460 protein-coding genes, 8 tRNA genes, 3 pseudogenes, 1 riboswitch and 1 other annotated feature (1 of these 473 cut by a window edge) are annotated in these 443,308 nt (G+C 61.5%); of the genes and pseudogenes, 189 read left to right on the top strand and 282 right to left on the bottom strand.

Translation table 11 applies throughout. The features are described 5' to 3' along the window. The 5 genes from ACODTZ_RS12425 to ACODTZ_RS12405 form a co-directional block, all read right to left on the bottom strand. A protein-coding gene (locus tag ACODTZ_RS12425) for a DDE-type integrase/transposase/recombinase (RefSeq protein WP_489026040.1) crosses the window boundary here: on the bottom strand, positions 1-1,726 show its 5' portion. It extends 476 nt beyond the left edge of the window; only the first 1,726 of its 2,202 coding nucleotides appear in the window; it begins with the start codon at positions 1,724-1,726; its stop codon lies beyond the left edge, outside the window. After that, the gene (locus tag ACODTZ_RS12420) at positions 1,723-1,941 is read right to left on the bottom strand and encodes a hypothetical protein (protein WP_489026038.1); all 219 of its coding nucleotides are present in this window, start codon (positions 1,939-1,941) and stop codon (positions 1,723-1,725) included. Before ACODTZ_RS12420 ends, ACODTZ_RS12425 begins: the two co-directional genes overlap by 4 nt. A gap of 112 nt (positions 1,942-2,053) precedes the next feature. Further along, the gene (locus ACODTZ_RS12415; RefSeq protein ID WP_489026037.1) at positions 2,054-2,512 is read right to left on the bottom strand and encodes a hypothetical protein; all 459 of its coding nucleotides are present in this window, start codon (positions 2,510-2,512) and stop codon (positions 2,054-2,056) included. Next, positions 2,512-3,414, bottom strand: coding sequence for a ParB/RepB/Spo0J family partition protein (locus ACODTZ_RS12410; protein WP_489026036.1), 903 nt, complete (start codon positions 3,412-3,414; stop codon positions 2,512-2,514). Before ACODTZ_RS12410 ends, ACODTZ_RS12415 begins: the two co-directional genes overlap by 1 nt. Next, positions 3,414-3,719 (bottom strand): helix-turn-helix domain-containing protein, encoded by a 306-nt coding sequence (locus tag ACODTZ_RS12405; RefSeq protein WP_489026034.1) that lies wholly within the window; start codon positions 3,717-3,719, stop codon positions 3,414-3,416. Before ACODTZ_RS12405 ends, ACODTZ_RS12410 begins: the two co-directional genes overlap by 1 nt. A gap of 246 nt (positions 3,720-3,965) precedes the next feature. Between ACODTZ_RS12405 and ACODTZ_RS12400 the strand changes: the two genes are divergently transcribed. Both ACODTZ_RS12400 and ACODTZ_RS12395 read left to right on the top strand, forming a co-directional pair. Next, complete coding sequence (locus ACODTZ_RS12400; RefSeq protein ID WP_489026033.1) at positions 3,966-4,619, top strand: LexA family transcriptional regulator; 654 nt, start codon at positions 3,966-3,968, stop codon at positions 4,617-4,619. A gap of 367 nt (positions 4,620-4,986) precedes the next feature. After that, on the top strand, positions 4,987-5,301 hold the full coding sequence (locus tag ACODTZ_RS12395; RefSeq protein ID WP_489026032.1) for a hypothetical protein: 315 nt from the start codon (positions 4,987-4,989) through the stop codon (positions 5,299-5,301). Positions 5,302-5,888: 587 nt separating this feature from the next. Here the strand turns inward: ACODTZ_RS12395 and ACODTZ_RS12390 are convergent. From ACODTZ_RS12390 to uvrB, 4 genes are all read right to left on the bottom strand, one after another. Next, positions 5,889-7,304 carry a hypothetical protein gene (locus ACODTZ_RS12390; protein WP_489026031.1) on the bottom strand — a complete coding sequence of 472 codons (1,416 nt, stop codon included), beginning with the start codon at positions 7,302-7,304 and terminating at the stop codon, positions 5,889-5,891. Between the two features lie 175 nt (positions 7,305-7,479). After that, positions 7,480-7,785, bottom strand: a complete 306-nt coding sequence (locus ACODTZ_RS12385; protein ID WP_489026030.1) for a type II toxin-antitoxin system RelE/ParE family toxin — start codon at positions 7,783-7,785, stop codon at positions 7,480-7,482. Further along, the gene (locus ACODTZ_RS12380) at positions 7,785-8,030 is read right to left on the bottom strand and encodes a CopG family ribbon-helix-helix protein (protein WP_489026029.1); all 246 of its coding nucleotides are present in this window, start codon (positions 8,028-8,030) and stop codon (positions 7,785-7,787) included. The genes ACODTZ_RS12385 and ACODTZ_RS12380 overlap by 1 nt, the downstream gene beginning before the upstream one ends. A 60-nt stretch (positions 8,031-8,090) precedes the next feature. Next, positions 8,091-11,033, bottom strand: a complete 2,943-nt coding sequence (gene uvrB, locus ACODTZ_RS12375; protein ID WP_489026027.1) for an excinuclease ABC subunit UvrB — start codon at positions 11,031-11,033, stop codon at positions 8,091-8,093. A 157-nt stretch (positions 11,034-11,190) separates the two neighbouring features. Continuing rightward, positions 11,191-11,246, top strand: a sequence feature (sul1 is cis-regulatory element that is thought to sense ions involved in sulfur or methionine metabolism; They are found in Alphaproteobacteria). A 71-nt stretch (positions 11,247-11,317) separates the two neighbouring features. On the opposite strand from uvrB, the gene ACODTZ_RS12370 reads away from it, so the two are divergent. Both ACODTZ_RS12370 and ACODTZ_RS12365 read left to right on the top strand, forming a co-directional pair. Continuing rightward, positions 11,318-12,784: a SulP family inorganic anion transporter gene (locus tag ACODTZ_RS12370; RefSeq protein WP_489026025.1), complete on the top strand. Its 1,467-nt coding sequence runs from the start codon at positions 11,318-11,320 to the stop codon at positions 12,782-12,784. A gap of 302 nt (positions 12,785-13,086) precedes the next feature. After that, a complete protein-coding gene (locus tag ACODTZ_RS12365) occupies positions 13,087-13,863 on the top strand; it encodes an alpha/beta fold hydrolase (RefSeq protein WP_047512051.1) in 777 nt (258 codons plus the stop codon). Positions 13,864-13,892: 29 nt separating this feature from the next. Here the strand turns inward: ACODTZ_RS12365 and ACODTZ_RS12360 are convergent, their stop codons facing one another. Continuing rightward, positions 13,893-15,206, bottom strand: a complete 1,314-nt coding sequence (locus ACODTZ_RS12360) for a DUF2778 domain-containing protein (protein ID WP_489026024.1) — start codon at positions 15,204-15,206, stop codon at positions 13,893-13,895. A gap of 352 nt (positions 15,207-15,558) precedes the next feature. Between ACODTZ_RS12360 and ACODTZ_RS12355 the strand changes: the two genes are divergently transcribed. Together ACODTZ_RS12355 and ACODTZ_RS12350 are read left to right on the top strand one after the other, a co-directional pair. Then, positions 15,559-16,578, top strand: coding sequence for a methyltransferase (locus ACODTZ_RS12355; RefSeq protein WP_489026023.1), 1,020 nt, complete (start codon positions 15,559-15,561; stop codon positions 16,576-16,578). 180 nt (positions 16,579-16,758) lie between these two features. Then, a complete protein-coding gene (locus ACODTZ_RS12350) occupies positions 16,759-17,712 on the top strand; it encodes an alpha/beta hydrolase (protein WP_489026022.1) in 954 nt (317 codons plus the stop codon). 7 nt (positions 17,713-17,719) lie between these two features. Here ACODTZ_RS12350 and phaC read toward each other — a convergent pair whose 3' ends face one another. After that, a complete protein-coding gene (phaC, locus tag ACODTZ_RS12345; RefSeq protein WP_489026020.1) occupies positions 17,720-19,558 on the bottom strand; it encodes a class I poly(R)-hydroxyalkanoic acid synthase in 1,839 nt (612 codons plus the stop codon). A 152-nt stretch (positions 19,559-19,710) separates the two neighbouring features. On the opposite strand from phaC, the gene ACODTZ_RS12340 reads away from it, so the two are divergent. From ACODTZ_RS12340 to recJ, 4 genes are all read left to right on the top strand, one after another. Continuing rightward, positions 19,711-20,127, top strand: coding sequence for a hypothetical protein (locus ACODTZ_RS12340; protein ID WP_112945715.1), 417 nt, complete (start codon positions 19,711-19,713; stop codon positions 20,125-20,127). 226 nt (positions 20,128-20,353) lie between these two features. Next, complete coding sequence (locus ACODTZ_RS12335) at positions 20,354-21,574, top strand: LL-diaminopimelate aminotransferase (protein WP_489026018.1); 1,221 nt, start codon at positions 20,354-20,356, stop codon at positions 21,572-21,574. A 65-nt stretch (positions 21,575-21,639) separates the two neighbouring features. Continuing rightward, the gene (locus tag ACODTZ_RS12330; RefSeq protein WP_489026017.1) at positions 21,640-22,962 is read left to right on the top strand and encodes a homoserine dehydrogenase; all 1,323 of its coding nucleotides are present in this window, start codon (positions 21,640-21,642) and stop codon (positions 22,960-22,962) included. Between the two features lie 119 nt (positions 22,963-23,081). Next, positions 23,082-24,884 carry a single-stranded-DNA-specific exonuclease RecJ gene (gene recJ, locus ACODTZ_RS12325; protein ID WP_489026016.1) on the top strand — a complete coding sequence of 601 codons (1,803 nt, stop codon included), beginning with the start codon at positions 23,082-23,084 and terminating at the stop codon, positions 24,882-24,884. Between the two features lie 10 nt (positions 24,885-24,894). Here recJ and ACODTZ_RS12320 read toward each other — a convergent pair whose 3' ends face one another. Continuing rightward, on the bottom strand, positions 24,895-25,362 hold the full coding sequence (locus ACODTZ_RS12320) for an Lrp/AsnC family transcriptional regulator (protein WP_489026014.1): 468 nt from the start codon (positions 25,360-25,362) through the stop codon (positions 24,895-24,897). Between the two features lie 96 nt (positions 25,363-25,458). On the opposite strand from ACODTZ_RS12320, the gene ACODTZ_RS12315 reads away from it, so the two are divergent. The 5 genes from ACODTZ_RS12315 (at position 25,459) to ACODTZ_RS12295 (ending at position 30,421) form a co-directional block, all read left to right on the top strand. Beyond that, complete coding sequence (locus ACODTZ_RS12315) at positions 25,459-26,664, top strand: diaminopropionate ammonia-lyase (protein ID WP_489026012.1); 1,206 nt, start codon at positions 25,459-25,461, stop codon at positions 26,662-26,664. Continuing rightward, a complete protein-coding gene (locus ACODTZ_RS12310) occupies positions 26,661-27,890 on the top strand; it encodes a Zn-dependent hydrolase (protein ID WP_489026011.1) in 1,230 nt (409 codons plus the stop codon). The genes ACODTZ_RS12315 and ACODTZ_RS12310 overlap by 4 nt, the downstream gene beginning before the upstream one ends. 15 nt (positions 27,891-27,905) lie before the next feature. Next, complete coding sequence (locus ACODTZ_RS12305; protein WP_489026010.1) at positions 27,906-29,060, top strand: M20 aminoacylase family protein; 1,155 nt, start codon at positions 27,906-27,908, stop codon at positions 29,058-29,060. A 54-nt stretch (positions 29,061-29,114) separates the two neighbouring features. Beyond that, complete coding sequence (locus ACODTZ_RS12300; protein ID WP_489026008.1) at positions 29,115-29,912, top strand: aldolase; 798 nt, start codon at positions 29,115-29,117, stop codon at positions 29,910-29,912. A 104-nt stretch (positions 29,913-30,016) separates the two neighbouring features. Further along, positions 30,017-30,421, top strand: a complete 405-nt coding sequence (locus tag ACODTZ_RS12295) for a response regulator (protein WP_112983162.1) — start codon at positions 30,017-30,019, stop codon at positions 30,419-30,421. Positions 30,422-30,510: 89 nt separating this feature from the next. Here the strand turns inward: ACODTZ_RS12295 and ACODTZ_RS12290 are convergent. Then, positions 30,511-30,585 (bottom strand) — tRNA-Glu (locus ACODTZ_RS12290). Positions 30,586-30,754: 169 nt separating this feature from the next. Beyond that, positions 30,755-31,816 carry a class I SAM-dependent methyltransferase gene (locus tag ACODTZ_RS12285; protein ID WP_489026006.1) on the bottom strand — a complete coding sequence of 354 codons (1,062 nt, stop codon included), beginning with the start codon at positions 31,814-31,816 and terminating at the stop codon, positions 30,755-30,757. Positions 31,817-32,000: 184 nt separating this feature from the next. Here ACODTZ_RS12285 and ACODTZ_RS12280 point away from each other — a divergent pair, with 184 nt between their 5' ends. Beyond that, positions 32,001-32,435, top strand: coding sequence for a hypothetical protein (locus ACODTZ_RS12280; RefSeq protein ID WP_047512032.1), 435 nt, complete (start codon positions 32,001-32,003; stop codon positions 32,433-32,435). A 124-nt stretch (positions 32,436-32,559) separates the two neighbouring features. Here the strand turns inward: ACODTZ_RS12280 and ACODTZ_RS12275 are convergent, their stop codons facing one another. From ACODTZ_RS12275 to ACODTZ_RS12245, 7 genes are all read right to left on the bottom strand, one after another. After that, positions 32,560-33,039 carry a GNAT family N-acetyltransferase gene (locus tag ACODTZ_RS12275; protein WP_489026226.1) on the bottom strand — a complete coding sequence of 160 codons (480 nt, stop codon included), beginning with the start codon at positions 33,037-33,039 and terminating at the stop codon, positions 32,560-32,562. Next, the gene (locus ACODTZ_RS12270) at positions 33,039-34,166 is read right to left on the bottom strand and encodes an S-(hydroxymethyl)glutathione dehydrogenase/class III alcohol dehydrogenase (RefSeq protein ID WP_018902344.1); all 1,128 of its coding nucleotides are present in this window, start codon (positions 34,164-34,166) and stop codon (positions 33,039-33,041) included. Before ACODTZ_RS12270 ends, ACODTZ_RS12275 begins: the two co-directional genes overlap by 1 nt. A 100-nt stretch (positions 34,167-34,266) precedes the next feature. After that, positions 34,267-35,538, bottom strand: a complete 1,272-nt coding sequence (locus ACODTZ_RS12265) for a zinc metalloprotease (protein ID WP_489026003.1) — start codon at positions 35,536-35,538, stop codon at positions 34,267-34,269. A gap of 100 nt (positions 35,539-35,638) precedes the next feature. After that, positions 35,639-37,648: an acetyl-CoA carboxylase biotin carboxylase subunit gene (locus ACODTZ_RS12260; RefSeq protein WP_489026001.1), complete on the bottom strand. Its 2,010-nt coding sequence runs from the start codon at positions 37,646-37,648 to the stop codon at positions 35,639-35,641. Positions 37,649-37,753: 105 nt separating this feature from the next. Next, positions 37,754-38,461 (bottom strand): hypothetical protein, encoded by a 708-nt coding sequence (locus tag ACODTZ_RS12255; protein ID WP_489025999.1) that lies wholly within the window; start codon positions 38,459-38,461, stop codon positions 37,754-37,756. Between the two features lie 96 nt (positions 38,462-38,557). Beyond that, positions 38,558-39,484 (bottom strand): DMT family transporter, encoded by a 927-nt coding sequence (locus ACODTZ_RS12250; protein ID WP_489025998.1) that lies wholly within the window; start codon positions 39,482-39,484, stop codon positions 38,558-38,560. A gap of 133 nt (positions 39,485-39,617) precedes the next feature. Beyond that, positions 39,618-39,702, bottom strand: a tRNA-Leu gene (locus ACODTZ_RS12245). Between the two features lie 178 nt (positions 39,703-39,880). Between ACODTZ_RS12245 and lipB the strand changes: the two genes are divergently transcribed. Continuing rightward, positions 39,881-40,597, top strand: a complete 717-nt coding sequence (lipB, locus tag ACODTZ_RS12240; protein ID WP_113199406.1) for a lipoyl(octanoyl) transferase LipB — start codon at positions 39,881-39,883, stop codon at positions 40,595-40,597. 69 nt (positions 40,598-40,666) lie between these two features. On the opposite strand, the gene ACODTZ_RS12235 is transcribed toward lipB, so the two are convergent. Both ACODTZ_RS12235 and ACODTZ_RS12230 read right to left on the bottom strand, forming a co-directional pair. Continuing rightward, positions 40,667-41,035, bottom strand: coding sequence for a hypothetical protein (locus ACODTZ_RS12235; protein WP_047512017.1), 369 nt, complete (start codon positions 41,033-41,035; stop codon positions 40,667-40,669). Positions 41,036-41,302: 267 nt separating this feature from the next. Beyond that, entirely contained in the window at positions 41,303-41,998 is a 696-nt protein-coding gene (locus ACODTZ_RS12230; RefSeq protein ID WP_209233810.1) for an HAD family hydrolase, read from the bottom strand. Positions 41,999-42,206: 208 nt separating this feature from the next. Between ACODTZ_RS12230 and rpiA the strand changes: the two genes are divergently transcribed. The 3 genes from rpiA (at position 42,207) to gor (ending at position 45,004) form a co-directional block, all read left to right on the top strand. Beyond that, entirely contained in the window at positions 42,207-42,905 is a 699-nt protein-coding gene (gene rpiA, locus ACODTZ_RS12225; protein WP_047512011.1) for a ribose-5-phosphate isomerase RpiA, read from the top strand. Positions 42,906-42,920: 15 nt separating this feature from the next. Continuing rightward, a complete protein-coding gene (locus ACODTZ_RS12220) occupies positions 42,921-43,484 on the top strand; it encodes a DUF2059 domain-containing protein (RefSeq protein WP_111565049.1) in 564 nt (187 codons plus the stop codon). A gap of 134 nt (positions 43,485-43,618) precedes the next feature. Next, on the top strand, positions 43,619-45,004 hold the full coding sequence (gene gor, locus ACODTZ_RS12215; protein WP_489025996.1) for a glutathione-disulfide reductase: 1,386 nt from the start codon (positions 43,619-43,621) through the stop codon (positions 45,002-45,004). 23 nt (positions 45,005-45,027) lie between these two features. Here the strand turns inward: gor and ACODTZ_RS12210 are convergent, their stop codons facing one another. Continuing rightward, positions 45,028-46,350: a TadE/TadG family type IV pilus assembly protein gene (locus ACODTZ_RS12210; RefSeq protein ID WP_489025994.1), complete on the bottom strand. Its 1,323-nt coding sequence runs from the start codon at positions 46,348-46,350 to the stop codon at positions 45,028-45,030. A gap of 329 nt (positions 46,351-46,679) precedes the next feature. On the opposite strand from ACODTZ_RS12210, the gene ACODTZ_RS12205 reads away from it, so the two are divergent. After that, positions 46,680-48,053, top strand: coding sequence for a class II 3-deoxy-7-phosphoheptulonate synthase (locus ACODTZ_RS12205; protein ID WP_018902356.1), 1,374 nt, complete (start codon positions 46,680-46,682; stop codon positions 48,051-48,053). A 57-nt stretch (positions 48,054-48,110) separates the two neighbouring features. On the opposite strand, the gene ACODTZ_RS12200 is transcribed toward ACODTZ_RS12205, so the two are convergent. From ACODTZ_RS12200 to ACODTZ_RS12185, 4 genes are all read right to left on the bottom strand, one after another. Next, the gene (locus ACODTZ_RS12200) at positions 48,111-49,850 is read right to left on the bottom strand and encodes a pilus assembly protein TadG-related protein (RefSeq protein ID WP_489025992.1); all 1,740 of its coding nucleotides are present in this window, start codon (positions 49,848-49,850) and stop codon (positions 48,111-48,113) included. Next, positions 49,847-50,269 carry a TadE/TadG family type IV pilus assembly protein gene (locus ACODTZ_RS12195; protein WP_018902358.1) on the bottom strand — a complete coding sequence of 141 codons (423 nt, stop codon included), beginning with the start codon at positions 50,267-50,269 and terminating at the stop codon, positions 49,847-49,849. Before ACODTZ_RS12195 ends, ACODTZ_RS12200 begins: the two co-directional genes overlap by 4 nt. A 173-nt stretch (positions 50,270-50,442) precedes the next feature. Beyond that, positions 50,443-50,967, bottom strand: a complete 525-nt coding sequence (locus ACODTZ_RS12190; RefSeq protein ID WP_209190538.1) for a DUF1003 domain-containing protein — start codon at positions 50,965-50,967, stop codon at positions 50,443-50,445. Between the two features lie 87 nt (positions 50,968-51,054). Then, the gene (locus ACODTZ_RS12185) at positions 51,055-52,950 is read right to left on the bottom strand and encodes an LTA synthase family protein (RefSeq protein ID WP_489026224.1); all 1,896 of its coding nucleotides are present in this window, start codon (positions 52,948-52,950) and stop codon (positions 51,055-51,057) included. A gap of 274 nt (positions 52,951-53,224) precedes the next feature. On the opposite strand from ACODTZ_RS12185, the gene ACODTZ_RS12180 reads away from it, so the two are divergent. Together ACODTZ_RS12180 and bluB are read left to right on the top strand one after the other, a co-directional pair. Continuing rightward, the gene (locus ACODTZ_RS12180) at positions 53,225-54,058 is read left to right on the top strand and encodes a TolB family protein (protein WP_489025990.1); all 834 of its coding nucleotides are present in this window, start codon (positions 53,225-53,227) and stop codon (positions 54,056-54,058) included. Between the two features lie 25 nt (positions 54,059-54,083). Beyond that, a riboswitch (cobalamin riboswitch) is annotated at positions 54,084-54,268 on the top strand. A 40-nt stretch (positions 54,269-54,308) separates the two neighbouring features. Then, on the top strand, positions 54,309-54,995 hold the full coding sequence (bluB, locus tag ACODTZ_RS12175; RefSeq protein WP_489025988.1) for a 5,6-dimethylbenzimidazole synthase: 687 nt from the start codon (positions 54,309-54,311) through the stop codon (positions 54,993-54,995). Positions 54,996-55,008: 13 nt separating this feature from the next. Here bluB and ACODTZ_RS12170 read toward each other — a convergent pair whose 3' ends face one another. Both ACODTZ_RS12170 and ACODTZ_RS12165 read right to left on the bottom strand, forming a co-directional pair. Then, entirely contained in the window at positions 55,009-56,127 is a 1,119-nt protein-coding gene (locus ACODTZ_RS12170) for a DUF2865 domain-containing protein (protein WP_489025986.1), read from the bottom strand. Between the two features lie 142 nt (positions 56,128-56,269). Beyond that, the gene (locus ACODTZ_RS12165) at positions 56,270-58,582 is read right to left on the bottom strand and encodes an NADP-dependent malic enzyme (protein WP_047511987.1); all 2,313 of its coding nucleotides are present in this window, start codon (positions 58,580-58,582) and stop codon (positions 56,270-56,272) included. Positions 58,583-58,848: 266 nt separating this feature from the next. Between ACODTZ_RS12165 and ACODTZ_RS12160 the strand changes: the two genes are divergently transcribed. Then, positions 58,849-59,661 (top strand): UDP-2,3-diacylglucosamine diphosphatase, encoded by an 813-nt coding sequence (locus tag ACODTZ_RS12160; protein WP_026283711.1) that lies wholly within the window; start codon positions 58,849-58,851, stop codon positions 59,659-59,661. 178 nt (positions 59,662-59,839) lie between these two features. Further along, positions 59,840-61,060 (top strand): MFS transporter, encoded by a 1,221-nt coding sequence (locus ACODTZ_RS12155; protein ID WP_113011365.1) that lies wholly within the window; start codon positions 59,840-59,842, stop codon positions 61,058-61,060. Here the strand turns inward: ACODTZ_RS12155 and dgcA are convergent. Beyond that, a complete protein-coding gene (gene dgcA / locus ACODTZ_RS12150) occupies positions 61,012-61,995 on the bottom strand; it encodes an N-acetyl-D-Glu racemase DgcA (protein WP_489025984.1) in 984 nt (327 codons plus the stop codon). The genes ACODTZ_RS12155 and dgcA overlap by 49 nt on opposite strands. Positions 61,996-62,093: 98 nt before the next feature. Here dgcA and ACODTZ_RS12145 point away from each other — a divergent pair, with 98 nt between their 5' ends. Genes ACODTZ_RS12145 through ACODTZ_RS12125 form a run of 5 tightly spaced genes read left to right on the top strand, consistent with a single transcriptional unit; the run spans position 62,094 to position 66,646 of the window. Further along, a complete protein-coding gene (locus ACODTZ_RS12145; RefSeq protein ID WP_413396073.1) occupies positions 62,094-63,263 on the top strand; it encodes an MlaE family lipid ABC transporter permease subunit in 1,170 nt (389 codons plus the stop codon). Positions 63,264-63,272: 9 nt separating this feature from the next. After that, positions 63,273-64,121, top strand: coding sequence for an ABC transporter ATP-binding protein (locus tag ACODTZ_RS12140; protein ID WP_018902369.1), 849 nt, complete (start codon positions 63,273-63,275; stop codon positions 64,119-64,121). Between the two features lie 9 nt (positions 64,122-64,130). Then, positions 64,131-65,501: an MlaD family protein gene (locus ACODTZ_RS12135; RefSeq protein ID WP_111565061.1), complete on the top strand. Its 1,371-nt coding sequence runs from the start codon at positions 64,131-64,133 to the stop codon at positions 65,499-65,501. 16 nt (positions 65,502-65,517) lie between these two features. After that, positions 65,518-66,126 carry an ABC-type transport auxiliary lipoprotein family protein gene (locus ACODTZ_RS12130; protein WP_018902371.1) on the top strand — a complete coding sequence of 203 codons (609 nt, stop codon included), beginning with the start codon at positions 65,518-65,520 and terminating at the stop codon, positions 66,124-66,126. 28 nt (positions 66,127-66,154) lie between these two features. Next, a complete protein-coding gene (locus ACODTZ_RS12125) occupies positions 66,155-66,646 on the top strand; it encodes a GNAT family N-acetyltransferase (RefSeq protein ID WP_489025981.1) in 492 nt (163 codons plus the stop codon). Positions 66,647-67,222: 576 nt separating this feature from the next. Here ACODTZ_RS12125 and ACODTZ_RS12120 read toward each other — a convergent pair. Further along, positions 67,223-67,399, bottom strand: a complete 177-nt coding sequence (locus ACODTZ_RS12120; RefSeq protein ID WP_181459357.1) for a hypothetical protein — start codon at positions 67,397-67,399, stop codon at positions 67,223-67,225. A 215-nt stretch (positions 67,400-67,614) separates the two neighbouring features. On the opposite strand from ACODTZ_RS12120, the gene coaD reads away from it, so the two are divergent. The 5 genes from coaD (at position 67,615) to tgt (ending at position 71,534) form a co-directional block, all read left to right on the top strand. Then, the gene (gene coaD / locus ACODTZ_RS12115) at positions 67,615-68,109 is read left to right on the top strand and encodes a pantetheine-phosphate adenylyltransferase (protein ID WP_018902376.1); all 495 of its coding nucleotides are present in this window, start codon (positions 67,615-67,617) and stop codon (positions 68,107-68,109) included. Positions 68,110-68,134: 25 nt separating this feature from the next. Next, entirely contained in the window at positions 68,135-68,698 is a 564-nt protein-coding gene (locus tag ACODTZ_RS12110; protein ID WP_047511972.1) for a peptidylprolyl isomerase, read from the top strand. Positions 68,699-68,724: 26 nt separating this feature from the next. Then, entirely contained in the window at positions 68,725-69,234 is a 510-nt protein-coding gene (locus tag ACODTZ_RS12105) for a peptidylprolyl isomerase (RefSeq protein ID WP_018902378.1), read from the top strand. Positions 69,235-69,320: 86 nt separating this feature from the next. Beyond that, positions 69,321-70,403 carry a tRNA preQ1(34) S-adenosylmethionine ribosyltransferase-isomerase QueA gene (queA, locus tag ACODTZ_RS12100; RefSeq protein WP_489025978.1) on the top strand — a complete coding sequence of 361 codons (1,083 nt, stop codon included), beginning with the start codon at positions 69,321-69,323 and terminating at the stop codon, positions 70,401-70,403. Further along, positions 70,404-71,534: a tRNA guanosine(34) transglycosylase Tgt gene (tgt, locus tag ACODTZ_RS12095; RefSeq protein ID WP_489025976.1), complete on the top strand. Its 1,131-nt coding sequence runs from the start codon at positions 70,404-70,406 to the stop codon at positions 71,532-71,534. It begins immediately after the preceding gene. A 3-nt stretch (positions 71,535-71,537) separates the two neighbouring features. On the opposite strand, the gene ACODTZ_RS12090 is transcribed toward tgt, so the two are convergent. The 7 genes from ACODTZ_RS12090 to rutA form a co-directional block, all read right to left on the bottom strand. Continuing rightward, positions 71,538-71,966 (bottom strand): DUF4864 domain-containing protein, encoded by a 429-nt coding sequence (locus ACODTZ_RS12090; protein WP_111565065.1) that lies wholly within the window; start codon positions 71,964-71,966, stop codon positions 71,538-71,540. 80 nt (positions 71,967-72,046) lie between these two features. Next, the gene (locus ACODTZ_RS12085; RefSeq protein WP_489025974.1) at positions 72,047-72,355 is read right to left on the bottom strand and encodes a hypothetical protein; all 309 of its coding nucleotides are present in this window, start codon (positions 72,353-72,355) and stop codon (positions 72,047-72,049) included. 110 nt (positions 72,356-72,465) lie between these two features. Further along, entirely contained in the window at positions 72,466-72,981 is a 516-nt protein-coding gene (locus tag ACODTZ_RS12080) for a flavin reductase (protein WP_489026222.1), read from the bottom strand. A gap of 27 nt (positions 72,982-73,008) precedes the next feature. Then, the gene (gene rutD / locus ACODTZ_RS12075; protein ID WP_489025972.1) at positions 73,009-73,800 is read right to left on the bottom strand and encodes a pyrimidine utilization protein D; all 792 of its coding nucleotides are present in this window, start codon (positions 73,798-73,800) and stop codon (positions 73,009-73,011) included. A 14-nt stretch (positions 73,801-73,814) separates the two neighbouring features. After that, positions 73,815-74,204 carry a pyrimidine utilization protein C gene (gene rutC, locus ACODTZ_RS12070; protein ID WP_018902385.1) on the bottom strand — a complete coding sequence of 130 codons (390 nt, stop codon included), beginning with the start codon at positions 74,202-74,204 and terminating at the stop codon, positions 73,815-73,817. Positions 74,205-74,230: 26 nt separating this feature from the next. Further along, complete coding sequence (gene rutB, locus ACODTZ_RS12065) at positions 74,231-74,968, bottom strand: pyrimidine utilization protein B (protein WP_489025970.1); 738 nt, start codon at positions 74,966-74,968, stop codon at positions 74,231-74,233. Continuing rightward, the gene (gene rutA, locus ACODTZ_RS12060) at positions 74,965-76,053 is read right to left on the bottom strand and encodes a pyrimidine utilization protein A (protein WP_047511950.1); all 1,089 of its coding nucleotides are present in this window, start codon (positions 76,051-76,053) and stop codon (positions 74,965-74,967) included. The genes rutB and rutA overlap by 4 nt, the downstream gene beginning before the upstream one ends. A gap of 71 nt (positions 76,054-76,124) precedes the next feature. Between rutA and ACODTZ_RS12055 the strand changes: the two genes are divergently transcribed. Continuing rightward, positions 76,125-76,340 carry a hypothetical protein gene (locus tag ACODTZ_RS12055; RefSeq protein WP_489025968.1) on the top strand — a complete coding sequence of 72 codons (216 nt, stop codon included), beginning with the start codon at positions 76,125-76,127 and terminating at the stop codon, positions 76,338-76,340. A 145-nt stretch (positions 76,341-76,485) separates the two neighbouring features. Continuing rightward, positions 76,486-78,258 carry an ABC transporter ATP-binding protein gene (locus ACODTZ_RS12050; protein ID WP_489025966.1) on the top strand — a complete coding sequence of 591 codons (1,773 nt, stop codon included), beginning with the start codon at positions 76,486-76,488 and terminating at the stop codon, positions 78,256-78,258. Between the two features lie 110 nt (positions 78,259-78,368). Here the strand turns inward: ACODTZ_RS12050 and ACODTZ_RS12045 are convergent, their stop codons facing one another. The 5 genes and pseudogenes from ACODTZ_RS12045 to ACODTZ_RS12025 all read right to left on the bottom strand — a co-directional run bounded on the left by ACODTZ_RS12045 (position 78,369) and on the right by ACODTZ_RS12025 (position 81,996). Beyond that, complete coding sequence (locus ACODTZ_RS12045) at positions 78,369-79,148, bottom strand: ABC transporter ATP-binding protein (protein ID WP_112983321.1); 780 nt, start codon at positions 79,146-79,148, stop codon at positions 78,369-78,371. A gap of 109 nt (positions 79,149-79,257) precedes the next feature. Next, positions 79,258-80,688 carry an SH3 domain-containing protein gene (locus tag ACODTZ_RS12040; RefSeq protein WP_489026220.1) on the bottom strand — a complete coding sequence of 477 codons (1,431 nt, stop codon included), beginning with the start codon at positions 80,686-80,688 and terminating at the stop codon, positions 79,258-79,260. Positions 80,689-80,751: 63 nt separating this feature from the next. Next, positions 80,752-80,898: pseudogene (locus ACODTZ_RS12035) on the bottom strand (DUF4236 domain-containing protein); the annotation flags it as partial. A gap of 137 nt (positions 80,899-81,035) precedes the next feature. After that, positions 81,036-81,200, bottom strand: a pseudogene (locus tag ACODTZ_RS12030) (helix-turn-helix domain-containing protein); the annotation flags it as partial. Positions 81,201-81,375: 175 nt separating this feature from the next. Continuing rightward, a complete protein-coding gene (locus ACODTZ_RS12025; protein ID WP_489025964.1) occupies positions 81,376-81,996 on the bottom strand; it encodes a TetR/AcrR family transcriptional regulator in 621 nt (206 codons plus the stop codon). A 110-nt stretch (positions 81,997-82,106) separates the two neighbouring features. Between ACODTZ_RS12025 and ACODTZ_RS12020 the strand changes: the two genes are divergently transcribed. Continuing rightward, on the top strand, positions 82,107-82,403 hold the full coding sequence (locus ACODTZ_RS12020; protein ID WP_489025962.1) for a putative antibiotic biosynthesis monooxygenase: 297 nt from the start codon (positions 82,107-82,109) through the stop codon (positions 82,401-82,403). A 165-nt stretch (positions 82,404-82,568) separates the two neighbouring features. Continuing rightward, positions 82,569-83,366, top strand: a complete 798-nt coding sequence (locus tag ACODTZ_RS12015; RefSeq protein WP_489025960.1) for a creatininase family protein — start codon at positions 82,569-82,571, stop codon at positions 83,364-83,366. A gap of 24 nt (positions 83,367-83,390) precedes the next feature. Here the strand turns inward: ACODTZ_RS12015 and ACODTZ_RS12010 are convergent, their stop codons facing one another. Beyond that, entirely contained in the window at positions 83,391-84,341 is a 951-nt protein-coding gene (locus ACODTZ_RS12010; protein ID WP_489025958.1) for a LysR family transcriptional regulator, read from the bottom strand. 183 nt (positions 84,342-84,524) lie between these two features. On the opposite strand from ACODTZ_RS12010, the gene ACODTZ_RS12005 reads away from it, so the two are divergent. The 6 genes from ACODTZ_RS12005 (at position 84,525) to ACODTZ_RS11980 (ending at position 90,582) form a co-directional block, all read left to right on the top strand. Continuing rightward, positions 84,525-85,541 carry an ABC transporter substrate-binding protein gene (locus tag ACODTZ_RS12005; RefSeq protein ID WP_489025957.1) on the top strand — a complete coding sequence of 339 codons (1,017 nt, stop codon included), beginning with the start codon at positions 84,525-84,527 and terminating at the stop codon, positions 85,539-85,541. A 66-nt stretch (positions 85,542-85,607) separates the two neighbouring features. After that, positions 85,608-86,438: an ABC transporter ATP-binding protein gene (locus ACODTZ_RS12000; RefSeq protein WP_489025955.1), complete on the top strand. Its 831-nt coding sequence runs from the start codon at positions 85,608-85,610 to the stop codon at positions 86,436-86,438. Continuing rightward, positions 86,438-87,280, top strand: a complete 843-nt coding sequence (locus tag ACODTZ_RS11995) for an ABC transporter permease (protein ID WP_489025953.1) — start codon at positions 86,438-86,440, stop codon at positions 87,278-87,280. Before ACODTZ_RS12000 ends, ACODTZ_RS11995 begins: the two co-directional genes overlap by 1 nt. Next, a complete protein-coding gene (locus tag ACODTZ_RS11990) occupies positions 87,280-88,593 on the top strand; it encodes a cytosine deaminase (RefSeq protein WP_489025952.1) in 1,314 nt (437 codons plus the stop codon). The genes ACODTZ_RS11995 and ACODTZ_RS11990 overlap by 1 nt, the downstream gene beginning before the upstream one ends. A gap of 1 nt (position 88,594) precedes the next feature. After that, the gene (locus ACODTZ_RS11985) at positions 88,595-90,004 is read left to right on the top strand and encodes an FAD-binding oxidoreductase (RefSeq protein WP_489025950.1); all 1,410 of its coding nucleotides are present in this window, start codon (positions 88,595-88,597) and stop codon (positions 90,002-90,004) included. After that, positions 90,001-90,582, top strand: coding sequence for an NAD(P)H-dependent oxidoreductase (locus tag ACODTZ_RS11980; RefSeq protein ID WP_489025949.1), 582 nt, complete (start codon positions 90,001-90,003; stop codon positions 90,580-90,582). The genes ACODTZ_RS11985 and ACODTZ_RS11980 overlap by 4 nt, the downstream gene beginning before the upstream one ends. A gap of 14 nt (positions 90,583-90,596) precedes the next feature. Here ACODTZ_RS11980 and ACODTZ_RS11975 read toward each other — a convergent pair whose 3' ends face one another. The 4 genes from ACODTZ_RS11975 to ACODTZ_RS11960 form a co-directional block, all read right to left on the bottom strand. Further along, entirely contained in the window at positions 90,597-91,157 is a 561-nt protein-coding gene (locus ACODTZ_RS11975; RefSeq protein ID WP_489025947.1) for a hypothetical protein, read from the bottom strand. Between the two features lie 72 nt (positions 91,158-91,229). Next, on the bottom strand, positions 91,230-91,454 hold the full coding sequence (locus tag ACODTZ_RS11970; protein ID WP_081993036.1) for a DUF2188 domain-containing protein: 225 nt from the start codon (positions 91,452-91,454) through the stop codon (positions 91,230-91,232). A 76-nt stretch (positions 91,455-91,530) separates the two neighbouring features. Next, positions 91,531-91,920, bottom strand: a complete 390-nt coding sequence (locus tag ACODTZ_RS11965) for a RidA family protein (RefSeq protein WP_489025945.1) — start codon at positions 91,918-91,920, stop codon at positions 91,531-91,533. 55 nt (positions 91,921-91,975) lie between these two features. Further along, positions 91,976-92,680 (bottom strand): GntR family transcriptional regulator, encoded by a 705-nt coding sequence (locus tag ACODTZ_RS11960; protein WP_489025943.1) that lies wholly within the window; start codon positions 92,678-92,680, stop codon positions 91,976-91,978. 298 nt (positions 92,681-92,978) lie between these two features. On the opposite strand from ACODTZ_RS11960, the gene ACODTZ_RS11955 reads away from it, so the two are divergent. From ACODTZ_RS11955 to atzF, 10 genes are read left to right on the top strand one after another with little or no spacing between them, the layout of a single operon-like run. After that, positions 92,979-94,103 carry a BMP family ABC transporter substrate-binding protein gene (locus ACODTZ_RS11955; RefSeq protein WP_489025941.1) on the top strand — a complete coding sequence of 375 codons (1,125 nt, stop codon included), beginning with the start codon at positions 92,979-92,981 and terminating at the stop codon, positions 94,101-94,103. Positions 94,104-94,121: 18 nt separating this feature from the next. After that, positions 94,122-95,261, top strand: coding sequence for an ABC transporter permease (locus ACODTZ_RS11950; RefSeq protein ID WP_489025939.1), 1,140 nt, complete (start codon positions 94,122-94,124; stop codon positions 95,259-95,261). Beyond that, complete coding sequence (locus ACODTZ_RS11945; RefSeq protein WP_489025937.1) at positions 95,261-96,187, top strand: ABC transporter permease; 927 nt, start codon at positions 95,261-95,263, stop codon at positions 96,185-96,187. Before ACODTZ_RS11950 ends, ACODTZ_RS11945 begins: the two co-directional genes overlap by 1 nt. Positions 96,188-96,229: 42 nt before the next feature. Then, the gene (locus ACODTZ_RS11940; protein WP_112979740.1) at positions 96,230-97,246 is read left to right on the top strand and encodes a formamidase; all 1,017 of its coding nucleotides are present in this window, start codon (positions 96,230-96,232) and stop codon (positions 97,244-97,246) included. 12 nt (positions 97,247-97,258) lie between these two features. Further along, positions 97,259-97,960 carry a biuret amidohydrolase gene (gene biuH, locus ACODTZ_RS11935; protein WP_489025935.1) on the top strand — a complete coding sequence of 234 codons (702 nt, stop codon included), beginning with the start codon at positions 97,259-97,261 and terminating at the stop codon, positions 97,958-97,960. Then, entirely contained in the window at positions 97,960-99,012 is a 1,053-nt protein-coding gene (gene atzD, locus ACODTZ_RS11930) for a cyanuric acid amidohydrolase (protein ID WP_489025933.1), read from the top strand. The genes biuH and atzD overlap by 1 nt, the downstream gene beginning before the upstream one ends. 1 nt (position 99,013) lies before the next feature. Beyond that, positions 99,014-100,564 (top strand): ABC transporter ATP-binding protein, encoded by a 1,551-nt coding sequence (locus tag ACODTZ_RS11925; protein WP_489025932.1) that lies wholly within the window; start codon positions 99,014-99,016, stop codon positions 100,562-100,564. Next, complete coding sequence (locus ACODTZ_RS11920; protein ID WP_489025930.1) at positions 100,564-101,232, top strand: cysteine hydrolase family protein; 669 nt, start codon at positions 100,564-100,566, stop codon at positions 101,230-101,232. The genes ACODTZ_RS11925 and ACODTZ_RS11920 overlap by 1 nt, the downstream gene beginning before the upstream one ends. Then, complete coding sequence (locus ACODTZ_RS11915) at positions 101,225-101,578, top strand: cupin domain-containing protein (RefSeq protein WP_489025928.1); 354 nt, start codon at positions 101,225-101,227, stop codon at positions 101,576-101,578. Before ACODTZ_RS11920 ends, ACODTZ_RS11915 begins: the two co-directional genes overlap by 8 nt. Further along, a complete protein-coding gene (gene atzF / locus ACODTZ_RS11910; RefSeq protein WP_489025927.1) occupies positions 101,575-103,395 on the top strand; it encodes an allophanate hydrolase in 1,821 nt (606 codons plus the stop codon). Before ACODTZ_RS11915 ends, atzF begins: the two co-directional genes overlap by 4 nt. Before the next feature lie 24 nt (positions 103,396-103,419). On the opposite strand, the gene ACODTZ_RS11905 is transcribed toward atzF, so the two are convergent. The 3 genes from ACODTZ_RS11905 to metG are packed head-to-tail and all read right to left on the bottom strand — an operon-like array spanning position 103,420 to position 106,601. Then, positions 103,420-104,253, bottom strand: coding sequence for an MBL fold metallo-hydrolase (locus tag ACODTZ_RS11905; protein ID WP_489025925.1), 834 nt, complete (start codon positions 104,251-104,253; stop codon positions 103,420-103,422). A gap of 4 nt (positions 104,254-104,257) precedes the next feature. Then, a complete protein-coding gene (locus ACODTZ_RS11900) occupies positions 104,258-105,040 on the bottom strand; it encodes a TatD family hydrolase (protein ID WP_489025924.1) in 783 nt (260 codons plus the stop codon). Between the two features lie 7 nt (positions 105,041-105,047). Further along, positions 105,048-106,601 carry a methionine--tRNA ligase gene (metG, locus tag ACODTZ_RS11895; RefSeq protein ID WP_489025922.1) on the bottom strand — a complete coding sequence of 518 codons (1,554 nt, stop codon included), beginning with the start codon at positions 106,599-106,601 and terminating at the stop codon, positions 105,048-105,050. A gap of 269 nt (positions 106,602-106,870) precedes the next feature. Between metG and ACODTZ_RS11890 the strand changes: the two genes are divergently transcribed. Further along, positions 106,871-107,665, top strand: a complete 795-nt coding sequence (locus tag ACODTZ_RS11890; protein ID WP_112979731.1) for a sulfite exporter TauE/SafE family protein — start codon at positions 106,871-106,873, stop codon at positions 107,663-107,665. Positions 107,666-107,681: 16 nt separating this feature from the next. On the opposite strand, the gene ACODTZ_RS11885 is transcribed toward ACODTZ_RS11890, so the two are convergent. The 15 genes from ACODTZ_RS11885 to ACODTZ_RS11815 form a co-directional block, all read right to left on the bottom strand. Continuing rightward, positions 107,682-108,707: a DNA polymerase III subunit delta' gene (locus ACODTZ_RS11885; RefSeq protein WP_489025920.1), complete on the bottom strand. Its 1,026-nt coding sequence runs from the start codon at positions 108,705-108,707 to the stop codon at positions 107,682-107,684. Beyond that, positions 108,700-109,395 carry a dTMP kinase gene (gene tmk, locus ACODTZ_RS11880; RefSeq protein ID WP_112979729.1) on the bottom strand — a complete coding sequence of 232 codons (696 nt, stop codon included), beginning with the start codon at positions 109,393-109,395 and terminating at the stop codon, positions 108,700-108,702. The genes ACODTZ_RS11885 and tmk overlap by 8 nt, the downstream gene beginning before the upstream one ends. Before the next feature lie 141 nt (positions 109,396-109,536). Further along, the gene (locus ACODTZ_RS11875; RefSeq protein ID WP_489025918.1) at positions 109,537-110,748 is read right to left on the bottom strand and encodes a D-alanyl-D-alanine carboxypeptidase family protein; all 1,212 of its coding nucleotides are present in this window, start codon (positions 110,746-110,748) and stop codon (positions 109,537-109,539) included. 42 nt (positions 110,749-110,790) lie between these two features. Beyond that, positions 110,791-111,888, bottom strand: a complete 1,098-nt coding sequence (locus tag ACODTZ_RS11870; RefSeq protein WP_209233403.1) for a septal ring lytic transglycosylase RlpA family protein — start codon at positions 111,886-111,888, stop codon at positions 110,791-110,793. Positions 111,889-112,115: 227 nt separating this feature from the next. Further along, positions 112,116-112,778, bottom strand: a complete 663-nt coding sequence (locus ACODTZ_RS11865) for an outer membrane protein (protein WP_489025916.1) — start codon at positions 112,776-112,778, stop codon at positions 112,116-112,118. 144 nt (positions 112,779-112,922) lie between these two features. Beyond that, on the bottom strand, positions 112,923-114,398 hold the full coding sequence (locus tag ACODTZ_RS11860) for a pyridoxal phosphate-dependent decarboxylase family protein (protein WP_489025915.1): 1,476 nt from the start codon (positions 114,396-114,398) through the stop codon (positions 112,923-112,925). Beyond that, entirely contained in the window at positions 114,398-115,909 is a 1,512-nt protein-coding gene (locus tag ACODTZ_RS11855; RefSeq protein WP_489025913.1) for a hypothetical protein, read from the bottom strand. The genes ACODTZ_RS11860 and ACODTZ_RS11855 overlap by 1 nt, the downstream gene beginning before the upstream one ends. Positions 115,910-115,962: 53 nt before the next feature. After that, complete coding sequence (locus tag ACODTZ_RS11850) at positions 115,963-117,264, bottom strand: ATP-grasp domain-containing protein (protein WP_489025912.1); 1,302 nt, start codon at positions 117,262-117,264, stop codon at positions 115,963-115,965. A 269-nt stretch (positions 117,265-117,533) separates the two neighbouring features. Continuing rightward, positions 117,534-117,917 (bottom strand): response regulator, encoded by a 384-nt coding sequence (locus ACODTZ_RS11845; RefSeq protein ID WP_489025910.1) that lies wholly within the window; start codon positions 117,915-117,917, stop codon positions 117,534-117,536. A 15-nt stretch (positions 117,918-117,932) separates the two neighbouring features. Further along, entirely contained in the window at positions 117,933-118,568 is a 636-nt protein-coding gene (locus ACODTZ_RS11840; protein WP_489026218.1) for a tyrosine-protein phosphatase, read from the bottom strand. 211 nt (positions 118,569-118,779) lie between these two features. Then, the gene (locus ACODTZ_RS11835) at positions 118,780-120,459 is read right to left on the bottom strand and encodes a phosphoethanolamine transferase (protein ID WP_489025908.1); all 1,680 of its coding nucleotides are present in this window, start codon (positions 120,457-120,459) and stop codon (positions 118,780-118,782) included. Between the two features lie 250 nt (positions 120,460-120,709). Continuing rightward, positions 120,710-121,291 carry a dual specificity protein phosphatase family protein gene (locus ACODTZ_RS11830; protein ID WP_489025906.1) on the bottom strand — a complete coding sequence of 194 codons (582 nt, stop codon included), beginning with the start codon at positions 121,289-121,291 and terminating at the stop codon, positions 120,710-120,712. A gap of 199 nt (positions 121,292-121,490) precedes the next feature. Continuing rightward, a tRNA-Ser gene (locus tag ACODTZ_RS11825) sits at positions 121,491-121,580 on the bottom strand. Positions 121,581-121,766: 186 nt separating this feature from the next. Then, positions 121,767-121,973 (bottom strand): hypothetical protein, encoded by a 207-nt coding sequence (locus tag ACODTZ_RS11820; protein WP_018899881.1) that lies wholly within the window; start codon positions 121,971-121,973, stop codon positions 121,767-121,769. Between the two features lie 693 nt (positions 121,974-122,666). Continuing rightward, complete coding sequence (locus tag ACODTZ_RS11815) at positions 122,667-122,948, bottom strand: hypothetical protein (protein WP_018899882.1); 282 nt, start codon at positions 122,946-122,948, stop codon at positions 122,667-122,669. Between the two features lie 218 nt (positions 122,949-123,166). Between ACODTZ_RS11815 and ACODTZ_RS11810 the strand changes: the two genes are divergently transcribed. The 6 genes from ACODTZ_RS11810 (at position 123,167) to ACODTZ_RS11785 (ending at position 129,157) form a co-directional block, all read left to right on the top strand. Next, on the top strand, positions 123,167-125,059 hold the full coding sequence (locus ACODTZ_RS11810) for a peptidylprolyl isomerase (protein ID WP_489025904.1): 1,893 nt from the start codon (positions 123,167-123,169) through the stop codon (positions 125,057-125,059). A 15-nt stretch (positions 125,060-125,074) separates the two neighbouring features. Further along, positions 125,075-126,091, top strand: a complete 1,017-nt coding sequence (gene trpD / locus ACODTZ_RS11805; protein WP_489025902.1) for an anthranilate phosphoribosyltransferase — start codon at positions 125,075-125,077, stop codon at positions 126,089-126,091. A gap of 9 nt (positions 126,092-126,100) precedes the next feature. Then, positions 126,101-126,913 (top strand): indole-3-glycerol phosphate synthase TrpC, encoded by an 813-nt coding sequence (trpC, locus tag ACODTZ_RS11800; RefSeq protein ID WP_489025900.1) that lies wholly within the window; start codon positions 126,101-126,103, stop codon positions 126,911-126,913. A 1-nt stretch (position 126,914) separates the two neighbouring features. Continuing rightward, positions 126,915-127,415, top strand: coding sequence for a cyclic pyranopterin monophosphate synthase MoaC (gene moaC / locus ACODTZ_RS11795; protein WP_489025899.1), 501 nt, complete (start codon positions 126,915-126,917; stop codon positions 127,413-127,415). Further along, complete coding sequence (locus ACODTZ_RS11790; RefSeq protein ID WP_489025898.1) at positions 127,412-128,635, top strand: molybdopterin molybdotransferase MoeA; 1,224 nt, start codon at positions 127,412-127,414, stop codon at positions 128,633-128,635. The genes moaC and ACODTZ_RS11790 overlap by 4 nt, the downstream gene beginning before the upstream one ends. A gap of 108 nt (positions 128,636-128,743) precedes the next feature. Continuing rightward, a complete protein-coding gene (locus tag ACODTZ_RS11785; RefSeq protein ID WP_489025896.1) occupies positions 128,744-129,157 on the top strand; it encodes an ACT domain-containing protein in 414 nt (137 codons plus the stop codon). 21 nt (positions 129,158-129,178) lie between these two features. On the opposite strand, the gene ACODTZ_RS11780 is transcribed toward ACODTZ_RS11785, so the two are convergent. From ACODTZ_RS11780 to ACODTZ_RS11760, 5 genes are all read right to left on the bottom strand, one after another. Beyond that, positions 129,179-129,880: a class I SAM-dependent methyltransferase gene (locus ACODTZ_RS11780; protein ID WP_489025894.1), complete on the bottom strand. Its 702-nt coding sequence runs from the start codon at positions 129,878-129,880 to the stop codon at positions 129,179-129,181. 180 nt (positions 129,881-130,060) lie between these two features. Next, positions 130,061-131,983 carry a DEAD/DEAH box helicase gene (locus ACODTZ_RS11775; protein ID WP_489025892.1) on the bottom strand — a complete coding sequence of 641 codons (1,923 nt, stop codon included), beginning with the start codon at positions 131,981-131,983 and terminating at the stop codon, positions 130,061-130,063. Between the two features lie 96 nt (positions 131,984-132,079). After that, positions 132,080-133,939: a CHASE2 domain-containing protein gene (locus ACODTZ_RS11770; protein WP_489025890.1), complete on the bottom strand. Its 1,860-nt coding sequence runs from the start codon at positions 133,937-133,939 to the stop codon at positions 132,080-132,082. A 6-nt stretch (positions 133,940-133,945) separates the two neighbouring features. Then, on the bottom strand, positions 133,946-134,491 hold the full coding sequence (locus ACODTZ_RS11765; protein WP_489025888.1) for a FecR domain-containing protein: 546 nt from the start codon (positions 134,489-134,491) through the stop codon (positions 133,946-133,948). Between the two features lie 119 nt (positions 134,492-134,610). After that, positions 134,611-135,753, bottom strand: coding sequence for a citrate synthase (locus ACODTZ_RS11760; RefSeq protein WP_489025886.1), 1,143 nt, complete (start codon positions 135,751-135,753; stop codon positions 134,611-134,613). A gap of 85 nt (positions 135,754-135,838) precedes the next feature. Here ACODTZ_RS11760 and ACODTZ_RS11755 point away from each other — a divergent pair, with 85 nt between their 5' ends. Both ACODTZ_RS11755 and ACODTZ_RS11750 read left to right on the top strand, forming a co-directional pair. Further along, positions 135,839-136,927, top strand: coding sequence for a citrate synthase/methylcitrate synthase (locus tag ACODTZ_RS11755; RefSeq protein ID WP_489025884.1), 1,089 nt, complete (start codon positions 135,839-135,841; stop codon positions 136,925-136,927). Between the two features lie 103 nt (positions 136,928-137,030). Beyond that, positions 137,031-138,743 carry a methyl-accepting chemotaxis protein gene (locus ACODTZ_RS11750; RefSeq protein WP_489025883.1) on the top strand — a complete coding sequence of 571 codons (1,713 nt, stop codon included), beginning with the start codon at positions 137,031-137,033 and terminating at the stop codon, positions 138,741-138,743. A gap of 115 nt (positions 138,744-138,858) precedes the next feature. Here the strand turns inward: ACODTZ_RS11750 and ACODTZ_RS11745 are convergent, their stop codons facing one another. The 5 genes from ACODTZ_RS11745 to ACODTZ_RS11725 form a co-directional block, all read right to left on the bottom strand. Continuing rightward, positions 138,859-139,062 (bottom strand): antitoxin MazE family protein, encoded by a 204-nt coding sequence (locus tag ACODTZ_RS11745; protein ID WP_489025881.1) that lies wholly within the window; start codon positions 139,060-139,062, stop codon positions 138,859-138,861. Between the two features lie 170 nt (positions 139,063-139,232). Next, entirely contained in the window at positions 139,233-140,861 is a 1,629-nt protein-coding gene (gene pyrG, locus ACODTZ_RS11740; RefSeq protein ID WP_111561478.1) for a CTP synthase, read from the bottom strand. A 183-nt stretch (positions 140,862-141,044) separates the two neighbouring features. After that, positions 141,045-141,596 (bottom strand): preprotein translocase subunit SecG, encoded by a 552-nt coding sequence (gene secG / locus ACODTZ_RS11735; RefSeq protein WP_047510429.1) that lies wholly within the window; start codon positions 141,594-141,596, stop codon positions 141,045-141,047. A gap of 106 nt (positions 141,597-141,702) precedes the next feature. Then, entirely contained in the window at positions 141,703-142,473 is a 771-nt protein-coding gene (gene tpiA / locus ACODTZ_RS11730; protein WP_112979765.1) for a triose-phosphate isomerase, read from the bottom strand. Between the two features lie 160 nt (positions 142,474-142,633). After that, positions 142,634-143,518, bottom strand: coding sequence for an alpha/beta hydrolase (locus ACODTZ_RS11725; protein WP_489025879.1), 885 nt, complete (start codon positions 143,516-143,518; stop codon positions 142,634-142,636). 219 nt (positions 143,519-143,737) lie between these two features. Here ACODTZ_RS11725 and parE point away from each other — a divergent pair, with 219 nt between their 5' ends. Next, a complete protein-coding gene (parE, locus tag ACODTZ_RS11720; protein ID WP_489025877.1) occupies positions 143,738-145,831 on the top strand; it encodes a DNA topoisomerase IV subunit B in 2,094 nt (697 codons plus the stop codon). A gap of 15 nt (positions 145,832-145,846) precedes the next feature. Here the strand turns inward: parE and ACODTZ_RS11715 are convergent, their stop codons facing one another. Continuing rightward, the gene (locus ACODTZ_RS11715; protein ID WP_489025875.1) at positions 145,847-146,308 is read right to left on the bottom strand and encodes an OsmC family protein; all 462 of its coding nucleotides are present in this window, start codon (positions 146,306-146,308) and stop codon (positions 145,847-145,849) included. Beyond that, positions 146,305-146,928, bottom strand: a complete 624-nt coding sequence (locus ACODTZ_RS11710; RefSeq protein ID WP_489025873.1) for a GntR family transcriptional regulator — start codon at positions 146,926-146,928, stop codon at positions 146,305-146,307. Before ACODTZ_RS11710 ends, ACODTZ_RS11715 begins: the two co-directional genes overlap by 4 nt. A 410-nt stretch (positions 146,929-147,338) precedes the next feature. On the opposite strand from ACODTZ_RS11710, the gene ACODTZ_RS11705 reads away from it, so the two are divergent. Both ACODTZ_RS11705 and ACODTZ_RS11700 read left to right on the top strand, forming a co-directional pair. Further along, positions 147,339-148,508: an AI-2E family transporter gene (locus ACODTZ_RS11705; RefSeq protein ID WP_489026217.1), complete on the top strand. Its 1,170-nt coding sequence runs from the start codon at positions 147,339-147,341 to the stop codon at positions 148,506-148,508. A gap of 138 nt (positions 148,509-148,646) precedes the next feature. Beyond that, the gene (locus ACODTZ_RS11700; RefSeq protein WP_489025872.1) at positions 148,647-149,060 is read left to right on the top strand and encodes a hypothetical protein; all 414 of its coding nucleotides are present in this window, start codon (positions 148,647-148,649) and stop codon (positions 149,058-149,060) included. A gap of 2 nt (positions 149,061-149,062) precedes the next feature. Here ACODTZ_RS11700 and ACODTZ_RS11695 read toward each other — a convergent pair whose 3' ends face one another. The 3 genes from ACODTZ_RS11695 to ACODTZ_RS11685 all read right to left on the bottom strand — a co-directional run bounded on the left by ACODTZ_RS11695 (position 149,063) and on the right by ACODTZ_RS11685 (position 151,511). After that, the gene (locus ACODTZ_RS11695) at positions 149,063-150,202 is read right to left on the bottom strand and encodes a DUF2336 domain-containing protein (protein ID WP_489025870.1); all 1,140 of its coding nucleotides are present in this window, start codon (positions 150,200-150,202) and stop codon (positions 149,063-149,065) included. 122 nt (positions 150,203-150,324) lie between these two features. Next, positions 150,325-150,927: a flavin reductase family protein gene (locus ACODTZ_RS11690; protein WP_489025868.1), complete on the bottom strand. Its 603-nt coding sequence runs from the start codon at positions 150,925-150,927 to the stop codon at positions 150,325-150,327. After that, a complete protein-coding gene (locus ACODTZ_RS11685) occupies positions 150,927-151,511 on the bottom strand; it encodes a nitroreductase family protein (protein WP_489026215.1) in 585 nt (194 codons plus the stop codon). The genes ACODTZ_RS11690 and ACODTZ_RS11685 overlap by 1 nt, the downstream gene beginning before the upstream one ends. 113 nt (positions 151,512-151,624) lie before the next feature. Between ACODTZ_RS11685 and ACODTZ_RS11680 the strand changes: the two genes are divergently transcribed. Continuing rightward, positions 151,625-152,719 carry a hypothetical protein gene (locus ACODTZ_RS11680; RefSeq protein ID WP_209190512.1) on the top strand — a complete coding sequence of 365 codons (1,095 nt, stop codon included), beginning with the start codon at positions 151,625-151,627 and terminating at the stop codon, positions 152,717-152,719. A gap of 83 nt (positions 152,720-152,802) precedes the next feature. Here the strand turns inward: ACODTZ_RS11680 and thrS are convergent, their stop codons facing one another. Then, complete coding sequence (gene thrS, locus ACODTZ_RS11675) at positions 152,803-154,809, bottom strand: threonine--tRNA ligase (RefSeq protein WP_111561469.1); 2,007 nt, start codon at positions 154,807-154,809, stop codon at positions 152,803-152,805. 202 nt (positions 154,810-155,011) lie between these two features. On the opposite strand from thrS, the gene ACODTZ_RS11670 reads away from it, so the two are divergent. After that, complete coding sequence (locus tag ACODTZ_RS11670; RefSeq protein WP_489025865.1) at positions 155,012-155,404, top strand: VOC family protein; 393 nt, start codon at positions 155,012-155,014, stop codon at positions 155,402-155,404. On the opposite strand, the gene ACODTZ_RS11665 is transcribed toward ACODTZ_RS11670, so the two are convergent. Genes ACODTZ_RS11665 through ACODTZ_RS11655 form a run of 3 tightly spaced genes read right to left on the bottom strand, consistent with a single transcriptional unit; the run spans position 155,401 to position 156,810 of the window. After that, on the bottom strand, positions 155,401-155,955 hold the full coding sequence (locus ACODTZ_RS11665) for a DUF1697 domain-containing protein (RefSeq protein WP_489025863.1): 555 nt from the start codon (positions 155,953-155,955) through the stop codon (positions 155,401-155,403). The two genes, ACODTZ_RS11670 and ACODTZ_RS11665, sit on opposite strands and share 4 nt — an antisense overlap. Beyond that, a complete protein-coding gene (gene yidD, locus ACODTZ_RS11660) occupies positions 155,952-156,353 on the bottom strand; it encodes a membrane protein insertion efficiency factor YidD (RefSeq protein WP_489025861.1) in 402 nt (133 codons plus the stop codon). The genes ACODTZ_RS11665 and yidD overlap by 4 nt, the downstream gene beginning before the upstream one ends. A 10-nt stretch (positions 156,354-156,363) precedes the next feature. Then, entirely contained in the window at positions 156,364-156,810 is a 447-nt protein-coding gene (locus tag ACODTZ_RS11655; RefSeq protein WP_489025860.1) for an iron-sulfur cluster assembly scaffold protein, read from the bottom strand. Positions 156,811-157,113: 303 nt separating this feature from the next. Between ACODTZ_RS11655 and folE the strand changes: the two genes are divergently transcribed. The 3 genes from folE (at position 157,114) to ACODTZ_RS11640 (ending at position 159,283) form a co-directional block, all read left to right on the top strand. Then, a complete protein-coding gene (folE, locus tag ACODTZ_RS11650; protein ID WP_047510394.1) occupies positions 157,114-157,728 on the top strand; it encodes a GTP cyclohydrolase I FolE in 615 nt (204 codons plus the stop codon). Positions 157,729-157,752: 24 nt separating this feature from the next. Continuing rightward, the gene (gene hisI / locus ACODTZ_RS11645; RefSeq protein WP_111561464.1) at positions 157,753-158,211 is read left to right on the top strand and encodes a phosphoribosyl-AMP cyclohydrolase; all 459 of its coding nucleotides are present in this window, start codon (positions 157,753-157,755) and stop codon (positions 158,209-158,211) included. A gap of 109 nt (positions 158,212-158,320) precedes the next feature. Beyond that, positions 158,321-159,283, top strand: coding sequence for a patatin-like phospholipase family protein (locus tag ACODTZ_RS11640; RefSeq protein WP_112945625.1), 963 nt, complete (start codon positions 158,321-158,323; stop codon positions 159,281-159,283). A 20-nt stretch (positions 159,284-159,303) separates the two neighbouring features. On the opposite strand, the gene ACODTZ_RS11635 is transcribed toward ACODTZ_RS11640, so the two are convergent. Then, complete coding sequence (locus ACODTZ_RS11635) at positions 159,304-159,738, bottom strand: CBS domain-containing protein (protein ID WP_047510387.1); 435 nt, start codon at positions 159,736-159,738, stop codon at positions 159,304-159,306. A 102-nt stretch (positions 159,739-159,840) separates the two neighbouring features. Beyond that, complete coding sequence (locus ACODTZ_RS11630; RefSeq protein WP_489025857.1) at positions 159,841-160,608, bottom strand: rhomboid family intramembrane serine protease; 768 nt, start codon at positions 160,606-160,608, stop codon at positions 159,841-159,843. Positions 160,609-160,911: 303 nt separating this feature from the next. Between ACODTZ_RS11630 and ACODTZ_RS11625 the strand changes: the two genes are divergently transcribed. From ACODTZ_RS11625 to ACODTZ_RS11595, 7 genes are all read left to right on the top strand, one after another. After that, positions 160,912-161,553: a PAS domain-containing protein gene (locus ACODTZ_RS11625; protein ID WP_489026214.1), complete on the top strand. Its 642-nt coding sequence runs from the start codon at positions 160,912-160,914 to the stop codon at positions 161,551-161,553. Between the two features lie 88 nt (positions 161,554-161,641). Next, positions 161,642-162,253, top strand: a complete 612-nt coding sequence (locus tag ACODTZ_RS11620; RefSeq protein ID WP_026283270.1) for a PilZ domain-containing protein — start codon at positions 161,642-161,644, stop codon at positions 162,251-162,253. Positions 162,254-162,312: 59 nt separating this feature from the next. Further along, positions 162,313-163,281, top strand: a complete 969-nt coding sequence (gene pip / locus ACODTZ_RS11615) for a prolyl aminopeptidase (RefSeq protein ID WP_489025854.1) — start codon at positions 162,313-162,315, stop codon at positions 163,279-163,281. A 374-nt stretch (positions 163,282-163,655) separates the two neighbouring features. Beyond that, positions 163,656-164,261, top strand: coding sequence for a transglutaminase-like cysteine peptidase (locus ACODTZ_RS11610; protein ID WP_489025853.1), 606 nt, complete (start codon positions 163,656-163,658; stop codon positions 164,259-164,261). Between the two features lie 250 nt (positions 164,262-164,511). Continuing rightward, complete coding sequence (locus tag ACODTZ_RS11605; protein ID WP_489025852.1) at positions 164,512-165,264, top strand: hypothetical protein; 753 nt, start codon at positions 164,512-164,514, stop codon at positions 165,262-165,264. A gap of 139 nt (positions 165,265-165,403) precedes the next feature. Then, on the top strand, positions 165,404-166,837 hold the full coding sequence (locus tag ACODTZ_RS11600) for a serine hydrolase (RefSeq protein WP_489025850.1): 1,434 nt from the start codon (positions 165,404-165,406) through the stop codon (positions 166,835-166,837). 115 nt (positions 166,838-166,952) lie between these two features. After that, positions 166,953-167,231, top strand: coding sequence for a hypothetical protein (locus tag ACODTZ_RS11595; RefSeq protein WP_047510376.1), 279 nt, complete (start codon positions 166,953-166,955; stop codon positions 167,229-167,231). Between the two features lie 40 nt (positions 167,232-167,271). Here the strand turns inward: ACODTZ_RS11595 and ACODTZ_RS11590 are convergent, their stop codons facing one another. Continuing rightward, complete coding sequence (locus ACODTZ_RS11590; protein ID WP_489025848.1) at positions 167,272-167,709, bottom strand: DUF1489 family protein; 438 nt, start codon at positions 167,707-167,709, stop codon at positions 167,272-167,274. 124 nt (positions 167,710-167,833) lie between these two features. Continuing rightward, positions 167,834-169,240, bottom strand: coding sequence for an L-serine ammonia-lyase (locus tag ACODTZ_RS11585; RefSeq protein WP_489025847.1), 1,407 nt, complete (start codon positions 169,238-169,240; stop codon positions 167,834-167,836). 188 nt (positions 169,241-169,428) lie between these two features. On the opposite strand from ACODTZ_RS11585, the gene ACODTZ_RS11580 reads away from it, so the two are divergent. Together ACODTZ_RS11580 and ACODTZ_RS11575 are read left to right on the top strand one after the other, a co-directional pair. Beyond that, on the top strand, positions 169,429-170,193 hold the full coding sequence (locus ACODTZ_RS11580; protein WP_489026212.1) for a DUF599 domain-containing protein: 765 nt from the start codon (positions 169,429-169,431) through the stop codon (positions 170,191-170,193). Next, a complete protein-coding gene (locus ACODTZ_RS11575; protein ID WP_489025845.1) occupies positions 170,194-171,180 on the top strand; it encodes a heparan-alpha-glucosaminide N-acetyltransferase in 987 nt (328 codons plus the stop codon). Between the two features lie 16 nt (positions 171,181-171,196). Here ACODTZ_RS11575 and ACODTZ_RS11570 read toward each other — a convergent pair whose 3' ends face one another. Beyond that, positions 171,197-171,589: a MerR family transcriptional regulator gene (locus ACODTZ_RS11570; protein WP_018899930.1), complete on the bottom strand. Its 393-nt coding sequence runs from the start codon at positions 171,587-171,589 to the stop codon at positions 171,197-171,199. A 77-nt stretch (positions 171,590-171,666) separates the two neighbouring features. After that, the gene (gene mgtE, locus ACODTZ_RS11565) at positions 171,667-173,079 is read right to left on the bottom strand and encodes a magnesium transporter (RefSeq protein WP_489025843.1); all 1,413 of its coding nucleotides are present in this window, start codon (positions 173,077-173,079) and stop codon (positions 171,667-171,669) included. Positions 173,080-173,247: 168 nt separating this feature from the next. Here mgtE and ACODTZ_RS11560 point away from each other — a divergent pair, with 168 nt between their 5' ends. After that, positions 173,248-173,742, top strand: a complete 495-nt coding sequence (locus tag ACODTZ_RS11560) for a peptide deformylase (RefSeq protein WP_489025841.1) — start codon at positions 173,248-173,250, stop codon at positions 173,740-173,742. A 10-nt stretch (positions 173,743-173,752) separates the two neighbouring features. Here ACODTZ_RS11560 and ACODTZ_RS11555 read toward each other — a convergent pair whose 3' ends face one another. From ACODTZ_RS11555 to pcsA, 14 genes are all read right to left on the bottom strand, one after another. Beyond that, positions 173,753-174,457: a DUF502 domain-containing protein gene (locus tag ACODTZ_RS11555; protein WP_026283275.1), complete on the bottom strand. Its 705-nt coding sequence runs from the start codon at positions 174,455-174,457 to the stop codon at positions 173,753-173,755. A 115-nt stretch (positions 174,458-174,572) separates the two neighbouring features. Then, positions 174,573-176,399, bottom strand: a complete 1,827-nt coding sequence (glmS, locus tag ACODTZ_RS11550) for a glutamine--fructose-6-phosphate transaminase (isomerizing) (RefSeq protein ID WP_489025840.1) — start codon at positions 176,397-176,399, stop codon at positions 174,573-174,575. 108 nt (positions 176,400-176,507) lie between these two features. Further along, positions 176,508-177,869, bottom strand: a complete 1,362-nt coding sequence (glmU, locus tag ACODTZ_RS11545; protein ID WP_489025839.1) for a bifunctional UDP-N-acetylglucosamine diphosphorylase/glucosamine-1-phosphate N-acetyltransferase GlmU — start codon at positions 177,867-177,869, stop codon at positions 176,508-176,510. An 81-nt stretch (positions 177,870-177,950) separates the two neighbouring features. Continuing rightward, complete coding sequence (locus ACODTZ_RS11540) at positions 177,951-178,724, bottom strand: FadR/GntR family transcriptional regulator (RefSeq protein ID WP_489025837.1); 774 nt, start codon at positions 178,722-178,724, stop codon at positions 177,951-177,953. Beyond that, complete coding sequence (yjfF, locus tag ACODTZ_RS11535; RefSeq protein WP_047510358.1) at positions 178,717-179,685, bottom strand: galactofuranose ABC transporter, permease protein YjfF; 969 nt, start codon at positions 179,683-179,685, stop codon at positions 178,717-178,719. Before yjfF ends, ACODTZ_RS11540 begins: the two co-directional genes overlap by 8 nt. Then, complete coding sequence (locus ACODTZ_RS11530; RefSeq protein WP_489025835.1) at positions 179,682-180,698, bottom strand: ABC transporter permease; 1,017 nt, start codon at positions 180,696-180,698, stop codon at positions 179,682-179,684. The genes yjfF and ACODTZ_RS11530 overlap by 4 nt, the downstream gene beginning before the upstream one ends. Next, positions 180,695-182,218: a galactofuranose ABC transporter, ATP-binding protein YtfR gene (gene ytfR / locus ACODTZ_RS11525; RefSeq protein WP_489026211.1), complete on the bottom strand. Its 1,524-nt coding sequence runs from the start codon at positions 182,216-182,218 to the stop codon at positions 180,695-180,697. Before ytfR ends, ACODTZ_RS11530 begins: the two co-directional genes overlap by 4 nt. A gap of 120 nt (positions 182,219-182,338) precedes the next feature. After that, the gene (gene ytfQ / locus ACODTZ_RS11520; protein WP_112945640.1) at positions 182,339-183,301 is read right to left on the bottom strand and encodes a galactofuranose ABC transporter, galactofuranose-binding protein YtfQ; all 963 of its coding nucleotides are present in this window, start codon (positions 183,299-183,301) and stop codon (positions 182,339-182,341) included. Positions 183,302-183,447: 146 nt separating this feature from the next. Then, positions 183,448-184,521, bottom strand: a complete 1,074-nt coding sequence (locus ACODTZ_RS11515; RefSeq protein WP_489025833.1) for a BMP family ABC transporter substrate-binding protein — start codon at positions 184,519-184,521, stop codon at positions 183,448-183,450. A gap of 45 nt (positions 184,522-184,566) precedes the next feature. Continuing rightward, entirely contained in the window at positions 184,567-185,487 is a 921-nt protein-coding gene (locus ACODTZ_RS11510) for an ABC transporter permease (protein ID WP_047510348.1), read from the bottom strand. Next, positions 185,484-186,569: an ABC transporter permease gene (locus ACODTZ_RS11505; protein WP_489025831.1), complete on the bottom strand. Its 1,086-nt coding sequence runs from the start codon at positions 186,567-186,569 to the stop codon at positions 185,484-185,486. The genes ACODTZ_RS11510 and ACODTZ_RS11505 overlap by 4 nt, the downstream gene beginning before the upstream one ends. Beyond that, complete coding sequence (locus ACODTZ_RS11500; RefSeq protein ID WP_489025829.1) at positions 186,559-188,133, bottom strand: ABC transporter ATP-binding protein; 1,575 nt, start codon at positions 188,131-188,133, stop codon at positions 186,559-186,561. The genes ACODTZ_RS11505 and ACODTZ_RS11500 overlap by 11 nt, the downstream gene beginning before the upstream one ends. 39 nt (positions 188,134-188,172) lie before the next feature. Continuing rightward, entirely contained in the window at positions 188,173-189,156 is a 984-nt protein-coding gene (locus tag ACODTZ_RS11495) for a quinone oxidoreductase family protein (protein WP_489025827.1), read from the bottom strand. A 24-nt stretch (positions 189,157-189,180) separates the two neighbouring features. After that, complete coding sequence (gene pcsA, locus ACODTZ_RS11490) at positions 189,181-189,909, bottom strand: phosphatidylcholine synthase (protein ID WP_018899946.1); 729 nt, start codon at positions 189,907-189,909, stop codon at positions 189,181-189,183. A 247-nt stretch (positions 189,910-190,156) separates the two neighbouring features. Between pcsA and ACODTZ_RS11485 the strand changes: the two genes are divergently transcribed. Then, complete coding sequence (locus ACODTZ_RS11485; protein WP_489025825.1) at positions 190,157-190,969, top strand: ferredoxin--NADP reductase; 813 nt, start codon at positions 190,157-190,159, stop codon at positions 190,967-190,969. Positions 190,970-191,017: 48 nt separating this feature from the next. On the opposite strand, the gene ACODTZ_RS11480 is transcribed toward ACODTZ_RS11485, so the two are convergent. From ACODTZ_RS11480 to ACODTZ_RS11455, 6 genes are all read right to left on the bottom strand, one after another. Continuing rightward, complete coding sequence (locus ACODTZ_RS11480; protein ID WP_489025823.1) at positions 191,018-191,635, bottom strand: GntR family transcriptional regulator; 618 nt, start codon at positions 191,633-191,635, stop codon at positions 191,018-191,020. Positions 191,636-191,744: 109 nt separating this feature from the next. Then, positions 191,745-192,953, bottom strand: a complete 1,209-nt coding sequence (locus tag ACODTZ_RS11475; RefSeq protein ID WP_018899949.1) for an ABC transporter permease — start codon at positions 192,951-192,953, stop codon at positions 191,745-191,747. Beyond that, the gene (locus ACODTZ_RS11470; RefSeq protein ID WP_018899950.1) at positions 192,943-193,662 is read right to left on the bottom strand and encodes an ABC transporter ATP-binding protein; all 720 of its coding nucleotides are present in this window, start codon (positions 193,660-193,662) and stop codon (positions 192,943-192,945) included. The genes ACODTZ_RS11475 and ACODTZ_RS11470 overlap by 11 nt, the downstream gene beginning before the upstream one ends. 9 nt (positions 193,663-193,671) lie before the next feature. Beyond that, complete coding sequence (locus ACODTZ_RS11465) at positions 193,672-194,985, bottom strand: efflux RND transporter periplasmic adaptor subunit (RefSeq protein WP_489025820.1); 1,314 nt, start codon at positions 194,983-194,985, stop codon at positions 193,672-193,674. 226 nt (positions 194,986-195,211) lie between these two features. Next, positions 195,212-195,418, bottom strand: coding sequence for a hypothetical protein (locus ACODTZ_RS11460; RefSeq protein ID WP_113200237.1), 207 nt, complete (start codon positions 195,416-195,418; stop codon positions 195,212-195,214). A 237-nt stretch (positions 195,419-195,655) separates the two neighbouring features. After that, a tRNA-Lys gene (locus tag ACODTZ_RS11455) sits at positions 195,656-195,731 on the bottom strand. Positions 195,732-195,939: 208 nt separating this feature from the next. Between ACODTZ_RS11455 and ACODTZ_RS11450 the strand changes: the two are divergent. The 3 genes and pseudogenes from ACODTZ_RS11450 to ACODTZ_RS11440 all read left to right on the top strand — a co-directional run. Then, a pseudogene (locus ACODTZ_RS11450) lies at positions 195,940-196,197 on the top strand (DUF2934 domain-containing protein); the annotation flags it as partial. An 87-nt stretch (positions 196,198-196,284) separates the two neighbouring features. Next, positions 196,285-196,446, top strand: coding sequence for an entericidin domain-containing protein (locus tag ACODTZ_RS11445; RefSeq protein WP_018899955.1), 162 nt, complete (start codon positions 196,285-196,287; stop codon positions 196,444-196,446). A 181-nt stretch (positions 196,447-196,627) separates the two neighbouring features. Continuing rightward, entirely contained in the window at positions 196,628-196,957 is a 330-nt protein-coding gene (locus ACODTZ_RS11440; RefSeq protein WP_489025818.1) for a DUF6665 family protein, read from the top strand. Between the two features lie 16 nt (positions 196,958-196,973). Here the strand turns inward: ACODTZ_RS11440 and ACODTZ_RS11435 are convergent, their stop codons facing one another. Then, positions 196,974-198,779 carry a diguanylate cyclase gene (locus ACODTZ_RS11435; protein ID WP_489025816.1) on the bottom strand — a complete coding sequence of 602 codons (1,806 nt, stop codon included), beginning with the start codon at positions 198,777-198,779 and terminating at the stop codon, positions 196,974-196,976. A 153-nt stretch (positions 198,780-198,932) separates the two neighbouring features. Here ACODTZ_RS11435 and ACODTZ_RS11430 point away from each other — a divergent pair, with 153 nt between their 5' ends. Then, on the top strand, positions 198,933-199,682 hold the full coding sequence (locus tag ACODTZ_RS11430; RefSeq protein WP_018899958.1) for a cytochrome c biogenesis CcdA family protein: 750 nt from the start codon (positions 198,933-198,935) through the stop codon (positions 199,680-199,682). A gap of 74 nt (positions 199,683-199,756) precedes the next feature. Continuing rightward, positions 199,757-200,707 carry an AEC family transporter gene (locus tag ACODTZ_RS11425; protein WP_489025814.1) on the top strand — a complete coding sequence of 317 codons (951 nt, stop codon included), beginning with the start codon at positions 199,757-199,759 and terminating at the stop codon, positions 200,705-200,707. Here the strand turns inward: ACODTZ_RS11425 and ACODTZ_RS11420 are convergent. Genes ACODTZ_RS11420 through ACODTZ_RS11395 form a run of 6 tightly spaced genes read right to left on the bottom strand, consistent with a single transcriptional unit; the run spans position 200,687 to position 206,077 of the window. Continuing rightward, positions 200,687-201,898, bottom strand: coding sequence for a UbiH/UbiF family hydroxylase (locus tag ACODTZ_RS11420; RefSeq protein ID WP_489025812.1), 1,212 nt, complete (start codon positions 201,896-201,898; stop codon positions 200,687-200,689). The genes ACODTZ_RS11425 and ACODTZ_RS11420 overlap by 21 nt on opposite strands. Before the next feature lie 37 nt (positions 201,899-201,935). Then, positions 201,936-202,448 carry a DUF934 domain-containing protein gene (locus ACODTZ_RS11415; protein ID WP_047510290.1) on the bottom strand — a complete coding sequence of 171 codons (513 nt, stop codon included), beginning with the start codon at positions 202,446-202,448 and terminating at the stop codon, positions 201,936-201,938. Next, on the bottom strand, positions 202,448-204,121 hold the full coding sequence (locus tag ACODTZ_RS11410) for a nitrite/sulfite reductase (protein WP_489025810.1): 1,674 nt from the start codon (positions 204,119-204,121) through the stop codon (positions 202,448-202,450). Before ACODTZ_RS11410 ends, ACODTZ_RS11415 begins: the two co-directional genes overlap by 1 nt. 8 nt (positions 204,122-204,129) lie before the next feature. Beyond that, on the bottom strand, positions 204,130-204,444 hold the full coding sequence (locus ACODTZ_RS11405) for a DUF2849 domain-containing protein (protein ID WP_489025808.1): 315 nt from the start codon (positions 204,442-204,444) through the stop codon (positions 204,130-204,132). A 2-nt stretch (positions 204,445-204,446) separates the two neighbouring features. Beyond that, entirely contained in the window at positions 204,447-205,874 is a 1,428-nt protein-coding gene (gene cysG / locus ACODTZ_RS11400) for a siroheme synthase CysG (protein ID WP_489025806.1), read from the bottom strand. Positions 205,875-205,876: 2 nt separating this feature from the next. Continuing rightward, positions 205,877-206,077 (bottom strand): hypothetical protein, encoded by a 201-nt coding sequence (locus ACODTZ_RS11395; RefSeq protein ID WP_489025804.1) that lies wholly within the window; start codon positions 206,075-206,077, stop codon positions 205,877-205,879. A gap of 59 nt (positions 206,078-206,136) precedes the next feature. On the opposite strand from ACODTZ_RS11395, the gene ACODTZ_RS11390 reads away from it, so the two are divergent. The 3 genes from ACODTZ_RS11390 to ACODTZ_RS11380 are packed head-to-tail and all read left to right on the top strand — an operon-like array spanning position 206,137 to position 208,815. After that, entirely contained in the window at positions 206,137-206,724 is a 588-nt protein-coding gene (locus ACODTZ_RS11390; RefSeq protein WP_489025802.1) for a nucleoside deaminase, read from the top strand. Positions 206,725-206,743: 19 nt separating this feature from the next. Beyond that, positions 206,744-207,577: a nucleoside triphosphate pyrophosphohydrolase gene (gene mazG, locus ACODTZ_RS11385; RefSeq protein ID WP_489025801.1), complete on the top strand. Its 834-nt coding sequence runs from the start codon at positions 206,744-206,746 to the stop codon at positions 207,575-207,577. Between the two features lie 8 nt (positions 207,578-207,585). After that, on the top strand, positions 207,586-208,815 hold the full coding sequence (locus ACODTZ_RS11380) for an FAD-dependent oxidoreductase (RefSeq protein ID WP_489025799.1): 1,230 nt from the start codon (positions 207,586-207,588) through the stop codon (positions 208,813-208,815). Between the two features lie 214 nt (positions 208,816-209,029). On the opposite strand, the gene ACODTZ_RS11375 is transcribed toward ACODTZ_RS11380, so the two are convergent. Then, on the bottom strand, positions 209,030-210,055 hold the full coding sequence (locus ACODTZ_RS11375) for a substrate-binding domain-containing protein (protein ID WP_489025797.1): 1,026 nt from the start codon (positions 210,053-210,055) through the stop codon (positions 209,030-209,032). Between the two features lie 230 nt (positions 210,056-210,285). Here ACODTZ_RS11375 and ACODTZ_RS11370 point away from each other — a divergent pair, with 230 nt between their 5' ends. After that, positions 210,286-212,730 (top strand): membrane-bound PQQ-dependent dehydrogenase, glucose/quinate/shikimate family, encoded by a 2,445-nt coding sequence (locus ACODTZ_RS11370; protein ID WP_489025795.1) that lies wholly within the window; start codon positions 210,286-210,288, stop codon positions 212,728-212,730. 296 nt (positions 212,731-213,026) lie between these two features. On the opposite strand, the gene hflX is transcribed toward ACODTZ_RS11370, so the two are convergent. The 7 genes from hflX to dusB form a co-directional block, all read right to left on the bottom strand. After that, positions 213,027-214,355 carry a GTPase HflX gene (gene hflX, locus ACODTZ_RS11365; protein ID WP_489025793.1) on the bottom strand — a complete coding sequence of 443 codons (1,329 nt, stop codon included), beginning with the start codon at positions 214,353-214,355 and terminating at the stop codon, positions 213,027-213,029. A 76-nt stretch (positions 214,356-214,431) separates the two neighbouring features. Continuing rightward, positions 214,432-214,674: an RNA chaperone Hfq gene (gene hfq, locus ACODTZ_RS11360; RefSeq protein ID WP_018325164.1), complete on the bottom strand. Its 243-nt coding sequence runs from the start codon at positions 214,672-214,674 to the stop codon at positions 214,432-214,434. A gap of 241 nt (positions 214,675-214,915) precedes the next feature. Beyond that, positions 214,916-216,280: a nitrogen assimilation response regulator NtrX gene (gene ntrX, locus ACODTZ_RS11355; RefSeq protein ID WP_018899970.1), complete on the bottom strand. Its 1,365-nt coding sequence runs from the start codon at positions 216,278-216,280 to the stop codon at positions 214,916-214,918. After that, the gene (locus ACODTZ_RS11350) at positions 216,270-218,540 is read right to left on the bottom strand and encodes a sensor histidine kinase NtrY-like (protein WP_489025791.1); all 2,271 of its coding nucleotides are present in this window, start codon (positions 218,538-218,540) and stop codon (positions 216,270-216,272) included. The genes ntrX and ACODTZ_RS11350 overlap by 11 nt, the downstream gene beginning before the upstream one ends. A 221-nt stretch (positions 218,541-218,761) precedes the next feature. Continuing rightward, positions 218,762-220,213 (bottom strand): nitrogen regulation protein NR(I), encoded by a 1,452-nt coding sequence (gene ntrC, locus ACODTZ_RS11345; protein WP_018899972.1) that lies wholly within the window; start codon positions 220,211-220,213, stop codon positions 218,762-218,764. After that, entirely contained in the window at positions 220,210-221,361 is a 1,152-nt protein-coding gene (locus ACODTZ_RS11340) for a two-component system sensor histidine kinase NtrB (protein WP_018899973.1), read from the bottom strand. The genes ntrC and ACODTZ_RS11340 overlap by 4 nt, the downstream gene beginning before the upstream one ends. After that, positions 221,358-222,374, bottom strand: a complete 1,017-nt coding sequence (gene dusB / locus ACODTZ_RS11335; RefSeq protein WP_489026209.1) for a tRNA dihydrouridine synthase DusB — start codon at positions 222,372-222,374, stop codon at positions 221,358-221,360. Before dusB ends, ACODTZ_RS11340 begins: the two co-directional genes overlap by 4 nt. 147 nt (positions 222,375-222,521) lie before the next feature. On the opposite strand from dusB, the gene ACODTZ_RS11330 reads away from it, so the two are divergent. Next, the gene (locus ACODTZ_RS11330; protein WP_489025789.1) at positions 222,522-223,742 is read left to right on the top strand and encodes a bifunctional 2-C-methyl-D-erythritol 4-phosphate cytidylyltransferase/2-C-methyl-D-erythritol 2,4-cyclodiphosphate synthase; all 1,221 of its coding nucleotides are present in this window, start codon (positions 222,522-222,524) and stop codon (positions 223,740-223,742) included. Next, complete coding sequence (locus ACODTZ_RS11325) at positions 223,739-224,239, top strand: CinA family protein (RefSeq protein WP_489025787.1); 501 nt, start codon at positions 223,739-223,741, stop codon at positions 224,237-224,239. Before ACODTZ_RS11330 ends, ACODTZ_RS11325 begins: the two co-directional genes overlap by 4 nt. A gap of 6 nt (positions 224,240-224,245) precedes the next feature. Here ACODTZ_RS11325 and ACODTZ_RS11320 read toward each other — a convergent pair whose 3' ends face one another. The 19 genes from ACODTZ_RS11320 to ACODTZ_RS11230 all read right to left on the bottom strand — a co-directional run bounded on the left by ACODTZ_RS11320 (position 224,246) and on the right by ACODTZ_RS11230 (position 238,714). Continuing rightward, positions 224,246-224,689 (bottom strand): type II toxin-antitoxin system RatA family toxin, encoded by a 444-nt coding sequence (locus tag ACODTZ_RS11320; protein WP_018899977.1) that lies wholly within the window; start codon positions 224,687-224,689, stop codon positions 224,246-224,248. 9 nt (positions 224,690-224,698) lie between these two features. Further along, positions 224,699-225,268, bottom strand: a complete 570-nt coding sequence (locus ACODTZ_RS11315) for an AAA family ATPase (protein ID WP_489025785.1) — start codon at positions 225,266-225,268, stop codon at positions 224,699-224,701. A 43-nt stretch (positions 225,269-225,311) separates the two neighbouring features. Further along, complete coding sequence (locus ACODTZ_RS11310) at positions 225,312-225,902, bottom strand: P-loop NTPase family protein (RefSeq protein ID WP_489025783.1); 591 nt, start codon at positions 225,900-225,902, stop codon at positions 225,312-225,314. A 67-nt stretch (positions 225,903-225,969) separates the two neighbouring features. Then, the gene (locus ACODTZ_RS11305) at positions 225,970-226,254 is read right to left on the bottom strand and encodes a type II toxin-antitoxin system RelE/ParE family toxin (RefSeq protein WP_489025781.1); all 285 of its coding nucleotides are present in this window, start codon (positions 226,252-226,254) and stop codon (positions 225,970-225,972) included. Positions 226,255-226,259: 5 nt separating this feature from the next. Then, the gene (locus tag ACODTZ_RS11300; protein ID WP_489025779.1) at positions 226,260-226,496 is read right to left on the bottom strand and encodes a type II toxin-antitoxin system ParD family antitoxin; all 237 of its coding nucleotides are present in this window, start codon (positions 226,494-226,496) and stop codon (positions 226,260-226,262) included. 66 nt (positions 226,497-226,562) lie between these two features. Next, complete coding sequence (gene lipA / locus ACODTZ_RS11295) at positions 226,563-227,537, bottom strand: lipoyl synthase (RefSeq protein WP_018899982.1); 975 nt, start codon at positions 227,535-227,537, stop codon at positions 226,563-226,565. A gap of 39 nt (positions 227,538-227,576) precedes the next feature. Next, positions 227,577-227,825 carry a GlsB/YeaQ/YmgE family stress response membrane protein gene (locus ACODTZ_RS11290; protein WP_047510257.1) on the bottom strand — a complete coding sequence of 83 codons (249 nt, stop codon included), beginning with the start codon at positions 227,823-227,825 and terminating at the stop codon, positions 227,577-227,579. A 14-nt stretch (positions 227,826-227,839) separates the two neighbouring features. Beyond that, positions 227,840-228,094 carry a GlsB/YeaQ/YmgE family stress response membrane protein gene (locus tag ACODTZ_RS11285; protein WP_047510255.1) on the bottom strand — a complete coding sequence of 85 codons (255 nt, stop codon included), beginning with the start codon at positions 228,092-228,094 and terminating at the stop codon, positions 227,840-227,842. Between the two features lie 76 nt (positions 228,095-228,170). Further along, on the bottom strand, positions 228,171-229,616 hold the full coding sequence (lpdA, locus tag ACODTZ_RS11280) for a dihydrolipoyl dehydrogenase (RefSeq protein WP_489025777.1): 1,446 nt from the start codon (positions 229,614-229,616) through the stop codon (positions 228,171-228,173). A 15-nt stretch (positions 229,617-229,631) separates the two neighbouring features. Then, positions 229,632-230,213: a GNAT family N-acetyltransferase gene (locus ACODTZ_RS11275; protein WP_489025775.1), complete on the bottom strand. Its 582-nt coding sequence runs from the start codon at positions 230,211-230,213 to the stop codon at positions 229,632-229,634. Between the two features lie 2 nt (positions 230,214-230,215). Beyond that, entirely contained in the window at positions 230,216-230,857 is a 642-nt protein-coding gene (locus tag ACODTZ_RS11270) for an SGNH/GDSL hydrolase family protein (protein ID WP_112979641.1), read from the bottom strand. Positions 230,858-230,876: 19 nt separating this feature from the next. Next, entirely contained in the window at positions 230,877-232,220 is a 1,344-nt protein-coding gene (locus ACODTZ_RS11265; RefSeq protein WP_489025773.1) for a pyruvate dehydrogenase complex dihydrolipoamide acetyltransferase, read from the bottom strand. A gap of 2 nt (positions 232,221-232,222) precedes the next feature. Beyond that, on the bottom strand, positions 232,223-232,480 hold the full coding sequence (locus ACODTZ_RS11260) for a hypothetical protein (protein WP_489025771.1): 258 nt from the start codon (positions 232,478-232,480) through the stop codon (positions 232,223-232,225). 9 nt (positions 232,481-232,489) lie between these two features. After that, positions 232,490-233,875: a pyruvate dehydrogenase complex E1 component subunit beta gene (locus ACODTZ_RS11255; protein WP_489025769.1), complete on the bottom strand. Its 1,386-nt coding sequence runs from the start codon at positions 233,873-233,875 to the stop codon at positions 232,490-232,492. A 17-nt stretch (positions 233,876-233,892) separates the two neighbouring features. After that, positions 233,893-234,939 carry a pyruvate dehydrogenase (acetyl-transferring) E1 component subunit alpha gene (pdhA, locus tag ACODTZ_RS11250; RefSeq protein ID WP_018899990.1) on the bottom strand — a complete coding sequence of 349 codons (1,047 nt, stop codon included), beginning with the start codon at positions 234,937-234,939 and terminating at the stop codon, positions 233,893-233,895. A gap of 146 nt (positions 234,940-235,085) precedes the next feature. Then, complete coding sequence (locus tag ACODTZ_RS11245; RefSeq protein ID WP_489026207.1) at positions 235,086-235,406, bottom strand: FtsB family cell division protein; 321 nt, start codon at positions 235,404-235,406, stop codon at positions 235,086-235,088. A gap of 155 nt (positions 235,407-235,561) precedes the next feature. Then, entirely contained in the window at positions 235,562-236,836 is a 1,275-nt protein-coding gene (gene eno / locus ACODTZ_RS11240) for a phosphopyruvate hydratase (protein ID WP_065694334.1), read from the bottom strand. Positions 236,837-236,990: 154 nt separating this feature from the next. After that, complete coding sequence (gene kdsA / locus ACODTZ_RS11235) at positions 236,991-237,833, bottom strand: 3-deoxy-8-phosphooctulonate synthase (RefSeq protein ID WP_112979638.1); 843 nt, start codon at positions 237,831-237,833, stop codon at positions 236,991-236,993. Further along, the gene (locus ACODTZ_RS11230) at positions 237,830-238,714 is read right to left on the bottom strand and encodes a VOC family protein (protein ID WP_489025767.1); all 885 of its coding nucleotides are present in this window, start codon (positions 238,712-238,714) and stop codon (positions 237,830-237,832) included. The genes kdsA and ACODTZ_RS11230 overlap by 4 nt, the downstream gene beginning before the upstream one ends. Positions 238,715-238,913: 199 nt before the next feature. Between ACODTZ_RS11230 and lexA the strand changes: the two genes are divergently transcribed. Next, a complete protein-coding gene (gene lexA, locus ACODTZ_RS11225) occupies positions 238,914-239,639 on the top strand; it encodes a transcriptional repressor LexA (protein WP_018899995.1) in 726 nt (241 codons plus the stop codon). Here lexA and ACODTZ_RS11220 read toward each other — a convergent pair. After that, positions 239,633-242,080, bottom strand: coding sequence for a ComEC/Rec2 family competence protein (locus ACODTZ_RS11220; protein ID WP_489025765.1), 2,448 nt, complete (start codon positions 242,078-242,080; stop codon positions 239,633-239,635). The two genes, lexA and ACODTZ_RS11220, sit on opposite strands and share 7 nt — an antisense overlap. Before the next feature lie 294 nt (positions 242,081-242,374). On the opposite strand from ACODTZ_RS11220, the gene gltA reads away from it, so the two are divergent. Then, positions 242,375-243,664, top strand: coding sequence for a citrate synthase (gene gltA / locus ACODTZ_RS11215; protein ID WP_018899997.1), 1,290 nt, complete (start codon positions 242,375-242,377; stop codon positions 243,662-243,664). A 33-nt stretch (positions 243,665-243,697) separates the two neighbouring features. Here the strand turns inward: gltA and lpxB are convergent, their stop codons facing one another. The 15 genes from lpxB to ACODTZ_RS11140 form a co-directional block, all read right to left on the bottom strand. Beyond that, a complete protein-coding gene (gene lpxB, locus ACODTZ_RS11210; RefSeq protein WP_489025763.1) occupies positions 243,698-244,879 on the bottom strand; it encodes a lipid-A-disaccharide synthase in 1,182 nt (393 codons plus the stop codon). Beyond that, positions 244,876-245,757, bottom strand: coding sequence for an LpxI family protein (locus ACODTZ_RS11205; RefSeq protein ID WP_489025761.1), 882 nt, complete (start codon positions 245,755-245,757; stop codon positions 244,876-244,878). The genes lpxB and ACODTZ_RS11205 overlap by 4 nt, the downstream gene beginning before the upstream one ends. 3 nt (positions 245,758-245,760) lie before the next feature. After that, entirely contained in the window at positions 245,761-246,579 is an 819-nt protein-coding gene (lpxA, locus tag ACODTZ_RS11200) for an acyl-ACP--UDP-N-acetylglucosamine O-acyltransferase (RefSeq protein WP_489025760.1), read from the bottom strand. After that, the gene (gene fabZ, locus ACODTZ_RS11195) at positions 246,576-247,043 is read right to left on the bottom strand and encodes a 3-hydroxyacyl-ACP dehydratase FabZ (RefSeq protein ID WP_047510230.1); all 468 of its coding nucleotides are present in this window, start codon (positions 247,041-247,043) and stop codon (positions 246,576-246,578) included. Before fabZ ends, lpxA begins: the two co-directional genes overlap by 4 nt. Further along, positions 247,036-248,097, bottom strand: a complete 1,062-nt coding sequence (gene lpxD / locus ACODTZ_RS11190; protein WP_489025758.1) for a UDP-3-O-(3-hydroxymyristoyl)glucosamine N-acyltransferase — start codon at positions 248,095-248,097, stop codon at positions 247,036-247,038. Before lpxD ends, fabZ begins: the two co-directional genes overlap by 8 nt. Before the next feature lie 50 nt (positions 248,098-248,147). Beyond that, positions 248,148-250,487 carry an outer membrane protein assembly factor BamA gene (gene bamA, locus ACODTZ_RS11185; RefSeq protein WP_047510561.1) on the bottom strand — a complete coding sequence of 780 codons (2,340 nt, stop codon included), beginning with the start codon at positions 250,485-250,487 and terminating at the stop codon, positions 248,148-248,150. Positions 250,488-250,682: 195 nt separating this feature from the next. Then, the gene (gene rseP, locus ACODTZ_RS11180; protein WP_047510226.1) at positions 250,683-251,816 is read right to left on the bottom strand and encodes an RIP metalloprotease RseP; all 1,134 of its coding nucleotides are present in this window, start codon (positions 251,814-251,816) and stop codon (positions 250,683-250,685) included. Positions 251,817-251,844: 28 nt separating this feature from the next. After that, positions 251,845-252,678 carry a phosphatidate cytidylyltransferase gene (locus ACODTZ_RS11175; protein WP_489025756.1) on the bottom strand — a complete coding sequence of 278 codons (834 nt, stop codon included), beginning with the start codon at positions 252,676-252,678 and terminating at the stop codon, positions 251,845-251,847. After that, the gene (locus ACODTZ_RS11170; RefSeq protein WP_111561406.1) at positions 252,678-253,424 is read right to left on the bottom strand and encodes an isoprenyl transferase; all 747 of its coding nucleotides are present in this window, start codon (positions 253,422-253,424) and stop codon (positions 252,678-252,680) included. The genes ACODTZ_RS11175 and ACODTZ_RS11170 overlap by 1 nt, the downstream gene beginning before the upstream one ends. Before the next feature lie 44 nt (positions 253,425-253,468). Then, entirely contained in the window at positions 253,469-254,029 is a 561-nt protein-coding gene (frr, locus tag ACODTZ_RS11165; protein ID WP_018900007.1) for a ribosome recycling factor, read from the bottom strand. A 55-nt stretch (positions 254,030-254,084) separates the two neighbouring features. Beyond that, complete coding sequence (gene pyrH / locus ACODTZ_RS11160; protein WP_018900008.1) at positions 254,085-254,807, bottom strand: UMP kinase; 723 nt, start codon at positions 254,805-254,807, stop codon at positions 254,085-254,087. A gap of 93 nt (positions 254,808-254,900) precedes the next feature. Next, a complete protein-coding gene (tsf, locus tag ACODTZ_RS11155; protein ID WP_489025754.1) occupies positions 254,901-255,827 on the bottom strand; it encodes a translation elongation factor Ts in 927 nt (308 codons plus the stop codon). A 244-nt stretch (positions 255,828-256,071) separates the two neighbouring features. Further along, the gene (gene rpsB, locus ACODTZ_RS11150) at positions 256,072-256,839 is read right to left on the bottom strand and encodes a 30S ribosomal protein S2 (RefSeq protein WP_047510222.1); all 768 of its coding nucleotides are present in this window, start codon (positions 256,837-256,839) and stop codon (positions 256,072-256,074) included. Between the two features lie 215 nt (positions 256,840-257,054). Beyond that, a complete protein-coding gene (locus tag ACODTZ_RS11145; RefSeq protein WP_197067341.1) occupies positions 257,055-257,738 on the bottom strand; it encodes a pentapeptide repeat-containing protein in 684 nt (227 codons plus the stop codon). A gap of 123 nt (positions 257,739-257,861) precedes the next feature. Beyond that, entirely contained in the window at positions 257,862-258,710 is an 849-nt protein-coding gene (locus ACODTZ_RS11140; protein ID WP_489025752.1) for a cell envelope integrity EipB family protein, read from the bottom strand. 136 nt (positions 258,711-258,846) lie between these two features. Here ACODTZ_RS11140 and ACODTZ_RS11135 point away from each other — a divergent pair, with 136 nt between their 5' ends. The 5 genes from ACODTZ_RS11135 to ACODTZ_RS11115 all read left to right on the top strand — a co-directional run bounded on the left by ACODTZ_RS11135 (position 258,847) and on the right by ACODTZ_RS11115 (position 262,156). Beyond that, a complete protein-coding gene (locus ACODTZ_RS11135) occupies positions 258,847-259,314 on the top strand; it encodes a RidA family protein (RefSeq protein ID WP_489025750.1) in 468 nt (155 codons plus the stop codon). Beyond that, a complete protein-coding gene (locus ACODTZ_RS11130) occupies positions 259,314-260,033 on the top strand; it encodes a glycerophosphodiester phosphodiesterase (protein WP_209190344.1) in 720 nt (239 codons plus the stop codon). The genes ACODTZ_RS11135 and ACODTZ_RS11130 overlap by 1 nt, the downstream gene beginning before the upstream one ends. A gap of 93 nt (positions 260,034-260,126) precedes the next feature. Beyond that, on the top strand, positions 260,127-261,317 hold the full coding sequence (locus tag ACODTZ_RS11125; RefSeq protein WP_489025748.1) for a GNAT family N-acetyltransferase: 1,191 nt from the start codon (positions 260,127-260,129) through the stop codon (positions 261,315-261,317). Positions 261,318-261,369: 52 nt separating this feature from the next. Beyond that, positions 261,370-261,795, top strand: a complete 426-nt coding sequence (locus tag ACODTZ_RS11120) for an HIT family protein (protein WP_018900016.1) — start codon at positions 261,370-261,372, stop codon at positions 261,793-261,795. 70 nt (positions 261,796-261,865) lie between these two features. Next, a complete protein-coding gene (locus ACODTZ_RS11115; RefSeq protein WP_489025746.1) occupies positions 261,866-262,156 on the top strand; it encodes a Dabb family protein in 291 nt (96 codons plus the stop codon). 75 nt (positions 262,157-262,231) lie between these two features. Here ACODTZ_RS11115 and clpA read toward each other — a convergent pair whose 3' ends face one another. The 7 genes from clpA to ACODTZ_RS11080 form a co-directional block, all read right to left on the bottom strand. After that, on the bottom strand, positions 262,232-264,733 hold the full coding sequence (clpA, locus tag ACODTZ_RS11110; protein WP_489025744.1) for an ATP-dependent Clp protease ATP-binding subunit ClpA: 2,502 nt from the start codon (positions 264,731-264,733) through the stop codon (positions 262,232-262,234). 10 nt (positions 264,734-264,743) lie between these two features. Beyond that, entirely contained in the window at positions 264,744-265,097 is a 354-nt protein-coding gene (clpS, locus tag ACODTZ_RS11105) for an ATP-dependent Clp protease adapter ClpS (protein WP_018900019.1), read from the bottom strand. 259 nt (positions 265,098-265,356) lie between these two features. Further along, positions 265,357-265,725 carry a phasin family protein gene (locus ACODTZ_RS11100; protein WP_489025742.1) on the bottom strand — a complete coding sequence of 123 codons (369 nt, stop codon included), beginning with the start codon at positions 265,723-265,725 and terminating at the stop codon, positions 265,357-265,359. Between the two features lie 232 nt (positions 265,726-265,957). Beyond that, positions 265,958-266,392 (bottom strand): DUF3597 domain-containing protein, encoded by a 435-nt coding sequence (locus ACODTZ_RS11095; RefSeq protein WP_113235831.1) that lies wholly within the window; start codon positions 266,390-266,392, stop codon positions 265,958-265,960. A 149-nt stretch (positions 266,393-266,541) separates the two neighbouring features. Then, positions 266,542-266,745: a DUF3126 family protein gene (locus ACODTZ_RS11090; RefSeq protein ID WP_018900022.1), complete on the bottom strand. Its 204-nt coding sequence runs from the start codon at positions 266,743-266,745 to the stop codon at positions 266,542-266,544. A gap of 137 nt (positions 266,746-266,882) precedes the next feature. Beyond that, positions 266,883-267,731: a serine O-acetyltransferase gene (gene cysE, locus ACODTZ_RS11085; RefSeq protein ID WP_026283285.1), complete on the bottom strand. Its 849-nt coding sequence runs from the start codon at positions 267,729-267,731 to the stop codon at positions 266,883-266,885. A 200-nt stretch (positions 267,732-267,931) separates the two neighbouring features. Next, entirely contained in the window at positions 267,932-268,717 is a 786-nt protein-coding gene (locus tag ACODTZ_RS11080) for an alpha/beta fold hydrolase (RefSeq protein ID WP_489025739.1), read from the bottom strand. Positions 268,718-268,901: 184 nt separating this feature from the next. Here ACODTZ_RS11080 and ACODTZ_RS11075 point away from each other — a divergent pair, with 184 nt between their 5' ends. Together ACODTZ_RS11075 and ACODTZ_RS11070 are read left to right on the top strand one after the other, a co-directional pair. After that, complete coding sequence (locus tag ACODTZ_RS11075; protein ID WP_018900025.1) at positions 268,902-269,147, top strand: zinc-finger domain-containing protein; 246 nt, start codon at positions 268,902-268,904, stop codon at positions 269,145-269,147. Positions 269,148-269,190: 43 nt separating this feature from the next. Further along, on the top strand, positions 269,191-270,342 hold the full coding sequence (locus ACODTZ_RS11070; protein ID WP_489025738.1) for an FAD-dependent monooxygenase: 1,152 nt from the start codon (positions 269,191-269,193) through the stop codon (positions 270,340-270,342). 12 nt (positions 270,343-270,354) lie between these two features. On the opposite strand, the gene ACODTZ_RS11065 is transcribed toward ACODTZ_RS11070, so the two are convergent. Beyond that, positions 270,355-271,545 (bottom strand): cystathionine beta-lyase, encoded by a 1,191-nt coding sequence (locus ACODTZ_RS11065; protein ID WP_489025736.1) that lies wholly within the window; start codon positions 271,543-271,545, stop codon positions 270,355-270,357. A gap of 379 nt (positions 271,546-271,924) precedes the next feature. Between ACODTZ_RS11065 and ACODTZ_RS11060 the strand changes: the two genes are divergently transcribed. The 4 genes from ACODTZ_RS11060 (at position 271,925) to ACODTZ_RS11045 (ending at position 276,203) form a co-directional block, all read left to right on the top strand. Next, positions 271,925-272,950 (top strand): amino acid ABC transporter substrate-binding protein, encoded by a 1,026-nt coding sequence (locus tag ACODTZ_RS11060; RefSeq protein WP_018900028.1) that lies wholly within the window; start codon positions 271,925-271,927, stop codon positions 272,948-272,950. Positions 272,951-273,047: 97 nt separating this feature from the next. Beyond that, positions 273,048-274,253 (top strand): amino acid ABC transporter permease, encoded by a 1,206-nt coding sequence (locus ACODTZ_RS11055; RefSeq protein ID WP_489025734.1) that lies wholly within the window; start codon positions 273,048-273,050, stop codon positions 274,251-274,253. A 4-nt stretch (positions 274,254-274,257) separates the two neighbouring features. Then, positions 274,258-275,412: an amino acid ABC transporter permease gene (locus tag ACODTZ_RS11050; RefSeq protein WP_018900030.1), complete on the top strand. Its 1,155-nt coding sequence runs from the start codon at positions 274,258-274,260 to the stop codon at positions 275,410-275,412. Positions 275,413-275,429: 17 nt separating this feature from the next. Then, positions 275,430-276,203: an amino acid ABC transporter ATP-binding protein gene (locus ACODTZ_RS11045; protein WP_018900031.1), complete on the top strand. Its 774-nt coding sequence runs from the start codon at positions 275,430-275,432 to the stop codon at positions 276,201-276,203. 93 nt (positions 276,204-276,296) lie between these two features. Here ACODTZ_RS11045 and ACODTZ_RS11040 read toward each other — a convergent pair whose 3' ends face one another. From ACODTZ_RS11040 to yajC, 5 genes are all read right to left on the bottom strand, one after another. Next, positions 276,297-276,764, bottom strand: coding sequence for a hypothetical protein (locus tag ACODTZ_RS11040; protein ID WP_026283291.1), 468 nt, complete (start codon positions 276,762-276,764; stop codon positions 276,297-276,299). A 71-nt stretch (positions 276,765-276,835) separates the two neighbouring features. Next, the gene (locus ACODTZ_RS11035) at positions 276,836-277,687 is read right to left on the bottom strand and encodes a phytoene/squalene synthase family protein (protein ID WP_489025731.1); all 852 of its coding nucleotides are present in this window, start codon (positions 277,685-277,687) and stop codon (positions 276,836-276,838) included. Positions 277,688-277,690: 3 nt separating this feature from the next. After that, the gene (locus ACODTZ_RS11030; protein WP_113199537.1) at positions 277,691-278,077 is read right to left on the bottom strand and encodes an Mth938-like domain-containing protein; all 387 of its coding nucleotides are present in this window, start codon (positions 278,075-278,077) and stop codon (positions 277,691-277,693) included. 4 nt (positions 278,078-278,081) lie between these two features. Further along, on the bottom strand, positions 278,082-280,613 hold the full coding sequence (gene secDF, locus ACODTZ_RS11025; protein WP_489025729.1) for a protein translocase subunit SecDF: 2,532 nt from the start codon (positions 280,611-280,613) through the stop codon (positions 278,082-278,084). A gap of 55 nt (positions 280,614-280,668) precedes the next feature. Next, positions 280,669-281,013 carry a preprotein translocase subunit YajC gene (yajC, locus tag ACODTZ_RS11020; RefSeq protein WP_047510188.1) on the bottom strand — a complete coding sequence of 115 codons (345 nt, stop codon included), beginning with the start codon at positions 281,011-281,013 and terminating at the stop codon, positions 280,669-280,671. Positions 281,014-281,222: 209 nt separating this feature from the next. On the opposite strand from yajC, the gene ACODTZ_RS11015 reads away from it, so the two are divergent. Continuing rightward, positions 281,223-282,095 (top strand): ATP-binding protein, encoded by an 873-nt coding sequence (locus tag ACODTZ_RS11015; protein WP_112979598.1) that lies wholly within the window; start codon positions 281,223-281,225, stop codon positions 282,093-282,095. Positions 282,096-282,209: 114 nt separating this feature from the next. On the opposite strand, the gene ACODTZ_RS11010 is transcribed toward ACODTZ_RS11015, so the two are convergent. From ACODTZ_RS11010 to ACODTZ_RS10950, 13 genes are all read right to left on the bottom strand, one after another. After that, complete coding sequence (locus tag ACODTZ_RS11010) at positions 282,210-283,799, bottom strand: peptidoglycan DD-metalloendopeptidase family protein (protein WP_489025727.1); 1,590 nt, start codon at positions 283,797-283,799, stop codon at positions 282,210-282,212. Between the two features lie 129 nt (positions 283,800-283,928). After that, positions 283,929-284,582 (bottom strand): protein-L-isoaspartate(D-aspartate) O-methyltransferase, encoded by a 654-nt coding sequence (locus ACODTZ_RS11005; RefSeq protein ID WP_489025725.1) that lies wholly within the window; start codon positions 284,580-284,582, stop codon positions 283,929-283,931. 6 nt (positions 284,583-284,588) lie between these two features. Further along, the gene (gene surE, locus ACODTZ_RS11000) at positions 284,589-285,356 is read right to left on the bottom strand and encodes a 5'/3'-nucleotidase SurE (protein ID WP_111561384.1); all 768 of its coding nucleotides are present in this window, start codon (positions 285,354-285,356) and stop codon (positions 284,589-284,591) included. A gap of 4 nt (positions 285,357-285,360) precedes the next feature. Then, a complete protein-coding gene (serS, locus tag ACODTZ_RS10995; RefSeq protein ID WP_489025723.1) occupies positions 285,361-286,644 on the bottom strand; it encodes a serine--tRNA ligase in 1,284 nt (427 codons plus the stop codon). 97 nt (positions 286,645-286,741) lie between these two features. Further along, entirely contained in the window at positions 286,742-287,569 is an 828-nt protein-coding gene (gene tatC / locus ACODTZ_RS10990) for a twin-arginine translocase subunit TatC (RefSeq protein ID WP_489025721.1), read from the bottom strand. Further along, complete coding sequence (gene tatB, locus ACODTZ_RS10985; RefSeq protein ID WP_489025720.1) at positions 287,566-288,240, bottom strand: Sec-independent protein translocase protein TatB; 675 nt, start codon at positions 288,238-288,240, stop codon at positions 287,566-287,568. Before tatB ends, tatC begins: the two co-directional genes overlap by 4 nt. Positions 288,241-288,288: 48 nt before the next feature. Then, the gene (locus tag ACODTZ_RS10980; protein ID WP_047510174.1) at positions 288,289-288,498 is read right to left on the bottom strand and encodes a twin-arginine translocase TatA/TatE family subunit; all 210 of its coding nucleotides are present in this window, start codon (positions 288,496-288,498) and stop codon (positions 288,289-288,291) included. Positions 288,499-288,684: 186 nt separating this feature from the next. Further along, a complete protein-coding gene (scpB, locus tag ACODTZ_RS10975; RefSeq protein ID WP_489025718.1) occupies positions 288,685-289,404 on the bottom strand; it encodes an SMC-Scp complex subunit ScpB in 720 nt (239 codons plus the stop codon). Then, positions 289,401-290,213, bottom strand: a complete 813-nt coding sequence (locus tag ACODTZ_RS10970) for a segregation and condensation protein A (RefSeq protein ID WP_113012215.1) — start codon at positions 290,211-290,213, stop codon at positions 289,401-289,403. Before ACODTZ_RS10970 ends, scpB begins: the two co-directional genes overlap by 4 nt. A gap of 72 nt (positions 290,214-290,285) precedes the next feature. Beyond that, entirely contained in the window at positions 290,286-291,299 is a 1,014-nt protein-coding gene (nagZ, locus tag ACODTZ_RS10965) for a beta-N-acetylhexosaminidase (RefSeq protein WP_489025716.1), read from the bottom strand. Between the two features lie 141 nt (positions 291,300-291,440). After that, the gene (locus ACODTZ_RS10960; protein ID WP_489025715.1) at positions 291,441-294,539 is read right to left on the bottom strand and encodes an SPOR domain-containing protein; all 3,099 of its coding nucleotides are present in this window, start codon (positions 294,537-294,539) and stop codon (positions 291,441-291,443) included. Between the two features lie 59 nt (positions 294,540-294,598). Further along, a complete protein-coding gene (argS, locus tag ACODTZ_RS10955; protein WP_209189930.1) occupies positions 294,599-296,356 on the bottom strand; it encodes an arginine--tRNA ligase in 1,758 nt (585 codons plus the stop codon). A gap of 65 nt (positions 296,357-296,421) precedes the next feature. Beyond that, positions 296,422-297,639, bottom strand: a complete 1,218-nt coding sequence (locus ACODTZ_RS10950) for a deoxyguanosinetriphosphate triphosphohydrolase (protein WP_489025713.1) — start codon at positions 297,637-297,639, stop codon at positions 296,422-296,424. 219 nt (positions 297,640-297,858) lie between these two features. Between ACODTZ_RS10950 and erpA the strand changes: the two genes are divergently transcribed. Further along, entirely contained in the window at positions 297,859-298,191 is a 333-nt protein-coding gene (gene erpA, locus ACODTZ_RS10945) for an iron-sulfur cluster insertion protein ErpA (RefSeq protein WP_112425268.1), read from the top strand. Positions 298,192-298,312: 121 nt separating this feature from the next. After that, entirely contained in the window at positions 298,313-299,104 is a 792-nt protein-coding gene (gene xth / locus ACODTZ_RS10940; protein ID WP_112979587.1) for an exodeoxyribonuclease III, read from the top strand. Between the two features lie 53 nt (positions 299,105-299,157). Here xth and exoR read toward each other — a convergent pair whose 3' ends face one another. From exoR to ACODTZ_RS10910, 6 genes are all read right to left on the bottom strand, one after another. Next, positions 299,158-299,961, bottom strand: a complete 804-nt coding sequence (gene exoR, locus ACODTZ_RS10935) for an exopolysaccharide production regulator ExoR (protein ID WP_018900092.1) — start codon at positions 299,959-299,961, stop codon at positions 299,158-299,160. After that, a complete protein-coding gene (locus ACODTZ_RS10930) occupies positions 299,955-300,452 on the bottom strand; it encodes a hypothetical protein (protein WP_489025710.1) in 498 nt (165 codons plus the stop codon). Before ACODTZ_RS10930 ends, exoR begins: the two co-directional genes overlap by 7 nt. Before the next feature lie 235 nt (positions 300,453-300,687). Then, on the bottom strand, positions 300,688-301,941 hold the full coding sequence (locus ACODTZ_RS10925) for an OmpP1/FadL family transporter (protein ID WP_489025708.1): 1,254 nt from the start codon (positions 301,939-301,941) through the stop codon (positions 300,688-300,690). Between the two features lie 393 nt (positions 301,942-302,334). Continuing rightward, on the bottom strand, positions 302,335-305,178 hold the full coding sequence (locus tag ACODTZ_RS10920; protein WP_489025707.1) for a valine--tRNA ligase: 2,844 nt from the start codon (positions 305,176-305,178) through the stop codon (positions 302,335-302,337). 120 nt (positions 305,179-305,298) lie between these two features. Further along, complete coding sequence (locus ACODTZ_RS10915) at positions 305,299-306,234, bottom strand: PopZ family protein (protein ID WP_489025705.1); 936 nt, start codon at positions 306,232-306,234, stop codon at positions 305,299-305,301. Positions 306,235-306,455: 221 nt separating this feature from the next. Then, complete coding sequence (locus tag ACODTZ_RS10910) at positions 306,456-307,118, bottom strand: protein-L-isoaspartate O-methyltransferase family protein (RefSeq protein WP_489025703.1); 663 nt, start codon at positions 307,116-307,118, stop codon at positions 306,456-306,458. 723 nt (positions 307,119-307,841) lie between these two features. On the opposite strand from ACODTZ_RS10910, the gene ACODTZ_RS10905 reads away from it, so the two are divergent. Continuing rightward, positions 307,842-307,915 (top strand) — tRNA-Cys (locus ACODTZ_RS10905). 162 nt (positions 307,916-308,077) lie between these two features. Here ACODTZ_RS10905 and ACODTZ_RS10900 read toward each other — a convergent pair. Continuing rightward, positions 308,078-308,542 (bottom strand): BA14K family protein, encoded by a 465-nt coding sequence (locus ACODTZ_RS10900; RefSeq protein ID WP_489025701.1) that lies wholly within the window; start codon positions 308,540-308,542, stop codon positions 308,078-308,080. Between the two features lie 227 nt (positions 308,543-308,769). Here ACODTZ_RS10900 and ACODTZ_RS10895 point away from each other — a divergent pair, with 227 nt between their 5' ends. Beyond that, complete coding sequence (locus tag ACODTZ_RS10895; protein WP_489025699.1) at positions 308,770-309,411, top strand: DUF47 family protein; 642 nt, start codon at positions 308,770-308,772, stop codon at positions 309,409-309,411. Beyond that, positions 309,411-310,415, top strand: coding sequence for an inorganic phosphate transporter (locus ACODTZ_RS10890; protein ID WP_113237007.1), 1,005 nt, complete (start codon positions 309,411-309,413; stop codon positions 310,413-310,415). Before ACODTZ_RS10895 ends, ACODTZ_RS10890 begins: the two co-directional genes overlap by 1 nt. Before the next feature lie 10 nt (positions 310,416-310,425). Here the strand turns inward: ACODTZ_RS10890 and ACODTZ_RS10885 are convergent, their stop codons facing one another. Beyond that, the gene (locus ACODTZ_RS10885) at positions 310,426-310,719 is read right to left on the bottom strand and encodes a hypothetical protein (RefSeq protein ID WP_018900104.1); all 294 of its coding nucleotides are present in this window, start codon (positions 310,717-310,719) and stop codon (positions 310,426-310,428) included. A 108-nt stretch (positions 310,720-310,827) separates the two neighbouring features. On the opposite strand from ACODTZ_RS10885, the gene ACODTZ_RS10880 reads away from it, so the two are divergent. Beyond that, positions 310,828-310,902, top strand: a tRNA-Asn gene (locus ACODTZ_RS10880). Positions 310,903-311,071: 169 nt separating this feature from the next. Further along, complete coding sequence (locus ACODTZ_RS10875; protein WP_489025696.1) at positions 311,072-312,403, top strand: tyrosine-type recombinase/integrase; 1,332 nt, start codon at positions 311,072-311,074, stop codon at positions 312,401-312,403. Positions 312,404-312,445: 42 nt separating this feature from the next. Here the strand turns inward: ACODTZ_RS10875 and ACODTZ_RS10870 are convergent, their stop codons facing one another. Next, positions 312,446-312,838, bottom strand: a complete 393-nt coding sequence (locus ACODTZ_RS10870; protein ID WP_489025694.1) for a hypothetical protein — start codon at positions 312,836-312,838, stop codon at positions 312,446-312,448. Positions 312,839-313,042: 204 nt separating this feature from the next. Here ACODTZ_RS10870 and ACODTZ_RS10865 point away from each other — a divergent pair, with 204 nt between their 5' ends. The 5 genes from ACODTZ_RS10865 to ACODTZ_RS10845 all read left to right on the top strand — a co-directional run bounded on the left by ACODTZ_RS10865 (position 313,043) and on the right by ACODTZ_RS10845 (position 314,900). Continuing rightward, positions 313,043-313,285, top strand: coding sequence for an Arc family DNA-binding protein (locus tag ACODTZ_RS10865; RefSeq protein ID WP_489025692.1), 243 nt, complete (start codon positions 313,043-313,045; stop codon positions 313,283-313,285). 94 nt (positions 313,286-313,379) lie between these two features. Then, on the top strand, positions 313,380-313,613 hold the full coding sequence (locus tag ACODTZ_RS10860; protein WP_489025690.1) for a hypothetical protein: 234 nt from the start codon (positions 313,380-313,382) through the stop codon (positions 313,611-313,613). Continuing rightward, positions 313,606-313,908, top strand: coding sequence for a hypothetical protein (locus tag ACODTZ_RS10855; RefSeq protein ID WP_489025688.1), 303 nt, complete (start codon positions 313,606-313,608; stop codon positions 313,906-313,908). The genes ACODTZ_RS10860 and ACODTZ_RS10855 overlap by 8 nt, the downstream gene beginning before the upstream one ends. 148 nt (positions 313,909-314,056) lie before the next feature. After that, entirely contained in the window at positions 314,057-314,389 is a 333-nt protein-coding gene (locus ACODTZ_RS10850) for a DUF4258 domain-containing protein (RefSeq protein WP_489025687.1), read from the top strand. Positions 314,390-314,435: 46 nt separating this feature from the next. Next, entirely contained in the window at positions 314,436-314,900 is a 465-nt protein-coding gene (locus ACODTZ_RS10845; RefSeq protein ID WP_489025685.1) for a helix-turn-helix domain-containing protein, read from the top strand. A 108-nt stretch (positions 314,901-315,008) separates the two neighbouring features. Here the strand turns inward: ACODTZ_RS10845 and ACODTZ_RS10840 are convergent, their stop codons facing one another. The 7 genes from ACODTZ_RS10840 to ACODTZ_RS10810 are packed head-to-tail and all read right to left on the bottom strand — an operon-like array spanning position 315,009 to position 317,931. Continuing rightward, entirely contained in the window at positions 315,009-315,353 is a 345-nt protein-coding gene (locus ACODTZ_RS10840; protein WP_489025683.1) for a hypothetical protein, read from the bottom strand. Beyond that, entirely contained in the window at positions 315,337-315,792 is a 456-nt protein-coding gene (locus tag ACODTZ_RS10835) for a hypothetical protein (RefSeq protein WP_489025681.1), read from the bottom strand. The genes ACODTZ_RS10840 and ACODTZ_RS10835 overlap by 17 nt, the downstream gene beginning before the upstream one ends. Beyond that, positions 315,789-316,124 (bottom strand): hypothetical protein, encoded by a 336-nt coding sequence (locus tag ACODTZ_RS10830; protein ID WP_489025680.1) that lies wholly within the window; start codon positions 316,122-316,124, stop codon positions 315,789-315,791. Before ACODTZ_RS10830 ends, ACODTZ_RS10835 begins: the two co-directional genes overlap by 4 nt. Next, complete coding sequence (locus tag ACODTZ_RS10825; protein WP_489025678.1) at positions 316,106-316,603, bottom strand: hypothetical protein; 498 nt, start codon at positions 316,601-316,603, stop codon at positions 316,106-316,108. The genes ACODTZ_RS10830 and ACODTZ_RS10825 overlap by 19 nt, the downstream gene beginning before the upstream one ends. After that, positions 316,600-316,986: a hypothetical protein gene (locus ACODTZ_RS10820; protein ID WP_489025677.1), complete on the bottom strand. Its 387-nt coding sequence runs from the start codon at positions 316,984-316,986 to the stop codon at positions 316,600-316,602. Before ACODTZ_RS10820 ends, ACODTZ_RS10825 begins: the two co-directional genes overlap by 4 nt. After that, on the bottom strand, positions 316,970-317,287 hold the full coding sequence (locus ACODTZ_RS10815; RefSeq protein ID WP_489025675.1) for a ubiquitination-like system serine protease family protein: 318 nt from the start codon (positions 317,285-317,287) through the stop codon (positions 316,970-316,972). Before ACODTZ_RS10815 ends, ACODTZ_RS10820 begins: the two co-directional genes overlap by 17 nt. Then, the gene (locus ACODTZ_RS10810) at positions 317,287-317,931 is read right to left on the bottom strand and encodes a glycoside hydrolase family 19 protein (RefSeq protein WP_489025673.1); all 645 of its coding nucleotides are present in this window, start codon (positions 317,929-317,931) and stop codon (positions 317,287-317,289) included. The genes ACODTZ_RS10815 and ACODTZ_RS10810 overlap by 1 nt, the downstream gene beginning before the upstream one ends. A 141-nt stretch (positions 317,932-318,072) precedes the next feature. On the opposite strand from ACODTZ_RS10810, the gene ACODTZ_RS10805 reads away from it, so the two are divergent. Beyond that, positions 318,073-318,450 (top strand): YbhB/YbcL family Raf kinase inhibitor-like protein, encoded by a 378-nt coding sequence (locus tag ACODTZ_RS10805; RefSeq protein WP_489025671.1) that lies wholly within the window; start codon positions 318,073-318,075, stop codon positions 318,448-318,450. Between the two features lie 194 nt (positions 318,451-318,644). Next, positions 318,645-318,821, top strand: coding sequence for a hypothetical protein (locus ACODTZ_RS10800; RefSeq protein ID WP_489025669.1), 177 nt, complete (start codon positions 318,645-318,647; stop codon positions 318,819-318,821). On the opposite strand, the gene ACODTZ_RS10795 is transcribed toward ACODTZ_RS10800, so the two are convergent. The 37 genes from ACODTZ_RS10795 to ACODTZ_RS10615 all read right to left on the bottom strand — a co-directional run bounded on the left by ACODTZ_RS10795 (position 318,818) and on the right by ACODTZ_RS10615 (position 350,899). Next, complete coding sequence (locus tag ACODTZ_RS10795; RefSeq protein ID WP_489025667.1) at positions 318,818-319,957, bottom strand: phage late control D family protein; 1,140 nt, start codon at positions 319,955-319,957, stop codon at positions 318,818-318,820. The genes ACODTZ_RS10800 and ACODTZ_RS10795 overlap by 4 nt on opposite strands. 1 nt (position 319,958) lies before the next feature. Then, positions 319,959-320,171, bottom strand: a complete 213-nt coding sequence (locus ACODTZ_RS10790; protein WP_489025665.1) for a tail protein X — start codon at positions 320,169-320,171, stop codon at positions 319,959-319,961. A gap of 9 nt (positions 320,172-320,180) precedes the next feature. After that, positions 320,181-320,642, bottom strand: a complete 462-nt coding sequence (locus ACODTZ_RS10785) for a phage tail protein (RefSeq protein WP_489025664.1) — start codon at positions 320,640-320,642, stop codon at positions 320,181-320,183. A gap of 4 nt (positions 320,643-320,646) precedes the next feature. Continuing rightward, positions 320,647-322,791 carry a phage tail tape measure protein gene (locus ACODTZ_RS10780; protein ID WP_489025662.1) on the bottom strand — a complete coding sequence of 715 codons (2,145 nt, stop codon included), beginning with the start codon at positions 322,789-322,791 and terminating at the stop codon, positions 320,647-320,649. 142 nt (positions 322,792-322,933) lie between these two features. Further along, on the bottom strand, positions 322,934-323,197 hold the full coding sequence (locus ACODTZ_RS10775) for a phage tail assembly protein (protein ID WP_489025660.1): 264 nt from the start codon (positions 323,195-323,197) through the stop codon (positions 322,934-322,936). 26 nt (positions 323,198-323,223) lie between these two features. Then, complete coding sequence (locus ACODTZ_RS10770) at positions 323,224-323,736, bottom strand: phage major tail tube protein (protein ID WP_489025658.1); 513 nt, start codon at positions 323,734-323,736, stop codon at positions 323,224-323,226. A gap of 14 nt (positions 323,737-323,750) precedes the next feature. Next, positions 323,751-325,214, bottom strand: a complete 1,464-nt coding sequence (locus ACODTZ_RS10765) for a phage tail sheath subtilisin-like domain-containing protein (protein WP_489025657.1) — start codon at positions 325,212-325,214, stop codon at positions 323,751-323,753. Positions 325,215-325,292: 78 nt separating this feature from the next. Then, positions 325,293-325,655: a hypothetical protein gene (locus ACODTZ_RS10760; RefSeq protein ID WP_489025655.1), complete on the bottom strand. Its 363-nt coding sequence runs from the start codon at positions 325,653-325,655 to the stop codon at positions 325,293-325,295. Further along, complete coding sequence (locus ACODTZ_RS10755; RefSeq protein WP_489025653.1) at positions 325,655-327,196, bottom strand: hypothetical protein; 1,542 nt, start codon at positions 327,194-327,196, stop codon at positions 325,655-325,657. The genes ACODTZ_RS10760 and ACODTZ_RS10755 overlap by 1 nt, the downstream gene beginning before the upstream one ends. A 12-nt stretch (positions 327,197-327,208) precedes the next feature. After that, on the bottom strand, positions 327,209-330,439 hold the full coding sequence (locus ACODTZ_RS10750) for a DUF4815 domain-containing protein (RefSeq protein WP_489025652.1): 3,231 nt from the start codon (positions 330,437-330,439) through the stop codon (positions 327,209-327,211). Continuing rightward, positions 330,439-331,563: a phage tail protein gene (locus ACODTZ_RS10745; protein WP_489025650.1), complete on the bottom strand. Its 1,125-nt coding sequence runs from the start codon at positions 331,561-331,563 to the stop codon at positions 330,439-330,441. Before ACODTZ_RS10745 ends, ACODTZ_RS10750 begins: the two co-directional genes overlap by 1 nt. Next, positions 331,563-332,438, bottom strand: coding sequence for a baseplate assembly protein (locus ACODTZ_RS10740; RefSeq protein ID WP_489025648.1), 876 nt, complete (start codon positions 332,436-332,438; stop codon positions 331,563-331,565). The genes ACODTZ_RS10745 and ACODTZ_RS10740 overlap by 1 nt, the downstream gene beginning before the upstream one ends. A 15-nt stretch (positions 332,439-332,453) precedes the next feature. Beyond that, on the bottom strand, positions 332,454-332,828 hold the full coding sequence (locus ACODTZ_RS10735; protein WP_489025646.1) for a GPW/gp25 family protein: 375 nt from the start codon (positions 332,826-332,828) through the stop codon (positions 332,454-332,456). An 8-nt stretch (positions 332,829-332,836) separates the two neighbouring features. Continuing rightward, complete coding sequence (locus tag ACODTZ_RS10730; RefSeq protein WP_489025645.1) at positions 332,837-333,325, bottom strand: phage baseplate assembly protein V; 489 nt, start codon at positions 333,323-333,325, stop codon at positions 332,837-332,839. Positions 333,326-333,369: 44 nt separating this feature from the next. Then, positions 333,370-334,167, bottom strand: a complete 798-nt coding sequence (locus ACODTZ_RS10725; protein ID WP_489025644.1) for a hypothetical protein — start codon at positions 334,165-334,167, stop codon at positions 333,370-333,372. Then, entirely contained in the window at positions 334,167-334,454 is a 288-nt protein-coding gene (locus ACODTZ_RS10720; RefSeq protein ID WP_489025643.1) for a hypothetical protein, read from the bottom strand. Before ACODTZ_RS10720 ends, ACODTZ_RS10725 begins: the two co-directional genes overlap by 1 nt. 104 nt (positions 334,455-334,558) lie before the next feature. Then, a complete protein-coding gene (locus ACODTZ_RS10715; RefSeq protein WP_489025642.1) occupies positions 334,559-334,765 on the bottom strand; it encodes a hypothetical protein in 207 nt (68 codons plus the stop codon). Positions 334,766-334,804: 39 nt separating this feature from the next. After that, positions 334,805-335,833 carry a major capsid protein gene (locus ACODTZ_RS10710; protein WP_489025641.1) on the bottom strand — a complete coding sequence of 343 codons (1,029 nt, stop codon included), beginning with the start codon at positions 335,831-335,833 and terminating at the stop codon, positions 334,805-334,807. 15 nt (positions 335,834-335,848) lie between these two features. Next, positions 335,849-336,220, bottom strand: coding sequence for a head decoration protein (locus ACODTZ_RS10705; RefSeq protein ID WP_489025640.1), 372 nt, complete (start codon positions 336,218-336,220; stop codon positions 335,849-335,851). 15 nt (positions 336,221-336,235) lie between these two features. Continuing rightward, positions 336,236-337,288 (bottom strand): head maturation protease, ClpP-related, encoded by a 1,053-nt coding sequence (locus ACODTZ_RS10700; RefSeq protein WP_489025639.1) that lies wholly within the window; start codon positions 337,286-337,288, stop codon positions 336,236-336,238. A 10-nt stretch (positions 337,289-337,298) separates the two neighbouring features. Then, positions 337,299-337,556, bottom strand: a complete 258-nt coding sequence (locus ACODTZ_RS10695; RefSeq protein ID WP_489025638.1) for a hypothetical protein — start codon at positions 337,554-337,556, stop codon at positions 337,299-337,301. Next, positions 337,556-339,241, bottom strand: coding sequence for a phage portal protein (locus ACODTZ_RS10690; RefSeq protein WP_489025636.1), 1,686 nt, complete (start codon positions 339,239-339,241; stop codon positions 337,556-337,558). Before ACODTZ_RS10690 ends, ACODTZ_RS10695 begins: the two co-directional genes overlap by 1 nt. Further along, the gene (locus tag ACODTZ_RS10685) at positions 339,223-341,331 is read right to left on the bottom strand and encodes a phage terminase large subunit family protein (RefSeq protein WP_489025634.1); all 2,109 of its coding nucleotides are present in this window, start codon (positions 341,329-341,331) and stop codon (positions 339,223-339,225) included. The genes ACODTZ_RS10690 and ACODTZ_RS10685 overlap by 19 nt, the downstream gene beginning before the upstream one ends. Continuing rightward, on the bottom strand, positions 341,328-341,945 hold the full coding sequence (locus tag ACODTZ_RS10680; protein WP_489025632.1) for a hypothetical protein: 618 nt from the start codon (positions 341,943-341,945) through the stop codon (positions 341,328-341,330). The genes ACODTZ_RS10685 and ACODTZ_RS10680 overlap by 4 nt, the downstream gene beginning before the upstream one ends. A 182-nt stretch (positions 341,946-342,127) precedes the next feature. Further along, positions 342,128-342,712, bottom strand: a complete 585-nt coding sequence (locus ACODTZ_RS10675; protein ID WP_489025630.1) for a hypothetical protein — start codon at positions 342,710-342,712, stop codon at positions 342,128-342,130. A gap of 282 nt (positions 342,713-342,994) precedes the next feature. Further along, positions 342,995-343,657, bottom strand: a complete 663-nt coding sequence (nusG, locus tag ACODTZ_RS10670; protein ID WP_489025628.1) for a transcription termination/antitermination protein NusG — start codon at positions 343,655-343,657, stop codon at positions 342,995-342,997. Beyond that, positions 343,647-345,032: a helix-turn-helix domain-containing protein gene (locus ACODTZ_RS10665; protein WP_489025626.1), complete on the bottom strand. Its 1,386-nt coding sequence runs from the start codon at positions 345,030-345,032 to the stop codon at positions 343,647-343,649. The genes nusG and ACODTZ_RS10665 overlap by 11 nt, the downstream gene beginning before the upstream one ends. Next, entirely contained in the window at positions 345,029-346,945 is a 1,917-nt protein-coding gene (locus ACODTZ_RS10660) for a DNA cytosine methyltransferase (protein ID WP_489025624.1), read from the bottom strand. The genes ACODTZ_RS10665 and ACODTZ_RS10660 overlap by 4 nt, the downstream gene beginning before the upstream one ends. Before the next feature lie 27 nt (positions 346,946-346,972). Continuing rightward, a complete protein-coding gene (locus ACODTZ_RS10655) occupies positions 346,973-347,248 on the bottom strand; it encodes a hypothetical protein (RefSeq protein WP_489025622.1) in 276 nt (91 codons plus the stop codon). Next, positions 347,245-347,523 carry a hypothetical protein gene (locus ACODTZ_RS10650; RefSeq protein WP_489025620.1) on the bottom strand — a complete coding sequence of 93 codons (279 nt, stop codon included), beginning with the start codon at positions 347,521-347,523 and terminating at the stop codon, positions 347,245-347,247. The genes ACODTZ_RS10655 and ACODTZ_RS10650 overlap by 4 nt, the downstream gene beginning before the upstream one ends. Further along, a complete protein-coding gene (locus tag ACODTZ_RS10645; protein WP_489025618.1) occupies positions 347,513-347,824 on the bottom strand; it encodes a hypothetical protein in 312 nt (103 codons plus the stop codon). Before ACODTZ_RS10645 ends, ACODTZ_RS10650 begins: the two co-directional genes overlap by 11 nt. Continuing rightward, a complete protein-coding gene (locus ACODTZ_RS10640; protein ID WP_489025616.1) occupies positions 347,821-349,218 on the bottom strand; it encodes a hypothetical protein in 1,398 nt (465 codons plus the stop codon). The genes ACODTZ_RS10645 and ACODTZ_RS10640 overlap by 4 nt, the downstream gene beginning before the upstream one ends. Then, entirely contained in the window at positions 349,215-349,547 is a 333-nt protein-coding gene (locus ACODTZ_RS10635; protein WP_489025614.1) for a hypothetical protein, read from the bottom strand. Before ACODTZ_RS10635 ends, ACODTZ_RS10640 begins: the two co-directional genes overlap by 4 nt. Beyond that, the gene (locus tag ACODTZ_RS10630) at positions 349,547-349,759 is read right to left on the bottom strand and encodes a hypothetical protein (RefSeq protein ID WP_489025612.1); all 213 of its coding nucleotides are present in this window, start codon (positions 349,757-349,759) and stop codon (positions 349,547-349,549) included. Before ACODTZ_RS10630 ends, ACODTZ_RS10635 begins: the two co-directional genes overlap by 1 nt. Continuing rightward, positions 349,759-350,259 (bottom strand): hypothetical protein, encoded by a 501-nt coding sequence (locus tag ACODTZ_RS10625; protein WP_489025610.1) that lies wholly within the window; start codon positions 350,257-350,259, stop codon positions 349,759-349,761. The genes ACODTZ_RS10630 and ACODTZ_RS10625 overlap by 1 nt, the downstream gene beginning before the upstream one ends. A 139-nt stretch (positions 350,260-350,398) precedes the next feature. Beyond that, a tRNA-Met gene (locus tag ACODTZ_RS10620) sits at positions 350,399-350,474 on the bottom strand. A gap of 182 nt (positions 350,475-350,656) precedes the next feature. Continuing rightward, complete coding sequence (locus ACODTZ_RS10615; RefSeq protein ID WP_489025609.1) at positions 350,657-350,899, bottom strand: hypothetical protein; 243 nt, start codon at positions 350,897-350,899, stop codon at positions 350,657-350,659. A gap of 101 nt (positions 350,900-351,000) precedes the next feature. On the opposite strand from ACODTZ_RS10615, the gene ACODTZ_RS10610 reads away from it, so the two are divergent. The 21 genes from ACODTZ_RS10610 (at position 351,001) to ACODTZ_RS10510 (ending at position 361,318) form a co-directional block, all read left to right on the top strand. Further along, on the top strand, positions 351,001-351,687 hold the full coding sequence (locus tag ACODTZ_RS10610) for an XRE family transcriptional regulator (protein WP_489025607.1): 687 nt from the start codon (positions 351,001-351,003) through the stop codon (positions 351,685-351,687). A 280-nt stretch (positions 351,688-351,967) separates the two neighbouring features. Beyond that, a complete protein-coding gene (locus ACODTZ_RS10605) occupies positions 351,968-352,165 on the top strand; it encodes a hypothetical protein (RefSeq protein WP_489025605.1) in 198 nt (65 codons plus the stop codon). A 76-nt stretch (positions 352,166-352,241) separates the two neighbouring features. After that, positions 352,242-352,643, top strand: coding sequence for a helix-turn-helix domain-containing protein (locus tag ACODTZ_RS10600; protein ID WP_489025603.1), 402 nt, complete (start codon positions 352,242-352,244; stop codon positions 352,641-352,643). 71 nt (positions 352,644-352,714) lie between these two features. Beyond that, positions 352,715-352,876 carry a hypothetical protein gene (locus ACODTZ_RS10595; protein WP_489025601.1) on the top strand — a complete coding sequence of 54 codons (162 nt, stop codon included), beginning with the start codon at positions 352,715-352,717 and terminating at the stop codon, positions 352,874-352,876. 5 nt (positions 352,877-352,881) lie between these two features. Continuing rightward, entirely contained in the window at positions 352,882-353,457 is a 576-nt protein-coding gene (locus tag ACODTZ_RS10590) for a hypothetical protein (protein WP_489025599.1), read from the top strand. A gap of 1 nt (position 353,458) precedes the next feature. Beyond that, positions 353,459-353,776 carry a hypothetical protein gene (locus ACODTZ_RS10585; protein WP_489025597.1) on the top strand — a complete coding sequence of 106 codons (318 nt, stop codon included), beginning with the start codon at positions 353,459-353,461 and terminating at the stop codon, positions 353,774-353,776. Then, positions 353,766-354,011 (top strand): hypothetical protein, encoded by a 246-nt coding sequence (locus ACODTZ_RS10580; RefSeq protein ID WP_489025595.1) that lies wholly within the window; start codon positions 353,766-353,768, stop codon positions 354,009-354,011. Before ACODTZ_RS10585 ends, ACODTZ_RS10580 begins: the two co-directional genes overlap by 11 nt. A 17-nt stretch (positions 354,012-354,028) precedes the next feature. Beyond that, positions 354,029-354,469 carry a hypothetical protein gene (locus ACODTZ_RS10575; RefSeq protein WP_489025593.1) on the top strand — a complete coding sequence of 147 codons (441 nt, stop codon included), beginning with the start codon at positions 354,029-354,031 and terminating at the stop codon, positions 354,467-354,469. Positions 354,470-354,668: 199 nt separating this feature from the next. Continuing rightward, the gene (locus ACODTZ_RS10570; protein WP_489025591.1) at positions 354,669-355,511 is read left to right on the top strand and encodes a hypothetical protein; all 843 of its coding nucleotides are present in this window, start codon (positions 354,669-354,671) and stop codon (positions 355,509-355,511) included. Continuing rightward, complete coding sequence (locus ACODTZ_RS10565; protein WP_489025589.1) at positions 355,501-355,812, top strand: DUF551 domain-containing protein; 312 nt, start codon at positions 355,501-355,503, stop codon at positions 355,810-355,812. The genes ACODTZ_RS10570 and ACODTZ_RS10565 overlap by 11 nt, the downstream gene beginning before the upstream one ends. After that, on the top strand, positions 355,809-356,300 hold the full coding sequence (locus tag ACODTZ_RS10560) for a hypothetical protein (RefSeq protein ID WP_489025587.1): 492 nt from the start codon (positions 355,809-355,811) through the stop codon (positions 356,298-356,300). The genes ACODTZ_RS10565 and ACODTZ_RS10560 overlap by 4 nt, the downstream gene beginning before the upstream one ends. Then, entirely contained in the window at positions 356,293-357,186 is an 894-nt protein-coding gene (locus ACODTZ_RS10555; protein ID WP_489025585.1) for a hypothetical protein, read from the top strand. The genes ACODTZ_RS10560 and ACODTZ_RS10555 overlap by 8 nt, the downstream gene beginning before the upstream one ends. Next, positions 357,183-357,842 (top strand): hypothetical protein, encoded by a 660-nt coding sequence (locus ACODTZ_RS10550; RefSeq protein WP_489025583.1) that lies wholly within the window; start codon positions 357,183-357,185, stop codon positions 357,840-357,842. Before ACODTZ_RS10555 ends, ACODTZ_RS10550 begins: the two co-directional genes overlap by 4 nt. After that, positions 357,839-358,159, top strand: a complete 321-nt coding sequence (locus ACODTZ_RS10545; RefSeq protein WP_489025581.1) for a hypothetical protein — start codon at positions 357,839-357,841, stop codon at positions 358,157-358,159. Before ACODTZ_RS10550 ends, ACODTZ_RS10545 begins: the two co-directional genes overlap by 4 nt. Next, positions 358,156-358,866 carry a hypothetical protein gene (locus tag ACODTZ_RS10540; protein WP_489025579.1) on the top strand — a complete coding sequence of 237 codons (711 nt, stop codon included), beginning with the start codon at positions 358,156-358,158 and terminating at the stop codon, positions 358,864-358,866. The genes ACODTZ_RS10545 and ACODTZ_RS10540 overlap by 4 nt, the downstream gene beginning before the upstream one ends. After that, positions 358,863-359,099 carry a hypothetical protein gene (locus ACODTZ_RS10535; protein WP_489025577.1) on the top strand — a complete coding sequence of 79 codons (237 nt, stop codon included), beginning with the start codon at positions 358,863-358,865 and terminating at the stop codon, positions 359,097-359,099. Before ACODTZ_RS10540 ends, ACODTZ_RS10535 begins: the two co-directional genes overlap by 4 nt. After that, a complete protein-coding gene (locus tag ACODTZ_RS10530; protein ID WP_489025575.1) occupies positions 359,096-359,680 on the top strand; it encodes a Rieske 2Fe-2S domain-containing protein in 585 nt (194 codons plus the stop codon). The genes ACODTZ_RS10535 and ACODTZ_RS10530 overlap by 4 nt, the downstream gene beginning before the upstream one ends. Further along, a complete protein-coding gene (locus tag ACODTZ_RS10525) occupies positions 359,677-359,889 on the top strand; it encodes a hypothetical protein (RefSeq protein WP_489025573.1) in 213 nt (70 codons plus the stop codon). Before ACODTZ_RS10530 ends, ACODTZ_RS10525 begins: the two co-directional genes overlap by 4 nt. After that, the gene (locus ACODTZ_RS10520; RefSeq protein WP_489025571.1) at positions 359,890-360,585 is read left to right on the top strand and encodes an NERD domain-containing protein; all 696 of its coding nucleotides are present in this window, start codon (positions 359,890-359,892) and stop codon (positions 360,583-360,585) included. Further along, positions 360,585-361,103 (top strand): hypothetical protein, encoded by a 519-nt coding sequence (locus ACODTZ_RS10515; protein ID WP_489025569.1) that lies wholly within the window; start codon positions 360,585-360,587, stop codon positions 361,101-361,103. Before ACODTZ_RS10520 ends, ACODTZ_RS10515 begins: the two co-directional genes overlap by 1 nt. Next, positions 361,100-361,318 carry a hypothetical protein gene (locus ACODTZ_RS10510; protein ID WP_489025567.1) on the top strand — a complete coding sequence of 73 codons (219 nt, stop codon included), beginning with the start codon at positions 361,100-361,102 and terminating at the stop codon, positions 361,316-361,318. Before ACODTZ_RS10515 ends, ACODTZ_RS10510 begins: the two co-directional genes overlap by 4 nt. Positions 361,319-361,603: 285 nt before the next feature. On the opposite strand, the gene ACODTZ_RS10505 is transcribed toward ACODTZ_RS10510, so the two are convergent. The 5 genes from ACODTZ_RS10505 to ACODTZ_RS10485 all read right to left on the bottom strand — a co-directional run bounded on the left by ACODTZ_RS10505 (position 361,604) and on the right by ACODTZ_RS10485 (position 364,668). Further along, the gene (locus ACODTZ_RS10505) at positions 361,604-361,786 is read right to left on the bottom strand and encodes a hypothetical protein (RefSeq protein ID WP_489025565.1); all 183 of its coding nucleotides are present in this window, start codon (positions 361,784-361,786) and stop codon (positions 361,604-361,606) included. 123 nt (positions 361,787-361,909) lie between these two features. Next, on the bottom strand, positions 361,910-363,133 hold the full coding sequence (locus tag ACODTZ_RS10500) for an MFS transporter (RefSeq protein WP_489025563.1): 1,224 nt from the start codon (positions 363,131-363,133) through the stop codon (positions 361,910-361,912). A 178-nt stretch (positions 363,134-363,311) separates the two neighbouring features. Continuing rightward, on the bottom strand, positions 363,312-363,746 hold the full coding sequence (locus tag ACODTZ_RS10495) for a hypothetical protein (RefSeq protein WP_489025561.1): 435 nt from the start codon (positions 363,744-363,746) through the stop codon (positions 363,312-363,314). Between the two features lie 121 nt (positions 363,747-363,867). Then, on the bottom strand, positions 363,868-364,458 hold the full coding sequence (locus ACODTZ_RS10490) for an alpha/beta hydrolase (RefSeq protein WP_489025559.1): 591 nt from the start codon (positions 364,456-364,458) through the stop codon (positions 363,868-363,870). Between the two features lie 9 nt (positions 364,459-364,467). Then, positions 364,468-364,668 (bottom strand): hypothetical protein, encoded by a 201-nt coding sequence (locus ACODTZ_RS10485; protein ID WP_018900109.1) that lies wholly within the window; start codon positions 364,666-364,668, stop codon positions 364,468-364,470. A 295-nt stretch (positions 364,669-364,963) separates the two neighbouring features. Between ACODTZ_RS10485 and ACODTZ_RS10480 the strand changes: the two genes are divergently transcribed. The 4 genes from ACODTZ_RS10480 (at position 364,964) to ACODTZ_RS10465 (ending at position 370,006) form a co-directional block, all read left to right on the top strand. Beyond that, positions 364,964-366,409 (top strand): cryptochrome/photolyase family protein, encoded by a 1,446-nt coding sequence (locus ACODTZ_RS10480; RefSeq protein WP_489025557.1) that lies wholly within the window; start codon positions 364,964-364,966, stop codon positions 366,407-366,409. Then, positions 366,406-367,743: an NAD(P)/FAD-dependent oxidoreductase gene (locus tag ACODTZ_RS10475; RefSeq protein ID WP_489025555.1), complete on the top strand. Its 1,338-nt coding sequence runs from the start codon at positions 366,406-366,408 to the stop codon at positions 367,741-367,743. The genes ACODTZ_RS10480 and ACODTZ_RS10475 overlap by 4 nt, the downstream gene beginning before the upstream one ends. After that, positions 367,740-368,582, top strand: coding sequence for a DUF1365 domain-containing protein (locus ACODTZ_RS10470; protein WP_489025553.1), 843 nt, complete (start codon positions 367,740-367,742; stop codon positions 368,580-368,582). The genes ACODTZ_RS10475 and ACODTZ_RS10470 overlap by 4 nt, the downstream gene beginning before the upstream one ends. 164 nt (positions 368,583-368,746) lie before the next feature. Continuing rightward, positions 368,747-370,006 carry a class I SAM-dependent methyltransferase gene (locus tag ACODTZ_RS10465; protein ID WP_489025551.1) on the top strand — a complete coding sequence of 420 codons (1,260 nt, stop codon included), beginning with the start codon at positions 368,747-368,749 and terminating at the stop codon, positions 370,004-370,006. 109 nt (positions 370,007-370,115) lie between these two features. On the opposite strand, the gene ACODTZ_RS10460 is transcribed toward ACODTZ_RS10465, so the two are convergent. Both ACODTZ_RS10460 and ACODTZ_RS10455 read right to left on the bottom strand, forming a co-directional pair. Beyond that, the gene (locus ACODTZ_RS10460) at positions 370,116-370,949 is read right to left on the bottom strand and encodes an SDR family NAD(P)-dependent oxidoreductase (RefSeq protein ID WP_489025549.1); all 834 of its coding nucleotides are present in this window, start codon (positions 370,947-370,949) and stop codon (positions 370,116-370,118) included. Positions 370,950-371,049: 100 nt separating this feature from the next. Then, complete coding sequence (locus ACODTZ_RS10455) at positions 371,050-371,739, bottom strand: ChrR family anti-sigma-E factor (protein WP_489026204.1); 690 nt, start codon at positions 371,737-371,739, stop codon at positions 371,050-371,052. A gap of 202 nt (positions 371,740-371,941) precedes the next feature. Here ACODTZ_RS10455 and ACODTZ_RS10450 point away from each other — a divergent pair, with 202 nt between their 5' ends. From ACODTZ_RS10450 to ACODTZ_RS10430, 5 genes are all read left to right on the top strand, one after another. Next, the gene (locus tag ACODTZ_RS10450) at positions 371,942-372,982 is read left to right on the top strand and encodes a cysteine synthase A (protein ID WP_112941484.1); all 1,041 of its coding nucleotides are present in this window, start codon (positions 371,942-371,944) and stop codon (positions 372,980-372,982) included. A 6-nt stretch (positions 372,983-372,988) separates the two neighbouring features. Then, entirely contained in the window at positions 372,989-373,726 is a 738-nt protein-coding gene (locus ACODTZ_RS10445) for an alanyl-tRNA editing protein (protein ID WP_489025547.1), read from the top strand. A gap of 21 nt (positions 373,727-373,747) precedes the next feature. Next, positions 373,748-374,617 (top strand): 3-mercaptopyruvate sulfurtransferase, encoded by an 870-nt coding sequence (sseA, locus tag ACODTZ_RS10440; protein WP_489025545.1) that lies wholly within the window; start codon positions 373,748-373,750, stop codon positions 374,615-374,617. 2 nt (positions 374,618-374,619) lie between these two features. After that, positions 374,620-375,180, top strand: a complete 561-nt coding sequence (locus tag ACODTZ_RS10435; RefSeq protein WP_047510110.1) for a GNAT family N-acetyltransferase — start codon at positions 374,620-374,622, stop codon at positions 375,178-375,180. A 108-nt stretch (positions 375,181-375,288) separates the two neighbouring features. Then, positions 375,289-375,759: a DUF1203 domain-containing protein gene (locus tag ACODTZ_RS10430; RefSeq protein WP_489025543.1), complete on the top strand. Its 471-nt coding sequence runs from the start codon at positions 375,289-375,291 to the stop codon at positions 375,757-375,759. Positions 375,760-375,822: 63 nt separating this feature from the next. Here the strand turns inward: ACODTZ_RS10430 and ald are convergent, their stop codons facing one another. After that, positions 375,823-376,941, bottom strand: coding sequence for an alanine dehydrogenase (gene ald / locus ACODTZ_RS10425; RefSeq protein ID WP_111561353.1), 1,119 nt, complete (start codon positions 376,939-376,941; stop codon positions 375,823-375,825). Between the two features lie 163 nt (positions 376,942-377,104). Between ald and ACODTZ_RS10420 the strand changes: the two genes are divergently transcribed. From ACODTZ_RS10420 to ACODTZ_RS10405, 4 genes are all read left to right on the top strand, one after another. Continuing rightward, a complete protein-coding gene (locus ACODTZ_RS10420) occupies positions 377,105-377,566 on the top strand; it encodes an Lrp/AsnC family transcriptional regulator (protein WP_112425295.1) in 462 nt (153 codons plus the stop codon). A gap of 72 nt (positions 377,567-377,638) precedes the next feature. Then, positions 377,639-378,520: a DMT family transporter gene (locus ACODTZ_RS10415; RefSeq protein WP_489025540.1), complete on the top strand. Its 882-nt coding sequence runs from the start codon at positions 377,639-377,641 to the stop codon at positions 378,518-378,520. A gap of 89 nt (positions 378,521-378,609) precedes the next feature. Then, a complete protein-coding gene (locus ACODTZ_RS10410; protein WP_047510102.1) occupies positions 378,610-378,942 on the top strand; it encodes a PilZ domain-containing protein in 333 nt (110 codons plus the stop codon). Between the two features lie 124 nt (positions 378,943-379,066). Beyond that, positions 379,067-381,055: a bifunctional 2',3'-cyclic-nucleotide 2'-phosphodiesterase/3'-nucleotidase gene (locus ACODTZ_RS10405; RefSeq protein WP_489025538.1), complete on the top strand. Its 1,989-nt coding sequence runs from the start codon at positions 379,067-379,069 to the stop codon at positions 381,053-381,055. A gap of 31 nt (positions 381,056-381,086) precedes the next feature. Here ACODTZ_RS10405 and ACODTZ_RS10400 read toward each other — a convergent pair whose 3' ends face one another. Beyond that, positions 381,087-382,055 (bottom strand): LysR family transcriptional regulator, encoded by a 969-nt coding sequence (locus ACODTZ_RS10400; RefSeq protein WP_047510098.1) that lies wholly within the window; start codon positions 382,053-382,055, stop codon positions 381,087-381,089. Positions 382,056-382,199: 144 nt separating this feature from the next. On the opposite strand from ACODTZ_RS10400, the gene ACODTZ_RS10395 reads away from it, so the two are divergent. Next, positions 382,200-382,814 carry an FMN-dependent NADH-azoreductase gene (locus ACODTZ_RS10395; protein WP_018900127.1) on the top strand — a complete coding sequence of 205 codons (615 nt, stop codon included), beginning with the start codon at positions 382,200-382,202 and terminating at the stop codon, positions 382,812-382,814. A 63-nt stretch (positions 382,815-382,877) separates the two neighbouring features. Here the strand turns inward: ACODTZ_RS10395 and ACODTZ_RS10390 are convergent, their stop codons facing one another. From ACODTZ_RS10390 to ilvA, 3 genes are all read right to left on the bottom strand, one after another. Then, the gene (locus ACODTZ_RS10390; RefSeq protein ID WP_489026202.1) at positions 382,878-384,104 is read right to left on the bottom strand and encodes a GGDEF domain-containing protein; all 1,227 of its coding nucleotides are present in this window, start codon (positions 384,102-384,104) and stop codon (positions 382,878-382,880) included. Positions 384,105-384,401: 297 nt separating this feature from the next. Beyond that, positions 384,402-384,731, bottom strand: a complete 330-nt coding sequence (locus ACODTZ_RS10385) for an HlyU family transcriptional regulator (RefSeq protein ID WP_047510094.1) — start codon at positions 384,729-384,731, stop codon at positions 384,402-384,404. A 61-nt stretch (positions 384,732-384,792) separates the two neighbouring features. Next, a complete protein-coding gene (gene ilvA, locus ACODTZ_RS10380) occupies positions 384,793-386,043 on the bottom strand; it encodes a threonine ammonia-lyase (protein WP_489025535.1) in 1,251 nt (416 codons plus the stop codon). Positions 386,044-386,239: 196 nt separating this feature from the next. Here ilvA and ACODTZ_RS10375 point away from each other — a divergent pair, with 196 nt between their 5' ends. Together ACODTZ_RS10375 and ACODTZ_RS10370 are read left to right on the top strand one after the other, a co-directional pair. Next, positions 386,240-386,596, top strand: a complete 357-nt coding sequence (locus ACODTZ_RS10375) for a VanZ family protein (protein ID WP_112979566.1) — start codon at positions 386,240-386,242, stop codon at positions 386,594-386,596. A gap of 62 nt (positions 386,597-386,658) precedes the next feature. Further along, positions 386,659-386,744 (top strand) — tRNA-Leu (locus tag ACODTZ_RS10370). 39 nt (positions 386,745-386,783) lie between these two features. Here the strand turns inward: ACODTZ_RS10370 and ACODTZ_RS10365 are convergent. From ACODTZ_RS10365 to wrbA, 3 genes are all read right to left on the bottom strand, one after another. Beyond that, entirely contained in the window at positions 386,784-387,926 is a 1,143-nt protein-coding gene (locus ACODTZ_RS10365; RefSeq protein ID WP_489025533.1) for an acyltransferase family protein, read from the bottom strand. Between the two features lie 97 nt (positions 387,927-388,023). After that, complete coding sequence (locus ACODTZ_RS10360; protein ID WP_489025531.1) at positions 388,024-388,827, bottom strand: hypothetical protein; 804 nt, start codon at positions 388,825-388,827, stop codon at positions 388,024-388,026. 622 nt (positions 388,828-389,449) lie between these two features. Beyond that, the gene (wrbA, locus tag ACODTZ_RS10355) at positions 389,450-390,046 is read right to left on the bottom strand and encodes an NAD(P)H:quinone oxidoreductase type IV (protein ID WP_489025529.1); all 597 of its coding nucleotides are present in this window, start codon (positions 390,044-390,046) and stop codon (positions 389,450-389,452) included. A gap of 295 nt (positions 390,047-390,341) precedes the next feature. Between wrbA and ACODTZ_RS10350 the strand changes: the two genes are divergently transcribed. The 5 genes from ACODTZ_RS10350 to ACODTZ_RS10330 all read left to right on the top strand — a co-directional run bounded on the left by ACODTZ_RS10350 (position 390,342) and on the right by ACODTZ_RS10330 (position 397,942). Beyond that, entirely contained in the window at positions 390,342-391,115 is a 774-nt protein-coding gene (locus ACODTZ_RS10350) for a competence/damage-inducible protein A (RefSeq protein ID WP_489025527.1), read from the top strand. A gap of 108 nt (positions 391,116-391,223) precedes the next feature. Then, positions 391,224-392,066, top strand: a complete 843-nt coding sequence (locus ACODTZ_RS10345) for a universal stress protein (protein WP_489025525.1) — start codon at positions 391,224-391,226, stop codon at positions 392,064-392,066. 190 nt (positions 392,067-392,256) lie between these two features. After that, complete coding sequence (gene gpt / locus ACODTZ_RS10340; RefSeq protein ID WP_047510080.1) at positions 392,257-392,754, top strand: xanthine phosphoribosyltransferase; 498 nt, start codon at positions 392,257-392,259, stop codon at positions 392,752-392,754. A 185-nt stretch (positions 392,755-392,939) separates the two neighbouring features. Next, positions 392,940-393,527: a hypothetical protein gene (locus ACODTZ_RS10335; RefSeq protein ID WP_489025523.1), complete on the top strand. Its 588-nt coding sequence runs from the start codon at positions 392,940-392,942 to the stop codon at positions 393,525-393,527. A gap of 593 nt (positions 393,528-394,120) precedes the next feature. Next, the gene (locus ACODTZ_RS10330) at positions 394,121-397,942 is read left to right on the top strand and encodes a vitamin B12-dependent ribonucleotide reductase (RefSeq protein WP_489025521.1); all 3,822 of its coding nucleotides are present in this window, start codon (positions 394,121-394,123) and stop codon (positions 397,940-397,942) included. 81 nt (positions 397,943-398,023) lie between these two features. Here ACODTZ_RS10330 and ACODTZ_RS10325 read toward each other — a convergent pair whose 3' ends face one another. Beyond that, positions 398,024-398,509 carry a BON domain-containing protein gene (locus ACODTZ_RS10325; RefSeq protein ID WP_489025519.1) on the bottom strand — a complete coding sequence of 162 codons (486 nt, stop codon included), beginning with the start codon at positions 398,507-398,509 and terminating at the stop codon, positions 398,024-398,026. Between the two features lie 108 nt (positions 398,510-398,617). Beyond that, positions 398,618-398,794 (bottom strand): hypothetical protein, encoded by a 177-nt coding sequence (locus tag ACODTZ_RS10320; RefSeq protein ID WP_489025517.1) that lies wholly within the window; start codon positions 398,792-398,794, stop codon positions 398,618-398,620. Positions 398,795-399,295: 501 nt separating this feature from the next. Here ACODTZ_RS10320 and ACODTZ_RS10315 point away from each other — a divergent pair. Further along, positions 399,296-399,622 (top strand): hypothetical protein, encoded by a 327-nt coding sequence (locus tag ACODTZ_RS10315; RefSeq protein ID WP_018900140.1) that lies wholly within the window; start codon positions 399,296-399,298, stop codon positions 399,620-399,622. 79 nt (positions 399,623-399,701) lie between these two features. Here ACODTZ_RS10315 and ACODTZ_RS10310 read toward each other — a convergent pair whose 3' ends face one another. The 3 genes from ACODTZ_RS10310 to ftsZ form a co-directional block, all read right to left on the bottom strand. Next, positions 399,702-399,902 (bottom strand): hypothetical protein, encoded by a 201-nt coding sequence (locus tag ACODTZ_RS10310; protein WP_489025515.1) that lies wholly within the window; start codon positions 399,900-399,902, stop codon positions 399,702-399,704. A gap of 44 nt (positions 399,903-399,946) precedes the next feature. Beyond that, positions 399,947-400,795 (bottom strand): oxidoreductase, encoded by an 849-nt coding sequence (locus ACODTZ_RS10305; protein ID WP_489025513.1) that lies wholly within the window; start codon positions 400,793-400,795, stop codon positions 399,947-399,949. A 195-nt stretch (positions 400,796-400,990) separates the two neighbouring features. After that, complete coding sequence (gene ftsZ, locus ACODTZ_RS10300; RefSeq protein WP_313760151.1) at positions 400,991-402,022, bottom strand: cell division protein FtsZ; 1,032 nt, start codon at positions 402,020-402,022, stop codon at positions 400,991-400,993. Between the two features lie 223 nt (positions 402,023-402,245). On the opposite strand from ftsZ, the gene ACODTZ_RS10295 reads away from it, so the two are divergent. Together ACODTZ_RS10295 and ACODTZ_RS10290 are read left to right on the top strand one after the other, a co-directional pair. Further along, complete coding sequence (locus ACODTZ_RS10295; protein ID WP_026283302.1) at positions 402,246-402,458, top strand: hypothetical protein; 213 nt, start codon at positions 402,246-402,248, stop codon at positions 402,456-402,458. Between the two features lie 76 nt (positions 402,459-402,534). After that, positions 402,535-403,539: a ketopantoate reductase family protein gene (locus ACODTZ_RS10290; RefSeq protein WP_489025510.1), complete on the top strand. Its 1,005-nt coding sequence runs from the start codon at positions 402,535-402,537 to the stop codon at positions 403,537-403,539. 86 nt (positions 403,540-403,625) lie between these two features. Here ACODTZ_RS10290 and ACODTZ_RS10285 read toward each other — a convergent pair whose 3' ends face one another. Then, the gene (locus tag ACODTZ_RS10285) at positions 403,626-404,783 is read right to left on the bottom strand and encodes a pyridoxal phosphate-dependent aminotransferase (RefSeq protein WP_489025508.1); all 1,158 of its coding nucleotides are present in this window, start codon (positions 404,781-404,783) and stop codon (positions 403,626-403,628) included. A 211-nt stretch (positions 404,784-404,994) separates the two neighbouring features. Here ACODTZ_RS10285 and ACODTZ_RS10280 point away from each other — a divergent pair, with 211 nt between their 5' ends. The 6 genes from ACODTZ_RS10280 (at position 404,995) to ACODTZ_RS10255 (ending at position 409,815) form a co-directional block, all read left to right on the top strand. Then, a complete protein-coding gene (locus ACODTZ_RS10280) occupies positions 404,995-405,753 on the top strand; it encodes a DsbA family protein (RefSeq protein WP_047510062.1) in 759 nt (252 codons plus the stop codon). 143 nt (positions 405,754-405,896) lie between these two features. Beyond that, positions 405,897-406,334, top strand: a complete 438-nt coding sequence (gene aroQ / locus ACODTZ_RS10275) for a type II 3-dehydroquinate dehydratase (protein ID WP_047510061.1) — start codon at positions 405,897-405,899, stop codon at positions 406,332-406,334. Between the two features lie 18 nt (positions 406,335-406,352). Next, the gene (gene accB, locus ACODTZ_RS10270; protein ID WP_047510059.1) at positions 406,353-406,835 is read left to right on the top strand and encodes an acetyl-CoA carboxylase biotin carboxyl carrier protein; all 483 of its coding nucleotides are present in this window, start codon (positions 406,353-406,355) and stop codon (positions 406,833-406,835) included. A 10-nt stretch (positions 406,836-406,845) separates the two neighbouring features. Beyond that, positions 406,846-408,192: an acetyl-CoA carboxylase biotin carboxylase subunit gene (gene accC, locus ACODTZ_RS10265; RefSeq protein ID WP_018900150.1), complete on the top strand. Its 1,347-nt coding sequence runs from the start codon at positions 406,846-406,848 to the stop codon at positions 408,190-408,192. A gap of 5 nt (positions 408,193-408,197) precedes the next feature. Beyond that, positions 408,198-408,818 carry a leucyl/phenylalanyl-tRNA--protein transferase gene (gene aat, locus ACODTZ_RS10260; RefSeq protein ID WP_489025505.1) on the top strand — a complete coding sequence of 207 codons (621 nt, stop codon included), beginning with the start codon at positions 408,198-408,200 and terminating at the stop codon, positions 408,816-408,818. A gap of 67 nt (positions 408,819-408,885) precedes the next feature. Continuing rightward, the gene (locus tag ACODTZ_RS10255; protein ID WP_489025503.1) at positions 408,886-409,815 is read left to right on the top strand and encodes a DUF2167 domain-containing protein; all 930 of its coding nucleotides are present in this window, start codon (positions 408,886-408,888) and stop codon (positions 409,813-409,815) included. 9 nt (positions 409,816-409,824) lie between these two features. On the opposite strand, the gene ACODTZ_RS10250 is transcribed toward ACODTZ_RS10255, so the two are convergent. The 5 genes from ACODTZ_RS10250 to gatB form a co-directional block, all read right to left on the bottom strand. After that, positions 409,825-410,256 carry a DUF2155 domain-containing protein gene (locus ACODTZ_RS10250; RefSeq protein WP_111561325.1) on the bottom strand — a complete coding sequence of 144 codons (432 nt, stop codon included), beginning with the start codon at positions 410,254-410,256 and terminating at the stop codon, positions 409,825-409,827. A 106-nt stretch (positions 410,257-410,362) separates the two neighbouring features. Further along, positions 410,363-410,761, bottom strand: coding sequence for an NADH:ubiquinone oxidoreductase subunit NDUFA12 (locus tag ACODTZ_RS10245; protein ID WP_018900154.1), 399 nt, complete (start codon positions 410,759-410,761; stop codon positions 410,363-410,365). A gap of 105 nt (positions 410,762-410,866) precedes the next feature. After that, entirely contained in the window at positions 410,867-411,331 is a 465-nt protein-coding gene (locus tag ACODTZ_RS10240; protein WP_489025501.1) for a GNAT family N-acetyltransferase, read from the bottom strand. 10 nt (positions 411,332-411,341) lie between these two features. Further along, complete coding sequence (locus ACODTZ_RS10235) at positions 411,342-411,848, bottom strand: GNAT family N-acetyltransferase (protein ID WP_489025499.1); 507 nt, start codon at positions 411,846-411,848, stop codon at positions 411,342-411,344. A gap of 63 nt (positions 411,849-411,911) precedes the next feature. Continuing rightward, positions 411,912-413,417 (bottom strand): Asp-tRNA(Asn)/Glu-tRNA(Gln) amidotransferase subunit GatB, encoded by a 1,506-nt coding sequence (gatB, locus tag ACODTZ_RS10230; protein WP_489025497.1) that lies wholly within the window; start codon positions 413,415-413,417, stop codon positions 411,912-411,914. A 147-nt stretch (positions 413,418-413,564) separates the two neighbouring features. Between gatB and ACODTZ_RS10225 the strand changes: the two genes are divergently transcribed. Beyond that, positions 413,565-413,870 (top strand): DUF1294 domain-containing protein, encoded by a 306-nt coding sequence (locus ACODTZ_RS10225; RefSeq protein WP_489025495.1) that lies wholly within the window; start codon positions 413,565-413,567, stop codon positions 413,868-413,870. Here ACODTZ_RS10225 and ACODTZ_RS10220 read toward each other — a convergent pair. Next, entirely contained in the window at positions 413,867-414,373 is a 507-nt protein-coding gene (locus ACODTZ_RS10220; RefSeq protein ID WP_018900159.1) for a GNAT family N-acetyltransferase, read from the bottom strand. The two genes, ACODTZ_RS10225 and ACODTZ_RS10220, sit on opposite strands and share 4 nt — an antisense overlap. Before the next feature lie 306 nt (positions 414,374-414,679). Here ACODTZ_RS10220 and ACODTZ_RS10215 point away from each other — a divergent pair, with 306 nt between their 5' ends. Then, entirely contained in the window at positions 414,680-414,937 is a 258-nt protein-coding gene (locus ACODTZ_RS10215; RefSeq protein WP_489025493.1) for a YjhX family toxin, read from the top strand. Positions 414,938-414,977: 40 nt separating this feature from the next. On the opposite strand, the gene ACODTZ_RS10210 is transcribed toward ACODTZ_RS10215, so the two are convergent. From ACODTZ_RS10210 to ACODTZ_RS10185, 6 genes are all read right to left on the bottom strand, one after another. Next, a complete protein-coding gene (locus ACODTZ_RS10210) occupies positions 414,978-416,447 on the bottom strand; it encodes an ArnT family glycosyltransferase (RefSeq protein ID WP_489025491.1) in 1,470 nt (489 codons plus the stop codon). A 13-nt stretch (positions 416,448-416,460) separates the two neighbouring features. Next, on the bottom strand, positions 416,461-417,543 hold the full coding sequence (locus tag ACODTZ_RS10205; protein WP_209233239.1) for a glycosyltransferase: 1,083 nt from the start codon (positions 417,541-417,543) through the stop codon (positions 416,461-416,463). 166 nt (positions 417,544-417,709) lie between these two features. Then, positions 417,710-417,979, bottom strand: coding sequence for a hypothetical protein (locus tag ACODTZ_RS10200; RefSeq protein WP_489025489.1), 270 nt, complete (start codon positions 417,977-417,979; stop codon positions 417,710-417,712). A 114-nt stretch (positions 417,980-418,093) separates the two neighbouring features. Further along, on the bottom strand, positions 418,094-419,575 hold the full coding sequence (gene gatA, locus ACODTZ_RS10195; protein ID WP_489025487.1) for an Asp-tRNA(Asn)/Glu-tRNA(Gln) amidotransferase subunit GatA: 1,482 nt from the start codon (positions 419,573-419,575) through the stop codon (positions 418,094-418,096). Between the two features lie 53 nt (positions 419,576-419,628). Beyond that, entirely contained in the window at positions 419,629-419,916 is a 288-nt protein-coding gene (gatC, locus tag ACODTZ_RS10190) for an Asp-tRNA(Asn)/Glu-tRNA(Gln) amidotransferase subunit GatC (protein WP_018900164.1), read from the bottom strand. Between the two features lie 122 nt (positions 419,917-420,038). Beyond that, positions 420,039-420,743: a metal-dependent hydrolase gene (locus tag ACODTZ_RS10185; RefSeq protein WP_489025485.1), complete on the bottom strand. Its 705-nt coding sequence runs from the start codon at positions 420,741-420,743 to the stop codon at positions 420,039-420,041. A gap of 119 nt (positions 420,744-420,862) precedes the next feature. Between ACODTZ_RS10185 and ruvX the strand changes: the two genes are divergently transcribed. Beyond that, the gene (gene ruvX / locus ACODTZ_RS10180; protein WP_111561313.1) at positions 420,863-421,357 is read left to right on the top strand and encodes a Holliday junction resolvase RuvX; all 495 of its coding nucleotides are present in this window, start codon (positions 420,863-420,865) and stop codon (positions 421,355-421,357) included. On the opposite strand, the gene ACODTZ_RS10175 is transcribed toward ruvX, so the two are convergent. From ACODTZ_RS10175 to ACODTZ_RS10155, 5 genes are all read right to left on the bottom strand, one after another. Further along, positions 421,294-421,626: a DUF6105 family protein gene (locus ACODTZ_RS10175; RefSeq protein ID WP_413390763.1), complete on the bottom strand. Its 333-nt coding sequence runs from the start codon at positions 421,624-421,626 to the stop codon at positions 421,294-421,296. The genes ruvX and ACODTZ_RS10175 overlap by 64 nt on opposite strands. Then, positions 421,623-421,772 carry a hypothetical protein gene (locus ACODTZ_RS10170; protein ID WP_197067348.1) on the bottom strand — a complete coding sequence of 50 codons (150 nt, stop codon included), beginning with the start codon at positions 421,770-421,772 and terminating at the stop codon, positions 421,623-421,625. The genes ACODTZ_RS10175 and ACODTZ_RS10170 overlap by 4 nt, the downstream gene beginning before the upstream one ends. A gap of 148 nt (positions 421,773-421,920) precedes the next feature. After that, positions 421,921-422,583, bottom strand: coding sequence for a TetR/AcrR family transcriptional regulator (locus ACODTZ_RS10165; RefSeq protein WP_026283304.1), 663 nt, complete (start codon positions 422,581-422,583; stop codon positions 421,921-421,923). A 142-nt stretch (positions 422,584-422,725) separates the two neighbouring features. Beyond that, positions 422,726-423,346: a GNAT family N-acetyltransferase gene (locus ACODTZ_RS10160; RefSeq protein WP_489025482.1), complete on the bottom strand. Its 621-nt coding sequence runs from the start codon at positions 423,344-423,346 to the stop codon at positions 422,726-422,728. Beyond that, positions 423,346-424,995 (bottom strand): acyl-CoA dehydrogenase family protein, encoded by a 1,650-nt coding sequence (locus ACODTZ_RS10155; protein ID WP_112941525.1) that lies wholly within the window; start codon positions 424,993-424,995, stop codon positions 423,346-423,348. Before ACODTZ_RS10155 ends, ACODTZ_RS10160 begins: the two co-directional genes overlap by 1 nt. A 176-nt stretch (positions 424,996-425,171) precedes the next feature. Between ACODTZ_RS10155 and ACODTZ_RS10150 the strand changes: the two genes are divergently transcribed. From ACODTZ_RS10150 to dprA, 4 genes are read left to right on the top strand one after another with little or no spacing between them, the layout of a single operon-like run. Further along, entirely contained in the window at positions 425,172-426,128 is a 957-nt protein-coding gene (locus ACODTZ_RS10150) for an aspartate carbamoyltransferase catalytic subunit (RefSeq protein ID WP_112533659.1), read from the top strand. After that, on the top strand, positions 426,125-427,414 hold the full coding sequence (locus ACODTZ_RS10145; protein WP_489025479.1) for a dihydroorotase: 1,290 nt from the start codon (positions 426,125-426,127) through the stop codon (positions 427,412-427,414). The genes ACODTZ_RS10150 and ACODTZ_RS10145 overlap by 4 nt, the downstream gene beginning before the upstream one ends. Before the next feature lie 18 nt (positions 427,415-427,432). Further along, positions 427,433-428,053, top strand: a complete 621-nt coding sequence (gene plsY / locus ACODTZ_RS10140) for a glycerol-3-phosphate 1-O-acyltransferase PlsY (protein WP_113010761.1) — start codon at positions 427,433-427,435, stop codon at positions 428,051-428,053. A gap of 5 nt (positions 428,054-428,058) precedes the next feature. Further along, entirely contained in the window at positions 428,059-429,207 is a 1,149-nt protein-coding gene (gene dprA, locus ACODTZ_RS10135) for a DNA-processing protein DprA (protein ID WP_489025477.1), read from the top strand. A 38-nt stretch (positions 429,208-429,245) separates the two neighbouring features. Here dprA and ACODTZ_RS10130 read toward each other — a convergent pair whose 3' ends face one another. Beyond that, on the bottom strand, positions 429,246-429,425 hold the full coding sequence (locus ACODTZ_RS10130) for a hypothetical protein (protein WP_018900176.1): 180 nt from the start codon (positions 429,423-429,425) through the stop codon (positions 429,246-429,248). Positions 429,426-429,682: 257 nt separating this feature from the next. Between ACODTZ_RS10130 and topA the strand changes: the two genes are divergently transcribed. The 5 genes from topA (at position 429,683) to rpmG (ending at position 436,955) form a co-directional block, all read left to right on the top strand. Beyond that, positions 429,683-432,370, top strand: a complete 2,688-nt coding sequence (topA, locus tag ACODTZ_RS10125) for a type I DNA topoisomerase (protein ID WP_489025476.1) — start codon at positions 429,683-429,685, stop codon at positions 432,368-432,370. Continuing rightward, the gene (gene rnr, locus ACODTZ_RS10120; RefSeq protein ID WP_047510009.1) at positions 432,367-434,736 is read left to right on the top strand and encodes a ribonuclease R; all 2,370 of its coding nucleotides are present in this window, start codon (positions 432,367-432,369) and stop codon (positions 434,734-434,736) included. The genes topA and rnr overlap by 4 nt, the downstream gene beginning before the upstream one ends. Positions 434,737-434,768: 32 nt before the next feature. Further along, complete coding sequence (locus ACODTZ_RS10115) at positions 434,769-435,230, top strand: DUF983 domain-containing protein (protein ID WP_489025475.1); 462 nt, start codon at positions 434,769-434,771, stop codon at positions 435,228-435,230. 279 nt (positions 435,231-435,509) lie between these two features. Next, on the top strand, positions 435,510-436,694 hold the full coding sequence (locus ACODTZ_RS10110) for an MFS transporter (RefSeq protein ID WP_047510008.1): 1,185 nt from the start codon (positions 435,510-435,512) through the stop codon (positions 436,692-436,694). A gap of 93 nt (positions 436,695-436,787) precedes the next feature. Further along, on the top strand, positions 436,788-436,955 hold the full coding sequence (gene rpmG / locus ACODTZ_RS10105; RefSeq protein ID WP_018900182.1) for a 50S ribosomal protein L33: 168 nt from the start codon (positions 436,788-436,790) through the stop codon (positions 436,953-436,955). A gap of 737 nt (positions 436,956-437,692) precedes the next feature. Here rpmG and ACODTZ_RS10100 read toward each other — a convergent pair. Both ACODTZ_RS10100 and ACODTZ_RS10095 read right to left on the bottom strand, forming a co-directional pair. Beyond that, the gene (locus tag ACODTZ_RS10100; protein WP_489025474.1) at positions 437,693-439,060 is read right to left on the bottom strand and encodes a PleD family two-component system response regulator; all 1,368 of its coding nucleotides are present in this window, start codon (positions 439,058-439,060) and stop codon (positions 437,693-437,695) included. A gap of 18 nt (positions 439,061-439,078) precedes the next feature. Next, positions 439,079-439,450 (bottom strand): response regulator, encoded by a 372-nt coding sequence (locus ACODTZ_RS10095; protein WP_018900184.1) that lies wholly within the window; start codon positions 439,448-439,450, stop codon positions 439,079-439,081. A 135-nt stretch (positions 439,451-439,585) separates the two neighbouring features. Here ACODTZ_RS10095 and ACODTZ_RS10090 point away from each other — a divergent pair, with 135 nt between their 5' ends. The 4 genes from ACODTZ_RS10090 to ACODTZ_RS10075 all read left to right on the top strand — a co-directional run bounded on the left by ACODTZ_RS10090 (position 439,586) and on the right by ACODTZ_RS10075 (position 443,256). Beyond that, the gene (locus ACODTZ_RS10090) at positions 439,586-439,894 is read left to right on the top strand and encodes a DUF3572 domain-containing protein (protein WP_489025473.1); all 309 of its coding nucleotides are present in this window, start codon (positions 439,586-439,588) and stop codon (positions 439,892-439,894) included. Between the two features lie 2 nt (positions 439,895-439,896). Further along, positions 439,897-440,565: a hypothetical protein gene (locus tag ACODTZ_RS10085; RefSeq protein ID WP_489025472.1), complete on the top strand. Its 669-nt coding sequence runs from the start codon at positions 439,897-439,899 to the stop codon at positions 440,563-440,565. A gap of 70 nt (positions 440,566-440,635) precedes the next feature. Next, on the top strand, positions 440,636-441,925 hold the full coding sequence (locus tag ACODTZ_RS10080; RefSeq protein ID WP_489025471.1) for a DNA polymerase IV: 1,290 nt from the start codon (positions 440,636-440,638) through the stop codon (positions 441,923-441,925). Positions 441,926-442,020: 95 nt separating this feature from the next. Next, complete coding sequence (locus ACODTZ_RS10075) at positions 442,021-443,256, top strand: L,D-transpeptidase family protein (protein WP_489025470.1); 1,236 nt, start codon at positions 442,021-442,023, stop codon at positions 443,254-443,256. The last annotated feature ends 52 nt before the right edge of the window (positions 443,257-443,308 follow it).

Here is a 443,308-nt window from a genome sequence, read left to right as displayed (position 1 = left end):
TGCGTTCCTTGATCAGCTGCGCGTTCAGTTCCTTGCGGGCGCGCTCGAAGGTCTGTGGATGAATGCCTGAAAGCTCGGGGCAGATTGCCTCGCCAAGGTAATCCGACTGGTTGAGGCTGAAGACCAGGACGCGGCCGGCATCATTCGGATCGCACCGCACGAATACGTCGGTGCCGGGCATCAGACTTGCCGACCGGTAGTGGTTGCCATCGATCTGGATGCCGAACTTGGTGACGCGGCGGCGGCCGTTCGAGCCGGCGACCGGCATCAACAACACGTCCAGCGCGCGCTCCGAAACCGTACGGACTGTCTCCATCGACCGGGCGGCGACATTGAATGGCGTCTGCCTGTTCAAGCCCTCGTGCTGGCTGTGCTGGTAATCGTCCAGGCACCAGCGGTCGGATTTCTCCTGCAGTTGCGCCGCCGAGAGCTGCACATTGAAGGCCTCTGCCGTGTCCTGGCCGAGGCGCTCGGCGAAGCTCTTACGGTCCTCGATCGCCTTGCGGTCGGTAACGGAGTGGCCAACATAACCGGGCAGCAGCTGCACAAACTGATGCTGATAGGTCTTGATTGCACGCTCAACGTGGCCCTTTTGAGCGGGCGTGTAGGCGTCCGAAACGTCGGGCTCGATGCCGAGGTTCGTGAACAGCCGTTTGGTCTCGTGCGCAACGAAGTCCGAACCGTTATCGGTCTTGATGACGCGCGGTGTTCCGAAGGCAAGGATCGCCTTGCGGATCAGCATGCCGACGGCCGAGGCGCGCGGTGTCTTCGAGACGTAAAGCACAAAACGACGGGTGGCGATGTCGATGCACACATAGATCGAGTGGCGGCCATCGGTGCAAAGCGCATCCACCGGCGAGGCATCGATCTGCCAAAGCTCGTTCGGCGTCGTGATATGCGAATACATGCCGGTGCCCGATGGCAGCATCGTCGAGCGGAACTTGTCCGGGTTGGTGAGCTTCAGCAGCTCGACCTTGTGCGTTTCCTTCAGCCCCTTCAGGACGTGCTGGAAGGTGCGGACCGGCGGCATTTCGATGGCCTTTCCAACGCCCTTTGAAACGACGGTGATGGTGTCGCCGAACTCGGCGCGGCAGAGCTTGCGGACCTGAGCGGCCGACAGATGCGGTTGATGCGCAATGAGGGCCAGCATATGGCCGCGAACACGACCACCCTCGGCATTGTCGAGGATGCCAGTACCGGCGCGCGCCTGTCCGCGATCGACAGCAAGTTTGTCGGTCTCCGCGCACCGCTTGGCGCTCAGCCAGCGATAGAGCGTGCGCCGGCCGAAGCTTGGAACAAGTTCCTTCACCCAGTCGTCGATCTTGATAAAGCCGGTTTCGTAGCGATCGGAGAACAGTTGGATGCAGGCCTGCTGGTTCAGGCTCAGGCCGCGCGAGAACTTTTCGTAGGCCGCAAGAATTGCCAAGCGGGCGTCGCGCTCACGGGTGCCCCGAGCCGTTAAAGACGGTCCGTCAGTCGATGTCGTCGGGGCCGCAGTTTCATCGCCTACACTGACGTACCGCTGGAAGTACGCGATCTGTGCTAAGGATGGCAGAATGCGGAAATGATACTCGGCACCACCGCCACGGCCCTTTCTGGCTCGAGTATAGGTCGGATGTGATCCCCAATACTCACGGTCGGCATAGAGCTGAATGCCGCGTTCAGTATCGGGCATCATCGGAAGCCGTTCTTCGGCAATTTCCCGTGCGGTCAGCCACTCTTTCATGCGCGGCGTCCCGACATGATGCGCGCGAGGATCTTCCTGGCTTCTTCGATCGAAATCAGGTCTCCGAGGACCGCATTTAGCTTGCGGAGTTCGACGAGTAGACGTCGGCCCTGGCTACGCTCGGCCTGATACCAGATGCAGGCGCCCGTTGCGGTTACGGCCCAAACGCCGAAGAAAACAACGATCGGCCAGAACATGTCGGAATGTCCCGTCATTGTGCAATCCATGAGATAAGGTTGAGAGTGATCGCGATCTCGGCCCAGTAAACCGCGCTCAAAACGAAGAGCGAGATCGCCGTAAACGCGGCTATGTCCTGCAGAAAATCCTTCAACGCCTTGCCCTCCATTCCGCATCAGCGGCATTGGCTTCCCTTTCGAGCTGGTCCCTCAGCTCCCTGGCTCTCTCGCGCTTCAAGAGCGCTTCGTATTTCTTCGGAATGACGATGAAGCCGGCCTCTTCGAGCAGCACGTTGAGTGCGCGCACGTCCTCGGTGACGGTAACCAGCGCAGCCAATCGGACAGCGGAAATCGAGTGCTGCTCACGGGCTTGGCTGGCGTAGGCATCCAGCGTTGTCTTCGAGATCGGCGACTTCGTGAGGTCCGTCATGGCCGCCGCGATTTCGTCTCGCGACATGCCACTTTCTTCCATCGTGCGCGCGACGGCCTTAGACAGCTTGCCAGACAGGGAGTAGGCCTTGACCTCGTCGATGTCGAAACGCTCGACGACAGGCTGCGGCGAATAATCCCTGAACAGATCAACTGTGAAAGTGTCGCGCTTGCGGGCCATTACTTGCCCTTCTTTGCCTGCCAGCGTGCAATCGCTGGCTCATTCAGGTCAAAGAAACGGTCCTGTTCCGGCTCTGCGATGCGTGCAAACTGCTCGGAGAACTTTTCCCAAGCTGCCTGGACGTGGCGTGGACGCTCATCGAGAGCCGCGATGGCGTCGGCAACGCTCGAGGCCTTGCCGCCGAGGATTAGATCAAGGATCGCGGCCTGCCTTGCGGTTGCTTGAGCAGCAAGCGCCATCAGTTCGGCCTGATTGTTGGAAATCGGCTCGAGCGCAATTCGGTCGCGCTGCAGGGCGTCGATCGAGGCTATCTTCAGGGCGCGAAACACACCGGCCCTGGAGACACCGAGAAACGCTTGTGCGGCGTCGGAGAAGCTGGCCGCAAACTGACCACTGGCGGCCATCAAATCGGTATCAGATGAATTGAGTATCAGGTTGATACCTAATTCCCCGCGTGCGGTAGCTGCCGGCTTGCGACCCGGCTTGATGCCCGGCTGAGCCGCGCGGTAGATCTCGCACCAGTCGGCGATATCGACACTGCGCTCGAGGACGGAAAGCTCGCGCCGCGCCATGTTTTCGGAGATCGAGACGAGCCGGATCGCCGCGCCAGAGGCGAAGTCTTCGCGGCGCTTGACCTCTGCCTTGATCTCGGAGCGACCGAGATAGGCGATCGCATCAAGGCGAAGCGCACCAAAGATCAGCTGGTAGCTGTCGCCATCGATCAGAACTTCGATCGGCTGGCGGTGGCCGTGGACGTCGATGTTCTCAGCCATCGCCTGGATGGCGGCCTGAGAATGCTTGCGATGGTTCGCAGTCCGGGTGACTTGCGCAACCGGGATCATGAAGGAGGTGAGGCTGTCGGCTGTGACGGCAGCGGCGGCCGATCCGATTGACTGAATCATCACGCAACGCTCCGAAGAGTGTCAGTGGAAACACCGCCGTTTTGACTCGCGTTGCAACTCTTGTTGCTGCTAGTCTTCTCCTGGTCATGACGACCACGAGTGTAGCTGTCTGGGAACATCTCGCGGAACGGTACGCCCAAGGCTGTAGCGATAGCTTCAGCACCAGGGCGGCTCGCGCCGATAATGCCCTGCCTGCAAGCGCTCGCGTACAGTCCAGCATCCTTGGCTATTCCGGTCAGAGTTTTGTTCTGCCGTAACAGCTCGGTTTTGATGGCTGCGCGATCCCACTTCTTTGTGGTCGTCATGGTTGCTCCCTGCTTTTTGACCTCTTCCGAAGGTCGATTGGTGGTCGGGTAGGTGTTCAAACAATGTTGCAACGATATTCGCAATATAGTGCTCAGCAGTCAAGCACCAAAGGCCGAAAACGGCGTTCGGTGTTCCGATTTCAAGCTCTTTGGTGCGAATTTGGCTTTTGTGCAGCGAAAACAACGGCTTGAATTGTGGATTTACCCTCGCGGTAAAGTCCGAAATTTATTCGGAGTTAGGCCTATATGCCGCACGATCTGTTCGTAGAGCGCCTTAAAGAGCTAATTGGAGAAGGGAGTGCGAACGCATTTGCCAAGGAGGTCGAGATTGGCGAGAGTTTGATTCGCAAGTATCTCGCCGGGGGCACGCCAGGACTGGATAAGGCCGTCCAAATCGCGAAAAAGAAGAACGTTAGCTTGGATTGGCTCGTCGGTGACTACGAACGAACGACCCCAGTGACGCGTCCTTCCGCCGAGCTGCCTTCGAGTTTCTCATTAGTGCCTCGCCTCGATATCCGGGCATCTGCGGGTGCCGGGACACTGGCTTACGGAGAGGACCCGCTGGACTACTTGGCCTTCCAGACAGAATGGTTGCGGGCCAAGGGTATAAATCCTGTGGCGGCAAGGGTTTTGACCGCTCGTGGTGACAGTATGGAGGAGACGATCCGCGACGGCGACGCATTGCTGGTGGACACCAGTATAAATCGCATTAAGGACAACGCGATTTACATCGTGGTCTACGGCGACATGGTCCTCGTTAAGCGGGTGCATGCGCGGATCAATGGCTCAATGCAGCTTATCAGCGACAATCCACGGTATCCTCCAGAGGAAATTTCGCCGGGTGAGAGCGACTTACTAAATATAGCTGGGCGTGTCATGTGGTACGGCCGGTCCATTTAAGCTGGGGATGTTCATCTTGTTCAGACGTTTATTTTCTGTAGCCGCGCTACTTACTTTGGCGGGATGCAATACCGTGCCTTCCGAACCTGACTTCGTCGCGTCATTTTCTGGGAATTACAAGGCAATCGCGGATTGCGCTTACCTGACCTTTCGCGACATGGATCACTGGAGGCGCCAGGACCTCGATACCATGAGTAAGGTCGAATTCTCGTTCGGTAATGGTACTTCAACAGCAGGGCGAATCTTCATACAGGCAGACGGGGCCGGGCGAACCAAGGTCGTTTCGTACGTCCAGTCCGCAGTATGGGGCAAAGACTACTGGGCAAAGCGTTATCGGCCCATATTTGCCGGATGTGCGAGCTGATTCATGCTTAGACCACTGATTCTACTAATCGTTCTGACCGGGCCTGCTTTGGCCTCGGAGCAGAACGACTTACCCACCAAGAGTTGGCAGGATCTTGTTCGCGCGAAAGTCTGGGCAGATCGATGCGCCCTGGATATAAATCCGGCCACCACCAAATGGCTCGACAACATGTTCGCAACAATGTCCGAGGCGGATGTGGGGGCGACGTCAGACGATGCAGATCGGTCGTTCGACGAGGTGCAGGGACGAGGTGCAGCTCACGTCGTATCTTTCTGCATCGATCTTCGCGCCAAATTTCTCAAGGATGGCTGGCTTTAGCTGACGGGCGCAGTTTGCCATTCGATCTTGCGCGCCATCATCTCGGTTAAAATGAGCTTCCGCCGCGACAATGCCTGCTGCTTAGGGCTTTCGCCGCTCGCTCCCGCCTAATCCCACATAATCCCGGATACGCCATCTGATCTTGCGGGTTACAACTCGGACGGGGCGCTAGAAATCACCTCGATAGAGTAAAAAATATGGTGCCTTCCAGCACCCCGTTCGGCGGTTTATGAACGCAACTCCGGTCTCTCTGCCTTCTCGCCCAACTTCGCGACGAGACCATGTGTGCCTCACAGGCACGTCCGGGCACAACTCGGGCCCGTCTTGCGACGGAACCCGCCGTCACCGGAGGGAGACCATTTTCTGCGAACCCCGGATGAGAGAGCTTGCGTCCTCCTCAAACACCCAGCGCCGACCCCACCTCGCCGGCACGCCTGCCGGTGTATCCGTGGTGGGGTGAGGGGATGATGGCATGGGTGGGGAGGGTGGGGGAAATTTTTGTGGCTGAGCGATTGACAATACTGGTCGAAATGAGCTGCCTTTCCTCGCTGGGACCGCAGATTCTTCTTCTTTTTTGAGCTTAGATTTTATTGGTCGATCTTGGAGAAGACCAGATCGATGTTGTTCATCGATTGAACATCGATGTTTATGTTGCCGCTTTTTATGCCTCTTCTCATTTTGGCGAGCGGGGACATGGAAAATGTAAAATCCTCTGCCTTCATCAAAGCGTTCTCTAGTAAAGCAACGTCATCATTGAATGATGGAGAACCCGTTGAAGCCGAAATAAGGCAGTGAATCGCCGCAATGGTGACGGACATCGGCGTCCCTGCTCGTGGCTGCAAAGCACTCATGAAATGCAACGCGCCAGTGAAGTCTGATGATATGAAGCAAGATATAGCTTTATTCACTTGGGAAAACGGTCGTGACGCGCCATTGTCCTGTGCCTGCGAATACAACTCGAAAGCGCTCACTCCATCGCCACTTTCGACAAGTGCATTCGCTCTTTTAGTGAGTTCATTAGGGTCGTCGCCACCCTTTGATGACTCGTCGGCGCTGTTCTCAGCAACCGCTCCTTCAAGAAACTGTTCCTGAAGTCTTTGCGCAACCAGGTCGTCAGGGACCAATTCGAGTGCAAGATCAATGTCAGCAAGAGCGCCTTTGCGGTCGCCAGATAGAAATTTTGCACGTGCTCGTCCAAGATATAGTGTATGCATATTAGGAGATAAGTTAACTTTTTCGTTATATAGTATTATTGCCTCCTTGTATTTCTTTGAGCGCACCAATGCAGCAACAGGCTCCTCTGGCTCTGATGTGCTCTTTGATATATTTTCACGAGTTACTTCATTTTGAAGCTGATCATCAATCTGTTTCTTTAATCGTGCATCTTCGTCTTGGATAGACTGAAATTCTCGATCGGCGATTTCGAGCAATCCCGCCAAGGCTATGAATTTTCTTTCTAGTGATCGAGGAACGTCAGATTGATTCTTATACTGAATGTCGTGTTCTATCTCTGCCCAGGCGTGCTGAAGCACCGTTCTTATTTGAATTTCGCATATTAACCCTTTGTATTTTGTGTTTTCTGAGAGGGAAACTCTGTTTTCGGGGAATTGTACTAAGTAGTGTATACTTTGGTATCCAAATTTTCCTTCTCTGTATCTCTCTTCCCCTACGTCTCTTTTTTCAACTATATCGAAATTTGAAGTGATAAATTTGTCGACTTTATCCAGGTCTCGTAATGTATACGTGATAATTCGAACGCCAGCTAAATCGGTTATATCTGTAAGGGGGAAGTTGTATTTCTTGTCGTCCCCGCTTCCTTTCGATGATTTCTTAATGAAGCTTTCAATATTTTTCGCTCTCGCTGATATATTTTGGAAGTATATCCCATTCTCATCGAATGATTCGACAATAATTCTCTTTGTTTCTTCGCAAAACTTTTCGTAACGCGGTCTCACTTCCGCATACTGTTCAGCTAAGGTAACTCTTAGTTGATCATTTCCCACCGGCTTCCTCCATAGATAACGATTGCAAATCTAGGGTTGCAGCTAGGCGGATGTCAATAAAGTATTCTTCTTCGAATGATAGATAAAAACTATGTCGTTGGAGCGCTCTCGGAGTAAGATGAGCGAGTATCATCTTAAAGGTGGATAATTTCACTTGGTTGCGATTAATGCCATGCTAGGGAGCGTTCCGCCTTTGCAAGTCGACCGGCCACCGCTGCGCCGCATGGAAAACCGCAATGATCTCGACGTGCCCGGCGTTGAGCCGATAGGCGACGATGTAGGGAATATCCGCCAGAGCCAGTTCCCGCGTGCCGGCTATGCGGCCGGGACGTCCCAGGTCAGGCTGATCACGCAGGAGATCGATGGCGGCGGCAAGTCGGGCGATGACGCGTTGAGCGGCAGCGGGGTTATCCTGCCCAATCCATTCACCGATGTGCCTTAGATTGCCGAGCGCGCGCCTCGTGTAACGGATTGGCGGCATCAGGCGCCGCGTGTCGTAACGCCATACTTGGCGAAAACCGCGTTCACCTCATCCTCGCTCGCAAATTCTCCCCGTTCGGCTTCCGCGAGACCGGCCTCGATTTCGGCCAGCTGCCATTCCTCGCGGGCGAGAAAATCCTCGATCGCATCGGCGGCGACGCTGTCCGCCGGCTTCGACAGCTTGTCGGCCAGGCGGTCGAGGCGAGCGGCGGTTTCTTCGGGAAGATGGACGGTAATCGCGTTCATGGAGAACCTCCGGTTCAGGCGATTATGGGAGTTTGGTAAGTGGCGTCAAGCTGGCGCCACTTACCGCCCCGGCCGCCCCGTCTTGCCCTTCGTCCGCTTCTGCCTCTTCACATCCCCCGCATCCTCATAGCTGCCGACGCCTGTCTTGCCGCGCACGAGGGGGCGCGGGTCGTCGCGGTCGGGTTGGCCTTCGAGCAGGGGGGAGAAGCGCTTGGTGCTCTTGGCGGCGTCGGGCTTGTCCGGGAGCTTGCCTGACACGGGCTTTTCGGTGCGGCCGACGGTCATTTCGTCGAGGTCGTTGCGGCGGAAGGTGCGGGACGGGATGGCGGTGTCGGTGCCTGGGCCCATGTCGTCGAGGGTGGGTTTCTGGAAGAGGGAGGTCGAGGGCGTGGCCCCCTCGTCCGCCCTGCCGGGCACCCCGGGACGAGCCGCTTGTCTCGTCCCGTCCTCCGGACCCCCGCTGGGGAGAAGGGACTCGCGGGTCGCCTTGGCGTTCCGCTTGATGCCTTCCATGGCCTTGGATTCCTCGCGCGCCATCGGGTCGTCCATGACGGCGAGTTCGGCGGCCTTGAGGCGTTTGATTTCGTCGCGCAGGCGCGCGGCCTTTTCGAAGTCGAGGTCGGCGGCGGCGTCGCGCATCTGTTTTTCCAGCGCGTTGAGGTGGGTCTGCAGGTTACCGCCCACGAGGTTGCCGCCGTCGGCAAAGCCCTTGCCTGATACACCGGAGATGTCGGCGCGGACGTGGTCGCGTTCGTAGACGCTGTCGAGGATGTCGGAGATCTTCGCCTTCACCGATTCCGGGGTGATGCCGTGTTCGGTGTTATACGCTACCTGCTTTTCGCGGCGGCGGGCGGTTTCGTCCATGGCGCGCTGCATCGAGCCGGTGATGTTGTCGGCATAGAGGATGACCTTGCCGTCGACGTTACGCGCCGCGCGGCCGATCGTCTGAACCAGCGATGTCTCGGAGCGCAGAAAACCTTCCTTGTCGGCATCGAGGATGGCGACGAAGCCGCATTCGGGAATGTCGAGGCCTTCGCGCAGAAGGTTGATGCCGACGAGGACGTCGAAGGCACCGAGGCGCAGGTCGCGGATGATCTCGATACGCTCCAGCGTGTCGATGTCGCTGTGCATGTAGCGGACGCGCACGCCCTGTTCATGCAGATATTCGGTGAGGTCCTCGGCCATGCGCTTGGTGAGCACGGTGCAGAGCGTGCGGTAACCCTTGGCTGCGGTCTCGCGGATTTCGCCGAGCACGTCGTCGACCTGGCTGCGGGCGGAGCGGACTTCGACCGGCGGGTCGATCAGGCCGGTCGGACGGATCACCTGCTCGGCGAAGACGCCGCCGGACTGGTCGAGTTCCCAGCCGCCGGGGGTGGCCGAGACGGCGACGGTGTCGGGGCGCATCGCGTCCCATTCCTCGAAGCGCAGTGGGCGGTTGTCCATGCACGACGGCAGGCGGAAGCCGTATTCGGCAAGCGTCGCCTTACGGCGGAAGTCGCCCCGATACATGCCGCCGATCTGCGGAATGGTGACGTGGCTTTCGTCGATGAAGAGCAGGGCGTTGTCGGGGATATATTCGAACAGGGTCGGCGGCGGCTCGCCGGGGCTGCGGCCGGTGAGATAGCGCGAATAGTTCTCGATGCCGGCGCAGGAGCCGGTGGCCTCAAGCATCTCGACATCGTAGCGGGTGCGCTGTTCCAGACGCTGGGCTTCCAGCAGGCGGCCGGCCTTTTCGAGCTCGGCGAGGCGCAGGCGCAGCTCTTCCTTGATCGCCTTGATGGCGCCGTTCAGCGTCGGGCGCGGGGTGACATAGTGGCTGTTGGCGTAGATCTTCACGCTCTTCAGGTCGCCGGTCTTCTGGCCGGTGAGCGGGTCGAACTCGGTGATGGCGTCGATCTCGTCGCCGAACATGGAAATGCGCCAGGCCGCGTCTTCCAAGTGGGCCGGGAAGATTTCGATCGTGTCGCCGCGAACACGGAAGGAGCCGCGCACGAAGTTGATGTCCTGGCGCTTGTATTGCTGGGCGACGAGGTCGGCCAATAGTTGACGTTGGTCGAGGCGGTCGCCGACCTCCATCTGGAAGGTCATGGCGGTGTAGGTCTCGACCGAGCCGATACCGTAGATGCAGGAGACCGAGGCGACGATGATGCAATCGTCGCGCTCGAGCAGCGAGCGGGTGGCGGAGTGGCGCATGCGGTCGATCTGCTCGTTGATCGAACTTTCCTTCTCGATGAAGGTATCGGAGCGCGGCACATAGGCTTCCGGCTGGTAGTAATCGTAGTAGGAGACGAAATATTCCACCGCGTTGTCGGGGAAGAAGTTCTTGAATTCGCTGTAGAGCTGGGCCGCCAGCGTCTTGTTCGGCGCCAGGATGACGGCCGGGCGCTGCGTGGCCTCGATCACCTTGGCCATGGTGAAGGTCTTGCCGGAGCCGGTGACGCCGAGCAGCACCTGGCTGCGGTCGCCATTGTCGAGGCCCTCGACGAGATCCTTGATCGCCGTCGGCTGGTCACCGGCAGGTGAGTATTCCGAGTTCATGCGGATCTCGATGCCGCCTTCGGATTTCGGCGGCCGGGCCGGGCGATGCGGCGTCCACATCTTGCCGTCCTTGAACAGCGGATTGCCGCTCTCGATCAGCGCCGAAAGCGCCTCCACCGTGGCGGTCACCGCCGTGCCCGCCTTCAGCGCGGCGGCGTCCTCAAGCGAAACGTCGAGGCCGGAGACCGGATTGAGGCCGGCGGCAGCGCGCGTCTTCGGGTCGGTCGAGCCGCCCATCGACGTGCCTCTGGCGGATTTGGACGCGGCGATCTCCACCTTCTTGCGGTGCTTGCCGGCCTTCGAGGCGATCTGCCGTTGCGTCTCGACACCGGATGCCTCCGCATCGGCCTCCAGCTGCTTCACCCAATCGGCGACGGAGCCCTCGAGCGGGGCGCCTTCGAACGCGGATTGGGGAGCTTCCTCGAAACCATCGGGGGCGGGGGACTTTTTCGGAGATTTGGCCATGGCCGGAATATGGAGAGAGTCAGCGCGAAATGGAAGAGGCAAAGAGTACAAAAGGGAAACGGATTTTGCGGCGTCCGACGCCGAACGCCTGAGGTCACCAAATGGCCTGGTGATATTGCATCGCGGCAAAAAGGCGGTTTATAACGGAGACACTCACCACGGACCCGGTGAAACTCCGGGTGGCTCTTCTGGCCGCCGATCCGCCAGACAACGCAAAACCTGCACGCCATATTTCGACCGCCCGCCCGGGCGCGTTGGGCCACGCTTTGCGAGATATCATCAACATGCACGTATCCTCCTTCCGCCGGGATTGGTTTTCCAATCCGACCCGCGAAATGCTTGCCGGCGCCGTCGCCACTTTCGCGCTGATCCCCGAGGTCATCGCCTTCTCCTTCGTCGCCGGCGTCGATCCGCGGGTCGGCCTCTTCGCCTCCTTCGTCATCGGCATCGTCATCGCCTTCACCGGCGGCCGCCCGGCGATGATTTCGGCCGCCGCCGGTTCCGTGGCGCTGGTCGCGGCACCGCTGGTGCACGCCCACGGGCTGCCCTATCTCTTCGCCGCCGGCCTGCTCGCCGGCGCCATCCAGGTGGTGTTCGGCCTGCTGCGTCTCGGCGTTCTCATGCGCTTCGTGTCGAAGTCGGTCCGCACCGGCTTCGTCAACGCGCTGGCGATCCTGATCTTCGGCGCCCAGCTGCCGCATATCATCGGCGGCGACTGGATCGCCTATGCCATGCTGGCCGCCGGTCTCGCGGTGATCTACATCGCGCCGCGCATCACCACCGCCATCCCGTCGCCGCTGATCTGCATCCTGCTGCTGACAATCGCCTCCGCCGGCCTGCATCTGCCGGTGTTGACCGTCGCCGATCTCGGCAAGCTGCCGGATTCGCTGCCGATCTTCGCCTGGCCGCAGGTGCCGCTGAACCTGGAGACGCTTGAGATCATCGCCGGCCCGGCGCTGGCCATCGCCATGGTCGGCCTGCTGGAATCGATGATGACGGCGAGCGTCGTCGACGACCTCACCGACACGACGAGCGACAAGAACCGCGAATGCGCCGGCCTCGGCATCGCCAACGCCGCCGCCAGCCTGTTCGGCGGCATCGCCGGCTGCGGCATGATCGGCCAGACGGTCAGCAACGTGAAGTACGGCGGCCGCGGCCGTCTCTCGACGCTGTTCGCCGGCGCGCTGCTGTTGATCCTCATGGTGCTCTTGAAGCCATGGGTCTCGCAGGTGCCCGTTGCGGCCTTGGTCGCGATCATGGTCATGGTGTCGATCGACACCTTCGATTGGTCGTCGGTCAAGACCATGGTGGTGCATCCGAAGACCTCGAGCATCGTCATGCTAGCGACTGTTATCGTCACCGTCTTCACCGCCAACCTGGCGCTCGGCGTCACCGTCGGCGTGCTCTTGAGCGGCGTCTTCTTCACCTTCAAGGTCGCCAAGCTGCTGTCGGTCCGCAAGGACACGGACGATGCCGGCGAGCGCATCGCTTACCACGTCACCGGCCAGGTCTTCTTCGCCTCCGCCGACGTCTTCATCGATGCCTTCGATATCGCTGATTCCGAGGGCATGGTGGTGACGATCGATCTCACGCACGCGCATTTCTGGGACATCACCGCCGTGGCGGCGCTGGACCGCGTGGTGCAGCGCTTCAAGGCGCACGGTGTCGCAGTCGAGGTGAACGGCCTCAACGAGGCGAGCGCCACGCTGATCGGCCGGCTCGACAATGCGCCGAGCCTGAAGGAAATCTGATCGTCTAAAGTCGTCCTGCCGCGCACCCGACCTGTAACAAAACCGCCGACACCGGCGTATACGGGTCGCGTCAGGACAATCAGGCATAAACGGCATGCCTGAACGAGGGGCATCCTCACCTGCGCCAGCCGGCGATCGTGTCTTGGCTGCAGGTCTTGGCCAAGGCACGGCGACACCATCAATGGTGTCGCGACGGTGCCCGGAAGAGAACCGGCAGGCGGATCCAGATCGATCGGTGCCGATCATGCGCGAGGTCACAGCCTGTCGCAGGATCGGATGGATCAAAGCCGAAGGTAAAGACCATGATGATCAACAGACGGACTTTCTCGACAGCGCTTCTCGCCGGTGCTGCCGCTTCCCTCATTTCCACGCGCGGCATGGCCGCGATGGCGCAGCCCGCCAAGGCACGCAACATCGTTCTGGCCCACGGGCTGTTCGCCGACGGTTCCTGCTGGACGGAGGTGATCGCGCGCCTTCAGGCAGCCGGCTTCAACGCCACCGCCGTGCAGAACCCGCTGACCACATTGCCGGAGGCCGTTGCCTCGGTCGAGAAGGTGCTGGATCGCCAGGATGGCCCGACCGTCCTCGTCGGCCACTCCTTCTCCGGCATGCTGGTCACCGAGGCCGGCGTGCATCCCAAGGTTTCGGCGTTGGTCTATGTCGCCGCCCGCGCGCCCGATGCGGGCGAGGACTATACGGCGCTGGCGAAGACCTACCCGACCCCGCCTGCCTCGGCCGGGATCGTCTTCGATGGCGATGAAGGACGGTTGAGCGAGGAGGCGTTCCTGCGTGACTTCGCCGGCGATCTGCCGGAGGCGAAAGCCAAGGTGCTCTATGCGGTGCAGGAGCCGTTCCACAAGGCGTTGCTGACCGGCAAGACCACGCAGGCGGCGTGGCGCTCGAAACCGAGCTGGTACGCGGTGTCGACGGAGGATCGGACGATCAACCCGGATCTCGAGCGCTTCATGGCCAAGCGCATGGGCGCCAAGACGATCGAGCTCAAATCCAGCCACCTGTCGCTGATCTCGCACCCCGACGAGATCACCCAGATGATCATCGAGGCTGCCGGCGGCCGCTGAGGTGAGGTGAAGCCAGTGACGTCGCGGTCTTAGGACCGCGACGAGAACAGCGAGGCGAAGGTGGAGCGCGGCTTGTCGGGCATGCTTTCGACGACCACCAGCTGGCGGATGTCGCCGCGCTTGAAGGCGGCGAGGAAGCGCTTGTAGTCCTTGAAGGAGACGCAGCCGTTGGAGTCGCCGCGTGCGCCGAGCATGTAGGTGTGGGCGAGCAGGCCGACGCGGTTGAAGATGTTGCCGGCGCCGCCGACCGGGTTGAGGCGGATTGCCTCGACGCCGTGGAACAGGCTTTCGCGCATTGTCAGCTGGTAAGTGTGCGGCGGGGTCGGGCCGCGCATCTTTTCGCGAACATATTTCGGATTGTCGCGCATCTTGCCGAGGCCGGAATGGGCTTCGAGACGTTCGCCGTTCGGCAGATAGACCATGCTTGCGGAGATGTCATAGACGGCGACGCCGGCGCGGGCGACTGGGCTTGCCTGGCGCTTCGGCACGACGGGGATTTCGCCTTCGTCATCACCGATATCAGGCCGTGCATAGGCGAGCACCGGTTCGGCAGGGCGGCTGGCGCGGTCGTTTGCCGGCGCGCGCTTGGTCATGCCGTCGGGACGGGCCATCGGCAGCGGTACGGAATTGTTGTCGTTGAGCACAAGGCCGAAGGCGTTGCCGGCGTCGTCGCCCTTGCTGGCATCGCTCTCGACATCGACGCTTGCCACTTCGACAGGGGCGGGCTTCGCGGGAATGGAAGCGGGCGCGTTGACGGCAACGCGGGCCTGCTGTTCATCCGAAGCGGCTTTCGGCATGGCGGCGAGCGCAAGCAGGGCAGGGCCTTCGAGTGCCGCGATCTCCGCCTTGGACGGAATGACGATGCGATCGGACGAGCTGGCGCTGGCGACCTGAGGCGTTGCGGCGACGGCGTCGTCCTTGACCTTCGACGGCTGTGCGGCGGCAACGACGGTGCGCGCCGGCAGGGCGTCAGCAATGACAGGGCCGGAACTGCCGACGAAGGCGGCTCTCAGAACGTCAGGCGTCAACAGCCGATCGCGCTTCGACGACCGGTTTTCCGCCGTCAGCGGCTGCAGGCGCGAGAACTTGCTCACGTGAATATTGCGCTCTTTGGGAGCGGCCGCGGCGGTGTGCTGCACGAGCGCGATATCGCCGATGGCGTTCTTGTAGGGTGCGGGAGCGACAGCGTGCATCGTCGCGATCGACGTCACGACCCATGCCGAGGCAGCAAAACTAGCACCGATGAGACCCGCCCCGGACATAAGGCGGAATGAGCGACTGAAACGAGAAATGGACGTACCTACTGGCCTGGTATTGGCAAACACATCGACCGCAAACGCCATAACACTCGTCTTTCACAACTCGTTACTAAGGCCGGCGGTACAGATAGATGGATACTTCTTCGCCGGGGCCGGTAATGGAGCAACAGGGCCAAAATGCGGCCTGTTGCTCCATTACCGGTTGGCTCAGATGATGCCGAATTATGGTAACCAAACCCTTTACGGCGGCGACGCCTGTTTCGAAATTCGTCACCTTATCCGCTAACCATATTGATCTTGTTCGATTTTTTCTAATGCTCTTCAGTGCCTGCCTGATGGCGCGATCTATGTCGCCGTTTTGACATAAATATTAGCGGGAAAACATATTGCGGATGTGCTATGAAAAGGCATCGAAGGCTTCCGAGGGGAAACGCCAATGTCTTCGGCACAAACCACACCTGTTAACGAGATTTCGCCGGCCTTGCTTGTCGATGCGATGTTCGCCGTCCGCAAGACGGCCGCCATCAAGGCGGCGATCGAACTCGACCTCTTCACCGTCATCGGAACGGGCCAGACGGCCAAGGCGGCGGCATCCGAGATGCGATGTGCCGAGCGCGGCGTCCGCATTCTCTGCGACTATCTCGTCGTCGCCGGTTTCCTCGGCAAGAGCGGCGACGTCTACGCGCTGACACCCTCGAGCGCCGTGTTCCTCGATCGTCATTCGCCAGCCTATATGGGCTCGGCGATCGATTTCATCGCGGCACCGCAGATGCTCTCCCTCTTTCTGACCGACCCCGCCGCCTGCGTGCGCAATGGCGGCGCCGAAGGGCTGGCGAACCTCTCGCCGGATAATCCCGTCTGGGTGCGATTTGCCCGCGCCATGGGTGCCTTTACCGGCGGGGCGGGCAGGACGCTTGCCGCCGACGTCGCGGCATGGCCGCAGCCACCCTCGAAGGTGCTCGATATCGCCGCCGGCCCCGGCTATTTCGGCATCGAGATCGCCAGGGCCATTCCGCAGGCGCGGATCGTCGCGCTTGACTGGAAGCCGGTGCTGGAACTGACGCGGGAGAATGCGACGGCATCAGGCGTGGCCGATCGTTTCAGCTTCATCGCCGGCAGCGCCTTCGATGTCGATTGGGGCAGCGACTACGATCTCATCATGCTGCCGAACTTCCTGCATCATTTCGATATCGCCGGCTGCGCGGAACTGCTCAAGAAGGCACGCCCAAGCCTCAGCGCCAAGGGCAAGCTGATCGCCGTCGAATTCGTCCCCAACGAGGACCGCGTCTCGCCCGACTTCCCCGCCGCCTTCGCCTTCGAAATGCTGGCGACGACACCACGCGGCGACGCCTACACGGCGTCCGACCTGCGAGAGATGGCCTCGATGGCGGGCTTCCGCGACATATCAATCAGTCCGCTGCCGCCATCGCCGGCGAGCGTGATCATGTTCGAGTGAATTCAGAGAATATCCCCGGATGGTGATGTCTGCTGTCCGGGCGGCTTGCGCTGATCTGTAATAGCGGAATAGTCTGCGAGTTGAAATTTTGAACGTCATTGCCAGAAATTCATTGCGGCAAACTTTATTGAACAGCTTCATGGTCGCGTTCGCGATCGGAAGAGATGACCGGGTTTATCAATGCGTCGGCTTTTTCTTTCATCCGCTATTTCCGCCTTGGTCCTTGCCTCCGGCGTGACCGCAACCGCCGAGGTGATGACTGTTCCCGGACCACAGGGACAGCTTGAGGGCGAGGCGATCATCGTGCCTGGCGCTAGCGCAGGCGTCGTCATCGTGCCGGGTTCCGGTCCGATCGACCGGGATGGCAACAGCCCGATGGGGCTGCGCAGCGACAGCTATCGATTGCTGGCCGAGGCGCTGGCATCGACCGGCCTGAGCACGCTGAGGATCGACAAGCGCGGCTTCTTAGGCAGCAAGGATGCGATTGTTGATCCCGAGGATGTGACGATTGCCAACTATGCCGCCGACGTCGATCTATGGCAGCGCGCTTTCGCCGAGCGGATCGGCACGAATTGCGTGTGGATCGCCGGTCACAGCGAGGGTGGCCTCGTGGCACTTGCCGCCGCCGCAAAGGGCGCGACGCCCTGCGGACTGATCCTGCTGGCCGCGCCGGGCCGACGCGTGAGCACGCTGATGCGCGAGCAGTTCCGCAACAACCCGGCCAATGCGCCTTATCTTGCGGAAATCGACCGTATCGTCTCCGGGCTGGAGCAGGGGGAGAGAACGGATGTCGGGACCATGAGTGCCGTCCTGCAGCCCCTGTTTCGGCAAGGCCTGCAGCGATACATGATCGACCTTTTCAGCTACGATCCCGTGGCGCTGGCCAAGGGACTGAGCTTGCCCGTGCTCATCCTCCAGGGCGACCGGGATGTCCAGGTGACAGTCGAGGATGCCGGCTTGCTGGCGCGATCGATGCCGCATGCACGGGTGGTGCAATTGCCTGGTGTCACGCACATGCTGAAAGCGGACGTGCCGGACGCGCCCTTTGCCACCTACCAGGATCCGGCTCTGCCGCTGGCGCCGGGCATCGTGCCCGCCATTGTGGAAGCCGTGCAAGCACACACAAGGCGTTGACTATAGATTACGCCTTCTCCAGCACATAGCTGCCCGGTGCTTCCTCAAGCGCATTGAGCGCGTCGCCGCCTGGCTTGCGGGCAGCTACCCGCTTGCCGTCCTTGGCCTCGATCCATGCCTGCCAGTGCGGCCACCAGGAGCCGGCCGCTTCCTCGGCGTCGATGAGCCAGTCCTCGTATTCGCCCTTGGCCGGACCACCGGTCCAGTATTGATACTTCTTCTTGTCCGGCGGGTTGACCACGCCGGCGATGTGGCCGGAGCCGGCCAGCACGAAATCGACCTTGCCGCCGAAGAACTGGCTGCCGAGGAACACCGATTTCGCCGGCGCGATGTGGTCCTCGCGGGTGGCGAGATTGTAGATCGGGATTTTGACGCTCTTCAGCGAAACGGCCTGGCCGTCCAGCACCATCTCGCCCTTGGTCAGCGCGTTCTTCAGATAGCAGTTGCGCAGGTAGAAGGCGTGGTTGGCCGCCGCCATCCGCGTCGAATCGGCGTTCCAGAACAGGAGGTCGAAGGCCATCGGCTCCTGGCCCTTGAGGTAATTGTTGACGAAGTATGGCCAGATGAGCTCGGAGGCGCGCAGCATGTTGAAAGCGGTCGCCATCTTCGAGCCGTCGAGATAGCCGGTCACGTTCATGTAGTTCTCAAGCCGCGTCAGCTGTTCCTCGTCGACGAACACCTTGAGGTCGCCTGCGTGGGTGAAATCGACCTGGGTGGTGAACAGCGTCGCGGAGCGGATGCGCTTGTTCTTCTCCTTGGCGTGCAGCGCCAGCGTCGCGGCCAGCAGCGTGCCGCCGACGCAATAGCCGATGGCGTTGACGTCCTTCTCGCCGGTCGCCTTCTCGATGGTCTCAAGCGCGAAGTCGATCCCTTCGCGCGCATAGGCCGCCCAATCCTTGGCCGCATGGCGCGCATCCGGATTGACCCAGGAGATGACGAACACCGTCTGCCCCTGATCGACGCACCACTTGATGAAGCTCTTCTGCGGATTGAGATCGAGGATGTAGAACTTGTTGATCCAGGGCGGGCAAATGAGGAGAGGGCGCTTCAGCACCGTCTCGGTCGTCGGCTCGTACTGGATAATCTGGCAGATCTCGTTCTGGGCGATCACCTTGCCCGGCGTCAGCGCCATGTCGCGGCCGACGGCGAACTTGGTCATGTCGGTCTGTCGAAGCTTCAGGTCGCCATGGCCGGCCACGATGTCCTCGGCCAGCATCTTCATGCCCCGCACCAGATTTTCACCGCTGCTCGCGATCGTCTCGCGATAGAGCTGCGGATTGGTGGCGACGAAATTGGTCGGCGAGATCGCCGCCGTGATCTGCCTGACGTAGAAGTTGGCCTTCTGCCGCGTGTGCTCGTCCAGCCCCTCGGTCTCGGTGACCAGCTTTTCGGCCCAGTCCGCGGTAATGAAATAGGCCTGCTTCAGGAATTCGAAGAAGGGGTTCTTCTCCCAGTCCTGATCGGCGAAGCGCTTGTCCTTGCGGTCGGGCTCCGGCTCGAGCGATTCGCCCTGCATGCGCTGCATCGAGCGCATCCATACGCCGAAAAAGCTGGTCATCAGCTTGGTCTGCGCATCGAAGGCACGGCGCGGGTCTGATATCCAGTATTCGCTGACCTTGGAGAGCGTCTTGACCATGTCGGTGACGGGGTCGGCGGTGTTTTCGCGGATCTCGCCGCTTTCGCGCGGGCCAAGCCAGGCGGACGCCGCTTTCCCCAGGTTTTCCAGGGCGCGGGCGAAGTTCAGCGCCATCGTTTCCGGGTCCTTCAGCATGTAAGGATCGAAATCCTTTGCCTCGAAGCCCGGGCCTTGGCCCTTATCGCTCTTGTCCTGGTTGCTGTCGGTCACGCGGTTCCTCCGGCGGCAGCATCTCTATCCAAATCAAGTTGTATCCGCTCGGATCAAGAAAACAAGTTCCGCAGACATGCCTTCATGCTATTGCTTTGTGCAGGCTGCGAATTTAACAAGTCGAAGCAGCTTAAGGATTTGGAACCTCTGGCATGACCAACACAGGCATTCGTACCATCGCAAACGTCACCCGCATCGCCCTTATCGGCGCCGCCGCGGCCATGGCGCTTGCCGGATGCATGCGAACGCCCGAGGAAAAGGCCGAGATCGCCGCCAGGCGAGCGGCCCCGACGGCCGTGGTCATGAATGCCACCAAGGGCGAGGCGCCGACCGAAAGCGGTCTGTCGCACTATCGCGATGGCTATCCGGGCTTCGGCGCGCCGCTGACCGCCGCCAACGTTCAGATGAACGACGAGGAAGCCTCCAGCCTGCAGCAGAAGCTGACGGCGCTGAGCAACCGGCGCAAGGCGGGCACCATCTCGGAAGCCGAATACCAGCGCCGCGTTGCGGAATACCGCAAGCTCGCCGAAGACCACGGCCCGGAAACGCTGTCCGAAATCACCAAATAAGGCCTTGCCTTCTCTGGCGTTTGCAAGCAAAGCCTTCCGTCAGGTGCGGAAGATGAAATTTTCCTGATAAAGCGTCAGCCCCGAGGCGGTCCGTCAAAGAATCGCCGTGCGCTGGACGTCTGATGAATACGGCGCTCGCGATTCTGAAGTTCGTGTCGCAAGCAGCCGGAAGTTAGGACGAACTTCGATTTGCGGTCATGGTGGCCGCGTTTCCGTGGGGAAAGAAATGGAAGAGTTTCACAAAGTCCGGCGTTTGCCGCCTTATGTTTTCGAACAGGTCAACCGTTTGAAAGCAAGCGCGCGAGCGGGCGGAGCCGATATCATCGATCTCGGCATGGGAAACCCTGACCTGCCGACCCCCAAGGCGATCGTCGACAAGCTCTGCGAAGTGGTCCAGGACCCGCGCACGCATCGCTATTCCTCGTCCAAGGGCATTCCCGGCCTGCGCCGCGCCCAGGCCGACTATTATGCCCGCCGTTTCGGCGTGAAGCTCAACCCGGATACGCAGGTGGTCGCAACCCTCGGCTCCAAGGAAGGCTTCGCCAACATGGCGCAGGCAATCACCGCGCCTGGCGACGTCATTCTCTGCCCGAACCCGACCTATCCAATCCACGCTTTCGGCTTCCTGATGGCGGGCGGCGTGATCCGTTCGCTGCCGGTCGAGCCGGATGACAGCTTCTTCCCGCCGCTGGAACGCGCCGTGAAGCACTCGATCCCGAAGCCGCTGGCGCTGATCGTCAACTATCCGTCGAACCCGACGGCCTATGTCGCGACGCTCGATTTCTACAAGGACGTCATCGCCTTCGCGAAGAAGCACGACATCATCGTGCTCTCCGACCTTGCCTACTCGGAGATCTACTTCGACGACAACAACCCGCCGCCATCGGTGCTGCAGGTGCCTGGCGCCATGGATGTCTGCGTCGAGTTCACCTCGATGTCGAAGACCTTCTCCATGCCCGGCTGGCGCATGGGCTTTGCCGTCGGCAACGAGCGCCTGATCGCGGCGCTGACGCGCGTGAAATCCTACCTCGACTACGGCGCCTTCACGCCGATCCAGGTGGCCGCCACGCATGCGCTGAACGGCGACGGCTCGGATATCGCCGAAGTTCGCAACGTCTACAAGCGCCGCCGCGACGTCATGGTCGACAGCTTCGGCAAGGCCGGCTTCGACGTGCCGCCGCCGGCAGCCACCATGTTCGCCTGGGCGAAGATCCCGGAAAAGTTCCGCCATCTCGGCAGCCTGGAGTTCTCCAAGCTCCTCGTCGAAAAGGCTGACGTTGCCGTGGCGCCGGGTATCGGCTTCGGTGAAATGGGCGACGATTACGTGCGTCTAGCGCTCGTCGAAAACGAGCACCGCATTCGCCAGGCGGCGCGCAACATCAAGAAGTTCATGTCCACCGCAGACGAGACGATGCACAACGTCGTCTCGTTGAACGCTCACCGCTGATACAATCAGTTCTTTCGGCAGCCGCTCCGGCGGCTGCCATTCATGACATATTTCAGGATCGATCCATGGCAGATGCCCTTAAAATCGGCGTTGCGGGCTTGGGTACCGTTGGTGCCTCTCTCGTTCGTATCATTCAGCAGCGCAGCGACCAGCTTGCCGCGACGTGCGGCCGGCCGATCCTGATTACCGGCGTTTCCGCCCGCGACAAGACCAAGGACCGCGGCATTGATGTCGGCGGCATCGAGTGGTTCGACACGCCTGAGGAACTGGCGACCAAGGGTGACATCGACGTGTTCGTCGAACTCGTCGGCGGTGCCGAAGGGCCGGCCAATATCGCCGTCCGCGCCGCGCTGCAGCGTGGTCTCCACGTAGTGACAGCCAACAAGGCGCTGCTCGCCTATCACGGCGTCGAGCTCGCCAGGATCGCCGAAGAGAAGGGCGCGCTGCTCAACTTCGAAGCGGCCGTCGCCGGCGGCATTCCCGTCATCAAGGCGCTGCGTGAATCGCTGACGGGCAACACGATCTCGCGCGTCTACGGCATCATGAACGGCACCTGCAACTACATCCTGACCAAGATGGAGAAGGAAGGCCTGTCGTTCGCCGATTGCCTGAAGGAAGCCCAGCGCCTCGGCTATGCCGAAGCGGATCCCGCCTTCGACATCGAGGGCAACGACACCGCCCACAAGCTCTCCATCCTGACGACGCTCGCCTTCGGCAACCAGATCGCCGTCGACGACATCTATCTCGAGGGCATCACCAACATCTCGATCGACGACATCCATGCGGCCGCCGATCTCGGCTATCGCATCAAGTTGCTCGGCGTTGCCCAGCGCACCGATACCGGCATCGAGCAGCGCGTGCACCCGACCATGGTGCCCGTCGACAGCGTCATCGCTCAGGTGGATGGCGTCACCAACGCGGTTGCGATCGAATCCGACATTCTCGGCGAACTCCTGATGGTCGGCCCCGGCGCCGGCGGCAATGCGACGGCCTCGTCGGTGCTCGGCGACATCGCCGACATCGCCAAGAGCCGCCCGGGCGCCCAGCAGGTTCCTGTGCTCGGCCATCCGGCCAAGTCGCTCGAGCCCTATCGCAAGGCGCAGATCCAGAGCCACGAGGGCGGCTATTTCATCCGCCTGACGGTTCTCGACCGCACCGGCGTCTTCGCCAGCGTCGCCACCCGCATGGCCGAAAACCACATCTCGCTCGAATCCATCGTGCAGCGCTCCAAGCAGCACCTTTCGCCATCGCACCATCAGACAATCATCCTCGTAACCCACGCGACCACCGAGGATTCGGTGCGCAAGGCCGTCGAGGCGATCAAGACCGAAGGCTATCTGGTCGGCGAACCGCAGGTGATCCGCATCGAGCGTCCGAAGGAAGACTGATCGGGCGTCACCGTACGGTGATCTATTCTGTGGGCGGCGGGGCGCAGGCGTGCTCCGCCGTCTTTCGTTTGCCGTCACGGCTCTGTAGAACGGCCTTGTAGTGGCAGTGGAGTGACATGATGGATATCCCGGCCGATCCGGTACAGCGCGCCTTTCTGGGTGTCGAGAAATCCGTTCTCGACAATCGCTGGATCTCGCGGCTGGACCAGGCCGGGCAGAACCGGGCGCTCGCCATGTCGCAGATGCACGGCCTGCCGGATCTGATCGCCCGCGTGCTTGCCGGCCGCGGCGTCACCGTCGACGAGGCGGTCGAGTTTCTCGATCCGACGCTGCGCTCGCTGATGCCCGATCCCTACAAGCTCACCGATTGCGAAAAGGCGGCCAAACGCATCGTCGATGCCATCAACACGCGCCAGCAGGTCGCGATCTTCGGCGATTACGATGTCGACGGCGCATCCTCCTCGGCGCTGATGTACCGCTTCCTCAGCCATTTCGGCGTGACATCCGAAATCTACATTCCAGACCGCGTCTTCGAAGGCTATGGCCCGAACCCGGCGGCCATGGACCAACTGATCGACAACGGCGCCCGCCTGATCGTCACCGTCGACTGCGGCTCGACAAGCCACGAGGCGCTGGCGGCGGCGGCCAGGCGCCATATCGACGTCGTTGTCATCGATCACCACCAGGTGACACATGACCTGCCGCAGTGCCATGCGCTCGTCAATCCGAACCGTGAGGACGATCTGTCGGGGCAGGGGCATCTCTGCGCCGCCGGCGTCGTCTTCCTCGTGCTGGTCGCCACGCTTAGGCTGCTGCGCGAGGCCGGCCACCCGAAGGCACGCAGCATCGACCTCCTGCAATGGCTCGACATCGTGGCGCTGGCGACGGTCTGCGACGTCGTTCCGCTGAAGGGCCTGAACCGCGCCTATGTCGTCAAGGGCCTGATCGCCGCCCGTCACCAGGGCAATGCCGGTCTGTCGGCGCTGTTTCGCAAGGCAGGCCTCGCCGGGCCGGTGACGCCCTATCACTTCGGCTTCCTCATCGGCCCCCGCATCAATGCCGGCGGCCGCATCAGCGACGCGGCACTCGGTAGCCGGCTATTGACACTCGATGATACCGGCGAAGCCGAAGCCATTGCCGAGCGTCTGGACGAGCTCAACCGCGACCGCCAGGTGATGGAAGCCAACATGCTGCAGGAGGCCGAAGCCGAAGCATACGCCGAATATGGCGACGGCAGCGGCGCGTCCGTCATCGTCACCGCGCATGAAAAGTGGCATCCCGGGATCGTCGGCCTGATCGCCGCAAGGCTGAAGGAAAAGTTCAAGCGCCCGGCCTTCGCCATCGCCTTCGACCCCAATGGCAAGGGCACCGGCTCCGGCCGCTCCATCAACGGCTTCGACATGGGCAAGATGGTGCGCGCGGCGGTCGACGAAGGCCTGCTGGTCAAGGGCGGCGGCCATGCGATGGCGGCGGGCCTCACCGTCGAACGCGACAAGCTCGGCCGGCTGCGCGGCTTCTTCTCGGAACGCGCCGAAAAGACGGTGGCGGCGCTGGTGGCCAACGAAACGCTGAAGATCGACGGCGCGATCGGCGCCAGCGGCGCGACGATCGATCTGATCGACCGCCTGGAAACGGCGGGTCCCTACGGATCCGGTCATTCGCAGCCGATCTTCGCCATCCCCGCCCATCGCGTCCGCGATTCGAGGATCGTCGGCGAGAAGCATGTGAAGGTGACGCTGGAAGCCATGGACGGCGCCCGCCTCGACGGCATCGCCTTCCGCGCCGCCGATACGCAGCTCGGAAACCTGCTCCTGAACTCGCGCGGCGCCAACCTGCATGTGGCGGGCTCGCTCGGCGACAATCACTACCAGGGCTCGCGCCGCGTGCAGCTGCGGGTGATTGATGGCGCCATCGCGCGCTGATCTTTTCTCGTCAGAGCGGCACCGTCAGCGTCGATTTGACATTGTCCATGGCGATGAAGGTCTTGAATTTCTTCACATTGCCGCTGTTGAAGAACAGCCGCCGCGTCAGCCGTTCGTAATGGGCCATGTCGGGCACCAGCACAACGAGCACGAAATCCGCCTCTCCGGTCACGTAATAGCACTGCTGCACCTCGGGCGCCCCGGCAAAGCTCTGCTTTAGCGCATCGATCAGATCGGCGCGCTCATTGTCCACCTCTACCTCGACGAAAATGGTGATCGGCTGGCCAATCTTGGCGGGATCGAGCAGCGCTGCGTTTTGCCGGATGACGCCGCTTTGCTCCATCCGCTTGATACGCCGCTGCACCGCCGGCGCTGACAGGTTGACCGCCTCGCCGATTACCCGCTGCGGCGTCGTGTTGTCCTCCTGCAGGATTTTCAGAATGGCGATGTCGAATTGGTCGAGACCATCGGCGGACATGGTGGCTCCACGAAACAAACTTGCAAAACAGGGGCCATTTTGCAGCGCCTTTTTCGCGCCTCCTGCAATATATCTTTATGGACAGGAGGGATCGACATGTTTTTGAAGAACACGCACATCGATTTCGGCAAGCCGCTATCCGCAACCGATGCCGACATGCTCGGCCCCGAGGGCGCTGCCCATGCGCAGAACTATCTCAGTCACCGCGACGGCCACAAGCCGACGCCGCTGCACGCCCTGCCGGGCCTGTCGCGCGCGCTCGGCGTTGCCTCCATCCACGTCAAGGATGAGGGCCACAGGCTTGGGCTCGGCAGCTTCAAGGCGCTCGGCGGCGCTTATGCGGTCGCCCGCCTCGTGCTCGACGAGGCATCGAAGCGGCTGGGCCGCGCGGTCGATATGGCGGAACTGCAGACGCCTGAGGTGAGAGCCGTGGCCGCCACCATGACCTTTGCTTGCGCAACGGACGGAAACCACGGCCGCTCGGTGGCGCAGGGGGCTCAGTTGGTCGGTGCCCGCTCGGTCATCTCGGTTCACTCAGGCGTCAGCACCGAGCGCGTCGCCGCCATCGCCCGCTATGGCGCCGAGATGGTCCGCGTCGAGGGCACCTATGACGATTCGGTGGCGGAAGCCGCCCGCGTCGCCACAGAAAACGGCTGGACGATCGTCTCCGATACCGCATGGCCGGGCTACGAGCGCATCCCTGGCCTTGTGATGCAGGGCTACACGGCGCTGGTGCGCGAGGCGCTGCAACAGCTTCCGGAAGTGCCGACCCATGTCTTCGTGCAATGCGGCGTCGGCGGCATAGCGGCGGCGGTGGCCGCCCACCTCGCGCTTGAACTCGGTGAGAACAAGCCTGTTTTCACCGTCGTCGATCCGGCCCGCGCCGCCTGCATGTTGGAGGCGGCCAGAGCGGGGCGGCCTGTCGCCGTCGCCCATTCGGAGCCGACGGTCATGGCGATGCTCGAATGCTACGAGCCGTCGTCGATCGCCTGGCGTATCCTTAGCCGGCTTGCCGATGGTTTCATGACCGTGGAGGATGCGGACGCGATCGCGGTGATGAACCGGCTGGCGCGGCCCGCTGCCGGCGATCCGGCCATCGTTTCGGGCGAAAGCGGCGGCGCTGGCCTGGCCGGACTGATTGCCGCGCTGTCTGATCCCGGGGCCAAGGTGGCGCTCGGACTCGATGAGACGGCGCGCGTCTTCGTCATCAACACCGAGGGCGCCACCGATCCGCAACGCTACGAGGAGCTGGTCGGGATAGCACCGGATAAGGTCGGTCACCGTGTGGAGATATCCGCATGAGCCTTGCTTCCATTGATCGCGAGCGCATGCTCGGGCGCATTCGCGAACTGGGTGAGGTCGGGCGCAAAGACGGCCGACTGACGCGGCTCGCCGGATCGGATGCGGACCGCGCCGGCCGCGATCTGCTGGTCTCCTGGCTGGACGGCGCCGGGCTTGAGGTCAAAATAGACCGTATCGGCAATATCTTCGGGATCTGGACGGAGGGGCCCATCGCCGACGAGGCGCCGGTGCTGCTTGGCTCGCATATCGACACCGTGATCAACGCCGGGATCTATGACGGCTGCTACGGCGTGATCGCCGGGCTGGAGGTGATCGAAACGCTGAAACGAAACGGTTTTGCGCCATCGCGGCCGATCGCGGTGGCAGCCTTCACCAACGAGGAGGGCGTGCGCTATGCGCCCGACATGATGGGATCGCTGGTTCATGCCGGCGGGCTCTCTGTCGAGGCGGCGCTTGCAAGCGTCGGCACGGACGGATCGGTGCTGGGCGAGGAGCTTTCGCGCATCGGCTATGCCGGGGACATCGAACCCGGCTTTCTCAGGCCGAAAGCCTATGTCGAGCTGCATGTCGAGCAGGGGCCGGTGCTGGAGCGCGAGGCGCTGCGGGTCGGCGCGGTCGAGACCCTGCAGGGCATCTCCTGGCAGCGCGTGACGATATCAGGTGTCGCCAACCATGCCGGCACGACGCCGATGTCGATGCGCTCGGATGCGGGCCAGGCCGCCGCCGAGGTGATGGTTTTCCTGCGGCAGCGCGCCACGACCTCCAACATTCCCGTCGTCGCCACCATCGGCTGCATGGCCTTCGAGCCGAACGCCATCAACGTCATCCCGTCGCTGGCAAGCTTCACCGTCGATCTCCGCAGTCCCGACGAGCAGCGTCTGCGCGAGGAGGAGGCGGCCTTGGACGCCTTGCTCGATGCGCTGGCATTGCGCGATGGTTTCGGCGTTTCCGTCGAGCGGCTGGCGCGTTTCCAGCCGGTGACCTTCGACCCAGCTATCGTGGCGCTGATTGAGCAGGCGGCCGGCCGACGCGGCCTGTCGTCGCGTCGGATGACATCGGGTGCCGGCCACGACGCGCAAATGATTGCCCGCATCGCGCCCTCGGCAATGATCTTCGTCCCGAGCCGCGGCGGCATCAGCCACAATCCGAGAGAGCATACCGATGCCGATGACCTTGTCGCCGGCGCCGACATCCTGCTTGATGTCGTCCGCGACCTCTCTGCATGATCGGGAGACGATGACATGACAGACCTGAAAGCGCTGAGCGATGAAATGACCGCATGGCGACGCGATCTGCACGCGCATCCGGAATTCGGCTTCGAGGAGACAAGGACTGCGGCCTTCGTGGCGGATAAGCTGCGTTCGTTCGGCCTTGAGGTCGCGGAAGGGATCGGCGGGACCGGCGTTGTTGGCACGCTCAAGCGCGGCACCGGAAATCGCGCGGTTGCGCTTCGCGCCGATATGGACGCACTGCGTATCACCGAACGGGGACGGGCGGACTACCGCTCTCAGGTGCCGGGTACGATGCACGCCAGCGGTCATGACGGGCACACCGCCATGCTGCTCGGCGCAGCCAAACTCTTGGCCGAGGAGGGTGGTTTCGACGGCACCGTGCGCTTCCTGTTCCAGCCTGCGGAGGAATGGGGCAAGGGCGCGCTCGCCATGCTCGACGACGGGCTGATGCAGCGCTTCCCCTTCGACGAGATCTACGGCCTGCACAACATGCCGGGCCTGCCGGTTGGGCATTTCGAGACCAGGGCAGGGCCGGTCATGTCGGCGGAGGATAATTTCGAGATCGTGCTCACGGGGCTCGGCGGTCACGCCGCCCGACCGCAATCGGGAAACGAGGTGCTGGTCGCGGCCTGCGCGCTGGTGACCAACCTGCAGACGATCGTCTCGCGCCGGCTGAGCCCCGCCGATATCGCCGTGGTCTCCGTCACCGAACTCATCACCGACGGCACCCGCAACGCGCTGCCGGGGCTCGCCCGCATTCTCGGCGATGCCCGCAGCTTCCGCCCGGAGGTGAGTGCCGAGATCGAGCGGCAGATGCGCGTCATCGCCGACGGCACCGCGATGGCCTACAACGTGACGGCCGAAACCCGCTACACCCGCGAATTCGTGCCGCTCATCAACGATACCACTCTGGTGGAGGAGGCGATGGCCGCCGCCCGCACTGTCTTTCACGCCGACGACGTCAGGGTCGCCGCCGAACCGATGACCGCATCCGAGGATTTCGCGCGCTTCCTGGAACACGTGCCCGGCTGCTTCGTCTTCATGGGCAACGGCGAAAGCTCCGCGCCGCTGCATAACCCCGATTTCGATTTCAACGACGCTGGCCTTCTGCCGGGAGCACGCTACCATGCCGCGATCATCAGGCAACGCCTGCCGATGGCCTGAGTTTCCGCCCGCATATTTCTACTGCCTGACATTCAATCGCAATGGAGCATCGATATGGCGCATTCCCTGAACAAGTCCTCCGCGGCAACCGGCGTTTCCGGCGCCAACCAGCCGGAGCTCGACACAGAGGAGGTCTGGCAGGCCCGCGCCGATCTGGTGGCCTGCTTTCGCATGGCGGCGCGCCATGGGCTGGAGGAGGGGATCTGCAATCATTTCTCGGCGCTGGTTCCCGGCTATGACGACCTCTTCATCGTAAATCCCTATGGCTATGCCTTCCGCGAGCTGACGGCCTCGAAGCTTCTGATCTGCGATTTTCACGGCAACGTCGTCTCGGGCGAGGGCGAGCCGGAGGCGACTGCTTTCTATATTCATGCCCGCATCCACGCCCGCATTCCGCGCGCCCGCGTCGCCTTTCACACCCACATGCCTTATGCGACGGCGCTGTCGATGACCGAGGGTGAGCCGCTGATCTTCGCCGGCCAGACGGCGCTGAAATTCTACGGCCGCACCGCCTATGACCGCGATTACAACGGCCTGGCGCTGGACGAACGCGAGGGCGACCGCATCGCCAATGCAATCGGCGACGCCGACATCGTCTTCATGAAGCATCACGGCGTCATGGTGCTGGCGCCCAATATCGCCGAAGCCTGGGACGATCTCTACTATCTCGAGCGCGCCTGCCAGGTGCAGACGCTGGCGCTTTCCACCGGCCGCCAGGTCCTGCCCGTCGCCCCCGATATCGCCGAGGCCGCCTACCGCCAGATGCGCGAGGGGGACCAGGAATCGGCGCGGCTGCATCTGGAGGCGATCAAGCGCATGCTCGACGCCGAGGAGCCAGAGTACCGCAATTGAGGATTGTTGGCATTTTATTAAACATGTAATCAATCTCTCCTGGGGATGGCGCGTCCTTTTCCGCTTCGAGACGTTTACCGATCGAAGCGGAAGGAAAAACGGGCATGGAGAAATCAACGCGCATTGTTCTGGTGGTCGAGGACGAACCGCTTGTTCGGCTCAACATCGCGGATGCACTCGAGGATGCCGGCTTTGTCGTCCTGGAGGCGGCAAGCGTCCTGGAAGCGGTAGGCCTTCTCGGTCGGCACGATGACGTGGCTGCCGTTTTCACCGATGTGGACATGCCGGGCGGGCTGAACGGGCTTGATCTGGCGCGGCTTGTCGACGGCTGCTCGCGCGCGATCGGCATCGTCGTCACTTCGGGGCGTAATGTACCGACACAATCGCTGCCGGGCAGGGCACGTTTCCTGCCTAAACCCTACAATCTCGATGTCGCTGTCTCGATGATCGATCAGGCCACGGATGAAACCGCATTGCGAGACGTTCGCCAGTCGCAGGGACGCGCGTGAGGAGCAGCCGGACGGCAGCTGACGTACGTTATGCAATGGGGAAATTCACCGAAAAATCAGCATCATATAACTGATGGTGAAGAGAGAAGTGGCACGCCCTAGGGGAGTCGAACCCCTCTTCCCAGAATGAAAATCTGGTGTCCTAACCGATAGACGAAGGGCGCTTCCTTCGTGGTGGCGCCCTTATAATCAGGCACTTGGATTCCCGCAAGCGGCAAAACGCATAAAAATGGTGATGTGCTGATCTTTTCCCTATCTGTTTGATAGTTAATGGCTATTTTCAGCGCTTGGCGATGCGTCGATCCTGTCCGGGCCGCGGATGTCGGCCTCTTTTCAAGCGCGAACCTCAAACACCATGTTGAACGGCGTTTCGGTCGCGCGGTGGAAATGCTTGAAGCCAGCATCGAGCGCCACCTTGCGCAATCGCGTTTCGCCGGCCTGCGCGCCGAGCGCCAGTCCGACCTCCTGCGACATCGAGGCGGGCGTGCAGATCATCGTCGAGGCGCCGTAATAGACGCGGCCGACAGGGTTGAGATTGTCCTTCAGGTGATCATGCGCGAAGGGCTCGACGATCATCCAGGTGCCGCCGGGCGCAAGCGTTTCCTTCACATGCTTTCCGGCGCCGACGGGATCGCCCATGTCGTGCAGGCAATCGAACATGGCGACAAGGTCGTAACGCCCGGCCGGGAAGCTCGCGGCCGAGGCCTGCTCGAAGCTGACGCGATCGGAAACGCCCGCCTCCTTGGCCGCCATCCGGGCGCGTTCGATCGACGGCATGTGATAGTCGTAGCCGACGAAGCGCGAGGCGGGATAGGCCTGCGCCATCAGGATGGTCGAGCTGCCATGGCCGCAGCCGACATCGGCCACCTTGGCGCCGGCCTTCAGCTTGTCCTCGACGCCATTGAGCGCCGGTATCCACTCGGTGACAAGGCTGTTGTTGTAGCCGGTGCGGAAGAAGCGCTCGGTGCCGCGAAACAGGCAGTTGCTATGCTCGTGCCAGCCCAGCCCCTTGCCGGTGCGAAAGGCATCGGCCACCTTCGGCTCGTCCGTCCACATCGCCTGCACCAGCTGGAACGCGCCGGTGAAGAAGGCGGGGCTGTCCTCGTCGGCGAAAACGAGCGCCTGCTCCGGGCTCAGCCGGAAGCGGTCGGTCTTTTCGTCATAGGTCAGATAGTCGGCGGCGGCGAGTGCAGATAGCCATTCGCGCAGATAGCGTTCCTTGACCGCCGTCTTTTTTGAAAGCTCGGCCGCGGTCACGGGCTCGCCGTCGCCCATCGCCTTGAACAGTCCGACGTCGTCGCCGAGCACCACGAGGGAGCCGGATACGGCGGCGCCGATATCGCCGACCAACCGGCCGACGAGGGCATCCACTTTTTGCATGTCGGGTTGGCGCATGTCATCCTCCATAGAAAATGCAGGGAAGAACCAGCAGCGCGACTATACACCCGCTCACGGCGCCGTGAAAGGACGGCGGGGTGTCACGCAATATTCGCGAAGCCATCAAAAAAGCCGCGTTGACAACAAAATGCGCCGGGATAAGAGTGGCTTAGCCTGCATATTAGGCTTTGGAGGAATGACCATGATCAAGCATCTGACAATTCTTGCCTCTGTTTCCCTGCTCGGCGCGCTCGCCTTCGCCACGCCGTCCTCGGCGCTCTCGATGAAGGAGTGCAGCGCCAAGTACAAGTCCGCGCAGGCGGATGGTTCCGCCAAGGACATCAAGTGGAACGACTTCCGCAAGGCGCAGTGCGGCCCGGATGCGACGGCCGAACCCGACGTTACGATGGCAACCGGCGCCGAGCCTGAAAAGCCGACGATGGACGCTCCCAAGGGCGTGACCTTCCCGACGGCGATTGCTCCCAAATACGCCAAGGAAACCCCCGGCAAGGGCCGCATGCACACCTGCGTCGATTCCTACCACACCAACAAGGACGCCAACACGCTGAACGGCCTGAAGTGGATCCAGAAGGGTGGCGGCTTCTACAGCCTCTGCAACGCCAAGCTGAAGGGCTGATCGGCGCGCTTCGGATCAAGGCACCGGATACAGAGAAAGGTCCCGTTCGGGGCCTTTCTTGCGTTTGGTGGCAGGGGCTGGATGTTGCGGGCGATGGCCTTGGTCGCGGTATCGCCTGTGGAACCTAGCGCTGTTTCTTGAGGCTGCGTGCCGCCCTGACCATGTCAACGTGGGGGATGCCGTCCTCGAGATATTCCTCGGAGGTCACCTCGAAGCCGAAGCTGCCGTAGAAGCGGGAGAGGTGGCTTTGGGCGGAGAGGTAGATCGGGGCTTGCGGATAGCGCTCCTCGCAGACGGAAATGGCCTCGCGCATGACGGCGTCGCCGAGGCGTTTGCCGCGATGATCAGGAGAGACGACAACGCGGCCGATCTTGGCGGGCGCGTCTTTGTCCGCCGGGGCGAAGATGCGGGCGGCGGCGATCAGGTCTCCGTCCTGCAGCAGGCGCAGATGCAGGGCGTCCGCATCCTTGCCATCGAGTTCCGGATAGGGGCAGTTCTGCTCGACGACGAAGACATCGACGCGCATCTTCAGAAGCGCGTACAGCTCGACGGCGGAGAGCTCATCGAGCCTCCGCGCATCGACCGTATAGTTTCGCAAGGTGATCAATAGACCACGACGCCGCGGATCGATTCACCCTTGTGCATGAGGTCGAAGCCCTTGTTGATGTCTTCGAGCGGCATGGTGTGGGTGATCATCGGATCGATCTGGATCTTGCCTTCCATGTACCAGTCGACGATCTTCGGCACGTCGGTACGGCCGCGTGCGCCACCGAAGGCGGTGCCCATCCAGTTGCGGCCGGTGACCAGCTGGAACGGACGCGTCGAGATTTCCTGGCCGGCGCCGGCGACACCGATGATGACAGACTTGCCCCAGCCGCGATGCGAGCTCTCGAGCGCCTGGCGCATGACCTTGGTGTTGCCGGTGCAATCGAAGGTGTAGTCGGCGCCGCCGATCAGATCGCCGTGACGCTTGGTCATGTTGACCAGATAAGGCACGATGTCATCGCCGACTTCCTTCGGGTTGACGAAGTGGGTCATGCCGAACTTCTCGCCCCAGGCCTTGCGGTCGTTGTTGATGTCGACGCCGATGATCATGTCGGCGCCGGCAAGGCGCAGGCCCTGCAGGACGTTCAGACCGATGCCGCCGAGACCGAAGACGATCGCGGTGGAGCCGATCTCGACCTTGGCGGTGTTGATGACGGCACCGATGCCCGTCGTCACGCCGCAGCCGATGTAGCAGACCTTGTCGAAGGGAGCGTCGGGGTTGATCTTGGCGAGCGCGATCTCCGGCAGAACGGTGAAGTTCGCGAAGGTCGAGCAGCCCATGTAGTGGTGGATCTTGTCCTTGCCGATCGAGAAGCGCGAGGTGCCGTCAGGCATGACGCCCTGGCCCTGGGTCGAGCGGATCGAGGTGCAGAGGTTGGTCTTGCGCGAGGTGCAGGAGTAGCACTCGCGGCATTCCGGCGTGTAGAGCGGAATGACGTGGTCGCCCTTCTTCAGCGAGGTGACGCCGGGGCCGACATCGACGACGATACCGGCGCCTTCATGGCCGAGGATCGCCGGGAACAGGCCTTCCGGGTCGGCGCCCGAGAGCGTGAAGTCGTCGGTGTGGCAGATGCCCGTGGCCTTTACCTCGATCAGCACTTCGCCGGCCTTGGGGCCCTCGAGCTGCACGGTCATCACTTCGAGTGGTTTACCTGCCTGTACGGCAACAGCGGCGCGAACGTCCATTTTACAGTCTCCAATATGCTGATTTGGTCGGGCGGACTTTTGCACGCGGGAGGAGCGCTGCTCAAGGAAAAAAGGCAGGGGGAGCTTTATAGTTTCTGCGTCAAAACAGCCGGTCGATGGCGGTGATGACGGCGTAGCCGTGCATGGCGATGGCGGCGTAGAGGCCGAAGGAGACCAGCATGCGCTCGCCGCCGTTCATCTCCTCAAGCTTCTCGCGGGGCTTGAAGGAGCCGCCGCCGATGACGCTGACGAGGGTGAAGACCAGCAGGCCGATGCCGAGATAGCGAGCCGAAAGCCCGATTTCGGCGCCGACAGCGAGGATGCAGAGCGTCACCAGAAAGCTCGCCAGGATCTGCGAGCGCTTGGTCCTGAATATCTGCCGCAGCACCTGACCGCCATCGAAGCGATGCATGGGGAGAAGATTGAGCAGGTTGAAGGCGCCGAGGATCAAGAGGAAGACAAGGATGGGCGGATCGGCCGCGGCGGGAAGGATGCCGTGATCGGCGAAGCTGTGGCCAAGGACCAGGATCGGCACCAGGAATGCCGACATGCCGGATCCCATCAGCGCGCAGGTCGCGACCTCGAAAAGAGACCGGTAGGGCCGGCTGCCGATGGCGATGCCGCCGAGAAAGGGAATGAAGACCATGCGCACCGACGTGTGGCCGAACATGCGGTAGGCGGCCATGTGGCCGAGCTCGTGCAGCGCGATCACGACCGTGAGAAAGGTCGAGACCATCAGGCCGCGCTGCGTCAGGCCGAGGAAGGGCCATAAAAGCAGGGTCGACAGGATGGCAAGCGCGACCTGGACGAGCGGGTGCTCGAAATAGCCCTGCGGTTGCGAGATACCGGTTTTCAGCCAGCCATCCAGCGCCTTCATCTCGCGGCGGAGCGCCACGTAGCGAAAGATCAGGAAGGCGAGGCCGCGATAGCGGTCCGTCTGGTCGACTTCCAAAACCGCGCGGCCATCCGCCGTGGGCCGGATGATGCGGCGTTCGCGATAATCCTTCCAGAAGGACGCGTCGAGCGTGCTGTCATCGACGATGGATGATTGAAAGCCCTGCGCATTGGAGGCAAGGGCCGCCAGCGGCTCGATCGCGAGCAGGCGGCGCGTAGGGGCGTCGTTCCTGTCCTGATAGCGGTAGGTCTGCTCGACGACGTTGCCGCCCGCCTCCATCTGCCGGCTCGATATCACCTGATGGTGCCAACTTGCGTTCGAACCCATCGGGTTCATGGCGTTCCAGAGTGTTTCCGGCGTGCAATCGAAGGAGCGGCTGACATGCAGCGTTCTCAGCCCCAGGGGCATTCGCATCAGGAGCCACAGCATGCCGAGATTGATAAACAGCAGCAGCAGCGCGGATTGCATGACACTCATCATTCACTCCATCCGGCAGGGATCCGGATGGGTTAAAGACTAGCGGCGACGCGTTAACAAATGCGGAGCGGAACGTGACGGTCTGGTGTGCCGGAACGGGTCAGGCGAACTCCATGATGACGGCGTCCACCGCCAGGCTTTCGCCCGGCTTGGCGTTGATGACGCCGACCACCAGGTCGCGCTCGGCACGCAGTACGTTCTCCATCTTCATGGCTTCGACGACGGCAAGCGTCTCGCCGGCTTTCACTTCCTGTCCCTCTGCGACCGCAATCGAGACGACCAGGCCCGGCATCGGGCAGAGCAGGAGCTTGGAGGTATCCGGCGGCAGCTTGACCGGCATCAAGCGGTCGAGTTCGGCATGACGCGGCGTCAGCACCTTGGATTTCACGGAAAGGCCCTGCCAATCGAGCCTGACGCCGTTGAGGATCGGCCGCAGCTGCGCGCTGACCGGCTGCTTGCCGACCTTGCCGCGCCAGACCGGCTCGCCCGGTCTCCAGTCGGTGACGACGCTCAAGGTTTCGCCAGCGATATCCATTTCCATCTCGAAGGGAACGGTCACGAGACCGTCGAGCAGGCGCACGTCGATATAATCGTCGCCGAGCCTGACGCACCAGTGATCGCGCAACGGATCAGTGGCGCTGCGCAGGCGGTCGGCGAAGGTTTCGCGGCGGTTGGCTTCGATGAGCGAGGCGGAGAGAGCGATGGCGGCAAGTGTGGCGCGTTGGCTCTCATCGGGCATCACCGGCGCGAATCCGTCGGGATATTCCTCGGCGATGAAGCCGGTGGATAGCCGGCCCTCGCGCCAGCGCGGGTGCTTCATCAGGGCCGACAGGAAGGGGACGTTGTGTTCGATGCCATCGACCACGAAGCCATCCAGCGCCTCGCCCATCGCCTCGACGGCTTCAGCGCGGGTCGGCGCCCAGGTGCAGAGCTTGGCGATCATCGGGTCGTAATACATCGAGATTTCGGCGCCTTCGAAGACGCCGGTGTCGTTGCGCACGACTGCGTTGCCGGCCTTGCCTTCCTGCGGCGGGCGGTAGCGCGTCAGGCGGCCGATCGAGGGCAGGAAGTTGCGATAGGGATCCTCGGCATAGATGCGGCTTTCGACGGCCCAGCCGTTGAGCTTGATGTCTTCCTGCGCGAAGGGGAGCTTCTCGCCCGCGGCGACGCGAATCATCTGTTCGACGAGATCGATGCCGGTGACGAGTTCGGTGACGGGATGCTCGACCTGCAGGCGGGTGTTCATTTCAAGGAAGTAGAAATTGCGGTCGCGATCGACGATGAATTCGACGGTGCCAGCGCTCTGGTAGTCGACGGCCTTGGCGAGCGCCACCGACTGCTCGCCCATGGCGGCGCGGGTGGCCTCATCGAGGAAGGGCGAGGGCGCTTCTTCGGCAACCTTCTGGTTTCGGCGCTGGATGGAGCATTCGCGTTCGCCGAGATAGACGACATTGCCGTGGGCGTCGGCCAGAACCTGGATCTCGATATGGCGGGGATCGACCACGTATTTCTCGACGAAGACGCGGTCGTCGCCGAAGGAGCTTTTGGCCTCGGAGCGGGCGCGGTCAAAGCCATCGCGGACCTCCGCCTCGCTCCAGGCGATGCGCATGCCCTTGCCGCCGCCGCCGGCAGACGCCTTGATCATAACGGGATAGCCGATCTCGGCGGCGATCTTTTCGGCGTGCTCGGCATTTTCGATGACGCCGAGGTAGCCGGGGACGGTGGAGACATTGGCGGCGCTGGCGAACTTCTTCGATTCGATCTTGTCACCCATGGCATTGATCGCCTTGGGCTTCGGGCCGATGAAGACGATGCCCTCTTTCTCCAGCGCTTCGCAGAAGGAGGCGCGCTCGGAGAGGAAGCCGTAGCCCGGGTGGACGGCCTGGGCGCCGGTCTTTTTGCAGGCTGCGATGATCTTTTCGGCCAAGAGATAGCTCTCGGCGGCCGCGGCCGGGCCGATGTGGACGGCCTCATCGGCCATCTCGACATGGAGCGCATCGCGGTCGGCGTCGGAATAGACAGCGACGGTCGATATCCCCATGCGGCGCGCCGTCTTGATGACGCGGCAAGCGATCTCGCCGCGATTGGCGATCAGAATTTTCGTGAACATGAAGACTCCACCCATGACCTGCGTTCCGAGTCTTAAGCATAAAGACTGGAACGCACAATCATGGAGAAGGCACGCACGGAGAGGGCACGGAGAACAGTGAGGCGATCAGGCGACGGCCGCTTCGCCGCCGAGCCTGTCGTCGACGATCCGGAGCCAGCGGGTGCGGCGCGGCGCCTCGGCGTAATCGGTGAGCGTGAGCGCCGATATGATCTGCGACCAGCGCGGATGGTTCGACGCCGGCAGCGTCTCTTCGCCGATTTGCATCAGCACCGCCCAGGTGAGCGCCTGTACCGTTATGGTACCGCCGTCGCTGAGCGCGCGCAGGATGCGCATGACGTAATCCACATCCTGGCGGGTGATTCCCCGGCGATCGATGGCGCGGTTCTTGTGATAGGCGCCGCGGTTGTCCGATAGCGCCAGGCGCAGCTGATCGAGCGCAAAGGCGCGCAGCTCGTCCGGCACGTAGGCCGAAATCTCGATGACGTGGAGCACGAGCTCCAGCTCGACCGCCGAATGGATGACACCGTCGGTCGCGACCATGCGCATCAGCCAAGCGACGTTGATTTCGTCGAGGGAGCCTTGCGGATAGTTATAGTGGACGATGAAGGCCGCGAGTTGCTCCACGAAATAGGTGTTCCATTCGGGGCATTTCTCGGGGCAGGCATTGTTCAGTGCCAGCATGACGACGACGTCGTCGGCGGTCCTGATTCCCTCGGGAAAACTGTGTCTGCGTAGAAGATCGATATCCTCCACGCCAAGTCGCTGCTTTCCGGCGATGACACAAGCCGGAAAAGCGAGTCGAATTTCGCTCATCTTTTCTCTCCAGGCCTCATCATGAAGCCGAAGATTCTTCTAGCGCCAGCGAATTGATGTTCTCTCAATAGGCGGAGTTAACAAGGTGTTTACGGCTCAGGCCTGTTTGGCGGCCCGCGCCTGCACCCGTTCGCGCCAGATGATGAAGAGGCCGGAGGCGACGATGATCATGATTCCCACCCATTTGGAGAAGTTCGGGAAATCGCCGAACAGGGCGTAGCCCAAGATGGTGGCGGAGATGATCTCGAAATACTGGAACGGCGCCAGAAGCGAGAGAGGCGCCATGCGGAATGCCCGGACGACGATCATGTGCACGTAGCCGGAGAGCGAGCCGAGAATCAGCAGAAGCACGAGGCCGAGCAGCGATGCCGGGAGCGAGACGTCGAAATCGCTGACGCCCATGCCGTTTCCGACGATGAGCGCGCCGGACATGAAGAGCGTGCCGCCGATGCCGGCCATGGTCTGCATCGTCAAAGGCGAATCGGCATTGCCGATGGCGCGGTTGAGGAAAAGATAGAGAGAGAAGAGGAAGGCGCAGCAGACGGGCAGCAGCGCCTTGAGGCCGAAGACTTCATAGCTCGGCTGGATGACGATCATCGCGCCGCCGAATCCCACCACGATCGCCGTCCAACGCCGCCAGCCGACCTTGTCGCCGAGAAAAAGCGCCGAAAGGCCGGCGAGCATGAAGGGCTCGACGAAATAGATGGCGAAGACGTCGGCGAGCGGCATGTATTTGACCGCGACGAAAAACAGCAGGCTCGCCGCCCCATGCAGCGCGCCGCGCAGCAAATTCATCCAGGGACGTTTCGCCGAAAGCGCGCCCCAGCCGAACATGATGAAGAGAATCGGCAGCGTGCAGAGGAGCTGGAAAAAGAATCGGTAGAAGGTGACCTGTCCAGGCGACATGCCTTCGAACGTCGCCATGTACTTGGCGATCGCATCCATGGCGGGGAGGACGATCATTGCGCCGGCCATCAGCGCCATGCCTTGCAGAGGATTGTGCAGGTCGGTTTTATCGGACATCTTCGAGAAATTTCATTGGGCTGGGATCCAGCCGTTATAGACAATAAAATCTCTCGTTAAGAGATGCCGCGGACGACATATCGCGTCGTCGGGAGCCAGTTGCTCTGGCTGGTCTCACTCCTTAGGAGAGAGATGGTGCGGTCGAGAAGACTCGAACTTCCACGGGTTGCCCCACAGCGACCTCAACGCTGCGCGTCTACCAATTCCGCCACGACCGCATCGTGGTAGGTGCCGGTTTGTGCCGGCGACGCAGCATGTAGCAAAAGGTTTTTCGGGACACAAGGGCCATGTGACAGATTTTTTCAAAGAAGGTGACAGCGTTTGTAAAGGCAGCAATTCGGAGCCATATAGATGCTCGAAAAAGCCCGCGATCACAGGCGCTGCGGGCCGCAAGGAATGGCTATGTTACGAACGGACCTAGATTTTTCCATGTTTCCACAGGCCGGCTCGCGCCCGGTGCGCTGGCGGATCTCCGATGGGCTGGTGCCCTATCAGGAGGCTGTGGATATCATGGAGCAGGAAGTGGCAGCGATTGCCGAGGGCGGCGACGAGCTGGTGTGGCTGCTTGAGCATCCGCCGCTTTACACGGCCGGAACCAGCGCCGATGCACGCGATCTCGTGCAGCCTGACCGCTTTCCCGTTCATGCCACCGGGCGCGGTGGGGAGTACACCTATCATGGGCCTGGCCAGCGGGTCGCCTATGTGATGCTCGACCTGAAACGCCGCCGCCAGGATGTTCGCGCCTTCGTGGCGGCACTGGAAGAGGTGATCATTCGCACGCTGGGCGAGATGAACGTGCGCGGCGAGCGCCGTGAGGATCGTGTCGGCGTATGGGTCTGTCGCCCCGACAGGCCGCCGCTGCCCGATGGGACGGTGGCTGAAGACAAGATCGCGGCACTCGGCATCCGCTTGCGCAAATGGGTGACGTTTCACGGGCTGTCGCTCAATGTCGAACCCGATCTCGATCATTTCGGGGGAATCGTTCCCTGCGGGATCTCGGCCTATGGCGTCACGAGCCTCGTCGATCTCGGCCTGCCGGTGACGATGGATGATGTGGATGTGCTTTTGCGCGAGGCGTTCGAATCGGTCTTCGGCGAGACGGTGAACGGCTGAGCGCGGAATCGGACGATCCTGATATTGAGAAAGGGCCGGCGTTTCGCCGGCCCTTTCTCTTTTTCACGTCTACTTGGTGCCGACGTCGCGGCAGGCATCGGTATGCGAGGCGCCGCTGTCGCCGCCTGCGGTGTGCAGGCCGTGACCTTTCGGCGAATAGTCGCATGGGGGGAGTGGCTTGATGCTTGCCGTCGACATCTTGTCGACCGGCGGTGCGACGCGAACGGGAGCGAAACCATCGCTGTCGTTGGTGTAGTCGTCCGAATATTCCGGCGCCTTGTGCTGCGTGTAGTGAACGGGCTTCGGCGGAGCAACTTTGACGGGAGCGAAACCGTCGCTATCGTTCGTATAGTCGTTGGAATACATCGGCTGGGCGAAGGCGGCACCGGAAAGGCAGAGGGTAAGCACGGCTGCGGCGGCTGCAAATTGAATGCGCATATCAGATCTCCTCAATCCATTGTTGCACACAATGTGACGTCCATTACCCTCGGCAAGAGCAAGTTCGCGCCTCAATTGAGGCCGGATTGTGAAGGGGATCTGACAGTCGCAAGCACGTTTTTTCACATGAAATCACGGCGCCGCGACTGTGTTTGATCGCTATTTGATTGGCCTCGCGATTCGCTAAACCAGCGAGTGACGCGGCGCCATCTCGGCAATCGGGAGCTGATTTTTTCGGCCGAAACAACCGTGTTTTGACCGAAAATGTTAGCCAGCGTTGCGCAGGTCCGCCGTGTCGATCAGCTCGTCCACCAGCGCAGGCGTGAGCTCGCTGAAGGTCTTGATGATGTGCGTGGGCTGCAGGCTTTCGATCGGGACGTCGGAATAGCCGAAGGGCACCGCGATCGATGGGATGGCGGCATTGCGGGCGACGAGGATGTCGTTGGCGCTGTCACCGATCATGATCGTGCGCTTCGGGTCGCCGCCTGCCTTTTCGATCGTGCCGAGCAGATGGCCGGCATCAGGCTTGCGTACCGCGAATGTGTCGCCGCCGGTGATGGCGTCGAAATAATGGGTGAGCTGCAGGCGCTCCAGCAGGGTGCGGGCAAGGCCCTCCAGCTTGTTGGTGCAGACCGCGAGCTTGTATCCCTTGGCCTTCAACTGATCCATCGCGTCGATCAGTCCCGGATAGGGGGCCGTCGCGCCCGGCATGTTGTCCGTGTAATGCGTGATGAAGCGCTCGAGCAGATCAGGAAATTTCTCGGGCTCCAGCGGATGTCCCTGCAGCTTGCAGGCTCTTTCGATCATCACCTTGGCGCCGTGGCCGACAAGATGCGTCAGGTCGTCATAGGTGACCGGCGCAAGATCGAGTGCTGCTATCGTGTAATTGAGGCTGTCGACAAGGTCGACATGGGTGTCGAGGAGCGTTCCGTCGAGATCGAAGACGACAAGGGCAGGGGTCAATGGAGTTTTCGCCTGTTCAGTTGGGATGCATCCGAGTTAAGCGATGAAGGCCGCAAAAGCAACGCTTTGGCCCGGCCTGGCAGGCCTCCGGCATGTGCTTTGGATTTCGAAAGTCTGACGTTATTTTGGCTTTCGTTTGACTGGCGGGCCGTGTAAACAACGCAACCAACGTAACAATGCGTAACGTAACACTGGGAGTAAGCGGCGCATGGACGCCCGCGAAATGAAGATCAAGGCCGCGGCTGCGGCACTCGCCCATGTCGAGCATGGGATGCGTCTTGGGATCGGAACCGGAAGCACGGCCGAGGAATTCGTGCGGTTGCTTGCCGAGAAGGTCGCAGACGGGTTCAAGGTCGAGGGCGTTCCGACATCGGAGCGCACGGCACGGCTTTGCGTCGAGCTCGGCGTTCCCCTGAAATCGCTCGACGAGCTGCCGGAACTGGATCTGACGATCGACGGCGCCGACGAGGTCGATGCCGCGCTCGGGCTGATCAAGGGCGGCGGTGGAGCCTTGCTGCGCGAGAAGATCGTTGCCGCAACATCCGGCCGCATGATCGTCATCGCCGACGAGAGCAAGCTGGTGGATACGCTGGGCGCGTTCCCGCTGCCGATCGAAGTCAACATGTTCGGCCTTGTTTCGACGCGCATCGCGATCGAAAAGACGGCTGCGCGGCTTGGCCTTTCGGGTGAATTGACGCTGCGCCAATCCGGCGACGGCAATTTCACCACGGATGGCGGACACTACATTATCGATGCATCTTTTGGCCGTATTCCTGATGCAGAGGCGCTTTCAACCCAGTTGAATGCGATCCCCGGCGTTGTGGAGCACGGGCTCTTTCTCAATATGGCCGCGCTGGCGATCATCGCCGGTCCGGCGGGCGCGCGCGAGCTGCGGGCAACAAGGTAACAGGAGTTGGAACTCATGAATAAATTTGCAGGTTTTGGCCGTTTTGCTGCTGCGACCGTCATTCTCTCGGGTGTTGTCCTGGGCTCTGTAGCCCACGCGCAGGAAGCGTCGCCGGAACAGCTGAAGGCAGCCCGCGCGGCGATCGACGCGATCGGCGCCACCACCCAGTTCGACAACATCCTGCCGGGCCTCGCCGAGCGCCTGAAGGCCGACCTGATCCAGGATTCGCCGAACTACCAGGACCAGATCACCGCCGAAGTCGACAAGCAGGCGCTGGCGCTTGCACCGCGTCGTGCCGATCTCGAAAAGGAGGCCGCGGTCACCTACGCCAAGGCGTTCACGGTCGAGGAACTCAATGCCATCGCCGCCTTCTACGGCTCGCCGGTTGGCCAGAAGCTCCTGAAGGACGGCCCGATCGCTTCGCGCGAAACCGTAAAGGCCGCCGACATCTGGGCGCAGGGCATCTCCCGCGACCTGCAGAAGTCGACCAGCACCGAGCTTGCCAAGGTGATCAAGCCGGCCCCGGGCGCTGGCACCGATCCGGCAGCTCCGGCCGCCAAGCCTGCTGCCAAGCCGTAAGGCTCGTCGCATCATCGCTCATTAACGAAGCCCCGGTTCGCCGGGGCTTTTGTTTTTGGCGATATCGGTACTATATCAAGCCTTCCTTCCACCTGACGATTCCTTCCTTCTGATGTTTTGTGCCGGAGATCCCCATGACAGCCTATGATTACGACCTCTTTGTCATCGGTGGCGGCTCGGGTGGGGTGCGCAGCGCGCGTGTGGCGGCAGCGCTCGGCAAGAAGGTGGCGATCGCCGAGGAATATCGCTACGGCGGCACCTGCGTCATTCGAGGATGCGTGCCGAAGAAGCTCTTCGTCTACGCCTCGCAGTATCATGAGCATTTCGAGGATGCGGCCGGCTTCGGCTGGACCGTCGGCGAAAGCACGTTCGACTGGAAGAAGCTGATCGCAGCCAAGGACGCGGAGATCACCCGGCTCGAGGGGCTCTACAAGAAGGGCCTTTCGGGCGCCAACGCCGAGATCCTCGATACGCGCGCGGAGCTTGTCGACCGGCACACGGTGCGGCTGGTCAACACCGGCAAGACGGTGACGGCGAAGACGATCGTGATCGCGACCGGCGGGACCCCGAACCTGCACGGCGCACTGCCCGGCCACGATCTTTGCATCACCTCCAACGAGGCGTTTCATCTGGAAGAGCTGCCACGCTCGATCGTGATTGTCGGCGGCGGCTATATCGCGGTGGAATTCGCCAATATCTTCCATGGGCTCGGCGTCGACACGACGCTCGTCTATCGCGGGGCGGAAATCCTGTCGCGCTTCGACCACGACCTGCGCCGCGGCCTGCATGAGGCGATGGTGGCCAAGGGCATCAAGATCCAGTGCCACGACATGCTGAAGAGCGTGGCGAAGGGCGAGGACGGGCTTGTCGTCGAGACGCTCAACAACGGAACGATGAATGCCGACGTGGTGATGCTCGCCATCGGCCGCGTGCCGAACACGCATGGGCTCGGGCTCGAGGCGGCCGGCGTCGAGATGAACGCCCAGGGCGCCATCGTGGTCGACGATTATTCGCGCACCAATGTCGAGAACATCTATGCGCTGGGCGATGTCACCGATCGGGTACAGCTGACGCCGGTGGCGATCCACGAGGCGATGTGCTTCATCGAGACCGAATACAAGAACAACCCGACGAAACCGGATCACGATACGATCGCAACCGCTGTGTTCTCGCAGCCCGAGATCGGCACGGTGGGGCTGACCGAGGAAGAGGCCGGCAAGCGCTATAGCGACGTCGAGGTCTATCGCGCGCAGTTCCGGCCGATGAAGGCGACGCTGTCGGGACGGACGGAGAAGATGATCATGAAGCTGATCGTAGACGCCGCGAGCCGCAAGGTTATCGGCGCCCATATTCTCGGCCATGACGCCGGCGAGATGGCGCAGCTGCTCGGCATTACGCTGAAGGCCGGCTGCACCAAGGACGATTTCGACCGGACGATGGCGGTGCACCCGACTGCCGCCGAAGAGCTCGTCACCATGTATGCGCCGAGCTACAAGTTGAAGGATGGGGTGCGGGTCTGACGCGTGTCAGCTGGTCACACCCACTAGCTGGTGATGCGGGGCGTGCTGACGATCTTCATGAACAGCGCCTGCATGGCCTCGGCGATGCCGTCGGTTGGGCTGACGGCGAAGTAGAGACCTGGGCTCGCGCATTCCTGCATCTTGGTCGAGATCTTGCCTTCGAAGGGCTTGACCCAGTCATTGTAGAAGCCGTTCTCGGGCAACGGCAGATAGGGCGTGTAGAGGACGGCGATCTTGATGCCCTTGTCCTTGAGCGCCGTGCAGCTCTTCACGTCGATGGGCTCGATGCAGCGATTGCCATTGGCCCCGCGCGGGCTGGTGCAGCCTGATGGCTTGGCGCTATCGCCGACGCCATCGGCCACGAAGAACACGATCTTCTGGCGGTCGGCATCGCTCGTGCCTTTGCCGATGGTGCCCTTGATCTCGTCCTTGATTCCAGCGAGCGCGTTGTCGAAGCTCGTCTGCTGATCGCTGTTGTAGTTTTGATAGGGGATGCTCATCAGCTGAATGGCGCTGGTTGCCGTCGCGACCTTGCCGAGGTCGTTATTGATCTCGGCGACCTTGAACAATTTGGCGTCCTGGGCGGTCTTGCCGAATGTGTAGGCGGCGACGCGAAACTGGTTTTCCAAGGTCTGCGTGTCGGTCGCTTTCGCCATCAGCGCCTTGACCGCTTGTGCGACAACGTCGATGCGGATCGTTATCTTGTTGTTTCGGGCAATGTTGTAATAGCTGTTCTTGTCCTCGACGCCTGATGTCGAGACTATGTGACAGGCAAATGCGCAGGTGCCGTCGGAGCCATTCTTCGTGGCCTTGAGCATCTTGTTGATATCATCCTGCGTCGCGCCGACGCCCATCGAGGGCGTGTTGTCGAGCAGCATGTAGAAGTCCATGTAGGATGGCGTTTCGTAGCGGGCCGTTGCCGTGCCCGAGATCGGCATGCTGGTCTGGCCGAGGATCTGCATGAAGGAGGTCGGCACCCGCGTCTGGAAGGTGACGGACGAGGTCAGCACGTTGCCTGTTTTCACGACATCGACACTGACGTCGATCGGAAAGTTGGCGGCTTCGCCTGCGATCTGCGAGCGGAAGAGCTCCTGCGCGTCCGTGTTGCCGGTTGCGATCGGGCCGTCTCCGGTCATCGTCTGCGCCTGTTTCATCGCCGGCGACATTTGCGCGACCGCGCCGACGGCCGCGGCATCGGCTGCCGCCTGAAGCTGCGTGCGCATGCTGAGTGCGTGCGAAAAATCGATCGACAGACCCGCGGCACCGATCAATGGAACCGCGAGAAGGGCGGTTATCATGCCGAAATTGCCTGAACGATCCGCGACGAAACGACCGAATATGCGCATGGGAGAAGCCTGGGAAGTATCCGAAGAATTGAAACGTCATTCTTGAAAAAACCGAAGCGTCATGCCCCGCTGTGTCAAAACAGGACGATCCTTAGTGTCAAAGCATAAATTAGATACAAAGCGTCTTGGTATATCGAACGTTAAGGGCGCGCAGGATGTTTGAAAACGCGGTCGCGAATACCTTTATAGGGCGTCATCGCATGGCGCGATGAGGCGGACAAAAGCGCGCCGAACCCCGCTATGCAAGATGAAGCTAAACGGCTATAAGCCGCCAGTATTTTAAAGACGGGATATCCGGCCGGTACCGGATACTGAGACAGGTGAACGAGATGGCACAGAATTGGACTCCGAACAGTTGGCGGCAAAAACCGATCCAGCAGGTTCCGGATTATCCGGATCAGGCAGCAGTTGCGGCGACGGAAGCCCAGCTGGCGTCGTATCCTCCGCTCGTTTTCGCAGGCGAGGCGCGTCGTCTGAAAAAGCATCTTGCCAATGTGGCCGAAGGTAACGGCTTCCTCTTGCAGGGTGGCGATTGCGCCGAGAGCTTCGCGGAACACGGCGCGGACAACATCCGCGACTTCTTCCGCGCCTTCCTGCAGATGGCTGTCGTTCTGACCTACGGCGCGCAGCTTCCTGTCGTCAAGGTTGGCCGTATCGCCGGTCAGTTCGCCAAGCCGCGCTCTTCGGGCATCGAAACGCTCGATGGCGTGTCGCTGCCGAGCTACCGCGGCGATATCATCAACGGCATCGAGTTCACCGAGGAAGCGCGTATTCCGAACCCGGAACGCCAGGCCATGGCTTATCGCCAGTCGGCCGCGACGCTGAACCTTCTGCGCGCGTTCGCGATGGGTGGCTACGCCAACCTCGAGAACGTGCACCAGTGGATGCTCGGCTTCATCAAGGACAGCCCGCAGGGCGAGCGCTATCGCAAGCTGGCGGATCGTATCAGCGAGACGATGGATTTCATGAAGGCGATCGGCATCACCGCCGAGAACCAGCCGAGCCTGCGCGAGACCGATTTCTTCACCAGCCACGAAGCGCTGCTGCTCGGCTATGAAGAAGCGCTGACGCGTGTCGATTCGACCTCGGGCGACTGGTATGCCACGTCTGGCCACATGATCTGGATCGGCGACCGTACGCGCCAGCTCGATCACGCCCATGTGGAATACTGCCGTGGGATCAAGAATCCGATCGGTCTGAAGTGCGGCCCGACGCTGCAGGCGGACGATCTGTTGAACCTGATCGACGTTCTGAACCCGCAGAACGAAGCCGGCCGTCTGACGCTGATCTGCCGCTTCGGCCATGACAAGGTCGCCGAGCATCTGCCGCGCCTCATCCGCGCCGTCGAGAAGGAAGGCCGCAAGGTCGTCTGGTCCTGCGATCCGATGCACGGCAACACGATCACGCTCAACCACTACAAGACCCGCCCGTTCGAGCGGATCCTGTCGGAAGTCGAAAGCTTCTTCCAGATCCACCGCGCGGAAGGCTCGCATCCCGGCGGCATCCACATCGAGATGACCGGCAAGGACGTGACCGAATGCACGGGTGGCGCGCGCGCCGTGACGGCGGAAGACCTGCACGACCGCTACCACACGCATTGCGACCCGCGTCTCAATGCCGACCAGGCGCTCGAGCTTGCCTTCCTGCTCTCCGAGCGGATGAAGAGCGGCCGCGACGAGAAGCGGATGGCCGTCAACGGCTAATCGCTGATCGCCTGCTTAGACTGAATTGAATGAGCCCGGCCATCGCGCCGGGCTTTTTCATTGCACCAGCACGGATTGCTGGCAGCGCGCATCGGTGAAACGCACATCGGCCTCGCCGATCTTGATCCCCAGCATCAGCAGGGTGTTGTAGAGCACGTCGTCGAGAGGAGCCGTGACGCTGGACAGCGTGTCGGCGATCGCCTGCATCACCGCCTTGTTGGTTCCGAGCGTCAGGATCAGCAGCTGGATCTGGATATCGGTGCCGGCGATCAGCGACTGCACGGCGGAGGTGAGCGTGTCTCTTGTCGAGACATTCTTGATCGCCTTGTTGGTGATGTCGTTCGGCTGGAATGTCAGGCGCGTCTTGCTGGTGTTGGTGACGTTGATATCGGCCAGCGCGTTCACCTTGAGGAGCAGGGCGTCGATGATGGTGGCTGATGTGACGCGCGGCTTGGTGCCGAAATTGGCCATGGCTGTCGGATCGACATCGCCAAGCGCGATCTCGGCGACCCCCGGCACGACATCGACGCCGATGCTGGCGCTTTTCGGGCCGCCGCCGAGGCAGGCGAAGCTGGCGAGCTTGGCTTCGGCATAGGCGGCCTCGACATAGAGCGGCACGCGAACCTTGATGCCGGCGATGGTGCTCAGCCCCGTGACGCCAGCTTCGATGGCAATGCGGATCTGCGCGGTGCGGACGGCCGATCCCGTGGTGCCGATGGCGTTGGAGGCGATGCCCTTGGAGCGCTCGCCGATCGCGATCTTCAGCGTGACGCTGGTCAGCCCCGGAACCGTGCCGGCGAGATTGACGCCGACCTGCTTGCCCTGGTTGGCGGCGAAGGCGCTGGCCGAGATGATGTCGAGGGCGCTTGCCTCAAGCAACAGGTGCGAGCCGGAGCCGATCATCCGCTCGCCGACCGAACCGAGGCTCATGAGGTTCTGCAGCTTGACCTTGATCTGCGTGGTGCCGAGCCCCTTGGAGAGCGAGGTGATCGCCTTGCGGACGGTTGGTGTCAGCCCTTGCGTGGCGGCCAGCGTGTCGAGCAGGCGCGGATAGGAGATGTCGGTCGCCAGCAGGTCGTCATAGGTGCCGGCGGTGACATTCAGCTTGGTCGCGAGAAGGTCGAGATAGGACAGAAGGTCGATATTGGCGGCGGCGAGTGCGTCGTAATCGGCCACCTTCAGCGAGACCGTCGTGCCGAGCAAGCCGCCGAGAACGGCGTTGAGGATGCCGCCGTTGAGGCTCGCCAGACGCGAGCCGACGGAGAAGGCGGCGAGCTTGGAGGCGGATGCGGTACCGGTCGCGCCGAGCGTCGGGGGCGGGATGATGGAGGCCGCGAAGGTCAACTGCGCCTTCTGCTGGATCGCAACCTTGACGGCATCATAAGGCTGGGTGCCGGCCACGAAACGCTGCTCGGGCGGCACGGCGGGATCGGCCAGATAAACCCCTGGCGTGTATTGGACGACGGCATCGTAAGTGTCGAGCTGGGCGGCGTTCAGCAGCTTGGTTCCAGACGATGTTGCGTAAGCCACGCCTGACTTTACGGCGACGTTGAGGCCATTCTGCTGGAAGTTGGTGACGAGGTTGCTGGCGGCGTTGTTGATGTCGGAGGCGGCGACGATGGCGCCGATATCGCTCAATTGCTGCAGACGGCGTTGCTGCAGCGTCATCGCGCCGAAGTCGACACCGAGCGCAAGCGTGGAAATGATCAATGGCGCCGAGAGCGCCGCCATGATCGCTATATTGCCATCCCGGCGGGTGCTGAAACCCGCCAGATATCGCCTCACGCCTGCTTTCATATACCACCCATGCGGATGGTGGCGAAGCGGCGGATCTTGGTGTCCGGAAGCGGGAATGTGTAGAGATTCCAGATCGGTAGGGCGCTGGCGTCATACTCGGTCGTGACCGTGAACTGATTGGCGTTCGTGGGGTCGGTGGCGACAGTGACCTGGAGCTTCTTGCGGTCTATCAGCGGATCGTTGAGGGTGGAGAGCGCGATGTAATTGTTGACGAGCTGGGCGCGCTCCTGCTCGGAAAGGCCGGCCACCGCCGTGCGTGCGGCATCCGCCGTCAGCTGCTGCAGCGCATGCGCGGCGCTCAGGTAAATACCATAGGCGATCAGCGTGAGAAGAACGAGCAGGAAAACCGGGGCAACAATTGCGAACTCGATCGCGGCCGCACCCTGCCGGTTGGCGAGAAGACGTCGGGCATTCCTCATGCACTGCACTCCTTGCAATGGCCAACGCCGCAGCGAAGACAACCGAAGGATACATTTAACCGTCTTAATTTTTGCTTACCTAATAAACCCCATGCGTGTACCCGCAAGATATCAGGGTGTACGGAAATGGCGCGCTATTCCTGTGGCCGGCTAATCTGTTCGCCGGCCAAGGATCAGTTGCCGAGCTTCTGGGTCAATCTGGCGATATCCTCGCGCAGAGCGGCGATCTCGGTCATCACCTGCATGTCGATCTTCTGGTGCAGAGACAGCACTTCCAGCTCGGCCTTCAGGTTGACTTCATAGTCCTTGGCAGCCTCGAAGCGATCGCGCTCGGCCTGGCGGTTCTGCGACATCATGATGATCGGCGCCTGGATGGCGGCGATCATGGAGAGGACGAGGTTGAGGAAGATGAAGGGGTAGGGGTCGAAGGCGCGGGTGGAAAGGATGACGGTGTTGATCACGCACCAGACCGCCAGGAAGACCAGGAAGGTGGTGATGAAGGCCCAGGAGCCGCCGACGCGGGCGATGCTATCCGCCATCCGCTCACCGAAGGACGATTCGGCTTTCAGCGCGGCATTGATATCCGTCGAGATAATCTTGCGCGCATGCGCCTTTTCCAGCACGCGCTTTTCGATGTCGCCCAGCTCGTTGGCGGACTTGTCGAAATGCAGGTGGACGAAACTGGAGAGATTGTTCATGGCGCGACTCCCGATCAACTTATGTTGGCGGGGAGTATTCCGTTATGCGCCAGGAATGCAATGCGGCAACGTGCATGCCTGCCGTGCTCAGGAGCCCTCTGCTCGTAGCCAGGAATGCTGCGGGAAGAAGCGCTCGACGGTCTGCGCCTTGCCGAACATCACATCGTGCTGGAGATAGCGGTAGTCGCGGACCAGCGGATCGATGGTCTTGGCGTCGCGAACCCAGTCCGGCGAGGCGGTGTTGTCGCGGGTGATCAGCTGATAGCGGTCGACGATCGGGTACTTCTTCTGCACACGGCCGAGGAAGCCGGTGTAGAAGGGGTGCTCGTAACCGGCGAACTTCAGCACATGATAAGGCAGCTGCGACGGGCTGATGGTGCCCACGTTCTGCTTGACGCCCTTGCGGTTTGACCAGATGACCAGCGGCGTCTCGTGCTCCTGCTTCATGACGCTGACGGAAGCCCGGCGGGTGGCGACCTGGTCGGGCATGTAGCCGGTATTCGTGTAGACGCTGCCGAGCGGCGGCAGGTGGTCGCCCCAGAGCACGATGATCGTCTCGCGGTCACGCTTGGATGCCCACTCGGTCAGCATCTTGAAGCTGTCGTCTGCTTCCTTGACGCCCTGCGTATATGTGGCGAGCGTGGCGCGGTCTGCGTCGGTCAGATTGCCGGTGATGTCGACCGTGTTATTGGCGTAACGGTTGGCCTCGTAGGGGCCATGTCCCTGCAGGGTAACAGCGAAGAAGAAGAAGGGCCGGTCGAGCCCGTCGGCTTCCTGCATGATCTCCTTCATCAGGCTATCGTCGGAGGCGAAAATGCCGCGCTTTTCCATGGTCGGCATGGTTTCTTCGGTGCGGAATTCCTCGAAGCCGAAATCCTTGTAGACCTCGTTGCGGTTCCAGAACCAGCCGCTGAACGGATGCAACGCACGGGCCGCATAGCCTTCGCCGCGGAAGAAGGTGGCAAGCGACGGGATGTCGTTGCGGATATACTGTTGGTAGGGAATGCTGCCATAGGGCAGGAAGGCATTCGAGAAGCCGGTCAGCGCCTCGAACTCGACATTGGCGGTCATGCCGCCGAACTCGGGCGAGAAGACGTGGCCTGACTGCGCCGCGCGGATCGTCGGCATCGGGTCTTCGGAGAATTTCAGCGTCTTCAGGCGCGTCGGATCCCAGAAGGATTCGCTCATCAGCATGATGACGTCAGGCTTGTCGCTCGGGCCGCTGAGATAGCCGTAATTGCGCGACGGGATGGCATCGAGCGCCTGCGCATTGAGGCCGGCGGGCGAGGCGACATCGGCCATCGGGATGTTGAAGATGAAAGCGAGGATGAAGCCGTTGCTGCGGTAGTTCTCCTTCTGGTCCCACATCATCGGCACCACCTGAAGGCGGTCGCGGATATAGGAATATTGCGAGTAATCCATCAGCGAGCCGAAGGCGGCGATGACGGGAACCGTCAGGCAGAGATTGCGGATACGGTTGCGGCGCGCCATCTTTGGCAGGCGGCGCCAGGCGTAGCGCCATGCGAGAACGAGGCCGCTGACGGAGAGAAGAATGCCGACGGCAACCGCGATAGCCGTCATCGGGCGGTCGCGGACCATGACGGGAAGCAACTCCAGAATCTGGCGGCCGAACAGCATGTCGGAGGGATAGAGCGGATCGGAGAGGTAGTGCTGCTTCTGATTGGAAACGAGTGCGGGGACGAGGACGAGCGGGAGGACAACCAGGGCCGAGAGGAAACGGCGGCCGAGGATCGCATCGACGCAGAGCATCACGACAGTCAGCATGACGACCGTGGTCATGCCGGGACGGGCCGTGGAAGACAGAAACGCGCCCACGTCGGTTGCGCCGCCGCGCGCGATCACTTCGACCGAGAAGGTTGCAAGCAACGCCATCACTGCCGTCAGGGCGACTGCAATTGCGCCGCGCAGGATGGAGGGGCGGGTATCCGCGCCAACGCCACCATAGAGCGCCGCTTCGCGCATTGCCGCTCCGGACTTGAAAACTTGGGCGATCAATGGCGGAACTCCAGTGTCATCATAACGTCACCGAACTGTCACATCTTCGTCATGAACGCTAGATGAACCATTGTTGTTTCGCGGGCTTAACGCTTTTTTGATCACAAACTTTTCGGCGACTGGTTGCCTCATGTAGCGTGTGCTCCGGATGGAGCCTGCCATGGCGGCGCGGGAGCGATCCTTGCGCGCCTTATTTAGCTGTCGTAGGTCAGGGAGATGTTCGCGTCAGAGGAGAGTTTGCATGCGCAGTTCCGTCGAGATCTACAACGTCAAGACGGGCGAGGCCCGTGTGATCTGGCAGACCGAGAGGCTGGTCGAAGCCCCCAATTACGCTCCTGACGGCAGCTATCTCCTGCTCAACGACGAAGGCATGCTCTACAAGCTTGCGCTCGATGGTTCAGCGAAAGTGCAGAAGGTCGATACCGGATTCGCGACCGCCTGCAACAACGACCACGGGATTTCACCCGATGGCACTCGCATCGTGATCACGGACAAGATCGAGTTCGGCAAAGCGGCGATCTATACGCTGCCGATCGAGGGTGGGGCGCTGCAGCTGGTGACCACCAATCACCCGTCCTACTGGCACGGCTGGTCGCCCGACGGGAAGGAGCTCGCCTATTGCGGCATTCGCGGCGACCTGTTCGACATCTACACGATCGACGTGACCGGCGGTGAAGAGCGGCGGTTGACGCATGGCGAGGGCCGCAATGACGGGCCGGATTATTCGGCCGACGGGCGCTGGATCTATTTCAACTCCAGCCGCACCGGCCTGATGCAGATCTGGCGTATCCATCCCGACGGGACCGGCGTGGAGCAGGTGACGCACGACAATTACGGCAACTGGTTCGCGCATCCGTCGCCGAAGAACGACAAGGTGGTGCTGATTTCCTACGACCCTGAGGTCTTCGACCATCCGCGTGACAAGCATGTGCGGATGCGGATCATGGATATGGACGGCGGCAACCTGACGACGCTGTTCGAGCTCTTCGGCGGGCAGGGATCGATCAATGTTCCGAACTGGTCACCCGATGGTGACGAATTCGCCTATGTGCGATATTTCCCGGTCGAGGCTTGAGCGATTGCATCATGCGCGGTTTGTCGGCATAGGTGGCGCGTCGGGTGCCCGCAGGCTTGCGGGAGAATCGGGAATTCGGTGCAAGACCGGAACGTGCCCAACGCTGTAAGGCCGACGTCTGCCGCTTTATGCCACTGGCGCTTTTTGCCGGGAAGGCGTGGCAGACGGATGACGCCAAGTCAGAAGACCGGCCCGACAATCATAGACTGACCGCCTGGACAGCGGCCGGTTGTGTTGTTGGGGATTGACGATGCGACCAGACCAATCTGGCTCTCTTGCGAGAGCGGGTGCCTTTTCGGCGAGCGAGCGCGACGCCGTTTACAGAGCCATCGAGACCAGACGCGATGTGCGATCGGAGTTCCTGCCGGATGCCGTGCCCGATGACGTGATCGGACGGCTGCTGGCGGCCGCTCATCATGCGCCGTCCGTTGGCTTCATGCAGCCGTGGAATTTCATTGTGGTGCGCGATCAAGCCGTGCGTTCGACCGTGTGGGAGGCTTTCACCAAGGCCAATGCCGAGGCGGCGGCGATGTTTTCCGGCGAGCGGCAGCAAGCCTACCGCGCCCTGAAACTGGAGGGCATTCGCACGGCACCCGTCGGCATCTGCGTGACCTGCGATCCGGATCGCTGCGGCGACGTGGTGCTGGGGCGCACGCACAATAGGCGGATGGATTCCTATTCCACCGTCTGCGCGGTGCAGAACCTGTGGCTTGCAGCGCGCGCCGAGGGCGTGGGCGTCGGCTGGGTGAGCATCTTTCACGAGGCCGATCTGAAGCGCGCGCTCGGCGTGCCTGAGCGGATCGAGATCGTCGCATGGCTCTGTGTCGGCTATGTCGACCAGCTCTACGAGGAGCCGGAGCTCGCCGTGAAAGGGTGGCGACAGCGATTGCCGCTGGAGGATCTGGTGTTTACGGATCGCTGGGGCGGGGGCGCATAGCCCGCGACGCCTGCTATTGCTTCTGCGCCGGCGGTTGCTGCGGCTGGGCGCCCGGCATGGCGGGGTGTTTCAGGTCGATCGACCCTTGATCGCCGGCGAGGAACTGCGGCCCCACTTGGCGCACCTTGCCGGCGCTCGGATCATAGGGGCGATCGGGGACCTGCGCCTGGGGTGCGGGCGGTTGAGGCGTGGGTTGGGTTTCGGGCTTGGCGGCGGCGGTGTTCGGGGTTTCGATCGTGGTGATCGAGCTCTGCGGCGGCGGGGCGCTCACAGACTGGTTGCGGCGCATCTGTTCGTAATAGGCGGGCAGATTGCAGCTGCAGGATGATTTCTCACCGGGCTTGCGGTTCTTGTAGGCGAATGCATTCGGCATGGCGCTGTAGGGCGCGCCTGTGGAGGCAGAGATCATGTTCTCGGTCTCGCCGCTGGAAACGTCGTGATAGTAGAGCTCGGTTTCGATACCTGGGCACATCTGCTGGCAGGTGTTGGCGTCGCGGGCGAAATCGAAGGAGGTGGCGTTCGAGCGGATGGGGAAGAAGCCGCCGTCGCAGCTGCGCACGCAGATCGTGTTCAGATGCGTCAGAGGCTGGCCGCCGGGCGAGAACTCGTAGGAGCGCTGCCGCTCGCCGCCGAGCGGAATGAAGGTGTCGCTGCGCATGGCCTGATCGTCGATGCTGGGCGGGTTCGCATATTGCGGCTCTTCATATTGCTGCACGGGCGAATTGCAGTTGTTTTCGTCGAGTGCGGCGAAGAGTTCGTTGCGCAGGCGGGCGTCCGGACTTTGCGCGCGCAACTCGTCCCGCCGCATCTGCAGGTCGGCGATGTTGTCGAGCATCTTGGCTTCGGCCTGTTCTAGCTCGCCGCAATAGCCGGCATTGTCGCCGCCGATCACCACCATGCTGCCGCTGCTGCAGCCGCTGCGGCGCTGGTCGCTGCGCAGCTTGCGAAGCTCGAGGTTTTGTTCGGTGATGGCGCTGGCGAAGCGGCGTATTTCGGGCGACATGCCACCGCCGATCGTCTCTGGAATTGTGGCCAGACGGGCGCGCAGCTGACCGCAGATCGGCGCCAGCTGCGCATAGGCAGGGGCGGAAAGGGCAATCAGGAGTGCTGCGGCCAGCGTGAGGCGTTTCAAGGCATCGTCCCGTCAGTGAGCAAATACCAAATGGCGAAGGGCGGACCATGGCCCGCCCTTCGATATACATTGCTTGTCTTAACAAGCTGCCGCTCAAAGCCTAACGCATTTTCAGCGTCCAAGGCAAATCACGCCGCCCAAATCATGCCGGCTGAGATGCCTCGACGACCGCGAGGGCCGCCATGTTGACGACGCCGCGCGAGGTGACCGATGGCGCCAGGATGTGGGCGGGCATGGCCGCGCCGAGCAAGATCGGGCCGACATGCAGGCCGTCCGTCATCGACTTGACGACGCCGAGCGTGATGTTGGCCGCATCGAGGTTCGGGAAAACCAGAAGGTTGGCTTCGTCGTGCAGCGTGGTGTTCGGCATGACGCGCTTGCGCAGCGTTTCCGAGATTGCGCTCTCGCCGTGCATTTCGCCATCGACTTCCAGATCGGGCGCGGTGTCGCGCACGAGCTGCAGAGCGTTGCGCATCTTGGTGGCGCTTTCCGATTCACGCGAACCGAAGTTCGAATGCGAGACGAGGGCGGCGCGCGGCGTGATGCCGAAGCGCTTGATTTCCTCGGCGGCGAGAACGGCGGATTCCGCCACTTCCTCGGCAGTCGGGTTGAACGTCACATAGGTGTCAGTGAAGAAGGTGGCGCCGCGCTGCGAGATCAGCAGGCTGAGTGCCGAGAAATCGCGAACGTTTGGGCGCTTGCCGACGATCTGGCGGACATCGCGCAGGTGCTTCTCATAGCGGCCTTCGAGACCGCAGATCAGCGCATCGGCCTCGCCACGCTTCAGCGCCAGCGCGCCGATAACCGTGGTGTTGGTACGAACGATGGTACGCGCCGCTTCCGGGATGACGCCGCGGCGGCCGACGAGCGAGAGGTAGAGCTCGACGTACTCGCGGAAGCGCGGATCGTCTTCCGGATTGATGACGTCGAAATCAGACAGCGGACGGATGCGCAGGCCGTAGCGCTTCAGGCGCGTTTCGATGACCTGCGGACGGCCGATCAGGATCGGCTTGGCGATGCCTTCCTCAAGCAGAACCTGGGCGGCGCGCAGCACGCGCTCGTCTTCGCCTTCGGAGAAGATGACGCGCTTCTTGTCGGCATTCTTGGCCGCCGCGAAGATCGGCTTCATGACGAAGCCGGAGCGGAAGACGAAGCGGTTCAACTGGTCGAGGTAGGCGTCGAAATCGGCGATCGGGCGCAGCGCCACGCCGCTATCGGCCGCAGCCTTGGCGACGGCGGGCGCGATGCGCAGGATGAGGCGCGGATCAAACGGCGAGGGGATGAGATAGTTGGGGCCGAAGATCGGCGTTTCATCCGAATAGGCGCGGGCGGCGACATCGGACGGCTCCTCGCGGGCGAGGGCCGCGATGGCGCGCACGGCCGCCATCTTCATTTCCTCGTTGATCGTGACGGCGCCGCAATCGAGCGCGCCGCGGAAGATATAGGGGAAGCAGAGGACGTTGTTGACCTGGTTCGGGAAGTCCGAGCGGCCGGTGCAGATCATCGCGTCCGGGCGGGCGGCGCGGGCGAGATCCGGCATGATCTCCGGGTTCGGGTTGGCAAGCGCCATGATGAGCGGCTTCTCGGCCATCTGCGCCAGGAGCTCCGGCTTCAGGACGCCGGCGGCCGAGAGGCCGAGGAAGACGTCGGCGCCGCCGATGTTTTCAGCCAGCGTGCGGGTGTCGCTCTTCTGCGCGTAGACGCTCTTCCATTCGTCCATCAGCTCGACGCGGCCTTCATAGACGAGGCCTTCGAGGTCGTGGACCCAGATGTTTTCGCGCTTGGCGCCGAGGGTGACGAGGAGGTTGAGGCAGGCAAGGGCCGCGGCGCCAGCGCCGGAGGCGACGATCTTGACCTCTTCGATCTTCTTGCCGGCGAGCTCCAGGCCGTTCAGGATCGCGGCGGCGACGATGATGGCGGTGCCATGCTGGTCGTCATGGAAGACCGGGATCTTCATCTTTTCGCGGAGCTGGCGCTCGATCTCGAAACATTCCGGCGCCTTGATGTCTTCAAGGTTGATACCGCCGAAGGTCGGCTCGAGCGCGGCGACGGTGGAGACCATGTGATCGACGGTCGTTGCATCGACCTCGATGTCGAAGACGTCGATATTGGCGAACTTCTTGAAGAGAACGGCCTTGCCTTCCATCACCGGCTTGGAGGCCAGCGGGCCGATATTGCCGAGGCCGAGAACGGCCGTTCCGTTGGAGATCACGGCAACCAGATTGGCGCGGGAGGTGTAGTCGGCGGCCGTCTCAGGATTGTCGCGGATGGCGAGACAGGGGGCGGCGACGCCGGGCGAATAGGCGAGCGCGAGGTCGCGCTGGTTGCCGAGCGGCTTGATGGCCTGGATCTCGATCTTGCCGGGACGGGGATAACGGTGGAAGAACAACGCCTGTTCATCGAGGCTGCCGCCTGCCGCTTTGTTGTCCGTCTTCGGTTTGTCGCTGTGATCCATCGTAATGCTCCAGGCTGTCGCACATGCTTTCATTGGAGCGCTTTCAATACATCAATCGAAAGACGGTAACAGCGAGAATTTCGGTTCCGGTTCCCAAAAACAACGCAAATGTGCAACAGCGCCCGCGAGATACCGGGGATTTGCGACGGAAGGGCCTGTGATCAGGGCCTGACATCCGGGCCGTGTCATCTTCCTGAAACACGAGTCTGGTTTTCAGAGGCACAGATGAAGCATGGGGCACGGGCAGTTTGCTTGTGAAGGACAATATGGATACGCGCCACTTCCGTACGCTCTTTATTTCCGACGTCCATCTCGGCTCGAAAGCCGCGAAAGCCGACTTCCTGATCGACTTTCTCAAGTACCACGAAGCCGACACGATCTTCCTGGTGGGAGACATCGTCGACGGCTGGCGCCTGAAGCGCAGCTGGTACTGGCCGCAGGAATGCAACGACGTGATCCAGAAGCTGCTGCGCAAGGCGCGCAAGGGAACGCGTATCGTCTATATCCCCGGCAACCACGACGAATTCCTGCGCGACTTCCCCGGCATGCACTTCGGCGGCATCGAAGTGGCCGAGCGGATGATGCATGAGGCGGCCGACGGCAAGAAGTATCTGGTGCTGCATGGCGACGAGTTCGACGTCGTGGTCCGCAACGCCCGCCTGCTCGCCTACCTCGGTGACTGGGCGTACGACATGGCGATCATGATAAACATCGGGCTCGCCGCCATTCGTCGCAAGCTCGGCATGCCCTACTGGTCGTTCTCGGCCTGGGCGAAGCTACAGGTCAAGCACGCCGTCAACTTCATCGGCGAGTTCCAGAAGGTGGTGGCCGACGAAGCCCGCAAGAGCGGCGCCGACGGCGTGATCTGTGGCCACATCCACCATGCCGTCATGGAAGACATGGACGGCGTGCGCTACATCAACACAGGCGACTGGGTCGAAAGCTGCACGGCGATCGCCGAGCACGAAGACGGCACCTTCGAGCTGATCGAATGGCGCACCATGGGCGGCGCTGCCGCTCCCGCTCCGCTGGCGCTCGAAGATCACCGCAAGCGCGAACCGGCACAGCAGGCAGCCTGATAGCCTGATGATCTGAAGTATCTCGCTGTTGCGAAATGGTATTGTGCAGCTGCTGCCGTTGCCGTTTCGCGACAGTTTTGGCTTATTTTTGAAATCGGTTTGGGGCGACCTCATCTCGCCTTGGTTGCCCTTAAGGTGACGTGTTAGGCAACTTGCAGGTTCCTTTCAGGTCACACCGATGATTCCCGCCACGAATGCCTCTTTTACAGAGGTCGCGCCCGCCCATTTCCGGCTGCTGAGCGCTTTGTCCTATTGCGCGCCACTGCTTGTAAACGGTGTCGCGCTGCCGTTCTTTCCCGTCTGGCTGGCGATGCACAAGTTCAGCGACCACGAGATCGGCATCATCCTCGCCGTGCCGATGGTGGTGCGCGTGCTCGTGGCACCGATCGTGGCGATGTACGCGGACCGGATGAAGGAGCGCGCCGATGTGCTGGTGTTTTCCGGCGGCCTGTCGCTGTTGACGGCGATCGCGCTCTACTGGACCGACACGTTCTGGCCGGTGCTGATCGTCTACACGATCCAGGGTGCCACGTTTTCCCCCTATGTGCCCGTGGTCGAATCGATCGTCATTTCCGGCGTGCGGCGCTGGGGATTCGACTACGGCTCGATGCGGGTCTGGGGCTCTGTCGCCTTTATCGCCTCCACACTCGTCGGCGGGCGACTGATCGGAAACTGGGGCGGGCAGATGGTTCTGCCCGTGATGATCTTCGGTTTCGTCATGACGATGGTGATGGCGCTCTACTGTCCGCGCATCGGACCGACGCGCAGGCGCGGCACGCCTGTCGATCTGCAGCAGGCGACCGGCAGCTCGCTGAGGCAGCCGCATCTGTTGATGCTGCTCATCGGCGTCGCCATCCAGCAGTCGAGCCATGCGCTTCTGCAGGCCTTTGCGACGATCTATTGGCGCGATCTCGGCTTTTCCGGCACGGAAATCGCGTTGTTGTGGAGTGCCGGCGTCGCGGCCGAGGTGACGGTGTTCTTCCAATCGAAGCGGCTCAGCCGCCATTTCGATGCCTGGACGTTGATCCGTGTCGGCGCCGCCGTGTGTGTCTGCCGGTGGCTGTTGTTTCCGATGCAGTGGGGCTTCGTCGGCTTCTTCCTGCTGCAGTGCCTGCACGCCTTCAGCTACGCCTTCGTCCACACAGGCGTACAGCGGCGGATCATCGCCTCTGTGCAGGCGACGCAGGAATCGTCGGCGCAGGGTGCGTATTTCTTCTACAACGGCATGTTCATGGGGCTGATGACCATCGCGTCGGGCTACATCTACGCAGCACTCGGCATGGCGAGCTACTACATCATGGCGCTGACGGCGGTTCTTGGGCTAGGCCTTATCATCGTCGCCTATTATCTTCAGCCCCAGAGTGCCGGTTCCGGCGGGAAGACGAGCGAACCGGCGTAACGCAGGCCCGGTTCGCGATCGCGGGCAAGAAGCAGCGGTCCGTCGAGATCGACGAAGGCTACGTCCTGGGCCAGAAGCACGGCGGGCGCCATGGCGAGCGATGTGCCGACCATGCAGCCAAGCATGATCTGGAACTCCAGCCGCTCAGCTTCGCGCTTCATCGCCAATGCTTCGGTCAGCCCGCCCGTCTTGTCGAGCTTGATATTGATGGCGTCGTAGCGGTCGCGCAGGCTGGCGAGATCGCCGGTGTGATGGACGCTTTCATCCGCGCAGACGAGGATAGGGCGGTCGATCTCGGCCAGCAGTTCGTCCTTGCCTGCCGGCAGCGGTTGCTCGACCAGCGCCACGCCGCATTCGGCGGCGACCCGCAGATGGTGGGCGAGGCGGTCTTCCGGCCAGCCTTCGTTGGCGTCGAGAATGATCGCGGCGTTGGGGGCGGCAGCGCGCACCGCGCGAATGCGGCTCTCGTCGTGACCGGTGCCGACCTTGACCTTGAGCAGCGCACGAGCCGCGTTGGCGCGGGCGTGTTCGACCATGACCTCGGGCTCGCCGAGCGAGATGGTGAAGGCCGTCGTCAGCGAATGCGGGGCGGCGAGGCCGAGCATGGTCGCGACCGAGGTGCCGGTTTGCTTGGCTTCGAGATCCCAGAGGGCGCAATCGACGGCGTTGCGGGCGGCACCCGGCGGCATGGCCTGTTGCAGATCGGCGCGGGAGAGGCCGGCTTCGATCAGCGGACGGGCGGCTTCGATCTGCGCGCCGACACTTTCCATGGTCTCGCCGTAGCGGCTATAGGGGACGCATTCACCGCGGCCGGAGACGCCGTTCTCGCTCACCGTGCAGAGGATCACCTCCGCACTTGTCTTGGTGCCGCGCGAGATCGTGAAGGTGCCGGCAATCGGAAAAGAGTCCGTCTGAATTTCAAGTGACCGTGGCATAAATGCAATCCTGCAAGCATGGAAATCTGATGCGGCATCGTTATATTGGCACAACGTTGCGGACCTGTGTTCGCGAGTCGGCAATGTCGCCGTAAGCCTTGAGAGACACAAGCATTTTGAAGTCCGAGAACCGTAACGCCGCCTCACTGCACGTGGACGACCAAGCTCATGGTTCGGATACGCTCGTGCATCTCGAAGGCAACTGGCGAAGCGCCAACATACATCTCGTTCTCAGGGATTTCGACAAGCTTTCGGCCCACAAGGGCGGGAATCTGACGCTCGATCTCTCCGGCATCACCGATATCGACACGGCCGGCGTCTGGCTGCTCTGCCGGCTGAAGAAGCAGGTCGAGGATGCCGGCGGCACTGTCCATATCGAGGGCAGCAACCAGCATATCGACGAGCTGCTCGAATCGTTTTCCGAGGAGCGTCCGAAGCAGGAAGTCGAGCAGGTTCCGCCGCGTTCGCTGCAGGAGCGTATCTTCGCCCCCATCGGCCGGATGATGTACGATCTGTGGAACAATCTTTCTGCGGCGATGTACATTCTCGGCTCGGCGGTGCGCGGCGCGCAGATGAAATTCGGCCGCGGCAGCGGCGTTTCGCCGGCGTCGATCATCAACCAGATTGACCACATGGGCGTTCGCGCCACGCCGATCATTCTCTTGATGTCGTTCCTGATCGGCGCGATCATCGCGCAGCAGGGCGCCTTCCAGCTACGCTATTTCGGTGCTGAAGTGTTCGTCGTCGACCTCGTCGGCATTCTGCAATTGCGCGAAATCGGCGTGCTCTTGACCGCCATCATGATCGCCGGCCGTTCGGGTAGTGCGATCACGGCCGAAATCGGCTCGATGAAGATGCGCGAAGAGGTGGATGCGCTGAAGGTCATGGGCCTCAACCCGATCGGCGTGCTGATCTTCCCGCGCCTTGTGGCGTTGACCGTTGCGCTGCCGCTTCTGACCGTGCTTGCCAACTTCGCCTCGCTGTTCGGCGCGGCCGTCGTTGCCTGGGGCTATTCGGGAATCACCTTCGCCAACTTCATCGCCCGTTTGCACGAGGCGATCACGCTGTCGACCGTGCTGTCGGGGATGATCAAGGCGCCGTTCATGGCGCTGGTTATCGGTATCGTCGCGGCCGTCGAGGGCTTAAAGGTAGGTGGCAGCGCCGAATCGCTCGGCCAGCACGTGACCTCGTCGGTGGTGAAGGCGATCTTCGTGGTCATTCTCATGGACGGGCTATTCGCCATGTTCTATGCAGCTATTAATTTTTAGGGATTTTGCGTGGACGAACAGCAGACAACGACCAAGGACGAGGCAGGGCGGGATATCGTGCTTTCAGCGCGCGACGTCACTGTTGGCTTCGGGTCGAAGATCGTTCTCGATAATCTCAACCTCAATATCTACAAGGGCGAGATCCTGGGTTTTGTCGGTGCTTCGGGTACCGGCAAGTCTGTGCTGATGCGCACGGTTCTGCGGCTGCTGCCGCGCCGCTCCGGCCAGATCAAGATCCTCGGCCAGGACTTCGACGAACTAAACGAGCCGCAGCGCAACGCGCTCGACATGCGCCTTGGCGTTCTCTTCCAGCAGGGCGCGCTGTTTTCCTCGCTGACGGTGAAGGAGAATATCCAGGTTCCGATGCGCGAGTATCTCGACCTGCCGCCGGCGCTGATGGATGAGCTGGCGCATCTGAAGATCCGGCTGGTGGGTCTGGCGGCGGATGCGGCCGACAAATATCCTTCGGAACTCTCGGGCGGGATGATCAAGCGTGCCGCACTGGCGCGAGCGCTGGCGCTCGATCCGGAACTGGTTTTTCTCGACGAGCCGACCTCGGGCCTCGATCCGATCGGGGCTGCGGAATTCGACGAGCTGATCGCCAAGCTTCGCGATACGCTCGGTCTCACCGTCTACATGGTGACCCACGACCTCGACAGCCTGTTTTCCGTCTGCGACCGTATCGCGGTGCTGGGCAAGAAGAAGGTGATGGTCGAGGGGACGATCGAAGACATGCTGGCCTATGACGACCCCTGGGTTCAGGCTTATTTCAAGGGCAAGCGCGCGCGTTCGATCGTGCCGCAGGATGGCCACGCTTCAGCCGACATCAGGCTGGCGCAAGATAGCCGCGGGAAGTGAGCGGATAAGATGGAAACCAAAGCGAACTACACAATCGTCGGCTTCTTTACGGTTCTGGTCATCGCGGCTGCCTTCGGCTTCGTTTACTGGATGGCCGAGTATGGCCGTGGCGGCCCGATGGCCGAACTCATCGTGCGCATTCCGGGCTCGGCGAACGGATTGAGCGTCGGCTCGCCGGTGCGCTTCAACGGCATTCAGGTGGGTTCGGTGCAATCGCTGTCGATCGACGCCGATGATCCGCAGTTCTCGCTGGCCTTCACCGAAGTACGCGTCGATGCGCCGATCTATCCGACCACTAAGGCGATCCTCGAGATCCAGGGCCTTACGGGCGCTGCCTATGTGGAGCTTTCCGGCGGTCGTGTCGGGGAAAAGAACATCCTGCAGACGGCGGCGGAGACGGGCAAGCGTGCGGTCATCGTCGCCGACCAGTCGAGCGTCACCAACCTGCTCGCCACCGCCGACAAGATCCTCGACCGCGCCAACGACGCCGTCGGCCAGGTTCAGGGCTTCGTCAAGGATGCCCGTGGACCGCTGACGAAGACGCTGCAGAACGCCGAGACGTTCTCGGACGCGCTGGCCAAGAATTCGGGCAATATCGACAGCTTCCTGCAGAGCGTGGGCCAGCTTTCCGACACCGTGCGCAACGTGTCCGGCCGCGTGGATTCGACGCTGGCTGCGATCGAATCGCTGGTGAAGACGGTTGACGCCAAGAAGATCGATACGATCCTCTCGAACGCGGAGACGGTGAGCCGCAATGTCGCCGACGCGTCGGGCGGCCTGAAGGACGCCATCCAGAAGTTCCAGGAGACGGCCACCACCTATAACGACTTTGGCAAGAAGGCGCAGGCGACGCTCGACAAGGTCGATACGCTCGTGGCGCAGATCGATCCGGCTAAGGTGAAGGGTTCCGTCGACGACATCGCGCAGACAACCAAGGATGCGCGCGCGGCGGTCGCCTCGATCAAGGATGTCGCCAATACGGTGAATTCGCACCAGAAGGACATCGATTCGACGATCCAGAACGTCACGCAGATGGCCAACAAGCTGAACGCCGCATCGACCCGCGTCGACGGTATCCTGGCGAAGCTCGACACGCTGCTTGGAGACGACAGCACGCAGTCGATGTTCACCCAGGCGCGCGAGACGCTGGATTCGTTCAAGAAGGTCGCGGACAATCTGAACAGCCGCATCGGCCCGATCGCCGACAATCTGCAGAAGTTCTCGAGCGGCGGTCTGCAAAACGTTCAGGCGCTGATCAACGATGCGCGTCTGACGGTGCAGAATTTGAACGATGCGATCAGCAATTTCGACAAGGACCCGCAGCGACTGATCTTCGGCGGGGACACAGTGAAACAATATGATGGCCGGACCAGGCGTTAACAGGGGAAGTCAACATATGGCTGTGTCGGATATGCGTCGTTCGCGTCTTATGAAGACCATGCTCGCTCTGCCGCTTCTCGCCCTGGCATTATCGGGGTGCGGAACGGCGGCCAAGAACGATACCTATGATCTCTCCGCGCCTGTGAGCGGCAGCGGCCCTTCGGCGAAGGGTCGCCAGATCCTGGTGCAGCAGCCGACGGCGTTGCAGGCGCTGAACAGCGAGCAGATCGTCATCAAGGTCTCGTCTTCGGAGATCCAGTATCTCGCCAAGGCGCAGTGGAGCGACAAGCTTCCGCGCATGGTTCAGGCCAAGCTCGTCGAGGCCTATGAGAACTCCGGCAAGCTCGGCGGCGTCGGCGTTCCCGGGCAGGGCTTGGCGATCGACTATCAGGTCGTGACCGACATCCGCGCCTTCGAAATCCGCACCGGTGGCGGCAGCCAGGCGGTGGTCGAGATCTCGGCCAAGATCCTCAACGATCGCAACGGATCGGTGCGGGCGCAGAAGGTGTTCTCGCAAACGGTACCTGCTGGCGGCGGATCCAACGAGGCCTTCGTCAAGGCGCTCGACCGCGCATTCGCCGGTGTCACCAGCGAGATCGTCGACTGGACGCTGAAGTCGATCTGATCGATCGGGACGCTTTTGGGAGAGCGGCATGATCAGGATTTTGGGCGCTGACGATGTGGAAGCGTTCAAGCGCATCCGGCTCGAGGCACTGCGCCTGGAGCCATCCGCTTTTGCCAGCAGCTTCGATGAATGGGCAAAGCTTCCCGACGATGAATGGCGGCGACGATTGCTCGCCGATCCCGTCTTTCTTGCTTTCGACGGCGACGAGCCCGTGGCCATCATGGGGCTGCTCAGACAGCGGGCCGGGAAGATGGCGCATCGCGCGACGATCATCATGGTCTATGTGCGTCGGGAGAAGCGCGGAACGGGGCTGGCGGGCGACCTGCTCGACCATGTCGTGGACTACGCCAAGCAACACGGCATTCGTCAGCTTGAACTGACGGCCAGCGCCGAGAACCCGGCGGCGATCAGCTTTTATCGGAATGAGGGGTTTATCCAGGCGGGGCTGATACCGGGTGGCGTGCTGGAAGGCGACCATGAGGTCGATGACGTCATCATGGTCAGGCGGATCGTCGACTAACGTATTGCTCATCTTGCTCAAGACGCGAAAAGGCCGAGCGCTGGGAGCCGCTCGGCCTTTTCGTATTTCAGCTGTCGGGCTGCTCAGAGCCGATCAAAAGACGCTATGCTTGCCATGTAGTCTCTTATCTTCCTCGGTTTCGCGCCGCAGAGCGGTCACGGTCGATGCCACAGATACGATAAACATGATGCTGATAAGGGCAGTAAGCACAGTCAAGATCGTGAACATAAGCAATCCTCCAGGATTTTGCTTTCACGTCCCTTAGTATTGGCTCACAACGGTCGTACGAGCCGACGCATAAGGGCCGTATACTTTGGACGCATCTACCTTCTGATCATAAAGCGCAACAGTTGCTGCAAGCATACCCGTCATCATTACCATCCATACTGCGTTAATCATGGTAATCTTGTTTGGCATATTCATCTTCCTTGTAGCGCCTATTTGCGCAACGCTTCGATTGAAAGAACGCGTCCGTTTGGAATTGGTTCCGCAGGACATTGACAAGTCGTTTACCAACGCCGATCTGAAGCCTCTTTGAATGCCTCGTTCATCTGGCGTTCATCTTCCTAAATCGGTTTATGCGTCTTCTCTAATCGGTTTAAAGGAGACGCGACCCATAACGCGTACGATCTCGTGATGTTCCCTCACGTCACTGCGCACCCAAGCCGCGTCACGCACCTCAAGGATGTACGCGTAGACAAATTCGAAGGCGAGGGAGAGGGCGACCGAGGTGATGACAAGCAGGATGAGCATCGTGGGTTTCCAGGAGTGAACCGATCCTTGTCGGCATCGGCGGCGTTGATGCATCCTGTTATAGAGATCGCGGCTGAAGCGGCCTTGAATGGGCCGTTCATCCGGCATTCAGTCGTCGGGCGAGCACCGGTTGCACGTGGGTGGAGCTTGGGGCAAATGACTTGCGGCAAGGCCTTATCCATGACAAAAGGCGTCGAAACAAATGGCCGGGGCCAATGACGACAGCTTTCTATCCGGGGTCTTTCGACCCGATCACGAACGGACATGTTGACGTGCTCGTCCAGGCGCTGAATGTTGCGTCGAAGGTGATCGTCGCGATCGGCATTCATCCCGGCAAGACGCCGCTTTTTTCGTTCGAGGAAAAGGGCGAGCTGATCCGCCAGTCGCTGGCCGAGGTGTTGCCGGAGCGGGCGTCGGATATATCGGTCGTGTCCTTCGATAATCTTGTGGTCGATGCTGCCCGTGCGCATGGCGCGACGCTTCTGATCCGGGGCTTGAGAGATGGTACCGATCTCGATTACGAAATGCAGATGGCGGGCATGAACCGGCAGATGGCGCCGGATATCCAGACCGTTTTTCTGCCCGCCGGCACGGCCTCGCGGCCCATAACCGCCACATTGGTCCGTCAAATCGCAGGCATGGGAGGCGATGTCAGTGCATTCGTGCCTGCCGCCGTCTTGAAAGCCCTTCAATCCAAGCGCAAATCCTAGGCATATTCGCCGAAACGGAGCTCACATGAAACTTTTCTATATTGCATTTGCCGGCGTGCTTTATCTCGCTTCGTTCGTTGGTGACGTTTTCGCCGCCGACACGATGACGATCCAGCTGAAGAGCGGCCCCGTCGTGATTGAGCTCGCGCCTGATGTCGCGCCGAAGCATGTCGCCCAGATCGAGGCGCTGGCCAAGAAGGGCGCCTACGACAATGTTGCCTTCCACCGCGTGATTGACGGCTTCATGGCGCAGACCGGCGACGTGCAGTACGGCAACATGGAAAAGGGCTTCGACAAGGGCCAGGTCGGCACCGGCGGTTCGGACATGCCGAACATTCCGGCCGAGTTCTCCAAGACCCCGTTCGTGCGCGGCACGGTCGGCATGGCGCGCTCGCAGGACCCGAATTCGGCCAACTCGCAGTTCTTCATCATGTTCGCTGACGGCTCCTTCCTGAACGGCCAGTACACGGTCGTCGGCAAGGTGATCTCCGGTATGGAGAACGTCGACAAGATCCAGAAGGGCGAAGGCCAGAACGGCGAAGTCAGCAATCCTGACCGCATGGTCAAGGTCACCATCGCCAAGAAGTAAGTTTCAAGACCAGTAGGAGAATAACAATGGCTGAGATCAAGGATCCGGAAAACACCATCATCCTGGAAACCACCAAGGGTAATGTCGTCATCCAGCTTCTGCCTGAAGTGGCGCCCGAGCACGTGGCCCGCATCAAGGAACTCGCACGCGAGAAGGCCTATGACGGCGTCGTGTTCCACCGCGTCATCAACGACTTCATGGCGCAGACCGGCGACGTGAAGTTCGGCAAGAAGGGCGGCGAGAGCTTCAACCCGGGTCGCGCCGGCATGGGCGGTTCCGAGAAGCCTGATCTGAAGGCTGAATTCTCGGCCGTCAGCCACATCCGCGGCACCTGCTCGATGGCCCGTTCGCAGAACCCGAACTCTGCCAACTCGCAGTTCTTCATCTGCTTCACGGATGCTCCCTGGCTGAACAAGCAGTATTCCGTCTGGGGGCAGGTCATCGAAGGCATGGACAACGTCGACAAGATCAAGAAGGGCGAACCGGTCGTCGATCCGGATTCGATCGTCTCGATGCGGGTTGCCGCCGACGTCTGATTGTGATGTTTGCTGGAACCCGCCCTTGCGCGAGAGCGCGGGGCGGGTTTCGCTTTGCCTGGACCAGCCTTCCTGGAACTGCCCTAATGCGCGTAGACCTTTTCGATTTCGAGCTTCCCGATGAGCGGATCGCGCTGCGGCCCGCCGAGCCGCGCGACAGCGCGCGCCTGCTGGTCGTCGATCCCAATGGCGAAACGCAGCTCTCCGACCACCGTGTTTCCGACCTGCCGTCCTTCCTGAAGGCGGGGGATGCGCTTGTTTTCAATGACACCAAGGTCATCCCGGCTCAGCTCGAAGGCATTCGCCACCGCGAGGGTGCGGGCGGCCAGCAGGTTTCGGCGACGCTGCACATGCGGGTCGGCGCCAACCGCTGGAAGGCGTTTGCTAAGCCCGGCAAGCGCATCAAGGTCGGCGACCGGATCGCCTTTGGCCATGGTGGCGAAAGCTGCCTTCTCGGCGCGCTCGACTGCACCGTGGAAGAGAAGGGCGAGGGCGGCGAGGTGACGCTGGCCTTCGATCTGTCGGGCCCGGCGCTCGACGAAGTCATCCATTCCGTCGGCCATATTCCGCTGCCGCCTTATATCGCCGCCAAGCGCGCCGAGGACGAGCGCGACCGCGCCGATTACCAGACCATCTACGCCCGCGAGGACGGCGCTGTCGCAGCACCCACCGCCGGGCTGCATTTCACGCCCGAACTCTTCGCGGCACTCGACAAGGCCGGCATCGAGCGGCATTTCGTGACGCTGCATGTCGGCGCCGGCACCTTCCTGCCGATGAAGGTCGACGACACCGACGACCACAAGATGCATCTCGAAAGCGGCTATGTCAGCGGCGAAACCGCTGCCAAGCTCAATGCCGTGAAGGCGAGGGGTGGGCGGATCGTCTGCGTCGGCACCACCTCGCTGCGGTTGATCGAGAGTGCGGCGCAGGACAGCGGCGAGATCCGCGGCTGGGCGGGCGCCACCGGCATTTTCATTACGCCTGGCTACCGCTTCAAGGCGGTCGATGTGCTGATGACCAACTTCCACCTGCCGCGCTCGACGCTGTTCATGCTGGTCTCGGCCTTTGCCGGCCTGGAGACCATGCATGCGGCCTATGAACATGCCATTTCCACAGGCTACCGCTTTTATTCCTATGGCGATTCCAGCCTTCTTTTCCGGAAAGACTAGATGACCGAGAACTTCCAGTTCACCCTCAAGAAGACCGATGGCGGCGCCCGTCTCGGCGAAGTTTCCATGCCGCGCGGCACGATCCGCACGCCGGCCTTCATGCCCGTCGGCACCGTCGGCACCGTCAAGGCGATGTATCTCGACCAGGTGCGCGAGGGCGGCGCCGATATCATTCTCGGCAATACCTATCACCTGATGCTGCGGCCGACGGCCGAGCGCGTTGCGCGGCTTGGCGGCCTGCACAAGCTGATCCGCTGGGATGGGCCGATCCTGACCGACAGCGGCGGCTTCCAGGTCATGTCGCTCTCTGGTCTACGCAAGCTCGACGAGCAGGGCGTGACCTTCAAGAGCCATGTCGACGGCAGCCTGCACCACATGTCGCCGGAGCGCTCGATCGAGATCCAGGGTTTGCTCGACAGTGATATCCAGATGCAGCTCGATGAATGCGTTGCGCTTCCGGCCGAGCCGCGCGAGATCGAGCGGGCCATGGAGATGTCGCTGCGCTGGGCCGAGCGCTGCAAGGTCGCCTTCGGCAACCAGCCGGGCAAGGCGATGTTCGGCATCGTGCAGGGCGGCGATATTCCGGCTCTGCGCGTGCGCTCGGCCGCAGCGCTTGCCGATCTCAACCTCAAGGGCTACGCGGTCGGCGGTCTTGCCGTCGGCGAACCGCAGGCTGTCATGCTGAAGATGCTTGAGGAGACGCTGCCGGTCCTGCCGACCGAGAAGCCGCGCTATCTCATGGGCGTCGGCACACCCGAGGACATGCTGCGCTCGGTGGCGCGCGGGATCGACATGTTCGACTGCGTGATGCCGACCCGTTCCGGCCGTCACGGCCTGGCCTTCACCCGCCGAGGCAAGGTCAACATCCGCAATGCCCGCCATGCCGAGGATATGCGCCCGCTCGACGAGCAGTCGAACTGCCCGGCGACGCGTGACTACTCGCGTGCCTACCTGCACCACCTCGTGCGCTCCAACGAGGCACTGGGCGGCATGCTGCTTTCCTGGAACAACCTCTCCTACTATCAGGAACTGATGCAGGGGATCCGCAAGGCAATCGCCGAAGGTCGCTTCGCGGACTTCATGGCGGAGACGGAAGCTGAGTGGGCTAAGGGCGATATCGACCCGGTCTAAGGCTCAGATTCCCTTGCTCTCCGTATCCGGCAGGATCTGGACGCCGCCGATCTTGTAGCTGCCATCCGGCTGACGGATGACCTGGTAGATCGCGGTCCAGTCCTTGCCGTCGCGGCCGGAGATCAGCACCTCGTGGTAGATCATCGCGCCGTTGTCGATCGAGCGGCTGCGGCCGAAGGCGTAATTTCCGGGGTGGTAGACCGGCTCGTAGCTCTTCTTGACCATGGCGAAGAAGACGTTCTTGTCGGGATAGACGGCCTTGATACCCGGGGCGGCGTAAGAATACGCAGCTTCCGGATCGTCCTGCAGGAAGGCCTTGATCTGCGCCTCGATCATCGACCGCGTGGTATCCAGCGGGTCTTCCGCGCGCGCTGGAGACAGCGTGAAAATCGCGGTGAGACTGAGGATGAGGACTGCGAAGAAGGCGCGCATCGGCATATCTCCCACTATCCCGTGGCCATAGCCGCCACCCCTTGGATTGTAGGGCTTTCAGCGCGCAAGGAAAGAGGCAATCAGAGCCGGCCGCGTGCGAATATTCGCGAGAGGATCAGGCCGGCTATGAGCACACCTGCGGCGATGAAGATGGTGTCGATGGGAGTGCCGATATAGAGCGGCCCGACATTGGCGAAGAGCAGGAAGGCGACGACGAAGTTCGCCCAGCCCCAGACAACATTCAGTTCCGCCGAGCTCTCGCCGGAACCTGACATCCGCACGAATGGCGTGCGGAACGGCCGGCCACAGACGCCGTTGACGAAGTGCGGAATGCCGTTCGTCATGATGGCGGCGGCAAAGAAGTGAACGATAAAGGCGATCCAGGGCATCGGCGTCTCCAAGATGGTCATCCCCGTGGCGCGACAGGACGTCACGTAACGGGATGAGCCTGAATTCCGGCAGGAACGCGTTGAACTAAGCTCTTGTTCCGTAAGCGGGATCAGATCGTGTGATAGCGGCGATCGAAATAGATCAGCGCTTGGCCACCTTCGTTCTCCTTGATGGCGACCACCTCGCAGATCAGGATGTCGTGGGTGCCGCCATCGGAGACCGACTTCACCTTGCAGTCGAGCGAGATCAGCGCGTCGTCAAGCGCCGGCGCACCTGTTTCCAGCACCGACCAGCTCGCGCCTTCGAACCGTTCCTGCACCGGGGTCTTGCCACCGAAGCGTCGGCTCAGATCCTCGTGGGCGTGCGACAGCGTGTTGACGCAAAGCACGCGGTTGGCGTTGACGGCGGGGTAAGCGGAGGAGCCGCGATTGATGCAGACCAGAAGCGTGGGCGGATCGTCGGTGACGCTGCAGACGGCGGTTGCCGCAAAGCCTGCAAGGCCGGCCGGGCCATCGGAGGTGACGACGTTGACGGCGGCGCCGAGGCGGGCCATGGCGTTGCGGTAGTCCTGCTTGCGCTGGTCGGGAACTGCACCCGTGACAGTCGCGGGCGCCTCCGGGATCATTTTGGCTGATGCTTGCATATCGGGGTCCTAACGGATTTCGGATCTCGCGTCACGAAGGAAGCGCAGCATGGTGTCGTTGAACGTCTTCGCCTCCGTCACGTTGACGGCGTGGGCGCCGAAATCGGTCAGCGCCAGCTCGGCGTTTGGCAGTCCTTCGGCGAGGCGCGCCGATCGGGTGTAGGGGACGAGGAGGTCGTCGCGGGTGGCCATGACGAGTGTGTGGGCCGCGATCTCCGACAGACGGTCGTCAAGATCGAAGGCCCGGAGAGCAGCGATACGACGCAGGATATTGGTCTTGCCCTGGAAATGGGCGATGGCGTGCCGCTCCTCAGCGTCGAGACGCTCGGCATTGTCGGACATCCAGACCGAGGGATAGAGGAAAAGCGGCTGCGCCTTGACGAACATCTCGACGCCGGATTTCTCCAGCAGCTCGATCCTGACATCGAAGCAGCGGCCGGAATGCGGATCCGCCTTGCTCCAGGCGTTGACGAGGATGAGCTGGCCGATCATGTCGGGGCGGCGGAGCGCGATATCGAGCCCGATGAGGCCGCCGAGCGCGTGGCCCATGAAGTCGAAGCGTTCGATGCCGAGTTCCAGCGTGATCTCCAGCACATCATCGGCCATGGCGGCGATGCCGCCCGCCTCGGGCACCTCACCGCCGGTGCGGCCTGTGCCGCGATGATCGTAGGTGATGATGCGGAAATCGGCTGATAGCGCCTCGATCTGCGGCGCCCAGTAGCCGCCCGACCCGCCAAGGCCGGAGGACAGGATGATGGTGCGGGCGCCGGCATGGGTCTGGCCGTGTATGTCGAAATGCATCTTGCTGACTTTACTCACTTCTTGCCGATATGGGCGACGGTCGCGATCTCGACGAGCGCGTCGGGTTTCACCAGGCCGCACTGAACGCAATAGCGGGCCGGCTTGTCGCCAGGGAAATATTCGGCATAGACGGCGTTGACGGCCTGGTAGTTGGCCCAGTCGGTGACGAAGATGTGGTTCATGGTCACGTCTTCCATCGTGCCGCCAGCCGTTTCGATCACCGATTTGATGGTCTCGAGCACATGGCGGGTCTGGGCGCCGGCATCGCCGACATGGACGACATCGTTGTTCTTGTCGAATGGCAGGGTGCCCGAGACGTAGACGATGCCGTCAGCAAGCGTGCCGGGCGAATAAGGTGCGATCGGCTTCTGGGTTCCCTCGGGGACGATGATCGATTTTGGCATGATGTGTCCTCTTCTTTTGCTTTTGATCAGGCTTCGGTGGGCGCTGCTTGTGAGATGACGCCGCAGAAATCATTGACGGTGGCGACCCAGCCGAAGAACTTCTCGACGTTGTAGACGGTCGCCTGCTGGATGAAATCGGGCCCGAGGTGATGGGTCGCGTCCTCAAGCATCACGCCGAAATATTCGAGGTGGAAGGCATCGCGCAGCGAGCTCTCGACGCAGACATTGGTGGCGATGCCAACGAAGACGAGATTGCGGATGCCGCGGGCGCGCAGCACGCTGTCCATGTTGGTGTTGAAGAAGCCGCTGTAACGCGTTTTCGGCACGAGGATGTCGCCGGGCTGCGGTTGCAACTCGTCGACGATCGCGTAGTCCCATGTGCCCTTGGCAAGAAGCTGGCCCTGCAGCTCCGGCCGCTGGCGCATGGTCTTCAGTGCATTCGACTTGTGATAGTTGGGCGAGCCCGGTCCGCCGGCCTCGACATAGTCCTTGTCCCAGCCGTTCTGGAAATAGATGACCTGGACGCCTGCAGCGCGCGCGGCGTCGAGCGTCTTCTTGATGTTGCCGATCGTGCCCTTGGCGCCGGTGATATCGAAGCCGGCGAGGTCGACATAGCCGCCTTCGGTCGAATAGGCGTTCTGCATGTCGACGACGACGACGGCGGTTTCGCTTGGCTTCAGCGTGATCGGCTCGGGGCGGGCGGGGAGGGTGACGCTCTGCGTGCGCTCGCGCGGCGCCTCGTATCCGACAGGTGCGACGCTCATTCGGCAGCCTCCAGCATTTCGGTCACGTGGCGGCGGCTCTTCATCAGCGGCTGGACGTATTTGCCGAACTTCTCGACGCCTTCGACGAAATCGTCGAAGGTCAGCATGACGCCGCCGGTGCCGGGCACGGCGGCCATCTCGTCGAGCATGGCTGCGACCTCCTCATAGGAGCCGATCAGCGTGCCCATGTTGATATTGACCGCCGAGACCGGGTTCGACATGTGGCGAACATTGGTGTCGGAACCGGATTTGGTATCGGCGGCACTCTGCAGGCCGAGCCACTTAATCGCCTCCTCGTCGGCGCCAGCCTTGTAATGCTCCCATTTCGCCCAGGCGTCTTCCGACTTCTCTTCGGCAAGCACCATCGTCAGTACGAAAGAACGCACGTCGCGTCCGGTCTTTGCGGTTGCGTTAAGAAGGCGCTGGTTGGTGGAGGCGAAGGCTGTAGGCGTGTTGACGCCAACGCCGAAGCAGAAACTGTAATCGGCATAGGCGGCGGAGAATGCCATGCCCTTGTCGGACGATCCGGCGCAGATCAGCTTCACGCTTTCAGGAACCGGCTTCATCCGGCAATCATCCATCTGGAAGAACTTGCCCTTGAGATCGGACTGGCCCGTCGTCAAAAGGTCCTTGAGGACGGTCGTGTATTCGCCGAGATATTCGTAACGGTCGCCGAAATAGTCGTCGCCCGGCCACAGGCCCATCTGGCTGTATTCCGGCCGCTGCCAGCCAGTGACGAGATTGACGCCGAAACGACCGCCGGAAATGCTGTCGATCGTGGTCGCCATGCGCGCAACGATTGCCGGCGGCATGACCAGCGTCGCGGCCGTGCCGAAGAGCTTGATCTTCGACGTGACGGCGGCAAGGCCGGCCATCAGCGTGAAGGATTCCAGATTGTAGTCCCAGAATTCCGTCTTGCCGCCGAAACCGCGCAGCTTGATCATCGACAAGGCAAAGTCGAAGCCGTATTTCTCGGCCTTCAGCGTGATCTCCTTGTTGAGCTCGAAGCTCGGCTTGTACTGCGGCGCGTTTTCCGACAGCAGCCAACCATTGTTTCCGATCGGGATGAAAACACCGATTTCCATATCTGCTCTCCTCTTGAGGCAATGGCGCAAAGGATCTGGTTCGGCATTTTCAATGCAGGTGGCGTGCCAGATTGACAAACATCAACGAAATCATGGCGATGCCGTATGATCAGGCTGAATTTATTTATCGTTTGGTCAATTTTTTACCGAACGATAAATTTCCTGCCGAAAAAGCAGACATTGCTGCTCAAATTTTTGGCCGCACTCGATCCTGCCTGAATATTCCGCAGATCCACACAGCCCCGTTGCCACGCACAACCTCGGGACGCGGTCTCACCAAGAAGTAACTTGACTTTTTGATGCCGGATTTGGATATCGGGCAAATCCTTGAAGCGGCTGGCCTTTGCCAGGGCGCACTGTTTTCCACACAGTTGCATTCAGCGCCGGATGGCGCGCCGCAAGCTTCTTATTTTGATTGGGGAGGGCTCGCGGATGAGCACATCGTCGCTGCTGAAACGCTTTGCCGGCTACTACAGGCCGCATCGCGGGCTCTTCGTGCTCGATTTCGGCAGCGCGGTGACTGCGGGCCTCCTGGAGCTTGCCTTTCCCGTCGCCGTCACGATGTTCATCGACAGGCTGCTGCCGACCGGCCAATTGGGCCTGATCGGACTGGCTGCCATCGGGCTGCTTGCGATCTATGTCGTCAACGCCGGGCTGCAGGTGATCGTCACCTATTGGGGCCACATGCTTGGCCTGAAGATAGAGACGGAGATGCGGGCGAGGGCGTTCGATCATCTGCAGAAGCTCTCCTTCTCCTATTTCGACAACCAGAAGACCGGTCATCTCGTGGCGCGACTGACAAAGGATCTCGAAGAGATCGGCGAGGTCGCGCATCACGGGCCGGAGGATATCTTCATCGCCGTGATGACGCTGGTCGGCGCCTTCATTCTGATGTGGTGGGAGCATCCGCCGCTGGCGATCGTGACCGCGCTGATCGTGCCGCTGACGGCCTATGTGACGACGCGCTACGGCCGCCGGATGACCAAGACCTGGCATTCGCTCTATGGACGCGTAGCGGATTTCAACGCCCGCATCGAGGAGACTGTCGGTGGCATTCGCGTCGTCCAGGCCTTCGCCAACGAGGACCACGAGCGCAAGCTCTTCGCCGTCAACAATGCCGGCTATCTCTCGACCAAGCTGCAGGCCTATTGGGCGATGGCGGCTTCGACGTCGCTGTCTTATCTGTCGATGCGTTTCGTGCAGGTGGTCGTGATGCTTGTGGGCGCCTGGTATGTCACCAGAGGTGAACTCTCGGCCGGCGGCTTCGTCGGCTTCCTGCTACTCGTCGGCGTATTCTTCCGGCCGATCGACAAGATCAATTCGGTCATCGAGACCTATCCGAAGGGGATCGCCGGCTTCCAGCGCTATACGGCGTTTCTCGACACCGATCCCGATATCGCCGATATCAAGGACGCCCGCAACATGCCGCGCCTGACCGGCGATATCCGCTACAGCGACGTTCGCTTCGCCTACCAGGCCGGCAAGCCGATCCTCGACGGGCTCGACCTGACCATCAGGGCGGGCGAGACGATCGCCTTCGTCGGACCGTCAGGGGCAGGCAAGACGACCGTCTGTTCGTTGCTGCCGCGGTTTTATGACGTCACCACTGGCGCGATTTCTATTGATGGCGTCGATATCAGAGAGATGACGCTCTCTTCGCTGCGTTCGAGCATCGGTATCGTGCAGCAGGACGTGTTCCTGTTTGCAGGCACCATGCGCGAAAACATCGCCTATGGCAGGCTCGGCGCGACCGAAGCCGACATTCTCGATGCGGCCCGCCGGGCCCGTCTCGACGAAGTGATCGCCGGCCTGCCGGCTGGACTGGACACCATCATCGGCGAGCGCGGCGTCAAGCTTTCCGGCGGCCAGAAGCAGCGGCTCGCGATTGCCCGCATCTTCCTGAAGAACCCGCCGATCCTCATTCTCGATGAGGCGACGTCGGCGCTGGACACGGAGACCGAACGGGCGATCCAGCAATCGTTGGCGGAGCTGTCTCAGGGACGCACGACGCTCGTCATCGCGCACCGGCTGGCGACGATCACCGAGGCGGACCGGATCTGCGTGATCGACAAGGGCAGGGTAGTCGAAGAGGGCAGCCACCGCGACCTGCTGCGGCGCGCAGGCCCTTATCGGCGGCTGCATATGGCGCAGCAGACGAGCGCGCCAGATGACGATGGCGCGCCTGACAAGAAGAAGCTGGCATAAGCTTTGGCGCTGAGATCCTCACCTTAGGTGAGAACCGCAATTCTCTTGTTTAATCCGATGCTTGGCCGGCTATGTTGTTGCAAGGGCAGCCGGCCGAGCACGTCATGACGCTAGAGCAGATAGCTGACCGGCTCGTTGCTAACAGGGTGCGGGAAGACGCCCATTTCGACGCCGAAGACCGACTTCAGCACATCCGACTGGACGATCTCGGCAGGCTTGCCGCGCGCCGAAATCCTGCCGTCATTCAGCGCTACCAGCTCGTCGCAGTAGCGCGCTGCGAGATTGATGTCGTGGAGGACGACGACGATCGTCAGGCCCCGCTCGTGGCTCAGCTCGCGCAGCAGCGACAAGACGCCCGCCTGGTGGGCGAGGTCGAGCGCGGAGGTCGGTTCGTCGAGCAGCAGGCAACTGGCGTTCTGCGCCAGCATCATGGCGATCCAGGCGCGCTGGCGCTCGCCACCCGACATGTTGGCGACAAGACTATCGGCGAAGCGCTCGAGATCGGTCCGCCGGATAGCATCCTCAACCAGATCGCGATCGGCCTGCGTGAAGCGTCCGAGCGTGCCGTGCCACGGAAAACGGCCAAGCGCGACAAGCTCGCGCACCGTCATGCCATCGGTGGCGGGGGTGAACTGTGGCATGTAGGCGATCTCGCGGGCAAAAGCGCGCCCGCCCCAGCTTGCCGCCGGCTTCCCCTGAAGCGCAACGGCGCCCGAGGTGGGATCGACCTGGCGGGCGATGGTCTTCAGGAGCGAGCTCTTGCCGGAACCATTCGGCCCGACAAGCCCATAGACGCGGCCGGCCTCAAGCGTCAGATCGACACCGCGCAGAATATGCTTCTTGCTGGCCTCGTAGTGGATCTGCGACAGGGTGAGGAATTCGGCGGGCATGATGGCATCTCCGGCTACGTACGTATGGCGCCGGACATCCGGATCGCCTGGACGTAAGTGCAAAAGTTCACTGGGGATGTCAACTTATGTGGTGATGGGAATAGGGCGATTATCGGATTGCATCCGTTATCAGCCAACCCGTGGTTTGCTCATCCACTCTAATCTTCGTCCAACTTCCGCTCGTCTCCAACTGCGTCACTGCGGTTTCTTTCTTCAGTGTCGTCAGCACGCGGTAGGTCTTTCCTGGACCTTCTCTGAGGTTCACACCATATCGCGTCATGCTGGCAGGGGCGGGCGTTGAGGCTGACTTCGATGCGGCGGCACTGTCGGCCGCCTGGACAGCAACTGGTTTCTCAGCGCCCAACTCCGGTGGTTCCGCGGCAATTGCTATACCTGATTTGCTCGCCTCTCCACTGGTCTGTAGGCTTGGTGCAATCGACGTGAGATTTTCACTGACAGGGGCAGCAACTGCGTCATCGCTATCGGTAGTCGCTGAGTATCTCGAACCCAGGATAGATGTCCCCAGTACCAACAGCCCCGTGAAAACTACAATGCCAAACAGGGTAAGCAACACAGGCGATCGGCGCCGACGCTCCACGACCGAGGGCGAAGAAGCGACGTCAGGGGGCGGCAAAGCAATCTGTTCCGCCGTCGCCTTTCTCTCCGTGGGTAAGCGTGCAAGAAGCTCGCACGCGGCTCCAAAGGCGGCGGCATTGCCGGTGCGGGAAAACTCCAGGAGTTCGTTCACCCCGCTATCGCTGCGGAAATGAATTACCTCATAGAGACATATGGGAATCTGTTTATTATCCTTGAAGCGTCGGTCTGGCCCTCCGCTTTTGTTGGGATGTTTCCACGTGTGATCGACGATACGAGCGTCGCTGGGGACCGGTCCGTCTTCGATGAACCGCGAATCCTGCCAACGGAGTTCTAGGTCCCGATATGTGATTGCGCCGATACGGCTCCCTTCCTGCATCAGCACCACATCTGGGAGGAAGTACATGACCTGCTTTCCCACGTTGAGCGCAGGCGGCGTCAGATTACTTTTGATGACAGAGGGCAGGGAGTAGGCGAGCGTCGTGGGCCTCTTTTTGACAAGATGAGACGCACCAGCGTTTCGCTTCCAGGCCGTGAGGTTCGTTATCGCCCCGCCAACTTCCACGTGCCACTTTCCGGCGCAGCTACGCAGCGCATCGAACCCTTGCGCAAGCTTGGTGTAGGCCGTTTCCGCGTCACCTTCGAGATCGTAGAAAAGTACGGAACTCCGGCGATAGGAATCGAACCAGGCGCCGACCGCCCAGAGAGGAAGTGCGATCGCCCCGACAACAATTCCTGGACCGCCCGTCACGAGACCCGCGATAGTACCGGCTACAATGCCGACCCAGCAAAGAACGACAGCTAATCTAGCCTGTTGACTTTTCGCATTGATCTCGTCGAGCAACTCGGTGAACGACTCGTCACGCATCAGCATCACGTCGCCGGACTCCACGTCGACCATTGCGACGTCATTTTGCTCGACAAAGTATTCCTGCGTCAGTGCCACCGGAGGCGGAGTACCTACGGGCTTCTTCCGGCCAGCGTTTCCTAGTGACGCTCTGTAATAGAGGCCTCCCGTTCCCGCGTGGACGTAGTGGCCGCGCGGTCCAGTGCCGAGCCTGAGACCTCTAACACCCACCGAAACGCCGACGCCGCTTTTCGAGAAGTTGAACCGGAAAGGGCCTGCCGATACCGACTTGCGAATATAGAACCCCACAGCTGCGCTCCTCAAAGCCGGAACCACCTCCGGGTCAGAGACACTTACAACTGCCTTTGGCGCGATGCAATTCAGGCGGGCATATCAATACGAAGGATGCAGTGCTGGCAGCAACGAGTTGCCGTAGCAATTGTCGCAGGCACTTCGTGATTGCTAGGCGTACCGCAGCTGATCTCCCGGAAGATCGTTGAGCGATGGCGCCCAAGCTTCTCGGCAATGATGTCAACAGTCAGGCCCGCCATGCGCCAGCGGGCGATCTTACGCCGTTCATCCATGTCGATGTGGGAGTAGGTGCGTTTCATTGCAGCTTCCTTGCGAGTGACAACCCATTGGTATCATTCGCAAGTCGCACTTCATTCTTGAACCCACCCCGGCTACAGATAATTATCGCATAAGATAGATTATGGAACAATCAGATGTACACTGATGCGTAAAACTACTGACTCCAAATGCTCAGCAAGCCGCCCGCTGCTTACCTCATCGCTCCCCACCTCGATCACCGCCGCTGCGCAATCCCCTGATCATCTGGCCAATGAGTTTGTGGAGCTGCTCAGGATCGACGTCCAGCCGGCCGGTCAGCAAGCGGCTCCAGGCGAAGCCGGCCAGGAGTTCGATGGTGAGTTCCGGATCGACGTCGGCATTGATCTCGCCTCGGCGCTTCGCGCGGCGCACGAGTTCGGCGGTCTGGTCGATGCGTTCGGCCATATAGGTTCTGAGCGCAGCGGATGTCGTGGCGTCGCTTTGGGCTTCGGCGATGACGAAGCGGAAGATCGAGCCAGCTTCGCTGTCGCGCCAGTAATCGAAGAGCGCGGTGACGAAGGCGAACAGGTCGCCGTCGATCGATCCTGTATCCGGAACCGGCTCGACGCGCTTCTGATCGTGATAGACGTCGAGCAGAAGTGCCGCGCGCGATGACCACCAGCGATAGATCGTCGGCTTTCCGGCGTGCGCGCGCCTGGCGACGGCCTCGATGGAGAAGCCGTTCAATCCCGTCTCACGCAGAATATCGGCGGCCGCCTTCAGGATCGCCTCCTGGCTGGCCGGATTGCGCTGCGCGCCGATCGAGGTGCGTCGCTCGGGCGTCAGTGTCGATGTCATGAAACTCCTCCGTTATTCCTCTCTTTCGTAGCACAACGCAGACTTGAATGAAACGTATCGTTTCGTTATGGTCTTATCGAAACGATGCGTTCTCATAAGAGGGGAAAACCATGAGCGCCGACAATAATGATACCGCCGCATCTTCGGGCGATGCGGGCAAGACGCCGCCGCACCGGCTGCCGAAGCCGTGCCGGTTTCGCCTGTCCTTCCTGCTGATCATCGCCGTCTATCCGCTGATTACGGCGCTTCTCTATATTCTGATGCCGCTCACCAGCAGCTGGGAGACGTGGCACCGCACGCTCGTCATCACGCCCGTCATGGTGTCGCTGATCGTGTTTCTGGTGACGCCGACCATCCAGCGGCATTTCGGCTGGTATGTACTGCGCATGCCGCGTCCCGAGCGGTAGAAGCGGGGCGGGCGCCCTGCCCGGCATCTGCGCTGTGGCGCCCCCTCCTCCGTCCCGGTCGCGCATATCTCTCGCAAAAAGGCAGCGGCACGAACGCAAATTGATGCTTTTCGCATGCCGGCTTAAGGCCTAGTCAATGTCCATCAGATCGAAGAGGACACGGCGATGGCAACCCCATTCTACTGGAACGAGCTCAACACCTACGATTTTGCCGGGCTCTCCGCCGACACCACGATCGCCATCCTGCCGATCGCTTCGACCGAGCAGCATGGGCCGCATCTGCCTGTTGCGACCGATGTCGCCATCGCCAACGGCATGCTGCAGGAACTGCGCCGCCAGCGGCCCGACGATCTCGACATATTGGTGTTGCCGACGCAGGAGATCGGCAAGGCCAACGAGCATGTCTATGGCCCGGGCACGCTGTCTCTCAGCGCCGAGTTGCTTATTCCCGTCTGGACCGCGATCGGCGCGAAGGTGGCGGAGGCCGGTCTGCGCAAGATGGTGATCGTCAATTCGCATGGCGGCAATGTCGATATCATGAGCATCGTCGCGCGCGAGCTTAGAGTGCGCTACCAGATGGCCGTGGTCTCCACGCAATGGGGCCGCTTCGGCCATCCCGAGGGAATGATCAGCGAGCATGAGACGCGCTACGGCATTCACGGCGGCGAGGTCGAGACCTCACTGATGCTGCATTTCCGGCCGGATCTGGTGCGGATGGACAAGGCCGAGAACTTCACCTCGAAGGCCGAATGGATGCGCGAACAGTCGAAGTTCATCCAACCGCTGCCGCCGCATTCGCTTGCCTGGATCGCCCATGATCTCAATCCGAACGGCGTGGTCGGCGATGCATCGCGCGGCACCGCGGAAAAGGGCGAGGCGATCTGCCGGCATCAGGTCAAGGGCTTCGTCGAGATGCTTGAGGACCTCAAGCGCTATCCGCTCTCCAATCTCTACAGCAAATAGGCTGCAGCCCGGCCGGACCTGTCGTCACGCGCCCGCTGATCTGTCGGGCGCAATATGGCCCTTGTCCTGCAGCTCGTGAACGAGGCCGGCAAGCTCGGCCAGCAGGTATTCGACGAACAGGCTGGTCGCGGCATCCAGCGGCGCGCGGGCGCGGGCGAAGAGCTTCATCGGCTGATGGCGGGCATGCGGCTCGGCGATCGGGCGGAACACGAGTTCGCCGGCACGGCATTCGGTTACCACGTCGAGCGGGTTGAGCATGGTCAGCCCTGCCCCGCATTTCACCAGTTTCTTCAGCATTTCCGAGGCGTTGCTCTCAAGCGCCGGTTCGACAGACACATCGAGCCGCGCCAGCGCCAGATTGATGACATCGCGCAGACTGGTGCCCTGTTGCGCCAGCAGCAGCCGCTCCTGAACGACATCGCCAAGATTGATCGGTCCGTCACCGATCAGCCTGTGGCCTGGTGGCAGGACAATGCCGATCGGGATGTCAAAGCTGCCGAGCGAGCGAATGCCAGGTGTGGCCGGAATGTTGAAGCCGAGGCCGATGTCGACCTCGCCTGAAAGCACCGGATTGACCGTGGTCGTGCCGGCGTCGTTTCTGATCTGAAAATAGACGCGTGGATGCTCGGTCTGGAAGCGGGTGATGATTTCGGCAAGCGGGCCGGACGCGAGACCCACCGTCGTCACCAGCCGCACCTTGCCGGCCTGTTGCATCTTCAGGCTGCGGATGCGACCTTCCAGGCGATCGTAATTTTTCAGTACCTCGCGGATATGCTCGATGCACAGCTCGCCTGCGGCCGTCAGTCTCAGCCCGCGCGGCAGGCGCTCGAAAAGCGGCGCTCCGATTTCCTCCTCGAGCGCCAGGATCTGCCGGTTGATGGCCGAGGATGCGACGTTTAGGCGGGCAGCGGCCTTGCGGATCGAACCGGAGCGGGCGATCTCGTCGATGTATTGAAGCTTTCTGGAGTGCAGCATTCGACCCTCGGTGCATCTATTTTAAGCGTCGCGCACAAATTAGAAACAGGCGCGTTGTGAGATGCCAAAAAGGCATCGTTGCGCACGAATTTTGATGCTTTTCAAACAGCAAAGCAATCGCTCAAATGAAAGAAATGGAGCGCTGTCGAAGAGGCTCCTTGGCCTCAAAGGGGAATGGCTGACATGTCCAATGCATTGAAGACGATGGCTTTTACGACGCTGCTCGGTCTCGGGACGGCGCTTTGCGCGGCTGCTCCCTCCTACGCGCTCGACACGGTGAGCTATGGCACCAACTGGCTGGCGCAGGCCGAACATGGCGGCTTCTACCAGGCGGTCGCGGACGGCACTTACGCCAAGCATGGTCTCGATGTGACAATCGTTCAGGGTGGCCCGAACGCGGCCAACTCGGCGCTTCTGATCTCCGGCAAGATCGACTTCTACATGGGCAGTTCGCAGGGTGAACTGGCGGCCGTCGAGCAGGGTATTCCGCTGGTCGATGTCGCGGCGATCTTCCAGAAGGACCCGCAGGTGCTGATCGCGCATCCGGATGCCGGCGTCGAGAAGTTCGAAGATCTGGCGAAACTCAACACGCTGTTTCTCGGCAAGGATGGCTACCTCACCTTCTTCGAGTGGATGAAGGCCAACTATTCCGGCTTCAAGGACGAGCAGTACAAGCCGTATAACTTCAACCCCGGCCCCTTCATCGCCGACAAGTCCTCGGCGCAGCAGGGCTATTTGACATCCGAGCCCTACGAGATCCAGAAGCAGACCGGCTGGGAACCGAAGGTCTTCTTGCTCGCCGACAATGGCTACAGCCCCTACTCCACGGCGATCACCACGACGCAGGCGATGATCGACGGCAAGTCCGACGTGGTGCAGCGCTTCGTCGACGCCTCGATCGAGGGCTGGTACAACTATCTCTATGGCGACAACGCCAAGGCCAACGAGCTGATCAAGAAAGACAATCCCGAGATGACCGATGGTCAGATCGCGTACTCCATCGCCAAGATGAAGGAATACGGGATCGTCGAATCCGGCGAAGCTCTGGACAAGGGCATCGGCTGCATGACCGACGCGCACTACAAGAAGTTCTTCGACGAGATGGTCGGCATCAAGGTGCTGAAGGCAGACACGGATTACACCAAGGCGTTCACGACCAAATACGTCTGCAAGGGCGTGGGCATGGCGTTGAAGAAGTAAGTCGGGCTTCCTCCTCTCCTGTTTGGAGAGGAGGCCCATGGCATACCCAGGAAACGAACGGACCTCATGACTTCATCGCAGCCCAACCCGTCAGCGACACCAGCCGAAGCGCGCAGGCGGCCGCTCGTTGCGATGAAGCAGGTCTCAAAGGTCTTTTCCAGCGGCACTGTCGCGCTTTCCGGCATGACGCTGACGGTCGAGAGCGGCGAGTTCATCAGCCTGCTTGGACCATCCGGTTGCGGGAAATCGACGGCGCTGCGGATCATGGCCGGGCTCGGCGACGTGTCATCGGGGACGATCGACTGGCCGAGCTCGCGCATCAACTCGCGCGGCCTGCCGGAGGGCGATATCAGCTTCGTGTTCCAGGAGCCGACGCTGATGCCCTGGAAGAACGTGTTCGACAATGTGCACCTGCCGTTGAAGCTGCGCGGTGTATCGAAAGCTGCGGCGCGCGCGGAAATCATGGCGGTGCTTGCGACGGTCGGGCTGCAGGATTTCGCCGAAGCCTATCCGCGTGAACTCTCGGGCGGCATGAAGATGCGCGTGTCGATCGCACGCGCGTTGGTGACCAAGCCGAAGCTGCTCCTGATGGATGAGCCATTCGCGGCGCTCGACGAAATCACCCGGCAGAAACTCAACGACGACGTGCTGCGGCTCTGGAAGGAGACCGGCATCACGGTGATCTTCGTCACGCATTCGGTGTTCGAATCCGCCTACCTCTCGAACCGCATCGTCGTCATGAAGGCGCGGCCGGGACGGGTGCATGCCGATCTGCCGCTCGTCACCAGTCTTGAGCGCGACGCGCACTACCGCACCTCCGAGGAATACCGCCAGGCTTGCGAGACGGTCTCGCACTCGCTGATCGGCGCGATCAACGCCGCGAAGGAGGGCCACTGATGGCCGATATCGCCGAGACACCCGCCATCGAGGTTGCCAAACCGATCAACGCGCGCCGCCGCGATCTGGCGCTGCGGATTCTCGTTCCGGTGCTGACGGTTGCGGCGCTGGTCGTGATCTGGTGGCTCTATGTCAAGCTGTCGGGCGTGCCGCCCTATATCCTGCCGGGCCCGGCGGCCGTGGCCAACGCCTTCATCAGCGATTGGGGCACACTCGCCCCTGCCCTTTGGGTTACCACCAAGATCACCTTCATGTCGCTGATCCTGGCGCTGATCGGCGGCGTTGGCTTTGCTGTCTTTCTCGTGCAGTCACGCTGGATCGAGATCGCGTTTTATCCGCTGGCGGTTATCCTGCAGGTGACGCCTGTGGTGGCGATCTCGCCGCTGATCCTGATCTATGCACCGTCGACGCAGGTGGCGCTCTTGATCTGCGCCTTTCTCGTCGCCTTCTTTCCGATCCTGTCGAACATGGTACAGGGCCTGAAGAGCGTCGATCACAACCTGATCAACCTCTTCGAGCTTTACGGCGCCTCGCGCTGGCAGACGCTGCTCTATCTGAAGCTGCCGGCCGCACAGCCCTATTTCATGACGGGCCTCAGGATCGGCGGCGGACTGGCGCTGATCGCAGCCGTCGTCGCGGAGTTCGCTGCGGGCTCGGCAGGCGCCGGATCGGGTCTGGCCTTCCGTCTGCTCGAAGCGCAATACCGCATGAACATCCCTCGCCTCTTCGCCGCCCTGCTGATGCTGTCGCTGCTCGGCGTGGCGATCTTCGCGATCACCTCATTCATCTCCTGGCTCAGCCTGCATCGCTGGCATGAGAGCAGCCTGAAGCGGGAAAACTGATGACCTCTTCCTTCATGTCGCCGCCCAATTCCGCGCGCTTCGTGCTCAGCCACGCGACACTGCCGGATATCGCCGTCGCGGGCTACGAGGGTGTCTCAGCCGAGGGGCTGGTGAAGGCCGATCTCGTCATCGAGGACGGGTTGATTGCGGCGATCCTGCCGCCCGGCTCGGCGCCGCAGGAGCTTGCGAAATCGGACATGCGCGACGGCATGGTCTGGCCATGTTTCGCCGATGTGCATACGCATCTCGACAAGGGCCATATCTGGGCGCGCAACAGCAATCCTGATGGTACCTTCACGGGCGCGCTGACCTCCGTGGGCATCGACCGTGCGACGCACTGGAATGCCGCGGATGTGCGCAAGCGCATGGAGTTTTCGCTGCGCTCGGCATACGCGCACGGCACCAGCCTGATCCGCACGCATCTGGATTCGCCCTCTCCGCAGCATCGCATCTCGTTCGAGGTCTTCGCCGAGGTGCGCGACGCCTGGAAGGACAAGATCGCGCTGCAGGCGGCGGCCCTGTTTCCAATGGACGACATGGTCAACGAGGCGTATTTCGCCGAACTCGTCCAAATCGTTTGCGACACCGGCTGCCTGCTCGGCGGCGTGACGAAGATGAGCGCGGATCTGACCTGGCAGCTCGACACGCTGCTGAAGGCCGCCGCCGACAATGGGCTCGATGTCGATCTGCATGTCGACGAGACCGACGATCCTGGTGCCGAGACGCTGAAGGCGATCGCCGAGGCGGTGCTGCGCAACGGCTTCACCGGCAAGGTGACGGCCGGCCATTGCTGCTCGCTCGCGCGGCAGGACGACGAGCTTGCCAAGCGCACCATCGACTTGGTGCAAAAGGCAGGAATTTCAATCATTTCTCTACCGATGTGCAACATGTACCTTCAGGACCGTTATCCCGACAGGACGCCGCGCTGGCGTGGCGTGACGCTGTTCAAGGAGCTCGATGCCGCCGGGGTGCTGACAGCCGTCGCCTCCGACAATACGCGTGATCCCTTCTATGCCTATGGCGATCTCGATCCCGTCGAAGTGTTCCGCGAGGCGGTGCGCATCCTGCAGCTCGATCACCCGCTCGACAGCGCCGCGCGCGTGGTGACCACATCAGCCGCCGACATAGCCGGACGCCCGGATATGGGGCGCATCGCCGTCGGCCTGCCCGCCGATCTCGTGCTTTTCAGCGCCCGGCGCTGGAGCGAATTTCTATCCCGTCCGCAGGCCGACCGCGTGGTGCTACGCCGCGGCAAGGTCATCGACCACAGCCTGCCGGATTACCGTGAACTCGATAGCGTCGTTGGAGCCTGACATGCCGGATTACCAGAAGATCAAACAGGAACTCGAAGGCATCGCCATCGAGGACAATCCGGCGCTGGTGCGCCAGAAGAGCCGGGACTTCTATTGGTACTCCCCCGTGCTGAAGGCGCAGCTCGACGGCGTCACCGCCGATCTGGTGGTCACGCCGAAGAACGAGGCCGAGGTCATCCAGACGCTGAAAGTGGCGTTTACCCACGGCGTCCCCGTCACCCCGCGCGGTGCCGGCACCGGCAATTACGGCCAGGCCATGCCGCTCTCGGGCGGTATCGTTCTCAATCTGGCCGCCATGGACCAGATCAAGGAAATCCATCCGGGTCGTGTCATCTGCGAGCCAGGGATCATCATCGCCCAGCTCGACAAGCAGACCAAGGCGCATTCCGGCCAGGAGCTGCGCTTCCATCCGTCCACGGCGCAGACAGCGACGATCGGCGGTTTCATTGCCGGCGGTTCCGGTGGTGTCGGATCGATCACCTGGGGCGGTCTGCGCGATATCGGCAATATCATCCGGCTGCGGGTGGTGACCATGGAGGCTGAGCCGCGCGTGCTGGAGCTGACGGGCTGGGACCTGCAGAAGGTCAGCCACGCCTATGGCACCAATGGCATCATCACCGAGATCGAGATGCCGCTGGCGCCGGCCTACGACTGGGTCGACGTGCTCGTCGGCTATGACCAATTCATGGACGGCGTGCGCTACGCCGATGCGCTGGCGAAGTGCAACGGCATCCTGACCAAGGAGATCGCTCCGATCGCCGCCCCCATCCCCTACAGCTACTTCACCCGCCACAAGCCCTATATCCGCGAAGGGCAGTCGGTCGTGGTGGTGATGGTGGCGCCGCACTCGATCGATGCCTTCGCCGCGTTCACGGCCTCGCAGAAAGGCGAGATCATCTTCCGTTCAGACAAGGTCGAGAGCATGAAGGGCATTCCGCATGCCTATGAGCTTGCCTGGAACCACACGACGCTGCGCGCGCTCAAGGTCGATCCAGAGTACACCTATCTGCAGGTCCAGTATCCCGGCCCCGACCATGTGGCGAAGGTCGCCAAGATGGTCGAGATTTTCGGCGACGAGGTGCCCGGCCATCTCGAGTTCATCAAGTTCGACGGGCAGATCCAGTGCTCCGGCCTGCCGTTGGTGCGCTACACGACCGAGGAGCGGCTGGAGGAGATCATCAAGATCCACCAGGACCATGGCTGCCCGATCTTCAATCCGCACCGCTATACACTCGAGGAAGGCGGCATGAAGCAGACGGACAAGGTGCAGCTCGCCTTCAAGCATGAAACCGATCCGAAGGGGCTGCTCAACCCCGGCAAGATGATCGCCTGGGAGAACCCCAACTTCGATTTCTCCGCCGGCCAGAACTATCTGTTCCCGGGCCTGGCCTCGGTCATGGAGAGCGCATGAGGGTTCTCGTCCTTCACTCGCATCCGGTGGAATCGAGCTACGGCAAGGCGCTCTATCAAAAGACGCTGGAGAGCCTGAAGGCAGCGGGCCATGAGGTCGATGCCTGCGACCTCTATGCCGAGGAATTCGATCCGGTTCTGTCGCGGCATGACCGGCTGGTCTATCACGACTATCCTGAGAATACCGAGCTGGTGAAAGACCATGTCGAGCGGCTGAAGCATGCGGAGGGGTTGGTTATCGTCACGCCGATCTGGAACTTCGGCTTTCCGGCGATCCTCAAGGGCTACTTCGACCGCGTCTGGCTGCCGGGCGTGTCCTTCGAACTGGTGGACGGGAAAGTGGAATCCCGTCTCAGGCACATCCGCAAGCTTGGCGCGGTGCTGACCTATGGAGCCACCCCGTTCCGCGCCTTCGTCGCCGGTAATCCGCCGAAGAAGATCATCAAGCGGGTACTGAGGGCGCAGATCAACCCGGTGCGCCCGGTAACCTTTCTCGCCCACTACGACATGAACAACTGCACGGAAGAAACGAGGGCGGCGTTCATGGGGAAGGTCGGGACGGCGATGGGGCGGTTCTAGTCAAGCTGCGCCGCTTACAGTGGCTTGCCCTGCTCGACCCACAGGCTCATCGAACCAAGAAGTTCCTTTGTCGGATAGTCCTGGATATCGTCCTCCGCAAAGCCAGCGGCGAGTTGCCGCTCGTAGTTCCACTCCTGAAAGTCGACATATGCGTCGAGGATCTTCTTCGCTCCAGGAGCATCGATCTCAGCTTCGCTCGCTAGCCAATTACGAACCTTCCTGACGGCCTTCTGATAGTCCCCATCGTGTATGTCGATATCGCAACCGGCAAGATCGGAGATCGACACCTGATGCCTGTACCTTTTCTCTTCCAGGATCAGGATCTTTTTCTGTTCGCGACCCTGACCAAGGTATTGCCGGCAGCCATAGTCGATGCCGAGTTCGAAGGGCATATTCAATCGATAGTGCTCTCCGGCAATCTTTGCCTGAGATCGGCTGAGGTCGTGGACCGAATATTTCGAACCTTCGATTAGCCCCAGGATCTTGATCAGTCGATTTTCTGCGCCATCATTGCGTTCGGTCGCCAGCCGGGGTGTAAATCCGAGGTAGACCATGCAGAACATAACGGCCTGCAAGATGGGTTCCTAATCTTTATCAAAAGGGCAATTTACAAATATGCTTTTGTCAAAAGGTGGCTCCATATAGCTTCAACCTTTCGGCGGAAATGGATCGCTTCCGTAGGAATTGCGCTCTCTAATACGTCCATCCCGGCCATGGATGTAAAGCTCAGTTTGCTGATTGCGCGCTATCTCGCGGGCCTTATCGACAGCCTCCCGCTGGGTGTCGTAAGTGCCGGAAGCACGGGATGCCCCAGCCTTTCGAACACTCCATTTCTCGCCATTAGGAACGACATGCTGACCTTTTTTCGACATGATGGCTTCCTTCCGTCAAGTCCACAGATCTAAGGTAATCGATGGTTGTGGTGCAGCCAATATGGACCGAAAATTTTTATACTACCTTCGCCGCCGTCACCTCGACTTCGACCAGAAACTCCGCCCGCGTAAAGCCGCCGACGACGAGCAGCGTGGACACGGGCTTGGGGTCGAGCGTGTAGCGGTCGCGCACCGCCATGTAGGCCGGAAAGTCCTCGCGGCGGGTCACGAAGCCGGAGATGCGGATTACGTCCGCATAGGTCATGCCGGCCTCCTCCAGGATCGCGCCGATCGCTTTGAAGCAGAGTTCCGCCTGGGCGGTGACGCCTTCCGGAATGCTGTCGTCAACGGCGATGCCGAGCTGCCCTGATGTGACCAGCAGCGAGGCGCCTGGCGGCACGAGAAGGCCGTGATTGTAGTTGCCGAAGGGCTTGCGAACAGATGGGGGATTGATCGCGTTCTTCATGAAAACCTATATTTCACAATTCTTTATGGTGCATTGCTGATGTCCGAAGGGAGGATCAGTCCGCCTTGTCGGACGCGAATACAATACTGGCATCGCTGACGATGGCAACATGCGAAAAGGCGGCTTGGCTGGCTGCGGCAGCGTCGCCGCGCATGATCGCCGTGACGATGACGTCGTGCTCGTCATAGGACTTCGCAAGGCGCCCGGGGAGCCGGAATTGCGCGCGGCGGAACGGCGCCAGGCGTGCCCGGGTCTGTGTCACCATTTCATAGATATGGTCGTTGTGGGCGCCGCGATAGAGCCGGGTATGGAACTCCGTGTTGTGGGCGGCGTAGTCTTCCCGGGCGTTGGCGTGAACCAATCTGGCCGATGCGCGATGTTCGAGTTCGAGCGCATGGCGCTCGTCCACCGTCATCCGCTCCGCGGCCAGCCGCGCGCAGATAGCTTCAAGCTCCGACATCGCCTCGAACATGGAGTGGAGATAGGCTTCGGTGACATTGGCGACCACGGCGCTGCGGTTGGGCTCGCGATCGACAAGGCCCATGGCGCCCAGTTCCCGCAAAGATTCGCGCACCGGCGTTCTGGAGACGTCGAAACGGACAGCGAGGGAGAGTTCATCCAGCCGCTCGCCGGGAAGCATGACGCCGGTGACGATCATGTCCGCAATGGCGCGCACCATCTGCTCGACGGTGGTGCCTGTGCGTATGATCTGTTTGCGCCTGATCTGCTTCACTTCCAAACTCTGTATTTCACATTGCATACAGATGAACGGCGAAACACAGAAAGTCAAATAATTATATATTTGCAGCGTCTTATGGACTTATCTGAATGTTGGTGTGCAGCAATTGTCCGTTATTATCAGGAACATACGATGACTTTTCACACATGGATGCATTTTTAATCACATCCAGATTGCAATCTGCATACAGTTTACGCGCTGCCGCCTCCCCTCTTTTGAAATGCACGCAATAACAACATCTTAAAAACTGGCATGGTCATTGCATGCACTTTTCCCGCAACCATTTGTTTGACGCGGCCTTGCCGCAGGGAGAATCGCAATGACCAAGCTCCTTTCCATGAATCGCCGCCATTTCCTCCAGGCTTCCGCCGCCGGCGCGCTGGCGATGACGCCGGGCCTGATGGCGGGTCGCGCCATGGCGCAGACCGCGCTCACCGTCGGCTTCATCTATGTCGGCCCGAAGGACGACTACGGCTATAACCAGGCGCACGCCGAAGGTGCCGCGGCCGTCAAAGCGCTCGAAGGCGTCACGGTCGTCGAAGAGGAGAATGTTCCCGAAACCGTCGATGTCCAGAAGACGATGGAATCGATGATCAATCTCGATGGCGCGACCCTGCTCTTCCCGACCTCGTTCGGCTATTTCGACCCCCACATGCTGGCCATGGCCGCGAAATATCCCGACATCCAGTTCCGCCATTGCGGCGGCCTCTGGCAGGAGGGCAAGAACCCGATCAATACCGGCTCCTATTTCGGCTATATCGGCCAGGGTCAGTATCTGAACGGGATCGCGGCCGGTTACGCCTCGAAGAGCAAGAAGATCGGCTTCGTCGCCGCCAAGCCGATCCCGCAGGTGCTGCAGAACATCAACTCCTTCCTGCTCGGCGCACGTTCCGTCGATCCCGCCATCACCTGCCAAGTAATCTTCACCGGCGAATGGTCGCTTGCAGTGAAAGAAGCCGAAGCCACCAACGCGCTGGTCGACCAAGGCGCCGACGTCATCACCTGCCATGTGGACAGCCCGAAGGTCGTGGTCGAGACCGCCGCCGGTCGCGGCGCCTTCGTCTGCGGCTACCACGCCAACCAGAGCCCGCTGGCGCCCGAGAAGTACCTCACTGGCGCGGAATGGGCCTGGGGCAACGTCTACACCGATTTCGTCAAGAAGGCGCAGGCCGGAGAGAAGCTCGGCAATTTCGTGCGTGGCGGCCTGAAGGACGGCTTCGTCAAGATGAGCCCGCTCGGACCGGCCGTTTCGGCTGAGGCCCGGACCAAGTTCGAGGCAGTCCATGCCGAGATCATGAGCGGCAAGTTCTCGGTCTTCAAGGGGCCGATGAAGGACAACAAGGGCAATGTCATCGTCGCGGCCGACAAGGCGCTCGCCGAGGACGCGATCGAGCTCGAGAGCATGGACTATCTGGTCGAGGGCGTCGTCGGATCCACGGCTTAAGCCAGAGGGAGAAGCGTCATGACAATCGAGGCGAACACTCCATCCCTATCGCCTGCAATCTCCGATACGCCGGCGCGCTCCTTCCTAGGGCCGTTGCTGGCATGGCTGGCGCGCCGGGCGGAACCCGTCGTCATCAGCCTCGGCGCGATCCTGGTCGGTCTGGCGCTTTTCTCGCTCTTCATCATGGCGGTCGGCAAATCGCCGGCCGTGCTTTTCCAGCTCATGTATACCGGCGGCTTCGGCAGCTGGTTTTCGGTGCAAAACAGCCTCAGCCGTTCCGCGCCGCTGCTTCTGACGGCGCTCTGCGTGGCGCTGCCGGCGCGGCTCGGCCTAACCATCATCGGCGGCGAGGGAGCGGTGGTGCTTGGCGGCGTTGCAGCGGCAGCAATCGCCCTTCCCTTCATCGGCACCCTGCCCGCCATCCTGGTGCTGCTTCTGATGGCGGCGGCGGCCATGGTGGTCGGCGGTCTTTGGATCGGTTTCTCAGGCTTCCTGCGGCATTATCGCGGAGTGAACGAGACGATCTCCTCGCTGCTACTTGCCTATATCGCGATCGCGCTGATGAACCAGTTCGTCGAAGGGCCGCTGCGCGATCCAGCCAGCCTCAACAAGCCCTCCACCGCGCCGCTGCCAGCGGAGTACATGATGGGCAAGATACCGGGCATGGACGTGCACTGGGGTCTGGTGATCGGTGTCGTTGCCTGCATTGTCTCCTGGATCCTGATCGAGGTGACGAGCTACGGCTTCGCCGCCCGCATCGCCGGCGGCAATGTGCGCGCCGCGCAGATCCAGGGATTGCCGGTGGGGCGGTTGATCGTCGGCTTCACGGCGATTGCCGGCAGCTTCGCCGGGCTTGCGGGCATGATCGAGGTCGCCGCCGTCCAGGGCAGCGCCAATGCCTCGATCGCGGCCGGCTACGGCTATACCGGCATCCTCGTCGCCTTCCTGGCACGACACAATCCGCTGGCGATCATTCCCGTGGCCATCCTTCTCGGCGGCATCGATGCCTCGGGCGGGTTGATCCAGCGGCGCATGGGCCTGCCGGATGCGACCGTGCTGGTGCTGCAGGGGACGCTCTTCGTCGTCATCCTGTTGTTCGAGACGCTCTACGGCCGCTTCAAGATCTTCAACCCCGACCTTTGGAAGAGGAACCCGTGATGGACGAGACCGGTATCGGCATATGGGGTGTACCGCTGGCGATCTTGGCCGGCGCCATCCGTGTCTCCACGCCCTTCATCTTCGTCAGCCTCGGTGAGACGATCACCGAACGATCGGGGCGCATCAATATCGGACTTGAGGGAACGCTGGTGTTCGGCGCGATGATTGCCTACGCCGTTGCTGTCATGAGCGGGTCGGCCTGGCTCGGCGTGCTGGCGGCAATGGCGGCAGGCGCTGTCTTCGGCTTCGTGCACGGCTGGATCTGCAAGTGGCCGAAGGTCAACGACATCGCGATCGGCATCGCGATGATGCAGTTCGGCCTGGGGATGGCCTTCTTCCTCGGCAAGCCCTTCATCAAGCCGGTGGCGCCGCATCTGCCCTCGATCCCGCTCGGCGGCTGGTCGAGCCTGCCGCAGGTACAGGCTGCCTTGAACATCAATGTGCTATTCGTCATCGGCGCGCTGCTGGCGGTGGCACTGTGGTGGGCGTTCAAGAATACGCGCGTCGGCCTCATCCTGCGCGTCGTCGGAGACAGCACCGATGCGGCGCGCGCCATGGGCATCGATCCGGATCGTGTTCGCTTGCTGGCCACAGCTGCCGGCGGATCGCTGGCCGCGGTCGGCGGGGCCTATCTCTCCCTCTACTATCCGGGCTCTTGGAACGAGGGCATCTCATCCGGCCAGGGCCTGATGGCGGTGGCGCTCGTCATCTTCGCGCGCTGGAACCCGATCGGTTGCTTCCTGGCCGCGCTGCTGTTCGGCGGCGCCGGCGCGCTCGGCCCTGCCCTGCAATCGGTCGGCGTCACGCAGGGGTACTACCTGTTTTACGCGGCACCCTACGTGCTGACGCTCGCCATCCTGATCGCCACCTCCTCGCCCACCCGCTCGCTTGCGGGTGCGCCGGGGGCCCTGTCACTCACGAAATAAGTCACTCACCCAGTAATTCTGTTTTGAAATAGGGATTTAGCCATGAACGGTCTCGGCGGCCTCAACAAATCCGAACACGGCGTCGGCATCGGCCTCGTACAGTTGCAACTCCCCGTGACGGTCACCAAGGAAGATCTGGCGCGGCAGACGCAGGTCATCGTCGATCTCGTGGCCAAGGCGCGGCGCAACCAGCCCGGCATGGATCTCGTCGTGTTCCCCGAATATGCGCTGCATGGGCTGTCGATGGATATCAACCCCGAGATCATGTGCCGGCTGGACGGGCCTGAGGTCGCTGCGTTCAAGAAGGCGTGCCTGGACAACCGGATCTGGGGCTGCTTCTCGATCATGGAGTTCAACCCCGGCGGCATGCCCTATAATTCCGGCATCGTCATCGACGACACGGGCGAACTGAAGCTCTATTACCGCAAGATGCATCCCTGGGTGCCGGTCGAGCCTTGGGAGCCGGGCAATCTCGGCATTCCCGTCATCGATGGCCCCAAGGGCGCCAAGCTGGCGCTGATCATCTGCCATGACGGCATGTTCCCCGAAATGGCGCGCGAGTGCGCCTACAAGGGCGCCGAGATCATGATCCGGACGGCGGGCTATACCGCGCCGATCCGCGACAGCTGGAAGTTCACCAACCAGTCCAACGCCTTCTGCAATCTCATGGTTACTGCGAGCGTGTGCATGTGCGGCTCGGACGGCACCTTCGACAGCATGGGCGAAGGCATGATCTGCAATTTCGACGGCTCGATCATCGCCCACGGAACGTCCGGCCGCGTCAACGAAATCATCACCGCCGAAGTCAGGCCGGACCTGGTGCGCGAGGCACGACTCGGCTGGGGCGTGGAAAACAACATCTACCAGTTCGGCCATCGCGGCTATGTCGCTGTCGCGGGCGGCGCTGGCGACGCGCCCTACAGCTACATGCACGACCTGATCGCGGGCCAGTACAAGCTGCCCTGGGAGGCGGACATCAAGATCACCGACGGCACTTCCTGCGGCTTCGACAAGCCGGCGAGGCGCTATGGCGAAACATTCAAGCTTGCGGGCGAATAGAGGAGACGGACGATGGACATGATGACCGAGGCAAAAGAGCACTACGTCAAGGCCGATCCCTACCCTTGGCCCTATAACGGCGCGTTGAGGCCCGACAACACGGCGCTCATCATCATCGACATGCAGACCGACTTCTGCGGCAAGGGCGGCTATGTCGATCACATGGGTTACGATCTGGCTCTGGTGCAGGCGCCGATCGAGCCGATCAAGGCGGTGCTGACGGCGATGCGCGCCAAGGGCTACCACATCATCCACACCCGCGAAGGCCACCGGCCTGATCTCGCCGACCTGCCGGCCAACAAGCGTTGGCGCTCGCAGCGGATCGGCGCCGGCATCGGCGACGCCGGGCCCTGCGGCCGCATCCTCGTGCGCGGCGAGCCTGGCTGGGACATCATTCCCGAGCTCTATCCCCTCGACGGCGAGGTGATTATCGACAAGCCGGGCAAGGGCTCGTTCTGCGCCACGGATCTGGAACTGATCCTCAACCAGATGCGCATCGAGAATATCATTCTCACGGGGATCACCACCGACGTCTGCGTCTCCACCACCATGCGCGAGGCCAATGATCGCGGCTTCGAATGCCTGTTGCTCGAGGATTGCTGCGGCGCTACCGACTATAACAACCATCTCGCCGCCATCCACATGGTGAAGATGCAGGGCGGCGTGTTCGGCTCGGTCTCCAACTCCAAGGCCCTGATCGAGGCGCTCGTCTGATGCCATCGATGCGTGCCCAAGTCTTTCGCGTGCCGGCCGACGGGCCGGATGATGTCTCCGGCGTCGAGGCGCTGTTTGCTGCCGGCCTGAAGCCGGAGAGTGTGGTCGCCATCCTCGGGAAGACCGAGGGCAACGGCTGCGTCAACGACTTCACTCGCGGCTATGCGACGACGAGCTTCGAGGCGCTGTTTCGCCGGCATGGCGTCGAGGGCGTGTCGATCGTCATGTCCGGCGGTACCGAAGGGGCGCTGTCGCCGCACTGGACGGTGTTTGCCCGCGAGGAGACCGATGCGCCGGCGACGCGGGCGCTGGCGATCGGGGCGGCCCGCACACCTGCCCTGCCCTCGCATGATCTCGGGCGCCGTGCACAGGTGCTGATGGTGGCCGAGGCCGTGAAGGCCGCGATCCAGGAAGCCGGGATCGAGGATATGGCGGACGTGCATTTCGTGCAGATCAAGTGCCCGCTGCTTACCACGCAGCGGATCGCCATGGTGGAAGCGTCAGGCAAGACGGTCGCCACGCGCGACACGCTGAAATCGATGGGGCTTTCGCGCGGCGCATCGGCGCTTGGCGTCGCGGTGGCGCTGGGCGAGATCGATGCGGACGAGATCACCGATGGTGATATCGGCACGCGACACGAGATCTATTCGCGCTGCGCTTCGGCATCCGCCGGAGTGGAGCTTTTGGATCACGAGATCGTCGTCCTCGGCATGAGCTCACAGTGGTCCGGTGCGTTCCAGATCGACCATGCCGTGATGCAGGACGCAATCGATGTGCAGGCGGTCAAAGCGGCCTATGCGCGGCTGCCCGAGGGCAGACTTGCGGCGGTGCTTGCCAAGGCGGAGCCAGACCCGAGCGGCCAGGTGCGCGGCAACCGGCACACCATGCTCGGCGATTCAGACATATCCGGCACGCGCCATGCCCGCGCCTTCGTCGGCGGCGTGCTGGCTGGCGTGTTCGGGATGACCGATCTCTACGTCTCGGGTGGCGCCGAGCATCAGGGGCCGCCGGGTGGCGGACCCGTGGCAATCATCGTCGAAAAGGAGACCTGAAGTGAGCATAGTCCGCGACACGCCTCTTCCGCAGGCCGGCAAGGCCGTCGGCATCCAGACCCTCGACATGACCATGCGCTTCGGCAGCTTTACGGCGCTCGACCATGTCTCGGTCGACATCCCGGCCGGCAGCTTCCATGCGCTGCTCGGCGAAAACGGCGCCGGCAAGTCGACGCTGGTGAAATGCATCATGGGTTTCTACCACCAGACCTCGGGCTCGCTCTCGGTGGATGGCCGCGAGGTGGCGGTTGCCTCCCCCAAGGATGCGGCGACCTATGGGCTTGGCATGGTCTATCAGCACTTTACGCTGGTGCCGTCGCTGACGGGCGCGGAGAACCTCGTCATCAGCCGCGCCGCAGTGCCCGCGGTCATCAACTGGGCCAGGGAGCGCAAGGACCTTGCCGCCTTCATGGAGCGCATGCCCTTCAAGATCCCGCTCGACAGGCCAGTGAGCGAGCTCGCGGCCGGTGAAAAGCAGAAGCTGGAGATCGTCAAGCAGCTCTATCTCGGCCGCTCCTTCCTGGTGCTCGATGAGCCGACCTCGGTGCTGACGCCGGCCGAAGCCGACGAGATGCTCGGACTGGTGCGCGGGATGACCGAACGCGGTGAACTGACCGTGCTGATGATCTCGCACAAGTTTCATGAGGTCACAAAGTTCGCGGATGCCGTCTCGATCCTTCGACGCGGCAAGCTGGTGGGATCAGGCAAAGTCGGCGAGCTCTCGACATCAGACATGGCGGCGATGATGATCGGCGATGTGAAGCTTGCTGAGCTCGACACGCGCGTGCCGGTGTCTTCTGCGGCCAAGCCGGTTCTCAAGGTCGAGAACGTGAAGGCGCCGGATCGGTCCGGGCTGAAGACGATAGAGATCGACAGCCTGATGGTGCGATCCGGCGAGATCGTCGGGATCGCCGGCATTTCGGGGAACGGCCAGAAGGAGCTGACCGAAATCCTCGCCGGCCAGCGGCCGACCGATGCGGGTACGGTTGAGGTCAATGGCGACGCCTACGGCGCGACGCGGCCGGAAACGCGGCGCAACAATGTGCGCTTCATCCCCGAGGAGCCGCTGCAGAACGCCTGCGCGCCGAAGATGACGGTCAGCGAAAACCTCGCCTTCCGCACTTTCGATCTGAAGGCCGACGGCAAGGATGCGATCTGGCTCAGCAAGGGCAAGATGCGCAAGCGCGCCACAGACCTGATCGCGGATTTCAAGGTGAAGACCGCGTCGTCGTCCTCGCCGATCGCGGCACTGTCGGGCGGCAACGTGCAACGCGCGGTGCTGGCGCGGGAGCTCACCGGCGAGGTCGATCTGCTGATTGTCTCCAACCCGTGCTTTGGGCTCGATTTCTCGGCGGTGGCGGAGATCCGGGCGCGGATCATGCGGGCGCGCAATTCCGGTGCCGCCGTGTTGCTGTTGTCCGAGGATCTCGATGAACTGCTTGAAATGTCCGACCGGATCATGGTGATCTCCGAGGGCAAGCTGGTCTACGAGACGCCGGCGCTGGCTGCCGACATCTCCGTGATCGGCGCGCATATGGCGGGGCATCACTGATGGCTGAAATCAAGGCGCAACCGTTTGATTTCCCGCTCCGAAAGCAAGAGATCGCGCTCGTCGTCATCGACATGCAGCGCGATTTCGCGGAGCCCGGCGGCTTCGGCGCCAGTCTCGGCAACGATGTCGGGCGCATCACCAGGATCGTCCCTGATGTCAAGCGGCTGATCCAGGGCTTTCGCGATGCCGGGCTGCCCGTCATTCACACGATGGAATGCCACAGGCCAGACCTCTCGGACCTGCCCGTCGCCAAGCGCAACCGGGGCAAGCCGAGCCTACGGATCGGCGATGAAGGGCCGATGGGGCGGGTCCTGATTGCGGGCGAGCCGGGCACGGCGATCCTGCCGGAACTGGCAGCCATCGATGGGGAAGTCGTCATCGAGAAGCCGGGCAAAGGTGCCTTCTACGCGACCGAACTCGGCGATGTGCTGAAGGAGAAAGGCATCACCCAGCTGGTGTTCGCGGGCGTGACGACCGAGGTCTGCGTGCAGACGACAATGCGCGAGGCCAACGACCGCGGTTACGAATGCCTGCTCTGCGAGCAAGCGACGGAGAGCTATTTTCCGGAATTCAAGGAGGCCGCCATTGCGATGATCCGCGCCCAAGGGGCGATCGTCGGGTGGACGGCCGATATCGATGACATACTGGAGACGATAAACCATGCCTGAGACAACACGCGAACTGCTGACATCGGGTGGGTGGAAGGACTTGGACTTCGGGCCGTTTCGCGATGGCGTGACCATTCACTGGATCAAGCCTTTCGACGGTGACCAACCAGGTGTGGCGCTGTTGAAATACGAAGCAGGCGCGTCCGTGCCCCGGCATCGGCATGAGGGACTGGAGACGATCCTGGTGCTCGATGGCGTCCAGTCGGACGAGGCGGGCGACTATGGCAAGGGGAGCTATGTGGTCAATGCTATCGGGACCGAGCATTCGGTGTGGAGCGACACGGGCTGCGTGGTGCTCATCCAGTGGGATCGGCCGGTGAAAATCCTCGAGGAGGAAGCGGCATGAGCACTCCCGCGTTCGATATCGCTTCGCTGCACGCCTTCTATGCCGCCGGCGGCACGGTGGCCGAAATCATCGATCAGGTGTTCGCGCGGATCGCCGCGGTCGACGATCCCGGTATCTTCCTTCATCTCGCCGACCGCCAGTCGCTGCTGGCAGAAGCAGCCGCGCTTGGTACGTTTGATCCAGTGGCAAAGCCGCTTTGGGGCATTCCCTTCGCCGTGAAGGACAATATCGACGTGGCCGGCATGCCGACGACGGCGGCTTGCCCCGATTATGCCTATGGTGCGATCGAGGATGCGACTGTCGTGCGGCTCTTGAGGGAAGCCGGGGCGCTTGTGATAGGCAAGACCAATCTCGACCAGTTCGCGACAGGCCTCGTCGGCGTCCGCTCGCCCTATCCGATCCCGCGCAATGCGATCGATCCGACGCTGGTGCCGGGCGGATCGAGCTCCGGCTCAGCGGTGGCCACCGCGCAGGGGATCGTCAGTTTCGCGCTTGGGACGGATACCGCCGGATCCGGCCGCATTCCGGGCGGGCTCAACAATATCGTCGGGCTGAAGCCGAGCGTCGGCGCGCTGTCGACCACGGGCGTCATTCCCGCCTGCCGGACGCTGGACTGCGTGTCGATTTTCGCGCTTTCCGTCGATGACGCCTGGCGCGTCTTCAGCGTCGCCGCGCGGGAGGATGGAGACGACGCCTATTCGCGCGCGGTGCCGGCGACAGGTTACGGACGGTTGCCGCCGACGCTGTCGATCGGCGTTCCCGCGAAGGCGGATTTGCGCTTCTTCGGCGATACCGTCATGGCGGCATCCTATGAGGATGCGCTCGATATGCTTCGCGGTCTCGGCCATCGGATCGTCGAGGTGCCATTCGGCGATTTCTACGATGTCGCCAACCTGCTTTACGAGGGCGCCTGGGTTGCCGAGCGCTATGCGGCGGTGAAGGATTTCTTCGATACGCGTGAAGCGAGCTTCCATCCGGTCACCCGCAAGATCTACGGCGCGGCCAAGACGTTGACGGCGGCGGATGCGTTCAACGGGTTCTATGCGCTGCAGGCGATGAAGCAGAAGCTTTCACCAGTCATCGCCTCGGTCGATCTCTTCTGCGTGCCGACGGCGCCAAGCCACTACACGCTTGCCGATCTCGCCGCCGAGCCGATCCGCGAAAATTCGCGGTTGGGCACCTATACCAACTTCGTCAACCTGCTCGATATGTGCGGCATCGCCGTGCCCACCGGCAAACGCTCGGATGGCTTGCCGGCGAGCGTTACCCTGCTCGCACCCTTCGGCCGGGATGGGCTGACCGCGTCGCTTGCGCGCGACATTCATCGCGCCTCCGGCCTAACGCTGGGTGCGACCGGTTGGCCGTTGCCGAGTGCCGGGCAGCCGGATCTAGGGAATGAGCCGGGGATCGACATCGTCGTGGTCGGGGCGCATCTCTCGGGGATGCCGCTCAACGGCCAGCTTCGCGAACTCAACGCAAGCTTCGTGCGCGAAGCGCGGACGATGGATGCCTACCGCCTTTATGCGCTCGTCGGCCAGGTGCCCGCCAAGCCGGGGCTGATCCGTGTCGAAGCGGGCACCGGCGGCGCGATCGATGTGGAAGTGTGGCGGTTGACGCCGGATGCCTTTGGTCGCTTCGTGGCGGCGATCCCCTCACCGCTCGGGATCGGCAGCATTTCGCTATCGGACGAAACCGACGTAAAGGGCTTTCTGGTCGAGGCAGCGGCGATCTCCGGCGCTGCCGATATCACAGGCTATGGCGGCTGGCGCAGCTATGTCGAGGCGGGATCGCAGCAGAAGGTCGGCGGCGCGCGATGATGTCGCGCGTTGGAGCGCGTGGGCTTAGGTTCCGCGCTCCAGGCTTTCCAGCTCGACCTCGAAGCTCATCTGGTCGTAGGCCGGGACGACGTGATCGGGTGTCTCAGCCATGACGGTGTCGTAGTCGAGCGGCGTATGCATGTGGGTGAGGATGGCGCGTTTCGGTTGCAGGCGGCCGATCCATTCCAGCGATTGCTCCAGCGACAGATGGCTCGGGTGGTAGCGGTATTGGAGCGCGTCGATGATCAGGACATCTAGGCCCTCAAGCTTCGGTACGGTTTCCGGCGGGAAGTCGCTGATATCGCTGCAATAAGCGACATCGCCGATGCGGAAGCCGAGCGAGGTGATGTCACCGTGCTGCTGAACATGCGGACGCAAGGAGATCGCGCCGCCCGCGCCGGTGATATGAACAGGCTTGTCGAGATCGTGGATCACTCTTGCCTCGACGATCGGCGGATAATTGCTGCCGGGTGGTGTTTCCAGGCAATAGCCGAAGCCTTGGCGAATGCGGTCCATGGTCGCTTCGTCGGCGTAAATAGGCACGCGCTGCTGCGCGCCGAAATAGTAGCCGCGCAGGTCGTCCAGTCCGTGGATATGATCGGCGTGCGGATGCGTGTACATCACGGCGTCGATATGCCCGACCTTGGCCGCAATCATCTGCTCGCGAAAATCCGGTCCGGTATCGATGACGACGGTGGTCACGCCGCCGTTGGCGTCATACTGCTGGATCATGAACGAGGCGCGGGTGCGCCTGTTCTTCGGATTGTTGGGATTGCAGGCGCCCCAGTCGCCGGTGATGCGCGGAACGCCTGGTGACGACGAGCAGCCGAGAATGGTGAACCGCCGTCTGTAGCCCACCGTGTCAGATCCTCGGCATCTTGGAGAAGCAGCGGAAGGCATTATCAGTCGTGATCGCGGCCATCTCGGCATAGCTGAGGCCCAGCGTCTCGGCCAAGACTTCTGCCGTGTTGACGACATAGGACGGCTCGTTGCGCTTGCCGCGCCAGCGCTTCGGCGCGAGGTAAGGCGCGTCGGTCTCGACCAGCAGGCGATCGTGCGGAATGGTGGCGGCGATGTCGCGCAGCTCCTGCGACTTCGGGAAGGTCAGGATGCCGGAAAACGAGATGTAGCCGCCGAGCTCGACGCCAACGCGGGCCAGATCGGCACCCGCCGAGAAGCAGTGCAGGATGAAGGGGAAGGCGCCCTTCCCCGTCTCCTCGGTCAGGACCGCGGCCATGTCCTCGTCGGCGCTCCGACTGTGGATGACCAGCGGCAGCTTTGTCTCGCGTGCTGCCTCGATGTGGCGCAGAAAACCGGTCTTCTGGTCCTCGGGCTTCTGCGTGTCGTAGAAGTAATCGAGACCCGCCTCGCCGATCGCCACCACTTTCTCATGCGCATTCGCCAGACGGATCAGGTCTTCGGCCTGGATATCCAGCTCTTCGTCGGCACTGTTGGGATGCGTGCCGACGGAGCAGAAGACGGACGGATACTTCTCGGTGATCGCGAGCAGACCGTCCAGCTTGCGGACACGCGTGGAGATCGTCACCATCTGTTTGACGCCACTGTCGTGAGCGCGCTTGACGATCTCGTCGCGCTCCTCCTCGAAGTCTGCGAAATCCAGATGGCAATGGGTATCGATCAGCATCTCAGCCTCACGCCTGCGGCGCGACATAGCGCGGGAAGACCGGCGTTGGCGCTTCCAGCGGCGTGCCCGAAACCAGGCGACCGGCTTCACCGAGAGCCGTAAAGTCGCGCTTGTCGGCGGCAGCCCCCACGAGGTCGAGCATCTTTTCGGCAGAGCCCGGAACGAAGGGCTGCAGCAGGATGGCGATCTGGCGCACGACTTCGGCCGTGACGTAGAGCACGGTCTCCATGCGATCAGGATCGGTCTTCTTCAGCGCCCAGGGCTGCTGGCCGGCGAAATAGCGGTCGGTCTCGGACACGACAGCGATGATCGACGTCAGCGCGCGATGGATGAGCTGCTTTTCCATGTCCTCGCGGGTCGAGGCGAGCAGCGCGTCGGCGGCTGCCAGCATCGCCTTGTCCTCGTCGGTCAGCGGACCGCAGACGGGGATCTTGCCGTCGCAGTTCTTGACGATCATCGACAGCGAGCGGCTGGCGAGGTTGCCGATGCCGTTGGCGAGATCGGCGTTGATGCGGGTGCCGATCGCCTCCTCGCTGCAATTGCCGTCATGGCCGAAGGAGATTTCGCGCATAAGGAAGTAGCGGATCGCGTCGAGGCCGAAATGCTCGATCAGCTCGAACGGATCGAGCACGTTGCCAAGCGACTTCGACATCTTCTCGCCGCCCTTGGCCAGCACGAAGCCATGCGCGAAGACGCGCTTGGGCAGCGGCAGCTTGGCCGACATCAGGAAGGCGGGCCAGTAGACGGCGTGGAAGCGGATGATATCCTTGCCGATGATGTGGACGTCGGCCGGCCAATACTTGGCGCGCGGGCCATTCTTGTCCTCTAGGTAGCCGGTAGCAGTCAGATAGTTGGTCAGCGCGTCGACCCAGACGTACATGACGTGTTCCGGATCGTTCGGGACCTTGATGCCCCAGTCGAAGGTGGTGCGCGAGATCGACAGATCCTTGAGCCCCGACTTGACGAAGGAGATCACCTCGTTGCGGCGCTCGGCCGGGCCGATGAAATCGGGCTCAGCTTCGTAGAGCGCCAGGAGCTTGTCCTGGTATTCGGAGAGCTTGAAGAAGTAGCTCGCCTCTTCCACCCACTCGACAGGCGTGCCCTGCGGTCCGTAGCGCACGCCGTCGGCGCGCAGCTCGGTCTCGTTTTCCTGGTAATAGGCCTCGTCGCGCACCGAGTACCAGCCGGCATAGCTGTCCTTGTAGATGTCGCCGGCATCGGCCATCAGGTTCCAGATGTTTCGCGACGTCTCGTGGTGACGCTCCTGCGTGGTGCGGATGAAGTCGTCGTTCGAGGCGTTGAGGAGCTTGGCCATCGCCTGGAATTCGCCGGAGTTACGGTCGGCGAGTTCCTGCGCGGTGATGCCTTCGGCGCGGGCCGTCTGCTGCATCTTCTGGCCGTGCTCGTCGGTGCCGGTCAGGAAGAACACGTCCTTACCGTCGAGGCGCTGGTAGCGCGCCATGGCATCCGTCGCGATCAGCTCGTAGGCGTGGCCGATGTGCGGCTTGCCGTTCGGGTAGGAAATCGCGGTGGTGATGTAGAAGGGTGTCTTGTCTGTCATGGCGGCCATTCTCGTGCGGCTTATTCTTTGAAATCTATATGCCGCTCCTTAGCGCATGTGGCGGCGAAGCGAAACAGTAAGTTTGGAAAGCGACGCCTCCAACACGCAGCAGTGCAATCTTCGTGACCGCCGCGCGCTTGACTCGTTTTTTTCCACATTCTACCCAAGGGAACCATCGAACAGGGTTCCGCAAACGTGACATCAGCCGTCCCCCGCGCCTACCGCTTCCACGTAGGCTTATTGCATGCAGGCTTGGGGCCTGCGATTTGATGTTCTCCCATTTCGATCCGCTTTATTCGCTCTCGGGTTTCTTCGTCGGCGCGCTTGTCGGCATCACCGGCGTCGGTGGCGGCTCACTGATGACGCCGTTGCTGGTGCTTCTGTTCGGCGTCCATCCGGCGACCGCCGTCGGGACCGACCTGCTCTACGCGGCCGTCACCAAGAGCGCCGGCACCGCGGTTCACGGGATGCACGGGCGCATCAACTGGCGGATCGTCGGCTGTCTTGCCGCCGGCAGCGTGCCGGCGGCGCTGATCATGCTGTGGCTGCTGTCGGGCGTCGACCGCAAGAGCATCGAAGTCGCGCATACGATCACGACGGCGCTTGGCTGGCTGCTCGTCATGACGGCCTTCATGCTGGTGTTTCGCAAACAGGTGCTGGCGTTCGCGCAGCGTTCCACAGGCGAGCGACGGACTCTGCGGCCGGCGACGCTTGGCATTCTCACCGTCGTGCTCGGGCTGGCGCTCGGTATTCTCGTCACGTTGACGTCGGTCGGAGCAGGCGCGCTTGGCGTCACCATCCTGCTGGTGCTTTATCCCAGGCTCGATGTGCGCGAGATCGTCGGTTCCGACATCGTCCATGCGGTGCCGCTGACGTTGATCGGCGGCATGGGCTACTGGATGATCGGCGAGATCGATTGGATCATGCTTGCGGCGCTGCTCGTCGGCTCGATCCCGGGGATCATCGCGGGCAGCCTGCTTGCGCCGAAGCTGCATGAGCGGACCATCCGCCTGGTGCTGGCTGCAACACTGGCCGTCGTCGCTTACAAGCTTCTGACTTCCTGATCAGGGACTTAACGGATCAAGGTCCGGGCTGCTTGATATCGCCGAGAATGCTCAGAATCGTCTGCTTGCGGTCGAGATTGTAGGCGTCGGAGACCGTCAGGCGCTCGATGATATCGCTGTGTAGGCGTGACAAGCGTTCGGCCTGGGCCACCTGCCCCGCCATCGCCGCAGCCTTCGCCTTGCCCATGAGGTCGTCGCCGAGATGGCCCGCGAAGAACTCGAAGATCGTGTCGCTTTCCTTGCCAGACAGCGCGTCGGCCAGACGGTGCATGGCCTTGCGCGCCGATGGCCCCTGCAAAGTCAGAACCTCGTTGTAGGCCGAAATGATCTCGCCGCCGCCGTAGTTCACCAGCTTCAGCGCTTCACCGACACTGCCATTGGCCGACGCCAGCAGCGACGCGTCGTCCGCGTCCACGCCGAGATGACCCAGAGCCGAGCGCAGCGCGTTATCACCGAGTGGCGACAGCTTGAGCGGCAGGCAGCGGGAGCGGATGGTGGGGAGCAGCTTGCCCGGCGCATGCGAGATCAACAGGAACAGCGCGCGCTTCGGCGGCTCCTCGAGGATCTTCAGAATGGCGTTGGCAGCACTTCGGTTCATGTCGTCGGCGGGATCGATGATGACGATGCGCCAGTTGCCGGTGCCCGACGTCTGCGAAAAAAAGCGGCCGGCGCGGCGCACCTCGTCAACGGTGATCGCCGATTTCACCTTACCGGTCTTCTCGTCCACCGGACGGGCGAGATGCAACAGGTTGTGCGAGGCGCCCGAGTTGATCTGGCGGCTGACGGAGGAGTTCGGATCGGGATCGGCGAGGACGTCAGGCGCACTCTCCGGGTCCGGATGCGACAGGACATGATTGGCGAAACGGAAGGCAAGCGTCGCCTTGCCGATCCCCGACGGTCCTTCCATCAGCAGGGCATGGTGGCCCTTGCCGGAGCGGTAGGATTGCGCGAGGAAGGCCTCGGCGTCTTCATGACCGAAGAGCTTGGTGTTTTCGGGCGGCCAGATCGCGCCGTCGAGAAGGCTCGGGTGCTCGTCACTCATCGATCGCACTCATCGCTGGCTCAACGACCTTCGGGGCGTCTGCAGGCGCCAGCAACTGGCCGACGATCGAGACGATCTCCGCTGCGATCGCCTCCTCGGTCTGCATGGCGTTGACGACGTGGCAGCGCTCGGGCTCGCGCGAGGCTATGTCAAGAAAGGCTTCGCGGCGCTTCTCGTGGGTCTCGATCTCTTCCTTCTCGAAGCGATCGGGCGCGACGTCGCCGGCAGCACCCCGGCGCTTGGCGCGTTCGAGACCGGCCTTGGCCGGCAGGTCGAGCATCAGCGTGCAATCGGGCACGACGCCGTTGATCGCGACGCGCTGCAGCGTCTCGATGAAATCGGGCTCCAGATTGCCCGTCACGCCTTGATAGACGCGTGAGGAATCCATGAAGCGATCGCAGAGCACGACCTTGCCCTGACCAAGGGCCGGACGGATGATTTCTTCGACATGATCGTTGCGGGCGGCCGCGAAGAGAATCGCTTCCATGCGCGTACCAAAGGACTCGGCAGCACCCGAGAGCAGCACATGGCGCACGGCCTCCGCACCCGGCGAACCGCCCGGCTCGCGCGTAACCACGACCTCATGACCCCTGGCGCGCAAGGCATCGGCCAGCCGACGGATCTGGGTGGACTTACCAGCACCCTCACCGCCTTCAAACGTAACGAACAATCCGGTAGCGGATGACAACAATATGTTCCTGCGATCTTGGCCTGCACTCAATCGGCGCTGTGGCGCCACACCCGTACATCTAGCCGAAGATAACGGCGAGCGGAACCGCTTCGCGTCGATCTCTCAGCTTTGTCACAAGGTGAAGCGCGACTATGGCGATCATGTGGGCTCGGCCGGCTTATCCCAGAGCCAGGAAAACAGCAGCGTTTCGCCGAGCTCCAGAACGGCATCGACGGCGCGGCTGCTGAGAGTGCCCTCCTCGACCGCGGCCTTGGTGTAGAGCGGCACTTCGCGAAGCAGTCTGCTGCCGGCGAAAAGGCGCAGCGTGCCGACTTCTCGGTCCGCCTCAATCGGTGCCGGTAGCGGCCAGTGATACACGATGCGGGCGGCAAGCCGGTCGGGATTGTTGACCGGGATGTAGACGCTGATCGGGCTTTTGGCGACGAGCTCGACGCTGCGCGATGCGCCGCCATAAACGCTCGCCGTGCCGATGACCTCGTTTTCCGCGAAGAGCTGGCGAATCTCGAAGGCGCTGAGGCCCCATTCGAGCACGCGCTTGGCTTCCTCGGTACGCTCCTTGTCGGAGGCGATTCCGCCGAGCGTCATGAACAGGCGGCGGCCGTTGCGCTCGGCCGATGCCACGATCGAATAGCCCTCGCCTTCGGCAAAGCCTGTCGCCAGGCCATCGACGCCGAGACCGAAGCCGAGCAGCGGGTTGCGGCTACGCTGGAAAATCTTGTTCCACTCGAAATCGGGCTGCGCGAAATAGGGATAGTAGGCCGGATAGCCCTGTTGCAGGCGCTCCGCCAGCGCGACCATGTCATAAGCTGTGGTCTTGCTTTTGCCGTCGGGAAGTCCGGTGGAGTTGGCGAAAAGGGAGTGCTGCATGCCGAGCGTCCTTGCGCGTCGCGTCATGCTTTCGGCGAAAGCCGGCTCGCCGCCGCTCATGCCTTCGGCAAGAATGATGCAGCTGTCGTTGGCGCCCTGGATGGCGATCCCGCGAACAAGGTCCTCTACACGCACGTTGGATTTCAGCGCCGCGAACATGGTCGCGGTGCGCGACGGCGCGCCGCCGGTGCGCCAGGCAAATTCGGAGACGGGATACTGGGTGTCGAGCGTGATCTGCTTGCTTGTGAGCGCATCGAAGACGAGCTCGACCGTCATCAGCTTGGCGAGCGAGGCCGGCGAGAATGTCTGATGCTCGTTCTTGGCAAGCAGCACAGTGCCGGTCGACGCTTCGACCATATACGCCTGTGCCGCCTTGGTGACGAACGACTGGTTGGCGTCAGCGGGTGCCGCCACGGCATCGGTCGAAACGACCTGGGCCAGCGGCAACAGGCAGACACACAGACGAAGCATATGTTTCAGCATCGAAACCCTCATCGATCCGGCCCCGAAGGACCTCGGAAACACTTACTTCAGCGCAGCCTTCGCTGCCTTCTGACGCTTGAATGATGCCAGGATGCTGTCTTCGGTCAAGCCGTCATTGCGAACCATGACCGCGTCGAAGGCGAGATCGACCGTCACGGTCTTCACGCCTTCTTCCTGGTAGCCCATGGCCATCGACCCCTGCTGCCAGCCATAGGGGCGCTCATAAGGATAGGGACCGATCTCGGGCAGCACGACCATTTCGCCGAACGAGGCCGGCGCGGCGTTGTCGAAGGACGGCGCACGCAGAGTCGGCACAGGTGCGGCGTTGTAAGGCGCGCTCGGCGTCGAGCCGGCATAGGAGGTCGCGGAGCGCGGAACCGGTACGCTATCGGCCGCAGGCGGCGTGAACCCACCGAAGCTCTGGATCTCGTCGCGGGTGATGCGCTTGCTGTTGGAGGCAACCATGACGCCGGTGGCGATCTGCCCCTCGCCCGGATAGACGCCGGGAATACGGCTGCCCTTCGGCACGTAGGAGGCCATCAGATACGGCATGTCGTGGCCATCCATGCGGGCCTTGCCGACATACTGCACGCGCACATTGCCGGTGCCGCTGTGCTGGAGATCGAGTAGATCAGCGGTCTTGTTCGAGAGGTCGATGATGCGGCCTTCATGATAGGGGCCGCGGTCGTTGACGCGCACGATGATGGAGGAGCCGTTCTCAACGTTGGTCACGCGCGCATAGCTCGGCAGCGGAAATGTCGGATGCGCGGCGGAAATGTGCATCTGGTCGTAGACTTCGCCATTGGCCGTCAAGCGACCATGGAAAGCCGACCCGTACCAGGATGCGATGCCGACCTTGTTGTAGGAGAAATCTTCTTTCGGGAAATAGGTCTTACCCTTGACGACATAGGGATTGCCGACGATGTAGCGACCGCCGCCCTTCGGGATATTGTTGCCGGTGGCGACACGCGGGCTCGCCTTCACGCCATATTCCGACTCGGCAAAATATTCCTTGCCGTGGGTGCGCTTGGCCGTCGTCGTGGGTGCCGTTCCGCAAGCGGTCACTGTCGCACAGATAAGCGACAAGCCTACCCACCGCATTGGTGTCGCAAGTGCCGCCGCCCCGAAGTCTCGTCTCATATGTCCCACGCCGCTCAAGACCGTTATGGCTCAAAGTCCGCCCATTCAGGCAAAACAAGCCGTACCGCCATCAACCTAACGAGACTTTAATCATGCGACCTTCGCGGCGAATTTGCGAAAGCTTTCGCCGAGATAGAGACAATTCTAATGAATATGGTTAATGGATCGCTAAATTAATGAAGCGATCCGGCACATGGGTGGTCTCTCGGCCAGCGATCAATGAGCTGTCAGAAGTGAAACGAGACACCCAGGTTAACGGCGTTCGTGATGATGTTGGTCTTCAGACTGTCGCCGCTATCGATCGGCACGTTCACACGGGAATAGGTTCCCTTGTACTCGACGAAGGTCGACCAACGATCGGTGATGCGGAAATCGACACCGGCCTGGGCCTGGAACGTCACGCCGCCGAACTCGTAATCGAAGGTCTTGCCCTGCGGGCGCGTCACTTCGACGTGCGGAATGTTGACGCCGACGCCGGCACCGACATAGGGCGTCCAGCGCTGCCCCTCGATCGGGAAGCGATAGAGCGCGTTGGCCGTCAGAAGGTTCAGGCCATCGGTGAATTCGAAGTGCGACCAGCCCGATGTCGCCAGCGTCTTTTCGTCGGCATAGACCTTGTCGTGGGTGTAATCGATCGAGAGGCCGAGGTTGGGGTGATTGAGGTTCTCGAGCCACCAGGTGACGCGCGCGCCGTAATAGGGCGGCGAGCCGAAGGACTTGCCTTCCCAGCCGGCATTGAAATGCGTGCCGTCGGAGACATCCACGCCGCTGTGCGGTGCCGTCTGGTAGCCACCATAGACGGAGAACTGCAGATCCTCGGCCTTTGCCGGAGCGTAGAGACAGACAGCGGTAACGAGTGCGTATGTGGAGAGGCGGAATGCGCGGCGCATGAGTGGTCCCCAGGTTGCGATGGCCGGGATATTCGCCGCCGTTTGTAACAGGGCTATTTCAGTAGCACCGCTCGTCTGATTCATTTGCTGCGTAGTGTCTGGAAGACAACAGCGCCTGAGTGGCTGCGCTTTCGACGCCTCGTCTCAGGCTCGCGGATACCGGTCGAGATAATCCGTCAGGATCTTGAGAAAGACGTCGATATCCCCGCTGGTCGTGCGGTGATTGACGATCGCGCAGCGCACCACCAGTTCGCCCTGCAGCGTTGTCCAGGAGGGCACGGCCAATCCCTGCTCATGAAGATCAAGCACGAGGTCGCGAATGAAATCGTCGTCAGCGCCACGAATGCCGAAGCAGACGATGTTGAGGCCAACCGGGGCCTTTATCTCGAAGCGCGGATCGCGCTTGAGGCTTGCGGCGAGATAGCGGGCGAGTTCGCACGTGCGCGCGATGGCATGTCCCATCCGCTCCGTGCCCAGCGTTTCGATCGTCATCCAGGTCTTCAGCGCCCGGAAGCCTCTCGACAGATCGGGGCCCAGATCGCATGGCCATGTCTCGCCGGCGGCAAGCCCCCTGCTCGACCGCTGCAAATACGCGGCCGGTTGGGCGAATGCGCGCTTGTGCGCATCACTGTCGCGCACCAGAAGAAAGCCGGCGTCATAGGGCACATGGCCCCATTTGTGGAAGTCGAGCGCGATCGAGGCAGACCGCTCGATGCCCGAAAACAGCTGACGCATCTCAGGCGACAGCATGGCCAGCGCGCCGATGGCCCCATCGACGTGGAACCAGATGTTTTCCGCTTCGGCGAGCTTGGATATCTCCAACAGAGGATCGATCGCACCGGTGTTCACCGTGCCTGCCGTTCCGACCACCAGAAACGGGAGCAAGCCCTGTGCGCGGTCTTGCGTGATCGCCGCGGCCAACGCTTCGACGCTCATCCGGCCGGCGTCGTCGACCGCGATGGACCTCAGGTTCGCCGAGCCGATGCCGGACAGCTCCATGGCCTGCGCGATGCAGACATGCGCTTGCGAGGATGTGTAGGCGACCAACTGTCTGTCGGCCTTTCGCAATCCGTCCCGCCGCACGCTTTGGCTCAAGGCCTCGGTGCGGGCGATGGTCAGTGCCAGGAAATTGGCCATCGACGAACCAGTGACGAAGAGACCGCTTGCCGATGAGGGATAGCCAAGCGCCTCAGCCATCCATAGGGCGATCTGCTTTTCAACCTCGATGCCGACATGATCGCGGCCGCCGCAATTCATGTTCAAGCCCGCGGCGACCATCTCAGCCACCATGCCGACGGGTGTGCCGGCCCCATGCACCCAGCCCATGAACAGCGGATGCAGATTGCCGGTGGCGTGGGGAAAGATATGCGTACGGACATCATCGAGCACATCGTCGAGCGCACGGGGATCATCCGGCAGCGCGCGGGCGAACCTTGACCGCGTGTCCGACGGCATCTGCTGCCAGACCGGCTTTTGCCTGACATTGGCGATATGATCGATGGTGTCGTCGAGCATGCGGTGGGCTGCTTCGCGAAACGCCTGCCAGTCCGCGGGGTCGAGGCTCGTCGACTTCTCCAGATCCGACCCCACTGGCGCGTCTGTTTTCGCAATCCGTGACATCAGAGCCCTCGATCAGCCCGGGAGACGGCGGCCCATTTCTCGAACACGATGTCGAGATCGTCGGCGATCGGCCGCATCGCCTTTTCCATCGTGTCGCCGCCGGCCAGTCTATCGGACACGGTGTTGATGTCGATAGCCGAGGCGGCGACCCTGAGGATCGTGCGGGCGCCGAGATTGACTGCCTGCCCGACGTGGCAGACCGGTCCAATGTCGTTCTCGCGGAGTGCCAGATGGATACTTTGCGCTTGCGCAAGCGAGGCGAAGCCGTTGTTGTCAGCGGTCATGGTCAAGGGGAAGATGGCGCGATCGATGATGTGGCCGCCTTCGTCATCGGGATGGATCAACACACCTTCAAGGCCTTCCGCGCGGGCGCGTACGAGGTCGGCGAAAGCCTGCTTGATCCGGCGCTGAACGGCGGCATCGATTGCGGCCAAAGGCTCCAGCTGCTCAAGCGCGGCGATCCACCTCAGGCCCAGGCCGAGATTGAAGTGCGATCCGAATTGCTGGTCATTGCCGCCGCGCAGGCGCGCCGGCCAATCATGGAGAACCGTGTAATCAGAAAGCCCCGGCGCAAGTGCCTGTTTCGTAGCAAGTTCCTCGACAAGCGCCGGCGGTATCGCAAGCGCGCCCGCGAAGGGCGGACCGGCAAGGAACTTCGAGCCGGTGACGGCGACGAGAAAGCCGTCGGCGATATCCCTGGCGAGCGCGGCGGCGCTGCAGCGAAACTGGCAGGCATCGACAAGAATACGAACACGTCCGGGCGCGCGCGCTGATATATACCGAGCAGCCTGTCGCGAGACGCCGGTCAGGCCTGTCTTCGACGTATCAAGAACATGGACGAGAACATCCCTGTCGCGCTTCAGCGCGTCCTCGGCAAGCGATATGACGTCAGCGTCGACATCGTCAGGGTTCCGCGCTTGCCCCAAAGCGTTGCGGATCGCCACCGTCTGGACTTCGACGCGATCGGCGGCAATACCGGCGAGCATCTCGCCTGCACTGACCGTGTGTCCCAGCGCCGTCGCATCCGAGAAATGGCGGCCTGAGGCAGCGCGCGGTACGCCGCTTCCGGTCTCCTCAGGCGCGATCAGGATGTTGGTGATCGGGCGTGGCGACAGCGCAAGCATCAGGCTGAGCGCGAGCAGCTCCACATCCGTTCCGGATGCGGCAAGCACGATGCCGCTCTCGTCGCATCCGATGTTGCTGCCGATACGGCCACGGATTTCGGCGAACCATTCGTCGACGGCGACAGCGGTGGTGCCATCGACGCCGAACAGCCGGTTCAGCTGGTGGCCGGCAGCGGTGAAGCCCTGCAGCGAAACGTTGCTCGCGGTCGTGGACGCGAAGGAAATTTCGTCCTTGGCCGCAGTGGTGCGGGTTCCGTATCGATTGCGGCCTGTTGCTGCGTCAGGCCAGATACGGCTGTCGCCGCCGGCCGCGAACAGAAGCGACAGCGTGTGGTCGATACTGGCCGCGCCCAGCTTGTGCCGGTAATCAGGAACAAGTTCGGCCATCGTCCTGGCAGCGAATATGTCGTCTCCGGATCTGGTGGCCCTCGAAGCTGCGATCACAGCGCTTCCACAAGCGACACGACGCCTGCCTGATTGGAGCCGTGCGCCTGCTGGCCTCGTAGAGGTTTGCCCTCGCGCGCGCGGCTGGCCAGCGCATCTTCGAACGCTGAAAACAGCGTTGCCATTGCCTGCTTCTTGTAGGGAAAGACGGTCTCGGAATCCATCGAATGGACGATCATCGCCACGTCTGCCTCAAACAACAGCAGGCGTCCGTCCGATAGCTCGGCGCAATCGATGGCGAAGTAGTCGAGGCCCAGGCGGCGGTGCAGCGCTGCAAACGCGTCGGCGTGGCGCATGGCGAAATCGGTCTGGAAATCCGCCATCCACGACGCCTCCTCCAGCCGACGCTCGGCATGCTCCGCCATGCCGGCGCTGAGGTAGTGCACCATCCAGTGATCGGAGATCGCCAGGTGGCTCGCATAGGGCTTGCCATCGATGACCGCGATGCGCTGCTTGCGAAACTTGCCGTCCTCGTCGCTGTAATCGATGAAGGGAGCAATGTAGAACTCGGCTTCCGGCCGACCGGTGAGATAGGCGGCAATCGCCTCCGTCGAACCGATCTTTTCCATTCCGTGACCGGCATGGGTGCCGACCGGGCGAAGGATGATCGGGAAGGATGTCAGTCCGTCGATCAAGTTGATCGAGAGCAAGCCAGCTGCCAGATCGACGAGTGTCTGGCGAGCGATGCGCGTCGTCATCGGAGCGAGGATGGTGGGCTCGTTGCGGAAGGCTTCGGCCACGCCCTCACGCGACAGGTCGATCACCCGGCGCGGCGCATTGTTCACGATCGGGCCGGTCCAGCTTGCAAGCAGATGCTCGAGGTTTTCCAGCACGGCCAGATTTTCAGGCGACTCGCCGACGGCGACGAAGGCCACATCATGCTCCGGCATATCGTTCAGATCAGCCGTCAACTCGTCGACGTAGTGGAGAAGGATGTTCGCGTTGGAGCTTTCCAGCAGGAACTCGATCGGCGTATTGGCCATGAAGTCGCCGCGGGTGGCGATCACGAGGACGCGAAGGCCCGACCCGCTGCCGTTGCGAATATGGTATTTGCGGCTCATCTCCAGCGCGCCCTTCTGGGTGATGGCGGCTTCGTGGCTCTTGCCTAGCGTTTGCAGGATGATCGCCAGGTCCATGAAGGCACCCGCATCGGAGACGTCGGCGGATACCCGCGCCATCAGCGCATCCCAATAAGGCGAGATGTCCTTGCCCTCATAGACCGTGCGAACGATCGCCGCCTTGCCAGCTATTGCGTGCAGGTCTTCAAGTTCGTGGATCTGGGCGGCGGCAGTTTTCACGGGCATCAACTCCATATGAACCGGCTTGATCGACCGCGGCGTGACTCACCGCGACATCACCGATTGGCAAATATTCGAGTTCACTTTTGTGCCTGGTTGCTTGCGTGGGCCTTGCTGTTCCGGTCGATCGGTGCGCACAAATCGCCGCAGTGCCGCTGGACACGAAGGGAGCGTGGCCATGCCTATTCAATTGGCGGCGTGATGGAGAAGATGCGTGTCGCGCGATCGCCCTCGGGCCAAGGCTCGGCGCCCCAAGGATTCGATCAGAATCAAGCCGGACGTCGCTCGGCCATAGGGTGGCTGCGGGTAACGGACTGAATGCGCAAATCAAGATCAGAGAGGCCGAAGGGCTTCACCAGATAGTCCGTCGCACCGCAAGTAAAGCCTTCGACCTGATCGGAGACCTGATCATGCGCGGTAAGAATGATGATGGGAACATTGTTGGCCCGGCCGCGCAAGCGGCGCAGCAACGACAGTCCGCTGCCATCGGGAAGGCGCAAATCGAGCAGAACCAGGCCGTATTCGCCGCTATCGGCAGCACGGGTCGCGTCGGCAAGCGTCAGGCACCATTCCACCGAATAGCCGTTTGCCGAAACATGGTCGCAAACGGCATCTCCGAGGATCGCGTTATCTTCGACCAACAACACATTCATGACCGCGCCTTCCGCCTAGCCAGCGCCACCGGTGATCTGGGTGCTTTCCGCCTGGGCGTCGCGAACCGGCGCCGGAATTGGAGCCGATACCTTGTCGAGCCCGTAGTGCTTCTCGAGGTTCGTCCAGCTCTGATCCATGGCATAGGCCGACGACAGCTTGGGAATGCCCACATGCCCGAACGCGAAGGACAGCTGGCGCTCGGCGACATCTTCCTTCACGTTGGCGATCTGCTGGCTATAGAGCACAGAGGCCAAGCCGGTTCTGTCGGCACCGGAAAGGCAATGGACCAGGATCGGTTTTGGAGCGTCGCGCATGATGGCGACGAGGCGGTCCGCCTTCTCGGTGGTGAGAATTCTGGATGCAGACATACCGAAATCGATATGCTCGACGCCCAGTCGCTCCGACACGGCGACTTCTTCCGCCCACCATTTCGCGTGCCCGCTATCGCCACGCAAGTTGATCACGGTCTTGATGCCGTGCTCGCGGATATAGCGCTCCAGCTGAGACGGAGATGGCTGCGCCGAACGGTAGAACTGCCCGGCCACGACAGTATGAAAATTCCCGGTAAACTGGAGATAACCGACATAGCCGGCGAGTGTCAGGCCCGTCAAAAGTATCAGTCCGCCGAAAATCTTTACGGGGCGGGCGATCCGAACTCGCTTCAGTGCGCGCAAGAGTATCTCCTAAGTAATATCGAAGAGAGTTGCTCTATGGCGTGGGCTGCTGACAACAACCTGAAGCGGAAATGACATTATTGCGACATCGGCGGTTCGCAGGTGAAGAAGACGCGGACGCGCGGCCAAGGTCGCGCCCAACATGCGACCGGGCCTTTCAGCCCCGGTCATCAAAAGCGATCTGATTTCAGTTGACGCCGACCGCGGAGCTCACACTGGCGACATGGGAATCCCCCTTCCGGCAACTGGAAAACACATCCAGCGAAGGGTCATACACCTTGGTCGAAACATCCATCAGGCCGAGCAGGCTATGGAAGATATTGTCGTGGGAAGTCGTCTTGTTGGCGTTGCTCGCCAGGCACGCCATGTCGAAGCCAGCCGACGCCTGGAGATTGTCGGAGAGCCATACCAGAAATGGCACGTGGGTCTGCTGGATCGGCGCAACGACATAGGGCGTACCGTGCAGATAGAGCCCATTCTCGCCCAGCGATTCACCATGGTCGGAGACGTAGACCACGGAGCCCGCAACGGTATCGGACCGCTTCTTCAGCTTATCGATAACCGTCGACACGATATGATCCGTGTAAAGGACCGTATTGTCATAGGCATTGCGGATTTCTTCCGGCGAGCAGCTTCCGAAATCGTTGGCGCGGCAATCCGGCTGGAAGCGGCGGAACTCCTCGGGATAGCGAGCATAATATGCCGGGCCATGACTGCCGAGCTGATGAAGCACCAGCACGCTATCGCCCTTTACCTTGTCTAGCCAGCCGTCAATCTTGTCCAGGAGGATCGCATCGAGGCATTCGCCGTCCTTGCAGAATCTCGGATCGGCCGAATCCGGCAGGAATTCGTAGGGTACCCGGTCGGTGACGTGGTAGCTGCCGGTGTCGTTGTCGAGCCATGAAACGGAAACGTTCGCATGTCCGAGAACGTCAAGAACATTCTCCGTCTCCAGCCCCTTGCGGTGCGTGTAAGCCGTTCTCGGATATACAGAAAACAGGCATGGGATCGAGATCGCCGTTGCGGTTCCACAGCTGCTCGTGTTGGGGAAATAGACGACATTCTGCTTCGCCAGCTCGGGATTGGTATCGCGCGTATAGCCGCCGAGCGCAAAATCCTGGGCACGGGCCGTTTCGCCGGCGACCATGATGAGGACCCGCGGCTTGTTGGTTGCGGTCGTGTTGACACGATGGGCATCCGCGCCAAGCGGCTGCGCGACGATGTTGGCGTCCTGCCCCGACGAAATTGCGAAGCGCACGGCGCTGGTGATCGGCACAAACGGATTGAGCGTGTCGAGAATATCCTTGTGAGCCCGCCCGACGCCCGCGAAGGTCCGGTAGTCACCAATGCCGATTGCCGTGAAAACGGCCGTGCAGGCAAGGATAACGGCCGTGTTGTGCGCCAGCTTCCCGAGGATCGGCCGGTGCCGGATGCGCACCCAAAGAATGAGCAGCGACGGCACGATACCGGTCAGAAAGATATGCCATGCAAACCGGCCGGTAATCAGGTGCCCAGCTTCAGCACCGGTCGACACGGCGGCGTTGCGGATCATCTCCTTGTCAACAATGACGCCGAACGAATCGGTAAACCAAGATGCGGCGGACGCCACGATCACGAAGAAGATCAGGAACGGCTTGGTGATGTATTTCGCGGAGAAGAAGGTGACTACGCCCAGGCTCGCGGCCGCGATACCGATCACGAAGATCGAAAAGCCGAAGCGATCGGCGGCGAAATAGCCGAAGGCCTTGGACCAGAAGGTTTGGTTGGTGACGGCCAGAAGATAAGCGGTCGTCAGCAGGCAGAGCGTGATGCTTCCAATTTCCGGACGAAGAAAGCGTGGTCCGGCTCGATCATTACTGTCGTTCAATTCGGTGTCTCCGCAATAGCTGGCGCGGGACACCGTCAAAGCGATGGCCTTATCCCGCCAATGCGTGACGGAATGCCTTTCTTTTCTGACACAAGCCTGAATGCTTCCAGGCTATATGCGACCAACACGGGCCGCGCCGTGCGCCTGCAGGCGCCGGAGAGGTTTGGAAATGGTGAGCATTTCCTGCATCTCGCCTCCTACGCAGACACAAAATACAGCCTGCAGCCCCCTATCCTGAGTAAGTTTGCCCCTAGCCCTTGAGGCCATAATGCGCTTCCAGCCGGTCCCAGCTGACATCCATCGCGTAGACGGACGAAACATGCGGTATGGCGACATGGCCGTAACGCACAGACAGTTGGCGCTCAGCGACATCTTCGCCGACACCCGCGATCTGCTGGCTATAGATCACCGACACCAGGCCGGTTCGATCTGCACCACTCTGGCAGTGCACGAGGATCGGCTTTGGCGCTGCTTTCATGATGGCGACCAGCTGGTCCGCCCGTTCGGGCGTCAGGACGGTACCGGACGACATTGCGAAATCGATGTGCTGGACACCAAGCCGCGCCGCCGTTTCGACCTCGGCATTGTACCACTGCGCGTTCACATTCTCGCCGCGCAGGTTGATGATCGTCTTGATGCCGTGATCGCGGACATGGCGCTCAAGCTGCGCTGGAGAGAGCTGCGCCGATCGGTAAAACTCTCCATGAACGACGCTGTGAAAATTCCCGCTCAATTGCAGATAGCCGATATAGCCTCCGAACAGGGCGCCTGCGAACAACACGCAGGCGGCGGCTCTCAATAGGATCTTCTTCCGACTGGCGGCGAAACGCATGACGACAAACCTCATTCATCAAAGTGCGAGCGGGACTTTGATGAATGAGCCTGACGGCCACCTGAAAGCTATGCTCAGTGCAAAACCAAGCCCGCCCGAGCGCCGGTCTGCGCACGCGATCGGCAACAAGGGACGAGGTTGTCACCTATGTATTCGGTACGGAGTTTACCCACACGTGCGGGTGGGACAAAAGCGAAAATGGCGGATGGGGTGGGATTCGAACCCACGGTACGGTTCCCCGCACGACGGTTTTCAAGACCGTTGCCTTAAACCACTCGGCCACCCATCCAGCGCACCAATCTGATGGCCCGGCGGCAAAATGCGCGCACCTTGGGTGTCACCAAATCAGGTTTCGAAGGCTTTAAGCTGCTTCGTCGGCACCGTCAACCAGCCCGGCCGCGTCTTCGCGCCGTGATCTCGCATAATGGCGCGGGAGCACGAGCGAAGACGTCGGATGAGCGAAGGGAAAAGACGGTCAGTGCGCGGTGGTTTTGCGGTTCGCCAGCAGAAGAATGTAATCGTCGGCAGCGTCGGCGATCGCCATGGCCACCTCGGCCGCCGCCCAGCCGTTCTTCTGCGCTTCCCTGATAATCTGGTGGAGTGCTGGTTCGACGTCGGCGCGGCAATCGAGCAAACGCTGGTCGTGGTTGGTGTCACTGCGAGCTGACTGAAGATTGATCATCTCTGTTACCCCTCATGTCCAAGGCTGTACCATGACATAGATTGCAGGTTGAGCAAGGGATTGCTGATCAAAACCTAAATTTTGCCAGCGGATGAGGTTTTTCAACGACACTCGCCTAAAGCGATCAGTCATGCAACCTGACCGAAAGTGATGCGAATGGGGTGATAAATATGTTCCATAGTTGGCGATACATCATTGAAAATGATGAAACATACTTCGGCATCGACAAAACAACCAAACAACATCTATCGCCCGTCAAAGTTCTACATAGTATTATCCGAGACAATCGAGATCACATCGCCACCATATTTCCGCTTTTATATTCGAACATATTTTGACTCTATGTATCCTGCTAAATTCTTCTAAAGGTTGATTTTATATAAACCATAAAGCGGCACCAAAATAACATTGCGACCAAAATGGATCATCATGCGAGAGGCTTCTGCTCATCGAGGCGTGCGCCACGTCCAATCACTCCACAATGTGTCGAGTAATTTCATAAAAATCCCCCGGTAGTTGTATTTCACATTTGCGTGATTTCCTGCGTCATGGCGACCATCTGGGTAAGATGATCGGTCAACAAAAGCACAGTTCTCACAAGCGTCTTCGTTGGCGAATTCCGCGTGCCGAAAATCGGATGCAAAAAGGGCCGAGCTCCACAGCCCGGCCCTTTCGATCTCATTTCAGAAAATTCTATCTGCGGCTCATCAGGCCAAACAGGTATGCCACGCCGGCGGTCACCGCGATAGCAAGGATCGGCTCTTCGCGCACCTTGTCGCGAACGCGCTCGGTCAAAACTGAGGCCTCATCTGCAACGGCGGTCTTTGCACCCTGCCCCAGCGCGACAACGCTCTCGGACAAACGCGCCAGATCTTCGCGCAATGCGGCGACCTGGGCGGACAGATCGTCCGTTGCAATCTCCGCCTTGACGCGCGCGGCTGTGGACTGTGCGGAGGCGGTTTTCATGTCGGCCATTGTTTGCTCCTGTTTCTTGGGGATGCTGCTCAACGAAATAGCGCTGCCAAAGGTTCCGCAAGCGAGCATCTTTTGTCTTCGGTCGGCGTCGCGAAACACGGCTGGTATAGCGCAGATGTTTTCGCGCGATAACCCTTCAATTCCTCATGCGTTTGCTCTAAGGAACGTCCAATGCTTTGCCCGCGAACGGGCGAATATAATGCGAGGTTTGCGTTTCGATGTTCGATCTTCTGCGTAGAGCTGCCCGGACCTGGGCGGCCAAGCTCCTGATGCTGCTCCTGGTCGCCTCTTTCGGCATTTGGGGTGTGTCACACTCCCTGCTGACCGGCAGCACCAGCACGACCGTTGTGACGGTCGGCGACCAGCAGGTCGACGTCAACGAGTTCCGCCTCGCCTATCAGCGCCAGGTCTCCAACCTCAGCCAGCAGTTCGGCATGCGCCTGACACCTGATCAGGCCCGCGCCTTCGGCGTCGAGCAGCAGGTGATCTCGCAGCTGGTGGCCGGCGCTTCGCTCGACCAGCTCGCCGCCGACATGGGGCTCGGCCTCTCCGAGGATCGTCTGGCACAGCTGATCGGTGACGATCCGGCGTTCAAGGCCGTCAACGGCCAGTTCGACCGTTCGCTGTTTACCTCGCGCCTGCGCAATGCCGGCATCCGCGAGGACGACTATATCAAGGAGCGCAGCAAGGTCGCGGTTCGCAGCCAGATCGTCGACGCGATCTCGAACGGCTTCACGCCTCCGAAGACGCTGGTCGATTCGCTGAAGCTCTACCGCCAGGAAAGCCGCGGGATCGATTACCTGCTGCTGACCAACGCCAATATCGAGCCGATCAAGGCGCCGGCTGACGACGTGCTGGCCAAGTGGTTCGAAGGTTCTAAGGCGCGCTATCGTGCGCCGGAATATCGCAAGTTCACCTATCTGAAACTGCAGCCGGCCGACATCGCCGATGCCGGAACGGTGACCGACGATCAGATCCGCGAAGACTTCGAAAAGCGCAAGGACGCCTACCGCACGCCGGAAAGCCGCATGATCGAGCAGCTGACCTTCCAGAACAAGGACCTCGCCAACGCTGCCGCCAATGCGCTGAAAACCGGCACGACCTTCGACCAGCTGGTGACCGACCAGGGCAAGACGGCCAATGACGTCATGCTCGGCGAATTCACCAAGGACAAGGTTCCCGATCAGTCCGTTGCCGACGCGGCCTTTGCGGTTTCCCGCAACGGCGGCACCTCGCCTGTCGTCGAGGGTAGCTTCGGTCCGGTTATCCTGCGCATCACCAACATCAAGCCCGAGAGCGCCAAGAGCTTCGACGAGGTCAAGGAAGACCTGCGCAAGCAGCTCGCCGTCGCAAACGCGTCGCAGCAGATGATCACCGTCCACGATCAGATCGAAGACCTGCGCAGCGCCGGCTCGACGCTCGACCAGATCGCCACGCAGCTCAAGCTCAAGGCCGTGACCATCGACGCCGTCGATGCAACGGGCCTCGACAAGGCTGGCAACGAGGTCAAGGACATCCCGGAGAAGCAGCAAGTGCTGGGCGCGGTGTTCCGTGCCGAAGCTGGTGCCGATATCCCGTCGCTGTCGATCGGTACGGATGGCTATCTGTGGTTTGCTCTCGGCGACGTCACGCCCGAGCGCGACCGTCCGCTTGCCGAAGTTCACGACAAGGCCGTTGCCGACTGGACCGCCGAACAGCAGAAGAGCGAACTCGCCAAGAAGGCGGACGAGCTGAAGCAGCAGGCCCAGAAGGGTACCTCGCTTGCTGACATCGCCGCACCGCTCGGCATTCAGGTCGAGAGCAAGAGCGGCATCACCCGTGGCATGGACGACGTGGTTCTTGGCACTGGTGGCGTCAACGCCTCCTTCTCCGGCCCGATCGACACGATCGCGACCGCGATCGGCGCCGATCCGACGACGCAAATCCTGATGAAGGTGACCGAAGTCAACACCGAGCCAACAGGCGATGTGCTTGCCAACCAGGACCAGCAGATCAACGCGATCGCAAACGCCGCCGGCGACGACATCCTGGACCAGATGGTCTCCCTGCTGCAGACGCAGTATGGCGTGTCGATCAACCAGCAGCTCGCCGAACAGGCAGCCTCGCGCTAAGGGGAACATGAACGCATGACCGATCTGAAGCCCCTCCTGGCGAAGGCCGCAAGCCGCGAACCTCTGACACGCGAGGAGGCCCGCGAGGCCTTCGACATCCTGATGTCCGGCCAGGCCACGCCCTCTCAGATCGGCGGTTTTCTGATGGCGCTGCGCGTTCGTGGCGAGACCGTCGACGAGATCGTCGGCGCCGTCACGACCATGCGCTCGAAGATGCTGACGGTGGAAGCGCCAGCCGATGCCATCGACATCGTCGGCACGGGCGGTGACGCCAGCGGCACCTACAACATCTCGACGCTGGCGGCCCTGATCGTCGCCGGCGCCGATGTACCGGTCGCCAAGCACGGCAACCGGGCGCTCAGCTCCAAATCGGGTGCTGCCGACAGCCTGGCCGCGCTGGGCGTCAAGCTCGACGTGACGCCCGAGGTCATCTCGCGCTGCATTCGCGAAGCCGGCGTCGGCTTCATGTTCGCGCAACAGCACCATTCAGCCATGCGCCATGTCGGCCCCTCGCGGGTCGAGCTCGGCACGCGGACGATCTTCAACGTGCTCGGCCCGCTCTCCAATCCGGCCGGCGTTCGCCGCCAGCTGCTCGGCGTCTACTCGCCGCAACTCGTCATGCCGATTGCCGAGGTGATGCGCGATCTCGGTTCAGAGAGTGTGTGGGTCGTACACGGCAACGGCCTCGATGAAATCACCACCACCGGCAAGACCAGCGTCGCAGCACTCGAGAACGGCAAGATCAAGAGCTTCGAGCTTTCGCCTAGCGACTTCGGCGTCGATACGGTCGAACTTGAGGCAATCAAGGGCGGCGACGGTGTCGTCAACGCCGCTGCGCTGCGCGATGTGCTGAGCGGCGCGAAGAATGCCTATCGCGATATCGCGCTTGCCAACGCCGCCGCATCGCTCGTGATCGCAGGCAAGGCCGAGACGTTGCATGACGGCATGCGGCTTGCCGCCCAGTCGCTCGACAGCGGCGCCACCGCGGGTGCGCTCGACAAACTTGTCGCCGTATCCAACGACCTCGACTAGGATACCGACATGACCGACATTCTGCAGAAGATCGAACTCTACAAGCGCGAAGAGATCGCCGCGGCAAAGGCCAAGGTCTCGCTCGCTGATCTGAAGGCGATGCAGCAGGACCAGACGGCGCCGCGCGGCTTCCGCAAGGCGCTGGTCTCCAAGCGCGACGCGGGCCAGTTTGGTCTGATCGCCGAGATCAAGAAGGCAAGCCCTTCCAAGGGACTGATCCGTCCGGATTTCGATCCGCCGGCGCTGGCCAAGGCCTACGAGCTTGGCGGCGCGGCCTGCCTGTCCGTGCTGACTGATACGCCGAGCTTTCAGGGCGCGCCCGAGTTCCTGATGGCAGCGCGGGCGGCGTGCAAGCTGCCGGCCCTGCGCAAGGATTTCATGTTCGAGACCTATCAGGTGCAGGAAGCCCGTGCCTGGGGTGCCGATTGCATTCTGCTGATCATGGCCTCGCTTTCCGATGACGACGCCGAACGCTTGCAGGACGAGGCTTTCGGGCTCGGCATGGATGTGCTCGTCGAAGTACACGACGCTGAAGAGATGGAACGGGCGCTGAAGCTCTCGTCGCCGCTGGTCGGGATCAACAACCGCAACCTCAGGACCTTCGAGGTCAGCCTCACGGTCAGCGAAGAGCTTTCGGCCATGGTGCCTGATGACCGATTGCTGGTCGGCGAGAGCGGCATCTTCACACATGAGGATTGTAAGCGGCTGCAGGCTTTCGGCATCAACACCTTCCTCGTCGGCGAGAGCCTGATGCGCAAGGACGATGTGACGGCGGCCACGCAGGCGCTGCTGTTCGGCCAGGCCTCGCTGGCGGCCGAATAAGATGAGTGGCGAGAAGGCGGGTCTGACCCATATCGACGCTGCCGGCGAGGCGCACATGGTCGATGTCGGTGACAAGGCCGATACCACCCGCATCGCGACCGCTGAGGGCCATGTGACGATGGCACCGGCGACGCTTCAACTGATCCTAGAGGGCAACGCCAAGAAGGGCGACGTGATCGGCACGGCGCGGCTGGCCGGCATCATGGCCGCCAAGCAGACCAGCAATCTCATCCCGCTCTGCCACCCGCTGATGCTGACCAAGGTTTCCGTCGAGATTACCGAGGATAGCGCCCTGCCCGGCCTGCGCGTTACCGCGACCGCCAAGCTCACCGGCAAGACCGGTGTCGAGATGGAAGCGCTGACGGCCGTCTCGGTCGCGTGCCTCACGATCTACGACATGGCCAAGGCCGCAGACAAGGCGATGGAGATCAGCGGCATCCGGCTGCTTGAGAAATCGGGCGGGAAGTCGGGCGATTTCCGGCATCCGGAGCATGCGAAATGAGCCTTCTGCCCGTAGCCGAAGCGCAGGAACGCCTGCTGTCGCGGGCAAGGCCGATCATGGCGTTCGAAACCGTTTCCCTGGCTGAGGCCGAGGGTCGCGTTCTCGCGTCCGATGTCACGGCGCGCCTGACACAGCCGCCCTTCAATTCATCGGCGATGGACGGCTATGCGCTGCGCGGCGAGGACGCCCTTGAGCCCGGCAGCGAACTACTGATAATCGGGACGTCGTCCGCCGGACACGCCTTCGACGGCACGGTCGGCGCCGGCGAGACCGTGCGGATCTTCACCGGTGCGCCCGTTCCCGAGGGCGCCGACAGCGTGTTGCTGCAGGAAGACGCCGAAAAGACGGAAAGCGGCATCCGCACCACCTATCCCGTGCGGCCCGGCCAGCATGTGCGGCCACGCGGGCAGGACTTTCTCGAGGGCGAGCCCGTTCTGATGGCAGGCGCGGTGATCGATTTCTCACGACTGACCGTTGCCGCCGGCATGAACCACGCGACGCTCGACGTTCGGCGCAAGCCTCTGGTCGCGCTGCTTGCCACCGGCGACGAGTTGGTGACGCCAGGCGAGCAGCCCGGCCCCTCGCAGATCATCGCTTCGAGCACATTCGGGATTGCGGCACTGGCGCGCAAGGCCGGCGCTGAGGTGCTCGATCTCGGTATCGTTCGCGATGAAAAGGCGGCGATCACGGCTGCCGTCGAGAGAGCGCGGCAAGCCAAGGTCGATGTGATCGTCACACTGGGCGGCGCATCGGTCGGCGACCATGATCTCGTACAGGCGACCTTGCTCGCCGCGGGCATGGAGCTCGATTTCTGGCGGATCGCCATGCGGCCGGGAAAGCCGCTGATGGTCGGCAGTTTCGGCGATACGCATGTGCTTGGTCTGCCGGGCAATCCGGTGTCCAGCCTCGTCTGCGGCCTGCTGTTTCTTGAGCCGCTGATCCGCAAGCTCGCCTCCCTGCCTCCGGTCAAGCGGAGCGCTACGGCGGAAGTTGGTGTGAGCATGAAGGCGAACGACCAGCGGCAGGATTATGTCAGGGCAAGAGCGGTGCGTTCGCCATCTGGCACTTTGCAGGTCGAGCCATTTGGCAAGCAGGATTCGTCGATGATGAAGATCTTCGCCGAAGCCGACTGCCTGATCATACGGCCGCCGCATGCGCCCGCTCTCGAGGCCGGAGAGGCATGCGAGGTGATGCTGATCCGTCCGGAACTGCTCGGCTGAACGCTCGATCGGGCGCGCCTGCCGACTGATTGCTGTCATTGCGGTGGCTTGTGCGGATAGCGCGCTTGTTCCACACTCGGCGCATCTTCACAGCCGGGATGCACGATCATGACCACCCAGCCGGTTCGCGATACCAAGGCCATGCTCAATGGCATGACGCCGAGCCTTGACGCCGCCGACTATGTGTTTTGCACGACCGAAGACGAGCAGCTCGCCATGCAGACTGCGCCTTTGTCGCTCGGCTGGTTTCGCGAAGCCGAAGGCGTGTCCATGATACTGCCGGCTGGCGATGCTCGGCGGCTGGGCTTTGACACCACCCTCCCCATGCGGCGGATCACGCTCACCGTGTTCTCGTCGCTTGAGGGCGTCGGACTGACAGCCGCCGTCGCTACCGCGCTCGCCAATCACAACATCTCCTGCAACATGGTGGCCGCCTATCATCACGACCACGTCTTCGTGCCAACGGCCGACGCGGAAGAGGCCATGCGGGTGCTGCTGGAGCTGCAGTCGTCGGCAGGCTGACGCTGGAGCGCCTGGAACTGGCTAGAGGTCCGGAACCGCGGCCAAGCTGAAGACACCGGCGCGAACCTCGTCCCCGTCGCTACCAAGGCCGAAATCCGGCACGGAATACTCCGCGATGCAGTGCAGCTTCTCCGTTGGCAGCGGCACGCGATAGGGATCGCCGATCAGGACGTCGATGCCGGCGGCGCGGCAGGTTTCGAGAAACGCCAGCGCGCGCTTTGCCAGCGCTTCGTCATAGAAGAGGTCACCGGCCAGAACCATATCGACCGAAGGCGGCGGACCGTCGAGGAGGTCGGCACGCAGGAGATCGAGCTCTACGCCATTGGCGGCCGCATTGAGGCGGGCGGCGGCGATGGCGTTTTCGTCGATGTCGGCGGCGACCACGGATGTGGCACCAGCCCTGGCGGCGATGATTGCGACGAGGCCGGAGCCAGTGCCGAGGTCGAGAACGCGCCGGTCGCGCACGAGATGCGGGTTTTCGGCGATATAACGCGCCAGCACCGCGCCGCCGCCCCAGCCATAAGCCCAGTACGGTGCCGGTGCGTCGGGATCGGTGCCGCCTAGCCGTGACAGGCGGCTGCCGGAATGCGCGGTGTAGAGCTGGATATCCTGAAGGCCGGGCGCCGGTAGAAGCCGGAGATTCCTGGCGATGAAGGCGCTGACGTCGAAGAAGGATGTGCGCTTCTGCGGGTGGGCACCATCGGCAGCGGAAACGGATGTCATACGCTCGGTCTCATCATGCATCGATCACCCGGTCCGGATCAGCAATCGCGAGGTCAATTTTCGCGATTGCTTGATATGAGAAACGGCGAGGCATGGCTGCCAGGTCGAGTGGCGCCCTGAAAATCAGGACGATCCGAACGACTGGCGGCGCATGCGATCCTCGCCGTCACACTTTGGGCCTCAGCCCTTCTTCTTGGAGAATTTCGGCTTCGGGCCGTTGCCGTCGAACTTCGGCTTGCCTTCGTATTTCGGCTTGCCCTCGAACTTGGGCTTACCTTCGAACTTAGGCTTGCCGGGCTTGCTCCACGGCTTGCTGTCGCGCTCGCCGGATGGAGCCGCATCGCTGCGTGGTCCCTTCTTGAAGCCGCCGTCGCGCGGGCGATCGTCGTAGCTCTTCTTGGCGGCGTAAGGCTTGGGGCCCGACTTGTTGAAATCGGGCTTGCCGTAATCCTGACGACCGAATTCCGGCGTGCCAGGCAGACGGCTGACGCGGATGCCGCGTTCCATCGTCTTGTTCGGACCGGTAGCTGCAAGGAAGGCATCGGCGCTGCCGGCTGCGATCTCGACGAAGGTCTCTTCCGGCTGCATCTTGATGGCGCCGATCTCGCGCTTGGTCAGGTTGCCGTTGCGGCAGATCATCGGGATCAGCCAGCGCGGCTCGGCGTTCTGCTTGCGGCCGACCGACAGCGAGAACCAGACGCTGGGGCCGAAATCGTCGCGCGGGCCGCGTGGGCTGGTGTCGCGCGGGCCATCGGCGTTGTCGCGCGCCTTGCGCGGACCGGCCTGCAGGCTGATCTCCATCAGATCTTCCGGCGCCGACTGCTTGGCGCGGTAAAGATTGACGAAGGCATTGGCGAGCTTCTCGGCGCCATGCGCGTCGAGCAGGCGCTTGACGATGTCCTGCTCTTCCTCGCGCGGAGCCTCCTCGAAGATCGGATCGGCGAGCAGGCGTTCCTCGTCGCGGGCAATGACTTCCTCGGCCGACGGCGGCAGCGCCCAGGTGGCGGCGATGCCGGCATTGTCGAGCAGACGTTCGGCCTTGCGGCGGGCGTTGAGCGGCACGATCATGGCGCTGACACCCTTGCGACCGGCGCGGCCGGTACGGCCCGAACGGTGCAGCAGGGTTTCCGGATTGGTCGGCAGGTCGGCATGGATGACGAGATCGAGGCCCGGAAGGTCGATGCCGCGGGCGGCGACGTCGGTCGCGATGCAGACGCGGGCGCGGCCATCGCGCATCGCCTGCAGCGCGTGGCTGCGCTCGTTCTGAGTCAGTTCGCCCGAGAGCGCGACGACGTCGAAATTGCGGTTATGGAAGCGGGCGGTCAGATGGTTGACGGCCGCACGGGTCGAGCAGAAGACGATGGCGTTGGTCGCCTCGTAGTAGCGGAGGACGTTGATGATGGCGTTCTCGCGGTCGCTCGGGGCGACGGCGAGCGCACGGTATTCGATATCGACGTGCTGCTTTTCTTCCGTCGTGGTGGCGATGCGCACCGCGTTCTTCTGGTAGCTCTTGGCGAGCTTGGCGATAGCGGCCGGCACGGTTGCCGAGAACATCAGCGTACGGCGATCGTCCGGGGACGCGTCAAGAATGAATTCGAGGTCTTCACGGAAGCCCAGGTCGAGCATCTCGTCGGCTTCGTCGAGCACGACGGCCTTCAGATCGGACATGTCGAGCGCGCGGCGGCGAATGTGGTCGCAGAGACGACCGGGCGTACCAACGACGATGTGGGCGCCACGCTCGAGCGCACGGCGCTCGCTGCGGATGTCCATGCCGCCGACGCAGCTGACGATGACGGCGCCGGTCAGCTCATAGAGCCATTCCAGCTCGCGCTTGACCTGCAGCGCAAGCTCGCGGGTCGGCGCGATGACGAGCGCCAGCGGGGTGGCGGCCGGCTCGAAGCGATCGTCGTCGCCAAGCAGGGTCGGCGCCATGGCAAGGCCAAAGGCGACCGTCTTGCCGGAGCCGGTCTGCGCCGACACCAGCGCGTCGGATGCGGCAAGCGCCGGATCGAGCATGGATTGCTGAACGGGGGTGAGCTCGGAATAACCGCGCTTCGCCAACGCCTTGCCGATCGCCGGAACGACGCCGCTTATCTCTGTCATTTTGTCTGTCTTTCGGAATAATCGGGCGCACGGTGCGCCGTCCGGAACTTGCCGGTTGAAAAGTTGGGCTGTTCCTACTGCGTCAAACGACAAATGTCAAAGCGGATGTCCGCGCCACAAGAAGACATCGATGCTTTCGGCGCGGCCTCTGATCCTGGCTGAGACCGGCCCTTCGATATGCCCTTGATGGTTGGGCGCTGCCCCGGTGCCCGCCGCGCCCATCAAGGCGGCGCTGAGCGCGAGCTCGAAACCGTGGCTTGCCGCCACTTCCATGAGGCGGCTTGCGACGTTGACGGTATCGCCGGTCGCGGTGATCTGCTGGCGTGTGCCGGTGCCAAGCCGCGAGGCGACGACCGTGCCGCAATGGGCGCCGACCTTGAAGCCGATCTTGCGGTCGGAAACCCCGGGATCTGCTGCAAGCCAGGCCCTCAGGCGATTGCCGAGCCCAACGGCGCAGGCGGCCGCCCGCAAGGCGTCGTTATCGGCCGGACGCGGGAGGCCGAAGAGGATCATCGCGCCATCGCCCATGAAACTGGTGATCGCGCCGCCATGGGCGCGCGCCTCGTCATCGACTAGTTCGAAGAAGCCGCTCAGCACCTCCTGCACGCGCGCAGCACCTATCGCCTCGCTCAATCCGGTGAAGCCCGACAGGTCGACGAACACGGCCGCGGCTTCCTGACGCACCGGCCGTGACAGGAAAGTCGGATCGCGCGCCAGCCATTCGCCGAGGCCCGGCGCCTCGATTCGCTGCAGCAGGTCGCTTTGAGCGGCGAAATGCGTGGCGCGGCGGCGATCGAGCCACAGCTCCATGGCGCCGAACAACAGCACCGGCGGCAAGGTCGCGGCGATCGGCAGCGCGGCGCTGAACCAATAGCCATGCGAGAAAGCGACAATGTTGAATGTCAGCCACGCCAGCACGGCGGCTGCGATGGCGCTATAGGCGACCGCGCTGCGGCGCCAGCCGAGCAGGCTGATGATCAGCACCGGCAGGGCAACGCCGAGCAGCGCATCGAATGAGCGCACGTTGCCGTCGCGCACGATGTTGTCGCCCGCAATCAGCCGGGTGATGGCCGTGGACATGACCTCGACACCGGGAAGCACCGGATCGAACGGCGTCGGAAAGACGTCGCCGCCGCCGGTTACCGTCGAGCCGATCACGACCACCCTGCCCTCGACCATCTTGGCGTCGATCTTGCCGGCAAGCGCATCGGCGGCGCTGAAGGTGGGGATCGTTCCGCGCGGTCCGTAGAAGGTCAGCGGCAAACGCTGGCCGATATCGGTTGGAAGGCGCAGTTCGCCCAGCGCAAGGGCCGCCGGCGTGAACGCCGGATTGACGCCAAGCGCCACCGATGCCACCCGCAAGGGAAACGAGGCATCGACCCGCTGCGCACCGCGCGAGATCAGCGGAATGTAGCGCGGCGTTCCGCCCTGATCGGTCGACACGTTGACGACGCCGATCGCCGCGGAATCGGCGAAACGGGCAATCGGCAGCATCATCCGGTCTGCCACCGGAATGGTGGCGAGCGGATCCTCGGCACTCGATGTCACCGACTGAAGACTTGACGGGAAGACGCCTGCCGCGGCGATGACTGTTGGTACGCCCTTCAGCGCATCGGCTAGCGCCTGGTCACCGTCCTCGGGTCCGGGATCGACCAGAAGCAGGTCGAGCGCGATGACCTTCGGCTTCAGCGCGCCGATTGTTTCCACCAGCCGCGCGAGCGTTGCCCTGCTCAGCGGATATCCATTGGCGCTTGCCGTCTGGTCATCGATCGCGACGATGGTGACGACCGAAGGCGCGCTGTCTGGGCCAATGAGATGGCTCCTGAGGTCGGCCAGCGATGCTTCCATCCGGTCGAGAAAGCCGGCATTGCCCTGCATGTGGAGATAGCCGAGCGCGCCGCCCCAAAGGGCGGCCGCGATCAGCGATATGGTGATCAAAAGCCGTCTGGCCTGCATGGGCGACTACTGGCCCAGCCGCGCAAGAAGCGCCGCCGCGCGCGGCTGCGGCCAGCGCCGAACAGTGAGCGCGCCGCTCGTGCGCGACACGTCCACGCCCTCGCCCGGCGCCAGCACGACCCTCGGCCCCGCCGATGGCCGGCCCACTGCCACACGCCCACGCACGACGAAGACCGATGTCGTGCCGTTCTTGACATCAACGGCCCAGCGCGTGCCGCGCACGGCGGCGATCGCCTGCGGTGTGACTACCTGGAAGCCGCCATTGCGTCTGGCGCTATCAACATCGACAAGGACCGCCTTGTTGCGCAGCGACACCGAATCGGGGCGACCGTCGCCGTTGCTGTCGAGAAGCTGGAAGCGCGCGCCACCTTCGGCGGTGACGGTCACGCCATCGGCGCAGCGCATGATCTGCCGCGCCGTGCCGGCGACGCGTTCAAGCGTGCAGCCGGCGGACTGCGCCGATGCCAAGCCAGCCCAGAGCCCCGCCCAAAGCAGTGTCGTCGCGGCGATGGCGGTGGCCAGACAAGGACGACCGTACGATACTGTCTCCATGATATCCCCCTGTAGCAATTTCCGCCCACGACCGAATAGCGCACTCTAACCCTGCCGCGCCCGGCACCGCAATGCGCTTGGCGGCAGTTACACAGGCGATGAGACCATCCCGCGTTCCATCAAATCGCCTCCGGCGATGGTCCGATATAGCGGGCACGCGGGCGGATCATAGTTCCACTGGTCACCTGCTCGATGGCGTGCGCGAGCCAGCCGGCGGTGCGGGAAAGCGCGAAGATGACAAGCGGCGCGTCGTCGGGAAGATCGAAATGCCCGGCCATCGCCGCCAGCGCGAAATCGATATTCGCAGGCTCGCCCAACAGCTCGGCGCCGAGAGCGGCAATCTCGGCGTAACGCGGCGGCATCTCGAACGAACGCATGATCGCTGCGGCACGCGGATCGCCGTCAGGATAGAGCTTATGGCCAAAGGCCCGCACCACGCCTTCCGTCGCCAACATCGTCCTGATCGCCTCGCGAGCACCGATTTCCCGCGACAACTCCATCAGCCGCACGGCGCCCTGCCAGGCACCGCCATGGCGAGGGCCGGTCAGCGTCGAAAGGCCGGATAGCGTGGCGGCGGCCAGTGAAGCGCCCGACGAAGCGGTGACGCGCGCCGCGAATGCAGAGACGTTGAGTTCATGCTCGGCGGTAAGCACGAGTGCCCGCCTGATCGGCTCAGCCGCCTCCGGCCGATCCCAACTGCGTGCGAGGCGCTCGTGCAGCGGCAAGTCGAACATCTGGCTCGGAGCAAGCGCCGCTGCCACAGTGGCAAGCACCTGCCCTGCTTCCGATTTCAACGCGGCGGGCGCGCGGCCCAAAGCCGGCAGATCCGCCGCCGCCCTCCTCGCCAGCAAGACGAAAGCGCCTGATATCCTTGATGGCTCGTCTGCGGACAATTCGACTGGCGGGCATTTCGCTGCCGGGCTGTCCCACAACAACGCCGCTACCTGCTCGAACGTCGCCCGTTCGGACAAGGCGACCGCCTCGCGGCCACGATAGCAAAGCCGGCCATCCGCGATCGTCGAAATCGCGGTCGGCAGGACCGGCTCGCCCCAGTCGATCGTCTCGGCGGCTATCGCCTCCGCCTTTCGTCTGCCGGCATGACGCTTGGCGAGACGCGCGACGTCCCCCGAATGGTAGAGGCTGCGGCGGCTGTCGGCGGTATCAGGCTTCGCACGGATGCGACCGCGACTGACATTGGCGTAGAGCGTTTGCGGCTTCGTGCCGAGCCGTTCCAACGCTTCCTCGGCCGTCAGCCACGTCATGCGAGCCTCTTACATTGATCTTATTCATCAAGATTGACGTCAATCTGTCTAGGTCCGATCCTTTCTGGCGTAAAGGAGAAACGCAATGAAGAACGGCTTGGAAGATGTGATTGCAGCGGAAACCCAACTGTCCGATGTGGACGGTGAACGCGGACGCCTGGTGATACGCGGCGTCTCGCTGGACGACCTCGTTCCCCGTGAGACATATGAGGGTGTCGCAGCATTGCTGCTCGACGGACTGATGGAACGTCCGGTCAGCGCGATCACACTGCGGTCGCTGCTGGGGGCCGCGAGGATCGAGCTCTATTCGCACATCACGCATCTGGACGAAGGGCTTCTGGCGCTCCCGCCCGTCGATGCCATGCGCGCGATGATCGCACGCCTTGCCGACGGTCAGGATTTCGATACGGCTCTGCACCTGATGGCAGCGCCCGCCGTGTTGCTGCCCGCCATCCTCAGGCTGCAGGCCGGCCAGGGGCCGGTGGCGCCGGATGCGTCGCTGTCGCAGTCGGCGGACATATTGCGCATGTTGACCGACAGGATGCCGAGCGCGGAGCAGACGGCGGCGCTGGACGCCTATCTGGTGACGATCTCGGATCATGGATTGAACGCCTCGACCTTCGCCTCGCGCGTCGTCGCCTCCACCCAGGCGGGCCTGACATCCTCGGTGCTGGCCGCCATCGGCGCCCTGAAAGGACCGCTTCACGGCGGCGCGCCCGGCCCTGTGCTTGACATGCTGGATGCGATCGGAACCGAAGCCAACGCCCATGCATGGCTGACATCAGCACTTGATCGCGGAGAGCGGCTGATGGGGTTCGGGCACCGGATTTATCGTGTTCGCGATCCGAGGGCCGACGCGCTGAAGAATGCGCTCTCGCCTCTGGTCCGCTCCGGCCAGGTCGATCGTGAACGGATGACGCTCGCAGCGTCAGTCGAGCGCGCCGCTCTTGCCATCCTCAAGGAGCGGAAGCCGGATCGGCCGCTCGACGTCAATGTCGAGTTCTACACCGCGCTGCTTCTCGAATCGCTTGGTTTCGAGCGGCAGGCCTTTACCGGCGTCTTCGCAATCGGGCGCACTGTGGGCTGGATCGCCCATGCCCGGGAGCAGGCACTCAACGGCCGATTGATCCGCCCCCGCTCGATCTATACCGGCCCTCTACCAAAGGTCGCATAATTCGAAAAACTCAACACTAATAGAGATTTAGCGAATATTTACTCAAATCCCATAGATTTGCCCGGCGTGCATTTTGACACGCTTGGCATATCGGGGTTTGTCCATGGTCGGATTTCTATCAAGCATCGGCTCCTCCAGCAGCGCTGTGCTGGACGCGTTGAACAAGTCGCAGGCAATCATCGAATTCGACCTCACCGGAAAGATTCTGACGGCCAACGAGAATTTCTGCAAGGCGGTCGGCTACGAGCTCAGCGAGATCGTCGGCAAGCATCACCGGATGTTCGTCGATCCGGCCGAGGCGAACTCTAGGGATTATGCGGATTTCTGGGCGCGTCTCGGCGAAGGCAAGTTCGACCAGCGCCAGTATAGACGGATCGCCAAGGGTGGCCGCGAGATCTGGATCGAGGCGACGTACAATCCGATCTATCGCGGCAACAAGCCATACAAGGTGATGAAGTTCGCGACCGACATCACCGCCGCCAAGAAGCAGGCAGCCGAAGACAAGGGCAAGCTCGAAGCGCTCTCACGAGCACAGGCGGTGATCGAGTTCACGCCTGAAGGCAACATCATCACCGCCAACGAGAATTTTCTGGCGACGCTCGGCTATTCCTTGTCCGAAATCGTCGGCAAGCATCACGCGATGTTCTGCGAGGCGGATTACAGCCGCTCCGCCGAATACAGGGCCTTCTGGGCGAGACTGGCGGCCGGCGAGTTCGCGGCCGATCAGTTCAAGCGGATCGCAAAGGGCGGGCGCGAGATCTATATCCAGGCGTCGTACAATCCGATCCTCGATGCGTCGGGCCGCGTCTTCAAGGTCGTGAAATTCGCGACCGATGTCACCGAGCGGATGAAGGTCGTCAACGATCTCGGCGCCGGCCTCGCTCGTCTCTCCGAGTGCAATATCCGCCAGACCATCGACGAGCCGTTCGTCGGCGAATTCGAGACCTTGCGCCGCGATTTCAACACTTCGATCGGCGCGTTCCAGGCAACGCTGGTGAAGGTCCTGCAGCAGACCAACGCGCTGAACGGCAACAGCCAGGAAATGCGCGACGCCGCCGAACAGCTCTCCGCGCGGACAAGGGAACAGGCGGTCTCGCTCGAGGAGACGTCCGCCGCGCTTGAAACGGTGACGGCGACGGTCAAGTCCTCGACCGAGAACACGCAGGCGACGCGCAAGCTGGTGCAGAGCGCCCGTGCCTCGGCCTCGACCTCCGCCGCAGTCGTGCGCGAGACGATCACCGCCATGCAGCGGATCGCCTCGGCGTCGCAGGAGATTGGCCAGATCATCGGCGTCATCGACGAGATCGCCTTCCAGACCAACCTTCTGGCGCTGAACGCAGGTGTCGAGGCAGCGCGTGCGGGCGAAGCCGGCAAGGGCTTTGCCGTCGTCGCCCAGGAAGTGCGCGAACTGGCGCAGCGTTCGGCCAAGGCCGCCAAGGAGATCAAGGGTCTGATCGAGAATTCCGGCAAGGAAGTCAACGAAGGCGTTCGCCTCGTCGACGCGACCGGCACGGCGCTCAACGAAATCGAAACCTTCGTCGAATCGATCGACACCAACATGACCGCGCTGGCGACCGCCGCCGCCGAGCAATCGACCGGCCTCTCGGAGATCAACAACGCCGTCTCGCAGATCGACCGGATGACACAACAGAACGCCGGCATGGTGGAGCGCACCACCGGTATCAGCTCGGAGCTCGCATCGGGTGCGGCGCTGCTGGCCGAGTTGGTCAACCACTTCAAGCTCAACCGGCGCGGCATGATCCGCGATCAGGGGACGCAAGCCGCTGCTCCGGTTCGGGGACAGCGCGCGGCCTGAGGCGGCGGATCGCAGATTTGGGAATGAAAGAGCCGCCGCATCGTTGGATGTCGGCGGCTTTTGTTGTTTTGGGAACGTCCATGCGGTGGCTCCGCAACGAAATCACCGCGCCTCATTATTTGTGATCGAGGTCGGTAAGTGCGTCATTCATAAAGGATCCGAGGTCGGTATCGGCCCTATCCGCTTCCGCTACTAGGAGTGATTGGCGGCGGCACTCCTCAGCGAAGCCGGGCTGCCGTGTGTCAGGCACCCAAATCCGGATGGGGCGCATCCCGGCCACCTTGGACGCTTCACGCCTCTTACGCACTACAGACACCATCGTCGGCTCCTGAGCTCGTTGAGCTTACCCTACGGCTAAGCGTTAACTTCGTCCACTCCGCACTCATTTCCGTGCTTGTCACAGGATCCTTAGCCAACCCAAGTCCCTGACCAGAAAAGCAAAAAGGCCGCTCTCGAAAGCGGCCTTTTCTATCGTCTTGCAACTATGTCTTAAACCAACCGGCTCTGCTCGGTTGCCGCTTCGATGAAGCTCTTGAACAGCGGGTGCGGTTCGAGCGGGCGGGACTTCAGTTCCGGGTGGTACTGGACGCCGATGAACCAGGGATGGTCAGGGTATTCGACCGTTTCCGGCAACACGCCATCCGGCGACATGCCGGAGAAGACGAGGCCGCAGTTTTCCAGACGGTCCTTGTAGTCGATGTTGACTTCGTAGCGGTGGCGGTGGCGCTCGGAGATGTCGGTCGAGCCGTAGATCTCGGCGATCTTGGTGTCCTTCTTGAGCGCCGCCTTGTAGGCGCCGAGGCGCATGGTGCCGCCGAGGTCGCCGGCCGCGTTGCGCTTCTGCAGCTCGTTGCCCTTGACCCATTCGGTCATCAGGCCGACCACCGGCTCGTCGGTCTTGCCGAACTCGGTCGACGAGGCCTTCTCGATGCCGGCCAGATGACGGGCCGCTTCGACGACTGCCATCTGCATGCCGAAGCAGATGCCGAAATAGGGAACGTTGCGCTCACGGGCGAACTGGGCAGCAAGGATCTTGCCTTCCGAGCCACGCTCGCCGAAACCGCCGGGCACGAGAATGCCATGGACCTTTTCTAGATAGGGCGCCGGGTCTTCCTTTTCGAAGACTTCCGATTCGATCCACTCGAGATTGACCTTCACGCGGTTGGCGATGCCGCCATGATGCAGCGCTTCGATCAGCGACTTGTAGGCGTCCTTGAGGCCGGTGTACTTGCCGACGATCGCGATCGTGACCTCGCCCTCAGGCGTGCGGATGCGATTGCAGACCTCTTCCCAGGAATCGAGACGCGGCTTCGGTGCCGGCTCGATGCCGAAGGCGGCCAGAACTTCGTTGTCGAGGCCTTCCTTGTGGTAGGCGATCGGCACGTCGTAGATGTTGGCGACGTCAAGCGCCTGGATGACTGCGCTCTCGCGGACGTTACAGAACAGCGAGAGCTTGCGGCGCTCGGCTTCCGGGATTTCGCGATCGGCGCGCACCAGCAGGATGTCGGGGTGAATGCCGAGCGCCTGCAGTTCCTTGACGGAATGCTGGGTCGGCTTGGTCTTCAGCTCGCCGGCTGCCGGGATATAGGGCATCAGCGTCAGGTGGACGTAGACGGCCGTGCCGCGCGGCAGGTCGTTGCCGAGCTGGCGGATGGCTTCCATGAAGGGCATCGCTTCGATATCGCCGACGGTGCCGCCGATTTCACAGATGACGAAGTCGTACTCGTCATTGCCCTCGATCACGAAATCCTTGATCTCGTTGGTGACGTGCGGGATGACCTGCACGGTCGCGCCGAGGTAGTCGCCACGGCGTTCCTTGTCGATGATGTTCTTGTAGATGCGGCCGGTGGTGATGTTGTCGGTCTTGGTGGCCGAGCGGCCGGTGAAGCGCTCGTAGTGGCCAAGATCGAGATCGGTTTCCGCGCCATCGTCGGTGACGAAGACTTCGCCGTGCTGGGTCGGGCTCATAGTGCCCGGATCCACGTTCAAATAGGGGTCGAGTTTGCGCAGCCGCACCCGGTAACCACGGGCCTGCAGCAACGCTCCGAGAGCGGCGGCCGCAATTCCTTTACCGAGAGAGGAAACCACGCCGCCAGTGATGAATACGTATCGCGCCATGGGAGCTACCGGTTACCTTTTCAAAAACGATTCCACCAGCCCTAAAATTCATTTCCTGAATTTTAGGGCTCTAATTTAACAGCATTCTTCTCGCGCTTGCCGCGCGATCGCTGTGCGGTGACATCTGGACAAAAGAAAACCGGCAGACCCTGGGGCCTGCCGGCGGTTTATGCGTCGTTCGGCTTACTGCCCGCTGGGAGCAGTCGCCGGTGCCGGAGCGGCAGGCGTGGTGGCCTGCGGTGCTGCCGGAGCAGTTTCAGTCGCTGCCGGGGCCGGCGTGGTCGCGGCGGGAGCCGGTGCGGTGGCTGCAGGGGCAGCCGGAGCGGTCGCGGCAGGAGCCTGAGCGGCCGGAGCAGCAGGTGCGTCGCCGCCGGTCGGAACGCCGTTGCCGGCAGGAGCCGCAGGTGCAGCCGGAGCGGCGGCACCGTTCTGCTGCTGGCCGCCGAGCGAATCGAGAATGCCGTTGCCCTGCCCGCTCGTTGCCGGAATGCGGTTCAGGATATCCGTCGGACGGCTTTCGTAGCGGTTCAATACGCCGAGGCCGAGCGAGGTGATGAAGAAGAGTGCTGCGAGGATCGCCGTCGTGCGGGTCAGCGCATTGGCCGTGCCGCGCGCCGACATGAAGCCCGAACCGCCGCCGATACCGAGGCCACCGCCTTCGGAGCGCTGGATAAGCACAACGCCGACAAGCGCCAGCACGATCATGAGATGAATGACAATCAATACGGTCTGCATGGGTCCAGTCCTGCCGGCGCGAAGCGGGCATAAAGTAAAATTCTGGCGCTCTTTACATGAGGTGATCCGCTATTCCAAGCCCTTCAGCCCGGAATATACACGCATCTCAAGAGAGCAACGCCTCGTATGCGCCGTAGATGGCGAGGAAATCGGTTGCTTTCAAGCTCGCGCCGCCGATCAGCGCGCCGTCGACATTGGCGACGCCCATCAATTCCCTGGCGTTGCCCGGCTTGACCGAGCCGCCATAGAGGATGCGGAACTTGCGACCGTTGTCGCCGAAGCGGGCGACAAGCTCGGCGCGCATGAAGGCATGCGCCTTCTCGACGTCCTCGACGGTCGGCGTGACACCGGTGCCGATCGCCCAGACGGGCTCGTAAGCAATGACTGTGGTCTCCGGCGTGGCGTTCTCCGGCACGGAGGCCGACAGCTGCCGCTTGATGATATCGAGCGCCTGGCCGGCCTGACGCTCGGCGGCTGTCTCGCCGATGCAGACGATAGCCGTCAGGTCAGCGGCAGCGGCGGCTTCCGCCTTGGCGCGTACCAGATGGTCGGTTTCGGCATGATCGGTGCGGCGTTCGGAATGGCCGACGATGACATAGGTGCCGAAGCAATCGGCGATCATTTCAGCCGAGATATCGCCAGTATGGGCGCCTTCGGGGTTCTGGTGGCAATCCTGCGCGCCGATGGCGAGCGGGCTGTCGGTGCAGAGCGCGGTCGCCACGTAAAGCAGCGTCGCCGGCGGGCAAATCAGCGCTTCCACCTTGTTGGAAAGAGGACCCTGGACACCCGAAGCGATCGCCTTGATCTGATCCAGCGAGGCACGCGTGCCGTTCATTTTCCAGTTTCCCGCCACAAGCGGTCGCACGTCAGGTGTCATGCCGGCCTTCCCCATTTCTCCGTCAGCACGGGCCTTAGCAAAAGCATGCGGCAATGAAAAGGTTTGGGACGCTTACGTAAGGGAAATTGCGGCGTTTTGCGGCGCAAATGCTTAAAATTTGTCAGCCGTGTTGCCTAAACTATGGCTAGCCCCCTCAATTCTAGGAGGCCAGGATCCAGTTCAGCGTCTGGCGCCAATCGATCATGCGGATCGGTGTCCCATGATTGCCCGTCTGGTACAGCGTGAAATGCGTCGGGTAGCGCGATTTGATCAGCGTTTCGAACAGCGCCTGCTGGTCGGCGGCGGCGTAGGTCGGGTCGCGGCTGCCGTGGGCAAACCAGAGCGGCAGCTTGGCCTTGTAGAATGCGCTCTTCGTAAAATCGGGATCAGCGACGCCACTCATGATGACCATGCCCTTGAGGCGCTTGACCGTCTCGGCGTCGCGCGTTGCGCCCCAGCAGATCTGGCTGCCCATGGAGGCGCAGGTGAGGATGATCGGCCGGCCCGGCGCCTGGGCGCTGGCGTAGCGGATGAGACCGGCGACGGCGGTCACGCCATCGCTATCGAAGGTCTTGACCGACGGCGCGTAGTAGACGCCGCCATTGCCGGCGACGAGGTTTTTCAGCCGGTTGAAATTGCCGCCGAAGGTGTAGTCGTTGACGCCGAGGCGGCGGTCGCCGTCGCGGCCGTGGATGAAGATGACCGTGAAGGCTGCACCGGCGCTCGGCCCTACCCTCGCGACGTCCAGCTTGACGCCGTCGAGCGACAGCGTTTCGTTATTCTGGAGCTTGCGGATGCCGAGCGAGACGTATTTCTGCTGCGTGCGCTTTTCCGGGATCTGGTCGCGGCCGTTGATATCGCGCATCTCGTCGTAATCGACGACATCGAAAGCGCCGCCATTGCCGGTCTGAAGCGTCGTCTGCGCGGAAAACAGGTCATCCTTGAAGGGTGGCAAGGTGTCGGCAGCACTGAGATCAGCCGATGCGACCATGAAAAAGGCCGCAATTGCTGTGATAGTTATGCAATGACTTGTGGACATTCGCATGCGCAAGGTTCCCTGAGGCGTCTGGCCGCTTGCCATTCGGCGACCCAGGACGCAAATCATTTCTTAATGAAAGTCCGCCCGATGAGGTGGCGTCGCGTATCGAGGTGCTTTCTGGCAGACTCTGCCTGATTCGCAAACGTGACATGAATTGCGGTGATTTTGGGTCAGGCTCAAGCGCAAGCGGCCACCCCACGACAAGATGAAGATCTGAACGGCTCCATGGACGATAGCAACGACCTCTTTTCCGGAATGCCCCTGACCAAGAAGCAGGAGGATGCGCCAAAGCCGGCCGCGGCAGCCCCAGCGCCCGTCGCCGCTTCGGCTGCGCCGAGCGTTGCCGCCAGTGCCGCGCCACGGCAGGCGCCGCCGACGAATTCCACGTCCGAGGATTACGGCGCGTCTTCGATCCGCGTTCTCGAGGGCCTTGAACCGGTGCGCATGCGTCCTGGCATGTATATCGGCGGCACCGACGAGAAGGCGCTGCACCACCTCTTCGCCGAAGTCATCGACAACTCGATGGACGAAGCGGTGGCCGGCCATGCCAACTTCATCGAAGTGCATCTCGACGCGATGGGCTTCCTCACCGTCAGCGACAACGGGCGCGGTATTCCGGTCGAGAACCACCCGCAGGTTCCCGGCAAGTCGACGCTCGAAGTCATCATGACCAAGCTGCATGCCGGCGGTAAGTTCGACGGCAAGGCCTACGAGACATCCGGTGGTTTGCACGGCGTCGGCGTTTCCGTCGTCAACGCGCTCTCGGATGTTCTCGAAGTCGAGGTTGCGCGCAATCGCAAGCTCTACCGCCAGCGCTTTTCGCGCGGCATCCCGCAGGGTGGCCTGGAAGAACTGGGCGACGTCCACAATCGCCGCGGCACGCGCGTTCGCTTCCATCCCGATCCGCAGATTTTCGGCGATCACGCCAAGTTCGATGCCGGCCGCGTGTTCCGCATGGCCCGCTCCAAGGCCTATCTGTTTGGCGGCGTCGAAATCCGCTGGAGCTGCGACCCGGGCGTTGTGCAAGAAGGCGGTGAGATCCCCGACAAGGCGGTCTTCCACTTCCCCGGCGGCCTGAAGGACTATCTGCAGGCGACGATGGGCAAGGAGTTCACCGTCACCCGCGAGATCTTCGCCGGCAAGACGGAGAAGACAAGCGGCCATGGTTCGCTCGAATGGGCGATCACCTGGTACGGCGGCGATCCGCAGGTTCACTCCTATTGCAACACCATTCCGACACCCGAAGGCGGCACGCACGAGGCCGGCCTGCGCATCGCGCTGACCAAGGGCCTGAAAGCCTATGGCGAGCTGACGCAGAACAAGCGGGCCGCGCAGATCACCACCGACGACGTGATGATCTCGGCCGTCGGCATGCTCTCGGTGTTCATCCGCGAACCGGAATTCGTCGGCCAGACAAAGGACAAGCTTGCGACCGTCGAAGCCCAGCGCATCGTCGAAAACGCGCTGCGCGACCCCTTCGACCACTATCTCGCCGACAACCCGAACGAGACGGCCAAGCTGCTCGACTGGGTGATCGAGCGCGCCGAGGAGCGCCTGCGCCGCCGCAAAGAAAAGGAAGTCAACCGCAAGACCGCCGTGCGCAAGCTGCGCCTGCCCGGCAAGCTCGCCGATTGCTCGCAGAACACTGCCCAGGGCGCCGAGCTCTTCATCGTCGAAGGGGATTCGGCAGGTGGCTCCGCCAAGCAGGCGCGCAACCGCGCCAACCAGGCGATCCTGCCGCTGCGCGGCAAGATTCTCAACGTCGCCAGCGCCGGCCGCGAGAAGCTTGGCGCCAACCAGCAGCTCTCCGATCTCGTCCAGGCGCTCGGCTGCGGCACGCGCTCGAAATACCGCGAGGAAGATCTTCGCTACGAACGCATCATCGTCATGACCGATGCCGACGTCGACGGCGCGCATATCGCATCGCTGCTCATCACCTTCTTCTATCAGGAGATGCCCGAGCTCGTGCGCGGCGGCCACCTCTTCCTCGCCGTCCCGCCGCTCTACAAGATCACCCAGGGTGCGAAGTCGGCCTATGCGCGTGACGACCGTCACCGCGCCGAGCTGATGGAGACGGAGTTCAAGGGCAAGGCGAAGGTCGAGATCAGCCGCTTCAAAGGTCTCGGCGAAATGCTGCCGGCGCAGCTCAAGGAAACCACCATGGATCCGAGCAAGCGCACCATGCTGCGCGTGCTGATCGACGAGGTGGATTTCGAGGGCACGCGCACGGCGGTCGACGATCTCATGGGCACAAAGCCGGAAGCCCGTTTCCGCTTCATCCAGGATCGAGCTGCATTCGCGGAAAACCTCGACATCTGACGTCGAGGTTTAGGATCAGGCTCGGTCGAGCCTGATCTCGATCACCGTCTTCACCGAATTGGCGAGGAAGCAGAGTTCGTGCGCCTGATGGTGCATCTGTTCCTCGAGCTCACGGCTTGGAACTTCACCGGGGTAGCCGACCTTCGGGCGCAGTTCGACGCGGCTGACCATCATCCGGCCATCGACTTTCTCCATGACGCCGACCGCATCATCGACATAGCTGTCGATGCCGATGCGCTTTTTCGAGGCAATCCAGAGATAGAACAGCATGTGGCAGCTGGAGAGCGCTGCCACATAGGCTTCCTCCGGATCGACATTCTCTTCGACTGCATAGGGCAAAGGCACATTGTGCGGCGATGCGGAGGCTGGCACCGTGATGCCGCCGTCAAAGGTCCAGTTGTGACCACGGCTGTAGCGCCCGTCGATAAAGCTACCCTCGCCCAGCTTCCACGCCACCTGTGCCGAAAACGTCGTCATTCCTTTTCTCCTTCGCGGGTAAGCCTTGCGGTCGTCAATTTCAGATGTTGCGAAAGCGCCTCGCGCGCCAGATCGGCGTCTCGCGTGGCGCATGCCTCGATGATCGCCTGATGCTCACCATAAAGCGTCGGGCGGGCCTCGGAGCCTTTCGGTTGCCGCGCATAGGCCCGACGCGATTCACGGCGGAAGGTGTCGATCATTTCGAGCAATCTCGCATTGCCGCAGCGGCCGTAGAGGGTGCGGTGAAACGCGAGGTCTAGTTCCTCGAGCTGTTGCGGGTCTTCTTCGTCGAGCAGATCCTCGTTCAGCCGTCGCGCCTTGCGCAGATCGCTGTCCGTAAGCGCCTCGATCGAGGCCAGCAGCGCGGTCGTCTCCAACGACAAGCGAATTTCGGCAAGCTCACGCGCCTGCTCCTCGTCGAGACCCGACACGGCAAGGCTGCGATCCGGTCGGCGCACCAGAAGACCGGATGCCAACAGCCTGTCCAGCGCCTGCCGAATGGGCTGGCGGCTGACGCCGAAGCGTTCCGCCAGCTGTTCCTGTTTGAGCACCGTGCCGGCGCCGAGATGTCCAGCTTCGATATCGCGCCGAAGCGATGTGATGATTCCATTTGTATCCATGGATCCAATGTAGTCGGGACGTATCACCGCTGCAAGAGCCTGTTGTGGGATTGGGTCGGCCGACGGAAATCGGCTGAAGCTTCGCGGGCGTGCGGCAGCCAAAATTGCGGGATCACATTTCCGTCAGATCACGCCAGTTCGTTTCAATATCGGTCGAAACAGGCGCGATCTCGGCGAAAATCGCCAACCGTGCAGACCGAGCGTGATCCATGACAAGGATGTCGAAGGGTTTCTGTCTTAATGATTGCGTGATGTAAGGTTATGAAGCCTGCGGATCAGGCCGATGGACCGGCGGCGGGGGCGTCATCGGGCTTAAATCGGTGATGGCGCTTGCGTGCAAAGGATGCATGGCCCATATCCTTAGGTGAAATAAGGGGGAAAAGGACGACGTGAGCCTTCCGAACAACAATATGCAGCGCGAGTCGCGGTGGATCGGTCCATCCTCTCCCGCACGTACGCCGCTCATCCCTTCGATCTCCGCGGCGCGCTGGCTTCTGATCCTCGTCGTGGCCGCCGGCGTCTATTTCTTCTACGGCTTCGTCGTGCCGGTGCTTGCCGCACTGGTGATCGGCTTTGCAAGCTGGCCGCTTTACCGTCGGCTGCTGCAAAGGGTCGGTGGCAACACGACGGTCGCGGCGACCATCGCGATCATACTCATCGTCACCTTTCTCATCACCCCGATCGTGCTTGCCGTCACCTATACCACGGGCGAAGTGCGCGAATGGGTCGGGTGGCTGATCCATGTGAACCGCTTTGGCGAACCGACGCCGCAATGGATTTCGGCGTTTCCATTTGTCGGGCCCTACCTCGATGAGCTCTGGGTCAAATATATCGGCAGCCCCGGCAGCATGGGCGAAGTGATCCAGGCGGTCAGCGGCGCGCATATCGGCAATATCTATCGCGCGGTGCTCGCAGCCGGTGGCGGTGCTTTCCATCTGCTGCTGACGCTGCTCTTCATGCTGATCGCACTGTTCTTCGTCTATCGCGACGGCGCGGATTTCTCCCGCCAGATCGACATGCTCGGCGAACGCATCCTGCCCAACCGCTGGGAGCGGATTTCGCGCGTGGTACCTGCCACGATCAGCTCGACCGTGATGGGCATGACGCTGATCGCCATCGGCGAAGGCATCGTGCTCGGTGTCGCCTATTGGGTCGCCGGCGTGCCCTCGCCCGTGACGCTTGGCGTCATCACCGGCATCATGGCGCTGATCCCCGGCGGCGCGCCGCTGTCGTTCACGCTGGTGTCGCTGTACCTGCTTGCCAGCGGCTCGCCCGTTACCGGCGTCAGCCTGTTCGTCTGGGGTACCGTCGAACTCTTCATCGTCGACAAGACACTGCGCCCCAAGCTCGTGGGCGGCCCGATCAAGCTGCCGTTCCTGCCGACCTTCTTCGGTCTGATCGGCGGCGTGAAGACCATGGGCTTCCTCGGGCTTTTCATCGGCCCGGTGCTGATGGCGCTTCTGGTGGCAATCTGGCGCGAGTGGATGCATGAGGTGCGCACGGCCGAAAAGCCCGATCTCGGTCCGCAGGTGCTGATCGACGAGCAGGCTCCGCCACCGCCCAGAGTGGCCGAAGGCTGATCGGACCCGTCGCAGAAGGCTGATACGGCGTCACCTTTCCTGATTGTAATCTTGCTCCGCATGGATGCCGGAAAGCGGCCTTCATTTGGTTGAAATTGCTGCGTCTAAGGGGAGCGGTTCAATATCGAAAGCGCACCCATGCAAGCTGTCCTCATCGCCATGACCATCCTCGGATGCAACGACTCGGTCACGCAGTGCAATTACGTGGCGACGGTGGGAAAGCACTTTGAGACGGTGGCGATGTGCGATGCCGATTCCGAACGGCAGTTGAAGCATTATTCGAGCATCAGCTACCCGACGGTCATCGCCGTCTGCGAGCCGCCGCATCCGCCATTGCCGCCGGAACCCAAGGTGGTCGCCGCAGCACCGGTACCAGCGCCTGCCGTTACCGAGGAAAAGCCGGAGACCGGGGTTTCCGGGCTAGCGTCCAGAATGGCGGCAGAGGTACGCACGCACCTTCCCTCTGGCCATTCGATGAAATCCGCGCTCGCAACGCCCGTGCACTTCGTCTCAGGAAGCTATTCCTGGGTGGTCAGGCGCTTGAGCAATTAGCCTCAAGCGGCAGCGAGCGCTGTCATGTAGGCGTAGCCGCGTGCCGACTGTCGCTGCTCGGCGACATGCAGCTTCTCGACCATTTCAAGCAGCTCCTGCACCGAGCCATGCGTGGTGTTACGGCTGCGGAAACTCTGCAACAGCCGGCCGCAGACATTGGCAAGCATCGTGCCTGATGTGGATTTCGACGCCTCGCGCCACAGCAAGGTGGCTTCGACGAAGATCACGCTGATGTCGCGGGCGAGACCAGCGGATTCATAAAGCGCGCGCACCGCGTGCATGCGGCCGGTCGCCAGGATAGAACGCACCCGCCGCTCGTCGCAGCCGGTCAGATTGACGATGGCGCCGGCGAAGAACTCGATCTTGCCGGAGCAGAGCGTGTGCATGAGGAAGGATGGCGTCAGGCGTCCGCTGACGCGCAGATGCTCGACCAGATCGGCAACCTCGCGCGGCGTTATTTCGCCGGCGATGGCGACGATCGCGGTTTCCGTCGCCTCGCGGGCCACGCGCTGCAGCCGACCGGTGCCAATCGCGGCCTGCGCCAGCGGCAGATTGATCAGGGCGTCGCTGACATGCTGCGTCAAGAGTTGGCGGGCATCGGCCGGCAGGTCCGGGCGATCGAGCAGGAGGTTGCGGACTTCACAGTCGTCGCCCAGCCGTTCGGCAATGCGCTTCAGCGCCTGCGGGGCGATTGCGGCGCCTTCGTTTTCAAGCAGGCACAGCACGTCTTCCGCGCCGCCGATCTCGGCAAGCGCGGCTGCGACCGAGCGCGAGATGCTGGAGCGGGCGGCGATCAGCATGCGGGTAACGGCGCTGCCGCGCGCGGCAAGATCGACGAGGTCCGCGTCCGACAGAAGCGGCGAGAAGGTGATAGCGTGGCAGGCGATCTCGGCCTGGTCACCAGCCAGAGACAGGACGATGGCGCGAGGCGCATCCGGCGACCAGGCGATGGCTTCGGCCATGGCAAGGCGAACCTTCGGCGACGGGTCGTCGAGCAGGAAGGTCATGGCCATCTCGGCGGCCTTGCGCTCTTCCAGAGACATTTCAGACTGCAAGTAGGCCCGGCCGAGCGCGCTCGCCGCCCTCGCCCGGTCTCCAGCCTTGGCAGTCTCAACCCAACGAAGAAATGCCTCTACGATCACTGCGAACCCCAATCCTCAAGTGCGATTCTCTCACACCCCAAGTGTTGAGGATGACGGTAGCGGCAAAAAGTTTATGATTGGTTCACCATATACTTTAACCGTTCAGCAGCACTGACGGACGGTCAGGCCTTGGGTCGGAAGAGCTCGAACACGTCGCTGCTTTCGCTGTAGTCCATGTAGCCGAGGCGCGCGACGGGTCTTGCTAGCCCCATGTCGATGCGGCCATCGCGCAGGATCGCCTCGTCGATATGGATACCGACGACCTGGCCGAAGATCATGACGTTCTCCGACGGCTCGCCGCTCAGCGACTTCGGCTCGATGATCTCGGTAACCTTGCACTCCAGAACCGCGAAGGCTTCGGCCACATAGGGCGCATCGACGAGTTCACCCTGCTTGGGAGTCAACCCTGACAATGCGAACTCGTCGACGTCGTAGGCGACGGCGGCCGAGGACATGTTCATCTTGTCGATCAGGTTGCGGCTCACGAAATTGCAGGTGAATTCGCCGGTTTCGCTGGCGTTGCGGTAGCTGTCCTTGCGGCCGCTCGATGAGAACATCACGAGCTTCGGACGATCCGACACGGCATTGAAGAACGAATATGGCGCGAGATTGAGCGTGCCATCCCTGCCCTTGCTGCCGATCCAGCCGATCGGCCTTGGCGACACGATCGCCTTGAAGGGATCGTGCGCAAGGCCGTGCCGGTTTTCATCCGTCGTGTAGAACATCAGCCTTCCCCGCCGACCCAGGTGACCGTCTCGGAAAGCTCGGGGCGCGGGCGCTCGACGGGCGGGAACGTCGTCGAGCCCATGTGGATGAAGCCGGCGACCTTTTCGCCTTCCTCGACGCCCAGCAGCGGATAGGCGCGCTCATCATAGGCGAACCACTCGGTCAGCCAGTTGGCGACCCAGCCATGGGCGTTGGCCGCGAAGATGATGTTGAGGCAGACGGCGCCCGCCGACATCAGCTGCTCCCATTCCGGGATCTTGATGTGCGGGCCGGCCTTGCTGACGACCGCGACGACGACGGGTGCGCGCGTGAAGCGGCTGCGCTCAACCTGGATCATCTCCTCGGAGAGATCTGGCTTCTTTTCCAGCGCAAGCGTCAGAAGCTCCTCGCCGATGCGGGCGCGCTCCTCGCCGCGATAGACGATGAAACGCCAGGGCGCGAGCTTGCCGTGATCCGGCACGCGCGACGCAAGGCGCAGGATTTCCTCGATCTCGGGCTTTTCGGGACCGGGCTCGGACATCTGGAAGGCGGGGATGGAACGGCGGACGCCGAGGTAGTCGATCAGCTTGATATCGGATCTCATGGACAAGAAACTCTCATTTTCACTGCGGTATCGGGGATGGGTCTTGAATTTGCCATCCGGTTGGTCTTGAAGTGGCCTCTGTCATTTCAGTTGTCAATTGGTTCGCAAAACACATGCTCGGCATTTTGCCATACGCGCGCTGGAGTGTTGCCGTAGCCCTCCTTGCCTTGATCCCCGCCGGCGCCGGCGCGCAGGATGCCTTCAAGGAGTTCAAGCAGCTCGACACCACGACGAAGATGCCCAAGCTGAACGCCTTCATCGCGCCCGGCACGACGCCGCAGGGCGCGAAGCTGCATTCCGTCGCGCTCGAGGCGAAGCTCACGGCATCGGGCGATGCGGTCAAGGACGGGCTCTCCTGGTATGTATTCAGCCCGGTCGCGGGCAGCGACGGCAAGCTGCCGCTGATCGCCAGCTCCCAGGGCGGTTCGGCCGATTTCCAGCTGGCGCCGGGCGATTATTTCGTCAACGTTTCCTTCGGCCGCGCGGGCGTGACACGCAAGCTCTCGGTCCCCGAGGACGGCGCGCTTGAAAAGCAGACGATGGTTCTGGAGGCCGGCGGGCTGCTGCTCAATGCTGTCTCGGGATCGGACGTGAAAATCCGACCGGATCAGCTGAGCTTCTCGATCTATTCCGCCGATGTGCGCGACGACGGCGAGCGTGGTCTGGTGATGGCCGATGTGCCGCCGAACACAGTCGTACGGCTCAACGCCGGCACCTATCACGTCGTCTCAGATTACGGCGAGACCAACGCGTCGGTGCGCGCCGACATCCAGGTGGAAGCGGGCAAGCTCACCGAGGCGACGATCCAGCACAAGGCGGCGCAGATCACCTTCAAGCTTGTGTCCGACAAGGGCGGCGAGGCAATCGCCGATACCGCCTGGTCGATCCTGACAGCCGCAGGCGACAGCGTCGGCGAAAGCGTCAGCGCGTTTCCGACCATGGTGCTTGCCGAAGGCGAATATTCCGCCGTGGCGCGCAACAAGGACAAGATCTATCAGCGCGAGTTCAAGGTCGAGGCCGGCAAGAACACCGATGTCGAAGTCCTGATGAAGGACGTGCAGCCGGACCAGGGACCGGCCGCGACGACGTTGCAGCAGCTGCCGCCGGAGCAGCAGACGCCGACGGAACAATCGCACGCCGCGCAGCCGCTACCCTCGTTCGAGCAGCTGCAGAGCGGTGCCGCGGCAGGTGGCGTCGACTCCGACTGACGCATCCTACATCGCCATCAACGCAAAACGCCCGGTCATTGCTGACCGGGCGTTTTCGTTTTCAGTTAAAGGTCACGAAGACCTCAGGCAGCCTTCGCCTTTCTGGCAGCGGCCTTGCGCAGCACGTCCGGCGGCGTCGCTTCGTGCGTCAGGGCAGCGATCGCGTCGTCGAGCGACATCGAGCTCTGCTCCTGGCTGCCGAGACGGCGGATGTTGACCGTGCGCTCTTCGGCTTCCTTCTTGCCGCAGACGATGATGACAGGCACCTTGGTGACCGAGTGTTCGCGGACCTTGTAGTTGATCTTCTCGTTGCGGAAGTCGGTCTCGACATGGAGGCCTGCCTCGCGCAGCGCCTCGGCCACTTCTTCACCGTAAGCGTCGGCTTCCGAAGTGATCGTCGCGACCACGATCTGCAGCGGCGACATCCACAGCGGCAGATGGCCGGCGAAGTTTTCGATCAGGATGCCGAGGAAGCGCTCCATCGAGCCGCAGATGGCGCGATGGATCATCACCGGCTGCGTCTTTTCGGAGTTGCTGTCGATATAGAAGGCGCCGAAGCGTTCCGGCAGGTTGAAGTCGACCTGCGTGGTGCCGCACTGCCATTCACGGCCGATGGCGTCCTTCAGCGTGTATTCGAACTTCGGACCGTAGAACGCGCCCTCGCCCGGCAGAATGCCGGTCTTGATGCGGCCTTCGGACTGTTCCTCGATCGTCTTCAGCACTTCGGTCATGACGGCCTCGGCGCGGTCCCAGAGAGCGTCTGAGCCGACGCGCTTTTCAGGACGGGTCGAGAGCTTGACGACGATTTCCTTGAAGCCGAAGTCTTCATAGACCGACAGGATGAGATCGTTGATGCGCAGGCATTCGGCCGCCATCTGCTCTTCCGTGCAGAAGACGTGCGCGTCGTCCTGGGTGAAGCCGCGAACGCGCATCAGGCCGTGCAGAGCGCCGGAGGCTTCGTAACGGTGCACCGTGCCGAACTCGGCAAGACGGATCGGCAGCTCGCGGTAAGACTTCAGGCCATGCTTGAAGATCTGCACGTGACCCGGGCAGTTCATCGGCTTCAGCGCGAAGACGCGGTTGTCGGCTTCCTTGTCTTCCGGGTGCGTGAAGGCATAGGCCGACTTCACCGCGAACATGTTTTCCTGATACCAGCCCCAGTGACCCGAGGTCTCCCAGAGCGAGGCGTCGAGAACCTGCGGGGCGTTGACCTCTTCATAGGTGCCGGCAAGACGGCGGCGCATGTAGGAAGTCAGCGCCTGGAACATCCTCCAGCCCTTGCCGTGCCAGAAGACGACGCCAGGGCCTTCTTCCTGGAAATGGAACAGGTCCATTTCGCGGCCGAGCTTGCGGTGATCGCGCTTTTCGGCTTCCGCCAGCATATGGAGGTAGTTGTCGAGATCCGCCTGCTCGGCCCAGGCCGTGCCGTAGATGCGCGAGAGCATGGCGTTGTTGCTGTCGCCACGCCAATAGGCGCCGGCAACCTTCATCAGCTTGAAGGCCGTGCCGATCTGGCCGGTGGAGGCCATGTGCGGGCCGCGGCAGAGGTCGAACCATTCGCCCTGATTGTAGATCTTCAGGTCCTGGCCTTCAGGAATCGCGTCAACGAGCTCGACCTTGTAGCTTTCGCCCTTGGCGGCGAAGACTTCCTTGGCCTTCTCGCGCGACCAGATCTGCTTGGTGAAGGCAGCGTTGCGCGAGATGATCTCCTTCATCTTCTTTTCGATCTTCGGCAGATCGTCAGGCGTGAAGGGCTCGTTCTTGGCGAAGTCGTAATAGAAGCCGTTCTCGATCACCGGGCCGATCGTGACCTGCGTGCCAGGCCACAGCTCCTGCACGGCTTCGGCCATGACGTGGGCCGCGTCGTGGCGGATGAGCTCGAGCGCACGGGGATCGGTGCGGGTGATGATCTCGATCGTGCCGTCGACGACGGGATCGGAAAGGTCGCGCACGGTGCCGTCGATCGCGATGGCGACGGCCTTCTTGGCAAGCGACTTAGAAATGGATTCAGCGACATCCTTGCCGGTTGCGCCAGCATCGTAGCTGCGCACGGAACCATCGGGGAATGTCAGGGAAACGGATTGGGACATTTTAGACTTCTCCTTGTCCAGTCCCGCCAACGAATGCGGGTGGTTGCAATGACGCGTTTCGGATCACGAATACGCCGCCGCCTGATACCGGGATTTGCCGTCGCAGTAAAGGAAAAGCCGATCCGGCGTGGCAACGGTATCGCCACATTGACAATGGCCCTGCCGATGGCAAAGTGACAGAAACAGCAACGCAAGGTGGCGCATGATCCTTTACACCACCGTCGGAACAAACGACCTCCCGAGATCGGTCGGTTTCTACGATGCACTGTTTCGTGAGATGGGCCTTGAGCAGTGCTTTCTCGATGGCACGTCCGCGTCCTGGGGGCGCAAGGATGACGCAACGGTTTCACGTTTCTCCGTCGGCTACCCGTTGAAAGGATATTCAACCGCCGGCAACGGAACGATGACGGCGTTTCGTATCGACGAGCCTGCCCGGGTCGATCGCCTGCATGAAATCGCGCTTACGGGCGGCGGATCGGACGATGGGGCACCCGGCTACCGGGCTCATTACAGCGGCGCGCCTTACGCCGCCTATATCAGGGACCCCGACGGCAACAAGCTGGCCTTCATGTGCTACGGATCGCCCGAACTCTAGGTCAGAGGCTGAATGCCGGCCTCCTGCGCGACCATTTCGGCGAGGCCGCGAACGGTGTTCCAGTTGCGCAGCGTGCCGACGCCCATGCGTTTGGTCGTCAGAGCGGAGAGCAGCTTCCATTCGCTGGGTTTGCCGGCGAAATCGATCCAGAGATCGCCACCGATCACGGCAAGGCGCTGGTTCGGCTGGGCATGAGGCTGCAGCCGCTCGATAACGGTGCGGTCGAGCGGCTTTCGCATGACGCGCAGAATGACCTGGCTACCATCACCATCAGGGAACGGATTGGCGGCGGCGATCTTGCGCCAATCCTCGGCCGTGCGAACGAGGATATCGACCGGCTTGCCGAAGCGCGCATGAAACGCCTGCTCCAGCCGCGCCTCCATGTCTCCAATTGGAGACGTCTGTGCCTCGAAGACGATATTGCCTGTCGAAACCAGGGTGCGCGGATTGCGATAGCCGAGCGACGTGGCCATGTCGCGCAGGTCGGACATGATCACCCTGCGGCCCGGAGCCAGAACGATGCTATGGAGGAGTGCGACGTAAACGGTCACGTCGGCTTGCGGCCGAACGCCAGATAGCGCCACGGCGTCCACCAATGGAAACGGTCGCCGAGCGTTTCCGGTACACGGTCGAGACCGCTGGTGCCGCCGGGGCCGCAGCGACCGACGCGAAACAGCGTCATCCATCCGCCGCTCCACAGGCCATGGCGGGCGATGGCCTCGTAGCCGTACTCGGAACATGTCGGGATGTGTCGGCAGGAATTACCGATGAAGCCGGATAGGGTCAGTTGGTAGAGCCGGATCAGGCCCATGCCGAACAGGCGATCCGGTGTCTTGCGGAAGGGGCCGGTGTAGTTGCGCGAGTGATGAACCGGCTTCTTCCTGGGCGACGCGGCCGCGCCGCCTTCGTCCTCGTCGTCATCGTGGTTCATCGAGCAGAACTGGCACATGGCGATCCGCTCAGGCTTCCACGGTCTCGGCGCGCTTGGCCTCGACCTGACCGATCGCATCGACCACTGCGTCGAAGGTCAGCATGGTGGAGGCGTGGCGGGCCTTGTATTCGCGAACCGGCCGCAGGTAGCGCATATCCTCGAAACGCCCCGATGGGCCCTCACCGTCTTCCTTCAGCATGGCGAGCATATCAGCGCGCGCCTGGCGCAACTCCTGCGCCGTCGCACCGACCACGTGGCGGGCCATGATCGAGGACGAGGCCTGGCCGAGCGCACAGGCCTTGACGTCATGGGCGAAGGCCGAGACCGTGTCGCCGTCCATCTTCAGCCAGATCCTGACCTTGGAGCCGCAGAGCTTGGAGTGCGCCTGGGCGCTGGCGTCGGGTTCCTCAAGAGCGCCGATCAGCGGAATATTACCGGCAAATTCGAGAATTTTGCTGTTGTAGATGTCGTCCATCGGGTATTCCGCTCCATATTTCATGCGGATAGACGGCTCATTGTTCATCGTCACCCAAACAAAAACACACCGTGTCACGCTGGAAGACTTACATAGCGATGCCGTTTTCCTATATGTATGTCGTTCGAAGGCCATGGAAATGCAATGGCCTCGTGTAAGTTTGAATGGGAAACCGTGCCGGATGGGCCGCAGAATTTCGCCCTGAAAGCCCCGGAGCCTGCCAAAGGTGCACTATTCCCGAGTGGGATTGCCAGTGGCTAGTCCGAAATACGGTCCGCATTGCGGATCAGGAGACAGTTGCAGATGGACGCCATCGTAAAGAACTTTCCGCAGACCACGCCAGAATCCAATCGCCCAAGCCAGAAGGAAGCCGAAGATGCGGTGCGAACGCTGCTCCGCTGGGCCGGCGACGACCCTGCGCGCGAGGGTTTGCTGGATACGCCGGCGCGTGTCGCGAAAGCCTATCGCGAGCTTTTCGCCGGCTATGAGATGGATGCGCAAGAGGTGCTTGGCCGGACCTTCGAAGAGGTCGCGGGCTATGACGACATGGTGCTGGTGAAGGACATTCCGTTCTTCTCGCATTGCGAACACCACATGGTTCCGATCATTGGCAAGGCGCATGTGGCCTACATGCCCGACGGCAAGGTTCTCGGTCTGTCGAAGATCGCGCGCGTGGTTGAAATCTATGGCCGCCGCCTGCAAACGCAGGAAACCATGACCGCCCAGATCGCCCGTTCGATCGACGAAACGCTCGCTCCCCGCGGCGTCGCAGTGATGATCGAGGCCGAACATATGTGCATGGCAATGCGCGGTGTTCAGAAACAGGGCTCGACCACATTGACGACAACCTTCACCGGCACATTTAAAACTGAGCCGGCTGACCAAGCCCGATTTATTTCCATGGTGCGGAGCCGCTGACCGGCTTCATTTCAGAAAGCCGCGATGATGCCATTTGCCTTCAATGCGCCGTCCGAAGACAAGTCCGAGCTCGAGGATGCCGGTGATTTCACGCCGCGGTTCGATGACCGCGGCCTGATCACCGCTATCGTGACGGACGCCCATGACGGCGAGCTGCTCATGGTGGCGCATATGAACGCCAAGGCATTGGCGCTGACCATCCAGACAGGCCAGGCTCACTATTTCAGCCGCTCGCGCGGCAAGCTCTGGCTGAAGGGCGAAACCTCGGGCAACATCCAGACGGTGAAGGAAATCCGCACCGACTGCGACCAGGATGCAATTTGGCTAAAGGTCGAAGTTGCCGGTCACGACGCGACCTGCCACACTGGCCGCCGATCCTGCTTCTATCGGACGGTGAGCCTGGAAGACGGCAAGCCGATGCTTGAGATCGCCGACGACGAGCGCCAGTTCGATCCTCACGAAGTCTACGGAAAACAACCGTAACAACGGCCTACCGTCTCTTTTTGGGTCAGAAGAGGCGGCCATATACCAATTCGAAAGGGTGGCGGCGCACTAATATTTGCCTGCGCGTCGCGCCAGGGGGAGGTTTGCCATGGTGAGCTGGAGTTTGATCCGTCAAGGCTCCGAAGCCGTCGGTTCCGACGCTGGCATCGCCTCGCCCTCCGACATCAAGCTTCCCGCCCCCACACCGAAAAAGCCGAAGCTGGCGCTTGCCCTTGGCGGCGGCGCTGCGCGCGGCTGGGCGCACATCGGCGTACTCCGGGCGCTCGACGAGGCGGGTATCGAGATCGGCATGATCGCGGGAACGTCGATCGGCGCGCTGGTGGGCGGTTGCTATCTGGCGGGCAAGCTCGATGAACTCGAGGGTTTCGCCCGGTCGCTGACCATGCGCCGGATCGCCAGCCTGCTTGATCTGACCATCGGCGGCAGCGGCCTTTTCGGCGGCATGCGGCTGACCAAGCGCATGCAGGAACACTTGGAAGGGCTGAATGTCGAGGATCTCGATCGCCCCTTCGTCGCGGTGTCGGCCGAGGTCAATAGCGGCCACGAGGTCTGGATCGCCAACGGCTCGCTGATCACGGCGCTGAGGGCATCCTACGCCCTGCCCGGCATTTTCGAGCCGGTGCGCAGCAATCACCGGACGCTAGTGGATGGCGCTCTGGTCAATCCCGTCCCCGTCTCGGTCTGCCGCGCCTACGAGCAGCCGCTGGTCGTCGCCGTGAACCTCAACTACGACATCTATGGCCGCTCGGCCGTGGTGCGCCATAGCGCCAGCCTGACGCCGTCCGAGGTGCAGAAGCAGGAGCATGCGCCTTACGCGAAGCTTGGCATGACCGGTGTGATGGTGCAGGCGTTCAATATCATCCAGGATCGCATCGCGCGTGCGCGTCTGGCGGGCGATCCGCCAGATATCTCGCTGCAGCCAAGATTGAGCGATATCGGTCTCTCGGAGTTTCATCGCGCCGGCGAAGCGATCGAGCGCGGCTATCAGGAAGCCACGGCGCGGCTTCCCGAGTTGAGGCGCATGCAGGAGTTGTTCGCCGGCTCCAGCTGAGCAAGCCGGCGCGCCTTCATTCAGCCTGCGATATAGGCCTTGATGTCCTCAGCCTCGCGTTCGACCTCGGCGATACGGGTCTTGACCACGTCACCGATCGAGATGATGCCGGCGAGCTTTCCAGCGGTTTCGACCGGCACATGGCGGAAGCGCCGGCTGGTCATCAGCTCCATCAGCTCGTTGACGGTCGTTGCCTCGTTGCAGCGATAGACCTTCGCCGTCATCACCGATGCCACGGAGCTATCAAGACAGGCAGGGCCGGACTTGGCGATGGCGTGAACCACGTCGCGCTCGGTAAAGATCCCGGCGATCTTGTTTTCCATGCCGACGATGACGATGGCGCCGATCTTCTTCTTGCTTAGAATCGCGGCTGCTTCGGAAACGGTCGTGTTCGGGCCGGCGGTGACGACGTCCCTGCCCTTGGCATCCAGTATGGCTTTGACTGTATTGGACATTTGAACCTCCTATGTCGAAAGTGAGACACTTCAGCTGATCACAGGCATCCGCGGCGGTCTCTCCTCCCAACGCGGATCAGTTCGAATGGTGCACTTCAACGCTCAGGATTGCAATATATCCGCATCCTCTGAAATAGAGGGAAGTTCGGGCGGTGGGCGGTCGAAGAGCGAAAACAGCACGAAGCCGAAGAGAAAGCCGCCGATATGGGCGTCCCAGGCAATCGGCGCGCCGGTGTCACCGATCAGCGGAATGCCGACCGCGATCAGAATATTGCCGACGAACCAGAAGAGCATGAACATGACGACGGTGCGGCTGCGGAAGGTTTCCACGATCGAGAGCCGCGGATTGAGATGGGCGGGAAGCGCGACGCGACGCTCCGACGGGAACGCAAAGCGGCACGCAGCACCCATCAGGGCCGAGACCACGCCGGAGGCACCGATCAGGACCGTGGCCTGCCCCCAATTCAGCACGGCGTGAAGCGCGGCCGACGCGACGGCTGCAAGCACCCAGAAGACCGTATAGCGAACCCAACCGATGCGGCGGGCGACCGGTGCGCCAAAGGCCATCAGCCATAGCCCGTTGAACAGGATATGCTCGATATTTCCATGCAGCAGCGAATAGGTGAGCGGCGTCCAGAACAATTGCGGCCCCTGCTCGGCCAAGGGCGTGATGTAGCGCAGCGGAATGAAGCCGAAATCGAAGAACAGCATGTCGACGCTGCTTTCGGTCAGGAAAATCGCCTGCACGGCATAGATCGCCGCTAGGAGACCGATCGTTGCGACAATGGCGCCTGGAAGATTGAAAATGGGCGTACGCGGCGGCTTGGCGGCGGGCTCGGTCGGCTGGTGCGGCTCGTTCGTATCGTCCATTGCATTCCTCGTTCACTTCGCGTGCACTGGCTTACAGGACGACAGGTCAAAAAAAAAGCCGTCCGGCAATCTACCGAACGGCTTGCTGAGCGTCCCCCGAGAATGACCTCGCGCCCGAGCAATTCATGCTGAACTTCCAATACCGGAAGCAATGAAAAGATACTGGCACGAGAGGCCGTCACAGACAATCGAAACCCTTCCTTAACCTTAACTGCCCGGATCTGGCATGAAATCCGCATGGCATAGGGCAAGGTGGCCATGATGGCCGCCGTTTGAACCGAAATGAAACAGATCGGCAGTCCCATGCGCCTCAACACCACCATCCAGATCTTCGACTACTGGAACAAGCTACGCGGCAGCGAGATCGCTCCCCTGCGGACGCAGGTGGAGCCACGCAATATAAGCCAGCTTCTCTCCAGCCTCTTCATGCTCGAAACGTCCGAGACGAGTCGCGTCACCTTCCGTCTCGCCGGTACGCGTATCTGCGATCTCTTCGGCCACGACCTTGGCGGCAGCTGTTTGTCGGAGCTCTGGGCGCACGGCCATGAGGACATCGAGAAGACGGCCGTCGGCGTCATGGAGCACGGCATCCCGGCGCTGTTGAATGCCACCGGATACAGCACCGCCGGCCATCGCGCCGCCTTCGAGATCATTCTGCTGCCACTGCGCAATGCCGAGGGGGAATGCGACAAGCTGCTCGGCGCAATCGCACCGGCCACGACCGCGAGCTGGCTGGAGGTCGTTCCGCTGCAGTTCCTGGCGCTCGACCGCAGCCGGTTGCTTCACGAGCAGCTCGACCCGGTGGAGAGCACGCAAAGCGGCGCGAACGAGCCCCGTGCGGCGACCAGCGGCAGCCGCTCGATCGCCGATACGGTGCGTCGTCTGATGTCCAGCCTGATGGATGAACCCGTGAAACAGGATGCACCATTTCGGCACTACCGCTGAGCGGTAAATCACCCTCGCCTGAACAACCTTCTGTTAATGGATTGCGAGTAAAGCTTGGCGCCAAGCTATTTGTAAAAGAAGCCCTTTAATGCACGCTTTCCAGCAAGCTCAGACGCAAAAAACTGCGCCTCGCCTTGAACAAGGTGCATTCCAGCGCGTGCCCATCAATATGCAGGGCCGCCTGATGCTGGCAAATTACGAGGAATTCGAGTGCCTGGTCATCGATATGTCGCCCGGCGACATGTATGTGACCTGCCAGGGCCGACCGCGCGTCAACGAACGCGTCGTCGCCTATATCGATCACCTCGGTCGCGTCGAAGGCTATGTCCAGACGATCGATAGCCGCGGCTTCAACATGTCCATCCACGCCACCGAGCGCAAGCGCGAGAAGCTTGCCGCGCAGCTGACGTGGCTTGCCAACAAGCATGAACTCGGGCTGCCTGAAGATCGTCGTCACGATCGTCTGATGCCGCGCGAGACGCAGACGGAAATCACGCTCGAGGACGGCACCCAGTATATGTGCCGGATCATGGACTTGTCGCTCTCGGGCGCCGCTGTCGACGTCGAGGTTCGCCCCGCGATCGGCACAGCGCTGCGTCTCGGCAACATGCGCGGCCGCGTGGTGCGTCACTTCGTCGAAGGCGTCGCGATCGAGTTCCTGTCGCTGCAATCGCGCGACACGCTGCGCGAATTTCTCTGATCGTCGTCATCCCGGCTTCACAAAGCTGATAGATTGAGGCCCTCCAAGGAGGCGCCCGGATGTCGATTCTTTTCCCAGAGATTGAAGCTTACGACTACGGCCTCCTCGATGTCGGGGACGGCCATCTGATCCACTGGGAAAGCTACGGCAATCCTGATGGACGGCCGGCGCTCTATCTGCATGGCGGGCCGGGTTCCGGCTCATCGCCATCAGCGGCACGCTATTTCGACCCATCCGTCTATCGGATCATCCTGTTCGACCAGAGAAATTGCGGCCGCAGCCTTCCCAATGCTGCCGAGATGGGGACGGATCTCTCGACCAACACGATCTGGCACCTGATCGACGACATTGAGAAGCTCCGTTGTCACCTTGGGGTGACGGATTGGGTGCTGTTCGGGACATCCTGGGGATCCACGCTTGCGCTCGCCTATGCGCAGACCCATCCGGCCCGCGTCGCGGCCATGGTGCTCGCCGGCGTGACGACGACAAGGCGATCAGAAATCGAATGGCTGACGCAGGGCATGGCCGCGCTGTTTCCCGAGGAGTGGCATGGGCTCAATGCATCCCTTCCCGGTGACATGAGAGCCAAGGGCGCTCTTGAGAGCTATCGGGAATTGCTCAATGGGCCCGACCTCGACGTGCGTCTCAAGGCGGCGCGGGACTGGCACGATTGGGAGGCAGCGTCCATCCTGCTTGCCAACCCCGACGGCTATCCGCGACGCTGGCGAAATCCGGAATATCTGCTCACTCGTGCCCGGATCATAACCCACTACTTCAGCCATGCGGCGTGGCTCGAGGAAGGTGCGCTGTTGCGGGACGCCGGAGAGCTGGCCTCGATCCCCGGCATTCTCGTTCGGGGACGGCTCGACCTGGAGGCGCCATTGACCACAGCATGGGAATTGGCGCGGGCGTGGCCGGGAAGCGAGCTCATCATCGTCGAAAACGCCACCCATTCGCCCGATCATGACGGCATGGCGCGCGCAATTATCGCCGCGACCGACAGATTTCGCGAAATTTCTCAAAAATAATTTTCGACGCATCACCTCAAAAAGCGGCTCAAAACGCGCCATTTGCGGGCGAATCCGGCCTTCCGGCGGCCGAGAGAGCACCGATTCCCTCGAAGCCACATGATGAACGCAATATTACCGAAATGGCGACCTGACCGCCCGCGTTAATCTTTTGCCTCGAAACGAGCCATCCGATGGCGGCGAGGCTTTTTGAGAAAGATAAAATTTGAAGCAACCTTGGTAAACATTCCCTTCGAATTCCGGTAAAATTCGATGTTGATTTTAGTCGAATTCGACGCGCTTTTGAATCAACTAAGCATTTAATTTTGCTTCTGAATTTTGCGTCGAGTAAAAACACGTCTGGCAATGTCTCCACACAAACGGGGACATACAAAATGACGATAACAAACTTCATCAAGGGCGGCCTCGCCGCTGCCGCGATGCTCATGTCGATGGCAGGCGCCGGACAGGCCGGCTACCAGAGCATGACTGTTCTCGGCAACACCAGCCCGCCGATCGGCGCCTATCAGTTCTGCAAGGAAATTCCTGAGGACTGCAAGAACGCAGCCGGCGACCAGGGCACGATGGTGCTGACCGAAGACAGCTGGAAAACGATCCTGAAGATCAACTACCAGGTCAACTCCGAGATCACGCCGATGACCGACATGGAGATCTACGGCGTCGAGGAACGCTGGGCCTATCCGAAGACTGCAGGCGACTGCGAAGACTACGCGCTTCTGAAGCGCAAGATGCTGATCGAAGCCGGCTTCTCGCCGTCGAACCTCCTGATGACCGTCGTGCTGCAGCCGAATGGCGATGGCCATGCCGTGCTGACCGTGCGCACCGATCGCGGCGACTTCATTCTCGACAACATGCGCAACAAGGTCATGCTCTGGGCCGATACCGAGTACACCTATCTGAAGCGCCAGTCGTCCAGCGATCCAACCCGCTGGGTCAAGCTCCAGGACGGCCGCGCCGTGGCTGTCGGTAGCGTCAAGTAATTCCATCCGCCGGAGCAATCCGGTGGGCAAGCAAGGCGCCTGGTCCCGTCCCCGCATGCACGTCCAGACCGGCGTCTCAAGAGCCGCTCCTGCTGTCCCAGGAGCGGCTCGCTTTTTATGGGCCATCGGCATGAGCCCGACGCCCTCGGTTAACGCTTAATTAACCACACAAGCCCGATCATCACGCCATAGATCAGCGACACCGGCGGCTCACGTTTTTCCTGCGACGGTCAGATACTCGAAAGCCGTCATGCGCCAGGCCATTCAGAGCTCCACAGAGGTTGAGGAATCCCCTCTCCTGTCGACTGGCTTTCTCATCCGCACAACCATTGTCATCGCCCTTCTGGCGGTGCTTACCATTGCTATCAGCCTCGGCGGCCGATGGTTCGGCGCGCGCGTGTCGCTTGCCGGGAATACCGACAGCACCGCGCCGGTAACACTCACGATCGGCCAGGATACGCTTCAGCTCCAGGAAAACACGATCCGCTTCCCCAGCCAGCGGCATAGCGGCACCGCCGAGCGCGCCGACCTCTATCTGGCATGGCCGCAAATGCAGGGTTATTCGAGCGAGAACCGCGATCGCTTCGACGACATCGCCAAGTCCCCGGACCTGATCTTCCTGCAGGTCACGCAGGCGACCATGTCGCGTGACATGTCCGGCCGATTCGAGCCGATCTACTCGCATCTGATCGACCCGACCCCACATCCCTTCGCCAACGGCATGACGCTCCACAAGCTTCGGGCCGATACCGGATATGGCGACGAAGTGCTGCTGACGGCGCCACGCAAGGGTGGTGCCGACTACGTCGTGCGCTGCCTGCTGCCGGCGAGCCCAGAGCTGACGACCAGCGGCGATTGCCAGCGCGATATCAAGGTCGGGCGCGATTTAAGTGTGCTTTACCGCTTCTCCAGCCGTCATTTGGCGGAGTGGGAACATATTGATGCCGCTATTGCCCAATTTGTGGAAACGCGCCTCGTGAACCGTTCCGCTACATCCAGGTAGAATGGTCCGAAACGGTGAAACAAACGATTAATCATAAACGGATTGGTAACCCCGAAGAGCTACCTTCAACGAGGTTGATCGTGCGGGCGAAGCGCGGTCCCGATTCTTCTAAACTGCAAGCCAAGCAAAGAGTGAAATAGTGTCAAGGTCAGCTTCTTCCGCTTCCCCGTCCCGCTCCAGCAATTTCCTGATCAAGGCGATCGTTGCGCTGTCCATGGCAGTCGGTATGGTTGGCTTGGCTTCAAGCGCGGAAGCTGCCAATTCGAAGTATGCCGGCATCGTCGTCGACGCCAATACCGGCAATGTCCTCTACAGCGAAAACGCCGATCGCTTGCAGTATCCGGCTTCGCTGACCAAGATGATGACGCTCTATCTGACGTTCGAAGCGCTCGAACAGGGCCGCATCCGTCTCGATAGCGCCGTTCCCTTCTCCGCTCATGCATCCGGCCAGGCCCCGACCAAGCTCGGCGTTCGCCCGGGCGCCACGATTTCGGTCGAGCAGGCCATTCTCGGCCTCGTCACCCTTTCCGCCAACGACGCGTCTACCGCGCTCGGCGAACTGCTCGGCGGTTCGGAAGACCGTTTCGCGCAGATCATGACTGCGAAGGCGCATGCGCTCGGCATGACGCGCACCACTTACCGCAATGCCAACGGCCTGCCGAACACCGCGCAGATGACCACGGCGCGCGACCAGGCCCGTCTCGGCATCGCGCTGCGCCAGCATTTCCCGCAGTATTACGGCTATTTCTCCACGCAGAGCTTCAAGTTCGGCAACCGCATCATCCGCAGCCATAACCGCCTGGTCGGTTCGGTGCGCGGCGTTGACGGCATCAAGACCGGTTACACCCGCGCTGCCGGCTTCAATCTCGTGAGCTCGGTTCAGGTCGATGGCAAGTCGATCGTTGGCGTCGTTCTCGGTGGTGCTTCCACGCCTGCCCGCGACACCCAGATGCGCAACCTGATTGCGTCGTACCTGCCGAAGGCTTCGACCCGTGGTGGATCCGCGCTGGTCGCCCAGGCGCCGAAGATTTCGTCCGAAACCGTCATTCCGGTAACCGTTGCCAAGCAGGAAGTCGCGGAACTGCCGCCGACGCATCCGCTGCCGGTCAGCCGCACCGAGGTTGCCTCGGCGCAGGTCGCCTATGCCGGCACGTCGTCGTCCAAGTCCGACAATCCGCTTCTGCAGGAAATGCCGCAGCCGACGAAGGTGAAGACGCAGCCGATCAAGCAGGCCGCAGCCGCTCCGGTTCCCACGCCGACCACCGCCTATGTTCCGCCGGAACAGGGTGATACCTCGGTCGACAACGTCACGACCGCATCCACCAAGCAGGCGCAGCCGGAAGGTTGGGTCGTGCAGATCGGCGTCTCGGCCAGCCGCGAAGCAGCCATGGATCTGCTCGATGGCGCGAAGAGCAAGGGCGGCAAGGCACTGCGTTCCGCGAAGCCCTTCGCCGTCGCCTATGCCGGCAGCTATCGCGCACGTTTCGGTGGCTTCGACGACCAGAAGCAAGCCGTCAACGCCTGCAACACGCTGAAGCGTGCCGGCGTGAAGTGCTGGGCCTCCGCCCAGTAATGAAGACAACCGCCGCCTATCACGTTCAGGCGGCGGCCCGGAATTCGGCCTTGATCGGTGTTCGCGACAGGGCCGACCTTCCTAGACCTGATTTGTATTGCGTACGGGGATAATTATGGCGATCAACGAGAATGTTCCGGAATTTCCGGCCGAAGGTCGGTTGACTGGCAAGAATCCGCGCTCGGTTCTGCATCCGCTTCACGAAGCGGCGATGCGTCTTGCCGAGATTGGCATGCCGCGACCGAAGGCGAAGACAGCCAAGACCAAGGACCTGATCAATCTGCTCTTGTCGCATGGCGCGCGTGCCTGGCGCTACTCGCAGCCCGAAGCGAATATCCATCTTCACGTCACCAACCCGGAAGGCCGGGCGCCTGTGACGATGCGGCTCCGCTGAGCCGAAACGAACGGGTCTTTCTCTGACGTGATGCGTTTCGTCAGAGAAGGCCGAGTTCGGAGAGCTCGCGGCGCAGGTCTGCGGGCATCTCAGCAACGCCCTCGCCGAGCGTATCGAGATCGCGCGGGCGATCTTCCTCTGGATAATAGCGCCAGCCCTGGAAAGCACGCTTCGGCTGTACTGCCGTTTCGATGACCTCGGGGCCGAGCACCAGATGGCAGCGGCCAATACCCTCGCCATCGGTAAAGCTCTGGATATCGAGCAGCTTCTGCCGCGCCTGAACCTGCCCCTTGATCACCCAATACAGTGAGCCACCGTCGAGCAGCTCGTCGATCTTCTTCGGGACCATTCGGGTCGTGTGGACGGAGTGTGGTTCCATGCCGGCTGCGATCGCCCTCAAGGAGCGTTCGGCCACCCATTCGCGCAAGTCGTCGATCGAGTCGGCGCCGACGCAGAGTTTGATAAGATGCAATGCCATACCGCCGTTCAAATCCTTTTGCGCGGCAGCGTCAAGCGGCTTGAACGCGCCGGCGGCCCATAGCCGCCGGTTTTCCAATCACAGTGTGATACGCCGTCCAGACCGCGATAGCCGGCCCGGCCTATCAACACTCCACGACGTTGACCGCGAGGCCGCCGGTCGAGGTTTCCTTGTACTTCTCGCTCATGTCGTAGCCGGTCTGGCGCATGGTCTCGATGCAGGCGTCGAGCGGAACGAAGTGGCGACCGTCGCCCTTGATCGCGAGCGACGCGGCGGTCACGGCCTTCACGGCGCCAAGTGCGTTGCGCTCGATGCAGGGAACCTGGACGAGACCGGCGACGGGATCGCAGCTCATGCCGAGATGGTGTTCCAGTGCAATTTCCGCTGCGTTCTCGATCTGCTCCGGCGTGCCGCCCATGACGGCCGCGAGACCGGCAGCCGCCATGGCCGCCGCCGAGCCGACTTCGCCCTGACAGCCGACTTCGGCGCCGGAGATCGACGCGTTGTGCTTGATGATGCCGCCGACGGCTGCTGCCGTCAGCAGGTAGTCTCGGATGCCGTTCTGATCCCAATCGTCGTGAAAGTGTTCGTAATAGCGGATCGTCGCCGGGATGACGCCGGCGGCGCCATTGGTCGGCGCGGTCACCACGCGGCCGCCGGCCGCGTTCTCCTCGTTGACGGCCATGGCATAGACACTCAGCCAGTCGTTGGCGAGCAGCGGATTGATGCGGTTGCTGCGCCACTCTTCCTGCAGCTTGTCATGGATCGAGCGTGCGCGGCGGCGGACATTGAGACCACCCGGCATGATGCCATCGACCTTGAGGCCGCGCTCGATGCAGGAGCGCATCGCTTCCCAGATCCGGTCGAGGCCCTCGTCGAGCTCCTCGCGGCTGCACCGGCTTTCCTCGTTGGCGCGCTTCATCTGCGCGATCGAAATGCCGGAGCGTGCCGCCATCTCGAGCATCTGCTTGGCGGTGGAGAAGGGATACGGCACCTTGACGCCATCCGACGGCATCTTCTTCTTGGCGCGCATGGTTTCCAGTTCCGTATCGGTGACGACGAAGCCACCGCCAACGGAATAGTAGATGCGGCGCACGAGCATCCGGCCGTCCTTGTCGAAGGCGGAGAAGGACATGCCGTTGGCATGGCCCGGTAGCGGCTGCTTCTTGTCGAATACCAGATCGGTCTTCGGCTGGAACTGATAGGCGGGATGCCCTGGCGGGGTGATGCGGCCGGCGCGCTCGACCTTGTCGATAATGCCGTCCATCTGATCGGGATCGACGCTGTCAGGCTGCTCGCCCATCAGGCCGAGGATGACGGCCCTGCCCGTCCCGTGGCCGATACCGGTGTGGGCGAGCGAGCCGTGCAGGCTGACCTTGATTGCCGCGACATTGGCACCCGAAGACGGGCGCGGCCATTCATCCGACAGAATCAGATCGAGAAAGCGGTTCGCCGCCGTCATCGGCCCCATCGTGTGGGAACTGGAAGGGCCGACGCCGATCTTGAATACGTCGAAAACAGAAAGGAACATGGGTGCGTCCTGTTGAGAATTTACTTAATCAAGCTACGCCAGCGCGGCCTGCGATCCGTTCGGTCCACCGACATAGCATTTCACGCGTGCGACATCATCCTGTGAAAGGTTCCATGTCCGCCCGTTGTTGCGGTCAGCGCTTCTATCTATAGAGTGGGCGCGTGGAGAGGGACTGAATCAATATAATGATGACGACACCAGATTACATCGCCCTGTGCTTCTTCGCGCTCATGTGGTTCGGTTACGCGCGACTATTGCGCAGCGCCAGTCTCTTCGGCCGCACCAGTCTCACGCATGCGATGATCGAGCGTAGACGCGAGTGGATCTACAATTCGCTGCGCCGCGACCTGAAGATGATCGATACGCAGATCATGGCCGGCCTGCAGAACGGCACGGCCTTCTTCGCCTCCACCTCGATCTTCGAGGTCGGCAGCTGCTTCGCGCTACTCGGCGCGACGGAGAAGGTCGATGCGGTGTTCGCCGATCTGCCGCTGGTTCTCCATAGCGGCCACGCGGTGTTCGAGATGAAGGTCGGTGGACTGGCGGCGCTGTTCGGCTATGCCTTCTTCAAGTTCGGCTGGTCCTATCGCCTGTTCAACTACTGCACGATCCTGTTCGGCGGTATCCCGATGATGCGCGACACGGAAAACGACGTTCTGGCGGCTGAACGGGCCGCCGAGCGCGTCATCCGCATGAACATCATCGCCGGCGGTCATTTCAACGAGGGGCTCAGGGCTATCTTCCTGTCGATCGGCTATCTCGGCTGGTTCATCAACCCCTATGTCTTCATGCTGACGACCACCATCGTCATCGTCGTCCTGACGCGGCGGCAGTTCTTCTCGGAGGCACGGCTGGCGATCATGGATCGCGAGCCGTCATCAAATCTCCACCTTTCTCCTATTCCCCGCAGCAATCCGTCAGCCGACGGAAACGACTCATCTGGGGGATTGTGAATGACTGTTCCGGCGACGGAGACCGTAGCGGCGCAAAAGCCGCCGCGCATCGGCTTGCTCGACACGCTGCGTGGCGCGGCGCTGATCGCTATGGCGACCTATCACTTCACCTGGGATATGGAGTTCGTCGGCTATCTTGCGCCGGGCACGGCCGAGACCGGCTGGCTGAAGCTCTATGCCCGCGCCATCGCCTCGACCTTCCTGTTCATCGTCGGCGTCAGCCTCGTGCTCGCCAATACGCCGGAGACGCGCTGGGCTTCGTTCCGGAAGCGGTTCGCGATGATCGCCGCCGCGTCGGTGGCCATCTCCGTGGCGACCTATTTCTTCATGCCGGGAGAATGGATCTTCTTCGGGATCCTGCACTGCATCGCCGTGCTGAGCGTGGTGGGCGTGCTGCTGTTGCGATTGCCCCTGCCCGCGATCGTCGCCGTCACCATCGTCGCGGTCGCCGGATGGATCGCTGATACGTGGGTATCGCCGGGTATCCTGCGCTCGCCTTTCTTCGATCCGCGCTACCTCGCCTGGATCGGCTTCGCCGAGATGCCGCAGCGCTCCAACGACTATGTTCCGCTGTTTCCGTGGATGGTGCCGTTTCTGCTTGGGCTGACGAGTGCTGCGATCGCGCTCAGAACGGGGCTTCCAGCCAATCTCGCCAGCTTAGGAACCGGATCGAGCCTGCTTGCGCGGCTGGGCCGGCACAGCCTTGCTTTTTACCTCATCCACCAGCCGGTACTGATCTCGATTGCGTTCGCGCTCGCTTACATCGTGCCGCCGGCAAAGCCCGATCCCGTGCAGACCTATCTGCAGCAATGCAACACGTCCTGCAGCCTGCAGGAAGGCGAAGCGTTGTGCCGTAGCTTCTGCCAGTGCACGCTCGATAAACTGCAGGAGCAGAAGCTGTTCACGCCGTTTCAATCCGGCGAGGTCAAGGCCGATGATGGTCGCATCCTCAGCCTTGCCAGCGAATGCAGCGCTGCGCCCCAATAAGGGGCGCTCGGGCTGATCAGGTGCCGACGCCGATTTCGGCGAGGCGGCCGAGGCAGGATTCTTCGATATTGTCGAGTTCGGCCAGAGTGTCGTCGATATCCTTGCGCTTCTGGCGCAGGTCCTCGCGCTTTTCGTCGACGCGCTTCATCAACAGCTTCAACTGGCCGAGCTCGCCCGGCGGCTCCTTGTAGACCTGAATGATTTCGCGAATTTCGGCGATGGTGAAGCCTATGCGGCGACCGCGCAGGATCTCCTGGATCAGGCGCCGGTCGGTCGGGCGAAACAGCCGCGTACGGCCACGACGCTCCGGGTGAATGAGGCCTTCGTCTTCATAAAATCGCAGTGTGCGCGTCGAAACTCCGAATTCGCGCGTCAACTCCGTGATGCTGTAATATTTGCTAACCGGCATGGATCCCTCGATATTCAGGAACCCATAATATTGACTTTTACGTAATAGTCAATTTGTGCAACCCGGTTGCGAGTTGTCTATATGCCAAACCACCAGGTGGCGATCCCCAGAAAAGCAAAGAAGCCGGTGCAATCGGTGACCGTGGTCACGAAAACCGACGAGGCAATGGCGGGATCGGCCCCAACCTTATCCAGCAACAACGGCAAAAGAATGCCGGCGACGGCTGCGGCGAAGAGATTGATGATCATCGCGGAGCCGATGACGAAGCCAAGCTGGTAGTCATGAAACCATGTGGCTGCGATGGTGCCCATGATCACCGAGAACATGGCGCCATTGGCAAGGCCGACCGCCACTTCCCTTCGAATGACGCGGCCGGCATTGTATATATCGAGATCGCCGGTCGCGAGCGCGCGAACGGTCACCGTCATGGTTTGCGTGCCGGCATTGCCGCCCATGGAGGCGACGATCGGCATCAGCACGGCAAGCGCGATCATCTTCTCGATGGAGCCGTCGAACAGGCCGATGACGCTCGCCGATAGAAGTGCTGTGCCAAGATTGATCACCAGCCACAGGAAACGCGACTTGACCGTCGAGAAGACGTTGTCCGACAGCTCTTCATCGCCGACACCGCCGAGGCGCTTGATATCCTCGTCGGCCTCTTCGTGGATGACGTCGACAACGTCATCGATGGTGAGCACGCCGACCAGCCGGTCGTTCTCGTCGACGACGGCGGCGGAGAGAAGGTCGTATTGCTCGAAGAGCTGCGCCGCCTCTTCCTGGTCCATTTCGGCCGGGATCGGGTGGTTGGTCTCGCGCATGATCGTTTCGATCTTGTTCTGCCGCTTGGTGCGCAGGATCTTGTCGAGATCGATGGCGCCGAGCAGCTTGAACGTCGGATCGATGACGAAGATCTGCGAAAAGGAATCGGGCAGGTTTTCCTCGTCGCGCATGTAGTCGATCGTCTGGCCGACCGTCCAGAACGGCGGCACGGCGACGAACTCCGTCTGCATGCGGCGGCCGGCGGAGCTCTCGGGATAATCGAGCGCCCGGCGCAGGCGAACGCGCTCGGTGAACGGCAGCTGTGCCAGGATCTCGTCGCGGTCTTCCTGATCGAGATCTTCCAGAATGTAGACGGCGTCGTCCGAATCGAGCTCGCCGATCGCGGCTGCGATCTGCTCGTTCGGCATCTGGTCGACGATCTCGCGGCGGATCGCCTCGTCGACCTCCGTCAGCGCCGTCATGTCGAACTGGTCGCCGAGCAGGCGAACGAGTGCTAAGCGCTGATCGGGCTGGATCGATTCCAGCAGGTCGCCCAGTTCCGATTCGTGCAGGCGTGCGACGTGCTGTCTGAGGAAGATCGTATCGCGATCGGCGATGGCCGCGCCGACAAGCACCAGGAAGTCGCTGCGGACGTTTCCGTTCTCGTCGTAGAGGTCGGCTTCGCTGTCCTCCGGACGCGTGCGGACGAGCTCTTCTGCGTCGTTCGTCATCTTTGCCGCCCTCGCATCTCTTTCGAAGTTTAGAACGCTTCGATACGCCGGAATTCAACCCGTGCTAGCCGAAAGACATGGGAACGTCCAGCGTTAAACCGTTCATACGGATGACAATTCGCCAGTCGGGAGATAGTTTCGGCGCATCTGAAATCAGGAGAGGTTTTCGTGACCGTCCGCCCCATTCTACGCTTCCCTCACCCCGGTCTCAAAACGCCTTGTGCGCCGGTGACAGCCTTCGACGACACATTGCGCACGCTTGTCGCCGACCTTCTCGACACGATGCGCGCGGCGCCCGGCGTCGGCATCACGGCGGCGCATATCGGCGTATTCGAGCGTGTGACCGTCATCGAGCTTAGCCGCGAGGATGGGGTGCGGGTTTACGTCAATCCGGAGATCATCAAGGCATCCGATGAGACCAGCCGCAATACCGAGGGCAGCGTCTCGATGCCTGGCGCCACCGACGAGGTGATCCGGCCGAACGCGGTGCGGTTTCGCTATCAGGATGTCGATGGAAACACCCACGAGGAGGATGCGGAGGGCTTTCTCGCCATCTGCATCCAGCACGAGATCGACCAGCTCGACGGGATTTTCTGGCTGCAGCGTCTGTCGAAGCTGAAGCGCGATCGGTTGGTGAAGAAGTGGGAGAAGGCCGGCGGCTGAACCGGCCGGATTACATTTCGACCGGCGCGGGCAGCGGCTTGCGCGCAGGCTCAGGGGCGGCGATCTGCGAGGCCAGTTCTTCCGGCGTCACGAGGCCGCCCGAGATCAGAAGCTTCGCGGCGTCCTCCGGCGACATGTCGAGCAGCACGATCTTTTCGCGCGGCACGAAGATCAGGAAGCCCGCCGTCGGCACCGGGGTCGGCGGCAGGAAGACGCTGACCATGTCGTGGCCCATGGCGTTGAACTTCGAGGCGATCTCGCCCTTCGCATCCGTCGCGATAAAGACCATCGCCCAGAGGCCCTGGCTTGGGTACTCGATCAGCCCGACCTTCTTGAAGGAGTTGCTGCGCTCCTTGAGCACCGTCTCGAAGATCTGCTTGACGCTCTTGTAGATGACGCGCACCAGCGGCACGCGGCGCACGAGGGACTCGCTGAACATCACGATCTGCTGGCCGATCAGGTTCTTGCCGAGAAAGCCGATGACAGTGATGATGATCAGGCCGATCAGCAGGCCGGAGCCGGGAACGGCGAAATTCAGATAGTTGTCGGGATCGTAGCGCGCCGGAAGATAGGGTTTCACCCAGCTATCGGCCCAGCGCACAACCGACCATGTCAGCCACAGCGTGATGGCGATCGGCGCGCAGATGATGATGCCCGCCAGAAAGTTGTTTCTGATGCGCGACGCGACCGACAATCGGGGCAGTTTTTCCGTCATCGTATGCCGACGAACTCCGTTGAGTTTAGCTGCGATCGGAAATCAGTGCCCCCGTGCTTTCCGTGCCAAAAACTGCCAGAATTCGCCGCGCCGCACAAGCCTCGGTCGGCCGGCCTCACTCGACCGTGACCGACTTGGCGAGATTGCGCGGCTGATCCACATCGGTGCCCATGAAGACCGCCGTGTGATAGGCCAGAAGCTGGATCGGCAGCGAGAAGATCATCGGCGCGATGATCTCGTCGACATTGGGCAGAACGATCGTCGCCATGGTCGGCAGCTTGGAATGCGCGGCACCCGCTTCATCGGTGATGAAGATGATGCGGCCGCCACGGGCAGCGACTTCCTGCATATTCGACACGGTCTTTTCGAAGAAGCGGTCGTAGGGCGCGATGACGATGACGGGCATGTTCTCGTCGATCAGCGCGATCGGGCCGTGCTTCAATTCGCCGGCCGCATAGCCTTCGGCGTGGATGTAGGAGATTTCCTTGAGCTTCAGTGCACCTTCCATGGCAAGCGGATAGCTGGTGCCGCGACCGAGATAGAGCACGTCCTTGCACTTCGACAATTCGCGCGACAGGGTTTCCATCTGCGGCTGGATGGCGTTTAGCACGCGGCTCATGATGCGCGGCATCTCGGCGAGATGGCGTACCAACTCCTTTTCCTGATCGGAGCCGATCGTGCCCCTCGCCTTGCCGGCGCCGAGCGCGAGCGATGCCAGAACGGCGAGCTGGCAGGTGAAGGCCTTGGTGGAGGCGACGCCGATTTCGGGACCCGCCATGATCGGGAAGATCGCATCCGATTCACGGGCGATCGTTGATTCCTTGACATTGACGACGGCGCCAATCTTCAGGCCGTTGTCCTTGCAGTAGCGCAGCGACGCCAGCGTGTCGGCGGTCTCGCCCGACTGCGAGATGAAGAGTGCCGCCTGCGTCGGCGACAAAGGCATTTCGCGGTAGCGGAACTCGGAAGCGACGTCGATCTCGACAGGCAGGCGCGCATAGCGCTCGAACCAGTATTTGCCGACGAGACCAGCGAGATAGGCGGTGCCGCAGGCGGAGATGGCGAGACCCGTCACCGACTTGAAATCGATCGCCGCCGCGTTGGCGCTGATCGTGTTGCTGGCGAAATCCACATACTGGCTGAGCGCGTGGGAGATGACCTCCGGCTGCTCGTAGATTTCCTTTTCCATGAAGTGACGGTGATTGCCCTTGTCGACGACATAGGCAGTCGTCTGCGAGATCTGGCGCGGGCGCGAGACTTCGTTGCCGTCGAAATCGAGAATGGTCGCGCCGTCCTTGGTCAAAACCGCCCAGTCGCCATCAACGAGATAGGTGATCTCGCTGGTAAAGGGCGACAGCGCGATCGCGTCGGAGCCCAGGAACATTTCGCCCTTGCCGTAGCCGACGGCGAGCGGCGGGCCGGAGCGCGCCGCCATTATCGTGTCGGGATCCTTCTGCAGCATGACGGCCAGCGCGTAGGCGCCAGTGATGCGGTTCAGCATCTTCATCATCGCCGCGCGCGGCTCGAGGCCCTCACCGAGATACTTCGCGACAAGGTGCGCCACGACTTCGGTGTCGGTCTGCGTTTCGAACACCGCGCCTTCGGCGGTCAGCTCGTCACGCAGTTCTGAGAAGTTCTCGATGATGCCGTTGTGGACGACGGCGACGCCCTTGACGAAATGTGGGTGGGCGTTGGTTTCGTTCGGAACGCCGTGCGTTGCCCAGCGGGTGTGGGCGATACCGGTCGTGCCGGGCAATGGCTCGGCGTCGAGGCGCTTTTCGAGATTGAAGAGTTTGCCTTCGGCGCGGCGGCGGTCCATGGCGCCATCGTGGATGGTGGCGACGCCGGCGGAATCATAACCGCGATATTCGAGCCGCTTCAGCGCATCGACCAGACGCACCGCCACAGGGCTGTTACCAACGATACCAACAATACCACACATAAAGAAATCCCCAGAGCCAGCAATCAATTGCAGGCAGTCGTAACAATTTTCACTTTTTACTCAATCGGCCCGGCGGTCACTTTCGGTGACCGCACGTTACGAAGGCAATCAGGGTTTCGCCTTCTTGGCGGCCTTCTTCGCAAGTGCCAGTTCGCGCAGGATGGTGGCACGTCCAGGCTTGATCTCCTGGCGCGCGCGTCCGAAGGCCAGAGCGTCGGCCGGTACGTCATTGGTGATGACGCTGCCCGACGCGATATAGGCGTTGTCGCCGATGCTGACGGGCGCCACCAGCGAGGAGTTCGATCCGACGAAAGCGTTTGCGCCGATGATCGTTTCGCTCTTATTGACGCCGTCATAGTTGCAGGTGATCGTGCCCGCGCCGATATTGGCGCCGGCGCCGATGCGGGCGTCGCCGATATAGGTCAGATGGTTGACCTTGGCGCCCTCGCCCACCTTGCCGTTCTTCACTTCGCAGAAATTGCCAACCTTGGAGCCTTCAGCCAGATCAGCACCCGGCCGCAGGCGCGCGAACGGGCCGACCGTTGCACCGGCGCTGACATACGCGCCCTCGATGTGCGAGAATGCATGGATGATGGCGCCGCCATCGATCACCACGCCGGGGCCAAAGACGACGTTCGGCTCGATCAGTGCATCCTGGCCGATGACGGTGTCGTACGACAGGAAGACGGTTTCGGGGGCGATCATCGTCACGCCCGAGATCATCAGTTCGTGGCGACGGCGCTCCTGCCAGAGCCGCTCGATGACGGCGAGCTCGGCGCGGTTGTTGGTGCCGGTCATCTCGACCTCGGGGGCATCGACGGCGGTGACGCGGCCGCCCTGCGAGCGAGCGATCTCGACGAGATCGGTCAGATAATACTCGCCCTTGGCATTGCTGTTGCCGATCAGCGCCAGAAGTTCCAACGCCTTGCGGCCGTTGATGGCCATAAGGCCGCTGTTGCACCAGGTGACGGCGCGCTCGGCGTCGGTTGCATCCTTTTCCTCGCGGATGGCGATCAACTCACCGTCCTTGACCAGCAGGCGACCATAGCCGGTCGGCCTGTCCGTATGGAAACCGATAACGACGATATCGCTGCCCTCTGCCAGCGCCTGCCGTGCTGCCTTGAGCGGCGCTTCCGTCTGCAGGGGAACGTCGCCGTAGGTGACGATCACATCGTCATAGCCGCGCGCAATGGCTTCACGCGCTGCGAGAACAGCGTGGCCGGTTCCGAGGCGTTCCTTCTGGAGATAGGCTTCGATCTCGACACCGCCGACCGCGGCGGCCTTGGCGACCTCGTCAGCGTCACGACCGACCACGAGTGCGACGGCGCCGATATCGGTCTTGGCCACGGCTTCGACGACATGGGCGATCATCGGACGGTTGGCCACCGGGTGGAGAACCTTCGACTTCGACGATTTCATTCGCGTGCTGTCACCCGCGGCGAGAATGACGGCAAGACAAGTGCGTTCCATGGTCTGCTCCCAAGAATCCGTTACAGGCGCGTTGCCGCCTCATAGCAGCAACTCGATAACGGAACAAAGATCAAAAAAGGATTAGGCCGATACCTTGGTCATTCCGGCATAGGCGTCGTGGACGTGATCGCGGCCCTCGACGATGACCGCCTCCATCGCTGAACGGGCCGCCGGCACATCGCCCGCCGCGATCGCCTTGACGATGCGCATGTGTGTCTCTGCGATGTTCGAGAAGCCGTTCTGTGAAGGTGGCGTGCTGATGCGGAACATGCCGACGAGTGCGGCCTCGATCAGGCTTCCGAGCGTGTGCATGAAAGGATTGTGCGCTGCATCGGCGACAGCGAGATGGAACTCAAGATCGGCCATCGCGAGGCTCTCGGTCGTATGATCGGGCGCTGCCATCTCCTTGGCGAGATCGGTCAGGAGCGCGATCTCCTCAGGCGTTGCCCGCTCGGCCGCCAGACCAGCCGCGAAAGGCTCGACGGCCAGTCGGATATCGTAGAGTTGCAGCAGGAACTCCTCGGTCACGTCGTCATCAAAGTGCCAGGCGATCACCTCGCTGTCGAACATGTTCCACTGGCTCTTTTCGGTGACGCGGGTGCCGACGCGCGCCTTGGCGACGATCATGCCCTTGGCGGCCAGCGTCTTCATCGTTTCGCGAAGAACCGTGCGGGACACCTTGAAGCGCTGCGCAAGCTCGATATCGCCAGGGAGAATGCTCCCGACGGGATAGGTGCCGGCGACGATGGAGCGGCCGAGTTCGTCCACCACCTGTGCGTGGCTGGTGCGAGATCGGCGTTGTGTCTTCCCGGTGTCCAGAATTCTATTGCGCAAGCCACGACCCCCGTCAGGCATACCTCTTGTTCAAACTCGAGAGGAACAGGATGGCCTTCTGCATCAGGATGAATGCAAAAAGCAGCAGGCCGATCAGTATCTTCGTCCACCAACTGGAGAGTGTTCCATCGAAGGTGATGTAGGTCTGAATCAACCCCTGTATCAGGAGCCCGATAAAGGTCCCTGCTACAAATCCCGCTCCACCCGTCAGCAAAGTGCCCCCAATGACAACCGCCGCGATGGCATCGAGTTCGACACCGACAGCCGCCAACGAGTAGCCGGCGGACGTATAGAGGGAAAAAACGATTCCGGACAGGCCGGCAAGGAAGCCGGAAAGCGCATAAATCTGAATTGTGGTGCGACCAACCGGCACACCCATCAACTGCGCCGTGTGCGCCCCGCCGCCTAGCGCGTAAACGTTGGTGCCGAAGCGGGTGCGGTGCGCGATGAAGATGCCGACGGCGAAAACCAGGAGCATCACGGCGCCGATCAAAGTGAGTCGGCCGCCGCCCGGCAGCTTGTAATAGAGACCTGACAGCGTGTTGTAATAGTCGTGGCCGATCGGGATGCTGTCGATGGAGAGCACGAAGGCCATGCCGCGCGCCAGGAACATGCCGGCAAGCGTGACGATGAAGGCCGGCATCTGCAGATAATGGATCACCGCGCCCATCGCTGCCCCGAAGGCGGTTGTGATGACGAGCACCAGCGCGAAGGCGACCAGCGGATGGATGCTGGTGTTCTGCAGGATGACGGCGAGGAACACGCCGGTGAAGGCAATGACCGAGCCGATCGAGAGGTCGATGCCCCCAGAGATGATCACGAAGGTCATGCCGACGGCGGCAATGCCGAGGAAGGCGTTGTCGGTCAAGAGGTTGCCGACCACGCGCGTCGACAGCATGCTCGGATACTGCATGGCGCAGACGGCGTAAGAGAGGATGAAGATCACGATTGTCGCGAGAAGCGGCAGGTATTTCGAATTCATTTCTGCAGTTCCCCTCTCGGGCTGGAGCGACGCCCTACAAAGACGGCTGCCGATTGCACGGCCGGCGACTGGATCACCAGGATGACCAGAACGATCACCGCCTTGATGATGAGGTTGAACTCCGGCGGGAAGCCTGAGAGCAGGATGCCGGTGTTGACCGCCTGGATGATCATCGCGCCGATGAGCGAGCCGACGATGCTGAAGCGGCCGCCGAGCAGCGAATTGCCACCGACGACGACCGCGAGGATCGCGTCGAGCTCGAGCCAGAGGCCGGCATTGTTGGCGTCGGCGCCCTTGATGTCGGCGGCGACGATGATGCCGGCGATCGCCGCGCACAGCCCGCTCAGCATGTAGACGGCCATCAGGAGCACCGGCGTACGGACGCCTGACAGAGTGCTTGCGCGGCGATTGATGCCGGTTGCCTCGACGAGCATGCCGAGCGCGGTACGGCGGACAAGCAGCGTGACCAGAACGCCAACAACCAACCAGATGACGACGGGCATCGGCATGAAGGCGAAGGAGCCGCTGCCGAAGAAGATCAGACCGTCATCGTTGAAGGTCATAATCACGCCTTCGGTGATCAGCTGCGCGATGCCGCGACCGGCAACCATGAGCACCAGGGTGGCGATGATCGGCTGGATGTTGAGGACCGCCACGAGGAAGCCGTTCCAGACGCCGCATGCGAGACCGATCAGCAGCGTCAGCACCAGCGTCCAGGCGAGCGAGTTGCCTGCGACGATCGACGACGCGGCAACGGCGCCGCAGATGGCGATGACCGCGCCGACGGAGAGGTCGATGCCCTTGGTGGCGATGACGAGCGTCATGCCGATCGCAAGCAGCGCTACGGGAGCGCCGCGGTTCAAGACGTCGATCAAGCTGCCGTAGAGCCGGCCATTTTGAATTGTGACATTAAAAAACTGGGGGAACATTATGAAGTTCAACAGCAATATGACTGCAAGCGCGATCAATTGCGGTGCCAGGCGGATGAGCAGCGCCTTCTGTGACGACGTCATGCGTCCTCCGTCTTTTTCTGCACGGCGGCGATTGCCTGGACGATGCGCGACGTGCTGACGTTCTCACCCGTCAACTCCGCCACATGCTCGCGGTCCCGCAATACCAAAATACGTGAACTGTAGGCGATAAGCTCTTCTAATTCCGATGAAATAACGATCAGCGACATGCCCCGTTCGCAGAGTTCCTCAATCAGCCTGATGATCTCGGCATGAGCGCCGACATCGATGCCGCGGGTCGGCTCGTCGAGGATCAGGAAATCAGGATTGGTGGCCAGCCAGCGGGCGAGGATCGCCTTCTGCTGGTTCCCGCCTGACAGCAGACGGATCGGCTTTTCGCGGTCGGTGGTGCGGATGTCGAGCGCCTTGATGTACTGGTCGGCGAGCGTGTTCTGCTCGCCGCGCGACAGCGGCCGCGCCCATCCCCGGCGCGCCTGCAGCGCCAGCGCGATGTTCTCGCGGATCGAGAGATCGCCGATGATGCCATCGGTCTTGCGATCCTCCGGGCAGAAGCCGAAGCCGGCGCGGATCGCCGCGCGCGGATTTGAAAGCGCCACCGGCTTGCCGTCGATCTTGGCGGTGCCGCTATCGGCATTCTCGATACCGAAGAGAAGTTCGGCCGTTTCCGTGCGTCCTGAGCCAAGCAGACCGGCGACACCGACGACCTCGCCGACGCGCACATTCAAGTCGAAGGGCTTCACCTTGCCGCGTTTGCCATATCCCTCGAAGCTGTATTTCACCGGCCCGGCGGCGACGCTGCGTTCCTTCACGGCAGCTTCCGCATGCGCCAGCTCGTGGCCGAGCATCATCGAGATCAGGCCCTGGCGCGGCAGTTCGGCCTTCTCGCGGGTGCCGACCAGCTTACCGTTGCGCAGCACCGTGATGCGGTCGCTGATATCGTAGACCTGCTCGAGGAAGTGGGTGATGAAGACGATGCCGAGGCCGCGTTTCTTCAGGTCGCGCAAGATGCCGAAGAGCATGGCCACTTCCTGCGCGTCGAGACTTGCCGTCGGTTCGTCGAGGATCAGCACCTTGCCGGAGAGATCGACGGCGCGGGCAATGGCCACGACCTGCTGGACGGCGACGGAGAAGCGATCGAGCTGCGCGGTGACGTCTATCTCCATGCCATATTGTCGCAGCAGTTCGCGCGCCTGGCGGTTCATGGTGGAAACGTCGATCATGCCGAAGCGCTTCGGCTGGCGTCCGAGGAAAAGATTTTCGGCAACGCTCAAATTGGAAAGGAGATTGACCTCCTGATACACCGTTCCGATGCCAAGCCGCTGCGCAGCAAGGGTATCAGCCGGATCGATCTCGGCGCCATCAAGCGTGAGGCTGCCTTCGTCGCGGCGATAAGCACCGGTGATGCACTTGATCAGCGTCGATTTTCCGGCGCCGTTTTCACCCAGCAGCGCGTGCACTTCGCCCTTGCGAAGGGTGAAATCGACTTTGTCGAGAGCGACGGCTCCGGGGAAGAATTTCGATATGCCTGATGCGGCAAGGACGTTCTCGAAATTGTGAATCATCAAGTGGGCTTTTCCTGATATTGACCGACATGGCCTGATAGCAACCCGACATGATGTCTGGCAGCGTTCGCGGCAGTTCCGCACCGGTCCATGATGGACCGGTGCGGTTCATGCGTCAGATCAGTAGCCGAGGCCCTTCTTGGACTCGTAGACCTTCTTCGGATCGTCAGCCTGGGTATAGAGCTTCGATTCGGTCTGGATCCACTTGGCCGGAGCCTTCTTGTCCTTGAGGTAGGCGTCGAGCGCATCGAATGCCGGGCCTGCCATGTTCGGCGTCAGCTCGACGGTCGCGTTGGCTTCGCCCGCTTCCATAGCCTTGAAGATGTCAGGAACGGAGTCGATAGAGACGACGAGGATGTCCTTGCCCGGCTTCAGGCCGGCTTCCTTGATCGCCTGGATACCGCCAACAGCCATGTCGTCGTTATGGGCGTAGAGGGCGCAGATGTCCTTGCCGCCGTTCTCAGCCTTCAGGAAGCTTTCCATGACTTCCTTACCCTTTGTGCGGGTAAAGTCGCCGGTCTGGCTGCGAACGATCTTGAAGTTCGACTTGCCGGCAATGGCTTCCTCGAAGCCCTTCTTGCGGGCGATGGCCGGCGAAGAGCCGGTGGTGCCCTGGAGCTCGACGATGTTGCACTTCTTGTCGGCAACGGTCTTCACGAGCCAGTCACCGGCAACCTTGCCTTCATGCACCTGGTCGGAGGTCACGGCCGTCAGGTAGAGATCCTCAGGCGCCTTGATCGTGCGGTCGAGCAGGATGACCGGGATGTTGGCTTCCTTGGCTTCCTTCAGAACCGCGTCCCAGCCGGTTTCAACAACCGGTGCGAGCAGGATGGCGTTGACGCCCTGGGCGATGAAGGAGCGGATCGCCTTGATCTGGTTTTCCTGCTTCTGCTGGGCATCGGCGAACTTCAGGTCGATGCCACGCTTCTTGGCCTCTTCCTTGGTGACGGTTGTCTCAGCAGCGCGCCAGCCCGATTCCGAGCCGATCTGCGAGAAGCCGACAACCAGTTCGGCGGCCTGTGCCGAGCCGAACATGCAGGCAGCAAAAACCGTGGCACTCATGAGTGCTGTCTTGAATTTCATGATTTCCTCCAAAAGCCGCCTCCCGCGGCACGCACTAGGAAAATCATATAGTATTACTTTTGTAAATGCACTTTCTGGTATGCAATGCAGCAAAAAAGGGCGCCCGAAACGAGCGCCCTTTCGCATGTGCTAACAGTGAGAAATGCTCACTTCGGCAGCTTGTCGTCCACGCCTTCGACGTAGAAGTTCATGCCGAGCAGCGTGGCATCGTCAGCCTTCTCGCCAGCCTTCAGCCACGGGGTACCGTCCTGCTTGTTGATCGGGCCGGTGAAGGGGTGAATCTCGCCCGACTTGATCTTGGCTTCGGTATCCTGCGCCATCTTCTTCACGTCGTCAGGCATGTTGGTGTAGTCGGCCATCTTGAGGATGTTATCCTTCAGGCCGTCCCAGCTCTGCTCGGACTTCCAGGTGCCGTCGAGCAGCGCGTGAACGCGCTTGGAGTAGTAGTTGCCCCAGGTGTCGACGATTGCCGTCAGCTGCGCCTTCGGGCCGGCCGCGATCATGTCGGAAGCCTGGCCGAACGCATGGATGCCGCGTTCTTCGGCAACCTGCATCGGGGCCGTCGTGTCGGTGTGCTGCGTGAGCACGTCAACGCCCTGGTCGACCATGGCCTTGGCGGCGTCGGCTTCCTTGCCCGGGTCGAACCAGGTGTTCACCCAGATGACCTTGAGCTTGAAATCAGGATCGACAGACTTGGCGCCCTGCTCGAACGAGTTGATGCCCATGACCACTTCCGGGATCGGGAAGGAAGCAATGTAGGCGGCGCCGTGGTTCTTCGAGGTCTTGGCAGCGATCTGGCCGAGGATGTAGCGGCCTTCGTAGAAGCGCGAGTTGTAGGTCGCAAGGTTCGGGCCGGATTTGTAGCCGGTGCCGTGCTCGAACTTCACATCCGGGAACTTGGCGGCAACCTTGACGGTGGCGTCCATGAAGCCGAACGACGTCGTGAAGATCAGCTTGCAGCCGGAGCGGGCGAGACGCTCGATGGCGCGCTCTGCATCCGGGCCTTCAGGAACGTTTTCGAGATACGGCGTGTCGATCTTGTCGCCGAATTCCTTCTGGATCTGCTGGCGGCCGAGGTCGTGCGCCTGCGAGTAGCCGCCATCGGTGTGCGAGCCGACGTAGACGAAGCAGACCTTGGTCTTGTCGGCTGCCTGGGCGGTCGAGCCGACGCTCAGGATGGCAGCTGCCGAAGCGGCAAATGCGAATGCTAGTCTTTTCATGGTAACCCCTGTGGTTTGGAATTTCTGAGTTCGTTTGTTCTTGTTCTATCGTTCCGGGACGAATGGTTTTCCCAGGGACGCCGGCGTGTTGATCAGCGTCGTGCGCCGATTATGAGAAATGATGACGAGAACCACAATAGTGGCCGCATAAGGCAGCATCGACAGGAACTGTGCCGGAATACCGATACCGAATGCCTGGGCATGCAGCTGCAGGATGGTGACCGCGCCGAAGAGATAGCCGCCGGCGAAGACACGCCACGGACGCCATGAAGCGAAGACCACCAGCGCCAGCGTGATCCAGCCACGGCCCGACGACATGTTTTCCACCCATTGCGGCGTATAGACCAGCGACAGCTGCGCGCCGGCAAGCCCCGCGCAGGCGCCGCCGAACATCACGGCAAGATAGCGGGTGCGGATGACGCTGATGCCGAGCGCATGCGCCGAGCCGTGGCTGTCGCCGATTGCGCGCAGCTTGAGGCCGGCGCGGCTGCGAAACAGGAACCAGCTGACGCCGAAGAGCAGTGCCAGCGACAGGTAGAAGGTCAGATCCTGCTTGAACAGCACCGAGCCGACGAAGGGAAGGTCGGAGAGATAGGGTACGACGATCGGTGCGAGCCGCACGCCGGGCACGCTGACATAACCCTCGCCCAGCATGCCCGACAGGCCGAGGCCGAGGATGGTGAGCGCCAGACCTGTTGCCACCTGGTTCGCAACCAGCGTCAGCGTGAGGAAGGCGAAGAGCAGCGAGAAGATGGCGCCCATGGCAATGCCGGCCAGAAGGCCGATATAGGGCGAGCCGGACATCTGCGCGCCGGCGAAGGCCGCGACGGCGCCCATGATCATCATCCCCTCGACGCCGAGGTTCAGCACGCCGGAGCGTTCGGTCACCAGTTCGCCGAGGGCTGCGATGACGAGCGGCGTCGAAGCGGTGATGACCGTCAGCAGGATGGCTTCGAAAATGCTCATGCGACGCCTCCCCGGACACGCGACCAGACGATGCGGATCTTGTAGGCGATCAGCGTGTCGCAGGACAGGACGAAGAACAACAGCAGCCCCTGGAAAACGCGGGTAACCTTGTCGGAGACACCGATCGACAGCTGCGCCGCTTCGCCACCAAGATAGGTCAGAGCCAGCACCAGGCCTGAAGCGATGATGCCGAGCGGATTGAGGCGACCAAGGAAGGCGACGATGATCGCGGTGAAGCCGTAGCCCGGCGAGATCGCCGGCTGCAGGTGGCCAATCGAGCCCGAGACTTCCGAGATGCCGGCGAGACCGGCCAGCGCGCCCGAGAACAGGAAGCTGAACCAGATCATCTTCTTCGACGAGAAACCGGCGAAGCGCCCTGCCCGTTCCGACTGGCCGAGCACGACGATCTCGAAGCCCTTCAGCGTGTATTTCAGCATGAACCATACGAGGATCGCGGCAATGATCGCGAAGATAAAGGCCCAATGAGCACGGCCGGATTCTTCCCAGATCGCCGGCAGCACCGCTTCGGGCGGGAAGGAGACGCTTTCGGGGAAGTTGAAGCCGGCGGGATTGCGCCAGGCGCCGCGGATCAGCCAATCGAGAAAGAGCTGCGCGATATAGACCAGCATCAGGCTGGTCAGGATTTCATTGGTGTTGAAATGCGCCTTGAGCAGCGCCGGGATGCCGGCGAATAGCGCTCCGCCGAGCGCACCCATGATCAGCATCAGCGGCAGCACCAGGGACGAGTGCCACTCGGTGAACAGGATCGGCAGGATCGAGCCGGTGATCGCGCCCATGGTGAACTGGCCTTCGGCGCCGATGTTCCAGTTGTTGGAGCGATAACAGACCGCTAGGCCGACGGCGATCATGATCAGCGGGGCGGCCTTGATCGCCAGTTCGTGCAGCGACCAGACTTCGAGCAGCGGTTCCAGGAAGAAGGCGTCGAGCGCCTCGATCGGATCCTTGCCCAGGATCTCGAACATGATCGCGCCGGCAACCAGCGTCAGAATGAGCGCCAGCAGCGGCGAGACGAGACCGTAGAGCTTCGACGCTTGCGGACGCTTTTCGAGTTCAATGCGCATGCGTGGTCTCCGGCGCGGTCTTGCTTTCATGCAGGCCGCCCATCAGCAAGCCGATCTTCTCGCGCGTCAGCTCGCCAGCCGGGAATGGCGACGACAGACGTCCCTCGGAAATGACGGCGATTTCGGTGGCGACCTCGAAAATCTCGTCCAGATCCTGGCTGATGACGACAACCGCCGAACCATTGCGGGCGAGATCGACGAGGGCCTGGCGGATGCGGCTGGCTGCACCGGCGTCCACGCCCCAGGTCGGCTGATTGACGACGAGGACGGCCGGCTGGCGGTCGAGCTCGCGGCCGACGATGAATTTCTGCAGGTTGCCGCCCGAGAGCGACCCGGCTGCGGGATCCTCGCCGCTCTTGCGAACATCCATTTCCTCGGAGATGCGCTTCGTCGCGTTCTTGACGGCGCTACGGCGGATGATCTTGAGGAAACCGCCCGACAGAAACGCCTTGCGGTCGGATTTGCTGCGGGCAAGCACGAGGTTGTCGGAGAGCTTCATTGCCGATACGGCGGCGTGGCCATGGCGCTCCTCGGGCACGAAACCGGCGCCGAGCAGGCGGCGGGCGGTGATCCCTTGGGTTCCGACCGGCTTGTTGCGGATGACGACGGCTTCCGGCTTTGACACCGGATATTCGCCCGACAGCGCATCGAATAACTCGCCCTGCCCGTTTCCGGCAACACCTGCGATCGCAAGGATCTGCCCGGAACAGACGGTCATCGACACGTCCTTCAGCGGCATGGCGAAGGGCGTGCGCGGGGCGACGGAGAGGCCGGAGACAGCAAGCTGGACCGGACCCTTGGCGCCGCGATCGGGGTGCGTGACGGATGCCACGTCGTTGCCGACCATCATGCGCGCAAGCGAGGCCGGCGTTTCGTCGGCCGGTACGCAGGCGCCGGTGACCTTGCCGTGACGCAGAACGGTGGCGCGGTCGCAGATGCGCTGCACCTCTTCCAGACGATGGCTGATGTAAAGCACCGAGCGGCCCTCGGCCTTGAGCTTGAACAGCGTCTCGAACAGCTTATCCGCTTCCTGCGGCGTCAGCACCGAGGTCGGCTCGTCGAGAATGATCAGCTTCGGGTTTTGCAAGAGCGCGCGGACGATCTCGATGCGCTGGCGCTCGCCAACGGACAGATCGGCCACATGGGCGTGCGGGTCGAGCGGCAGGCCATAGGCCTGCGACAGCGCCCTCGCCTCCTCGGCGATCTTGCCGATCGGGATGCTGTCATCGAGAGAGAGCGCAATGTTTTCGGCAACGGTCAGCGCCTCGAACAGAGAGAAGTGCTGGAACACCATGCCGATGCCGAGCTTGCGCGCGGCTCCGGGCGAGCCGATCGCCACCGGACGACCTTCCCACACGATCTCGCCCTCGCTCGGTTCCAGGACGCCGAACAGCATCTTGACCAGCGTGGATTTTCCCGCGCCGTTTTCGCCTAGCAGTGCATGGATTTCGCCGGGAGCGATATCGAGGTCTATGTGGTTGCAGGCAGCAAAGCTGCCGAAGAGCTTTGTCAGTTTCTGGACGGACAATAACGCGCCTGATGCCGGCACAGTCGATGACGACACTTTCCCCTCATTTCCCACTGCCGACCTGCCCCTTCAGGATCATTCTGGGATCAGCAGCGTCGCTCCGGTCGTTTTTCTAGCTTCCAGTTCCGTATGGGCTCGCCCAACCTCGCGCAACGGATAGGTCTGATTGACATTGATACGCACTTTGTTGCTCAAAACAACATCAAATAATGCGTTTGCACAATCAGTTAGCTCACCCCTCGTGGCGATATAGGTGAAAAGCGTCGGACGGGTCGCAAAGAGCGAGCCCTTCTGCGCCAGCAACGCAAGGGTGAAATCCTCAATCGGGCCGGATGACTGGCCGAAGGACACGAACATGCCCAGGCGCTTCAGGCAGTCGAGCGATTGCGGGAAGGTGTCGCGACCGATGGAATCGTAGACTACGTCGACGCCCTTGCCGCCCGTGATCTCCGACACGCGTGCGACGAAATCCTCGGTGTTGTAGTTGATGACGTGGTCGTAGCCATGCTCGCGTGCCAGCTCGGCCTTGGCGTCCGAGCCGACCGTGCCGATGACGGTCGCGCCGACCGCCTTGGCCCACTGGCCGGCTATCAGGCCGACACCGCCGGCGGCGGCGTGGAAGAGCAGCGTGGTGTCAGGACCAACCTTGAAAGTGCGGTTCAGCAGATACTGTGCCGTCATGCCCTTCAGCATCATGGCCGCGGCTGTATCGAGCCCGATGCCATCGGGCACGGTGACCAGATGCCTGGTCTCGATGTTGCGCTCGATGCTGTAGGCGCCGTCGGAGCCGGCATAGGCAACGCGGTCGCCGACCTTGAAATCCGAAACGCCGGGACCAACCGCCGTCACGGTGCCGGCAGCTTCCTTGCCCAGAACGAAGGGCATATGCGGCGCCTTGTAGAGGCCGGTGCGGAAATAGACGTCGATGAAATTAAGGCCGATCGTGGCGTGCCGTATCTGCACTTCGCCGGCGCCGGGTGGCGGCAGGTCGATATCGACATAATCGAGAACCTCGGGACCGCCGGTCCCATTCAGCACGACGGCCTGTGTCTTCGTCATTCCTGTTCTCCTAGCCCAATTCTCCTATGCACGGCGTCCCAGCGCCGGCAGGAACTGCAGCACGGCGCCGATGCAATAGAGATAGATACCGCTCAGAACGAAAAGAACGAGCGCCCATTGCGGCACGACGAAATGCATCAGCAGCGCATAGATGCCGAGCGCCGACCACAGGAAGAAGATGCCGAGATTGAGCGGACGCAGGCGCTGGACGCGCACCGGATGCAGGAAGTTGATCGGCAGGAAGGTCAGGATCACCGAGACGGTGACGACGACGAGCGCCGTCGTGGCGCTGGCATCCATGACGAAAAGCGTGAAGACGATCATGTTCCAGACCACAGGGAAGCCTGAGAAGAAATACTCCTCCGTCTTCATCCCCATGTCCGCGTAATAGATGGCGCTCGACACGACGATCATGCCGGCAGCCACGAAGGACCATGGCTCGCCGATCATGCCGCTCTGATAGAGCGCGAATGCCGGCAGCAGGACGTAGGTGACATAATCGATGATGTTGTCGAGCGTATCGCCCGACCAGTTCGGCAGGACTTCCTTGACCTTGACCTTGCGCGCGATCGGTCCATCGATACCATCGACCAGAAGCGCCAGCCCCAACCACCAGAACATGTCGACGAAACGATGCTCGGCGGCGGCGACGACGCCGAGGAAAGCAAGGAAGGAACCGGAGGCCGTCAAAATATGGACGGAAAATGCGCGCATTTCCGCGTAGGGTACGCGCTTGTAATTGAAAATCTTCATGTTTCCCCGAGTTGCCATAAGCAATCCGCACCCCCGAGGCGCGATTTCGGCCTAATATGCATCCTTTGTCAGGCTTCGCCAGAGCAAAAGCGAATGATGCACATCGGGTTTCCCAAACCTGACGATAACATGCATATTTCATGCAACTCGCCACAGAGGGAATGGAATACCTTTAATCCGCCGCCTATTTGTAATATCTCGCTCGCATCGAATTGATGATCGACGAACTACGGGATCCGATACCGCAATGAACGCCCCTGCAAAGACCGAAGAATTCGCAGCCCCAATCCCTGCCGGCGTATTCGCCGAAACCGTTCTCAGCGTCACGCATTATACGGACAACCTGTTCCGCTTCACGATGACGCGTCCTGAAGGTTTCCGCTTCCGCTCTGGCGAATTCGCGATGATCGGTCTCATGGTCGACGGCAAGCCGATCTTCCGCGCATACTCGATCGCCAGCCCCGCCTGGGCCGAAGAACTCGAATTCTTCTCGATCAAGGTTCCCGATGGTCCGCTCACCTCGCATCTGCAGGCGATCAAGCCCGGTGACCAGGTGCTGATGCGCAAGAAGCCGACGGGCACGCTGGTGCTCGACGCGCTGACGCCCGGCCGTCGTCTCTACATGTTCTCGACCGGCACCGGCATCGCGCCCTTCGCGAGCCTGATCCGCGATCCGGAGACCTATGAGAAGTTCGATCAGGTCATCCTGACCCACACCACGCGCAACATAGCCGAACTGAAATACGGTTTCGATCTGGTTCATGAGATCCAGAACGACGAGCTCCTGCAGGAAGTGGTCGGTGACAAGCTGCTGCACTACGCAACGGTCACGCGCGAGGACTTCGAGTATCGCGGTCGCATCACGGACCTGATCTCGTCCGGCAAGCTGTTCACCGACCTCGGCGTTCCCAAGCTCGATCCCGAGATCGACCGCGGCATGATCTGCGGCTCTTCGGCGATGCTGAAGGACACGAAGGAACTGCTTGAGAAGGCTGGCCTGCAAGAAGGCGCCAACAGCAAGCCGGCGCAGTTCGTCATCGAGCGCGCCTTCGTCGGCTGATCGCCCCATCACATCCTTCGAACAACGGCTCCGGAAACGGGGCCGTTTTCATTTCTGCCCGAGGTAATCGATCAATGTCGTCATCGCCTTGCGCGCTTCAATCGCCTTGCCCTGCTGGATTGCGCGGATCACGGCGACGTGCAGCGAGATCGACCGGTCCATGCGCTCCGGGCTTGCCTTCGAATACCAGAGCCGGCGCGAATGGGTCTGCACCGGGCCGAGCGCCGAGGTGATGAAGGCATTGGGACAGGATTCTTCGAGAATCTCATCAAATGCCTTGTCGGCCGCGAAGAAGCCGGCGAGATCGCCGCTGACGGCGCAATCGTTCATGGCGCGCGCGCATTCCACAAGCTGGTTGCGCTGCCCGTCGGTCGCCTGTTCGGCAACGAGTGCGGCGGCGATCGGCTCAAGTTCGCGGCGAACCTGCATGACATGGGCGTGGTCGGTCGGCTTGATCTCGGCGATCTGCAGGCCGACGCGCGGCTTCACCACGATCAATCCCTGCCAGGCCAGCTTCTGGATCGCCTCGCGTACCGGCGTACGGCCGTGTCCCGAGAGATCGATCAGCTGCTTTTCATTGACGAGCGCACCAGGTGTCAGTGCCAAGGTCACGATGGCATGTTCCAGCGCCAGATAGGCAAGATGGCTCTGTGAGGAGTTCGGCATCGCGGATCCGTGATTCGAGCTGATATATCATAAGCCCCGCGTTAACGGATTCAATGGCAGGTTGCCATGATATATTAGGCGGCAGCGGGAGCCGTTATTTTACAGCGGCTTACTCGTGCCTCAGCGCATCGATCGGATTGAGCTGGGCGGCCCGCCTTGCCGGGAAATAGCCGAAGATCATGCCGATCGCGGCGGAAAAGGCGAAGGCGACGATGATCATCGTCGGGCTCACCACGAACGGCACCTTGAGCAGGGAGACGGCGCCGAAGCCAAGCCCCAGCCCCAGCAGAATGCCGCTCATGCCGCCGAATATCGACAGCGCCACCGCCTCGACAAGAAACTGCATCAACACCTGTCGCTCCAGCGCACCGATCGCCAGGCGAATGCCGATTTCGCGCGTGCGCTCGGTGACAGAGACCAGCATGATGTTCATGATGCCGATCCCGCCCACGAGCAGGCTGATCGCGGCCACCGCGCCAAGCAGGCTGGTGAGCAGCGTCGTCGTTCCGGTCATCGCGGCTGCGATCTGGGTCATGTCGTTAACGTTGAAATCGTCTTCGCGGCCGGGGATGATTTTGCGCCGTTCGCGCAGCAGGTTTTCCGTGTCCGACTGGACCTTGGATGTGGCAACGCCATCGCGCGCCGAGATCAGGATCATCGAGACATTGGCGTTGGCCTTGCCGCCGATACGGCGCTGGTAGACCTTGATAGGTACGATCACCACATCGTCCTGGTCGGTGCCCATGCCGGATTGTCCGCGCTTGGCCAGAACACCGATGACGCCGCAGGAAACCTTGCCGACGCGCACCTGCTGACCGATCGGATCGGCTGACCCGAAGAGCTGCGAACGGACGGTCTCGCCGAGAATGCAGCGTGCGCGGCCGCGCTCTTCGGCGGCGTCGAAGGTACGGCCAGAGGCGATGTCCCAGTCCTGTGCGGTGAAATAGTCGTTGGTCGTGCCCATCACCGTCGTCGAGTGGCTCTGGCCACCGTAGATGACAGTCGCGGTCGTCTGGTTGAGCGGCGCCACGGCCCGCAGCCCGCTCACCTGCTCGCTGATGGCGTCGACATCTGCCACGGTGAAACGCCGTGCCTCGGAGCTTGCGCGGCCGGGGCCGAACTGGCCGGGGCGGGCAAACAGCATGTTGGTGCCGAGACGCGACAGCTCGGACGTGACCTGTGCCGTGGTGCCGTTGCCGATCGTGACCAGCGCGATGACGGCGGCGACGCCGATGACGACACCGAGAACCGTCAGGAACGACCGCAGCATGTTGCGGCTTATGGCGCGCAACGCGAGCTTGACCGTCTCAAGAAACATGATGACCCGCCCTTCCCTGATGCGCTGTTTCCGCTTCAAGCTTGCCATCGACGAAGCGCAGCAGCCGCTGTGCATAAGCCGCGATGTCAGGCTCGTGCGTGACCATGACGATGGTGATGCCCTGCTCGCGGTTGAGCCGCGTCATCAGGTCCATGATTTCGATACTGGTCTTGGTGTCGAGATTACCCGTCGGCTCGTCGGCGAGAAGCAGGGACGGCTGCGTGACGATGGCGCGCGCGATGGCGACGCGCTGCTGCTGGCCGCCGGACAGCTCCTGCGTCTTGTGATGCTCGCGGCCGCCGAGGCCAACAAGGCCAAGCGCTTCCTTCGCCAGACGATGCCGCTCCGCGGCCGGCATGCCGCGATAGATCAATGGCAGCTCGACATTCTCGACCGCCGACGTGCGCGGCAAGAGGTTGAAGCCCTGAAAGACGAAGCCCAGCATGTGACGGCGCAGCATCGTCAATTGCGCGCGATCGAAACCGGTGGTCGAAATGCCCTGGAACAGATAGTCGCCGGCGCTCGGCACATCGAGGCAACCGAGAATATTCATGGCCGTGGACTTGCCGGAGCCCGATGGCCCCATGATCGCGACGAATTCGTGTTCGCGGATGGCGAGATCGACGTGATCGAGCGCACGGATCGAGGCTTCGCCGCGACCGTAGATCTTCGATACCTTGCTGAACTCGATGAGAGGCGGCGTGGTCATGGCGCGCCGCTATCTCGACCGCTCGGTCGAATCGGTGATGATCGCTTCGTTTTCCTTGAGATCGCCTGACGTCACCTGGGTGAACTGCCCATCGGAGGAGCCAACCTGGATGACAACGGGCGACGGCTTGCCGGATTTCAGCACCCAGACTCGACGCTTGGCGCCGGTCAAGGTCTCGCCGCCACCCTGATTGCCGCCGCGAGGACCCATGCGCGGCGGAGCGAACATGCCGAACAAGCCCCGATTGCGCCTGGTTTCCGTGGCCGGCGGCGCGTAGCGCAGGGCGGCATTCGGCACCATCAGCGTGCTCTTGACCGCTTCCACAGTGACGTCGGCGGTCGCCGTCATGCCCGGGCGCAGCAGTAGGTCGGCATTGTCGACGGAGAGGATGGCCTTGTAGGTTACGACGTTGTTGGTCGTTTCCGAGGCAAAGCGGATCTGCTTGATCTCGGCGGGGAACGTGCGATCCGGATAAGCGTCGACCGTGAAGGTGGCCTTCTGGCCAACCGCGATCTGGCCAACATCTGCCTCGTCGACATCGACCTGCAACTCCATCTGCCTGAGGTCGCCGCCGATGACGAAGAGGACAGGCGCCGACAGCGAAGCCGCGACCGTCGCGCCCGGATCGACCGAGCGCGTGAGGATGACGCCATCGATCGGCGAGACGATCTTGGATTTGGTGAGATTGACCTGGGCGAGCTGCAGATCGGCTTCCGCCGAGAGCACCGCCGCTTCGTTGATCTCCTTCGTGGCAACGGCCGAATCGTACTTGTAGCGCGCGTCCTCGAGGCTCTGCTGCGTCGTCACATTGCTTTGCACGAGATTGCGGTAGCGATCGTAGGAGCTCTTGGCGGACTCCAGATCCGCCGTTGCCTTGACCACATTCGCCTTCGCCGAATCGAGCTTCGCCTGCGTGCTCTTGACGTCAGCCTCGACCTTGATCGTGTCGAGCACAGCGAGCACATCGCCGGCCTTCACCTCACTGTTATAGTCGACATTAACATCGCGCACGGTACCGGAGAGTTCGCTCGATATATCAACCTGCTCGGTCGGCTGCACCGATCCGGTGGCGGTCACAAGCACGGTCAGGTCGCCGTTCTTGACCGGCTGGGTGGTGTAGCTCACCTCGCTGCCGCCCTGGCGCGAATACAGATAGAATCCGCCCCCAAGCGCCGCTATCACGACCAGCGACACCAACGAACGCTTCCACCACCGGCCCTTCTGCTTCTGCTGAGAGGCGGCAAGGACAGCGGCGAGATCGGCGTTTGCCGTGCTCTGGGGCTTCGTGCTCTGGGGTTTATTGGGCGTTGTCATATCGTTCATGCGGGCAGCCTCGGTCAGATACAGCCAATACGACTGTCAGCTTCGGGAATAACGATCTGAAGCTGAACGCAGGATTAGCAAGTTGACCGCATTGGCACGCAGCAACGTCAAATGGAAATGAAATCTTGGTAATGAAAGTCGAGTTTGTAGCGGAGCGAACGCCGCATATCACCGCTCGCGAGCGCTGATGACCCGCGTCATTCTGCCCCGGCGCGGATGGCGCCGATCAGGCGCCAAGTGATTCCAGCGAGACGGGCGGACGACGCTTGGCAGCCATCAAGAGGTCGAGCTCGGTGGCGGATGGGCCGAATTTCTCGAACAGGCGAACGGCTTCATCCTGGCCGAGCCGGTATTTACGCGAGAACTCCGTGAGGCTATAGGCACGGCCACGCAGCACCTTGCGGCTATTGGTGTGTTCAATAACGTCGGTCATGGTCATCTCCTTGTATAAGGGAGATTTAGGGCCATGGATCGATTTGTTAAGTAGAGAACGCGGTTGAACCGATTGATTTTATTAAATATTTTTCGGGAACTTTATGGCTGCTCGTGCATTTTCAACTATCGTTGAGCCGAAGGCGCTCCACCAACTCGCGTTGATCCCAAATTTGGGAGTTGCGGATTTTCCGATCCGCGACCAAAACACCATAAATCTTCTAACTATTTGATTTAATGGTGAGAGCGATGGGGCTCGAACCCATGACCTACTGATTAAAAGTCAGTTGCTCTACCAGCTGAGCTACGCTCTCCCGTGTCTCGAGGCGTCTCTGAAAGGCCCCGTCTGGAAGTGCGCGGAACATATGCAGACGCCCCATTGCGGTCAACTGAAAAATCCACCTTTCCTGTGCATTAGGCACATTTCTTGCGGGGGATGGGAAACCACTCGACCGCATGCGGAACATTTGATGCTGCCGCCAGTTCTAGCGATGGAAAACATCGGAGAACATCATGTCAGACCGTGAGAAAGACATTCGCAACCGCGCCCATGCCATCTGGGAGCGTGAGGGTAAACCTGAGGGACGGCACGAGGAACACTGGTCGCAGGCCGAGCATGAGATCAATCATAGTGGCGACCAGATCGAGGGTGATGATGTACCGAACCTCGAGGCGCTCAGGGAAGCGGCAAGACAGCATACCGATGCCTTCATCGTGAAGACGGATCTGGAAGATGCCGATGAGCGGGAAGCGACGCCGGGGATGCGTGAGCAGCCATAGCGTGACAGCTATGCGTGAACGGCAATGGAATGCAACCAGCTGACGGTCCATGCGTTGTGTCACAGGTTCCACGAAAAGGATTGCGACATGACTTCCTCCATCACCACGAAGATCGCGGCTGCTCTTTGCGTCATGCTGGCCCTCAGCTCCTGCGGCAATACGATCCGCGGCATGGGCAAGGATGCGGCCAACACCGTTGACGCGACGCAGAATGCGGGTAACAGGGTTGGCAACGCTGCCGCCAAGTAAGGTGGCTCGTTGCGTCTCGGGATTTCCGTTGCTTTTCGATAACGAGATCTCGCTAAGGCATCTTGCATGCTTCGGCGAGCGTCTTTACCGGCGAGCCGATCACCCTTACTCTATCGCGGTATTCGTCCACCGAGCGACGCTCGCCAGCAGCCTATCTGTGCGCGAGTCTGAGGGTATGGTCATGACCGTTCGTCCGCCGCAATCGCTGAGGCAGCCTTTCTCGGTCGAGAGCGGGTTCAATGTTCTCGAATACGAATTGAGAGCGGAGCGCGCCAGTTCGCTGGGGCGCAGCGGGTTGAAAGCCGAGGCGGCATTGGCCGAGCTGAAAGGCTGGGATCCGGCGCGCCATGGGCAGGACGATCGCGACGCGCGCCTCAGGAAGGCGGCGGATGCCGTATGGGATCTCTTCGTTCAGCGAGAAACCTGCGGGCTGCGCAACAGCCGCGACGTTATCCAACGCTACGGCATTCCGGATGAGGTTCTGGTGCGGCTTGGATCGACGCGGAAATAACCGATTACCTCGCCTTTCAGGCCGAGCCGCGCATCTTGCTATCCGGCACCAGAACAGAGGCCATGACGGTCCTGTTGCGTCCTTGGGCCTTGGCTTCCAGCAACGCCGCGTCAGCGCGCGTCAGCAATGTCGAGACGGCAGCGCCCTCTGTCAGTGAGCCAACGCCGATCGATACCGAGATCGGCCCGAGAATGCGGCCGCGATGCGAGAGCGCAAGGCCGCGAATGTTGGAGCGCAGGCGCTCGGCGATGTCGAATCCTTCCGCATCGCTGGTATCGGGCAGCAGCACGGTGAACTCCTCGCCGCCGAAGCGATAGGCACGGCCGGCGTCGCCGATGGTGTCGAGAATGGTCTGCGCGACGTAGCGCATGACCTCGTCGCCGGCGTCGTGGCCGAACTCGTCGTTGAAGCGCTTGAAATGATCGATATCGACCATCATGCAGCTGAGCTGCTCCAGCTCGCGGTCGCGGGCATGCTGGTTCATGTCCTCGTCGAGCGAGCGCCTATTATAGAGCCCGGTCAGCGCGTCGCGAATGGAGAGGTTTGTCAGCTTGTCGCGCAGCTGCAGGTTGGCGGCGGCGAGGCCGATGTTCTCGGCGATCAGCTCAAGATAGAGCCGCGATGCCTCGGCCTCCATATGGCCCTGCGGCCGCTCCTCGAAATAGAGCAACCCGACGACATCGCCCTGCGCCGTCAGCGGAACACACAGTCCCATCGTATCGGATTGGTCGAGATGCTGGCAGCTGATGTCGCCGTGCTCGTGCGAGCTCACATGCGGACGGCCGCGCCTGAGGCCCCAGCAGGCCGTTGCCGGGAATACCTGATCGGAGCGCTGCGGCTCATGCCATGAGGAGATGCGCGACAATGTCGAGCGGCTTTCGTTCATGATGTAGAGGTTGCCGGCGAGATCGGGAAAGATCTGCGGAGCGAAGAGCGTCACGACTTCGGCCAGCTCCTCCTGCGCCTGGCAGGCCTGCAGGCGGTGCATCATCTGCAGGATCAGGTCCTTCGTCTGCTGGTCGCGCCGGCGCTCGGCATCCAAGCGATCGCGCTCCAGACCGTTTTCGCGGAAAATGTGGATCGCCTCGTTCATCTCGCCGATCTCGTCGCGACGACGATCGCGCGGCACGTCAACGGCGTAATCCTGCTTGGCAAGGCGCGTGACGATGCCGGTCATCCGCATCAAAGGCATGGCGACGCGGCGCTTGAGGATGAAATAGAGGACGCTCAAGAACAGGGCGGCGGTGACGGCAAGCAGCATCTTGGCGATGAAACCCCACCAGTCGCTGCGCGCCTGCGTGTCGTGCATTACCGACTGGGTGCGGGCGTTCGCGAGATCGCGAAAGCGCGTGACAGCGGCGAGCAGCGCCGTCTGGAGGCGGTCATGTTCCGGGCCAAACAAGGTCTGGCGGGCGCCCGCCTGATCGCCGTTGCGATACGCGGCGATCGCCTCCTCCTCGATCTTGTCGAGAACGTCGGCGTTTTTCTCGACGTCCTCGAGCGCCTGCAATTCGATGGGCGTGGCGCCCAAATCGCGGACGCCTTTGATCGCACGTTCGCGCTGACGCTCCTCGCCTTCCTTGCCCTGGAAGGCATCGAGGTGCCTGATGTCATCACGCATGACGTAGAGGCGCGCCTCATCGGTGCGCTCTTCGGCGCCCAGCGCCAGACCGTCGGCGAGATCGTCCAGCGCCAAATGCTCCTCGACCGCGATCCGTTCGCGGGTGGCACTTGTGGCAGACAGGATGAAGGCAGAGCCGGAGAGCACGGTCAGAACAACCGTCACTCCGTAGGCCCAGTTGGTGATGACGCTGATCCGCATGTGGGTATATTAGGGCATCCGAATTGCCAGACAATTAACACAGGTTGTATCGGCCCAGCCAAGCTCCCGAGACGCGAGACGCAAAAAGGTGATTGGCGGCGGGCCACCGGCTGCGCTAGGACTGCGCTCGAATGCCCTGCGCCGGAGAACCGCGTGTCGATTGCCGATATTTCCTTGTTGAGTGCCTTGCTTGCCGGCGCCCTGTCATTTCTCTCGCCCTGCGTACTGCCGCTGGTGCCACCCTATCTCTGTTACATGGCCGGCATTTCCGTCGAGCAGTTCCGGGGTGGCGGGGCGGTGACGGTTGCACCGGATGTGCGCCGCGGCGTGCTGTTTTCGGCGTTGTTCTTCACGCTCGGCTTTGCCACCGTCTTCGTGGCGCTTGGGGCCGGCGCGTCGAGCATCGGCATGGCGCTGCGCCAGCATCTCGATCTACTCTCCAAGATCGGCGGGCTGATCATCATCGTCATGGGCCTGAACTTCCTTGGCGTCTTCCGCATCGGCGTTCTGGCGCGGGAAGCACGCTTCCAGGGAAGCGGCAAGCCGGCGACGCTGACGGGCGCCTATGTGATGGGGCTGGCCTTCGCCTTCGGCTGGACGCCGTGCATCGGTCCGGTGCTCGGCGCCATCCTCGGCGTCGCTGCCTCGCGCGAGACGGTCGGCTCGGGTGCCGGCCTGCTTGCCGTCTATTCGCTCGGGCTCGCCATCCCCTTCTGGATCGCCGCCGGCTTTTCCGGCGCCTTCATGGGCTTCCTTACGCGCTTCCGCCGCCACCTCGGCACGGTGGAGAAGGTCATGGGCGTGTTCCTGATCCTGACCGGCCTCGCCTTCATCTTCGGTTTCGTCAGCGATGCCGCAATCTGGTTCCAGCAGACCTTTCCAATCCTGATGAAAATCGGCTAAGCCTAGGCTCCTCCCGCAGACAAGCCGTATTGGCCGCCTATCGCGCCAGATCGGCCCCAGCACTGGAATGACCCTTGGCCGACATCGTCAGTCTTCTCCTGCCGTTCTTCGGCCTGATCCTCATTGGCTTCATCGCCGCCAAGGTCACCAAGCAGCCGGCCGAGGCGATGGGGTGGCTGAACACCTTTATCGTCTATGCCGCCCTGCCCGCGCTTTATTTCAAGCTGGTGTCGCGCACCCCGTTCGAGGATCTGACGCGGATAGACTTCATCGTCACGGATCTCGCCGCCACCTATTCGATCTTCATCGCGATGTTCCTGATCGGCCGCTTCCTGCGCCGCAACTCGTTTGCCGACAGCACGATCCAGGCTTTTGCCGGTTCCTACGGCAATATCGGCTACATGGGTCCCGGTCTTGCGCTGGTTGCGCTCGGTGAAGGCGCTGCCGTGCCGGTGGCGTTGATCGTCTGCATCGAGAATGCGTTTCACTTCATCGTCGCGCCGGCGATGATGGCAGCGTCGGGTGACGACAAGCGGTCGCGCGGGCGGCTGGCGTTCGATATCGCGCGCAAGGTGGCGCTGCATCCGTTCATTTTGTCGACCGCACTTGGTTTCGTCGCGGCCGGCTTTCAGATACCGCAGCCGGCAGCCTTCCAGCGCTTTATCGATTATCTCGCGCAGGCCGCTGCCCCGTGTGCGCTGTTTGCCATGGGCGTCACGCTGGCGCTAAGGCCGATGCGGCGTATTCCGGTTGAAATCAGCTACATCGTTCCGGCCAAGCTGATCATCCACCCGATCGTCGTCTACCTCGCGTTGACGACCGTCGGCGGCTTCGATCCGGTGTGGATTTACGCCGCCGTACTGCTCGCCACGCTGCCGACGGCGACGAACGTCTTCGTCATCGGCCAGCTCTACGGCGTCTGGCAGGAGCGCGCGTCGGCCACGATCCTGATCACAACGACGCTATCGGTGGTGACCGTATCGCTGTTCCTGATCGCGATGAAGTCAGGCTTTCTTCCGACGTAGATGCTCCTTGATCGCATCCGGGATCGCGCGCAGACCGCGCCCGGGTTCGACACCCTCGCGCATCACCATGCTGCGGAATGGCGGCACCGCGGCCAGGATGTGCAGGCCGGCTGCGCGCAGCACCTGCATGGGCAGGTAATCGGATAGAAGCGAGCGGTTCAGCACGTCGACGCTCGCTGTGCGGGTCATGATATCGACGCGGCGCTTGCGGTCGAACTGGCTGCCGGCGTCCTTGGCGATCGGCAGTTCCGGCCGGTCGCAGAGGATATCGGTCAGCGCCATGACATCGCGCAGGCTGAGGTTCAGCCCCTGTGCGCCAATGGGCGGGAAAACGTGGGCGGCCTCGCCGATCAGCGCTACCCGGCCCTTGCCCGAGCGATGCGCCATCATGCCCGACAGCGGCCAGATCTGCACGCCCTCCTCGATCGTCACCTTGCCAAGCAGCGATTGCATGCGCTCTTCGACGACGTTGCCAAGCTCGGCCAGCGAAAGCTCACTGCGCGTCCCGGCATCCGACGGGCTCTGTACCCAGACGAGGCTGGAGCGATTGCCGGGGAGCGGCACTTGCGTAAAGGGGCCGTTTTCAGTGTGGAACTCGGTGGAGATGTTTTCGTGCGGCAGGGAATGCTGGAAATTCAGCACCATGGCCGATTGCGGATAGGACCATGTCTTGACGTCGATATTGACAGTCTCGCGCAGCTTCGACTTGCGGCCATCCGCCCCGATCGCGAAATCGGCGGTGAGCGTTTCGCCATTGTCGAGCGAGATGGAGACGGCGTCTTCGGTGACATCGATCACATCGGCGAAGGCGGTAAAGCGCGTGATATTGCCCTCGGCGGCTGCCGCCGCTTCCAGCACTTCCATCAATGCCTTGTTGGGAAAATTGTAGCCGAACGCTTCGAGCCCGACTTCGGCGGCGCGGAAGGTCGCGGTCGGGGCGCGCAGCAGGCGGTTCGTGCCGTCGATGATGCGCATGGTCGAGAGCGGCGCGGAAGAAGGACGCAGGCGCTCCCAGAGCGTCAGCCGGTCGATGAAGCGGATCGACTGATCCATCAGCGCCGTCGTCCGGCGATCTTCCCTTGGGGCCGGCGGCGCAACGAGTGCAACGTGGCGTCCGCCGCGTCCAAGGGCGATTGCGGCGATCATGCCGGCAAGTCCGCCGCCGATCACCGCGATTTCGAAAGTCTTCATTGCACCGTTCCGCAAATTCTGAAACGGCGAGCCGGCCTTACGCCGCCGGCTTCGCCTGACGGCGCCAACTATAGCTCTTGCCCGGCTCCGCGTCACGCGCAGTCGGCTGATAATAATGCGGAATCTCCGGCAGGCGCTTTTCGGTGAGACGCTTTATCGCAGTCTCGTTGGTCACCGCGAAGCTGTCGATGCCGCAACGCAGCATCAACGGCACCTGGTCGATCAGGACATCGCCGACGGCGCGCAGCTCGTTGGTGTAGCCGAGACGCTCGCGCAGGAGCGAGGCATGGCTAAAAGAGCGGCCGTCGTTGAAGGCCGGAAACGCAACCGCCACCAGTTCGAGGCGATAGAGATAGGGCTCAAGCTTGCGCACATCGTCCGCGGGCTTGATCAGCACGCCGAAGCCGACTTCATTGCTCTCGTCGGCCTTGGCCACCAGTTCCTCGAGGCTCAGCAGAGGCTTCTGCCCCTCGCCGGCCTTCACCTCTTCGGTTTCGATAACCCACGGGTCGTTTTCGACGAAGCCGGTTTCTCTCCAGATTCTGGTCATCACGCAGCCTCCGCCTTGGAATCACCGTAGAGCGCATCCTTGAACGGCTGCGGCCCGACGCGGCGATAGGCATCGAGGAAGATTTCGGACGGATCGTTGCGCAGGCCGAGATAGGTGTCGACGATCTTCTCGATCGCATCCGTCACCTTCTCCGGCTCGAAGCCACGGCCGATGATTTCGCCGATCGATGTGTGCTCGTCACCGGAGCCGCCGAGCGTGATCTGGTAGAGTTCCGCACCCTTCTTCTCGACACCCAGCAGACCGATATGGCCGACATGGTGGTGGCCGCAGGCGTTGATGCAGCCGGAGATCTTGATCTTCAGCTCGCCGATTTCGGCCTGACGCTCGGGATTGCCGAAACGCCTGGAGATTTCCTGCGCGACGGGGATAGAGCGCGCATTGGCGAGCGCGCAGTAGTCCAAGCCGGGACAGGCAATGATGTCGGTGATCAGGCCGGCATTGGCTTCTGCGAGACCGATGGCGACGAGGCCGCGATAGACGGCTTCGAGATCGGCCAGCGCGACATGCGGCAGGATCAGGTTCTGTTCGTGGCTGACGCGGATCTCGTCGAAGGCGTATTCCTCGGCGATATCGGCAACCGCATCCATCTGGCTGTCGGAGGCGTCGCCGGGGATGCCGCCGATCGGCTTCAGGGAGATCGTCACCATGCCGTAATCGGGGTTCTTGTGTGGCTGGACGTTCTGGTGGACCCAGCGGGAGAATGCCGGATCGGCCTTCTTCCAGCGGGCGAGGTTTTCCCAGCCCTCGGCACGCTGCGGCAGAGCCGGCGGCGCGAAATAGGCGGTGATGGCGGCGACGTCGGCTTCAGGGAGCTTCAGCTCGGTGTCCTTCAGCGCCGCGAACTCGACCTCGACCTGGCGGGCCAGCTCTTCGGCACCCGTCTCGTGGACGAGGATCTTGATGCGGGCCTTGTACTTGTTGTCGCGGCGGCCGTGCAGGTTATACACGCGCATGACGGCGGTGGTGTAGGAGAGCAGGTCCTCTTCCGGCAGGAAGTCCTTGATCAGCTTGGCGATCATCGGCGTACGGCCCTGGCCGCCACCGACATAGACGGCAAAGCCGATCTCGCCCTTCTCGTTCTTCTTCAGGTGCAGGCCGATGTCGTGGACCTGGATCGCGGCGCGGTCGCGCTCGGCACCCGTGACGGCGATCTTGAACTTGCGCGGCAGGAAGGAGAACTCCGGATGGACGGAAGACCACTGGCGCAGGATTTCGGCGTATGGACGCGGATCGGCGACTTCATCGGCGGCGGCACCGGCGAAATGGTCGGCGGTGACGTTTCTGATGCAGTTGCCCGAGGTCTGGATCGCATGCATCTCGACGGTGGCGAGTTCGGCCAGCACGTCGGGCATGTCTGATAGTTTCGGCCAATTGAACTGCAGGTTCTGGCGGGTCGTGAAGTGGCCGTAGCCACGGTCGTAGGTGCGCGCGACGTGGGCCAGCATGCGCATCTGCTTTGAATTCAGCGTGCCGTAGGGAATGGCGATGCGCAGCATGTAGGCGTGCAGCTGAAGATAAACGCCGTTCATCAGGCGCAGCGGCTTGAACGCATCCTCGGCGAGCTCGCCGGACAGACGGCGCTCAACCTGATCGCGGAACTGCGCGACGCGCTCGGCGACAAAGGCATGGTCAAATTCGTCGTAACGGTACATCGTATTCCTCAGACTGCAATGAATGCGGGATCGGCGGGCTTGTAGCCCGGCGCGTATTCCATGGTCGGACCCTGTGCACGAATGCGCTCGCGAAGGCGCAGCGGCCAGAGAACACCATCGGTCTCCTGCACGTCAACCACGGCGACATCGACAACTAGATTATCGGCGTAGGACTTTTTGCCGATCGCCTCCAGCGCGGCAACAGCCTCGGCATGGCGCGCAACCAGCGCGTCCTGCAGCGACGTCACCCAGGTGCCGTTGGCATCGAGCCAGACGGCGATGCCGTCGGTCAGCCTGTTGGCGGTCAGAACCTTGCCTCCCATAGTCAGCTCCTTAGCAGTTCATCGGACCGGGCGCGTGCACGCACCAGCGGTTCGGATAGTTCGAAATTGGCGCCCGCAACGGCGTCGCCGATGATAACCATGACAGGTCCGGTGAGTTCATCACGGTTCTGCAGATCGCGCAGCGTACCATGTAGCAGCCGGCGATCGGCGCGGCTGGCGTTCTCGATGACGGCGACCGTCGTCTCCGGCGCAATGCCGGCGCGCATCAGCCGCTCGGCAACCGATGCTGCGACCGTGCGCCCCATATAGACAGCGATCGTGGCGCCGGATACGGCAAGGCTCGCCCAATCGGGAAGCACATCGCCGGTCAGATCGTGGCCCGTCGTGAAGACCAGCGACGAGGCAACGCCGCGCAGCGTCAGCGGCAGCTCGAAATCGGCGGCGGCTGCGAAAGCAGAGGTGATGCCGGGCACGACTTCATAAGCGATACCGGCGGCGCGCAATGCGGCCATTTCCTCACCGGCGCGGCCATAGACCAGCGGATCGCCCGACTTCAGGCGAACGACGCGCTTGCCCTCGCGGCCGAGATAGACGAGCAGGTCGTTGATCTCTTCCTGCGACTTGGAATGACAGCCCTTGCGTTTGCCGACCGAGAGACGCTCCGCATCGCGGCGGCCCATGTCGACGATTTCCTGCGGCACCAATGCGTCATAGACGATGACATCGGCTTCCATCATCACACGCTGGGCGCGCAGCGTCAGGAGATCGGCGGCACCCGGGCCGGCACCGACCAGCCAGATGCGGCCCTCGGCCTTGTCGGCAGAAAGCAACAGCTCGTCGGCGAGGCGTTGTGCCTGCGGCATGTTCTCGTTGGAAACAGCATCGGAAACAGCACCGGAGAAGAAGCGGCGCCAGAAGAGACGGCGCGTGGCGCCCTTCTCAAGTGCATGCTCGACGCGACCGCGATAGCTGACCGCCAGCTCGGCAAGGCGACCGAGCGACGGTGCCAGGAGCTGATCGACCTGCGCGCGGATCATCTGCGCGAGAACGGGCCCTGCCCCTTCCGTGCCGATCGCAACAGCGACTGGCGCGCGATTGACGAGCGCCGGGGTGTAAAAATCGCAGTAGTCGGGCTGATCGACGGCATTGGCCGGGATCTTGGCGGCGCGCGCGGCGTCGACGATGGCGCGATCGGCGGCTGCATCGCCGGTGGCCGCGAAGACCAGCGTTGCACCGTCAACCTGCTCAAGCGCGAAGGCCGAGCGCACGGTCTCGATGCGGTTGGCGATCAGGTGGGCGTGGTAATCGGCCTCTGGGCGATCCGTGTAGGCGACGATCCGGGCCCTGGTGTTCGACAGCAGGCGCACCTTGGCGAAGGCTTCATCGCCATTGCCGAAGACAGCCGCGATCTTGCCTTCGACACGAACGAAGGCAGGAAAAACCGACAGTTGTTCACTCTTGGAAGGCATCATCAATCCATTTCGAAGTTGCCGGAATATGCACCACCGGACCAGCCAAATGAAGAAACATAAATTCCAAACCCGCTACGACCGCGTATTGTTTTACCCGGCATGTCAATGATTTGAGCAAAACTCACCGATGCGGCACGCGCAGCACAGTGAATCGCGCTGCAATGCGGCACAAAGCCTGTGACAAATTCGGGCGCGGCCAAGAATCCTCGTTTGCCTCGCGCAGCACCGGCGATACAGTGCCGGCAACAAGGAGAACACCATGTCCGACACCACCATTGCCGCCCGCCTGCTCGATGTCATGGAGCACGATATCCTGCCGATGACCGAACGCGGCGTCGGCCTCGGCAACAAGGTCTTCGGCGCCGCGATCCTGCGCAAATCGGACCTCTCGCTCGTGGTTGCCGAGACCAACAACGAGCTGGAGAATCCGCTATGGCATGGCGAGGTGCACACGCTGAAGCGCTTCTACGAGCTCGGCGAGAAGCCTGCCACCAAGGACCTGATCTTCCTCTCGACGCACGAACCCTGCACCATGTGCATGTCGGCGATCACCTGGGCCGGCTTCGACAATTTCTACTATTTCTTCAGCCACGAGGATTCCCGCGACGCCTTCGCGATCCCCCACGACCTGAAGATTCTCAAGGAAGTGTTCGGGCTCGAGCCCGGCGGCTACCGGCGCAGCAACGCCTTCTGGAACAGCTTCGCCATCGCCGATCTCGTCGAGACAGAGAACGACGCCAGAAAGGCCGAATTGAAGGCGCAGACGGCGCGGATCAAGGGGCGATACGACGCGCTCTCCGAAAGCTACCAGTCGTCCAAGGGCGACAACGACATTCCGTTGAACTGACGCGAGCGACCAGAACACGATGGAAGCCTCCAAAGACATTTCCCGCCTGATCGAGATCATGGCAGCCCTTCGCAATCCCGAGACCGGTTGCCCCTGGGACATCGTCCAGACCTTCGAGACGATCAAGCCCTACACGATCGAGGAGGCCTATGAGGTCTCCGACGCGATTGAGCGCAACGACATGGACGATCTCTGCGACGAGCTCGGCGACCTGCTTCTGCAGGTCGTGTTCCATGCCCGCATGGCCGAAGAGGCCGGCGAGTTCTCATTCGATGACGTGGTCGAGGCGATCACGCGGAAGATGATCCGCCGCCACCCGCATGTCTTTGCCCGCTCCGACGCGGATACGCCCGACGCGGTGAAGAAGCAGTGGGACGACATCAAGCAGGCAGAGAAGCGCGAGCGCGCCGAGCGCCGGGCCGCACGGGGTATCTCGGAGGATTTCAAGGCCGGCTTCCTCGGCTCGGTGCAGCGCAGCTTTCCGGCGCTGACGGAAGCGCTGAAGCTGCAAGAACGCGCGGCCAAGGTCGGTTTCGACTGGTCGGCGCCGGAGCCCATTCTCGACAAGATCGAGGAAGAGATCGGGGAACTTAGGGAAGCGCTGGCCTCCGGCGACCACGCCAAGGTGAGCGACGAGCTCGGCGACCTGATCTTCGCCGTGGTCAATATCGGCCGGCATGTGAAGGCCGATCCGGAGCAGTCCCTGCGTGGAACGAACACGAAGTTCAGACGTCGTTTCAGTCATATAGAAACGTCTCTTGAAGCGGAAGGTGAAACGCTGGAAGACGCGACGCTGGAGCGGATGGAAGAGCTCTGGCAGGCCGCCAAGGCTATCGAGCGACAGCTGAGCTGACTAGCGCCATGAAGCTTGAAGCGGTCGACATCGCGATTGCAGGCGCCGGCATCGGCGGTCTTTCGCTCGCAGCCCTTTTGGCGAGTCGCGGCGCCCGCGTCACCATCTACGACCAAATGAGCGCGCCGCAGCCCGTTGGCTCCGGCTTCGTGCTGCAGCCGACGGGTGCGGCGGTGCTGTCGCGCATGGGCCTGCTTGCCCAAGTCGAGGCGCGCGGCGCCCGCATCAGCCGCATGCATGGGCGCCTGTCCGGCAACGGCAGAACCGTACTCGATGTCGGCTATCGCCCGGGCGCCTACGGCATCGCTATCCAGCGGGTCGCCTTGTTCGATCTTTTGCTCGAAGCGGCGATCGATGCCGGTGTGCGGTTCGAGACATCGTCGCGGGTGACTGACATCGAGTCTGGCAGCGCGCCGCGTCTGGTCCTCGACGGCGGCATACGCACGGCGACCGCCGATCTCGCCATCGACGCGATGGGTGCCAACTCGCCGGTCGCGGCGAAGGCCGCCACCGAACTTGGCTATGGGGCGCTCTGGGCGACGGTTCCGTGGCCGGAGCATGGCGTCTTCCGCAAAGACGAGCTGGAGCAACGCTACAAGAGAGCAAGCCAGATGGCCGGGGTGCTGCCTGTCGGTACCGCACGCGCTGGCGCGGCTCCGATGGCGACGTTCTTCTGGAGCATCCGCAACAAGGATTTCGAAGCGTGGCGGGCCGCCGGGCGCGAGGCCTGGATCGACGCGGTGCGATCCTTCTGGCCGGAAGCGGAAACGCTTGCCGCCGTGGCTGAGCCGGTGCACGCGCGTTACCGGCATCTGACCCGCACGCCTATCGCGGGCAAGCACGTTCTGAAGATCGGCGATGCGTGGCATGCAACGAGCCCGCAGCTTGGCCAGGGAGCCAACATGGCGCTTCTCGACGCTGCGTCGCTCGCCTCAGCGCTGTGTCGCGAGGTTACGGTCGGCGATGCCATTGACCGCCATTTGAAGCAGCGGCAAATCCATATCCGCTTCTATCAGCTGCTGAGCCAGATCCTGACGCCGTTTTATCAATCAGACAGTGCGGCATTGCCGTTCAGTCGCGATATTATGATCGGCCCCGCTACCAAGCTACCGCTGGTGCGTAGCCTAATCACCACGCTGGTTACGGGGGAGCTGCTCGATCCGGTTGGACGGATCGAGCTTAATCGGCTCGTGTCAGAGAAGAAAGTCGCGGTGCAGGATGCGGGCGCGCTGATCTAGATTAGTTTGCGCCGCGCTGCGGAGCGGCACTTTCTCGCGAGCCACCGCCTCGGAAAAGTTGCCCTGAACGACATAGGGTGCCACTCCTGCACGCTACATTTCTGCAACAGCAGGACATCGCGCTCGTTTCCACGGCTGCCTGACGGATCATTCGATCATTCCGGCCAGATTGATGATTCGCCAATCGGGGCTCTTGATCCGGTATTTATGAGCCTCAGCCGGTATGTTCCCTTCGCAGGGAGTAGCGCGAATAGGTGTCGATAGGAAGCAGAGTCTGATCGGCGATGAGATTTCCATCGCAAACGGACTTGAGCGCGGAGGCGGCCGTCCTAAGAAGGTTGTCCAGATCTTGTGACAAGACATAGTCGATGGCGCCGGAGCGCAGCCGTCGTTCCGTTACGCTATCCAGCTCATGCGCAATGCAAACGGTACGACCAGCAAGGCCCTGTTCAACCAAGGCCTGCGCCATGCCGTCGTTACCGCCGCCGACATTATAAATTCCGTCCAGACGCCCGTGCTTGCGTATGAAGTTCCGCACGCCCTCGTAATTCGCTTCATCCGTATCCTGGCCATTGATGACTTCCAGGATGTTGATGTTCGGAAAGCTGTTGCGACAGAGCGAGCGAAACCCGATTTCCCGATCTTCGTGACCGATATAGGCGGCCGTCGCCACTATCACCGCCACATTGGGCGACTGGAGTGGTTGCAGGTGTCGGCCAATGAGAAACCCCGCCGATTGGCCAGCCGCACGGTTATTTATGCCGACGAACGCATGACGCGCTTCTGGCTCCAAATCCGAAACAAGCGAGATGACCGCCTTGCCATTGTCCATGCAATGCCGCGATGCAGCGGTCGTTACGGCCGTATTTCGTCCCACAATGGCAATCCCGTCCACGGAATTTTCGGACTGCAGGATTCGCGCGGCGAGTTGCTCATCGCTATCCCGGAAACAGTTCACGAGGTCGAGCTGAACGCGGGCATGTGCCATCTCCGACGCAAGATGGTCGATCCGCTGGGACAGCCATTCGACAAAGGCTTCGCCCGTTTGCACGAACAAGCGAAAGCGCAGCGCGGGATGCTGGTCCGATCCAAGTGGAGGAGCCACCAGTCGGTCAAGGGCCTGCTCGACAATCTTCTGCGTTCGAGGGTGCACTCCCGGCCGCTGATTGAGCGCGCGATCCAATGTCGCACGGCTAAGCTCGGTCAGTTCCATCAATTGTTTGATGCTCGGCCTTTTCATTTAGCTCCTCCAAGCCAACAGTTTTCCATTCCCAGAATCCTCCCACCTCCCCATTAATGCCTCATAATGAGGTATTTTTTCTTCTTCACAAACTCAAAAAGAGGCATACAAGTGGTCAAATTGTCTCACATGCTCGATAGGTCGTTTTTTGCATTATTTAAGCGGACATTTTGATCAGATGTAAATGCATCACGGTGAGGCAATTTAACCTCAATTCCAAGGTCTACTCTATGAATATTTTTCTCAACTGGGCGCGCATCGTGCTCGGCGTCGTCCTCGCCCTGCTGGGGGTGGGACTGGCCGCGGGCGGCCTTTACCTTGTCATACTAGGCGGCTCCTGGTTTTATCTGCTGGCAGGACTGGCGGTCGCGGGCGTCGGGTATGGATTGATCCGCCAGCGAGTCTTCGCTTTCCCTCTCAGCCTGGCCCTTCTCGTCGCCAGCGTCATATGGGCCCTGTGGGAGGTCGGCATTGACTTCTGGCAGTTGGTACCGCGCCTTTTTGCCTTCGCGATAATCACGCTTCTCGTTAGCGTGTTCTCTCCATTGCTGCACAAGAAGAACGGTCAGCCCGGCATCGGTCCGCGGCCGGCCTTCGGAGTGGCGGCCGTACTGGCGATCGCCGTCGTGGGAACTTTCGTCGGTATGTTCCGGCCACACGCCACCGTCTCGCCCAGCGGGGAGAAGGCGGAAATCGTCAGCCCCGATGCCGGTAAGTCCGAGGGCGCAGACTGGACTGCCTGGGGGCGCGATACGCTGGGGCAGAAGTTCGTTCAGTTCGACCAGGTCAACAAGACCAACGTGAAGGATCTCAAGGTCGCCTGGACATACCGGACCGGCGAAATGGCCGTGGATGGTGGCGAGTATCAGGTAACGCCGCTGAAGATCGACGACACCGTTTATCTGTGCACGCCTTTGAGCAAGGTGATCGCTATCGATGCGACGACGGGCAAGGAAAAATGGCGCTTCGACCCGCAGCCGAAGATCAGCGAAAGCGTCAAGGGCTGGAAGCGTTGCCGTGGCGTCGGATATGCCGATCTCGACCAGCTAAAGGCTGACCAGAGCGGCGGCCAGCCGGTCGCCAACACCGGTGACCCGGCGGTCGCAACATGCCGCAAGCGCATCATCGAGACGACTATCGATGCGCGCATTCTGGCCGTGGATGCAGAGACCGGCAAACTTTGCGAAGGTTTCGGCGTCAACGGCTATGTCGATCTGACCGTCGGCCTGACGCCCGATCCCAAGGGTGGCCAGGTTGGCAGCTACAACGTCACGTCGGCGCCTTTGGTTGCTGATGGTGTTGTTGTCGTCGGCGGACGCCTGAACGACAACCTGACTATCGGCGAGCCTTCGGGTGTCGTCCGCGGCTTCGATGTCGTCAGTGGCAACATCCTCTGGGCCTGGGATCCGGCCCGCGGTGCGACGGACAGCACGCCGCTGCCCGCGGGGCAATACTACGCGCCGGAAACCCCCAATTTCTGGGGCACCGCCGCATACGATCCCAAACTTGGCCTGGCATACTTCCCGACGGGCAACCAGACCCCGGACTTCTGGACTGGCAACCGCCATCCCTACTCCAACGAATACAACGACGCCATTGTCGCGGTAGACTTGAAGACGGGCAAGGAACGGTGGCATTTCCGTACCGCCAACATCGATCAGTTCGACTATGACGTCACCTCGCAGCCGATTCTCTACGATCTGCCGCGCAAGGACGGCACGACCGTTCCGGTCGTGATTCAGCTGACGAAGCGCGGTCAGGTATTCATTCTCGACCGGCGCGACGGCAAGCCCGTTTTCCCGGTGGAATACAGAAAGGTCGCAACCGACGTCATGCCGGGCATGCAGGTGTCCGAGACCCAGCCTTACTCGGCACTGTCCATTGGCGTCGATCCGCTAAAGGAATCGGACATGTGGGGCGCCACGATCTTCGATCAGCTCTATTGCCGAGTTCAGTTCAAGCAGATGCGCTGGGAAGGTGAATGGACACCGCTCTCCGACAAGCAACGCACGTTGATTTGGCCGGGATATTACGGCGGCTTCAACTGGGGCGGCGGTGCTATCGACCCAACGACTGGAACGCTGATCGTCAACGACATCCGCATGGCGATGTGGGGCAAGTTCCTCAAGCGTGAAGAGGCCAGCAAGGCAGGTCTCGTCCCGTCGACGGAAGGCGAGTATTCCGAACAGAACGGCACCCCTTGGGGTGTGGAGCGCGGCATGTTCCTGTCACCGCTCGGCACCCCATGCTTCAAGCCGCCCTATGGCTCGATGACGGCCGTCGATCTGACGACCAATAAGGTCCGTTGGCAGGTGCCCCTTGGCAGCATGGAAGACGCCACGATCTACGGCATCTTCAAGAACGGCATTCGCCCCGGCGTCAACATCCCGATCGGCATGCCGGTCCTGGGCGGACCACTGGTCACGAAGGGCGGCCTGACGTTCTTCCATGGATCACTGGACTATTATGTCCGGGCATTCGACAACGACACGGGCGACGAACTGTGGCGCTCGCGCCTGCCGGTCGGCGGCCAAGGCGTGCCGATGTCCTACATGGACAAGAACGGCAAGCAGTACATCATCGTCGTGGACGGCGGGGCTACCCGTACCGGAACCAATCGTGACCGGGGCGATTATGTCATCGCTTACGCATTGCCCGATGCACCTGCTCAATAGTGCCTAACCTGGAAAATTGAGCGTATCCCAGGGTGATGCCGAGAAGTCTGTAATGTACTCTCGGCATCGCCCACCACCGTCCGGTTTAAATCTCTGGACCGGTTTGCATAACATTGATTCTATTCGGTTTCGGACGTCTCTCGATGTTCTGGAGATCAACGTCAGCGGCATGCGGCCCAGGATCAACTGGGCATCAGCACGCTTCGTCACCCGCCTGAAGAGCCACACCATGACAACCGCGGCCATCGCCGCGACGGACGAGGCCGGCGGCGCCGAATGGACAATGAGGCGCCTGATCAGCGCTCCCAGTCTTCCTTCTGCCTGGTCGTATTGCCAAGCCGGCGCTCGAGTTCGGTCGCTTCCGTTTCAGACAGCCTGAGATCGAGCGTGACCGATCCGTCTTCGTTGTCTTCGCGGCTGTCGACGATCGCGTGATCGTAAAGCCATGGCAGCAAGGCCAGCTTGTCGACCGGGAGCACGACGGTGGTTTCCGTCAGCACGCCGGACAGCCTGCGGCTGATCTCTTCCATCAGCGTATCGACACCCTCGCCGGTCACGGCGGAAACCGCCACGACATTGCGCGCGCCGTCGGCCTTCTGAACGATCGCTTCGTGGTTTTCCGGCTCAAGCCGGTCGATCTTGTTCCAGACCTCGATGATGCGCTTTTCGCCTTCGGCCTCGTCGATGCCGAGATCCTTCAGGATGCGGAGCACGTCGGCGCTTTGCGCCTGGTTATCCTCATCGGCCATGTCGCGGACGTGCAGGACGAGGTCCGCTTCCAGCACCTCTTCCAGCGTCGCGCGGAAGGCGGCGACGAGGTGGGTGGGGAGATCGGAGATGAAGCCGACGGTATCCGACAGGATGACAGTGCGGCCATGCGGCAGCTTCATGCGGCGCAGCGTCGGATCGAGCGTTGCAAACAACATGTCTTCGGCCAGAACGCCGGCGCCGGTGATGCGGTTGAACAGCGTCGACTTGCCGGCGTTGGTGTAGCCGACCAGCGCCACGATCGGATGCGGCACCTTGCGGCGCTTGGCGCGATGCAGCTGGCGGGTGCGGACCACCTGCTCCAGCTCGCGCTCGAGCTTGATGATGCGGTCCTGCAGCATGCGGCGGTCGGCTTCGATCTGGGTTTCACCCGGACCACCCATGAAGCCACCACCACCGCGCTGACGCTCTAGGTGGGTCCAGCTGCGAACCAGCCGGCCCTTCTGATAGTTGAGATGGGCGAGATCGACCTGCAGCGTGCCTTCCTTGGTGGAGGCGCGGCGGCCGAAGATTTCGAGAATGAGGCCCGTGCGGTCGATGACCTTGGCGTTCCATTCCTTCTCGAGATTGCGCTGCTGAACCGGGGTCAACGGATGATCGACGATGACGAGGCCGGAATCGGTCTCGTCAAGGCTGTCCTTGATCTCCTGGATCTTGCCGGTGCCCATCAGCGTCGCCGGACGCGGCTCGCTGACGGTGACGATGGTGCCCTTGACCACATCGAGATCGATCGCCTGCGCCAAGCCAGTCGCCTCTTCGAGGCGGCTTTCCGGCGTGCGGGTCGTGGTGATGGTGTCGGCACTGCCGCGGCTGCCGCGTGCCTGCTTGAGTACGGGCACGACGACGGTCGCGCGCATGTCATCCCGGTGCTTCGCAGCTTCCGGGATGATCGAATCATTCTTGGTATCACGTGTCGAGATGACGTCTGTCCTGTCAGGAAGCGGATTCTTCGCTTTCGAACATCTGCATCGGCTGGCCGGGCATGATGGTCGAGATCGCGTGTTTATACACGAGTTGCGAATGGCCGTCACGGCGCAGCAGAACGCAGAAGTTGTCGAACGACGTAACAACGCCGGTCAGCTTCACACCGTTAATCAGAAATATAGTCAGGGAAATCTTTTGCTTGCGAACAGTATTGAGAAATAAGTCCTGCAGGTTTTGAGAACGTTCCGCCATCGCGCCGATTCTTTCTTTATTGCCGGCCTTCACGTGCCGGTAAAATACTTCTTATTTTTCCATCAGGCAGCCGACAACCCTCATCCCTGCTGCCTGGAAAGCCTTTGGTATCAAATCGCAATCTTTTCCGCAACGGCGAAAAAGACCTGTCTAATTTTATGGGGCGGCAGATCGCCTTGGGCTCTGCCGCTGCCCTGCCCGCCCATCGAAAAAACACGCCGGCTACCGATCAAACCACTGATCAGACGCCGAGCGACTTCAACTTGCGGTGCAGCGCCGAGCGCTCCATGCCGACAAACTCGGCGGTGCGCGAGATATTGCCGCCGAATCGATTGATCTGGGCGATGAGATAATCCTTCTCGAACATCTCGCGCGCCTCGCGCAAAGGAAGCGTCATGATGTGGTAGTCGTTCTTGGCCGATACCTTCGGCAGCATGTCGCCCAAGTCTGTCGGCAGCATCTCGGCGGTGATCGGCGCATCCGGGCCGTCGGAGCGGGCGAGAATCATCAGGCGCTCGATGTTGTTGCGCAGCTGGCGGATATTGCCCGGCCAGTCATGGGCCTGCAGAACCGCCATCGCATCGTCGCCGATGCGGCGTGGACGAATGCCCGCCTGCTCGGAAATCTGGCGCATCAGTTGGTCGACAAGGAACGGGATATCCTCGCGGCGTTCGGCCAGCGACGGCACCTTGACCGGCACCACGGCCAGACGGTGATAGAGATCCTCGCGGAACCAGCCCTCGGCAATGCGGCTTTCGAGGTTATAGGCGGTCGAGGAGACGATGCGCACATCGACCTTCACCCGCTTGGAGCCACCAACACGCTCGAACTGCTGATCGACCAACACGCGCAGGATCTTGTTCTGCGTCTCGCGCGGCATTTCGCCGACCTCATCGAGATAGAGAATACCGCGATGGGCCTCCTCAAGCGCGCCGATCTTCCGGGCCTGACCGGGCGAACCCTCGGTTCCGAAGAGCGCCACTTCCATGCGGTCGGGCGTGATGTTGGCCGCGTTGATGGCCACGAACGGACCACTCGCGCGCGACGACTTCTTGTGAATCATCCGCGCGACCAGCTCCTTGCCGGAGCCGGAGGAACCGAGGATCATGATGCGGCTGTTGGTCGGCGAGACCTTCTCGATCGTCTGGCGCAGCTGCGAGACGGCAACGGAGGTGCCGATCAGCTCGACCGGATCGCCAGCCTTGCGCTTCAGTTCCGAGACCTCGCGCTTGAGCTTGGAATTTTCCAACGCACGCTCGGCGATCAGGATCAGACGATCCGCCTTGAAGGGCTTCTCAATGAAATCGAAGGCGCCGCGCTTGATGGCGGAGACGGCGGTCTCGACGTTGCCGTGGCCGGAGATCATGACGACGGGGATATCGGGATGGCGCGCCTTGACCTCATCCAGCAGCGCCAGACCGTCGAGCTTGCTGCCCTGCATCCAGATATCGAGGAAGATCAGCCGCGGCGCGCGGTCCGAAATCGCAGCCAGAGCGCTGTCGCTGTCGTGCGCGGTACGGGTCTCGTGGCCCTCGTCGGAGAGAATGCCGGAGACGATCTCGCGGATGTCGTGTTCGTCGTCGACGACCAGAATATCAGAGGCCATATGCATTTTCCTTGTCACTTGCGGCCGAGGCGGCGGGCGATTGCTCCAGGCGTGGCAGATGCACGCGGATCATGGCCCCTCTTCCCTGGTCAAAATCAGCGGGTGCATCATGCAGTTCGAGCTGCCCGCCATGTTCTTCAATAATCTTCTTCACGATGGCGAGGCCGAGACCGGTCCCTTTCTCGCGCATCGTCATATACGGTTCCAAAATGCTGTGCCGGTTCTCGACAGGCAGACCGCGCCCGTTGTCGATGATATCGACGGTGAAGCGGTCACGCGGCTGATCGAGCGAAGCGCGCACCAGCACCTTACGCTCCTCGCGCTCGTCGATCGGCACGGCCTCGATCGCTTCCACCGCGTTCTTGATGAGATTGCCGAAGGCCTGGCCCAGCATGCGGCTGTCGAACTGCCCTTCTAGCGGCGCATCCCCGAATTCCTGCAGGAAGGCGACGTGGCTATTACCCATTTCGCGCAGGAAGACCGCGTCGTGCAGGATCTTGCGCAGGTCGCTCGGCTCCTTGATCGGCTTCGGCATGCGAGCGAAGGAGGAGAATTCGTCGACCATGCGGCCAATATCGCCGACCTGACGGATGATCGTCTCGGTGCACTGATCGAAGACGCCGCGGTCATCCTGGTTGATCTGCTTGCCGTAGCGGCGCTGGATGCGCTCGGCCGAGAGCTGGATGGGGGTGAGAGGGTTCTTGATTTCGTGGGCGATACGGCGCGCGACGTCGCCCCAGGCGGTGGAGCGCTGAGCAATCACGAGGTCGGTGATGTCATCGAGCGTGATGACGTAGGATTCGCTGAGATCGCGCACTTCCTCGCGCGTTACCTGGACGCTCAGCGTACGCACGGTGCCGGCGCGCACCAGCGCAATCTGCTTGCGGAAATCGCCGCGATAGCGCGACGCCGCCTCGGTGAGCACCTGGTCAACCTCAGGCGCGATTTCGGAGAGCTGCTTGCCGAGCATGTCGCCGGCATCGAGCGCCATCAGCGTTTCGGCCGAACTGTTGACGATGGTGACCCGCCGATCGTGCTCGACACCGATGACGGCAGCGGTGACGCCCGAGAGCACGGCTTCGATGAAGCGGCGGCGGTCGTCCACCTCGTCCTTGGCTTCGAGGATCTCGTCACGCTGGGTGCGGATCTCCGAGATCATCTTGTTGAAGGTGCGCGACAAGTTGGCGACGTCGCCATCGACGGCATGCACGGGGACGACGATGTCCATGTTGCCGGATGCGACGCTGTCGGCCGCCGTGATCAGCAGGCGGATCGGGCGGACAATACGGTCGGCGACGGCGATTGCCGTCCAGATCGCTGCAAGAAGCACGATCAGCGCGAAGCCGACATAGAGGATGGCGAAGGCGATCTGCAGCGAGAAACGCCCCGCCTCCATCGACCTGTATTCGGTGGCGTTCTCCTCCATCATCCGCATCGCGGTCATGACCTTGGGGTCGACCGCGCGCACCGTATAAAGGAAGGCGCCGTCTATGGATTCGAGCCGGATGATGGCGCCGACAAGGTTCGTCACACCCGGCGGAATAAGCGTCGGCTGACCGGCAGAGGCCTTGTTCAGGGCATCTTGCGGGATCGCCGGCAGCGGTTTCTCGGTCTTGATATCGGCCTGCGTGATCACAGTACCATCCGCCTGCACCAGGAAGGCGCCGAGCAGGCCGCGTCCCCTCGCCTGGCGCGTCATCAGTTCGGCAAAGCCGGTGCGATCGAGATTGAACAGCTGGCGATTGCGCTCTAGGTCGTTGGCCATCGAGACCGTCTGACCCTGCAGATAGCTCGCATTCTCCATCATGTAGGCCTGCCCGATATTGCGGGAGGAACTGACGATCGACTGCGTTCTGAGCGCGAACCAGCGGTCGAGACCGGCGTTCAGCGTGATACTGGCGAAGAGGGCCACGAGAATGGCGGGCGTGATCGCGACGATCGAGAAGAGGACGACGATGCGGATATGCAGACGCGCCGCGGCACGGCCACGCTTGCGCGCCTTCAGGAGCCGCGAAACCTCGCGACCGATCAGGGCCATTAGGCCGAGCACGAAGAAGGAATTGACGACGACTGAGGTGATGACCACGGGCGATGTCGGCGCGATCGGCGTCAGGCCGAGCAGCACGAAGAGCGTCATCGTCGCGCAGAGGAGCGCGCCCCCGGCAAGCACGAGACCGGGCAGAGCAAACAGCGCGCGGCGATCCGTTACCGTGGTAACTGCTTCGCCCTCCGCCGCCGGCGGCAACGCATCCTGCTTCATTCGTTTAACTCTCCACGCGGCGAAACGCATTTCGCCGCCGTCCTTGGGTCAGGGTGAAGACCGCGCTCGATCTCCAGCTCGTCCATCGTCGAGCCGGATCTTCGGACGCAGAACTGACCGCAGGAACACAAACCCCTAGCGTGACTTATTGGCAACGCAATGTGGCGAAAATGCAACGCATCGCGTCACATTGTCAAGCGTTGCCGGCCAAGCCAACAGGGTCAAGCGGTGCGGGAGCTTCTGTAGACCGATACGCCGAGTTCGCGGATCTTCTTGCGCAACGTGTTGCGGTTGAGACCGAGCAGATCCGCGGCCTTGATCTGGTTGCCGCGCGTGGCCGTCAGCGCTGCCAGGATGAGAGGATACTCCATCTCGGTCAAAACGCGGTCATAAAGGCCCGGAGGCGGCAGGTTATCGCCGAAAGTCGCGAAATAGGACCGCATGTTTTCTTCGACAGCCTGCGCGATGGTCATGTTGCCATTGCGGATCGGACCCTTCTCGATCGGGCTGTCCGGCACGTCGGAACGCAGCTCGGATTCGATGATCTCGCGGGTGATCACATCCTGTGGATAAAGTGCCATCAGGCGGCGGATGAGGTTCTCCAGCTCGCGCACGTTGCCCGGCCAGGCATAAGCCTTCATCAGATCGAGCGCCTCCTGATCGAAACGCTTGGTGCCGAGACCTTCCTTCTCCGCCTGCTGGACGAAGTGACGGACGAGATCCGGGATATCTTCAGCGCGGTCGCGCAGCGGCGGCAGGCGCAGCGGTACGACGTTGAGGCGGTAGTACAGATCCTCGCGGAAGAGACCCTGGTTGATCGCCTGCTTCAGATCCTTGTTGGTGGCCGCCACGATGCGCACGTCGGTGCGGATCGGGGTGCGGCCGCCGACGGTGGTGTATTCACCCTGCTGCAGCACGCGCAGCAGGCGCGTCTGCGCATCCATCGGCATGTCGCCGATTTCATCAAGGAACAGCGTACCGCCCTCGGCCTGCTCGAAACGGCCGGTGGAGCGGGTCTGGGCGCCGGTGAAGGCGCCCTTCTCATGGCCGAAGAGCTCGGATTCGATCAGGTCGCGCGGGATCGCGGCCATGTTGATCGCCACGAAGGGGCCGTTGCGGCGCTTGCCGTAGTCGTGCAGCGCGCGGGCGACGAGTTCCTTGCCGGTACCGGATTCGCCGGTGATCATCAGCGTCAGGTCGGTCAGCATCAGACGCGCCAGGACGCGATAGATTTCCTGCATGGCGGCCGAGCGGCCAACGAGCGGCATGCCGTCCTGCACGTCGTCTTCGACCTTGGCGGGCTTCCGCTTCGGCTCGGACAGCGCCCGGCCGATGATGCCGATAAGCTCGGTCAGATCGAAGGGCTTGGGCAGATAGTCGTAGGCGCCCTTTTCCGAGGCCTTGATCGCCGTCATGAAGGTGTTTTGCGCGCTCATGACGAGCACGGGCAGATCCGGGCGGGCCTTCTTGATGCGCGGAAGCAGGTCGAAGGCATTCTCGTCGGGCATGACGACGTCGGTGACCACGAGGTCGCCCTCGCCGGCCGAAACCCAGCGCCACAGGGTGGCGGCGTTCGAGGTGATACGCACGTCATATCCGGCGCGGCTCAAGGCCTGATTAAGCACCGTACGAATTGCCGCATCATCATCCGCGACGAGGATCGTTGCTGTCATCGAGAAGGTCCTGTGGGGGTTATGGTTGCGTCCTCAAGCGATGCATCCTTGGAGGCAGGCATGAGCACGCGGAATGTGGTTTTGTTGGTCTGGCTGTCGCATTCGATGATGCCGCCGTGATCACCGATGATCTTGGCCACCAGCGCAAGGCCGAGGCCGCTGCCGTTGGTCTTGGTGGTGATAAAGGGGTCGAACAGATGCGGCAGGAGATCGGAGGGAACGCCCGGGCCGTTGTCCTGCACGCAGAACTCCAGCGGCAGCGAGATCTTTTCGCGGGTTCCGGCGACCGAGAGGCGGATGCCGGGACGGTAGGCGGTCGTCAGCACCACCTCGCCATCCGGCCGGTCGCCGATCGCCTCGGCGGCGTTCTTGACGAGATTGAGGAAGACCTGCACCAGCTGGTCGCGGTTGGCGTAGACCGACGGCAGCGAGGGGTCGTAGTTCTCGGTGATCTTGATGTGACGCGCAAAGCCCGCCTTGGCGACCGCCTTCACATGATCGAGCACGGAATGGATGTTCACGGGCACACGGTCGACCGGGCGCTCGTCGGAGAAGACTTCCATGCGGTCGACCAGCGAGACGATGCGATCGGTCTCGTCGCAGATCAGCCGGGTCAGCGCGCGGTCATCGTCGGTCGCAGAGTGCTCGAGCAGCTGGGCAGCGCCGCGAATACCCGAGAGCGGGTTCTTGATTTCGTGCGCCAGCATCGAGGCGAGACCGGTGACCGAACGGGCGGCGGCGCGGTGCGTCAGCTGCCGGTCGATCTTATCGGCCATCGAGCGCTCCTGGAAGACGATGACGACGGAGCCCGGCTCGCTCGTCACCGGCGCCACGTAGATGTCGACGAGCTTGTCCTGGCCAAGCCTCGGCGAGCTCAGATCGACGCGATACTCGTTGATCGGCGCGCGGCGTTCGCGCACCTGGTCGATCAGCGCCAGAAGCGGGCTGCCGAAGGGAATGAAGGTCGAGATCTTGTAGCGCGCCAGATGCGAGGCGCTGGCCCCGAAGAAGGCTTCCGCCTCCCAGTTGGCAAAGGCGACCAACCCAGCATCATCGACCATGATGACGGGGTTCTGGATGGCGTTGAGAACGGCCATGGCGACGGCACTGCCGGCATGGGCAGATGATAGCGACGCGTCGTTTGTCATGCAGCCTCCCGGGCATCTGTATTGTCTGCCGCCGCGACCAGGGCATCGTGGAATCGTTGCGAGACCTCGCGAGGGTCGCGCGCTGTCATGATCGCCGCCTTGTCGTTTGCCGACACCGACGGTGCGAAGCGCTCCATATACCAGCCGAGATGCTTGCGCGCATGACGAACGCCGACCGCTTCGCCATAAAAATCGAGCATCATGCGATAATGCTCGACGGCGATATCGGCGATCTCCCATGGCTGAGGCGCATCGGCTCCGGCGAGCACGCCGGCATGCCACGGGCGCCCCTGGCAGCCACGGCCGATCATGACGGCATCGGCGCCCGAGCGGCGCAGGATTTCATGGGCGTCCTCGACTGTTTCGACATCGCCATTGGCGACCAGCGGGATGGTGAGGACATCGCGCACGGCGCGGATCGCATCCCAATCGGCGCGTCCTTCGTAAAACTGCATGCGCGTACGGCCGTGGATCGTCACCAGCTGAACGCCGGCATCCTGGGCACGCTTTGCGATTTCGGGCGCGTTGATCGAATTCTCGTCCCAGCCAAGCCGCATCTTCAGCGTGACGGGAACATCGACGGCCTTGACTGTCGCCTCGATCAGTCCCAGCGCATGGTCTGGGTCACGCATCAGCGCCGAGCCGGAATAACCGCCGATCACCTTCTTGGCGGGGCAACCCATGTTGATGTCGATGATATCGGCACCGTGCGCGGCGGCGATCTTCGCGCCCTCCGCCATCCAGTGCGCTTCACGACCGGCAAGCTGCACCATGTGCGGATTGAAGCCCGCCGTCTTCAGCCGCGCCCAGGATTGCTCGGTGTCGTTGACGAGTTCGCGGCTTGCCACCATCTCGGTCACCACCAGCCCCGCGCCATGGCGCCAAGCCAATTGACGGAACGGCATATCGGTGACGCCGGACATGGGCGCCAGCACGATACGGTTGCGCACCGCAACGGTTCCGATGCACAAAGGAGATGCGAGGTGTATGTCAGACAACTGATTATCTTTCAGGCACGCTAAGCAGGTGCACTATTTTTAGACAGATTTAAAAGACTTGCCAAGGGGGAAGTGCCCGAATTGATATTTTTCGGGCAGATGCTGGAATTCGGTGCGCCAAGCCGTTAGAGCACCTCCAGAAATTCTGCTTTTTGGGGATTTATGCCGCAAATGCATCAAAAGCAACCGATATCGATCGGAATTATCGTGGTGGCCGCAGGCCGGGGCGAGCGCGCCGGCGCATCCGCTGAAGGCCCAAAGCAATATCGCCGGATCGGTGGCCGGCCAGTCATTGCCCATACGCTCGAAATTTTCGCGACATGGTCTGAAGCAACCGAAATCGTCGCCGTGATTCACGCCGATGATGAGGCGCTATTTTCGAAGGCAACCGCTGGTGTCACCTCCAAGCTGCCGATCGCCACCGTCCACGGCGGCTCGACACGTCAACAATCGGTGCTCTCAGGGCTTCGGCATCTGAAGGACAAGGGCATCACCCACGTGCTGATCCACGACGCCGTGCGGCCGTTCTTCGATCACGATCTGCTTGATCGCGTCGCGGCCACCCTAGCTGAAGGCGCGCCTGCCGTGCTGCCGGCCATGCCGGTCGCCGATACGCTGAAGCGCGCCGATCAAGCCGGCATCGTGGTCGAGACAGTGCCCCGCACGCAGCTTTATGCGGCGCAGACACCGCAATCCTTCGACTTCGGTGTCATCCTTGCCGCGCATGAGAAGGCGGCCGCCGCCGATCGCACCGATTTTACCGACGATGCGGCGATCGCCGAATGGGCCGGCCATCCCGTGACGATCGTCGAGGGCATGGCCGACAATGTGAAACTGACAGTGAGGCGTGATATCGCAATGGCCGACCAGAGACTCTCCAGCACACGCCTTCCCGATGTACGCACCGGCAACGGCTACGACGTGCACCAGCTCGAGGCCGGCGACGGCGTGACGCTCTGCGGGGTGTTCATTCCGCACGACCAGAAGCTCAAGGGTCATTCGGATGCCGACGTCGCGCTGCATGCGCTGACGGATGCGCTGCTTGCCACCTGCGGCGCCGGCGATATCGGCGACCACTTCCCGCCGTCGGACCCGCAATGGAAGGGTGCGCCGTCGCGCATCTTCATCGAGCATGCGGCCAAGATCGTGCGCGAGCGCGGCGGCACCATCATGAACGCCGACGTGACGCTGATTGCCGAAGCGCCGAAGGTCGGGCCGCACCGCGACACGATGCGCGCCATGCTTTCGGAGTTTCTCGGCATCTCGATCGACCGTTGCTCGGTCAAGGCAACGACCAACGAGACCATCGGCTTCGTCGGCCGCCGAGAGGGGATCGCCGCCATTGCCACCGCCACCGTGGTCTATCAGGAGATCAGCCAATGAGCCTCTTTCCCGCCGATATCCTATCCGAGGCCGAAGCCATTGTGAGGACGTTCGGAGCGGCGGGATTGATGGTATCGACGGCGGAATCATGCACCGGCGGGCTGATTGCCGGCGCGCTCACGGAAATCGCGGGCTCGTCAGCGGTCGTCGATCGCGGCTTCGTCACCTATACGAACACCGCGAAGATGGAGATTCTCGGCGTCCAGGAAGCGACGCTTGCGCGTTTCGGCGCGGTGTCGGAGGAGACCGCGCGGCAGATGGTGCATGGCGCCCTCTTCCGCTCGCGGGCATCGATCGCCGTTGCCGTCACGGGCATTGCCGGGCCAGGCGGTGGATCGGCGGAAAAGCCGGTCGGCCTCGTGCACCTCGCCGCCAAGTCACGCAACGGTGACCTCATTCACAACAAGATGCTCTATGGCGATATCGGCCGCGGCGAGGTGCGTCTCGCCACCGTCAGGACGGCGCTGGCGATGATCCAGAAGCTCGGGCCGCAGTAAGCTTGGTCAGCTATAGATCTTGCCGGCGCGCGTTTCGAAGGCTTCGGTGAACATGCGGAAGGCGCGATCGAACATCGAGCCCATCAAGGCGCCGAGGATGCGGCTCTTGAACTCGTAATCGATGAAGAAATGCACGTTGGAGCCCGACGCCGTGTCTTCGAAGCGCCAGCGATTGTCGAGATACTTGAAGGGGCCGTCGATGTATTTGACGTCGATGACGCGCTCGGCCTTGTTGAGCAGCACCTGGGTCGTGAAGGTCTCGCGGATCGCCTTGTAGCCGACCGTCATGTCGGCGATGAGCAGGACCTTGCCATCGCGCTCCTTGCGGCTGCGGATCGCAAGCCCTTCGCAGAGCGGCAGGAATTGCGGGTATTTCTCGACATCGGCAACGAGATCGAACATCTGGTCTGCGGAATGCGGGACGGGGCGGTGCGTTTCGAACTGAGGCATGACCGGCAGTTAAGCGGGCGCGCCAAGAAGATCAAGAAGGCGGCGCATTTCCCGGTGCGATTTCAACTGAAGGACGGGCACATCAGGCTTGTATCGCTCGATGCCCGCGAGGATGAGCGGTGCCCACCGCCGCTCGAAGTTCCAGATGTAGGTCAGGAACTCGCCATCCAGCTTTTCCGGGCAGCCCGGCGCCATCTCCGGTCGCGCCCTGCCCCGCCAGCGAAGCCACCTGGTGGTGACACCGAGCAGACACCGCCAGCGCGGCAGCCGCACCCAGAGCACCATGTCGGTGCGCGGCATCCTGAGATCGAAGGTTGAGGCGCCGGTGCCGTCCATCAGCCACCGCTCTTCGGCAACGGCGGCCGCGATCATCTCGCGCTCTTCGGCCTTTGGCCGTTTCACCCAGCCGGGTAGCCAATAGAAGTCGCGGTCCATCGAGATGTGCCGCACGCCGAGCCGCTCCCCAAGCCGTCTCGACAGCGTGGTCTTGCCGCCGCCGGAGCAGCCGATCACGAGAATGCGGTCGGCGCGGCTGACGAGGTCGGCGGCACTGGTGATATCGGTGACGAAATTCGGCATGTCTTTCCCCTCCAGCAAGCAAAGACCGAATCAGGCTGTCATCCTAGCCGATGGCTTCGAGGCGCTGAAGCAGCTGTCCCATCTGCGCCCTGCTCTTCAATTCGACGAGCGGTACATCGGGTCCATGCTGGCGGATGCCTTCCATGAATTCGGGCACATCGTCCCTCTCGAAATTCCAGACATAGGACATGAACTCCCGGTCCGGCCACTGTTCCAGGCATCCCGGCGCCATGTCGGGCCGTGTCCTGCCGCGATAGACCATGCCACGCTTGAAGATGCTCCACAGGCATAGCCAGCGCGACACTCTCACCCACAGGATCACGTCGGCGCGCGGCAGCCTGAGATCGAGCGTTCTCGGATTGTTACCGTCGATGATCCAGCGATCCTCGGCGACGATCCTGGCGATGATCTCTCGCTGTTCCGGCCTCGGTCTCGACACCCATCCGGGCAGCCAGAACACCTCGCGGTCCATGGAGACGTAGCGGACACCGAGGATTCGCGCGAGCTTCTGCGCCAGCGTGCTCTTGCCGCCACCGGACGAGCCGAAAATGACGATGCGGTCGGCGTGCTTCAGGAATTCGGCGGCCTCACCGAGATCGGTGACCTTCAGCCGATGCTTCGGTTGTTGTAGCACGATGGCCTCTTGTCTGATTGCGAGGAAGATCAGGCCGCCTGGACGGGTATGGAAGGCTCTAACGAGATTACGCCTGCCAATTCTCGTGGCCATGGCGCACGCGGATGATGAGAATGCCACCACCACCCAACTCATGGTAGACGATCAAGTGAGCGCCGCAAGGATGAATCCTCACGGGTGGGGTGATTTCCTGGCGAAGCCGGGCGAGTTTCGGGTTATCCGCGAGTATCTCGAAGATATCACCCAAATGACGGTGATAGCTATCGGCCTGCGCTTTTCCAAAAAGCCGAAGGCCTGTCGCGTGAATATTACGAAGATCATGAGCGGCCTGACGCGACAGCCGGTAGCCCATGAGAACTATTCCGCCGCTTCGTTGAGCGACCGCAGAATGTCATCCATTGTTTCGTCGGATACGCCGCTCGCCAGCCCTTCATCGACAAGAGCCTGCATATGAGCGATCTTGGTAGCGCGCTCCTGGTCGCGGCGAACGAGATCGCGCACATAGTCGGACGCATCGGCATAGCGACCGGCTGAGGCCTGCTTTTCCAGCCAGGCCTTCATCTCATCCGGCACGGTCACTGTTACCACGGGCATGACGTGTTCCTCTGTCGCATTGCCTGCCGCCGATCATGGCACAGCAGGCCACACAAGAGAACCTGATTACTCCGCAGCCACCAGCAGCTTCTTCTCACGCGCGGCGCGCAGGCGCGCGAAGTCGTCGCCGGCGTGGTGCGAGGAGCGGGTCAGCGGGCTGGAGGCGACCATCAGGAAGCCCTTGGTGTAGGCGACAGTCTCGTAGGACTTGAATTCCTCGGGCGTAACGTAGCTCATCACCGCGTGGTGCTTGCGGGTCGGCTGCAGGTACTGGCCGATCGTCAGGAAGTCGACGTCGGCGACGCGCAGGTCGTCCATCAGCTGCAGCACTTCGTTGCGCTCCTCGCCGAGGCCGACCATGATGCCCGACTTGGTAAACATGGTCGGGTCCAGTTCCTTCACCCGCTGCAGCAGGCGAACGGAGTGGAAGTAACGGGCGCCCGGGCGGACGGTCAGATAGTTGCCCGGAACGGTTTCCATGTTGTGGTTGAAGACGTCGGGCTTGGCGGCGACGACGCGCTCCAGCGCGCCGGGCTTCTTCAGGAAGTCGGGCGTCAGGATTTCGATCGTGGTCGTCGGCGATGCGGCGCGGATCGCCCAGATCACCTTTTCGAAGTGCTCGGCGCCGCCGTCTTCCAGATCGTCGCGGTCAACAGAGGTGATGACGACGTGGCTGAGGCCCATCTCCTTGACGGCCTTCGCCACGCTCTCGGGCTCGGCCATGTCGAGCGCGTTCGGCTTGCCGGTCGCGACGTTGCAGAAGGAACAGGCGCGGGTACAGATCTCGCCCATGATCATGAAGGTGGCGTGCTTCTTGTCCCAGCACTCGCCGATATTCGGGCAGCCGGCTTCCTCGCAGACGGTGACGAGCTTGTGCTCCTTCACGATCGAGCGGGTTTCAGCGTAGCCCTTGGAGGTCGGCGCCTTGACGCGGATCCAGTCCGGCTTGCGCATGACTTCCGTGTCCGGGCGATGTGCCTTTTCCGGGTGCCGCACGCGCTTTTCAGCGCTTGGATTGATCCTGTCGAGAATAGTTACCATCAATAACCTGCCTTCAAACCGCCGAAACGGCCTCTTTCGTCAGCGTCTGACGAGTTTTGCCAGAAATAGCAAGATACAAGAGCCGATGAAACCCGTCACAAGGTAACCCTGCCAACCGCTGGCGACATAGATGCCGGCGCGGGCAAAGATCGCGCTGCCTATGACAGCACCGACGATGCCGATGACGATGTTCATCAAAACGCCGAAGCGTATGCCCATCAAAATGCCCGCGAGCCAGCCCGCCAAGCCGCCGACGATGATCGCCGTAATCCAGCCCACACCTTCCATCCGGTCCTACCCCCTCAAGCTATCGCCCTTGCGATCAACACCACGATGATGGCGCCGACGGTGGCGTGAATGATCTGCACCACGATGGCGCTGTCTATGCCTAGGTTGATCCCCAGCGCGTTGAAGAGAAAGCCTCCGACGAACGCGCCGATGATGCCGCTGAGCAGGCACCGTATCAATCCGCCTCCGCCAACGATCAGGCTGGCGAGGAAGCCCGCGACCAGACCGATCAGGAGGAAGATGAGCAGTGCCTGCGTACCCATAGACATGATGATTTCCTTTCGCTTTTTCCAGTCCGTTATTGAACCTAGTTCAATCCGTCATAGAGAGCGGCAAAGAAAATTATCAAGCGTTGAGGACGCGACCGTAAGCATCCAGAACCGCTTCCTTCATGGTTTCGGAAACCGTCGGATGCGGGAAGATTGTGTGCATCAGTTCTTCTTCGGTCGTTTCCAGGTTCATGGCGACGACGAAGCCCTGGATGAGTTCGGTGACTTCGGCGCCGACCATGTGCGCGCCGAGCAGCTCACCGGTCTCCTTGTCGAAGATCACCTTGCAGAGACCCTGGTCCTCGCCGAGCGCAATCGCCTTGCCGTTGGCGGCAAAGGAGAAGCGGCCAACGCGGATATCGCGGCCGGCTTCCTTGGCCTTGGCTTCCGTCAGACCGACGGAGGCGACCTGTGGGTGGCAGTAGGTGCAGCCCGGGACCTTGCCCTTGTCGGTGGCGTGAACGTTCGGCAGGCCGGCGATCTTTTCGACGCAGACGACGCCTTCGTGCTCGGCCTTGTGGGCGAGCATCGGCGGGCCGGCGACGTCGCCGATGGCGTAGATGCCTGCGATATTGGTCTTGCCGTAGCCGTCGATGACGACGCAGCCGCGGTCGGTCTTGACGCCGACGGCTTCGAGGCCGAGATTTTCGATGTTGCCCTGGACACCTACGGCCGAGATCATGCGGTCGGCGGTGATCTGCTGGACCTTGCCGTCAGCCGTCTCGACGTGCGCTGTCAGACTGTCGGCGGCTTTTTCGACCTTGGTGATCTTGGCACTGGTGAGGATCTTCATGCCGCGCCTCTCGAGCTGCTTGCGCGCGATCGCAGTGACTTCGACGTCCTCGACCGGCATGATGGTCGGCATGACTTCAACAACGGTGACGTCGACGCCCATCGAGCGGTAGAAGCTTGCGAACTCGATGCCGATGGCGCCGGAGCCCATGACGATCAGCGACTTCGGCAGGGCTGCCGGCTTCATCGCTTCGAAATAGGTCCAGATCAGCTTGCCGTCCGGCTCGATGCCGGGCAGCGCGCGCGGACGGGCGCCTGTCGCGACGATGATGTGCTTGGCGGTGTAGGTGCCCTCGCCCTTGACGTTCTTCGGAACCGGATTCTGCGGCTCGACGACGGGCTTGGAGGACTTGCCGACGACGATTTCGCCCGGCTTGGTGATCTTGGCTTCGCCCCAGATCACATCGACCTTGTTCTTCTTCATCAGGAAGCCAATGCCGCTGTTGAGACGCGCCGAGACACCGCGCGAGCGGGCGACAACGGCCTTCACATCGGCGCTCATCTTGCCTTCGAGAACAAGGCCGTAGTCCTTGGCGTGGTTGGCGTGGTCGAGCACTTCGGCCGAGCGCAGCAGCGCCTTGGTGGGGATGCAACCCCAGTTCAGGCAAATGCCGCCCAGGTGCTCGCGCTCGACGATCGCGGTCTTGAGACCGAGCTGGCTGGCGCGCACAGCGGCCACATAGCCGCCGGGACCGGAGCCGATGATGATGACGTCGTAATTCTCAGCCATGTTTTCCTGCCTTTGTTATCGGGCGTCGCGGGTGAGAAGCACCCACTCGTGTTTCCTGCTGCTCTCGAAAAGCGACATCGCCTTCTGGCGCGCCGCTTCCGAAAATCCATTCTTCTTGTAAAGCGACAGAGCCGCTTCATTGTCACTTGCGGTGATCAGACTGACCGGCAGCGTCCCTGCCCTGTCGATCTGATCCATCAGTATTTCCCTGCCGATCCCGATGCCGCGCAGATGGCTATAGACGCCGAGCGTTGCAATGAACCAACTGCCAACAACCATCTTCTGTAGGTCGATCACCGGCTGCAAAGCCACGCGGTCGACCTCCATATTCTTTACGTCCTCGCCCAGCGCATAACCGATCGCCGCGCCCGCCGTCTCTCCGTAGGCTTCAGCCAGTATCGCGTGGCGCCATGTGCCGTAGCCTTCGTCCTGACGCATCTTCAGCCGACCAAGCTCCATCGGCGTATCGCTTCCGGTGCCTCCTAGTTCGCCCAACCAGAGCCAGGAGGCGAAGCCGTGCGAGGCAATGTCCGAGAGGATCGCCAGTTCGGCCGCGTCATCCCTAGTGGCGGAACGCAGCGTCACGAAAGACGCCACGGTCAAAGCCCCAACATCATCCGCACGGTCGATTCCATGCCGCGCCCGAGAGCGCGGGTATTTTCGGCATCAAGATGGATGCCGTCGAGCGGCGTCGTCTTGGCGACCGAATTGCCGTCGAAGAAACCGCAACCGAGCTCGTCGGCGAGATCCCGATAGAGCGTCGCCAGCATCGCCGATTCCTCGATGCCGCCGATGAAGGAGGCCGCGAAGGGCACGTTGGCCGTTTCGCAGATCCTCGGCGGCGCCACGATCAGGATATCCGGCACGTCGAAATCGAACGGCCAGGCGTGGTTGCGGATCAGCCGCACCAGCCGGGCAATACCCTGGCAGGCGGCGAAGGCCGATCCCGCCACGACATTCTTCATGTCGTTGGTGCCGAGGAGCAGAATGACGAGATCGAGCGGCGCATGCGTCTGCAGGATGGTCGGCAGGACACGGGCGCCGTTGCGGTCGCAATCGGCCAGATGGTCGTCGAAGGCGGTGGTACGGCCGTTCAACCCTTCGGCGATGACCCGGACTTCGTTGCCGAGTGCAGCCTGAAGCGCACTCGGCCAACGATCCTTGTACTCATGACGGCCGACGGAAGCGGCGTCATAACCCCAGGTCAGGCTATCACCATAGCAAAGAACGGTCTTCGTCATTTCCGCCTCCGCCGTTTGATCAGACAAGCATGCCCATCGGGTTTTCGATGTAGCCCTTGAACGCCTGCAACAGCTCCGCGCCCAACGCGCCATCGACGCAGCGATGGTCGGTCGACAGCGTGACCGTCATCACGGTTGCGACAGCCAGCTGGCCATTCTTGACGACGGGGCGCTGCTCGCCTGCGCCGACCGCGAGGATCGTTGCGTGCGGCGGGTTGATGACAGCTGCGAAGTGCTTGACGCCCATCATGCCCATGTTGGAGACCGACGAGGTGCCACCCTGATATTCCTCGGGCTTCAGCTTGCGGTCCTTGGCACGCTTGCCGAGGTCGCGCATCTCGTTGGAGATGGCCGACAGGGTCTTTTCCTCGGCCTTGCGGATGATCGGGGTGATCAGGCCGCCCGGGATCGAGACAGCAACGCCGACATCGGCGTGCTTGTGCTTGACCATGTTGGCTTCGGTCCAGGAGACGTTGGCATCCGGAACGTCGCGCAGTGCAAGCGCCATGGCCTTGATGACCATGTCGTTGACCGACAGCTTGTAGGCCGGCGCGCCTTCCTTGCGAGGAGCGGCGTCGTTGAGCTGGGCACGCAGCGCCAGCAGCGCGTCGAGCTCGCAATCGACGGTGACGTAGAAGTGCGGCACGGTCTGCTTGGATTCGACCAGACGCTTGGCGATGACCTTGCGCATGCCGTCATGCGGCACGAGTTCGTAGGAACCCGGCTCGAACAGCTTGAGAACGGTCTCGTCGGAAGCGCCCTTCGGTGCGGCAGCAGGAGCCGATGCGGCAGCCTGCGAGGCAACGGCAGGCGCGGCCTTTGCACCACCGCCGGCGACAGCAGCTTCGACGTCGCTCTTGACGACGCGGCCATGGGGGCCGGAGCCTGCAACGGACGACAGATCGATACCGGCTTCCTTCGCCAGACGACGCGCGAGCGGCGAGGAGAAGGTGCGGTTGCCCGTGGAAGCAGCGGCAGGCGCTGCTGCTGGTGCAGGAGCCGCCGCTGGCGTGGCCGGAGCCGGAGCAGCTTCGGTCTTTGCCTCGGTCTTCGACGCTTCAGCAGCCTTTGGTGCCGGAGCAGCCGAGCCAGCGCCGCTTGCGGCGGCAGCGACATCTTCGCCATCGGCGGCCAGAACGGCGATCAAAGCATTGACCTTGACGCCTTCGGTGCCGGCGGGGACGACGAGCTTGGCGACGACACCTTCGTCGACCGCTTCGACTTCCATCGTCGCCTTGTCGGTTTCGATCTCGGCGATGACATCGCCAGACTTAACCGTATCGCCTTCCTTGACCAGCCACTTGGCGAGGTTGCCCTCTTCCATGGTCGGAGACAGCGCAGGCATCGTGATGTTGATCGGCATGATCACTCCCCCCGAATTTCGGCGATTACATGTGGATTGCTTCCGGCGGTAAACTTCCTGCCATCGGAAACAGAACTCTTATGGATGTCCAACTCAGTCCTAGAACCAAACAAGCTCTCAATGATCTCGTAAGGTTCCAAAGACGATGACAGCAGGCACTTCATAGCGACTTCCACTTGCGCATCAGTCGAAACAGAGGATGGCAGATCGAACTTCTGTTTTAGGTCGTTGCCATCGTACAAGGCTATCGTGACTTGCATGCGCCCGTCCTACTTGTAGCAGACGGCTTTCACCGCCTGGACGACTTCGTCGACGCTTGGCAGCGCAAGCTTTTCGAGGTTGGCGGCGTAAGGCATCGGAACGTCCTTGCCGGCGATCGTGAGAACCGGCGCATCGAGATAATCGAAGGCCTGCTGCATGACGCGGGTGGCGATTTCGGTTCCGACCGAGTTCTGCGGGTAGCCTTCCTCGACGGTGACGAGACGGCCGGTCTTCTTGACCGATTCGATCACGGTCGGCAGGTCCATCGGACGCAGCGTGCGCAGGTCGATCAGTTCGACGTCGATGCCGATCTTTTCGAGTTCGGCGACGGCCTTGGTGGCATAGGTCATGCCGATACCGAAGGAAACGATCGTGACGTCCTTGCCCTGACGGTGGATGCGGGCCTTGCCGATCGGAAGAACGAAGTTGTCCATCTTCGGCACGTCGAAGTGCTGACCGTAGAGGATTTCGTTTTCAAGGAAGACGACCGGGTTCGGATCGCGGATAGCAGCCTTGAGCAGGCCCTTGGCGTCGGATGCCGTGTAGGGCATGACGACCTTGAGGCCCGGGATCTGGCTGTACCAGGCCGAGTAGTCCTGGCTGTGCTGAGCGCCGACGCGGGCAGCGGCACCATTCGGGCCACGGAACACGATCGGTGCACCCATCTGGCCGCCGGACATATAGAGCGTCTTGGCAGCGGAGTTGATGATCTGGTCGATCGCCTGCATGGCGAAGTTGAAGGTCATGAACTCGACGATCGGCTTCAGGCCGGACATAGCAGCACCGACGCCGACGCCGGCAAAGCCGTGCTCGGTGATCGGGGTGTCGATGACGCGGCGGGCGCCGAATTCCTGCAGCAGACCCTGGGTCACCTTGTAGGCGCCCTGGTACTCGGCCACTTCCTCGCCCATGACGAAGACGTTGTCGTCGGCGCGCATTTCCTCGGCCATGGCGTCGCGAAGCGCTTCGCGCACGGTCATGGAGACCATTTCGGTGCCGGCGGGGATTTCAGGATCGTTCGGAACCTGAGCCTTGGGCTCGGCCGGAACCGGCGCTGCTGCTGCAGCGGCGGGCGCTTCGGCAGCCTTGGGTGCTTCGGCGGCGGCCGGTGCGGCAGCAGCAGGTGCAGCCGAGATGTCGGATGCGGATTCGCCGTCCTGCAGGAGCACAGCGATCTTGGCGTTTACCTTGACGCCTTCGGTGCCGGCGGCAACCAGAAGCTTGCCGATGACGCCTTCGTCGACGGCTTCGACTTCCATCGTCGCCTTGTCGGTTTCGTTTTCGGCAATGATGTCGCCGGAGGTGACCTTGTCACCTTCCTGCTTCAGCCACTTGGACAGCGTGCCTTCTTCCATCGTCGGAGAGAGGGCGGGCATGAGAATATCGATTGGCATGGGTCTACCCTCCCCGATTACAGCAGAATGTCGGTGTAGAGCTCGGATGCATCCGGCTCCGGTGCGGCCTGGGCGAAGTCGGCGCTATCGGCGACGATGTCGCGAACGTCCTTGTCGACCGCCTTGAGATCGTCCTCTGAGGCCCAGCCCTTTTCGATGAGGCGTGCCTTGACCTGCTCGATCGGATCCTGCTCGGAGCGCATCTTCTGCACTTCTTCCTTGGAGCGATACTTCGCCGGGTCGGACATGGAGTGACCGCGATAGCGATAGGTCAGCATTTCGAGAATGATCGGACCCTTGCCGGAACGGCAATGCTCGAGCGCCTCGTCGGCCGCAGCCTTGACGGCGCGAACATCCATGCCGTCGACCTGGACGCCGGGAATGCCGAAGCCGGAACCGCGCAGCGAGTAGTTCGACTGCGCCGTGGCGCGGGCCGTGGAGGTGCCCATGGCGTAACGGTTGTTCTCGATGATGTAGATGATCGGGAGCTTCCAGAGAGCAGCCATGTTGAAGCTCTCGTAGACCTGGCCCTGGTTGGCGGCGCCGTCGCCGAAATAGGCGATCGAGACGCTGTCATTGCCGCGATAGCGGTTGGCGAAGGCGAGACCGGTGCCGAGCGACACCTGGGCGCCGACGATGCCGTGACCGCCGTAGAAATGCTTCTCCTTGGAGAACATGTGCATCGAGCCGCCCTTGCCACGGGAATAGCCGTCGATGCGGCCGGTCAGCTCGGCCATGACGCCGCGTGCGGTCATGCCGGTTGCCAGCATGTGACCGTGGTCGCGGTAAGCGGTGATGACCTGGTCACCTTCCTTCTGCGCCATCTGCATGCCGACGACGACAGCTTCCTGGCCGATATAAAGGTGACAGAAACCGCCGATGAAGCCCATGCCGTAAAGCTGGCCCGCCTTCTCTTCGAAACGGCGGATGAGCAGCATTTCGCGATAGGCCTTGAGCTCTTCGTCACGATCGAAATCGGCCACCGGGCCACCATTCGATGCCTTGGCTGCAGGCTTTGCGCTTGTCTTACGGCTGGAAACGGTCGCGTTTTTTCGCGGAGCCATTCAACCCTCCCTATGGGTTTATCGGTTCTTGGGTGGTGCGCACCATAGGGAAGAAATTTCGCCGCAGCAATGCCATAATTGCATGGCTCGTATTCAGCGGTAAAGCATTGATAAATATCAATTTATTTCGATTAACCGGAATCCGGTTAATTCGAATAATGATTGAATATGACGATCTCGTCGGCGCGGGAGAAGTTCAGCTGCAGACGGGCCTTCTCGTCCAGCATGTCCTTGTCCATGGAACCATCACTTAGGAGCGCCACCTGCTTTTCAAGGTGCTCGCGCTTATTTTTAAGCACCGCCAGCTCTCTTTCGCGCGTGATGCGCTGGCGCTCGAACACTTCGGTCGCGCGCAGGCCGTAGTCGCCATGGATGCAATGGTAGCCGAAGTAGGAGAGAAACGCGACCGCCATCGCCGGGATGACGAAACGGCCGATCTTTTTCTTCTTATGATGCTTGGTCCACATACACGCATTCTCGAAACGCATTACCCTTGACCAGAAGACTACCGGGCAGAGATTAACCGTCCGTTGACTATGAACGTGGCGCAACAAAAAACCCGCGCCGGTTGGGGCGCGGGTTCCAAATGCTTGATTTCAGCCAAATTCCTGAATTCGGGCGATTAGCCGCGAAGGATCGAACGGCCGGCGTACTGCGCCTGTGGGCCGAGGCCTTCTTCGATGCGGATCAGCTGGTTGTACTTGGCAAGACGATCCGAGCGCGACAGCGAGCCGGTCTTGATCTGACCGCAGTTGGTCGCGACAGCGAGATCGGCGATCGTGGAATCTTCGGTTTCGCCAGAACGGTGCGACATGACGGCGGTGTAGGCTGCCTTGTGCGCGGTGTTGACGGCGTCGAGCGTTTCCGTCAGCGAACCGATCTGGTTGACCTTGACGAGGATCGAGTTGGCGACGCCCATCTTGATACCGTCGCGCAGGCGAGCCGAGTTGGTGACGAAGAGATCGTCGCCAACCAGCTGAACCTTCTTGCCGGCCAGATCCGTCAGAGCCTTCCAGCCATCCCAGTCGTCTTCAGCCATGCCGTCTTCGATCGAGATGATCGGGTACTGGGCAGCGAGCTGTGCCAGGTATTCAGCCATTGCGCCCGGCTCCAGCGTGCGGCCTTCGCCTTCGAGAACGTACTTGCCGTCCTTGAAGAATTCGGTCGAGGCGCAGTCGAGGCCGAGATGGATGTCTTCGCCAGGCTTGTAGCCGGCTTTCTCGATCGACTTCATGATGAAGTCGAGGGCTTCAGGAGCGCTCTTCAGGCCCGGTGCGAAGCCGCCTTCGTCGCCGACGTTGGTGTTGTGACCCTGGGCCGCGAGTTCCTTGCGGAGCGTGTGGAAGACTTCCGAGCCCATGCGAACGGCTTCGCGGATGGAATCAGCGCCAACCGGCAGGATCATGAATTCCTGGAAGTCGATCGGGTTGTCGGCATGCGCTCCGCCGTTGATGATGTTCATCATCGGAACCGGCAGCAGGTGAGCGGAAGCGCCACCAACGTAACGGTAGAGCGGCAGGCCGGCAGCTTCGGCGGCAGCCTTGGCGACAGCGAGCGAAACGCCGAGGATGGCGTTGGCGCCGAGGCGCGACTTGTTCGGCGTGCCGTCCAGTTCGATCATGATGTTGTCGATCTGGATCTGGTTTTCAGCGTCGATACCGCCGATGGCGTCGAAGATTTCCGTGTTGGCGGCTTCGACGGCCTTTTCGACACCCTTGCCGAGATAACGCTTGCCACCATCGCGGAGTTCGACGGCTTCATGAGCGCCGGTCGACGCGCCCGATGGAACGGCGGCGCGGCCCATGCTGCCATCTTCGAGATAGACATCGACTTCGACGGTGGGGTTACCACGGCTGTCGAGAATCTCGCGGGCGATAATATCGGTAATAGCGGTCATCGGCTCTTCTCTGCTTGAGGGGTGGATAAATCGTTTGAAATTCGTCTTTAATCGAAGATGCGCAAATTACAATGCCAGTTTGGGGCCGTTTTGCGCATGCTTCGCCGCTTTATTCCTCGTGGCCTAATACACGAACGTGTCAGTCTTTTGAACGTCAGCCCTTGGCGATGGCGTCGAAGGCCAGAAGCTTCTCCAGCAGGCGCGGCATGTCCTTGAGATAGACCATGTTCGGACCATCCGACGGCGCGTTATCGGGATCTTCGTGCGTCTCGACGAACACACCGGCGACACCGACGGCAACAGCGGCACGCGCCAGCGTTTCCACGAATTCGCGCTGGCCGCCACTGGAGCCACCCTGCCCGCCCGGCTGCTGCACCGAGTGGGTCGCATCGAACACGACAGGGGCACCCATGGCTTCCATGATCGGCAGCGAGCGCATGTCGGAGACCAGCGTGTTATAGCCGAAGGAAGCGCCGCGTTCGCACAGCATGATGTTCGGGTTGCCGCTGGCATTCAGCTTGGCCAGCACGTTCTTCATGTCCCAAGGCGCCAGGAACTGGCCCTTCTTGACGTTGATGGCACGGCCGGTCTTTGCGGCGGCGACCAGCAGGTCCGTCTGCCGGCTAAGGAAGGCCGGAATTTGCAGCACGTCGACGACAGTGGCGACTTCGGCGCACTGCTCCTCGGTGTGGATGTCGGTGAGAACGGGGAAACCGTATTCCTTCTTGAGATCGGCGAACACTTCAAGCGCCGTTTCAAGCCCGATGCCGCGCTGGGCCGACAGCGAGGTGCGGTTGGCCTTGTCGAAGGAGGACTTGTAGACAAGGCCGATACCGAGCTTGTCGCAGAGCTCCTTCAGCGTGCCGGCGATCATGAAGGCATGGTCGCGGCTTTCCATCTGACAGGGGCCGGCGATCAGCGACAGCTTGCCGGTGTTGGAAAACACCACACGGCCGGCGCCTTCGCCAACGGCCACTTCGGAATTGGTTTCAGTCATCGTTTCTCCTCGAAGGCGAAGAGCGCGCCCTGGCCGGGTGCTGCCTTCACCAGAATTCGATTGTTCTTGCGTGTATAGGTGATCCCGTTAGCAGCCAAATGCGCCTCTGTCACGGCGAGATCGGCAACGGAAAAGACAATCGCCGCGCCGCGCAGGCCGCGATCGGCCTTGGGCTCGGCGAGATCGTAGTAAGCGTTCAGACCATCCGGCGAAAGGATATTAATGCGGGCGTTGCCGGCATCCAGGCTGACGCCGAATGCCTCCTCGCGGAACGCCTGCGCATCCGACGCCAGCTGCAACAGCGGCGCGAACGCCTTGGGATCGGACGACGAGAGCACGATCGACAGGATACCCAACACACCGTTTGCGTGCTTTTCCAAGGCCTTGCGGTCGCTGGGCAGCGGGTTGACGCGCTGGCAGGCGAAGAGGAAGAAATCGGGTGCGCGCAGATCGGCCGCGAAAGCCAGGCGGAACGCCGCGGTCGCTTCAGAACCATCCGGCATCTTCATCTGCCGGGCGAACTGCAGCATCTCGCCGCCGCTCATGCCATCGTCGATGAAGCGGGTGTGATCGCTATCGGCATCCGGCGTGCCGAAAACGATCGCCGACAGGCCGTCGTCGCCGCAGCGGAAGCGAAAGGCGCGGTCGCGAGCGGTGAAAACGTTGCCGTCACCGATGGCCGCCTCGTATGTCTCCAGGCTGGTGATGCCGAGCGGCTCGATATAGGTTTTGTCGGCGAAGAAGACGCAGGCATTCTCGGTGCCAAAAGGGTGCCGCGCATCGGCGGCGACGGTGAAGCCCAGCTTGCCCAGGCGCTCGCGCGCCATCTCGATGTTGACGACCGGCAGCACCACGTGGTCCAGGGGATGGGGGTCACTCATCGGCAAATCCTCCCGAAATCGGCAGAGATGTGCGCTGGCTTTCGCCACAATGCAAGAGGCCGGCGCGGTTAAATCGAATGAAGTGCAAAATCGCGACGATTCCGAGCCAAGTTTTACGAAAATTTAGGCACTTGCGGAACACATATGGAACATATAGTGTCCGTTCTGGCTTTGTTTCACGACTCTGGGGTTCATTTCGATGCTGACACGCAAGCAACAAGAACTGCTTCTGTTCATTCATGAGCGGATGAAAGAGTCGGGCGTTCCGCCATCCTTCGATGAAATGAAGGATGCACTCGATCTCGCATCAAAATCCGGCATTCACCGGCTGATCACCGCGCTGGAAGAGCGCGGCTTCATTCGCCGGCTGCCGAACCGAGCGCGCGCGCTTGAGGTCATCAAGCTGCCGGAAGCCTATAATCCGAGCCTGCAGCCGCGACGCGGCTTCTCGCCGAGCGTCATTGAAGGCAGCCTCGGCAAGCCGCAGCCGGTGGCCGCAGCCCCTGCCCCGAAGGCCGCGCCGAGCGCCGACAACGGCAACTCAGCGTCCGTTCCCGTCATGGGCCGCATCGCCGCCGGTGTGCCGATCTCGGCGATCCAGAACAACACCCACGACATCACCGTCCCCGCCGACATGCTCGGCTCCGGCGAGCACTACGCGCTCGAGGTCAAGGGCGACTCGATGATCGAAGCCGGCATTTTCGACGGCGACACCGTCATCATCCGCAACGGCAACACCGCCAACCCCGGCGATATCGTTGTGGCGCTTGTCGATGACGAGGAAGCGACGCTGAAGCGCTTCCGCCGCAAGGGCGCCTCGATCGCGCTGGAAGCCGCGAACCCGGCTTACGAAACGCGTATTTTCGGGCCCGACCGCGTCAAGGTTCAGGGCAAGCTCGTCGGGCTTATTCGCCGGTATCACTGAGTGGTGACGTCACTAGTTGGTGACGGATCATCGCTGAAGCTGTCGTTGCGCCAGTCATAGGCGCGATGACGCATCCAGGGACGACCGAGGCTTTCATAAGCGGTTTTGACGACAGGCGCCCCCTGCTCGTCGATGCGGATTTCGACGGCGCCTGATCGCCTGAGGGTTTCGCCGGTCAATAGCATTGCGCCGGAACGGCATGTCGCCTGGCGCAGACGGACAGGCGTGATGACGATATCGGCCACATCGCAGGCGGGACCGAGATAGGCGGCGTTTTCGAGCGTTGCGATGATGTAGCCGCTGTCGAGCGATGTTACGCACCAGGCCGTCTTGAGGCACTGAAAAGCGCTGTCATTTGTGGACGCTGCGGCATCGCGCATCATGGCGCGGGCTTCGCCTTGTTGTTTCAGTGTCAGCCTTGGTCGTGGCTCTCCCCTCTTCGGGATGGGCAAGGCCTCGCCTTCAAGCATGTCAGGCGGCTTGTGTTCTTCGATCGCGAGCGCGCGTTGCCATTGCCCGAAGATGAAGTCGGGCGGGCGTTCGCGGTTGCTGGCGAGACTGTCGCCTGTAACTGCTGCCACGAGGCTTCCGTCCTCGGAGACGACCAGCTCAGGCGCAGATGCCGCAGGCAGCAGAACAACGACGAGCGTTGCAAGCGCGGCCCCCACAGCACCGATCCATCGCAGCCGTGTCCGCATCAGCCCCCAGACTAGGAAGCCGAGCACGGCGATCGCGAAATACCACTGCGGTATCCGCCCGATATCGACACTGCCGCCCCAGCCGGAAACCATCTTGGCGATGTCGATCACCAGATCCAGCCCGAAGCCCGCGACGGTCCATAGTGGCGCGTCCAGACCAAAGGGCGTCGCTAACATCGCGAGCATTCCGAAAGGCATGACGATGAAGGAGATGACGGGCATGGCGAGCAGGTTGGCGGGAAGGCCGTAGCCGCTCAACCTGTGAAAATGCTCGATCGAAAACAGCGCCGTCGAGAAACCGCCGATCATCGAGGTCAGCGCGATGCCGCCGAAGAAGCGAAGCGTGACCATGACCGGCTTTATCGCGGGATGCGTGAGAAGAACGCTTTCGCGAGGCCGCCTCCTGGTCCAGACAGCAAAGCCCGCGACCAGCGCCAGTGTCGCGGCGTAGGACATCTGGAAGCTGGGACCGAGCACCTCCGATGGGGACATCAGTATGATCAGCAGCGCCGAGAGCGCGATGTTGCGCAGGCTGATCGAGGGGCGATCGAACAGCACCGCGACAAGCATGATCGCCATCATGATGAAGGCGCGCTCGGCCGAGACCGCGAAGCCTGAGATCATGTAATAGGCCGTCAACGCCAGAAGCGCGCTGCCGGCGGCGAACTTCTTGGTCGGATAGGCCTGCGCGAAGCCAGGAAACAGTCCAAAGAACAGCCGCAGCCCGACAAAGCAGATGCCGGCTGACAGGGCCATGTTGAGGCCTGATATCGCCACGATATGGGCGAGGCCGGATTGGCGCAGCGCCTCCGTCGTCTCGTTGGAGATGGCACGTCTCTCATCGGTGACCAGCGAGGCGGCGAAGGCGCCGGTATCATCAGGCAGGATGCTGCGGATGCGGTCGCCAATCCGGCTGCGCAGACCGTAGAGCCATTCCACGGCGCGATCGGCGGCAGAGAGATCGGCGATATCGGTCTGCGACGCGATGGTCTGCGGCATGCCGTAGAAGAAGCCGTTGGCGCCGATGCCGTCGAAATAGGCAGAGAAGGCGAAATCGTTGAGTTCGGGGAGCGCAGGTCCTGCCGGCGGCGTGAGGCGCACGCGGCCGGTCAACCAGCCACCGACCCCAACGGGCGCTCCTGCGCGCGCGACCAGCGAGACCTGCTGTGGCGGCCGCTTGAGAGAGGGCTCGTCCGTGCGCGTTACCCTTAAGATATAGCGCCAGCGGCCGTTGTCGTCGCCCTCGCGCCGTTCCACGCGGCCGGTCACAGTCGTCGTCACCGCTGTATCAAGCACGACGGTATCAGCGCGCCAGGTCTCGAGTTGCGCCGCGAACATGCCAAGGACGACTAGCAGGCCTGATATCGCCACACGGCGGGTGGCAACGCGCGCAGCGCCCGCCAGAACGAAGACGAGACCAAACAGCACAGCCCAGGCAAGGAGCCGTGAGGGCGGGATATCGACAGCAAGGCGGAACCAGGCGATGGCGCCAGCGCCGAGGAAGATGGGCGACGCCAGGAAGAAGCGGCCGTGATCGAATTCCGTGCTGAACGCTTGTGCTGCAACGGCTGCCTGGCGGCCGATCCCTCGGCTTGCGCGACTCAGAAAACCCGACGTCGACTGCGTCAACGGCGCGCGCGTCATTATGGCACGGGCATTTTGCCCTGGTACGGCCGGCAAATTGGCAATTTGCGCCGCTTCGGGTGGCATCAAAACGACGTGACTGGCATTCAACTCCGGCATGCAACGACACCCGAAAGCCACCCTGACCTGCAATCAGAATGAGGCCAGCGGAACCGAAACGCAACTATAATCGTTTGAATTCAAACGGGAAATAAAACCATCGAAAATGTCAGGATTATCATTGGCTTCCGCTATGCGGAGACGGCATCTCAGCAGTGCTCAAAAGTTGATACTGCGATGCACAAAATGGCATCACGGTAACTTGGCATTAGGCGCGCGATCATATAGCTATCGCAGACGACGCTTAACCCTATGGCGCTTTTAAGGCGCCAACCGCCAGTTTGGAGGATCAGAATGACGGATCAAAGCGCAACACTAAAACTCGGTGAGAAAACGGTCGACCTGCCGGTCAAGAGCGGCACGATCGGACCTGATGTCATCGATATCGGCGCCCTCTACAAGAACACGGCTTCCTTCACGTACGATCCTGGTTTCACCTCGACCGCATCCTGTGAATCGAAAATCACCTATATCGACGGCGACGAGGGCGTTCTGCTCCATCGCGGTTACCCGATCGAGCAGCTGGCCGAACAGGGCGACTTCCTCGAAGTCTGCTACCTGCTCCTCTACGGCGAACTGCCGACGGCCGCGCAGAAGAAAGACTTCGACTACCGCGTGACGCACCACACAATGGTGCACGAGCAGATGAGCCGCTTCTTCACCGGCTTCCGCCGCGACGCGCATCCGATGGCCGTCATGTGCGGCTGCGTCGGCGCCCTGTCGGCGTTCTACCACGACAGCACCGACATCACCGATCCGCACCAGCGCATGGTCGCTTCGCTGCGCATGATCGCCAAGATGCCGACGATCGCCGCCATGGCCTACAAGTACCATATCGGCCAGCCCTTCGTTTACCCTAAGAACGACCTCGACTACGCGTCCAACTTCCTGCGCATGTGCTTTGCCGTTCCTTGCGAGGAATATGTGGTCAATCCGGTGCTTGCCCGCGCCATGGACCGCATCTTCATCCTGCACGCAGACCACGAGCAGAACGCTTCGACCTCGACCGTTCGTCTCGCCGGCTCCTCGGGCGCAAACCCGTTCGCCTGCATCGCAGCCGGCATTGCCTGCCTCTGGGGCCCTGCCCACGGCGGCGCCAACGAAGCGGCTCTCAACATGCTGCAGGAAATCGGCACGGTTGACCGCATCCCTGAATACATCGCCCGCGCCAAGGACAAGAACGATCCGTTCCGCCTGATGGGCTTTGGCCACCGCGTCTACAAGAACTACGACCCGCGCGCCAAGATCATGCAGAAGACCACGCATGAAGTGCTAGGCGAGCTCGGCATCAAGGACGATCCGTTGCTCGACGTCGCCATGGAACTCGAGCGCATCGCGCTGACCGATCCATACTTCATCGAGAAGAAGCTCTATCCGAACATCGACTTCTATTCGGGTATCACGCTCAAGGCTCTCGGCTTCCCCACGACCATGTTCACCGTTCTGTTCGCTCTCGCGCGCACCGTCGGCTGGATCGCACAGTGGAACGAAATGATCGAGGATCCCCAGCAGCGTATCGGCCGTCCGCGCCAGCTATACATCGGCGAAGCGCAGCGCGACTACGTTCCGGTTTCCAAGCGTTAATCTCGACGCATCGAAGCTTAAAAAGAAACCCGGTCAGTTGTGACCGGGTTTTTTGTTTTTCAGCACATGGAGCACGATTTCCGCGGCGTGGACGCCGGGCGGTTTTTCGGTCTGCATCCGCTCCCAGACGAGATCGTATCCCTCCATCATCGAGCGACGCGGCAAGGTGTCGGATGAGAGCTTCTCGGCCCAGCGGGTGAAACTCGCGCCGCGCACGACTTCGTTGATATATTCGGGCACGACCGCGTAATCGGCGACGAGGTTCGGGATCGCCGCCGTCCAGATCTTGATCTTGCCAGTCATCAGCTTGATGATCCAATCGACCTTATAAGCCGAGACCGTGGGGACGCCTGCAAGCCCCAGTTCCAGGATGACAGTGCCGGATGCGGCCATGGCGGCGTCGGCCTCGGCGAATGCCTTCCACTTGTCGTCCTTGCCCGTCACCACGTCGGGCTTGACCGGCCAATCCTTGATAATCTCGCGCACCATGGCCTCGCGGCGCGGCGCTGTCGGCAGGACAAAGCGCATGCCTTCGTTGCGGGCGGAGAGCTCGGCCACTGCGTCGCCGAAATAGGGCAAGAGCTTCGTGATCTCTGATCCGCGCGAGCCCGGCAGGAGCATGATCGTCTTCGGCTCATGCGCGGGGCGCGGCTTGCTTGCCGCCCTCGCCTTGCGGGTCGCGAGAACATCGACATCAGCGGTCAGGCGATGGCCGACATAGCTTGTCGGCGGACCGCCGAGCTTGCGCATCACCTCGGGCTCGAAGGGCAGCACGGCGAGCACATGATCGATATAGGGCAGCATGCGCTGCGCGCGGTATTCCTTCCACGCCCAGACGCTCGGACAGACGTAGTTCACCACAGGCAGGTCGGGCAGCGCCGTGCGCACGCGCTTGGCGACGCGGTGGGTGAAATCGGGGCTGTCGACGATAACGAGCACATCGGGCTTGGCGGCGATCACGGCCGCCGCCGTCTGGCGGATGCGTTTGACCAGCGTCGGCAGCTTGGCGAGAACCTGGGTGATGCCCATGATCGACAACTCGGAGAAATCGAACAGCGATGTCAGGCCCTGTGCTTGCAGCCCCTCGCCACCGACACCGATGAGCTCGACTGGCCCCGCATATTGCTGCTTCAGCGCGGCGATCAGATCGGCCGCCAGAAGATCACCGGAGACTTCGCCCGCGATGATCGCGACCTTCAATGCACGCTCGCTCATTCAAGCCCCCAGGATGGCAATCCACGATCCAGACCGCAGACGAAGATACCGGCTTCCTTTGCCGCCGATATGACTGCCGGGCGATCCAGGATCAGTGCGCGCCCGGCCTCGATCGCAACACCCGCCAGGCCGGCCTTGCTGGCATTCTCGATTGTCGAGATGCCGATCGACGGCAGATCGGCGCGCAGGTCCTGCTGCGGCTTGCAGAGCTTGACCAAGACACCACGACGGCGCGCCGAGATGCGTCCGGCGGCGCGCAGATCTGCCACACGCTGCAGCATGCTATCAGTTCCCTCGACACCCTCAAGCGCCACGATGCGACCGCCGACAGAGACGGCGCCCTGCCCCACATCCAGGCGGCCGAGCGCGTCGGCTGCCGATCCCGCCTTGGCGATATCCTTGACGTCCTCTGATGATGGCGCAATCGCGCCGAGCGGACCGACGGCGGCCAGAAGATCCGGCGCGATCTCCTGCACGCCGATGACGCGGCGGCCGTTCTTCTCGATCAGTCCTATCACCATGCGCAGCACGGTATCGTCACCGCCAGACAGCAGCGTGCGAATGGTCGATGGAATGCTTGCGAGCGTCTTCAGCGTCGGGCGAACTTCACGCCATTCCGGCCGCCGGCGCACGGCGCCGGACATTACGACGCGCTCGATGCGGTGGCTATCCAGCATGCCGTCGATGGCGGCGAAATCGCCGACGCCGACGATGGCATGCTCGAAGCCTTCCCAGGATCGGTCGGTCTCGTTTTTCAGCGCGATGATGAGAGGGTCTTCGCCGGCGCTCTTGGCGGCTTCCGCGACATAGGACGGCAAAAAGCCGCTGCCGGCGATGATCGCCAGGCGGCCTTTTGCCGTGTCACTTTCTGGAGACAAGGTTTATCCCTTCTGTCCCCGCGTCGGAGAAGAGAGCGCGCGATCGCTTTCGGCGGCAATGAAATCGAGGATCTGGACGACCTGCTCGCAATCGGCGAACTCCTCGCGGATGGCGGCGGCGTTGTCGCGCAGATTGCCTTCGGTCTCGAAGATCGCCTTGTAGGCACGGCGCACGATATGGATCGTCGCGCGGTCGACGCCTGCACGCGTCATGCCGACGACGTTGAGGCCGCCGAGAAGACCGGGATTGCCGTTCAGCATGCCGTAAGGGATGACGTCGTAGCTCACGGCCGACAGACCGCCGACGAAGGCGTGGCGGCCGACGCGGGTGAACTGGTGCACGGCGCAACCGCCGCCGAGGATCACGCGATCCTCGATGACCACGTGGCCGGCAAGCATCACGTTGTTGGACATGATGACGTGGTTGCCGACGCGGCAATCATGGGCGATGTGCGAGTTGGCGAGAAACAGATTGTTGTTGCCGACGATGGTCTTGCCGCCGAAATCGGCGGTACCGGTGTTGATCGTCACACCTTCGCGCATCGTGCAATTGTCGCCGACCGTCAAGGTCGTGTCTTCGCCGCCATGATGGACGCTCTGCGGATCGCCGCCGATGACAGCCATCGGGAAGATCCGGCACCCCTTGCCAAGCGTTGTGATGCCGCTGACGATCGAATGCGGGAGCATTTCGGTGTTGTCGCCGAGCACGACCCGCGGGCCGACATGGCAGAACGGACCGATCTTGACGTTCTCGCCGATTACGGCGCCGTCTTCGACGACTGCCATCGGGTGAATGCTAGCACTGGCTGCGATCGTGCTCATGCCTGATCCTTGCGCACGATCATCGCGCCGATATCGGCTTCGGCGACCAGCGCTCCATCGACCTTCGCATCACAGTGGAACTTCCAGATGTTGCCGCGCTGCTTCTGCTTGACGACATGGTACTCCACCCGGTCGCCAGGAACCACAGGCTTGCGGAAACGGGCGTTGTCGATGGTCATGAAGTAGACCAGATTGCCGCTCTCGCCCTCTTTCTTCGCACAGATAGCGCCGGCCGTCTGGGCCATGCCTTCGACCAGCAGGACGCCAGGCATGATCGGCTGCTCTGGGAAGTGTCCGGTGAAATGCGGTTCGTTAGCCGTCACGTTCTTGATACCGATCGCGGAATCATCGCCGTCGATGTCGATGATCTTATCGACCAGCAAGAACGGATAGCGATGCGGCAGCAACTTCATGATTTCGATGATGTCAGCCGAGGAAAGCGACTTCTTGACTTCTTCAGCCATTCTTTTCTCCCGTTTTCTTGGGGCCCGTCGTCCGCATCATGACTGCCGCGACTTCGCGCAAAAAGTCATGCGCCGGCCGTGCAGGTATGCCGCCGTAGCGCTCCCCGGCGGGGATGTCGGACACTACGCCGCTCATGGCAGCGATCTGGGCACCGTCGTTAATTGTTATATGGCCTCGAATACCAGAATGACCACCGATCTGCACGCCATCGCCGATAATGGCGCTTCCGGCGATGCCGACCTGCGAGACAACGGCGCAATGGCGACCGATGCGAACATTGTGGCCAATCTGGACGAGGTTATCGATCTTCGTCCCTTCGCCGATCACGGTGTCGTCCATCGTGCCGCGATCGATCGCAGTGTTGGCACCGACCTCGACGTCATCCTGCAGGATGACGCGGCCGATCTGAACGATCTTGATCATGCCGCGAGGGCCCGGCGCGTAGCCGAATCCGTCCTGGCCGATACGCGCGCCGTTGTGGATGATGACGCGATTGCCGACCAGCGAGCACAGAATGCTGGCGCCGCTGGCGATCGTGCAATCACGACCGATCTTGACGCCTGGCCCGATGATGGCGCCAGCGCCGATGCGCGTGCCCTCACCGATCTCGGCATGAGCGCCGATCACGGCAAACGGCTCGATCTCGACATTCGCTTCCAGTCTCGCCGTTGGATCGACAGACGCGCGGTCGGACACATCAGCGCTCACAGAGCGCAGCCGCTGAGGCGTCAAGGCGCTCGGATAGAGCAGCCCACCAGCCATCGCGAACGCGGCATGAGCGTTTTTCGACACGAGAACAGGCACATGCGCCGGCACGATCGACTGCAATGCCGAACTGACCAGCACAGCGGACGCCTCGCATGTCACGAGTTCGTCCTTGCTCTTCTTGGAAATGACGTAACAGAGATCGCCCGCCTTCGCCCGATTTACGGGCGAAACGGAACGGATCACGATGTCGGCATGTTTGGGGTCGGCAAGTTCCGCCCCAAGAATTTGCGCTAGCTCCGAGAGCTTCACACCGTCATGGGGCGGAAAGAAATAGGTTTGCTCCATCGGCAAATCTCCAGAACGGAATTCGATTTTACGGTTCCGGACTGCCGATATCAGAATTGGTTGTTGATGCCAAACTTGAAGTGCTGAACCTTGTCGTAGTCTTCCTTCAGGACCGGGATCGCGTAGTCGACGCGCAGAGCGCCGAACGGCGAGTTCCAGACGATGCCGACACCGACGGAAGCGCGCAGCGAAGCATCTTCGCCGTTCACGAACTCGGAACCGCTGACGTTGACCTTGTTGCCAAAGAGCGTACCAGCGTCCGCGAAGACCGCGCCGCGCAGACCGAAGTCACGCGGGAAAGCCGGAAGCGGGAACGATGCTTCAGCCGAAACGGTGAAGTAGGTCGTGCCGCCGAGCGGATCATCCGGACCGCCGCCAACGCGTGGGCCGATACCCTTGTTCTCGAAGCCGCGGATGTCGCCGTTCGTCAGCGTGAACTGATCGAAGACATGCAGATCCTTGCCGAAGCCGACGACGTAACCGGCAGAACCGGCAACCGAGCCGATGATGTCGGCGTCGTCAGCGAGCGTGTGATAGTAACGCGCCTTGCCGTAGATCTTGTAGAACTGCGAGTCACCGCCGAGGCCGGCGATTTCGTGCGTCAGGCTGGCGTAGATACCTTCACGCGGAAGAACCATGTCGTCCAGCGTGTTGTAGGTCAGCGTCTGCGACACAGACGACTTTACCCACGGGCTGTTGTTGACGAGGTCCTGGTAAGGCGTGGACAGATCAGAGAGCGATCCCGACGGATCGTACTTCATCTGCTTGTAGTTATAGCGGAACGTCGTCGCCAGATCTTCGGTGATCGGCGCGGTCGCGCGCAGAACGACATTGTTTTCTTCGTAATCGTAGTTGTCGTTGCTCGACGTCTCGCTGTGGTTGATGTCGAAACCGACAGCCAGACGGTAACCGAGGAAGTAAGGCTCGGTGAAGTTCAGGCCGTAGGTACGCGAACCTTCCTGACCACCACCGGCAGACACCTTGATGTACTGGCCGCGTCCAAGGAAGTTCTTTTCTTCGATCGAGGCTTCGAGCAGCAGGCCGTCGCCGCCGGCCGCGTAACCCGCGCCGATACCGAACGAACCGGTTGCCTGGTCCTGAACGTCGACAACAACGACAACGCGGTCCGGCGAGCTACCGGGCTGGGTCGAGATGTTGACGGTCGAGAAGTAGCCGAGAGCCTCAAGACGACGCTTGGCTCTGGTGATCATCTGCTGATTGAAGGCGTCGCCTTCACTCATGTCGAACTCGCGACGGATGACGTAGTCACGCGTACGGCTGTTGCCGCGGATTTCGATACGCTCGACGTAGGCCTTTTCGCCCTGGTCGACGAGGTATTCGACGCCGATGGTGTTGTTGTTCAGGTCGCGGTTGCCACGCGGCGTGACACGAGCGAACGGATAGCCGGCCGAAGCCACCTGATCCGAAATCGCTTCCATCGACTTCTGAACTTCCTTGGCGTTGTAGACCTGGCCCTCATGGGTGCGAACGAGACCCTGAAGCTGCGCGCCGTCAACACCCTGAACGGTGGACTGAACGGAGATTGCGCCGAAGTCGTAGCGCGGGCCTTCTTCGATGTTGAAGGTCAGCGTGTACTTGTTGGTCGTCTCGTCGAACGCAGCGTCCGAAGACACGATGCGGAAGTCGGCGTAACCACGGTTGTAATAGAACTGTCGGAGCGCTTCTTCGTCTGCGTGCAGCTTGTCAGCGCTGTAGACGTCCTTGCGGGTCAGGAAGGACAGGAAGTTGCTTCGCTTGGTGGCAATGACCGATGCAAGACGGCCAGAGCTGTAGGCGTTGTTGCCGACGAAGTTGATCGAATCGATCTTCGTGCGGTCGCCTTCATTGATGACGAATGCGAGGTTGACGCGGCCCTGGCCGAGCGGAACGACCTGCGTCGTCACTTCGACTTCGCTGCGACCGGTCGCTGCATAAGCGTCCTTGATCGACTGGATATCGGCCTGGATCTGGGTTTCGTTGTAAGCGCCAGACGACTGCGTCTTGACGACCGCTGCAAGCTTGTCGTCCTTGATCTTGCGGTTGCCGTTGAACACGACCTGGTTGATCAGCTGAGCTTCCTCAACAGTAACAACCAGCGTGCTGCCGGAAACGGAGATCTTGACGTCGGAGAAGTAGCCCGTGTCGTAGAGCTGCTTTACGGAGTCGTCGATGTCGGTATTGGAGAAGCTCCGGCCGGGCTGGATCGTGAGGTTGGACCGCACAGCTTCGGCGCCGACGCGGTTTGCACCACGGACGTCAACACGCTGAATGACTGCAGCCTCGGCAGCAGAAGCCGAGATGAACACCGTTGCACCAGCCCCCGACGCAACAATACCTGCAGACAGCGCAACCGCCGATACTGCGTTCAAAAATCTTGAACCAGCCTTCATTTCACCCATTACCTTTTTTCTCGTCCCCATCACCAGGCGTCCCCCGATTCCGGTCACGTGTGTCGTTTTACCCGCTTTTGATATACAAGCAAGGGAGCTAGTTAATTTCTGTTTACTTCATTTCAAAGCGTGACGCTTTCGCCACTACAGCTTTGAAACATCGTAAATAAATCGTAATTTTCCCTCGTCCCGCTATCAGCCGATCAGAGCACTAATATCGTTCCAGGTGGCAAAAACCATCAGGCTCAGAACCATGGCCAGGCCGATGCGAAACGCAACCTCCTGAGCCGACGATCCCAACGGCTTTCCCCTCACAGCTTCAATCGCATAGAACATCAGATGGCCGCCATCAAGTACCGGAACCGGCATCAGGTTCAGTAATCCGATCGAAACCGACAATACGGCGGCCAGCTGAAGCAAAGCTGCAACGCCCAGCGTCGCCATCTGGCCGGATGCCTGCGCGACACGGATCGGGCCACCCAGCTGGTCCGGCTTCATGTAACCGGACACCAGATTGCCGATATATTTGAAGGTACCGGTGACGATGTGCCAGGTCTGCAGCGTTCCCTCATGCAGCGCTTCAAGCGGCGTGTAGGTCTGCTGGCGGAAGTGTCCAACGTCCTGATTGGTCACGATACCGATCAGGCCGATCTCGATCTTGTTACCGAACTGGTCGGTCATTTCGGTGCGTTCAGGCACCATCGGCACGTCGATCTTCTCACCGTTGCGTTCGATCGTCACAACGATGCGCTGCATCGGACGGATGCTGACGTATCGGCGCACATCGTCGAAGGTCTGCACCTTACCGCCATCGATCGCGATCAAGAGGTCACCCGGCACGACGCCAGCTTCTGCGGCAACGCTGCCCGGCTTGACCTGCGCAACGATGGGATCGGCGACAGAGCGGCCGTAGATCGAAAACAGAACGGTGAAGATGGCAATTGCCAGGATGAAGTTGGCGATCGGGCCGGCGGCGACGGTTGCCGCGCGCTTCCAGAGCTTGGCGCCGGCGAATGACCGCGCCCGCTCCTCGTCCGACATCTGCGCGAGCTTGTCCTCATCCGGCTTGCTCGACGCATCCTCGTCACCGAAGAACCTGACATAGCCGCCGAGCGGGATCAGCGAGAGCTTCCAGCGCGTTCCGTGCTTGTCGGTTCGCCCTAGGAGTTCCGGGCCAAACCCGACCGAAAACGCCAGAATGCGGATGCCGCTCCAGCGACCGACGAGGTAGTGCCCCATCTCGTGCACGAACACCAAGAGAGAAAGCACGAGCACGAAAGGAACGATATATCCCGTCAGAAACCCAAAAACTTCGGTCAAGCCTGCCATAAAATCCTTCCATCAGCCTCTATCGACATTATCCGCCGAACAAGGCCGCGCCCAGCGACGCCATTTCTCCGCCCTTTATCAGCGAAAAAAGCCCGGCTAGCAAGAACGCCGCAAAACAGGCGAAAATGAGCCCGTCAACCCGGTCCATGACCCCGCCGTGCCCCGGAATGAGACGGCTCGAATCCTTGACGCCGAAGCGGCGCTTGATGAAGGATTCGAAGAGGTCACCCGACTGGCTGCAGACGGACAGCACGAGCGCCACGAAGGCCGCCAGTGCGACACCATCGGGAAATGCCGCGTAGGCCACCAGCACGCCGGCGATGACCGCGCAGACGGCGCCGCCGATCGCACCCGACCATGTCTTGCCGGGCGAGATCCTTGGTGCCAGCTTCGGTCCACCAATGGCGCGGCCGATGAAGTAGGCGAGGATGTCGGTCGCCCAGACGACAGCGAAGACGAAGAGCATCGCGTGCAGGCCGGCTGCATCGCTGCCGCGAATGTTCGCGAGCGCTATCCCGGTCAGCCCAGCATAGACGATGCCCGCCGGGAACCAGCGCGATACGCCACGGGTGGCGACAAAGCCGACCGCGACGGCAAAGAACAACAAGAGAAGGATCAGCGAATAGCCGACAGTGCCGGATACGACAGCAACCGCGATCGCCGCCTGCCCGATCCAGCCGACCGCATTGGCGACCGGCTGCTCGCTAGCGAGGCGGGTGATTGTCGACCACTCATAATAGATCAAAAGCCCGATCAGGGCCGCCAAAAGGCTGAAAGCGAGCCCGCCGTACCATGTCGCGGCAAGCACGATGACGGCGAGGATGATGCCCGAGATGATACGAAGCTGAAGTTCGCGGTGCATCAGGTTCCTACCGCCGCCGCGGTTTCGGCGACCAGACCACCAAAGCGGCGGTTGCGGGAAGCGAAGGTCTCAAGCGCCGCGTAAAGCGTCTCGCGGCTGAAATCCGGCCAGTAGTCGGGGATAAAGATGAATTCCGAATAGGCGGCCTGCCAGAGCAAGAAGTTCGACAGGCGCTCTTCGCCGCTGGTGCGGATGATGAGATCGGGATCCGGGATGCCGGCGGTATCAAGCCGGCCATTGATGAGCGCCGGCGTGATATCCTGCGAGCGCAACCGCCCCTGCTCGACATCGCGCGCCAAGCTTGCCATGGCGCGGGCGATCTCGTCGCGCGAGCCATAGTTGAAGGCGATGATCAGGGTAAGCGCCGTGTTGGCCTTGGTGGTCTCTTCGGCGTCGATCAGGAGATCGAGAATGTCGTTCTGCAGGCTGTGGCGATCGCCGATGATCTTCACGCGCACGTTCTGCTTGTGCAGTTCGGCGAGGTCGCGGCGAATGAAAGCCTTCAGCAGGCCCAAAAGGTCCGACACCTCGGTTTCCGGACGGCGCCAGTTCTCCGACGAGAAGGCGAAGAGGGTGAGATATTTGACCCCGATGTCGCCCGCTGCGCGCACGGTCTCACGCACGGCGTCAACGCCCTTGCGATGCCCCATGGTGCGCGGCAACCCCCGCTGCTTTGCCCACCGACCGTTGCCATCCATGATGATGGCAACGTGTTCAGGCACAGTCACAAATGTTCTTTCCAACATTTCCCGTCCGGTTTTTAAGGTCCAAGGCGCAGGCGCTTTGCGCCTTAGACCTGCATGATTTCCTTTTCCTTCTCGCCAAGCAAGCGGTCGACCTCAGAAATCGTGTCGTCTGTCATCTTCTGCACACGATCCGACTGCGAGCGGCTCAGGTCCTGCCCTATGACACCGTCCTTTTCGGCTTTCTTAAGGCCGTCCATGCCGTCACGGCGAACATGGCGAATCGCAACCTTGCTTTTCTCGGCATAGTCGTGTGCGACCTTGACGAGCGACTTGCGCCGCTCTTCGTTGAGTTCGGGCAGCGGAATGCGCAGATTCTGGCCGTCGACGATCGGGTTGAGGCCGAGATTGGCTTCGCGGATCGCACGATCGACAGCGCCGACCATCGACTTGTCCCAGACCGAAATGCCGAGCATGCGCGGCTCCGGCACGGTCACATTCGCGACCTGGTTGAGCGGCACGCGCGAACCATAGGCTTCGACCGTGACCGGGTCGAGGATGTTCGCCGATGCGCGACCGGTGCGCAGCGATGCGATATCGCTCTTGAACGCGTTGATCGCGCCATCCATGCGGCGCTTGATATCGTTGATGTCGATGCCTTCACTCATAGCAGTGCTCCCGTCTCGGTAGAAGCTGCGGCGCGCTTTGGGCGCCGCCACTCTGTCAGTTGTCGGTAACGATGGTCTTCAGACCGCCGCCCCTAAGGATTTCAGCAAAACCGCCCTTCTCGTGGATCGAGAAGACGATGATCGGAATGGAATTTTCGCGTGCCAGCGCGACTGCCGCAACGTCCATGACGGCGAGGCCCTTGTCGAGCACTTCCTTGTGCGTAAGCTGGTCGAAGCGCGTGGCATCGGGCACCTTCTTCGGATCGGCGGAATAGATACCGTCGACCTGCGTGCCCTTGAAGATTGCCTCGGCGCCCATTTCGGCGGCGCGAAGCGCTGCGGCCGAGTCGGTCGTGAAGAACGGGTTGCCGGTACCACCGGCGAAGATCACCACACGGCCCAGCGAAAGATGATAAAGCGTGGCGCGCTGCGAGAAGCTCTCGCAGATCTCCGGCATGGCGATCGCCGACAACACCACCGTATCGATGTTGAGCTTGCGCAGCGAGGTCGCCAGCGCCAGCGCATTGATGACGGTCGCGAGCATGCCCATGTGGTCGCCCGTGACGCGGTCACCACCCTTGGAAGCGACGGCCACGCCGCGGAAGATGTTGCCGCCGCCAACGACGACGCCGACTTCCACACCCATCTGCCGCGCTTCGGCTATGTCGGCCGCAATGCGGTCGGCCACCGCTACATCGATTCCAAATCCCTGGCTGCCCATGAGGGCTTCGCCGGAAGCCTTGAGTAGAACACGTTTGTAGACAGGCTCTGACGACATCTTGGCTCCTCGTATATTACCGCTGAGTGCCGGATACACGAAGGGCACCGCGTTGTCACGCGATGCCCTTCTGTTTTCACATATATAGGACGATCAGCTCTTGGCGACAGCAGCTACTTCAGCAGCGAAATCGCTCTCTTCCTTCTCGACGCCTTCGCCGAGCAGGAGGCGCGCCATGCCGACGACTTCGATCTTGGCGCCAGCTTCCTTGGCAGCGGCTTCAACAGCAGCACCGACCGTCAGGTCGGGGTTGATGACGAAAGCCTGCGAGAGAAGAGCGACTTCTTCGAAGAACTTGCGCATGCGGCCGTCAACCATCTTTTCGATGATGGCTTCCGGCTTGCCGGATTCGCGAGCCTGCTCGATGAAGACGTTGCGTTCGCGTTCTGCAACGGTAGCGTCGACTTCTTCAGCGCGGATCGCGAGCGGGTTGGTCGCAGCGATGTGCATGGCAACCTGGCGGCCGATCGAGGTCAGGACAGCCTTGTCGCCTTCCGACTTCAGGGCAACCAGAACGCCGAGCTTGCCGATGCCGTCACCGGCAGCGTTGTGGATGTAGGTCGCAACAACGCCATGCTCGACTTCGAGCTTGGCAGAGCGACGCAGCGTCATGTTTTCGCCGATGGTGGCGATCGCGTCCTTGATGGTGTCGGCAACCGGCTTGCCGGATGCCGGGTAGGCCGCAGCCGAGATGGCTTCAACCGAACCGTCGGTCGTCAGGGCAACGTTGGCGATGCCACGAACCAGATCCTGGAAGGCGTCGTTACGGGCAACGAAGTCGGTTTCCGAGTTGAGCTCGACGACAACAGCCTTGTGGCCGGCGCCAGCGATGGCAACGAGGCCTTCAGCAGCAGCGCGACCAGCCTTCTTGTCGGCCTTCGAGATGCCCTTTGCGCGGAGCCAGTCGATCGATGCTTCGATGTCGCCGTTGTTTTCCACCAGCGCCTTCTTGCAGTCCATCATGCCTGCGCCGGACTTCTCGCGCAGTTCCTTCACCAGTGCAGCCGTAATCTCGGTCATAAGCTTCCTCTTGTCGGTTCAAACGGTGGCCCGCGAAAGGCGGTGCGGCACCGGATTGAGGCACGAAATGTACCTGTATGTATGACAGCGTGATGAATGACGCGTCATAACGAAACTCAAATGGCGAGAGACTTTTCCCCTCGCCTGAAATGGTCAAGGCCGCCCAACTTCATGAAAGTCGCGAGCGGCCTTTTCCCAATCTCTGGAAAGCACGGCGGACCATTAGATCCGCCTGCTTCTTTTATCAGGCTTCGGCTTCGCCTTCGAGCGCCGGCTCAACCGGAGCTTCGATCGATGCACCGAGGTCACGGCCCGACGAGCTCTGCTGACGAGCGATACCGTCGATGGCAGCGCGCGAGATCAGGTCGCAATAAAGAGCGATGGCGCGCGAAGCGTCGTCGTTGCCGGGGATCGGATAGTCGATCAGGTCCGGGTCGCAGTTCGAGTCGATGATCGCGACAACCGGGATGCCGAGGCGCTTGGCTTCGTCGATCGCGATCTTTTCCTTGTTGGTGTCGATGATGAACATCAGGTCCGGCGTGCCGCCCATGTCCTTGATACCACCGAGAGCCTTGTCGAGCTTTTCGCGCTCGCGCTCGAGGTTCAGGCGCTCTTTCTTGTTGTAGCCGGACTGTTCCGAAGACAGGATCTCGTCGAGCTTGCGCAGACGCTGGATCGAGTTCGAAATCGTCTTCCAGTTGGTCATCATGCCGCCGAGCCAACGCGAGTTGACGTAATACTGAGCGGAACGCTTGGCCGAGTCAGCGATGAGCTCGGAAGCCTGGCGCTTGGTGCCGACGAACAGAACGCGGCCGCCACGAGCTACGGTGTCGGAAACAGCCTGCAGAGCGCGCGACAGAAGCGGAACCGTCTGTGCGAGGTCGATGATGTGGATGTTGTTACGATCGCCGAAAATGTACGGCTTCATCTTCGGGTTCCAGCGGTGAGTCTGGTGACCAAAGTGGACGCCTGCTTCAAGCAGCTGGCGCATAGAAAAATCGGGCAATGCCATGCCTTGTTATCCTTTTCCGGTTGAACCTCCGCAAGGCGAACAGCACTCTCTTCGAGAATGCCACCGGGCGGAACCATCCGGATTTCTCCCGGACAATCCCATGCCTTACGTGTGGAATGCGGGGGCCATACCCTCCCCGCCCCGGAAAATCAAGCCTTATCGGCAAAATAACCGCCACGCCCGGCCTTTAGGCACATTCCGGACCCTTGGGCGGATCAGTCGGCGTCGCAGGGCCAGCTTGTCGGCGTCGCCATGCCCTGAGGCAGCTTGGTCTTCGAATCGCCACAGGCTAGTGCCACCTGCGCCTCTTCAAGGCCGGTCGCCTGTGACAGATCCAATCCACTTATCCTGGTCAGGAACAGGAAGGCGCGGTCGAACGAGATCGGACCGGTGAAGGTGGCGCCGCTGAGATCGGCGCGCGACAGGTTGGTCAGCGAGAAATTCGCGCCTGTAACGTCTGCGCCCTTGAAGTTGACGCGACCGAGTTCAGCCTTTTCAAAATTGACGCCCTTCAGCGTTGCGCCACTGAAGTTGGCGCGCTGCAGCTCCGCGCCTGTGAAATTGGCGCCCTCGGCCTTAACGCCCTCAAAGCCGGAGCGATAGGCCTCGACTTTGGAGAAATTTGCCTTCGTCAGATCGGAGCCGGTAAACCAGGTACGAACGAGCGTCGCCTTTTCCAGGTTGGCGGAGGCGAGATTGCTGTGGCTGAGATTGGTGAGCGTGAAATCGGCGTCGGCGAGGTTCCCCTTCTCGAAATCGCCATCCTGCAGCATCAGGTTCTTTTTGCTGCAGCCACCCCAATCTATACCCGCGGAGGCGGTCGAGCCGCAATCGGCCGCGGAGATCGAACTAGAAAATGCAGCCGCCAGCATGGCGACAGCCAAGGCCGTCACGGCCATGATCGATACTCTAAAGCCTGGCAAAATATGCACTCCGCTTGCCGTCAATGCTCACTATAGAGCGATCTCTAGCACAGAGCGCGTCGCTTTGCATACCGTGTCAAACTGAAACGGTGAAATCGCTCAACGAGTGCAATTACTTACAGGTGATGTTTTGGCGTCGAGAAGCTCCAGCTTGGAGAGCTTGCCGGTCAGGACGAAATCGCCGTAATCCATCGTCAGGTCGCGCGTGATGCCGTTCTCATAGAGTTTGAACGACATGCGATAGACCGGAAGGGCGTCCGTCTTGGTGTTCTCGTTGAAATAGGAGATGGTCACCGGCCAGAACGAGGTCTTGGAGAAGGCGCCCGCATTGCCGGCATCGGCCTCGACGCTGACAGGTGTCACCGCCTTGCCGACAACCGTTGTCGTCGCCAGCGCCTTGTCGCCATCGTCGGAGCCATCGAAGACGCGGGCTTCGAACAGGCGGTTGCCGGCCTTGGCGTTCTTGATGACATCCATCATGTGCTCGGTCGGGAAGCGGCTTGCGGCCAGCTGCAGCTCCTTGCTTGACGGCTGCTTCAGATCGACCTTAGTTCCATCGGCCTGATCCTGGGCCGCGCCGTTCACTTCCTTGTCGAGCTGGTCGTCGGTAAACGACTTGGTGTCGAAGGTGAACTTGCGGTCCTTCAAGTTCTCGAACGTATTGGTCTGCTGATCGCTGACGCGCACGGCATCGCCGGTGTCGATCTGCGTGACGAAGCGGAACTTCGTGGTGTAGCCGGTGCAATAGTCACCGTCGAACTCGTAGACCATCCGGCCGGACATGCCCGAAATGCCGGAGCGCTCCGACGCATCCTTCAGTTCCAGCTCGTAGATCGCCCGATGCGCGATCAGGCCCGTGGCCATCACTGCGCCGGCTGCGGGTGTCGCCGCATGAGCGGTTGCCGAAACGCCTGCAAGCAACAGCGCGGCAAGACTCGATCGGACCATTGATAATCTCCTGTTGGACTCACCAACGATGTTATAAGAACGCATCCGGCTAAATCGAGGCTCGATCGTGTCACAAAATTGATTCAAGCCCAGATGCATAGTTTTAGAACTATTCACAATAAAAGCGGAGAGAAAAATGTCCGATCAGATCGCAGCACGGCTGAAAGAGATGGGGATATCCCTGCCCCAGGCTGCAGCACCCGCCGCCAACTACGTTTCCTATGTCATCTCGGGCAACGTCCTCTACATCTCCGGCCAGCTGCCGATCGAAGACGGCAAGATCGCGGTCACCGGCCACCTCGGCCGCAATGTCGACGTCGCCACGGGCCAACGCGCTGCTGAACTCTGCGTCATCAACATCCTGGCGCAGGCAAGTGCAGCACTCGGCGGCGATCTTAGCCGCATCAAGCGCGTCATCAAGCTGAACGGCTTCGTGGCCTCCGTGCCTGAATTCGTCGAGCAGCACCTCGTCATCAACGGCGCGTCGAACCTGATCGCCAATGTTCTCGGCGATGCCGGCAAGCACGCCCGTGCCGCCGTCGGCATGGCGGCGCTGCCGCTGAACGCCGCCGTCGAAATCGATGCCATCATGGAAATCGCATAATGACCTCTGCAGCATGGCTTAAGGAACGTCCCGTCGCTCACCGCGGCTATCACGACCAGAACAAGGTCGTGTGGGAGAACACGCTTTCGGCTTTCGCGCGCGCGGTCGAGGCAGGCTTCGCGATCGAATGCGACCTGCACTATGCCTCGGATGGCGTTCCCGTCGTCTTTCACGATGAGAATCTCGAGCGCCTTTGCAATCTGAAAGGCGACGTGCGCGAGCGTACATCGAAGGAACTTGGCATGCTCTCGGTCGGCGGAACGGCCGACAAGATCCCGACGCTTCGCCAACTTCTCGAACTTGTGAAGGGAAAAGTGCCGCTCGTGATCGAGCTCAAGGGCCGAGAAACCGACGATGAAGGCTTCGTCGAAGCGGTGCTGGAAGAGCTCGAGGGCTATGAAGGCCAGGTGGCGCTGATGAGCTTCGACCATTGGCTCTTGAAGGAACTGAAGGCGCTGAACGCGCCCTACCCGATCGGGCTGACGGCCGGTGGAAACAAGCCGGAGGAGTTTCAAGCCCATGAAAAGGCTATGAAACACGGTCTCGACTTCATTTCCTATTTCTTTGCCGACCTGCCCAACCCGTTCATCACGGCAGAGCGCGAAAAGGGCATCGTCGTCATCACCTGGACGGTTCGTGACGAGAAGGCGCGCAAGCACACCTTCGAGAACGCCGACCAAATGACCTTCGAGGGCTTCGACCCGCGCGCGTCCGTTTGACGCTCGCTTTTTCAACAAGCCCTCGCTTTTTCATCAAGATATGCGCAGACTGGCAATGCCCCCAAATCATTGAAACGGTCTCGCATTCGCTCCATGACTGATGAACTTTCAATCCGCATAGAGCGGTCTTTCACCGCGATTTCCCCGGAGAGCTGGTCCACGCTCGCCGGGGCTTCCCGATCAAGCACTTCGATCGCCTACAATCCCTTCGTCTCGCATGCCTTCCTGTCGTCGCTCGAGGAATCGGGATCGGCAACGGCGGAGACGGGATGGCTCGGGCACCACATGCTGCTCGAGACGGACGACGGGCGCCTCGTCGGCGCACTGCCCGGCTATCTGAAAAACCACAGCCGGGGCGAATACGTCTTCGACCATGGCTGGGCCGACGCCTTCGAGCGCGCCGGCGGACGCTATTATCCGAAGCTGCAATGCTCCATCCCCTTTACGCCTGCCACCGGCCCGCGCCTACTGGTCGCCGAGGATTATCCGCGTCTCGCCGTACAGGACGCGATGGCGGAAAGCCTGAAGGAAGTCGTGCGACGGCTTGGCGTATCCTCCGCGCACATCACCTTCGTGCCCGACGACGAGATGGCGGTGCTGGAAAGCGAGGAGTATCTGCACCGCACCGACCAGCAGTTCCACTTCATCAATGAAGGCTATGCCAACCATGATGAATTTCTGGAAACGCTCGCCTCGCGCAAACGCAAGGCGCTTCGCAAGGAACGCCGCGCAGCACTCGAAAACGGCATCAGCATCGATTGGCTGACCGGCAGCGACCTGACCGAGGATATCTGGGACCAGTTCTTCGCCTTCTACATGGATACCGGCAGCCGCAAATGGGGACGGCCCTATCTGACGCGGGAATTCTACTCGCTGATCGGCGAGCGCATGCCCGAGGATATCTTGCTTGTCATGGCCAAGCACAATGGCCGCTATATCGCCGGCGCCATCAACTTCATCGGCTCCGAAACGCTCTACGGCCGGCACTGGGGCTGCATCGAGGATCATCCCTTCCTGCACTTCGAGGTCTGCTATCACCAGGCGATCGATTTCGCGCTCGCCAAGGGGCTAAAGCGGGTGGAAGCAGGCGCGCAGGGAGAGCACAAGCTCGCCCGAGGTTACCTGCCGGTGACAACGCATTCAGCCCACTATGTCGCCCATGCAGGCCTTCGCCAGGCGATCGGCGATTACCTCGCCCGCGAGCGCGATGACGTCGAGCACATGAACGAGATTTTGAGCGAGCACAGCCCGTTCCGTCGCGGCGAGCGGCTACAGGAGGATTGACGCCCTCGCCTCAGCCGCGCTACGCGAAGACGACACCATCAGGAGAGATAAGATGACGAGCGCGGCTTACGACACCAACAACATCTTCGCCAAGATCCTGCGTGGCGAGATCCCCTCGGTCAAGGTCTACGAGGACGAGCATACGCTGGCTTTCATGGATGTGATGCCGCAGGCGCCGGGCCACGTGCTCGTTGTGCCGAAGGCCGCCTCGCGCAACCTTCTCGACGCCGATCCGGCCGCACTCGCCAAGACCATCCCCGTCGTCCAGACGATCGCCAACGCGGTGAAGGAAGCCTTCGACGCCGATGGCGTGTTCGTTTGCCAGTTCAATGAACCGGCAGCCGGCCAGACCGTCTTCCACCTGCACTTCCACGTCATCCCGCGCCACGAAGGCATCGCGCTGAAGCCGCATTCCGGCCAGATGGAAGATGGCGCCGTGCTGGCTGCGAATGCCGAGAAGATCAAAGCGGAGCTTTGATCGACAAAGCCGAGCTTTGATCGATGAAGTCGAGCTTTGAGCTGAACACACCCACATCAGGAGGACACCGATGATACGTCATACCGTGGCATTTCGCCTGAAGCACGCGGAAGGATCCGCCGAGGAAAAGGCGTTTCTTGACGCAGCACTCATCCTCACCACGATCCCAAGCGTGAGAAACTTCGAGCAGTTGCGGCAGACTAGCCGCAAGAACAACTTCGCTTTCGGCTTTTCGATGGAGTTCGAGAATCAGGCCGGATACGACGCTTACAACGAGCATCCCGTACACACGGCCTTTGTCCGCGATCATTGGGTGCCTGAGGTCGAAGAGTTTCTCGAGATCGACTATACACCGCTCTGACCAGCGTTCGCTTGTCGGAGGCACAGGCTCAAAGACATGAAAAAGGCGGCCCGAGAGCCGCCTTTTTCAATTGCCTTACTTCTTCGGCACCCTTGGCACCGCGGCCTTCTTCGGCGCGCTCTTGACCTCGGGCTCGGCAACCGCCGCTGCCTTCGACTTCTTGACCGTGGCCTTCTTGGCCTTGGCCTTCGTCTTCAGCTCGCCGTCATCCTCGTCGTCCACCTCGGGGTGTACGACCTCGGCTTCCGGCTTCGGCTTGATCGGCGCGGTGTCCGACACGGCTTCCAGGATGATGCCCGGCTTGCCGTCTTCCTTCGGTCCGACGGTGACGTTGACAACGCCGCCCTTCTTCAGCTTGCCGAAGAGGATTTCATTGGCCAGCGGCTTCTTGATGACGTCCTGGATGACGCGCGCCAGCGGACGGGCGCCCATCTTTTCGTCGTAGCCCTTCTCGGCCAGCCACGAAATCGCATCCTCGTGCAGGTCGAAGGTGACATTCCGTTCGGAAAGCTGGGCTTCGAGCTGCATGATGAACTTCTGCACGACCTTGTGGATGACCACTGTCGGCAGCGGTGCGAACGGGATGACCGCGTCGAGACGGTTGCGGAATTCCGGCGTGAAGATGCGGTTCAGCGCTTCCTCGTCCTCGCCCGTCCGCTTGGACGAACCGAAGCCGAAGGCGGCCTTTGCCATTTCCGACGCGCCCGCATTGGTCGTCATGATCAGGATGACGTTGCGGAAGTCGATCTTCTTGCCGTTGTGGTCGGTCAGCGTGCCATGGTCCATCACCTGCAACAGGATGTTGTAGATGTCGGGATGGGCCTTTTCGATTTCGTCGAGCAGAACCACGCAATGCGGATGCTGGTCGACGCCATCGGTCAAGAGACCGCCCTGGTCGAAGCCGACATAGCCGGGAGGTGCACCGAGCAGACGCGAGACCGTGTGCCGCTCCATGTACTCGGACATGTCGAAGCGCAGAAGCTCGACGCCGAGCGACGAGGCCAGCTGCTTTGCCACTTCCGTCTTACCGACACCAGTCGGGCCGGAGAAAACGTAGGAGCCGATCGGCTTGTTCGGCTCACGCAGGCCGGCGCGCGCCAGCTTGATCGAGGTCGACAGTGCTTCGATCGCGAGGTCCTGGCCGTAGACGACCGAGCGCAGTTCCTGCTCGAGATTGGCGAGAACGGCTTCGTCGTCCTTCGACACGCTCTTTGGCGGGATGCGGGCCATCGTGGCGATGGTCGCCTCGATTTCCTTCTCGGTGATCAGCTTGCGGCGCTTGGATGGCGGCAGCAGCATCTGGGCCGCGCCGGTTTCGTCGATCACGTCGATCGCCTTGTCCGGAAGCTTGCGGTCGGAGATGTAGCGCGCCGACAGCTCGACCGCCGTCTTGATGGCATCGTTCGAGTAGCGCAGGTGATGATATTCCTCGAAGTAAGGCTTCAGCCCCTTCATGATCGCGATGGCGTCGTCGATGGACGGCTCAGCCACGTCGATCTTCTGGAAGCGACGCACCAGAGCGCGGTCCTTTTCGAAGAACTGACGATATTCCTTGTAGGTGGTCGAACCGATGCAGCGGATCGCGCCCGAAGACAGAGCCGGCTTCAAGAGGTTCGATGCATCCATCGCGCCGCCAGAGGTGGCGCCGGCGCCGATCACCGTGTGGATTTCGTCGATGAACAGAACGGCACCAGGATACTCCTCGAGTTCCTTGACGACCTGCTTCAGGCGCTCTTCGAAATCACCGCGATAGCGCGTGCCGGCGAGCAGCGTGCCCATGTCGAGCGAGAAAATCGTCGCATCGGCCAGCGCTTCCGGAACCTTGCCTTCCATAATCCGCTTGGCCAGACCTTCGGCAATCGCCGTCTTGCCGACGCCAGGATCGCCGACGTAGAGCGGATTGTTCTTCGAACGGCGGCACAGGATCTGGATGGTGCGGTTGACCTCGGCGTGACGACCGATCAGCGGATCGATCTTGCCGGTCTTGGCCTTCTCGTTGAGATTGACGCAGTAAGCCTTCAGGGCGTCCTGCTGCTTCTTGGCGCCGCCTTCTTCCTCGGTACCGCGCGCGGCATTCGGCTTGCTCTCGGCTTCGCCTTCCTCGGCGCCACGCGGCGTGCGGTTCTCCGAAGAGCCGGCGCGCTTGCCGATGCCGTGCGAGATGTAGTTGACCGCGTCGTAGCGGGTCATTTCCTGCTCCTGCAGGAAGTATGCAGCGTGGCTTTCGCGCTCGGCGAAGATGGCGACGAGCACGTTGGCGCCGGTCACTTCCTCGCGGCCGGACGACTGCACATGGATCACGGCACGCTGAATGACACGCTGGAAGCCGGAGGTGGGCTTCGAGTCTTCATCGTAACCGGTGATCAGGTTGGAAAGTTCATTGTCGACGTATTCGACGAGCGTCTTCTTCAGCGCGACGAGATCGACGTTGCAGGCACCCATGACGGCTGCCGCATCGGCGTCGTCGATCAGGGCGAGCAGCAGATGCTCGAGCGTCGCATATTCGTGATGCCGCTCGTTGGCAAAGGTCAGTGCCTGATGGAGCGCCTTCTCAAGACTAGGCGAAAATGTTGGCACGTTCAGATCCTCACTTCTTTTCCATGACGCATTGCAGCGGATGCTGGTGCTGTCGGGCGAAGTCCATCACCTGGCTCACCTTGGTTTCCGCCACCTCGTATGTAAATGTTCCGCATTCGCCAACGCCGTGGTTGTGGACATGCAGCATGATGCGGGTGGCACTTTCACGGTCCTTCTGAAAAAACCGCTCCAGGATGTGGATGACGAATTCCATGGGCGTGTAGTCGTCGTTCAGAATAAGTACGCGGTACAGGTTAGGCTTCTTGGTCTTCGGTTTGGTGCGCGTTATGACCGAGGTGCCGCGATTTCCGTTGTCCCCGTTCCTTTCGCTATCATCCTGCATCCGGACGGGCGTTGCGATCATTTTCATTCGTTCCTCGATCAACCCGGCGGAGCATGGGAGATGTGCTTTACCCGCCGAATGTCTGACTACTAACTTAGTTCATAATAGAGCGATTTTAAGCCCCTTGCTTCACACTGCAATCACAATTCGCCCGCGTCAGGCGCAAAGACACAAAAATAGCGCGCAGATTTGAGACTGCCTGACGGCAAAACAAAAAGACCGGCTGCAGATGCGTAGCCGGTCTTTGTATTTCAAGAGGTAAGAGACGTGTGCGCTAAGCTTAGGCCGCCGTCTGCGTCGCCACCGGCGCCGGCTTCATTGCCTTGGTGGCGGCCGCGACCGGCGCCTCGTAGGGCTTGTAGGCGCTCTTGGCGATGTCGGAGTACATTTCCGTCAGCTTCGTCGCTTCGGCGACAAAGTTTTCATAGGCGGACTTCACATAGCTGGTCTGCAACTCGAAGACGGCTTCGAAGCTGCGGGCGCCCGAGAGAGTCTCGAAATGCGTGACAGCGTCCTGAAAAGACTTCTTGGAATATTCGGTGGTTTCCGTCGCGATCGCCTGCATACCCTTGGCCGTTTCCGAGTAGCTTTTCAGCACCGCGTCCATGGCTTCCTTGCTCTTGCGATTCGTGTCCTCAAAATTCAGCATGACTATCCTCCTTGTCTTGCGTCGATAGCGGAGGTTAGCTGCAGCGCACACGAAGTCAAGCGACTTTGTGCAATGCAAAACAATCATTGGTTGCGATGGCAATTGTAATTTCGGCCCAGTTTTCGAGCGACGTACGTCTTTAATTGATTTCTCTAAAATATATCAGGCGCCCGCAACCGTAAGCTTTGAACAAAAACTCGGTTGCGAGCCGCGAATACTTTCTCGACGACGATCAGTCGAGCAGATCGGCCGGAACCTTGCCGCCATTCTCCGACAGCTTCTTCAGAAGCGCCTTGTGCAGGAACATGTTCATCGTCGCCGAGTCGTTCTTGTCGCCGGTATAGCCGAGCTCGGTCGCCAGCTCCTTGCGCTCGGTGAGGCTCGCATCCATGCCGACTGCCTTCATGAGATCAACGATCGAGCGGCGCCAATCGAGCTTCTGGCCATTCTTCTTCACGGCGGCGTCGAGCACCATGGCGATATCGACCGAGGTCGATGGCGCGGAAGTGGCTGGCGATGTGGGTGCGGGGGTCGGAGACGGGCTCGGGGCGGCTGAAGGCGATATCGGCGCCTGCGCAGGCTCAATCTTAGGTGCTGCGGCCGGCGCTGCCTCGGCGGCGTGCGCTTCACCCCAGATTGCGTGTTTGATCTTGTCGAAAATACCCATGTCCGGTTTCCCCTTGATGGCGCTCGAGCACATGCTCAAGCCCAAGATGGGGCGCAAGGCCGGGTGGTCCAGAGCGGACCAGCAATTTCGGCCAGGCCGCGACGTCGCGGCCCAGGCACAATCGGTGCGAGACAAAGCTCGCGACCGGATCAGAGGTCGACGTCGAGGATCGCCATCGAGAAGTTGTACGAGCGGTCGCCGTCCTCGTCATCGATGTAGACGACGCCCAGAAATTCCTCGCCCATGTAGACTTCAGCGGAGTCGTTCTTGCGCGGACGTGCCTTGACGATCATTTCCGGGTTGAACGTGCGTTTGAAATAGGCGTCGAGTTTCTTGATTTCTTCGGGCTTCACACTGCATCTCCTGAGCGGTCTCAATGGCCGCTTTTTGCATGGGAAAGATGGGCCTGTAAAGGCGCGGAGCCGGCTGTGATACCGCTTTCCCCGCCGTTCTTCAGGCCATGTTGTCGCTCTGCGCGACGCGAAAACGCCTAGATGTCGGCGCCCATCACCTGATCCATGATCACTTGATCCATGAGCCGGGATGGTTCCGAACAGCCGGCCGTGCCGACCACCTTGGCGGGTACGCCCGCGACCGTCGTCTTCGGCGGCACCGCCTTCAGCACCACGGAACCGGCGGCGATGCGCGAGCAATGACCGATCTCGATGTTGCCGAGGATCTTGGCGCCGGCGCCGATCAGCACGCCGCTGGCGATCTTCGGATGGCGATCGGCGCCCTCCTTGCCGGTGCCGCCGAGCGTGACGCCGTGCAGGATCGAGACGTTGTCGCCGATGACGGCGGTTTCGCCGACGACGAGGCCCGTCGCATGATCGAGGAAGATGCCACGACCGATACGGGCGGCCGGGTTGATATCGGTCTGGAAGACGCTGGAGGAGCGGCTCTGCAGGTAGAGCGCCAGATCACGGCGGCCACGATTGAGCAGCCAGTGCGCGAGGCGATGGGTCTGCAACGCGTGGAAACCCTTGAAATAGAGCAGCGCCTCCATGAAGCGCAGGCATGCCGGATCGCGGTCGTAAACGGCCTGGATGTCGACGCGCAGGATGGCGCCCCATTCCGGCCAGTCGGCCAGCATCTGGTCGAAGGTCTGGCGCAGCAGGATCGCCTGCATATCGGGGTGATCGAGACGCTCGCAGATGCGGTAGATTACGCATTCCTCGAGCGAGCGATGGTTGAGCACGGTCGAATACAGAAATGCCGCCAGCACCGGATCGGCTTCGGCGGCAAGACGCGCTTCCTCGCGCAGGCTATCCCAGATCGGGTCCATCGCCTTGAGCGAACCTTGGGTCTCAAGAGGACGAATGTCTGACTTCGCGACCATCGAGGTCTCCTTGTCTTCCGAATGGCACTCCATCCGGGCATTGTATTCCGGCCAGATCGCGCGATCCGGCCACGCCACTGGCGCTTGAGTGTCACCCTATATAGGGCAAAATCCGGCTGATATAAATGGGGCGACGGAAACAGCTTTTCGCTATTTCCGCATTTTGGTGAACGATCGTCCTTGCGCGCTCGCCCCTGATGTCACCGGGCGGAGAGTTTCGCGTAAAAGTCGAGAACGGCCGCCTTGAACACCTTGTCGCCGACGGCAAGCATGTGGTCGCGGCCGGGGATATCGAGCGCGCGTGCATCGGGCATCAGCGCCGCCAGTTCCTGCGGAGAGCCGGCGATATCGTCCTTGGTTCCGACGGCGACCAGCGTCGGCGCCTCGATCTTTGCCATGTCACTCCGTTCCACCAGATCGCGCGATCCCCTGATGCAGGCGGCGAGCGCTTGGCGGTCGCTCTTCGTCTGCTCGGCGAAGGCGCGGAACATGCGGCCGCGGGCATGGGTGACGCCATCGATCGAGGGCGCCAGCAGCGCATCGGCGATCGGGTCCCAATCGCCGACACCATCGGTCATGCCGATGCCGAGGCCGCCGAGCACCAGAGAACGGACGCGATCGGGGTGCTTCAACGTCGCGAAGACCGAGATGCGCGCGCCCATGGAGTAGCCGATGAGGTCGGCTTCCGGGATGCCGAGATGATCGAGCAGCGCGATGGAATCAGCCGCCATGATCCAGGGGCGATAAGCTTCGGAATCATGCGGCTTGTCGCTTACGCCGTGGCCTCTGTTGTCCATGGCGATCACCCGGTATCCGGCCTCGCCCAGCGTTTTCAGCCAGCCCGGGTAGACCCAGTTGACGCTGGCGGTCGAGGCGAAGCCGTGGATGAGCAGCACCGGCGGCCCCTCGGGATTTCCCTCGTCGAAATAGGAAAGGTTGAGGCCGTCGTGCACGAAGGTCGAAAAGGCAGGCGTATTCAAGTTCATCGGGGCAGTCCTGTTTTGCCGGACCATATTTTATCGGGCCGCTGACGGGAACCCCTGCCCCAATCAAAAAGCGCGCCCAAACGCGCCTCCAAAAACTATCGGGCGCGCGCCTCCTTTGGCTCGACACATTTCCGGCGACGCACTATAAGGTGCGCACGTTTTCAAAGGCATTCGGAGATCCCTCATGGCCGGTCACAATATCCCTCACTTCCAGAACGACGGCGGACACCGTGTCATCGAAGTCGGCGTGAAGGAATTCATGTGCACCGGCGCCTCCGTTCCCTACGACCACCCGCATATCTTCATCGACATGGGCGACGAGAACGAGAAGGTCTGTTCCTACTGCTCGACCCTCTACCGCTTCAACGGCGCGCTGAAGGCCACTCAGACGAACCCGGCCGGTTGCGTCTTCCATTTCCAGGTCGCCTAACTCACACGTCGCTTAATTCACCGAAACACAGATTGGATCGACCATGTCGGTCGAACATGCCGCTATTATCGGAGCGGGCGTCGCTGGTCTGACGGCGGCGCTGGCACTCGCCAGGCATGGCATTCGCTCCGAGATCTTCGAGCAGGCGCCTGAGCTGACCGAGGTGGGCGCCGGGCTGCAGATATCGCCCAATGCGTCGCGCATCCTCGACAAGCTCGGCGTGCTCGACGTGTTGACGCCGATCTGGCTCGAGCCGAACAGCATTCGCCTGATCTCCGGCACGTCGCTGCATGAACTGGCGGCCGTGCCATCTGGCCCTGCCGCGCGCGCGCGCTGGGAGGCGCCCTACGGGGTGCTGCATCGCACCAGCCTGCAAGGCGCGCTGCTTGCTGCCGTAAAAGACAATCCGCTCTGCACGCTTCATCTCGGCTCGCGCATCGAAAGCGGCGATATCGCCGCCGTCACTCGCGCGGGCGGCGTGATCATCGGCGCCGACGGCGTCTGGTCGAAGACGCGCGATCTCATCGCCGACAGCCCCTCCTCGCGCTTTTCCGGCAACATCGCCTATCGCTTCACCGTCTCGGCGGCGGATGCGCGGGGCGTGCTGAACCGCGAGAGCGTCTCGGCCTTTCTCGGACCATCGGCGCATCTGGTCGCCTACCCGCTGCGCGAGACCGACAGCTTCAACATGGTGGCGATCACCACGGGCCATGCGGCTACGCGCGAATGGCTGGCGCAGCCGACGCAGGCGCAGCGCCAACAGTTGCTCGCCCGCTTCTCGCGCTGGAACCCGGCGTTGCTGTCGCTGTTTGAAAAATCCGGTGAAATGACCTTCTGGCCGCTTTACGAAGCGACGCGCGGCAAGTGGCAGAACGGCCGCGACACGGTGCTGATCGGGGATGCGGCGCATGCGATGATGCCGTTTGCCGCACAAGGTGCGGCAATGGCGATCGAGGACGCCTACGAACTGGCGTCGTTCCTGGCGAAACGCCCAGTTTCAGAAGCGCTGCCGCTCTTCGAAGCCCACCGTGTGCCGCGCGTGAACCGGCTGCGCCAACGCGGCGCGTTCAACCAGTTTGTCTATCACGCCCGTGGTCCATTCCGGATCGGGCGTGATATCGTTCTCTCGCTGAAGCCGCCGCAAAGTCTCGCGGCGGATCTTGACTGGATCTACGCTTATCGCGCCATGGACTGACAGGACCGCTGATCAGACCGCCTTGGCGGCGGCGAAGCCGCGCTCGATATCGAGCTTGATATCGGCAACATCCTCCAGACCGATCTGAAGGCGGATCACCGGCCCCTCCGTCGGCGCCTTGGTGACGCGGCGGTCGTTCAGGTTGACGTGGACCGCCAGGCTTTCGAAGCCACCCCAGGACCAGCCGAGACCGAAGATCCTCAGCGCATCGAGGAAGGCATGCGCCTTCGGCTTGAATGCGGCCGGGCCGTCTGCCTTCAGCACGAAGGAGAAGATGCCGCTGGCGCCCTTGAAGTCGCGCTTCCAGAGCTCGTGGCCCGGGAAGCTCGGCAGCGCCGGATGCAGCACGGCGGCCACGTCTTCATGGCCTTCCAGCCATTTGGCGATAGTAAGCGCGCTCTCGTAGTGACGCTCGAGGCGCACACCCATGGTGCGCAGGCCGCGCAGGATCTGGTAGGCATCGTCAGGCGCGCCGCAGATGCCGAGCGTAATGTTGGCCTCGTGCAGCTGCTCCCAGTGCTTGGCATTGGCCGAAACCGTGCCCATCAGGATATCGGAGTGACCGGACGGATATTTCGTCGCCGCGTGGATCGAGATGTCGACGCCGTAATCGAGCGGGCGGAAATAGACCGGTGTCGCCCAGGTATTGTCCATCGTCACCACCGCGCCGTGCTTGTGGGCGATCGCGGCGATAGCCGGGATATCCTGCATCTCGAAGGTGTTGGAGCCCGGCGCTTCCGTGTGGACCAGCTTCGTATTGGGCTTGATCAGCGTCTCGATGCCGACGCCGATCGCCGGATCGTAGTATTCGACGGAAACGCCGAGGCGCTTCAGCATCGTGTCGCAGAAATGGCGGGTCGGGCCATAGACCGAATCGACGACCAGCGCATGATCGCCCGACGACAGGAAAGCCAGGAACGGCACGGTAACGGCTGCGAGACCCGAGGGAACGAGGATCGTTCCGGCCGATCCCTCAAGCGCGTCGATCGCCTCGCAAAGGGCATCGGTGGTTGGCGTTCCGCGTGTTCCGTAGGTGTATTTCTGCGCCCGCTGGTCCATCGCCTTGGCGTTCGGAAACAGCACCGTCGATGCATGCACGACCGGCGGATTAACGAAGCCATGATAGTCGGAAGGGTCATTGCCGATATGCGAAAGGCGGGTGTTGATGCCGGCGTTTTGAAGCCGGCCGTCTCTATCTGTCATGTCTAATTAAGCCTTTGGAATGAACGCTCTTTGCGGAACTCTTGGACCTGTCCCGAGGCGGGGTCAACCCCGCTCACGTAACGTAAAGTCGACCAAGAGAACCGGTCGGTACGGCAATTATCCAGATATATCAGTGAGTTTGCGCGATTTTTTTCGCCAAACACTGCCTTTTGGGTAATCAATTGCTCATTTTGTGAGCCGCGCTCAGCAAATTGCCGAAATATCACGCAATCTTGTGGCGCGAGACTTGACCGTGGTGACATTTCCGACTGTGATAGACCAACTCGCGCCGGGAGGGTGTCGGGTCTTTTGGGGGGTCTGCATGCTTCTGCCGACGCTCCCACAATAAACAAAAGATAACGGAAAAAGGTTGGGAAAAATGAAGATTAAGCTTCTGTCGGTCGCCATTGGCGCAGCAGTCTTCGCACTTGGCGCTTCGGCAGCTTCGGCGACGACGCTCGGGGACGTAAAAGCAAAAGGGTTCGTTCAGTGCGGCGTCAACACCGGTCTGACCGGTTTCGCGGCACCTGACGCTTCCGGCAACTGGGCCGGTTTCGACGTCGATTTCTGTAAGGCCGTTGCATCCGCCGTCTTCGGCGATCCGACCAAGGTGAAGTACACGCCGACCAACGCCAAGGAGCGCTTCACGGCGCTGCAGTCCGGCGAAATCGACGTTCTGTCGCGTAACACGACGTGGACCATCAACCGTGACACCGCTCTCGGCTTCAACTTCCGCCCGATCACCTATTATGACGGTCAGGGCTTCATGGTTCGCAAGAGCCTGAACGTGAAGTCGGCTCTCGAGCTTTCGGGCGCTGCCATCTGCGTACAGTCCGGCACGACGACCGAGCTCAACCTCGCCGACTACTTCAAGGCCAACAACCTGCAGTACAATCCGGTGGTTTTCGAAAAGCTTGAGGAAGTCAACGCAGCCTATGATTCGGGCCGTTGCGACGTCTACACCACCGACCAGTCCGGCCTCTACTCGCTGCGTCTGACGCTGAAGAACCCCGACGAGCACATGATCCTGCCTGAGATCATCTCTAAGGAGCCGCTCGGCCCGGCCGTTCGCCAGGGCGACGACCAGTGGTTCGACATCGTTTCCTGGACGGCTTACGCTCTGATCAATGCCGAGGAATTCGGCATCACCCAGGCCAACGTCGACGAGATGAAGAACTCGCCGAACCCAGATATCAAGCGCTTCCTCGGCTCCGAGGCTGACACCAAGATCGGCACCGATCTCGGCCTCACCAACGACTGGGCTGCTAACGTCATCAAGGGCGTCGGCAACTACGGCGAAATCTTCGAGCGCAACATCGGCCAGGGCAGCCCGCTGAAGATCGCTCGCGGCCTGAACGCGCTGTGGAACAAGGGCGGCATCCAGTACGCACCTCCGGTCCGCTAATCGGCCCCTTATGAAAGCCCGGAAAGGCGGCCAAGCCGCCTTTCCGTCTTCCAAAAAAGAAAAGCCCTAAAAGGGGCACACAGGGGAAAGGCTCGGCATGGCGCAGCAAGAGGCGGCTCACACCACACCCATATCCGAAAACGGCTGGAACTACCGGTCCGTACTCAACGACCCGAAATATCGCGGCATCTTCTTCCAGGTTCTCACCGTCGTCGCACTCGTCGGCCTCGTCTGGTGGATCGCACACAACACCGCGGCCAATCTGGCGCGCAGCAACACGGCCTCGGGCTTCGGCTTCCTGCGCGGCCGTGCCGGCTTCGAAGTCGGCCAGTCGCTGATCAGCTATTCCAGCGATTCGACCTATGGACGCGCGCTTGTCGTCGGTATCCTCAACACCATGCTGGTGGCCATCACCGGCATCATCACGGCGACCATCATCGGCTTCATCGTCGGCATCGGGCGCCTGTCGCACAACTGGCTGATCGCCAAGCTGTGCCAGATCTATGTCGAGGTGTTCCGCAACATCCCGCCGCTGCTCGTCATCTTCTTCTGGTATTCCGGTGTTCTCGCCGTTCTGCCGCAGCCGCGTGAATCGCTGCATCTGCCGTTCAGCATGTTCCTCAACAATCGCGGCCTGGCCTTCCCTCGCCCGATCTTCGAGAGCGGCATGCTCGCGGTGCTGGCGGCCTTCGTGATCGCGATCATCGCCGTCATCTTCATGGCGCGCTGGGCGCACAAGCGGCAGGCTGCCACCGGCAAGCCGTTCCACACCATCTGGGTGTCGATCGGGCTCATCGTCGGTTCGCCCGTCGTGGCTTTCCTCGCTTCGGGACTGCCGATGTCCTTCGACATTCCCGTTGCCGGCAAGTTCAACCTCACCGGCGGCTCGGTCGTCGGGCCTGAGTTCATGTCGCTGTTCCTGGCGCTGTCCTTCTACACCGCATCCTTCATCGCCGAGATCGTTCGCGGCGGTATTCGTGGCGTGCCAAAAGGCCAATCGGAAGCGGCCGGCGCGCTTGGTCTGCACCCCTCCAGCGTCACGCGCCTCGTCGTCGTTCCGCAGGCGATGCGCATCATCATCCCGCCGCTGACGAGCCAATATCTCAACCTCACCAAGAACTCGTCGCTGGCGATCGCAATCGGCTTCTCGGACCTCGTCGCGGTCGGCGGCACCATCATGAACCAGAGCGGCCAGGCGATCGAGATCGTCTGCATCTGGGGTATCATCTACCTCGGGCTCAGCATTCTCACCTCGCTGTTCATGAACTGGTTCAACGCCAAGATGGCCCTGGTGGAGAGATAAGACGATGTCCGTATCCAAGAACTCTTTCGTCCGAACAACAATGCTGTCGCCAGAACCCGCCCCGGCGGGAGAAAAGGGCGTAACCGCCTGGGTCCGCAAGAACCTTCTGGCGACACCGAAAGACGTTGTGCTGACGGTGCTTGCGCTGGCGCTCATCCTCTGGGCGGTGCCGCACATCGTCAACTGGCTGTTTATCGAAGCCGTCTGGTCCGGTCCCGACCGCACCTTCTGCGCAACGACCGTGCAAGGCGGCGTTCAGCCTGATGGCTGGAGCGGCGCCTGCTGGGCCTTCGTGCAGGCCAAGTACGACCAGTTCATCTTCGGCCGCTATCCGATTAGCGACCGCTGGCGCCCGACCATCGTCGGCATCCTGTTCGTCGCTCTCCTCGTGCCGATGCTGATCCCGTCGGTGCCGCGCAAGGGTCTGAACGCCATCCTGCTGTTCCTCGTCCTGCCGGTCGTTTCCTTCTGGCTGCTTTACGGCGGCTTCGGTCTCGAGGTCGTGGAAACGTCGCTCTGGGGCGGCCTGATGGTGACGCTGATCCTGTCCTTCGTCAGCATCGCGGTCTCCTTCCCCTGCGGCATCCTGCTCGCGCTCGGTCGGCGATCAAAGATGCCCGTCATCCGCATGGTGTGCGTGGCCTTCATCGAAATCGTCCGCGGCGTGCCGCTGATCACCGTCCTCTTCATGGCAAGCGTCATGCTGCCGCTGTTCCTGCCGACCGGCTGGACCATCGACAAGCTGCTGCGCGCACTGATCGGGGTGTCGATCTTCACCTCGGCCTACATGGCCGAAGTCATCCGCGGCGGCCTGCAGGCCATTCCGAAGGGTCAGTTCGAGGGTGCAGATTCGCTCGGCCTCGGCTATTGGCAGAAGACCCGGCTGGTGATCATGCCACAGGCGATCAAGCTGGTTATCCCCAGCATCGTCAACACCTTCATCGGCACCTTCAAGGATACGTCGCTGGTGTCGATCATCGGCATGTTCGACCTGTTGAACATCGTGCGCCTGAACTTCTCGGACGCCAACTGGGCCAGTGCGGTGACGCCTTTGACCGGCCTGATCTTCGCGGGCTTCGTTTTCTGGCTTTTCTGCTTCGGCATGTCACGCTATTCAAACTTCATGGAACGCCACCTCGACACTGGCCACAAACGATAAGAGCAAGGGGAAAAATCATGGCTGAAGCCCAACCCAAAAAGATGACCGTGTCGGCAACCGATGTTGCCATCGAGATCATCGGCATGAACAAGTGGTACGGTGATTTCCACGTGCTGCGCGACATCAACCTCAAGGTCATGCGCGGCGAGCGCATCGTCATCGCCGGCCCTTCTGGCTCCGGCAAATCGACGATGATCCGCTGCATCAACCGTCTGGAAGAGCACCAGAAGGGCCAGATCATCGTCGACGGTACAGAGCTGACCAACGACCTGAAGAAGATCGACGAAGTGCGCCGCGAAGTCGGCATGGTGTTCCAGCACTTCAATCTCTTCCCGCACCTGACGATCCTGGAAAACTGCACGCTGGCGCCGATCTGGGTGCGCAAGATGCCGAAGAAGCAGGCCGAAGAAATCGCCATGCACTTCCTCAAGCGCGTCAAGATCCCCGAGCAGGCCAACAAGTATCCGGGCCAGCTCTCCGGTGGTCAGCAGCAGCGCGTGGCAATCGCCCGCTCGCTGTGCATGAACCCGAAGATCATGCTGTTCGACGAGCCGACCTCGGCACTCGACCCTGAAATGATCAAGGAAGTGCTCGACACGATGGTCGGTCTTGCCGAAGAAGGCATGACGATGCTGTGCGTGACCCACGAAATGGGCTTCGCCCGCCAGGTCGCCAACCGCGTCATCTTCATGGACCAGGGCCAGATCGTCGAACAGAACTCGCCGGCCGAGTTCTTCGACAATCCGCAGCACGAGCGCACCAAGCTCTTCCTCAGCCAGATTCTGCACTAAAAGCGCGGATAGCGCGCCGCTCAACAATCATCCCCGCCCTATCAAACGATAGGCGGGGATGAAATGCGTTGTAAGGGAAGAGTGCGTGTCGCCCTATCGGTGGTTCGCGGCCGTCGGGTCGGCCAGCGGCAGTTCGCGGTCGGGTTCGGCGACGTAGTTGCCGAGCAGCCAGAGGGCCACTTCGGAGGCTTCCTTTGGCGAGGCGAATTCGAAGGTGCCGTTCTGGTGCGGCGTATCGAGAAAATCGACCGTCAGCCCCTTGCCGCTATCGGAGCTTTGAACGCGCACCCTGCCCGGCTGGATGACCTGGCAGGAGTAATGGCGCTGCATGCTACGCATGAATCCGGCTTTGTTGTCGTGCAGGCGGACGAAGACCACCTGACCGTTGGCCGTTGCCTGGAGCGAGCGGATCGCTTCGGTCGGGAAGGCGCGGTTGAACTCGATGATGGCAAGGCCGGTATCGTGCAGGCCCTGCTCCTCGTGCTTCGCCGACATGCGCACGGCGATGAAGGCCACGATGACGAGCATCACGAAAAGAGTGGCCCAGATCATTATGCTCACGTCACACTCCATTCAAAGCAAGCGATGATGACAGCTATAACGCGCGAGGCTTGCGCGAGTTTGAACGAGCCTCAGATTTTCTTGCGCATCAGCGCCATGGTCATGCCGATCTGGCGGCGCCATTGCGGTTGCTGCGCAGAGCGATCGAACAACCCTGCCCCCAGCTTCTGCGCCTTCGACAGCACCGGCGCGGCGAGTGCTGCCGGCAGGAAGGCCGGGAAGACCGTTTGCGGGATGGTGACCTTGCGCGCCCTCGCGAGATGGTCGCGGCCGAGGCCGGCGAAGGCCTCGATGGCCGCCGAGATGCGCGCCTTGTCTTCGCCAGCCAGAAAGGTGTCTCGGTCGAGCCCCGTCGCGGCCAGGATCTCGAGCGGGATATAGATCTGGCCGCGATGGCGATGGAGCGGCATCAAGAGCAGCAATCCCGCGATCGCCTGGGCGACGCCGGCATGGCCGGCCGCTTCGGCCGACCGCGCCGCCTCGTCCGGCGACAAGATCAGGCTTGCCAGCTGGATCAGCGCCGAAGCGGTTTCGCCGGCATAGCCTTCCAGCGCGCCGCGCGATTCCATCGGATCGTCGTAGAGGTCGAAGATGCGGGCGTCGATCATATTCGACAGCGTCTGGCGCGGCAGGCGGTGGGTCTCGACCGCTGACAACAGGGCCGCAGCCAGCGGGTTGGCCTCGGTGGAGCCGTGCGCGGTTCCCTCCAGAAGATCGCGCCAATATTGCATGCGAACTTCGCCGGGCAGCGGCTCGTGCACGAGATCGCGGATGCGGGCGAGTTCGGCGTTGAAGGCGTAAAGCGCCGCCAGCGCGCCACGTTTGTCTTCGGGAGACAGCAGGCAGGCGAGATAGCGGTCGCGATCGCTGTCGCGCAGCATCGCCAGGCAAATGTCCTGGTTCGTCGAGGATTGATCGGCCATGCGTCAGACCGCGATCAGCGCCGCTGCGACAGCGCGCGATTCCATCAGCATGATGTTGAAGGTGCGCACTGCCGCACCCGTGCTCATCGAATCCGAGGAAATGCCTGCGCCCTTCAGCGCAGCTTTCAGCTCCGCCGGGATCGGGCGCATGTCGACACCGGTGCCGAGCAGCAGGAATTCGATCTCGGACGCCTCGTTCAGGACACGCTGCAGGTTTTCGATCGACAGCGGCATGGTCGCATCCATGTTCCAGCCGTGAATGCCCGACGGCAGGCAGAGGATGGAGCCGCGATGCGACATGTCGGCAAAGCGGAAGCCGCCGTTCCCGTAGGTATCGATCGGAGCGCGACCGGGAAAATGCGCTTCGCGTATTTCAATGCCTCTTGCCATATTCTCACACTGCCGGCTTGCCGGGCTGGGCGGCCGGTTCCGGTACTTTCTTGTCGTTATCGTTATCGAGCGCATCCGGGCGGAGCTTGAAAACGATCAGCACCGGTGCAGCAATGTAGATGGAGGAAAACGTGCCGATGGCAACACCAGCCAGCATGATGAAGGCGAAGGAGCGGATGACCTCGCCGCCGAAGATCGCCAGCGCGAGCAGCGCCAGCATGGTGGTGGCGGCGGTCAGCACGGTGCGCGACAGCGTCTGGTTGATCGACGCATCGATCAGGATCGGCAATGGCATCTTGCGGTAACGCTTCAGGTTTTCGCGCATGCGGTCGTAGACCACGACGGTATCGTTGAGCGAATAGCCGATGATCGTCAGAAGGGCGGCGACGCTGGTCAGGTTGAACTCGATGCCTGTTAGCACGAACAACCCGAGGATCAGGATGATGTCGTGCAGCGTGGCAACGATGGCGCCGACGGCGAACTGCCACTCGAAGCGCATCCAGATATAGACGAGGATGACGATGAGCGAGGCGAGCACGCCGAGCGAGGCGGCGCGGGTGAGTTCGCCAGAGATGGCGGGGCCGACCACTTCGACGCGGCGGAAGTCATAATCGTTGGCGAGTTCGTCGCGCACCAGCGTGACCGCCGACTGTTCGGCATTCTCGCCGCCGCCCTGCGCTTCCAGCTGGATCAGCGCGCCGGCGGGATCGGCAAGCCTGCGGGCAAGAATGTCGCCGATCGGCAGATCGCCGAGGCGGGCGCGGATATCCTCAAGGTCGGCAGGACCCTGCTTGGCCTTGACCTCGATGATCGAGCCACCGGCGAAGTCGATGCCAAGATGCATTCCGACCGCCGCGAAGCCCAGCATGGCGGCGACGCAAAGGGCGGCCGAGGCGGTGAAGACATAGCGGCGGATGCCCATGAAGCGGATGTTGGCGCGATCGAAGATGCCCGTGTGGACATCCTTCGGCAGATGCCGGGGATGACGGCGATGCAGCCAGGTGACGACGATCCAGCGGGTGAGCGTGACGGCAGTAAAAATGGTGGTCAGGATGCCGGCGGCGAGCGTGACGGCAAAGCCGCGCACCGCGTCGTTGCCGAGGAAATAGAGGATGACGGCGGCGATGAAGATGGTGACGTTGGCGTCTAAGATCGTCATGATCGCACGGGAGAAACCGTAGTCGATCGCCTCGAAGAACGGCCGGCCGGTTTTTGCTTCGTCGCGGATGCGCTCGTAGATCAGCACATTGGCGTCAACCGCCATGCCCATGATGAGCACGATGCCGGCAATCCCCGGCAAGGTGAGCGTGGCGCCGATGAGGCTCATCACCGCGAGGATGAGGATGAGGTTCAAGAGCAGCGACAGCGCGGCGATCAGGCCGAGGCCGCGATAGAAGCCGAACATCAGGCCGATGACCAGGATCGCCGCGACGATACCGGCGACAAGCCCTGCCCGCGCCGATTCCGCGCCGAGCGCCGGGCTGACCGTACGCTCCTCGACCGTCGTCAGCGTGGCCGGAAGCGCGCCGGCGCGCAGCATGAGAGCCAGATCGCCGGCGCCTTCCTCGGTGTAGCTGACCGGGATCTCGCCCTTGCCGTCGAGGATCGGCGCGCTGATCGGGAGCGACGCCATGACCTGATCGTCGAAGATGATGGCGAGGTGGCCGCCGGCGTGCTGCTGCGTCTTCTCCGCCAGGCGCTTGGTGCCTTCGGCGTCGAGTGCGTAGCGGATCGCCACCGTGTCGGCCTGTGCATCCGCGAAGGATTGGACATCGACGACATTGGCGCTGGTGATGAAATCGCTACGGTCCACGAGATAGGGGATCGGAGGATCATCTAGCGAATAGAGAACTTCGGAACTCGCCGGCCAGCGACCGTTGACCGCGTCCTGCCCCGACATGGTTTCGTCGAGCATGCGCACCGAAAGCTTGGCAGGCTCATTCAGAATGTTCTTCAGACGCTCGGCATCGATGATGCCGAAGACCTGGACATCGAGACGATCGGCACCCTCGGGCTTGATCGCGAAATCCGGATTGCCGAGGCCGGCGATGCGGCGGCTGACGATGTCGACGGATTGGGCCTGCGCCTCTGAAATGGCGGCGTCGATGGCGGCATCCGCGATTTCGATGGTGAGGTCGCCGCTATTGGTCTGCTTGAGCGTCACACCCTGTGTCGAGGTCAGATTTTTCAGCGCGGCGACGGCGGCGTCGACCTGCGCGGGGTCGGTGATCTTGACGGTGACCGTCTGGTCGTTGCCCGTAAGCCCGGTGTAACGAATGTTGGCCTGGCGCAAAGAGCGGCTGATCTCGCCGACGGTGGCGACCAGCTTCTGGCGCGCGACATCGGCGCGGTCGACCTCGAAGACGACATGCGTGCCGCCGCGGAGATCGGAGCCCAGCACGACGCGATGCTTGGACAGCCAGGAAGACAGCAGGCCGGACTGGCCGACCGGCAGAAAATTGGGGGCCGCGATCAACACGGCCACCAGCACCACAAACCAGATCAGAAGGGTCTTCCAGCGGGAAAAATGAAGCATTTTCTCTCGACTATGTCAGATCCGGGTGATCCGGTTCGTGGGATATGCATGATGATTATGCGGCGTCTGCCTTTACGGGCTCGCCCTTGACGCGGATCTCAGTGACGCCGGTGCGGACAACGCGAACGCGCACGCCATCAGCAATTTCGACTTCGATTTCTTTTTCGTCAATCACCTTGGTGACCTTGCCGACGAGACCGCCGGAGGTGACGACCTGATCGCCGCGACGGATTGCCTTCAGGGCTTCGTCACGCTTCTTCGCCTGGGCGCGCTGCGGACGGATGAGCAGGAAATACCAGACGACCATCAACGGCACGAACAGGATGATCATTTCGAAGCCGGAACCGAACGGCGACGCCGCACTGTCGGTGGCCTGGGCGAATGCCGGGGTGATGAACATGCTAATCTCCTCAAACTTTTCCGGAGGCGGAATGTCGCCTTTTTTCTCGGTGGCCGGACTATAATTATGGTCTTTGCGATTGCAACTGAAACAGCCGAAAACCGTACCGATTCCGCTGCCTAATAACCTTTCCGCGTATAAAAGGCCATGCTACCCGACTACGAAAAGCAATTGCCACACAGCCGCATACGCCCCAAGGAGAAAAGGCCATGGCCGAAGACGTCAACAGCATCATTCTCGGCGAACTGCGCCGCCTTGCCGATGCCGTGGAACGGCTGGCGGGACCGCCGCCCGCCATCAACGACTGGAACGCGGCCGACTGTTTCGTCTGGGCCCCTGCCCGCCAGCATCTGCAGCCTGTCCAGCGCCCAAACCGCGTGGCGCTGGCGCTGATCCGCGGCGTCGATCGCGTGCGCGACATCCTGCATGAAAACACGGTGCGTTTCGCCGAAGGCTATGCCGCCAACAACGTGCTTCTGTGGGGTGCACGGGGCATGGGCAAGTCGTCGCTGGTGAAGGCTGTTCACGAAGATGTCAGACGCGACAGCGGCGTCTCGCTGAAGCTGGTCGAGGTGCACCGCGAGGATATTGCCAGTCTGCCCACACTGCTCGACCTCCTGAAGGACACGCCGCACCGGGTCATCGTCTTCTGCGACGACCTTTCCTTCGACCACGACGACACGGCCTACAAGTCGCTGAAGGCAGCGCTCGATGGCGGGGTCGAGGGACGGCCGGAAAATGTACTGTTCTATGCGACCTCCAACCGTCGCCACCTGCTGCCGCGCCACATGATGGAAAACGAACAGTCGACGGCGATCAACCCGTCGGAGGCGGTGGAGGAGAAGGTCTCGCTGTCGGACCGCTTCGGGCTGTGGCTCGGCTTCCACAAGTGCAGCCAAGAAGACTATCTGACGATGATCGACGGCTATGCTGCCCACTTCAAGCTGCCGCTCGACCGCGAAACGCTGCATGCGGAAGCGCTGGAATGGGCAACCACGCGCGGCGCCCGCTCGGGCCGCGTCGCCTGGCAGTATGTCCAGGACCTCGCAGGCCGGAAGCGGATCGCGCTCGATAGAGCCTAGTCCTCATTCAATCATCGACCAAAACGACAAAAGCCCGGCGTCTGCCGGGCTTTTGCGTTGTCCTCGATACACAATACCTATTCGAGGAAACTCTTGACCTACTCGAGGCCTAACCTACTCAAGGAAAGTCATCGGGTTCACCGGCGTCGCATCCTTGCGGACTTCGAAGTGAACCTGCGGCTGCTTGACGTTGCCGCTCATCCCTGACACCGCGACCGTCTGGCCGCGCTGGATCTTCTGGCCACGCGTCACGCTCAGCGTGTCGGCATTGCCGTAGACGGTGACGGTGCCGTCGTCGTGGCGAACGAGGACCGTGTTGCCGAGTTCCTTGAGGCCGTTGCCGGCGTAGATGACGACGCCGTTTTCAGCTGCCTTGATGGCCGTGCCCTGCGGAACCGAGATGTCGATACCGTCGTTGCGGCTGCCGTTGACGTTGGCGCCATAGGCGGCGATCACGGCACCACGGACCGGCCAGCGATACTTGCCTATGCCGGTGGCTTCAGGTGCTGCCGATGCCACTTCCTTCTTGGCGGCATCGCTGACGCTTTCGGTGGCGACCGGCGCCTTGTAGGTGGCGGGCTGGGCTGCGGCCGTTTCAGGCGCGGATGCCGGCTGTGCGGCGGGCTTGGGCTCCGCCTTCGGCTGGATCGACGCCGTCTTCATGGTGTCGGCGCCGCCGTTGCCGTTCGGGATGTTCAGTTCCTGACCGATGCGGATCGAGCCGGCAGTGAGGTTGTTGGCGGCCTTGATGTCGTCGATGCTGTTGCCGGTCGCCTTGGCGATCTTGGCAAGCGAGTCACCGGACTTGACGACGTATGTGCCGCCCGCGCCCTTCGGGCCGGCGCCGACGGGCGCCTTGCCGGATTGATCGGCGCTTGCCATCGACTTGTCACGCGAGGCGTTCGAACCATTCGGGATGACCGCGAGGTTCTGTTCCTGGCCACGAGCCGGCTGCGGCGCCTGACCACCCTTCGCGAGATCGTTCGACTGCGCGGCCGCCTTGGCGGCGTTGCCGCCGTTGAAGGTCGGGATCAGGATGGTCTGGCCGGGTCTGGCGGCGGCGGCACTCTTCAGGCCGTTGGCGCGCAGGATTTCCTTTTCAGGAACGCCGTAGCGGTTGGCGAGGATCGCGACGCTTTCGCCGGGACGCATGGTCACCGAGGGAGCGTTGGTCGAGGACCAGCCGGAGACCTTCGGGGTCGAGCCCGTGACGATGTTGTCGGCGTTGCGCTTCGGCGGAACGATGACCTGGCTGGAATGCTGTGGCGCGTTGGCGGCCGGGAACGGCTGAGCGAGGGCAACCTGCTTTTCGCGGGCGGCGGATACTGGAGCCTGTGACACGGCGCCGGGAGCGGCAAGCTCGGAGCGCTGGACGGAAACCGGAGCCGATGCCATGCGAGCGCTCGAGCCGTAGGTCGACTGCTGGCTCGGATATGGCTGGTTCATCGATTGATTGTTGTTTGCATAATTGGGCTGCATCGCGCCGCCCTGCATGTCCGCCTGCGGCACTGGGTCAGCCTGGAGACCACTCATGCTCCGACGAGGGATGGAATTTGTCGTCATCTGGTCCTGACCGGACGAAGAAAACAGACCGCCGAAACGTGTCACATCGGAACTGCAACCTGATGCAGCACTCGCCAGGAGAGCCACGATCAGGGCATTACCGGCAGACTTCCCGAACTTAGGCGAAACGCTGAAACGCATGACACTCGACCCACTGAATAACGCAACCATTTGTGGGTATGATTAAAGCGCGTTAGCATTACCAACCGGTTAAGGCGGAAACATCAGCTTGCGTTTTTTGACAAATCGCTAACCATAGCGACGACGCGATCAGAGTTGCGAGGCGACGCGCGGAACAATCGGCAGGTATGGGGAGTTGAACAACTCCTCTCGCTCGAAGCGGCTGCCGGTCTTGGTCAGGCGAACGAGGCGACATTCGGTCTCGGAGATGATCAGCGGCGCGATCATCGAACCACCGGAAACCAGCTGGTCGGCATAGAAGCGCGGCATGCTCTCGAAGGCAGCGGTGACGAGGATGCGGTCGAAGGTGCCCTCGCCCTGCAGGCCAGCACTGCCATCAGCCTGACGAACGATGATGTTGCGGATGCCGAGCGTCTCGAAACGCTTCTGGGCATTCGAGGTCAGCGTCTTGTAGCGGTCGATGGTGAGCACGCGCTCTGCCATGCGAGCCATTACGGCCGTCATGAAGCCGCTGCCGGTGCCCACTTCCAGCACACGCTGGCCGGGTTTCACCCTTAGGTGATGCAGGACGCGGACGGCGAAATCGACGCCTTCGAGGAAGGAGCCGCATTCGATCGGGATGGTGCGGCTGGAATAGGCCTGCTCTGCGAGTTGCGGTGGCACGAAGAGCGAGCGCGGCGCCTGCTCGACCGCCGTCAGCAGATCAAGATCGGACACGCCTTCGGCCCGCAGCCTCAAAACGAGTGCCGCAAACTCTTCCTTCTCCACCAGACGTGCCGCCAATGCGATTTACTCCGTACCCGAAAGCGCCCGCGCCACGCGGTCCTGTACGGAATAATCGGTCAGATCCAGTTTCAAAGGCGTTACCGAAATCTTTCTATTCTTGAGCGCGTTGACATCAGTGCCGTCAACGAAGGCGCCGGCGCGCTCGCCGAACTTCAGCCAGTAGTAGGGAAAGCCGCGACCATCGGCGCGGGCATCGACCTCCAGATTGAAGGCGAGCTTGCCCTGCGCGGTCACTTCCGTGCCCTCGACTTCGTCAGGCGCGCAGTTCGGGAAATTGAGATTGAGGAAAGTCCCCTCGGGCAGATCGACCGACATCAACTTGTTGAGCAGCGCCGGCGCATGCGTCTCGCAGACTTCCCAGGGAAGGATGCGCTGGTCGCCTTCGCGAATGTAAGCCTGGCTCAACGCAAAGGAGCGCACGCCCTGCATCGTGCCTTCGATGGCGCCGGCGATCGTGCCGGAATAGGTGACGTCGTCAGCGACGTTCGAGCCGGCATTGACGCCCGACAGCACGAGATCGGGCTTGATCTCCATCACCTGCTTGATGCCCATGATGACGCAATCGGTCGGCGTGCCGCGCAGCGCGAAGTGCTTGTCGGAGATCTTTCGCAGGCGCAGCGGCTCCGACAGGCTCAGCGAATGCGCGAGACCGCTCTGGTCGGTCTCGGGCGCGACGATCCAGACATCGTCGGAGAGTGTGCGCGCAATCCGCTCCAGCGCCGCAAGGCCTTCCGCGTGAATGCCGTCGTCGTTGGTAAGCAGAATGCGCATGGTCTCAAGCCGCCTTTTCGATCTTCGTCAGGCCGCCCATGTAGGGTACCAGCACGTCGGGGATGGTCACCGAGCCATCCTCGTTCAGATAGTTTTCCAGAACCGCGATCAGGCAGCGGCCGACGGCGGTGCCGGAGCCGTTCAGCGTGTGAACGAAGCGGTTGGTCTTGTCTTCCTTGCCGCGATAGCGCGTGTTCATGCGCCGCGCCTGGAAATCGCCGCAGACCGAGCAGGACGAGATTTCGCGGTAGGTGTTCTGGCCGGGCAGCCAGACCTCGAGATCGTAGGTCTTGCGCGAGCCGAAGCCCATGTCGCCGGTGCAAAGCGTCAGCGTGCGGAAATGCAGGCCGAGGCGCTTCAGCACTTCCTCTGCGCAAGCCGTCATGCGCTCATGCTCGGCGATCGAGCTTTCGGCGTCGGTGATCGAGACCAGCTCGCACTTCCAGAACTGGTGCTGGCGCAGCATGCCGCGGGTGTCGCGGCCGGCCGAACCTGCTTCCGAGCGGAAGGACGGGGTCAGCGCGGTGAAGCGCAGCGGCAGCTTGTCGTGCTCGAGGATTTGCTCGCGCACGAGGTTGGTGAGTGTGACTTCCGCGGTCGGGATCAGCCAGCGGCCGTCCGTGGTGCGAAACATGTCCTCGGCGAATTTCGGCAGCTGGCCCACGCCGAAGACCGCTTCGTCGCGCACCATCAGCGGCGAGCTGACTTCGGTGTAGCCGTGCTCGCTGGTGTGCAGGTCGATCATGAACTGGCCAAGCGCCCGCTCCAGCCTTGCCAGCGGGCCGGTCAATACGGTGAAGCGCGAGCCGGAGAGCTTGGCGGCGGTTTCGAAATCCATGTAGCCGAGCGCTTCGCCGATTTCGTAGTGTTCCCTAGGCGTATGGTTCCAACGCGGCTTCTCGCCGGTGACACGCGTCACGACGTTGTCGGCCTCGTCCTTGCCGACGGGGACGTCGTCATGGGGGACGTTGGGGATGCGCGAGAGGGCGTCGTTCAGCTCTTCGGAGAAGGCGCGATCGTCTTCCTCGGCGGCCGGCAGCAGGACCTTAAGGTCGGCGACCTCGGCCTTCAGCTTCTCGGCCAGCTCGGTGTTCTTCTGCGCCATGGCAGCGCCGATCTCCTTGGAGGCGGCGTTGCGGCGGGACAGCATGTCCTGGACCTTCTGTACAGCCGTGCGGCGCTTTTCGTCCAGCGCGATCAGGCTTTCAGACAGGGGCTCGGCACCACGCTTGGCAAGTGCCGCGTCGAGGGCTTCGGGATTCTCACGGATCCATTTGATATCGAGCATCGTCGTTCCAGGTCGTTACAAAAAGGATGACCCGGCCAAAGCCTGACCGGGCCTCGACCGGATATTGGAAAGCGCTCATCGAGGAATTGCGGTCACGCTAGACGTTGTCCGCCTTGGCAACGTCCTGGGACCCTTCAGCCTCGGTGGCCGCATCGCGCGCACGCTGGCGTTCCACGAGTCGCGCCGCGTAGATGGCAATCTCGTAGAGAATGATGGTCGGCAGCGCAAGGCCGATCTGGGACATCGGATCGGGCGGGGTCAGCACCGCCGCGACGATGAAGGCCATGACGATCGCGAACTTGCGCTTCTCGCGCAGCCAGTCCGAGGTCAGCAGGCCGACGCGGGCAAGCAGCGTGGTGATGACGGGAAGCTGGAAGACCAGGCCGAAGGAGAAGACCAGCGTCATGATGAGGCTGAGATATTCAGAGACCTTCGGCAGGAGCGAGATGGCGACGTCGCCCTCGCCCGGCGCCTGCTGCATGGTCAGGAAGAACCACATGACCATCGGCGTGAAGAAGAAATAGACGAGTGCGGCGCCCATCAGGAACAGGATCGGAGAGGCGATCAGGAACGGCAGGAAGGCCGAACGCTCGTTCTTGTAGAGGCCGGGGGCCACGAACTTGTAGATCTGCGCGGCGATGATCGGAAAGGCGATCACGAGACCGCCAAACATCGCCACCTTCACCTGGGTGAAGAAGAATTCCTGCGGCGCCGTGTAGATCAGCTGCGCCTTGGAGACATCGAGATGCGCCCACTGGACCGCCCATTTGTAGGGGAAGACCAGCGCATTGAAGAGATGCTTGGCGAAAATGAAGCAGACGATGAAGGCAGCGAAGAAGGCGCCGATCGACCACATGAGCCGCGTGCGCAGCTCCATCAGGTGCTCGATCAACGGCTGCGGCTTGTCTTCGATATCACCGCTCATGCTTCATCTTTCTTTTTCTTCGCTGCCGGCTTCTTCGGCGCGGCCGTGGCGACAGCTGCCGGCTTTGCGGCGACCGTCTTCTTTGCGGGAGCAGCCTTGGCCGGAGCCGGAGCCGCCTTGACGGCCGCGGGCTTTGCAGCTGCACGCTTCGGCTTTTCGGCCGGGGTAACCGCGACGGCGGCTACAGCGTCCGCCTTGTCGGCGGCCTTGGCGCGGGGCTTGCGGGCGGGCTTTGCCGCTGCAGCCTCAGGCACGGCAGCCGATGCTGATGGCACCGGCGTCGGAGCCGGCATGACTGCGGGCGTCTCGGTCGGTGCGACCTCGGGCGCCGGCATAAGACCAAGCGGCGCTTCCGTCTTGCTATCGACCGTTGTCGAGCGCTGCAGATCGGCCTTGATCTCGTTGCCCATCTGGCGAAGCGGATTCATCGCCTCGCGCAGCGTGTTGACGGGATTGAGCTTCTGCGCGTCGCTCAGCGTCTGGCGCACGTCGTCCATATCGGCTTCGCGCAGCGCCTCGTCGAACTGGGCACGGAATTCGCCGGCGACCTTGCGGGCGCGCTGCGTCATCTTGCCGAAAGCACGAAGCATCGGGGGCAGATCCTTGGGACCCACCACGACAATCAATACGACCGCGATGACAAGCAGCTCGGTCCAGCCAATATCGAACATTCAAGGCTCCTGAACGGGAAACGCGGGGGCGGCGCTGCCCGGACGTGGTTACTTCGTTTCGTCGGCCTTGTGATCGACGGTCTTGCCTGCGGTGGTCGTGCTCGAAGCTTCGGGCGCGTCCTCGTCGTTCATGCCCTTCTTGAAGCTCTTGATGCCCTTGGCAACATCACCCATCAATTCCGGAATCTTGCCGCGACCGAAGAGCAACAGCACGATGACCAGAACGATCAGCCAGTGCCACATGCTAAAAGAACCCATTACGCTAACTCCTGTTGTGATGCTCTATTGATGTAAGAATACCCGACATCAAATCCAACATCTAATTCCCCGTAGATAGACGCTTAATGTCACGGTATCGACCATCGTGACAAGATAGTCCCCGGTCGAAAAGTCGTGAAGACAATTGTTTTCGCTTCCAGTGGCGAAACAAAGACACGGAGCCGGCTATTCCTCGGTCGCGCCGCCGGGCGCCAGAAGGCCCAGTTCCTCGAGATCCATCTGCGTGATGGGGTCCTCGTCCTCTGTCAGCTCATCGTTCATCGACGGCGAAGGAATGTTGAAATTGGCCGGGATACGGCCGGAGAGCAGCCCTGCCCCCTTCAATTCCTCGATACCCGGCAGGTCGCGCAGTTCCTCAAGCCCGAAGTGATCGAGGAAGTCGCGGGTGGTGCCGAGCGTCACCGGACGTCCCGGCGTGCGGCGGCGGCCGCGAAAACGCACCCAACCGGCTTCCATCAGCACATCCAGCGTGCCGCGCGACGTCTGCACGCCGCGGATATCCTCGATCTCGGCGCGCGTCACCGGCTGGTGATAGGCGATGATGGCGAGAACCTCAAGTGCGGCGCGCGAGAGCTTGCGCACCTCGTTTTCATCGCGGCGGATGACGAAGGAGAGGTCGGCGGCGGTGCGGAACGCCCAGGCATCGTCGACCCTCACCAGATTGACGCCGCGATGGGCATACTCCTGCTGCAGCCGCAGCATGATGGCGCGCACGTCGAATGCTCTAGGCAGGCGATCGCTAATGAAGGCTTCCGAGACGGGCTGGGCCGAGGCGAAGACGAGGGCCTCGGCGATGCGCGCGGCCTCGCTCTCGTCGTGGACGGTGTCATCCCCGGTGCGTTCGTTGTCGCCATTTTCCAGATCGGTGTCTTCCAGATCGCTCACGCCGGCAGCTCCTGTTCGACGACCTGCACCGTGGCATGGTTCGGTCCTCGCCGCATATAGATCGGCTCGAAGACACCTTCCTGGCGGATTTCGATCTTGCCTTCGCGCGCGAGCTCAAGCGACGCGGCAAAGGCGCTGGCGATTGCCGTCACCCGGTCCTCGGGCGAAACCATGTAGGTCAATATATGCTGCTCGAGCGCCGTCCAGTCGCCGATCTCACCGATCAGGCGCGTCAGCAGCTCGCGCGCTTCGGTGAGCGACCAGACCGTGCGGCGCGCAATCGTGACCTGCGTCACCGCCTGGCGCTGGCGCAGCGAGGCATAGGCAGTCAGCAGATCGTAGAGGCTGGCGTCGTAGGCGGATTGGTGACGATCGGGGATATGCTCGGGCGCGCCACGGGCAAGCACGTCGCGGCCGAGACGGTTGCGGTTTACCAGACCGCCGGCCGCCTCGCGCATCGCTTCCAGGCGCTTCAGGCGAAACGCCAGCGATGCCGCCATCTCTTCACCGGAGGGGCCGTCGTCCTTGACCTGCTGCGGAATGAGCAGGCGCGACTTCAGGTAGGCGAGCCATGCCGCCATGACCAGATAGTCGGCTGCAAGCTCGATGCGGATGCGGCGGGCGCTGTCGATAAACAGCAGATATTGCTCGGCGAGCGCCAGCACGGAAATACGGGACAGATCGACCTTCTGGGTGCGGGCCAGATGGAGAAGGAGGTCGAGCGGGCCTTCGAAGCCGGCGACATCGATCAACAGCGCTGGATCCGTCGAGGCGCGGTCGGCGCCGCCGTCCTGCCACAGCTTGTCCATCGGCGTTGCCGATGTCTGCGGGCGATCCTGAACCTTTGTCGTCGTCGTCACGTCGTCTCGTTCCTTTCGCGATCAGACCGTCGCACACATCGCATCGAATTCGGCGCGGATCGCGGCCTCGTCGGCGCTATCGGCCGTCGGGAACCCCTGCTCCACGCGCTTGGCACGTTCGAGCGCTCCACCTTGCAGCAGCGGCACGTTGGCGACGACCTCAAGCATCTCATCCATATGACCATTGCAATGCAGCACGATATCGCACCCGCCCGCAATGATATTCGCCGCGCGCTCGCCAAGCGTGCCGCTCAGCGCGTTCATCGAACTATCATCGGAAAGCAACAGGCCTTTGAAGCCGATATGCTCGCGGATGATGCCGTCGATGACCTTGCGCGAGGTGGTGGCCGGATTTTCCGGGTCGATCGCGGTGAAAACGAGATGGCAGGTCATTGCCATCAGTTCGTCCTTCATGGCGATGAATGGCGGGAAGTCATGGGCTTCCAGTTCCTCGCGCGAGACGCGGACGACCGGGAGCTCGTGATGGGAATCGGCAAAGCCACGGCCGTGGCCGGGCATGTGCTTCATGACCGAGAGAACGCCGCCGGCCTTCAGGCCCTCGGATGCAGCGATGCCCATATCCGTCACCGTTTTCGGGTCCATGCCGTAGGCACGGTTGCCGATGACGTTGCTGCTGCCTTCGACCGGCACATCCAGCACGGGCAGGCAATCGACGTTGATGCCGAATTTCGAGAGATCGAAGGCGTGCAGGCGCGACATCAGCCAGGCCGCGCGCTTGCCCTTTTCCCGGTCCTCTCGATAGAGGTCGCCCAGTTGCTGGCCAGCGGGATAATGCGGCAGGATCGGCGGGCGAATGCGCTGGACGCGGCCGCCCTCCTGATCGATCAGCACCGGCGCGTGCCAGCCGACGCTTTCGCGCATCTCGGCCACGAGGTCCGATATCTGCTGCGGCTCGGAAATATTGCGGCCGAACAGGATGAAGCCCCAGGGGCGCTCGCCCGCGTAGAAGGCCTTCTCTTCGGGCGTCAGGGAAAGGCCGCTACAGCCAAGGATCATCGCTTTTGATTCGGTCATACCCGAATCATAGAGACGCCTTGGCGAAATGCGAGCAGCGTCAACTGCCATTCACAAAAAAGAAGGGCACAAAAGAGAACCCTACAAACGAAAAGAGCGGCGGGTAGGCCCCGCCGCTCTCAATCAATTCAGTTTCGAGCCTTACTTCGAAATCAGGCAGGAGCCGCCGGCTGCGCGATACTTTTCGCAGATCGCGGCCGCTTCGTCCTTGGAACCGGCAGTGATGCGCAGGCGGTAATAGGTGCCCTTGCCGGCGATGTCAGCCTTGCGGATTTCGTAAGGCATGCCGGCCAGCACGCCGCCGAACTTCTTCGACAGGCTTGCATAGGACTTCTTGGCTTCGGCTTCAGACGGCAGCGATGCGATCTGGACGCCGTAGCTGCCAGGAGCGGCCGTGGTCGGCTGGGCCTGTGCCGCTGCCGGCGGAACCGCCGCGACTTCCTTCGGTGCCTGGGCAGCTGGTGCCGGTGCTGCCGTTGCAGGTGCGAGAGCCGAGGCACCCGGACGCGATGCCGGGGTCGGCGCGGTGTCGGTCTTGGTGCTGGTTACGGCACGGACCGGCGGGTTGACGCTGTCAGGCGTTGCCGCCGCGGCCTTGGCAAGCACGTTCTCGGAGGTCTGCTTTGCGGTCGGCGTCGCACCTTCGACCGGCGTCGAGCGAATGTCGGCGGATGCCAGCTGTTCGATCGTCGGGGCGGAAGCCGATGCACCACCTGCGGCGATCTTCTGCGTCTGCACCGAGGTGGGCTTCGGCAGCGAGGACGCAGCAGGCTCCGGCACGGGCTCGTCGCGGGCGACGAGCGTGCCGTCCGGCTTGACGATCATGGTGCGGACCTTGCGCGCCGAGACCGACGGCGAACGATCGGCATCCGATGGAGCGGCAGCGGCCGTATCGGTGGCGCTATCGTTCGGCAGCAGGCGCGGATCCTCGGTGTCGCCGACGGGCGTTGCCATGGATGGCATCGGCGCGTCGTTGTCTTCAGGCAGCGTTTCCGGCGTCAGTGTGCGCTGAACGACGTCAACCGGCTGCTCGTCGCTTGATACCAGCGACTTCTGCTTCGGGGCTTCGGTGGCGGCGCCACCAACGCTGTCGTAGACAGCCTTGTCCTGGTTCGGAACGGTCTTGCCACCCGGGTTTTCCGGAACGACCTTGACCGGGTCCTTGTCGGCCACGATCACGCGCGGTTCGCCGGTGGCGATACCGAGGCCGCCGTCGCGGGCCAGGAAGGAATAGCCGGCATAGGCGACGCCGCCGAAAATGACGATGGCAGCGGCTGCCGCCAGCATGCGCTTCATCGAGCGGGCGCGGCTCATATCCTCGGCGTCGCTCGCCGACTGGATCTGAACTTCGGACACCGTCTCGCGACGCTGCTGTACGGGCTCGTTGACGCTGCGGCGGAAATCTTCCTCCAGCGCGCGTTCGAATTCATCGAAGCTCTGGGCCTGCGGCTGCGACGGCTGCGGCCGTGCAACGGATGCCACGGCGGCGACAGAGGCCTGGGCGCGGGCACGGATGTCCTGAGCCGGCTTTGCGGGTGCTTCGACCGGCTTGGCTGGCGTCAGCAGGTTTGCGATTTCCGAATCCACGTCGAAATCGAAATCCGACATCGCGGGAACGGGTTCGTGCTTTTCGACCGGCGGCAGCGTCGGGACATGCATCTCGACCGCTTCCATCTGATACTCCGCGTCGGAGATCATCGACGGATCGAAGGGCAGCTCTTCCGTCGTGTCGGCGACCGGTGCCGGCGCGCGGTAGGACGGTGCTGCAGGCGCTGCGGGCTCCGGCGAACGGTAGACCGGCGCGGCTGACTGATAGGTCGGCGCCTGGTAGGTCGGTGCCTGATAAGCCTGTGCCGGGGCGGACGGCTGATAAGGTGCGGGTGCCGGCTGCGCGACAGGCTCCGGCTGGCGGACTGCCGACTGGTAGGCCACGGGTGCTGCTACAGGCTGCGGCTTCGGCTGTTCGATCTCTTCGGCAACAACAGGCTCGACGAAATCGAGGTCGGCGAGCTCAAGCTCGATACCTTCGAGATCCAGCTCGAAGTCGTGGCCGGCGAACGGGTCTTCCGCGTCAGGTGCGGCCTTGGCGACGACCGGCTGCGGCTCGGGTGCATAGCGAGGTGCTACGGGTGCTGCCGCTACAGGAGCGACGGCGACGGGCGGCTCGGGCACATAGGCCGGTGCAGGGATCGGCGCGTGGATGACCGGGGCGACCGGCTGGGTCTCCACGGGCGCAGCTTCGCGAGCGGTAACCGGATACTGCGAAACATCAGCCAGGAGGTCATCGATATCGAAGGCGATATCGTCGACTTCGGTGACGGCTTCCGTCAGCGCGGCATCGGCCTTGACGTCGCCATCCTTGGCGGCAGCGGCCAGATCGAATGCGCTGTGGTCGACGACAGGTTCGACGATCGGCTCAGCGACGGGCTGCTCGACGACGAATGACGGCTCATGACGGTCGATTTCAGCGGGGAAGCTTGCGGCGGCCGGCGCTTCGAAGCGCGGAGCAACAGCTACCGGCTCGACGACAGGTGCCTGGGCGGCAACAGGCGCTGCGACCGGCTCTTCGCGGCGAGACGGATGGAAATTGGCGATCGGCAAGCGGATGCTTGCGGCCGACCACTGCGGCGCCTTGGCGGGCTGAACCGGTGCCGGTGCGGCGCTGATCGAAAGCTCGAGCTCCTCGATCAGATCGCGAGCGCCGCCGGAGACAGGCTCCGCAGGACGCGAGACGCTTGCCGCCCAATCGGCGGACGAGAGGATCGCGCGGGCATCGGGCTGCTCGATGACAGACGACTGCTCGACGGCAGGCAAGGCCTCGTCTTCGACCCGTTCCGAGACAACCGGCGCTTCGTAGTGAACCGGCTCGGCCTCGTAGCGCGGCGCCTGCTCGTAGTGCTGCGAAGGCTCGTAGTGCTGTGCGGGCTCGTAGTGCGGCTCGGGCTCGTCGTAGGTGACGGGCTCCGGCTCGGCATAGACTACGGGCTCAGGCTGAGCGTAAGCCGTCTCGATCGGATGAGCGACGACTGCAGGCGCGGTCGGAGCGTCGTAACGCTCGAACTCGCGCAGCAGTTCGTCTTCGAGATTGAAGGCAGGCTCCTGCCTTGGCGCCGCTTCGACGGTGTTTGCCGCTACACGGGGCTCAAAACCGACGATACGCGCAAGCTCCGCAAGGGGATCGTCGTCAGCAAAGAGGTTCGCATCGTTACGCGTGTCATACGCCCGCTGTTTATCTGCCATACTCATCCACTCGCAAATGCAAAGGTTTCGTGCCAGCGCATTGTGGGTAAATGGTGACGCTACCGCATCTCTTCCGGCGCAGCCGTTCCTGCGATGGCAAGACCCGACTTCAAAACGGACGCAACGGCGTACACCAGCCCTAGTCTGGTAATACTAGACTCTCGGCTCTTATCGTTAATAAATCGTAAGTCTACCTGATCCTTGCCCTTATTCCAATGAGCATGGAAAGAACTGGCAAGATCATAGAGGTAGAATACGACACGATGCGGCTCTTGCGATTGAGCCGCCGCCTCGACCAGCCGAGGGAACTCGGCAACCTTCGCAACCAATTGTAATTCCGCAGGATCCGAGATTCCGGACACGGCTTTGGCGAGGATCTCAGGCGACACGTCGAGATCCGGAAACGCCTCCTTCGCCTGCCTGAAGACAGACATGCAACGGGCGTGCGCGTACTGTACGTAAAAGACCGGATTGTCTTTCGACTGCTCCGTTACTTTGGCGAAATCGAAGTCCAACGGCTCCGAGCTCTTTCTATACAGCATCATGAACCGTACCGAATCGCGGCCGACTTCCTCGACCACATCGCGCAGCGTCACGAAGTCGCCCGAGCGCTTCGACATCTTCACCGGTTCGCCATCGCGGAACAGCTTGACCAGCTGGCACAGCAGAACGGTAAGCTTGGCCTTGCCTTCCGACACGCCACGCGCGACCGCCTCCAGGCGCTTGACGTAGCCGCCATGGTCGGCGCCGAGCACGTAGATCATCTCGCTGAAGCCGCGATCGAACTTGTTCTTGAAGTATGCGACGTCGGCGGCGAAATAGGTGTAGGAGCCGTCTGACTTGATCAGCGGACGGTCCATGTCGTCCCCGACTTCCGTCGAGCGGAACAGGGTCTGTTCGCGATCTTCCCAATCTTCCGGCAGCTGACCCTTCGGCGGCGGCAGCGTACCCTTGTAGACATGGCCCTTGAAGGTCAGGTCGTTGATCGCCGTGCGGATGGCGGCAGCGCCATTGGCGTGCAGCGTGCGCTCGGAGAAGAACACGTCGTGATGGACGTTCAACGCCTCCAGATCCTCGCGGATCATCACCATCATCGCATCGATGGTGCGATCCTTGACCAGCGGCATCCACTGATCCTCGGGCATGTTGTGCAGCTTGACGCCGTAGTCACGCGCCAGCGCTTCGCCCACCGGCACGAGATAATCGCCCGGATAGAGGCCAGCCGGAATCTCGCCGATCTTTTCGCCGAGCGCCTCGCGGTAGCGCAGGAAGACGGAGCGTGCCAAGACGTCGATCTGCGAGCCGGCATCGTTGATGTAATATTCCTTGGTGACGTCGAAGCCGGCGAAGGACAAGAGGTTGGCCAGCGCGTCGCCGACGACGGCGCCACGGCAATGGCCGACATGCATCGGGCCGGTCGGATTGGCCGAGACGTATTCGACGTTCACCTTGCGGCCCTCACCCATCGTCGAGCGACCGTAATCGGTGCCAGCAGTGATCATCGAGGCCAGAAGGCGCTGCCAGTAGCCGACGGCTATCCTGACGTTGATGAAGCCAGGGCCCGCGACCGACACTTCGGCGACGTCTGGATCTTCCTTCAACTTTTCGGTGATGATTTCGGCCAGCGCGCGCGGATTGGTGCCGAGCGGCTTGGCAAGCACCATCGCCGCATTGGTCGCGACATCGCCGTGGCTCGCATCACGCGGCGGCTCGACGGCAATGCGTCCGAAATCCAGCTCGGATCGCTTTTCCTTGACCAGATCGATCTGTTCAAGGGCGGTTTTAATCCTGGCTTCGAAATCGGTAAAAAGGTTCATCGCACTCTTCCATGCATAGGCTGTGCCACACGGCATCCGCCCGGCCTTTGCCGAGCGACCGCTGCCTAGCGCAAATCGGGAGTCTGGTCAAACAATCGCCTGTGGGCGCTGATGGCGTAGGTATCGGTCATGCCGGCGAGATAATCGCCAACATGGCGCGCCTTCGGCGCCTCTGCCAGCCCCGCGATGTGATCCACCCAATAGTGGCTCTGCATCTCCTTGGGGTTGGCCATGTAGGCCGAAAACAGGTCGGTGACGATCTGCGCGGCGCCTGATCGGATGCGCATGATGTCCGGATGGCGGTAGATGCGCTTGAAGAGCATCGCCTTGATCTGCCTGTCCGTCTCGGCCATGCCCTCCGAGAACGTCGCGATCACGCGGTTGGCGTGCCTGACGTCGTCGGCGCTTTCGGGGCGGATCTCGGACAGGCGCTCCTGCGCGACCGAGATCACGTCTTCGACCATGCGGGTGATCTGGCGGCGCATGATTTCGTGCGTGAAGCGGCTCGGCTCCAGCGTGGGGTAGCGCTCCCTCACCTCGGCCATCAGGCCGGCCAGGAACGGGATATCCTCCAGCATGTCGAAGGTGAGATAGCCAGAGCGCAGGCCGTCATCGATATCGTGGGTGTTGTAGGCGATATCGTCGGCGATCGCGGCAACCTGGGCTTCCAGGCTGGCGAAGGTGTCGAGCTGGAGATCGTGGATCTCGCAGTAATCGAGGATCGGCTGCGGCACGGGGCCGCGCGTGCCCGTTCCGTCCTTGGTCAATAGCGGGCCGTTGTGTTTGACCAGCCCTTCCAGGCTCTCCCAGGTCAGGTTGATGCCGTCGAAATCGGCGTAGCGGCGTTCGAGCTTGGTAACGATGCGCAGCGACTGGGCATTGTGGTCGAAACCGCCATAGGGCAGCAGCACCTCGTGCAGGGCGTCCTCGCCGGTGTGGCCGAAGGGCGTGTGGCCGAAATCGTGCACGAGGGCAACGCCTTCCGCCAGATCCTCGTCGAGCTTCAGCGCCCTTGCCAGCGCGCGAGCGATCTGGGCAACCTCGATCGTGTGCGTGAGGCGCGTACGATAATGATCGCCATCCTGGGCGATGAAGACTTGGGTCTTGTGCTTGAGGCGCCGGAAGGCGGTCGTGTGGACGATGCGGTCGCGGTCGCGCTGGAAGTCCGAGCGGGTCGGGCTGGAATTTTCGGGATAAAGCCGCCCACGCGTCGTCCACGGGTCAGCCGCGTAGATTGCCCTGTCGCTGTTACCGAAGCCTAATGCACGTCTGTCGATCGTCATTCTTCACCGTCACTCGCCATGTCCAGGCTAACGCCCATTGACGCCGCCATACGCTCTTCATACCTATAGAGAGCATAAACGGCAAAGAGACGACGTATCGCCCACTTTGCCGCGGGCCGCGCTTTCATGATATAAGGCGCGATAGCATTGAAAAACAGCCGTTTATATTGATGGCTGGACCACTATTCTCTCCGGATCTTGACCCCGGCAGGAGCAGACATGACCGAAGCAAGTGTAACCCTTTCCGACGCGGCTGCGAAGCGAATCGCCACCATTGTCGGCAGCGACCCCGGCAAGAGCGCGCTGCGCGTCTCCGTCGAAGGCGGCGGCTGTTCGGGTTTTTCCTACAAGTTCGACCTGACCGACGGCATCCAGGACGACGACGTGATCGTCGAGAAGAACGACGCGAAGGTGCTGATCGACAGCATGTCGCTGATCTACATGGCGGGCTCGGAGATCGATTTCGTCGATAACCTGCTCGGCCAGTCCTTCCAGATCAAGAACCCGAACGCGGTCGCAAGCTGCGGCTGCGGCACCAGCTTCTCGATCTGACCACCCTCTCCCGCTATCCACACAGAACCGGCCGAAGATTGCCTTCCGGCCGGTTTAACGTCTTGTCGCTTGTCTCAAGACCACGCTAGAAGAAGACGTCAAAGCGGAACGGGACAAAAGAATGAAGATCGCGACCTGGAACATCAACGGCGTCAAGGCGCGCATCGACAATCTCACGCAATGGCTGAAGGATTCGAACCCCGATATCGCCTGCCTGCAGGAGATCAAGACGGTCGACGAAGGCTTTCCGCGGCTGGAGATCGAGGCTCTAGGCTATCATGTGGAGACGCATGGGCAGAAGGGCTTCAACGGCGTCGCCATTCTATCCAAGACCAAGCCGGACGAGGTGACGCGCGGTCTACCGGGCGATCCGCTGGACGAGCAGGCACGTTTTCTGGAAGCGGTGTTCTCCATTCCCGGAAATCGCGTTGCCCGCGTCTGCTGCCTCTATCTGCCGAACGGCAATCCCGTCGAGACCGAGAAATACAGCTACAAGCTCGCCTGGATGGAGCGGCTGCGCACATTCGCGGCCGAGCGGCTGGCTTACGAGGAAATCCTGATCCTTGCCGGCGACTACAACGTCATCCCCGAGCCGCATGATTGCTTCGACCCCAAGGTGTGGGAGAACGACGCGCTGTTCCTGCCGCAGACGCGCGAGGCGTTTCGCAGGCTCGAGAGCCTGGGGCTGACCGATGCGGTGCGTGCGACGACGGATGCGGTGCCGGCGTATACGTTCTGGGATTATCAGGCCGGCGCGTGGCCGAAGAACAACGGCATTCGCATCGATCACCTGATGCTATCGCCGGAGGCCGCCGACCGGATGACCTCGACGGCCATCGAAAAACATGTGCGTGCTTGGGAGAAGCCTTCCGACCACGTGCCTGTGGTCGCCTATTTCGATTTCGCGGCCTAAGAGCTAGGCGGCACCAATCGAGGCCGGATCTCGGCGATCCGGTCTTACATCGCTCAGTCGGTGTTGCTGCTGGCGATCTTGTGCGAGAGGGCGATGGCATTGCGGCGGTCGCTTTCGCTGGCAACCGAGAAGGCCTGCTCCTGCAGCGATTCCATCCAGTTGCAATCCTTCGGCTTGCAACGGTCGAGTGCCGCCGTCATCAATGCCAGGCCGTTGGCCGACTGGCCTTCCTGGAACAGGATATTGCCGAAGACGGACATGGCGCCCGGGTGACCGGCCTTGCGGGCCTGGTTCAGCCACTTCTTGGCCTGCTGCGTGCTGGTGGCGCCGCCATCGCCGGCAAGCATCATCTGCGCCAGCTGGAACTGCGCTTCGGGAACGCCGAAGGTGGAGGCAACCTGGAAGTAGATCTGGCGCGCCTGGGTGAGATCGGTCTTCACCGGGCTGCCTGGAATGCCGTGCTTGTAATAGCCGGCGAGCGAAAGCAGCGCGTTGACGAAGAAGCCGGTATCCTCGGAGCCGGGCTCGACACCCTGCTGAGCGATCTCGCTATAGATCTTGAAGGCTTCGAAATCATCCTGCGCGACGCCGTCGCCATCGGCATACATGTTGGCGAGCGCCCAGCGCGAGCCGGTGTGGCCCTTTTCGGCAGCGTATTTGTAGGCTTCGACAGCCTCTTCCTTCTGGCCGTTCTTGTAAGCTTTGAAACCGAACTTGAAGAGATCGAAAGGACCGGATTCCTTGTTGACGCCCGACTTGATGTCGAACGCGCTTGCCGGACAACTCATCGCCGCGCAGCAGGCGACGGAGAGCCCCATAAGCATCAATCTGAAAGGTCTGAACTCGAACGTCAGCATTTCACTCGATTTCTTTCGTTTCCACCCATACGCGCCATCTCGAACATCCCGCCCGTTCGGCCCGCAGATAAAGTCCCTTCGGCGAGCGATCCCGCGGTGGGTTCCAAGACCCGCTTGCCCGCGTCGCATCCAGCCTTTTGCTCTCCAGAGAGAGCCATCATTTTCTTCGCACCGACCGCATCCGCCCGCTTCCCGGCGCGAACTGACGGCGATGCCTTCAACCTCATTTCAGCGAGCCCGCGGAGCGGCATTTCGCCTTCAGAAATGTCGTAGTCACCAATTGTGACAAAACGCGAGACGTCGTTACCGAAAGCCAGTCCGGAAAGCGGCAACACCGTCGAACGTGAGGAAACTGAAAGGCTTGAGAATGCTGCAATCGAACGACGCTTTCCGGCTGAAACACCCTGTAAAACAGGCGAAACAAGCGAAGCGGCGGCAACTGCGCCACGCCTCATGTCCGTCTCTTTCACACTCACCGAAAAACGACCCATCTTACTCTTTTACGCGCACCCTATGCCTGTCATTCCCTCGCCCGAGATTACCGCTGCGCCTAGTTTGTGGCGGGAAATGGACAATTCGTGATGGAGCCCATCATACGCCAACACTCAAAAAAAACTGTTGCTGAATCGTCACAAAATGACACGTGACGAGAGCATGCTTAATGGCGCCAAGACAAAGAAAAGCCCGACAATTTGCCGGGCTTTCACTTGCACTGATCTTGGCGGGTCAGAACTTGACCTTGATGCTGGTGGAGATGGCCGCCACGAGATCGTTGCCGTAGTCGTAGGTTGCGTCGTCACCGTAGGTTACGCCATCCTTGACGATGGTACCTGATGATCCGCTGGTCATGACGCCGAGCGCTCCGGCAAGCCGCCACTCGATGTTTTCAGTCGGGCTGTAGGAGGCGCCGACGCCGAGCGTCCATACATCGGCCTGGGCACCATAGCCGTCGCTCGTTCCGCGATCCCAGGTGAGGCTGACCGCCCCGCTCCACTGATCATTGAACTTGTGACCGACGCCGCCCGTAAGCGTCCAACCGTCACGGTAGCCGAGATCGAGCGATGTCAGCTGGTTCGACTGGCCGCAGGCAGTGCCACGCGTCGAGGTGGGGCAAAGAGACACGGACTGAAGGACGCTCCAGTTCGTCCACTTGACCGAGCCGAAAGCCAACCAATCCGGTGCGATGCCGCTCTGCAACTTGAGCTCGAGCGAATCCGGAGCTTCCGCCTCGCCGTAAACATTGGTGATCCTGCCGCCGTATACCGGAACCACGGGAACCTGTGTCAGGTCGACCGTGCCGGTCAAACCGTCATACTTGACGCGGCTGTTGTACACCAAGCTGGCGCGCATGGCGTATTCGGGAATCTCATAGGCGACGCCGAGGCGCCAGCCCCACGCACTGTCGCTCAAATCGAGGCGACCGACGCCGGTGCCAAGACCGAGAGCCAACGGCGCGGTGCTGACCAGCTTTTCCTGGAAGCCCTCGATCTCCTGATAGAATGCACCACCGATAATGCGCGCCTGGCCCTGACCGAGATCAAACTTGTAGGAACAGGTCGCCCCATAATTGTGGCTATCGATCTTCGTCTCGACGTTATTGTTCGCGCCCGCCCAGTTCACGCCTGGGTTCGTATGCGCACCAAACGGCTCCGAATAATCGACAAGGCAGTCAACGTCGCCGACGCCACCCTTGAGGCCCAAATAGGGAATGGCGTAATTCTCTGTGTCATCGGCGTGGTCGGGACGCGAATTCAGATTTCCGCCACCAGTGGTGTTCGAAGTATTGACGTCACGCGCATTCTTCAGCTTGCGCTGCGGCATGACATAGATCACGCCAGACTGAATCGAAAACTGCGATGCATCGAACAACTGATCGATATTATAGCCGCCACGCTCCAGACCACCCGCGAGGGCAGGCTGGGTGAGCGTCGAAATCATAACAAGCGGCAGGGCTGCCGCCAGAACCTTACGAGATGCCAAGGTGTCTCCCCCACTGAGGCAATTGCGATGGTGGGACTGTGACGGCGAGAGGTTAAAATGGCAACTTCGTGACCGGGCGCGATTGAAAAGTGAGCTAATGGATGCTTTACGTAAAAAATTGACGAGCACGTCAAAATTTCCTCATTTTAGAAAATGTATCTCAAAAAATCCTGGAATCGATCAGGCGATAGGGCGATCGTTCTATACGAACACAGATATGTTACCTTCTGACAACAGTTTGATTTTTAGCAAAAACTTCGTGGAAAAGCTGAAAAATGGTGTCGCTCCGGCCAAGTTGTGGCGGCGGGAGGCCTGATTACGGTTAATTTTTCGAAAAAAGGCGCCCGATTCTTCATCGGACGCCTTGGAATGAAATACTATTGAAAGTTGATTTTACGAGGCTTCATCTACACGCGAGAGCGCGATCTTGAGGCTCGCGAGCTGGACCGTCAGCTCTTCCAGGCGTTCCCGTTCGGCCGCGACGACCTCCGGGTTGGCGTTGGCGACGAACTTCTCGTTGGAGAGCTTGCCGTTGATTCTGGCCATTTCGGCCTCCGTCTTGGCGATTGCCTTTTCGAGGCGGGCTTTCTCGGCACCGAGATCGATCAGCGCGCCGAGCGGCAGGCAGACCGTCGCTTCGCCGGCCACGATCTGGGCCGCACCCTTCGGCGCCTGCTCGGCCAGCGAAATGCCATCGACACGCGCCAGGCGCTTGATCGCCGCATCGTGGCGCGACAGCCGGTCACGCGTCAGGCTGTTGGCGTTGACGAAGACGAGCGGGGCTACCGCCGACGGCGGTACGTTCATTTCGGAGCGAACCGAGCGGATATCGGAAACGAGGTCGATCAGCCAGTTGATCTCGTCGGCTGCCGCGTCGTCGGCGTAGGACGGCGACGGCCATTCGGCGTGGCAAACCAGACCATCGCGCTCGCGGCCCTCGCCTGCCGTATGCGCCCAAAGCTCTTCGGTCATGAAGGGCATGAATGGATGCAGCAGCTTGTAGATCTCTTCCAGAACGTAGGCGACGCAGGACTGCGCCTCCTTCTTGGCGCCCTCGTCCGTGCCGCCGAAGATCGGCTTCAGCAGTTCGAGATACCAATCGCAGACCTGGTTCCAGACGAAACGATAAAGCACGCCGGCGGCATCGTTGAAGCGATAGGCTTCGATTGCCTCGGTGAGATCGCGTTCGGTGCGGGACAGTTCCGTCAGGATCCAGCGGTTGACCGTGAGCTCGGCGGCCTCGGGAATGAAATGCGGGTCGTTGACGACGCCGTTCATCTCGGCGAAGCGCGTGGCGTTCCACAGCTTGGTGCCGAAGTTGCGATAGCCGGCGATGCGGGCCGGATCGAGCTTCACGTCGCGACCCTGGGCCGCCATGATCGCCAGCGTGAAGCGCAGCGCGTCGGCGCCGTACTCGTCGATGAGTTCCAGCGGGTCGATGACGTTGCCCTTGGACTTCGACATCTTCTGGCCGTTCTTGTCGCGAACCAGCGCGTGGATATAGACCGTGTGGAACGGCTCGACCGGAACGCCGTCCTCGTCCTTCATGAAGTGCAGACCCATCTGCATCATGCGAACAACCCAGAACGGGATGATATCAAAACCGGTGACCAGAACGTTGGTCGGGTAGTAGCGTGCAAGCTCGGGCGTCTTTTCCGGCCAGCCGAGGGTCGAGAACGGCCAGAGAGCGGAAGAGAACCAGGTGTCGAGCACGTCTTCGTCGCGCGTCAGGATTTCGCCCGGCTGGAAGTTCTCGAGCTTTTCCTCGACCCAAGCCTTCCAGGGTCCTTCGTGAGCGATGTAGTGCTGGATGGCGGCCTGCAGCGCTTCTTCCTCGGTCTTCTCGACGAAGACCTGGCCATCGGGACCGTACCAGGCGGGAATCTGGTGACCCCACCACAGCTGACGGGAAATGCACCACGGCTGGATGTTTTCCATCCATTGGAAATAGGTGTTTTCCCAGTTCTTCGGCACGAAATTGGTGCGGCCTTCACGGACCGACGCGATCGCCGGCTGGGCCAGCGTCTTGTTGTCGACCCACCATTGATCGGTCAGGCGCGGCTCGATCGGCACGCCGCCGCGGTCGCCATGCGGAACCACGTGCTTGTGCGGCTCGATCTTGTCGAGCAGGCCGGCCTCTTCGAAAATCTCGACGATGATCTTGCGGGCGGTGAAACGGTCCTGGCCCTCCAGACGGTCCCAGGCGCCATGAAGTGCTGCCGGATGATCGAGACCTTCGAGGAAGTCCTCGTTCTCCTTGATCGAGATCGAGGCATCAATGTTCATGACGTTGATGGCGCGCAAACCGGCGCGCTTGCCGACCTCGAAGTCGTTGAAGTCATGCGCAGGCGTGATCTTGACGGCGCCGGTGCCGGCGGTCGGATCGGCGTAATCATCCGCGACGATCGGGATCTTGCGGCCGACGATCGGCAAGATGACATGCTTGCCGACGATCAACTTGTAGCGCTCGTCTTCAGGGTTCACCGCGATGCCGGTATCGCCGAGCATCGTCTCAGGACGGGTCGTTGCGACGACGATGTAGTCGCGCGTCTCGAATTCCGTCGGCTTGCCTTCCTCGTCGAAAGCGATCGGGTACTGGTAAGTGACGCCCGCTTCCAGCGGATAGCGGAAGTGCCAGAGATTGCCCTTGACCTCCAGCTGCTCGACTTCCATGTCGGAGATCGCGGTCAGCAGCTTCGGGTCCCAGTTGACCAGACGCTTGTCCTTGTAGATCAGGCCTTCCTTGTAGAGGCTGACGAAGACTTCGAGGACGGCCTCCGAGAGACCCTCGTCCATAGTGAAGCGCTCGCGCGACCAATCACAGGAGGCGCCGAGGCGCTTTAACTGGTTGAAGATCAGGCCACCCGACTCGTTCTTCCACTCCCAGACCTTCTCGATGAAGGCTTCGCGGCCCATGTCGCGGCGGCCCGGAAGCTGCTGTTCCATCAGCTTGCGCTCGACGACCATCTGCGTGGCGATGCCGGCATGGTCCATGCCCGGCTGCCACAGCACGTCCTTGCCGCGCATGCGCTCGAAGCGGACCATGATGTCCTGCAACGTGTTGTTCAGCGCGTGGCCCATGTGCAGCGAACCCGTCACATTCGGCGGCGGAATCACGATGGTGAAGCTTTCGGCGCCCGGCTTGGCGTTCGCGCCCGCGCGGAAAGCGTCCGCCTCGTCCCATTTCGCGGCGATCTTCGGTTCAACGGCTGCGGAATCGTAGGTCTTTTCGAGCATTTTTGGACCAAATCTGGAGGTTTTCTGGATGCGGGTTGTAAATAGGATGCCCGCCAGCAAGTCAATAAAAAAGCCGCCCCGGAGACCGGAGCGGCTCTTTGTAAAAAGCGACGGATCCGATCAGCGGCGCGGGCCGCGGGCCACGCGCTCGATCTCTTCGCGCACGAGGCGCTCGACCAGGGTCGGCAGGTTGTCGTCGAGCCAGTCGCGCAGCATCGGGCGCAGCATGTCTTCGGCGATCTCGTCCAGCGAGCGGCGCTCGGCGCCATCGATGGCGGCGGCCAGTTCCTCGAAAGAGCGGGCGATCTGCAGGCCGGCATCCTGCGACAGCAGCGACTGCTGGGTTTCTTCCATCAGGCTCGGCAGCAGGCGATCCGACAGCGGCGCGGAGACCGGCTCGGCGTAGAGCGGCTGTGCTGACATGGGCGCTGCGGACATGGGCGGAGCGATGGCGACCTGCTCCTGAACCGGGGCTGCTGCGGGCTGAACGGTTTCGTTTTCTGCGACCGGCTGCTGAGACGGCATTTCGAACGCCATCGCGGCCGGCTCGTCAGCCAACACGGGCTCGGGTGCGCGCTGCGGCGCCGGAGCGGCCTGCTGCATTACCGGGTGCTCCTCGACTGCCTGCTGCGGCTGAGCTTCCATGACTGGAACCGATGCGACAGGCGCCGGCTGCAGGCGGAACTCGAGAGGCGGTTCGCGCTGCGGCTGAAGCGTGTTGCGCTCGGAGGCGGCGCGAACGCGGGCGGCGACATCGGCGAGCGACATGGCGGCGCGCGGTGCTTCCTGCGCGGGCGCGGAGCCTGCGGAATTGGCGGCGACGAAGCGCGGATCGGTCTGCTGCGGTGCGGGATCGGGGAATTCCACGCCGGCATAAGCCTGATCAACAGTCAGATGAATGTCGGAGCCGTGATCGTCTTCATCATCACCATAAACAGGCGGCAGCGATGCGGAGAGTGCCCTGCCCGCGCCCGGCTCATTGCTTTCGATGATCTGGCGGATCGACGCCAGGATTTCTTCCATGGACGGTTCACGCGCTACGCTTGGCTGAGCCATATCTATCCCCGTTATTCTCAAACAACGACCGGATTGCGAGGTGTCGGCATCCGAATCACCCAGACTGTAGGATAGCCGATCGGGGAAAAAAATCATCGCGAATCAAATGACTGCCGCTTTGCACAGTTTTCTCAAACGTCAATGACCGCTTCGAAGGTCCGCCTGAAACAGAAACGGGCGCCAATGGCGCCCGCTCATCAACAACCCATGTCGAGTGTCGCTTAGAACACGAATTCGCGTGCCTTGGCGAAACCCGGCAGCGGCTTGACGGAAGCGTTGAAGAAGACGTTTTCGGAGACCGCGCCGCGCTCGCTGACGAACACCGTCGCACGCGCCGAGCCGCCATATCCCTTGATGGTGACAAGGCGGCCACCTTCACGCAGCTGCGAGAAGAGCGAAGCGGGAACTTCTTCCACCGCGCCGTTGACGAAGATCAGGTCGTAAGGGGCGCCCTTGGTGCTGCCGGCTTCGAGCGATCCCGTGACGACGGAGACGTTGGCGTAATCGGCAAGGTTTGCCGTAGCCTCGGCGGCAAGCGCTTCGTCTTCTTCGAGCGCCACAACGGAACCGGCGAGCTTGGAGAAGAGTGCGGAGACATAACCCGTGCCGCAGCCGACATCGAGAACGACGTCATCCTTGGTCACGGCTGCAAGCTGCAGCAGCTTGGCGAGCGGCGACGGCTGCATCAAGAAACGCGCCGGCTTGCCCGCCTGCGCCGGACAGATTTCGACGTCGGTGTCGATGTAGGAAATCGCCTTGGACTTTTCCGGGACGAAAGCCTCACGCGGCACGGCAAGGAAAGCGGCCTGAACGGAGTGAGAGGTGACATCCGTGGTGCGGATCTGGTTGTCGACCATGTTGGCGCGTGCCGTCTCGAAATTCATAGTGTCCTCTCGCCCAATGAAAAGCGCTTATTGCTCACCCGTGTCTTAATCGCAGGGCAACCGGCTTTCAAGGCTTCGTGAGCGACTGCAGCAAGAATTCGAACGGTGTGGCCAATCGCCCGAGACCTTCAGAAAAATCCATGGTGACGTTCATAAGATTGTGATAATATTGCAACCGGAGGAATAAGGAGGAGAAGATCATGTCAGTCATAGCTGAATATTTCTCGCTGTTCGACTTTTTCATCGTCGCCGCGCTGATTGCGATCATGTGCTGCGGCTTGCTCGGAAAAGAGACAGGCTGAGGTTCGAACATCGTTTCCCGCAACCAATACGTTCAGGTGATCGTCAGCTTTATTAGTAATGACTTTAACCAGTAAGAACGATGACCAGCGGGGTGTCATGACGAAATCAGCTCTTTTGGGTGGTCTCTTTATTGGAGGCCTATTTGCGATCGTCGTGATGATACCGCTTGTGCATGCGAGTGTGCCTGGTGTCGCGACCAATGGCGTGTCACCGCTCGTATCGTTGCGAGGCGGGAACTGACAGAGGCCGAAATCGCCTAGACAATGGGCGTTGCCTCGCGTTCTTCAATGACCGTTCGAAGGGTCATCTCCTGTTGTGCATTTTGGCGCCTGAAATCCCCCAGGTTTTTGAACAACCCCCTTGCGCTTGTTTTCTATTCATTCTAAATGCCGCCCACGCTTTCGAAAGTAAGCGTCGTGAGGCCTCGTGGCGGAGTGGTGACGCAGAGGACTGCAAATCCTTGTACCCCGGTTCAATTCCGGGCGAGGCCTCCAAATTTCTCACCGACGGATGATGTGTTTATACGTGGCGCTAGCAGTGCGCGGCCCGTGCGGGCTTACACGTTGAAACTCGTGCGTCTCCCCGCGTTAAAAAACCTGACCGCCATTTAGCGATCAGGTTCATAAGCATCTATTCCAATCTTGCCGTTGGCTCGATTACGGACCTACGCACTGACGGCGGGGGCCGTAGTTGGGCTGATAGGTGTTGTCGGACGCGCGGTACGAGCGGTAGCGGCTGTAGCAATAGTCCACATGTGAACCGCCCGAGCGGACGCGCGGCTGCGACGCGATGATACCGCCGATGATCGCCCCTGCGGCCAAGCCACCGATGATGGCGCCGGTGTTGTCATGATGACGGCGATAATAGCGGTCGTCGTAGCGATTGTAGTCGCGGCGATAGTAATCACGGCCGCGATCACTGTAGCGATAGCGATCCCGATTGCCGTAGCAGTTGCGGTACGGGCCGCATCTGTCGCGATATTGGTCGATGGGTGTATTCGGCAGGCCAGTCAGTCCATCGACAGCCTTGCCGCGCGGGTAGCGGACGTCAAACGCGCTGGCCGGGGAGATGCTCCCCAGACATGTCATCAGCGTCACGGCGATAATGGCCAATTTCTTCATTTCAGAACCTCACAATCCACAGAGATGCTTCATCCTTGTCCCATGCCGAGATAACGCGCATTTCGGCAACTCGTTCCAATCACTTGGTTTTGTTCAGCATTCGCCAGCGAATGCGGCGATTTCGTGTGGGTTAACCGTGCGGCCCCGATTGCCCGCCCGGCACTTTCTTTGGTCCGGCCGCTGCTTTATGACACTTTTATGACAATACCCTTTCATGGATGGATACTATGCTGAGCTGGTTTCGGAAACTCATGCCACGCGAAGACCGGTTCTTCGATCTCTTCGCGCAGCACGCGAAAACAGTCGTGGGTGCGGCCGAAGCGCTGAACGAACTGCTCTCCGGAAACGACACCGAGAAGCACTGCGCGCGCATCGTCACGCTTGAGAACGAGGCCGACGATATCACCCGCGATGTGCTGCTCGCCGTTCGCCGCAGCTTCATAACGCCGTTCGACCGCGTCGACATCAAGGACCTCATCCAGTCGATGGATGACGCGATCGACATGATGCACAAGACGGTCAAGACCATCCGCCTGTTCGAGCAGAAGAGCTTCGATCCCGTGATGCAGGAGATGGGCAAGACGATCGTCGAGGCCGCGCACATGATCGCCGAGGCCATTCCGCTGCTCGATCGAATCAACGCCAACGCCCCTCGCCTGACGGCGATCGCCGAGGCGGTGACGCGGATCGAGGGACGGTCGGACGAATTGCACGATCAGGGACTGAAGGACCTCTTCCACCGGCACGGCGCCACCAACCCGATGGCCTACATCATCGGCAGCGAGATCTACGGCGAGCTCGAAAAGGTCGTCGACCGCTTCGAGGACGTTGCCAACGAGATCAGTGGCATCGTGATCGAGAACGTCTGATGGACGCCACCCTTGCCTTCCCGCTGCTTGTCGGGCTGATCGCGGTCGCGCTGTTCTTCGACTTTCTGAACGGCCTGCATGATGCCGCCAATTCGATCGCGACGATCGTCTCGACGCGCGTGCTCAGGCCGCAGTTCGCCGTTGCCTGGGCGGCCTTTTTCAATTTCATCGCCTTCCTGTTCTTCGGACTGCATGTCGCCGAGACGCTGGGGACCGGGATCATCGATCCGGCCATCGTCTCGCCGATGGTGATATTCGCGGCGCTGATGGGCGCGATCATCTGGAACATCGTCACCTGGGTGTTCGGTATCCCGTCGAGTTCGTCGCACGCTCTGGTCGGCGGGCTGGTCGGCGCGGGGCTGGCCAAGGTCGGCTTCAGCTCGATCGTGTGGAGTGGTTTGCTCAAGACCGCCGGCGCGATCGTCATGTCACCGATGATCGGCTTCCTCCTGGCGCTGTTTCTCGTGCTCATCGTTTCGTGGCTCTTCGTGCGTCAGACTCCGTTCGCGGTCGACCGCACCTTCCGCATCATGCAGTTCGTCTCGGCGTCGCTCTATTCGCTCGGACACGGCGGCAACGACGCGCAGAAGACCATGGGGATCATCGCCATCCTGCTCTATTCGCAGGGCTATCTCGGGGGAAGCTTCCATGTGCCGCTGTGGGTGGTGCTGTCCTGCCAGTCGGCAATGGCGTTGGGCACGCTTTTCGGCGGGTGGCGCATCGTGCATACGATGGGATCGAAGATCACGCGGCTGAACCCGATGCAGGGCTTCTGCGCGGAGACCGGCGGCGCGCTGACGCTGTTCGGCGCCACATGGCTCGGCATACCCGTCTCGACCACACACACGATCACCGGCGCGATCATCGGCGTCGGCGCGGCACGGCGGGTGTCTGCCGTGCGTTGGGGCCTTGCGGGCAATATCGTCGTCGCCTGGGTGGTGACGCTGCCGGCCGCCGCATTGATCGCCGCCGCTTTCTACTGGATCGCTGGCCTCTTCGCCTGAGCGATTAATTTCAGGAGGCGGAATTCCGCCTCCTGTGCCACCAAACCGAAAATCGTCGTCTCATTCGCCGCGCGACATGCAGGTCGTGCGACAGCACCAGCACGCCGAGCGGAATCATCCAGAAGCCGAGAATCGGAAGAAAGCCGAGACATCCGCCAAAAATCAGCAGTCCGCCGATCAAAAGCCTTGCTATGCGCGACTTCGGCAGCGGAATGCGGGTCGGCCCCATGACGATGTGGCCGGTGGTGTGATCGATGCCAAAGCGTTTGGCGGTATTTTTCGGGGTCTCGGTCATCCACAGCATGTGGGGATAACCTGAATGATTGCAAGGAGATGTCATTTTTTTGAAAAAACCGCTTGGCAAATCGAGCAAGCATTTGTATTAGCCCACTCACACCGCGGCGAGCGGTGATCCCTGGTAGCTCAGCGGTAGAGCATTCGACTGTTAATCGACAGGTCGCCGGTTCGAATCCGGCCCGGGGAGCCAAATTCGAGAGGGTTGCGCCACAAGCGCGACCCTCTTTTCATTTAGGCTTTCCAAGCACTTAACCTCCCTTGGACTAACTTTTATCGGCGCGGATGATCTTCCGCACTTGCGGTTTCAGCTACATTTTGGAATACATTTCGGACTACAAAGCGCGCGCAGCGGGTCTCGAATGGCTATAGCCGACGTCTCAAAATACGTGGTGAAGAACCCGGCGAACGGCATCTACCGATACTATCGGCGGGTGCCTGTCGAGGTCGCAGCGCTGGACCCGCGAACCCACGTCAAGCAGTCGCTGAAGACGTCAAATCTCAAAGAAGCGCTTCACCGCGCCGAGACGGTCCACAGCGCGATCGAGAACCTTTGGGGTGCGCTCATTCATGGCGAGGGAAAAGAATCGTCGGTTGCTCGCTACGAGGCGGCGCTCAAGGCGGCGCAGTCTCTCGGCTTTACCTACAAACCGGCAGCAGACGTCAGCGAGGCTGACAGCGAAGAATTCGAACGCCGAATGGCGATCGCGGAGAAGGCGTTCGATCAATCGGAGACGATCGTCGACGCGGTCATGGGCACTGCAGACGAACCAGCGCCCCGCCTGGGCGAGGTCTGGGATCTCTATGAGGAGCACAACGAAGCCGGCCTGACAGGGATGTCGCCGAACCAACTGCGACTTCACCGCAACTCTCGTCAGCGCGCTATCACCTACGCGATCTCGGAGCTCGGAGACATGGAGCTCGGGAAGATCAGCCGTGGCGACGTCTTGCGGTTCCGGAATTGGTGGACGAAGAAGGTCAAAGACGAGAAGCTCAAGGCCTACAGCGCTAACCGCAGCTTCAGCGACATACTAGGTATGCTCACGGTCATCGATGACGCCCTGCACACGAACTATAAAGAGGTGTGGGAGAAGTCGCGGATCAGGGAAACGAACGCCAACAAGCTGAACAAGCGCCGCGCGTTCAATGTCGATTGGATTAGAGATAAGATCCTCGTCGCCGGCGCGCTGCAGACGATGAACGAGGAAGCCCGTTGCATTGTCTACATCATGATCGAGACGGGCATGCGTCTCGGCGAAGTCTGCAATCTTCGCCCGCAGGACATCCGCCTGAAAGACAAGATCCCTTACGTGGAAGTGGCCGAGCGCGACGATCGCCGACAGAAGACGGAGCACTCGATCAGGCGCATCCCGCTCGTGGGGGTGGCGCTGTGGGCTGCGAAGCAGTATCCGGATGGCTTTCCGCGATACCAGGACAAGGCGAACGTGGCGTCCGCGCTGATCAACAAGATGATGATGAAAGAGGGTCTGCGGCCGACGAAGCTTCACACCGTCTATTCGTTCCGCCACACGTTTCAGGACAGGATCGAAAACGTCGGCGTGTCCGATCGCATGCAGGCGGACCTTATGGGTCACGAGTTCGGCCGGCCGGTCTATGGCGACGGCTCCGAGATGAAGCGACGTCAGGAACTTCTCGAATCCATCAGCTTCGCCGTACCCGACGACCTGAAATGAAAAAGCCCTGCCTCGCTTGGGAACGGGACAGGGCTCGATATGTCAGACAGGAGATCGGCGCAGCGCCCCCGCTATGTCTGTCGGCAGACGAACGACGCAGCCGGCGTCCCTCGTCGACCAATTGGCGACATCCGCCTTCGCCTTCGTCCCAACACCCCCGCCAGGGATAACGGCCATCGCAGCCGCAAGCTCTACCATTCGCCGGTAGAGCGGCGACTTGTCGACGTCCGCCGCCGTCGCCATGATCGCGGCGACATCGAGGAAACGGCCTCTAAGATAGAGCAGCGTCTCGTCGTGAGATCCGTCCGCCCTCGCCTTGCCGGCAACACTCGTTGCCGCCAGCGCGGCCATTCCAGTGACGATCCCCCTGCGCAAACGGCACGGAGATCCAGTCGCGCCGGCGTCATGACCGGTGCGGTTTGCATCGCATTGCATTTCCACATTCCCTAAAACCACGTCCTTTTCCGAAGAGGCCGAACCAGGGCGATGCTCTCCCGGCCTCCTCGCTCATGTGCGCCCCCAGCACACTCGCCAGAGAGCAGTTATTCATTAACTACACGCAACCGGCGATATGCATAACTAAATCTGTGGCATCGTGGTGGCATATCGGTCAACCGCCGTTTGTGGCATCGCTGCGGCATGGCGCTTGAAGACTTACATTTTAGGTTACGAATACCTGAAGAACTGAAGAAGCGTGTCGCTGCGGCCGCTCGAGCGAACGACCGCTCCATGACTGCCGAGATCATCGCGCGGCTGACCGACACCTTTACAGTGCCTGGTCTCGACCCAGAAGATGAAGAACTGGCGGAGATCATAGGCGACCTCGACCGGATCAAGCGCAAGGTTATCGATCGCACGGCGAAATCAAGACGCAAGGCTTGACGACGGCGGGATCTCGATCCACTTCTTACAAGGTGTCGGGCGGGGCACATTTTCATTCATGCGGCACAACCACCTTTCGAGGAGAGGATGACGCATGACCGCAACAGACAACACCGCCACCAAGCTTATAGACCTGCTCCAACAACTCGGCGTCGAACCAGACATCCCTATCAGCCTCTACAAGATCGGGCCGCCAATGATCGACCAAGGCATCAGCCAGGATAGGATCGTCAACGCGCTCTACGCCCTCAAGGAGCGTGGCGTCATTGATCTCCCCGGGAACAATAGCTTGGTACTGCTAAAAGAACGATCGAACGGGCATGATTGACCAAGCCGATCCCGGCGCCGATATAGCGCGCATGATCGATTCCGGCCCTTTCAACGAAATCCGCTTGCCGAACAACATCGTCATCCATTGGCGCCGAGCTGATGAAGGATGGGAGATCGCTGCCTACCGCACGTCCAGCGGTGGTGGCATGTTGCGCTCGCTGACAGGTGATTTCATCAGACGGATCTCAGCAGAGGGACCCGGTACCGAAGAGTTCAGCGAAGCGCTGGGGATGGTGGCGCTGATCACCTGCACGAAGCTCCAAAGTGATCGAATCAATGGGCCTCGCCGATAATCTGAAACGAAACGTAATTTTTATTCGAATAAAAACAATTACTTATCTACAGATACCGAGCAAAAAGAAAAGGTTAACACTCTTGTTAATTGACGGTTCATACCTAAGTAAGTATCACCATGATACATGAGCAGGCAACGGAGGCCGCGTGAACATCGAAGAACCTTGGGAACCGGGCGTAGCTACCGAGAAAATAAGAACACTTGCCCGCGACCCGGGAATGACGATTACGTACAAGCTGCATGCGAAAGAGCGCATGGCTGAACGTGATTTGATAAGCTCTGATATTCTCTACGCTCTCAAGCACGGTTTTGTCTACCAAAAGGCAATTCCCGCTACCAGACCGGACCTCTATCGCTACCGAATGGAATGCAAGACGCCGAACAGTGGTAGCCGCGCCCTTGGCGTTGTCGTAATCCCGGCCGTGAACGGCCGCCTGCTCAAGATCGTAACGGTGATGTGGGTCGACGAATACGGCTGACGAATTGATCAGTTTGCACGTTTTGCACGAATGTTGGAGAAGTATGATGAAGAAGATTGACCACCACTACACTGAGAGCGGGCTTAAAAACGTTGTCATCAGCGGGATCCTGGTTGAAGTGGATGATGAGGGCGATGAGGTCATTACGATTCCAGCTGTGAATGAGCTTCACATGATGATCGCACTCGGCATCGTTAATCATCCGAAAGGAATGAGTGGTGATGAACTGCGATTCCTCAGGAGTGAAATGGGATTGACGCAAGCAGAGTTGTCGAGCCTCGTTCATCGGGATAAGCAGTCAATTGGAAGGTGGGAAAGAGGAGAGGTCGAGATCGACAGCTCCGCAGAGGCGCTAATACGCCGGATGGCGATCGAGAAGCTCCACCTTCCATCAGATGCAGGGATCGACGAGCTGTCGCGGAGAAGTGTCCCGACTGCTGAATCCCAAATGATTGAGATCGCTAAGGTCGAAAATGACAACGGACAGCCATATGTGCTGGTAGCTGCGTGAGCTTTGGCTGAGCGGCACGACCCCATCTTGGAAGATGGGGTCACCTATCCGAAATGCGACTGTTCGAAATACCCGGCAGATGATGAGGCCGTGAGGACGACGACGTACCTAGTGCTTCCGCGCCAATTCCAGGATCATCTTATCGAGGACACCCGTAAGGCCCTCGACTTCGTCACACAAGGTCTCGACCCGACGGCATATCATGTGGGTGTTGTCCTTCGCGAGGAGACGTTGCGCCTCCAATTCGTGGGTGAGTTTGTCGACCGCGCCTGTCGCATTTACCAAGGCGGTGGGATCGACAATGACTGCAGCGACCTGCGCCGCCGAGGATCGTCCGGCCGCCGTCGACCGTTCGCCCGACAGGAGGCCCATGTGACGCACGCTCCAAATAACCGCCATGCCCACACCCATCGCGACCAGCAGCGGCAGGGGCAGCTTATCGAGATTTTCCATTCCTTGCTTCCCCCTGGTCGTGCGCGGCCCTGTTGATGTTCACAAGCTCGCCCAAGGCGAACAGTGGATAGATTGCGAGCCACGTCGAGACGACGCCAGAAGATGCGTATCCGTATGTAATGCCCGACCAGATAAAGAAGCCGACCCCTGCCGAGAACTGTCGAACAGCAGGGGTCACGTATTTTCTTGCGCCGTTGACGATCAGACCGCCGACCCGCAGTAGCCCAAGCAATACCATCACCCATCCCAATGGACTGGCATCTCCGAACAACTGGCGAAAGCCACCCCAGGCAGGCTGCGAGAAAAGATCATCGGACCAGAGAAGGACGGCACCCCACAGGACAGTGTGCCCGGCGAGAAACCACTCCATCATCCGTGGTCCAAAACGATGCTGGATGCGGATCCAGATGCCGGGTCCGACATAGGGCTGGGCCGTCATGTGCCCCTCTCCTGTGCGATCTGCGCGGCTTTTCGATTTAGCTCCTCGAAATAAGCGCGGCAGTCATCCGCCTGCTTATCCCGATTGTCGGCAGCGACTTCCCAGCGGAAGCCGAAAATGACCCAAGGCTCGTCGCGCTGCCGAACCCGTTCCATGTGGTCGACGCAGGCACCAGGTGGAACCAGACGCGGTGGAGCCGCAGCGGCTTGCCCCTTGGTCGTGGCGGCGATGGTAAGCCGAGCCTGCGCCGCATCCTCTTCCCAATTTGTCTGGCATGCCGCTCCGCACAACATCAGGCCGAGCGGGATAAGGGCTAGTGCTTTGATTGCCATTCTCGATCTCTCTGGTTAGGGCGCGACAGCCCGGTATCCTGTTCGGCGTCGGACTTGAGGCGCTCCACCTCGGCGGCCCTTGCCTGCTCGCCTCGTTTCGCTTGGAGTGCTCGTTGTTCCGCCTCGTATGCCGCGTCATCGGCCATTCGCCGCAGCGCGCGCTCGCGATCGGCTCTCGCCTTCTCGGCGGCGAACTCCGCCCCGGAGACCATTTTCTCGATCCGCGCGTTGTAGATTGCCGCCTGCGTCGCAGTCGCGATCCTCACCTGGTCAGCGGCGAAGGTGTGGGCTCTCCCGGTTGTCAGATCTCCGACCAACGGAATGTCGACCAGGCCGAAGCCGCCTATGAAAGGGACTGACTGAGGGATCGCAATACGGCTTGCGCCGGGGACACCCCAATCGTGGATGTAGAGACCAACGAAGGCGATGCCGCCGAAGCCGATGGCGCGATATAGGAGTGTGAGAATAGCAGCGATCATGGCCTGCTCTCGTCTTGAGGATTGAATGGCCGCGCCGGCGGCCGGTATGGATCGGGACAGGGCTGATTGACCGGATCGCCATCAACAGCGATTGGCGGCGTGGCGTAAGGAAGCCCGGTTCCGGTGCGCCAGATCGCCATGATGTCCTGCACGGTCGCAAACCCGGTGTAGCCCAGGATCAGAACCATGATCATCACACCCCAGATGTAGGCGATCGTCTCGTTAACGCGGGTGTCCTGAGCATCGATCAGCGTCATGAGCTGCCAACACGCCCAGGCAACGACCGGGAAGATGATCAGCCGCCGCCACTTCCATCCGGGCTCACCAGTCTTCTTGGCTCCAGTCGGCTTGCTCGGCGACTTCGCCCTAAGCGCTCTCGTCATCATTGCCCCTTTCGAAGTCAGGCAGGTCGACAGTCTGCCCGGCAAGTGCGTGGTGGCAGTCGCCGAGGAATTCAATTCGGCCGTCCCTCACGAACGAATGGCAGTTGATCGGTCCGCTGCGCATGGAACCTTGGACGTGTATCGAGGGCGAGAAGGTCGGGGCGTCCGGGTTGCCGTTGTATTCCCACCGGGGCGGCGGTCCGTCGCCCACGGGAATGACGTGAGCGCCGTCGCAGGCCGGACACCAGAACATGAGGCGCCCGCCTTCCAGCGAGCGCAGCTTTTTCGATATCGCGCCCATTAAGCCGCCACCCGAAGCGCGCGTTCGAACTTGATCGCATAGCCCGCGATCACGTCGGCCTTGTCGGTACCGTTCACGACGACGCGAGCGTTTCGATACTCGCGATAGTCCTCGGCGTCGGCCTCGTCGACGCCGTCGAGAAAGTCGCTCATCTTCTTGCCCGTGAAGATGCCCAACGTCATGCCGGCGATCATGATCTTGACGGCGATGTCCGTCCGCAGGGCGGCGTCGGGATTGCTGACGAGGTCGACGCCGATAACCCGGCCGATCTTGTCGTAGTTGACGCGATGGGTCAGCTGCGGCAGTCCCCGGCCGAGATAGCTGCGCCCCTGTGCATCCTTCCGCCAATATGGCGTCTTGACCCATGGGAGGCGTCCCCGCGCCCAGGAACTCTCAAGGCGGGCGATTGCGGTGTCAACCGACGGGTTTGTTGCTTCGCTCGGCTGCCTGGTCTCGATGACCGGCTGCATGTGCGTCGCCGTCTCGTGGAAGGCGGTTGCCAGCATATAGGCCTGCTGGTCGACAGGCGTACGCTGACGATCGAACTCGTCGAGCATAGCGGTAACGCCAATGACCTGGGACTGTGACAACGTCCCACCGAATAGCGAGGCGCGGACGCTCGCAAAAAATTGCGCACGGTTCATGGCTTTCTCCAGCAATGTCAGGGGAAGGGTTCGGCCCGCGCGCATAAGCCCGGGTTGTGAGGTCAAGTGGAGTCCTAAGACTTACTTGCATCCAGAAAAAACAACTCTAGGATGATTATGTTTATGATTCTCGGAGGAAACATGCGTTTTGCATTGGCTTGCTTGCTGGCTGTGACTGTCACCACACCAGCACTCGCGGACATGTCCGCATCATTTGATTGGGGCCCTACAAAAAAGTGCTTCGATACGCGGTCGCCACCGTTTTCGGTGAGCGGCGTGCCTGCTGGAACCGCGAAACTCGACTTTCGCATGCAGGATCGCGACGCCACCAGCTATCCGCATGGCGGCGGCAAGGTCGCCTACACGGGCAAGAACGCCATTCCCTATGGCGCGTTCCGCTACAACGGCCCGTGCCCGCCGGCACCAGCAACACATAATTACCGGTTCACGGTGAAGGCGCTCGACGCCAAGGGAAAGACCCTCGCCACCACGCAAGTGGAGAAGTCTTTCCATCAATGAATTCGGCAAATTCGAACTCAGCGCCCCGCCGCGATCGGCGGGGCATCTTTCTCGGGATGAGGCTGACAGCCTGCGCGGTTTTCGCTGCGCTGCTACCAGGCGCCGCGTCGGCGGAAACAACCGCCAACGATCTTTGCGTATCGATGGGAGAGTCTGGGGAGCTGACGATGCGCGCCCGCCAGGAAGGGACTAGAATGTCTGACCTGATGGCACTCGCCGACAAGGCAGGCGACCAAAGGGCGACCCTGCGCGACCTCATCAAGCGCGCCTATCGCAGCCCGCGTTTTTCGACGGAAGAAGCCAAGCAGAACGCGATCAGGGAATTCGCGAACCAGGCGGAGCTTAGCTGCTACGACGAGTTCGGCGACTAGTTCTCGTCGGTGCGCCCGTTACGGCGGATAACCGTCCATTGATCCGGTGTCGCCGGCGTACCCTCCGCGCTATTCGGCGCCACTTTGCCGTCAGACTTCGAACCATTGCCCCCGCCCTTCCCGTCGTCATCGCCGTCGGTTCCAGACTTGCCGTCATACAGCTTGTTGCTGATAGCCGACGTATAGCCCGACTTCGTGTGGGTGTGGGTAACGGTATCGATGATGAATGGCACGCCGTCCAACCCGGGCCGGACATCCTGAAACAGCAGAGCCGCACCAGAGACGATCGTCGGGTCGCCAATCACGGTGACCGAGCTGGCACCCTCGCCCCGCTTCAACTCTTTCGCTTTCGCTCGAGCGGCCTTGTCCGCTTCCGCAGGACTGCCATACGCATCGGGGATACGATAGATGCTGTCGCCATCGGCGTCTGAGTCCGCCTCGATCTCCATCCGCTTCGCCTGGTCGCGGTCCTGATAATAGGCGACGACCTTCGAATACTTCGTGCGATCGTTGGCCTCGAAGGAACACGACCCCTGCACGATCATGTCTGGCGTGACGACAACGGTCCCAACGAACAGCCCGCTGGCAGACAGCGCTGCGCCGCGCTTGGCAAACACCAGTCGGCCATCCTTGATCGTCATCAGCCCATTGTGGCGCTTCTCCAGCCGGCGCAGGAAGGAAAGATCACTTTCGCTTTGCTGCCCAAGCCACGGATACTGATAGCTGCCGAGGCCTCCATCGATCGATGCGATCAAATCATTCTCGCCGGCAACCTGGCTGATGATGTCGCCCAACGTTGCATCATCCCAGTGTCGCTCCTTTGGCTCCTTCAGCTTGCCAGAGCGAAAATCCGCACCCTTTCCCGATATCGACATCGAGTACGGCAGGCACTTGGGCGTGACCTTGTCGACGGTGAACCGCCCGACCGAGCGTGGCGTTCCGTATCCGAGCTTGACCTCGATCATCGCGCCCTTTCGAGGAATGGCGAGGAAATTCGGCGGCCCGTCGTTGAGCTCGAGCGAGACCGTGTCGGCGGAAATGCCCTGTTTGTCGGTAACAGTGACGGAGATAAGGCGCTCATAGAACCCGCCGGCTACTGGCGCGCCGTCGATGGTGATTTCTACGATCGGATACATGTCAATCCCACAGAGATACAAGTGGCGCCGCCTGCGTCTTGGCAGGGGCGTCCGGCATCAGAATGATGGTGCCGATCGGGAGCACCGGGCCTTTCATGCTCAAGCCCGGGTTGGCTGACAGCACCGCTTCCACGGTGCCCGACGTGCGGCCATAATACCGCCAGCAGGCGATATCGACCGTCTCGCCTTGCCGCGTGGTGTAACTGGTGGACATGAGGCCTCCTTATCCGAACAGATCTATGATCGGCTGAAGAAGCGAAACGGGGGAAAGCAACGGAATACTGCTGTCATCACCGTATCGCTTCAGGACGATCGAGTAGGCGTTGCGTTGCGGCATGCCGAAGATGGTGTGGAAGCTGCGATCCTCGTCGACTGACTGGATCGTGTAGATCCCATGGATGAGCCCCTCGGCGGCATCTCCACTCACCAGCATCATGGCGACGCCGGCCAGTGCCGCAGCGCGAATGCCATCCAGTTGCGTCTGCCCGCCGAGCTCGACCGGGAACAGCACACCGCGAATGGTGATTTCCTCGGAGGTCGGACCCGTCCACTGTTGCTGGTTCAGGGTTTGCGCCACCTGGATCTCAGCCCACGGCGTCTGAAGGCGTCGAGCGACGCCCTCATAGCCAAAGCCGAGCGCTTCGAAAGCGAAGGCGCCCAGCATCATCGATACTTGCATTGTCATGATGTCACCAGCCCGTGTCGCCGTAAGAACCTTCGACGGTATCCTTCGCCATCGCCCCCAGCTTGGAGACAGCAGCATCAGCCGCAGCGGCCGGATCAGCCACGCCAGTGATGCTTATTGGCGCATGGATCGTCACGTTCGGGCGTTCCTTGTTGGTCACCTTAACGTCCTGCACGCCGGTCGGGCGGGTGATCTGGGCGATGCTGCTGGCGCTGATTACTACGTCGTCCGCTTGCTTTCCCGGCAGCGTGTCTGTTGAGCCGCCGAAACCACCTTGCCTCGCTCGAGCTGCTGCCTCGGACGCGAAGAAGCTGCCGACCGACGCGTTGAGGCCAGCATTCTTGTCCGGCGTTTTCAGGGGATCGTCGATGCCGAGCATCTTGATGATGCCCTCGCGAAACTTTCGCTGGTTCTCGACCTGTTCCTTGAAGGTGTCACCGGGCGTGTCGCCGAGGACCTGGGGGATGGCGCCGAAAGCACTCATGCTTCCGAAGCCCTTCATCCATGTACCCATACGCGAAAGCCATGGTACGACGGGAGGCGCCTTTCCGGAGCCTCCCGTCTTCCCACCGCCGCCACCCTCGAAGCCGGGCATACCGGAAAATTCGCCGACGATTCCACCGATCTTGCCAAGCGACTTGATGATGCCGATCGCCGTGGTGATGCCGGTCAGGAACGCGATGGCACGAGCGAGCTTCATGATGCCGCCGGCCAACATGCCGAAGCCGGCCGACCACAGCACAAGCTGGAAGCCATATCCCGACATCTGTGCGAAAAACTCGACGATCGGATTATCCTTGACGTCGTTGTAAAACGACCGGACGCTGGCACCCCACTGCTGGAAGCGATAGAAGATCCTGCCATATTCATCAGCGGCTTGACTGGCGTCCTTCACACCAAAGAAGAAGCGCTCCACCTCGGACATAACCGACTTCATGTCACCGCTCTTGAGGCCGAGACCATTGAGGAAGCCCTGCGCACCGACGCCGATGCGGTCGAACAAGGTCGAGCGCTCGTCGAGCGTATTAAAGATCCCGGCGAGATATTCGGCGCCGCGACCAACCGGCTCGAGGAAGTTCGCACCGAACGACGTGCCGAGGTTCTGCAGCGAGATCTGCAGCGACTTGATCTTCTGGTTTGCGTCCTGCATGCGGCGATTGTAGGCGTCGGCGACCGTGCCGTTCGCCTTGTCCGCCTGGTTGCGGATCTTGATGTAGTCGTCGAAGCCGGCGATCATCGGGCGGATGAAATCGAGGGTCTGCTTGTCGCCGAAGATCTGGGTCAGGAGATCACCCTGACCACCTTTCGTCTTCTCGTCGAGCAGCTTGATGAAGTGCTCGATCGGCGAGACGCCCTTCTTGTGCGCTTTCTGTAGTTCCTTGGTAACGTCGACGCCGAACTTCTTGAAGTTCTTGATCGTTTGCGGCGTCATGATCTTACCCATGAAGTCGCTGAGATTGTTGGCGGCGGTCGAGGCGTCGCCTGCGCCACGACGCGCGATCTGCAGCGCGGCGGCCATGTCGTTGATGGCGGGAACGCCCTGCATGCCCAAGGTCTGGGCGGACGCAGTGAGCTGCGGGAAATACTGCGCCATGTCCTTCAACTCGAAGGCGCCAGCGTTACCAGCAGCAGCCATGCCATCCAGCATTTGGGAGATAAGATTTGGCGCGACCTTCAGGTTCTGAATTGCCGAGACGGACGCCGAAGAAAGATCCTCGATCGCCGCCCCAGTCGCAGTGGCCGCCTTACCCACAGCCGGTATCGCGTCGGTAGCGTCATTTGCGGCGAGACCCATGGTCAGCATGGTGTCGACGCCACCCGTGAGCGCTTCTGTCGTCTGGTTTACCGTCGGCGCGAGCCTGCGCAGGCGATCACTCAATTGCCCGAGCTGGGTCTGCGACAGGTCCGCCTTGATGCCGATCTCTGTCATCGCGGCCTGCATATTCGCGGCCGGCTTGAAACCGTCCTCGATAGCGGCATTGACCGAAAGGTAAGCGCCACCAAATGCTGCTAACTTCCCGACCAAGCCTCCGATTGAAGAACCAGCAGCACTGCGTTGCATCTGGCCAAGCGCACCGCCAATCCCGCGCGCCTTGCGGGTCACGTCGTCGATCAGACTGACCCGGAGTTTCGATTCCTGCACAGCCATGCCGCTCACCTGTCATTTCATTGTGGAGCGAGAGCGCGATGCAAGATTGTCGCGCTCTCGAAATAGGACATCGTCTTGTGAGGGGGCCATCGCTCGATCACCTCGAGTGATGTCGATGTAAAATGGGCCACGAAGCAGGCGATCAGGCGCCAGTCGTGGCCTCCTCCTCGTTTCCCAAGAGCGATTCGGTTTTCGCCAGGATCACCTTGAGATCCCGAGCCTTGATCTTCTTGAACGCCGGCAAGGGCACGTCGGAGACCATCGCGAGGATCGCAACGGTCTGTGACAACTGCCCCTTGAAGCCTTCAGCCGCCATCATGTCACCGGTTTCCGGTTCGCGGAAAACCAGATGGGTGTAGGTTTGGCCCCCGTGATCCACGGGGGATTTCAACGTATGTTCGACCACGAAGGCCTCCTGAGATATTGATGCGGTTAAAGGAGAAGAGCGTTGCGGATGTCCTGGTACTGGCTGACCCCGCCGATCTTGATGTCGAAGTCATCCATTTCCAGCAGCTCGTTGCCGTCGATCTCCAGCTTGTAGTAGTTGACCGACACCGTCTGATCGTTTTCAGCCATTTCGCCCGGCTTCCACGAGCCGGGGTCGACCTGGTTGATGGTTCCCCGAATGGTCATGACGGCCGAATGCGTCGTGCCGTCCTCGTCGACAAGCGCCCCAGTGATCATGAAGGAGTTTTCCGACCCCGGCTTCAGGCCGAAAAGCTTCATGATCTGGGGGTCGAGACCCGGCATCTTGAAGCTGAAGCCGAGCTTCTCGTAGCCCAGCGAGATCTCGCGCGGCTTGATCATGCCGGCGCCGCGCCACTCCTCGAGCTTCTTCTGTGGGACCGGCGGTGAAATCTCGCCGATCTGGCCGAGCTTGCTTTCGCGATCGGCCCACAGCATGCAGTCGCGCAGGATGAGGCGCGGTTTGTTGCTTTCAGTCATGGTCTGCTACCTCCTTATGCCGCCAGCGTCAGCGGACCGTTTTCGATAGCGCCGCGCACCTCATCCAGCAGGAGCTGGTAGTAGAGAATGTTGCGGTGCGTGGTGATGTTGATCTGTTCCATGAGGCCGACGGGCTCGAATTCGACGTCGAGGAAGACCTTGCCGTTGGCGTTGAGCGTGGGCGTGTTGAGGTTCGAAAGCCAAACGCGACCGCCGAGGATATCGTCGTTGTTCTTGAAGACGCGGAGGGCAGCATTGCCGTCCTCGATCATCATCTTGAGATTGCCCTTGGTCAGCTTGCGGTCGACGTAGACGAAATAGAGGTCCTCGAGCGCCTCGTTGATCATGTCGGCCGTGGCGCGGACGCTGTCGAACTGCCAGAGCTGATCGTCGGTCGCCAAGCGACTGCCCCACGTGCGGAAGCCGCCGCGCTCGTTGATGATCGTCGCCACCTGATTTTCGTTCAGGTAGTTGCTGTCGGCCGGGTACTGGACGGTGCGGGCCACGCCGTCGATTGTCCGGATGATCTTGTTCGACACCGAACCGGAGACGCCCTCGCTCGAGGCGACGACACGGGCACGGACGCCGGCGAAGACAGGCGCCACCGACTTGGTGACCGGAACTCCGTCGACGTTCTTGAGCACCTGCGGGTCGATGACGAGAATGCGCCCGCCATTGATGGTGTTGCGGAAGCGGACTGCGTCGGCGTCGGTCGTGTTCGGCCCGACGATATAGCCGCGAGCGCGGATCTGCGGCGTGATGACGTTCAGCGCCGACACGAAGGCGTTCGACATGTCGCCGATGTTGGCGGTTGCGACCGGAAGCACCTTGCCGGCGTCGGACCCGCCACCGGTGAACCCGACGGCCGGCGCCTGCGTCATGTTCTTGCCCGGCGACGTGATCTTCACAGACACCACCTGGTCGGCTTTGTCGCCCGTACCGAGCACGGCAACAGCGGTCGGCAGGGTCTTGCCACTGGCAGAGCCGCCGCCCGTGAACGTGACGCCCGGCGCCTCGGTCAGGCCATCGCCGCCGGCGGACAAGGCAACCGAGGTAAGGCCGCCTTCTACCCAGGTGCCGGTCTCGCCGGCCGTGATGAGCACGCGCGGCTGGATTCCCAAGAGCGACTTCGCACGCAGCGCGGCATAGAGGCCGGTACGGGCGACGGGATCACCGATCAGGTTGGCCGTCAGAACGCTCGGCGTGTCGCTGTGCTCGACGCGGTTCACGATGACGATCGACCCGCCTTCGCCGATGACGGTGGTGACGTCCTCGAGGAGCGAACCGGCCGCGCCGAGGAGTGCTGCCGCCGCCAGCGAGGAGACGCGGGTCGGAACGTTCAACGGGAACGCGGCAGCATCAGCGTCGGGCGCGTAGCCGTTGACGAACGTCACACCGAAATTACTGACGCGCAACAGCGACGGGTTTTCGGTACTTTCCGCGAGATTCACGCCATGGAAATAGGATAGGTCGGCCACTGTATGGTCTCCTTTGTGAGAGCTGGAAATTCTGTTTAGGATGGCGGTAGGTCGAAGGCACCGGCCCTCGATTAAACGTTAGCTGCCGGTGACAGTGCCGGGTGTTAGCGACATCGCGTAAGTCCAAGCCCCGTCGATGTCTTCGTCCGTCTTGCCGAATGAGGCAGCAATCAAGGCCAGCCAAACATCGTCACGATAAAACATGTTTGCCGAGGTCCAATAGATCGATGCGCGGGTTCGATCGGGTTCGTCTAGCTGATTGATTGCCGCATCGACCATGTCGGGCGTCACATTCAGCGTGAGTATCCCGAGCTTGAAATCGACAGGGAAGAGCGGCCTGTACGGGCTTGGAGGTTCGAAGCTGGCGAACAAAGCAAGGCGCTCCGCCTCTTCGTCTGCGGTCTCATCGCGCTCGATGCCATTTATCGTGATCTTGCCCATTAGCCCTTGATCCCTTCGATTATAAGGCGACCGCTAGACGCTACCGAGAACGCGAGTTTAAGTGCGTTCAAGGCCGTGGACGGCGCGTAGTTCATGGAAACGGCGGATGTTAGATACTGGCTACCCGACAGCCAAGAAGCCGTACCGGTCCCCTGCATTTCCTTAGCTTTGTTGAACTGACCAAAGGTCATGCTCGTAATCATAGGCCTACCTGCCGCCCCTTGATTTCCAGCAAAGAAAGCAAAGTTGTTGCCTGTGACCCTGAAGGAGGCTTGGGACGCATCTATATTCTGAGAGTAGACGCCAATCGTGGTGTAGTCTGTGGCGCCGGCTAGCCATGAGGACCCATTGTTCGCTGAGACCTGCATATTAGCGGCTGCACTCGCACCGGGCTCTAGCTCCAAAATGATCCTTAGTTCACGGTACGCCCCAAGGTCCGTCTGGATTAGCTGCGTCTGTGCTGTGAAGTCGACTACGGCAACCTTCTCCCAGGTCAGCTTTGCCTCTGCCGTAGCAAGTCGCGCTCTTGCGTCTGCTAGATCGGCCAGCACTTGCGCAGCCGCGACTTGTGCCGCATCGATCGACGCGTTGTAGGCCTTAATGAACCAAGTTACGGTGATGTTTGCGACACGAGTTTCCGCAGCTGTCCGGGTGACCAGCGCGCTGTCGAAGGTTATAGCGTGCGTATTGCCGGAACCATCTTGTCTGTTGCCCGCCACATCTCCCGTTATCCCGAATGGCCCGGTCGGCCCGGTCGGATAATCGTTGCGCCCCGACAAGCGGCCCTGAATGCGCTGCATGGCGTCTGCCTGCACCGTGCCGAATGCACGACCAGCATCACGCAAAGTCTGCGACGACCGCCACTGACGCTTGAACAAGGCGTCATCTGTCGACGGAAAGACAGGGTTGCCAGATCCGTTAACAGCCCACCCGTTCGCCAACGCCCAGGCCCGGAACTCGGGGTAAGCATTCGTGATTTCAAGCCCCGGAACGACCTTCAGATAACCAGGCGCAGCCGTAGCGCCGTTACCATAGACGTCAATGATCGTCCCGAGGGGCAGCGACGACGCAGCCGCGATCGCGTCATCGACCTGCTGCTTCGTGTAGACGTTCGAGGCCGCTGCCTTCTGCGCAATGGCATTGCTCAATGCCGTCAGCGCCGTTCCCAGTCCGACGATATCGTCCTGGGAGTGTTGATGGTTACCGATCGCGGCGGCGGCCGAAGACGGACGCCACTGCCCATCGGCACCTTTTACCAGGAGATAGTTGACGGCAGCAGCGCTGGCGCCGTCGACGTCGCCGAGATCGTCAAGGCTGAAGATCGTGCTGGCGTTCATCTTGCTGGCGAGCGCGTCGACCAGGCCGGCGATGTCGGCTTGAGTATGGCCGTGCTGCATCGCCGCCTTCTGATCGACCAGCTGCTTCAGCGCGAAGATGATGCCGTCGAGCTGGTCGAGTGTCTGCTGAAGGCGGAAGAACTCTTCGTCGACGTCGTTGTTGGGGTCCGGCCGCTGAAGGCCATAGTGTTCAGTGGTCGTCATCTATGATGCCCCTTAGAGAATGCCGGCGCCGAAGTCGCCGATGATGATGCGAGCGTCAGGGCCACCGGTGCCGACCAGCCTCAGCCGAATGTTGCTGCCCGTCAGTCCGGTCTTTTCGTGCTTCCGCTCGCTCCAAAGCGGATAGGCAAGCGCCTCGATCTGGCTCACCGGCACGTTGACGAACGCGCCGCCATCGACCGAGTAGCTCATTGCGATCGTGGCTCCGCCTGGTAGGTAGGCCTTGAAGTAATTGGCGACGCGGACGGCCTCGCCGAGCGTGAAGGCACGCGTGACGTAGGTCAGCTCGGTGGCGATCCTGCCGGCGATCATCTCGATCGGCGCATAGAGGATCGGCGAAAGCTTCTCCGTGCCTTTCAGCACTGCCCTGAGATGAACTGTCTCGGTGATGAACTCCGTGAGGCTCAGGACCTGGAACGGCAGCAGCTTGTAGACAGTGCCGTTTGTCCGCTCGACCTCGAAGATCACGCTGCAGCCGGCCGAAGGCAATTCGACAGCGGCACGCACCTGAAGGTCCGAGCAGTTAACGAGATCGAAGGTCCCGAGATCCACGGTCTTGGTCGTCACCGGATATTTCGCGGCGACCACGCGGAAAGACAGAGCTTCATCCTGATGCGCCGTCCACGTTTGCGCGTTGACGGACGAGAAGCGTGGCCCCGTCACATAAGGGTGAACGGTGACATACTTCTGCAGCTCCGCATCGAAGCCGCCGAGCTTGGCGACGGACACCGAATGCAGGTTGTCGTCGGTCTTGATGACGAAGGCGTGGCTGCGGTCCGCGAGCGTAGTTAGCGGCAGATTGTACCGCGCCGATTTCCAGCCCACGACGGCCCCGACCATGGAAACGACCGCCTCGGCTGCTATGTCGGCAGTTGGATAGCCATTGTCGATCGAGACCTGGTCGACGAGCAGATGCTTTGCCTGATCGCCAACCTTGCAGAGATGAAAGTCGACGCCAAGAATCTGGCGAGGCTCCGAGACCGCAAAGAGCTGCGCCTGCGGGTCGCTCGACGCAGCACCGCCATTGCCACCGTTAGAATTGTTGCCGCTGTTCCAGCTCGAAATCGACCTTGTGACCTGTGCGCGTGTCCAGTTATTGACCGTGGTCACACGACGCATCACATCGATCTCGATGGTCCCCTGCCCCGTAAAGAGTGTGGTGGCCTGAATGCCGCCCATGCCTTCCGCCGCCATGACCTTGCTGCCGGCGGTGACGTTGGCCGGTATCATGAAGGTGCCGGTGATCTTGCCCTCGCCGTTCGCCGCCTGCACACCAGCCGGCTTCACGTCGATATCGTCGAACGTAAGCGTCTTCAGGATCTCGCCAGGACCAAAACCGGAGATCTCGAAGGCGACCGGGATCTGACGGAGGAATTCGAGCTGCTCGATACGCTGGTCAACGAGCTGCGTTGTCGTCGACGTCGTCTGCAGCGGGCCGCCGTCGGATCGCGTTCCGAGATTGAACTGCACTGTCTGCGCCGAAAGCCACTCCTGACGGCTCTCCGTCCAGAAGTCGACGGCCGGTGTAAGCTTCAGCGCACCAGGCAGCAGGGTGAAGTTCTGGTATGGGTTGATCAGCTCGCACAGGGTTTTCAGCTCCTGCGAAATGATCACATCCTCGACATAGTCGAGGGTGATGGCATGATCGATAACCGCCCGGTAGAACGTCGGTTCGATGGCAAGCATGAGCATGCCGTCAGAAATCGCCCCGCTCTGCGAGGTGCCGCCATCGCGATAGCTGTCGTCGGCAAACGGGTCGACGAACATGTTCTTCTTGGCAACCGGCTCACGGGCGTCAATCCCGCTCTTCAGGCGCTCAAGCTGCACGAGACGGCCGAGGTCGAGAAGCATATTGTTGAAGCGAGCCTGCTCGGCGGCCGAGACAAAGCGCACGCCGTCATTGATGCCATCGGAGGTGATCACCGGCGTGGACATCCAGTCATAGGCGATCTGACACAGCTTCAACGCATCGGAGGGCGCGCCTGGTGGCATCGGGTTCTGTCGAGCGGGAAGGCCCTTAATATAAAGAGGAGAACCGTCCTGCAGAAGGCAAAGCCGATCGACGCGCGGAAGCTTCTGCGTATAGGCGACAATGATCTCGCCGCCAGCGACACCGCCGGACACCGTGATCGTGGTCGCCGTGGACGCGTCCGCCGACACGCTGGCGCGATAGCGATAGGTGACCTGATACGTTTCGCCTGCAGCCGGCTCGGAGCCAGCAGCCGACCAATCGATCGTGCGGCCGATCAGGCTGTAATCCGCAGGTGAATTGTAGGTGGTGGACCCCTTCTTCACGAGCGACACCGACAGGATGCTGGTGTCGGGAAGCTGATCGGCGCCGTTGGCGATCGCACCGCGCGTCAGCGTGTAGGTGCGTTCCTTAGTGAGCAGGATCGAGTTGATGTCGGCGATCGGCGCCTGGTCGACGGAAAATGTAAAGGACGCGCCACCGGTATAGATGTGCGTCTCGCCGGGGATCGCCAGCTCATCCCACTGCTCAGGTTCGGCGTGACGAAGAGCGGCCAAGCGGGTGCGCTTGTAGCCGTTGATATTCGCCTCGCCCTGCTCGATCGAGAATTGCTGGGCGCCGGCGTCAGCGCCGAGCGCGGTCACACGGCAACCCGATACGATGTAATTGCCGTTCGGGCGGTCATAGGCGGCCAGCGCCTGCATGGCCGGCTCGAGGATAGACGGGCCGGTCTGATCGAGAATCGTGCCGTCCTGCAGGGTATAGACCGTAAAGTATTCACCTTCGCCAGCGTCATCGATATGCGCCCAGGCGATAGATGCGACTTCTCGAGCCGCGCCGGGCTCACCTTCAGCCAGGCCGGGAACCTGCCCCAGCAGGATCGGATCATCCTCGCTGGTGAGCCATGCCGTGGTGAGGCGGACACCGATCTCGGTGCGTCCGGCCATCGGGACATTCAGCAACACGGCGCCCGTCACCGGGAACACGTCGCCGGCGACAAAGATTTCGCCATCGGTCAGGGTGACCGTGCCGGCTTCGATATCGACGACCGCGTCGGCACGCGATACCCGGTTGCCATCGTTGGCAACCAGCTTCATGCCGCGAGCGGCGCGCTCCCGCATGATCGTCTGCAGCTCGATCAACTCGGCGGCCTGAATAAATGGACGCTCGCCGTAGAAGACGACCGATTGTTGCGCCTGCTTTCCGGTGGCGCGATCGAGGGCGTAAAGCAAACCGCTCTTATGTTCGTTGGCCATTAGAACCTCATGAGAAACTTGAGCTGCTCGCGAACCGTGGCGCGCAGCGGTATGGAAACAGGCGTGACGGCCACAGCGTGCCCACCGACAAGCTGACCAGGCGAAAGCCAGAGCTTTCCGGACTTGACGCCCGCAGCGCGCTCCGCGCCGACGGTCAGCTCGACCGAGGCGGCGGTGATCGCGTCCGCATTCTGGAAATCGGTCATTGCCTCGATGTAGACGCGGGTGCCGCCCGTGATTGACTGATATGGCGTGCCGGCAACGCTGTAGCTGCCACCGAATTGCTGGATGACGGGGTGCACGGCGCGGCAGCGTCGGTGACCGATAATCGCCCCGTTGGCGCTGCGCAGCGTGGCGTAAAGTGTGCGGGTCGCGAACCACGCCGCCATCAGGACTCGGCGCTGGGTCACAGCATTGGCACCCCACGGAAACGTCGCGGTCGGCCACGGATACTTCATATTAGCCCACTTGAGACCGGCATCATCCGGCACTTCGATCCAGTTACCGATCGCCGTACCTTCGACCTCGGTCAGAACGTGATCGATCTCGGTGGTGCGGCCGAACGACCATAGCGTTCCACGCTGCGTTACGGCGATGCCGCTTTCGCGCTCGAGGAGACTGTCGTCGAGCCGCGAGCCGTCCCCCGTCAGAGGTCCGGCATCATACTGAAACACGCCGCGACGGAGCTGTGAGCGCTCCGCAACCGATAGCGAGGTGATGCCTTCGATCCGCTCAAGGTCGGGATGATCGACGGCAGGCAATGCCGGGAAACGGAGTTGGAAGGAGTTCCAGTAAGCCCGCGCGGGCCAAGCCTCCTCGAGCGTGGCGGAATAGCTCAGCCAGCTCAAGCCCCTCGAAACAGCCTGCGGGGTGCCCCGGACACGCTGCCATTCCACGCCCTGCCGATCGACCACCAGATTATAGAGATTTGGCACATACGGCGTCAGCTCACCTAAGCCGTACTCGTAGACCAGGTATGGCAAGAACGACGGTGGCGGCGACACCAGCTTGGCGGCGCGGATGGCTTCGACCGCGCTGCCGAAAGTATCCCATCGCGGATTAAGGGAGGCTTCGAGCGCCTTCTCCAAAACTCCAGAGCTCGTGGAAGGCAGCAGCGAATCCATCAGAAATCCCGACCTTTCAAGTTGAGCGTTATGGACCCGATCGAGATCGCCTCCGCCGCAGGCACGACAATCGCGCCGATTGGCGTCACGGGCTCGATGCGCTGGACGCCTTCGATCATCAGCTTCGCGCCCCACCAGGACGGAACGAAGTCGCGGCCGAGAGAGCTGGTCGCGGCCCAGGCCGAGCGCAGTGAAGCCTCGGCACGAGTGAGCGTTGCGTCGTCGGCATCAGGCAGCAACCAGACATCCGCGACGACATCGACAACGGTTCGAACAGCCGACGCGACAACGATCGTGTCGTTGACCATCCGCACGTCGGGTGCCTGCAACGCCGCATTGACGGTGGCAAGCAACTGCGTGCTGGCAACGCCGTCCGGATCGGTCGAGAAGATCGCGACATGGACGATCGGGCTGCGTCCGACCGTGTAGACGACCGCATCGGCCACCGTGACGTCGGCTGTCATCGCAACGGATTTGTAACGGGCGGCCGTGCCGCCGGTGGATCGGCCTTGGATGGCGAGGATCACACGGGCGCGCAGGCGTTCGTCGGTCTCGCCGGCCAGCTTGCTGACATCATAGAAGGCCGCAAGCATCTGCAGATCGCTGCCCTCCGAGAAGGGGAGCATGTAGGCTTGAATCGCCTCGTTGACGCGCTGGCGAAAGAGGGTTTCCCGATAGCTCTCCGCCTGGTTGATGATCACCGGTGGATCGGTCTCGAGCATCAGGACGTCGTAGGTCGGAAGGTTCAGCGTAGGATTGGCAGCGCGTACCGCCGCCCAACGAGCTTTGAAATCGGCGTTCTGGCGCGAAACGATCGCCTCGTAGTCCAGCTCCTCGATCACGCGGGGAGCCGGCAGTGTCGTCAGATCAATCATGTGAAACGCCCTGCCCTAAAGCGTGAATGCGATACGCGTTGTCCGGTCCTCCGCGACGGAATAGTCGCCGAGGTGGCCGCGCGGGTAATAGGTTCCGATGATCGCCAACTCGATCTTGCCGGTGGTGGCAACTGAGAGAACCTGCCCTCGCCGCATGCGAAACCGTGGTTCCCAACGTGCAATCGCCGTCGCGGTGGCCTGATAGACAGCGAGGATGTTTCGCCTGGTCATCTTCAGATCGACGAGATCCGGAAGATCGGAGCCGAAGTCGCGGCGCATGATGCGAGATCCGATCGGGGTCTTCAGGATCTTGCCGATGGACTGCTCGACGTGCGACCAGTCCGTCAACCGTTGCCCGGTATCGGCGTTCACGCCACTCGAATCTGTCATGGTGACCTCTATTCGGCGGGCGGTCCGGTATTTTCACCGCCGCGCACGACCTTGGTGTGCTCGTGGTCGTCGCCTATATTTCGATTGTTGTGCCGCAGGTAGCCGTCGCCGATATCGACATCACCCGAGATCTTAATCTTGCCGGCCTTCAGTTCGATACCGTCCGAACTCATCCCGAAGAGCGCACCGTCGATGGTGATCAACAGCGGCGTGCTGCTGTTTTTTCGAGGGTTTTGATCCGAGTAAGTGCTCAGATCGATTTCCGCGTCGGTCAGGTCTCCGCTTTCGGAAAGCACGGTAACCTGCTCGCCTTCCTTCAAAAGCACGTCGATCTTCACCAGGCCGGCGCCGAGCTGGCGGGGCTTGATCCAACCGGTGAGAAACGGATTGCTGTCGCCACCGGACAGCTTCACGCGGTAACGACCAGTGTCATGGTCGACTTGGGCAATGGTGCCCGTCCGCTTTCGATTGCGAGCGCGACGCTCGATCTCGCCCAAACGCATATAGAGATCAGCGATCTGATCCGGCAACCTTGTCGGTATCATTGACTTTGAACCGTGGTTGCGGACGTAACTTCGACCCCGGTGATCGAGATCTCGTTGTCGCCGGTTGGTGAAATTCCCAAGGCTTCGCTTTCTTCGCCGGTCAGGCCGTACCGGCGCTGGACGATCTTCCAAGCTTCAGCCGAGCCTGACAGCCGAGCGGCGATCATGTCTGCCTGCGCACGAAGCCGCGCATCATTGATCGTTTCGACCTGCGCCAAGAACCGCGCCATCACTGACGTCGCGCGCAGCGCATCGCCCCTGATGGGGTCGGGCAACAAGCTGGCCGATACCTTGAGCTGCTGCCCTGCGACGCGCTGGCCTGCGCTATCGCTTCCTGCCCTGCGGCGTTCGACGAGGCCAACGGCCGAAATGAACCCTTGGTAAAGCTGAGACCAGACGTTGTCTGGATCGGTCAGCACATCGTCGATATCTCGCATGACCATGTCGAGATAAAATTCCATGGCACCGTCGGTCGGCGGGAGGCCGACACCAACGATCATGCTCTCGTCTGTATCGGGATCGGAGGTCGTCATCGTCGATGCGATCCCAGCCTCGAAGATAATATCGGTCGCGCCGTTGACTGCCATCGCCCGGAGCGGAGTGCCGACATCACGCGTCGTGGAAGAATCCGTGTAGACCGCGATAAACGGCTCGTCTTCGGGCATCCTGATAGAACCATCAGCTTCCGACTGCATGGCGAAGATCTGGCTGTCGAAGACATTGTCACCGACCAGTGTATGACCGCGAAGGGCCATCACGGCGCAGATCCGGACAGCGGCGCGAACGATGCTCATTACTTTTGCCCCAGTCTGACGATCAAGCGGGTATGATCTCGCGTGTTAATCGAGAGAACCTCGAAGAGTGGTTCGCCAGGCCGCGACAACGCACGGACGGACGTTCCCTTTTTAAGGCCGAGCGTTTCGGCCGGGTACTTTGCTCGATCGATCCGGAGTTCCGCTTCGCCCGCCTCGATCTTCGTCATCCACGATCGAGCACTTCCGCCGTCAATGCTTGTCGGCTTTTCCGCGCCGGTCCGCAAAACCGCATCGATCGTGAGCTGTGGCCGATCGGGATCGGCCACGCCGTTTTTCATGAAGGACAGCCGCACGGGTTCAGCGAACTTGTCGTCGACCGTTTCAACAACGCGATTGCGAAGCTCGTGAAATCGTGCGGCTATCGGCATCGTCAGGCCTTCACCGTGAGCGCCGCGATGATCTCGGCTTTCGTATTGCTGGCGGAAACGCTTGACACATTCCGCTTTTCGGCCTCGGCGAGAAGCTCATCCTTGGTCATTTTTTCAAGGTTGATATCTTCGGAACCGTCTTCGAAGTGCTGCCCGGGCTTGAGGAACTCCCCATTGTAATACCCGGCTTCCGTCACGAGCTGGCGCATCAGATGTACTCCTGAAAGCATTTGGTTGACTTGGAGGGACTACGCCGCTTTCGCGCGGAGCAGCATTTCAGGCCGGGTGGCAATGAACAGCGGGTAGCTGTAGATCTCGACGCGATCCCACTCGTCGCGACCAGAAGGATCGGACAGCAACATGCCGACCTTCTCCTGACCGCGCTTATTGAGATACGGCTTGAACTCGCTTGCCGGCGCCCAGCCTACCTGAAACGCATTGCGCGCACCGATGGGGAAGAACCGGGCCTTGTCAGTGCCGATCGCGATCGTGCCGCCGTCGTCGGTGCCGCGATAGTTGATGAAGGTGATGCCTTCGAACACGACGACCGAGTACCCTTCGATGTTCTCGAGCTCGCTCGCCTTTTCGGTGTTGACCTTCGTTTCCTTGTACTGCTTGTGATTGACAAGCATGTCGAAGAATGTGTCGCCGACCAGCGCTCCGACCCTCGTGGACGGAGTCCAGATGCCCTTGCCGGCCTTCTGCATGGCGCGCTTCACGTCGCGGCACTTCTTACGAATGTCCTTCGTGTCGTCGTCAAGCTCGAAGTCAATCTCCGCCGGCTCGGCGATACCCCAGAAATCGTACCAGTCGACAAGAACGGTGCTGCCATCAGCATCGAGTACCTTGCCCTGCACAGCGCCGAAGCGCATATGTTCCCAGGTGAGTTCCAGATCGTCTGTGATCTGCCCGGTACGGCTCGTGACCTCGTCGGCGACTTCGATCGTCTGCTCAGCCATGGGAAGCGCAGCAATGCCGGCGAGTTCGATCGCGTAGATGGTCGATCCCTTTGCAAGCCGAACCGCCTGCATCATGCGGACCTTGGCGCCCTTCGGGATGAGTTCGGCCGGCGCCTCGCCGGTAGCGGAGGTCGGGATGAGCGTCATCGTGCCGTTGGTGTCAACGATCGCGATGGTGCGGGACCGGGAATAGATCGGCGAGAAGAGGCCGAGAGATCCCAGGAGCTGCGGCTTGAAGTCGACCCGATCGACGACTTCTTCCTGCACCTCGATAAGGCCCCAGGCGTTCTGATTAAAGATGTCTGCAACAAGTGCCATGAAAGTGCCCCTCCTTTAGCGGGCTGCGATGCCGAGCGCAGCGAGCTGTGCAAGCGCGGCGGTCTTTTGGCTGTCGGTGACGCCGGCGGCCCAAACGAGCACAGCGGCTTGAACTTCGGAATCCCTCGCTGTCGTGGTGCGACGCACATCTGCGGAAGTGGCGTCGCATCCCTCGAAAAGGATGGCCACGGCATTCTGCGAACCATCGGACGCCGCAGGCGCGAACGGCACCAACTTCTTGGATGCCGTGACACGGCCGAGAACCGTCCCGGCGTCGAGCTTCCCGCTGCCACTGGCGATAATACCAGCCTCGCGGGAGCGATAACCGTTGGCCTCCGAAACGATGTAGTGGCCGGTCGGGCGGAGGCCCTGAGTGAGCGTAGGCATAGGTGCGATCTCCTGTTAGCGGCGCTTGTTGGTGCGGTCGACAGAAGCGGCCAGCACGGCCTTAGCCGCGGCTTTTTCTGCGCCCTTTGGAGCGATCGGGGCTTGGTTGAGCCCCTGAGCGTTCATGCGGCGAGGCTGGAATTCGACCTCCTCGTCCTCGACCGCCGCGACCTTCGGCGATACGGCCAGCGTTGCCTTGGCTTGGTCGACGGTGCTGCCGGTGGCGAACAGGTGCTCCGCGAGAGGCTCCCTGCCTTTGGCCTCCTCGAGCGCCATGATGCTGGCGCGGCGATCGCGATCAGCTTTAACGGTGGTGTCGATGGCAGCTGTTGATGCCGCCAGGTCGGTTTTCAGCTTGGCATTCTCGGCGGCGAGCTGCTCCGCGCGTTCCTTATCCGTCATGGAATACTCCTCTGGTGGACGGTTTTCTGCGGCGGGCGCCGCGACCTTGGTCGACATCGACCAATTCTTTTTCTTCGCCAGCGCTGTGAGTGCTTTCGGAGCGTGAGCGAACATTCGGTAATCGAAGGCCGCTACCGGGGCGCGGCTGCTTTCGGTCGTTGCGTCAGCAAAACCCTCTGCGACAGCTTCAGGGGGCGTGAGCCAACGCTCCTCCTTCATGATCTGACGGCACTCGTCAGCCGTCTTTCCGGACTTATCGGCGTAAACGCGAGCGTATGCGGTCGCCAAAGCTTCCAAGCCCTCGATCGTTTTGCTGTGATCTTGCGACGTGCCATGCGTGTATCCGCTGGGATCGTGGATCATCATCACCGCGCCGGCGGACATGGTGACGGTGTCCCCAGCCATGGCAATCAGAGAAGCGGCGGAAGCCGCGACCCCCTCGACGATTACGTTGGTGATGCCCGAGCGCGCCGACAAGAGCGCGTGGATTGCGGCGCCCTCGGTAGCAATGCCGCCACCGGAGTTCAAATGCACATCGAGCTGAGAATCAGCGTCGACTTGTGCCAGAGCGAGCACCACGTCCGACGAGGTGAAGCCGTCTTCGAAATAATAGTCGCCGACATAGCCGGAAAGCCGAAGCTTTCCGTCTTCAAGAATTGCAGCCATGATCTGAGCCTCAGTAGGGGCGCATCCGCCCTCGGATTGCGTAACGGGTGCGCGTAGGCACCTCGCCACGGGATTTCTGACAATTGCGGATTGCCTCGTCGAGCGCGCGCTTAACCTCGGCGAGATTGGCGTTGGCGTATTTCGCCATGTCTTCACCGAAGCGTGCCTCGGTCACCATCTCTCCACACAAGATCGCTTCTTCGACCTTCCGGAGCTTCACGGCCCGAGCGCACCAGTCGACGACAAGGGGGTCGGTTTCATCGGCCATCAGGCAGCTACTTTCTCAGGTTCACGATTTCCATCGAATGCCGCGCCCTGTGGCCCGGCGCCGCCCTGCGACCGCCCAAAAGGATGCGGTGCGCCGGCTTTTTCGAACTGCTTGATCTCGCGCGCGATCTGGGCGATCTGCTCGTCTCCGTTCTTGCCCGCGAGAGCGCACTCGTCGAAAAACGTCGATACGCCGATCTCGAGGCGAATCTTCGAAGCCATTGCCGCCTTGTAGTCATCCGCAGATGGAGCAGCAGGACCGCTCCACTCGGTCTGAAAAACACTTTCCCGATCGCGACGAAACGCCTGCACACCACCCTTGAAGGCAATCTTCCCGCGTTCGATCATCTCCTCGAGCCAGCGTTCGTATATGGCCTGCATGAACGGAGCCGCGATGCGCGTGCGACGACGCAAGACAATGGGCCATATACTGGCGACCGACATCCTGACCGAGGAATATGAGGCCGCCGAGTGATCCATGGTCAATGACTCGAAAGTGATGCCCAAGCAGCGAGCTACCTCCCGCAGAAGGTTCTGGAAGAACGGCAGATATTGCGGGCCAGGCGTCGCCGCCGTGTGCATCTGGAATTCTTCACCCGGGCCAAGATGATTAATCCGAGCAGAGTCGGACATCGATATGCCCTTATCCTTCAGGGCACCAATGCGGGCGTCCCAAACGTCAAGGAGGTCTTGCTGCAGGCCACCGAGAAACTCGTCCCAAGAACCTTCGGTGCTGTCGTAACCCGCAGGCTCAGGCATTTCCGCCAGGGTTTGAATTGCCTGGAAGGCCTCCTCACTGGCCTCGGGGCTCTTGATGGTGGCGGCGAAGATCGTTTGCATCAATGCCGTAGCCAACGTGGCGTCGGCCAATTGATCGGACTGCGCGATGACCTTCAGGGCTGCGACAAGGACCGATATTCCTCTCGGGCTGTTGAGATTTTCGCCACGGTCCATGACATGAATGACATCCGCAGCGTCGATGTCGCGATCGCGCTCGAGGCCACCTTCCTTGACGCGAAAACGATAGGTGAGCGCGCGGCCGATCGCGTCGTGGAAAATGCCCTGCTCGAGACCATCGAACTCATTCGTAACCCGAGGGCAGCGATGGGAAGCGATCAGCGAGACTTTCGTTCCGGTTTGCAGCCCAAGGCGCTTCTGCTCTCGCAGGGGCAGGTTATCGAGGACGCCGAAGGCCTCTCCCGAAACGAGATATCCACGTAGAGCCGCCTCGACCATTTCAGCGACGGTCGATTTTCCGGCAAGGTCGCATTCCTTAGGGTTCCAAGCCCAGCGGCGCCACAGCTCCTCGACCTCTCGGCACCAGGTCGACGCCTGCTCCTCGGAGTAGCCGAACTTCTTCAGGCGAGCCCGGCAATTGAGCTTCAGCTCTTCGCCGATCGTGTCGCTCAGGATCTGCACCACGGCGCCGGAAATCCATCCGCTGTTGTGCATGAAGTCGGTTGCCAGAGCGGAGGCCCGCTCGGCTGCCTCGCGCACATCGACCTTGGCATCACGCGTGATGGCACGACGCATGCCCAAAACGCCGGCGCGATCGCCACGGAGATAGCGCGCGGTGTGACGCTTTGCTGGTGCTGGTGTCGACACGCGATCCGCCGCCGGCGTCGAAACGCTAGTCGCCTTCACGCGGAAACGAGGCTTGGCATCGGTCACGAGTACGATCCCCACTTCTTTCTCTGGCGGGGCCTCGCCGGCCCCTTGGGTTTTGACGGCTGCGCGGTGAAAGGATTCTCTTCCGCAGCAGCAAAGAGATCGCCTTCCTCGGCCGGTGCGCCATGCACCGCGAGCAACAAGTCGGCCCAGCGGTCGGCATTCAAACGTCTCTTACTTTGGAGGTGCCAACCCAACGCGAAGGCGTATACCGTCGCATCGAACCAATCGTTGGTGCGACCGACGATCTTCTTCCAAACGCGACCCGCCTTCGGATTTATCAAGCGCCTCGCGCGGCGGCTGATACTGGTGCGGGCTTCCTCATCTGGGTCGACGAGACGTTCGGCCGTCAACTCTTTGGCAAAGTCCGGATCACAGAGGTCGCTGGCAAAGTGCACAGTGCCGCGCGGCCATTGCCCGGCCTCACTACGACCTTGGACCAGGTTGGAAAGGCTCGCGACCACAGCAGTCTTCACATCGTAGAGACCCACTGGGTACAAGAGGACCTTCGCAATAACCCGCTTCCGGCGATCCTTGATGTCCTTTTTTACCGGCGTCCCCAGCCATGGAAGCCCGACGGGTTCGCGACCGTCGAGGGCATAGACGTCGGGGCGACTGGCACAGAACCTGTAGACGCGATCGGTCGCCCAACCGGAATCGACACCTGACAGATCGATACGCTTCTCGTCGCCGTGCTCGGTCGGATATGTGCGAGCAAGCGCGTCAGAAAGCTTGATCCAAGGCTCGTCGCTTTGATCGGGAGGGCCTTCAAAAACCTCTCGATCTATGAGGCAGTATTGATCACGGGGTCCGAGGGCATAGACGACCCATTTGATCCCGTAGCCTTGCACGTCGGCTGCGGAGACGACCAGGCCGGCCCACGATGGGATGACGCGGCTCGGGAGGAGCTCGTCGCGCGCGGCATCAACAATTTTCTCCCACTCGATTGCAACACCACCAGGATCATACGGCTCCGCCAGATCCTGCTGGAAGAATGTGCGCATCTTGGTGGTATCACCTTCGGCTTCAAGCCACCGCTTCCAGATCTCGCTCCACTTCTCACGGGGCGCATACGCCGCCCAAAGATGATAACTTGGTTGCCATTCGCGGCAGCGACCCTCGCAGGGCGGGCATACCCAATCGCCGATTTCCTCGGCTGGGATAGCAAGCGGAACGGCAGGGTCCCCCTCTTGAACGCGACGAGCAACCCAATGCGCCCGGTTTTCCATCTCAGGCTTATGGCCGTCGAGGATAACTCCGTCGCAAGACAGGCAGCGCATGTGAACCGGAAGTCCAGCATCGACGTCCGGACCGCGCATCATATCGAAGCTCAGGGCCTGATATCGTCCGCAATGAGGACACGGCATGTACCGATAGCGCTGGTCTCCCGCCTCAAAATCCTCCGAGATCGGGCACTCTCCTGCTACGCCAGGCGTCGAGCCTTGCCACTCCTTGGCAAGGTCCCCGTACATTTTCTGTCGCGCTCGTGCCTGATCGCGCGGGCTCCCGCGCCCATCCACATCCTTCGGGTAGCCAGTGACCTCGTCCATCGCAAGGTACTTGATAGAGACCATCTGCAGGCCCTTGGAAGAGCCAGCGTTGACGATCTGACAGAAGCCGCCAGCATATCGCTTGAACGCCGTGGTGCTGCCCTGCTCGTCCCGGCTGCTGACAGGCAGAACCTTGTGTTTGATCCGAGGCGACGCATCAATCGTCGGTGCTAGCTTAATGCGATTGAACTTCGTCGCCTCTTCAAGCGTCGGGAGAACAATCATCATGGAGCCGGGAGCCTGATCGACGATGAAGCAAAACCAGTTCTCGATCGCCGTGGACTTTCCGAGCTGCGCCGCCCAACGACAGGCGATCCGTCGCGCAGGATGGTCTGGATGAAGACAATCCTGCGGCTCGCGCAGGTACGGCACCCTGTCGGTCCGGAAATCACCAGGCCAGGGCGAACCTGATTCCGGGGAGACCTTGCGATATCGGTCCGAGAACTCGCTGATCGTGAGATCTTCAGTAGGCCGACTGGCAGCAGCGAGCCCACGAAACAAGATCTCGACGCCATTCGGAAGGTCTGGAAACCGAAGTCGAGTGTCATGGATGGTCATTGAAGCGCCTGATCGGTTTGCGGGTAACCATTGTTGGCGTCGCCTGCGTCCTCCCTGCGGCGCATGGCATCCAGCTTTTCGAGAACCACGCGGTTGAAAACGCCCAGTCCGGTTTTCGCGAAGCCCTTTAAAGCGATGCGGACCGTGCGCTCATCCCAGCCGTACTTCATCGACAGTGTCGTGGCCTCGCTGTCGATCGCCCGCTCGAAGGCGCTTTGCATCAAGGCGACCGCGTCGCGCCCTCCTTGGTCCACCTCGGACACCGGCGTGAGTTCTTTCCGACGCTCGTAGAGATCCATCTCTCGCAGCTCGGCGTCCGCCTGGGCTTTTCTGGCGGTGCCGTCGGATTGAGATCCGGCGAAGCGGTTCGGTGGTTGAGTTTTCGTTGCAGCAGCAGCTCTGGACGGAGGAGCTGCGGAGCGGATGCGGATGTTCTCGACACGATGTGCGACAAGGGCAACGTAGTCGACCAGGTTGGACTTCCCGTCCGGCTTCAACGGCAGGGCTTCGGAATGCTGCTTGAGATAGCGCGAAAGGGTGGATCTATCGACGGCGTCCCCACCCTCAGTGAGCCGCGCCGCCGCCTCAGTTATCGAAATCCAGTCTTCTTCCATCGCGTGGCATCCGTGCATTGCACGCGTGCATCAACGTGCAAGCGTGTACCGCTTTCGATGAAGCGCACTGGTGAAATCCCGCAGTCTCGCGCGCCCGTGGGTGGAGGAAGGCGGAGGACGGTCCCTGAATGGGGGGGGGGTCGGTGGGGGTGCCTTCGAGGGGTCACCCCCTCATGATCGGGTCAGCCTCGAAGCTTTCGAAGCACCTGATCGATGCGCAGTGGCAAGGTCGTCTTGACCTCGCTTTCGAAAGCTTCCTTCGTGGTCCCTTTGATCATCCACTCAGGAATGAACACGCCCGATCGAGCGAAGGTGTAGTGTCGGCCGCTGCCATTGCGAAACATGACGTGGCCATTGAACACTGACACGGTCTTACGATCCGGAAACGCACCACCCTTCATGAAGGTGCCCGGGTACAAGGTCCGCTTGCCGAATGGCGTCGCCGTCACGCCTTGGGCGGTTTCCCGTGGATTGAGGTACTTCAGGCGAATGTTTCCCCCGCGCGATCGGAGATCGTAGGAGAGACTACCGGTGAAAGCCTTCTTGCTGTTGTGAACGGCCCGCCTCACGACATCGCGCTTCAGACCGGTTTCCGCAGTCAGCGCGCGAACAACCTTCGTCCTCGCGCGCCCCCCAACCTGGTTCATGATCCGAGGCACAACCTTCGGAAAGTTCTCGCCCAACCACTGGACGCCCTTTTCCATATTCCGCAATGCGCGGACATCGGCCCAGGTTACCACGAGCGCCATGGGTTGGGATCTAGCCACGTGGTTCACTCCCGCATGTCGCCATTACAGCGACGAGATCATGATCGCCTCCTGTCGGACAGAGACAGCAACGCTATGCCTATACGACAAAAGGCGACCCGAAGGCCGCCTCGCTAAGTTTCAATGCAGTAGCACTGACCCTGACTCGATCTCTCAAAGCGAGATGTCAGGGCTGGGTCCGACCGGTTACCGACCCGGAAGCTTTCGCTTCACTCGACCCAGATCAAGTCTGCGTCTCAGGGCTCACTCAGGATCATCGGATTGTCCGTGGACGAATGACTCTCAGAGAATCACTAACATTGCAAGAGGCAAAACGATCCGCGTCACCGCGCCCGAGTAACTGACGTCGACGGGGACACCACCCTCATCGAGGTCAGCCTTACGGCCCTTTCCGTTGCGCTTGCCGACGACGCCCTCCAACCCCCTGAACGGGCCATCGCTGATCATGACGGCAGAGCCCTCGGCGAAATTGTCCGTGACTTCTGTTGAACCATCGTATGCACCCTTCTCGGCTTTCCCCTTGAAATGCATCAACTCTTTCTCGCCGATACGGATAGGGTTACCGCCGCCGACCAGATCGATAACGTCGTCGACCGCCTTGAGGCCGCTGATCGCCGCAGGCTCGAAAACGCAGCGGACGAACATGTAGCCAGGCAGAGCAGCCCGGGGCGGGATGGTGATGAGCCGGCCACGGCGCTTCATTTCCCTTGCCTTGGTCTTGGGAAAAATCAGCTCGACGCCGGCCTCAAGCAGAACCTTTTCCACATTTTCCTCACGGCCGGTCATGATCCGAAGAGCGAACCAGAACTTCTCGCCCTTCTGATTCGCGCTGGCGACGGAGAGCATGCTGGCTTTGAAAGCCCTCAGCTTCACCGCCCGCTCGAGCTCCGGCCACAGGCTCGACATCTCGACCTTGGTGCTCGCCGTAAAAACCTTATGCTGCATGATCATCGCTCCGCTCCGCCTCAGTCGCCGCACGAGCGGCATTTTCAAAAGAATCCATCGCCGAAGGCCCACCCTTCGGGAAGTAGACAACCCGCATCGTCCCGGGGTCGGGTACGAACGGCCAGTTCATGTCGCGGTGATACTGCCGCCACGAAAGGTAGAGATCGGACTCGACCGGCACCGGCTCGCAGAGATCCGACATCGCGGCATAGCGCGGCTCCGCTTTTTCGCGGCTCCGATCCGCAGCGAGCTTGTGAAGGCGATTGGCTTCCGGGTAGCCGGTCTGCAGCTCACGACGCGCGCGTTCCTGCTCATAGTAATCCTGCGGAAACTCGAACTTGCCCTCGGAGAAGCGAATTCCACGTGCTTCGAGATAGCCCATGGCACGCGCTTCGCTGGTGCGCTTGTGCACATCGAACACGGCGATCGCCGCCTGGTACACATCGTCAGGCATCTCGACCGGCACCGGTCCATCCAGCAGAGAGAGCATTCGCATGCCAGCCCACACCGGGCCGAATGGCGCCACGTCGATGCTTTCCGACACGATCTGCTTGACCCGCTGCCGCTCAACGACACTCGGAGCCACGGCCTCGACGTAGTTGAACATCTTGTCACGGAGATAGACGCCCAAGGCGACGGCGTGAGGCTTTCCCTTGTCCTCGCCGGATTTGATCTTCGGGCAAGCAGCGAGATAGGCATCGCGGCGTTCGTCGGCGAGACGACGCTCATCCGGCGTCAGCTTCAGGAACTGGCTGAGTGCCCAGTTGCGAGACGATCCCAAGACCTTCGGCCACGGATTGCCATGCCGACCGATCATCAACGCGTCGAAAAGCTTCTCGGCGATCTTGGGGTCATCTTTCGAAAGCTCACGCGCCCCTTCTCTCTCTGAGGGGTTATTGGAGGGGTAGTAAGGGGTTGTCTGACTCTGGGAGTCACACTTAGCTGTCGCCGGTGTCACCCTTGCAGTGTCGTCGGTGTCACCCTTAGCGTCCAAGGGTGACACGGTGTCACCCTTTTCATCGTCGATATCAGCAGCATCGGCATCGATTTGCGCCCCTTTTTCGACGATATAGGAATCCCATCCTACGCGACGGATCTCCTGAAGCACGCCGATATCGAGCGCGTACTCGGTGGTGTTGCCCGGGCCCTTCCCGCCCTTGCGGACCGTCCTAAGGAGACCAACGGAAAGGAAGGCGCGCAGCTCGCGATGAACCTGCCGCGACGAGCACTGAGCGACCTTCGCGACCGTCTCAATGGCGGGGAATATACGGCTTCCGTCATCATGGCATGCGTCGATCAGCTTCAGCAGGACAAGCTTGCGGATCGGTGTGCCCATGTCGGCAGGGAAGCCGGCGCCGAGAAGAAACGCGCTCATTCTGCCGCCTCCACAAAGGCGTATTGCCCGTTGCACTGGGCCAGAAGCGTGACCATCTTTTTCGGGACGCTATTGCCCACCAAGTGGCCGATTTCCGTTTTGGTCGGCTTGCGCTTGACGTGCCGCCCGCGCGCATCGGTGTACTCGATGACGTGATCGAAGCTCTCCGGATCAAATCCATGTGCGCGAGCCCCTTCCAACGGGTCCAGCATCCGCATGCAGATATCAGTGATGACCATTGTTTGGCCGCTCACCTTCACCAACACCAAGCCGTGCCGATCCGTGACCGTCAGTGTGTTGAGAGGATCGCGGACGTCATGCCCGTTCTCTCCGGTGCCATAGTAGGCCTGCAGAAAGGGCAGGATCAGCATCTCATGACCACCGCCAGCGGTCTGCGTCGGCAGCGGGTGCGTCACAGCCTGCCCATCGACATCGCCGTGTCGCAGACGGCCTAGCGTGGCAGCAACAACGCCTTGCTGCGGGGTGACGGTCAGCGTCGCGAGAGGCTCTTCAGCGTCGCGACCAGGGTGGACCCCACCCTCACGCCGCGCATCGTTATTATGCTGCGCCAAGAACGCCGCGATCATCGCCTGCCGCTGCCCGCCTGCCGTCTGCGTACCGAGAGGGTTTTCGATATCGAGGCAACGGGCAACCTGCCCCGAGTGCTCGCCATTCCCTGCCTGAATCATGGTGGCAGCTACAACACCCAGCGGCGGAGCCCCGCCGGCTCGCTTGTGGAAGCTGTTCGCAGTGTACGTCGGAAGCGGTTCTTCCAAATCGCTGCCTACGGCCCCGGGCCGGAACTTCGTCAGGTGAGCGGAAACGACGGATTTGCCTGGGCTCGCTTGCAACGTCCGCAATGGCTCGTCGACCGGCCACTCCGAAACGCCACGCCTGCGACCCTCGCCGTGCGCGGTATCAACCACGGTTGGAACGACCAGCGCCAGCTCGCCGCCCTTGGCAGTCGTCAACGTATTGAGCGGCAAGCTCGTCGAGCGGGCGGAATTTGCGCCCTTTGTGTGCGTGATCGGGACGATGAACGGCTTTTCCGCGTCGACGACATACCGGATGATACCGCGCGCAATTCGCCGAAGCGTCGCGTCCGCCAACGGCTTCTTTCGACCGAAGATGGATTTCACCGGCAACGACCAGTCAAGAATCGTATGCGCTCCGACCCATGGCTTGAGCCCGAGTGCCTTCGCCTTGCTTCGCGGCGCATGGGTCCGCTCCGGCCAATGGATGGCGCCGCCGTCGGCACGCGCCACACCGAAGAACCGTTTGCGGATTGTGGGAATCCCGTAGTCGGCACAGACAAGCGTCTTGTCTTCGAAGCTGTAACCGAGGCCGAGCATATGGCGCAGCCATGCCCGCCATATGCGGCCTTTGTGTTTTGGATCAGGAATAAGCCACTGCTCGCTGACAGGAATTCGCTCACCCTTTGCCGCGACGGTCCCGTCTCGGCGGAGCGCGCGACCCGTTTTCGGGTCTCGCTTCGCGATCAACGGCCCCCAGGTCTTGATCTCTATCACGTTTTCCATGGTGATGACTTCGGGACGAACCTGCCCGGCCCAGCGCGGCACCACCCATGCCAACGAGCGCCTGCGCTTGCTGACTGGCTTAGAGCCCTTGGCAACGGAAAAGTGCGTGCAATCCGGCGACGCATGCAGGAACCTGACACCGCGACCGCGAGTGGCTTGGCGCGGGTCGACCTCGAAGACGTCGCACCGCAGGTGACGCGTATGAGGATGGCGCTTCTCGTGCATCGCAACAGCGAGAGGATCATGATTGACGGCGAGGTGCACGTGGAAACCAGCGTCCTCGAGACCGTCGCAACCACCGCCCATGCCGGCGAACAGCACCACGGTCATACGGTTATCGAGCCCGAAGCTTCGGGGTCGCGCGATCGAATTCATATTGTCCCCTCGTGTAAAACGGCCCCGCTAGACCGCGTCTTTCAAAATCTTGGTGGCCCTCGACACCGCATCGAGGCGCATCGGGTATGACGTGCCGTCCGGCGTGCGCGTCGCGAACGCGTAGGCGCGTATGGTGTCGAGGTAGGTGACGCCGGCCTGCAACCCTGCCCGTTGCAACAGCCGCCGTATGGTCATGTGCTCGCGATGGAGGATGCCGATCGGGCACCGCAGCAGCCAGTCGACACGCTCGGCGTGGTCGGCGGCGCCGGCAAGAATCTCAACGATCGGCAACATCTGGCTCACGCCTGCCCCCGTGTTTCACGCGGGACATTCGCTGTAACAGTTTGATTTCTTGAGACGGTGCGCATGGAAAGGTAATCCATGGGATCTCTGCGCATCGCGGCGCATAAGGTCAGCAGGCTTGCCGCCGACAGCACCGTCTCGCTGCAGGCGCGGGAGATCATCGCGGGGTTGAGCCCCTGATAGATCTCGGCCGCTCGCCGGGTCGAGAGGCGGTTGTCGTCCAACCACTTGCGCGTATCCGCCGACAGGCGAGCGCGATCGATCTCAGGCCGCATCAGCAATCTCCTGCTTGCCGTGGTCGATCAACCGGACACCGTATTCGGCCGGCACGATGCCCAGGGCGCCCCACAGCCGCAATCGCGGCTCGACGCTGAGCGCGCGACCATGCCACGCGAGATCGAACTGGACGTCGGTGACGCGAGCAATGCGCTGCAGCTCACGCTTGGCATCCGCTTCGGCTTTTTCGACCGGGACGGGCTTGGCACGCTTCCGGGGATATGCGGCGTTCATCGCCATGTAGCCGACGCGAATGCGGAGAAACCCCTTGAGCATGGCAGGGGAAAAATCTGGCTTCATGCCGACCACCCCGCGCCGTCTAGGACCAGGTAGCTGCCGTCGTCGTCGACCGGCCCGACCATACCGCCCTCAAGAAACTCGTCGATGATCGCCTCGGCGACCGCGTCGCGAATGCCGATCCCACGACGGAGATCGGGACGGGAGAAGGACGATTTGCCCGCGCCCCAGGCGATGGCCGCGCTGCGCATCTCGTCGACCCGCTCCGCGATCGTCTTGCGCGGCGTCTCACGGCTGAAATCTTCGCGGAAGGCCAGATCGCCGGCATGTCCGCCCTCGCCCGGGTCGAGCGCGTCGGCGTCCTGGTAATCCATCCAGTCGACGCGGCGGACCACGGTCGAGTCGCCGTATGTCCCATCCTCCTGCAGCTCCCAGACGTACCAGGCCGTATTCATGCGGCTGCTGGCCTTGTTCCCTTCCCAGCCTTCGCGATGCATCATCGGCAGACGACGCTTGAAGACGTATGCCCGCGCAGGCGGATTCTCATCCATCACGAAATTGCGGTCGTCGTCGGCAAAGCCGCAGAGGAAGTTGAGATTGAGGAGGAGCGCCATCTTGCGCGGGCGATGAACTCGAAGAGCGTGCGCGACGAAATCGTTGAGCACGCTGCCGTATGGCGGGTTCGTCACGATGTCGGGTCCGGCGCCCGCAGGCGCCAAGGCCTCGGTCGCCAAGAAGTCGCCGACTTTCTGCGCCTGACCCGCAGCGGTGACCGTGCCACGATCGATCAGGTCGGAGATCAGGAGATCGTACCCCTCCCCCTCGAGCAAGGCCGATATCGCCCCGTGCCCGCAGGCAGGCTCCCAAATCAGCTCGCCGAAACTCTCCAACGCCAGCAACGTGCGCGTCGCAACAGCCGGCGTCTGGTAGAAATTCGCGCCGCGCTCGTCGTTCGTCGCGCTCGCGGTGCCGATCGCGGCACGGAGGTTCGAACGGCTGGGGTCCATGCCCAGCGCCAGCCGAGCCTCGATCACGCGGTCGATAAACCCGGGCTCTGCTTCAACGGCGGCGCGCAGCTTTCTCGCCTCGAGCAGACGCCGACGATCAACGCCGATTTCCTCGAGCGTGAAAATGTCCACGCCGGGGACATTTGTTTTGCGTCCCTTTTTAGCGACCTGACCCTTAGCCTGCGCCTCCTCGACAACGTCGGCGATCTTGACCCAGCAGGCGCTCTCGATCTTGAGAGCATCGGCCTGCATCCGTCGCGCCTTGTCGATCAATTCCTGACTGGCTTTCACCTTGCTCGCATAGCTCGTAGCGGTCTTGGCCTGATCGTAAGCCGCCGACGACAACATGAGCGCCATGTTATAATCGCCTTCGTCGAACATGGCTTTCGCCCGACCTATGGCGATGGCCAGCTCGGAAGCGTCGTGCGGCGAGACCGTGATCGCGTTCATCGTTTCTGCCCCCGACGGTACTCTTTCCAACCATCGAGAATCCGAACGATCACCGCCTCGTCGACGCCGAGGCCTTTGGCGATCTCCGCCGTGCTCCATTCCTTGCGGGCCCACAGCAACAGAGTCGCGCCGGTAATGGCGTCGAGATCGCCGTCGCTGATCGGCATGCTCTTCTCGCGCGCGCACAAGGCGGCAAAGCCCATGTCGAAAAGCTGCTCGGCAAGAAGGCTGGACGGCACGCCGCGCTGGCGCGCATGGCGATCCAGGGTGACCTTGGCACGCTCGGAGATCTTGATCGAAACACCGATCATTTTCTGTGTGAAGGCCATCAGTCAGCCCTCATGAGGCGACCGAGATAAGCCTCGCCCTTCGGTGTGATGACGACCAGGTGACGATCATCGTCGAGCCGCTTGAGATAACCGGCCGCCACAGCACGCTCAGCTCCGCGCACATCGCACGAGAGCGCCAGCGGATAAGACCGACTGTTCTGTCGCAGGTGCAGCTCGACCTTGCCGATTGGCGGGTCGATATCGGGCGCCATCAGTCAGCCATCCGGATCGGGTGGACCGTCGCACCGCCGGCGGCAATCGCGGACGCGTGGGCGCGAATGAGATCCGACACCTTGTCCGCGATCGCCTGCAGGTCCTTGATCGCCTGGGCGGATTCCGCCTTTGTGACCTTTAGGTCCTGCAGCGCAATCGCCGCATTGCGCTGGTACTCAGCCGTGAACTGGCTGAGCTCGGCATTCTCACGCATGAGGCACTGCCCGTCGCTCTGGTGCTGACGCGGGTCGGACACCTTGCACCCGTGCAGCTCGGCCTGCGCCCGCGTGACCGCGAGATCGCCGCATTCCGCCTCGAGGCGCATCACGGCGGGAAGCGGCAGGAGCTCGGTGTCTGAATCGCTGTGGCAGCGGCCGATCTGGCTCTTCGATAGCGACGTCAGTTCGGCGCATGCCTCGATACCACCATTCTTCTTGATCAGCAGGCGGTTCGCGGCCTTGAGGCGATGGAACCAGGCATTGGTGAGCGTGTCGTTCATGGTGGTCTCCAGACAGCAGAAAGGGTTTCCCAGTCAGGGAAATTTCGGTGGCTTTTCCCGTAGTGGGAAAGGATCAGAAATGAGATGTTCAGCTCACGAAGAGGTCACGGAGGACCGCATGAGCAGACAGTCAAAAAAGTGGTTGCAGGGGCAGGATTCGAACCTGCGGTCTCGTGGTTATGAGCCACACGGGATGACCTCTTCCCCACCCTGCCTGGAATTGAGCCCCTACCACCCCGGCCTATCAGGGTTGTCCGCTGTTCGTTGCAACGCGCGGACGGGCGACCCAGCAAACGCGACGCACCTTCGGGGAGCGTCACGACTGGGAGGGGGGAGCCGCGATCCGTCGCAGAGCGGACGGGGCGTTCGGCGCACCTCGAATACGAATAGGAAGCCGTCATGCGGCCTCCTCGGCGCAGACAGGACGGGGAACATCCGCCGGCCATTGCGCACCTTCAGGCCAGTTGACCGAGAACCAAAGCATGACGCGCTCGAATGTGCCGGTGGCGAGATCGCCTCCATCGGCAATGAGGTCGAGCTTCGCACCGCTATTGAAGACGATCGTCGACATGCGCTTGCGGCCAATTCCGGCGGCTGCGGCGTAGGTGTCGGCGACGACTATGATTTGTTCTCGGAGCATCATGGCAGCTTAAATGCGGTCAACTAGCCGCATCTGTCAAGGCCAAATAACCGCTTTCCAATATTCCCGACGCGGCTGATAATCCGCACATGGAGAAATCTGTGACCCAAAAACTGCAAAAGATCATTCAGAGCAAAGGGCTTAGCTGGGAAGCTGCCGCGTTGCAGAGCGGTCTTGAGAGGAGCTATTTCCGCAAACTGTTCGAGCGCGGAGGCGCCTCGCCGCGTGGGAAAACCTTGGAAAAAATCGCCAAGGGACTCGATATCTCGATCAGCGAATTGTTCGAAGACTCAGCGGCAAACAGTAACGAAGACACCAGCGCTTCAGTAAAAAACGACGTCCGCAGCGCGTCTGCGACCTTGCCCCTTCCGATGGATATGGCCAAAGATGTGCCCGTTATGGGTACGGCGGCAGGCTCGCATCTGCGTGGAGCATTTCAGCTTTCGGCCGACCCGGTCGATTATGTGAGACGCCCGCAATCGCTTATGAATGCTCGCAATGTTTATTCGCTCTACGTCGAAGGCACGTCGATGGAGCCACAGTATGCACCAGGCGACCTGGTCTACATCCACCCCGACAAGCCGGCACGCTTTGGCGACGCCGTCGTGGTCCAATGCCAGCTCAGCGCCGAGGGACAGCTCGAAGCAACGATTGGCATTCTGAGCAAGCGCTCCGGCGACAGCATTACCATCCGCAAGCACAATCCACCGGCTGAGATTGAGATCTCGAAGGACACCATCGTCGCCGTTCACAAGGTGCTGTCGATGAACGAAATTTACGGCGTCTAAGCCCACAACCACAGCACATTACCGATAATTTCAGGTCTCAAAGGGCAGCGAATCAGTTCGCTGCCCTTCGTCGTTTTTATCGATGCGATTTCAGCGGCTTGATACCAATTGCGGATATTTGTCCGCATTGCCCGTTGACAGCGGTCGTTTAGCCGCATTATTTTCCTCATGCGTTCGGCACTTCACCTCCCGGTCTGAGCGTACCGCGTTGGTCGCCGCCATGTTCGTTCCGACATGGCGGCAATCATCCGGGAGCGGGAGGCTTCCGAAGGAGGAAATAATGGAAACCCAGACAGACTACAGCGGCGCGATCGGCCGTAACATCCCCGCCGAAATGGCCGATATCGCCCGCGACATGGGTGAAGGCATGACCCGCGCCGACCTCCGTGCCGCAGGCTTCACCGATGAACAAATCGACAAGCACGCGCACGGCGCCGCCGTTCTCCTCGCCAAGACCACGAACCGTCGCGCCGCCTGAGCGCTCCGCTTCGGTTACCGCCCCGCGTCACCCCTCGCGCGGGCGGGTTCCCAAACGGATCGTCAAAGGAGACGTCATGACCCGACTGAGCAAGACCCACAGCACCATCGACCAGGCAATCGGCGCCCGCCTTCGCACACTACGCAAGCAGGCGAACATGTCGCAGACGACGCTCGCCGATGCGCTCGGCGTCACCTTCCAGCAGGTGCAGAAGTACGAAAAGGGCACCAACCGCGTGGCGGTATCGACGCTGATCGCCATCTGCCAGACACTTGGCGTCGGCACGGCAGACGTCATCGCCAGCGTAACCGGCGAGGAACAGAGCGCGGAAGGATCGGTCCGTCTCCGAATGGCCGACCAGATCGCCACGCTAGAGCACCAGCACCAAGCCATTCGCTCCATCCTTGACGGCAAGGTCTCGTCAGACTTCCGCCCACGCCCTTCCACCGCCGACAGCTCGGTCACCACCGTCCAGTGATCGGCTTCGGTTGCCGCCTCGCCTGTTTTGCGTCGAGGCGGCTTCCCAAACCGACCATGAGAGGAAGTCCAATGCAGACCGTTCCACGGACACCCATCACGCATGTCAAGGTGCCTGAGTTCGGCAGCTTCGAGCTGCCGAGAATGCCCCGCGACCGCCAGATTGCACTCGAGCTCACCATCCTCCTCATCATTGCGATCGTTCTTCCGGTCGCCGTCGTTCTGCAGTGGTGATCACTATGTGCGAAGCAACAAAAAAGCAGCCCTTTCGCGGTCGCCACACGATCTATGGCGTCGATGCGGACAGCAACACGCCTTACATGACGCGGATCTGGTTCGGCCGGCTGCGCTTGCACATCTTCCATCGCGGCGACGCCGATCGCGACCACCACGATCATCCGTGGGCGTTCTGGACCTTTCCACTGACGGATTACGTCGAGGAGGTCGTCGACCGCGATGTGGCTGCGCTGGTGCGCAGCGGCAGCCTCTCGCCGCAGATGCCGACCCATCGCGGCGTCGTCGAGCGCCAGGTGGTGAAGGCCTTCCAGCTTCACTACCGGCCCGCCGAGCATTGCCACCGCGTCGTCGGCCGCTACTCCGGAACATGCCTTTACGACTGGGTTGGTCGCATGCGCGGCGCGGTCGCGGTGCCTCAGACAGACAATCGCCGGATCATCACAATCGTGTGGACCGGCCCGCGTGCGGGCGCCTGGGGATTCCTGAAGCACCGCGATGGCCGCTGGTGCTGGACGCATTGGCGCGAGTACGTCAATGGCGGCAAGCATGCGCCCTGCGAACCGACCGAGGAGCGCTGACATGGGAACCATTCACCACATGCCGGCTCGCCTCCGCTTGGTCGAGAACACGACCGCCAAGACGCCGCCCGTCCTGATGCTGAAGCACCGGGAATGCGAGCTGCAGAAAACCGCCGACCACCTCGCCAAGGCGACCGACCACATCCTTCACGCGGCGCGCGGCGGCACCGAGGAAAGCCTCGTCGGCGGCGCGGTCGAGCTTGAAAGCGCTCTGTTCCATGCCCTTACGCTGCTCGGCGCCCGCAGCGCCGACAAGCCCCTGCGGGATCTGCTCGTGAACCGGGACATGCTGCGCAACGGAGGTCCCCATGCTGGCTGACACCCTGCCCGCCGCCTCCATCTCCCGCTACGCCCTCGCGCTGAAGCTTGCCGGCATCGAACTGCCGATCCGGCACGACCACACCAACGTCGGCACGATCGTCGACGCGACGGGGCGTGGCTTCGTCGTCGTCGACATGAACCGCGAACTTCCCGACGCCCAGGTCGCCGATATCGCCGAGCTGCTGACGCTCGCGATCAATTCGCGCGCCGGCCTCCCGTCCAACTCCCAGTAATCGAAAGACCCCGCCTTATGGCCACCTCAAAAGCACCCCGCAAGGAAACGCTGTCGCAACTCCTCGCATCCGGCGCCAGTCGCGCCGATATCGCCGAGCGATACCGCTGCCATGTCGACACGATCACCAACGCGATCAAGAAATACGGCCTGACGCAGTATATTCGCCCCAGCGCTCCGCCGCCGGTGCAGCTTTCGCGCGAAGCGATCGCCTCCGACCTGCAGAACGGTCTCCTGCCGGCGCAGATCGACCGCAAGTATGGGGTCGGCAGTGGCACGGCGCGGCGCTTCATCGACGCGAACGGCCTCGAGGTCCAGACCACGGGCGTTCGCATCCTGTCCGACAAGACCATCGTCATGAAGCGATACACGACCGGCAAGGAAAGCACGATCAGCCACATGGCGATCAGCCTGCCGCGCAACTCGTATCACATCGCTATCCTGCAGGCCGCCCGATGACCATCGTCCGTCACGAGGGAAAGCAGCAGATCACCTGCGACAGCTGCCCGAGTTCACAGCCACTCGCCTACGACCAGGCCGACTTCGACATCATGGTCTCCGACGCAAAGGCGTCCGGATGGCGTGTGTTTCGGCGGGCCGGGATCTGGGTTCACACGTGCTCGAGCTGCGCAGAGGCACAATCAAAGGGATCACTTCTATGAGCGACAAACGCCGACCTGCAGAGCAAAAAAATCTCACAGGCCACTTCCCTGCCAAGCTGGCATGGGCACTGGAACCGATCACCGAGTATGCGGAGGATGATCTGCGGTTCTGGGACGGTAGCCTTTTTATGGAGCCGGCGCCGGACGGCGGCGCTTTTGTCGGTGCCGTGAGCGGCCACGTCATGGCCGTTTTTCATTCGCGGGAAGCCTGGTGCAACGCACCAATGACCTTCCGCGTGCCGATCGCGGCGTTCTGCGCCGCCTGCGCACCAGAGCCCGTCAACCTCACCTTCTGCGGGGAGAGCCACCCCGTCGACGTGCCCGAGTGGATGCAGCCCGACACATTCTGGGCGACGAACGCGGGCATGTTCATCACCACCAAGATGCGAGCCCCTTGCTTTGCCGAGGAAGAACGAGCCTTCCAACCCGTGCTCTTTCAGAGAACGGCGAGCGTCGGAGTGCACGAGATCGGCATCGACTATGCGGCAAAAGCTGGAGTGGCGATCGACTGGCGTCGCCCGTTGGTTAGCGCCAGCACCGAGGCGCCGGGGCCGGCACTTCGGTCTTTCGCAGCTAATCCGTTCATCGTCTCACGACTTGAACGGATCTTCGATCTTGCACTCGAGGAAAGTGCACCAGATGCTCCGCCGTTGTTCTTCCATCGTCCGACCGGAACACCCGAAAGCCCCGGACCGATCCTGATCACGATCAGCGGACGCCCCGATATCGTCGCAACTTACATGCCGATGAAAACCGATGGCGACGCGGCGCCGCCGGTCCCATGGAGCTTCCTGAAGAAGCCGTCGCAAGCAACGCCGGGAGCCGAAGATGCAGCATGACGCTGAGACCCCCGCCCCATCACCCGTTGATCGGGGAACAGGCTGGCAGGACATCAGCACCGCGCCATTCAACGAGACGGTCATCGTCTATTGGCCGATCGTGGAGCTCGATGAAGATGGCGACCCGACAGACAAGATTGTCGGCGGCGAGGTCTTCGTCAGCGAGAACCAGGGCGGATACTGGATCGAGCCCGATGCCATGAACGCCATCGGCGATCACATGGGCGACGAGGAGACCTACGCCGATCATCCATCTCACTGGATGCCAAAGCCGGATGCACCAGAGGGCTGCGCACGATGAACATCATCGCAAACTTTTTTGCTCCGCGCCTGATCTCCATTGCTGGTACCCGTGAGGCGGATATCTACATCGGCGGCAGAGATGACACCTATCTCGCCAGATGGTGGCTCATCCCCCGCAACAAGTGGTTCAACATCTATCTGCACCACTTCCAGCGGTCCGACGATGATAGGGCGCTTCACGACCATCCGTGGTGGAACCTATCGATTCTGCTGCGTGGCACCTACACCGAGCACACGATCAACGCCGGCGGCATCAACGTCCGGACAGTTCGGACCGCCGGGCAGATGAAGTTCCGCTATGCCGCCCAGGCACATCGCATCGAGCTTCATGACGGCCCGTGCTGGACCGTTTTCATAACCGGGCCGCGCATCCGAGAATGGGGCTTTCATTGCCCTCGCGGCTGGCGCCACTGGAAGGTTTTCACATCGGGAAAGAACGGCGAGACCGTTGGCGCAGGCTGCGGGGAGGACGACATCAATGGGTAAAAATTACCGCGACCTGAAAGACTACGCGATCAGCGATATAGATCGCTGGGCAGGCCAGCACGTTATAAAGGAAGAGCCTGTTCGGTCATTCCGCTTTCATGGTCACTACACCGACAAGAAATACGACAGCGGCCGCATCGATCATCGCCCCGGCTTCGCGACCTTCACTCCCGTCCAGAGCGTGAAATTCTCCTACACTTCTACCTATTGCTTCACCCTGACATGGACGCCCGGCCACATGACGATCGTCGGAGATCTCGGCGAGCTTACAGTGGTGCATTACCAAGCCATGCCAACGCTCGATGAAGCCTGCCGCTGGCTCCTCTCCGATGACTACCACTACCTTCTCTCGAAGACGAATGTCCGCCGCGAGTATGATCGCGACGCAACCTTCGACGCCCTGAAAGAGAGCTTGAATGCGGAGGTGATCGAACACCTCCTCGGCGAATGGAATTGGCAGCGAACCAAAAAATACGATGGCGATCGCGACGAGCTGCGGGCATGGCGCCGACAGAAGCCGGCGTTAGGGAAGCTGAACGACGAAGGGGAGAATGAAGCGTCATGGCTTGAACAGCGGCCATTGACGGCCCTCGACGATAGCGAACGAGACTGCTGGCGCCGCTGGCACGAGGTTCGCAAAGCGGTAAGCCACTGGGAAGACCAGTACGACGTCCTTAAGTCGGAAGACCGCCACGCGATGCTCGACGAGGCGCGCGGACACTTCGACACCGAAGAAGGCGCAGCGCAGTTCTTATGGGGCGATCTCGGCGGCGATGATCCTTACATTGCCCACGAATATCCTCACCGGGCCTTCATTCAAATTGCCGCCATCCAATTCGGTTGCCGAATGATCTTGGCGCAGCTCACCCAGAAAGAAGCAGCATGACAGGACTTCTCCAGATTGCACAGCGCCTGGTAAAGTGGGACGTCGATTTTCCCGTCAACGGCAGCAACGGTTATGTCGGGCTCAAAGAGCTCGACAAACTTGTCGCCGACGCAAAGGTCGCCATCACCCATGCGGGTGCGCCCTACGAGAGTGATTTCGGCGTTGTTGAGCCCCCAGCGCCCCAAGTTATTGTGGTGGGGGGCGATGATCCGATCGGATACATGGAAGTAGAGGGTCTTAGGACGCTCGTGGATGAGGTGAAAGCACGCCCAGGAGCGACCGCACCTCATGTCGTTGGGCGCTTCGCCCCCATCAGCGACGAGCAGATCCGCGAGATCATGACCTGCGACGACGGTTCGATGGCACGCATCAAGATCGCCCGCCTGATCTACGAGAGGACGAAGCCGGCCGCGCCCGCAGAGCTTTCGGTGGCACTCCCTGCGCTATCCCGCCGTCAACGCAACCTCGCCCAAGCCATTCGCGAGCACCTAGCTGGCCACGATCTGAATGAGGTCTTCTCGGTATTCCTGCACATCCTTTCGGGTGAGCTCGGGCAGCTTGCTGAAACTGAACCGCATATCGCGCAGCGGAACGCCCACCGCTTTGGCACACTGCTGACCCGCAGTGTCGGTGGTACTCGGGAGGATCAGCCGTGACCATCATCAAGACCGTGTGCCAGCACTGCAACCGCGTGACCGTCGTGCCGGCCGAGACTATCGCGGCAGCAGCCGCAATGGAGCCGCTACAAACCGCTACTGACGGCTACAGAGAGGCAGCGCCCGCTGAGCTTTCGGTGGGCGTCACCCTGACAGCGGAGGCCGTCATCGCGATGCGCGATGCTTTGGTTCGCAATGACGTCGAGGAGGCTTACCACCAGCTCTACAAGGCAGTTGACCCCAAATATTGCCACCTTCACCCGTGGGCGGAAATCGAAAGCGCCGCTCTGTCCTCTCCTATGGGAGGCGGGGAATGAAGCTCTCAGAATATCTGGACGGCATGCGCGCCGCCAATACTGCGGAAGCATTGGAGGCTGCCATTCAAGCACCCTACAAGCATTCATTCCGTGGCCGCACTTGGTCTCAGATTTCCAAAGTTCGCATAGAAGCGGGCGTTCGGATCTGTGATGCCCACCCCCATGGCCACCTGGTTCCCCGGTTCGGTCCCAGTCGCCGTCTCACCGTCTGTGGTCTGACCTACCGTGTGTCGAAAGGCGGCAACTCTACCGGTGTTAGGTACGCTTGGCACTCTGCAGGCGAATGGGCGAAGCATGTGATCCGCCAGCATGGAATAGGCATTCGAGCCGCTCACCGGATATGGGAGCAATGGGGCGACTATCCACATAGGTGCCTCGCCACGATCGAGAAGGCTTTGGCGGGCGAAATCAAAGACCCAGAGCTTGATAAGCTTCTCGGGCCCTACCAGGGCTATGGCCCTATCAACTATTCCATCGCAGCGAACGATGCTGACAAGCACGACTATCGCGCCAACCAGCCATGCCCTTGCGGGAAAGGCACCCTCTTTGATTGGGGCGCCGGTTGGTCTGAAGGTTTCGATTGGATTAGCTGGCAGTGCAACGCGTGCTCGGACAAGTACGAAGAGTACCTCAGCGAGGGGCGGCTCTACGAGATCCGGAACGCACGCCGAACCCCACCGCCCGTAGAGACGGCGGAGGGCGCATGAGCATGACAAATCCTGACACCCTCGAAGTCGACATTCACCGCTGCCCGATCTGCGCCGAGCCGTTCAAGGCTGACGACAATTGCGTCACCGACATCGAGGAAGGCACCTGCCATTTCGCATGCCTGGACGACTCACCAGTCGTCGACCTCGAGACCGGCGAGGAGCTTCCCGACGCCGACATGCACACCTTCCGCTACGGCGACGAGTATCCGTCAGAGGCAGGCGAAAGATGATCCCCCGCATCGACGAGCTCACACACCCTCCTGAAGTCGGGAAATGCTACATGGTCCCGACCGTTGTCGGCACCTGGTACAGCCAGCAGCGCGCATGGCCAATCATAGGCCCGAAGCATAACGATCGGCATTGCCTCGAATTCGCGCATGATCACTATCATTTAGATGCGCGCTTCATGCCCAGCCCGCGCGGTCGCCCCACGAACCAGAATAGTTACTGGCGCTCGGCATGGGGATCGCCAATGCAGATCAACGACCAAGTCAACGCCGACGGACTGCCAGCACCAGTTTGGCGCAGGATGCTGTGCAAGCGACAGTCGAACCCTGCGGTGCCCCAGCTGATAGAGCAGATCGGCGAGGCTATCGATCGCGGGAACAGTCATCAGTGGAAGTGCCATGTTGAGGAATGGGAAGGCCGCCAGTCCAAGCGCGACGCGCGCGGTTGGATTTGCCCGCACCGCTCCGTTTCCCTCGCCGATCAGCCCGCCGTCGACGGCGTCATAACGTGCCCGCTGCACTTGCTGCGGATCGACGCTCAAACCGGCATCGTACTTTCAATGAACAAGGCGACCAGACCATGACCCCGTGGATCATTTGGAACGGCGGGCAGATGCCGATCACCGTCGGAATACCCGTCTATGTCACGCTCCGCTACGGCAAGACCAGAATTGCACGAGCTGGGTCCGGCTATGCGACCCGGTGGGAACACGGCGGCCCGCAAAAAGGGTTCGACGACATCATTGCCTATCGGCTTCCGAAGCGCGCGACCGCCACGGTGGAGGTCCACTAGATGCCAGGATATCGTTCAAGCGCAGAGGCCGAGATCCGCGAAGCGGTTGTTGCCCGCATCCGCGAGCGTCGCCCCTCGGCGCGCATCATACATGAAATCAACGTCAGCTCATTCGGCGACAACCGCATGGACTTGATCGCGGTGGATCGGGCCGAGATCATCGCGGTCGAAATAAAATCGGCCAAGGACAAGCTCGATCGCCTTGACGCTCAGGTCAAAGCAATGAAGACATGCGCCCATCACTCGGTCGCTGCCATCCATGAGAAATTCTTGGTCGAACAGAAAACAAACCAGGGCGCGGCGCACTATCAGCGCGGCGAGGAATTCTTCATGAAAGTGGTGCCGGCCGGCGTCTCGGGCGGCGCTCACGAGGTCTGGGTTTTTCCGGAAAAGCGGCGCGCAATGCTGCCGGAAAGCCAGCGCGGTTGGGATAGCATAGAGAAGTGGCGCCTTCCCGCTCAATCCTTGGAGCGCCCGCTTCCTTCCGGCGCGCTCAATCTCCTTTGGCGCGACGAGCTCTACAATCTGTGCAGCGCGCTCAATGTATCAGCGACGAGACGGTCGACGCTTGCCGAGATGCAGTCGGCGCTGCGCTGGTATTGCAATGGCAAGGAGTTGACGCTCGGCATCTGCAAGATCCTCCGCATCCGGACCTGCACCGAAGCCGACGCCCCGATTTTCGAGGGGGCCGCGTAATGGCAACCGAAGCTGAGAAAAACAAGCTCCAATCGATCCGGACCGATCTAGCGGCCGTTGGCGTGGACTGGTTTATCGAGACCGACGGTACGGTCGCGCGCCTCATGGCGTCCGACCCATTCGACAACGAACCGAGACACATCGCAAATTTGGCGAACGACCTTCCGGTGCCTTTTCTCAATTTCCTGATGCGCTCCGCCGAGAACCAGGCACTCCTCGTCAATCTGTTCGATCGCTGCCGCGCCGCCTATCGACAACTCGCCGGCACCCCGGCGAAGGACGAACCGCGTCCGAACTATGCCGCAGAGTGCGCGATGAAGTGCAAGGATGATCGTGCGTTTCGCCGATACCTCATTGAGCGGCACCAGCTCGCCGAGGACAGCGATGTTGAGCAGACGAAAACTCGCGTGCGCTCCGTCCTCAACGTCTCGTCCATGTCGAAGCTCAATGAGGACCAGGACGCAGCCCAGCGCTGGATCTCGCTCCGGTCGGACTTCACGGCATGGAGGGCCTTGTGAGAACCCCTGCCCGCAACACACCCAAGGAGATCACGCTCGAGCGTTGGGGCGAGATGCTGATCTTTGCCGCGAAGCTTGTCGATCGGAAGGGACCGAGGGCGCAACCGATCCTCGATCGCTGCGAACGCGAGTATCTGGCCGCGAAGCTGCGCCAAGAATCAACGGGCGGAAGCCAGCTCGATCGTGTGATGAAATTGATGGGAGCCGCTGCGTAAATTTCGGACTACTTTTCGGACTACTTTTCAGACCACATTTCTCGAATGTAGACCGCAAAAATTCCCCAGAACGCCTACACAGCAGGCGAGTCCGCTTCAAATACCAAGGGAGTTAAATCCGGCCCGGGGAGCCAGTTTCTAAAAGGCCTGCATTGAAAAATGCAGGCCTTTTTCTTTTCCAGAATCAAAGCGATAGGTTTCGCCCCGAGGTTCTCCTCAGCGACGGCGCGATTGTTTGATCCCCGCGGGCGATCTAGCCACGGGGATGAAGAGGAAGAGGCGACATCAATAGCCGCAGGAGCGTCCGTTGCTTGGCCTGAAGCCATCGGAGCAGGCGCGGTTCATGGAATCGCCAGGCACATAGCCGGATGCCGACCCCGCGGAGGTCGGGTAGCCCGCGCATCCTGTAGTGAGCGCCGAAAGGCCTATCAGCGTGATCGCGGCCAGGACGGTTGAAATTCGCTTCATATGGACCTCCTCGAAACTGTCTTGGCTATTAAGCTAGCACGCAGCCGCGAAACGCCACGTAAATATCTTAGGGCCTAAATTTCTTACGTCACGATTGGCGAACGCTTGTTGCGGCTGGGCACCCTACCCTTGCAGCGTGTCGACCTTGCGAAGATCCGGGAAAAGCCGCGTCCACAGAAGCACCACGACGATGGTTCCGACGCCGCCGATCACGCCCGCAGCAACCGGGCCCATCATTCCGGCGAGCATGCCCGACTCGAATTCGCCCAACTGGTTCGAGGTGCCGATGAAGAGCGAGTTGACGGCGTTCACACGTCCACGCATCGAATCCGGGGTCAGGAGCTGAACCAGCGAGCTGCGCACCACGACGCTGACCGTATCGGCCGCGCCCACGACCAGCAACGCGACGATGGACAGCGCGATATTGGTCGATACGGCAAAGACGATCGTCGCGACGCCGAACACAGCCACGGCAGTCAACATCTTCGCCCCGACTTTGCTTGTCAGCGAGCGTCTTGCCAGAACGATCGACATGGTGAGCGCACCGACAGCCGGGGCCGCGCGCAGCATGCCTAGGCCCCACGGACCGGCATGCAGGATATCGCTGGCGAACATCGGCAGGAGTGCCGTGGCGCCGCCAAGCAGAACGGCGAAGAGATCGAGCGAGATGGTGCCGAGCATGACCGGCTTGCTCTTGATGAAGGAGACGCCGGCAAAGACGGAGGCGAGCGTGACCGGTTCGCGTTTGCTCGGCGTCCACTCCATGCGGATCGAAATGACGTTGATGCTTGCAACGGCAAACAGGACGGCGGCCACGGCGAAGGGGGCGACGGCATCGACGCCGTAAAGCAAGCCGCCCAGCGACGGGCCGACGATCAGCGCCGTCTGCATCATCGAGGTCGATGTCGCCACCGCGCGCTGAAGCAGCGAGGGCGGCATGATGCTGGGAAGAAGTGCCGCCATCGTCGGGCGCTCGAAGGCGACGGTCGCGCCCATGATCGTCACCGCCGTCAGGATGCCCGCCGGCGTCAGCCAGTTCTGCCAGGTGGCGACAGCAAGCGCCGCCGACACGGTGGCGAGGATCAGCTGGCAGATCAGGCCGATACGCCTTCGGTCGAACCGATCGGCGACGTGGCCGACCACGAAGGTGAGAACCACCATTGGCAGGAACTGGCAGAGCCCAACCATGGCCAACGCGAAGGCGCTGTGGGTCTGATCGTAGATCATCCAGCCCATGGCGATGGCGACGCATTGAAAAGAGAGAGAAGAGAAGACGCGGGAAGCCGCGAAATTGAGATAGCCGGGATGGCGCAGAACGCTATCCTGGTGAACTGCTGATGCATCCATGAGAAAACTGTCCGGAGCGCTGCCGACAGCGCGCCTCTGAGGGTTGTTGCTGCAACCGTTTCCGCCCGGACCGGCGTGCTTGTCAATGGCGGCGGGGCCGCTTTCCGTTCGGCTCTGCTAAGACACGTGATCGTGACCGCCGACAGCGCCCGCCGCGGCGGTCATCCGACCAGAGACGTTATCTCTTTTTCTTCGTCGAACGCACCTTGACCGGCGCAGGCGGCGGGATCAGTTCGGCGTCGGCGTAGCAATATCCGGCAACCCAGCCGTCGCTGGCGAAGAGCTTGGAATCGCCCTCCGCGTGCCACTGGCAGGTCAGCGAGTTGGCGTCCCATGCGGTGACGGTCACGTCGTAGACGCCCTTGCCGGCGAAGGTGGTCTTGGGATTGCCCGTCAAACGCCAGCCCTCGGCCGGCTGCATCGTCCAGGAGACCCTCTGGCCCTTCCGGGCTTTCTGCTTGATGCCGAATTCGGGGGTCTGGCAGCGGTTGGTGGCGGGATCGCAGTTCATTTTCGCCGTCGACATCTGCGGCGGCGTATTTGTGACCACCGTCTGGCAACTGCTGAGCGTAAACGCCACGAGTGTCATGGCCAAGGCAACTTCATACCACATATCCGGCCTCCCATCCGTCACATGCTATCGATGGGGACCACATTACAGCATTACGACAACTGTCGCGCTTCACCGTTCGGGGGATATGGGCGCCGACGATTACATCGAACGGCAATGGCGATCAGCCAAGCGAGGTGTGCGACGCGTGTTCCGGTACGTATCGCCTCGGCGCCTTCGCCTTCTCCCTGAGATTGTCGAAGAGCGCATAGCCGCCGGTCCAGCGACCGAAGCCGCTGGCGATATTGATGTGGCCCGCAAGGCCGATGTTCCTGAGCTCGGTCTTCCACAGACGCGCGTAGAGCGTCAGGCGGTCGAGCTCCATGTAATGGTCGTTCAGGCTGCCGACGGTGATGCTGGGGAACGGCAGCGCCCGTGTCGGCATCGGCCCGAAGCGGATGGCGGCATCCGGGTGTCGCCGTTCCGTGGGGCGCAGGTCGCAGGGAGCGACCAACAGCGCGCCCTTGATGCGGCGCGCCGATGGCCGGTCGGCGAACTTCGCCGTCAGCAGGCAGCCGAGACTATGGGCGACGATATAGGCCTCGCCGTGCTCAAGCAGCATCTCGTCAAGCGGGTCGGCCCAACGATCGACCAAGGGATCGTCCCAATCGTCCTGCTCCACCAGAACGCTGTCAGGATGATCTCGGAGCCAGTATCGCTGCCAGTGGCCCTCGCCGGAGCCATAGAGGCCGGGGATGATCAGTGTCGGGGTCATCGCTCCCTCCTAGAAATCGGAATAGCGCGGGCTGTGCATGAGCGCCGAGATCTCGTCGGTCATCTGCATGATGCGCTCGCGCAGATCGGCGCCGGTTCCATCCTCGACGTCTTCGCTGCCGAAACAATAGCGCGCTTCATGCAGCTCGAGCCTCGCTTCCAGCTGGTCGCGGATGGTGCAAAGGCGATCGAAATGCCGGATGATACTCATCGTCGTCTCTCCTGTGCGGCTGCGTCTTTTTCGGGCCGCCATCTGATGAGAGCAGTATTCTCTATCTTTTTAGTAGATTAAAGGAATGAGCATCCCTGCATGCGCGGACAAGCGGAAAAATCGCCATGCTGATCTCGCCTGAGGGCGACGATCGACCCACGAGGCGCGCGACCAACGATCCTGTCGGATAATTTGCCGATGTGCCGTGTTAAATCTTTATGCAGGCTGAAACTTTTGATCCACACTCCCCGTAGCTTCGTAACAGAGACAAGAGAGAAACAGGGGATCACATTCATTGTCCGACGATGCCGCAAAGCCGCTTATCCTCTGGTTTCGCAAGGATCTTCGCCTCGACGACAATCATGCGCTGCATGCTGCCTGCCGCACCGGACGCCCGATCATTCCCCTCTATATCCGCGAGCCTTCCTCTTCCGGCACCGGGCCTCTAGGCGGCGCGCAAGAGTGGTGGCTGCATCATTCGCTGGCATCGCTCACGGCATCGATCGAAGCGCTTGGCGGCTCGCTCAATCTTGTGAGCGGCGATGCGCTCGATGTGCTCGTCGACCTGATCAAGAAGACCGGTGCGGACACCGTCATGTGGAACCGCCGCTACGATCCTCCCGGCATCGCCATCGATACGCGCATCAAGCGGGAGCTTGAGCAGCAGGGCCTGGATGCGCAGAGCTTCGCCGGCCAGTTGCTGCATGAGCCGTCGCGGCTGAAGACAGGCGGCGGGACGCCCTACCGGGTCTACACGCCGTTCTGGCGCGCACTCGAGGGTGCGGGCGAGCCGCCGCACCCTGTCGATGCGCCCAAGAAGGTCAAATTCGCGCCGGAGCTTCCCGCAAGCGAATCGCTAAAGTCCTGGAAGCTTCTGCCTACCAAGCCGGACTGGGCCAAGGATTTCGCCGAGGTCTGGACTGCCGGCGAAGAGGCGGCGCGCGAGCGGCTTGCGGATTTTCTCGATCAGAGCCTCGAAGGCTACAAGGCCGACCGCGATTTTCCGGCCAAGCAGTCGACCTCGATGATGTCGCCCTATCTGGCGCTCGGCGTGATATCGCCTGCCCGGATTTGGGAGGAGACGCGCGGGCTGGACGTGCCGGCGGACGATCTGGTTCATTTCCGCAAGGAGCTCGCCTGGCGCGAATTCTCCTACCATCTGCTGTTTCACTTCCCGAAGCTGCCCTACGCCAACTGGAACGACCGCTTCGACGGGTTCGAGTGGAGCAACAGCACCGCGCATTTCCGCGCCTGGACCAAGGGCATGACCGGCTACCCAATCGTCGACGCCGGCATGCGCCAGCTTTGGAAGCACGGCTTCATGCACAATCGGGTGCGGATGATCGTAGCCTCGTTCCTGATCAAGGACCTGATGATCGACTGGCGGCGCGGCGAAGCCTGGTTTCGCGACACGCTCGTCGATGCCGATCCGGCGAGCAATGCCGCCAGCTGGCAATGGGTGGCGGGCTGCGGGGCGGATGCCGCCCCCTTCTTCCGCATATTCAATCCGGTGCTGCAGGGCGAGAAGTTCGATCGCGATGGCGCTTATGTCCGCGAGTTCGTTCCCGAGCTTGCGGCGCTCGATACCAAATACATCCACAAGCCGTTCGCCGCACCGCAGAGCGTGCTCGACAAGGCGGATGTCAAGCTTGGCGAAACCTATCCCAAGCCGATCGTCGACCACGCGACCGCCCGCGACCGGGCGTTGAAAGCCTACAACGCCGTAAAGGACGCAGCATGAACGCCCATTTTCACCACCCGCACAGTCGCTTGAAGATCGCGGTCATCGGCTCCGGCGTTTCCGGGGCATCGGCGGCATGGGCGCTTAATCCGCTGCATGACGTCACGCTCTATGAGAAGGAAACGCGCGCCGGCGGCCATACCGCCACCGTGGATGTCGACTACGACGGGGTGCACATTCCCGTCGATACCGGCTTCATCGTCTATAACGAGCCGAACTATCCGAACCTGACCGCGCTGTTTGCGCGGCTCGGCGTCGCCACCCATGCCAGCGACATGAGCTTTTCGCTCTCGCTCGACCACGGCAAGCTGGAGTGGAGCGGCAGCGGCCTATCTTCGATCTTCGCGCAGAAGCGCAATCTGGTGCGCCCGTCGTTCCTTTTGATGATCCGGGAGATCCTGCGCTTCAACAAGACCTGCCTTCTCGACCGCGCCGCCGGCCACCTCGCCGCGCGCTCGATCGGCGACTATCTCGATTGGCGCGGCTTCTCGCCCGGGTTCACCAACAATTATCTGGTACCGATGGCAGCCGCGATCTGGTCGACGCCGGCGGCGAAGATGATGCAGTTTCCGGCCGAACATTTCGTCAACTTCTTCGACAATCACCGCCTGATCTATTCCAGGCAGCACCAGTGGCGCACGGTGACCGGCGGCAGCCGAAACTATCTCGACAAGCTGCTTGCGCCTCTGGGTGACCGGCTGAAGCTCGGGCTCGGCGTGCGCGCGGTCATCAGGACCGAGACCGGCGTCACCATCGTTGATGACCGCGGCGAGGAGCGCCACTTCGACAAGGTGATCCTTGCCGCGCACAGCGATCAGACGCGGCGCATGCTCATCGATGCGACCGAGCAGGAAAAACGGTTGCTGGCGGCGGTTCCCTATCAGCCCAACAGGGTGGTGCTTCACCGCGATCCGATGCTGATGCCGCAGCGCCGGAAGGTCTGGGCGTCCTGGAACTATCTGCGGTCCAGCTCGGCTAACGGTAACGCCGATGTCGCCGTCACCTACTGGATGAACAAGCTGCAGGCGATCGACGATCGCTTCCCGTTGTTCGTGACGCTCAACCCCGATCGCGAGCCGGACCCGCGCAAGGTCTTCGCGGAGTTCAGCTACGAGCATCCGCAGTTCTCAGCCGACAGCGTTCAGGCGCAGCGCGCGCTCATGGATATACAGGGACGCAACGGCTGCTACTTTGCCGGCGCCTGGACGGGCTACGGCTTCCACGAGGATGGGCTGAGTTCGGGCCTCGCGGCCGCCAAGGCGCTCGGCGCGGCGCTGCCGTGGAGCACGCTCAAGACTGATAGTATCGAACAGGAGCTGGACGCCGTCGCATGACGAAGAAGCGCGAAGGACGAGGCGTGAGCATGCGCGACAACGGGCCGCCGCCCGAGGCCTCGGCAGCACTCTACGTCGGCGACGTCATGCACCAGCGCATGAAGCCCTTCGGCCACCGCTTTCGCTACCGCGTGTTCTCGATGGCGATCGATCTCGACCGGCTGGATGAGGCGGATAGGCTGTCCGCGCTGTTTTCCGTGAACAAACGCAATGCCGTGTCGTTCCACGAAAGCGACCATGGCGGCGAGATGGGTGCCAGGCCGCATGCCGATGAACTGCTGGCGCATGCGGGCTTGCGTGCCCAGCGCATCGTGCTGGTCTGCTACCCCCGCATCCTCGGCTACGTCTTCAATCCGCTCTCCGTCTACCATGCCTATGATGCCCGCGATGAACTGATCGCGATGATCTACGAAGTGCGCAACACGTTCGGCGAACGCCATACCTATGTCTGCCCCGTTGGCCCCGGTGAAATGAGCGACACCGGCATTCGGCAGAGCTGCGACAAGATCTTTCACGTCTCGCCGTTCATCGAGATGGGCATGCGCTACAATTTCCGCATGCTGCCACCGGGCAAGGAGATCCGCTGGCGTATTCTGGAGACCGACGCCGACGGCCCGCTGCTTGCGGCCACCTTCGCCGGACGACAGGTGGGGCTCACGACGAGGAACCTGGCGTGGCTCACGGCCGCCATTCCGTTTCTACCGATCAAGATTGTCGGCGGCATTCATTGGGAGGCGCTGAAATTGTGGCTGAAGGGCGCGAAATACATCGTCAAGCCTGCACCACCCGCCTCTGTTAGCGTGGTCGCGCCGCGCGAGACGGCGGAGGCTGCGGAATAACATAAGCGTGCTTCGATATATGCGTCGGTTACCCGCAACACAGGATTGGAAAATTGTTTGGCTTTTCCAATTTTTACGATAGCGTTCAAAGCAATCGCCGGGGGGCGGAGATTTTCAGCGCATCGTCGTCCTGAACCGGCCAAATCTTGCCGGAGGAGAAAACCATGAGTGATGCTAGCGACTTGACCGATTCTCAACGCAACGCGATCCAGCTGACGCAGCAGAATATCGGACAGGTTTCGAAGGGACTGCCGCTACGCGCCAAGCTGGCGCTGAGGGCATTGCTTCGCATGCAGCATGGCTCGCTGACGATCGCCTTTCCCGACGGCCGTGTTGTGCTGGTGACCGGCAGCACGCCCGGCCAGCACGCCGAGATTCATCTCAAGAACTGGAACATCTGCTACCGGGCGCTTTCCAACGGCACGATCGGCGTGGCCGAAAGCTATATGGATGGCGATTGGGACAGCCCCGATATCGCGGCGTTTCTTGAGCTGTTCATAGTCAACGACGAAGCGATCCAGGATTACGCCAACGGCAAGCGCGGCCTGCCCCGGCTCGTCGAGCGCATCCGCCACTGGATGAATACGAACACCCGAAAAGGCTCGAAGCGTAACATCTCGGCGCATTACGATCTCGGCAACGACTTCTACAAGCAGTGGCTCGATCCGACGATGACCTATTCGTCGGCGCTTTACTCCACCGGCGCCAACGATCTGCAGTCGGCGCAGAACGCGAAGTATCGGGCTCTCGCCGAGGCGACCGGGATCAAGCCGGGTGACCATGTGCTGGAGATCGGCTGCGGATGGGGCGGTTTTGCCGAATTCGCCGCCAGCGAACTGAATTGTCGGGTCACGGGCCTGACGATCAGCCGCGAGCAGCTGGCCTTCGCCGAGGAGCGCATCCGCAAGGCGGGTCTCAGCGACAAGGTCGACTTCCGCTTTCAGGACTATCGCGACGAAACCGGCGTCTACGACAAGATCGTTTCGATCGAGATGTTCGAGGCCGTCGGCGAGAAATATTGGCCCGCCTATTTCTCCAAGCTCGAGCAATGCCTGAAGCCCGGCGGCAAGGCCGGCCTGCAGATCATAACGATTCGGCCCGAGTCCTTCGAACAGTACAGGAGCAATCCAGACTTCATCCAGAAGTACGTTTTTCCCGGCGGCATGCTACCGACCCGCGAGCATTTGGCGGAACTTGGGCGAAAAGTGAATTTGTCACTGGTGCGGGACTTCGGTTTTGGGTTAGACTACGCCCGTACTCTGGCCGAATGGCGAGAGCGTTTTTGGTCCGTTTGGGAACGAGTTCGCCCACTGGGCTTCGATGAGCGCTTCAAGCGGCTCTGGGAGTTCTATTTATTTTATTGTGAAGCAGGTTTCCGCGCCCGAAACATAGACGTCCGCCAGGTCGTCTTTTCGCGGAGCTGACGAGCGCGGGTGGCGGGACCAGACAGTCGACCTCCTGTCCCGGTCGCCATCCGCCTCGTCTATCCCCTCATCACCATCCTGATCGGTTGTCGGCGCGATGACGCCTGAACTATTCCGCCGGGCTTGGCGTCACCGGGCGGCGACCGTCAGCGCGCGGGCGCTCCTGCCAGCCGGTGGCGCGGTTCACCAGCCAGAAATACAGACTGTAGGGCATGAGATTGAGAGCCTTCAGCGTGTAGGTGAAGCGCTTCGGGAAGGTGATCTCGAAATTCTTCGACTTCAGGCCCGCATAGATCTCGGCGGCGGCCTCGTCGACCGGGACCAGTGACGGCATGGGGAATTCGTTCTTGCGGGTGGCGGGCGTGTCGACGAAACCGGGATTGATGAGTTGGATGCGGATGCCCATCTTGTCGAGGTCGAATTTCAGGCTCTCGGCCATGTTGATCAAGGCAGCCTTGGTCGCGCCATAGGCCGCACCCGTGGGTAGGCCGCCATAACCAGTTACCGACGAGACGATGGCGATCTGCCCCTGCCCCTTGTGCTTCATGTGACGCACCGCCGGCACTAGGCAATTGACCACGCCCTGCAGATTGACGGCGAAGCTCTGCTCGAAATCCTCGCGGCGCAGTTCTTCGGCATGAACAGGCAGATAGACGCCGGCGTTGAAGACAGCGAGCGCCAGCGCGCCGTGCTCGTATTCGATCGATGCGAGCACATGCTCCATGTCCTCAGGATTGGTGACGTCGCCATCCAGCACAATAATGCTGCCGGGCAAACCGTTGGCTTCCGATTGCAGTTCGGCGAGCTTTTCGTGGTCGCGAGCGGTGACGGCGACCTTGTAGCCTTCGCTTGCCAGTTTCAGCGCCAATGCCCGGCCGATGCCGGAGCTTGCGCCTGAGATCCAGGCAATTCCATGTTCGGGGCGGGCTACAAAATCGTTCATGGCGCGATTCCTCCGGTTGTATCGAAAAACGTCGAAACGGGCCCGGAAGTTCCTCTCAACCTCCCGGGATAATGGCTCTATCACGCTATTGTGGCTGCTTTCAGCCGATCAGGTCGCCAATCAGCTGGCGGAAGGACCCGGTCAGTTTGATGGGGGCATCAAGAACGGAAAATGCAATGCAGGGACGATCTTTTTCGGCCACCGGGCGGTGATCGATCGTCTCGTCAGCAACGGAGATGTCGCCGGGGCCGAAGCGGCCGCGATTGTCGTTGAAGGCGCCGTCAAGGATGAGCGTGAGCTCCATGCCCTTGTGGGTATGCGCCGGCATGGCGCGGCCCGGCTTGATCCACATGACGCTGACTTCGCAGCCGTCAATATCTACCGAATATTCCTTGAAGCCGGGGAGCTTGGTCTTCCACGGCACGGTATCGACGTCGAAGCCGACGAGGCGGCGCAGCGCGCGTGGAAAGACGCTCGGTTTGTCAGGCGCGATCAATGGCTTGGGCTCGACCGGCGCAGCGGATGCGAAGATCCGCGCCAATCTGGCATCGCGGTCATCAAGACTTGCTTCGGATGTCTGCTCCAGCGCCTGGCCGGCCAGAAATTCCAGGTCGCGTACCAAAGGCCGACGATCCGGCTTCATTTGCAGATGCGATTCGACAAGAACGCGCGCCGGCTCCGGAAGGGAACCCGCAACATAATACGCCATCAATGCATCGACCGTGTCGATATGCTCGTGAACCATGATGGTTTCGGTCGTTTCCGCTTTCAGTGATTGCTTTGTCATCATCCATACGATGAATGTCAATGTTCAGATCACAGACGGGTTCAGATCACCTGGCGACCCGGATCAGCACGTCGCGAACCAATCTGGGACGGGAAGTCTAATTTTACCGTGTTGGTTGAGGGCGAGGAATAGGATTTCTTGCCAACCCAGCCTTGTGAAGGGAAAAGACCGTTCCTAAACTAAGTGTTTCAAAGAGGCAGATTCCATGACCGTTCATCCTTCCGTCCTAGAAGCCATTGGCAACACTCCCCTGATCAAGCTCAAGGGAGCGTCGGAGGCGACCGGTTGCACCATTCTCGGCAAGGCGGAATTCCTCAACCCGGGACAGTCGGTCAAGGATCGCGCGGCGCTCTACATCATTCGCGACGCCGAGAAGAAGGGCCTGCTGCGGCCGGGCGGCGTGATCGTCGAAGGGACTGCCGGCAACACTGGCATCGGCCTGACGCTGGTCGCCAAGGCGCTCGGCTATCGCACCGTGATCGTCATTCCCGAGACGCAGAGCCAGGAAAAGAAGGACGCGCTGAAGCTCTTGGGCGCCGAGCTCGTCGAAGTGCCGGCTGTGCCCTACAAGAACCCCAACAACTACGTGAAGGTTTCAGGACGGCTGGCCGAGCAGCTCGCAAAGACGGAGCCGAATGGCGCCATCTGGGCCAACCAGTTCGACAACGTCGCCAACCGGCAGGCGCATATCGAGACGACGGCGAAGGAAATCTGGGCGGATACGTCAGGCAAGGTCGACGGCTTCATTTGCTCCGTCGGATCGGGTGGCACGCTTGCCGGCACTGCGATGGGGCTGAAAGGCTTCAACAAGGACATCAAGATCGGCATCGCCGACCCGGATGGCGCTGCCCTCTACGAATTCTACAAGAACGGCGAGCTGAAGTCCGCCGGCTCCTCGATCACCGAGGGCATCGGCCAGGGTCGCATCACCGCCAATCTCGAAGGTTTTACGCCCGACTTCGCCTACAACATCTCGGACGCGGAAGCCCTGCCCTATGTCTTCGACCTCGTCGAGCATGAGGGGCTTTGCCTCGGCGGCTCGTCGGCGATCAACATCGCTGGTGCGGTGCGGCTCGCCAAGGACCTCGGCCCGGGCCACACGGTGGTGACCATTCTGTGCGACTATGGCAATCGCTACCAGTCGAAGCTCTTCAACCCCGATTTCCTGACATCGAAGTCGCTGCCGCTGCCTGCATGGCTGACCTCGCCTGTCGATATCAAGATCCCATACGAACCCGCAGCGTGAGGCCCAATGCCCGTTAATGCCCTCTATCGTGATGACTTCTATCTCTCGACCTGCGAGGCCGTCGTCACCGCCATCCACGAAGACGGGGGCATCGAGTTCGATCAGACCTGCCTCTACGCAACCTCGGGCGGACAGCCGGGCGATACCGGCTTTCTCGAGCGCGCTGACGGCAGCAAGATCACACTTGGGCAGACCAAGCATGGCGCCGCCAAGGACATCATCATCCATGTTCCGCTCGAGGGGCAGGCAAGCCCCGAGGTCGGCGAGAAAGTGGTGCTGCATGTCGATTGGGAGCGCCGCCACAAGCTGATGCGCATGCACACCGCCTGCCACCTGCTTTCCGTCGTCTGCTCCTACCCGATAACAGGGGCGGCCGTCGGCGAAGAGGAGAGCCGGGTCGATTTCGACATGACCGACACGATCGACAAGGACGAGGTGACGGCCAAGCTTATGGCGCTGGTCGACCAGGACCATCCGGTTTACCTGCAGTGGATTACCGACGAGGAACTGGCGGCCAATCCAGGGATCGTCAAATCCAAGAACGTGCGCCCGCCGATGGGGCTCGGTCGCGTCAGCCTCGTCTGCATCGGCGAGAACTCGGCGATTGACAGCCAGCCCTGCGGCGGCACACATGTTGCGACAACACTGGAAGTCGGACAGATTCACATCGCCAAGATCGAGAAGAAGGGCAAGGAGAACCGTCGCTTCCGTATCCGTTTCGGCGCTCCTGGCGACGACGCATAAGCATTGATTGGAGAGAGCAGCATGAGCGAGACCACGAGCCGCTTCGTCGTTTCGGCCGATTGGGTCGAAAAGCAGCTGGGGACTTCAGGTTTCAAGGTGGTGGACGCCTCCTGGTATCTGCCGGCGCACAAGCGCGCGGCCAAGGACGAGTATGTGTCGGGCCACCTTCCCGGCGCCGTGTTCTTCGACCAGGACGTCATCGCCGATCATTCGACCGGCCTGCCGCACTCGCTCCCCTCGCCTGAGTTTTTCGCCGCGGAAGTCGGCAAGCTCGGCATTTCAGAGACGGACACGATCGTCGTCTATGACGGCATGGGTTTCTTCTCGGCGCCGCGCGTCTGGTGGATGCTGCGGACCATGGGCGCCAAGGACGTTTACGTTCTGGATGGCGGCCTTGATGGCTGGAAGGCCGAGGGACGCGCGCTGGAGACCGGGACGACCGCCCCGGCGCCGGCAGTGTTCACGCCGAAGTTCCGTGCCGACAAGGTTATCCCCTTCGAGACCATGCGCGAGATCGTCGATGACGGTTCGGCGCAGATCGCAGACGCTCGCGGCGCCGGCCGCTTTACCGGTGAGGAAGCCGAGCCCCGCGCCGGCATGCGTTCTGGCCATATGCCCGGCGCCCGCAGCCTGCCGGCAACTTCGCTCTCAGCCAATGGCCGCTTCAAGGATGTGGCGACGCTGAAGACGATGATTGCAGATGCGGGCATCGATCTCTCCAAGCCTGTCGTGACAAGCTGCGGCTCGGGCGTGACCGCCGCCGTGATCATGCTGGCGCTGGAAAGCGTTGGCCATGACGACAACGCGCTTTACGATGGCTCCTGGAGCGAGTGGGGCAGCCGTGAGGACACGCCCATCGTGACCGGCCCCGCAGAAGCGATCAAAGCTTGACCATGGCAAAAGCTCCCTCCTCGCTGAAGGCCCATGTGACCCGCCTCGAAATGACGGCGGCGCCGAAGACGAGCCTGCCGGTGCCGGTCAATATCCAGACCGCCATTATGCGCGCGCCGGAAATCCCGCTGCCGTTCTACCGCTATCTCTACCGCCAGGTCGGCGCGCGGTGGCAGTGGGTGGATCGCCTGAGGATGAGCGACGAGGAACTGGCCGCCACGCTCTACGACAAGCGCAACACGATCTGCGTGCTCTACGTGAACGGGGCGCCTGCTGGGTTCTACGAGTATCTGACGGTTGACGAAGACACGATCGAGCTCAGCCATTTCGGGCTGATGGAGCACGCGCTGGGTCTCGGGATCGGCAAGTGGTTCCTGCTGCAGGCACTCTATGCGATCTGGACGCAGAACCCTTTGCGCGTGACCACCACGACCAACAATCTCGACCATCCCCGGGCGTTGCAGCTCTACCAGATGTTCGGCTTTTCTCCGGTTTCGACGGGCACCGCAATCGTGCGGCCGCTCAGCGACAAGGAGTTGCTCGAGCTGGCCAAGAGAAGCTAGCCGGCGCGTTTCGGCTGTTTCTTCTGACGACGTTATAGAGGCGCAAGGATCGGGTGGTTTCCACTCGGGTTGAAGCGCATGCATGGCAAACTCAAAAGGAGACTTGCCATGACCGCCCTATCTTTCACCGCGATGCCCACTGCCGACGCCGAGACGATCTGGAACGGCGGGAACGATGCCTATGGTCACCCGCCGGAGACAATGATCTCCGATGGCCCGGGACACCCGTGCCGCCACTGCCTGAAGAACATAGATACAGGCGATGCGCTTTACGTCTTCGCCTACCGCCCCTTCCCGGAGATGCAGCCTTATGCGGAGACAGGACCGGTGTTCCTGCATCAAAAGCGATGCAAACGCTATGCTGCCGAGGAAGTGCTGCCGCCTGTCCTGACGACCAGCCCCAACTTCATCCTGCGCGGCTATGGCAGCAACAACCGCATCGTCTACGGCACTGGCGCGGTGACCGAGGTCGCCGATATTCCTGCCTATGCGGCGGAGCTACTGCGCAAGCCCGAAGTCGCCTATGTGCATGTGCGCTCAGCGCGCAACAATTGCTATCAATGCCGGATCGACGGTTAAGTCACGGAAAAAAGCCGGTTGCGGAGAGAGCAACCGGCTTCAGTTGACGCAGCGCGATGGACTTTACGCTACGTTGAGCACGGCTTCCGCGGCGTAAGGCTCATAGCCCAGCGCCTCGGCAACGGCTTTATTGGTGACCCGTCCCTTGTGGACGTTGAGACCGTTTCTGAGATGTCTGTCTTCGGCGATGGCGCGCAGGCCGCGATCGGCGAGCGCCAGGCCATGGACCAGCGTGGCGTTGTTCAGCGCATGCGCCGAAGTGACCGGAACCGCGCCCGGCATGTTGGCAACGCAGTAGTGCACGACGCCATCGACCTCGTAGGTCGGGTCCGAATGGGTCGTCGCGTGCGATGTCTCGAAGCAGCCGCCCTGGTCGATGGCGACATCAACGATGACCGAGCCCTTCTTCATGCCCGAAAGCATTTCGCGGGTGACGAGCTTGGGCGCGGCAGCACCGGGGATCAGCACCGCGCCGATGACGAGATCGGCGGAGAAGACTTCGTCTTCCAGCGCCTGGATGCTGGAATAGCGGGTATGGATGCGGCCGGAGAAGAGATCGTCGAGCTGGCGCAGGCGCGGCAGCGACTTGTCGAGGATGGTAACGTCGGCGCCGAGACCGGCGGCCATGCGCGCCGCATGCAGGCCGACCACGCCGCCGCCGATGATGGTGACCTTGGCCGGCAGGACGCCGGGCACGCCGCCCAACAAAATGCCGAGACCGCCATTGGCCTTCTGCAGCGCTGTCGCACCTGCTTGGATCGACAGACGGCCGGCAACCTCGGACATCGGCGCCAGGAGCGGCAAGCCGCCACGGTCATCGGTCACCGTCTCGTAGGCCACGCCGGTCACGCCTGACGACAGCAGGCCCTTGGTCTGCTCGGGATCCGGCGCAAGATGCAAATAGGTGTAGAGGATCTGGCCGTCGCGCAGCTGCGCCCATTCCGACGGCTGAGGCTCCTTGACCTTCACAATCATGTCGCACTTTTCGAAAATGTCCTTGGCGGAGGACGCGATCTTCGCGCCCGCGGCGGCATAGGCTGCATCATCGGCGCCAATGCCGGAGCCCGCCTTCGTCTCGATCCAGACCTCGTGGCCATGCGCGATATACTCGCGAACGGCTGCAGGCGTCAGGCCGACGCGATATTCGTGATTCTTGATTTCCTTCGGACAACCGACGCGCATCGGGGCGCTCCTCCTCGTTTGTTTTTTTAGCCTCGTCGAGCGAAGCGTTCACAAGGGGAATCCAATCACCGCGTGCACGAAATGTCCTTGCAAAGAGGATTTGCATGAATGGCATTTTTCGAAGAAAGATGCGTTTTGTACGCATTAATCGAAAGTTCTTCGAATGTCGGAACTCGATGCCATCGATCATGCCATTTTGAAAGCGCTGCAATCGAACGCGCGGATCACCAACGCCGATCTTGCCGCCAAGGTAGGTCTTTCCGCATCCGCCTGTTCACGACGGCTCGATATCCTCGATCGCAGCGGCGTCATCCTTGGTTATCACGCGCATGTCTCGCCCAAGGCGCTCGACTACAAGATGATTGCGATCGTGCACATCTCGCTGTCGGGCCAGTTCGCGAAGACCTTGTCGGAATTCGAGACCGCCGTGAAGCGCTGTCCCAATGTGCTCGTCTGCTACCTGATGTCGGGGGAATACGACTATATCCTGCGGGTCGCGGCCCGCGATCTGGAGGACTATGAGCGCATCCATCGCGACTGGCTCTCGGCCCTGCCCCATGTCGTCAAGATCAACTCCAGCTTCGCCTTGCGCGAGGTGATGGACAGGCCCAATGTGGGTTTGTGACGGAGGAGCGGAATCACTTGCCTGCGCGGGTTTTTCCGGAATACGGCCGAGGCCGTGCAGTAAGAAGACGCCATGAGATCGAAGACCCGGGGCTATATTTTCGTTCTTCTGGCGATCACCATCTTTTCCATTCAGGACGGCATCTCGAAGCATCTGGGCGGTGCGTATCCGCCCGTTTTCGTGACGATGATCCGCTATTGGGCCTTTGGCCTCTTCACCATCCTTCTGGCCGCGAAGATGCGCGGCGGGATTGTCGCCACGGCGCGCACGAAGCGGCCGGTGCTGCAGGTGATACGCGGGCTGCTTCTCGCCGCCCAGGTGGTTGTCGTGATCAGCTGCTTCGCGGTGATCGGGCTTGCGCACTCGCAGGCGATCTTCTCGGCGACGCCGATCCTGATTGCGCTGCTGGCCATGCCGCTGCTCGGCGAGCGGGTGGGCTGGCGGCGGTGGACGGCGATCGGCGCGGGGTTGGTCGGCGTGCTTCTGATCCTGAAGCCCGATAGCGGCTTCTTCGACGTCACGCTGCTGCTGGCGGTGCTCTCCTGCTTCCTCTTTGCTTTCTACGTCATCGCCACCCGGCTGGTCAGCCGCGACGATTCGTCGATGACCAGCTTCTTTTATACCGGTGTCGTCGGCGCCATCGCGATGACGCTGGTCGGGCCGTTCTACTGGACCTGGATGGCGCCTACGGATTGGGTGTGGATGGCGCTCGTCTGTATGACCAGCATATCGAGCCACTATTTCCTGATCCGCGCCTACGACATGCTCGATGCCGCAGCCGTCCAGCCGCTCACCTATCTTCAGCTCGTCTACGCCTCGATCATCGGCGTGACGATTTACGGAGAGACGCTGAGCCTGAACACGATCATCGGCTCGGTCATCGTCGTCTCCTCCGGCATTTTCACGATCTGGCGCGAGCATGTCGTCGGCCGCCGGGAAGCAATGCGGAAGTAAAGATCGATCGCGCAATTTTAGCGAATTGTATAAATTCATTTCAATCTACGCGACGTATGCTGTCTCCAGTTCAATTTGGGAGACGCGTCATGCACAATCTCAACATTATTACCCGCAAGGCCGAACGCAAGTCGTGCCGGATCTTCGGCAAGGTTCGTTACCTGACCAAGGAAGTCGATGCGCGCATTCTGAATATGTCCATCTCGGGCATTGCGCTTGAAGTGCGCTCGCCGCTGCATGCGGCATCCGGCAGCCGTGTGCAGATCCTTGCCGACGATCTCGGCGTTCTGCACGGCGTCATCCGCTGGAGCCACAATGGCCGCGTCGGCGTCCAGTTCGACCCGAACTCCAACGCCCGCGCCCAGGTGGCTTCGTACTTCCGCTTCTTCCACAAGGAAGTGAAGCCGGTTCTGGCGCGGTAGACCTCGTCCGACACGCATAAAGCGAAAAGCGATATTCCCCTGTCATTTACGGGGTTTACTCCTTCGAAAATCACCCTACTCTCGCCGCCGGGCGGGTGTCGCGTGATGTTTCGAAGGAGTTTTCATGTCTTCCAACCTTGATCTTTCATCCATGAGCCGTCGTTCTCTTCTCACCGGCATCGCCGCCACATCAGCACTCGTTCTGCTGCATCCATTCACCGCGCGCGCCGCCGCCAACCAGGCGCATCTCAGGCTGATGGAAACGACGGATATTCACGTCAACGTTTTCCCTTACGACTATTATGCCGACAAGCCGAACGACACGATGGGACTGGCGCGTACCGCGACAATCATCGACACGATCCGCGCCGAGGCGGCGAACTCGCTATTAATCGACAATGGGGACGTTCTGCAGGGCAATCCGATGGGCGATTACATGGCCTATCAGCGTGGATTGAAGGACGGCGACGTTCATCCCGTGATCAAGGCGATGAACACGCTTGGGTACACCGTCGGCACGCTGGGGAATCACGAGTTCAATTACGGGCTCGATTTCATGTTCAAGGTGCTTAATGGCGCGAACTTTCCGTTCGTCTGCGCCAATCTGACCAAGGGCCAGCTCGCCTCCGATCCGAAACAGGACGGCCTCTTCTTCAAGCCCTACATCATCGTCGAAAAGATGATCAAGGACGGGGCCGGCAACGAGAGCCCGGTGAAAATAGGCTTCATCGGCTTCGTTCCGCCGCAGATCATGCTCTGGGATATCAAGAACCTCGAGGGCAAGGCGCAGACGCGCGATATCGTCGAAGCCGCCAAGGCCTGGGTGCCCGCGATGAAGGAAGCGGGCGCGGATATCGTCATCGCGCTCTCGCATTCGGGCATCGATGGCAGCGCGCCTAGCGACAAAATGGAGAACGCCTCGCTGCATCTGGCCGCCGTCGACGGCATCGACGCGATCTTTACCGGCCACCAGCACCTCGTCTTCCCCGGTCCGAAGACCTGGGACGGCATTCAGAACGCCGATCCGGTTAAGGGAACGCTGCATGGCAAGCCCGCCGTCATGGCAGGCTTCTGGGGCTCGCATCTCGGCCTGATCGACCTGTTGCTGGAGAAGGACGGCAAGAGCTGGAAGATCGTCGACTTCACCTCCGAGGCGCGGCCGATCTATCACCGCGACGACAAGAAGAAGGTCGTGGCCGATGTCGCCGACAAGAAGGAAGTCGTCGACGCCGCCAAGGCCGAGCATGAGGCGACGCTCGCCTATGTCCGCACACCCGTCGGCAAGACGTCCGCGCCGCTCTACTCGTACTTCGCTCTGGTGGCCGATGATCCCTCCGTGCAGATCGTCAGCCAGGCGCAGACTTGGTACATCAAGCAGATGCTTGCCGATACCGAATACAAGGATCTACCGGTTCTCTCGGCGGCGGCGCCCTTCAAGTCGGGCGGCCGTGGCGGCGCCGATTACTATACGGATGTTCCGGCCGGCGACCTCGCCATCAAGAACATTGCCGACCTCTATCTCTATCCGAACACCGTCCAGGCCGTCGTCATCACCGGCGAGCAGGTGAAGAACTGGCTGGAAATGTCGGCGGGGATGTTCAACGAGATCAAGGAAGGCACGAAGGACGCCGAGCTTTTGAACGCCGACTTCCCTTCCTACAATTTCGACGTGATCGACGGCGTCACCTACCAGATCGATCTGGCGCAGCCGCGCAAATACGACAATGACGGCAACGCCATCAATGCCGGATCGAACCGTATCCAGAACCTTGCGTTTGACGGCAAGCCGATCGATCCCAGGCAGAAATTCGTGGTCGTGACCAACAACTACCGCGCCGGCGGTGGCGGCAAGTTCCCGGAGATCGCGGCCGACAAGGTCGTGTTCCAGGCGCCTGATACGAACCGCGACGTGATCGTCCGCTATGTGCACGAGCAGGGAACGATCAATCCGGCCGCCGACGGCAACTGGACCTTCAAGCCGGTGACGGGCGCGACCGCGACATTCCAGAGCGGGCCGAAGGCGAAGCAGTTCATCGCCGACGTCAAGGGCGCGAAGATCGAGGATGCCGGCGAAGGCACGGATGGTTTCGCCAAGTTCCGGCTCGTTCTCTAAGGAAAGTGGATGGCGAGGCCGCGCCCCTCGCCTACTCCGCCGCAAGCGGCAGATCCGGATCCTTGATCTCGTTGAGCGCCGCGGTGAAATCGGCGTGGTTCGGGCAGAACGACAGTTTCGAATGGAAGGCTTCGATCAGCCATGTGGCGGCCGGGCCCGGCGGGTTTGCAATGCGCCGTATCGCATATATCGGATACTCGCCCTGCTCGTAGGCCGGCAGGTCGAGATGAACGAGCGTCCCGTTGGCCAGATCCTCGCGGATGATCGACGCCGGCAGGCCGCCCCACCCCAGGCCGCCGCGGATCAGCGCATGCTTGGTGGCGATGTCGCTGACGCGCCAGGTCTTGTAGGACAGCACGTTGAAGTCGCGGCCCTTGGTGAGCCCCGAGGCGTCGGTGACGACAAGCTGCACCTCCTCGCGAACATCGCTAAGCGTCAGCGGCCTGTCGATATTGGCCAGCGGGTGGGAACGCGCGGCGACCGGGATCATGAAGGAATGGCCGATCTTTTCGACGGCGATGGAATCGTCCTGCTTTAGCAGCGCGCCGCCGATGCCGATCGTGGCCTTGCCCGACAGAACGGCCTCCATGACCATGCCGAGTTCCCCAGCACTGAGATTGAGCGTGACGGAGGGGAAGCGATCGCGGAACTCCCGGAGCACGGCGACGACCGCCTGCGACGGCACCATGACGCTGATTGCCACATCGACCTCGGCCTCCAGCCCTTCCTTCAGGCTTTTCACCCTCGCCCGCATCACCTGCAGGTCGGTCATCAGCCGGCGGGCATCCTCAAGCATGGCCTTGCCTGCCTCGGTAAGCTTCGGCTGACGGGCGCCGGAGCGTTCGAACAGCTGCATTTCGAGCTGCGCTTCGAGATTGGCTATGGTGTAGCTGACGACCGACTGGGCACGATTGAGCACGCGCGAGGCGGCCGAGAAGCTGCCGGTTTCGGCAACGGTCAGGAAAACCTGCAGCTGGTCCAGTGTCGGGTTGGGCAACATTATATCCATCCAATCGATCGATAGTCTTGATCGACATTATCCCAGTTTTTTCGATAGGCCGCTAGACCTATTTCTTCACTCGAAGACGCGGTTCGACCATCCCCCGATCGCGCCGCAAACGCAAAGATCAAAGGATTATCAATCATGTCGTCCATTCTGCTCTTGACCTCCAGCCCGCGTGCTGAGTCGCTTTCGACCGATATCGCCGTAGACCTCGCTGGCAAGCTCCAGTCGCAGAAGGCCGGCAGTGTCGTCGTTCGCCGTGACCTCGCCGCGAACCCGCTAGCCCATATCAACGACCTCTTCACCGGCGCCATCCGCAAGCCGGCGGACGCCCGCACGGCCGAAGAAAACGAAGCCGCGAAGATTTCCGACGAGCTGGTCAACGAGCTGCTCGCAGCCGACACCATCGTCATCGGCACCGGCCTCATCAACTTCAACATCTATTCGTCGCTGAAGAGTTGGATCGACAACGTCGCCCGCGCTGGCTTGACCTTCAAGTACACCGAAAACGGCCCGGTTGGCCTTGCCACCGGCAAGAAGGTCTACGTCGTTCTCGCTTCCGGCGGTGTCTACTCGCAGGGTCCGGCTGCCGGCATGAACCATGCCGTGCCTTATCTGAAGACCGTTCTCGGCTTCATGGGCATCACCGACGTCGAGACCATCTATGTCGAAGGCCTTGCCTTTGGTCCTGAAGCAGCCGAGAAGGCTGTCGGCGCTGCTAAGGCCCGCGCTGAAGAACTCGCGCTCGCTGCCTAATTCAAAGGGCAATCAATTCAGGAAGACGGTCGGCTTGCCGGCCGTCTTTTTGTTTGTGGAGACTTACTGTTGGCCGGCGACCGTAAGACCATGGACGCCGGTCTGACCGAAGACGCAGTTTCGGCCGTTCTTCTTGGCGCAATAAAGCCGCTCGTCCGCTGCCGACAGGATCGCCGTGAAGGCATCGCCATCTTCGGTGGCTGTCGCAACGCCGATGCTGATCGTTACCGGCTTGCCATCGGGCGTGGCGACACTGCTTTCGATCGTCCAGCGCAACCTCTCGGCCAGACGCAGGCCTTCGGCGTGATCAGTCACGGGGCAGATCGCCACGAATTCCTCGCCGCCGAAGCGGAAGACCCGATCGCCGGCGCGCAGGATCGAGCCTAGACGCGCTGAGATCGCGCGCAGGACATCATCGCCCTGCAGGTGGCCGAACACGTCGTTGACGTTCTTGAAGTGATCGGCGTCGAGGATCATTACCGTCGCGGACTGCCCCTGGCGCAGCGATTCGCGGATCATGATCGGCGCTTCGAGTTCCATTCGCGTGCGGTCGTAAAGCCCGGTCAATACGTCCCGTCCGGTGCGGCTCAAGAGATCGTTGTAGCGTTCGCGGAAGGTCAGGTCGCTGAAGATGTCGCCGATGGGGCGTGCGCTCGAAGTGGTGACAGCACGGCCGATCCATTTCTCGTAGATCGCGAAGAGCACCGTGTAGATGCACACGGCGAGCATCTTTGCCTTCCACCCACCCCAGAAGGCGGCAAGCGGGACGCCGACCGAATAATGCAGCGCGCCGAAGAAGGCGATCTGGTCGAAGGTCAAAAGCACGAAGCCGCAGATCATGAAGCGCAGGATCGGCCGTTGCCGGAGATAGCGGCCGAGCCGCTCGTAGAGGAGGATAATGCCGATCGCGTCGAGATAGAGGATGGCCGTACCCCCGAGCATCAGCCAGCCCATTTCCTTCAGGAACTCGTCGCTGGGGAGCGCGCCAGATGTCAGCTCCAGCGGCGCGTGCCATTGCACGATCCAGGCGATCGCAACGGTCAAAAGGTTGCCGATGAAGAGCCCGTATATCGGCTGGCGGACAACGGCGGCGTCTTCCTGAAGATAGAGCATCAGGATCATCATCAGTTTGCCGGTGAAAAACACCGATGATCCCGGCGAGACGATACCGAACGGCAACTCGACATAAAAGACCGCCGCGAGGTAGGTCTCCATGAAATGCATGACGCCAAGCGCCGTCAGGAATATGCCGAGGCCGATACGGGCGCGAAAATGCAGCAGCGTTACCATCAGCGTGAAGTAGCCGATGGCTTCGACAACGAAGAGGATGAGATTGACGTTTGCGATCAACGCCGCGACCTCCCGTCAAGGCGATGCATCGGCCGCAGTGGCCCGATGACACCACGCCATGCCATCTCGACCACGCTGTCGGCGGCATTTGCAACGAATGTGCGGCGGCGGGCATTCTGAGGCACTGGATATTCCTGCGATGTCTGCTGAGCGCAGGATCGCCGCAATGTTTTAATATAGCATGAGGGAGTGGCGGCGCGACCGCTCGACACGCAAGGGCGCGCCAGCCTTTCGTGATCAGACCTGACGAACCTTGGCTCCGTCGCTGAACAAGGATGGTCCGTTCTGATCGATGATCTGCTGCGCCTTGCGCACGGTGCATTCGATCGCATCATCCGTCGACGAAAACATGTCTGCGCGGATGAAATTGCGCACCAGCACCTCGTCGCCAACGGTCTTCTCGATACGGCCGGCCAATCGGTACTGGCCACCTTCCTTCATCGGTTCGGCGTAAATCGTGCAATCGGCATAGGGCTGCGGATCGGAAGCGGCGCTCGAAGACGCAGCGCCCGGCTGCTTCGCGCCGCCCGAGAACATGGAGAAAATGCTGGAAAAAATCGAAGCCATGATACGCCTTTGTCATGAGGGCGGATGCCATCAGGGTTAGATAGGGCCGTTGCCGTAAAAGTTAAATGATGAGGTTCGCGAGGATCTCGTTTTCGGTGATGTCCTCGAAGCTGATACCCGATGCCTCGAACTTCGCGAAGAGTGCCGCGAAGTTTTCCGGCGCCTTGGTTTCGATGCCGATCAGGACGGAACCGAAATTGCGGGCGGTCTTCTTCAGATATTCGAAGCGGGCGATATCGTCATCGGGGCCGAGCAGGTTGAGGAAGTCGCGGAGCGCGCCCGGACGCTGCGGAAGGCGGAGAATAAAGTATTTCTTCAGGCCCGCGTACCGCATGGCCCTTTCCTTCACATCCGGAAGCCGCTCGAAATCGAAATTGCCTCCGGAGACGATCGCAACCACCGTCTTGCCGCGGATCGTTTCGGGATCCATCGTGGCGATTGCCGTCAGCGACAGAGCGCCTGCCGGTTCCAGCACCACGCCCTCGACGTTCAGCATTTCGTTGATCGTGACGCAGATGGCGTTCTCCGGCATCAGCATGACCTGATTGCTCGGAAAATCCTTCAGCGCCGCGAAATTCAGGTCGCCGATGCGGGCAACGGCAGCGCCATCGACGAAGTTGTCGACCTTGGAGAGTGTCACGACCTCGCCGGCCTCGATGCTGCGCTTCAGGCTCGGCGCGCCCTGCGGCTCGACGAAGAAGAAGCCCGTGCTCGGCACCGTGTCCTTCAGATAACCGCTGATGCCGGCCGCCAGACCGCCGCCGCCGACAGGCATGACGACGAGGTCGGGCACCGTGCCCTCCGGCAACTGCTGCATGATCTCGGAAGCGACAGTCGACTGGCCCTCGATGATATCGTCATGATCGAAGGGCGGCACCATGACGCCGTCGATCGTCTCGACGTGGTCGCGGGCTGCCTTGTAGCACTGGTCGAAGAAGTCGCCGGTCAGCTTGATTGTGATGAATTCGCCGCCGAAGATGCGGGTCTTGTCGATCTTCTGCTGCGGTGTCGTCACCGGCATGAATACGACGCCAGGAACGCCGAAATGGCGGCAGACGAAGGCAAAACCCTGCGCATGATTGCCGGCGGACGCGCAGACGAAGGTCTTGCCAGAAGCGCCTTCCTCGATGCGCTTGCGGAAGAAATTGAAGGCACCACGGATCTTATAGGAGCGGACGGGCGACAGGTCTTCGCGCTTCAACCAGATGTCGGCGCCATAGCGGGCGGACAAATGTTCGTTGAGTTGCAGCGGCGTTGCCGGAAAAAGGCTGCGCAGAGCCTCTTCGGCAGCTTCGACATTCTGTCTGGTCACGGTCTCAGTCCCTTGTTATTGCGCCCCACGCTATGCCATAGGCAGACCCTCGAATGAAGCCCATTTTCAACCACAACGGTTCGGTAGGGCGCAGTGATGCGCGTCTTTAAAAAAACCCGGGCGTAAGTCGGGTGCGCCGCCGAGATAACGCAATCGTGCGGTGAAACCGCCCGGTGACATCAATATTGTGAGTTTTATGACAGCAGACAAATTCTCAAAGCCGCTCGCCTGGCTCCTCCTCGCCGCCATCATTTTCGTAACGGTCTCGCCGATCGGCCTTCGTCCTCATACGGTGACTTCAGTCAATGTCGACCGGGCGCTTGCCTATATGGTGGTAGGCCTCGCCTTCTCCGTGGCTTATCCCAAGCACTGGCTGACAGTCGCTTTACTCCTGATCGCAGGCGCGGTCTTTATCGAGTATCTGCAATATCTGTCGCCCACTCGCCACGCACGCCTTCACGACGCCGCGGTAAAAGCCGTGGGCGCCACGGTCGGCGTCGCTATCGGATCGCTGTTCAACAGGGTTCGCGCCGCCAAGGCGAATGCATCTTGACGCCTGCCCCGCGCACGCATGCCCTTGACTGAATCGCCGCAGTCGTTGAATGAGAAGCCTGCGCGGGCGTGGCGAAACTGGTAGACGCAAGAGACTTAAAATCTCTCGGCCTTTGGCTGTGCGGGTTCGATCCCCGCCGCCCGCACCAGGTGCCTGGTATTTACCCATAAATTGATGTGAGGACGACTCAGGCCGTTTCCGAGGGAAGCGGTTTTCGCAGCCCTTTTATCATCGATGTCATATTGGTGAGGAAGGGTCTGAAGCGCGTCTTCATCTCCGCGATGAGCGCGCAGACAAGCGCCGTGAAGATCACGAGCGGTATGAAGGAACGGATGTCGAGAAGGCCTGCCTGCGCGATGTAGTAGGCCGCGATGACGATCACCGTCTGATGCGCGATATAATAGGTCATGATCGACTTGTTCAGGTACATGATGACCCGGTTCGGCCGGTTGGCGATCCTGCCCGCGAAAGCAAGCAGCGCAAGCACGGCACTCCATTGGAAGGCCGAGCGGGCGACCCTGATCGCGACCACGAGTGCATCCGGCCTCGCCTCCCGTGGGATGAACAGGAATACTGCCGTAAGCGCCGCCAGCGACAGCGTCGCGACACAGAGGCTCATCCAGCGCTGGCGATCGATCTCCTGCCAGAAGCTTTGCTCGTTGGCGAGCAGCGTGCCCAGCATGAAAATCGAGAAATACACGGCGTGCGCATAGAGATCGGAATTGATGACCAGCGTCTCGCCGAAGACGGGATAGAGACAGAGCCTCAGGATCGACAGAAATGCGATCGGCGCCACGAACAAGCCCCTGCCCCGCAGCCGCGCCGCCAGGGACGCCGATAGGCCGGGCCAGCGCCGCGCGAGCTGCGGCTGGGCAACCGACCAGGCGATGACATAGATCCAGAGATAGGCCAGGAACCACATATGCTCAAGCTGAATCCCGGAGACGACATAGGTCTTCCAGAACTCCCAATAAGAGAGATAGGGGGTGAAGTTGTAAGGCGAGACATAGATCTGCGGCGGCACAACCACGAAAACGCCGAATACAAAGGGCAGAAGGAGCTGCCGCGTGCGGGTGTTGCGAATTTCAGCCACGGATCTCTTCTTGAGCAGCGATGCCGTGACCACGCCGGAAATGAAGAATAGCAGGCTCATCCGCCATGGATGCGACCCGATCGTGATCAGATCGATCAGCTTTGTGGTATCCGAAGCATGGACCCACCAGGTCTTCGCTCCATAGACAAGGCTCGAATGGTAGATGATGAGCGTGCCAAAGCAAAACACACGCAACGCATCAAGATCGTGACGTCGTCCATCTAGTCTGTCGCCCACCATATATCCCGCCCTCAGCCCCGGGGATATACAACCATAAGGGAATTTAACAGACGTTAATTTAACCGGCTTGATTGAATATGTTTATCGCAATATTTCAAGCCTTGGCGGAATTCGCCAGATAGTCCGATACAGCCTTCCGCAGCATCGCCGCGTCCTCCGAAGACATTTCACTCGGCCGGAACGTCACGTTCAGAACGTCGTTTCCGGAAAAATAGTTGTAGAACATTAGAGCCGAGAGATAGCTGCCGTAGATCGAAGGATGGTTGCAATCATAGTAGAGATTGAAATCCTTCGGCTGGCTCTGAAGCGCTTCCCAAATCATGCCGACATTGACGAGCGCGACGCCGGTCAGCGCGGCGAGACGGGCATGCTGCCGCTGGATGTTGAGGTGCATGTCAGCATAACCCATTGGTGAGTAATCGCCGGCCGTCTTCGGCATGCCGGCATCCTTTACGCACTGATCAGTATAGCGCCAGGTGACGAACATGACCGGCACGTCGCCTTTCGCCTGAACCTCCCGTATCAGGTTCTCGGCATCATCCCATGCCGGGCCGGATTGCCGCGCGCTATACTGGTCGCTGCTCAGCACCTGCAGCACGACTTGATCCCAGCGTCGAGAAAGGAGCGCCTGGGTTTTTTCGCTCTTGATGTGATAGCCGAGGCTGACGCCCGGTTCCGCATCCATCACGATGCGCAGTCTCTTGGAGTAGCCGGCGGAATCGGCGATGGCGCGCACCATCTGGGGCATATTGTTATAGAAGGTGCGGCTGTTGCCGATGAACAGGGCGGTCTGCTCGGGCCTCTTGTCGAAATAGTCCCGGACGTATTGAACGCCCCCATTAACGTATCCATTGAAAGGCGGGAGGAAAAACATGCAGACGAGCAAGATCGTCAGCAATGCGCTTATTCGTATCAGCCGCAACACATTGGAATCCCATGCTATTCAACAGGTGCTGACATAAGTATCAGCAAAGACGTAAAGGATGGGTTGCTCGAACAGCGAAGAATCGAAGCATGTACCCCGTCAAAGGCAGCAACGAGCCCATATCCGCATCCAGCAGCGGTCGAATGGAGCAACGCCGACTTGCGCACCGCTCCAAGAATAGCCGAAGACAAAACGAGCGGCTGCGATGCATTTATGAGACATCGCTTAATTAATTGGTAATATCTCTTTCTTGCAACGTTAGAATGTGTTTGTATGCCCGCCGTCAGCAAAGCTACGGCTTTAGGGCGTGTATTTGTAAAGCTTGTCTTGTGGTGGGAGTAAGACGATGGTTTACGATTGGGATGGCGCCAGAACACGGCGCCTGAGACTGTTTAGAACAGGCACGGCATTCTTGATCGCACTGGCGGTATTTGGGGTACCGCTGTTCGTTTACACGGCAAAATTCCACGGATTTTACGGCTAGACGATCGCGGAAATCAGCAGCGACGACTTCTATTTTATGACGGCGTTTCGACGCCACACATGAAAAGGCGCGGCCCGAGGCCGCGCCTTCACTGTTTCAAGGTGCCTTGGCTCAGGCGAGCTTTGCCGCAAGCTTGGCAACATGCGCGCCCTGGAACTTGGCGGCATCGAGCTCGACAGCCGAAGGCTGACGCGAACCATCGCCATCGGTGATCGTGGACGCACCGTAGGGCGAACCGCCCTTGATCTCGTCAACACCCATCTGGCCCTGGAAGGCGTAGGGAAGACCGGCGACAACCATGCCCTGGTGAAGGAAGGTCGGGATGAAGCCGAGGATGGTGGATTCCTGGCCGCCGTGCTGCGTGGCGGACGAGGTGAAGACCGAGCCGATCTTGCCGACCAGCTTGCCGGCAAACCACAGGCCGCCCGTCTGATCCCAGAAGTTACGCATCTGCGATGCAACGGTGCCGAAGCGGGTGCCTGCGCCAACGATGATCGCGTCGTATTCCGCGAGTTCGTCCACGGTGGCGACCGGTGCCTGCTGGTCCAGCTTGAAATGCGATGCCTTGGCGACCTCTTCCGGCACCAGTTCCGGTACGCGCTTGACGGTCACGTCGGCGCCTGCGGATTTCGCGCCTTCGGCAACGGCGTATGCCATCGTCTCGATGTGGCCGTACGACGAATAGTAAAGAACCAGAACCTTAGCCATCTTGGAAGTTTCCTCTTTCTGGGTTGCGGCGGGTGCTTGCGTTGGCGCACCGACCAAAATCCGTTTGATGAATTCGCGTATCATAAAGAATGCCTCGCAACGCTATCGTGCGTATGACCAATAGCTAGCGCATGCACTTGGTGGCGGCCAGCCGCGTTGCGGGAGACGGACTGTTCAATCTTATCGCACGTTTTTGGCTTGCGTTCACATTTCCGTATGCGCCACCACGGGCTTCCCGTCCGCTCTATTTGGTATAAGCTCGACGCCAAAGACTGAGTGAAGACAGAGGCCTACCATGACCCAACAGATTGTGACTGCAGCCATTCTGGCCATCGGCGACGAGCTTTTATCCGGCCGCACCAAGGACAAGAACATCGGTCATCTCGCCGATATGCTGCTGCTTGCAGGCATCGACCTCAAGGAAGTCCGCATCGTCGCGGACGAGGAAGACGCGATCGTCGAGGCGCTGAACGCGCTGAGGACGAAATACGACTATGTCTTCACCTCGGGCGGCATCGGGCCGACACATGACGACATCACGGCCGACGCCGTCTCCAAGGCCTTCGGCGTTGCCTGCCATCATGACGAGAAGGCGATGGCGCTACTCGGCGAGATGTACAAGCGCCGCGAGATGGAGTTCACCGAGGCCCGCCAGCGGATGGCGCGTATGCCTGTCGGCGCAACGCACATTCCAAACCCGGTCTCCACCGCGCCGGGTTTCGTCATCGGCAACGTCTATGTCATGGCCGGCGTGCCGCAGGTGTTTCAGGCGATGGTCGACGCGGTGATCCCGACGCTCAGAACCGGAACGCCGGTGCTGTCGCTGGCGATCTCATGCCCTTATGGCGAAGGGGATATCGGCACGCCGCTCGCCTCGATCCAGAAGGCGCATCCGGAAACGAGCATCGGCTCCTATCCGCGCTATGTCGGCCAGAAATTCTCGACCGAGATCGTCGTTCGTGGTCGCTCGCAGGCCGTGATCGATGCAGCCGGCGCGGATGTCGCGGCGATGATCGAAGGCATTCGCCGCGAGCGGACTGTCCTGGAAAACCCATCAGCGGAGGCCTAATTTCTTTCTAGAGCCGGACTGCGGGACTTGATCTCGGTCAAGGAAACAAATGCCGGCCAAGCGCATTGCTTCTCTTACGGACTTTTTCATCCGAGCAAGGAGATACACATGTCCTACAAAACCATTCTTGCGATTCTCGATACTTCAGACAATTGCGTTGCAGTCGCCGATCTCGCCTTCGCGCTGGCTGCGGAACACGGTGCCCATGTGATCGGACTACATGCGGAAACGATCGCCGTCGTGCCGCTCGTGGCGCCGATGGAGATCCCGGATCCCGTCGCCGTGCAGGCGCTGCAGGACATGGCGCATAGCGAAAGGGTCAAGATCGAGACGATCGTTCGCCGCAAGGCCGAAGTCGAAGGCGTCTCGTTCGAGTGGCGCAGCTTTGCCTCCTCGACGGGCTATGGCTCGGCGCCGTTGATCGAAAGTGCGCGCAGCGCTGATCTCCTGATCGCCTCGCAGGCCGATCCGGCACGGCCGTCGGACAGTCACGTCGATGTCGACAACTTCCTGCTCGAAAGCGGACGGCCGGTCTTGATGATCCCGTTCATCATCCGCCAGCCGAAGCCGATCAAGCGGGTGCTGGTCGCCTGGAACGGCTCGAAGGAAGCGGCGCGGGCCACCTTCGACGCCCTGCCCTTCCTGAAGGCCGCCGACGAGGTTGAGATCTTCTCCGTCGACCCGGTCGACAACGCGCTGCAATCGGCAGCGGTCGCGGGTGCGGAAATCGCAGCGACACTCGCCCGCCACGGCGTCAACGCTACCCTCGCGACGGCGACAACCACGGACAAGAGCACTTCGGCCGTTATCGAGAACCGGCTGTCCGACAGCAGCATCGATCTGTTGGTGATGGGTGCCTACACGCATTCGAGGCTCTGGCAGATGATCTTCGGCGGCACGACGAAGACGCTGTTGCATTCCATGACGGCGATGACGCTGCTTTCGCGCTAGCGGCCGCGATCAGCGGGGGCTTGCGTTTTGCGGCCAAATTCCGCTAATTGCCACGACCGACGACGAGCTCCGGCTTCGGTCCTTCCATCGCGCAGTCTCGGCTGCGCGATTTGCGTTTGACCCGAGTGAACGGAAGAGCGTCCGGCCGCCGGCAAACGGCGTGTCATCATCCATGCCTCGGAGCGAGCCAATGTCCCTTCCCGATAAAGCCTTTCCCGTTTCCTGGGATCAATTTCACCGCGACGCGCGCGCGCTGGCTTGGCGCCTTGCCGGCCTCAACCGCGATTTCAAGGCGATCGTCTGCATCACCCGCGGCGGCCTCGTGCCGGCCGCCATCATTTCGCGCGAACTGAACATCCGCCTGATCGAGACGGTTTGTGTCGCGTCCTACCACGACTACGTGAACCAGGGCGAGATGATGCTCCTCAAGGGCATCGCGGCCGAACTGCTGGAAGATGGCGGCGAAAGCGTGCTCGTCGTCGACGATCTGACGGATACCGGCAAGACGGCGTCGGAAGTCCGCACGCTGCTTCCGAAGGCACATTTCGCCTGCGTCTACGCAAAACCACAGGGTGTGCCTACGATCGATACCTTCGTCACCGAGGTGAGCCAGGATACCTGGATCTACTTCCCGTGGGATATGGGTTTCAGCTATCAGGAGCCAATCTCCAAGGGCAGCAAGGGCTGATTTTCCAGACTCCTGGCAGACAAAGACGGAAGCAACTTTAAATTGCTCCAATCTTTGTTTACTAACATAATCAAATTCGCTGTCCGCCCCTCGCCGTCCGCCGTATGATCATATGGCATCAGGCGGCAAGGGCGCGGCAGGGTGTTTGGGTAGAGGGCGGTCGCTAGCGCGACACTGGAACGACCATGCAGCGTTGGCGGTTTATCGGCTTGATCGCGGCCTTCGGGCTGTGCTTGAACGCGCATCCGCGCGCGGTCTTAGCCGAACCCGCCTATATCTCCGTCGTGCGCGAATATGTGGATACGCTCGTCAAGCCGATGATCAACAAGCCGAACGTTCTGGCCGCTATCAAGGCGCAGAACAAGAAGTTCGGCGATGTCAGCGCTATTGATATCCAGGTGCTCGACAACAGCTACCGCTCGGAGATCAAGAGCGGGCAATGGCAGATGGTCACCCGCCTCCTCAACAGTCCGGTCTCGCGATACCTCAAAGCCAAGCAGGATGATTCGCAAGGAACGATTGTGGAAATATTCGTGACCGACCGGAACGGACTGAATGTCGCACAGAGCGTGCCCACCAACGACTACTGGCAGGGCGACGAAAACAAGTTCCTGAAGACCTTCGCCCGGGACTCCGACGAGGTCTTCATCGATCGCGCCAGCCGCGACGATGCCACGCAATTGCTGGAAACGCAGGCAAGTTTCACGGTTCGCGACGAGAGTGGACAGGCGATCGGAAGCGCCACCGTGACCATCGCCATCGACGCACTTTAGCGCCTTGTTCGGCCTCGCGAATCACAAGGCTCATTTGCGCTCCAAAAGCCACCGCCAAATGACAAAATATGGCAAAATTTATCCGGCTTTGGCATTTCCCTTGCGCATCCCGTAGCAAGCCATTGAAATTCTTGCCCAACTGGTTTTTCCCCAGTCTCCACAGGCCACTCCACAATATCTTGTGGTGAACACTTCGTTAAGGACAAGCCCTTGACGGAATCGCCTGTTTTCAACTTAATGAACTTCGATGTTGCGGCGGCAGCTGAACCGGACATGACGAGGCCGGTTCTCACCAGAAATCGAGCATTGAATCAGGGCGTTGATCCATGAGGGGTGAGCCGCCATGAGTATGTTCTGCGCGATTTTTGCCGCCTGAAAAAGCGACATCCGGGGCTGGCGGAAAAAGGCTGTTAATACTATATTTAGTCATTGCAGCCACCATCACCACAAGATACAGGATGACCCATCTCCGGATGACACTCCTGTGACGATACGGAAACGAGAACTGGCTGCGCTCCTTACGGCGCCGCCGGAGGTGGAAACTTGCGCCTTGGTCAACGGGGACGGGGCGCGCGAGCTAGAGGTTAAGGCAAATGCGCATAGAACGCCGATTTACGAAGGCAGATCAGGGCGCTTACGCGGCTATCGAATTCCGCAAGGCAACCAGCGAGATCAAGAACCCTGACGGGTCGATCGTATTCCGCCTCGAGAACATCGATGTTCCCGCGCAGTTTTCGCAGGTCGCGGCCGACATTCTGGCGCAGAAGTATTTCCGCAAGGCCGGCGTCCCTGCCCGCCTCAAGAAGGTCGAGGAAAACGACGTTCCTTCCTTCCTGTGGCGCTCGGTTGCCGATGAGGCCGCTCTGAAGGAACTCCCGAAGGATCAGCAGTACGGTTCTGAAACCGATGCGCGCCAGGTCTTCGACCGTCTGGCCGGCACCTGGACCTACTGGGGCTGGAAGGGTGGCTATTTCTCTTCCGAAGAAGACGCGGCCGCCTTCCGCGACGAACTCGCCTACATGCTCGCGACACAGCGCGTCGCTCCGAACTCGCCGCAGTGGTTCAACACCGGCATGCACTGGGCCTACGGCATCGACGGTCCCGGCCAGGGCCACTTCTATGTCGACCCCTTCACCGGCAAGCTGACGAAGTCGAAGTCGGCCTATGAGCATCCGCAGCCGCACGCCTGCTTCATCCAGTCCGTCGAAGACGATCTGGTCAATGAAGGCGGCATCATGGACCTGTGGGTTCGCGAAGCCCGCCTCTTCAAGTACGGCTCCGGCACCGGCTCCAACTTCTCGTATCTGCGCGGCGAAGGCGAACGCCTTTCCGGCGGCGGCCGTTCCTCCGGCCTGATGAGCTTCCTGAAGATCGGCGACCGCGCTGCCGGCGCCATCAAGTCTGGCGGCACGACGCGTCGCGCGGCCAAGATGGTCGTGGTCGACATCGACCATCCGGATATCGAGGAATACATCAACTGGAAGGTCAAGGAAGAGCAGAAGGTTGCTGCCCTCGTCACCGGTTCCAAGATCGTCAATCGCCACCTGAAGGCGATCATGAAGGCTTGCGTCAATTGCGACGGCGACAATGACGATTGCTACGACCCGAACAAGAACCCTGCCCTGAAGCGCGAAGTGCGCGCTGCCAAGAAGGACCAGGTTCCAGAGAACTATATCGGCCGCGTCATCCAGTTCGCTCGCCAGGGCTACAAGGACCTCGAGTTCAAGACCTACGACACCGACTGGGATTCGGAAGCCTACCTCACGGTTTCGGGCCAGAACTCCAACAACTCGGTCTCGATCAAGGACGACTTCCTGCGCGCAGTCGAAAACGACAGCGACTGGAACCTGACCGCCCGCAAGGACGGCAAGGTCATGAAGACGCTGAAGGCACGCGACCTGTGGGAATCGATCTCCTACGCCGCATGGGCATCGGCCGATCCGGGCCTGCACTTCAACACGACGATGAACGACTGGCACACCAGCCCGGCTGCCGGCCCGATCCGTGCATCCAACCCGTGCTCGGAATACATGTTCCTCGACGACACGGCCTGCAACCTTGCCTCGCTGAACCTCATCCAGTTCAAGGATGCGGCCACCAAGCGCATCAACATCGCTGATTACGAACACGCCGTTCGCCTTTGGACGATCGTGCTTGAAGTCTCCGTGATGATGGCACAGTTCCCGTCGAAGCAGATCGCCGAGCGCTCCTACGAATACCGCACGATCGGCCTCGGCTACGCCAACATCGGCGGCCTGCTGATGTCGTCGGGCATTCCCTACGACAGCGACGAAGCCCGCGCCATCGCAGGCTCGCTGACCGCGATCATGACCGGCATCTCCTACGCCACTTCGGCCGAGATCTCGTCTGAACTCGGACCTTTCCCGATGTTCAAGCCGAACCGCGAAGCCATGCTGCGGGTCATCCGCAACCATCGCCGCGCCGCTTACGGCGAGACGTCGGGCTATGAAGGCCTGTCGATCAACCCGGTCGCGCTCATCCACTCCGAGAACCCGGACCAGGATCTGGCGGCTCACGCCAAGAGCGCCTGGGACAAGGCTCTCGAGCTCGGCGAAAAGCACGGCTACCGCAACGCCCAGGCAACCGTCATTGCGCCGACAGGCACGATCGGCCTCGTCATGGATTGCGACACGACCGGTATCGAGCCTGACTTCGCGCTGGTGAAATTCAAGAAGCTCGCCGGCGGCGGCTACTTCAAGATCATCAACCGCGCCGTTCCGGAAGCTCTGCGCACGCTCGGCTACGCCGAGAGCCAGATCGCCGAGATCGAGGCTTACGCTGTCGGCCACGGCAACCTGAACCAGGCACCGGCGATCAACCCCGGCTCGCTGAAGGCCAAGGGCTTCACCGACGAGAAGATCGAAGCGCTGAACGGCGCGCTGAAGTCGGCCTTCGACATCAAGTTCGTCTTCAACCAGTGGACGCTCGGCACCGATTTCCTGAAGGGCACGCTGAAGGTTTCCGACGAACAGCTCGGCGACATGAGCTTCAACCTGCTTGAGCACATCGGCTTCTCGAAGAAGGACATCGAGGCTGCCAACGTTCACGTCTGCGGCGCGATGACGCTGGAAGGCGCACCGTTCCTGAAGAACGAACACCTCGCCGTCTTCGATTGCGCCAATCCTTGCGGCAAGATCGGCAAGCGTTACCTCTCGGTCGACAGCCACATCTGCATGATGGCTGCTGCCCAGCCGTTCATCTCGGGTGCGATCTCCAAGACGATCAACATGCCGAACGACGCGACGGTCGAGGATTGCAAGAGCGCCTACATGCTCTCCTGGAAGCTCGGCCTGAAGGCAAACGCTCTCTACCGCGACGGCTCCAAGCTTTCGCAGCCGCTGAACGCCTCGCTGATCGAAGACGAAAGCGATGAGGACGCACTGGACGATCTGCTGCAGCAGCCGGTCGCCGCCCAGGCCGTCACCATCACCGAAAAGATCATCGAGCGTGTGGTTGAGCGCGTGACCCGCGAACGCGAGAAGCTGCCGAACCGCCGCCAGGGCTACACCCAGAAGGCTGCCGTCGGCGGACACAAGGTGTATCTGCGCACCGGCGAATTCGGTGACGGTCGCCTCGGCGAGATCTTCATCGACATGCACAAGGAAGGTGCCGCCTTCCGTGCAATGATGAACAACTTCGCCATCGCCATCTCGCTCGGTCTGCAGTACGGCGTGCCACTCGAAGAATATGTGGAGGCCTTCACCTTCACCAAGTTCGAACCAGCCGGCATGGTTATCGGCAACGATGCGATCAAGAACGCCACGTCGATCCTCGACTACGTGTTCCGCGAACTGGCCGTCTCCTACCTCGGCCGCCACGATCTGGCGCATGTCGACACGTCGGACTTCTCGAACACGGCTCTCGGCAAGGGCATCCAGGAAGGCAAGACGAACCTCGTCTCGACCGGCTGGACCCGCGGCTACAAGCCGACGATCGTTTCGAACAGCGAACGCCAGGCTTCCGGCGAGCCGAAGGGCTCGGCAACGGCCGCCCCTGCCCGCGCCTCGTCCGGTGCGACGGTAACGTCCTTCGCTGGCGCTGCCGCCCGCAAGATCGAGCCGACGACTGCCATCTCGACCTCCGAAATCGTCGCCTTCAAGCGCGATTACGAAGAGCGCGCCAAGGAGCTGGCCGAAGAGATCGCCGAGGAAGTGGTCGAAGAAGTCGCGACTGAAAACCAGCAGCAGGCAACGGCCCTGTTCTCCGACAAGGCCGCAGCTGACGCCGCATCGGCCAAGACGGAGGCCAAGAAGATCGAATCCGAGCGCCGCGCCCGGTCGATCATGCAGGGCTACACCGGCAACATTTGCTCGGAGTGCCAGAACTTCACGATGGTGCGCAACGGCACCTGCGAGAAGTGCGACACTTGCGGCGCGACCAGCGGCTGCAGCTGATCGGGTTAGAGACCGCTAATTAAAAAGGCCGTCCGCTTGTCCAAGCGGGCGGCCTTTTCCGTTGTAGGCAGGGCGCAAAAATCAATGCGCATCCACACCCGTCGTGTGCAGTCTGTTCCTCACATGGTGAACGCCATCGACCGAGGAGGCGGCGAGTTCGACCTTGCGGGCGATGCCGATGGTCTCGACGGAGCCCTCGACCGTGACGACATGGCCGTCGGCGTGGACCTCGATGCTGCCGATGTCGACTTCGGGGACGTTCTCGATGTTTTCGGTGACCCGCGCTTCGAGATCGTCGCTGTCATCGCGGTCAATCGTGTCGGCGCGGAGCGAATCCTTCAGCCGGTTCTCGTTGCCATCGCGGTCTATGCCGTCGATGCGGAAGCCGGGATCGTCGCTGCTGTCGAAATTGGCGGGCGTTTCACCATAGGCGCGATTTTCAGGCGCTGCCGACGCGGCGTCCGGTGTATCCGCATAGGGCCAGCCGTCGTCGATATTGCGCTCTTCGAAGTCGCGATAGTCCTCGCTGCGAGACAGCGGCTTCTTTCCATCATCTTTCATGGGCATCGATCTTCTCCTTCAGCGTGTTTTCAAACAACGCCCAAGGAGGCAGATGGTTCGCCATGGATGGTTGGATTAACGCATCGCGCAGCGCTGGAGCGTAGCGCGGAACGCTTACCGCGCGCTCTTCGCGTCGGCGACCACAGGTGCTGCCGACAAGGGCACGTCATCAGCCACTTCCTGCGCGACGGCGGAGAGGTCGAGATTGCCCCAGATGGATTTTTCCTTGCTGCGATCGGTACGGCGGGAAGTCTTGATTTCAACAACGAACGGCTTCGATTGAGCGCGCATGTGATTCCTACTGAAAAGCGTTGAACGAATCCATCAACGCAGCGAGCCTATGAAGCGTTCCCTCGCCGCGCAAGCGCATTCGGCTTCACATCCCATGCCCTCCGCTGCCATATACAGCCTCAAGTCAGCCACGAACAAAATTCACGCCCATGACGCGAGCTGATGAGGGCGCTGCTACCGTTTTTTCGTCGCGACGGGCAGCCATGCAAAATTGTTTCAGGAAAATCCTTGAAGGAACAATCAATGTCGACTAGGTAGCACGTCGCCGAACGTAATGGCGTCCCAGCTCAGGCTTCGACGGCGTTCAATCGGCCACCTTTTCCTACTCGCGTAGAGGCACCGGCGGCGGCCCCAGGTCGCTTATCGATCGTTTGATCGGCAGCCGGTTTGCAAACAAAATATCAGCGTGCGGATGGCACCTGGACAGCGGAACGGCCGATCAACATCGCTCGTTTCGACGGCTAGGGAGTCGCTGGCGCCAAGGAATGAAAAAGACTGCGAATGACCATTAAAGAGCGTTTTCTGAAACAGCAGCATGCCTGGATGATCGGCGCATGCTACTCCCGCAAACACCCCGATTTTCATCGCTACGGCGGCGTCGATGTCGCCGTTTCGCCCCGCTGGAAAGAGTGTCTCGACACCTTCATGAACGACATGATCGACACCCTGCCCCGCAGCCTGTCCGAGCGCCGCCTGGCGCTGCGCAATCCGCGCCGGCCGTTCGAGCCCGGCAATGTCGAGTGGATTTTCGTCAGCAAGCATCGCGGCCTTCGCGCGCCTGACGGCACCCGGCCAGAGCTACCCGAGGCGCGCCTGCGCCGCGCTTGAACGCTTTCAAGCGATCGATTATCGCCGGCTGGCAGGGTTTTCTGGCCCCTCCAGCCGGCGAATTTGTTTTGGGCTGATGTTAGCGCCTGCCGCGCAGGCTTTTCGTCAGCACGATCAGAATGAGGCCGGCGGCAACCGCAAGCGCGCCCCAATAAATCCAGGGCGTCTGGTCGATCATGAAGCTTTCGGCCGGATACGGAAAATAGCCGCTGCCCTGCCCCATCCAGATCAGACCGGCGAGGATCAACAAGCCTTCAAGGCCATAGACAAGCTTCACCATCACTTCTTCCTCAACGGCGCCCTATTCATGCCAGAGCGCGAGCCTCAAGACTTCGGGAAATCGGCGCCGAGGCTGGTATCCTTCCATTCCTCGATCAGCGCCAGTCGCTCCTTCAGCTTGGCCGTGACCGCGCCATAGCCGAATTCGCCAAGCACCAGATGGCGTGGCGCTTTTTCGACCTCGGTGATCTTGATGATCGCCTCTCCGGCGCGCACTGGATCGCCCGGCTGCTGGCCGCTATAACCGGCCGTCTGGCGCATGCGCGCGGCAGCGGTTTCCGCGTAATCGGCGATCTTGCTTTTGGTCTGCCGCAGCGAACGGCCGGCCCAATCGGTGCGGAACGGACCGGGCTCGACGCAGGTGACCTTGATGCCGAGCGGCGCGACTTCGGCGGCAAGCGCATCCGACATCCCCTCGACCGCGTGCTTGCTCGCCGCATAATAACCGGATCCAGGAAAGCCGATGAAGCCGGCCACAGAGGTGATGTTGATCACATGGCCGTGTCGGCGCGTGCGCATGCCGGGCAAAACGGCGCGGGTCATGGCGAAGAGGCCGAAGACATTGGCTTCGAACTGATCGCGGATCTCGCTATCGCTGCCTTCCTCTATCGGCGACTGATAGCCATAACCGGCATTGTTGACGAGGACATCGATCCGCCCGAAGCGCTCCTCGGCGGTCTTTACGGCGGCGGTGATCTGCGCGGCATCGGTCACATCGAGATCGACGGCGAGCGCGTTGTCCTCATGGCCGGTCACGAGATCGGCGACGCGGGCCTTGTCGCGGGCGCTGACAATAGTCGGCCAGCCGCGGGCGATGGTGAGTTTCGCCAGTTCACGGCCAAAGCCTGTCGAGCAACCGGTGATGAACCAGACGGGATTTTTATCTTGAGACATGGTGTTTTCCTGAAATTTTCGTCTGAAATTGAAAGCACCCTCGGATCTATTCGGGGGCGTCTTGGGGGCACCTTCTGATCTAGGGTCGTCCAACTGGTTTTTCCAGAATTGGCGGGGCGTTGCGGCCAATAGACGCAAAAAGGCCGCGTGCTCGCTGGAGCACGCGGCCGGATCGAACCAAGTTTTGTTTTCGGCTTACTGCAGCGTGCGCGGCGGCAGGCCCTGAACGAGGGGCGCGCCAGGCTGGACCGGTGCCACGCCGGCGCCGGCGCCATCGAGGCCGGTGGCGACGACGGAGACGCGGAACTTGCCATCCAGATTGCGGTCGAAGATCGCGCCGACGACGATATCGGCATCGTCCTGCACTTCGTCGCGGATGCGGCTTGCGGCTTCATCCACCTCGAACAGCGTCATGTCGGAACCGCCGGAGATCGAGATCAGCACGCCCTTGGCACCGCGCATCGAGATGTCGTCGAGCAGTGGATTGGCGATCGCGGCTTCCGCCGCCTTCATCGCGCGCTCTTCACCCGATGCTTCGCCGGTGCCCATCATGGCGCGGCCCATGCCACGCATGACCGACTTCACGTCGGCGAAATCGAGGTTGATGAGACCTTCCTTGACGATCAGATCGGTAATGCAGCCGACGCCGGCAAACAGCACGCGGTCGGCGGTCATGAAGGCGTCGGCGAAGGTAGTCTTCGCGTCGGCGATGCGGAACAGGTTCTGGTTCGGGATGACGATCACTGTATCGGCTGCCTGGCGCAGCGCCTCGATGCCGGCGTCGGCCGTCTTCATGCGGCGGTTGCCTTCGAAGGTGAAGGGCTTGGTGACGACGCCGACCGTCAGGATGCCGGCATTGCGGGCCGCCTGAGCGATCACGGGTGCCGCACCGGTGCCGGTGCCGCCGCCCATGCCGGCGGTGACGAAGCACATGTGCGAGCCGGCCAAGTGATCCATGATCTCATCAATCGATTCTTCGGCGGCGGCGCGGCCGATCTCGGGCAGCGAGCCGGCGCCGAGGCCTTCAGTCACATGCGCGCCGAGCTGGATGCGGCGCGAGGCCTTCGAGGTAGCGAGCACCTGCGCATCAGTGTTTGCGGCAATGAATTCAACGCCTTCGAGGCTTTCCGCGATCATGTTGTTGATGGCGTTTCCGCCGCCGCCACCAACGCCGATCACCGAAATTCTGGGCCGCATCTCGGAAATCCCGGGCTTGGCGTTCGTCATCGCAATCTCCTTCGTGCGCATTCTTTCGTGGGCTCCACCGCTTTATCGGGACCCGAATCGCGCATCAGCCTATGGGCGCAAGAAGGCAGAGGCGGGGCGAAAGAACAAGATGCAGGCTTTTCTAAAATTTATCCGGAACCTTTTTTGAGGTTGGCGCATTAGGTCGATTCAAGCCAGTCAAAATGAAAGCCCGCCTGCCCATAAAGAGAGGAGTACCGCGCAGATGCCTATGCTCGCTTCCAGCCAGTCGATAGCCCCTCCGAAAGACCATGTCGTGACCGCCCAGGAAGCGCTGGAGCCGCTCTTCCTGCAGATCGAGGCCGAGGCCGAGTTGCGGATGATTTCCGCTGCTCTGAAGGCCGGCTGGTCGGCAGAGGACGCGGTGAGCGCCATCGACGAATTGCGTCGCAGCGAATTGCTGCCGGGCGATCGCTGAACACCAAAAAATCATTCGCCTTCGAGGCCGGATGGCCTATCTCTACGCGGTCAAGTGATTGCGGAGATAGGATTTCATGACCATCAAGACCATCTGCATTTTTGGCGCCGGCGCGCTGGGCGGGATGATAGCCACCAAGATCGCGGCGTCGCTTGGAAACGACGTCACGGTATCGGTCATCGCGCGCGGCGCGCATCTCGATGCCATCCGCCGCGACGGTCTGACGTTGCATGAAGCGGGCGCCGAGATGCCGATCAACGTGAAGGTAACGGCGACGGACGATCCGGCCGATCTTCCGCCACAGGATCTGGTCATCACCGGTCTCAAGGGACATCAACTCAGCACCGCCGCCGAAGGCATGGCGAAGCTGTTGAAGGACGACACGCGCGTCGTGATGATTCTCAACGGCATTCCGTGGTGGTATTTCCATCGCGACGACCACCCTGAGTTCGCCGAGCTGCAATTCGAGGAGCTCGATGAAGGCGGTGCGCTCTGGCGCTTAGTCGGGCCGCACAGGGTCATCGGCTGCGTGGCGCATCAGGGTGCGGAAGTCAGCCAGCCTGGCCATATCAAGCTCAGCAACAAGGGCCGCTTCATCCTGGGCGAACCGTCGGGCGAGATCACGGCTGATCTCGAGGCCATCCAGGCTCTGCTGCAGAAGGCCGATCTCAACATCACGCTGTCATCGGAGATCCGCAACGACATCTGGAGCAAGCTGATGGGCAATGCTTCGTTCAACCCCATCAGCGCGCTGACGCGCTCCACCATGTCCGACCTCATGGCAGACGTCGCCGTGAGCGGCCAGATCGGCAAGGTGATGAAGGAGGTCAAAGCGGTTGGCGAGGCGCTTGGGGCCAATGTCGGCATGTCGGTGGAAGAACGCCTTGAGCAGGCCAGCCAGATCGGCCCTGTCCGCACCTCGATGCTGCAGGACCTGCTTGCCGGAAAGGCGCTTGAGATCACGCCGCTGGTCGGCATGGTCGTTGCGCTCGGCAGGCTCGCTTCGGTGCCGACGCCGGTTTCGGAAACCTTGCTGGCGATGGTTTCGCAGCTCGATCGCGAGAACTGCAAGCCGGCCTGAATGGCCGGCATCCCGTCACAATCTTCTTTCAAGGCGCTCAGAAAATGAGTCCGCAAACGCCTGCAGCGCCTTGAAATCGTCTCGCTTTACTTGAGCCAGCCAGCCATGCGCTCGACCGCCTCGGCGATCTCGGCTTCGGAGCCGGCGTAGGACATGCGCATGGCACGGTGTCCTTCCAGCGGATCGAAATCGAGGCCCGGTGTCGCGGCGACATCGATCTCCGCCAGCATCCGTTTGGCGAATTCCATGCTGTCGTTGGTGAAGCGCGTCACATCGACATAAGCGTAGAAAGCGCCATCCATCGGCGAAGCGATCGTAAGGCCCATTTCCGGCAGACGCCGCATCAGGAAGTCACGGTTGGCCGCGTAGCTTGCCTTGTAGACGTCGAGCTCGGCGGAAGCGCCAAGCGCAGCAGTGGCGGCGATCTGCGATAGCTCTGGTGCCGAGATGTAGAGGCTTTGGGCAACTCGCTCGATCGGGCGCACGAGGCGATCAGGCAGCACCATCCAGCCGATGCGCCAGCCGGTCATGCAATAATATTTCGAGAACGAATTGATGACGATTGCTTCGTCGGTCAATTCGAGCGCGCTCGTCTCCTCGCCGGCGAAGGTGAGGCCGTGATAGATTTCGTCGGAAATGAAGGCGATCGAATTGGCCGAGCAATAGTCTGCCAGTTCGGCAAGCGCCTTGCGGCCCGTTACGGTGCCGGTCGGGTTTGCCGGGCTTGCAAGGAGAACGCCCTTCAGCCGGATGCCGCTTTCCTTCTGGGCTGCCTCGATGCTTTCGGGCGTCAGCGTGAAATGCGTTTCGGCGGTGACGGGCACTTCGATGACCCGCAGGCCGAGCGCGCCCAGGATGTTGCGGTATGCGGGATAGCCGGGCCTGGCGATCGCCACCGCATCACCGGCGTCGAAGAGCGACAGGAATGCGAGATTGAAGCCGGCGGACGAACCGGTCGTGATGGCGATCCGCGCCGGATCGATGTCCAGCCCGTGCCGGTCGCGGTAATGTGTTGCGAGAGCGTCCTTCAGGCGCAGAATGCCGAGCGCGTCGGTGTAGCCGATCCTGCCATCATCGAGGGCTGCCTTTGCCGCGTCGAGTGCGGCGCGGGGTGCCGGATGCGAGGGTTGGCCCACAGCCATCGAGATCACCGGCCGGCCAATTGCGCGCCGCCGCGTCGCTTCCGCCAGAACATCCATTGCGTGAAACGGCTCGACTGCACTGCGTTTGGAAATGGAAAACAAGGGTTCTTCTCTTTCGGCTCGATTTGCGGCCCGACAAATGCCGCATTAGTGAGATCTTCACAATCCCGCGACCAGATTACGAACGCGAGAATTCCTGTTTCAATAGGCCGGGATGCGCCGTATTTTTGCTGCTTCGCATTGCGTTCCGATCATCGGACTGTGATACCCGAAGCATTGAACGACCGACATCACCTGCAAAGACGAGGATATCATGGCCATTCTCCCGAAAATCTTCACGGCGCTCGCGCTGACCGCCTCCGTAGCCTCCGCCCAACCGGCCGCAGCCCTCGACGACGCGCAGAAGAAAGAGTTCGGCGAGTTCATCAAGCAGTATCTGATCGAGAACCCGGAGATCATGCTTGATGTGCAGGAGGCGCTGCAGAAGAAGCAGGAGACTGCGCGCCTGGTGAAGGCCAATGCGACGATCTCGGAAAACAAGGCGACGATCTTCGATTCCAAATACGACATGACGATCGGCAACCCGAAGGGCGACGTCACGATTGTTGAGTTCTTCGACTACAATTGCGGTTACTGCCGCCACGCGCTGACCGACATGCAGACCATGCTGAAGAAGGACCCGAACGTCCGCTTCGTGCTCAAGGAATTCCCGATCCTCGGACCGGAATCGGTTGCAGCCCACAAGGTGTCCGATGCCTTCCGCAAGATCGCTCCGGAGAAGTACAGCAAGTTCCACGTCGCGCTTCTCGGCAGCGACGGACGCGCCGACGAGGCGAGCGCCATCGAAGCGGCCCAGTCTCTCGGTGTCAGCGAAAAGCAGATCCGGGCGGAGATGGCCAAGAGCCCGAGCGACGCTTCCGTGCAGGAGACCTACTCACTGGCACAGAACCTCGGTATCACAGGCACGCCGTCCTATGTTATCGGCAACGAACTGGTACAGGGCGCGGTCGGCTATGACGACCTCGAGACCAAGGTCAAGAACATGCGGACCTGCGGCAAGACCAGCTGCTGAACCGGCCCCCATCAAATTGCCAAAATCCCGGTGCTTCAGCCATGTGGACAAAATGGCGCGATTCCTGATGCCTTGCCCAAAGGGCTTTCATTAAGCCTTTGGTGAGTCTATAGGTTGCCCTCGCACATTTGACGGAACACTCGATGACGCAAACCATTTTCGTCCTGAACGGGCCAAACCTGAACATGCTCGGCAAAAGAGAGCCCGGCATTTACGGCGGCAAGACGCTTCAGGACATCGAGGCGGACTGCAAGTCGGCCGGGCGAGAGCTTGGCGTCGATGTCGATTTCCGTCAAAGCAACCATGAAGGTCAGCTCGTCGACTGGCTGCACGAAGCCGGCGACAAGGCCATTGGCGTTGCTATCAACGCCGGCGCCTACACGCACACCTCGGTTGCGCTACATGATGCGATCCGCGCCATTTCCATTCCCGTTGTAGAGCTCCATATCTCCAACGTGCATGCGCGGGAAGAATTTCGCCACAAGTCGATGATCGCGCCCGCCGCAAAGGGTGTCATCGCCGGCTTCGGACCATATAGCTACATTCTGGCGCTCCATGCGCTAAAGAACGTCACCGCATAAAAAGACAGGGCAAAACTCATGGCTGAAAAAAAGAACGGTATCGACCAGGCACTGATCCGCGATCTCGCGAACATCCTCAACGACACGGATCTGACCGAGATTGAAGTCGAGCAGGACGATCTGCGTATCCGCGTTTCGCGCGCCGGCAACACCCAGTATATCCAGGCGCCAATGGCAGCGCCCGCTTACGCCGCCGCTCCGGCAGCGATTGCAGCTCCGGCTGCTGGCGCAGCGCCTGCCGCTTCCGCCGCACCGGCCCGCAACCCGGCCAACACGGTTTCCGCACCGATGGTCGGCACCGCCTACATGGCACCGGCTCCGGGCGCGCGCGCATTCATCGAAGTTGGCGCGACGGTCAAGGAAGGCCAGACGCTGCTCATCATCGAAGCGATGAAGACGATGAACCAGATCCCTGCCCCGAAGTCGGGCAAGGTGGTCGAAATTCTTGTCGAGGACGGCAGCCCCGTCGAATACGGCCAAGCTCTCGTGGTCGTCGAATAAGGCGAACGTCATGGTCTCGAAAATCCTCATCGCCAACCGCGGGGAAATTGCCCTTCGCGTGCTTCGCGCGTGTAAAGAGCTCGGCATTCCCTGCGTCGTCGTTCACTCGACCGCCGATGCCGACGCCATGCATGTGCGCCTGGCCGACGAAAGCGTCTGCATCGGCCCGCCGCCGTCGCGCGACAGCTATCTGAATATTCATCAGATCGTTGCTGCCTGCGAGATCACCGGCGCCGACGCTGTGCACCCCGGCTACGGCTTCCTGTCGGAGAACGCCAAGTTCGCCGAGATCCTCGAAGCGCACGGCATCACCTTCATTGGCCCGACCGCGGAACACATCCGCATCATGGGCGACAAGATCACCGCCAAAACGACGGCGCAGGAACTCGGCATCCCCGTCGTTCCCGGCTCCGACGGCGAAGTGAAGACCGAGGAAGAGGCCATCAAGACGGCCGCCGAAATCGGTTATCCAGTACTGATCAAGGCGACCGCCGGTGGTGGCGGACGCGGCATGAAGGTTGCCAAGAGCGCTGACGACGTGATCGAGGCCTGGTCGACGGCCCGTACCGAAGCGGCCGCCGCATTCGGCAACGAAGCCGTCTACATGGAAAAGTACCTCGGCAAGCCGCGGCACATCGAAATCCAGGTGTTCGGTGACGGTGAAGGCAATGCCATCCATCTCGGCGAACGCGACTGCTCGCTGCAGCGCCGCCACCAGAAGGTCTGGGAAGAAGCCAACTCGCCTGCCCTCAACGTCGAACAGCGCATGAAGATCGGCCAGGTCTGCGCCGACGCCATGAAGAAGCTGAAGTATCGCGGCGCCGGCACGATCGAGTTCCTCTACGAAAACGGCGAGTTCTATTTCATCGAAATGAACACCCGTCTTCAGGTCGAGCATCCGATCACCGAAGCGATCACCGGCATCGACCTGGTGCACGAACAGATCCGCGTCGCTTCCGGCGGCGGTCTGTCGGTCACCCAGGATGAGATCCACTTCCATGGCCATGCCATCGAGTGCCGCATCAATGCCGAGGACGCGCGCACCTTCGTGCCCTCGCCCGGCACGATCACGCATTTCCATGCACCTGGCGGTCTCGGCGTACGTATCGATTCCGGTGTCTATCAGGGCTACAAAATCCCGCCCTATTACGACAGCCTGATCGGCAAGCTCATCGTGCACGGCCGCACCCGCGTCGAATGCATGATGCGCCTGCGTCGTGCGCTTGACGAGTTCGTGGTCGACGGCATCAAGACGACGCTGCCGCTCTTCCAGGATCTGGTCGACAACCAGGACATCGCCAACGGCGATTACGACATCCACTGGCTGGAAAATTATCTGGCCAGCAAGCCGGCTTAACCGCAATGGCAGGGTCGCGCAGGAAATCTCCAGGCATCACACCGGAAATTCTCCTGCGCGCCTATTCCATCGGCCTCTTCCCGATGGCCGAATCGGCTGACGATCCCGAGATCTTCTGGGTCGAGCCCGATCTTCGCGGCGTTCTGCCGCTCAATGATTTCCACGTTTCCAAAAGCCTCGCCAAAACCATTCGACGCCAACCGTTCGATATCCGCTTCGACCATGATTTCGAGGCTGTGATCGCGGCCTGCGCGGAGGAAACGTCCGGGCGCCCAAGCACCTGGATCAACCAGACGATCAGGTCGCTCTACGCATCGCTCTTTCGCATGGGGCATGCCCATACCGTCGAGGCCTGGGACGGCGACCAGCTTGTGGGCGGGCTTTACGGCGTGTCGCTCGGTGCTGCCTTCTTCGGCGAGAGCATGTTCTCGCGGCGCACCGACGCCTCGAAGATCTGCCTCGTGCATCTGGTGGAGCGGCTAAAGGAGAACGGTTTCGTGTTGCTCGACACCCAGTTCACCACCGAGCACCTGAAGACCTTCGGCGCTATCGACGTTCCGAAGGACGAGTACGAGCATATGCTCGCCACGGCGATGGATTCGGCGCATCTGCCTTTTGCACAATAAAATACACGTTCACGTTGACGTTACTCCCAAGTCGCCTATTGTCGCGCCTTTGACGGGAGTATTGTTCATGAAGTTGAAAATTGCCGCGCTAACGTCCCTCTTCGTTCTGGCAGCAACGCTGGCTCAGGCGAAACCATATCAGGAGATGTTTCCGGGTGCGGATCGTTTCGGAGATGCCGAGAAGGCTATCCTGGAAAAGATCGACTTTCAGCAAGGCGCGATCAAGATACCGGGCGCGAATGCCACCCTCGATATTCCCGAGGAATTCTACTATCTCAGCCCCGCGGACGCTCGCCACGTGATCGTCGACATCTGGGGCAATCCGCCACAAGCGGGCGAAGGAACGATGGGGATGGTCTTCCCCGCCAAATACGCTCCCGTTGAGGGCGGATCATGGGGCTCCGTCGTCGAATACAGTGCTGACGGATACGTCTCCGACGTGGATGCCGCATCCACCGACTACGACGAACTGCTCCAGAACATCAAGGACTCGATCGCGGAAACCAATCCGGAACGCGAGAAGCAGGGTTTCGAGAAGATCACGCTCGTCGGCTGGGCTTCACCCCCGCATTATGACCAATCCGCGCATGCGCTTCATTGGGCGCGCGATCTCATCTTCGGCGACGACATGAGCCAAGCGCACACGCTGAACTATTCCGTGCGCGTCTTTGGGCGCGAAGGCGTCTTCATGTTTAATTTCGTCGCGGGAATGGACCAGCTGAAGGAAATTCAGTCCGCCGTCCCCGACGTTCTGACCATGGTCAAGTTCGACAGCGGCAAGACGTACAAAGACTATGAAAGCGGAGACAAGCTGGCGGCCTATGGTATGGCCGGCATGATTGCGGCTGGCGCCGGCGCAAAGGTCGCGGCCAAAGTCGGACTGCTCGCAATGGCGGCCGTTTTCTTCAAGAAGGCCGGCGTGCTTGTTCTTGTCGCGGGAGCAGCGCTATTGCGGGCCCTCAAGGGAATGTTCTCCCGCAAGAAACCCTCGGCGTAACGGCAGAGATTAGTTCGTCTTGGCGTCGGGCGCAGGCACGTCCGACGTCGCCTTGCAGTCCTTCAGCCAGACGTCATAGATCGGGTGCTCGACGGCGTTGAGGCCGGGGCTGTCGGCGAACATCCAGCCGGTGAAGATGCGGCGGATCTTGCGATCCAGCGTGATCTCGTCGACTTCGACAAAGCCGTCGATCTTCTGCACTTCGCTTTGGTCGCGCGAATAGCAGGCTTTCGGCGTCACCTGCAGCGCGCCGAATTGGACCGTTTCGTTCACATAGACGTCGAAGGTGGTGATGCGGCCGGTGATCTTGTCGAGGCCGGAAAAGACGGCGACAGGATTGTCGATGCGGGCGGCGAAGACCGTCTGCGGCAGGAAGGACGAGCCAAGCGCCAGGGCAATGCCGGCGGCACGCAGGACGGGGTTCCGCGTGAGAAGCTTCATATCTTTCCGTCTCCACCGCATTTCAAAAATAGAAGGCCGCAGTGTCTGCGGCCATTCTGCGGGTATAGGTCAATTGTGGCCAAAAACCGGGCCGGACTGGCTGCGATCAGCTGCCGGGCGTCCATGCGTCATAGTCGCCGGTGACGCGCGGACGTTCGCCGGCAACGGCGAGCGAGCCCGGCGGACGGTAAGCCTGCGGCGAACCGGTCGGGTTGGCGCGGTGTCCCTTCTGCCATTCCTTGGCGACATAGGTCTCCTTGGACGGCGGCACGTCGGTGCGGTAGTGCATCCAGCCGTGCCAGCCCGGCGGGATCGCCGAAGCGTCCGCGTAGCCCTTGTAGATCACCCAACGGCGCGGAAGGCCGAAGGAAGTGGTGCCGCCTTCGTAGTAGACGTTGCCCAATTCATCTTCGCCGACGCGCTTGCCGAAACGCCAGGTCGCGAAGCGTGTACCGATCGTCTGACCGTTCCACCAGGTGAAGATTTGCAGGAGGAGAGTTTTCATGTCTTTTCCTTGTGCCTGCCTTGGGAGCAAGCGGGACCAGAATTCGATCCTTCGCTTATGCCGCCAGCAGCGCCTGTTGTCCAGTGATTCCGAAGGCAAAAGGGTTCATTTCAGCGCCATCTTGAAGCCGAGATGCGAGGGCTCGAAACCAAGCCGCTCATAGAAGCGATGGGCATCCTTGCGCTTGGCATTGGAGATGAGCTGCACGCGCGGCAAGCCACGCGCCCTCGCCGTTTCGATGCAAAATTCGATCATCCGGGCGCCGATGCCCTGGCCGCGCATATCGCCGCGCGTCTGCACCGCCTCAATGATCATGAAGGACGCGCCGCGCCCGGTGAGCGTCGTGGTGATCGCGATCTGGAAGGTGCCGACCACTTCGCCGGCCAGTTCGGCGACGTAGAGCGTCTGGTCGGGAGAGGCCGCGATAGTCTTAAACGCGCGTTCGTAATCCGGCAGCGCGTCTTCGGAAACCGTATCGCCGTGCCCGCCGATATCATCGTCGGCGAACATGGCAATCAACGCCTTCAGATCGTCCCGGCGGGCTTCGCGAATGGTGATCTCTTTGGCCATGTGTAACGCTTCAATAGCTGGCGAGTGGTTTTTCGAGGATCAGCGCCGGGATGCCCGATTGGCCGGGGCCGTTGTTCTCGGACTGGCCGACACCGGCGAAGCCGAGCCGATGGTAGAAGCTAATCGCCGCCTCGTTGCGCGGCTCGACCTCGAGCCGCATGATTTCGGCTGCCGGAAAACAGGTTTCGAGCTCGGCGAAGATATCGCGGCCGATGCCCTCGCGCTGCAGCGAGGGGCGGACATAAAGCAGGTACAGCATGACCGTCTTGGTCATCTCGCCGGACATGGCAGCATAGCCAACGCCGCCGATTTCCTTGCCGTCGTCGGCCACCAGGAATTCGGCGTTCTTGTTTGCCATGCGCGTCTTCAGCGCCGCGGGCGAAAAGAGCGTGGAGACCAGCTCATCAACCTTCGGCGCGCCAAGCAGCGCGTCGTAAGTCGCATGGAAGGTTTCGACCAGGAGAGCGCGAACCTTGTCGAGATCGCGCTCGCTGGCGGTGCGGACGAAGTAGACCATTTTCTTCCTTCCGGCATCGGCTATCCGAAAACCGCTTCACACTTTTCGGCGATGCCGGATGACCTATTCCTCGACGATGCCGAGTTTGGCCTTGACCAGCGCCTGGACGGCCTGCGGGTTGGCCTTGCCACCAGTCGACTTCATCACCTGGCCGACGAACCAGCCGGCGAGAGCGGGCTTGGCCTGAACCTTGGCGACCTGATCCGGGTTAGCTGCAATGATCTCGTCCACGGCCTTTTCGATGGCGCCGGTGTCGGTGACCTGCTTCATGCCGCGGCTTTCGACGATCTCGGCCGGGTCGCCGCCTTCGGTCAGAACGATTTCGAACACGTCCTTGGCGATCTTGCCGGAGATGGTCTCGGCCTTGATGAGGTCGATGATCGAACCGAGCTGAGCGGCGGAAACCGGAGTCGATTCAATATCCTTGCCGAGTTTGTTCAAGGCGCCCAAGAGGTCGTTGATGACCCAGTTGGCAGCCATCTTGCCATCGCGGCCTTCGGCAACGGCTTCGAAGTAATCGGCGATCGCCTTCTCCGACACGAGCACGGAGGCATCGTAGATCGACAGACCGAGTTCGCGCACGAAACGCTCCTTCTTGTCGTCAGGCAGTTCGGGCAGATCGGCTGCGAGTGCCGTGACATAGGCGTCATCGAATTCGAGCGGCAGCAGATCTGGATCTGGGAAGTAGCGATAGTCGTGCGCGTCTTCCTTGGAGCGCATCGAGCGCGTCTCGCCCTTGCCGGCGTCGAACAGGCGGGTTTCCTGGTCGATCACGCCACCATCTTCCAGAATGGCGATCTGGCGGCGGGCTTCGTACTCGATCGCCTGGCCGATGAAGCGGATGGAGTTGACGTTCTTGATCTCGCAACGCGTGCCGAAGCCTTCGCCCGGGCGGCGCACGGAGACGTTGACGTCGGCGCGCATCGAGCCTTCGTCCATGTTGCCGTCGCAGGTGCCGAGGTAGCGCACGATCGAGCGCAGCTTCGTCATGTAGGCCTTGGCCTCATCCGACGAGCGCATGTCCGGCTTGGAGACGATTTCCATCAGGGCGACGCCCGAACGGTTTAGGTCGACATAGGACATGGTGGCGTGCTGGTCGTGCAGCGACTTGCCGGCGTCCTGTTCCAGGTGCAGGCGCTCGATGCCGATCTCGATATCCTCGAACTGGCCCTGGCGATCCGGGCCGAGCGAAATCACGATCTGGCCCTCGCCGACGATCGGATCCTTGAACTGCGAGATCTGATAGCCCTGCGGCAGGTCGGGATAGAAGTAGTTCTTGCGGTCGAAGATCGAACGCTTGTTGATCTGCGCCTTCAGGCCGAGACCGGTGCGGACCGCCTGGGCGACACATTCCTCGTTGATGACGGGCAGCATGCCGGGCATGGCCGCATCGACGAGCGAGACGTTGGAATTCTGCGGCTTGCCGAACTCGGTCGATGCGCCGGAGAACAGCTTCGAATTGGACAGCACCTGCGCATGGACTTCCATGCCGATGATGACTTCCCAATCGCCAGTGGCGCCGGGAATGAAGCGTTTCGGATCAGGCGTGCGAACGTCGACAAGGGTCATGGAAATGCTCTTTTGAGGCTATCTTATTCAACTGGTGAGGTAACGGAAATGACTTGCCGGTGCAAGGCTTTCGGTATGGTCCCGGGCATTGCGGCCCGGACAGCCGGCATTTTTCGGTTGTTAACGGGCCGCCGCTAAACTTCGCCGATGCTTCTCATCGATCTCGCCAAAATCATCGGACTGTTCACAGCCTGGAACGGGCTGGTGTTTGCGATCTACTTCGTCGACAAGCAGGCCGCGCGCTACGGCCAGTGGCGCATCAGCGAAAAGACGCTCCTGACGCTTGCCTTCCTCGCCGGCAGCCCCGGCGCCGTCAGCGCCCAACAGCTGTTGCGTCACAAGACGCGCAAGAAGCCATTTCGCTCGGAGCTTATGGCGATCTGCGGCTTTCACCTTCTCGCAGTGGTCGCGCTTGTCTCGGCCATCGCCGCCAAGATGCTCGGGCTGATCTAGAAAGCGCCGTAGGGTCCCTCGCCCTGAGACGACACCGGCTTCGACAGCCCGACGGAAGGGACGTCTCGGTCGAGTTTGGGATTATAGGCGACGGAAAGCCAGTGAATGGCATAGCCGTTCTTCTTGAAGAAGGTGATCGCCTCGTTGTTTTCGGCGTGGGTCTGCATCATCACGCTGTCGAGCCCTTGTTCCGCCACCTCCTTCTCGATCGACTGCAGCAGAGCCGAGCCAAGGCCATGGCCAGTGAAAGACGGGTCGATCCAGAAATCGGAAATCGTTTCGTCGAGATTTTCGCGCGCGGCCCATCCGGCCGTGTGGCCGTTCCATTCGATGACGGTGATGGTCAGCCAGCGGGTCTCGGCGAAATTCATGAAGGCGCTGCGGGCAGCCGACGCCATCGCATCCGCCTCGCCGATCGGCGCCATGGCCTTCTGCCAGGCGCGCAGCCCGATCTCGCTCAAAACCTCGGCTTCGCCCTCATGGGCATTGCGAATAGTGATCAATCATAACCTCCGAAACACCGAGGAAAGTAAACCACCGAATCAGGCCATCTCAAAGCCTTCCGTAACGTCAGGCGCGGCTTGTCCCGCATTGCGGCGAGTGAAGCTACCTGAAGTCGACCTTGACGCCGAGGGGGCCGAAGCCTATCAAACCCTCATGTTGAGCTCGCAATCAGAGACCCGGTAAAGGCCCTGCCCGCAAGTTTTCTTGCGCGCATGGGCCCGACGAGAACGAAGCCCTGACGTCCAACGCGGACGCCAGATCGTTTTTGTGCGCCTTAAACGGCGCGAGACCGGATCAACATCTCCATGGATATTTCACGCGCGGAACAGCGCATCCTGCACTTGCTGGCCCAAGGCGGCCGCATCGAAATCGAACGCGACGACAAAAAGAAGATCGAGGCCGTCAACTGCCTCACCCGCGACGGCTGGCTCTACCCCGGCTTCGACCTTGAGCTCTTTCGAAAGCTCAAACGGCTGAAGGCGATCAGATCGCAGACCGGACAGCCATATCGGATCACCGAACGCGGGTTGCAGCTGGTGCGCTCGCAGCTGGACAATCGATAACAGGGAAACGGCGCCGCTCAGGTGGCGCCGTTTTGCCGCCTCAGCGTTGAAGCAGGCGATATTTCGAGAGTTGAAGACCACTGTCGCTATAGCCGGCCGCTTCGCCAGCGCAGCTATCGTCGACCACGATATGGTTGCTCGTAGCGGCATCCATGGTTGCAAGGCTGATCTTATGTCGACGCTCCAGATAGCCGTAAAGCGCCCAATCATCGGCCCCGGCGCCACAGACGGCGACCGTCCTTTCGCACGTTCCCGATGACGAGCAGACATGATCCGCGATGCGCGCAGCATTGGCGATCGTATCCGCATCAGCCCCCGGCCGACCAAAGTTGAAGCCGACGAGAATGACACTCAGCGCAAGTGCGACAGCCAAGCCGCTCGACAGCCGCCGATATGAGCGTGTGTTCATCGCCCGAAGCGCTCGGACAACGGCTGGTGCGCTTGCAATCGCGAAGGCAGATGCGAAATAGGCGAGCGAGGGGTTGAAATAGAAGCTGGCGACGCGCGGGCTGACGAGCAGCGGAAGCGAAGCGGAAAAGCCGACGAGCGCCAGAAAGACGGCGGTCCTGCGTCGTGCCTGACTTACATCACGTGGCATTTCGGAGCGGCTTCCCCAACGGCGATTGCAGAGCACGATGATGAGCGTGATGATCGCCGGATACGCATTGACGCGTATGAAAGCGCGCACGGCGTTCCAGTTGCCGCCACCGCTGCCACGCTGACCGGTGAGGCTCGGCAGCAGCTGTATCGACAGATAGCGCTCGATCGCGTCACGGGCGCCGTCCAGCTGCCAGAGAGCTGCAAAAAACATGACGACCGTCGCTGTCATGACCAAGGTGTCAACGATGACGGAGACCAGGCTTCGACGACGAAATGCCAGCCACCATATTCCCGGTGTTGCAAGAGGGAACAGGCCGACCAATCCTTTGGTCATCAGCGCCAACGCCACCAATATGCCTGCCGCGATCATCAGGATCAAACGCGTCATGACCTTCCCGCGATCTGCGCCATCATAGGCGGCGATGACACAATAGATCGCCAAGGAGGTGAAAACGATGAGCAGGTTTTCGAGCATGCCGTTGGTGAAGCCCCAGCTGACACGTCCTGCGCCAAGCGCCATGGCCAAAGCCATAGGGCCTGCCAAACGAAGCTCCGGATCGTTGCCGTGAAGCCTTTGCCAAATCTTCAGCAAAACGAAACCACTGGCGATGAGCGTCAGCAAGGAGAAGCATTTCTCGACCGCGATCGTGTCGCCGAACAGAAGAAAGCCAATCGCCTCAAGCCACATCATCAAGGGCGGATGTTCAGAGAAGACCGGGAACAGGGTCTCCGAAAACTGCAGCCGCCACGGCGATCCAGCGCCTTCAGCCAGATTGCGGGCGATGCTTGCGTAGATCGCGCCATCAAAGAACATCGACTGATGCATGAGCTGACGCAGCACCAGCAGGCAGACGACGATTGCAAGGATGATCCAGAGAGGCTTTGCAGCATCCACGGTCTTGGACTGCATGGGTGCGCCTCGCCTACTTCCAGATGAACTTGTTGGCGATCACGAACTTCCAGACCGTGTCGATGGCGATGCCCGCCAGCGTAGCAAGGAAGACCACGTGAACCAGTCGCTCGTAGGCAAGTGTCGCAGCTGAAACGTTGGCGACGATGCCGACGGAGGAGACGAACAGAAACTTGAGATAGCCCCAAAACTTGTTCATGCCGCGCAGCCGGCGATCCTGGAAGGTCAGCAGATTGTTGAGCAGGAAGTTGCTGGTGGCCGCGACCAGCGTCGCCACGGTCTGTGCCGCCATGAAGGGCACGGTTAGCGCCAGTGCGCTGTAGAGAACCGCCAAGTGAACGAAGAGGCCCGAGCCTCCTACGAACAGGAAGGAGATCAGGTTCGCTGGTACGATGCCGCGGGTCATCTTGCTGAGAAGGAAGGTGACGAATTTCCAGATGACATAGCTGTCGAGCTTCGATTCGCCGCTAAGGCGCGCCTGGAAATCAAAGGGTACTTCGGCGTGACGCAGGTCCTTGCGCGAATAGAGGATATCGAGAAGGAGCTTGAAGCCCGCGTCGCCAAGCTGCGGCGCAACTCCCAGAAACGCCTCGCGCCTGATAATGAAGAAGCCCGTCAGCGGGTCGACGAGCTGGCGTCCCAAAACGAAGCTGCTCAACCAGTTGCCAACCTTCGACAAGGTATTGCGCACCGGCGACAAAGCATCCGCCTGGCGCTCATCGCCCAACCGGCGGGCGGCGCTGACGATGTGCAAGTTATCCTGGTGCAATCGATTCACCAGATCCTTGACCACCTCGGGATCGTGCTGACCATCGACATCCATTACGCAAAGCAGTCCGCCCTTTGCAGACAGCATGCCCTGGATACTCGACTTGGCGAGGCCTCGATCGGTCAGACGCGTAATAATGCGTATGCGTGGATCATGCGCAGCGTAGTCGAAGACTTTTTGCGCCGTTCCATCGGCGGAATTATCATCGACGAATATAATCTCCCAATCCTTTTCATGAAGGGCAGCCTTGGTGCGTTCGATGAAAGGAATGACGTTTCCCGATTCATTGTATGTCGGGGCGATAATAGAAATACGGCCTGCGGGCAAAGCGTTATCCACCAATAGAATTCAATCGCACGTAGCAGGTCGTCAAATAAAAATCCAGCGAGATACATGCGTGATCGGCGTCAGCAAATTGGATACTTGTGGACCGATAAATCCGAGATGAAAAACCAGTGCCCGAAACACGGTGGATGCGTGTGCGGCGCCGTTTTCACTTGGACAGCAGCACCGGGCGCATGGCCGCCCACTCATCGCCGAACGCCCCCTTGGCAACTGGCTTGCCAGCCAGCCGATACCAGTAACCGGCATTCCACGTATCGCCTTCGATGCGGTGACAGAGCGCGTGGCCCCAATCGAAAGGCTGTTCGCCTTCGTGGCCCTGGCAGATGTCGTGTACGGCCTTCCACTCGGCTCCCATAACGAAATCCGCGGCGGCCAAGCGGTCGAAGGCGTCAACGAGCGCTGCGATCTGCGATGCCATAAACCTTCTCCTCCACTTGGCGCATCTAAGATGCGTGGGACTTCCCTACCCCAAAATCGACTTCGCCGACCAGCATGTGGTCGGCGATCGTCATGTCTCTGATGTTCAGTCCGCTTACCACCACTTGGCGGGGGTGAAGCGGCCGGCGGCTTGTTCGATGACGTGGGCCGTCTTGAAGAGAGTTTCTTCCTCGAACGGCTTTCCGATCAGCTGCAGGCCGAGCGGCAGGCCCTTGTGGTCGAGGCCGGCGGGGACGGCGATGCCGGGAAGGCCGGCCATGTTGACGGTGACGGTGAAGATGTCGTTCAGGTACATCTTGACTGGATCCGATGCCAGGTCCTCGTCGGCGATGCCGAAGGCGGACGACGGGGTGGCGGGCGTCAGGATGGCATCGACGCCGGCGTGGAAGGCGAGGTCGAAGTCGCGCTTGATCAGCGTGCGAACCTTCTGGGCCTGGATGTAATAGGCGTCGTAGTAACCGGCAGAGAGAACATAAGTGCCGATCATGATGCGGCGCTTGACTTCCTGGCCGAAGCCGGCGGCGCGGGTCTGCTCGTACATGTCGGCAATGTCCTTGCCGTCGACGCGCAGGCCGTAGCGCACGCCGTCGTAGCGGGCGAGGTTCGAAGAGGCCTCTGCGGGGGCCACGATGTAATAGGCCGGCAGAGCGTACTTGGTGTGCGGCAGCGAGATGTTGACGATCTCGGCGCCAGCATCCTTCAGCCATGCGATGCCCTGCTGCCAGAGGGTTTCGATCTCTTCCGGCATGCCGGCGACACGGTATTCGTTCGGAATGCCGATCTTCATGCCCTTCAGCGACTGGCCCAGCACGGCTTCGTAATCGGGAACCGGCAGATCGACCGAGGTCGTGTCCTTGGCATCGACCGAGGCCATGGATTTCAGGAGGATGGCGGCGTCGCGGACATCGCGGGCGATCGGGCCGGCCTGATCGAGCGACGAGGCGAAGGCAACCGTGCCCCAGCGCGAGCAACGGCCATAGGTCGGCTTGATGCCGACGGTGCCGGTGAAGGCGGCGGGCTGGCGGATCGAACCGCCGGTGTCGGTTGCGGTGGCGCCTGCGCAGAGATGGGCTGCCACGGCCGCGGCCGAGCCGCCCGAGGAGCCACCAGGAACGAGCTGCTGGTTCGAGCCTTCGGCGCGCCAGGGGTTAATGACCGCGCCGTAATGCGAGGTCTCGTTGGAGGAGCCCATGGCGAACTCGTCCATGTTCAGCTTGCCGAGCATGACGGCGCCGTCGTCCCACAGGTTCTGGGTGACGGTCGATTCGTAATGCGGCTTGAAGCCATCGAGGATGTGGCTGCAGGCCTGGGTGTGGATGCCTTCGGTGGCGAAGAGATCCTTGATGCCGAGCGGAATGCCTTCGAGCTCGCCACCCTTGCCGCTGGCAAGACGGGCATCAGAGGCTTCGGCCATCTGCAGCGCCTTTTCAGGCGTCACCTTGATATAGGCATTGAGCTTGTCGTTTGCCGCCTCGATCGCCGAGATATAGGCTTCGGTGAGTTCGGTTGCTTTGATTTCCTTGGCGCGCAGCTTGGTGCGGGCTTCGGCAATGGTCAGGCTGGTGAGTTCGCTCATGATGGTTCGCTTCAAATCTTGAATGGCAACGAGGTCGGAAAGCGGCGGAAGCCTTATTCGACGACTTTGGGCACCAGGAAGAAATTCTGATCGGTAACAGGCGCGTTGGAAACGATATCGGCGGCCTTGTTGCCGTCGGTGACGTCGTCGGTGCGCTTCTTCATCAGCATCGGCGTGACCGAGGTCATCGCCTCGACGCCTTCGACATTGACTTCGGAGAGCTGCTCGACAAAGCCCAAGATCCCATTCAACTCGCCGACCATGCGGTTTGCCTCATCTTCGGAGACGGCAATACGGGCAAGGCGCGCTACGCGCTTAACGGTGGCTAGGTCGACGGACATCATATTCTCCGGATGGGATTTTCCCACCCGCTATAAAGGCCATGCCCGCTGTGTGCAACGGGCATGGCGGTTCGTTCATTCAGATTTCCGCCCTTTCAACCCGGGGCGAAGCGCGCTCGGCGTCAGAGAACGATACTCTCGCTCGGCTTGATCGCCTTCACCTCGGTCTTTGCGCCTTCCATGCCGGCGACGAACTTTTCGGGCGTTTGGTCGATGATCGGGAAGGTGCCGTAGTGGCAGGGGATCGCGGTCTTGAAGTTGAAGTAGCGCTGGCAGGCGAGTGCCGCCACCGCACCGCCCATGGTGAAGCGGTCGCCGACCGGGACGAGGCCGATATCGGGCTGGTGCAACTCGTTGATCAGCGCCATGTCGGAGAAGATGTCGGTGTCGCCCATGGCGAAGATCGAGGCTTCGTCGTCGAAGTGCAGCATCAGGCCGTTGGCGTTGCCGAGCGCGTGGGAAACGCCGTCCTCGGTGATCTGGGCGGAGGAGTGCAGCGCGTTGGTGAAGGTGGCCGAGAAACCGCCGAGCGGAACCGTGCCGCCGGTGTTGCCCATCTCGATCTTCGAAACGCCCTTGGTGCCGAGCCAGGAAGCGAGATCGGCGTTGGCGAGAACGACGGCGCCGGTTTCCTTGGCGATGGCGACGGTGTCGCCGACGTGGTCGCCGTGGCCGTGGGTCAACAAGATGTGAGTGACGCCTGCGGTGACGTCCTTGATGTCCTGACCGGCGAACGAGCCGTTATGCGTCAGGAACGGATCGAGAAGGATGGTTGCCTTCGCGGTCTCGATGCGGAAGGCGGAATGTCCGAGCCAGGTGATCTTCATGAAATCTGTCCTTTTATTAAGTGATGCAAAAGCCTGTTTCGATGGTTATGGAGATAACCGATACCGCCGCAAAGAGAAGCGGTCGAGGCTTCAATTTCTTTTGACGGGATGAAACGACGATGACGGTGCTGACGATCGAGGAACTGGCGGCGACCCTTCAGCCGGGACAGGCAATCGCCGGTCTCGACCTCGGCACCAAGACGATCGGGCTTTCGATGTCGGATCTCGGCCGGCGATTCTCGACACCACGCCCGGTCATCAAGCGCGAGAAGTTCACCATCGACGCGGAGGTGCTTTTGGGTTTCGCCGAGAAGGAAAAGGTCGCGGCCTTTGTCATCGGCCTGCCCATGAACATGGACGGATCGGCTGGTCCGCGCGTCCAGGCCACGCGCGCCTTCGTGCGCAACATGGAGCAGAAGACGGCCCTGCCCTTCGTTTATTGGGACGAGCGGCTGTCGACGGTCGCCGCCGAGCGGGCGCTGCTGGAGATGGACGTGTCACGCGCCAAGCGGGCCGAACGCATCGATTCGGCGGCCGCGAGCTTCATTCTTCAGGGCGCTCTGGACAGGCTGTCCTTGCTTGGAAGGGCGGCGCTCGAAGAACCGGACGCCTGACGTCCCCGCCACCAGGCGGCGATCTTCTTGCGTCGGCGGAAAGCCATGATCGCGAACACCACGAAACTGTCGACCACGACGGCGCGGGCCACCAGCGGCGGAATGGTTTCTGCGGGAATGCCGAGGATATTGGCATAGACCTGGAAGGTCAGGTCGTGGGCCTGGCGCGTGAGCATGAAGATGCCGAAGCTCATGTCGTAGTAGGATAGCCAATACCAGCCCGCCAGAAACACGATCGGACCGGCCCAGAAGATCAGGAACCACTTCATGCGGTCGCCCCTCTTTGTCGCTTTGCGAATGGCAGATCAAGCGAGACCAGCCATGTCGATAATGCCATCAAACCCAGAACGACGGCCGGCACCGCTATATCGAGCGCGAGCACGGCAAAGAACATCATCGCGGCAACGAGGAACATGATTCTCGCGATTTTGGTTCGCATGGTTCCAGACAACTCAAACTTTGAAACTGCCCGGTAACCTGACTTCTTAAACACTCTGGCGCAACGTAAACCATTTGTTAAGGTTAACGGCCAAACGGGAGGCTGTGGGAAAGTTTCGGCCCAATCAGCCGTAAACGCCCCGAACGATGCGTTTCAGGGCCTGCTCCGCCTTTTCCCAATCCTTCGACGCCTTCAGCGCGAGGCCGGCGCACTGCCCGCCGGCCGACGCCGAAAGGACGATATGCTGGATGGCGGCGATCAGAATCGCGTTGACGGCGACGGCATCGACGCCCTTGGGTGGCGTCAGCGAGCCGCGCATGCGCTCCAGCCATGTGGCCAGGGCTTTCGAACGTGCTTCCGAGAGCCGGCGGACCTGCTCGGTGTTTTCGGACACTTCCCAGGCGACGATGCGGCGCATCAGCGGGTCGTCGCGCAGCGCCTGCAGGAAGAGCAGCGACAGGCGCTCCATCAGGTCGCCGTAGGTCAGCAGGAACATGCCGCCCGTGTCCTCGGGAATGCGGTCCTTCACCCATGTGCCAAGATCGGCGCCGATCGCGTCGACCAGGCCATTCAGGCCGCCGTAGTAGCGATAGATCAGCTGCTTGTCGCAGCCGGCCTTGCGCGCCACCGCGTTGATGCCGAAGTTCTGGAACCCCTCTTCCGCGAGCAGCGCCTTGGCGGCGTTGAGGATCGCCTTTTCTGTCGCGCCACGGTCACGCACACGCTTTTCCGGTTCGGCCTGCGGTGCGCTCGCGATGGGGGTCAAAGGCATGGGGTCATTCAGCATCAGGGACTCGGATCTCAGGTGTCACTCATCGGTGAGTAACAACACCGCCCCCAACCGGCAACGGCGAACCCCTTGAAAGCTTGTGGATTGTTTTCAGGCCATTCTCGCCGAGTAGCGCAATGTCGCCGAGCGGCGACATCGATCAGAGCGTCTGGCCGAACCAGACGGTGCGCTCGGATGGTTCGACGAGCGGCGGTCCGAGGCGCGTGAAGCCACGTGAACCCCAGAAGCCGATGCCATTGGCATTCGTTGCGCTGGCGCCGAGATGCACGGATTTCACGCCGGCGTCTCTCGCCTGCGAGAGCCACATGTTGAGCAGCTTCGTTCCCATCCCCTGCCCGCGCAGACGCGACAGCAGGTTCATATGGATATGCGCCGGGAAGGCCTCGATGATGGCTGATGGCGCCGACGACGGATGATGGATCGCGGCGATGCGTTTCTCGTCGGCATTCCAGAGATCGGGATCGCCTTGCGGGTCCGGATAGGCGCTGCGCAGCGCCGGCCACCAGTCGCGTTCGAGTTGGGCTTGAAAGGCCAGCGTATCGTAGACACCGACGATGTAGCCGGCGACGCCTTCGGCATCCTCGGCCACGAAAGAGGTTTCCGGGCTCAGCGTCACGTAGGGCGCGGAATAGATGTGGCCGATGAGCTTGCCGTCACCATGCAGCAACGTCGCGTCCTTGCCCGCGTCGCCGGTAACCAGCGAGATGTTGTAGATCTGATCGAGATCGTCGAGCCGGGCTTGGCGCAGCGTTGTCGTCATCAGGACGCCGGCGGATAGAGGAGATCGACGATGTAGCTGGCGTCGAAGCGGCTATCGAGCATGCCGTAGGTGGAGCGCCAGCCGCCGGCGAGACGGGTTTCGATGAAGGCATCGGCGATGCGCCCTGCCCCCAGACGATAGAGTTCGGCGGCACCCGCCGCGAGCGCCAGCTGCTCGACGAGCAGGCGGGCGGCGCCCTCGTCGCGCTCGCAGAGCGCCATGGCGGCACGGAGCACGTCGATGGTTTTCTTGCCGGCCGGACCGAGATCCCGCGCAAGCCCTGCAAATACGGTCTCGAAGAGATCCTTGCCGCGGTTCAGGATACGCAAGACATCGAGCGCCATGACGTTGCCCGAGCCTTCCCAGATCGCATTGACGGGTGCTTCGCGGTAGTGACGGGCGATCGGGCGTTCCTCGATATAGCCGCTGCCGCCAATGCACTCCATCGCTTCATAGATGAGCGCGGGCGCGATCTTGCAGCACCAGTATTTGGCGACCGGCGTCATGACGCGGGCGTAGGCGGCCTCTTCGGCGCTGCCGCGCGCGCGGTCGAAGGCGTCGGCGAGACGGAAGGAGAGTGCGGTCGCGGCGGCGACGTCGAGCGCCATATCCGCAAGCACGCGGGTCATGATCGGCTGGCTGACCAGCATCTTGCCGAAGACGCTGCGGCCACGTGTGTGGTGCACGGCTTCGGCCAGCGAGGCGCGCATGATGCCAGACGAAGCCAGCGCGCAATCGAGGCGCGTCAGCGTGACCATGTCGAGGATGGTGCGCACACCGGCATCCGGACCGCCCAGCAGGAAGCCGAAGGTATCGCTGAACTCGACCTCGGACGAGGCGTTCGAGCGGTTGCCGACCTTGTCCTTGAGGCGCTGGAACTGCAGGCCGTTGGCCGATCCGTCCTCGAGCAGGCGCGGCACCAGGAAGCAGCCCATGCCCTCCTTGGTCTGTGCCAGCATGATGAAGGCGTCGCTCATCGGTGCCGACATGAACCACTTGTGGCCCGACAGGCGGTAGATACCCTCGCTGACCTTTTCGGCCGAGGTCGTGTTGGAGCGGACATCGGTGCCGCCCTGCTTTTCGGTCATGCCCATGCCGATGGTCACGGCGGACTTCTGCATAGCCGGCTTGTTGGCCGAATCGTATTTGCGCGACAGGATCCTCGGCGCCCAGTCCTTTTGGACGGCGGGAGATGCGGAGAGAGCGGCGACGGACGCGCTCGTCATGGTGATCGGGCAGAGATGGCCTGTCTCGAGCTGAGACGACAGATAGAAGCGAGCGGCACGGATCTTGTGCGCCTGGTCCTTCGCCTCGGCATCGGCCTGCGGGTCCCAGACGGACGAGTGAAGACCAACGGACATGGAGCGGCGCATCAGCGCGTGCCAGGCCGGGTGAAATTCCACGACATCGAGCCGCTCACCACGCGGGCCATGGGTGCGCAGCTGCGGCACACCCTGGTTTGCCATGCGCGCCAGCTCCTGCGCTTCCGGCGAGGTGACATAGCGGCCCATATTGTCGAGATCATCGCGAATGCCACGTGGCAACGCACCAGTGAGGTCGACGATCAGCGGATCGGACCTGTAGGCGTTGATGCCGGACCACAGGCTCGGCTGGTTGAGTTCGGCGAGTTTTTCTTCAGCGGATGTCATGAATCGCTTCTAGAGTATGAGGCGGGCAAAGGGAAACCGGAAGTTGGACACTTCTCCTGCTTTAGCCCAATTGCGACAAAATTGCAGGGGGAGAGCGCGGTTTGCCCACAGCGCATGCTTGCCGCCGCCGCACGCACTCTTTATAGAGCCGCTGACGACAGCATAGAGGCAGGTTCATGGTCTTCTTTCCCCACCGCCACCTCATCGGTATCAAAGGGCTCACAGAGCAGGATATCACCTTTCTCCTCGACAAGGCCGACGAGGCCGTCAAGATCAGTCGACAGCGAGAGAAAAAGACGTCGACCCTTAGGGGACTGACGCAGATCAATCTGTTTTTCGAAGCATCCACCCGCACGCAGGCTTCCTTCGAGCTCGCCGGCAAGCGCCTCGGCGCGGACGTGATGAATATGTCGGTGGGAAATTCCTCGGTGAAGAAGGGCGAAACGCTGATCGACACGGCGATGACGCTGAACGCGATGCGCCCCGACGTGCTGGTTATCCGGCACTCGAGCGCAGGCGCCGCAGCGCTTCTCGCGCAGAAGGTTTCCTGCGCGGTGGTGAATGCCGGCGACGGCCAGCACGAGCATCCGACGCAGGCGCTGCTCGACGCGCTGACGATCCGCCGCGCCAAGGGCAAGCTGTCACGTATCATCGTCGCCATCTGCGGTGACGTTCTGCACTCGCGCGTGGCGCGCTCCAACATCCTGCTCCTCAACGCCATGGGTGCCAGGGTTCGCGTCGTGGCGCCGGCCACGCTGCTTCCGGCGGGGATCGCCGACATGGGTGTCGAGGTCTTCCACTCGATGAAGGAAGGGCTGAAGGACGCCGACGTCGTCATGATGCTCCGGCTGCAGCGCGAGCGGATGTCCGGCGCCTTCGTGCCGTCGGTGCGCGAATACTTCCATTTCTACGGGCTCGACGCGGAAACGCTGAAGGCGGCGAAGGAGGATGCGCTGGTCATGCATCCGGGGCCGATGAACCGCGGGGTGGAAATCGCCTCCGAGGTCGCGGACGGGCCGCAGAGCGTGATCGCCGAACAGGTCGAGATGGGTGTCGCCGTACGCATGGCTGTCATGGAAACGCTGCTGATCTCGCAGAACCAGGGTCCCCGCAGCGAAGGAGCCGGCGCATGAGCAACTCGATCGTCCTCAAGAACGTTCGCATCATCGACCCATCGCGCAATCTCGACGAGGTCGGCGCGATCGTCGTCAAGGACGGCGTGATCGTCGCTTCCGGCAAGGACGCGCTGAACGAAGCTGTGCCCGCAGGTGCCACGGTGCGCGACTGCAATGGACTTGTCGCGGCGCCCGGTCTCGTGGATGCGCGCGTCCATATCGGCGAACCTGGAGCCGAGCATCGCGAGACGATCGAATCGGCCAGCCGGGCCGCTGCCGCGGGCGGCGTGACCTCGATCATCATGATGCCCGATACCGATCCCGTGATCGACGACATCGCGCTGGTGGAGTTCGTGAAGAAGACCGCGCGCGACAAGGCGCTGGTCAATGTCTATCCGGCAGCGGCGATCACCAAGGGTCTCGCCGGCGAAGAGATGAGCGAGATCGGCATGCTGATGGAAGCGGGCGCGGTGGCCTTCACCGACGGCCGCTCCAGCATCCACGACGCGCAGGTTCTGCGCCGAGTGATGACCTATGCGCGCGAATTCGGCGCTGTGATCTCCTGCGAAACGCGCGACCAGCATCTGGCCGCAGGCGGCGTCATGAACGAGGGGCTGTTCGCAAGCTGGCTCGGCCTCAGCGGCATTCCGCGCGAGACCGAACTGATCCCGCTGGAGCGGGACCTGCGCATCGCCAAGCTGACGCGCGGCAAATACCACGCGGCGATGATCTCGGTGCCCGAATCCGTCGAGGCGATCGAATTGGCGAAGAGCCGTGGCGCGACTGTCACCTGCGGCATCTCGATCAACAATCTGGCGCTCAACGAAAACGACATCGGCGAGTACCGCACCTTCTTCAAGCTTTATCCGCCACTGCGCTCGGAAGACGATCGCGTAGCGATGGTGGATGCGCTGGCGCGCGGGGCGATCGATATCATCGTTTCCTCACACGACCCGCAGGACGTCGACACCAAGCGCCTCCCCTTCGGCGAGGCTGCCGACGGTGCCGTCGGGCTCGAGACCATGCTCGCGGCAGCCCTTCGCCTGCACCACAGCGGGCATGTGACGCTGATGCGCCTGATCGATGCCATGTCGACGCGGCCGGCGCAGATCTTCGGTCTTGATGCCGGTACGCTGAAGCCCGGCGTCAAGGCGGATATCGTGCTGATCGATCTCGAAGAGCCTTGGATTGTCGCCAAGGACATGCTTCTCTCGCGCTCGAAGAACACGCCGTTCGAAGACGCGCGCTTCAGCGGACGCGCGGTCGCGACCTACGTCGCCGGCCAGTGCGTCCATACATTATAAGAAGACAAGTGGGGGAACATGGGCGCTGATCTCATGACGTGGCAGATCACCTGGCAAATCGCGCTGGCGGCCGCCGCCATCGGCTATCTGCTGGGCTCCATTCCGTTCGGGCTGATTTTGACGCGCGCTGCCGGGCTCGGTGATGTGCGCAGCATCGGCTCGGGCAATATCGGCGCGACCAATGTTCTTCGAACCGGCAACAAGAAGCTGGCGGCGGCGACGCTGCTGCTCGATGCGCTGAAGGCATCGGCGGCGGCGTGGATCGTCTCCTACTTCTTCGGCCCGGAAGCCGCCGTCATCGCCGGCTTCTTCGCCTTCATCGGCCACCTCTTCCCTGTTTGGATCGGCTTCAAGGGCGGCAAGGGCGTCGCGACCTATATCGGCACGTTGCTTGGCGTCGCACCGCTGATGGTTCTTGGCTTTGCGGCGGTCTGGCTGGGGGTTGCCTTCCTGACGCGCTATTCTTCTCTTTCCGCACTGGTTGCAATGCTTGTCATTCCGGTTGCATTGTGGATACTGGGTGCAGAGAAGGTTGCAGCGATCATGGCGATCATGACCGTGATCTCCTACTGGAAGCACAAGGCCAATATCAGCCGCCTCATCAGCGGCACTGAAAGCAAGATCGGGGCAAAGGGATAGGATAGATGGACGCACGCAGCGCAAGGCCAAAAGGAATTGCGCTGACGGACAGGCAAAGGATTGCCTGGTTGCGTCTCATCCGCTCCGACAATGTCGGCCCAGCCACCTTTCGCGATCTCATCAATCATTTCGGTTCTGCGGAAGCAGCACTCGCCGCTCTGCCCGGTCTTTCGGCGCGTGGCGGCGCGACACGCGCGATCCGGATCGCCACCGAGAGCGAAGCGCTGAAGGAGCTCGATGCGGCGCACAGGTTTGGCGCGCGCTTTGTCGGCATCGGTGAGCCGGAATATCCGCAGGCGCTGAAGCAGATCGACGGGGCGCCGCCTCTGCTCGCGGTGAAAGGCAATCTCGCGGCGACCGCCCAGCCTGCCGTCGGCATCGTCGGCTCGCGCAATGCCTCGATATCAGGCGCGAAGTTCGCTGCGATGATCGCGAGAGAGTGTGGACGTGTCGGCTATGCTGTTATCTCCGGCCTTGCGCGCGGCATCGATACCGCAGCCCATCGCGCCAGCCTCGACACCGGCACGATCGCCGCCATGGCCGGCGGGCTGGACCAGCCCTACCCTCCCGAGAACGCCGGACTGCTCGAGGAAATCTGGAACGGCAACGGCCTCGCCGTCAGCGAGATGCCGTTCGGCTGGGAGCCGCGGGCGCGTGACTTTCCGAGACGCAACAGACTGATCGCCGGGATTTCGCTTGGGACGGTGGTGGTGGAAGCGGCGACACGATCGGGCTCACTGATCACGGCACGGCTCGCCGGCGAGTTCGGCAGGCTGGTCTTCGCGGTTCCCGGCTCGCCGCTCGATCCACGCTGCCACGGCACCAATGGGTTGCTGAAGGATGGCGCGATGATCGTTACCGCGCCCGACGACGTGATCAGCGCGCTTGCGCCGCTATCGCAGCTCGACCTGTTTGCGGCACCGCTTGCCGAGGAGCCGGAACGCGGCGGCGGATCGTCGCTGCTGCCGCCTGACGAGACCGACAGGGCGCGTATCGTCGACGCGCTCGGGCCGACACCCGTGGAGATCGACGATATCATCCGGCATACGGGGCTCAGCGCGTCGGCGGTCTATCTCGTGCTGCTGGAGCTCGACATCGCCGGGCGGCTGCACCGGCACCCCGGCGGGATGGTGTCCATTGCAATGGAGGTGTGACGACTTACATATGGGCGAGTTACATCCGGGCCAGCCAATTACATACGAGCCTGGAGATCGCCAGCTTCGACATATGCCATCTCGATCAGATAGCAGAGCATGTCGGCCTTTTCCTTTTCAGCCACCTGACGCAACTCGGCGAGCATCTGGCGGATGAAGGCAATGTTCTCGCGGGAGCCGGATCGGCCGGTATCCTTCTTTGCGTACTTAGCCGTCATGAAAGCACTCGCGCCCCAATTGGGAAGGGTTGATCGTCGCAGCCTGAACTACACGCGAAAAACGATATCGCAATAATCAGAAATTGCAATATACAGTATATCGTCTTTTGGTTGCAACACGTTGCAATACGTAAAAATGCATTCAAAACACTTGACCGAAACGAATTCCCTGTCCATGTCGGAGAACCGGCGACCGTGACACGGCAGGTCCTCTGCCCTGATATAGGCCGGCTGGCATCCATTTTTAGAGAATCATCATGAATGTTGTAGTGGTGGAATCGCCCTCGAAGGCCAAGACGATCAACAAGTATCTGGGACCCGGATACAAGGTGCTCGCCTCCTTTGGCCACGTCCGCGATCTCCCCGCCAAGGACGGCTCCGTGCTGCCCGACCAGGATTTCGAAATGCTGTGGGAGGTCGATGGGGCCTCGGCCAAGCGTATGAAGGACATCGCCGACGCGGTGAAGTCCTCCGACGGCCTGTTCCTCGCAACCGACCCTGATCGCGAAGGCGAAGCGATCTCCTGGCATGTGCTCGATATGCTGAACAAGAAGCGCGTGCTCGGCGGCAAGACCGTCAAGCGCGTGGTCTTCAACGCGATCACCAAGAAGGCCGTGCTCGACGCGATGGCCGAGCCGCGCGATATCGACGTGCCGCTGGTCGACGCCTATCTGGCGCGCCGCGCTCTCGACTATCTCGTCGGCTTCAATCTTTCGCCGGTGCTCTGGCGCAAGCTGCCTGGCGCCCGCTCGGCGGGACGCGTGCAGTCTGTGGCGCTGCGACTGGTCTGCGACCGCGAATCCGAGATCGAGCGTTTCGTCTCCGAGGAATATTGGAACATCTCGGCGCTGCTGAAGACACCGCGCGGTGACGAGTTCGAGGCAAAGCTGGTTGCGGCGAATGGCAAGCGGTTGCAGGCGCGATCGATCGGCAATGGCGACGAGGCCGGCAAGCTGAAGGCGCTGCTCGAAGGCGCGTCCTATGTCGTCGATACCGTCGAGGCGAAGCCCGTCAAGCGCAACCCGGGACCACCATTCACAACCTCCACGCTGCAGCAGGCCGCTTCCTCCAAGCTCGGCTTCTCGGCATCGCGCACCATGCAGGTGGCGCAGAAGCTCTATGAAGGCTTCGACATCGGCGGCGAGACGGTCGGTCTGATCACCTATATGCGTACCGACGGCGTGCAGATGGCGCCAGAAGCGATCGACGCGGCACGTGGCGCCATCGTCGACCAGTTCGGCCAGCGCTACCTGCCGGAGAAGGCACGCTTCTATTCCACCAAGGCGAAGAACGCCCAGGAAGCGCACGAAGCCATCCGCCCGACGGACTTCAACCGCTCGCCGGACAAGGTTCGCCAGTATCTCGACGCCGACCAGATCAAGCTCTACGACCTGATCTGGAAGCGCGGTATCGCCAGCCAGATGGCATCAGCCGAGATCGAGCGCACGACAGCCGAGATCATCGCCGACAACAACGGCGAGAAGGCCGGACTGCGCGCAGTCGGCTCCGTCATCCGCTTCGACGGCTTCATCGCCGCCTATACGGACCAGAAGGAAGACGGCGAGCAGAGCGACGACGGTGACGAGGACGGTCGCCTGCCGGAGATCAATGCGAGCGAAAACCTCGCCAAGCAGAAGATCAACTCGAGCCAGCACTTCACCGAGCCGCCGCCGCGCTATTCGGAAGCGTCGCTGATCAAGAAGATGGAAGAACTCGGCATCGGCCGCCCGTCCACCTACGCCGCGACGCTCGCGACCCTTCGCGACCGCGAATATGTGATCATCGACAAGCGCAAGCTGATCCCGCATTCCAAGGGCCGGCTGGTGACGGCCTTCCTCGAAGGCTTCTTCACCAAGTATGTCGAGTACGACTTCACGGCTGATCTCGAAGAGAAGCTGGACCGGATTTCGGCCGGCGAGCTGAACTGGAAGCAGGTACTACGCGACTTCTGGAAGGATTTCTTCGCGCAGATCGAAGACACCAAGGAACTGCGCGTCACCAACGTTCTTGATTCGCTGAACGAATCCCTGGCGCCGCTGGTGTTTCCGAAGCGCGAGGACGGCAGCGATCCCCGGATCTGCCAGGTCTGCGGTACGGGCAACCTGTCGCTGAAGCTCGGCAAGTACGGCGCCTTCGTCGGCTGCTCGAACTATCCCGAGTGCAATTACACGCGCCAGCTTTCTTCTGAAGGCGGCGCGGAGGCAGAGGGTGCTGCGCTGAACGAGCCGAAGGCGCTCGGCACCGATCCCGTCACCGGCGAAGAACTGACGCTGCGCTCCGGCCGCTTCGGACCTTACGTCCAGCGTGGCGACGGCAAGGAGGCCAAGCGCTCCTCGCTGCCGAAGGGCTGGAAGCCCGAGGATATCGACTACGAAAAGGCGATGGCGCTGATTTCGCTACCGCGTGATATCGGCAAGCATCCGGAATCCGGCAAGATGATTTCGGCCGGCATCGGCCGTTATGGACCGTTCCTGCTGCATGATGGCGGTTACGCCAATCTCGAGACCGTAGAGGACGTCTTCAGCATCGGCCTCAACCGCGCGGTCACCGTGATCGCCGAGAAGGCCGCGAAGGGTCCCGGCGGACGGGGGCGCACGGCAGCGGCTGCCCTGAAGGAGCTCGGCGAGCATCCCGATGGCGGCGGCGCAATCACCGTGCGCGACGGCAAATACGGCCCCTATGTCAATTGGGGCAAGGTCAACGCGACGCTGCCCAAGGGCACAGATCCGCAGGCGCTGACCGTCGAGGAAGCTGTGGCCCTGATCACTGCCAAGGCCGGCAAGGCGCCGGCGGCCAAGAGCAAGGCGAAGCCGAAAGCGAAGGCCAAGGCTGCGGCGAGCGATGACGAGAAGCCTGCAAAGGCAGCCGCCAAGCCGAAGGCAAAAGCCAAAGCGCCCGCCAAGAAAGCTACGGCACCCGCAAAGAAGAAAAAGAGCGAAGAGTGACCAGAATTCCGCGGGAACCAAAGGGCATGGGCAAGCGTCCCGACAAGACGGGACGCTCCAGCAGGGCGCCCGCCGTCGAGCCACTCAACATCCAGCACGGCGCGCTTCCCTCGCGCGAAGTGATCCTGCGCTTCATCGCCGATCACCCGCAGAAAGCATCCAAGCGCGAGCTCGCCAAGGCCTTCGGGCTGAAAGGTGACAGCCGCGTCGAGCTCAAACACCTGCTGCGCGATCTCGAGCAGGAGGGCATGCTGCAGAAGACGCGCAAGTCGCTGATCCGCCCCGGCGCGCTGCCGCCGGTCACCGTGCTCGACATCACCACCCGCGACAAGGACGGCGGACTGATCGGCCGTCCGGCGGAATGGTCGGACGAGATGGGTGTGGCGCCTGCCGTCTCCATCCGGCAGTCCTCCTCGCCTGCCGGCCGCAACGGCAAGGGCAAGGCGCCGGTCGCCGGCATGGGCGACCGTATTCTCGCGAAGATTTTTGCCGCTACCGATCGCGGCGGTCCGGCCTATACGGCACGCATCATAAAGATCCTCGACAAGCGCCGCGGCGCGCTGCTCGGCGTCTTCAAGGACGCGCCTGGCGGCGGCGGGCGGCTATTGCCGATCGAGCGGCGCGGCGAGGAAATGCTGATCGACCCCGATGACAAGGGCGACGCCAAGGACGGCGATCTCGTCGAGGTCGAAGTCGCGCGCCTGCGCAGCTTCGGACTGCCGCGCGCCAAGGTTCTGTCGATCGTCGGCTCAGTCGCCTCGGAAAAAGCGATCTCGATGATCGCCATCCATGCGCATGGCATCCCCTATATCTTCCCGCCGGCCGTGGTTGCCGAGGCGGATGACGCCAAGCCCGCGACCATGTCGCACCGCGAGGACTGGCGCGACGTGCCGCTCATCACCATCGACCCGGCTGATGCCAAGGACCATGACGACGCCGTCTATGCCGAGCACGACCCCTCGCCCGACAACGAAGGCGGCGTGATCGTCACCGTGGCGATCGCCGACGTCTCCTACTATGTGCGCCCGAACTCGCCGCTCGACCGCGAGGCGCTGAAGCGCGGCAACTCGGTCTATTTCCCCGACCGCGTCGTTCCCATGCTGCCGGAGCGGATATCGAACGATCTCTGCTCGCTGCGCGAGGGACAGGACCGACCGGCGCTGGCCGTGCGCATGACCTTCTCGAAGGAAGGCCGCAAGGCGGGGCATACCTTCCACCGCGTGATGATGAAGAGTGCCGCCAAGCTCTCCTACCAGCAGGCACAGGCGGCGATCGACGGCAATCCCGACGACAAGGCCGGCCCGCTGCTGGAGCCGATCCTGAAGCCGCTGTGGCATGCCTATGAGGTGATGAAGCGTGGCCGTGAGCGCCGGCAGCCGCTGGAACTCGACATGCCCGAGCGCAAGATCCAGCTGAAGCCCGACGGCACCGTAGACCGCGTCGTCGTGCCGCCGCGTCTCGATGCGCACAAGCTGATCGAAGAGATGATGATCCAGGCTAACGTTGCGGCCGCCGAGACGCTGGAAAAGAAGAAACAGCCGCTGATCTACCGCGTGCATGACGGCCCGTCGCTCTCCAAGCAGGAAATCCTGCGCGAGTTCCTGGCGACGCTCGGCATTTCGCTCGCCAAGGGCGGCAACATGCGCGCCAACAATTTCAACGGCATCCTCGCCAAGGCCGAGGACACGCCGCACCAGACGATGGTCAACGAGATGGTGCTGCGTTCGCAGAGCCAGGCAATCTACAGCCCCGAGAATATCGGACACTTCGGCCTGAACCTGATGAAGTACGCGCACTTCACCTCGCCGATCCGCCGCTATGCCGATTTGATCGTGCATCGTGCGCTCGTCGGCTCGCTCGGCTTCGGCGAAGGCGGGATCACGCCGGACGAGGAAGCGGCGCTCGACGATATCGCGGCAGAGATCTCCACCTTCGAACGTCGCGCCATGGCGGCCGAGCGCGAGACAGTCGACCGCCTCATTGCCCATCATCTCGCCGGCCGTATCGGTGAGGAATTCGATGGACGCGTGGGAGGTGTGACGAAATCGGGACTATTTGTCGCCCTGCCGGACTATGGAGCGGACGGCTTCATTCCTATATCTACACTGGGAATGGACTACTTCATCTATGATGAGGCGCATCAGGCATTGTCCGGTGAGAAAACCGGCCTCGGCTACCGCCTTGGAGACAGTGTCAAGGTCAAACTGGTGGAAGCCATTCCGCTGGCCGGCGCGCTTCGGTTCGAGATGGTGAGCGAGGGGCGCAAGATGCCCACCGCCGTGCGTTCATTCCACAAGGGCGGCCGACGCGACGCAAGCCGCGCACGCAAGCAGGCCGGGACAAGACCCCCGAGAGGGCGTCGATAGGCGTTTTGGGACGCCGGGAAGGAAGTGCAGTCATGACGACCACCTCAGACGGCCAGGCGATCCAATACGGCGATGTCGACGAAGCCAAGCGCCCGCTCGGCCAATCGATCAAGCGCGGCCTTCTCGGCCGTTGCCCGGCTTGTGGCAGCGGCAAACTGTTCCGCGCCTACCTGAAGCCGGTGGACAATTGCGCTGCCTGTGGCGAAGCCATGCACCACCACCGCGCCGACGACCTGCCCCCCTACATCACCATCGTCATCGTCGGCCACGTGATCATCGCCGGCTACATGATGACCGATCTGATCTGGCCGATGCCGCTGTGGCTCACCTTTGCCATCTGGACGCCGCTGACGTTGCTCGCCACCTTGCTGATCATCCAGCCGATCAAGGGCGGGGTCATCGGGCTGCAATGGGCGCTGAAGATGCATGGTTTCGGCGGGCACAGCGACGAGCAGGATCAGTATGAAATCCCCGGCCGCCGGCATCGAGGCTGAAGACTTTCCTTGAACCTTCACCATCACGACATATTTGGCGTGTAGCAGCGCCGGATGTGCTGCGAACCCTGTTTCAGGCACGATGTCAACGCGCGCGATGGTAGGCTTATTTGACTGAATCTCGTCCACCGCAATCAGATCATTGCAGCCAACCTTGTTCATCTAGTAAAGCACACACGTCATCTGGGTCTGGCCCGTCATCTGAGGCTGGTATGACCATGGGGGCAGATGTGGCTTTCGGGTCGCGTTTGTGCGCAGCAGTTCTGTAGGGGTGGATATATGTCTCAGCCGCGAAACGGCACACCGGGCGATGTCGAAGAGATCCATTGGCCGTCTCTGGTAGCCGCCGTTTCGTCGATCTCAGCGGTCGGTATCGCGATCGGACTGGGGTTGCCGCTTCTGAGCATCATCCTTGAGAAGCGTGGCATCCCCTCGACCCTGATCGGTCTCAATACGGCGATGGCCGGTGTCGCGGCAATGGTGGCCGCTCCGATCACGACGAAGCTCGCCCATGCCTATGGCGTGGCGCAGACGATGCTTTGGGCGGTGGTGGTCTCGGCAATCAGTGCCGTGAGCTTCTACTATGCGCAGGACTTCTGGATGTGGTTCCCGCTGCGCTTCGCCTTTCACGGGGCCACGACCACGCTCTTCATTCTCTCCGAGTTCTGGATCAACGCCGCATCGCCGCCATCCAAACGCGGCTTCGTGCTCGGCATCTATGCGACCGTGCTCTCGCTCGGCTTCGCGGCGGGCCCCCTGCTCTTCTCGGTTCTTGGCAGTGATGGCATCCTGCCCTTCGCCGTCGGCGCCTGCGCCATCTTGATGGCGGCCATACCGATCTTTGTCGCACGCCATGAAAGCCCGGTGCTCGAAGAGAAGCCGGAGCTGCATTTCATGCGCTACGTTTTCCTGGTGCCTAGCGCCACGGCGGCCGTTTTCATCTTCGGCGCGGTGGAAGCCGGCGGGCTGGCGCTGTTTCCGATCTACGCAGTGCGCGCCGCCTTCACCGAGACTCAAGCCGCCCTGCTGCTGACGGTCATGGGGATCGGCAACATGATCTTCCAGATCCCCGTCGGCATGCTGTCCGACAAGATGAAGGACAAGCGCCCCCTGCTCGCTGGCATGGCCTTCATGGGCCTGATCGGCTCGCTGATGCTGCCCGTGCTCTCCCACAGCTGGCTGCTGATGGCGGGCGTTCTGCTCTTCTGGGGTGGCTGCGTGGCCGGGCTCTATACCGTCGGGTTGAGCCATCTCGGCTCGCGCCTCACCGGCTCGGACCTTGCCGCCGCCAATGCCGCCTTCGTCTTCTGTTATGCCGTCGGTACCGTTGCGGGTCCGCAAGTCATCGGCGCGGCCATCGATGTGGCCGGAAACAACGGCTTTGCCTGGGCGATTGCGGGCTTCTTCGGCGTTTATGCAGTGCTTTCGGCGGGCAGACTGCTTTTCATTCGAAAGCGGGGTTGACTTTTCAAGCTAGATTCGTAGTTTCGCGCCAGAATTAGCCGAGGCGCCTAGACGGATTCCAACGGCTTTCATTTCATTAAAGGCAGGACGACCATGGCCAAGGCTACAACAATCAAGATCAAGCTGCTGTCGACAGCCGACACAGGTTCTTTCTACGTCACGACGAAGAACAGCCGTACGATGACGGACAAGATGACGAAGACCAAGTACGACCCGATTGCTCGCAAGCACGTCGAGTTCAAGGAAACCAAGATCAAGTAATTTCTTGATCCTGTAGACCGCTTAGAAGCGCGCGCCACCAGGCTGCGCGCTTTTTTGTTGTCTGCGATACGGCCCGCGTCCAACTCGATCAAAGAGCACCAAATGAAAACGCCGCCCTGCCCGTTTCAACGGAGAGGACGGCGTTTTACGAAAGGGGGTCGGCCAACAGGCAACGCGGCACGAGGAACCGCAAGTGTTGCTTGCCGACCGACCGACCCCACGACCCAGGAGATGCGGCGGACCTGAGCATCATGGGGTATCGGCGCACCCCGCATAGGGAGTGCTTATTTCTATGTATTGATCATTCGCGCGAAAATGAAAGAAAATCAACAAATTCTTAATGATGAGATTTATTAGGTTGATTTTATGGTTAAAAGTCCCGATTTGGGACGCCGTTTCGCGTAATTTTCGGCCACGCCGCGCTAGAATAAGATACGACATCAAGAATAGACGGACAATATAGGCCAGTAGTCTTCGCGCTTGCAGACCGACGAAACCGCCTGAAAACCATCAAAATCGGCCAATCAAATCAAGAAACGTGACGAAGCCTCACATTTTCTTCTGAGGCCGACAGCGTCTGTGCTGACGTAGATCGGCCGTCGCGGCCAGCGCCAAGGTCAAAACCCGGCACTACTACTTGCGGCTAATCCGCACACAGGACCGGATCGGCCCCGTTCAACTTTCTGTGGATGATCAATGCGCTGCGGCTCTTTGGCGCCAAGCGGCCAATGCCATTATCAGGCAGCGGCAACGACTCGGTTGCGACCACCGTTCTTTGCTTCATAAAGCGCAACGTCGGCCTGCTTCAGCAGGTGGCCCGGCGTGATAACCTGCGGCGTGCGCGAGGCGATGCCGAAGGATGCCGTCACCTGCAGTTCCTGGCCCGTGCCCTTCACCACAAAGGGTACGCTTTCGATGACACCGCGCAGGCGTTCGGCCACGGAGGCTGCGATCTCCGGTGAGGTGTCGGGCATGACGACGACAAATTCCTCGCCGCCATAGCGGCAGGCGAGATCGGCGCCGCGAACCGTGGAGCGGACGCGATTGGCGAACTCGCGCAGGATATCGTCGCCAGCATCATGGCCGTGCGTGTCGTTGATCTGCTTGAAGCGGTCGATATCGGCGATCAGCACCGACAGCGGGCGACCGCGCGCCATCGAGCGGTTGAACAGCGTGCTGATATGATTGTCGAGATAGCGGCGATTGCTCAGGCCCGTCAGCGGATCGGTGACCGCAAGCTCGATCGTCTGCTGCACATTGGCGCGCAGGCGGTCATTGTAGTTCTTGCGGCGGATCTGCGTGAGGCTGCGGGCCACCAGCTCGTTCGGATCGACGGGGCGAACGATATAGTCGTTAACGCCGAGATCGAGCGCACGCACCACCATCTCGTCATCGCCCTGCTCGGTGATGATCAGGATCGGCAGGAAACGGGTGCGCTCCAGCGAGCGGAGCTGCGAGCAAAGCCTGAGCGGGTCGTAGTCGTCGATATTGGAATTGACGATCACGAGGTCGAATGGATTTTCGGATGCTTCGAAGATAGCGGCCTGGGCATCCGAAATGGCAAAGACATTGCCGATCGGCTTCAGCGCCTTGATGATCCGCTCCTGCGAATTGGCGCGGCCATCGACGAGCATGATCTGGCCACCCTCCTCGCCGCGCTGATCGGCGCGCAGCAATTCGTCGATGCCCATCGTGTGCGCCGTCTGGGCGCGGATGCGCAATTCGTCGCTCAGCGTCTTCAGGCGCAGCAGGCTCTTTACGCGGGCGATCAGCTGCAGGTCGTTGACCGGCTTGGTCAGAAAGTCATCGGCACCGGCCTTCAGGCCACGCACGCGGTCGGCCGGCTGATCGAGCGCGGTGACCATGACGACGGGAATATGCGATGTCTTCGGGTTGGACTTCAGCCGCTCGCAGACTTCAAAGCCGTCCATGCCTGGCATCATGATATCGAGCAGGATGAGATCGACCTGGTTGCGTTCGCAGATCGCCAGAGCCTGATAGCCGTCGGCCGCCGTCAGCACGTCGAAATACTCGGCGATCAGCCGCGCTTCGAGCAGCTTCACGTTTGCCGGGATATCATCAACGACGAGAATGCGCGCGGTCATAAGCTTCTTTCCGATCTATCAGGCGTCGCCCAGGTAGGTCTTGATCGTCTCGATGAACTTCGGAACGGAGATCGGCTTCGAGACATAAGCCTCGCAGCCGCCCTGGCGAATGCGTTCCTCGTCACCCTTCATCGCGAAGGCGGTGACGGCGATGACGGGAATGACGTGGAGCTCGTCGTCCTCTTTCAGCCACTTGGTGACTTCGAGCCCGGAAACTTCAGGAAGCTGGATGTCCATGAGGATCAGATCGGGGCGATGCTTGCGGGCAAGATCCAGCGCTTCCATACCGTTGCGGGTCTGGATGGTCCTGTAGCCGGACGCCTCTATGAGGTCGCGAAAGAGCTTCATGTTGAGCTCGTTATCCTCTACAATCATCACTTGTTTGGGCATCGAACGCGATCCTAAGTCCGTCATGAAAACCGTTTCGCCTGGCGAGAATGAACCCGCTGGCGCACCGGCCGCCATGAAACCGATTGCGGCACGCTATCGGTATTTGGTTGAAAAATAGGTAATTTACCGCAAGAAATGCAGAGCAACTTCAAGACTTCAAAGCAACGCGCCGCCGACCCGCAAGAGACGGCCATCGCAGTTCTCGCCTGGCTCGCAAACGAACCTGATCTGTTTGACCGATTCCTGGCGCTGACTGGCGTCGAGCCGGCGCAGGTGAGGAACGCGGTGAACGATCCAGGCTTCCTTTCCGGCATGATGGACTTCCTGATGCAGCATGAGCCGACGGCGCTGGCGTTCTGCCAGGCAAGCGGGACGCCGCCGGAGGTGCTGAATGCAGCCTGGCAGCATTTCTCTCCGGCCGGCCTCGGCTCGGGCGAGTATTGATCATGAGCGTGGTCACCGATCCCTCTCAGGTGCGCCTCGGTGATCGCCCGCTGATCGTCTGCGACATCGATGAGGTGGTGCTGGAATTTCTCTCGCCCCTCACCCGCTTCCTGCGCTCGCACGATTACGACCTCCTGCCGCGCTCGTTTCGGCTGCATGGCAATATCGTGTCGCTGCTCGATGGGGCGGAGATGGACCGAGACGAATTCGACCGCTTCCACGAGATATTCTTCGAGACCCAGGACCTGTGGCAGGAGCCGGCGGAGCGTGCCGTCGAGACGCTGCATGCGCTGGCCGCCGATGCCGACATCGTGTTTCTCACGGCAATGCCGCCGCGTCACCACGAGGTGCGCCGCAAGCTTCTCGATCGGTTCGATCTCTGCTTCGACATGATCGCCTCGGAACAGCCCAAAGGGCCGATCGTGGCTGCGCTGCATGACCGCCGGGAGCTGCCCGTCGCCTTTATCGACGATATCCAACGCAACCTCCTTTCCGTTGCCGACCATGTGCCGGATTGCCTGCTGCTCAACATGATGGCGAATGCCGATTTCAAGCCATTCGCGCCGCCGCCCACCGGCACAATCGTACAGGCGTCCGATTGGACGCATGCGGCCGAGCTGATGCGGCGGCATTTCTCGACCATGACGACGCTGGGTAAAACCAGCGCATAAGCGCCGACATCCTCTTGAGACTCTGGAACTTAGAGCGTAATGTCGCGATGTTCAACCTTTGTTCCCGTCGATGACCGCCAATCCTGCCAAGACACCCGGCTTCTGTCGCGACTGCCTTGCCGAGCAGAAGGCGGAGGGGCGACGCTGTGCTGCCTGCGGCAGCCCTCGCCTCGTGCGCCACGACGAGCTCTACGGCCTGACGCTCGCACATATCGACTGCGATGCCTTCTACGCCTCGGTGGAGAAACGCGACAATCCCGAGCTGGCCGACAAGCCCGTCATCATCGGCGGCGGAAAGCGGGGCGTGGTGTCGACGGCCTGCTATGTCGCGCGGATCTACGGCGTGCGCTCGGCCATGCCTATGTTCAAGGCGCTGGAAGCCTGCCCGCAGGCGGTGGTGATCCCTCCCAACATGGAGAAATACGTCAAGGTCGGCCGCGAGGTGCGGGCGATGATGCAGGAGTTGACACCGCTCGTTCAGCCGCTGTCGATCGACGAGGCGTTTCTGGAGCTTGGCGGCACGGAGCGGCTGCACAACGACCCGCCGGCGCGCACGCTGGCGAAGTTCGCCCGCCGCGTCGAGAAGGAGATCGGCATCACCGTTTCGATCGGGCTCTCCTACTGCAAGTTTCTGGCCAAGGTGGCCTCCGATCTGCAGAAGCCGCGCGGGTTCTCGGTGATCGGTCGCGAGGAGGCGGTTTCGTTTCTGGCGCCGCGTCCGGTGACGACGATCTGGGGCGTGGGAAAGGCCTTCGCCGCGACGCTCGAGGCCGACGGAATCCGCACCATCGGCCAGTTGCAGACCATGGACGAGACCGACCTGATGCGCCGCTATGGCACCATGGGGCAGCGGCTGTCGCGGCTGTCGCGCGGGATCGATGACCGCGATGTGCACCTCAACGATCCGGCCAAGAGCGTTTCGGCCGAGACGACCTTCTTCGACGACATTTCTCGCTATGAGGAGCTCGTTCCGGTGCTGCGCAATCTCTCCGAGAAGGTCGCCTGGCGGCTGAAGAAAGGCGACATCGCCGGCCACACCGTCGTTCTGAAGATGAAGACGGCGGACTTCAAATCGCGCACGCGCAACCGCAAGCTGGAGGACCCGACGCAGCTTGCCGATCGTATTTTCCGCACCGGCATCGAACTGCTGCAGAAAGAAACCGACGGAACCAAGTTCCGACTGATCGGCATCGGCGTGACCGACCTTTGCGACCCGACGCGGGCCGATCCGCCCGACCTGATCGACGTTCAATCCGGGCGACGTGCGGCGGCCGAAGCCGCGATGGACAAGCTGCGCGACAAGTTCGGAAAGGGCACGGTCGAGACCGGCTATACGTTCGGAAGCAAGCGCAATCAATAATATGTGAGCCCTGCTCACAGCCGAGCATTTCAAATCTTCCTTAAGTTTCGAGCATTACCCTCCGGCCCGTAGTATTGCGTATCGGTTGGGTTCAAATGTTCTCGCGTCTCGTCTTCGGGCTCGGCTTGCTGTCGGCCACCGCCCTCGTGCACCCCGCGTTCGCCACGGACGCGCGGGCGCTGCAGATCTTCGTTTCAAAGAGCAAGCAATCGCTGGCCGTCTATGACGGCGCCGATGTCATCGCGACATCGAAGATATCGAGCGGGAAATCCGGCCACACCACGCCGAGTGGCATCTTCTCGGTGATCGAGAAGCAGACCTACCACGAGTCAAACATCTATTCGGGCGCGCCGATGCCGTTCATGCAGCGGCTGACATGGTCGGGCATCGCGCTCCACCAGTCGAACTCCGTGCCACGCTATCCCGCCTCGCACGGCTGCGTGCGCATGCCCGACGCATTCGCGAAACAGCTCTACAAGATGACCGAGATGGGCGTGCCCGTGATCATCACCGACGCACAGCTTGCGCCGGAGCCGGTCGACCATCCGATGCTGTTCAGCCCGCACGCGCCGGCTCCGGCGCCACTGCTATCCGATGTCGAGCTCCGGCCGGCAATCGGCTCGCTACCGGTGCAGGTGGCGATGAACGAGGTGGCGATGCCGCGGTTGCAGGTGCAGCCGATCGTGGCGCCCGTCAACGACCAGCCGGTGAAGATCCTGATCACCCGCCGGGCGCAGCGCGAGACGATCATCGACCTGCAGACCTATCTCGCCGAGCTTGGATTTGCCGTCGGCAACGCCGATGGTTATCTCGGGCCGGCGACGGTACAGGCGATCGGCGAGTTCAAGAAGCAACATCCAATGAACCCCGACGCCGCCAAGTCACTCATCAGTGACGATCTCTTGCGCGCGGTCTATAGCGCTGCCGGCAAGGGTGCCCCCCCGAATGGCGTGATCATGGTGCGGCAGGGATTCCAGCAGGTGTTCGAGGCGCCGGTGACGATCGCCCAACCGGAACTGGCGCTCGGGACCCATTTCTTCAGCGCGCACGAGGTGAATTTCGAAGACGGCACCACCGAGTGGCTGGGCGTGACGCTGCCCAACACCTTAACCAGCCAGACGATGAAGCGACTGGGCATCAGCACCATGGAAAGCTCGATCATCTCGGGCACGCCGATCCTGAACGCGCTCGGCCGGATCACCATTCCCGATGACACCAGGCAACGGATCGACTCCATGCTGACGCCGGGATCGACACTGACGATCTCCGACACCGGCGTCGGCCCGGAGACCGGTCAGGGCACCGACTTCATCACGCTGACGCGCGGCTAGAGCCTTTCCTGGTTAGATTGAAGCATTCTGTTGGCTCAAACGGAGTCGGATG

This window comes from Rhizobium sp. FG113, assembly GCF_057809895.1.
Note: the sequence above shows the minus strand (reverse complement) of the source record. Positions and strands in the feature narration are given on the sequence as shown.

Excerpts from the sequence above, each read along its gene's own strand:
- ACODTZ_RS12420 (WP_489026038.1), bottom strand. The coding sequence starts at position 1,941 with ATGACGGGACATTCCGACATGTTCTGGCCGATCGTTGTTTTCTTCGGC.
- ACODTZ_RS12415 (WP_489026037.1), bottom strand. The coding sequence starts at position 2,512 with ATGGCCCGCAAGCGCGACACTTTCACAGTTGATCTGTTCAGGGATTAT.
- ACODTZ_RS12410 (WP_489026036.1), bottom strand. The coding sequence starts at position 3,414 with ATGATTCAGTCAATCGGATCGGCCGCCGCTGCCGTCACAGCCGACAGC.
- ACODTZ_RS12405 (WP_489026034.1), bottom strand. The coding sequence starts at position 3,719 with ATGACGACCACAAAGAAGTGGGATCGCGCAGCCATCAAAACCGAGCTG.
- ACODTZ_RS12400 (WP_489026033.1), top strand. The coding sequence starts at position 3,966 with ATGCCGCACGATCTGTTCGTAGAGCGCCTTAAAGAGCTAATTGGAGAA.
- ACODTZ_RS12395 (WP_489026032.1), top strand. The coding sequence starts at position 4,987 with ATGCTTAGACCACTGATTCTACTAATCGTTCTGACCGGGCCTGCTTTG.
- ACODTZ_RS12385 (WP_489026030.1), bottom strand. The coding sequence starts at position 7,785 with ATGCCGCCAATCCGTTACACGAGGCGCGCGCTCGGCAATCTAAGGCAC.
- ACODTZ_RS12380 (WP_489026029.1), bottom strand. The coding sequence starts at position 8,030 with ATGAACGCGATTACCGTCCATCTTCCCGAAGAAACCGCCGCTCGCCTC.
- uvrB (WP_489026027.1), bottom strand. The coding sequence starts at position 11,033 with ATGGCCAAATCTCCGAAAAAGTCCCCCGCCCCCGATGGTTTCGAGGAA.
- ACODTZ_RS12370 (WP_489026025.1), top strand. The coding sequence starts at position 11,318 with ATGCACGTATCCTCCTTCCGCCGGGATTGGTTTTCCAATCCGACCCGC.
- ACODTZ_RS12365 (WP_047512051.1), top strand. The coding sequence starts at position 13,087 with ATGATGATCAACAGACGGACTTTCTCGACAGCGCTTCTCGCCGGTGCT.
- ACODTZ_RS12360 (WP_489026024.1), bottom strand. The coding sequence starts at position 15,206 with ATGGCGTTTGCGGTCGATGTGTTTGCCAATACCAGGCCAGTAGGTACG.
- ACODTZ_RS12355 (WP_489026023.1), top strand. The coding sequence starts at position 15,559 with ATGTCTTCGGCACAAACCACACCTGTTAACGAGATTTCGCCGGCCTTG.
- ACODTZ_RS12350 (WP_489026022.1), top strand. The coding sequence starts at position 16,759 with ATGCGTCGGCTTTTTCTTTCATCCGCTATTTCCGCCTTGGTCCTTGCC.
- ACODTZ_RS12340 (WP_112945715.1), top strand. The coding sequence starts at position 19,711 with ATGACCAACACAGGCATTCGTACCATCGCAAACGTCACCCGCATCGCC.
- ACODTZ_RS12335 (WP_489026018.1), top strand. The coding sequence starts at position 20,354 with ATGGAAGAGTTTCACAAAGTCCGGCGTTTGCCGCCTTATGTTTTCGAA.
- ACODTZ_RS12330 (WP_489026017.1), top strand. The coding sequence starts at position 21,640 with ATGGCAGATGCCCTTAAAATCGGCGTTGCGGGCTTGGGTACCGTTGGT.
- recJ (WP_489026016.1), top strand. The coding sequence starts at position 23,082 with ATGGATATCCCGGCCGATCCGGTACAGCGCGCCTTTCTGGGTGTCGAG.
- ACODTZ_RS12320 (WP_489026014.1), bottom strand. The coding sequence starts at position 25,362 with ATGTCCGCCGATGGTCTCGACCAATTCGACATCGCCATTCTGAAAATC.
- ACODTZ_RS12315 (WP_489026012.1), top strand. The coding sequence starts at position 25,459 with ATGTTTTTGAAGAACACGCACATCGATTTCGGCAAGCCGCTATCCGCA.
- ACODTZ_RS12310 (WP_489026011.1), top strand. The coding sequence starts at position 26,661 with ATGAGCCTTGCTTCCATTGATCGCGAGCGCATGCTCGGGCGCATTCGC.
- ACODTZ_RS12305 (WP_489026010.1), top strand. The coding sequence starts at position 27,906 with ATGACAGACCTGAAAGCGCTGAGCGATGAAATGACCGCATGGCGACGC.
- ACODTZ_RS12300 (WP_489026008.1), top strand. The coding sequence starts at position 29,115 with ATGGCGCATTCCCTGAACAAGTCCTCCGCGGCAACCGGCGTTTCCGGC.
- ACODTZ_RS12295 (WP_112983162.1), top strand. The coding sequence starts at position 30,017 with ATGGAGAAATCAACGCGCATTGTTCTGGTGGTCGAGGACGAACCGCTT.
- ACODTZ_RS12285 (WP_489026006.1), bottom strand. The coding sequence starts at position 31,816 with ATGCGCCAACCCGACATGCAAAAAGTGGATGCCCTCGTCGGCCGGTTG.
- ACODTZ_RS12280 (WP_047512032.1), top strand. The coding sequence starts at position 32,001 with ATGATCAAGCATCTGACAATTCTTGCCTCTGTTTCCCTGCTCGGCGCG.
- ACODTZ_RS12270 (WP_018902344.1), bottom strand. The coding sequence starts at position 34,166 with ATGGACGTTCGCGCCGCTGTTGCCGTACAGGCAGGTAAACCACTCGAA.
- ACODTZ_RS12265 (WP_489026003.1), bottom strand. The coding sequence starts at position 35,538 with ATGAGTGTCATGCAATCCGCGCTGCTGCTGCTGTTTATCAATCTCGGC.
- ACODTZ_RS12260 (WP_489026001.1), bottom strand. The coding sequence starts at position 37,648 with ATGTTCACGAAAATTCTGATCGCCAATCGCGGCGAGATCGCTTGCCGC.
- ACODTZ_RS12255 (WP_489025999.1), bottom strand. The coding sequence starts at position 38,461 with ATGAGCGAAATTCGACTCGCTTTTCCGGCTTGTGTCATCGCCGGAAAG.
- ACODTZ_RS12250 (WP_489025998.1), bottom strand. The coding sequence starts at position 39,484 with ATGTCCGATAAAACCGACCTGCACAATCCTCTGCAAGGCATGGCGCTG.
- lipB (WP_113199406.1), top strand. The coding sequence starts at position 39,881 with ATGGCTATGTTACGAACGGACCTAGATTTTTCCATGTTTCCACAGGCC.
- ACODTZ_RS12235 (WP_047512017.1), bottom strand. The coding sequence starts at position 41,035 with ATGCGCATTCAATTTGCAGCCGCCGCAGCCGTGCTTACCCTCTGCCTT.
- rpiA (WP_047512011.1), top strand. The coding sequence starts at position 42,207 with ATGGACGCCCGCGAAATGAAGATCAAGGCCGCGGCTGCGGCACTCGCC.
- ACODTZ_RS12220 (WP_111565049.1), top strand. The coding sequence starts at position 42,921 with ATGAATAAATTTGCAGGTTTTGGCCGTTTTGCTGCTGCGACCGTCATT.
- gor (WP_489025996.1), top strand. The coding sequence starts at position 43,619 with ATGACAGCCTATGATTACGACCTCTTTGTCATCGGTGGCGGCTCGGGT.
- ACODTZ_RS12210 (WP_489025994.1), bottom strand. The coding sequence starts at position 46,350 with ATGCGCATATTCGGTCGTTTCGTCGCGGATCGTTCAGGCAATTTCGGC.
- ACODTZ_RS12205 (WP_018902356.1), top strand. The coding sequence starts at position 46,680 with ATGGCACAGAATTGGACTCCGAACAGTTGGCGGCAAAAACCGATCCAG.
- ACODTZ_RS12200 (WP_489025992.1), bottom strand. The coding sequence starts at position 49,850 with ATGAAAGCAGGCGTGAGGCGATATCTGGCGGGTTTCAGCACCCGCCGG.
- ACODTZ_RS12195 (WP_018902358.1), bottom strand. The coding sequence starts at position 50,269 with ATGAGGAATGCCCGACGTCTTCTCGCCAACCGGCAGGGTGCGGCCGCG.
- ACODTZ_RS12190 (WP_209190538.1), bottom strand. The coding sequence starts at position 50,967 with ATGAACAATCTCTCCAGTTTCGTCCACCTGCATTTCGACAAGTCCGCC.
- ACODTZ_RS12185 (WP_489026224.1), bottom strand. The coding sequence starts at position 52,950 with ATGCGCGAAGCGGCGCTCTATGGTGGCGTTGGCGCGGATACCCGCCCC.
- ACODTZ_RS12180 (WP_489025990.1), top strand. The coding sequence starts at position 53,225 with ATGCGCAGTTCCGTCGAGATCTACAACGTCAAGACGGGCGAGGCCCGT.
- bluB (WP_489025988.1), top strand. The coding sequence starts at position 54,309 with ATGCGACCAGACCAATCTGGCTCTCTTGCGAGAGCGGGTGCCTTTTCG.
- ACODTZ_RS12165 (WP_047511987.1), bottom strand. The coding sequence starts at position 58,582 with ATGGATCACAGCGACAAACCGAAGACGGACAACAAAGCGGCAGGCGGC.
- ACODTZ_RS12160 (WP_026283711.1), top strand. The coding sequence starts at position 58,849 with ATGGATACGCGCCACTTCCGTACGCTCTTTATTTCCGACGTCCATCTC.
- ACODTZ_RS12155 (WP_113011365.1), top strand. The coding sequence starts at position 59,840 with ATGATTCCCGCCACGAATGCCTCTTTTACAGAGGTCGCGCCCGCCCAT.
- dgcA (WP_489025984.1), bottom strand. The coding sequence starts at position 61,995 with ATGCCACGGTCACTTGAAATTCAGACGGACTCTTTTCCGATTGCCGGC.
- ACODTZ_RS12135 (WP_111565061.1), top strand. The coding sequence starts at position 64,131 with ATGGAAACCAAAGCGAACTACACAATCGTCGGCTTCTTTACGGTTCTG.
- ACODTZ_RS12130 (WP_018902371.1), top strand. The coding sequence starts at position 65,518 with ATGGCTGTGTCGGATATGCGTCGTTCGCGTCTTATGAAGACCATGCTC.
- ACODTZ_RS12125 (WP_489025981.1), top strand. The coding sequence starts at position 66,155 with ATGATCAGGATTTTGGGCGCTGACGATGTGGAAGCGTTCAAGCGCATC.
- ACODTZ_RS12120 (WP_181459357.1), bottom strand. The coding sequence starts at position 67,399 with ATGCTCATCCTGCTTGTCATCACCTCGGTCGCCCTCTCCCTCGCCTTC.
- coaD (WP_018902376.1), top strand. The coding sequence starts at position 67,615 with ATGACGACAGCTTTCTATCCGGGGTCTTTCGACCCGATCACGAACGGA.
- ACODTZ_RS12110 (WP_047511972.1), top strand. The coding sequence starts at position 68,135 with ATGAAACTTTTCTATATTGCATTTGCCGGCGTGCTTTATCTCGCTTCG.
- ACODTZ_RS12105 (WP_018902378.1), top strand. The coding sequence starts at position 68,725 with ATGGCTGAGATCAAGGATCCGGAAAACACCATCATCCTGGAAACCACC.
- queA (WP_489025978.1), top strand. The coding sequence starts at position 69,321 with ATGCGCGTAGACCTTTTCGATTTCGAGCTTCCCGATGAGCGGATCGCG.
- tgt (WP_489025976.1), top strand. The coding sequence starts at position 70,404 with ATGACCGAGAACTTCCAGTTCACCCTCAAGAAGACCGATGGCGGCGCC.
- ACODTZ_RS12090 (WP_111565065.1), bottom strand. The coding sequence starts at position 71,966 with ATGCGCGCCTTCTTCGCAGTCCTCATCCTCAGTCTCACCGCGATTTTC.
- ACODTZ_RS12085 (WP_489025974.1), bottom strand. The coding sequence starts at position 72,355 with ATGCCCTGGATCGCCTTTATCGTTCACTTCTTTGCCGCCGCCATCATG.
- ACODTZ_RS12080 (WP_489026222.1), bottom strand. The coding sequence starts at position 72,981 with ATGATCCCGGAGGCGCCCGCGACTGTCACGGGTGCAGTTCCCGACCAG.
- rutD (WP_489025972.1), bottom strand. The coding sequence starts at position 73,800 with ATGCATTTCGACATACACGGCCAGACCCATGCCGGCGCCCGCACCATC.
- rutC (WP_018902385.1), bottom strand. The coding sequence starts at position 74,204 with ATGCCAAAATCGATCATCGTCCCCGAGGGAACCCAGAAGCCGATCGCA.
- rutB (WP_489025970.1), bottom strand. The coding sequence starts at position 74,968 with ATGAGCGTCGCACCTGTCGGATACGAGGCGCCGCGCGAGCGCACGCAG.
- rutA (WP_047511950.1), bottom strand. The coding sequence starts at position 76,053 with ATGGAAATCGGTGTTTTCATCCCGATCGGAAACAATGGTTGGCTGCTG.
- ACODTZ_RS12050 (WP_489025966.1), top strand. The coding sequence starts at position 76,486 with ATGAGCACATCGTCGCTGCTGAAACGCTTTGCCGGCTACTACAGGCCG.
- ACODTZ_RS12045 (WP_112983321.1), bottom strand. The coding sequence starts at position 79,148 with ATGCCCGCCGAATTCCTCACCCTGTCGCAGATCCACTACGAGGCCAGC.
- ACODTZ_RS12025 (WP_489025964.1), bottom strand. The coding sequence starts at position 81,996 with ATGACATCGACACTGACGCCCGAGCGACGCACCTCGATCGGCGCGCAG.
- ACODTZ_RS12020 (WP_489025962.1), top strand. The coding sequence starts at position 82,107 with ATGAGCGCCGACAATAATGATACCGCCGCATCTTCGGGCGATGCGGGC.
- ACODTZ_RS12015 (WP_489025960.1), top strand. The coding sequence starts at position 82,569 with ATGGCAACCCCATTCTACTGGAACGAGCTCAACACCTACGATTTTGCC.
- ACODTZ_RS12010 (WP_489025958.1), bottom strand. The coding sequence starts at position 84,341 with ATGCTGCACTCCAGAAAGCTTCAATACATCGACGAGATCGCCCGCTCC.
- ACODTZ_RS12005 (WP_489025957.1), top strand. The coding sequence starts at position 84,525 with ATGTCCAATGCATTGAAGACGATGGCTTTTACGACGCTGCTCGGTCTC.
- ACODTZ_RS12000 (WP_489025955.1), top strand. The coding sequence starts at position 85,608 with ATGACTTCATCGCAGCCCAACCCGTCAGCGACACCAGCCGAAGCGCGC.
- ACODTZ_RS11995 (WP_489025953.1), top strand. The coding sequence starts at position 86,438 with ATGGCCGATATCGCCGAGACACCCGCCATCGAGGTTGCCAAACCGATC.
- ACODTZ_RS11990 (WP_489025952.1), top strand. The coding sequence starts at position 87,280 with ATGACCTCTTCCTTCATGTCGCCGCCCAATTCCGCGCGCTTCGTGCTC.
- ACODTZ_RS11985 (WP_489025950.1), top strand. The coding sequence starts at position 88,595 with ATGCCGGATTACCAGAAGATCAAACAGGAACTCGAAGGCATCGCCATC.
- ACODTZ_RS11980 (WP_489025949.1), top strand. The coding sequence starts at position 90,001 with ATGAGGGTTCTCGTCCTTCACTCGCATCCGGTGGAATCGAGCTACGGC.
- ACODTZ_RS11970 (WP_081993036.1), bottom strand. The coding sequence starts at position 91,454 with ATGTCGAAAAAAGGTCAGCATGTCGTTCCTAATGGCGAGAAATGGAGT.
- ACODTZ_RS11965 (WP_489025945.1), bottom strand. The coding sequence starts at position 91,920 with ATGAAGAACGCGATCAATCCCCCATCTGTTCGCAAGCCCTTCGGCAAC.
- ACODTZ_RS11960 (WP_489025943.1), bottom strand. The coding sequence starts at position 92,680 with ATGCAATGTGAAATACAGAGTTTGGAAGTGAAGCAGATCAGGCGCAAA.
- ACODTZ_RS11955 (WP_489025941.1), top strand. The coding sequence starts at position 92,979 with ATGACCAAGCTCCTTTCCATGAATCGCCGCCATTTCCTCCAGGCTTCC.
- ACODTZ_RS11950 (WP_489025939.1), top strand. The coding sequence starts at position 94,122 with ATGACAATCGAGGCGAACACTCCATCCCTATCGCCTGCAATCTCCGAT.
- ACODTZ_RS11945 (WP_489025937.1), top strand. The coding sequence starts at position 95,261 with ATGGACGAGACCGGTATCGGCATATGGGGTGTACCGCTGGCGATCTTG.
- ACODTZ_RS11940 (WP_112979740.1), top strand. The coding sequence starts at position 96,230 with ATGAACGGTCTCGGCGGCCTCAACAAATCCGAACACGGCGTCGGCATC.
- biuH (WP_489025935.1), top strand. The coding sequence starts at position 97,259 with ATGGACATGATGACCGAGGCAAAAGAGCACTACGTCAAGGCCGATCCC.
- atzD (WP_489025933.1), top strand. The coding sequence starts at position 97,960 with ATGCCATCGATGCGTGCCCAAGTCTTTCGCGTGCCGGCCGACGGGCCG.
- ACODTZ_RS11920 (WP_489025930.1), top strand. The coding sequence starts at position 100,564 with ATGGCTGAAATCAAGGCGCAACCGTTTGATTTCCCGCTCCGAAAGCAA.
- ACODTZ_RS11915 (WP_489025928.1), top strand. The coding sequence starts at position 101,225 with ATGCCTGAGACAACACGCGAACTGCTGACATCGGGTGGGTGGAAGGAC.
- atzF (WP_489025927.1), top strand. The coding sequence starts at position 101,575 with ATGAGCACTCCCGCGTTCGATATCGCTTCGCTGCACGCCTTCTATGCC.
- ACODTZ_RS11900 (WP_489025924.1), bottom strand. The coding sequence starts at position 105,040 with ATGCTGATCGATACCCATTGCCATCTGGATTTCGCAGACTTCGAGGAG.
- metG (WP_489025922.1), bottom strand. The coding sequence starts at position 106,601 with ATGACAGACAAGACACCCTTCTACATCACCACCGCGATTTCCTACCCG.
- ACODTZ_RS11890 (WP_112979731.1), top strand. The coding sequence starts at position 106,871 with ATGTTCTCCCATTTCGATCCGCTTTATTCGCTCTCGGGTTTCTTCGTC.
- ACODTZ_RS11885 (WP_489025920.1), bottom strand. The coding sequence starts at position 108,707 with ATGAGTGACGAGCACCCGAGCCTTCTCGACGGCGCGATCTGGCCGCCC.
- ACODTZ_RS11875 (WP_489025918.1), bottom strand. The coding sequence starts at position 110,748 with ATGCTGAAACATATGCTTCGTCTGTGTGTCTGCCTGTTGCCGCTGGCC.
- ACODTZ_RS11870 (WP_209233403.1), bottom strand. The coding sequence starts at position 111,888 with ATGAGACGAGACTTCGGGGCGGCGGCACTTGCGACACCAATGCGGTGG.
- ACODTZ_RS11865 (WP_489025916.1), bottom strand. The coding sequence starts at position 112,778 with ATGCGCCGCGCATTCCGCCTCTCCACATACGCACTCGTTACCGCTGTC.
- ACODTZ_RS11860 (WP_489025915.1), bottom strand. The coding sequence starts at position 114,398 with ATGTCACGGATTGCGAAAACAGACGCGCCAGTGGGGTCGGATCTGGAG.
- ACODTZ_RS11855 (WP_489025913.1), bottom strand. The coding sequence starts at position 115,909 with ATGGCCGAACTTGTTCCTGATTACCGGCACAAGCTGGGCGCGGCCAGT.
- ACODTZ_RS11845 (WP_489025910.1), bottom strand. The coding sequence starts at position 117,917 with ATGAATGTGTTGTTGGTCGAAGATAACGCGATCCTCGGAGATGCCGTT.
- ACODTZ_RS11830 (WP_489025906.1), bottom strand. The coding sequence starts at position 121,291 with ATGCGTTTCGCCGCCAGTCGGAAGAAGATCCTATTGAGAGCCGCCGCC.
- ACODTZ_RS11820 (WP_018899881.1), bottom strand. The coding sequence starts at position 121,973 with ATGATCAATCTTCAGTCAGCTCGCAGTGACACCAACCACGACCAGCGT.
- ACODTZ_RS11815 (WP_018899882.1), bottom strand. The coding sequence starts at position 122,948 with ATGGCCGACATGAAAACCGCCTCCGCACAGTCCACAGCCGCGCGCGTC.
- ACODTZ_RS11810 (WP_489025904.1), top strand. The coding sequence starts at position 123,167 with ATGTTCGATCTTCTGCGTAGAGCTGCCCGGACCTGGGCGGCCAAGCTC.
- trpD (WP_489025902.1), top strand. The coding sequence starts at position 125,075 with ATGACCGATCTGAAGCCCCTCCTGGCGAAGGCCGCAAGCCGCGAACCT.
- trpC (WP_489025900.1), top strand. The coding sequence starts at position 126,101 with ATGACCGACATTCTGCAGAAGATCGAACTCTACAAGCGCGAAGAGATC.
- moaC (WP_489025899.1), top strand. The coding sequence starts at position 126,915 with ATGAGTGGCGAGAAGGCGGGTCTGACCCATATCGACGCTGCCGGCGAG.
- ACODTZ_RS11790 (WP_489025898.1), top strand. The coding sequence starts at position 127,412 with ATGAGCCTTCTGCCCGTAGCCGAAGCGCAGGAACGCCTGCTGTCGCGG.
- ACODTZ_RS11785 (WP_489025896.1), top strand. The coding sequence starts at position 128,744 with ATGACCACCCAGCCGGTTCGCGATACCAAGGCCATGCTCAATGGCATG.
- ACODTZ_RS11780 (WP_489025894.1), bottom strand. The coding sequence starts at position 129,880 with ATGACATCCGTTTCCGCTGCCGATGGTGCCCACCCGCAGAAGCGCACA.
- ACODTZ_RS11775 (WP_489025892.1), bottom strand. The coding sequence starts at position 131,983 with ATGACAGAGATAAGCGGCGTCGTTCCGGCGATCGGCAAGGCGTTGGCG.
- ACODTZ_RS11770 (WP_489025890.1), bottom strand. The coding sequence starts at position 133,939 with ATGCAGGCCAGACGGCTTTTGATCACCATATCGCTGATCGCGGCCGCC.
- ACODTZ_RS11765 (WP_489025888.1), bottom strand. The coding sequence starts at position 134,491 with ATGGAGACAGTATCGTACGGTCGTCCTTGTCTGGCCACCGCCATCGCC.
- ACODTZ_RS11760 (WP_489025886.1), bottom strand. The coding sequence starts at position 135,753 with ATGACGTGGCTGACGGCCGAGGAAGCGTTGGAACGGCTCGGCACGAAG.
- ACODTZ_RS11755 (WP_489025884.1), top strand. The coding sequence starts at position 135,839 with ATGAAGAACGGCTTGGAAGATGTGATTGCAGCGGAAACCCAACTGTCC.
- ACODTZ_RS11750 (WP_489025883.1), top strand. The coding sequence starts at position 137,031 with ATGGTCGGATTTCTATCAAGCATCGGCTCCTCCAGCAGCGCTGTGCTG.
- ACODTZ_RS11745 (WP_489025881.1), bottom strand. The coding sequence starts at position 139,062 with ATGGTGTCTGTAGTGCGTAAGAGGCGTGAAGCGTCCAAGGTGGCCGGG.
- pyrG (WP_111561478.1), bottom strand. The coding sequence starts at position 140,861 with ATGGCGCGATACGTATTCATCACTGGCGGCGTGGTTTCCTCTCTCGGT.
- secG (WP_047510429.1), bottom strand. The coding sequence starts at position 141,596 with ATGCAGACCGTATTGATTGTCATTCATCTCATGATCGTGCTGGCGCTT.
- tpiA (WP_112979765.1), bottom strand. The coding sequence starts at position 142,473 with ATGACACCTGACGTGCGACCGCTTGTGGCGGGAAACTGGAAAATGAAC.
- ACODTZ_RS11725 (WP_489025879.1), bottom strand. The coding sequence starts at position 143,518 with ATGCGAATGTCCACAAGTCATTGCATAACTATCACAGCAATTGCGGCC.
- parE (WP_489025877.1), top strand. The coding sequence starts at position 143,738 with ATGGACGATAGCAACGACCTCTTTTCCGGAATGCCCCTGACCAAGAAG.
- ACODTZ_RS11715 (WP_489025875.1), bottom strand. The coding sequence starts at position 146,308 with ATGACGACGTTTTCGGCACAGGTGGCGTGGAAGCTGGGCGAGGGTAGC.
- ACODTZ_RS11710 (WP_489025873.1), bottom strand. The coding sequence starts at position 146,928 with ATGGATACAAATGGAATCATCACATCGCTTCGGCGCGATATCGAAGCT.
- ACODTZ_RS11705 (WP_489026217.1), top strand. The coding sequence starts at position 147,339 with ATGCAGCGCGAGTCGCGGTGGATCGGTCCATCCTCTCCCGCACGTACG.
- ACODTZ_RS11700 (WP_489025872.1), top strand. The coding sequence starts at position 148,647 with ATGCAAGCTGTCCTCATCGCCATGACCATCCTCGGATGCAACGACTCG.
- ACODTZ_RS11690 (WP_489025868.1), bottom strand. The coding sequence starts at position 150,927 with ATGTTCTACACGACGGATGAAAACCGGCACGGCCTTGCGCACGATCCC.
- ACODTZ_RS11685 (WP_489026215.1), bottom strand. The coding sequence starts at position 151,511 with ATGAGATCCGATATCAAGCTGATCGACTACCTCGGCGTCCGCCGTTCC.
- ACODTZ_RS11680 (WP_209190512.1), top strand. The coding sequence starts at position 151,625 with ATGCTCGGCATTTTGCCATACGCGCGCTGGAGTGTTGCCGTAGCCCTC.
- thrS (WP_111561469.1), bottom strand. The coding sequence starts at position 154,809 with ATGTCCCAATCCGTTTCCCTGACATTCCCCGATGGTTCCGTGCGCAGC.
- ACODTZ_RS11670 (WP_489025865.1), top strand. The coding sequence starts at position 155,012 with ATGATCCTTTACACCACCGTCGGAACAAACGACCTCCCGAGATCGGTC.
- yidD (WP_489025861.1), bottom strand. The coding sequence starts at position 156,353 with ATGTGCCAGTTCTGCTCGATGAACCACGATGACGACGAGGACGAAGGC.
- ACODTZ_RS11655 (WP_489025860.1), bottom strand. The coding sequence starts at position 156,810 with ATGGACGACATCTACAACAGCAAAATTCTCGAATTTGCCGGTAATATT.
- folE (WP_047510394.1), top strand. The coding sequence starts at position 157,114 with ATGGACGCCATCGTAAAGAACTTTCCGCAGACCACGCCAGAATCCAAT.
- hisI (WP_111561464.1), top strand. The coding sequence starts at position 157,753 with ATGATGCCATTTGCCTTCAATGCGCCGTCCGAAGACAAGTCCGAGCTC.
- ACODTZ_RS11640 (WP_112945625.1), top strand. The coding sequence starts at position 158,321 with ATGGTGAGCTGGAGTTTGATCCGTCAAGGCTCCGAAGCCGTCGGTTCC.
- ACODTZ_RS11635 (WP_047510387.1), bottom strand. The coding sequence starts at position 159,738 with ATGTCCAATACAGTCAAAGCCATACTGGATGCCAAGGGCAGGGACGTC.
- ACODTZ_RS11630 (WP_489025857.1), bottom strand. The coding sequence starts at position 160,608 with ATGGACGATACGAACGAGCCGCACCAGCCGACCGAGCCCGCCGCCAAG.
- ACODTZ_RS11625 (WP_489026214.1), top strand. The coding sequence starts at position 160,912 with ATGCGCCTCAACACCACCATCCAGATCTTCGACTACTGGAACAAGCTA.
- ACODTZ_RS11620 (WP_026283270.1), top strand. The coding sequence starts at position 161,642 with ATGCACGCTTTCCAGCAAGCTCAGACGCAAAAAACTGCGCCTCGCCTT.
- pip (WP_489025854.1), top strand. The coding sequence starts at position 162,313 with ATGTCGATTCTTTTCCCAGAGATTGAAGCTTACGACTACGGCCTCCTC.
- ACODTZ_RS11610 (WP_489025853.1), top strand. The coding sequence starts at position 163,656 with ATGACGATAACAAACTTCATCAAGGGCGGCCTCGCCGCTGCCGCGATG.
- ACODTZ_RS11605 (WP_489025852.1), top strand. The coding sequence starts at position 164,512 with ATGCGCCAGGCCATTCAGAGCTCCACAGAGGTTGAGGAATCCCCTCTC.
- ACODTZ_RS11595 (WP_047510376.1), top strand. The coding sequence starts at position 166,953 with ATGGCGATCAACGAGAATGTTCCGGAATTTCCGGCCGAAGGTCGGTTG.
- ACODTZ_RS11590 (WP_489025848.1), bottom strand. The coding sequence starts at position 167,709 with ATGGCATTGCATCTTATCAAACTCTGCGTCGGCGCCGACTCGATCGAC.
- ACODTZ_RS11585 (WP_489025847.1), bottom strand. The coding sequence starts at position 169,240 with ATGTTCCTTTCTGTTTTCGACGTATTCAAGATCGGCGTCGGCCCTTCC.
- ACODTZ_RS11580 (WP_489026212.1), top strand. The coding sequence starts at position 169,429 with ATGACGACACCAGATTACATCGCCCTGTGCTTCTTCGCGCTCATGTGG.
- ACODTZ_RS11575 (WP_489025845.1), top strand. The coding sequence starts at position 170,194 with ATGACTGTTCCGGCGACGGAGACCGTAGCGGCGCAAAAGCCGCCGCGC.
- ACODTZ_RS11570 (WP_018899930.1), bottom strand. The coding sequence starts at position 171,589 with ATGCCGGTTAGCAAATATTACAGCATCACGGAGTTGACGCGCGAATTC.
- mgtE (WP_489025843.1), bottom strand. The coding sequence starts at position 173,079 with ATGACGAACGACGCAGAAGAGCTCGTCCGCACGCGTCCGGAGGACAGC.
- ACODTZ_RS11555 (WP_026283275.1), bottom strand. The coding sequence starts at position 174,457 with ATGACGGAAAAACTGCCCCGATTGTCGGTCGCGTCGCGCATCAGAAAC.
- glmS (WP_489025840.1), bottom strand. The coding sequence starts at position 176,399 with ATGTGTGGTATTGTTGGTATCGTTGGTAACAGCCCTGTGGCGGTGCGT.
- glmU (WP_489025839.1), bottom strand. The coding sequence starts at position 177,869 with ATGGAACGCACTTGTCTTGCCGTCATTCTCGCCGCGGGTGACAGCACG.
- ACODTZ_RS11540 (WP_489025837.1), bottom strand. The coding sequence starts at position 178,724 with ATGCCTGACGGGGGTCGTGGCTTGCGCAATAGAATTCTGGACACCGGG.
- yjfF (WP_047510358.1), bottom strand. The coding sequence starts at position 179,685 with ATGAATTCGAAATACCTGCCGCTTCTCGCGACAATCGTGATCTTCATC.
- ACODTZ_RS11530 (WP_489025835.1), bottom strand. The coding sequence starts at position 180,698 with ATGACGTCGTCACAGAAGGCGCTGCTCATCCGCCTGGCACCGCAATTG.
- ytfR (WP_489026211.1), bottom strand. The coding sequence starts at position 182,218 with ATGATTCACAATTTCGAGAACGTCCTTGCCGCATCAGGCATATCGAAA.
- ytfQ (WP_112945640.1), bottom strand. The coding sequence starts at position 183,301 with ATGAAATTCAAGACAGCACTCATGAGTGCCACGGTTTTTGCTGCCTGC.
- ACODTZ_RS11515 (WP_489025833.1), bottom strand. The coding sequence starts at position 184,521 with ATGAAAAGACTAGCATTCGCATTTGCCGCTTCGGCAGCTGCCATCCTG.
- ACODTZ_RS11510 (WP_047510348.1), bottom strand. The coding sequence starts at position 185,487 with ATGAGCATTTTCGAAGCCATCCTGCTGACGGTCATCACCGCTTCGACG.
- ACODTZ_RS11505 (WP_489025831.1), bottom strand. The coding sequence starts at position 186,569 with ATGCGCATTGAACTCGAAAAGCGTCCGCAAGCGTCGAAGCTCTACGGT.
- ACODTZ_RS11495 (WP_489025827.1), bottom strand. The coding sequence starts at position 189,156 with ATGACGAAGACACAGGCCGTCGTGCTGAATGGGACCGGCGGTCCCGAG.
- pcsA (WP_018899946.1), bottom strand. The coding sequence starts at position 189,909 with ATGAAGATTTTCAATTACAAGCGCGTACCCTACGCGGAAATGCGCGCA.
- ACODTZ_RS11485 (WP_489025825.1), top strand. The coding sequence starts at position 190,157 with ATGAACGCCCCTGCAAAGACCGAAGAATTCGCAGCCCCAATCCCTGCC.
- ACODTZ_RS11480 (WP_489025823.1), bottom strand. The coding sequence starts at position 191,635 with ATGCCGAACTCCTCACAGAGCCATCTTGCCTATCTGGCGCTGGAACAT.
- ACODTZ_RS11475 (WP_018899949.1), bottom strand. The coding sequence starts at position 192,953 with ATGTTTCTTGAGACGGTCAAGCTCGCGTTGCGCGCCATAAGCCGCAAC.
- ACODTZ_RS11470 (WP_018899950.1), bottom strand. The coding sequence starts at position 193,662 with ATGACCACGCCGCCTCTCATCGAGTTCAGCAAGGTATCGAAGATCTAC.
- ACODTZ_RS11465 (WP_489025820.1), bottom strand. The coding sequence starts at position 194,985 with ATGAACGATATGACAACGCCCAATAAACCCCAGAGCACGAAGCCCCAG.
- ACODTZ_RS11460 (WP_113200237.1), bottom strand. The coding sequence starts at position 195,418 with ATGACCGACGTTATTGAACACACCAATAGCCGCAAGGTGCTGCGTGGC.
- ACODTZ_RS11445 (WP_018899955.1), top strand. The coding sequence starts at position 196,285 with ATGACTTCCTCCATCACCACGAAGATCGCGGCTGCTCTTTGCGTCATG.
- ACODTZ_RS11440 (WP_489025818.1), top strand. The coding sequence starts at position 196,628 with ATGACCGTTCGTCCGCCGCAATCGCTGAGGCAGCCTTTCTCGGTCGAG.
- ACODTZ_RS11435 (WP_489025816.1), bottom strand. The coding sequence starts at position 198,779 with ATGCGGATCAGCGTCATCACCAACTGGGCCTACGGAGTGACGGTTGTT.
- ACODTZ_RS11420 (WP_489025812.1), bottom strand. The coding sequence starts at position 201,898 with ATGAAGACTTTCGAAATCGCGGTGATCGGCGGCGGACTTGCCGGCATG.
- ACODTZ_RS11415 (WP_047510290.1), bottom strand. The coding sequence starts at position 202,448 with ATGACCAGAATCTGGAGAGAAACCGGCTTCGTCGAAAACGACCCGTGG.
- ACODTZ_RS11410 (WP_489025810.1), bottom strand. The coding sequence starts at position 204,121 with ATGTACCGTTACGACGAATTTGACCATGCCTTTGTCGCCGAGCGCGTC.
- ACODTZ_RS11405 (WP_489025808.1), bottom strand. The coding sequence starts at position 204,444 with ATGGGAGGCAAGGTTCTGACCGCCAACAGGCTGACCGACGGCATCGCC.
- cysG (WP_489025806.1), bottom strand. The coding sequence starts at position 205,874 with ATGCCTTCCAAGAGTGAACAACTGTCGGTTTTTCCTGCCTTCGTTCGT.
- ACODTZ_RS11390 (WP_489025802.1), top strand. The coding sequence starts at position 206,137 with ATGTCCGACACCACCATTGCCGCCCGCCTGCTCGATGTCATGGAGCAC.
- mazG (WP_489025801.1), top strand. The coding sequence starts at position 206,744 with ATGGAAGCCTCCAAAGACATTTCCCGCCTGATCGAGATCATGGCAGCC.
- ACODTZ_RS11380 (WP_489025799.1), top strand. The coding sequence starts at position 207,586 with ATGAAGCTTGAAGCGGTCGACATCGCGATTGCAGGCGCCGGCATCGGC.
- ACODTZ_RS11375 (WP_489025797.1), bottom strand. The coding sequence starts at position 210,055 with ATGAAAAGGCCGAGCATCAAACAATTGATGGAACTGACCGAGCTTAGC.
- ACODTZ_RS11370 (WP_489025795.1), top strand. The coding sequence starts at position 210,286 with ATGAATATTTTTCTCAACTGGGCGCGCATCGTGCTCGGCGTCGTCCTC.
- hflX (WP_489025793.1), bottom strand. The coding sequence starts at position 214,355 with ATGCGCGCGACCGTCGTCGTGCCCGTACTCAAGCAGGCACGCGGCAGC.
- hfq (WP_018325164.1), bottom strand. The coding sequence starts at position 214,674 with ATGGCGGAACGTTCTCAAAACCTGCAGGACTTATTTCTCAATACTGTT.
- ntrX (WP_018899970.1), bottom strand. The coding sequence starts at position 216,280 with ATGGCCTCTGATATTCTGGTCGTCGACGACGAACACGACATCCGCGAG.
- ACODTZ_RS11350 (WP_489025791.1), bottom strand. The coding sequence starts at position 218,540 with ATGAAGCAGGATGCGTTGCCGCCGGCGGCGGAGGGCGAAGCAGTTACC.
- ntrC (WP_018899972.1), bottom strand. The coding sequence starts at position 220,213 with ATGACAGCAACGATCCTCGTCGCGGATGATGATGCGGCAATTCGTACG.
- ACODTZ_RS11340 (WP_018899973.1), bottom strand. The coding sequence starts at position 221,361 with ATGACAAACGACGCGTCGCTATCATCTGCCCATGCCGGCAGTGCCGTC.
- ACODTZ_RS11330 (WP_489025789.1), top strand. The coding sequence starts at position 222,522 with ATGCCGCAAATGCATCAAAAGCAACCGATATCGATCGGAATTATCGTG.
- ACODTZ_RS11325 (WP_489025787.1), top strand. The coding sequence starts at position 223,739 with ATGAGCCTCTTTCCCGCCGATATCCTATCCGAGGCCGAAGCCATTGTG.
- ACODTZ_RS11320 (WP_018899977.1), bottom strand. The coding sequence starts at position 224,689 with ATGCCTCAGTTCGAAACGCACCGCCCCGTCCCGCATTCCGCAGACCAG.
- ACODTZ_RS11315 (WP_489025785.1), bottom strand. The coding sequence starts at position 225,268 with ATGCCGAATTTCGTCACCGATATCACCAGTGCCGCCGACCTCGTCAGC.
- ACODTZ_RS11305 (WP_489025781.1), bottom strand. The coding sequence starts at position 226,254 with ATGGGCTACCGGCTGTCGCGTCAGGCCGCTCATGATCTTCGTAATATT.
- ACODTZ_RS11300 (WP_489025779.1), bottom strand. The coding sequence starts at position 226,496 with ATGCCCGTGGTAACAGTGACCGTGCCGGATGAGATGAAGGCCTGGCTG.
- lipA (WP_018899982.1), bottom strand. The coding sequence starts at position 227,537 with ATGGTAACTATTCTCGACAGGATCAATCCAAGCGCTGAAAAGCGCGTG.
- ACODTZ_RS11290 (WP_047510257.1), bottom strand. The coding sequence starts at position 227,825 with ATGGAAGGTGTGGGCTGGATTACGGCGATCATCGTCGGCGGCTTGGCG.
- ACODTZ_RS11285 (WP_047510255.1), bottom strand. The coding sequence starts at position 228,094 with ATGTCTATGGGTACGCAGGCACTGCTCATCTTCCTCCTGATCGGTCTG.
- lpdA (WP_489025777.1), bottom strand. The coding sequence starts at position 229,616 with ATGGCTGAGAATTACGACGTCATCATCATCGGCTCCGGTCCCGGCGGC.
- ACODTZ_RS11270 (WP_112979641.1), bottom strand. The coding sequence starts at position 230,857 with ATGACGAAGACCGTTCTTTGCTATGGTGATAGCCTGACCTGGGGTTAT.
- ACODTZ_RS11265 (WP_489025773.1), bottom strand. The coding sequence starts at position 232,220 with ATGCCGATCAACATCACGATGCCTGCGCTGTCTCCGACCATGGAAGAG.
- ACODTZ_RS11260 (WP_489025771.1), bottom strand. The coding sequence starts at position 232,480 with ATGCAAGTCACGATAGCCTTGTACGATGGCAACGACCTAAAACAGAAG.
- ACODTZ_RS11255 (WP_489025769.1), bottom strand. The coding sequence starts at position 233,875 with ATGCCAATCGATATTCTCATGCCCGCCCTCTCTCCGACGATGGAAGAA.
- pdhA (WP_018899990.1), bottom strand. The coding sequence starts at position 234,939 with ATGGCTCCGCGAAAAAACGCGACCGTTTCCAGCCGTAAGACAAGCGCA.
- ACODTZ_RS11245 (WP_489026207.1), bottom strand. The coding sequence starts at position 235,406 with ATGTGGACCAAGCATCATAAGAAGAAAAAGATCGGCCGTTTCGTCATC.
- eno (WP_065694334.1), bottom strand. The coding sequence starts at position 236,836 with ATGACCGCTATTACCGATATTATCGCCCGCGAGATTCTCGACAGCCGT.
- kdsA (WP_112979638.1), bottom strand. The coding sequence starts at position 237,833 with ATGACTGAAACCAATTCCGAAGTGGCCGTTGGCGAAGGCGCCGGCCGT.
- ACODTZ_RS11230 (WP_489025767.1), bottom strand. The coding sequence starts at position 238,714 with ATGAGTGACCCCCATCCCCTGGACCACGTGGTGCTGCCGGTCGTCAAC.
- lexA (WP_018899995.1), top strand. The coding sequence starts at position 238,914 with ATGCTGACACGCAAGCAACAAGAACTGCTTCTGTTCATTCATGAGCGG.
- ACODTZ_RS11220 (WP_489025765.1), bottom strand. The coding sequence starts at position 242,080 with ATGCCGGAGTTGAATGCCAGTCACGTCGTTTTGATGCCACCCGAAGCG.
- gltA (WP_018899997.1), top strand. The coding sequence starts at position 242,375 with ATGACGGATCAAAGCGCAACACTAAAACTCGGTGAGAAAACGGTCGAC.
- lpxB (WP_489025763.1), bottom strand. The coding sequence starts at position 244,879 with ATGAGCGAGCGTGCATTGAAGGTCGCGATCATCGCGGGCGAAGTCTCC.
- lpxA (WP_489025760.1), bottom strand. The coding sequence starts at position 246,579 with ATGAGCACGATCGCAGCCAGTGCTAGCATTCACCCGATGGCAGTCGTC.
- fabZ (WP_047510230.1), bottom strand. The coding sequence starts at position 247,043 with ATGGCTGAAGAAGTCAAGAAGTCGCTTTCCTCGGCTGACATCATCGAA.
- lpxD (WP_489025758.1), bottom strand. The coding sequence starts at position 248,097 with ATGGAGCAAACCTATTTCTTTCCGCCCCATGACGGTGTGAAGCTCTCG.
- bamA (WP_047510561.1), bottom strand. The coding sequence starts at position 250,487 with ATGAAGGCTGGTTCAAGATTTTTGAACGCAGTATCGGCGGTTGCGCTG.
- rseP (WP_047510226.1), bottom strand. The coding sequence starts at position 251,816 with ATGGCAGGCTTGACCGAAGTTTTTGGGTTTCTGACGGGATATATCGTT.
- ACODTZ_RS11175 (WP_489025756.1), bottom strand. The coding sequence starts at position 252,678 with ATGCACCGCGAACTTCAGCTTCGTATCATCTCGGGCATCATCCTCGCC.
- ACODTZ_RS11170 (WP_111561406.1), bottom strand. The coding sequence starts at position 253,424 with ATGTTGGAAAGAACATTTGTGACTGTGCCTGAACACGTTGCCATCATC.
- frr (WP_018900007.1), bottom strand. The coding sequence starts at position 254,029 with ATGAGTGAAGGCATCGACATCAACGATATCAAGCGCCGCATGGATGGC.
- pyrH (WP_018900008.1), bottom strand. The coding sequence starts at position 254,807 with ATGTCGTCAGAGCCTGTCTACAAACGTGTTCTACTCAAGGCTTCCGGC.
- tsf (WP_489025754.1), bottom strand. The coding sequence starts at position 255,827 with ATGACCGAGATTACGGCTGCACTGGTGAAGGAACTGCGCGAGAAGTCC.
- rpsB (WP_047510222.1), bottom strand. The coding sequence starts at position 256,839 with ATGGCATTGCCCGATTTTTCTATGCGCCAGCTGCTTGAAGCAGGCGTC.
- ACODTZ_RS11145 (WP_197067341.1), bottom strand. The coding sequence starts at position 257,738 with ATGGCCGTGACGGCCTTGGCTGTCGCCATGCTGGCGGCTGCATTTTCT.
- ACODTZ_RS11140 (WP_489025752.1), bottom strand. The coding sequence starts at position 258,710 with ATGGTCCGATCGAGTCTTGCCGCGCTGTTGCTTGCAGGCGTTTCGGCA.
- ACODTZ_RS11135 (WP_489025750.1), top strand. The coding sequence starts at position 258,847 with ATGTCCGATCAGATCGCAGCACGGCTGAAAGAGATGGGGATATCCCTG.
- ACODTZ_RS11130 (WP_209190344.1), top strand. The coding sequence starts at position 259,314 with ATGACCTCTGCAGCATGGCTTAAGGAACGTCCCGTCGCTCACCGCGGC.
- ACODTZ_RS11125 (WP_489025748.1), top strand. The coding sequence starts at position 260,127 with ATGACTGATGAACTTTCAATCCGCATAGAGCGGTCTTTCACCGCGATT.
- ACODTZ_RS11120 (WP_018900016.1), top strand. The coding sequence starts at position 261,370 with ATGACGAGCGCGGCTTACGACACCAACAACATCTTCGCCAAGATCCTG.
- ACODTZ_RS11115 (WP_489025746.1), top strand. The coding sequence starts at position 261,866 with ATGATACGTCATACCGTGGCATTTCGCCTGAAGCACGCGGAAGGATCC.
- clpS (WP_018900019.1), bottom strand. The coding sequence starts at position 265,097 with ATGATCGCAACGCCCGTCCGGATGCAGGATGATAGCGAAAGGAACGGG.
- ACODTZ_RS11100 (WP_489025742.1), bottom strand. The coding sequence starts at position 265,725 with ATGCTGAATTTTGAGGACACGAATCGCAAGAGCAAGGAAGCCATGGAC.
- ACODTZ_RS11095 (WP_113235831.1), bottom strand. The coding sequence starts at position 266,392 with ATGGGTATTTTCGACAAGATCAAACACGCAATCTGGGGTGAAGCGCAC.
- cysE (WP_026283285.1), bottom strand. The coding sequence starts at position 267,731 with ATGGTCGCGAAGTCAGACATTCGTCCTCTTGAGACCCAAGGTTCGCTC.
- ACODTZ_RS11080 (WP_489025739.1), bottom strand. The coding sequence starts at position 268,717 with ATGAACTTGAATACGCCTGCCTTTTCGACCTTCGTGCACGACGGCCTC.
- ACODTZ_RS11075 (WP_018900025.1), top strand. The coding sequence starts at position 268,902 with ATGGCCGGTCACAATATCCCTCACTTCCAGAACGACGGCGGACACCGT.
- ACODTZ_RS11070 (WP_489025738.1), top strand. The coding sequence starts at position 269,191 with ATGTCGGTCGAACATGCCGCTATTATCGGAGCGGGCGTCGCTGGTCTG.
- ACODTZ_RS11065 (WP_489025736.1), bottom strand. The coding sequence starts at position 271,545 with ATGACAGATAGAGACGGCCGGCTTCAAAACGCCGGCATCAACACCCGC.
- ACODTZ_RS11060 (WP_018900028.1), top strand. The coding sequence starts at position 271,925 with ATGAAGATTAAGCTTCTGTCGGTCGCCATTGGCGCAGCAGTCTTCGCA.
- ACODTZ_RS11055 (WP_489025734.1), top strand. The coding sequence starts at position 273,048 with ATGGCGCAGCAAGAGGCGGCTCACACCACACCCATATCCGAAAACGGC.
- ACODTZ_RS11050 (WP_018900030.1), top strand. The coding sequence starts at position 274,258 with ATGTCCGTATCCAAGAACTCTTTCGTCCGAACAACAATGCTGTCGCCA.
- ACODTZ_RS11045 (WP_018900031.1), top strand. The coding sequence starts at position 275,430 with ATGGCTGAAGCCCAACCCAAAAAGATGACCGTGTCGGCAACCGATGTT.
- ACODTZ_RS11035 (WP_489025731.1), bottom strand. The coding sequence starts at position 277,687 with ATGGCCGATCAATCCTCGACGAACCAGGACATTTGCCTGGCGATGCTG.
- ACODTZ_RS11030 (WP_113199537.1), bottom strand. The coding sequence starts at position 278,077 with ATGGCAAGAGGCATTGAAATACGCGAAGCGCATTTTCCCGGTCGCGCT.
- secDF (WP_489025729.1), bottom strand. The coding sequence starts at position 280,613 with ATGCTTCATTTTTCCCGCTGGAAGACCCTTCTGATCTGGTTTGTGGTG.
- yajC (WP_047510188.1), bottom strand. The coding sequence starts at position 281,013 with ATGTTCATCACCCCGGCATTCGCCCAGGCCACCGACAGTGCGGCGTCG.
- ACODTZ_RS11015 (WP_112979598.1), top strand. The coding sequence starts at position 281,223 with ATGGCCGAAGACGTCAACAGCATCATTCTCGGCGAACTGCGCCGCCTT.
- ACODTZ_RS11010 (WP_489025727.1), bottom strand. The coding sequence starts at position 283,799 with ATGCGTTTCAGCGTTTCGCCTAAGTTCGGGAAGTCTGCCGGTAATGCC.
- surE (WP_111561384.1), bottom strand. The coding sequence starts at position 285,356 with ATGCGCATTCTGCTTACCAACGACGACGGCATTCACGCGGAAGGCCTT.
- serS (WP_489025723.1), bottom strand. The coding sequence starts at position 286,644 with ATGCTCGATATCAAATGGATCCGTGAGAATCCCGAAGCCCTCGACGCG.
- tatC (WP_489025721.1), bottom strand. The coding sequence starts at position 287,569 with ATGAGCGGTGATATCGAAGACAAGCCGCAGCCGTTGATCGAGCACCTG.
- tatB (WP_489025720.1), bottom strand. The coding sequence starts at position 288,240 with ATGTTCGATATTGGCTGGACCGAGCTGCTTGTCATCGCGGTCGTATTG.
- ACODTZ_RS10980 (WP_047510174.1), bottom strand. The coding sequence starts at position 288,498 with ATGGGTTCTTTTAGCATGTGGCACTGGCTGATCGTTCTGGTCATCGTG.
- ACODTZ_RS10970 (WP_113012215.1), bottom strand. The coding sequence starts at position 290,213 with ATGGACAAGCTGTGGCAGGACGGCGGCGCCGACCGCGCCTCGACGGAT.
- nagZ (WP_489025716.1), bottom strand. The coding sequence starts at position 291,299 with ATGACCGAATCAAAAGCGATGATCCTTGGCTGTAGCGGCCTTTCCCTG.
- ACODTZ_RS10960 (WP_489025715.1), bottom strand. The coding sequence starts at position 294,539 with ATGGCAGATAAACAGCGGGCGTATGACACGCGTAACGATGCGAACCTC.
- argS (WP_209189930.1), bottom strand. The coding sequence starts at position 296,356 with ATGAACCTTTTTACCGATTTCGAAGCCAGGATTAAAACCGCCCTTGAA.
- ACODTZ_RS10950 (WP_489025713.1), bottom strand. The coding sequence starts at position 297,639 with ATGACGATCGACAGACGTGCATTAGGCTTCGGTAACAGCGACAGGGCA.
- erpA (WP_112425268.1), top strand. The coding sequence starts at position 297,859 with ATGACCGAAGCAAGTGTAACCCTTTCCGACGCGGCTGCGAAGCGAATC.
- xth (WP_112979587.1), top strand. The coding sequence starts at position 298,313 with ATGAAGATCGCGACCTGGAACATCAACGGCGTCAAGGCGCGCATCGAC.
- exoR (WP_018900092.1), bottom strand. The coding sequence starts at position 299,961 with ATGCTGACGTTCGAGTTCAGACCTTTCAGATTGATGCTTATGGGGCTC.
- ACODTZ_RS10930 (WP_489025710.1), bottom strand. The coding sequence starts at position 300,452 with ATGGGTCGTTTTTCGGTGAGTGTGAAAGAGACGGACATGAGGCGTGGC.
- ACODTZ_RS10920 (WP_489025707.1), bottom strand. The coding sequence starts at position 305,178 with ATGCTCGAAAAGACCTACGATTCCGCAGCCGTTGAACCGAAGATCGCC.
- ACODTZ_RS10915 (WP_489025705.1), bottom strand. The coding sequence starts at position 306,234 with ATGGCTCAGCCAAGCGTAGCGCGTGAACCGTCCATGGAAGAAATCCTG.
- ACODTZ_RS10910 (WP_489025703.1), bottom strand. The coding sequence starts at position 307,118 with ATGAATTTCGAGACGGCACGCGCCAACATGGTCGACAACCAGATCCGC.
- ACODTZ_RS10900 (WP_489025701.1), bottom strand. The coding sequence starts at position 308,542 with ATGAAGAAATTGGCCATTATCGCCGTGACGCTGATGACATGTCTGGGG.
- ACODTZ_RS10895 (WP_489025699.1), top strand. The coding sequence starts at position 308,770 with ATGCTGAGCTGGTTTCGGAAACTCATGCCACGCGAAGACCGGTTCTTC.
- ACODTZ_RS10890 (WP_113237007.1), top strand. The coding sequence starts at position 309,411 with ATGGACGCCACCCTTGCCTTCCCGCTGCTTGTCGGGCTGATCGCGGTC.
- ACODTZ_RS10885 (WP_018900104.1), bottom strand. The coding sequence starts at position 310,719 with ATGCTGTGGATGACCGAGACCCCGAAAAATACCGCCAAACGCTTTGGC.
- ACODTZ_RS10875 (WP_489025696.1), top strand. The coding sequence starts at position 311,072 with ATGGCTATAGCCGACGTCTCAAAATACGTGGTGAAGAACCCGGCGAAC.
- ACODTZ_RS10870 (WP_489025694.1), bottom strand. The coding sequence starts at position 312,838 with ATGCAATGCGATGCAAACCGCACCGGTCATGACGCCGGCGCGACTGGA.
- ACODTZ_RS10865 (WP_489025692.1), top strand. The coding sequence starts at position 313,043 with ATGGCGCTTGAAGACTTACATTTTAGGTTACGAATACCTGAAGAACTG.
- ACODTZ_RS10860 (WP_489025690.1), top strand. The coding sequence starts at position 313,380 with ATGACCGCAACAGACAACACCGCCACCAAGCTTATAGACCTGCTCCAA.
- ACODTZ_RS10855 (WP_489025688.1), top strand. The coding sequence starts at position 313,606 with ATGATTGACCAAGCCGATCCCGGCGCCGATATAGCGCGCATGATCGAT.
- ACODTZ_RS10845 (WP_489025685.1), top strand. The coding sequence starts at position 314,436 with ATGAAGAAGATTGACCACCACTACACTGAGAGCGGGCTTAAAAACGTT.
- ACODTZ_RS10840 (WP_489025683.1), bottom strand. The coding sequence starts at position 315,353 with ATGGAAAATCTCGATAAGCTGCCCCTGCCGCTGCTGGTCGCGATGGGT.
- ACODTZ_RS10835 (WP_489025681.1), bottom strand. The coding sequence starts at position 315,792 with ATGACGGCCCAGCCCTATGTCGGACCCGGCATCTGGATCCGCATCCAG.
- ACODTZ_RS10830 (WP_489025680.1), bottom strand. The coding sequence starts at position 316,124 with ATGGCAATCAAAGCACTAGCCCTTATCCCGCTCGGCCTGATGTTGTGC.
- ACODTZ_RS10825 (WP_489025678.1), bottom strand. The coding sequence starts at position 316,603 with ATGATCGCTGCTATTCTCACACTCCTATATCGCGCCATCGGCTTCGGC.
- ACODTZ_RS10820 (WP_489025677.1), bottom strand. The coding sequence starts at position 316,986 with ATGACGAGAGCGCTTAGGGCGAAGTCGCCGAGCAAGCCGACTGGAGCC.
- ACODTZ_RS10815 (WP_489025675.1), bottom strand. The coding sequence starts at position 317,287 with ATGGGCGCGATATCGAAAAAGCTGCGCTCGCTGGAAGGCGGGCGCCTC.
- ACODTZ_RS10810 (WP_489025673.1), bottom strand. The coding sequence starts at position 317,931 with ATGAACCGTGCGCAATTTTTTGCGAGCGTCCGCGCCTCGCTATTCGGT.
- ACODTZ_RS10805 (WP_489025671.1), top strand. The coding sequence starts at position 318,073 with ATGCGTTTTGCATTGGCTTGCTTGCTGGCTGTGACTGTCACCACACCA.
- ACODTZ_RS10800 (WP_489025669.1), top strand. The coding sequence starts at position 318,645 with ATGTCTGACCTGATGGCACTCGCCGACAAGGCAGGCGACCAAAGGGCG.
- ACODTZ_RS10795 (WP_489025667.1), bottom strand. The coding sequence starts at position 319,957 with ATGTATCCGATCGTAGAAATCACCATCGACGGCGCGCCAGTAGCCGGC.
- ACODTZ_RS10790 (WP_489025665.1), bottom strand. The coding sequence starts at position 320,171 with ATGTCCACCAGTTACACCACGCGGCAAGGCGAGACGGTCGATATCGCC.
- ACODTZ_RS10785 (WP_489025664.1), bottom strand. The coding sequence starts at position 320,642 with ATGACAATGCAAGTATCGATGATGCTGGGCGCCTTCGCTTTCGAAGCG.
- ACODTZ_RS10780 (WP_489025662.1), bottom strand. The coding sequence starts at position 322,791 with ATGGCTGTGCAGGAATCGAAACTCCGGGTCAGTCTGATCGACGACGTG.
- ACODTZ_RS10770 (WP_489025658.1), bottom strand. The coding sequence starts at position 323,736 with ATGACTGAAAGCAACAAACCGCGCCTCATCCTGCGCGACTGCATGCTG.
- ACODTZ_RS10760 (WP_489025655.1), bottom strand. The coding sequence starts at position 325,655 with ATGGGCAAGATCACGATAAATGGCATCGAGCGCGATGAGACCGCAGAC.
- ACODTZ_RS10755 (WP_489025653.1), bottom strand. The coding sequence starts at position 327,196 with ATGACGACCACTGAACACTATGGCCTTCAGCGGCCGGACCCCAACAAC.
- ACODTZ_RS10750 (WP_489025652.1), bottom strand. The coding sequence starts at position 330,439 with ATGGCCAACGAACATAAGAGCGGTTTGCTTTACGCCCTCGATCGCGCC.
- ACODTZ_RS10745 (WP_489025650.1), bottom strand. The coding sequence starts at position 331,563 with ATGGATTCGCTGCTGCCTTCCACGAGCTCTGGAGTTTTGGAGAAGGCG.
- ACODTZ_RS10740 (WP_489025648.1), bottom strand. The coding sequence starts at position 332,438 with ATGATTGATCTGACGACACTGCCGGCTCCCCGCGTGATCGAGGAGCTG.
- ACODTZ_RS10735 (WP_489025646.1), bottom strand. The coding sequence starts at position 332,828 with ATGACAGATTCGAGTGGCGTGAACGCCGATACCGGGCAACGGTTGACG.
- ACODTZ_RS10725 (WP_489025644.1), bottom strand. The coding sequence starts at position 334,167 with ATGAGCATCGTTCGCGCCGCTGTCCGGATCTGCGCCGTGATGGCCCTT.
- ACODTZ_RS10715 (WP_489025642.1), bottom strand. The coding sequence starts at position 334,765 with ATGCGCCAGCTCGTGACGGAAGCCGGGTATTACAATGGGGAGTTCCTC.
- ACODTZ_RS10710 (WP_489025641.1), bottom strand. The coding sequence starts at position 335,833 with ATGGCACTTGTTGCAGACATCTTTAATCAGAACGCCTGGGGCCTTATC.
- ACODTZ_RS10705 (WP_489025640.1), bottom strand. The coding sequence starts at position 336,220 with ATGCCTACGCTCACTCAGGGCCTCCGCCCGACCGGCCACTACATCGTT.
- ACODTZ_RS10700 (WP_489025639.1), bottom strand. The coding sequence starts at position 337,288 with ATGGCTGCAATTCTTGAAGACGGAAAGCTTCGGCTTTCCGGCTATGTC.
- ACODTZ_RS10695 (WP_489025638.1), bottom strand. The coding sequence starts at position 337,556 with ATGGCCGATGAAACCGACCCCCTTGTCGTCGACTGGTGCGCTCGGGCC.
- ACODTZ_RS10685 (WP_489025634.1), bottom strand. The coding sequence starts at position 341,331 with ATGACCATCCATGACACTCGACTTCGGTTTCCAGACCTTCCGAATGGC.
- ACODTZ_RS10680 (WP_489025632.1), bottom strand. The coding sequence starts at position 341,945 with ATGGAAGAAGACTGGATTTCGATAACTGAGGCGGCGGCGCGGCTCACT.
- nusG (WP_489025628.1), bottom strand. The coding sequence starts at position 343,657 with ATGCAGCATAAGGTTTTTACGGCGAGCACCAAGGTCGAGATGTCGAGC.
- ACODTZ_RS10665 (WP_489025626.1), bottom strand. The coding sequence starts at position 345,032 with ATGAGCGCGTTTCTTCTCGGCGCCGGCTTCCCTGCCGACATGGGCACA.
- ACODTZ_RS10660 (WP_489025624.1), bottom strand. The coding sequence starts at position 346,945 with ATGAATTCGATCGCGCGACCCCGAAGCTTCGGGCTCGATAACCGTATG.
- ACODTZ_RS10650 (WP_489025620.1), bottom strand. The coding sequence starts at position 347,523 with ATGCGGCCTGAGATCGATCGCGCTCGCCTGTCGGCGGATACGCGCAAG.
- ACODTZ_RS10645 (WP_489025618.1), bottom strand. The coding sequence starts at position 347,824 with ATGAAGCCAGATTTTTCCCCTGCCATGCTCAAGGGGTTTCTCCGCATT.
- ACODTZ_RS10640 (WP_489025616.1), bottom strand. The coding sequence starts at position 349,218 with ATGAACGCGATCACGGTCTCGCCGCACGACGCTTCCGAGCTGGCCATC.
- ACODTZ_RS10635 (WP_489025614.1), bottom strand. The coding sequence starts at position 349,547 with ATGGCCTTCACACAGAAAATGATCGGTGTTTCGATCAAGATCTCCGAG.
- ACODTZ_RS10630 (WP_489025612.1), bottom strand. The coding sequence starts at position 349,759 with ATGGCGCCCGATATCGACCCGCCAATCGGCAAGGTCGAGCTGCACCTG.
- ACODTZ_RS10625 (WP_489025610.1), bottom strand. The coding sequence starts at position 350,259 with ATGAACGACACGCTCACCAATGCCTGGTTCCATCGCCTCAAGGCCGCG.
- ACODTZ_RS10615 (WP_489025609.1), bottom strand. The coding sequence starts at position 350,899 with ATGCTCCGAGAACAAATCATAGTCGTCGCCGACACCTACGCCGCAGCC.
- ACODTZ_RS10605 (WP_489025605.1), top strand. The coding sequence starts at position 351,968 with ATGGAAACCCAGACAGACTACAGCGGCGCGATCGGCCGTAACATCCCC.
- ACODTZ_RS10600 (WP_489025603.1), top strand. The coding sequence starts at position 352,242 with ATGACCCGACTGAGCAAGACCCACAGCACCATCGACCAGGCAATCGGC.
- ACODTZ_RS10595 (WP_489025601.1), top strand. The coding sequence starts at position 352,715 with ATGCAGACCGTTCCACGGACACCCATCACGCATGTCAAGGTGCCTGAG.
- ACODTZ_RS10590 (WP_489025599.1), top strand. The coding sequence starts at position 352,882 with ATGTGCGAAGCAACAAAAAAGCAGCCCTTTCGCGGTCGCCACACGATC.
- ACODTZ_RS10585 (WP_489025597.1), top strand. The coding sequence starts at position 353,459 with ATGGGAACCATTCACCACATGCCGGCTCGCCTCCGCTTGGTCGAGAAC.
- ACODTZ_RS10580 (WP_489025595.1), top strand. The coding sequence starts at position 353,766 with ATGCTGGCTGACACCCTGCCCGCCGCCTCCATCTCCCGCTACGCCCTC.
- ACODTZ_RS10575 (WP_489025593.1), top strand. The coding sequence starts at position 354,029 with ATGGCCACCTCAAAAGCACCCCGCAAGGAAACGCTGTCGCAACTCCTC.
- ACODTZ_RS10570 (WP_489025591.1), top strand. The coding sequence starts at position 354,669 with ATGAGCGACAAACGCCGACCTGCAGAGCAAAAAAATCTCACAGGCCAC.
- ACODTZ_RS10565 (WP_489025589.1), top strand. The coding sequence starts at position 355,501 with ATGCAGCATGACGCTGAGACCCCCGCCCCATCACCCGTTGATCGGGGA.
- ACODTZ_RS10560 (WP_489025587.1), top strand. The coding sequence starts at position 355,809 with ATGAACATCATCGCAAACTTTTTTGCTCCGCGCCTGATCTCCATTGCT.
- ACODTZ_RS10555 (WP_489025585.1), top strand. The coding sequence starts at position 356,293 with ATGGGTAAAAATTACCGCGACCTGAAAGACTACGCGATCAGCGATATA.
- ACODTZ_RS10550 (WP_489025583.1), top strand. The coding sequence starts at position 357,183 with ATGACAGGACTTCTCCAGATTGCACAGCGCCTGGTAAAGTGGGACGTC.
- ACODTZ_RS10540 (WP_489025579.1), top strand. The coding sequence starts at position 358,156 with ATGAAGCTCTCAGAATATCTGGACGGCATGCGCGCCGCCAATACTGCG.
- ACODTZ_RS10535 (WP_489025577.1), top strand. The coding sequence starts at position 358,863 with ATGAGCATGACAAATCCTGACACCCTCGAAGTCGACATTCACCGCTGC.
- ACODTZ_RS10530 (WP_489025575.1), top strand. The coding sequence starts at position 359,096 with ATGATCCCCCGCATCGACGAGCTCACACACCCTCCTGAAGTCGGGAAA.
- ACODTZ_RS10525 (WP_489025573.1), top strand. The coding sequence starts at position 359,677 with ATGACCCCGTGGATCATTTGGAACGGCGGGCAGATGCCGATCACCGTC.
- ACODTZ_RS10520 (WP_489025571.1), top strand. The coding sequence starts at position 359,890 with ATGCCAGGATATCGTTCAAGCGCAGAGGCCGAGATCCGCGAAGCGGTT.
- ACODTZ_RS10515 (WP_489025569.1), top strand. The coding sequence starts at position 360,585 with ATGGCAACCGAAGCTGAGAAAAACAAGCTCCAATCGATCCGGACCGAT.
- ACODTZ_RS10505 (WP_489025565.1), bottom strand. The coding sequence starts at position 361,786 with ATGAAGCGAATTTCAACCGTCCTGGCCGCGATCACGCTGATAGGCCTT.
- ACODTZ_RS10500 (WP_489025563.1), bottom strand. The coding sequence starts at position 363,133 with ATGGATGCATCAGCAGTTCACCAGGATAGCGTTCTGCGCCATCCCGGC.
- ACODTZ_RS10495 (WP_489025561.1), bottom strand. The coding sequence starts at position 363,746 with ATGTGGTATGAAGTTGCCTTGGCCATGACACTCGTGGCGTTTACGCTC.
- ACODTZ_RS10490 (WP_489025559.1), bottom strand. The coding sequence starts at position 364,458 with ATGACCCCGACACTGATCATCCCCGGCCTCTATGGCTCCGGCGAGGGC.
- ACODTZ_RS10485 (WP_018900109.1), bottom strand. The coding sequence starts at position 364,668 with ATGAGTATCATCCGGCATTTCGATCGCCTTTGCACCATCCGCGACCAG.
- ACODTZ_RS10475 (WP_489025555.1), top strand. The coding sequence starts at position 366,406 with ATGAACGCCCATTTTCACCACCCGCACAGTCGCTTGAAGATCGCGGTC.
- ACODTZ_RS10470 (WP_489025553.1), top strand. The coding sequence starts at position 367,740 with ATGACGAAGAAGCGCGAAGGACGAGGCGTGAGCATGCGCGACAACGGG.
- ACODTZ_RS10465 (WP_489025551.1), top strand. The coding sequence starts at position 368,747 with ATGAGTGATGCTAGCGACTTGACCGATTCTCAACGCAACGCGATCCAG.
- ACODTZ_RS10460 (WP_489025549.1), bottom strand. The coding sequence starts at position 370,949 with ATGAACGATTTTGTAGCCCGCCCCGAACATGGAATTGCCTGGATCTCA.
- ACODTZ_RS10455 (WP_489026204.1), bottom strand. The coding sequence starts at position 371,739 with ATGATGACAAAGCAATCACTGAAAGCGGAAACGACCGAAACCATCATG.
- ACODTZ_RS10450 (WP_112941484.1), top strand. The coding sequence starts at position 371,942 with ATGACCGTTCATCCTTCCGTCCTAGAAGCCATTGGCAACACTCCCCTG.
- ACODTZ_RS10445 (WP_489025547.1), top strand. The coding sequence starts at position 372,989 with ATGCCCGTTAATGCCCTCTATCGTGATGACTTCTATCTCTCGACCTGC.
- sseA (WP_489025545.1), top strand. The coding sequence starts at position 373,748 with ATGAGCGAGACCACGAGCCGCTTCGTCGTTTCGGCCGATTGGGTCGAA.
- ACODTZ_RS10435 (WP_047510110.1), top strand. The coding sequence starts at position 374,620 with ATGGCAAAAGCTCCCTCCTCGCTGAAGGCCCATGTGACCCGCCTCGAA.
- ACODTZ_RS10430 (WP_489025543.1), top strand. The coding sequence starts at position 375,289 with ATGACCGCCCTATCTTTCACCGCGATGCCCACTGCCGACGCCGAGACG.
- ald (WP_111561353.1), bottom strand. The coding sequence starts at position 376,941 with ATGCGCGTCGGTTGTCCGAAGGAAATCAAGAATCACGAATATCGCGTC.
- ACODTZ_RS10420 (WP_112425295.1), top strand. The coding sequence starts at position 377,105 with ATGTCGGAACTCGATGCCATCGATCATGCCATTTTGAAAGCGCTGCAA.
- ACODTZ_RS10415 (WP_489025540.1), top strand. The coding sequence starts at position 377,639 with ATGAGATCGAAGACCCGGGGCTATATTTTCGTTCTTCTGGCGATCACC.
- ACODTZ_RS10410 (WP_047510102.1), top strand. The coding sequence starts at position 378,610 with ATGCACAATCTCAACATTATTACCCGCAAGGCCGAACGCAAGTCGTGC.
- ACODTZ_RS10405 (WP_489025538.1), top strand. The coding sequence starts at position 379,067 with ATGTCTTCCAACCTTGATCTTTCATCCATGAGCCGTCGTTCTCTTCTC.
- ACODTZ_RS10400 (WP_047510098.1), bottom strand. The coding sequence starts at position 382,055 with ATGTTGCCCAACCCGACACTGGACCAGCTGCAGGTTTTCCTGACCGTT.
- ACODTZ_RS10395 (WP_018900127.1), top strand. The coding sequence starts at position 382,200 with ATGTCGTCCATTCTGCTCTTGACCTCCAGCCCGCGTGCTGAGTCGCTT.
- ACODTZ_RS10390 (WP_489026202.1), bottom strand. The coding sequence starts at position 384,104 with ATGGTAACGCTGCTGCATTTTCGCGCCCGTATCGGCCTCGGCATATTC.
- ACODTZ_RS10385 (WP_047510094.1), bottom strand. The coding sequence starts at position 384,731 with ATGGCTTCGATTTTTTCCAGCATTTTCTCCATGTTCTCGGGCGGCGCG.
- ACODTZ_RS10375 (WP_112979566.1), top strand. The coding sequence starts at position 386,240 with ATGACAGCAGACAAATTCTCAAAGCCGCTCGCCTGGCTCCTCCTCGCC.
- wrbA (WP_489025529.1), bottom strand. The coding sequence starts at position 390,046 with ATGGCTAAGGTTCTGGTTCTTTACTATTCGTCGTACGGCCACATCGAG.
- ACODTZ_RS10350 (WP_489025527.1), top strand. The coding sequence starts at position 390,342 with ATGACCCAACAGATTGTGACTGCAGCCATTCTGGCCATCGGCGACGAG.
- ACODTZ_RS10345 (WP_489025525.1), top strand. The coding sequence starts at position 391,224 with ATGTCCTACAAAACCATTCTTGCGATTCTCGATACTTCAGACAATTGC.
- gpt (WP_047510080.1), top strand. The coding sequence starts at position 392,257 with ATGTCCCTTCCCGATAAAGCCTTTCCCGTTTCCTGGGATCAATTTCAC.
- ACODTZ_RS10335 (WP_489025523.1), top strand. The coding sequence starts at position 392,940 with ATGCAGCGTTGGCGGTTTATCGGCTTGATCGCGGCCTTCGGGCTGTGC.
- ACODTZ_RS10330 (WP_489025521.1), top strand. The coding sequence starts at position 394,121 with ATGCGCATAGAACGCCGATTTACGAAGGCAGATCAGGGCGCTTACGCG.
- ACODTZ_RS10325 (WP_489025519.1), bottom strand. The coding sequence starts at position 398,509 with ATGCCCATGAAAGATGATGGAAAGAAGCCGCTGTCTCGCAGCGAGGAC.
- ACODTZ_RS10320 (WP_489025517.1), bottom strand. The coding sequence starts at position 398,794 with ATGCGCGCTCAATCGAAGCCGTTCGTTGTTGAAATCAAGACTTCCCGC.
- ACODTZ_RS10315 (WP_018900140.1), top strand. The coding sequence starts at position 399,296 with ATGACCATTAAAGAGCGTTTTCTGAAACAGCAGCATGCCTGGATGATC.
- ACODTZ_RS10310 (WP_489025515.1), bottom strand. The coding sequence starts at position 399,902 with ATGGTGAAGCTTGTCTATGGCCTTGAAGGCTTGTTGATCCTCGCCGGT.
- ACODTZ_RS10305 (WP_489025513.1), bottom strand. The coding sequence starts at position 400,795 with ATGTCTCAAGATAAAAATCCCGTCTGGTTCATCACCGGTTGCTCGACA.
- ftsZ (WP_313760151.1), bottom strand. The coding sequence starts at position 402,022 with ATGACGAACGCCAAGCCCGGGATTTCCGAGATGCGGCCCAGAATTTCG.
- ACODTZ_RS10295 (WP_026283302.1), top strand. The coding sequence starts at position 402,246 with ATGCCTATGCTCGCTTCCAGCCAGTCGATAGCCCCTCCGAAAGACCAT.
- ACODTZ_RS10290 (WP_489025510.1), top strand. The coding sequence starts at position 402,535 with ATGACCATCAAGACCATCTGCATTTTTGGCGCCGGCGCGCTGGGCGGG.
- ACODTZ_RS10280 (WP_047510062.1), top strand. The coding sequence starts at position 404,995 with ATGGCCATTCTCCCGAAAATCTTCACGGCGCTCGCGCTGACCGCCTCC.
- aroQ (WP_047510061.1), top strand. The coding sequence starts at position 405,897 with ATGACGCAAACCATTTTCGTCCTGAACGGGCCAAACCTGAACATGCTC.
- accB (WP_047510059.1), top strand. The coding sequence starts at position 406,353 with ATGGCTGAAAAAAAGAACGGTATCGACCAGGCACTGATCCGCGATCTC.
- accC (WP_018900150.1), top strand. The coding sequence starts at position 406,846 with ATGGTCTCGAAAATCCTCATCGCCAACCGCGGGGAAATTGCCCTTCGC.
- aat (WP_489025505.1), top strand. The coding sequence starts at position 408,198 with ATGGCAGGGTCGCGCAGGAAATCTCCAGGCATCACACCGGAAATTCTC.
- ACODTZ_RS10255 (WP_489025503.1), top strand. The coding sequence starts at position 408,886 with ATGAAGTTGAAAATTGCCGCGCTAACGTCCCTCTTCGTTCTGGCAGCA.
- ACODTZ_RS10250 (WP_111561325.1), bottom strand. The coding sequence starts at position 410,256 with ATGAAGCTTCTCACGCGGAACCCCGTCCTGCGTGCCGCCGGCATTGCC.
- ACODTZ_RS10245 (WP_018900154.1), bottom strand. The coding sequence starts at position 410,761 with ATGAAAACTCTCCTCCTGCAAATCTTCACCTGGTGGAACGGTCAGACG.
- ACODTZ_RS10240 (WP_489025501.1), bottom strand. The coding sequence starts at position 411,331 with ATGGCCAAAGAGATCACCATTCGCGAAGCCCGCCGGGACGATCTGAAG.
- ACODTZ_RS10235 (WP_489025499.1), bottom strand. The coding sequence starts at position 411,848 with ATGGTCTACTTCGTCCGCACCGCCAGCGAGCGCGATCTCGACAAGGTT.
- gatB (WP_489025497.1), bottom strand. The coding sequence starts at position 413,417 with ATGACCCTTGTCGACGTTCGCACGCCTGATCCGAAACGCTTCATTCCC.
- ACODTZ_RS10225 (WP_489025495.1), top strand. The coding sequence starts at position 413,565 with ATGCTTCTCATCGATCTCGCCAAAATCATCGGACTGTTCACAGCCTGG.
- ACODTZ_RS10215 (WP_489025493.1), top strand. The coding sequence starts at position 414,680 with ATGGATATTTCACGCGCGGAACAGCGCATCCTGCACTTGCTGGCCCAA.
- ACODTZ_RS10210 (WP_489025491.1), bottom strand. The coding sequence starts at position 416,447 with ATGCAGTCCAAGACCGTGGATGCTGCAAAGCCTCTCTGGATCATCCTT.
- ACODTZ_RS10200 (WP_489025489.1), bottom strand. The coding sequence starts at position 417,979 with ATGGCATCGCAGATCGCAGCGCTCGTTGACGCCTTCGACCGCTTGGCC.
- gatA (WP_489025487.1), bottom strand. The coding sequence starts at position 419,575 with ATGAGCGAACTCACCAGCCTGACCATTGCCGAAGCCCGCACCAAGCTG.
- gatC (WP_018900164.1), bottom strand. The coding sequence starts at position 419,916 with ATGTCCGTCGACCTAGCCACCGTTAAGCGCGTAGCGCGCCTTGCCCGT.
- ACODTZ_RS10185 (WP_489025485.1), bottom strand. The coding sequence starts at position 420,743 with ATGAAGATCACCTGGCTCGGACATTCCGCCTTCCGCATCGAGACCGCG.
- ruvX (WP_111561313.1), top strand. The coding sequence starts at position 420,863 with ATGACGGTGCTGACGATCGAGGAACTGGCGGCGACCCTTCAGCCGGGA.
- ACODTZ_RS10175 (WP_413390763.1), bottom strand. The coding sequence starts at position 421,626 with ATGAAGTGGTTCCTGATCTTCTGGGCCGGTCCGATCGTGTTTCTGGCG.
- ACODTZ_RS10170 (WP_197067348.1), bottom strand. The coding sequence starts at position 421,772 with ATGTTCCTCGTTGCCGCGATGATGTTCTTTGCCGTGCTCGCGCTCGAT.
- ACODTZ_RS10165 (WP_026283304.1), bottom strand. The coding sequence starts at position 422,583 with ATGCTGAATGACCCCATGCCTTTGACCCCCATCGCGAGCGCACCGCAG.
- ACODTZ_RS10160 (WP_489025482.1), bottom strand. The coding sequence starts at position 423,346 with ATGACGACAACGCTGCGCCAAGCCCGGCTCGACGATCTCGATCAGATC.
- ACODTZ_RS10155 (WP_112941525.1), bottom strand. The coding sequence starts at position 424,995 with ATGACATCCGCTGAAGAAAAACTCGCCGAACTCAACCAGCCGAGCCTG.
- ACODTZ_RS10150 (WP_112533659.1), top strand. The coding sequence starts at position 425,172 with ATGGTCTTCTTTCCCCACCGCCACCTCATCGGTATCAAAGGGCTCACA.
- ACODTZ_RS10145 (WP_489025479.1), top strand. The coding sequence starts at position 426,125 with ATGAGCAACTCGATCGTCCTCAAGAACGTTCGCATCATCGACCCATCG.
- plsY (WP_113010761.1), top strand. The coding sequence starts at position 427,433 with ATGGGCGCTGATCTCATGACGTGGCAGATCACCTGGCAAATCGCGCTG.
- dprA (WP_489025477.1), top strand. The coding sequence starts at position 428,059 with ATGGACGCACGCAGCGCAAGGCCAAAAGGAATTGCGCTGACGGACAGG.
- ACODTZ_RS10130 (WP_018900176.1), bottom strand. The coding sequence starts at position 429,425 with ATGACGGCTAAGTACGCAAAGAAGGATACCGGCCGATCCGGCTCCCGC.
- topA (WP_489025476.1), top strand. The coding sequence starts at position 429,683 with ATGAATGTTGTAGTGGTGGAATCGCCCTCGAAGGCCAAGACGATCAAC.
- ACODTZ_RS10115 (WP_489025475.1), top strand. The coding sequence starts at position 434,769 with ATGACGACCACCTCAGACGGCCAGGCGATCCAATACGGCGATGTCGAC.
- ACODTZ_RS10110 (WP_047510008.1), top strand. The coding sequence starts at position 435,510 with ATGTCTCAGCCGCGAAACGGCACACCGGGCGATGTCGAAGAGATCCAT.
- rpmG (WP_018900182.1), top strand. The coding sequence starts at position 436,788 with ATGGCCAAGGCTACAACAATCAAGATCAAGCTGCTGTCGACAGCCGAC.
- ACODTZ_RS10100 (WP_489025474.1), bottom strand. The coding sequence starts at position 439,060 with ATGACCGCGCGCATTCTCGTCGTTGATGATATCCCGGCAAACGTGAAG.
- ACODTZ_RS10095 (WP_018900184.1), bottom strand. The coding sequence starts at position 439,450 with ATGCCCAAACAAGTGATGATTGTAGAGGATAACGAGCTCAACATGAAG.
- ACODTZ_RS10090 (WP_489025473.1), top strand. The coding sequence starts at position 439,586 with ATGCAGAGCAACTTCAAGACTTCAAAGCAACGCGCCGCCGACCCGCAA.
- ACODTZ_RS10085 (WP_489025472.1), top strand. The coding sequence starts at position 439,897 with ATGAGCGTGGTCACCGATCCCTCTCAGGTGCGCCTCGGTGATCGCCCG.
- ACODTZ_RS10080 (WP_489025471.1), top strand. The coding sequence starts at position 440,636 with ATGACCGCCAATCCTGCCAAGACACCCGGCTTCTGTCGCGACTGCCTT.
- ACODTZ_RS10075 (WP_489025470.1), top strand. The coding sequence starts at position 442,021 with ATGTTCTCGCGTCTCGTCTTCGGGCTCGGCTTGCTGTCGGCCACCGCC.